This is a genomic window from Ramlibacter monticola, from assembly GCF_016722785.1.
GTDB lineage: Bacteria > Pseudomonadota > Gammaproteobacteria > Burkholderiales > Burkholderiaceae_C > Ramlibacter > Ramlibacter monticola.
The window spans coordinates 340,404-784,694 of record NZ_JAEQNE010000001.1 but is presented as its reverse complement, the minus strand read 5'-3'; the positions used below and the strand labels follow the sequence as shown (position 1 = coordinate 784,694).

Genomic DNA, 444,291 nt, shown 5'->3' with positions numbered 1-444,291 from the left:
ACAGCACCGCGTCGAAACGTTGCGGCGCATCGCGGAAGGTCTCGAGCGCGGCGGCGCCGGATGCGAAGCCCACCGGCTCGTAGCCAAGTTCGGCCATCATTTCTTCGCCCAGCCGGACCAGCGCTTCCTCGTCGTCGATCAGCAGGATGGTCTCGCCGCTGCCGCCGGCCATCGGCTCGACCTGGGCATCGGTCGCCTGTGCACTGCCCTGCCACGGCAGATAGACGGTGAAGGTGCTGCCGGCGCCGACCCGGCTGCAGACATCGATGCCGCCGCCCAGGTCGGCCACGATGCCATGGACCAGAGATAACCCGAGTCCGGTCCCCATGCCCGCGGCCTTGGTGGTGAAGAAGGGATCGAAGATGCGTTCGAGCACCTGCGGCGCCATGCCGCTCCCGGTGTCGCGCACGGCGAGCTGGACGTAGCCGCCGGGCGCCAGTTGCGTGGTCGACACGGACTTGTCTTCGTCCAGGCGCGCGGTTCGCAGGGTCACGGCGAGCGTTCCGCCCGCGCGCATGGCCTGCACCGCATTCGCGCACAGATTCATCACCACCTGGTGAATCTGTGTCGCGTCGCCGAGCACGGCGGCATCGCCGGCGCCGAGATCGCGCACGAGCCGAACCTGCGGCGGCAGCGATGCGGCGATGGCCACCAGCGCCTCGTCGACGACCGACTGCACGTTGACCTGGACGCGTTCACCGACGCCGCTGCGGCTGAACGCCAGGATGCGCTCGACCAGCGACTTCGCGCGCAAGGCGGCGCTCATTGCGGCATCGATGTGCCGGCGCAGCGGTGTCCCCGGGGCGCAGTCGCGCTGCACCATCTCGCCGTAACCGAGGATGGCGGCGAGGATGTTGTTGAAGTCGTGCGCGATGCCGCCGGCCAGCGTGCCCATCGCCTCGAGCTTCTGCGACTGGCGCAGCTGGGATTCGAGCCGGTCGCGCTCGGCCTCGGCATTCTTGCGCACGGTGACGTCTTCGAGCGAACCGGCCATGCGGTACGGCCGTCCCTGCTCGTCGCGCAGCGCGACGCCGCGCTCGCGGAACCAGCGCCAGGTGTCGGAACTCGCATGGCGGAGCCGGTACTCGACTTCCCAGTGCGCGCCGTCGCCCTCGAGGTAGGCCTTCAAGCCCTTGTGCACTCGTTGCTCGTCCTCCGGGTGGTAGTGGAACACGCGCCACCACTCCGCGCACGGACGCATGGGTTCGCCGAGCTCCAGGCCCAGCAGCTCCTGGGCGCGCGCGGAAAAGAAGAAGGTCTCGTTGCGCATGTCCCAGTCCCACATGCCTTCGCTCGACCCGGCGACCGACAGCTGGTAGCGCTCCTGCGACTCGCGCAGCGCCTGCTCGGTGCGCTTGTGCGCGTCGATGTCGCTGACCGACCCCGACCAGCGCGTCGCCCGACCGTGCAAGTCGCCGAGGTGGCGGCCGCGAAAGCGCACCCAGCGCCAGTTGCCGTCGCGCCCGCGAACCCGGCAGTCGGCCTCCTGCACGTCGAGGTCGCCCTGCGGCTGGCGGCGGAAGGTCCGCTTCACGGCCGGCACGTCGTCCGGGTGGATGTCGAGCAGCGCAAGCCACTCGTCGTGCGTGCGCACGACGGCGTCCGGGTCGATTCCGGCGATGCGCATGGCACGCTCGGAGGCGAACATGCGGTCGTCCGTGATGTCCCAGTCGAGGATGCCGTCGTTGGCGCCCTCGATCGCACGCGCGAACCGCTCCTCGCTCTCGCGCAGCGCCTCCTCCGCGCGCTTGCGCTCGGTGATGTCCTGCGTCGAGCCGGCCACGCGGTCGGGCCGGCCGGCGGCATCGCGGAAGCACTGGCCACGGCTGTGGATCCAGCGCACCTCGCCGCTGGCCGGATCGACGATGCGGTACTCGACGTAGAGGCGCGGCGTCAGCCCGGCCAGGTGAAGTTCGACCGCACGCTGCGTGGGACCCACGTCGTCGGGATGCATCGGCACGCGCGACCTCCATTCGCTGCGCGTCGCCGGTGGCGCGTCGGCGCCGATGCCGGTCAGCCGGTGCAGTTGCGGGGTAGAGAACAATTCGTCGGTCTTCACGTTCCAGACCCAGTGGGCCTCGTCGGAGCCGGTCATGGCGATCGCGTAGCGCTCTTCCGACAGCCGCAGCGCCTCCTCGGCGCGGCGCTGAGCGTCGATGTCGACCACCGAGCCGGCCATGCGGTACGGCTTGCCGTCCGCGTCGCGGATGCACAGCGCGCGCACGCGCACCCAGCGATACTGGCCGTCGTCGTGCCGGACTCGGTAGTCGACCTCGTAGGCCGGGGTTTCGCCCGCCAGGTGGGACCGGATGCCCTCGGCGCGCAGCGGCGCGTCGTCCGGATGCACGCGCAGCGAGGCGACCAGGTCGTCCAGCCGCTGCGATTCGGGTCCGGGCGGGAGGCCCTGGATCTCGCGCGCGCGAGCCGATTCGAACGCCATGCCGGCGCGCAGGTCCCAGTCCCAGACTCCGACGTCCGAGCCGGCGACCGCAAGCTCGAAGCGTTCCTCGCTCACGCGCAGCGCCTCTTCGGCGCGCCGGCGCGTGTCGATATCGCTGATCGACCCGGCCATGCGCAGCGGCGCCCCACCGGCGTCGCGCACACACAGGCCGCGCGCGCGCACCCAGCGGTATTGCCCGTCGGGATGGCGCACCCGATACTCGAATTCGTACAGCGGAGTCCTGTCGGCCATGTGCGCTTCGATGGCCGCCAACCGGGGCGCGACGTCGTCGGGGTGCACCTGCACTTGCGCGTGCCACGCCTCGCGGGTTGTCTTCTCGGGTCCGGGAGGCAGCCCGTAGAGCTCGCGCGCCCGTGCCGATGCGAAGATCGCGTCGGTGCCGCGCTCCCAGTCCCAGATGCCGTCGTCGGAGCCGGCGACGGCGAGCGCGAAACGCTCGCGCGAATCCCGCAGGGACTCGTGCGCGGCGTCGAGCCGGCGCAGCTGGCGTGCGAGCACCGCAAGCAGCACTACCGCCAGCAAGCCGAGCGCGAGAGTGCGCAGCACGGTGCCGGTTGCCTGGGCGCGCCATTCGGCGAGCGCGGCCCGGGCGTCGCGTGAGACGACGACGGCCAGCGGGTACTCGGGAACGTCCCGCAGGGCGACGAAACTCTCGACGCCATCGATGGGACTGCGCGCGCGCAAGGGGCCGGTATCGCCGGCGCCGCGCGCCGCGAGCGTCGCATCGAAGGACGGGAAGCGCTTGCCGAGCGAGCTCTCTACCGGTGGGTAACGTGCGAGCAAGCGCCCGTTGAGGTGGAGCAGTGTGACCCTCGTTCCGGGATTGACCCGGATGTCGCGGTAAAAGTCCTGGAAATACGAGACCAGCCCGCGTGCTCCGACCAATCCGGCGAATTCGCCCGATGGCTTCTCCAGGCGCCGGCCGAGCGGCAGCGCCCAGACGCCGTCGTCGGCCCGCATGACGTTGGCGATGCCCAGCTCGACTTGCGGGTCGGCGCGCATCGCATGGAATCCCGGCAGGTCGGCGATGCTGCGCATCGTCGCGTCCGCCGGCCCCCACGACAGGGCCACCGCGTGGCCGTCGGCGTCGTACAGGCCGAAGCCGTCGATCTGCTTCAAGCCGACCGACAGCTCGCGCAGGTAATGGTGCAGGTCGTCGGTGCTCAGGCGGGCGAGGCGGCCTCGCTTGTACTCGGCGGCGACGTGGCGCAGCACCACGTCGACGGCCTGCAGGGTGCGCGCGGTCTGCTCGGCGATCACGCGCGCCTGCGTCTCCAGCTCGCGGTTGGCGTCCTCGGCCGCGACGTGGTAGCCGCGCACGACATCCCACACCGCCATGGCCGCGATCGCGGCAATGAACAGGCCGCCAAACCAGGGGATGCGCCGCCATGAGCGGCCATGCGGTTTCGGAGTGTCGGTCGAAGCAGTAAGGCCCATCGCGAAGAGTGCCGGAAGCTTTCGCGCATTCTCAGTCGCGCGACGATGTCCTGCAAAGCATGGGACGCGGTCACCAGGGCAGACTGGATTACAGCTGTAACTCGAGTTCGCGCAGAAGCCATCGTTACCGCCTGCGCGTGTTCACGCATTGCAATCGAAATGAGAGTGGCCGCGCGGCGAAACCGGCGCGCAACGCCCTCCAGGTGCAATGAAGCTTGGTCCACTTCCCGGGGGACATGGTGATGGACGATCTCTTGCGTGGCGGCAAGCCGCGCCGTGAACCGGCTGCGGGGCCGTTCGACCGCGTCCTGGCGACGCTCAGGGAATGGCATCGGCGTGCCCGCACGCGCCGGGAACTGGCTGGTTTCGACGACTACCTTCTTCGCGACCTCGGGGTATCGCGGTCGCAAGCCCAGTTCGAGAGCGGCAAGCCTTTCTGGCGGGCCTAGGAGGAGCGATGGATCCGTTGAGCGCAAGGTTGCTTTTATGGATCGGGGTGAGCCTGATCAGCCTCGGGGCTGCCGCCGTGATCATCGTGGCCGAAATGCGGGACCATGCTCGCCTGTACGGCGAAGCGGGTGCCTTTTCCCCCATGGAGCGATGGCCAGCAGAGCCGATGTGCTTGGCCTGTGACGACCCTGAAGTCGCACAAGCCTCTGCCGCAAGGTGTCAACCGACACGTGACGAGCCGTGATGCGACCAGCCGATGCTTTTTGACATCGCCGGATCGCACGCCATTTATGCCCGACGCGGGCAGGGGCATGCAGGCGCGCGCACGATACCGCCCGTGCGCGCTTGCCAGAATCGCGCCTGCTTCTCTAGCGGAGGGTCACGATGAGCACACTGAACATCAACAACAGGACCGTCCAGGTCGATGCGGATCCCGCGATGCCGCTGCTCTGGGCGCTGCGCGACACGCTGGGCATGACCGGCACCAAGTTCGGCTGCGGCCAGGCGCTGTGCGGCGCCTGCACCGTCCACCTGAATGGCCAGGCGATCCGCTCCTGCGTGACGCCGATCTCGGCGGCCGAGGGCCAGAAGATCACGACCATCGAGGCCGTGGGCGAGGACCGCGTGGGCCAGGCCGTGCAGGCCGCCTGGATCAAGCATGACGTTGCGCAGTGCGGCTATTGCCAGAGCGGTCAGATCATGAGCGCCGCCGCGCTGCTGAAGGCGAAGCGCAAGCCCACCGATGCCGACATCGACCAGGCCATGGCCGGCAACATCTGCCGCTGCGGCACCTATGCCCGCATCCGTGCCGCCATCCACGACGCGGCCCAGCGACTCGCCTGAGGAGGACGCCATGCACTTCGATTCCGCCGTCGCCGCGGACCTGGCCAAGGTCCTCTCGCACCGCCTGCCCACCCCCGGTGCGCCGCTGGAGCGCCGAAGCTTCCTCAAGCTGGCCGCCGCCTCGGGCTTCGCGCTCGGCATGTATCCGCTCGCGGTGCCGGCGCAGGGCTCCGGCGAGCTGAAGCCGACGCAGCAACCGTCCGCCTTCGTGCAGATCGATCCGGACGGCACCACCACCGTCACGATCAACCGCCTCGAGTTCGGGCAGGGCGTGCAGACCGGCCTGCCGATGCTGCTGGCCGAGGAACTCGACGCGGACTGGAGCAGGGTGCGCAGTCGCAACGGCAACGCCGACCCGGCTTACGTGGACCCGAAGTTCGGCATGCACCTCACGGGCGGCTCCAACTCCATCCAGAACTCGTTCACGCAGTACCGCGAGCTAGGCGCCCGCACGCGGGCCATGCTGGTGGCCGCAGCGGCGCAGCGCTGGAAGATCGATGCCACGAAGCTGCGAACGGAGAACGGGTTCGTCATCGGCCCCGGCGGCCAGCGTGCCGGCTACGGCGAGCTGGCCCAGGCCGCGATGGCGCTGCCGGTGCCGGCGAGCGTCACGCTCAAGGACGCCAGGCAGTTTCGCCTGATCGGCAAGCCCACGCGCCGCCTCGACGCCCAGGCCAAGTCCACGGGGCGCCAGTCGTACGGCATCGACGTCCGCCTTCCCGGCATGCTGACTGCCGTGGTGGCGCATCCCCCGGTATTCGGCGCGCGACTGAAGTCCGTGGACGACAGCGCCGCGAAGTCCATGCGCGGCGTCAAGGTGGTGCTGCGCATCCCTACCGACCGCGGCGGCGAAGGCGTGGCGGTGATCGCCGACGGCTACTGGCCGGCCCGCCAGGCGCGCGAGGCGCTGAAGCTGGAATGGGACACGGGCGGCGTGGAGCGCGCCGACACCGCGCAGCTGCTCGCGAAGTACCGCGAACTCGCGCGGCAGCCGGGCAAGTTGCGCTTCGATGCGGACCTGTCGCGGCTGGCAGCGGCGCCGCACAGGATACGCGCGGAATTCGCCTTCCCCTATCTCGCGCACGCGCCGATGGAGCCGCTGAACTGTACCGTCGCCTTCGACGGCCAGCGCGCGGAGCTCTGGATGGGAACGCAGATGCCCGGCCTGGACGCGGGCGCCGCGGCCCGCACGCTGGGCGTCTCGCCCGAGGCGATCAAGGTGAACACGCAGATGGCCGGTGGCGGCTTCGGCCGGCGAGCCATCCCGAGCAGCGACTACGTGGTCGAGGCCTGCCAGGTCGCGAAGGCGGCGCGCTCCGCCGGCATCGCCGCGCCCGTGCGCACGCTATGGAGCCGCGAGGACGACATCAAGGGCGGTTATTACCGGCCCATGCACGTGCACCGCGCCGAGATCGGCTTCGACGCGCAGGGCAACATCCTTGCCTGGGACCACGTCATCGTGGGCCAGTCCATCACGAAGGGCTCGCCCTTCGAGGACTTCATGGTGAAGGACGGCATCGACGCCACCGCGGTCGAGGGCATGAAGGAGCCCTACGCGCTGCCCATGCGCCTGACCGTCCACCACCCCGACGTCAACGTGCCGGTGCTGTGGTGGCGCAGCGTGGGCTCCACCCACACCGCCTACGTGATGGAGACGCTGCTGGACGAGGTGGCGCGCGCCAGCAAGCAGGACCCGGTTGCACTGCGGCTGCGGCTGATGGAGGGCAAGCACCCGCGCCACGCGGCGGCGCTGAAGCTCGCCGTTCAGAAGTCCGGCTACGGCACGCGCAAGCTGCCGCCGGGGCACGCCTGGGGCGTGGCCGTGCACGAGTCCTTCAACACCGTGGTGGCCTACGTGGTCGAGGCCTCGGTGGCAAAGGGCGTGCCGAAGCTGCACAACGTCACGGCGGGCGTGCACTGCAACCTGGCCGTGAACCCGCTGAGCGTCGAGGCGCAGATCCAGGGCGCCGCGCTGATGGGTCTGGCCACCTGCCTGCCCGGCAACGCGATCACGCTGAAGGACGGAGTCGTCGAACAAGCCAATTTCGGCGACTACCGCGTTCCGCGCATGCCCGACATGCCGCGCATCGCGGTGCACATCGTCCCGAGCTCCGACGCGCCCACCGGCATCGGCGAGCCGGGCCTGCCGCCCCTGGCGCCCGCTTTCGCGAATGCGATCGCGCGGGCGAGCGGCGGCACGGCGCCGCGCGAGCTGCCCTTCCCGCAGGCCTGAGTGGGGATGCGGGGCCTGCCCAGCTCGTCAACCATGACGTCCGCGGACGCGCCTGCCGCCCCGACCGCCGAAGCGCGGCGCGCGCAGATGTTCCCCATTCTGTCTGCGGAAGAGATCGCGCGCATGCACCGCTTCGGCCAGCTGCGGGACTTTTCCGATGGCGACCCGGTCTTGCGGACGGGCAGAGTGGGCTCCGGAGTCCACGTGGTGCTCTCGGGGGCCCTTCGCGTCACCGGCCGGGATGGCCACGGCCATGATTTCCCGGTGGTCGAGCACGGATCCGGCAATATCGCAGGGGAGTTGGCCCAGCTCTCGGGCAGGCCGGCGCTGGTCGATGCGTTTGCAGTGGGAGAGACCCGGACGCTCGAGATCAGCCCCGCGCAGCTGCATGCAGTGCTCATCGCCGAGGCCGCGCTCGGCGAAAAGCTGATGCGGGCGATGATTCTCCGGCGCGTGGCGCTGATCGAGGCGGGAGCGGGCGGACCGGTGCTGATCGGCAGCGCTTCCTCACCCGACGTGGCCCGCCTGCAGAACTTCCTGCGGCGCAACGGAACTCCCCATGTCGTGCTGGAGCCGTCCACCGACCGCGACGCGCAGGAGTTCGTGACACGCTATGCGGCCGGCCCGCAGCAGCTGCCGCTCGTGGTCTGCCCCAATGGAGATGTGCTTCGCAACCCGAGCGACACCGAACTGGCGCGCTGCATCGGGATGCTGGACATGGGAGCCACCGACTCGATCTACGACGTCGCGATCGTCGGCGCCGGGCCGGCAGGTCTCGCGGCGGCGGTCTATGCGAGCTCCGAAGGCCTTTCCGTGCTGGTGATCGATGCACGTTCACCCGGCGGCCAGGCGGGAGCGAGTGCCCGGATCGAAAACTATCTCGGCTTCCCGACGGGCATTTCAGGCCAGGCGCTCGCGGGACGGGCCTACACCCAGGCGCTGAAGTTCGACGTGCGGATGCTGATTCCGGCGGAAGCCGTGGGTTTCGACTGCCTGTCCTCGCACGGGCACTATCCCATGAGCGTGCACCTGGGCGATGGCCGCACGGCGCATGCGCGCGCCGTCGTCGTCGCCACTGGCGCCCGCTACCGACGTCCCGAATGCCGCAACCTGCAGCAGATGGAAGGACGCGGTGTCTGGTACTGGGCGTCACCCATCGAAGCAAGGATGTGTGCCGGCGAAGAGGTGGTCGTGGTCGGAGGCGGCAATTCCGCCGGACAGGCTGCCGTGTTCCTGTCCTCGCATGCCAGCATGGTGTGGATGCTCGTCCGGGGTCCGGGCCTGGCGGCCAGCATGTCGAAGTACCTGATCGATCGCATCGCGGCGACGCAGAACATCCAGTTGCTCACGGGGACACAGATCGCGGGCCTGGAGGGTACCCGCGAGTCGGGCGTGACGGCGGTCACGTGGCGCAGCCGCGAGCCGATGCGCTCCCAGACGCGCTCGCTGCGGCATGTGTTCCTCTTCCTCGGCGCCGATCCGTGCGCCGAGTGGCTGAGGAATTGCGCCGTCGCAGTGGATGACGGGGGCTTCGTGACGACGGCACACGATCCCGCACTTCCGCTGCAGACCAGCGTTCCGGGCGTCTTCGCGATCGGTGACGTCCGGGCGGGATCGGTCAAGCGCGTGGGGGGCGCGATCGGCGAGGGAGCTGCCGTGGTGGCGCAGATCCATCAATTCCTCGGAGCAACGGGCGTGGCGACGACACGTCGTACCCCCACGCATCCAGCCGGTGCGGGATGGCGTTGAAGACCTGCGTCAGCCGCCGGCCGGCCTCGCGCCGGCCCCTGGATTCGCTGGCTGCAACCGCGTCGCCTTACTTCAGCAATTGCCGCGCCGCGACCCCCGTCGCCGGGAGTTCTGCAAACACACATCCACGCCCAAGCGCCTTTAGAAGGCCACCTCCGCCACCGGATCCTGGAAGCTGTAAGCCAGGGCGGGTCCCATTCGCTTGAGATACCCTCCTGTGCCGGCGCCAGCCTTGGGCGGGCACATCTCCACGTTCTGGAATGTGAGGCCGCCGGATCTGAAGTGAATTACCGAAGGAGCACGAGCGATGAACCAAGCCGACGACGAAACGTGGCGCGCGCGCGTCCATCTGGCTGCGGCGAACCGCCTCGCGGTCTACGACGATCTGGAGGAGGGGATCGACAACCACTTCACGATGTGCGTACCCGGCCAGGAGGACCGCTACCTGGTGCTGCCGTTCGGCCTGCACTGGTCAGAGGCGAGGGCTAGCGACCTGATCGTGTTCAACGAGGCGGGTGAGGTGCTCGAAGGCAGCGGCAGTCTGGAATTGAGCGCTCTGAGCATCCACGCCCCGCTGCACAGGATGACCGGCGCAAACGTCATCCTCCACACCCACCAGACCTGGGCGCTGGCGTTGAACATGCTGGAGGACAACCGCCTGCTGCCCGGCAGCCAGACGGCCGCATTCCTCACGCGGAACATTGCCTACGACGACGGTTACGCCGGACTGGCCGCTTCGCTGAGCGAAGGGGAACGCCTTGCGTCCATCTTGGGCGACAAGCAGATCATGTTCATGAGGAACCACGGTGTCCTTGTAGTGGGCGACACCGTCGCGCAGGCGTACCGGCGCCTGTACAAGCTGGAGCGTGTTTGCCGCGCGCAGATCCTGGCCATGTCCACCGGCCGCCCACTCGCGGTCTTGGACGAGGCCATGGTGCGGAAGGTGGAGACGCCGAACCCCCGCAACAGCCACACGCAGGCGGAGCGCGAAGCGCTCTATTTCGCAGCCATGATGCGTGTGCTGGACCGGGAGATGCCGGGATACGCGGACTGAGACCGCATGCTGGTCGCCTGATACCGACCACCCCCCCGATTCGCTGGTGCGATCGAAAACGGATATTGCTTCGCGCGGATCACACGGTCGCCATCCAGGCCGCCGTTGCCAGCAGCACCGTCGCCAGCCCGCGATTGAACCAGAGCAGGCGGCGATTCTGCGCCAACCAGTCGCGCAGGAGCGAGCCTGCCGCCGCATAGGTCAGGTTGCTGCTGAAGGCGAAGAACATCATCACGACGCAGATGATCGCGAGACGCTGCCCCGGATTGTCCGATGGCTGCCCGCCCGCGTTCACGACCCAGCCAGCGGTGAGGGTGAGTGCGAGCATCCAGGCCTTGATGTTGACGAACTGGAGACCGATACCCTGCAGGAAGCTCACGTCCAGGCGGCGTTCGTCCACTTGGCGCAGCGACGACGCTCGCGCGAGCCGCCAGGCCAGCCACAGCATGTAGGCGACGCCGACTACCTTCACGCCCCAGCGCAGCGTCGGGACCCCGAGGACCAGCGCGCCCAACCCGAGGCCAGAGGCAAGCATCAGCAACGTCCAGCCAGTGGGCACGGCCAGGCAAAACCGCATGGCCCGCCGAAGTCCATGGTTGGCGGCGAGCGCGGTCGACAAGGTCGTGTTCGGCCCTGGCGAAAAACTCATGGCCGTACAAAAGAGAAGCAACGTGGCCAACTCTGACGTATTCATGGGAGGAAACTCGCCCGCGCATTCATGACGCCGGACTCTACGTGATCGAACTGGACAGGATCACTACAGTTGACCGGTGCACGGATTCATCCGTACTGCTCATCTGCCCAATACACGCTCCCCTATGGAACGGTTGCATCGGGTCGTTCATTGCCGTCCCTGGCTCTCGTGTCCCTCTGAACGAAAAGCGCGTCAGGGCAGGCACGGTCCATAAGCAGTCATTCACGTGAGGGGCAGACGTTGGCTGAGCCCGTCAAGCGGACTGGCCGTGCCAGGTTATCCGCGGCGTTTCAGGTGATCCCGCAGATTCGGCGGATACTTCAGGTTAGCCCCCTTCGACGAAGCCCATGTCCATCGAACTTTGGCTCGCCTTTGCCGCGGCATCGGCAGTCCTGCTCATCATTCCTGGCCCGACCATCCTGACCGTCATCAGCTATTCCATGGCTCACGGACGGCGCGCGAACATACCACTCGTGGCAGCCGTGGCGCTAGGCGATTCCACGGCACTCGTAGTGTCGCTCCTCGGGTTGGGCGCCCTTTTGGCTACTTCGGCCTTCTGGTTCACCATAGTCAAGTGGGCCGGCGGGCTGTATTTGCTCTATCTCGGTTTCAAGTTGCTTCGTGCGGGCATCTCCTCCTCCGAGTTGGCTGGACCAGCGGCCCCGAGTTCACGCTGGAGGCTGTTCGCTAACACCTATCTGGTCACTGCCCTCAATCCCAAAGGAATCGTCTTTTTTGTAGCCTTCCTACCGCAGTTCATCAACCCGGTCGCGCCAGTCGCGCAGCAGCTCTGGGTCTTGGCCAGTACGTTCGTGATCATGGCGACACTCAACGCCACGCTGTACGCGGTGTTCGCAGCGTCGGCCCGACGGCTGTTGTCTTCGCCTCGGACACAGCGGCGCTTTCACCTGGCGGGTGGGTCCTTGTTGTCAACGGCGGGTGTGTGGGCGCTGCTAGCTCGGCGAGTTGCATGAGGGCAGCTAATTCCTCCATCGAGTGGACGGGCAAAAGGCCGTTTCGCGCCCCTTGACCCGTCGCTTGTTTCGAACGGTAGCTCGAGCTCCTGTCGCCGGAGACGGCGCGCGTTGGGTCGTTCTCGGCCTGCGCCACAAGAGCGGTATCACTCGCGTCGTGCCTCTTGCGGCCTGAGACGCCCGCCGGATCGTGCGTTCCGTGAGGGCAGGCGATCCTGCGCCGTCCGCGGCCGCGATACGTCGCGGAACATGAGCATCTCGGTGATCCGCGCCGAGGCGCCATCGTAGAAGCCCAGGGCGGGACGCGGTTCACCGGCCGGCGGGTTGCGCAAGGTACCGAACAGCAGGTCCCACAAGGGCAGGTTGGCGTAGTTGAAGGCGTGCAGCCCGCGCTCGTGGTGAACTGCATGGCTCTCGGGCCGCTGCACCAGCCAGCCCAGCCAGCGTGGCGTGGCCAGGCGGGCGTGCTGGAACACCGCGCAGAAGGTGGTCAGGGCGCTCGCGGCCGCACCCGCGGCCGGGGTGAGCCCGAGCACCGGGTACAGCACCACGTTGGAGAGCGTGAGAAAGAACGCCGCGTCCAGCGGGTGCAGGAAGTACGCGCCCCAGGGGTCGAGCGACTCGGCGCTGTGGTGCATCTGATGGCCGAGCCGCCACAGGGCGTCGAAGCGGTGCGCGCAGCGGTGATACCAGTAATGGCAGAAGTCGTACACCAGCATGCCCACCAGCGCGCCGCCTGCGGTGCCGAGGCGATCGCCCGGCAGCAGGCTCGCACCCGCGAACACGGCCTTGTAGGCCGCTCCTGCCACGAGCGACAAGGCGAAGGTGACGGCCGTCACGGTCGCTGCGCGCAGGCGCCAGCCGGGAGTGCCGGTCGCGCCGGGCGTGAGGACCTCAAGGAGCAGGAAGAGGGGCAGGATCGCGAACGTCAGGATCTCGAGCGTGGTCATCGGTGACTCCGGAGAGGAAGTGGTGGGAACGGGGGTCCTCGGCCAGCCAGGCGAGCAGGGCGTCCTCGACGCCCGCGCTCTGGCGCGCCCAGGAGAAATGGCGCTTCCAGGGTGCATGCGCCAGCAGGCCGGAGACGGTGACGCGCCGCACACGCGCGGCGGGGAGATGCGCGAGCAGTTCCAGCAGCGCGCCTTCCGGTGCGATCGGGTCGTTTCGGATGGAAAGAGCGAGCACGGGCAGCCGTACCTCGCGCAGCGCCGACCGCAGCGCTTCGGCACCGCGCGCGCTGCCTTCCAGCCGGTATTGGCCCGTGCGCGCGTTGTGGCGCCAGTCGCGCATGAAGCGACGGCTCTGTGCGCCGCCGAAGCCGACGCGATCACCGGGGTACCACGGAAGCAGCGCTGCGAGGGTGGCGATGGCATGCACGGCGCAGCAGGCCTGAAGGCGTCGCCCGGCAGGCCAGCTGCGCCAGTGCGCCGTGCCCGCGGCGACCAGCACGAGCCCGTCGAGCGCCGGCGACAGCTCGGCGCTCGCCAGGACGGCGAGCTGCCCGCCCAGGCTGTGGCCGGCCAGCAGGATGCGGCCCTGCGGGAGTTCCCGCCGCGCCGCACGCACGGCGTCGGGCAGCAGCTCCTCGACGATCTCGCGGTAGCCGTAGTCGTCGCCCCGCCGCGCGCTCAGGGGACTGCTGCCCTGGCCCGGCATGTCCAGGAGGCGCACCGCGATGCCGGCTGCGCGCAGCCGCGCGGCGAAGGGCTCGTAGAAGGCGGCGGCCACGCCCATCGCGGGCACCATCAGCAGCAGCGTCGGCGGCTCCGCGTGTGGGGAAGAAGAGGAGGCGGTGGGGTCCATGGTGCGCAGGGTAGGGGGCAGGCGTCCCTTGCGCGTCCCTGTTCAGGCGACGGCCGGGCGTGAACAATGCCGCCATGGCTTCCGCCTCTGCCTCCCCCCTGCGTCTGCAGGTCTTCGGTGTGCCGTCGCTTGCCGACGGCGCGCGGCCCGTGCGCCTTGCGCTCAAACGCGGCCTTGCCCTGCTGGCGTACCTGGCGCTGGAAGGGCGGCCCCTGCCGCGCGAGCACCTCGCCACGCTGCTGTGGCCTCAGGCGGAGGCAGACACGGCGCGCACACGCCTGCGCCGGCTCCTGTACCAGGTGGAAGACCTGTGCGGCCGCGACCTGCTGGAGACCCGCGAGGGCAGCGCCACGATCGCACCCGGTGCGCTCGTCTGCGACGCCGTGGAGTTCCGCCGCATGGCGCAGCAGCTGGTCGGCGGCGGGACGCCGGGGTTGCCGCTGGCACAGCTTCATGCGCAGGTGCTGGCCGCCTGCGAGCCGCTGCTCGAAGGCCTGTCCTTCGGCTCGGAGGCGTTCGACGAATGGGCGGCGGCTCAGCGCACCGAGCACCAGCACCTGCTCGCACGCGCGCTCACGCGCATCGCCGAACTGCAGCGCGCCGCTGGCGCGCTCGGTGATGCCGGGGAAACGCTGGAGCGGCTGCTGCGGCTGGACCCCTTCTGCGAGCCGGCCTACGCGCTGCGGATGGCCCTCTGCGCGGAAGCGGGCGACGCCGCGGGGGTAGAAGCGCAGTTCGCGCGCTGCGCGGAAGCCCTGCGCGCGGAGTTCGGGTGCAAGCCCTCGGCCGCGACGGAGGCGGCGTACCTGCGCTGCAGTCGCCAGGCCGCCGCCCCCGCCCCGGGTGCGACCGACGAGCCGCCGGCACTGGACGTCCGGTTCGCCCACGGCCCGCAAGGCACGGTGGCCTATGCGCTGATGGGCGCCGGCAGCGAGGCGCTGGTCCTGATGTCCGGCTTCGTGTCCCACATGGAGATCGCCTGCGAGCATCCAGGGATCCGGCGCGCGCTCGCGGCATTGGCGCGCCGCTTTACCGTCGTGGTGTTCGACCGCCGCGGGCTGGGCCTGTCCGAACGGCTGGATGCCACCGGCAGCGTTGCCGCCGCGGCCCGCGATGTGCTCACCATCCTCGACGCGGCCGGAATCGAGCGGGCCTGCTTGTTCGGCGCGTCCGAAGGCGGGCCGGCCGCGATCGAGCTCGCGGCCACGCAACCGCAGCGCATCAGCGGACTCGTGCTGTTCGGCGCGATGGCCCGCGGCAGCCGCGACGAGAACTATCCCTGGGCGCTGCGGCCGCAGGATTTCGACCGTTGGATGCAGGCGCTGGTGGACGGATGGGGCGGCCCCGCCGCCATCGAGACCTTCGCCCCGACGCAGGCGCGGGATCCCGCCACCCGCGCCTGGTGGGCCCGCATGCTGCGACACGCGGCCACGCCGGCCAGCCTGCGTGCCGTGCTACGCGGGCTGCGCGAAGCCGACGTCCGGCCGCTGCTCGCGCAGGTGCGGCAGCCTGTGCTGGTGATGCACCGGCGCGGCGACCGTGCCGTGCGCCTCGGCGCCGGCGAGCACCTGGCGCGCTGCATCGCCGGTGCGCGTTTCCTGCCGCTGGAAGGCGACGACCACTGGTGGTGGGTGGGCGACGTCGACACCGTGGTCCGTGAAATCCTCGCCTTCCCGGGGGCGGCGCCGCGCTGAGTGCGAGAGAACAGCCTGCAGTTGCGCTGTGCGTCCTGTCGACCGCGGTGGAACGAGCGTGACCGCACCGTTCGCGTCCGCGGCATCGGCCCATGAGGCGTGCCGCTGGGCTCAAAAGCCCCAGTAAGGGCCCGTGCCGAAAGGTGTGGACGCGCCCTGGAAGGCAACGAACACGGTGCGACCGAAGAAGAAGGGCAGCCCCCAGTCGAACGCGCGCGCTCCCAACTGGCCTGCGAGGTGCGCGGCGGCCGTCGCCTGCGGTAGCGAAGCGGCGTTTTCGACCGAGAAGGGCACGATGCTGCTGGTGCCGTTGACGCCAGTGACCGTAGCGCTCAGCGACAAGGCAGGGGCAGGGCAGTAGAAGCCGCCGGAGCAACTGGTGATCGTTGCGTCGCTCAGGAAGATGCCGTTGGAGCCGCTGTCGATGAAACCCGTGAAGGTGCGGCTCTTGTAGACCGTCGTGAAGTTGCCCGCGGCATTGGCCGTGTACACCTGCGCGCTGCCAAGCTGGTTGTTGGACGCGGTCCCCACGCCGAAGATCAGCAGGCCGGTGGCGCCGGGCACGCCGCCCAGGGGCACTTCCGGCAAGACGATGGCCACGCCGTTGTTGTCTGTTGTGAAGGCAGGCACCGGGTTGGCGACCTGTGAGGCGAGCGGCGCAATGGTGGAAACACAGCTGCCAGCCGTGGGACAGGAGAAGTACACGCCGGGGGCGGCGCTCGTGTCGCAGGCGCTGCCGCAGTCCTGGCGCAGAAAGCCCACGCCCAGGATGCCCTTCGCACCCGCGCCCGCGCCGATCGAGGGCCCGGTGTTGCTGCAGTCCGTCGGTACCGTGGCGACGGCGGGCGTGGTCTCGTTGACCACCTGGACCGGCACATCCAGCGCCGTTTCGCCGCCGATCCGCACGTCTGCCGTGTGCACGCCGCCCCAGGCGAAGCCGCTCACGAAGCCGGCGCATTCCGCGAGGGGCGCGCCGCTCGGTGCGGCCACGGCCGGCAGGGCCATGGACGCGGACAGTGCGGACGCCGCGATGCGCAGGCCGTAGGAGCCGGTGTCGACCATCACGTGGTCGATCGTCTGGCAGGTGGACGATCCGGGCACGCACAGCGTGACGCTCACGAAGGGTGTGTTGATGGCGCTGCCGTCGGTGCCCTGGTCCACGACCAGCGTGACGACATTCGCCGCCGCGGGCGGGGCCGGCAGCGACACTGGCGACGTCGCTGGTGTGCTGCCGCTCGTTGTCCTGCTGCTGCTGCTGCTGCTGCTGTCGCCACCGCCGCCACTGCCCCCGCAGGCGGACAGCAGCACCAGCAATGCGAGCGCGCCCCTGCGCATGAGTGCCTGGGGCATGCGCCGCCCCATCATTTCATCTCCTGCGTGTCGAACCCGGCCGGCAGCCGGGACGGCAGCCAGGCGCGGCCTTCGAAGGCGCCCATGTGGCCGCCGGACTGCACGACGAAGTCGCTGGCCTGGATGTCCACGCTGGAGCGGTTGGCTTGGCGCTTTCCGGCGCCATCGTGCAGGCGGTCGAAGTGGCGACCCAGCAGGCGCTTGAGATCGGGCTTGAAGGGGCCCGACCAGGACAGTGCGAACACTGCACCGGTCGCGTCCACGAACTCGTGCACCACGGTGCCGGACTTGAGCGTGCGGCTGACGTCGGCATAGGCCACGCCCTCTGAAGTGTTGGCGGCGGTGCGCTGGACCCTGGCCGCAGGAAAGTCGGAGGGAGCGCCGTCGAGGGCGGAGCAGGCGGCGCCCGTCACCAGGGCCAGCAGCACTGCGGCCGCTCGCGGCGCGAGGCGCGGCCAGCGCGCAATGAGTGTGTTCGGCATGCGTTGCGGTTTCGGCACGATCGCCCTCCCGTTCGAACCAGGAGCACGGGCAGCAAGAGCGCCCGGCCGCGCCGAACGGCCGGTGGACCGCCCGCACTCCGGGAAGCCGCGCGCGCCAGGAGTTCACGCCGGACGCGGCAAGACGTCGCGCGCGCCGCCAGTGTCGGCCCGCACGACTGACTCTCACCTGACCCGCCCCGCTTGGTTGACCTCCCTCAACTGCGGCAGTCCAGCCGGCTTGCCTGTCCCCGCGGGGCCGTGATCGCCGTCGGCGCTCAGGCGACAGACAAGAAGGAGCCGACACCGCACCAGGAGCTGATGACCACCTGCAACGCCGAGGCATTGAAGGGACAGGACAGCAACAAGTTCGTGTCCACCTGCCTGTCCGACGGGAGGAAGCACCAAAACCATGTGATGAAGTCCTGCTACGCCGCGGCCGAACACAAGAAGGTCACCGAGCGCGAGAAATTCATGGCGGAGTGCCTCAAGAACTGGGATTCGAGCCTGAACCTTGCATGCTGCATGGGATTCATGCGGCTTTCCGGCGGGCCACTCCCGTCATCGCCATCAATTGCTGTCGCACCCTCCGGCCGTGACCTGGGCGGTGTTCATGATCCGCATTCGGCCATAACCGGCCGAGTCCCTCACCCTACGGTCGATCTGAAGGCGCTGGAGTGCATCAGAAATGGGTGCTGGCGTAAGTGGTAGCAAGACCGGCGAGCTGCTCGTCACAGGAACAGCCGTGGTTTACTGTGGTCAGTCATGCCGCAAAACCGGACCCCTCGATGAAGGCGAGAACATTGCTTGGCCTTGGCGTCGCGATCGCTGCCGCAATCGCGGGCGTCGTGTTGCTGGGTCGAAAAGAGAGCCTACCATCTCACTTCATCTATCTGCTAGATCAGCGCGATGCTTCCAGCACGCCATGGGAGCCACCACCGCTCATGGTCAAGCAGTTGGAGCAGACCTACGACGTCAAGGTGCTGGTCCGCCCTGCAGGCCTCATGAGGCAGTGGGGAGCTTACGAAGCGATGTTCGAGGAGTTTGATAGCGCACCAGGCTCCACGCCGCAGTGGCCCCTATTCTTTGTGCTGGCGAAGCCATATACCGATACGAAGAAGCAGCTACGCGCCGCCATAGACGAGCGCGCCTCATTGCAAGGGGCGAGGCGGGCGCAGTTGCTGGAGCGCTTGATTATGGTGCGCGACACTGAGGGGCTCGGCCGGGGCAACGAGTGCGGGCAACTGCGCGATGACATCGTCTATGCAAGGTGGCAGTTCTTGGGGATCGGTCTCCTCGTTCACGGCGGGACAACCCAGGAGCTTGAGAAGTGCCTTGCAACATCGGGACACCCCAGGTGACGCCTGACCGCTCACGCAAGCGGCGATCCGCCTTTCTTGATGCTTGGTGCCTCTCGAGTGCAGTCCCACGTTCTGTAGAAGACAACGGCAGGAGTCGGCCAACACCGGCCGTTGCACCGGAAGCGGCGCGTCCTGAGTGGACCGGTGCCGCTGCGCGTGCCGCGGGACTATTTCACCGCCGCCAGGCCTTGCACGCCGCTGGCTGCAATGGAACGCGCTATGAAGCCGGACGCCACCAGGTCGGTCACGAAGGCTTGCAGGTAGGCCGCGGCCGTCGGTCGATTGCGCGGCGTGCCGAGGCCGTGGTTGACGATCATGAAGTTGCCTTCGACCATTCGCGCTTCCGGCAGCATTGCCATCGATTCGAGCAACTGCGGCTTCAGAGCGGCGAGTGCATCGGCGCCCCTGGCATTGAACAGTTCGACGGCTGCCGGGAAGCCCTTCGGCCGGATCAGGATCGCATTGCGCACGGTGCGCGTCAGGTACAGCTCGTACCCCGCCTTTTCGGACGCTGCGATGCGCACGCCGGCGCCGTCGACCTGCGCGGCCGCGCGCAGCGGCGAATCCTTGTGCACGACGTACGTCGCTTCGATCTCCGTCATCGCTGGCGAAAAGGCGATGGTGCGCGCCCGCGCCTGCTCGATGGCCAGCACGGCGACGTCCCATGCGCCCGACTCCGCCGCGTCCGCAACCTGGCCCGGCGTCTCGTAGACCACGAACTCCACGGGCACGCCCAGCCGGGAGCCGAGCTCACGCATCAGGTCGACGCTGACACCACGCAACGCGCCATTGGCGGGATCCTTCTGCGTGAACAGTGCATTTCCGAGGTTCATGCCGGCGCGCAGCTTGCCCGAAGGGGCAAGCTCCGAACGGACGGCGTCGGTGACGGGGGGAGGGGTGGCGCAGGCGGAGGTCAGTGACATGGCGAGCGCCACTATAAGGAATTTCAGCATCTGCGCGCCTCCGGTCGTGCGGCCCCGTGCAGTATTGCGCTTGGGAGCCGGTTGCGCAATGGAGGACTCGCGCCCGAAGGGCGCGCACGCGAGGGGCCGCTCTACTCCACCTATACTTTGGCACTCCGCCCCAGATCCACCCAGAATCTGCCGACGTCCACGAGGAACTTCTGGAAGTCCTCCGGCGAGCGCGAGAGCGACACCTCGGTGCCCTCGCGCGCGAGGATTGCCTTCACCGACGGCTGCTTCATGGCCGTCGTCGTGGCTTCGTGGATCTTCCTCACGATGGCCGCAGGCGTGCCGACCGACACGAACATTCCGTACCAGAACTCGAGGTCGTAGTCGGGCAGTCCCGCCTCGCGCATCCCGGCCACGTCAGGCACCAGCGGGGAGCGCTCACGCGTGCTGACGGCCAGCACGCGCAAGCGGCCGCCCTTGGCCTGCGGCAGCACGGAGGGCCAGGTTCCGAAGGTGACCTTGAGCAGCACTGCAATAGGGTAACTCACCGCAGCTGGTTGCACGAGAACAAGGGAACGCCAGTGTGTGCCCGCCGTCCGGCCGCGCTGGTCTCGTAAGTGTACGTTGCGCCTATTTGGCGGCGCGAAGCGCCTCGAGCCTCGCCGCTGTTTCGCGCTTGCCGATTCCCCGGATCGAGGCGATTGCCTCCAATTGCCTAGCGCGGGGTCGAGCTTCGCCAGATTCCCATTTGTAGATCGATTGGCCGGTAACTCCGACTAATGCTCCAAAATCAGCCGCTGAAAGCCCGAGCTTCTTTCGAGTCGCTGCCAAGCGTGCTGCGCTGAACCGGCGGTGCACAGCGGCCAAATCGCCCGCCGGATCAGCAGACGCCGGTTTCGACGACATCTTCGTCGCTCTCTTTACCTCGCGCTCCAACCCATCAATGCGGCGGCGCAAGGCGGCAATATGCGTTCGATATTGAGCCGAGGCTCTTTTGAAGTCCTCGGTTTCGCTCCTTGCTTCCTTACGCGCGATGCGAGAGATCTCGGACTTTAGGACGATGGCTATGTTCGGCATCATCCAATCATATGATAGACCGACCCGCTACTCCACAAACAAAGCGGGCGTAACCTTCCCTGGAGGGGAGGGATAGCGTTATCCGCCCGGCATGGTGTGCCTTTTCGGAAAGGGCTGCCATGCGCACTCAACACATCCCGTGGAACAAGGGGCGACTGCTTGGTCAGAAGCCGCCGTTGAAGCCGAGAGAGATATGGTCCATTCGGATTCGTCTCCAACTCGCCGGAAAGGCGCGGGACCTGGCGCTGTTCAATTTGGCGCTCGATAGCAAGCTGCGGGGCTGCGATCTTGTTTCTCTAAGGGTTCGCGACGTCTTCTTAGGCAGCGCGGTGGCACCTCGTGCAATAGTCATGCAGCAGAAGACGCGCAGGCCGGTGCAGTTCGAGGTCACTGAGGCGAGTCGTGACGCCGTGGCGGCGTGGGTTTCCGGCGCCCAGTTGCGGTCAGGCGACTGCCTCTTTCCAGGTAGAGCGAAGGGCACCCACTTATCATTGAGGCAGTACGCCCGAATCGTGAAAGGGTGGGTCGGATGCATCGGGCTGGACCCGAGCCGGTACGGGACAAACTCGCTGCGCAGAACCAAGGCGACGCTGATCTACAAGCGAACGAAGAACATTCGCGCTATACAGCTACTCTTGGGACATTGCAAACTCGAGAGCACGGTCAGGTATCTCTGGATCGAAATTGACGATGCGCTGGAGATCTCAGAGCAGATCGACATTTAGGCTGGCGTCGGCCATCAGCGGCCCATTCGGAGAACCGGACATCAATCCCTCGATGAACGCAGCCCTCCGGTCCTTGCATCGTGGATGTTGACGGCGGCACTCTGAGGGGTATGCATGGGCACGATGGTGCCTTGGATGTTGGGACTTGGCCGGGTAGAAATAGCCTGTCCGGCAGGCGCGTGTCTGCCCAAGGAGTTGGGAAAACGTGATGGAAATCATGCAGTCCTGGTTGGCCGAGTACGCAGGTGAATTGGCCTTGATCGCGCTTCTCGTACTCACGGGCGCGTATCGGGTGCTCGCGTGGGTGCACGCCTATCGTCACCGGGCAGACGCCTGCCGGGATGTCCTGTGCGCTGCCTCCGAGGTGGCGCGCATCGCGGCGCTGATCGAGCGCGAACTGGACCGGGTGCAAGACCATCCGAAATGTCAGGCCTACCGGCTTCGGTGCGCGCGCCTTCGCGTGCGCGCCGACCTGGCCCTTGCCCACCCGGGGTGCGTTCAGCGGCTCTCCTTGCGACGCGTCCTGCGCGCCTTGAGCCGGTTCCACAGCGACCTCCGAAAGCTGAAACGGTTCCGGGTGGAATTTTTGGCGGCAGCCTCCTCGTGGGAGTGCGCACGTGATGCGCGCGCGCGACAAGCCACAACGGCGCGGCGCGGGAAGGCCACGCTGCGGCATGGGTACTTGCTCGCAAGGTCTTGAACGGTGATCCGCGGCGCACGACCGGACGCTCCCAACACGGACCGATTCCTTCAAACTCGCTCAGCGCTCAGTCGATCGTGACTGCGTCGCGATGTCGTGCACTTCTCCCCTGAACGAGTACCTGCTGCTGTCGCGAGGCCAGTGGGATTCCGACAAGTCGCCGCAGGAGCCCCAGCCGCAATCCGGATTCCGGCCGACCGCTGATTCACGGCCGCCATCCGCACCGAGATCCCGTCGGCCCCTGAGGCTAGGGCCCTGGACAAGACACGGCAGCACGCTGCGCCCGGGAGGAATTCGGCGTCCGGCCGCATTGGCCTGCTTCTTGAATGGCTCCTTCCACTAACAGGGACTGTGTGTCTCGCCGCCGCTTGGCAGACAGCTGCGAAGGGGCGCCGCGGTGCGCACCAACGCTGCACGCAGCATGCGCGCTTCAGGGGAAGGACTGATAAAGATGTACCGCGGATTTCGCAGGCGCGGGTGGTTGGGGTCCGGGGAAATTGACCCGGCTTTGGGGACGGCGGGGTCGCTGCGACCCAGGCCCGGTATTCGGCCACGCTGATCCAGGAGTCTCGAAATGCTTCTGGCCCTTTTGTTCTGGAACCTGCTGCTCGCCCTCGCGGCCTCCGCCTTGTTTCAGCGCGCGACCGCAGACGAGATGCCGGCTTTGCGCCTGCGCCGCTATGCGGTCACGGCCGCCGCCCTTCTGGTCGGTGCCGGCGCCGGCGTGCTTTCTCGCTGCGTGCTGAACTGGCGCGGAACGGCAGACGAGATCTGCCTGTCGTTCCTGCCGCTAATGGTCACGGTACCTTGCACGGTGTGGGTCCTGCTCGGAGTCACGGTGGAATGCCTGTCGGCGCGCGAGGCCGCAGGAACGCGCTGACACGTAAGCCAGCATCGCGGCTTGCCTGCCCGGCGAGCCGTGGCGACCCGGAAGCGCAGGCTCAGGCCGTTTTGGCGCCTCGCCGCCCGCTTCGGTGCGGAGTCCCTCTTCGCTCGGCAAGGAGTCTGACCCGCGCGCACTCCTCCATATGGCCCTCGTTGATAGGGAAGGTCACCTCCCCGTCGGGACCGAGGGCCATTCCTTCGGCGGCCCTGAAGTGCAGAATGCCTTTCGCCGCCGGTGTGTCGACCAGGTGCCGGGCACCAGCGGACCCATGGGCATCGATGCGAGGTCGCCAATCAAGACGGCGAGGTTTCCGTATACCGCTGGTGACTCGACGACTTCGAACGTGATCGAGCGGAAGGGTACTGCGCGACGAGCGGATTCCCTGCCCGAAGGCCGGCGCTTCTGCGTCTTAGGTGGGTCCTTGCAGCCAGGTCATCACCCGCGCGTAGAGCACCTCGGAAAGCTCACGCAACGAGGCGACCCGCTCACGCTGACTCGTCAATTCATCGGGACCGATCTCGAAGACCGTCAGCCGGCGACAGAGATCGACCAGCTTCGCCTCCTCGATGAGGAGGCTGCTGTGCGCATTGGCCCATTCGTTCAGGGCGAAGTCCGTGGCAGTGTTTTGCAAGGGAGAGCACATGAGTATGCATTCCTTCCATGGCAATCCGGAAGCATGTTGTTACGCTAATGTGGCGTGATTTCCCCGCAGCAGAAAGCAACGAGAGTTCTGGAATGGCGGCACCAAGGTGCCGATGTGGGTGAGAGGCCGGAAACCAGTCCGAGGGCGCGGCGTGCGAACGCACACGCTCGCCGCAGCTGTACCGCGTTGCAGGAATGGGCGGGGCCCAGCTGGCGCCAAGCGTGCAAGTGACCGTCGGCAAGCGGGCCTGTCGACTGTGCCACCAGACGGCAGGTCTACTTGAGCGCCGCTCTCGGCCAGAACGTGCAGCCGTTCAGGAATGTCTTACATCGCATCCTGTGCGCCTCCTCGACGCTGTCGTTCCCGCTGGTGATCGCCAGCTTTTCCGGTGCCTAGAGCTTCGCCCGATCGCCTAGTTGTGAGCGAACGGCATTGCAGTCTCGTTCGAACCGGTTGGCGAAAGGTGGTTTGATACTGCCGGGCGCCCTGGCGTGCGTACCCCGGGTACGCTCTAGCGGCTCGCTTGCGCAGCGGCCAGCACCCAGGGCAGCACCAATTCCGGGGCGAGGTAGCCAAGCCACACTCCACGAGGCTCTGGCAGGCCCACCTTGCTCATGGACAGTAGCCGCCCGCAGCCCGCCACGAAGACGCCGGCTGCGATCAGGTAAACCAGCGTGCCCTGCTGCCGCACGGTGACGGCGGCCCAGGCGCAGATCACGCCCATCGAGAGGTAGATGCCCGCCATGAAGCGGTGAACGTTGTCCAGTCGCGCGGTCGTATCAGGCTGTCCGAGCAGCATCTGCACGCAACCGCCGAACATGCCGATCGCCGCGAAGGCGAAGAGGCAAACCCGCACGATCCATTCACTGGAAGAAAGCGGTGCGTCCATGGCATCCTCCGGTTCGAAAACACATCAGGCGTCTCCCTGCGAGTGCAAAGGGCCGCTTCATCCCTGCGAGGTTCTGCTCGATCAGCGTGGCATGGGCCCCGCTAACCCGCTCGGGGTAAGCGGGGGATCCACCGCACGGCGTACGAGGACATCGTCTGCGCGCGGGCTCGCCGGCATCGTTCCCTCAAACCCGAGCTGTTCAGGCCATTGTCCTGAACGTACGCGTCGACGACGGGAATCAGGTGGTCCTCTGTGCTGTAGTCGTCCAGGCACTCCGGCGACGGTGTTACCTGGTTCTCTGGCACTGCGCTCCGCACACCGAGGCAGCGGCACCTCCGGTGCAAGTTGCCGGAGTGTACGAGCTCAGCTCACCTCGAGCCAGTTCCGCCGCTCATTGGCTGGTGTGGGTCGGAAGCAGATGTGCCTCAAAATGCGCCGATGATCGAACTACCCAAGGAAGCCCGTCAGCAGGCTGTCGCTTCCATCGAGCGGTACTTCCTCGAGAGCATGGAGGAGAGGATCGGCAACGTGGCGGCCGGCGGGCTGCTCGGCTTCTTCCTCGAGGAGATTGGGCCCGCTATCTACAACCAGGCGGTGCGCGACGTGCAGGAGCGATTGCGGCTGCGCGTCGACGAAGTCGATCTCGAGGTGCACGAAGAGGAGTTCGCGTACTGGAAGAAGTTCGACCAAAGGCCGAAGCGGCGTTGATTCGTAGAGGACCGCTCTCGGCCAGAAGCAGCCATCACCGTCCGCCACGTACCGCCTCGCTTGCGCGGCGTCGAGGGTAGGTGGGCGCCTGATCGAAGGTGGGCGCGGCGCGAGGCGCCCGCGGGTTCTCGCGGGCGATTTGGGGCACGTCGCGGCGAACGAGCTCGGTCGCGGCGACTCGGTCGCCCTGGTTCCGTTGCTGGTCGCGCGTGCTTGGCTGCACCAGTTCGAAAATCTCCCCCGGATGGGGCTGCCGGTGCTTCGGCGGGAGTCGCTCCTGGTCGCTCGATGAACGCTCTCGTTGTGGGTCAGGATGCGCCGGTGGATGAGCGCGCGGTTCTGGGCGCGACGTCCGATCTGTGCCATCGCCTTGCGCGCGCGTTCGAACCGCCTGCGGCCAAGCGTGAAGGCCGACAACGTCACGGAAGGCATCGTCCCCGACTCCGGCCACTGGATCATGGAAGAGAACCCCGGCGCCACGATCCAGCTGCTGCGCGAAATCCTGTCGCGCTGAGCGGGCGCGCGGCCAAGACAGCCGCCGTCAAAATGCGGCAATGAACAGCTCTCCGCCCCGCTCCGCCAAGCCGCGCGACCCCTTGCATGGCGTGACACTGGAGGCCATGGTCACGGCACTCGAGGCTCGCTACGGGTGGGCCGGGCTCGGGGTGCGCATACCGGTGCGCTGTTTCACGCACGAACCAAGCGTCGCTTCGAGCCTGAAATTCCTGAGGAAGACGCCCTGGGCTCGCGAGAAAGTGGAAGGCCTGTACCTTTTCATGGTGCGTGATGCAGGGCGCAGCGGGCCAGGGGTTCTGTGAAGGGAGTCGTGCCCCTGACGCAGATATCACGCCGAAAGCCGCACGTGCGCATGCAACGTGTATCGTGTGGCACGTCCTGGCCGCCGGTCAGCTTCCATCAGGCATCACTCGAGGTTCAAGCAAATGGCGTCCATACAACCCTCCACCACCGGAACCGCCGAAACACAGGCTGAGGCTGAGGCCAGGCTTGGTGAGGCGCAGGCCAGAATGAAGGCGGCCAGTGAGCGGCACGCTGCCATCGTCGCCGCAACGAGCCGCCTGGGCGTGACGCCAGGGGAGCGCCGGCTGGCGCAGTCGGAAAGCAAGAAGGTGGATCACGAAATGCGCGCCGCCAGGCGCTTGCTCGCCCAGGCGCAAGCGGCCGCCGACGCGACTAAGGTGAGCAGCACGCGCTGATGGCGACAGTCGGCTCGGGGTCTCGTCTCGGCCGATCGGCGGAGCTTGTTCTCTCCCCTCTGCATCGATTGCATCCAGGACAATCCCGTGATGCCCTCGGTGCCAGCACATCGCATCATTGCCGCCAACGCGTACTGCGTGCCCCAGCCCTTCCGGGCCTTCGCGGTTCGAAGTGACGAGCCACTGCACGCCTTCGACGCACGCGCGCCCTACGATCGCGTCCATGCCGTACGCGCCGGTTTCCTGGCCCCCGCAACCTTGGCGAGCCTGGCGGCGGAAGGCTGTGCGCGGGTAAGGGCAGAGGATTTCTCCGAAGTCGAATATGCCGCCACGACGCTGCAGGACTTGACCGCCGCCGCACCCGGCGCCGCCGACCTGGTGGGGAGCATTGCCGGCGGACTACAGTTGACGGGTGTGCTGGGGGACGACCCCGTCGACTACCGGAGCAGCGTCGCCACACGCATCGACTACCTCGCGTCGCGCGGCGCGGGGTTCCACAACGACGTGCGGGGGCGCTGGTCCCGATGCCTGTTCTGGATCCTCGCGCTGGACGCTGCCAATGTGAACTTCGTGATGCCCCACGCGGGCGTCGAGTTGGCGTTGGTGCCAGGCGACCTGGTGGTCTTCGACCAGACCCTGGCCCACGGGCTGTGCCGTCCAGGCGATGGCCTGGCGGCGGTGGAGGCGTCTTTCCTGGCGGGGGACGATTGCCGCCAGATGTTTCTGACCGGCGAAATCGCGCTCACCGATGCGCAGTGGGCGGCGCTAGGCGCGCCGTGGCTTCCGGTCGAGGAGCACGAGCGCCGCGGCGCGCTCGATCTGATGGTGGCGGAGTTCGACGATCGCAGCGGCGCCATCAAGCGCCCCGGCGAGCTGCGGCACTGCATGAAGCGCAGCACCTGCTACGTCGACGACTCCGTCCTAGAGGCGCTCAGCGCACCGCCCGGGCGCTGAAGCCTGCTTCCGCCCAGGCGCCTGCGCTTGCGCGCGTCAGCTTGAAGCCGGGCGAGACATTCGCCTGCCCAAGCACTTCGCCATCAGCGTCCGCTGCCCGCAGCACGGCGGACGGAGACTCTTCATCCGGGGTGATGTCCAGCGTGACGTTCACGCGTCCGCCATCATGCGAGATCTCGATCTGCTGGTGCAGCGCTGCATGCAACTGCTGTTCGTGCCGGCGCACGAACTCGGTGGCGGTCTTCACGAGCGTGTTGAAGGCGGCGGAGTCCAGCGGCTTGGGGTTCTTCTTGTCCCGCCCCATGGTCCAGGGGCCGACCAGCGCCGGATCCACCTGGCCATCGGGCGTCATGGCCACGGCCCAGCCATCGTCGTCCTCGTTCTTGATCACTTGGGCCGTCCAGCCGTTGTCTTTCCAGAGGCGTGCTTCGTGAATAGCCGCTTGTCCGCGGCCGCTGTCGATTTCGTCCATGCGGGATTGTCGCGCCAAGATCCGGGCCGGCGATGAAAGCAGGTCCCGCGAGCTCTGCGCCGCTGAATGCTCCGGCCGGAGTGGTTCCGAAAATGAGCTGCAAATGGCGCGCTTGACATCGCCCGCGGTCGAATTCGATTCGGCTCAGCCCAGCATGGCTCTCAATTCGCCGCTGTCGATGAGCGTCTGCAGTTCGCTCGAGCCGCCGACCAGGACGCCCTTGACGAACACCATTGGGAAGGTCGGCCAGCCCGTCCACATCTTCAACGCGCTGCGTGGGCGCCACATTCCAAGGTAGCTGCCGTACTCGAGGTACTTGAACGGCTGCCCGATCGTCTCGAGTGCCTTGCGCGCCTTGGTGGGAAAGGGGTTGTGCTTCATGCCGACCACCACGACGTCGTTGGCAGCGACTGCTGTCTTCACTTCATCGACGATTGCATTGTTCCAGCCCGCGAGCTTGGGGCGGATGGCGCTGTGAATGCGAGACTCATCGAGGATCGGGCGCGGCATGAGGGCTCCTTGCGAACAGACGCCAACCGTAGCACGGCCGCTTCGGGTCGATTGCTGCCGTCGCCGACAAGCCGCGCGGCGAGGACGCAACAGCCGCTACTTGAACTCTTCGCACTTCTTCACGGTCTCTGCCGAGATCCGGAGCTTGCTGTTTATGCAGGCGGACCGCGCCGCCTCGAAGCAAGCGGTCGCGGCTACGTCCTGCTCCTGCCTGGTCTGCCTCCGCAGCCCGGGGATCACGAACGGTCGGAACGTCTTGCCGCACTCGCCGCTGATGCTTGGGTCGCCGTTGCTGCGGGCGAGTTCCGTCACGATATCCCAAGCCCTGTACGCGACCTCGAAGGGGGGTGGGGGTGATGCGGATCGGGCACGCGGGGCGAGCGCCAGGAGAAGGGCGACGGCAGCGGCGGCCCTGTGGCTCGCGGTGTTCATGTGTGTCTTCGTAGGCGGAGTAGAAGGGAGTCTAGGGGTGTATCGCCTCCTGGCATACGGCGGGCAGGGCAGTACCCGGCCAGAACCGGCCGCGCATACAGCCGATCTCTTGCCGCGGTGCCACGCCGCTGCTAGCGTGATGGGTATCATGAGGGCGAATACGTGCGTGCAGGTTTCCCGCCCAAGCATCAAGCGAGGGCGTGTCCTGCGGGATTGCGTCATGATGCGGGAGAGAAAAACGCGATTCCACGCGAACGAGCAACAAGAGCGGTGCCCCGAATCAGTAGTGCGACCATGAGGCAGAAAGAACCGTCCTGGAGCTGCGTCAAAGCCAAGCTGGCGAGCCTTGACCGGCCTGGATTGATCTCCCTGATTCAGGCACTGTACAGCGCCAGCAAGGATAACCAAGCCTTTTTGCACGCCCGGTGCGGTGTCGGTGATGACGTGCTCAAGCCCTACAAGGCCACGATCAACCGCTGGCTCTCGCCGGATGTGTTCAAGAATCAGGACGTCTCCGTCGCGAAGGCGAAGCAGGCCATCTCGGCGTACAAGAAGGCCATTGGCGCGTCCCACGGCTTGGCGGAATTGATGGTCTTCTTCTGCGAGCGGGCAGCCGTATTCAGCGACGAGGTAGGCCTGCAGGACGAAGCGTACTTTGACGCGCTACTGCGAATGTTCGCGCAGGCGCTGCGGGCCATCGCGACGTTGTCCCAGGAGCAGCGCTGCGCGCTGTGGAATCGCCTCGACGCTGTCCGCCAAGTCAGCCAGAACTTCGGCTACGGTGTGGCCGAAGAAATGGACGTCCTGCTGGCTGAGCAGGGACTCGATAGCTAAACGCAATGACATGGCCGCGCTGCGGTCGGCGACTGCCCGGCTGATTCATGTGGGGGGGCCCATGCTTAGGAGTCGCTATCGCTTGGACCGGTCCGAATCAGTCAATGCAGATCAGATCGTCGCGGTGCCGATGCCGGCGGCCGAGATGCATTCGAGGATCGTGCGGCTGACGAATTCAGGGCCGTTGCCGGAGCGCAGGAACAGCGGCGTGCCGCGCGTGCTGTCCAACGTCAGGCTTGCCAGCAGGCGCTGGACGATCGTGCGCAACGCCGCATCCGACATCCGACACCTCGGTCGGGCTATCGAGCTGCTAGTTGGGTAGTCCTTCATTGTGTCCTCCAGCCCTCGGGCAGGTTGCAGTTGGTAGGTGCGTCCTTGAACATCGGCGCGATCTGGTGGTCCGTGTATCCGGCCAGTCCGCACCCTATGCGCGTGACGTTGAAGGTCAGCTGCGGGTGCTCCTGGGCGAACGCGAGGAACTCGTTCACGTAGCGCTGGATGGCAGGCAGTGGCAGGGTTTGGATCTGTTGGTCCTTGGTGGGAATGCCGTAGCTGCGCCCCTGCAGGCCGATGCCCTGCCCGTAGATGGCGCCGTGGAACTTGGCTGCGTGCAGCGCAGCGCCCTTGCCATGCCGGCCTGCAAGGTTGCTGCCGAAGACGAAGATCTCGTTGTTCATGGCTTCAGCCCTCAGTACTCGTTCAGGATCATGGCCAGTGCCCTGGCCTGGTTCGCTCGCGACGTGGTGGCCGTCACACTGTGGACGGTGCGACTCGAGCACGGTCCTGCCCAGGTTCTCACTCCTGGTGCCGCGGGCTGAAGGTCCGCGGAAACACCACCGGCACCGCGCGATCACGCACGCGGTAGCCCATCGCCGGGCGGTTCGACTCGCCCTCGACGTACCCGGCTTCATCTAGGAAATCGGCCGCCAGCATCCGTGTGCGGAACCCGCTCTTGTCGATGGAGCGCCCGAGCACGACTTCGTACGTCCGCTGCAACTGCGGCAGCGTGAAGGGTTCCTCGACCAGGTACGCCGGCAGCGATGTGTATTCCACCTTGCTTCGCAGGCGCTCGACCGCCGCTCGCAAAATCGCCTCGTGATCGAAGGCCAGCCTGTGACGCTTCAGCACCTGGTCGACCTGGGACCAACCAACGTCCGCGGCATTCGCCCCCTTGGCCAGCGCCAGTCCCTGCGAGGGAATCAAGGCGAAGTAGACGTGGGTCGCGGACCAGCCGCGGGGGTCACGGTTGGCGCTTCCCCAACTCCCCAACTGTTCGAGGTAGGGGCTGACCACGGCGGTCTTCTCGAAGAGCTTGCGACGGGCGCAGGCGGCTAGGTCTTCGTCGCGGCCGATGTCAACGTAACCACCAGGCAGGGCCCAGGCCTTGGGAAACGGTTCATCGCGGTTGTCTGGCCGTTGCACCAGGAGGACGCTCAGATTGTTGTCCAGCACCGTGAAGATCACCACGTCGACGGTCGTGAACGGCAGTGGAAATGAAGGAACTACTGCCGCCAACGGGGCTTGACGTCGACCCGCAGCAGTTGCCGAGCGAACTCCAGTGGTGATCTCACGCTTCATTAGGTGTATAGTACAACCATGCAAGTTGTTCTGTGCAACTTGATACCGCTTCCAACGAGGACCCCCCGACATGTTCGGAGCGATCGCCGGAGACATCATCGGCTCGGTCTACGAGCACAACAGCGTCAAGGCCAAGGGGTTTCGCTTGCTTGGCGCGCACTCCACGCCAACAGACGAGGCGGGCAATGCGCCCCATTGGCACATCGGTCTTGACTGGCACCGCGTTCCAGCTTGACATGCAGCCGCAGGAGCAGCCAGCTTCTTCGGCGCGACGGGCGGGCGGCGGCCGACTACATCGCCAACAGGTCGAATCGACACGGACGTTCTTTCGGCGGCCGTTCGCCCGCCTACTGTCCGCTGGCCATCTTCGCGTTAAACCGCTTGCAACATGACGACGATTCTTCGAGCAATCCGAGGCGATATCACGACGTTGGCAGTCGATGCCATCGTCAACGCCGCGAACTCATCGCTCCTTGGGGGCGGCGGCGTGGACGGAGCAATTCATCGCGCTGCGGGCCCCGACCTCGTCCATGAGTGTCGGCTCCTCGGCGGCTGCAGGATCGGGCAAGCCAAACTCACAAACGGCTATCGGTTGCCCGCGAAATTCATCATTCATGCCGTTGGCCCCGTGTGGCGCGGTGGTGAGAACGGGGAGGCCGAACTCCTGGCATCGTGCTATCGCCGGTCCTTGGAGATTGCTGGGTCTCATCGAATCGCTTCCATTGCGTTTCCGAGCATCAGCACGGGTGCCTACAGATACCCAGTGGAGGCGGCTGCGAAGATTGCAATTGCCACGCTGCGGAATTCGCTTGGGGATTTCCGTCCATCGACGAAGTAGTCTTCTGTTGCTTCTCGGAAAGCGATCTTGCCGTCTATGAAAGGGAGCTCAGTGGAAACGCGGTCTAACTTGTCGTACATGGAATCCCCGCAAATCCAAGAAGGAGACAGCACGATGAATCCGATCAATATGCGGCTCGATCTGCAGTGGAAGGTGCGTCACCTCGTAGACGGCGGCGTGATCAAGCTGCGCTGGCACGCGCGGCTGGACGAAGCGCCGTCTTCGTTCGCGGCCGGGATCGACCTTGCCGACAAGATCGAGGGCATGATGCTCGGTCTGGCGATAGGAGATGCACTGGGCAACACGAGCGAGTCGCTGAACCCGTCAAGGCGACGAGCGCTGTATGGGTGGATCCGCACGTATCAGCCGAACCGATACGCCGATCAGCGCCCCGTCGGTGTTCCGTCGGACGACTCCCAACTCGCGTACTGGACGCTGGAGCACTTGCTCCAGTGCGGTGGCCTTGACCCTACGAAACTGGGAGACCTGTTGGCTTCGCGCCGGCACGAAATCTTCGGTGGCGGAGCGACGACTCGCAACGCGTTGCGGCAGTTTGAACGCGACCGCGATTGGACGGTGTCCGGGTGGAGCCGTGCCAGCAATGGTGCCTTGATGCGGATTGCGCCGGTCCTGCTTCCGCATCTGCACCGACCTTCCGCTGCGCTGTGGACTGACACACTTGCCGCCGCCCACCTGACCCACGACGACGAATTGTCCAACAGCAGTTGCATCGCGATGGTGGATATGTTGTGGCGATTGATCGGCTTGACCGTCGCGCCGGACCGCGACTGGTGGCTAATGCACTGGATCGACACTTACGCTGATGTCGCGTCGACCGCACGCTATGCAGCGCGTACCGGCTACCCCCCTGAGTTCGAGGGTTCGATCAACGAACTGCTAACGACTTACGTCCAGCCGGCTCTTGCGAAAGACTTGGGGGTCGAGGAGGCGGGGGACATCTGGCATTCAGGGGCCTATCTGCTGGAGACGGTGCCGAGCGTCGTCTATATCCTTGCTCGCCATGGCCATGAACCCCGCGTCGCCATCGAGCAGGCGGTCAACGGCACGCGCGACAATGACACCGTCGCAGCGATCGTCGGCGCCGCCGTCGGCGCCTTGCACGGCGCCCGCGCCTTTCCCGACGAATGGGTCGAGGGGCTGCTCGGCCGAACGGGCAGCAACGACGACGGCCAGGCCTTCGGCTTGCTGGCTGCGGCGGGGCAGACTTTCGGCTACGGGGTCAGCGACCGAGTGCGCAGGCGTGCGTTGCAAGTCATGCCGGCAAAGGGGATGCCTGGCCGTTGGAATTCCACCTGCACCAATGAAATCATGACCACCTTGCATGTCGTACCTTGCCTCGATTCCGAGCAGATGGCCGTCGCTCGACGACAGGAGTTGGACGTCTCCAGAAATGTTGCCGCTGTACTTGGTCGATCTGCGGTGACCGCTGCCAATGCAGGTTTCTACGTTACCAAGGCCGGGCAAACTGTTGTTTGGCGTGACGCTGTACATGCTGCCTGTGCCGCCAAGCTGAGCATTCGCCCCGGCGCTGTGCTGCCAAGCAACGAGCAAGTCTCGTTCACGGAAACGAGAGTCCAAGTCACCAATGAAACAACGCTTGGGGCGTCACGACGCCTTGTTGACTATGGATTGCGTCCTCTTGCCCTGAATTTCGCCAACGGCGTCCACCCTGGCGGGGGCTTTCTAAGCGGGGCCAGGGCGCAGGAGGAGGTGCTGTGTCGATCCAGCGCACTCAATCAGACACTCTTTGGTGATCCGATGTATGAGGAGCACCGCAAGCGACCACTACCGGATTCGACCGATTGGGCGATCTATTCACCTGATGTGCCCGTCTTTCGCATGGATGACGGCACGGAGCTTCCCCATCCATGGCTCCTGAGCTTCATTACATGTGCCGCGCCTGTTGCGCCCATCATTGGTCAACCGCGAGCGGGAGACCTCTTGCAGAAGCGGATCCATCGCGTGCTCGCTATCGCGCGGGCGTACGGGCATACCACGCTAGTGCTCGGCGCATGGGGCTGTGGTGCTTTCGCGAATGATCCACACCGCACGGCGATGGATTTTCGGCATGCTTTGGAAAACGACTATCGAGGAGCGTTCTCCGACATCATCTTTGCCATCACAGATTGGTCGCCCGAGAGGAAATTTCTTGGGCCTTTCCGTGATGTCTTTGCTGCACATGTCAAGGCATAAGGCGGTCCGCGGGGAGAACCTGACCGAACAAGGGTTTGCAGCCGACCGCTTACAGCTTCCGCTCCTGCGTCGCTTCCGCTCCAAGCGGCCCTGTGGGGCCCTACCCCATGCAGGGCGAACACGGTTTTGGCGAGATCGATTCCCGAGGTGACAGTGCGCATGGAGTTTCCCTTTCGAGCGCGTTGATGAGACTTCGACAATCCCATCGTGGCGATGACACCTACCGTCGATATGTCGGACTATTGAAGTGCAGCAACCAGTCGCCAAGGCCAGGACTTCCTCGACGAGACGAAGGCGATGGGGGGTGCAGCTGACGACCACGAAGGATCTGCTGCCGGAACTGATCTCCGACGGCCGCCGCTGATCCAGCTGGTTCCCAGAAAGGAAACGGACTTCGACATGAAGATCAAGAACAACATGGTGCTGTTCTGGGGCCGCCAGGATCCCTTCTCGAACTGGCATCCCAGCAAGTTCACCTTCGACGGCGTGACTTTCAACTGCTCCGAGCAGTACATGATGTACCGCAAGGCCGTGCTGTTCGGCGATACCAAGATCGCGAGCGAGATTCTGGGCTGTCGCGATCCCAGGGAACAAAAGGCACTGGGCCGCAAGGTCGGAGGCTACGACGACGCGGTCTGGAAGGCTCAGGCCCGCGACATCATGGTTCCCGGCCTGGTGGCGAAGTTCGAACAGAACCCAGCCCTGGATGACGTCCTGGTGGGCACGGAATCCCTGCTGATCGTGGAAGCCTCCCCCACGGATCCGCTCTGGGGCGTCGGGCTGTCCGCCGAGGATCCCCGAATCCTCGACCAGTCCCAGTGGCTCGGTTCCAACTGGCTCGGCGACGTGCTGATGCGGGCACGCGCCATCCGCGTTAGGGCCCGAGCCGCCAACCCCTCTCAACAAGATCTCGCCTAATGACGTGGCCTTGGAGACGCCATGTGCCTGCCGTTCATCGCACCGAGTGCCGATGGGCCTGCACCAGCGCTGGTTTCCCTCCGTCGATCCTCTGCATCCAGCTGAAGCTTGGTGCGTTGGCCACCGACTGCAACACGGGTAGCGTAGACGGGCCAATGTGAATGCAGCAGGCAGCGATCAATGCGCGCTGGCCCGGACGTCGGCTTCAGGTGGCTCTCCCTCCTGGGGCACGCGACTTCTCCTCTTGGCCCGGGCGAGTGGATGGCAGTACCCGGCCACAACCAGCCGTTCGCGACCGGCTGGTCCCTCCTGAGGTCAGGCTGGTACCACAGGTAGTGAACATGGCAGGCAGTCCAACCCTGCGCGGACCAGTTCGATGCGCCCTGGGGAGCGCGAATACTTCGAGCGAGAAGCCCTGCTCGCCAACGCTGCATTTGAAGCAATCCTACGATCGAGCAGAATTACAGTCCTCGATGCCGGCACGCCTGTGCCCTTCAACCTTCCCATCAACGGCACTCACGCGGATCAAGCGCGTCGCGAAGGCCGTCTCCTATGAGATTGACCGCAAGCACCGTGAGGGCGATCGCGGCGCCGGGCGCCATCGCCCAGTGCGGGGCGATGTCGAGGTAGTCGCGCGCCTTGTACAGCAGCCGACCCCAGGAGGGGACGTCCGACGGGAACCCGAGGCCGAGGAAGGACAGCGTGGATTCCGCGATGATGGCGGCCGCAACGTCAATGGTGCCTGCGACGATGACGGGCCCCATGGAGTTCGGCAGCAGGTGGCGTACGACCTTGCGCGGCACACTTGCACCCAAGGCGCGCGCCTGCACGAGCTCCTTCTCGCGCAGGCTGAGGACCTGCGCGCGCACGAGGCGGGCGACCGGCGTCCACCGCAACCCGCCGATCACGATCACGATGAGCAGGAAGATCCCCAACTCCAGTCCGAACGCCTTCTTCAGTGGGTCGCGGAAGAAGAAGACGAGCACCAGCAGCAGCGGCAACTGCGGCAAGCAGAGGAACAGGTCCGTGAGCTCCGATACGCGCGCGATACAAAGCCGCGCACAGATTGCACATGTCGGATACCACCGTGCATCAAGCTACGGCCGGCGGCATGGACCGCCCCCGATGGTCGCTGGACCCCGCAGTGCGACCCGGAGCGCGATTCCTGCTGCGGGCCTCCTGGAGAGCATTTCCATGAAACGGTACCTGATCGAACGCGACATCGCCGGTGTCGGCAAGTTGAACCCCGGCCAACTGAAGGACGCGGCCGCCACCTCCAATGCGGCCCTTGCCAGCCTTGCCGGCACGGTGCAGTGGGTCCAATCCTTCGTCGCCGACGACAAGACTTTCTGCATCTATCTGGCCGAAGATGAAGCGTCCGTCCACGAGCACGCCAGGGTCAGCGGGTTCCCCGCATCGCGCGTCACCGAACTGCGCGGCGTGATCGATCCGATGACGGCTGCCTGACCCGAAGTCAGGGGGTGTTGCGCGTGTGCGCGGCACCCGCCTCGAATGCCTGGCCGGAACTCCGCGCAAGCCGCGGATCTCTCGGGCGAGATCTCTCGAAACCCGCTATGCGATGCCCTGGCTCACATCGCCTTCCATTCCCCGCGCCCACGGTGGCGAGCGCCATCCCCTGGAGAACGTCATGACCGCACCGACCGATTTCGCCGCCATCAAAACCCGCCAGAAGGCCGCCTGGGCTTCGGGTGACTATGCCGTCATAGGCACCACATTGCAGATCGTCGGCGAGACGCTCTGCGAGGCGGCCGACCTGCGGGCCGGCGAGCGCGTGCTCGACGTGGCGGCGGGCAACGGCAACGCCACGCTCGCGGCGGCGCGGCGCTGGTGCCAGGTCACCTCCACCGACTACGTGCCGGCCCTGCTGGAGCGTGGTCGCGAGCGCGCCGGCGCCGAGCGCCTGCACGCGATCGATTTCCGCGAAGCCGACGCCGAGGCGCTGCCCTTCGACCACGGCAGCTTCGACGCCGTGCTGTCCACCTTCGGTTGCATGTTCGCGCCGAACCCGCCACGCGTGGCCAGCGAGCTGCTGCGCGTCTGCCGGCCGGGCGGCCGAATCGCCCTGGCGAACTGGACTCCCGAGGGCTTCATCGGCCAGGTTTTCCAGACCATCGGCAAGCGCGTGCCGCCCCCTGCGGGCGTGACCTCGCCCGTGCAGTGGGGATCGCGCGGCTTCATCGCGGAGCTGTTCGAGACGGCGGCGTCCACCATCGTGATGGAGAGACGCCATTTCCACTTCCGCTACCGCTCGGCCGACCACATGCTGGAGGTCTTCCGCGGCTACTACGGCCCCATGCTCAAGGCCTTCGCCGCGCTCGACACGCAGGGCCAGCACGCGCTGGCGGCGGACCTGGTCGCGCTGATGGAGCGCTTCGATACGGCCCGCGATGGCACGCTGGTCATCCCCAGCGCCTATCTCGAGATCGTCATCACCCGCAAGTGAAGGAGCACGTCATGACGAATTCACAAGCGCTCACCGTGGCCTGCATCGTAGCCGCCTGTTCTGCGCAGGTGCGCGCCGAGAACGGCGCGCTGCCCGCGATCAGCGTGGCGCGCGCACCGGCCGCTGCGGCTGTGCCGCAGGCGCTCGCACCGCGTGGTTCGCACACGCTGCTGGAGAGCGTCGCCGCGCGCGGGGTGCAGGTCTACGAATGCCGCCCCGATGCCGGCGCGCCCGGTGGAGCGCGCTGGGTGTTCGTCGCGCCTCAGGCCGATCTGTTCGACGCCGGGGGAGCGCAGGTCGGCACGCATTACGGCGGGCCAACCTGGGAAGCGGCGGACGGCAGCCGCATCGTGGGCGCCGTGGAAGCGCGTGCCGACGCACCGCAGGCCGATGCGATCCCGTGGCTGCTGCTGTCGGCGAAGTCTGTGGGTCCGGACGGACGGTTCGCGAAGGTCACCAGCGTGCAGCGGGTGAATACGAGTGGGGGCGTCGCTCCGGTGCGCCCCTGTGCCGCGGGTGAGGTCGGCGACACGGAACGCGTGACGTACACCGCAGACTACGTGCTCTATGCACCGTAGCGCGGAGGAAGACATGCAGCAACCCTGGCACTACGGCTACCTGAATCGCATTCAGTCCAGCCGGCGGCTCGAGCGGGAGTGCCAGCGCAATTTGGAGTTGATGTGGCTGACGGGCCGCCTGGCGCCGGACTTCAAGACGATTGCTGACTTTCGATGAGAGAGTGCGGCTGGCATCCGGAACGCATGCCGCCGTTTCGTCGTGCTGTGCCGGGACCTCAAGCTGTTCTCCGAGGCGGCCGTTGCCATCGACAGCAGCAAGTTCAAGGCGGTCAACAGCCGCGATCGCAACTTCACGCCTGGGAAGGTCGAGAGGCGAAGGGCACCGGCATCTTCGGCTACAACGTACAGGCGGCCGTCGATGCCGAGCATCATCTGATCGTCGAGCATGAGGTCACGATGTTGGCAACGACCGCGCTCAGTTGTCCAAGATGGCACTTGCCGCCGGCGAAGCCATTGGCAAGAGGAGACTGCGCGCCTACGCGGACCGCGGCTACTACAGCGCGCCCGAGATCAAGGCGTGCGCCGATGCCGGCATTTCTGCGTACGTGCCCAAGCCGCTGACGTCCGGTGCCAAGTCGGACGGGCGCTTTGGCAAGGGCGACTTCATCTCCGACCCAAAGCGCGATGTATATGTGTGCCCCGCACATCAGATCGCACCTTATCGCTTTACCTACGAGCAGAACGACGGACAGCAAATCCGTCGATATTGGAGCAGCGCCTGCCCGCGCTGCCCGATGAAGGATCAATGCTCCCCCGCTCCGTTTCGACGCATCTCACGGTGGGAGCACGAAGCGGTACTCGACGATATGCAGCGAAGGCGCGATCGGCAACTGGATGCAATGACGGGCGAAGGCGCACCATAGAGCATGTGTTCGGAACGCTGAAGCACTGGATGGGAGCCGTCCATTTCCTGACCAAGGGCCTCCGCAACGTGAACACCGAGATGAGCCTGCACGTGCTCGCATACAACCTCAAGCGAGTGATCGCGATTCTCGGTATATCCAGAACGATGAATGCGATGAAGCTGATGGGGGCTTGAGGCCTCACTTATGCCCTCTGACGCGGCCGACGGAGCCTCCAGAGCGATGAAATGCGCATATGAGGCGCAGCAAACAGCTGGATGAACTCTCCGGACCACGTTCGTCACGAAATCCATCCCTGCGAAGAGGCCGACCGAGATTTCACACGGCCTCGGCCATGAGCAGCTGCCGGTCCAGGCTGATGCTCGTGCACGGAGCAGAATGGCGCATGGACAACAGTGCCGACACGCTACTGGCCAACTACCGGTTCCTGGCCAGGTACAACTGCTGGTTCAATGATCGCCTGTACGACGCGTGCGGACAGCTTTCAGACGGCGAGCGCCGTCGCGATCGCGGTGCTTTCTTCCGGTCGATTCATGGATCGTTGAACCACATCCTCTGGGCCGACCGCCTGTGGTTGAAGCGCTTCGCGTCACAAGGCATGGAATTCCCTGTGCTGGCGGGCGAACTGCTGCAGCTGCCTGACGGCGCGGTCCATGAGACCGTGATCCACGAAGACTGGGTGCAACTGCGGGCGGCACGTACCGGACTCGACCTCGCCGTCCAGGAATGGGTAGGCGAAATGCCGTCCGAGTTCCTCCTGCGCACGATGAGATATTCGAACACGAAGGGGGTGCAGCGGGAGCATCCCGCCTGGCAGGCGATGACGCACTTCTTCAACCACCAGACGCACCATCGCGGGCAGGTTACCACGCTCTTGTCGCAATCCGGCATCGACGTTGGGGTGACCGACATCATCGCGCTCGCCTGAACAGGCAACCGCGGTCGTGTCGATGCTCTTCGAGTGTCCTCTCTGAGGGCCGATGGGAGCGATGACCACCGTCTGCTGGCACGCTCAAGCGGGGGTGAAGGCAGGGATCGGCTAGAAGGTGCCCGTCGGATTGGGGCATCGAACGACCGTTTCAGACTGATTGCTGCCGCACAAGTTTCGCTCGTTGAACGGCTGTAGCAGCCGAAACCTGCCATTGGTCTTCCGCTCGGTCGGGGACCGCTGTACCTCGGGACCAGCCGGACGCGGACGATGGGCAGGCGACTACCTGGGCGCACTGTGATTCGCAATTGATTTCACGCGATGACTGCACGCGGTTCAGATCCCGCGCATGATTCCGGCTTGTCAGGACACTCCATGGACGAGAACGAATACCGGGATGAAAGATCGCCTCAGCCGTGACGAGGCCGAGACTCGCAAAGCGCAGCAGGTCTGGGCCGGCACAGGCCATCGCTCCCTGGGGGGCATCCCCCGCACGGACGCGTCATGTCCTCCGATGCAAAGCTCGCGACTCGTGCCCCTGCGCGTCAATCGATCGGATTGCCTTCAGCGGAAAATCGGCGTGGAATCTGGTCAGGAGCGAGAAAATGAGCAACGGCTGGCGCAGGAGTGACCTACTTTTCGCGGCTTTCGGGCTCGCGGGCTTGGAGCTGGTGCAGGCGGGCGAAGCCCCCTCATCAAATGCGATCAAGGTCGACGACAGCACATTCCACTGCATCCGCCAGATGACGCCGGTGCGGCACTTCTACGTGGACAACCTGCGCGGCAACATCGCCGCCACCCTCGCGGCCGCCAATGATCCCAAGGGAGCGGTCTATCCCGAGGGCTCGGTCGTCCAGCTCGTGCCAACGGAGGCGATGGTCAAGCGGGAAAAGGGATTCAGCCCCGCCACCGGGGACTGGGAATTCTTCGAGCTCGATGTCTCGAAGGATGGCTCCAAAATTCGCGAGCGGGGCTTCGCTGAGGTCAACAACCGATTCGGGAATAACTGTTTCGCCTGCCACGCTCCTGCACACGAGCCGTGGGACTTTGTATGTGAAACCGGGCACGGCTGTGCGCCCTTGCCAATCAACCATACGATGACGGGCGCCCTGCAACGCTCGGATCCGCGCTGCGGCCCTGAAGCCTTGCAGCCGGGCGACACCCTGGCCCTCTGGAAGCTGAAGGCGATGCTCCTGATCCGCGCTGCATCCAACTGGTTCAGGAGCTTCGTATGAGCGCCGCGAGCGCGGGCGTCTTGCTGGAGGTGCACCCGCTTCCCCGGCTTGGGTGGTGAAATCGGCTCTTTACGAATCGGAACGCTCGCTCGAACCTGACCGCCAGCGCCAGCCTCCGGCATCACCCGCGTGCGGCGGTATCGGACGATCGACTCCAGCTTGGAGTGGCCGAGCAGCAGCTGCACCGCGAGCAAGTTCTTGGTCCGGCGATAGATCAAGGTCGCCTTGGTCCTGCGCATCGAGTGCGCACCGTACTCGGCGGGATCAAGCCCAAGCTCTTTGACCTATCCCCCGATGGATTCGAGCGTACTGGCGCGTCCCCAACTGGGGCGAGTCATGGACCCGGCTGGGGAGCAGGAAGTTGAGGTCGATGCGACCGGGGTGGAGCTCGGCCCCTGGGACTGATCTGCGATGATCGATCAGCCACGATGCCCATCCCACCTGCACTGATCGAGCCTGAGGCTCCTGCGCTGCCCTTGAATTTGAAGTACCTAGCAGGCTACTCGTCCGAGTTGCTGGACCAGGTCCGCGAGCTGATCGCGAAGGGCCGCCTGGCCGAAAGCCTGGCGCGCCGCTACACCGAGCGCCACGATGTGTGCAGCGACGGCGCGCTGTACGACTACGTCGCGGAGTTGAAAGGCCGCTACATGCGAAACGCCGGCCAGCTTGCGAAGGTCACCTACGACAGGCGGCTGCATCTCGTGCAGCAGGCACTGGGTACGCACACGACGGTTTCACGAGTGCAGGGCGGCAATCTCAAGGCGAAACGCGAGATCCGCATCGCCAGCTTGTTCCGGCAGGCGCCCGCCGCGTTCCTGCGGATGATCGTCGTCCACGAGCTCGCGCACTTGAGGGAGCGCGAGCACGCCAAGCCCTTCTACGCGCTGTGCACTCACATGGAGCCGGACTATCACCAGCTCGAGTTCGACGTCCGGTTGTGGCTGACCCTGCTCGATCTTGCACCATCCTCCGACGTGGGGGCGGCGTGACGGGCCGCCTGGTGGCCGCCTTCTCGCGTCTGGTCTTGCGCCTGGCCGGCTGGCAGGTGGTAGGCGGCGCCCCGCAGGCACAGCGGTATGTGCTGATCGCGGCGCCCCATACGACCAACTGGGACTTCCCGCTGATGATGCTGTTCGCTGCGGCCCTGGGCATCCGGCCGGCCTGGCTGGGCAAGCACACCCTGTTCAAGCCGCCTTTCGGATGGCTGGTCCGGCTGGTGGGCGGCATCCCGGTGGATCGGCGCTTGCCCGGCCAGCTGGTGGAGCAGCTGTCCGCGCGTTTCGAGGAGCAACCGCGCCTGGTGCTGGTGATGCCGCCCGAAGGCTCGCGCGGGCGCCGCGCGCACTGGAAGAGCGGCTTCTACCATGTGGCGCGCAGCGCCGGCGTGCCCATCGCCATGGGCTGGCTCGACTACAGCCGCAAGCAGGGCGGCATCGGCCCGCTGCTCACGCCCAGCGGCGACCTGGGCGCCGACATGGACAAGCTGCGCGCCTTCTACGCCGACAAGCAGGGCCTGCACCCGGAGCGCCAGGGACCCGTGCGGCTGGCGGGCGAGGACGACGCCGCGCCGCCGCGTGAGTAAGAAAACGAGCCGGTCCGCGGCGTCACGCGCCAACAGCGACTGCGGCGGCACGGCGAACAGGACGTCGCCGGCGGCACGGTACGAACGGCTGCGCGCAGCGTTTCCGTGTCGACACCGAGGTTGATGCTGGCGGCTAGTGAATCCGCCAGCATCCTATGCAGTGCGCCGGGTCCACGGATCGAACCTATGATGTCCGGCTCTGACCGACAACCGCCTGACACCAACCGACGACGAACGGAAGGTCAAGACTGGGGGCGGTCGGTCAGGGTTGACCGCCTGAATGACCGCGGTCGCCGATACCTGACATTGGCCGACTTGCACGCCGAGGGACCGCGTTTGGATTTGACACGTTGGCGGAGATGCGGTGGCCGCCCTGCCAGGAGCAAGCGCAGGAAGTACCAAGCGCTACGCGCATGGAAGGGCAAAAAGCCCACGTCGGATTTGCCGTGGTAAAGCCATTCTGCCCCCTATCCGACGACTCTGTTCCCCTCGTCATTCGGCGGCTCATACCTGTCGTGGGTCTCTGGGGTTCGACGCTCGCCGCGGATCGGGAGCAGATGCTCCAATCGCCCATCGCTATAGGCTTGGATGACCTGGGAGATGACGACTTGGTAGCCAGCCAGCCAGTTTCCTTGCGCTGCCTTCGCGTCGCGGTGCCGTGGATGCTCGACCAACTGCTGGAGTGCTTCGAGCGAGTCCCAGTAGTAGACGTTGCAGATCAGGCCGCTTTTCGGGTTCTCCCAAGCTTCTTCACCCAGGTAACCCGGAATGGCCTTGGCGGCAGCCGCGATCTCCTGGTCGAGACGGTGAAAGGTCTCGTCAAATTGCTTGACGGCGAAGATGAAGGTCGACGAATACACGAAGATCCAAGCAGGCTGATCAAGCGGGACGACGCACCAGCGCCAAGTACGCACCGAGCGCCAGCATAGTCGCCCCTGACACCCGATTGAGAACTCGCGCTCGCGCTGCCCGGGCGGCGCCGCTCGCAAGCATGCGGTGGGCCGCAAGGACCGCGAAAACATCGACCAGCGTGTTCAACGCAACGCAGATGCTCCCCAGGACGACCAGTTTCGCCACAAGGAGGGGCCCCGCCGAAACGAACTGGGGCAGAAACGCCAGGAAGAACAGCGCGGTCTTGACGTTGAGCGCTTCCACGACGATGCCTTCCAACAGCGCGCGTCGCGCGCCTTGGGACTGCAGACGCTCGATTATCTGGGTATCAGCCTTGCGAAGCAGCAGCCGCACGCCGAGCCAGACCAAGTATGCGGCGCCGACGTATTTCACCATGGCGAAGGCGACCGCAGACTGCGCGACGATGATCGACAGTCCAAGCGCCGCGGCGATCACGTGCACGAACCCTCCCGCCGCCGTTCCGAAGCAGGAGGCGAGACCTTCGACGCGGCCTCCCGCCACAGTGCGTGCCACCACATAGGCGAGTCCAGGGCCGGGGGTGACGGCAAGCAAGATGGCAGCGGCGAAGAAAGCAAGCAGCGACATGAGTGGGTACTCGTTTAGGCGTCGCGCATGGCAGCAGCGAGGTCGGCGTGCCCGCGTTCATTCAGCGCGTCCACAGCCCCCTGCAGGTCCCGTGCTTCGCGGTTCTGCCCGAGCTTCCGTTTGCCTTCCAGGCGCGCGATCTCCACTTCGAGACCGACGATCAACTTGAGGTTTGCATCCAGGTAGTCTGCCGGCGCGTCGCCCATCTTCCAGGGCGTGGGTTGCGCGGCTTCGTGCCGCCGCGTCAGACGCGCCACCAAGCCACGCACGAACTTCTCGTCGTCGATGATTCGCAAGCGTCCGTGAGCGTGCACAACCTCGTAGTTCCAGGTGGGCACGTGCCGATGGGTTTCCTGCTTGCTGGGGTACCAGTTCGGAGAGATGTAGCCTTGCGGTCCGCGAAAGATCACGAGGACCTGGGCTCCGTCAGGGACTTCCGTCCACAGGCTGTTGGCGCGGGCGATGTGGGCCCGCAGCGTGCCGTGGCTGCCGCGCGCCGCATCAAGTTCGAAGGGGATGTGGTTCGCATCCATCCCCTTGTCCGTGAGAGTCACGATCATGCCGAGGGGATGGTCGCGCATGATCCTATGAAGTTCCTCGGTTCGCTGCTCCGCGAATGCTGTCGGTTGGTACATGGGGCGTCAGTATGGCCGGCACGTGGCATGATGGAAACGTCCAGTTGTCTACTTTTTTACTGTGCCAGTTTCAACCAACGCCGCAGTCGGCGGCCGCCGCCCCATCGGTCGGGGCCGAGCCTTGTACGAGGAGATCAAGGCTCGGATCCTGGACGGCACCTACGCGGGCGGCGCCTCGCTGGCTTCAACGCGCGCTGTTGCCACGGAGCGTGGGCTCTCGCGAACCACCGTCTCCACGGTCTACGACCAACTGGCGGCAGAAGGCTTCCTCGAATCCAGGCGCGGCGCCGCAAGCCGAGTGGCTGCGGGAATCAGGCCGAGCCGTCGCACGGGCAAGCCGCCCCCCGCGCAAGACGCCAGCGCCGTTCGCTTCGGGGCAGGCAGTCGGCTATCGGCCTATGGCAAGCGCATCGCCGATCTGGGACTTGGCCAGGCGCAACCTGCCAGCGGTGAAGGAGTCGACTTCATGTATGGCCCACTGGCCGGCGCGGACTTCCCGACGCTCGCCTGGATGCGGGCTTCGCGCAAGGTGGAGCGCGAGCGGCCGCCAAGGCTGGAGTACGCGGACCCACGGGGCGATCTGGCCTTGCGCCGCGCCCTTCAGTCTTACTTGGCGCGCGCACGAGGGATCTCGTGCGACCTGGATCAGCTGCTGATCGTCAGTGGATCGCAACAAGCGCTGGACCTTTGCGCCCGGGTGCTGGTCGATCCTGGGGACAGGGTGGTCGTCGAAGATCCCGGCTACCGCATGGCCCACCACGTGTTCCGTGCCTATGGCGCGCGTCTGCATGGCATTGCGGTTGACTCCCAGGGCTTGCGGACGGACGACCTGGCTCGCGTGCGGACGGCCGTGATGGCGTGCGTGACCCCGACGCACCAGTTTCCGCTGGGCGCTTTCCTGAGCATGCCGAGGCGACGATCGTTGCTGCAGTGGGCAGCGCAGACCGGAGCGTGGATTTTGGAGGACGATTACGACAGCGAATACCGCTACGCCGTGCAACCCGAGGCGACACTGCAATCGATGGACGAAACGGGTTGCGTGATCTACATCGGAACCTTCTCCAAGACCTTGTCGCCAGAGCTGAGACTCGGCTATATGGTTATTCCGTCCCCAGCCATCGAACTTTTCACAGCAACGAAGCGGCTGACCGATCGCCACAGCTCCACGCACGCTCAGCGCACTCTCGCTCTTCTCCTTCACGAGGGGACGTACGACTGGCATGTGCGACGCATCCGGCGCCTCCAGGACGCGCGCCGAACTGCATTGCTGCGCGCACTGCACTTGCATCTTTCCGACCAGGTCACAGTTGTAGGTGCTTCGAGCGGACTTCACCTGGTGGCATGGGCCAAAACCGTTCCCGCTTCGCGGGAGGAGGAGCTGGTGGCGGCCGCATGGCGTGAAGGCGTGCACGTGTATCCGGTGAGCCCGCTTTACCTACCCCAGCGCGATGGAACCGCCGCAAGTCGCCCGGCCGGCCTCATCCTGGGATACGCGCTCCTGAGCCCCGAGCAGATCGACCGAGGCGTGAAGCGCCTCGCAGCGGCCATCCTGGGGCTCCGTTGAACCGGCGCGATGCGACGATGGGCCATGTCACCTTCCCCGATGTCTGCTTCTGCCTGAAACCGGTCGTGCTCCGGACAGGTGCCTGGCAAATAAACACTATCAGCGCTCGATCTCCAGGACGCTGTCGCTGCTTTGGTCAGGCACGCAGCACGAGCCTTCCCCCTGCGCTCGCACTTACTCGTCTGGAAGCTCGCGCGCTCGTTCCCCGCTATCGACGTCGAGACTAATTTCGGTAAGCGCTCGCGGATTCCCTCGAAAGACTACTTGCCCTCCCTCACCTGGGGTCTGCTTTCGACGGCCGCACCGTCAAATCGATTTGCTCTTGCCTAGATTCTGCATCGACCCTTCCAGGAAGGAGAAGAAGATATCCGCCGCGTAGCCGATCAGAAACGCGACCGCAAGCGGCGAGAGCGAAAGTGCTTGGTCGATCGAGAAGTTATTGAAGAGACCGACGATTCCACCCCCGATGGCAGCGATGATGAACCGCGCGGGCGTGGCGTAGGACGGAGCGAACGTGCGCGTCTCGACTTGCTTGCTGAAAGCGCGAAGGACGGCTGCGCAAGCCCCAAGGAGGGCGTAGAGCACGGGAAGTATGCAAGTGCTGATCGCTCCCCAGATGACCATGGTCTGATTCTGGACGTTGGACGCATAGAGGCGCACCTTTTGGTACACCATGGTCAATCTGTCCACTTCGGCTCGCACCTCCGAAGAAGAGTTGGCGTTCAGGTTCGACCTGATTTCCATCTGGCGCCATGGGTTCGCGCTAACCTCTTCAGATCCCTTGGTGGCGAGGGGCGGTGTTGTTGATGCCTCTGAATGTTCCGATCCGCCGTCACGCGCCCGGTCGATCTTCGAGTCCTGATCGGTTACCTCTCGGCGCCCGTTCGTCATTGGATTCCAAACCGAATTTGCGACCAACCTGTTCAACTGATTGGCACGACTATATGTGGCGCGCATTGCCACCGCGAACTGCTGCAACTGAGTCACACTAGTGGGGGGCGGAACTTGCGTCGGGCTTAGTGCCGGTATATCGACCTTAAGATGCAATTCCACAGCGAGATCATTTGCGATCTTTATTTGGGCGGCAATCGTGTTAGAGATACTGGTGTAGATGAACGATGCCAGTGACAGCGGAACGATGATGGCTGCGAGCCGGATCACGATTGTCCGGTAGCCGCGTTTGCGTCGTCAGCATCGTCGCGACAGGCGCGTAGTGTCTCGGCCGTCACGGGATGGAGTTTCGCGCTGAGCTTGGCATGGCAGTCACCAGCTCCCCGGCCTGCGGACTCTCCCAGACTGCGTGACCGCGTAGCGTGCCATCAATGATGCGCGCGGCGACGTCTGGATCCACCTCCTCGCCCACCTCGACGGCGTAGTGAAGGAGGTACTTCCCATCTTCCAGGATCTGGTCGAGTTGGCCTCGCTCAGGTCGAGGTTCAGGCGGGTTGCGGCCGCGAAACAGCCTGGTGGACCATCCATCCAACCCCAATAGCGTCATGTCATCACTCCGGTTGAAAATGGCCGCTGCGTATAACGTCTCGCTAGGAGTTGTCGCACAGGTTGAAGGGGAACTACGCTGCTGATCGTTAGCTCGGTTTCCTAATCGCTCGCCGTGCCTAATGGCTCGCGTCTAACTACGGTGGCGAGCCAACTCTGTCGGGACGATGCCGCTCTCAAGAAGCGGAAGTTCCAGCGATTTCGTAAGTTCTTTGAGCATGAAAGACTTCGCTATGCGGCGTAGTCGAATTCGTTCCTACTTGCCGCCGCTATGGGAATTGAATGCCGGGCGACGACCTGTCCCGGCTGGATCAGAAAAACTTGTGGACGGTTTGCGCGCGATGTTCGATCGGGCGCGAGGTGCATCGGAAGATGCGGCATGGTCGCCCTTTCCTCAGCCCGTATTCTGTGAATTGCCGCGGCCCTGACTTCCTCCAAATGAGGGAGAACGCGGAGACACCGTCGAACTGCCGGCTTCCTTCGAATCACCCAACATCTATGCTCCGCAGCTCCGGACCGAAGCCGGCTGCAGAGAAGCGCTTGCCAGGTGCGCGCCCCAGCTCCAATTGTGCTCGCCAAATGCGGGACGCGGCGCTGCGGGAGATGCGGTGAGCAGAGGTCCCCTGGTTCTTGGGTCCTTGCTTCTGAGCCTGTAGCCACCGTGCGCCCTTACCGGATTACGCCGAAAACGAAGTGGCCTGACTACGCCGAACGCTGACAGCTCCACGAGCCGACGCCAGGTTGGAGGCGCGGGCAGCCACGCCGACGAATGACCGCGATCTGTCCGGAGACGTGAGTTCGGGTTTCGGCGGCGACGGACAGCAAGCGCTGCAAAGCGGTCGCTCGGGCCAGCGGGGTGGATGGCCGCATTGGGGCGAAGGCAGTAGTGACGGCGAAAGTCCGCCCCAAAATGACACGGGCGCTGCCCACAAAGAGTGGAAGCGCCCGCGGGTCTGGTCGAGACCTGGCTACATCACGTAGGGAAGGTCCCTCTCGGACCAAGAGAATGAAGACATATCACCTCCTTTCGTAGCTGCCAATGGACCTCCATCGTACCTGAAGACAAAGGTGGCCGTGCCTCGTGAGCGTGATCGCGGGCTGAGCGCGCGGACGGATGTCCGCCGGACGCTGGGGGCAGAAGGGTCGTAACGCGAGGGCCGGGTTCGGCCAGGTGCAGACAATCCATAGCCGACGCGAAACGGCACCAAGCACCCCCTGCGGCAGCACAGGTCGGCCTCGCGAGGCCGGCTGTGACCGCGCGTTCCGCAGACGGGGCGGCCTACGCCTTCATCACATCATCGCCACAAGAAGTCCAGAATCGCTTACAACGTGGCGGCAGAAAGGCGCCGCTCGCCTGTCGTTGGACACCATCTCTCGGCGCCTGCCGGCACGGCACTCCCCGCCTTCCCCAGGACCGATGCCGCTGCGGGACTTCGTTCTCCGCAGCGAGTGCGCCTTGCTTTTCGGACCCCTCCAGCAAAACAGCGAATGCGCCGCGCAGCCCTATTGGTAGGCGGTCGCCGGCCGTCCTGCACGAATGAGATCCTCCTGCCTGGGGTGACGCGTAAATCATGTGTGCCAGTGTGATCCTTTCCGCAAGACCTTGATTTCCACCTTCCCGCAGGCCGTCCGATGCGTTCGATCGCCGGGAGTGACTTTGACGCTTCGGACGACAGCGATCGTGGTGCTCCAAAGATTTTCTGGTGCCGAAGATAGCGGCACCTTTCCGCTGAACGCGCCGTCCTTGTCGGTTTGCCACACGCTCGAGACCTCACGGAAGGCGCGTTCGGCTTCCCGCAAGGCGCGTTCGGGTGGGGATCGCAGCTTCTCGTGCGGATCCGCGGCTTGCTCTTCGCTGGTGCACCAGGGTCGATCGCTCATCTCGAGTACGTACGCCGCGCCGGGTTCGAGACCGTGCACTTGGATCTGGGCGGCACTGTCACGCTTGTTGTCCTTGTACCTGATCACGACTTCACCGCTCGCGCCGCTGCCACGGCTCGTCGGCAGAAGTTGCACACGTTTCTCCGAGACGCTGGAGATGGAGGTGGCCTCCAGGAGCGAGAAGAACACGTCGGCGCAACCCGCCAGGGGAAGGTGAAGCGCAAGCAGCGCGAGGGCGCGTAGGGCAAAAAGCATCTGGATTCCTTTCGGTATCTTGGGTGCTTCTTGAATTTAGCGGAACCCAACAGGCACGTATTTGATCGGAATTGATCGGAACGACACATTGCGAGTCGTGCGCTCAGCCCGAGGCAGTTCGGGGACCGTCGCGGCTGCTCCCGGCCCACATCCAGCCGTCATCGAGCGGAACTTGGCGACTCGCCGGAAGGCCCGGTGCGCGTGGCGCGCAGTGTCCGCGATACCGTGATAGTCTGGCACCCGGTCAAATTGCGCAGCACCTGACCCGCTCTCCTTCCTCGAGACTCTGGAGTTCCTGACGAATGAAATCCCGTGCCGCCGTTGCGATCGCAGCCGGCAAGCCGCTGCAGATCCTCGAAATTGACGTCGCTCCGCCCAGGAAGGGCGAAGTGCTGGTGAGGATCACCCACACCGGCGTTTGCCACACCGATGCCTTCACCTTGTCCGGCGACGATCCGGAAGGCCTGTTCCCCGCAGTGCTCGGCCACGAGGGTGCGGGCATCGTCGTCGAGGTGGGTGAGGGCGTCACGAGCGTGAAGCCCGGCGACCACGTGATTCCGCTGTACACGGCCGAATGCGGACAGTGCCTGTTCTGCAAGAGCGGAAAGACCAACCTGTGCGTGGCGGTACGCGCGACGCAGGGCAAGGGCGTGATGCCCGATGGCACCAGCCGCTTCTCGTACAACGGCCAGCCGGTCTATCACTACATGGGCTGTTCCACCTTCAGCGAGTACACGGTCGTCGCCGAAGTCTCGCTGGCGAAGATCCATCCCGATGCGAACCCCGAGCAGGTGTGCCTGCTGGGTTGCGGCGTGACCACCGGCCTCGGCGCGGTGAAGAACACGGCGAAGGTCCAGGCGGGCGACTCGGTGGCAGTGTTCGGCCTCGGCGGCATCGGCCTGGCGGTGATCCAGGGCGCAAGGATGGCCAAGGCCGGCCGCATCATCGCGATCGACACCAACCCATCCAAGTTCGAGCTGGCGCGCACGTTCGGCGCCACGGATTGCGTGAATCCCAAGGACCACGACAAGGCGATCCAGCAGGTGATCGTGGAGATGACGGGCTGGGGCGTGGACCACTCGTTCGAGTGCATCGGCAACGTCAACGTCATGCGGGCGGCGCTGGAGTGCGCCCACCGCGGCTGGGGGCAGTCGGTGATCATCGGCGTGGCCGGCGCCGGCCAGGAGATCTCGACCCGGCCGTTCCAGCTGGTCACCGGCCGGCGCTGGCTGGGCACGGCCTTCGGCGGCGTCAAGGGCCGCAGCCAGTTGCCCGGCATGGTGGAGGACGCCATGAACGGCACGATCCAGCTCGCCCCCTTCGTGACGCACACGATGCCGCTCACGGACATCAACGAAGCGTTCGACCTCATGCACGCTGGCAAGTCCATCCGCTCCGTGGTGCACTACTGATGGAACGCGTCGAGCAGCACGCCAGCTTTGGCGGCCGGCAGGAGGTGTGGAAGCACACCTCTGCCGTGCTCGGATGCGAGATGAAGTTCGGCGTTTACCTGCCCGAAGCGGCAGTGCGAGGCGAGGCTTGCCCGGTGCTTTACTGGCTTTCCGGCTTGACCTGCACCGAGCAGAACTTCATCACCAAGGCGAATGCGCAGGAGCATGCAGCCCGGCACGGCGTCATCGTCGTGGCGCCGGATACCAGTCCGCGCGGCACCGGCGTGGCCGACGATCCCGGCTACGACCTGGGGCAGGGTGCAAGCTTCTACGTGAACGCGACGCAGCCACCCTGGGCGTCGCACTACCGCATGCAGGACTACGTTGCCGTGGAACTGCCTGCGCTGGTGGAGCGGCACTTCCCCGCGAACCAGGCGCGGAGCATCTGTGGCCATTCCATGGGAGGCCATGGCGCGCTCGTCACGGCCCTGCGACATCCCGGTCGGTATCGCTGCGTGTCCGCGTTCTCACCGGTCGTCGCACCCTCGCAGGTACCCTGGGGGCAAAGAGCTCTAGGTGCGTATCTCGGAAAAGAGTCCGCAGCCTGGGCCGAGTGGGATGCGGTGGAATTGATCAAGACGGCCCCGGAACGCCTTCCGTTGCTCGTCGACCAGGGCGAAGCCGACGAATTTTTGGCAACGCAACTTCGGCCCGACATCCTTCGCGCGGCGTGCGACGCCGCACGCCACCCGTTGACCCTCCGGCTCCGACCGGGGTACGACCACAGCTACTACTTCATCGCGAGCTTCATCGGAGAGCATTTCGCTCACCATGCTGCGGCCCTCGGCGGGTAGAACACACCCGCACACCCTTCCGCAAGGAGAACACTGATGAAACTGAATACGTTCATAAAGAACTCTTCGGTTACCGCAGTCGCCTCAATGCTGGGTCTGGCGATTGTTGGGTTGCCAGTGGCCGATGTGTACGCTGCTGAACTTCAGGTTTTGGCAGGAGGTGGCATGTCTGTGCCCTTGACGGAGCTCGCCGCGGAATTCGAACGCACCTCCGGCCACAAGCTTGTGCTTCGCTTCGGCACAACACCCGAATTGATCAAGCTGGTCGTCGGTGGCGCTTCGTTCGACCTTGTGGTCGTGCCTCGGGAGGTCTTCAAGGATGCCGCCGCCCAGTCGCACTTCGAGTCTGCACCCACCATCGATATCGCGCGCGTCGGCCTCGGCGTTGCAGTCCGCTCGGGCGCTCCCAGGCCGGACATCAGCACGCCGGAAGCGCTGAAGCGCACCTTGCTCCAAGCGCAATCCATAGCCACGGTACCGGCGAGCGCGGCCGGCGCCCAGGTCTTGCGGGCGTTGGAGCGTCTCGGCATCGGCGAGGCGATGAAAGCGAAGACCAAGGTCAAGTCGGCGCCCGCGCAGATCGTCGAGGCGGTGGCTCAAGGCGAGGCCGAGCTTGGAGTATTTCTCGTCAACGTACTGACCGCTCCCGGTTTGGAAGTCGTTGGACCTTTCCCCGCGGAGGTACAGCAGGAAATCGAATACGTGGCGGGCGTCTCTGCGAACACCAAAGATCGGCAGGCCGCCAAATCGTTCATCACCTATCTGGGAACTCCCGCGGCCGCCGCAGTCATCAAGGCCAGAGGCTTGAGTCCGGGCTGAAGGGCGCGGTACTTTTGACGTTCAAGCTCGTTTCGGCGAACGCGTGACGTTCGACTTCCGCGAGCTGTTCACGGATTCGCGCATCACCAATCCGGCGCGCAACGCCCATGTAGCGGTTGATCCGCCGCTTCGAAGTGCGAGGGGGCAACTCACGCCGCGGTGGCCCTTTGTTGCGCTTTGTTCATGACTTCGCCCCGGCCTGCGTCCCGTTTCTGGCGATTCCGCCGGCATTGGCGGCGCAACATCCCCTTTGTTGCTCGCGACAACTCATCCAGGAGTTACCGATGAATACCGTCGTGCTACACGAAGAGTGACTTTCAGCTGGAAGAATGGCTGTGTGTGGCTGGCGGCGGTAGGCCACGCAAAACCTCACTGCGCGGCGAGACCGGTGCCACCTTGAAGGGGCGGCGCCGGACGTCGCACACAACTAGGGAGAGCTTTCATGGCCCATCGCCTCGCCCGGACTCTCTGGCCGGCCTTCATAGCTGCTTGCGCGCTGGAACTGCTGGTGTTCGCCTTCGTCGACCCGCTGCAGCTCCAATGGGCCTCCGGCGAGCCCGCTGCGGGCTGGACACGCCAGGCCGTCTATTCCGCCGCCTTCTTCGCCTTCTGGGGAGTGTGCCTGGGTGCCTGCGTGCTGACCAGGCTGCTGGGCCGCACACCCGCGGAGCTCAACGCTGTTGCCTGAGTGCCTGGACGACTACATCGCTGAGGACAACCCGATCGGGTGGTCGATGCGTTCGTTGACGGACTGGCCTTCGAGAAGCTCGGGTTTGAGGGTATGTCTCCGGCATGCACTGGACGGCCCTCCTGTCACCCGGCGGCGTTGAACCCTTCTAGTGAACCATCCTGACGGCCAACTGTTCGTTGAACCTGGCCAGATCGATGACGATGCGTGCATGAGTGCCGCGGCCAATTTCCTCGGAACCGGCCACTGCGCGCACGCGGAATTCGACATGGCGACCGACCGCGCTGGCCACTTCGGCGAACGCGACGACGCGAGCGCCCACCGGAGTCGCCGCAAGATGACTCACGTCCACGCGAGTGCCAACCGCAGTCTCGCCAGGGTCCAGGTACGGCTTGATCGCATTGAGGGCCGCATTCTCCATGGCCATGATCATTACCGGAGTCGCGAGCACGGGAGGAAGCGTCGCGTCCTTGAACCGGTTGGCCAGGTGTTCAGGCGTTACATCGATGGCGAAGGAACCCTGCGCCCCGCTGGGTATGGTGCGCATCGCATCTCCTTTCCGGTAGAGCACGGAAGTCTGGACAAGACTACCGATCATCCTGCGACGCGTTGGTTGACGCAATGGAACCCTCGGACGCCTTCACCGACGCATGAAAGAGATGCAGATGGTCAATGCATCGGCGCACCGACCCGGCGGCTTGCCCTCGAAAGACCGTAGTTCACCAGGCAGTACAGCACCGCGACTGCAAGGTACACGGGGACGAGCGAGCGGTAGTTGGCGATCAGCACCTTGGCGTTCTGCATCAGTTCGCCGTAGGTGACGACGTAGCCGAAGGTGGTGTCCTTGACCACGATGACCAGTTGGGCGACCAGCGCCGGGACGATGTAGCGCAGCGCCTGTGGAAAGACGACATGGGCGAAGACCCGCGCTTCGTTCAGACCCAGGGCCCGAGCCGCATCCGTCTGGCCGCGGGGAACGGCGAGCACGCCTGCGCGGTAGACCTCGGCCACCACGGCGGCGGTACTGAGCCCCACGGGCAAGGTCAACATCCAGTAGGCACTCATCTTGATCCCCACCGACGGGAGGACCAGGAAGCACACATAGATGAGCAGCAGGGTGGGCACGCCGCGCAGGAATTCGATGATCGCGACGGCCGGCCAGCGCACGAGCCGCAGCCGCGACAGCCGGCCGACCAGGAGCACGAGGCCGAGGACCAGGGCGATGACGGCGGCCGCGGCCGCCGAGGCGAGTGTGCCGAGCAGGCCATTGCCAAGGAAGGCCCAGGTCGTCCTCCAGGCGAAGAATTCCCAGAGCCGCCCCTCGAACTGGTCCGCGGCATGGAAACGGTACACGATGCCTGCGGCCAGCACGAGCAGCGTCGCCGCGACGGTCACGCTCACGGCGCGGGTGATGGCCTGCGCCGCGGAGCCCAGGTCGCCGAAGAGGATCTGTTCCAGGGAGCGGTTCATCGCAGGATCCGCACTTTCTTGTCCAGGGTGGCGCCCGCCCAGGCGATGAGCAGGCCCGACACCAGGTACATCGCGGCAGCGACCGCGAAGGCAGGGATCCCGGCCGCGGAGTCGTTGGCGATCTTGGCCACGAGCGCCGTGAGTTCCCGGCCCGGGAGGGGCACCTGTGATGCCAACGACGTCGAGAGCATGAGCGCGATGAGCAGCGAGGTCATCGGTTGCACCACCGAGCGCAGCGCCTGCGGCAACACGATCGACGTGATGATGACCAGAGGACGCATGCCCAGGCTGCGTGCGGCTTCCACCTGGCCGCCGGCGACGGTGTTGATGCCCGTGCGCAGATAGTCCGCAGTGAACGCGGAGCACACCAGGGCCAAGGTCAGGATCACGCTGGGCTCATAGTCGATCACCACCTGGAGATCGGGGAGCGCGAACACGATGAAGATCAGGAGCGCAACGCTCGGGATGTTGCGGAAGACCTCGACATAGCCGGTCAGCACGAAACGAAGCGGCAGCAGGGGCAGCAGCCGCGCCACCGTCACGACGATGCCCAGCGCGAAGCCGGCCACGAACGACAGGGCCGTGAGCTTCCAGGTGAGCAAAAGGGCCTGCCCGAAGGCAGGCCCGTGGTCGGCCAGGAGCCGGAAGACACTGCCCATCGGTCAAGGAAGCGGAGGCGGCGTCGGGACGTTCGTGCTCCCCGTGCGCTGGCCGATGGCCAGCGTCCACAGCTTGGCCCAGGTGCCATCGGCTTCGATCTTCTTCAGGAAGGCATTGACGAAGGCCACGCCGTCCGAGCCTTTGGGCAGGCCGATTCCATAGGGGTCGTGTGGACCGAAGGGTGCTCCAGCCAATTGCGCTTCGCCGGCCCCGAGGCTCAGGACATTGAGCAGCAGCGTGTAGTCGGTCACGTAGGCGTCCACGCGTCCCTGGCGCAGGGCGTCAAGGGCCTCCTGGTGTGTCTGGAACTCCTGCACGGTGGCCTTGGGCGCGAATTGCGCAAGGATCGCGGGCCCTGTCGATCCCGCCTGGGTGGCGGTCTTCTTGCCGGCGAGATCGTTGTAGGACTGGATTGCCTTGTTGGTCGACTTGACCAGCACCCCCGCCTGCGAGCTGTAGTAAGGCCCGGCGAAGGAAATCTTCTCCGCGCGGGCAGGAGTGATCGAATAGGTGGCCAAGACCATGTCCACCTGGTCGTTGATGAGGACCTGTTCGCGTGTGGACGACGTGACCTGCGTGAACTGGTACTTGGCTCCATCGCCCAGGATGTAGCGTGTCAGGAGCTGGGCCAGGCCCGCATCGAAACCGCGGATCTTCCCGTCCTTCTCATTGAGCAGCGAGAAAAGGTTCGACGTCTGGGTGCCGCCGAGCCGCAGCGTGCCGGCCTGCTTGACCTTGCTGGCCCATTTGCTCGACGCGATCGTCGCGGCGTCGGCAAGGGGGCCTTGGGCGACCAGCGAGTCGAATGCTGCCGCATTGATGGGGGTGCCTTGCGCGAAAAGCGGCGCACTGGTCGCAACGGCTAGTGCGACGACGGTGGCTCTTAGGACGGATGAGATCGACATGGGTTCTCTCGGTAGGTGTGGACCGCCGACGAATGTATAGCAGTCCCGTGCAAGGCGGCGGAGGCCCTCGAATTGCCGCGCGGACGTGATCAAGATCGATGTTCTTGAGGGCCACGCCTGCTCACCGTCCTGGCCGGTCGCATGCATCAGGACGGTCACCAATTCTCGCAGGCCGTAAACGGCGTTTGGCTCACGGCTTCGCCGTCAAAGCGTGCAGGTGAGGCGGCTCTCAACGCATGTTCTCGATGGCTGGGTGCGCCAGTTCGCGCCCGATCATGGCGCGGGCGTAGAAGTAGTTGCTGCGCGCGCGCTCGCTCAAGTGGTCCAGATCGACCCGACCCTCGGAGTCGCAAGGGAACGCAAAGCCGCGGCCGCTGTTGTACAGGTTACGGAAGCACAGCTGGAATTTCATGTCGTTGGATTTCGTCATGAAGTCCTCCTTGTTCGGACCCAACGCCGTTCGGGCATGCCTGCCGTTCTAACGAGGCCGCCCGCTTTCCGCGTCGATGACGACGAGGCGGACCTCGCCTGCGGCAGTGAGCACCTGAATACGCCACACGACGCTGTTGTCCACATGCAGGCCGCGCTCCACGGCCAGCACACGGCCCGGAACCGTGCGGTGCGCAAGAGAAACCGCTTCGTCCCGGCCCACCCCCGCCCATGCAGTCGATAGCAGGAATGACAGCCCGAGGGCGAGGGCGAAGCTGGAGAGGGCGATGCGCGGCATGAGGGTTCTTTTGATGATGTGGCGTTCAGGGTAGCGCCCCCTACCTGAACGAAGCGGGAACAACCTCCGGGTGACGAATGAACTGGAGCTCACCGTTGGCGGACGAGATGCGTCCTGTCGTGCCCCGCCTGCAACTGCCGTCGGCCTTGGCTCAGCAGGCGTGCGCCTTGGCGGTAGCGGGGGCCTGCTTCTCGAGCGGCAGCAGCCGGCCGAGGCTGTCTGAAATCTCGGTCAGATTGGAAATTCAGGGGTCCTCCACCCCTTCCTCACATCGAGATCGTCGATCCTGGAGCGATCCGAGAGGTTGACTTTCTGCGGAGGCGCGGCGTCGGCGAGCTAGCTAGCGCGCACCTGCCTTCGCCAGCAGGCGAGCGACGTTCTGCTGCCCCCGCCGCGTGGCGTGCTGCAGCGGCGTGACGCCGTCACGGTCCGCGATGTTCACGCCAGCCTTGTGCTCGATCAGCATGCGGACAATCTCGGTATGCGCCGGCCCGCCGTCGCCCAGGATCACCGCCTCCAGCAGCGCGGTCCAGCCGAGGTTGTTCACGTGGTCGACTTCGATCGGTGTCGTGAGTAGCAGGCGCACGGTATCGACGTGGCCGTGGTGGCAGGCCGGGATCAATGCCGTGCCGCCGTAGCGGTTGGTGCTTTTCAGATCCGCTCCGGCGGCCAGCGTCGCGCGAACGATCTCGGTGAAGCCGCTCGCGCCCGCCAGCAGGAACGCGCTGTCCCGCTGCCGGTCCTGCGCGTTGACGTCGGCACCGCGGGCGATCAGGGCACGCACGGCCTCGAGATGATTGCCCGCCGTGGCCGCGAGCACCGCCGTGCGCCCGCCGGCGTTGCGCTGCTCGATGTCCGCCCCGCCCCGCAGCAACGCCTGCAGGCGCGCCAGGTCACCGCGCGCCGCCGCCTCCACGAGCGGCGCCTGCGCTTGCGCCTGCCCCGCGGCGATCTGCGCCATTAGTGCCAAGCCCCCCGCGAACAGATCGCGGCGGGCGACACCCCTTGCGCGCCACTTCATCGGCCGGAAAGCGCGCGCAGCGCATCGGGCAGCGCCGCGTCACGCACCCCTTGCGCCCGAACGGCCAAGAGGGCGATGACCGATACGAGGACGGCCAGGGCGAGCGCGGAGGTTCCGTGGATCATCGGTGCGGGGGCAACCGAGCGATCAGCCGCCGCGCGGCCTGGCACCCTGCTGCGCGTGCAGCTTGGCGGCGATGTATTCGCCGTGCGTCACGTGCAGCAGGCCGGCGACCTTCGAGATGACGTGGCTTTCGCCCGCGTCCGCGCTGCCGTCCGCGTAAGCCACGCGCCACATCAGCTCGATCACCTCGATCTTCTGAGGATGCGAGAGGCGCTCGTTCAGGACCGAGGTGAAGGAGAAGAAATCGCTGCTTTGTCGCGACCGTTCCTCGGCCGCGGCGAGGAGTTCCTGGACATCGGCCTCGGCCAGGGCGAACTTCTCGTTGAGGATTCGCAGCACCGCCGCGCGCTCTTCCGGTTGCATGCCCTGATCGGCGCGCATCGTTTCCACCAGCAGGACGGCCGTGGCCAGTTCGCTGGTCATCCCGGCTGGACCGGAGTTGCCGGGCGGCGCCGTGAGGGCGCGCAGGAAATCGCGCAGGGCTGGAATCACGCCGCCATTGTGCGACGGTTCACGGGGCCGGTCATCGCCCGCGCGCGGTTTGACCAGCCACACGCGTCTGGCGAGACCTTGCCCTGCGCCCGGGCGCCGTGCACGCCGAGCACCTCGTGCGGCTCGCGAAATGATGCCCCCCGTACACAGGGTGCCCCTTGACCTGGCGGCGTCGTGCTTACGGACTGTGGCGCCACACAGGCGCAGAGAGGCCTGCGGCAGCCCGATGGCCATGGAAGTGGTGGGTGAAACCGGCGCATGGATCAGTTATTGTGACAAGCGGCTCTCAATACCGCTCACGGCCAGATGCGCCCGTCCCGCTGTCAGCCTCAGGGATGGGAGTTGCGGCGGAAGCAGTCGAGAGAATGGTCGTTGACGATGCCGACCGCCTGCATCCAGGCATAGACGATCACCGGGCCGACGAACTTGAAGCCGCGGCGCTTCAGTTCCTTCGACACTTCCCCTGACTTCGGCGTGCTCGCTGGCGGGTGCCGGCCGTCGCCCACGAGCACGGCGCCGCCGGTGAAGGACCAGCAGAATTCTCCGAAGTCGTCGCCGGCCTCACGCATGGCGCAATAGATCCTGGCCGCGTCGATCGCAGCTTCGATCTTGGCGCGCGAGCGGATGATGCCGGGGGCGGCTAGCAACTGCGAGGTCTGTCTCTCTCCGAAGTGCGCCACCTTCTCCGGCGCGAATCCGGCGAAAGCTCTCCTGAAAGCTTCGCGTTTGTGCAGGACGGTTCGTCAGGAAAGGCCGGCCTGGAACCCCTCGAGCACCAGCATTTCCCAGAGCATGCGCGGATCGTGCTGAGGCACGCCCCATTCGTCGTCGCGATAGCGCACCATGAGCGCGTCGTCGCCTTGTGCCCAGGTGCAGCGTGACTGATGGGAAGCGGTCATGCGGCATGATCCGGCAATTCGCCCCGGCAGACGAGTAGCTGCTGAGCGTCGATTGCTGCCCTCGCCCTTCGTTCTTCCGCTGTGAAGCACGGGTCACGGAGGGCAGGGTCCGCCCCAAGAGCGGAAGTCAGGATGTAGAGCGTCGCCGGCGTCGCTCGCGTCTCGAGCGCAAGGAACGGAGTAAGGTGGGATTGTTCGCCCACTCGAACGGTCTCGAGGCTCGATAGCCGCGGCTCAAGCGGGGCGCAGCGACGAGTTCATGCTGGCTGCAGCGGCTCGAACCTGCGAAGAATGGCTCGCTGGCTCACGCGGGCTACTGGATGAAGTGTCCGGAGGAAGGAGGGCTGCTTCCGGTCCAGCCGTGGCCGGCGTGGGCGACTATGGCCACCTGCACGCGCGAGCTCACGCCTAGCTTTCGCATGATATTCGTCAGGTGGGCCTTCACCGTGGCGTCGGAAATGTGCAGTGCGCGCCCGATTGCCTTGTTGCTGAACCCGCGGGCTACGTGCTGCAGCACATCCTGCTCGCGCGCGGAGAGCCGGTCGGTGCCTTGGAGATCTTCGGTGTGCTCGCCGCTCGCAGGCGCTTCGTCCCGCATGTCGGCGTTGCGCAGCTTGGAAACGAGGCGCGGCAGGAGCTCGGGGCTGACCACCAATTCGCCGCGCATCACGCGATGGATGACACCGAGCAGCATGTCGCCTTCGATGGTCTTGGCCAGGTAGCTGTTGGCGCGAGCCTGGAAGACCGCGTCCAGGTGCGGCCCCTCTTCGTTGGATGCGAGCAGAACAAGCTTGGCGTGCGGCGCGGCCGCACTCAGCTTCAGGAGGGTTTGGTTGATGCCACTGACCCCGGGGAGGTGGTCGTTCAGCAGGATCATGTCCGGATGCAGGGCGCCGGCCGCGCGCACCGCCTCGGTGGAGTCGACCGCTTCGCCCACCACTTCGACGCTGTGACAGCCCGCTAGAAGGGCCAATAATCCCCGGCGGAACAGGGGGTGGTGCTCGACGACGAGCAAGCGAATGGTCGACATCTCTGGTTTCCTTTTCCGCTGCGCAGTCTGCAGGAAAAAGTTGCGGAATCCCCCACCCGGCATTGGTGGCGGGTGCGGCCGCGAGGCGCGGTGAGATGCGTCACGAAGAGCTTGCGTTCATGCTCCCGGGCGCTTGGTGGGCCTTCCGGATGATCTTGGAATGCACCTCGTTGCGGTTGCCGAAGAGCCGAAACTGCCCCCCGGGAAAGCACACCACCCAAGCGGACTGCGCGTCTGCTCGGGTCGCCTCATAGACCGCGCCATTGGGCGCGATGAACTGGAAGTACTCGGCGCCATCGCTGCCAATCCTGGTGCGGGTTTTCATGCGACCGCCGTGGCGGCGCCGGTCAAGCCAGGTAACTCCGCCTTGGCGACCTGCCGATGAGCAGGATCAGACCATGGCCGTCGTGCTTCCACCGTCTTCGTGTGCATACCGGGCAACTGCTCGTGTCTCGAAGGTGCTGTCGAAGGCCTCAGTGCATGCGCACCGGATCGATGACGAGTTTGAGTCCTTCAAGGTCCACGATTTGAACGTGGCGCTTGTCGACCACCAGCAACCCTCGTCGTTGCAGCAACGTGAACATGCGGCTGACCGTTTCCAGCTTCATGCCCAGGTAGCTGCAAAGATCGGCGCGCGACATCTGCAGGTGGATCTCGGTGGGAGAGCAGCCTCGCGCCTGCTGTCGCAGCGAAATGTCGACCAGGAAGGCAGCGAGTCGCTCTTCGACGGACTTTCCGCGCAAGAGTGCCAACAGCTCCTGCTGTCGCACGACTTCACGCCCCAGCAGGCGGGGGATCACACGCTGAAGGCCTGGAGTGCCGGATGCCAGATCAGTGAGTTGGGCGTGCGAAATCGCGCAGACCTCGGCGTCGTCGAGCGCCGTGGCGAATCCGATGTGCTCGTGGCCGGCCAAGCCGTCGAGACCGAGGAGTTCGCCAGGCAGGTGGAAGCCGGTCACGTGGTCGGTCTCGTCCTGCCGCCGACGGCCGCTCTTGAACGTGCCGCGGCGCACTGCGAAAATTGCCCGAACCTCGTCACTGGGTTGGTACAGATGCTGCCGCTCCTTGACGCGGCGCCGATCGATCTTCAGAGCATCCAGGCGCTGCACGTCCTGTCTTTTGAGGTCGACGGGCAGGCAGATGCCTTTCAAATGGCAGTTCGTGCAGAGCGCGCCTTCCGTCGCTTCAGCCGTGTGGGATCCTGGAACCTGATGGAACATGGCAAGCGTGCTCAATATTCGAGATCGTCCATTTTTCGATGTGTTGTTCGACTTCAGGCGGCCAGCGTGGGTTGTTCAAACTGACGATGAAGGGCTCGGTGTTCGCTGCATCATTTCTTCTTGAGGAGCCGGCCCACGGGATGAGCGTCGAGCGCAGCTCGCGCGGCGAGAACGCAAGAGCACCTGGATGGACACGGTGACGCGATTCAAGTTCCGGAGTGCGGCCCCCCATGACGAGGGGGCACGTGCTGTCAGTGAGCTGTCAAGTTCCCCCGCCAATCGGTCAGACCTCCAATACGTCGGGATCCGATTTCACCCGCGCGCGCATTCCAGGTCGATGCGAACGGTTGACGCGGCGCGGATGATGGATACCTGTCAGTCCGAACCAACGCATGCACTACGATAGTGACTCCAACCGTGTTCTGAAAAGGTCCGCGTGCAGGTCAGATCGAGCACCACCCATCCGCTGCAGATCGCCGAACTGTCGACGCCGGGCGGCGGCGGCATCGGCATCACGTTCTGCCCGGGGAAGTGCGGCCCCAGCCTGTTCGGCCACGTCTGGCAGCGCGACCTGGAGGCCGACCTCGACACCATCGAGCGTTGGGGCGCACGGGTCGTCCTGACACTGATCGAGGCCTTCGAGTTGGAGGCCCTGGAGGTCGCGCCGCTAGGCGAGAGGGTGCAAAGGCGTGGGATGCGGTGGCTGCATCTCCCGATCGTGGACGTCAACGTTCCGTCCGTCGCTTTCGAGAAGCAGTGGCACGCGGAGCTTCCCGAACTGCTCGCCACGATAGCCCAGGGAGGCAAGGTCCTCGTCCACTGCAAAGGCGGCCTGGGCCGCGCGGGCATGGTGGCGGCCTTCCTGCTGATCGAGCTCGGCGAACGCGCCGATGTGGCGATCCGCAGGGTGCGCGAGGTACGCCCCGGCGCCATCGAGACGCCGGCACAGGAGACCTACGTGAGGCGGTACCAGCCGCGCGGGACGAGTCGGTGAACTGGTTCGAAGCGATCACCGGCTTCCCGGAGACCTCGTATGCGCAGACGCAGCGGCGCCTGCGCGTGGTGCTGGGCCAGTTGACCTCCGAGGCCAGCAGCAGGACGTTTGCCGTGGGCTCACTGGAAACACCCAGCCTCGGCGAACTGCGGGCGCGCACGGCCCACCTGGCGCAGTCGGGCCGCTCCAGCGTTGGAATCGAGCAAGGCGATGTCCGCAAGCTGCACGCCGATCCGGCCAATGCCGGCGCGCTGTTCCAGGTGGCCTCCCAGTTCAACCTGCTGGAGATGGTCCACCCGGACGTGGCGCCCGAAGACGGTGTCGCACGCTATGAACTGGATCACACCCAGGGACCTGCGTGCGCGATCGCGGCCGGGGCGGCCACCATCTTCCGGAACTACCTGGTCCGCTTTCCGGACGGCACGATAGGGCAGACGCGCGAGCGCCAGATCGACTGCCTGGGCGATCTCGGCCAGGCGCTCGGCAACGAGGACGCTCGCCTCTGGCGGATGAAAAACGGCTATGCCCTGTTCACCCGGGAGGGACTGTCCAGCATCGATCGGCATCTGGCCGCTGCCGACGATGACACGATCGACCAGCTGCGCTGCCTCCTGCGCATCGGGCTGCACTGGGGCGTGGGGCTGACGGACGTGGAGCCCGGTCCGACGGTGTCGCAGGCCTTCTGCTCGGCCCTGCCGGTCAGCTACAACCGCATCGCGGTCCCGGAGCTGTGGAGTCGCTTCGCCACGCTGGTCCTCGAAGCCGCCTACGAAGCCACCTTGCGGGCCGGCTGGCTCAGTGCAGCGCGTGGGGGGAGCAACCGGGTGTTCCTCACACGGCTCGGTGGCGGAGCATTCGGAAATGACATCGGCTGGATCGACGCTGCGATCTGGCGTGCACTGGAACAGGCGGCCGGGTGGGGGCTGGGCATCCGGCTGGTCAGCTACGGGCCTCCGGACGAGGATTTGCGGCAACTGGCACGCGTGCTCGTGCCGTGACTTGGACCCGGTGATCGGCTCTGGCGACGTCCACTCGGGGCTTCGACCTCGGCAATTGATCAAACCTGCTCAGCAATTGTGCATCCGGTTTCCCCCCGCTTTGGGGGGTGGGCACCGAATGGGCCGCGCATACGATGCGTCCCACAGAGGCTCGCCGCCCGGTGGACCCTGACATTACCTGGTAGCCGAAGGATTGGCCTTCGGCGCCCCGAATGGGTTCATGCCCCGGAGTACGCGAATTGCAAACCATCATGGAACTTCTGAGTCATCCTACGGCCGTACTGGGGATCATCGTAGGCTTCGTCGGGCTCTTCGCAGCTTGTTATCGCCGCCATGGGCACAAGTACGTCGCCACGGCGGGCGGCACCACCGTAACCGGACCCTGAGGCGCCTCCCGGGGCAGTGAACGTGCGGCCGGCCAGGAGCAGACATCGCGCCTGATTCCGCTCCGATAATCAGCGACATGAATCCACGCTTCTCCGGCAGGTGCGCCTGCGGCTCGGTCAGCTACACGTGCGCGAGTGAGCCCGTTGCGATGTTGAACTGCCATTGCAGCGATTGCCAGCGTGCGAGCGGGGCTCCTTTTGCCTCCGGCATCGTCGTCAAGATGGCGGATCTCGAGATCTCCGGCAGTCCGAAGGCCTACGCAACCCGTGCGAGCAGCGGGAAGATGACGACTCGCGGATTCTGCGGGGACTGCGGCACGCCCCTGTTCACGCAAAGCGAAGTTAACGCGCAGTTCACGTCGATCCGATTCCCTACGCTGGATGATGCTTCCGCGTTCGCGCCGATGCTGGACATCTGGACGTCGAGTGCGCAACCATGGGTGTGTCTCGACGAGAAGCTTCCCCGCTTCGCGGAGTCGCCGCAGGCGGCGGGGTGATTCCCGAGACCTGTTGAGGCGGCTGGCCAGGTTGTCGTTCAGCCGCCGTGGAACCCCTCGAGTATGTCCTTCTCCGGCTTCTCCGGTTGGATCGTCGACTCGTTCGTGCGCGCAGGCGAATCGAGCTGGCGGCTTTCCTCCGCCGATCTCTCCAGCTTGGCTTTCACCTCGTCGGGCGGCGTCGGATCGGCGTTGTTCAGGTCGGGCATGGGCATCTCACGTGATTCGTCCTATCGTAGTTGCGGCCCGGTCGCAGCGCTGTAGGTGATCACCTCCGCCTTGCCGCGTCTGCGTGGGGTCGATCACTGCCGTCGCGCTTGGCTCTTGCCCCTGAAGCAGAGGTCACGGGAGGGCAGAGTAGTTCGGCCAGGAGCGGACCTGCAATGCGTGCGCCGCTCCGCAGGCCGGCAGCGCCCGCGCTCGTAAAATGCGCGCCCTGAGAAGTACGCCGCGAGACATTCCTATTCCATTCATCCTTTCCCACCAGCTGCTGGACGAGATCCTGCAGAACCATCGGATCAAGTCCAACGACCTCGCCGGCATCGACAAGCTGTTCGGCGGGGCAGACGGGTACTACTGGTACCACACGCTCAGGCACATGTGCCCCAAGAAGGATGTGATCGTCTGGCGCAACGAGGAAGCGATGCGTGCAGCGGTGCAGAACCAGGAGAACGAATCGGCCGCTGAAGACGAGGTGAAGCCGCAAGTCCTCAGGGACGCGCACCTGGCTGCCATGGCCCGGCTTCTGGCGGTGCGCGGCTGACGTCGCGCCCTCGCAAGGAAGGCACTCCCGTCTTGCGCGACGCGGCGTGACGCGTGAGTAGTGCAGGGTCCGCTCCCGGCCACAGCGGGCACTGGCGAGCGTCACCTGAGCGCTCGGAAGCGGTTGGGCATGCGCTAGATGCCGGGTCAGGGCAGCCCGAAGACCTCAAGTCGAGCGGGATCGAAATGAACCAATCGGGCAGGCCCAGGGGCGCCTGGTCGAGCCTGCATACCGGGGCACCGGATTGGGAGCGAGGATCATGCGTGACGTGACGGCGCATCCGGTGCTGGCGCGAGTGGGCAGCATCGAACTCTACTGCCGGCCGGATCTGAATGGCTTCTACAGCGCATTCGACTTCGTCAAGGTGGCCAGCGGTGGGGAGCCGGCCTCAATACCGGCCTTGCCGACGGCAGCTTTGTCCTCCTCAGGCTTCAACATCGGTAGCGGCCGGAAGGTTGGGGACACCTACCTGCTGCGGCCGCTGGCGCGCTTCCTCGTCGACGCCGAAGAAGCGTTTAGCCGATCGGGCGTTGGTTCAGGTGCTTGAGCAGGTCTGCGCGAAATGCGCTCACCACAACCTCCACTTGTGCGTCGCGCGAACGAGCTTGGCCCTCTTCTTCGGCCAGCAAGGTGACGAATGCCGAATATCGCGCCGCAGCGTACAGGAACCCTCCGGCCACCATGTGGACCGGGTTCCCCTCCGCCGCCAATCGGTTCGCCAAATCGATGAATGGATTGGCGAGATCTTTCACGCTTTCAGACATGAGTGCCCCAAAGGAAGATGTGACATTCGCGGCATGCTACCCGCCTCACGGAATCTCTGTTCGCTGAGATGGTCCTGGGCCATGTGCGAGCTCGCGAGCAGTGGTTCTCAATGGCGCCTCCTGCGTGGGCTGGTTAGGGGCCATAGCTGTCGTGCTCCTTGAGGAGTGCCCTCTGCAGCACCGGCGGCGTTGGCTATCCTGAAATCCTCGCCCATATCGCCCGAAGTCGTCGGGCGCGGTCTTCAAAGAGGTAAGAGCCGGCCAGCGTGAGCAGACCCGAGACCACACCCGTCACGATGGCCTCGGCAAAAGGGATGTCGTAATGATTTGCGTGCGAGTAGGCGTCGCCCAACATCGTCAGGCAGCCGACCACCAGTGAATTGCCATATCGGTTCGCGTAGAGCTTGGCCGCCGGTGTGAACGTCAGGAGCACGGCCAAGATTCCAGTGGCCAGACCGGTCTGCAGTGCAATTGTCCAGTGGGCAAGACTCAGGAGATTGCCCCAGCTACCCGGCATGCACGTCATGCACGCGCTGGTCGGCTGCCAGAAGCGCTGGACAAACAGCCTGACGCGGCGCTTCCAATCGCTTGACATCATTGCCCCCTTGAGATGCTCGCAGAATACCGCGGGCCGCTAAGACTGCTGCCCGATTCGTTCTAAACCCTGTTCGCTCTTGCGATGGTGCACGGGCGTGAGCCCCCGGCCGCTTGGGGTCGAGAGCGGGTATGGCTCTCCCGCGAAGTGGCGCGAAGGCGCGAAGGAAGGTAGACGTACGGTATAACCGCATCTCACCAACAGGAGGTGAGATGGGGCTTCTCGATGGGATGCTGGGGAACGCGTCCAGGGTGGACGCAGCCAAGATTCAGCACGGAATTCGCGCAGATCCTGGCGCCTGGTGAGTCCGTCCAGCACGCGTATCAGCTGATCAGGGATTACTTTGTCTTCACCGACAAGCGCTTTGTCTTGGTGGACAAGCAAGGACTCACGGGAAGCAAGGTGGAGTACCACTCCATCCCGTACAAGAGCATCACCCATTTCAGTGTCGAGACTGCGGGGACCTTCGACCTGGACGCGGAACTGAAGATCTGGATTTCTGGGTCGCCGAACCCGATTCAGAAACAGTTCAACAAGCGTCTGAGCATCTACGAGGTACAGGCCGTGCTTGCCAGCTACGTGTTGCGATAAACGCTCGAGGACCGTTCCCGGCCAACTCCAGCCGACTCGGGCTGTCGCTGGTTCACATTTTCGTATCTGGCAACGACGCGCGCCTCGAACGGGGGCCAACGCGCGCACGTGGGTGCGCTTGATCGGTTCACTCGGTTCACTCGTGTCCAAGAGAATCAACGGGAGAAGACCCAGTTGGCGCCCAGGGTCCACCAGCGGGGTCCGTCGCCGCGCAGGCTGCGCGCGTGACTGAGGTCGATGTTCACGCTCGAGTTCAGCTGCCAGCGGCCCCCAAGACGCCAGAACTGGCCGTTGTTTTCAAGGAAGCGCTCGGCAACGAAGGACCAGGCGGGCGTGGGGGCCCATTCCACCGCGGCGCCGCCCCGATCCTTGTCCGCAGACCCGTTCAGGAAATCGCGGCCCACGTTGACGTGCACCATCCACTGCTCGTGCGGCTGCCAGGTCAGTGGAACGACCACGGTGCCGCCGGCGAAGCCAGGTGCCCGGTCCTGCCAAGTCGCGCCGAGCACCAGGCCGACGCTGAGCGAGTCCGTGAGCGGACGGGACCATTTGGCCTGCACGCCCGTAGCCGAGACGTCATTCTCAGCGCGGGCGCGGGTCCGGTCCAGGTTGAGACCGAGTTCGACGCGGCCGAGGCGGCAGGCGGAACCGACGTGCGCCAGGCCGCGGTCGTTGGCGGCGTGCCGGTCCACCCAGGTCTCCACCTGGCATTGTCCCGGATCCAGGATGGCGGCATCGTCGATCGCGTGGTGGCCACCGGCGGCGTGCGCGAGGCCGCTGGCGGCCTGCGCGGCTGCGGCCCATACGGGCCTGAACCGGGGCATTTTCATGGGGCGGCCTGGGACTGCGGGTGCGCGGCGCCTTCATCCTTGGGAACGAACACCATGCCGGTCTTCGCGTTGAAGTCCGTCAGGCCTGCGTACCGACCCCCAGCGATCGTGGTCGGCCATGGCGCTTTCGACTCGTCGTGGCAAGCTGCCGCGCCTGGATCTCTCGAGAGGACAACGATTTACTGGATGTCAAGCCTGACGTCCAAGTGAGCGCCGATGACGCGCGTCAGAACCGTTTTCGACTCCATGTCCATGGCGCCAAACTTCGCGTAGCGGCTCATGAAGTCGTGCATCTCCTGTCGGATGCGGCCCGCTTGCTCCAGGCGGTCGTGCTTGCTGCCGCTGGCACGGACACCCTGCACGCTGTGCAGCTTCTTCTGCAACTCTTGACCGATGGCGAGGGCGGCTTCGTCTACGCCGACCTTGCGGCGGTAGAGGTCCCAGCCATAGGGATCGATGGGGACTTCGAGGTCGCTGGCGAGCATCCGTTGACCTTCCGTGGCTTTTTCGTGTGAATAGAGTTTAGCCGCTGCGCGGCCGTGCAGGACCGGGCGGATTGTGCCTTGCGTCGGCAGCTTGTCTGGTAGGGATTTGGGAAGATCGTGCCCAGCGGCGGTGTGCGCACAGGTTTTCTCATGGTCCGGCGATCGTCCTCAGTCCCCTCGTTGCCCGCTCACTGGGGGCCGTGACGCGCGCACAGCAATTCGACGGCAGAAGCCGCGACTGAGCAGGCGCCGCGTCGGCTGCAGGCAGCCCGACGGTCAACGGGGTACAGTTGATCATGGTCACCGTTGCCCAGCGCGTTGGCACTATTCCTTCTGCCCTCGGGGCGAAAGCCGGCTCGTCCTGATGGCCCCCGCTCCACCTGGATCATTGCGCCGCGGAGGCACGGGCTACGCAATGCTGTCCGGCGCCATTGTGGGGGTCGCCGCCGCCCTCTACGCCGGCGCGATCGGCTGGCTGTACTTCCGGCAGGAGCGGCTGCTGTTCGAACCCGCAAAGCTGTCGCCCGACGTGCCGATCAGCAGTGACGCGGATGCGCACGAATTCTTCGTCGACGTGCCTGGCGCCCGGCTCTCCGCGGTCCAAATGCGCTTGCCCAACCCGCGCGGGGTGTTCTTCTTCCTGCATGGCAACTCCGGCAACCTGAAGAAGTGGTTCGTGGACCTGGACGTATTTCGTGGAGCCAACTTCGATGTCGTGATGTTCGACTACCGGGGTTTTGGCAAGAGCACCGGGGAGATCGTGAGCGAGGAGCAGCTGCACTGCGACGTCGAGACGGTGTGGAAGCACGTGGCGCCGATGTATGAGGGCAAGCGCGTGGTGATCTCCGGCCAGTCGCTAGGCACCGGACTGGCCGCCGGCCTTTCGGCAAGGCTGTGTGCCGACGGCCGCCCGCCGGACCTGACGCTTCTGGTTTCGCCCTACAGCAGCATGAAGGCCTTGTCTGCGGAGCTCTATCCGTGGGTTCCCGCCAGGGTGCTGCGGTACCCGTTCCACACGCTCGATTGCGCAGCGAAGCTTCTGGGCCCCGTACTGTTGATCCACGGGGAAAAAGACAAGCTGATCCCGATCCACCATGCCGAGAAGCTGTTCGAGGTGCTGCCGTCAGCGCAGCTGGTGCGGGTAACCGGGGCCGGGCATAGCGACGTGCACCAATTTCCGTCGGTTCGGCAAGCGTTGGTGGCGGCCCTGGACGAGCTCTGAGCAACTGTGTTTCCTGTCAAGCGACGTCCTTGCGTGCGATCACGAGGCCCAGATGGGCCGCGGGTCTGGCCGGTGACTCGTGGATGAAGTCCCGGCCGTTCTACCGCGGGCGCCCGGTTTCCGCGTCGATGACGACGAGGCGAACTTCGCCGCCGGTGGTGAGCACTTGGATGCGCCACACGACGCTGTTGTCCAGGTGCAAGCCGCGCTCCACTGACAGCACTCGGCCCGGAGCGGTGCGCTGCGCAAGAGAAGCCGCTTCGGCCCGGTCGACCGCCGCCCAGGCAGCGGGCAGCAGGAAGGACAGCCCGAGGAGGAGGGCGACGCTGGAGACAATGCGAGGCATGAGGGCTCTTTCGGCGATGTTGCGTTCAGGATAGAGCGCCAAGCCTGAACGATCGAGGAACGGGACGCCGCGTTCACGAAAGGAGCAGCACCGTGCGATTCCCACGCAGTCGAGCCATCCCCCCGGAGCGGTGACTCCAGTGGCATGATCGGCGCGGCAAGTGCCCCGCACGGCCGAGCCACTCGCCGGCGCCATTTGCGCGTCCGGTATGGAGCACCTCATGGCCACGTCCAATGACACGCCTTCTTCCAGGCAGCCGCCCTCGCTGCTTGCGCGGATCGGCCTCGCGGTTCGATCGTTCTTCGCCGTGCTCGGCGACCCCGAGAGCGCGGCGCGCTTTCTCGACGCGAGCGCTGGCGCCATGCCGGCCCCGGCCGCCCCGGCAGCCGCCGAGCCGGCTTTCAAGCAAGCCAGCCCGGACGCCGCCTTGCAACTGCTGTCCCTGTTGCAGCGGGACGCGCGCCTGATCGACTTTGCCGGGGAGAACCTTGCCGACTACAGCGACAGCCAGGTCGGCGCTGCAGCGCGCCTGGTGCACGAGGGCTGCGCCAAGGTCCTGCGCGAGCATTTCCGGATCGTGCCAGTGCGGGACGAGGCCGAGGGCAGCCGCGTTTCGCTGCCGGCGGGATTCGACGCCGCGGCCGTGCGCCTGACCGGCAATGTGGTCGGCCAGCCGCCGTTCCACGGCAGCCTGCGCCATCGCGGCTGGCGTGTGGCCGAGGTTCGGCTGCCCCAACTCGCCGAAGGGCATGACACCCGCGTGCTCGCCGCTGCCGAGGTGGAACTGTGAGTGTGGCGCCCCAGCAAGGCACCGGGCCGGGTCCACGCTATTGCATCGGCATCGACCTCGGCACCACCCACAGCGCGCTGTCATTCATCGACATTGGCGCCAGCGACGGCGAGGTCACCGTGCACGGGGTGCTGCCCGTCCCGCAACTCACCGCCCCGGGCACGGTCGAAGAGCAGCCCTTGCTGCCATCGTTCCTCTATCTTCCGCATGCGGACGAGTTCCCTCCGGGTGAACTCACCTTGCCATGGCAGGCCGGGTCCAGCGGCGTGGTCGGCGAGCTGGCACGCAGCCGTGGCGCGACGACGCCGATCCGGCTGGTGTCGAGCGCGAAGAGCTGGCTTTCCCATCCCGGCGTCGACCGGCGGGGCGCCATCCTGCCGCAGGACGCCCCGCCCGAACTGGAGCGGATTTCGCCGCTGGACGCGTCCCGCCGCTATCTCGAACACCTGCGCGCCGCCTGGGACCAGGCGCACCCCGAGGCGCCGTTCGCCGAGCAGGACGTGACGGTGACGATACCGGCCTCCTTCGACCCGGCCGCGCGCGAGCTCACGCTGGAAGCGGCCACGGCCGCGGGCTATCCTGCGCCGACGCTGCTCGAGGAGCCGCAGGCCGCGCTCTACAGCTGGATCCAGTCGGCACGGGGCGAGTGGCGGCAACAAGCGCGGCCCGGCGACGTCATCCTCGTGGTCGACGTGGGCGGCGGCACCAGCGACTTTTCCCTCATCGCGGTGCTCGAGCGCGACGGCAGCCTGGAGCTGCACCGGGTCGCTGTCGGGGAGCACATCCTGCTCGGCGGCGACAACATGGACCTGGCGCTCGCGCACGTGGTCGCGCGCAAGCTCGCCGCCGCCGGCACGACACTCGATGCATGGCAGTTGCGTGCCCTGACCCATGCATGTCGTGGCGCCAAGGAAAAGCTTCTGGCCGATCCCGACGCGCCCGCCCTGCCCATCGTCGTGCCCAGCCGCGGCAGCAAGCTGATCGGCGGCTCGATCCGAACCGAGCTCACGCGAGAGGAGGTCGCCGCCACCATCCTCGAAGGCTTCTTTCCGGCCGTCGAAGCCTCCGCTCGCCCCGTGGCCCGGGTGCGCGCGGCCCTGGCGCAACTGGGCCTGCCTTATGCCCAGGATGCTGCAGTGACGCGCCACCTGGCCGCCTTCCTCGGCCGCCAGGTGGCTGCGGTGGCCGAGCTGGAAGGATTTGCGGCTCGCCGCGCGCCCGGCGTCAGCTTCATCCATCCGACCGCACTGCTGTTCAACGGCGGCGTGTTCAAGTCGCAACTGCTGGCCGACCGCGTTGCCGGCACCCTCGACCAATGGCTGCGCGCCGAAGGCAGCGAGCCGGTGCGTCCGTTGGCCGGGGCCGACCTGGATCTCGCCGTCGCGCGTGGGGCGGCGTATTACGGCTACGTGCGGCGCGGCCGCGGCGTGCGCATTCGCGGCGGCACGGCGTTCGCGTATTACGTCGGCGTGGAGTCGTCGATGCCCGCCGTGCCCGGGGTCGAGCCGCCGCTGCAGGCGCTGTGCATTGCCCCATTCGGGATGGAGGAGGGCACCGAAGCCGCGCTGCCGTCGCTCGAGGTCGGCGTCGTCGTCGGCGAGCCGGTGCGGTTCCGCTTCTTCGCGTCGTCGGTGCGGCGCCACGACGTCGTCGGCACGGTGCTGGATGCCTGGGCACCCGAGGAGTTGCGGGAGATCGACGCCATCTCGGCCACGCTGGCACCGCTGGGCCGCACACCGGGCGAGATGGTGCCCGTGCGCCTGCATGCCCGTGTCACCGGGGCCGGGACGCTGGAGCTCGAAGCCGTGCCACGCAGCGGCGACGAACGCTGGAAGGTCGAGTTCGACGTGCGTGGCGAGCCACGCGAAGGCGGCGAGGGCGCCTGACGCCGACGCCGGAGACGAGCGTCACGGTGGCGCCTTACATCGTCGGCATCGACCTCGGCACCACGCACACGGTCGTTGCCTGTGCGCCGTCGAAGGCTGTCGCGGACGACGCCATCGAGCTGTTCGGGATCGAACAGCTTGTCGGGCTGGGCGAGGTCGCGCCGCGTCCGCTCCTGCCTTCGGCGCTGTACCAGCCCGCCGCGGGCGAGATTCCCGAAGGCGACCTGGTGCTGCCTTGGGGGCGCAGCCCTGACGGGGCGGTGGTCGGCAGCCTGGCACGCGAACTCGGCGCGCAAGTGCCCGGTCGCCTGGTCACGAGCGCGAAGAGCTGGCTGTCGCACGCGGCTGTCGATCGGCTGGCGCCCATCCTTCCATGGGGCGCTTCGAACGACGTAGCCAGGATCTCGCCGGTGACGGCCAGCGCGCGCGTCCTGGCGCATGTGCGCGCAGCGTGGAACCACCGCAGGCCCGGTGCCCCGCTCGAGGAGCAGGAGCTCGTGCTGACGGTGCCCGCTTCGTTCGACGACGTCGCACGCGCGCTGACGCTGGAGGCGGCACGAGGGGCCGGCCTGCCTACGCTGCGGCTGCTCGAGGAGCCGCAGGCCGCGCTCTACGACTGGCTGTTCCGTCATCGTCGCGAGCTGTCGGCCGAACTGGCAGACACGCGCCTCGTGCTGGTGTGCGACGTGGGCGGCGGAACCACGGACCTGAGTCTCGTCGGAGTGGAGATGCGAGGCGGCCAGCCGCGGCTCGAACGCGTCGCGGTCGGCCGCCACCTCATGCTCGGTGGCGACAACATGGACCTCGCGCTCGCGCACTGTGCCGAGGGCAAGCTCGCGGCCGCCGCGGGCGGGCAGCGCCTGGCGCCCGGCGCGCTCTCGCAGCTGATCGAGCGTTGCCGCGCCGCGAAGGAGCGGCTGCTGGAGCGCGACGCGGTCGATAGCGTCGCGGTGACGCTGCTCGGCGCGGGCTCGCGATTGATCGGAGGCGCCCGCTCGGTCGATCTGGGGCGCGACGAAGTCGAGCGCATCGTCATCGACGGGTTCTTCCCGCGGGTGGCCGCGGACGAACTGCCCCGCCGCGAACGCGTGGGAAGCGGCCTGGTGACGTTCGGCTTGCCCTACGCGAGCGACCCGGCGGTGACGCGGCACCTCTCTGCGTTCCTTCGGCAGCACCGGGGCTCGGCCTGGCCCGATGCGGTGCTGCTCAATGGCGGCGTGTTCCGCGCCCATGCCATTGCGAGCCGCCTGCACGAGACCCTGGCGGGATGGCGCGGCGCTGCGTTGAAGCCGCTGCACAACGCCGACCCGGACATCGCGGTGGCGCGCGGTGCCGTCGCCTACGCGCTGGCACGTCGCGGGCTGGCGCCGAAGATCGCCGCGGGCGCGGCCCGCAACTATTTCCTTCGCGTCCGGGATGCCAGCGGCGACACGCCGCGCGGCGTATGTGTGCTGCCCCGCGGCAGCGAAGAGGGGCACGAGGTGTTGCTCGAAGGCCGCAGCTTTGCGCTGAAGAGCGGCGAGCCGGTGCGCTTCGATCTCGTGGCGACGACATCCGGCACGGTGGCCGCCGGTGCGCAGGTGGACCTGGCTGACCTGGACGCTCAGCCGCTGCCCCCGTTGGCTACCGTGCTGCGTTCCTCTCGCGGAACAGGCCTGCAGGAGATCGCCGTTCACCTGGCGTCGACCCTGACCGAGGTGGGAACCCTCTCCCTGCACTGCATCGCCGACGATGACCCCAGCCAGCGCTGGCGGCTCGAGTTCCAGTTGCGCGGGGAGGGCGCGGCGGCGGTGCCGGCGCAAGCATTGCCACCGCGCTTCGCCGACGCGGTCTCCCTTCTCGATCGCGTGTTCGGGTCCCGCGACCGGCTCACCGACCCCAAGGCGGTGAAGCAATTGCGCGCTCAACTGGATGGCCTGTTCGGACAACGCGAGCAATGGAGCCTGGGGTTGCTGCGAGCGCTGTTCGATGCGCTGCTGCAGCGTGCCCGCGGACGCCGCCGTTCCGCCGATCACGAACGGGTCTGGCTGAGCCTCGCCGGCTGGTGCCTGCGGCCCGGCTTCGGCGACGCGCTGGACGACTGGCGCATCCAGCGCCTGTGGCCGCTTTACGAGCATGGCGTGCAGCATGGCCGCGACCCCCAGGTCTGCGCCGAGTGGTGGACTCTGTGGCGCCGTGTGGCCGGTGGGCTCGACGACGCGGCACAGCAGCGGCTGCTCGAGGACTTCGCGATCAACCTTCGTGGCGACGAGATCGATCCGGCCGAATTGCGGCGCATGCAGCGCCCGGTCAAGGGCGGCTGGGACGACATGGTGCGGATGTGCGCGACGCTGGAACGCATCGCAAGCGAGCACAAGGTCGAGGTCGGCGACTGGCTTGTGGCGCAGTTGCAGCACCGCACGGCGAAAGCTCGGAGCCAGTGGACGCTGTGGAGCATCGGCCGCCTGGGCGCGCGCCTGCCCTTTCATGGCAGCGCACACCGCGTCGTGCCGATCGACGCCGCCGCGGCGTGGTTGAAGGTCCTGCTCGCGCTGGACTGGAAGCAGGCCGAGGGCGCGGCGGCCGCGGCGGCGAATCTCGCGCGCATGAGCGGTGACCGTGTGCGCGACCTGCCTGCCGAACTTCGCGATCAGGTGATCGACCGGCTCGAGGCGTTGCGTGCGCCACCGGCGTGGATTGCGCGTGTGCGCGAGGTCGTGCCGCTGGACGAAGCAGGCCAGCAGGGAGTCTTCGGCGAAGCGCTGCCCTTGGGTTTGAAGTTGATCGACTGAAACGGCCCATCCCCCCGGCCGGGGATCTTCGCTCTACAACACTGTTGCCGCGATGTTGATCGGACAGCGCCAGGACAATGGCATTGAAGAGAAGGCAACGACGCAATGCAGCAGCGTCGCCCGCGGCCGTGAGGACGCGGATCTAGGCCGGTATCCCCCCGTCACTGCGAGTGCTGCTTCGGCGAGCTCGCTCGCCGCATGCGCGTCTCGGGTACCGCGGTCTGCGGCGCCGGTGCGCAGGAGTCGCGCTCGAACAGCGCGTAGGGCACGAGCACCCTGCGCGGCGCGGCGTTGTCCTCGGCGTCCTTTCCGAGGCGGCTGAGCAGCAGCGCTTTGGCGTGCGCGGCGACCGTCGCGACATCCGTGCGCAAGGCAGAAATCGCTGGATCGTGGGTCTGCACGAAGTCGCTGTCGCCAATGCTCACCACGGAGAAGTCCGATGGCACCTTCCGCCCGGTGTGCGCCACCGCGCTCAGTGCACTGACAAGGATATGGGTGCCCTGTGCGATCAGCGCCGTTGGCGGGTGTGGTCCTTCGAGCATGGACAGCAATTCGTCGTAGACCGAACTGGTCGGCGTCGGCTGCCGCAGGATGAGATCGGGACATTCCAGGTTCGCCGCGCGATAGGCCGCCCTGTAGCCCTCGATCCGCTTTCGCACCGGCCGGCTGCCCGCGTTCCACAGCGCCAGGGCAATGCGGGTGTGTCCCAGCTCGAAGAGCCGCCCGCATGCCTGCTTCATCCCCTCGACATGGTCGAACAGCACGGCATCCGCGCGACTGCCAGGAATCTCGCGGTCGTAGAGCAGCACTGGCATCGACATCGCGTTGAGCACCGCGGCGATCTCGGGTGAGCGCTCGTGGCCCGGTGCGCAGATCACCCCGTCCATGCCGCGTTCCTGGAAGGTGCGCAAGCTCTCGAGCTCGCGCTGTTCATCGTTCAGGCCGTGGGCCAGCAGGAGCATGTAGCCGTCGGAGCGAAAGCTCTCTTCCAGTGCACGAAAGGCCCGCGCATACAGCGGGTTGGTGACGTCGGAGAACATGCACCCGATCGTCTTGGTGCTGCGCGATCGCAATGACCGCGCCGCGTGGCTCGGCTGGTAGCGCAAGGCCCTCATGGCGCGTTCGACCTTTTCCCGCACTTCCTGGGTCACGTTGGGAGCGTGATTCAGAACACGCGAGGCACTCCCAACCGACACACCGGCCAGCTTGGCTACGTCTTCAAGCCGAATTGTCTTGTCGTTCATCTTGGGGAAGGGATTGCTTGCGGTCCAACATCGAAAGGCATTTCAGCACATCAGGGCAGCGCGATCGCCGAGCCGACCGACAGGGCAAAAAAAAATCGCGCAATGAAACGATTCATTGACTAGAATCCGAATTCTATGATGAATCGATTCACCGATCCAAAAGAATCCGAGCGTTCCGTTGCCGGCTCGCCGCTGACGCGGCGCTCGCTGCTGGGGGCTGCCCTTGGTGTCGTGCCTGCCTTCGGTTGGGCCGCCGGTGCCTACCCGCAGCGGCCGATCCGCCTGGTGCTGGGCTTTCCGCCCGGCGGGGCTACCGACATCTCCGCGCGGATGATCGCGCAGAAGATGGCGGAGATCCTGCAGCAACCGATCGTCGTGGACAACCGCCCTGGGGCGTCTGGCAACATCGCGGCGAACGCGGTTGCGCACAGCGCGCCCGACGGCTACACACTGTTCTATACGACCAGCACCGTCCACGGAATCAATCCCAACGTGTTCGCCAAGCTGCCGTACGACCCGGTGGCAGACTTCGAGCCGGTGCTCTTTGCGTCGCGCGTGCCCATGATGCTGCTGGTCCGCAACGACCTCGGCGTGGCATCCACGAAGGAGCTGATCCAGCTGGCCAAGGCCAAGCCGGGCAAACTGACCTACGCTTCCGCCGGCCCTGGCAGCACGCAGCACCTGGCTGGGGCGCTCCTGTGCAGCAAGGCCAGGATCGAGGCGCTGCATGTGCCGTATAAGGGGAGCTCGCCGGCATTGACCGACCTCATGGCGGGTCAGGTCGACTTCATGGTCGACACCACGTCGGCCTCCTTGCCCTTCGTGCGCGCCGGCAAGATCCGGGCGCTGGCTATCTCCGGAAAGAGCCGCTCTCCGGTCGTTCCGGAGCTGCCGACCATCGATGCCGATGGCGTGCCCGGCTACAACGTGGCGGCGTGGGGCGGTCTGGTCGTGCCCAAGGGTACCCCGGCGAATATCGTGCGCACGCTCAATTCCGCTGGCAACGAGGCACTGCGTTCCAAGGATGTGATGGCCGGAGCGGCCCAGAACGGCGGCGAACTCAAGGGCGGCACGCCGGAGGAGTTCGGCGCGTTCATTCGCCAGGAGTTGGCGACCTGGAAAGCCGCCGTCGAGGCCGCGGGGGTGCCCAAGCAATGAGCAACCTCGGCATTGCGACGCATGGCGGGGCCGACGTCCACCAGGGCGGCACCATCGGGGACATGATCATCTCCGCCATCGGGCGGTTTCCCGACCGGGTGGCGTTCGTCGATGGGGACCGCTCGCTGACCTACACCCAGCTGGGCGTGCAAATCGGAAAAGCGATGGCGGCGTTCCAGCAGCTCGGCCTCAAGCGCGGCGACGGCGTTATGCAGTTGGCCGGCAACCGGGTGGAGGTCTTCGTGGTGATGGCCGCGGCGTACCTGCTCGGGCTGCGCTCGGTGACCCTGCATTCGATGGGCGGCTACGACGACCACGCGTACATCATCCAGGACGCGGAGCCGCTGGTGTTCATCTCCGAAAAGGAGCATTGGGCGCGGGCCACGGAGCTGCGCGCCGGCTGCAAGGCGGTGCCGCACTGGTTCTCGCACGGCGAGTGCGAAGGGTTCAACGACTTCTGGGCACTGGCGGACTCCCTGCCGCCGCAGCCGCTCGTCTCCCATGCGGGCGCGGCGGACGTCATCCGCCTGGCCTACACCGGCGGCACGACCGGCAAGCCCAAGGGCGTGATGCTGGCCAATCGCTGCGTGTGGATGCAGGCGGTGCTGCTCATGGCCGCGCGCGGCCTGCCTCCAGGCTGCCGCGTGCTGTCGCCCACGCCGATCTCCCACGGCGCCGGCGCCATGATCGTGCCCACCCTGGCCCTCGGGGGCATGTTCGTCCTGCAACGAGGGTTCGATCCGGAGAAGTTCATCGACGCGGTCGAAAAGCATCGGATCGGATCCGCCTTCCTGGTGCCCACGATGATCTACAAGCTGCTGGATCACCCGCGGTGCGCCACGGCGGACTTCTCATCGCTGAAGATGTTGTCCTACGGGGCGTCGCCCATGACGCCTGCGCGCATCCGCGAAGCCATCGCGCGGCTGGGCCCGGTCCTGTTCCAGAGCTACGGCCAGACGGAGTGCCCGAGCAACATCCTGCACCTGACGTCGGAGGACCACTGCCGCACCGACGTTGACACGCTGGCTTCCGCCGGCATGCCCTATCCCGGCGTCACCGTGGCGCTGCTGGACGAGAACGACCAGCCGGTGGGCACCGGCGAAGTCGGCGAGATTTGCGTGCGCAGCCCGCTGGTGATGGACGGCTACTGGAAACAGCCGGAGCAGACGGCGCAGGCGCTGCGCAATGGCTGGCTGCACACGGGCGACATGGCCAGGCGCGATGCGCACGGCTACTACTACCTGGTCGACCGCCGCAAGGACATGATCATCTCGGGCGGCTTCAACGTCTATCCGAAGGAAGTGGAAGACGTCATTGCGCACCATCCCGCGATCGCAGCCGTGGCCGTCATTGGCGTTCCGGATGAGAAGTGGGGCGAGGCGGTCAAGGCGATCGCCGTGAAGCGCAGCGCCGCATCGGTGGATGCCGAAGAACTGCGCGACCTCGTGCGCCGCGCCAAGGGCTCGGTGTGCACGCCCAAGACCGTGGAGTTCGTGGACGCCTTGCCGCTGACGGCATTGGGAAAGCCCGACAAGAAGGCCCTGCGCACGCGCTACTGGGGCGGCCAGGAACGCGCCATTCACTGAAGACAAGAAGAGGTCGAGGAACCTGCAATGGAAGCCAAAGAACGCACATTCGACCGCTCCCTCAAGGGGCGGGTCGCCATCGTCACGGGCGCGGGATCGCGCGCCGAGGGTATCGGAAACGGCCGTGCCGCCGCGATCCTGCTGGCGCGCGATGGCGCCCGCGTGCTGCTGATCGACGCGGTGCAGGAGTGGGCGCAGCGCACCCAGGAGATGATCGCCGAGGAGGGCGGGGAGGCCATGGTCTGCGCGGCGGACGTCTCCCGCAACGAGGACTGCCAGGCCGCCGTCGCGCAGGCCGTGCAGCAGTGGGGGCGCGTCGACATCCTGGTCAACAACGTCGGCATCGGCGGGCCCAAGGGCACGGCCGTCGACCTGGATCTGGAAGAGTGGGATCAGGCGCTGCGCGTGAACGTCACCTCCATGATGCTGATGGCGCGTCATTCGATCCCGCACATGCTCCAGCAAGGCAGGGGATCCATCATCAACGTCGCCTCGGTGGCGGGCCTGATCGGTGGCCATCCCAGCCTGCTGTACCCCACCTCCAAGGGCGCGGTCGTGAACATGACCCGCGCGATGGCCGCGCACCACGGAGCGCAGGGCATCCGCGTCAACTGTGTCGCCCCCGGCATGGTCCACACGCCGATGGTGTACGCCCGCGGCATGTCCGAGGAAGTTCGCGAGGTCCGCCGCAAGCGCTCGTTCCTGCAGATCGAAGGCAGCGGCTGGGACGTGGGGCACGCCATTCGCTATCTCGCCAGCGATGAATCGGGCTGGGTGACCGGCACGATCTTCCCCGTGGACGCCGGAGCCACGGCGGGCCGGCATTCCTACTGAGAGCCAAGAGAGACAATCCTCATGAAGCGTAGAACCCTATTCACCGGAGCCCTCGGTTGGGCAGCCCTCGGATCCTGGGCGCACGCCGCGAGCGGCGAGAGCTATCCCCAGCGCCACATCACGCTGGTAGTTCCGTTCGGCACCGGCAACATCGCGGACAACCAGGGGCGCATGATCGCCCGCCACCTCGAGAAGGTCCTGGGCCAGGCCGTGGTGGTGGAAAACAAGCCGGGCGCCGGCGGAAGCATCGGCACCGAGTTCGTCGCCCGCGCGCCTGCCAACGGCTACGTGCTGCTGTACGGCACGCACGGAACGCAGGCGGCGAACACGGCGCTCTATCCGGCCAGCCGTATCAATCCGTCGTCCGACCTCCGCGCGGTCCACTCGCTGTTCCGGCAGTCCACGGTCATCGTGACGCCGGCGAACCGCCCCTGGCGCAGCGTGCGGGAACTGCTGGAGGCCGCGCGCAAGGAGCCCGGGCGCCTCACCTACTCATCCTCCGGAGTCGGAACGCAAACGCACCTGGCAGGAGCCAAGTTCCAGGACGCCACCAAGGTCAGCCTCACCCACGTCCCCTACAACAGTCAGGCATCCATCACGGATCTGCTGGCTGGCAATGTGGACCTGTCCTTCAACTACGCGGAAACCGTCGTGCAGCACATCGAAAGCGGCAAGCTGCGGGCGCTGGCGATCAACGGCAAGACGCGCATGGCCGTGCTGCCCGGCGTGCCCACCGTGGGCGAGGAGGGCTACCCCGGCGCGGCGGTGGAAGGCTGGTCCGGCGTGTTCGCTCCGCGCGGCACACCTGATGCGATCGTGGCGCTGCTGGCGCGCGAGATCGGCAAGGCGACCGAAGCGCCGGAAGCCAAGGCAGCGATGGCCAGGCTGGGCAGCTATCCGATGGGGCTTTCGGACGTCGCCTTCCAGTCCTTCGTGGAGTCGGAAGTCCCGCGCTGGCGCGACATCGTGAAGAGCGCCGGGGCGGAAGGGCGCTGAAGAAAATGCTCAAGAGCTACATCGGAGGCGGCGACCCCGACCACATCCGCATTCGCGGGTTCGACCTCGTCGAGGATCTCCTCGACAAGCACGATTTCGTTGATGTCCTGTGCCTCGCGATCCTGGGCGAGTTTCCTGACCAGAAGATGCGGCGGCTGATCAACAACTCACTGGTCACCTCGATCGACCACGGGTTGACGCCCAGCGCTCTGGCCACGCGGCTCACGTTGCATGGCGCTCCAGAATCGCTGCAGGGCGCGGTGGCCGCAGGTCTGCTGGGAGCGGGCAGCCGCTTTCTCGGAACGGTGGAAGTCAGCGCCCGGTTCATGCAGGAGGCGATGAACGCGCTGCAGGGCGTGAGCGATCCGACTGACGAGCAGCTTCGCCAATTGGCCGATGCGGTCGTGGCGCGCAGCCGTGCCGAACGCCGCAAGATCCCCGGCTTTGGCCATCCGATCCACGTCGACGGTGACCCGCGGACGGCCCGCGCACTGCGCATCGCGCAGGAGGAGGGCTACTTCGGCCGCCACTTCCGGTTCGCGCTGCAACTGTCGCAAGCTCTGTCCGCCGACGTGGGACGGCCCATGCCGCTGAACGCCACCGGCAGCAAGGCTGCGGTGCTGCTGGACCTGGGATTGAGCCCCGAGTTCGGCAAGGCACTCACGCTCATCGGCCGTGTCGCCGGTCTGGTGGCGCACGCGTTCGAGGAGAGGAAGCGGCCTATCGGTCAGGACATCTGGAACATGGCGGCCGCCGCTTCGGAGGCCGGCGAGCCATGAGCGGAGCGCCGGGCGCAAGTCGCTGGCGGCACCGGCCGCCGCAATCGAACTGGGGCGACTTCGGCGCCGACGACGAACTAGGGCGCCTGAACCTGATCACCCCGGAGTGTGTGTTGCGCGCGACGCGGGAGGTGCGCACCGGGCAGAGCTTCTGCCTGAGCCTGCCGCTCGATCTGCCCGGGGGCAATGTCCTCAACCCTCGCCGGCATCCACCGCAGTTGCGCCCGACGCTGCGCGAGGGCCGGTCGGTCTTCAACCTGCCGATCGGCGACGCCAGTCTCGGGCAGACGGACGTCCTGTGCGACGACGCCGTCCTGATCCACACGCAGTATTCGACCCAGTGGGACGGTTTCTCCCACGTGGGGCACCTGTTCGACGTCGACGGCAGCGGCGTTGCGCAGGCGGTCTACTACAACGGATTTCGAGCGGGCGAGGACCTGATCGGCGCGGACGACCCACAGGGCCGGCCTTCGGGTGCGCGGCGGCTGGGGGTCGACGTGTTCGCCGCCAAGGCGATCCAGACCCGCGGTGTACTCGTCGACCTGAAAGCGATCGCCGGGCAGCAGCGGGTGCGCATCGGCTACGACGACTTCATGCGCGCGCTGGACGCGTGCGGCGTGCAGCTGGAGTCGGGCGACATCCTCTGCCTGTATACCGGCTTTGCCGACCTGGTCCTTCAGGCGGCTGGAGCGCCGGACCCGTCCCTGCATCGGCAGTGCGCGGTTCTCGATGGCCGTGACCAGCGCCTGCTGCAGTGGATCGTCGACAGCGGAATCGCCGCTTTGTGCGCCGACAACTACGGGGTGGAGGAGATCCCGGCTGGTGGCCCCTGTGAGTGCGGCCCACGGCTGCCGTTGCACGAGCTGTGCCTCTTCAAGCAAGGCATTCCGTTGGGCGAGCTGTGGTACTTGAAGGAGCTGAAGTCCGTGCTTGACAGCCATAAGCGCTCGGCGTTCATGCTGACTGCGCCGCCGCTGCGCCTCCCAGGCGCTGTGGGCTCACCCGTCACCCCGGTCGCCACGATCTAGCGGTGCAGAAAGCTGAGGTCTCCAACGGGCGGCCTCAAGGCGCGTTAGGCTGGGGCATGAGCCTGAACGTGGGAGCGCGCAGCGCCCCCTTCACAGTAGGTGCTCCACCTAGATAAATGCCGCGTGCCGCTGAGAGGCGCCTGGGCGAAGTTGAGCAATGGACCTATGTCCCATGAGAAGTGGCTGGCTATCCCCGACCGGCTGCTGCGAAGCCCTACGCTCTCATGGCAGCGCGAGCCTACGCCGGAGAGGACGCCGGCAGCCTGGACTTGCCAACTTTCCCAGAGATGGCTGGTGGCCCGTGGCCGGGTGTGACTCGCATCAGCGTGGGTCGGCTGATTGCGGCCATGTCCAGCCACAATCAGGTTCCGGATGCTCCCCTACGCTCTGGTGCGGAGAACCCATGAAGCACGATCTTGTTTCCACAGATCCCGATGACTCTGACGGAAGTTCGGGAGCACGCATTCGTGACGCAGGCTCACGTCGACGCTGCGCTGGCGTACGTGTTGGAGCACCCGGAGGTGCGTCGCGGACGTCCTCGTAGATAGGCCCGGGAGGGTACTATCCAGCGCCTGCGGGAAGCGCTGCTTTCGGCCGAGGCTGTGTGAAAACTCGCTCAGAACGGAAATTCAGGGGTCCTCAACCCCTTCTCCGCATCGAGATCGTCGATCCTAGAGCGATCTGGGAGGTCGATTTTCTGCCGGGGCGCCGCCTCGGCGAGTTTTCACACAGCCTCGGCCATGAGCGGCCGCCGCTACGCGCGCGCCGATACCGGCACCTCAGCCCGCCTGCACCGAGGGTGCCCCGAACACCCGTCCAACCAATGCGCGGGCGAACAGGTACTGGTTGAAGCAGCGGCGGCTCAGCGCGTCCAGGTCGACGCGGCCATCCGCGTCGCAAGGGAACTCGCAATCCTCGTCAAATTCCCGCAAGGGAGGGAAGTGCAACCGGTAGCCCGGGCCGTGCTGCATCGCGTCTGCTCGCATGAATGTCTCCTGAGGGTCTGCGGTCGCCTCCTTGCATCTGGCGTGCCACCCCGAACTCCCGCGCGAGCGCCAACGGCGCGACGCACAGACCGTCCGGATTCCGACCGTTCGACCGGAAATCGAACGCCGCTGCATCCCCCGACGGCCGCGGCGGGGGCTCCGCGTAAACCCGAGGCCGCCCAGCGGAATCAAGGACTTGGCGCTGCCCGCGGGCTGGCATCGGCGCGTGGCACATGCGCTGCATCACAAGGGACAGGCGGCAGGGCCGCCCACGCGGGACGCGGCGCCGCCGTCGTCCACCCTCATGTCCACGCAGGAGACACACGCAATGCAACTGCAGTCCCAGGTCCAGGTGATGGGCATCGATGCCGGCGGCACGATGACCGACACCTTCTTCGTCCGCGACGACGGACGCTTCGTCGTCGGCAAGGCCCAGAGCAATCCCGCCGACGAATCCCTCGCGATCCTGAACTCTTCGAAAGACGCGCTCGCGCACTGGAAGCGCGAAGTCGACGATGTCTATCCCGAACTGCTCACCTGCGTCTACTCGGGCACCGCGATGCTCAATCGCGTCGTGCAGCGCAAGGGCCTCGACGTCGGACTGATGGTGAACAAGGGCTTCGAGCACGTCCACTCGATGGGCCGCGCAATCCAGAGCTACCTGGGTTACGCGCTGGAGGAACGGATCCACCTCAACACCCACCGCTACGACGAGCCGCTGGTGCCGCTGGCGCGCACTCGGGGCGTGACGGAGCGCACCGACGTCCAGGGTGAGATCGTGATCCCGTTGCGCGAGGACGAAGTGCGGCAGGCTACCCGCGAGCTGGTCGCGCACGGCTCCAAGGCCATCGTGATCTGCTTCCTGCAATCGCACAAGAACGGCACCAGCGAGCAGCGCGCCCGCGACGTCTGCCGCGAGGAGCTACAGATGCTGGGCAAGGACATCCCGGTGTTCGCGTCGGTGGACTACTACCCGCAGCGCAAGGAAAGCCACCGCATGAACACCACGGTGCTGGAAGCCTATGCGGCCGAGCCCTCGCGCCAGACGCTCAAGAAGGTCAGCGACCGCTTCCGCAAGCACGGCGCCAAGTTCGACCTGCGCGTGATGGCCACCCACGGCGGCACCATCAGCTGGAAGGCCAAGGAGCTGGCCCGCACGATCGTCTCCGGCCCCATCGGCGGCGTGATCGGCTCCAAACTGCTGGGCGAGGCACTGGGCTACGAGAACATCGCCTGCTCCGACATCGGCGGCACGTCCTTCGACATGGCGCTGATCACCAAGGGCAACTTCGCGATCGCCTCCGACCCCGACATGGCGCGCCTGGTGCTGTCGCTGCCACTGGTCACGATGGACTCCGTGGGTGCGGGTGCGGGCAGCTTCGTGCGGCTCGATCCCTACAGCGGCGCTATCAAGCTCGGCCCGGACAGCGCGGGCTACCGCGTGGGCACCTGTTGGCCGGAGAGTGGCCTCGACACGGTGTCGGTGTCCGACTGCCACGTGGTCCTCGGTTACCTGAACCCCGAGAACTTCCTGGGCGGCGCGATCAAGCTCGACGTGCAGCGCGCGCGCCGGCACATCAAGGAGCAGATCGCCGATCCGCTGGGCCTGTCGGTGGAAGACGCCGCCGCCGGCGTGATCGAGCTGCTGGACCTGCAGTTGCGCGAATACCTGCGCTCCAACGTCAGCGCCAAGGGGTACAACCCGACCGAGTTCGTCTGCTTCTCCTACGGCGGCGCCGGCCCCGTGCACACCTACGGCTACACCGAGGGCCTGGGCTTCAAGGACGTCGTGGTGCCGGCCTGGGCCGCGGGCTTTTCCGCCTTCGGCTGCGCCTGCGCCGATTTCGAGTACCGCTACGACAAGAGCGTGGACCTTGCGCTGCCGCAGACCGCGTCCGCCGAGGAGAAGGTGCGCGCTGCCACGACGATCCAGGCCGCCTGGTCGGAACTGGCCGCCAAGGTGATCGAGGAATTCCGCATCAACGGCTTCGATGCCAAGGACGTGATCCTGCGTCCGGGCTTCCGCATGCAGTACATGGGGCAGCTCAACGACCTGGAGATCAGCTCGCCGATCGCCAGCGCCGCCGGCGCCGAGGACTGGGATCGTATCGTCGAAGCCTTCGAGGACACATACGGCCGTGTGTACGCCAGTTCGGCCCGCTCCCCCGAACTGGGCTTCTCGGTGACGGGCGCCATCATGCGCGGCATGGTCGCCACGCAGAAGCCGGTCCTGCCCGAGGACCCGGAGGGCGGCCCGGTGCCGCCGAAGGAAGCGCACCTCGGCACCCGCCTGCTGTACCGCCAGAAGCAATGGCACGAGGCCGTGATCTGGAAGATGGAAGCGCTCAAGCCAGGCAACACCATCACCGGCCCTGCCATCGTCGAATCCGACGCCACGACCTTCGTCGTGCCCAAAGGCTTCGCCACCAGCCTCGACAAGCACCGCCTGTTCCACCTCAAGGAAGTCCGTTAAGGAGACGCCGCCATGAACATGATGACCGCCAGGGAAGTCGGCTTCGCCGACCTGCTGAAGAACGGACAGACGCTGAAGGAATTCCGCGACGGGATTCTCGCGCGCACCGCCGCCACCGGGCACTACAACGGCCTGGAACGCCTGGAGTTCCGCGAGTCCGACCCGATCCGCTACGAGAAGATGTTCTCCAAGCTGCGCGGCGGCCTGGTGCACGCCCGCGAGACGGCCAAGAAGATCGCCGCCTCGCCGATTGTGGAGCAGGAGGGCGAACTGTGCTTCACGCTGTACAACGCCGCAGGCGACTGCGTGCTCACCTCCACCGGGATCATCATCCACGTGGGCACGATGGGCGCGGCGATCAAATACATGATCGAGAACAACTGGGAGGCCAACCCCGGCATCAACCCCGGTGACATGTTCACCAATAACGACTGCGCGATTGGCAACGTGCATCCCTGCGACATCGCCACCATCGTGCCGATCTTCTCACACGGCAAGCTGGTGGGCTGGGTCGGCGGTGTGACGCACGTGATCGACACCGGCGCGGTGACGCCCGGCTCGATGTCGACCGGCCAGACGCAGCGCTTCGGCGATGGCTACATGATCACCTGTCGCAAGACCGGCGTGAACGACACGCCGCTGCGCGACTGGCTGCACGAATCGCAGCGCTCGGTGCGCACACCCAAGTACTGGATCCTGGACGAGCGCACCCGCATCGCCGGCTGCCACATGATCCGCGACCTGGTGGCCGAGACGATCGCCGACGAGGGACTGGAGGCGTTCGAGAAGTTCGGCTACGAGGTGATCGAGGAAGGCCGCCGCGGGCTGCAAACGCGCATCAAGGCCATGACGCTGCCCGGCAAGTACCGCAAGGTCGCCTTCGTCGATGTGCCCTACAAGCACGAGGACGTGCAGACGTCGAACGCCTTCGCCAAGCTCGACACCATCATGCACTCGCCGGTGGAGATGGAGATCCGCAGCGACGGCTCCTGGCGGCTCGATTTCGAGGGCGCGAGCCGCTGGGGCTGGCACTCGTACAACGCGCATCAGGTCGCCTTCACCAGCGGCATCTGGGTGATGATGACGCAGACCCTGGTGCCCACGCAGCGCATCAACGACGGCGCCTACTTCGGCACCGAGTTCCACCTGCCCAAGGGAACCTGGATGAACCCCGACGACCGCCGCACCGGCCATGCCTACGCCTGGCACTTCCTGGTCTCGGGCTGGAGCGCCATGTGGCGCGGCCTCTCGCAAGCGTACTTCAGCCGCGGCTACCTGGAGGAGGTCAACGCCGGCAACGCCAACACCTCCAACTGGCTGCAGGGCGGCGGCATCAACCAGGACGGCGAGATCCACGCGGTCAACAGCTTCGAGGCGTCTTCCTGCGGCACCGGCGCCTGCGCGGTCAAGGACGGGCTGAACCACGCCGCCGCAATCTGGAACCCCGAAGGCGACATGGGCGACATCGAGATCTGGGAGATGGCCGAGCCGCTCCTGTACCTCGGTCGCAACGTCAAGGCCAACTCCGGCGGCTACGGCAAGTACCGCGGCGGCTGCGGCTTCGAGACGCTGCGCATGGTGTGGAAGGCGCAGGACTGGACGATGTTCTTCATGGGCAACGGCTACATGAACAGCGACTGGGGGCTCATGGGCGGCTACCCGCCGGCCACTGGCTACCGGTTCGAGGCCCACAAGACGGGCCTGAAGGAACGCATCGCGCTGCACGACAGCCTGCCGCTGGGCGGCGACACGAATCCGGAACTGCCGGATTACGAGAACCACATCAACGCCGGCTCGGTCGTCAAGCGCGACCAGCAGTGCATGACGACGGAGGACTGCTACGCGAACTACGACCTGTACCTGAACTACCTGCGCGGCGGCCCGGGCTTCGGCGATCCGCTGGATCGCGAAGTGGACGCCATCGCCACGGACCTGAACAACGCGGTGCTGCTGCCGGAATTCGCGCGCAAGGTGTACGGCGCCGTGGCGACCAAGGATGCGAACGGCGTCTGGTCGGTCGATGCCAAGCAGACCGCGCTTCAGCGGCTGGAGATCCGCCGCCAGCGCCTGGCGCGCTCCATTCCCACTCGGGAGTGGATGAAGGAGGAGCGCGAGCGCATCCTGACCAAGAAAGCGTCGCTGCAGGTGCAGCACATGTTCGCCACCAGCTTCGCCCTGTCGGCGAAGTTCGAGCGGCAGTTCCGGGACTTCTGGAGCCTGCCGGAGTCCTGGACCCTGAAGGAGGAGGAACTGGGCGTGCACAGCTACGGCTCCAAGTACCGCATGGACCTGTCCACCATGCCCGATGTGAAGACCGTCGTGCTGTGCGAACAGTGAACACCGAGGAGAAACCACCATGTCCACCTACACCCGCGAACAAGTCCGCAACCTCGTCGACGGCAAGCTCGATTGGGACACCACGCTGCGCATGCTCTCCATGCCCAAGGACGCCGAGCGCTTCAAGCAGTACCTCGCCGCCCTGCAGGACAAGCTCGGATGGACCGACCGCATCGTGCTGCCGCTCGGGCCGCACCTGCACATCGTGCAGCAGGCCAAGACCAGCCGCTGGGTGACCCAGTGCGACTGCGGCCACGTGTTCTGCGACTGGAACCAGAACTGGAAGCTGCACGCCAACATCTATGTGCGCGAGGACGAGGCCGCCATGAGCGAGGTCTACCCGAAGCTGATGGCGCCGGACACGAAGTGGCAGGTGTACCGCGAGTACTATTGTCCGCAGTGCGGCACCATGCACGACGTGGAAGCGCCGACGCCCTGGTACCCGGTGATCCACGACTTCGAGCCGGATATCGACGCCTTCTACAAGGACTGGGTGAAGCTGCCGCTGCCGGAACGGGCCAACTAAATCCCGCGGCGCCGTGAGGGCCGGGCGGCGCGCGCCGCCCGGCCTCTTTCGTCCGCGCGCTATATCATGCAGACACACTAGGCCGGGATACACGGCCGGAGGAGACCAGCATGGCCGCAGACAGCCAGGTGTCGTTCTCGGACCCCCGCCATGAATCCGCGGTCGTGGCTGCCTGGGAATCCTTCCTCAAGGGCGAGGTGCGTTCCGGGGAAGCCTTGCGCTCGCTCGTCGATGCCTCCTGGCAGCGTTCGCTGCAGGCGCAGGTCGACCCGCACGCGCGCAGCGGGCCGAATCCGCTGCCCGACGCCGATCTCTACCTGCTGCGCGAGCGGCAACGCGAACTGCTCGAGGCAAGCGCGCCGGTGATGGCCTGCGCGCGTGATTTCCTGGCGGAGACCGGCACGTTGATGGCTCTGGCGGACGCCCGCAGCACCATCCTCACGACCGAAGGCGACGTGCCGGCGCTGCATTCGGCCGAGACCATCCAGCTGGTGCCCGGCGCGAGCTGGTCCGAAGCGACCTGCGGCACCAATGCGATCGGCACCGCGCTCGCGGTCGGCCAGCCGGTGCAGATCCACAGCGCCGAGCATTTCGTCCAGGGCATCAAGCGCTGGACCTGTTCCGCCACGGTGCTGCGCCACCCGCTCGATGGGGAACTGGTCGGCGTGCTCGACGTCTCTGGTCTGTCGCAGACCTACAGCCGCCAGACCCTGGCCCTAGTGGTCACCGCCGCCAGCCGCATCGAAAGCCGGCTCGCCGCCAACGAGATGGAGCGGCGGTACCGGCTGCTCGAACATGCGATGGGCCGCTTCGCGGGACACGACGGCGTGGTGCTGTTCGACCGCCGCGGCAACCCGATCAAGGCCAACGAGCACGCGCTGCTGGCGGTGGAAGCCGCGGGTGGTCGCATCGACCTGGCCGGTGGCGGCCGGGTGCCGGAGCTAGCGGCGGGGCGCCTGGGGCGCCAGCCCGGTCGCGGCACTTTGCCGGACTGGGTGCGCCCGGAGTGGCTGGAGCCGCTGATCGTCCAGGGCGAGCACCTGGGCACGCTGCTGGTGGTGCCTCCCTCCGCCGCGCCGACGCGGGCGCCCAGCCTGCCTTCCGCGCCCAGGGCCGCTGCCGCCTCGGCGCAGCGTGCGCCGACGGCCAACGCCTTCTCCCGCCTCGTCAGCAGCGATCCGCAGTTGCTGGACGCGATCGGCAAGGCCCGCCAGCTCGCACGCGGCCGCACGCCGGTGCTGCTGCTCGGGGAAACCGGCGTCGGCAAGGAGGAATTCGCCCGCGGCATCCACGGCGACAGCGGCGGGCCCTACGTGGCCCTGAACTGCGGCGGCCTCTCGCGCGAGCTGCTGGCCAGCGAGTTGTTCGGATACGCCGAGGGCGCCTTCACCGGGGCGCGCAAGGGCGGGCTGGCCGGCAAGATCGAGGCGTCCCATGGCGGCACGCTGTTCCTTGACGAAATCGGCGAAATGCCGCTCGACATGCAGCCGAACCTGCTGCGCGTGCTGGAACAGGGCGAGATCTACCGGCTGGGAGAGAACACGCCCCGGCGCGTGCAGTTCCGCCTCATCACGGCCACGCACCGCGACCTGCGCAAGGAGATCGCCGCCGGCCGTTTCCGCATGGACCTGTTCTACCGCATCGCAGTGACGAGCCTGCGCATCCCGCCGCTGCGCGACCGCAAGGGCGACATCGAGCTGCTCGCGCGCCACTTCCTGGAACGCTTCCGCCGCGAGCAAGGCTCGCCCGCGGGGGACATCGATGCGCAGGCGCTCGGGCTGCTGCAGGCGTACCCTTGGCCCGGCAATGTGCGCGAACTGCGCAACGTGATCGAGGGCGCGGTGCTGCTCTCCGACGGCCCGCTGCTCACGCGAAGCGCGCTGCCGCGCGAGTTCATCGAGAGCGCCGAGGCCGGCGACGACAACCCACCTGTCCCCGGCGGGGTGCGCAGCATCGCCGAAGGCGAGGAGGCGCTGATTCGCAACGCGATCTCAGCCAGCGGCGGCAACCTGACGCTCGCTGCCCGCCAGCTGGGGATCGCCAAGAGCACGCTCTACGCGAAGCTGCAGCGCTACGGCCTCTCGCGCTGACCCGGGAGCAGAAGTTGCCAGCGGTCGCGCCGGAACGGCCTTGCCCGCGACGCGGGCTTCAGGTCCGCTCTGGGTGTGCGCCGTGCAAAGGCGGCGCTTTCCAGTGGGTGAAAGTCCCACCCGGCGGCCGCGGGAGAAGATCGCGACACTGCGCGATCAGATGCGTCGGCTCGATGGCACCAAGGCGCAGCGGGCGCTGAGCCGGACGATCAACTCTCGCTGACGGATCCTGATGCCCGCTCGATGATGTCGCAAGCCAAGGGCACCTGCACTGTGGGCTACAACGTGCAGGCGGCCGTGGGTGCGAAGCATCATCTGATCGTTGAACCACGAGGTCACCAACATCGGCAGCGACCGGGCACAGCTGGCGAAAATGGCGTCCACCGCGCGTGAGGTCATGGGCAAGAAGAAGCTGCGTGCGTACGCTGACCGCGGCTACTAAAGCGCCCCAGAGATCAAGGATTACGCCGACGTTGGCATCGCCACGTACGTGCCCAAGCCAATGACATCGGCTTCCAAGGCCGAGGGGAGATTCGACAAGAGCGACTTCGTCTACATTGCCAAGGATGACGAATACCGGTGATCACCTCCGCCTTGCCGCGTCTGTATGGGGTCGATCACTGCCGTCGCGCTTGGCTTGCCCCTAAAGCACAGGACACGGAAGGGCAGAGTTCGGCCATCAGGAGACATGGTCAAAACGTCGACCGAATGCTGCAGAGAGGTGAAACAGCACCGCGGTGCGGACCCACGATGCCGCTCGCCCCGGATTTTGCCGACGAGGAACGCCGCGCGACGCCCTGGCGGCCTTCAGCACCATGGTCGGCGCGATCGTGCTGGGACGTGCGCTGGACGACCCGGAGTTGGTGGACGAGTTCCTGTCGGCTGCGCGCGAGAGCGTCTAGGCAGCAGCCAACAGAGATTCCAGGCCGGCTCGCCGCGTTGTGATCTGCCCTGGTGCAAAGTCGACTCCGCGAACTTTATGCATGACCTTGGTTGCGGAAGCCATGGGAGCGCCAGCCCTGGCCCTTGCATAGTCCTCCGACGCAGGTGCCGTTACCGTGTGCTTGCCAGGCGGTGGACGCAAATCAGACATCCCTAGCTGCGCGAAGGGATGGCAGCGGTCTCTAGTTGCTCCTCGCGGCCCTTGCAGACGGCAGCGGCGTCAGCGGGCGAGGCTCGGTCGGTCAAGGTTTCGAGATGCATCCACCGCCGCACCACCGGCGAGACCAGCAGCACGGCCACTCCGACGCCGATGGTGACCCAGCCGATCCGCGAGTAGATTGCCAGCGTGAGGTCCTTGCTCATCTCGCCGCTCGCACCGCCGGTCGCCTCGCCGATCTTGCCCGCGACGAAGTTTCCGACCGCCGCCATGTAGAACCATGCGCCCATGATGAAGCTGGCAAGGTGCAGCGGAGCAAGCCGGTTCATCGCCGAGAGACCGACCGGAGACAGGCACAGCTCGCCGGTGGTCTGGAGCAGGTAGATCAGGAACACGAAGATCACTGGGGTCAACGCGGCGCGGCCCACGCTGTCGGCGCCCCACACGAAAACCAGAAACGACAGGCCGACCTGCAGCAGGGCGAGGCCGAACTTGGCGGGCGCGGAAGGCTCCAGCCCCTTGCGGCCGAGCGTCTGCCACAGCCAGGCGAACAGTGGCGCGAGCAGGACGATGTAGATCGGGTTGATCGACTGGAACAGGCTGGTCGGCACCCCGGCCCGATCGACATACTTGTCGGTATAGAGGTTGAGACTCCCGCCTGCCTGCTCGAACAGGCCCCAGAACAACGGCTGCAGGGCGATCAGGAAAAGGATCGCGAAGATCCGCTCGCGCGCCACCTTGGGCAGCTTGAACGCCTCGAAGAGCGTGTAGAGGAGCATTGCCACGCCCGAGATCATCAGCAGCGTCTGGATCAAGCTCTGGTACTGGATGAGGGCCCATGCGAGCGCCACGGCGCCCAGGCCCACGGCATAAAGCATCCATTCGCGCGCGGCGGCGAGCGGCGCGGGAGCTTCGCCGCGGCCGCGCAGGGCCGGCCTGCCGACGATGAAGATGATCAGGCCGCAGATCATGCCGATGCCGGCGAGGCCGAAGCCGTAGGCCCAGCCGATCGTCTCGCCGAGGTAGCCGACCAGGATCGTGCCGAGCGCCGCACCGACGTTCACGCCCATGTAGAAAATCGTGTAGGCGGCATCACGGCGCACGTCGGTGAGCTGGTAGAGCTGCCCGACGATCACCGAGATGTTCGCCTTGAGGAAGCCCGAGCCGACGATGATGAAAGCAAGCGCTGCCCAGAACACGTTGATCGCCGGATCACCCTGGCCGCCGGTGCCTTCCACCGCCATCAGCAGGTGACCGAGCGCCAGCAGGACGCCTCCGAACAGCACCGCCTTGCGCTGTCCGAGCCAGCGGTCTGCGATCACGCCACCGAGCACTGGCGTGATGTACACCAGAGCGCCGTAGGCACCGTAGACCAGGCTGGCCTTGCCGTCGTCGAACAGCCAATGCTTGGTCAGGTAGAGCACCAGCAGCGCGCGCATGCCGTAGAAGGAGAAGCGCTCCCACATCTCGGCGTAGAACAGGACGAAAAGGCCGCGGGGGTGGCCGGCGACCTCCTCTCGCTTGCGAACGGAGATCAGCCCGCCGATCGCCAGCACTGCAAACAGCCCGACCGCGGCGAAGGCGGCAATCCAGTCGCCTTCATTCCATTGCGCCAGATCCTTCATCGCCAAATCCTCGTGATGAGCGGCCGCGGAGACATCAATCCAGATACTCCGTGGCACTGCGGAAGGAGGGGATATCCGTCCGCAGAAATCATCGACCCGAGGGATGTGGACTGGAACGTAGTGAACGTCTCCTGCATGGCGGCCGTGCCGTCTTCCTTCATGGGGATTCCTTGGTGGGTGCGTGCTGCAACGCTGGATCGTGCTCGCTACAAGCCGGTACTCGAAGTGTCCCGGCCTACCAGCGGCATCGTATGCCTCGTGCCCGCGGAGGGATCCCCCCAAGGCGGGGGGCGGCAAGAATGCACGATTGCTCTCGCAACGGCCAGTTACGAAGTCGTCGCCTTCATCGGTCGGCGGGCACGGGTGGCTCAAGACGGAGGTGCGCGTTCGTTTCGAGGCTTGAGGCTCCGGGTTTTGGATGCTGCTGCCCATAGGGTCGCACGCCTTTCATCCAATGCACGTACTCGCCCCCAATGGTGGGGGGCGAATGCGCAACTCAAAGGAGAGCGCCTCGCCACGCGCGCCGTTTCGCCTCATACGGGACGCCCGCGTTCGCCGGACTCGTTGAGGGAAGTGCGACCCATGCGCCTTTAAGGTGCTCGGAAAGTGTTTTCAGAACAAGCCGCTGATACAACTTTGAGGCGTGTTGCCCGTTCAGGCACACTCGGACGATCCCGGAATGGGAGGCAAAGAACGCGCCGAAGTCATTCGTGATGACGCTTGCTCCTTCGATGCTGGTGTCCAGGCTTCCAGGCCTGTGCGCGGTTGCGCACACATCCCAAAGCGCGATCCCTTGGTCGAGCAAGAGTTGCAGGCGGGCTTGATAGGGCAGGTCGATTGGCGCACCGAATACCTCACAGACGATGGGCCAGAACTGATTGCGGGGATGGGCGTAATACTCGCCACGGGCCAGAGAGGCCTGGCCGGGCAGAGTTCCGAGGACCAGGACACGCGCGTCGGGCCGCGACACGGCGGCGAAGCCGTCGGACTTCGCTGGCAGCTCCGTTGCGGCCTGGTGTGAACATGACTTGATGGTGGTCATTGTTTATGGACGCAAGGCGGCTACCGGTCCCAGAAGCAGCCCTCAAGAGTAGGACGACTTAACAGCGCGTCATCCCGACGCAGTCGCGACAACCCGACCGTCGACCGCGGATCGCAAAGGGGTAGTATTGAACGCAGCAGCAGTCACTCTCCGCCTCGGCGGCGCTCGCGACATCCGTTGTCACGATCCGCGGCTAGCGCGAAAAGGAGACCGAACCATGACCATTCTCGTTGCCTATGTCGCCCGTCCAGAGGGCCAAGCGGCCTTGGACAAGGGAATGGAGATCGCCAAACGCCGAAAGGAACGCCTGCTGGTGGTCAACGCCAGCCCCGGCGGAACGAAGGAAGATCCCGCGATGATCGACGCGCAGGAAAGCGAGCGGGTAGAAAAGCTGCTGCACGAAGCCAGCCTCGACGCGGAGTTGAAGCAGTTCGTTCGCGGCAAGAGCGCGGTCGAGGAGATCCAGGACTTGGTGGCGACTCAGGATGTATCCCTGCTCATCATCGGCCTCAGAAAGCGCTCTGCTGTCGGCAAACTCATCCTTGGCAGCGTCGCTCAGGAACTGCTGCTGTCGGTCCCGTGCCCGGTGCTGGCAGTCAAGGCGCAGTGACAGTTTAGCTGCGGCAGCGACAGGCCAAGATTTGGTCCTGTTGGCGATCGGCCTGCGTCCAGCCGCCTCAAGGGGGCCGTTGCGGAGGCCCCGACAAACCGATCGTACTGGTGAAAGCTGGGCACGTCGCCTACGGAAGGTCGACGCGCAGCGCCCGGACCTGCTGTTGCGCTTTTGTTCCCGTGCCGCAAACCGCATCGGGTTGCGTTGAGCCATCGTCACTCAGCAATGTCACCTTCCTGGAAGTCGGCGTGGCAAGGAGTGCCTCCGGAGCGATGCCCTTGGACGGCAGCTCGGACGCAAGCACTGGTGCGTCCGCTGCCTTCCCGGTCCATCGATAGATGGCAAAGGTGCCGCCGTCACCCACCGGACTGGCCACGATCAGGTAGTGGCTTTCGATCCGGTCGATGCTGCGAATGCCACGACCGCCAAGATCCAGGAGGATGGGCGTGTCGAACTTCGCCCGACCGCCGTCGACGACTGCCGCTGGATTCCTGAATGGCACCACCGGCGCCCTGCCTGCCCTCAATGGTCCGCGAAATCCAATCAGAAGCTCATCGCTTTTCCCGGCTGCAAGGCCTTCGATGTTCAGCCCTCCCTCCTGCTCCGGCAAGAGCTTTGCGGCTTCGGCCAGATTCAGATCCCGCAGTTCGGGGGCGGCGATCATGTCTTCGAGAAGGCCTGCATACGCGCTTCCGTGCGGCCGAACGGTCGGCGGGTGCGCCTTCGCGTCGACCTTCGTTGCGAAGAAGCGCTGGCGCCATTCCCTGGGCTTGCCAGACTTGGGGAGGCTGTGGGAAGAGATCCAATAGATCACATCGCCGACGCGCGCCCCGCCTTCGATGTCTGACGCTTTGTCCCCAGTGCCCAGGAACTTGGCGAGATCGATCGGCTTGCCGACAGGCTTGGGTTGGCCCAGCGCGTAGACGAGCAGCGTGTTGCATTCATCCTCCGCGACGACGAAGTGCTTCTCGTCCAGCATGGCGGCCGCAGATGCTTCTGCCATGCCGACGTAGCGGGTCACCGGGGCCGACTGAGCGAGAGATTGGCCAGCCAATGCAAGCGCAAACAGGGCAACCGTCGGGCGCAGCCCCGCTTGCGTCTTCCCAGCCATCCAGCCCGAAACACCAAAGCATCGCTCCCGCGCCACGGCGGCCTCCGAAGTCCTGGCTGGCAGCATTGAACCATATGCGCCGCGCCCGCTCCAGCCGCCAGGGGGGCGTCGGAATCGAACCGAAGGATCTCAATTGGCGAGTTCAAACCGGGCGCACTGCGCGGCCGCTTCGGGTCGGAAGCAGATGTGCCGCAAAATGCGCCAATGATCGAACTACCCAAGGAAGCCCGTCAGCAGGCTGTCGCTTCCATCGAGCGGTACTTCCTCGAGAGCATGGAGGAGAGGATCGGCAACGTGGCGGCCGGCGGGCTGCTCGGCTTCTTCCTCGAGGAGATTGGGCCCGCTATCTACAACCAGGCGGTGCGCGACGTGCAGGAGCGATTGCGGCTGCGCGTCGACGAAGTCGATCTCGAGGTGCACGAAGAGGAGTTCGCGTACTGGAAGAAGTTCGACCAAAGGCCGAAGCGGCGTTGATTCGTAGAGGACCGCTCTCGGCCACAACCAGCCGTTTGCACTTGGCCTCTGATTCCAGAGAGGCAAGCAGCCATTTCGATCGATTGAGCGCATCCGGGTATTGGCGCCGAATAAGTTTCAAGGCAACGTGCCGACTCAATATTGAACCAGGGCCGGTAGCCTTCCGCGAGAGGTCGGCTGTGGATAAGCCTACGTCGTTCTCTTCGCTTCTGAGCTCCTTGTGATGTCATGGTAAGGGGGCGGGTGAAGCCGCGGAGGGCGGAGCCCGCAGCGGCTTTCCCCGCGCCGGCCTCACCCTTCAGGGCCTGAACGGACGCCGGATCGACGGCGCTCGCAGCGGGCTGCGAGGCAGCGGGCGCCGGGCTCTGTGCACGGGCAGCAGGCACCAAGAGTGATGCCGCCAACACGATGAACAGCAGGAGAACTCGGACCATCGTGACATCCCCGGCTGGGACAGCATGACTGGTGCGACAGCGTCACCGCGTCCGCGGAATTATTCTTCGAACCGTGCCGCCGGCTGTTGGACCTTGGGTCCATCCCCGCCACGCGGGTGTACCTCGAAGTGAGCTGCGACTGGCCAGCTTGCCGCGCCCGTGAATCTTCGCCAGGAAGTTGGCTCCCTCGCCTCGCAGCGGTAGGGCTTAGGATCGAGCCTGTGTTGGGCGACTCCAGAGGCAATCCTCCTCCGTCTGAGCGCGATCAACGAGCCCGATTTGGCCGGGTCTTCAGCGCGCCACGGCCACGGCCGATTGGCGCTTGCTGAACTGCTGGATTGCGGCACGGGCGTTCGGCAGCAGGCGCTCGCGGCCGAGGCGCTCAACGAGCCCCGCGGTACGGAGACTTTCCATCACATTCGGGCTGAGGCCTGCCAGCCAGACCGTCGCGCCCTGCTCGGTGGCGCGTTTCTCGCCGTCGATCAGCATCCGCAGCGCCGAATACTCGATGTCGAAGACGCGACTCATGTCCAGCGTCAGCACCTGCGGACGGTATTGGGCGACGAGCGCCTGGATGCGTGCGCCGACCTGCTGCGCGTTGGCGAAGAAGAGGCGACCCTCGGGGCGCAGGATCAGCAGGCCCTCGAAGGTCTCGTCGTCCGGATGGTCCTTCTGCGTCGGATCAATCGGTCGCAGCACGTCGGCGCCGCGCTTGCGGCCGATGACGTAGACGTTCGGATACGCCACCTGGCTGCTCAGCCCGATCAGCGAGACGATGATCGCGACCACGATGCCCGGCAGCGTGCCGAAGACCAGCACGCCGGCGAACGCGATCAGCGCCCAGCGGAACTCCATCCGCCGCACGCTGCGGATGGCGCGAAACTCCGCCGGCTGGATCAGGCCGACCGAATAGACGATCACCACCGCGGCAAGCACCGCGTTCGGCAGCAGCCCCAGCAGCGGGGCGAGAAACAGCATCGTCGCGAGCGCGACCGCGGCGGTGACGAGCGACGCCTTCTGGCTGCGTCCGCCGACCGAACGAACGACCAGGGTCTGCGACGTGCCGCCGCCCGCGGGCATCGCGCCGAGCAGGCCGCCCGCGACATTCGCCGCCCCGGTGGCGATCAGCTCGCGGTCGGAGCGGATCGCAGGGTCGGACGCCGCGGCGAACGCCCGGCCGGCGGCGATCGCTTCGGTGAAGCTCATCAGCGCAATGCCGAGCGCCCCGGGCAGCAACTGTTCGACCAGCGCGAGGTCGGGCAGCGTGATCGACGGCAGCCCCTGGGGAATCGCTCCCACTGTCGAGACGCCGCGCGCGGCGAGTCCGAAGGCCCACGATGCCGCGATGCCTCCTCCAACCGCGAGCAGCGGCGCCGCCGAGTGCGGCTTGAGGCGCTCCAGCACCAGCAGCACGACGAGCGTCGTGACCGCCACCGCGAGCGTGAGGAGCGAGGTCTCGGGCAGGTGCTGCACGATGCTCGCCGCGTCGCGGAAGAAGCCGGCCTTGGTGATGTGGATGCCGAGCAGCTTCGGCACCTGGTCGAGCACGATCACAAGGCCGATGCCGGCCTTGAAGCCGGTCAGCACGGGCGTCGAGATGAAATCCGCGGCGAACCCGAGCCGCAGCACCGAAGCGAGCAGCAGCATTGCTCCGGTGAGCACCGTCAGTGTCGCCGCGGCGGCGACGAGCCGCCCCGGGTCGCCGTCGGGCACGACCAGCGCGAGCTGAGCGCCGGTCAGAATGGCGAGCGTGGTGGTCGAGCTGACGCTCAGCACGCGCGAGGTGCCGAGCAGCGCGTAGACCAGCATCGGCACAAAGGCGGTGTACAGGCCGACGGCGACCGGCAGCCCTGCGACCGTGGCGTACGCCATCGCCTTCGGAAGTACGACGGTGGCCGCAGTGAGGCCGGCGACCAGGTCTGCGCGCAAGCCGCCGGCAGCTCGCACACCGAGGGTCGAATTGGAGATCATGCCTCCTCCGTCTTGGCGCCGAATGAGTCTTGAACCACCGTGCCGACTCAATCTTGAGCCAGAGCCAGTAGCCCTTCCGCGAGCGGTCGGCTGTGGATAAGTCTACGTCGTTCTCTTCGCGTCTGAGCTCCTTGTTATGTCATGGTAAGGGCGCGAGAGAAGCCTCGGAGGGCTGAGCCCGCAGCGGCTTTCCCCGCGCCGGCCTCTCTTAGGCGGTGGCATCCACAGTCGGTCGTTGCTGCCCCTTTCGCGCCTCGCGGACGCGGATCCTCCCCTTCACCACTGCGGTGCCGTGCAGGAAGCGATGGCTGTCGTTGCGGGTCTCGGCGAACTGGCAATGGTGTGGACACAAGTACGTCGCCGTGCCAGGCGGCACCACCGTAACCGGGCCCTGGGGCGCCGCCCGGGGCAGTGAACGTGCGGCTTCCTTGCCCAGAGGGGGCTCTTTATCGGCAGCGTACCCCTGCGACGAGCCCACGTGCAAACGATTCTGGCCAGGGTCGTCTCGGACTCTCAGCCGGTGAGCTCCCGCTGTGTGCGAAGCGCTGTCCATGTCATTAGGCCTCTGCAAGGCCGCGGGATCGACGGCAGAAACCGGCCAACTGCAGCCGTCACCCAACAGAGATCGCGTCCAGCGGACTCTTCGCCGCACCCGTGGACACCTTCAGCACCTGCGTGTAGATCATCGTGGTGCTCACGTCCCTGTGGCCCAGAAGCTCCTGCACGATGCGGATGTCCGTCCCTTATTGAAGCAAGTGCGTCGCGAAGCTGTGCCGATCGGTAGGCTCAGGCTCTGCGTCGGGACACGCCACGACCGCGCTTCGACGCTCCGGAGGCGGCACCTGACATGACCGGGGGAAGTACGTCGGTTTGGAACATCCGAGTGAAGTCGCAGCTTTCCTGGGCGAGCATGGTGACGGACGCGATCAGCGTGCTTCGCTGGTCGCTGCGATAGAGGGCGACGTAGCGCGTCACGGGGAGCGCCGGCGTGACCTTGATCGTCGCCAGCATGCCGCTGTCCAGCATGGGCTGCAGGCACCGCCAGGGGAGGTAGGTCACGCCCAGGCCGGAGACGGTCATCGAGATCAGGGCGAGCATGTTGTTGCTGACCAGAGCGACCGGCAGCTTCGTGCCCTGCGCCCCCAGCCAGCGGTCGACCATGATGCCGACGCCGGACTTGCTGCTCTGGGTGAGGAGGCGGTACCTGGCGAGCTCGTGCATCCGCAGCGGCCTCGATGCGTCCACCATGCCCGGCTTGCACATCCAGGCCATCTCAAGTTCGCCGACCCGACGGGCCTCGCAACGCGGATCGTCGAACGCGTCCGGGACGATGGCGATGTCTAGTTCGTCCGCCAACAGCTTGTCGCGCAACGTGACGCTGGTGTCCACGTCAGGCTCGATCACGACCCTCGGGTAGAAGGCCTCGATGCGCTGCACCAGGCGGGGCAGCCACGTCATCGCGGTCAGTTCCGTCACACCCAGGCGAAGCCGGCGCTCGATCACTTCGGGGCGCAGGAACTGTTCGACGGCGGCGTCCCGCTCCCCGAGCAGGCGCTGCGCGACGGCGAGCATCTCCTCGCCCTTGTCGGTCAGGCGCGCGGTGCGCAGCGTCCGGTCGAACAGCGGGGTGTCGAACAGGGACTCCAGCTCCTGAACCCGCTTCGAGATGGCCGACTGGGTGGCGTGCAGCTTGGTCGCGGCCTGGGCAAAGCCGCCCAGCCGCGCCACCCAGAAGATCGCCTCAAGCTGCTTGAAGGTCATCACGGCGGAGGGCGTTCCTAGGGGAAAGCCCCAAATGTATCGCTTTTATTCGCGTTGAACGAGTCCGAAATATCGCTTTTTTTCGGCTGAGGGGTGACCAAGAATCCGAACCCTGCCTACCACTGCCTCCCCATCTTTCCGATAGCACCGAGGAACCTTCCCATGCGCAAGCTTTCCCTGATCTCTTGTGGCCTGCTGACCCTGGCCCTGTTCGGCGCCCAGGCGGCCCGCGCCGACCAGCTGGCCGACATCAAGCAGAAGGGCACCCTCGTGTGCGGCACCCTCGGCAACGCGGAGCCTTTCAGCTTCCCGAATCCGCAGACGCGCGAGACCCAGGGCTACGACGTGGACTTCTGCGGCGCCGTGGCCCAGGCCCTGGGCGTCAAGCTCGAACTGAAGCTGATCTCCGTTGCCGCTCGCATCCCCGAACTGATGCAGGGCCGCGTCGACGTGCTCGCCGCCAACCTGGGCTGGACCGGCGAGCGAGCCAAGCAGATCGCCTACAGCGACAGCTACTTCGTGAGCAACCAAATGGTCTCGGCCCGCCGCGTCGACAAGTACAAGAGCCCGGCCGATCTGGCCGGCAAGCGTGTCGCCGCGCCCAAGGGTTCGACCTCGGAGGCCGGCGCCCGCAAGCTGATCCCGAACGTCACCACCGTCACCTTCCAGGATGCGCCGGCGCTGTTCGTCGCCCTGCAGCAGGGCAAGGTGGACGGCGTCGTGCTGTCCGAGCTGACGCTGGTGAAGTGGAAGCACGATGCCGAGAGCAGCCCGGTCCCGATCGACGTGCTGCAGCCGCCGCTGTTCGTCGAGCCGTGGGGCATCGGCATGCGCAAGGGCGAGACCGCGCTGATCAACAAGGTCAACGAGGTGCTCTCCGGCATGGAGAAGTCCGGCGAAGCCGCCAAGATCTTCGACAAGTACCTAGGTGCCGGCACCGAGTACAAGCTGCACCGCACGTTCAAGATCGAGCCGATCAAGGGCTGACGCCCGCAGGTGTTGCCCGTGCCATTGCTTGATTTCTCCGTACTGTTGCGGGAGGACGCCCCGCAGATGCTGCTGCACGGCATCGTCCTGATGCTGGAACTCACGGTGCTCGCGTGGATCCTCGCAATGGTGCTGGGCACGCTGCTGGCCCTGGTGCGTATGGGCCGCAGCCGCTGGGCGCAGGCGGCGGTGGCGGGCTGGGTCGAATACCACCAGAACGTGCCGATGCTGGTGCAGATCTTTCTCTGGTACTTCGGCATCTCCACGCTGTTGCCCAAGGGTGCGGAGATCTGGCTGAACCAGCATGGCGGTGAGTTCGCCTTCGCGACCATCTCGGTCGGGTTGGCGACCTCGGCCTACATGTCGGAGTCGCTGCGCGGCGGCATCCGGGCGATCCCGCATTCGCAGATCGAGGCGTCCCGCGCGCTGGGTCTGAGCTACCTGCAGGCGTTCCGCCACGTCATCTTTCCGCAGGCCTTCCGCATTGCCCTGCCGACCCTCATCAACCACACGGTGCTGCTGTTCAAGAACACCTCGCTGGCGATGACCATCGGCGTCGCCGAACTGACCTACGCGACGCGCGAGATCGAGAGCCGGAGCTTCAAGACGGTGGAGACCTACTTGTTCGCCACCGTCGTCTATCTCGGCATCTCCCTGCTGATCATGGCGGCTGGCAGCTTGGCGGAGCGGCGCCTTCGCATCGTGGCGAGGTAAGGCATGAGCGACATCGGAACCATCCTGCACGACTACGGCCTGCTGCTGCTGGTGGGCCAGTACCCGAACGGCCCGCTCGGCGGGCTGGCCCTGACCTTCATCCTGGCGATCCTGGGCATCGCGCTGGCCTTCCCCCTGGGGGTCGGCCTGGCCTTCGCCCGCGTGAGCCGCTTCCGGCTGCTGTACTGGCCGGCCACGGCCCTGGTCTACGTGATGCGCGGCGTGCCGCTGATCATGCTGATCTTCTGGGTCTACTTCTTCCTGCCGGCCCTCCTGGGGCGGCCCGTCAGCGGCTTTAGCACCATGCTGGCGACGCTGGTGATCTACGAGGCGGCCTACCTGGCCGAGATCGTGCGCGCCGGCATCGAATCGCTGCCGCGCGGGCAGATGGAGGCGGCCCGCGCGGTCGGCCTCAGCTACGGGCAGGCGATGCGCAAGGTGGTGCTGCCGCAGGCGCTCTACAACATGGTGCCGGCTATGCTCAGCCAGTTCGTCTCCACCATCAAGGAGACATCGCTGGGCTACGTGATCAGCGTCAACGAGCTGACGTTCTCGGCCAGCCAGGTGAACAGCTCGCTGCTCACCAAGCCGTTTCCGGTCTACGCGGTCTTGGCCGCCATCTACTTCCTGCTCTGCTTCTCCCTGACCCAGCTCGCGCGGCACCTCGAGCGGCGCGTGGCGCGCCGGCGTGCGGGCGTGGCGGCAGCAGGCACGGCGCCGGTGGCGCCGCCCCCCCTGGCGGCGATCGCCGAATGAGGAACCCCATGATCCAGTTCGAAGGCGTGAACAAGTGGTACGGTGACTACCACGCCCTGCAGGGAATCGACGCCACGGTCGCCAGGGGAGAGGTAGTGGTTGTGTGCGGTCCCTCGGGATCGGGCAAGTCGACCCTGATCCGCACCGTGAATCGCCTGGAGGAGATCCAACAGGGCCGCATCCTGTTCGATGGCCAGGACGTGCATGCGCCGTCGCTGGACATCAACAAGTTTCGCAGCCGCGTCGGCTTCGTCTTCCAGAGCTTCAACCTGTTTCCGCACCTCTCGGTGGCCGACAACATCATGCTTGCACCCACCCTGGTGCTGGGGCGCGGCAAGGCGCCGGCGCGCGAGCGCGCGCAGCAGCTGCTGGCCCGCGTGGGCCTGGCCGCCAAGGCGGACGCCTACCCGGGGCAGTTGTCGGGCGGCCAGCAGCAGCGCGTGGCCATCGCGCGTGCCCTGGCCATGGACCCGCCCGCGATGCTGTTCGACGAGCCCACCAGCGCGCTCGACCCCGAGATGGTGGGCGAGGTGCTGCAGGTGATGAAGTCGCTGGCCCGCGAAGGCATGACCATGATCTGCGTGACGCACGAAATGGGCTTCGCCCGCGAGGTGGCGGACCGCGTCCTGTTCATGGACCACGGCCGCATCGTCGAGACGGGAACACCGTCCGGCTTCTTCGAGCACCCGCAGAGCGAGCGGGCCCAACGCTTCCTGGCCGACCTGCGTTCGCACTGACGCGACCGGGTCAGCCCTCCTTTTGGAATTCACCCATGCAACACGAAACGAAAATGCCTGCCGCAGCCGATCGCGGCGAAGCCTTCCCTGCCGAACTGTCGCAGCAGATCAAGGCGCGCTTCAATCACGTCGACCATGACTTCAAGGGCCGCCAGCGGTTGTACTTCGAGAACGCCGGGGGGGCCCTGCGTCTCAAGGCGGCCGTGGAAGCGGCCGGGAAAGTGGACGCGATCCCGGACTGCCCCGAGCGCATCCACGAGGTCGCGGTCTGGCTGAAGGAGGTGCAGGTGCGCGGCGTCGAGGACGTGCGCCTGCTGCTCAATGCCCAGGGCGGCACCGTGCATGCATCGCTCACGGCGTCGGGGGCGATGTTCGACATGGTGCGCGCCGTGGCGGAAAACGTGCCTGGCGACAACATCGTCACCACGGTGCTGGAGCACCCGTCTTCCTACGACGCGGCCGCGCAGTACGCGCAGCGGCTCGGTAAGGAATTGCGGGTGGCGCCCAGCAACCGCGTCACCGGCGGAGTCGACGTCGAGGAGATCGTCCGCCGCATCGACGAGCGCACCTGCATGCTCGTGGTGATCTATGCCTCCAACATTTCCGGCGCCAAGCTCGACCTGGAGCAGGTGGTACGCCGCGCCCGCGAGGTCAAGCCGGACCTGTACATCGTCGTCGACGCAGTGCAGCACGCACCGCACGGGCTGATCGACCTTCGGAAGACGCCGGTGGACGCCATCAACATCGCGCCCTACAAGTTCTACGGCTGTCGCGGCTCCGGCTTCTCCTGGCTGTCCGATCGCGCCGCCGTGCTGCCGCACCACAAGCTGGCGGCCCGGAGCGCCGATTTCTGGGACCTGGGCAGCTCGGCGCCCTGGCAGTTCGCCGTCATGACCGAGATCGTCAACTACGTCTGCTGGATCGGCGGCCAGTTCGACAGCGGCGGGGACCGGCGCGCGCTGTTCGCCCGCGGCATGGAGCGCATCGGCCTGCACGAGCGGGCGCTGCTGGCGCGCCTGCTGGAAGGCTCGCCCGGCGTGCCGGGCCTGCGGCTTCTGCCCGCGGTCAAGGTGCTGCTGGACCACGACGACCTGTCCCGGCGCGACCTGATTCTCGCGATCGCGCTCGAGGGCCTGGATCATACGCAGGCCGTACGCGAATACGAGAAGCGCGGCGTCATCGTGTACGAGCGAGTGGCTTCCAGCATCTATTCCGGCCGCATGCTGGATTCCCTGGGGCTCGACGGTGCGGTTCGCGTGTCGCCCCTCCATTGCCACACCTTCGAGGACGTGGACCGGTTCCTGGAGGTCACCCGCGAGATCTGCGCAGCCGTCGCTCGCTAGGTCGACACGAGTGCCCGGCGCGCGCGGGCGCATCCGCCAGGGCAGGTGACGCCGCTGTTGCCCGCGACTTCGGCCGCTATCCACAGGCGGCAGGGGAAGACAGAGTTCGGCCAGCACCAGCCATTGAGGCGGCCGGTGCTGGGTGTCGCCGTGCGCGATCAAGATTGGTCGATGAGGCGGGATTCCGGGGGAAGGGCGGTGCGGCGTCAGGTGCGCCCGCCGGTGTTGAGCACCAGGAAAAAGAGCATGTTGGGGAGCGCAACGACCCATAGCACGCCGCAGCCGCTGAGGAGCAGCCAACCCCAGCGCGCTCGCGTGACGAACTGTCGCCATCGACCGAAATACCAGCAAAGCCAGCCCCAGTAAAGTATTTGCAGGCCCCATGAAGAGGGAACCCACCAGAACGCGAGGAGCAGAAGCGCTGCATGAGCACAGCAGCCGTAAAAGTAGTCCCGGCGGCTGCCGTCCTCCTCGGATAGGTCGTTCATGTGTGTGGTCGTTGACTAGGGAAGGTCTTATATGGGCGCCTCCCGGATCGCAAGGACGTTTTGCGTGATGAACAGGAGGCTGGGCTGCAGTCTTATATCCGGCCTGTGGCGCAGGCGGGCAAGCCTGCTGGCCCTGATGGCATTCGCTGACGGGATTCCCATCTGAACATCGAGCTCAAGGCTCAAGTTCCCAATCGGAGTGTTCCCGTCCCGGTCCGACCTGTCTGGCCCATCACACACGTCGCGTCCCTTGCTCTCCTAAAGGGTGCCGTCCCCGGCGTTCAATTCGATCATGCGGCTTGCCATGCTGCGGCGCGCCAGGCTTGGCCTCGAGCGAGCACAGCCCAGATTGTTCGGGCGATCTTGTTGGCAACCGCCGCGACGGCAACGCTGTAAGGCCTGCGCTTGAGTATTGCCGCAAGCCAGGGCCACGTCGTCGCACTTGCATTCGGGCTGGGCTTTGTCCTTGGGCGGCTCTTTGGAAAGGCATGGCGCGTGATGATCACGGCTGCCGCGCTTGTCCCCGCACTTGGGACATGGTTGATGTTCATCGCCGTTAGCCTGGGGCTGGCGATCTTCGCGTTTCCAATCCCGATCGCTTACGGCGCTGCGGTCAATCTGGGCGCCACAGCAGGGGGCAAGGGTCGCCCCAAAACGACATCACGTACGCCAGCATGAGAGCACGGCGTGGCTGCTGACATTCCGATGATCTTCCGTCATCGGCCATCAGCAGCCCTCGGCGTGTCGGCGCGGAAAGACGCAACATCGAGGAGGCAAGCTACGTGGGTGGGACAACCGAGTTGGCAATGGTCGCGCCCGCGCACCTGCGCGACGTCTTTCTGCAACCGCTTACATCGAATCAGTCGAATTGGGATCGTCCGGGGGCTCCACGCCATCTAGCAGTACCTTGAAGGCGGGTGGGCCGACAACCCTGAACCAGTTTTCAGATCTCTCGCGGTACGTGCCGCCATCTGCGCTGCAGAAGAAGAACTTGGAGGCCCCGCGTTCGATGAGGTAGTCCTCGATGGACAGCATCGCACGTTCGAGCAGGTGCTCGACCGAACCGCGGATGCCGTCAGCAAGCACGGCTCGAGCGCGTTGCGAGTAGCGGACGAAGGCATCGCGGTCGAAGGGCACTTCGGGCGTGCCGCTGAAGTCAAGCAGGAATCCGATCCGGCCTTGCAGGTATGGGTGGGACTCGACCTCGGTGAATAGCGACTCTCGCGTCGAATCCTCGACGATCAGGCGGGCCTTTCGGATCTCCTCCTTCGCCTGTTCCACGCCGAAGCCGGGGATTGCGTCAGCCTTCGACAGCGCGTGATACAGACCGCCCGCATGTAAGGCCAGTGCTTGCACGCCCCTGAGGGTAGTGCTCGCTGTGTACATCTCATCGATGCGATGGTTAACAAGCAGGTTCGACATCACGCGATCCCACTTGGACCTCTCAGCCTCCAGGTCGGGCCCATTGGATTTCACTGTGTCACTGTTTACCCAGGCAACGACGCTGAATAGGCGAACCAAGTCAGCATCGTCGCTCGTCGGGGCCAGGGCTCGCTCAAGGGTCTTTATGTCCGCTGGGGAGGCGGGCCCTGAGAAGTGATCCAGAACTAACGATGCGACCTGGACCGCTGAGGAGGACAACGCGCCCTGCGCCTCCAGTTCGCGAAGGGGGATGTATCCGCGAGCCAAGCAGAGATTCTTTGTGATGCCTTTGCCAGTAGATGTCTGTAGATGGCTGGATGCGGCCCAATCTCAGCCGTCGCAGAGGCGGCCGTTATTGCGCGGTGCCTGCCTTGGCTGACACAAGCGCGTATGGTTGACCGAAATGCTCCGCAAGGAAGGCCTCGCCGCGCTCCAGCATGAAGTAGCGGAACGCCTCCGCCGCCGGCGAGAGCGTGCGCCCCAGCGTGTTCACGACATGCCAGCGCCGCATCAGCGGCAGCCCTTCGACGTCCGGCGTGGCGATCAGCTGGTGCGCGAGCTCCAGGCCCAGGGTATGCAGCGACAGCAGGCTCACGCCCATGCCCGCCATCACCGCCTGCTTGATCGCCTCGTTGCTGGCCATCTCCATCGCCACGTGCGGCGAGAGCCGGTGGGTCTGCATGTACTCCTGCAGCGCTGCCCGCGTGCCCGAGCCTTCCTCGCGCACGATGAAGGCTTCGCGCGATAGCGCCTGCGCCGGCACGTGCTCCATCTGCGCGAAGGGGTGGTCGGGCGCGGTCACCAGCACGTGCGGGTGCAGCGCAAAGGGCTCGGCGCGCGTGGACCATTCCGTCGGCGGCCGGCCCATGATGGCCAGTTCCACCTCGCCCTGGCGCATCAACTCCACGATCTCGTCGCGGTTCTGCGCCACCCGCAGGCGGATCTCCACGCCGGGATGATCCTGCCGGAAGAGGGCCAGCATGCGCGGCACGAAGTACTTTGCCGTGCTAACCATCACCACGTCGAGCACGCCACTCTGCAGGCCTTTGAGGTTGGCGACCATGTCCTCGGCGTCGCGCATGGCGGCGAGCACGCGGCGCGCGTGGGCCAGCACGTATTCGCCCACCGTCGTGAGCGTCACCGCGCGGCTGGTGCGGTCGAACAGGGGCATGCCGACGTGCTCCTCGAGTTCGCGGATCTGCATCGACACGGCCGGCGGCGACAGGGAAAGCTCCTCCGCCGCGCGCGCGAAGTTCAGGTGCTTGCCGACCGCGGCGAAAACCCGCAACTGGCGCAGGGTGGCGTTCTTCATTCAGCGGAGCTTAACGATGGCATCAGAAGATCTGACTTCCGCTGCATGCTAGGCCTGCCTAGAGTCCCCATCAACCGCTGCATCGGTGCGGCGATTGATGGAGATCAAGGATGAACAAGCCCGTCGACGAAGGCCTGATCACCGACGCCAGGAAGCGCTATGCCGCGGGCGTCCTGAAGTACCGGCAGATGGGCTACTGGGACGCGGACTACACACCGCGCGACACCGACGTCCTATGCCTGTTTCGCATCACGCCGCAGGAGGGCGTGGACCCGATCGAGGCCGCGGCGGCCGTGGCGGGCGAATCCAGCACCGCGACCTGGACGGTCGTGTGGACGGACCGCCTCACCGCCTGCGACACCTACCGCGCCAAGGCGTACAGGGTGGAGCCGGTCCCGGGACAGGCCGGCCAGTACTTCGCGTGGGTGGCCTATGACCTGATCCTGTTCGAGGAGGGCTCGATCGCCAACCTCACCGCCAGCCTGATTGGCAACGTGTTCTCGTTCAAGCCGCTGAAGGCAGTGCGGCTGGAGGACATCCGCATCCCGGTCGCATATGTGAAGACCTTCAAGGGCCCGCCGACCGGGCTGGTCGTGGAACGCGAGCGCCTGGACAAGTTCGGCCGCCCGCTGCTGGGCGCCACCACCAAGCCGAAGCTGGGTCTTTCCGGCCGCAACTACGGGCGCGTGATCTACGAAGGCCTCAAGGGCGGCCTCGACTTCATGAAGGACGACGAGAACATCAACTCGCAGCCCTTCATGCACTGGCGCGACCGCTTCCTGTATGTGATGGACGCGGTGAACAAGGCCAGCGCCGCGACCGGCGAGATCAAGGGCTCGTACCTGAACGTGACCGCCGCGACCATGGAAGACATGTACGAGCGCGCGGACTTCGCGCACGATCTCGGCTCCGTGGTGGTGATGGTGGACCTCGTGGTCGGCTGGACCGCGATCCAGTCGATGGCGGACTGGTGCCGCCGCAACGACATGATCCTGCACATGCACCGTGCGGGCCACGGCACCTACACGCGGCAGAAGACGCATGGCGTGAGCTTCCGCGTGATCGCCAAGTGGCTGCGGCTGGCGGGCGTGGACCACCTGCATGCCGGCACCGCGGTGGGCAAGCTCGAAGGCGACCCGATGACCGTGCAGGGCTACTACAACGTGTGCCGCGACGCCTTCACCCGGCAGGACCTGCCGCGCGGCCTCTTCTTCGACCAGGACTGGGCCGACCTGCGCAAGGTGATGCCCGTCGCCTCCGGCGGCATTCACGCCGGCCAGATGCACCAGCTGCTGGACCTGTTCGGCGACGACGTGATCCTGCAGTTCGGCGGCGGCACCATCGGCCACCCCGCCGGCGTGCAGGCCGGCGCAGTCGCCAACCGCGTCGCGCTGGAGGCCATGGTGAAGGCGCGCAACGAGGGACGCGAGGTCGCCGTCGAAGGCCCGGAGATCCTGCGGGCCGCGGCGCGCTTCTGCACGCCCTTGCAGCAGGCGCTGGACACCTGGGGCGACGTCTCCTTCAACTACCAGTCCACCGACACGAGCGACTACGCCGTGACACCCTCCCTGTCGATGTGAAGGAGCCCGCGCCATGATGACCAATCCCACCGGCCGCCTCAACCAGGGCCAGTTCAGCTTCCTGCCGGACCTCACCGACGCCGAGATCCTGGCGCAGATCGAATACGGCCTGGCGCGCGGGTACGCCTGGAGCGTCGAGTCCACGGACGATCCGCACCCGCGCAACACCTACTGGGAAATGTTCGGCATGCCGATGTTCGACCTGCGCGATGCGGCCGGCGTGCTGGCGGAAGTGCGCCAGTGCAGGAAGACGTTCGTCTCCCACTACATCCGGCTGGTGGCCTTCGATTCGACGCGCGGCGTGGAATCGGTGGCCATGAGCTTCCTCGTGCAGCGGCCCGAAAAGGAGCCCGGCTTCGGCCTGGTGCGGCAGGAAGTCCAGGGCCGCACCATGCGCTACACGGTGCACAGCTACGCCACCGATCGGCCGGAAGCGCGCCGCTACGAGGACTGAGGCCGTGCACCTGATTGCCCCTTCGATCCTCTCCGCGGATTTTGCGCGCCTGGGTGAGGAGGTGCGCGCCGTGATCGCCGCGGGAGCGGACTGGATTCACTTCGACGTGATGGACCAGCACTACGTGCCGAACCTCACGATCGGCCCCGACGCGGCGCGGGCGATCAAGCGCCACTGCGTGCGCAACGACGGCATGCGCGTGCCGCTCGACGTGCACCTGATGGTCAAGCCCGTCGATGCGCTGGCGCAGGCGTTCGTCGAGGCGGGCGCCGATTTCATCTCCTTCCACCCGAACGCGAGCGCGCACGTGGACCGCACGCTGCAGCTGATTCGCGCCGGTGGCTGCGGCGCCGGCCTCGCGTTCAATCCGGCCGAGCCGCTGGACCTGCTGGAATGGGTGATCGACAAGGTGGACATGGTGCTGGTGATGGGCGTGCACCCTGGATTCGGCGGCCAGGACCTGATCGAGTCCTCGCTGCGCAAGATCGCGCAGGCGCGCCGCATGATCGATGCGCACCGGCAGGAGACCGGACGCGAAATCCGGCTGCAGGTGGACGGTGGCGTGAAGGTGGAGAACATCCGCCGCATCGCCGACGCGGGCGCCGACACCTTCGTCGCCGGTAGCGCGATTTTCGCCCACCCGAGCTACATCGAGGTGATGGCGGCCCTGCGCCTGCAGCTCGCCGTGCGCGCACGGGAACCGGAGCCGTCGTGATGGCGCTGCCTGCCTACGCCCTTGCCGCCGTCGCCGCGGCACCTGCCGACGCTGTCGAACCCCCACCCGCGCGCACGGTCGCCGAGGTCCTCTCGCACACCAACGTGATGGCGGTGCTCGATGAGCTCGATCGCGACCTCGTGGGCCTCGCGCCCGTCAAGCAGCGCATCCGCGACATCGCGGCCCTGCTGGTGATCGACAGGCTGCGCTCCGCCGCCGGCCTGCAAGCGCGCGCGCCCTCCCTGCACATGTCCTTCACCGGCAACCCCGGCACGGGCAAGACGACGGTCGCACTTCGCATGGCGCAGATCCTGCACCGGCTGGGCTACGTGCGCAAAGGGCACCTCGTTGCCGTGACGCGCGACGACCTGGTCGGCCAGTACATCGGCCATACCGCGCCGAAGACGCGCGAGGTGCTGAAAAAGGCCATGGGCGGCGTGCTGTTCATCGACGAAGCCTACTACCTCTACCGGCCCGACAACGAGCGCGACTACGGTCAGGAAGCCATCGAGATCCTGTTGCAGGTGATGGAGAACCAGCGCGACGACCTGGTGGTGATCCTCGCAGGCTACCAGGACCGCATGGACACCTTCTTCCGCTCGAACCCCGGCCTGAGCTCGCGCATCGCGCACCACCTGGCCTTCCCGGACTATTCCGACAGCGAGCTGCTGCAGATTGCGCAGCGGATGCTGCAGGACATGAACTACCGCTTCGGCGCCGGCGCGCTGGAGGCGCTGGAAGCGTACCTGGCGCTGCGCATTCGCCAGCCGCACTTCGCCAACGCGCGGAGCGTGCGCAACGCGCTGGACCGGGCGCGCCTGCGCCAAGCCAGCCGGCTGTTCGCGCAGCCGGAACGCGAGCTCGGACGCGAGGAGCTCAGCACGATCGCCGAGGGCGACATCCGCGCGAGCCGCGTGTTCGCGCTTGCCGCGGCCCACGCGCAATGAGGGAGGGATCACCATGCATCTCGGACGCACTACCTTGTCCAAGTTCCTGCTGCAGCAGTTGCGGGACATCGCGGACGGCAACGACCTCGGCGCGCTGCTGGTGGACGTGGCCGCGGCGATCAAGACCATCTCCGCCATGACGGCCAAGGGTGCCCTCGGCGGCTACCTCGGCGACCTGGAGCAGCGCAACGGCCAGGGCGAGCTGCAGAAGAAGCTGGACGTGCTGGCCAATGACACGATGATCCGTCACTGCGAATGGGGCGGGCTGCTGGCCGCGATGGCCTCGGAGGAGAACGACGAGGCCCTGCCCATCCCGCCGGATTGCAGCCGCGGGCCCTTCCTGCTGGTGTTCGACCCGCTGGACGGCTCGTCGAACACCGATGTGAACGTGTCGGTGGGGACGATCTTCTCGGTGCTGCGGCACCGCGAGGGCGCCAGCGGCGACACGGCGGACTTCCTCTTGCCGGGCCAGGAGCAGGTGGCGGCCGGCTACGCGATCTACGGGCCGGCGACCATGCTGGTGCTGACGGTGGGCAAGGGCACGCACGGCTTCACGCTCGACCGCGAGATCGGCAACTTCATCCTCACGCATCCGCTGATGCGCATTCCCGCGGACACGGGGGAGTTCGCCATCAACACCAGCAACGCGCGCTTCTGGGAGGCGCCGGTGCACCGCTACGTGGCGGAATGCCAGGCGGGGCGCAGCGGCCCGCGCGCGCGCGACTTCAACATGCGCTGGATCGCCTCGATGGTGGCAGAGGTGCATCGCATCCTGGTGCGGGGCGGCGTGTTCCTCTATCCGCGCGACAGCAAGGACGCGGCCAAGCCCGGGCGGCTGCGGCTGCTGTACGAGGCCAACCCGATCGGCCTGCTGGTCGAACAGGCAGGAGGTGCGGCCAGCACCGGCCGGCAGCGGCTGCTGGAGGTGCAGCCGACCTCGCTGCACCAGCGGGTGCCGGTGATCCTGGGCTCGCGCAACGAGGTGGAGCGCATCGAGCGCTACCACGTAGAGCACGACAGCGGCACCGACCGTCCTTTCGTGTCGCCGCTGTTCAACGAGCGTTCGCTGTTCCGGCCCGAAGCCCTGGTGTCCTGAGAGGAGCCGTCATGTCCGTGCGCCATCCCGTCGTCGCCGTGACCGGTTCTTCCGGGGCCGGCACCACGACCGTCATGAAGAGCTTCTCCCACATCTTCCGGCGCGAGCGCATTGCGGCGCAGGTGATGGAGGGCGACTCCTTCCACCGCTTCGACCGCCGCGAGATGCGCGAGCGCGTGCGGCAGGCCGACTCAGGCGAAGGGCCGTCCATCAGCCATTTCGGCCCGGACGCGAACCTGCTTGCGGAACTGGATCAGACCCTGCGCGAATACGGCGAGACCGGCGGCGGCAAGGTGCGCCGCTACATCCACGATGCGGAGGAGGCGAAGGAACTGGGCGGCGAGCCGGGCACCTTCACGCCGTGGGCGGCCATGGAGCCGGGCAGCGAGCTGCTGTTCTACGAGGGACTGCATGGCGGCTACGTCGGCCCGGGCGCCAACGTCGCGCGCCACGTGGACCTGCTGGTGGGCGTGGTGCCCATCATCAACCTGGAGTGGATCCAGAAGCTGCACCGCGATCAGAACCTGCGCGGCTACAGCCAGGACGCCGTGGTGGAGACCATCCTGCGCCGCATGCCGGACTACGTGAACCACATCTGCCCGCAGTTCAGCCGAACGCACGTGAATTTCCAGCGGGTGCCGACGGTGGACACCAGTAACCCCTTCATCGCCAAGGACATCCCGAGCGCCGACGAGTCGATGGTGGTGATCCGCTTCGCCGATCCCAAGGGCATCGACTTTCCCTACCTGATCTCCATGCTGCACGATGCCTGGATGAGCCGGCCCAACAACATCGTGGTGCCGGGCGGCAAGATGGGCCTGGCGATGCAGCTGATCTTCACGCCCATGATTCTTCGGCTGATCGATCTGAAGCGGCGCGCTCAATGACGCCTGGGCGCGCCGTTCTTTTCCGAAGGCTGCGGCTGCAGATTGGCGCCCCGTTGGGCCGCGGCCTCCTGCAGCGGCTGTGCCCAGCTCTGGGCTTGGGAATGCCCCTCGCTCGCGTACCAGCGACAGACAAACTCCGCAACCGCGGAAATGTCGCAGATGTCGAGGGCGACGATTGAGCCATCAAGCAGGCTGGAGCTGTCGCTGACCACGGCGAGAGTGTCCGGCCGACGCAGCAGATGTTTGCCCATGCCTGAGCGCCAGACCTCGATCTTCGGAACGATTCGCTCTTCATCCCCTCGACCAGGACCACGTCGCACGGCCGCAGACCGGCCAGGATCTCCTTCAGATCCGGCTCCGCTTCGTCGCGCAGTTCGTGCACGACGCCCCAGCGGTTGCGTCCCACGACCGCCACGTCGTGGCAGCCCGCCTCGCGCAGCCGGTGCGATTCCTTGCCCGGGCGATCCAGTTCGATGTCCTTGTGACTGTGCTTGACCAGTGACACGCGCAGGCCGCGTTCCACCAGTTCGGGAATGAGTCGCTCCAGCAGGGTCGTCTTCCCCATGCCGGACCAGCCCACGATGCCAAGTACCTTCATGATTGCCTCGCCGTACGGGCCGCGCCCGACGCGGGCTCCGAGTTGTCGGAAGTGAGCGCATGGATCTGCAGCCGCTTCATCTTCTCCCACAAGGTCTTGCGGCTGATGCCCAGGTACGTCGCCGTGTGGCCGATCTGGTTGCTGCAGTGCTCCAGCGCCTGCCGTTCGCAGTCGCGGATGTACTGGTCGAGGTTGCCGGCAGCGTTCGCGTGCACGATCGCCTCGTGCGGCCAGTTCTCGAACAGCGCCTCCGGCTCCAGCCTGGCCGGGCCCCACAGGATGCAGGCGCGCTCGATGCAGTGGCGCAGCTCGCGCAAGTTGCCCGGCCACGGATAGTTCACCAGCGCCTGCTCGGCGGCGGGCGACAGCAGGCGCGGCTCGCCACCATGCTGCTGGGTGAACTCGCGCAGGAACAGGCGCTCGAACCACGGGATGTCCTCCCGGCGCTCCCGCAGCATGGGAACGCGCAGGTGGATCACGTTGATCCGGTAGTACAGGTCCTCGCGGAAGGCGCCGGCTTCCACCCGCGCACGCAGGTCCTGGTTGGTGGCGCAGACGATGCGGACATCCACCGGGATCGCGGTTTCGCCGCCCACCCGCACGATGCGCCGCTCCTGGATGGCACGCAACAGCTACACCTGCATCAGCAGCGGCATGTCGCCTATCTCGTCGAGGAAGAGCGTGCCGCCGTGCGCCTGCTCGAACACCCCCTTGCGCGCGCGCACGGCCCCGATGAACGCGCCGCCATCAGACCCACGAAGACCACCTTCAGTTGACCTCCTGAAACCCCTTGGCCTCAAAAAGGGGGCGCAGATCCTTCAGCGCGTTGTTTGGGACCGCCACCCATAGCAGATTTCGGGCGCGAGTGGACGCGACATATCCGATGCGCCCAACTTCCGTGCCTACGCCTGCGAGAAATTCCTCTGCATGGTCCTTGAGGGTCATGTAGAGGACACAGTCCAAGCTTTCTCCCGTCGCCTGATGCACGGTGTCGACTCGCAGTGGGACCTCTTCGTCATCGGCCAGATCCTTGGCACCCGACAGCGGGGCATTTGGCAGACCGGTCTTCTTCAACTTGAGCCCGATGTTGGCGGAGGGCGTCAGCCCGAATTCAGTCTGGAGCTTGTCGAGCAAGTTTTTGATGTTGACGACGAACTGCGGATGCCATTGCGTGTCAGCGGTAAGAGTGGCAGATGGCAACCCGCCTAGCGGATCCCGGGTGAAGGTCCAAATCGCGCGCCGCAACGCGCGTACTTCCGGGAACTTGCCGGGCGGGGTTCCCGGGTGAGCGACGTAGCTCACGAGGCCATGCGGCGGCTTATCCAGCAATGCAGCGACCCCAATAGCCACGCTCTGGAAAGCCGTCCGGAAGTCCTTCTTGTGATCACGTAGTACGGTGGCGGCGACAAAGAGCTTCACGGTGCCTTGACCGGCAGGCGCCGTGTCGCCGCGTAGCTCCGGCCGTCGAAGTTGCGCGCGCCCCAGAAGAGCATTCCGTTTGGAAGGTAGACCAGGTCGTGCTCCATGAAGTTGCGGGCCCGCGGCCAGCCCGAACAGACGAAGTTCTCGCCGAACACGCTATGGGTGCCGTTGACGCTCCACGTGGCGTAGCCCTGACCGGTATCCCGGTTCAGGACATCCGCGAAGGCGTTTGCCAGGGGCGTCACGTCGTAGGACTTCATCTGCAACGATGTCCACCCTCTGCGCACCGCTGCGACGGGGGTCGCCCTTCCAGTGCAGGTGACTACTGTTCAGGGTCGAGGAGTACATACGCCGTTGGCACACGTCCACATCCGCTGCTTGCGGTCAGAGCTGGAACGTCAGCCACCGTAGCAATCCCTCCCCGAATTCCCGCACGGAGCTCACTCGATGCGGCTTCAGTACTTCGGCGCTCGCGCACACCTGCTCGGCCCAGGTGGTGAATCGGTCGAGCGCCTGCGGGTCGTAGAAGGCCACCATCATCTCGTAATTGAGGAACAGGCTGCGCGCGTCGAGGTTCAACGAGCCGGCCAGGGCCACCGTGCGGTCCACGACCACCAGCTTGGCGTGCAGCATGGTGGGCGCCAGCCAGACGCGTCCGCCGGAATCGAGCAGCTCGCGCACCGATGCGGCCCGCGCGAGGTCGGCGAGCCGATGGTTGGAACGGTGCGGAAGCAGCAGGTCCACAGTGACGCCGCGCCGCGCCGCCAGCGCGAAGGCCATCATCAGCACCGGGTCGGGGACGAAGTAGGGCGTGACGGCGAGGATGCGCCGCTGGGCATTGAAACAGGCGTCGACCAGCAGTTCATGCAGAGTGTCGTCCGCCTGGTCCGGCCCGCTGGGCAGCAGCTGCGCCAGCGCCTCGCCGGGCGAGGCCACCGGCAGCGGCATGCGCCGCACCAGCGGCGGCGGTGCACCGAGGGCGGTCGCCCAGTCGCGCTCGAACTGCTCGCGCGCCTGCACGGCGAGCGGCCCGTGCAGGTCAAAGCTCAGGTCGGTCCAGGGGCCGTCGCGCCGCCAGGGCGCCGTGGGTGCCACGAAGTATTCGGCCGCCAGGTTGCGGCCACCCGTCCACAGCCACTCGCCATCGGCGATCGCCACCTTCCGGTGGTTGCGCAGGTTCACGCGGCCGCGCAGCGGCGACACCCAGGGCCGCACGAACAGGCCCACTTCGACGCCGGCAGTGCGCAGCGGACGCAGGTTGGGGCGTCCCCCGAGGTAGAGCCCGACGCCGTCGATCATCAGGCGCACGCGCACGCCCTCGCGGGCGCGTTGCGCCAGCAGGGCCATCACCTCCTCGCCCACGACGTCGCGCCCGAGCAGGAACGAGCTCACTTCCAGGGTGTGGCGCGCCGCCACCAGAAGCGCACGCAGGCGCGCGAGTGCCATCGCACCGTCTTCATGCACCGTGAGCTCCCGGCAGGGCACCGGCTCCGGTAGTCTCAGGCCGAAAGCGAGGGCCCGAAAGCGGCCGGCGGGTTCGTTCAGCGCCTCGCGCGCCGCGTCCTCCATGGCCTGGCGCGGATGTCGGCGCGCGCGAACTGTCTTGCGCGTCCCTAGCAGCAGGAACAGCGGCAGTGCGACGTAGGGCGCAAGCGCCAGGAACAGCACCCAGCCGATCGCCGCGGACGGATGGCGGCGTTGGCGGCGCGCCAGCGACTGAATGGCGTAAGTGGCCAGGGCCAGCAGCACCACCGCGGCGTGGAGGGTGAGCCACTGATGTGGGATGAACGGGAGGATGTGCATGCCGCTGTGGCACTGCAATGTACGTCAACGACGCGGCCCCGCAAGCCCCGCGGCTGCGGCTCACCGACGTGAAGGGCCCGTTTCCGTCCGCGCGACCGTGGGTGCGGTACGAGTTCGTCAACCCGGAACCCCGATCACTTGGTGGCCGACCTGAAGATCTTCGTGTGCGTGGGCTGGAGAACGAGCGCAGGCTGATAGCAAAGCTGGCGGAGCTGCGTGCGCAGTTCGTAGCTCCGCCGGCGGCTTGCCTTCCCCTGCATCGGCCGGGGCATCGGTACTGGCCCGCTAGCGGTGCACCCGCGGCGAGCAGGAGCGCCGCTCCCGGCCACAACCGGCCGTGCCATAGGAATCGCATCTAGTGGGCCGTTGGCCGCGCCCAGCTCACGATCAAGCATGACCTCGGGGGACCACATCGACTACTAGCACAGGAGGCGGCGCCGATGGAAGTCGCAGAACGAGTGGACAGGAGTTTCCGAGCCTGAGTCTCCCTTAGCCCCGGGCGAGAAGCATGTTCGGGCGCAAGGAGGTGGGCGGTTGCCTGTCGCCGCCCCCATTGATGGGCGGCGAAATCGGGGGAGCGCCACCCATACTGAAGGGAAGACACCTTCGCCGGCCCTGACTTCATAGCGTCGACCCGGAAAACCCAGACCCCGCACATGAGCGCTTCACCCTACGACGGCGACAGAATCTGGATTGGGAATCGGCCTTGTTCAGACCTTCCCTAAGCTCCCCGTCCTGCCTCGCAGGTTTCTACGGATTCGGGACGAAGCCATTGAGCACGCCCTGGCAGGTGCGCCTGTCCCAGAGGACTTGCATCTTCTGGAGAAATGGCTGGAGGAGGACGGCTGGGATCTGCTGGGCGCGGCCTGGGAGGCGGAGGGCGAGGTCGTGGCGCTGCCGGTGGGTGCACTGGAGTTGACGGATAGTCGAGTGCGAGACGATTTGGACCTCGAGGGTGCTGCCAGTATCACCGACACCATGCGTATTCAATGCGGGCGGAGCCAGCTTAGCCCGGAGTTTGACGAGGGCCACGGCGTCTGCGTGTTTCCGTTCCTGATGCGAGACCGGCACGGGCAGTCGGCCGTCCTTGGCTGCACGGCGCTACTCATGGGCCAGGCTGGCACCTATGCGGAGTGGCACGGGTTATTCAGAACAGTCCACGACTTTCGGGACCGCCTGCGAGGCCAGGGTTACTGGCTGAACGACGAAGACGACCTGCTTGATGGTGCGCTTTTGGCGCACTGGGAGCGCCCAAAGAAAGTCCGAGACAGCATCAAGAAAGGTCCATCCGGCAAGCGCTCGGGTTCTTGAGCGTAGCGCCCGGTGCCTGGGCCGCTACGGCGGCGCTGCGGCACTGTCATCCTTCCCCTTCTTTCGTCACTCTTTCTATGCCCAGAGCTACTCGTTCCAAGAATCCTGCTTCCTCAAGCCAACCTCCGAAGCACGTCGTCCTCATGGACTGGCGCGACTCCAACATGGCGGGCGACATGTGGACCTGGAAAATTTCCTTGACGCGCGCTGCTGATGGGAGCTTTGAACTGAACGCCCTGCAGAAATCGATGACGGGTGAGGACGACTACGAGATAGATGGAGGCGAGGGCCTGCGAGGAGGCGAGGCTGTCTTGGGGGCCATTCGGGATCTGTTCCTGGATGACATGCTGCAGGACTGCTACGAGGACGTTCACTGGAAGTCCATCTTCAAGGCCGTGCGAGCACTCTCCGCACCGCTGGCCAAGGAAATGGCGGCCGCGTTGGCCAATGAGGAGGGTGAGGACGAGGACGAAGAGGAGTAGCGGGCGGTGCTGAATCGAGTAGCTGACTGCCGGGCGGCGCATCGCGCTTGGAAGCCTGTGGTATGTGCGGGGCGCGGGCCCGTGGGACGTAGAGCTTGGTTCCCCGCAGGCTGCATTTTTCATTTCGAATTTTGTGTCCGCGGTGTCATGCGAGCGCGTGCGTCGATGCTTCGCACCCTAGGCGGCGCGGCGCTCGGCGACTAGGTCACATGACCTCGCAGGAAGCAAGCCGCACTTAACAAGCTGGCTCGAGGGAGTGCCGGCGCCGACGGGACTTTCATGCCGTGCTTTCCACCGACGACCGGCGCAGCTAGATTTCGACAGCTTCGCACAGAATCGGCCTCGATGCCTATTCACGCGCGCGCCATGCAATGCCTGCTGCGGGCCTGCACCGACGACACCTTGCCCGCCGGGTCGGTCGCGAGGCCGATGTGGGGAGGCGAGCAGCGGCCCAGGCACGTGCGGCTCGTGTTGGTCTGCCTCGCGTTGTTGCAGGCTGCCTTTGCCCACGCCCATGTCTACGGCATCGACCGACGCGTGCAACGCGACGCCGACGCGCTGCCGTACCGCGCGGTCGGCACGCTCGTGGAGCCGCGCACGGGCAACGGCGGCACGGCATTCCTCGTCGGGCGCTGCCATGTCGTCAGCGCGCACCACGTACCGTACGCCGCGGGCACGCGCCGCGATCCGGCGAACCTGCGGAGCTTGGCCCGCCGGGCGCGCTTCCAGGCCGGCCCGCAGCCGGGCAAGGCACGGGTGTTCGCGTCGAGCACGATCGCGACCGTTGTCGACGCCGGGCGCTTCACCGAAGACGATTTCGCCGGCGCCGCCGGCGACTGGGCAATCCTGCGCCTCGACAACTGCCTCGGTGACCGCTACGGCTGGCTGCGCGTCGACCGCGACACGACGCCGGAAAGCCTGCCGGGCACGAAGCTGACGAGCATCGGCTACCCCCGCTCGCGCGCTCGCCGGCCCGGCGTGACCGTCGAAACCGGTTGCCGGGCACGCGATTTCGGTCCTGCGCCCGGCATCTTCGGCGTGGACTGCGCGTTCGAGAGAGGCATGTCGGGGGGGCCACTGCTCGCGCGCCAGCGCGACGGAACGTGGCGCGTGGTCGGCGTGATATCGCAGTCGCTGGGCACTGGGTCTCCGACCGAATACTCGATGGCGAACCGCAACCAAGCGGTGCACGTCTCCGCATTCCGCAAGGCGCTGGACCGCGTGCTCGGCGCCGAGGCGCGGCGGACGGCGCCGGCGGCAAAGCGGCCCTGATCGAGCTTCTATCTGCCCCGGCGCCGCTGCGGCCGATCCCTACTAGCCCCCGCGCAGGTGCCATTGGTGACGGCCGGAGTCGGCCAGATGCGGCCGTCCCGCTGTCAGCCCCCAGGATGGGAGTTGCGGCGGAAGCAGTCGAGAGAATGGTCGTTGACGATGCCGACCGCCTGCATCCAGGCATAGACGATCACCGGGCCGACGAACTTGAAGCCGCGGCGCTTCAGTTCCTTCGACATGTCCTCTGACTTCGGCGTGCTCGCTGGCGGCTGCCGGCCGTCGCCCACGAGCACGGCACCGCCGGTGAAGGACCAGCAGAATTCTCCGAAGTCGTCGCCGGCCTCACGCATGGCGCAATAGATCCTGGCCGCGTCGATGGCAGCTTCGATCTTGGCGCGTGAGCGGATGATGCCGGGATCGGCTAGCAGCTGCGCAATCTGTCTCTCTCCGAAGTGCGCCACCTTCTCCGGCGCGAATCCGGCGAAAGCTCTCCTGAAAGCTTCGCGTTTGTGCAGGACGGTTCGCCAGGAAAGGCCGGCCTGGAACCCCTCCAGCACCAGCATTTCCCAGAGCATGCGCGGGTCGTGCTGAGGCACGCCCCACTCGTCGTCGTGATAGCGCACCATGAGCGCGTCGTCGCCTTGTGCCCAGGTGCAGCGTGGGTGATGGGGAGCGGTCATGCGGCATCATCCGGCAATTCGCCCCGGCAGACGAGTAGCCGCTGAGCGTCGATTGCTGCCGTCGCCCTTCGTTCTTCCCCTCGGAAGCACGGGTCACGGAGGACGGGGTCCGGCCATAGGCGGACGCGCGACTTTGAGCGCTCCGGGCAGGATGACAGAACCAGGCCGCGGCACGCCCGACTTCCCCAGGATGATCCGGCGGGTTACGCTATTGGACGTGGAGGGAACCGATGCACCAGTGTGTTTCGCGGCGCGCGTTCAGCGGCCTGCTGGCAACAGCACTCACATCGCAACTTGTGCCCGTACGAGCCCAGACGGCTGGGCGCAAGCCCTACGTTGCGGACATGCATTCCCACTACGGCATGTTCCTGCCGCGCCTGTTCGGCAACGACCTTGCACGGCACATGTCCGACCACGGCGTTACGCTGCTCGCGTGGGCCATCGTGGACGACCGCAAGTGGATCTCCGCCGGGCAGGGGCCGCTGCGCCAGGTGGGCGAACCGCGCCCCGGCGAGCTGTGGGCTTATTGGAACCAGCTGCGCACCGAGTATGAAGCGAACCTGCAGAAGTGGAAACTGCAAGTCGCGCGCACGCCGGCGGACATCGACGCCGCGCTCTCCGGTGCGCCGCGCGTGCTGCTCGCGTGCGAGTCCGCCAACTTCCTGGAAGGCCAGCCCGAGCGCCTGCAGGAGGCGCACGGACTCGGCGTGCGCCAGCTGCAGCTGGTGCACTACATCCGCTCGCCGCTGGGGGACCACCAGACCGCCGAACCCACGCACAACGGCCTCAGTGCGGTCGGTGCACGCGTCGTGGCCGAATGCAAGCGCCTCGGCATTTTGCTGGACCTCGCGCACGACACGGCGTCGCTGGTGGACGCGGCGTTGGACGAATCAAGCGCGCCGATGATCTGGTCGCATTCCTGGATCTCGCCCCAGGGCGGCACTTACGGGGATCCGGGTTACATCGCGCGATCGCTTGCCGAAGCGCAGGCGCGCAAGATCACCGCACGCGGCGGCGTGGTGGGGCTGTGGTGCCTGCGCCAAGGCAACGATCCCCGCTATCCGGTCAACAGCAAGGCCTCCTATGCAGACGAGATCATGCGCATGTGCGATCTCGTGGGCCCGCAGCACGTGGGGTTCGGCACCGATATGGAAGGCGTGTGGCCCAACCGCATGATGAACGACTACGGCGACCTGCACGACGTGGTGGAAAACCTGCTCAAGCGCGGCCTGCCGGAAGCGACGCTGCACGGCGTCTTCATCGGCAACTATGCGCGGGCGTTGAGAAACGCTGTCGCTGCGGCGGCCTGAGCATCGGTGTGGTTCCCGGCGGCGGCTTGCCTGCCAGGCAGTGGGTCGCCGACTGCGGTGGGGACCGCTCCCTGCGAGTGCATCTCGGGCGCGGACCTCACGTGCGCTTCCGGCCAGGAGTGGCCGTAGCCTCCGGCTCCGAGTTACCCCGGCCCAACAGACGCCCGACGATGACGGTGGCCAATGGCTGATCGGGGGAGGGTGGGCGAAGGAGATGACAAGTTTCTGGGGATCTTCGCTCTACAACACTGTTGCCGCGATGTTGATCGACAGCGCCAGGAGAATGGCATTGAAGAAGAAGGCAACGACGCAATGCAGCGTGCCGACACCGCGCAGACCCGAGCCGTTGAAACTGATATCAGCGGTCTGGGCAGCTGTCCCGATCACGCAGGCGAAGTGGAAGAAGTCGGCGTAACCCGGGTCCGGCGTTCCGGGAAAGAGCAGCGGATCGGGGCTGCCGTGCATCCTTGCGGCGTAGAAGTCATGCGCGTAATGCTGGGCGAACAGGACCTGCGTGAACAGCCACGACATAAGCACGGTCAGGCCAGCGAGGGAGGTTGGCAAGACTCTTGCCTGCGACGCAAGGTCCTTGACATGTGCGAGCTGGGTTCCGACCGCGAACAAGACGGCCATCGCCGCCAGTACAAGCAGCAGGAGAATGACCAGTCGCCCTTCGTCCTGCCGCGGTGCCCGCTCGCGGATAGTCTGGACGCTGGCACCTGCCATGGAATGCCACGCGAGCCCGAGGTAAAGCAGTGCGCCCGCGTTCCAGGCCAGAAGCGCGCGCGCGGCGTTCGACCCCGGCAGGTCCGCCTGCAGCAGCGCGACGAACAGCGCGATGCCAACGAATGCGCTGCTCACAAGGCGCGGGCGCGCGCGCAGGGCGGCCACGAGCGACACCGGGTGCAATGGGCGGGGGCGGGAGGAAGGCATGGCTGGAATTTTGGCTCGTCGCCGACGCGTTGCCCGGTTCACCGGTCTGCTAGCCAAGAATTCCCGGACCGGGGCCGCTCAATCCCGGAACTGCTCTGGCCTGAAGGCACGGAAGGGCAGACTTCGGCCGGAAGCGGCGGATGGTCGGGCGCGTCGACTACGGAAGATCGACGCGCAGCGCCCGGAACTGCTGTTGCGCTTTCGTTCCCGAGCCGCAAGCCGCTTCGGGTTGCATTGAACCATCGTCACTCAGCAACGTGACTTTCCTGGAAGTCGGTGTGGCAAGGAGTGCCTCCGGAGCGATGCCCGTGGACGGCAGCCCGGACGCAAGCACGGGTGCGTCCGCTGCCTTCCCGGTCCATCGATAGATGGCAAAGGTGCCGCCGTCACCCACCGGACCTGCCACGATCAGGTAGTGGCTTTCGATCCGGTCGATGCTGCGAATGCCACGACCGCCAAGATCCAGGAGGATGGGCGTGTCGAACTTCGCCCGACCGCCGTCGACGACTGCCGCTGGATTCCTGAATGGCACCACCGGCGCCCTGCCTGCCCTCAATGGTCCGCGAAATCCAATCAGAAGCCCATCGCTTTTCCAGGCTGCAAGGCCTTCGATGTTCAGCCCTCCCTCCTGCTCCGGCAAGAGCTTTGCGGCTTCGGCCAGATTCAGATCCCGCAGTTCGGGGGCGGCGATCATGTCTTCGAGAAGGCCTGCATACGCGCTTCCGTGCGGCCGAACGGTCGGCGGGTGCGCCTTCGCGTCGACCTTCGTTGCGAAGAAGCGCTTGCGCCATTCCCTGGGCTTGCCAGACTTGGGGAGGCTGTGGGAAGAGATCCAGTAGATCACATCGCCGACGCGCGCCCCGCCTTCGATGTCCGACGCCTTTTCCCCGGTGCCCAGGAACTTGGCGAGATCGATCGGCTTGCCGACAGGCTTGGGGTGACCCAGCGCGTAGACGAGCAGAGTGTTGCATTCGTCCTCCGCAACGACGAAGTGCTTCTCGTCCAGCATGGCGGCCGCAGAAGCTTCTGCCATGCCGAAGTATCGGGTCTCCGAGGCTGGCTGAGCGAGAGGCTGGCCAGCCAAAGCCAGCGCAAACATGGCCACCGCTGGACGCAGCCCTGCTTGCGTCCCCCGAGCCATCCAGCTCGAAACACCGAAGCATCGCTCTTGCGGCATGGCAGCCTCCGAAGTCCTGGCCGGCAGCATTGAACCATAGTGAGCCGCGCCGCCTCCAGCCATCCAGCGGGGACGTTTGGGGCGGCCTGAAGCAGACTTCCAGACCCGACCTCCCCCGACCCCGGGTCTTGCAGCCCTCAAGCCACACCCACCGCCAGCCGTCCATACGCCGGCGCAAACACTTCGCGCGCGAACGCCTCCATCGTGGTCGGCTGCACTTCGACAGGCGCCACGCTCGCCGACGCCAGCGGCGCAGTGGACAGCCAGCGGGCGAGCGCCTCGATCTGGTCGGCGGCGCTGGCAGAGAAGCCGTGCGCGCGCAGCGCCGCCTTGCCCTCGGCGGGGGCGGACTGGACGTAGGCGAGTCCCGGCCGGCCGATGGCCGCACCGAGCAACTCCGCCGCTTCGCGCATGGTGACGTGGCGCGACGCATGGAGCAGCAGCACGCCCCGGTGCCGCGGCGTCGCCAGCTCGCGCGCGGCCACGGCCGCGATGTCGCGGGTGGCGACCATGGGGATGGCGGCATCCGGGGCCTCCATGCCGGGCAGCACGCCCGCCGTTGCCGCCACCGCCGCACCGGGCAGAAGGTTCTCCATGAACGCGCCCGGCCGCAGGTGCAGCAGGTCCACCCCGCGTAGCGCCTGCAGCCGCTGTTCCTGCGCATGCAGGGCCTCGATGGGACCCGTGCCCTGCGCAAGCTCCGCGCCCATGCTGGACAGGTTCACGACGCGGGGCACCCCCGCCTGGCCCAGGGCGCGCGCAATGGCCGCGCCGATGCGGTCCTGCGCGGAGCGCATGTCGTCCTCGCCGTAGCACGGCGGGATCATCGTGTAGGCCGCCTTCGCACCGGCAAAGGCGCGCTCCAGGAACGCAGCGTCGGCGGCATCGCCGGCAGCGACCTCGGCCCCGGCCCGGGCCAGCGGCGCGAGTGCGCCGGCATTGCGTCCCACCACGCGGACGGGGTGGCCCGCGGCCAGCAACAGGCGGGCGAGGCGGGACGTGATCTGGCCGTTGGATCCGAGCAGGACGAACATGGCGCATTCCTTTCGATGGGGTGGTGGATGCGCCGCATCGTGCCCGCTTTCATCGTCCGGAAAAAGTGCCTTTTAAGGAACGGATTGTTCAGGGATACTGGACAAATGAACCTGGCGCGCCTGGAGATCTTCGTGACGGTCTGTGCCACCGGCAGCTTCACGCGGGCGGCCGACCACCTAGCCATCACCAAGTCCGCGGCGAGCCAGCAGGTCGCCACCCTGGAGCGGGAGCTGGGCGTCCAGTTGCTCCACCGCTCGACGCGCAGCCTCGCCTTGACGGAGGCCGGCACGGCCTTGCGCGACGAGGCACGGGCCCTGCTGGACCAGGCGCAGCGGCTGGCCGAGCGCACGCGCCACCAGGCGGCGCAGCTCACCGGCTTGCTGCGCATCACTTCCGCGGAAGACACCGCGAACTGGGCCGCCCCTGTCGTTGCCGAATACGTGCGGCGCCATCCGGGCATGCAGGTCGAATACCGGCCCAGCGACCGCCTGCTGGACCTCGTGAGCGAAGGCATGGACCTGAGCCTGCGCACGACGGGCCGGCGCGACTCCAGCCTGCGGGCGGTGAACCTCGCCGTGTTCGACGTCTGGTGCGTGGCGTCGCCGCAGTACCTGCTGGAGCGAGGGACGCCCCGGAAGCTGGCGGACCTGTCATCGCACGCGTGGATCGCCTTCACGCCCATCCCCCATCCCTGGACGCTGCAGACCCGCGACGGCAAGCAGTCGGTGCGCCTGCGGCGCGCGTTCAGCACGTCCAGCACCGCCGGCGGCCGTGCCCTGGCGCTGGCGGGACTGGGGCTCTTCGCCGCGCCGTATTTCGCGCTCGAGACCGACGTCGCCGCCGGCCGGCTCGTGCGCGTGCTGGGCAAAGTCAAGCTGCCGCAGGTCACGCTCTATGCCGCCTGGCCCGGACAGGGCGAGCCGCCGAGGAAGACGCGCGAGTTCATCGAACTCGCGAAGGCGCGGCGGGCTGCTTCGGCCTGAAGTTCGTCGCCCGCAGTCATGTCGGCCCACTTCGGGCCTGCGCGGATTTGCCCGTCGAAGCCCACCGCTCCCCACGTTGCGCCCGAGTCGTACAAAATGTGCCGTATGGTTCAATCAGGCACGGAGCGTGTTCCATCCCGGCCCCTGCGCACCGTATCCGCAGCGCGGTACGTCACGCCATTGCGGGAAGGAGGATCGTTGCCGGCCGTGGTCGAAGGCGACGACGATGGTCTCTATGTCCTGAAGTTCCGCGGTGCAGGGCAAGGGCCCAAGGCGCTCATCGCCGAGCTCGTGGCGGGCGAGCTGGCACGTACATTGGGACTGCTGGTTCCGGAGATCGTCTTCATGGAGCTAAATGCGGATCTTGCGCGAACCGAGGCGGATCCCGAGATCCAGGACCTGATCCGCGCGAGCGTGGGCCTGAACGTGGCCCTCGACTTCCTGCCGAGCGCGCTGGCCTACGACCCGCTGGTGGGGCAGCCCGACGCGATGCTCGCCTCGCGGATCGTCTGGTTCGACGCCTTCGTCATGAACGTGGATCGCACGGCGCGCAATACCAACATGCTGCTATGGCACCGACGTCTGTGGCTGATCGACCATGGCGCCTCGCTCTACTTCCAGCACCAGTGGGACGACTACATGGCGCGCAGCAGGTCGCCGTTCGCCCCGATCAAGGATCATGTCTTGCTGCCGCTTGCAATGTCGCTGGAGGAGGCGGACAAGGAGTGCCGCCTCCAGCTTTCGGGTGAGGCCATTGCCCAGGCCGTGGCGTTGATTCCTGATGCCTGGTTGACGGACATCGAGACATTCTCCGACCCTGCGAGCCAGCGCGAGGCGTACCGGAATTTCCTGGCGGCGCGCGTGCAGGCGTCGCAAACTTTCATGGAGGAGGCCGTTCGTGCACGAACCCTGCGCGTATGACTACGCGTTGATCCGCGTGCTCCCCCACGTCGAGCGCGGCGAGTGTATCAATGCGGGTGTGCTTGTCTGCAGCACCGCACGCGGCTTTCTGAAGGCGCGCATCGAGCTGGACGAGGCGCGGCTTCTTGCGCTCGACCCCGCAGCGGACACCCCGACCGTGTCAGCCGCGCTGGGCGCATTCGTGCGCATCTGCGAGGGCGGTTCGCAGGCCGGGCCCATCGGCCAATTGCCGCTTCGCGCGCGTTTCGACTGGCTGGTCGCACCGCGCAGCACCATGATCCAGACGTCGCCGGTGCATTCCGGGCGGTGTTCCGATCTGGAAGCCGCGATGGAGCGATTGCTGGAGCGGATGGTGCGCCGGCCGCCGCTGCGTCGGGTCACCGGCTAGGGTCAAGAGCGAAGCCGTGGGTGCTCTTGCCGCCCCCGATTCGGGAAGGCCGGAACTACCTCGCACCAGTGGATTTCGACACGCTACGCGCAGCGGGTACGTAATGGCGGCGTAAAGGGTCGTCTTCGCGGAGGCCATCTGAATACAGTGGCCGCATGGACACCAGACCCGTCCCGTCAGACGCAACTCCCGAGCTGGCGCTTCCCGGCGCACGCTCAGGTGAAGGCACGGAAACGCTCTGGCGACACATGGCGCGCGACGAGCAGCAGAAGACGAGCAACCGGGGCGGCGGGCAGCGGGAACCCCGCACGTCGCAGCAGGTGTTGCATCCGGGGCGTCGTTCTACGGACCCACGATAGCCAATAGGGTGCCGTGCCGGGATCGCATTGGCCACCCCTTCGCCCGCCACCTCCCTACGCCACCAACGTAGGACATCGGCCACCAGCGTTCAAGCCGGTGCCGGGGGGCGGTGCCGCATCACCGGCGCCATGCTCGGTGCACACTCACGAAATGCACACATCATGCCCAATCCCTGGACCAGCAAGAACCCTTTCATGAGCATGTGGCTGAGCGCGGCGAACAGGTCCGCCGGAGCCGCTCGCGGCACGGCGACCGCCGCCGCCAAGCGACAGATCGCGACCGCGCAGGCCGAAACGATGCGGCAGTTCCTGGACTTCTGGGCACCCCGGCCGCCCACACCCCGTGCGCGCAAGAAGGCGCGACGCTGAGACGACGCTCCAAGGGCTTATTGCGGCTTGATCCCTGCTGCCTTGACAACCCGGGTTGCGCCTTCCATCTCGCTGCGCACAAAGCGGGTGAACTCGGCGGGCGTCATGCTCATCGCTTCGGCGCCCGACCTTGTGAGTCGTTCACGCACGTCGGGCGCTGCCAGCGCGCGGGTGATGTCCCTCGAAAGCTCGTCCACCATCTCGTGATCGGTCCCGGCCGGCGCCCACACCCCATACCAAATCGTGTCCTCCAATCCACCGACGCCAGCCTCCGCGATCGTCGGAACGTCCGGGAGCATCCCGGAGCGGCGCGCACTGCTTACGCCGAGCGCGACCAACTTGCCCTCAAGCACTGGTGTCAACGCCAAGGCAAGCAATCGGCGATCGCGACTACCCAGTTGAAAGCATTGACGCACCCCGCTCACGGGAATACAAGGCTATCCGCAGGCGCGTTCGCCCGCCACGCGCGATCCCTCAACTCGTATCGAAGGAGCCAACGATGAGCGCAAATGCAGTCCTTTTCGGCTGGAACCGCTCTCTCCCAGGACGAGAGCATTTGAGCGCAGCTCACTTCCAGGATTTCAGCGCGTATCTGCAAGAACAGATCGCCGGCGGGGCCATCGAGTCTTTCGAGCCGGTGCTGATCGAGCCCCACGGCGGCGTGTTCAACGGCTTCTTCCTGATCAAAGGGACGCCCCAGCAACTGAGTACCCTCACCAGTTCACCAGACTGGGTGCAGCACCTGATTCGCGCCGAACTTCACCTGGAAGGGGCATCCGTCTGGCGGGCGGTCGTCGGCGCGGTGGTGACCGAGCGGATGGGGATGTGGGTTCAGGCCCTACCGAAATAGGCTGATTCGGTACCTCGCACGGGGCAGGAGTTCAGAGGGAGCCGGCTGCCAGGGGTCGATCTCGGAAGTCAGGTCGCCTGCGCTGCCTCTGGCAAGCGATTACGGGATTGGCAAAGTCCGGCCACGAGCAGCCGTCGAGCCTCCGCGGTAGTTGGCCGCACTCCTTGGCGCCTGTTTTTGCAAACTTGCGATAGATTGGCGCTGCCAGTCGCCTGCACGGCGAGGCGCTTGCCTCAGTTGATTCGCTCGTGAACTGTGTTCTTCAGGCTCCCACCTGGCCCTGAGGCGTTCTATGCAGTCAGCTTGTGGACGCAGCGCTTTCAGCCCTGCGACTTAAAGCGGGCCAGGCACTTTGCGACGCTCCGGCAGGAGTGTTCTGCTATTCCCTCAGGCGCAGGTTGAGTTGATCGACCAGTTCGGCCCAGTCAGCGTCTTCGTTGAGCTCCTCGCGCAGAAAAATCGCCTGCGACGAGGTCCAGAACGGGGCGTCCGCGAGCCGGACGCCCCCATCAAGCGGCCGATGCATTGAGATGAAGCCTTCGATGTCCTCAGGCGAGTCGGGCAAGCCAAGCTGGCCGAAAAGGTCCTTGAGCGTGTGGTTCGAGGCTTCCATGTGACTTCGCTCCATTGCATGGTCGAAACGACCACCAGCGCCGCCGCTCAGGGAAGAACTTTCACCGGCGGTGAACGGACGGGTTGACCCTCTCGCGGCGCGTTGGCCGCCAAGGTGGCGCTCGCGCAGCCGAAGGTTTACGCTGCTCGGGAGGCCGGCGCAAGGGATGCGCCATGGTGGCTGTTGGGTCATTCGCGAACTGACCCGTAAGCAGCGCAGCACCGCTGACTGAAACCGCGAGGCCGCTCGCGGGCCGGGAGTGGCCTGAACAACTGGGTCAGTCCGCCCGCACGTTCGCCGCCTTGACGATATCTCGGTACTTCGCGATGTCGCTGGAAATCAGCTTGCCGAAATCAGCGGGTCCCATGCCGGAAGACTGCAGGCCCATGGAAACCAACTTGTCCTTGGTCTCGGGCTGTGCCAGCAGGCGCGTCAATTCCGCGTGCAACTTCTCCACGATCGGAGCCGGCGTGCCCTTGGGCGCGACGATGCCGTACCAGGTGCCGTCCTCGAAGCCGGCCAGCCCTGACTCGGTCAGGGTCGGCACGTCAGGCAGCGCCGGCACGCGCTGGAGCGAAGACACGGCCAGCGCGCGCACCTTGCCTGCCTTCACGTGGGGCACAAGCGTCACGAGATTGTCGATCGAGGCGTCGACCTGCCCGCCCAGCAGGTCGTTGGTCGCCGGCGCGCTGCCCTTGTAGGGCACGTGGTTCACGTCCACCCCGGCCGTCATTGCGAAGTGGACGCCGCCGAGGTGCTGGGCCGTTCCGGTGCCACCGTTCGCCAACGAGATCTTGCCGGGCGAGCGCTTCGCCAGCTCGATGAACTCGCGCACGTTCTGCGCCGGCACCTTCGGGTTCACCGCCAGCAACAGCGGCGCCTTCACCAGCAAGGTGATCGGCTGGAAATCGGTGGCCGAGTTGTAGTTCAGCTTTGGATAGATCGACGGATTCGCGGCCATGAAGCCGGCGGCCGCCAGCAGCAGTGTGTATCCGTCGGGCGCCGCCTTGGCGCCGGCCTCGGCGCCGATGTTGCCGCCGGCGCCGGGCTTGTTCTCCACCGTGACCGCCTGGCCGAGCGCGGACGCCAGGTGCTGGCCCGCCATGCGCGCGAGCTGGTCGCTGGCTCCACCCGGGGGAAAGGGAACGATGATGCGCAGTGGCTTGTTCGGAAAATCGCTCTGGGCGAGCGCGGCCGGCGCCGCGACGGCAGCGACGGCAGTGAGGGAGGCGAGGGCAAGCAGGCGCAATGCAGCGCGTTTGGTCGGCGAGGGCATTCTCTTGTCTCCTGGTTGTGTCAATCGATGCGGGCGCCGGAGTCCTTCACCACCCGCGCCCAACGAGTCGTCTCTGCGGTGATGTAGCGTGCGAACTCCTCCGGCGAGCTGGGCATCGGGGTCACGCCCATCTTCGCCAGCTGCGCCTGGAAAGCAGGATCGTTCAGCACCTTCAGCATCTCCGCATTGAGCCGCGTCACGATCTGCGTTGGCGTGCCTTTGGGCGCCAGGATCCCGAACCACACCGTCATGTCGAAACCCTTGAGGCTCTCGGCAATGGCTGGTACGTCCGGCGCGGCCGCCGAACGCTTGGTGCTGGACACGCCGAGGGCCCGGACCCGTCCACCCTGCACCTGCGGCAGCACCGCGGGCATCTGATCGAACAGCATCTGCACCTGGCCGGCCAGCAAGTCCTGCATCGCGGGGGCACCCCCACGGTAAGGAATGTGCAGGATGTAGAGCCCCGCGGCGGCCTTGAGCATCTCCGCTGCAAGGTGGCTCGAAGTGCCGTTGCCATTGGAGGCATAGGCCAGCTTGCCGGGGTTCGCGCGGGCATGGGCGATGAGCTCCGCGACGTTGTTGGCTGGCACGGAGGGATGAACCACCAGCAGGTTGGGCACTCCCGCGTAAAGCCCGATCGGCGCGAAGTCCCGCTGCGGGTCGAACGCCATCTTCGGGTAGAGCGCGGGATTGATCGCAAGTCCGATCGGTCCCATCAGCAGGGTGTAGCCATCCGGGTCCGCCTTCGCGACGGCATCCATGCCCACGTTGCCCCCGGCGCCGGGACGGTTGTCGACCACAAAGGGCTGCCCCAGCCCCTGGGTCAGTCGTTCGGCCAGCAGGCGGGCCAGGATGCTGGTCGTGCCGCCGGCCGCGAAGGGCACCACCAGCTTCACCGGCTTCTGCGGATAGGCCTGTGCCTGCGCACCGGTGGCGCAGCAGCCGATGGCCAGCGCCGCGAGCGCCAGCAGGCCGCGGCGGATGGAAGATGTAGCGCGCATGGTTTGTCCCCTCTTTCTGTCTGCTCTCGACGCGCGGTCAGGCGAGTTGATGGCGCTGCACGAACTCCTCGCGCACGGTCACGCCGAGGCCTGGCCGCTCCGGGATCTCCAGCAGACCGTCGCTGACGGTGAACTGCTCGACCGCCAGTTCGTGCAGCAGCGGATTGGCGCCCAGCGAGTATTCGAGCAGCCAGCCGGCGGGCGAGGCCGCCGCCACGTGCATGCCCGCGGCGAACGCGAGCGCGCCGGTCCACAGGTGCGGCGCCAGCTTGATGTTGGCCGCCGAGGCGATCGCGCCGATGCGCATCGCCTCCGAAATGCCGCCGCAGATCGCCAAGTCTGGCTGAAACACGTCGGCCGCGCGCAGCTCCGCGAGGTCACGGAAGTCGAATCGGTTGAACTCGCTCTCGCCGGCCGCGATCGGGATGGCGGTGGAGGCGCGCACCTCGGCCATGCCGCGCTTGTCGTCGGCGGTGACGGGCTCCTCGAACCACAACAGGTTGCAGTCCTCCACCAGCCGGCAAAAGCGCTTGGCCTCTGCCACCGTGTAGGTGCCATGCGCGTCGCAGGCGATGCCGATGTCCGGCCCGAGCTCCTCGCGTGCGGCGCGCACCCGCCGCGCAGAGTTCACCGGGTCGCCGTCGATCACGCCCACCCGCATCTTCACCGCCTTGAAGCCGCCGGCGTCGACGTAGCCCTGCAGTTGCCGGCCGATGTTCTGCGCATCGGCCCAGCCGCCGGAGGCGTAGGCCGCCATGCGCTGCGCCTTGCGTCCACCGAGCAGACGCCACACGGGTGCATTCAGGCTCTTGCCCAGGATGTCCCACAGCGCCATGTCGATGCCGCTGATGGCGGAGACCGACACCCCGCGGCGTCCCAGGATCGGGAATACATGGGCCTCGCGCAGCGCGTAGTGGCCGCGGCAGCCGCTGTACATCTGCTCCCACAGGCGGTTGATGTCGCGCGGGTCCTCGCCGACCAGCGCCGGGCCGAACTTCTGGTTGATGATGGCCACCAGCCCGTGGCTGTTGCCCTCGCTGCCGACCTCCTCCTTGGCCTCGCCCCAGCCGACGATGCCGCACTCGGTCTCGACGCGCACGATGACGGAGTCGAAGGAGGCGACCCGGCCGAAGTCGGAGACGTGCTGCTTCTCGTAGGGGATGGGGACGTGGACCCAGCGGGCCAGGATGCTCTTGATCTTCATGTTTGCTTGGAGAGGGAGGCCCAGCGCGCCAGGATGGCGGCGCCGGCTTCGGGGTTGCAGAGATGGACAGGCAACTGCCCGGAGAACATGGCGAGCAGTTGCGACAGCACGCCTTCGCTCATGCGGCGCATGCTCTCCCGGGTGATGCCGGCCAGGTGCGGCGACAGCAACACGTTCGGCAGGCTCCGCAGTGGCGATGCCTCGGGCAAGGGCTGGGTCTCGAAGACATCGAGCGCCGCGCCCGCCAGTCGCCCGGAGCGCAGCGCCTCGACCAAGGCGGCTTCGTCGATGACCGGCCCGCGCGCCACATTGACCAGGCGCGCGCCCGGCTTCAGTCGCGCCAGTTCGGCCGGGCCGATGAGCCCGCGCGTTTCCGGAGTGAGCGGGCAGGCCATGACCAGGTAGTCGGCTTCGGGCAGCGCCTGCTCCAGGGTGACGAAGCGCGTGGTGGCAGTGTCCGCCTGCGGCGAACGGCGCACGCCAAGCACGCGCATGCCGAATCCGAGCGAGCAGATGCGGGCGAGCGACTGCCCGATCTGGCCCATGCCGACGATGGCGATCGTCTTGCCCCCCAGGTCGGTGGAGTCGTCGGCGCACTGGCGCGCCGCTGCCCAGGATTCGGTGCGCAGCAGTGTGTCGATGCGCGGCAGCATGCGAGCCAGGTTCAGCATCTGGCCGACTGCGTATTCGGCGACGGTCGCGGCGTTCACGCCCGGGACGTTGGCCACCGCCACGCCGCGCCGAGTGGCCGCGGCCATCGGGATCATGTCCAGCCCTGCGCCGTGGCGCACGGCCGCCCGCAATCGCGGCGCCTGCGCGAAGATGTCCTCTGGCAGTTGCGCCCGCACGATCAGGTAGTCGGCGTCGCGGGCCTCGCGGCGAAGGGAATCCGGGTCCTGCGCAGAGGCAGTCAGCACCTCGGCGTGGCGGCCCAGTTCGGCCGCGACCTGCGCGTCGATCGGGTTGGTCAGGAGGACCCGTGGTCGCGTCACTGTGATTTCCTCTTGCTCGTGCTGACGCCGCCCTGCGCACCGACATGAGCCAGCCAGAAGCGTTCGACGTTGCCCAGGTGCTGTCCCAGCACTTCCATTGCGGCTGTCGTGTCCCGGGCGCCGATCGCGTCGCGAAGCGCGCGGTGCTGGCGCAGTGAGCGGCGCGCATTCTCAGGGTTGGCGAAGTAGAGTTCGCGACGCGCCGCGGACGCCAGCCAGAAGGAGTGCGCCGCGCGCCGGATCAGCTGGTTGCCGCTGGCCGCACAGATCGCCATGTGGAAATCCGCATCCTGCGCCGCGAGAGATTCGCCTGCGGTCAGCCGCTGCTGCGAGAGTTGCAGGATCGCATCGATGGCGGCGAGGTCCTCGTCGCTGCGGTTGCGGCAGGCCAGGCCGATGGCTTGCACCTCCAGCATCTGCCGGAACTCGTTGAGGTCGCGCACATCCTGCATCGACAGCGGCAGGCCCAAGTCGGACTCCAGCGCAAGCAAGTCGAGCGACACCTCGCGCGTATCGCGCATGTAGATACCCGACTGCGGTCGACGTTCGATCACGCGCATCGACTCCAGCACAGAGAGCGCCTCCCGCAGGATCGGGCGGCTGACTTCGAAGCGTTCAGCCAACTCGCGCTCGGAGCCAATACGCTCACCCGACACGTAGCCGCGGTCGCGGATCAGCGGCAGCAGCTTGGCGATGACGAGAGAAGATTCTGTCAACTGGTCTGACCAAATTGGACTGACCAGAATATAGGGAGTGTGCCGGTGTCACGGCAACTTGGGGAAAACCCGATGAGGGCAGGCCTTGGCACCGCGGGGCTGGTGTGAATGACGGTCCGTACTCTTTGCCGGCCTCCCCAGGCGGGGCTGGTCGAGGCGAGACCACAGCTTGCTCAGACAGGCAAGCCTGGAGTCAAGGCATGCAAAGCGATTGCGGCTTGCACCGGGAAGAGCGCGTGCAGGTCAGGTCGAGCGACACACATCCGCTGCAGATCGAAGAACTCGCGACGCTAGCTGAAAGAATTGGGGTGAGCAAGCAGTCGGCGCTCACGCGCACCAGGCCTGTAGCAGCCCCGCCGGCCACAACTTGGCCGGCAGGAACAGCACGACGCCCGGGTGGTCTTTGCTGGTCACCACCGGGAAGGCGCGGGGCGTCAGCACCGCGCCGGGCAAGTGACGGTGCGCGAACCAGGTCTCGGCGATCTTCAACGGGTAGGGGCTGATCAGGGCGGGAACGTCGAGCCCGGACGCCGCGGGCCTTGCGCCCGCAAGCCAGGCCGAGAACTCCGGCAAGCTCGGCTCCGCGACCGGTTGATCCTGCAGCGCGCGGAGCACCTCCGACACGTCTTCCAGCGCCGTCGCCGGCGCCCGGCCGAGCGGGTCGTACACGACGTCGCCCAGTCCGCCACCCTCGGCCCGCGGGCGGACCAGCGCCTCGTCTACCTGCACCGCCACGCCCCAGGCGACGTGCCCGGAACGCAGCACCTCGGGGGCTGCGGCGAAGAATGAACTCAGAGCGCCGTGCGCCGCCGGGGACGGGGGTGCGAGGTCCAGGGCTGTGCGCTCCAGGGAGCTACAGCGCGCCAGCGCCTCCTGCAGGCGCAGTGGATAGCCGAATCCGGGTGCGGGCGGCAGCGGCGCGCGGCTGCCGCGCAGCGCGGCCGGCAGCAGCGCGCCCGCGCTGGACGCCACGCCGTGGTCGCGGTTCGCCGTGAAGAGCCGGGCGCAGATCGGCGTCAGGGGCGCGTACTCGCCGGGGCAGGTCGCTGTCCCCGGGAAGTTGCACACGAGGCTGTGCTCGAAGCTGCGCGCCTCGCCCGGAGGCGAGGCCGCGCCGTCGGGTGCCCGCGCCAGCCACTCCGGTGCGCAGCGCAGGGCGCGCCCGATCACGTCGCCGACGTAGATGGCCAGCAGGTCCAGGAGGTTGCGGCTGGCGCGCTCGGCGATGAAGGCGTCGCGCTGCGGCTTCTTGGCGGTGCGCAGCGCCTCGAGGAAGGTGTCGATGCGCGCCAGGCTCGCCGGCGAATGGTCGAGCGCGATCAGGCGCAGCAGGGGCTCGAAGGCGAGGCCGCCAGGGATGGCGGCGCGCTGTTTCCAGAGCTGCAGGCAGCAGAGCGCAGCGAGGGAGGGACTCACGTGCCGAGTGGAAAACCGGGGAGTTCAGGAGATCAGTGCAGCGAGGCGGGCTCGATCGCGGGGACGTCGAGCTGCTTGCCCACCATCGCCCGGGCGTACAGGTAGTTGTTGCGGGCGCGCTCGCTCAAGCCGTCCATGTCGACATGGCCGCGGGCATCGCAGGGGAATGAAAAGCCGCTGTCCGAGTCGAAGAAGGAGCGGTAGCGGAGCTGGAACTGGGTGGCGGTGGAGGGATGCATCTGGAAACTCCTGCGGTGACCTCGATGTGCCTCCACTATGGTCGGCCGCCCCGCTTCCCTCCATCGGAGGCCGCTGATTGAGGTGCTCGGCGCAATCCGAAATGCCCCCGGCGTGCCGGCCTGCTCGGCCTAGGAATTCTCCTGATCTGCCGCGCAACTTCCTGCGGCAGGCGGCAGGTCCCGGCGGGCGGCCTGCAGCACCAGACCCGGAGAAGTCGGGCAGCACCCGGCCAGAGCGGACGCCGCGCGGATAATCCATCGATGCCCGAAGTCACCATCTACCACAACCCTGGCTGTGGAACGTCGCGCAACACGCTTGCGATCATCCGGCACGCCGGCATTGAGCCCCAGGTGATCGAATACCTGAAGACGCCGCCGACCAAGGCGCAACTGTGCAAGCTCGTCGCGGACGCAGGCCTGTCCGTGCGCGACCTTCTGCGTACGAAGGAACCGCTGTTTGCCGAGCTCCGGCTGGCGGAGTCGCGTTGGAGCGACGATCAGCTCCTCGACATCATCGGCCAGCATCCGATCCTGATGAATCGCCCGATCGTCGTCACGCCGCTCGGCACGAAGCTGTGTCGGCCCAGGTCGGAAGCCGTGCTCGAGATTCTTCCCGTGCCGAAGGTTTCCCCGTTCACGAAGGAAGACGGGGAGCAAGTGATCGACACCGGGGAGCGGCGAGGGAAGTGATGTGAATGTGCCTTGACGTCTGCCCCCGGGCCAGGTGCCGCCATCGGCGGCAGTCGCGACGGCTTCGTCCGCAGCGAAGCTATTGCCCGTATCCGGGATTGTTCGAGCGTTTCTCGGCCATGTCGCGCACGAGGTAGCGAACAGCGCGCTTCCAGGATTCATCCGCGTTTCCGCGCATGTCGACCGACTTGCTGAAGATGACCTTTCCGGCGGCCACGTCGAAGATCTGTACGTTGAAGTTGAGGATCAGCTCGCTGACCTTCTGCACCCACGGCGTCATGACGAGATCGACGCCGAGCTGCTTTCCAACTTGGGCGGCGCAGTCATCGCAGCGATAGAAGAACTCCTGCTGTGCCCGCAGGCTCTCCTGCAGTGCCTGGGTGGCACCTGCGTCGACCACCCGATAGAGGCCGCGCGCCCGCAACTCCTCACGAAGTTGCAGCAACGCATCGCGGAGGCGAACCTCCTGGGCGGCCTTCGTCGGCGGATTGTCCTGCTCGTCGAGAAGCTCGATCTGCAGCACGGCGATGCTGCGAAGGCCAGGCGCCGGCGCGGGAGCCTGCGCGAATGCGCGCGGGCAGCCGAAGAAGAGAGCGGCAGTCGCTCCAAGCACCATGCTGCGCCTCATGTTCATCTGCTGTCCTCCGGAGGAAGCTCGCGCGCGGGCTCGGCGCGGCAAGTCGCCGCCCCTGCCTTGACGACTTCGCTCGCGAGGCGCTCTTCGTCGCTTTGACCGACCGGTCCTTCGGCTCGGAAGCGCCGGTCGTCGGTGCAGCTGCTAATCGGGAGATGCGTAGTGCACGTACGACTCGCGGACCATGCCGTCCTTGTCGAAGAACAGCACCTCGACGACATGCGTGCCTGTGATGCCCTTGTAGTGGATCGCAATGCTGTCGACGCCCCGCAGCACGTCGAGTACGGTGAACTCGATGTGATCGAACACCTCGAAGCCCTTCTTCACGTAGGCGCGCAGCGCCGCCTTGCCCTGCACGGTACCGCTTGGGTCGTGGCTCAGCCGCGCAACCAGCGGGGAATGGAAGATCACGTCGTCGGTGTAGAAGGCCAGCACGCGATCCAGGTCCTTGGACTCGAACGCAGCGACCCAGCGCTTTACGTAGTCGGCCGTCTTCTCCATCGTCAGCATCGGCGTCTCCTCGAAGGGGGTTGCAGGCGGCCCGATCCGGGCCGAGCGCGCATCAAGTGTGCCACGTGCTCACGTCGCCAGCCGGCCGCCAACGGACAGGCCGTTTCTGGAGAGGCTTGGGGGCCGGTCCAAGGCACAAGACTCGCCCCCGCGCACCGCTTGCGGGGTGAAACCGCATGCTGCCAGGCACGGCGCGCCTGATTCGGTTACGAGAGGCCCTCCACGATGCGCAGATCTCTCTCGGCCCCGTGGCCCAGCGCCTTCAGCGCTTCCTGGTAGGCCGCGCTGTCGTGCGTGGCGACGGCTTGTTGCACGGAGTCGAACTCGATCAGTACCGTGCGTTGGGCGACGCCTGACTCGTAGGCTGCGGCGGCCGTACCACGCGCGAGAAAGCGGCCTCCGCCCTGCTGGATCGCAGGCGCGGCGAGAGCCGCATAGCGCTTCAGCGCCTCATCGTCGCTGACCGAGCGATACATGGCGATCCAGTAACCCTTGGCCATTGGATGTCCTCCGAAGGTGGGGCCCGCACCATGCGTGCCGCTGCGGCGGAATCGTAATCGCTCCGGGCAGTCGCTCGCTACGAATGCGGGTCCCTACTACACGTTCGACGAGCATCGTGCCGGCGGGCCCCTAGTCAAAGTTGACCGTTGCCTTCAACTCGTCTCGCGCCTCACGGATCGCAGCGAGGTGGGTCTGCCGAAAGGCATTCATCGTCATCCGTTCGGCCCGCACCGAAAGGCTCACGGCCGCGATCGCCTTGTCGGGGAAGCTGGAAATGGGAACCGCGATGGAACGGACGCCAAGTTCCAACTCTTCATCGCATTCCGCCCATCCATAGATGCGGCAATGCTCCACCCGATCGGTGGCGGATGCCACGTCCCGCACGGTCATGGGGGTGTAGGACTCCAGCGAGGTGGCCGCCAGGTAGCGCGCCACGTCCGCGCGGGGCAGCGTCGACAACACGGCTCGACCGATTGCCGAACAGAAGGAAGGAAGGCGGGAGCCGATGCCCAGCCCGGTGGACAGTGTCCGTCGGCCCGTGGACCGGGCAATGATCAACACCTCCTGATCCAGCAGCAACCCCAGGGAGGCGGGCTGCCGGGTACGGTCGGCCAGCTTGTCCAGCACGGGCTGCGCCAGCTGGGGGGCCGGCCTCGACATGAGGTACGGCCGAGCCAGCAGCAAGGTGCGGGGCGCCACCCAGAACCGCTTGCCATCGCTATAGAGGTAGTCGAGCTCGTGCAGCGTCTTCAGCAACCTGCGCGCCGTGGCCGGTGTGTAGCCCGTGAGGCGCGCCACTTCAGACAGGTTCAGCTTGGAGCGCTTGCGCTCGAAGCAGAGCAGCACCTTCAACCCCTTCTCGAGCGATGCCACGAAGTCGCGCGAGTGCGATCGGTCCTGATCGGTCATCGGGGCAATTATTGCGCAATGCGCAAAACCGGATTGCCTGGCGCCTGCGGACTCCCCAGAATTCGCCGAAACGTTGATGCACCCCCTTGATTGCCGGGTGCGCATCGGGTAGGCGCACCTTCGTGCCGATCTTCCGCAATTTTCAAGGGCGCTGACAAATGATGAAGAGACGAGAAATTCTGGGGTTCGGATCGCTTCTGGCGGCGCCCCTGCTGGCGCGTGCCAACGACTATCCACAGGCGCCGATCAGCCTGGTCACGCCCCTGGCCGCGGGAGACGCTGCCGACCGCGCCGCGCGCCTCATGGGGCAGGAGCTTTCGCGCCTGCTGGACACGGCGGTCACGGTGGTCAACCGCCCAGGTGCCGGGGGCTGGCTGGGGACGCAGTCCGTCATCCATGCCCCGAAGGATGGATACACGCTGCTGTATGCCCAAAACAGCCCGCTGACGATTCGGCGCGTCCTCGAGCCTGCGGCCGCCAACTACGATCCGTTGAAAGAGCTGACGCCGCTGGCGTTGACGAGCCGCAGCCCGTCCGTGCTGGTGGTCCACAAGGATGCGCCCTTCAAGACCTTGAAAGAGATGATCGGGCACGCATCCAGGGCTCCCAACGGCGTCCGTGTCGGCAATGCCGGGCCCGGCTCCGTGGGTGACGTCAGCGTTCAGTTGATCAACGCGGCCACCGGTGCCACGCTGAGTTCGGTCAACTACAAGGGCGCGGCACCCGCCATCACCGATCTCCTCGGCGGCCACATCGAGGGCGTGATCCTGGCGTTGGGCGCGGTGAGCACGCATCTGCGCAGCGGCAGCCTGCGCGCATTGGCGATCTCCTCGCCGTTCCCCGAATTCCCTGACGTACCGACGCTGCGCCAGCTGGGCTACAAGGCCGACATCCTGGGCGTGTGGTTCGGCTTCTTCATGCCCGCCGGTGTGCCCAAGACGGTGGTCGACAGGCTCGTCCCCGCCCTGGAACAAGTCACCCGCAATGCGGGCATCTCGGCCCAATTGCTGCCGGCCGGGATCATCCAGGAGTGGGGTTCGAGCCGTGCACTGTCCGCAGAAATTTCCAACGAGTTCCGATCCGTGAGCGAGTTGCTCGGCCCCAAGGCCAGGAATGCAATATGAAAGGGGATGTCGTGATGTCGAAGCGTATTCATGTAGCCATCGTGGGCGGTGGCATGGGCGGCCTGGCTGCGGCCGCGGCCTTGCACCATCGCGGGATCAGCGTCGCGGTGTATGAACAGTCGGGCGTTCTGCGCGAGGTAGGGGCCGGCATCTTTGTCTATCCCAATAGCCTGCGGCAGCTGGAACGCATGGGCCTGGGCCCTGCGCTTGCTCGCGTCGGTGCCAAGGTAGGCGCCGGATCCGAGTACTACCGCATGGACGGCTCCGTCGTCGGCAAGGTCCTGACCACCGACTCCAGCGGCTGGAACGGAATGTACGGCATGCACCGGGCGGACATCCTGAAGGTGCTGGCCGATGCGCTTCCCGCGAACGCAATCCATACCGGCCACAGATGCATCGGCTTCAGCCAGGACGAGGCCGGAGCCCATCTGGCCTTCGAGAATGGCAACGTGACGCACGCCGATGTCGTGATCGCGGCCGACGGCATCCACTCGGTCCTGCAGAAGCACGTGGTGGAACCCTCGGCGCCCGAATACTCCGGATTCCGGGCCTATCGCGGACTGATTGCCGCGGACAGACTGCCCGAGTGGCGGCGCGAGGCCCACCAGATCTGGATGGGTGATGGCAAGCACTTCATGGTGTTCCCTGTGCGCGGCGGCGAGTTGTTGAACTATGTCGGCTTCGTGCCAACCCCCAGCCAGACGGCAGAGTCCTGGTCCGCCGTCGGCGACCGCGACGAGCTCGCCGCGTCGTTTGCCGGCTGGGACCCGCGTGTCACCTATCTGCTGGAGAAGGTCGAGACCTGCTTCTGGTGGGGCCTCAACGATCGCAAGCCGCTAGGCAAGTGGGTGAACGGGCGCCTGGCATTGCTCGGCGACGCCGCCCATCCGATGCTTCCGCACCTTGGCCAGGGCGCCAATCAGGCCATCGAGGATGGCACGGCCCTGGCAGTGATCCTGCAAGCCTGCGGGCAAGATGCTTCGGTGGAAGATGCCCTCAAGAGGTACGAGGAACTGCGTCGTCCGCGGACTTCCATGGTGCAGGCTGAATCCCGCAAGAACGGGCTGCGCTATGACTCCAGGTACGCGGACCTGGGTCAACGTGATCGGGAAATCGCAAACATCGCGGTGCTGCGCCGATCGCTCTACGACTACGACATCGAAAAGGAAGCGCTCCGGTTCTTGAGCATGGACGAGGCCACCATCTGAGGTTCCGGCGAAGTTGTTCCCGTGGGGCGCTGAGGCGAGGCCCGTGGCGTGCCCAGTCGATCGCGCCCCCAGAGTGGTGCGGCTATGCTGATGTTGCGAGAAACGCGGGAACTGCGGAATCCTTGGCTCCATCAAATCGGGTCAGGAATTCGTCTGACCGAATCAGTCCACGTGCCAGCACGGCTGCTTGGGGCGTTTGTTGCCGAGACCGGATCAGTCCTCGTCCGGAGCACGATGCCACCGAGCGCAGAAACCGGCCATGAGCAGGCGTCGCGCAGATAGCCCATCGATGCCCGAAGTCACCATCTACCAAGGCCCTGGCTGTGGAACGTCGGGCAAAACGCTTGCGATCGTCCGGCACGCCGGCATTGAGCCCGAGGTGTTCGAGTACCTGAAGACGCCGCCGACCGAGGCGCAGCTGCGCAAGCTCCTCGCGGACGCAGACCTGTCCGTGCGCGACCTTAGACTGGCATCGTGGGTCACGATGCCTTACTGCCGGAGTTCAGTCAGGTATGCACGCAGGCTTGGGCGTAGGCCTTCCATTGGGGGCTTGTTGCGTGCGCTGGCGGCCATCGGCCAACCCGTCGGTCCCATATTGGGCGTGGAAGCGCTGCCCGAGCTCCTGCGCGATGGCGATGCTCACCGTGGCGCTCAGCCGGGTTTGTGTACTTTCCGCCGCACTCGGCATCGCCATCTCGTCGCCCCCGAGAGCGAGTGAAGCGGCTTGGCTCCGCCTCCGAGGGTGGCTGCTAGAACCTGTAGCAAAGCGCGCTGATTCGCCCCAATGCTAACGAACTGCTTAGGAAAAACTCAAGGGTTTCCCAGGAATGTCCGCGGGCAGGCACGCGCACGCGCATCGGACAAGTCGAGACACAAGTCTGTACAACGACATCGCCGTTCGCTTCTTTATGCACTCGTCACAAATGGCGAGAGACGGCGCCAAGAATCACCCGGCTGCCCCGTGCGTCGCATGCAACGGCATGCAGCGCACCAAGCTCGCTGCCGCAGCGCGTGAAGCCGTCGGAAAGCTTCGCCGCCGAAGCGTAGCGCCATCACGGTGGCGCCTCCGGCCGCACCTGGCCGCAAAGCTGGGACCAAAAGCGCATACGACCCGAGCCCGCCATGTTGCGCTCACGTAGCAATCGCAAGCGACTTTCCACGTTCTGTAACGCTCGAGCGCATTGATCGCGCAACTCCAACCGATTCGGGGCAGCGGCTTCAGCACCATCGGGCCTGTCTCGCATGTTGTGCGAGACATAGCATGCCCCCCGAAGCCGTCATGCGAGCAAACAGCACCACGCAAAACCACGCGGAGATTGCCCCCCGCAGCGCGCCCTTTTCCGAAGTTCTGAAGGCGCTGATCGGGCGCGTGATGCGCGCTGGTGGAGCGCCACCTGCGACAGCCGGCGGAGCGTTGAACGAGGCCGTCATGGCCGAAGTCACCGCCGGACAAAAACGACGACGTCCGAGCCGAGGGGCCGACGCCCGCCGCCGCAAGCACGTTCCAGAAGGCCTCGCACACATTCAGACAACCCCCGCACCTTGCGGGCAATCCTTGGAGCCCACACGATGAGATCCCCCCACCTGTCAAACAGCGGTGTTGTACATTGGCTGACGGTCATGGCGCTCGCCGTCCTCACTGCCTACCGAGCTGCAGTCATGGCGTTCCTGGGCACTGCCGCCCTCTTTCTAGCCTGTGCAAGCAGTGCGTGGGCTGCCCCGGGCGACCTGGATCCCACATTCGGCGGCGTTGGCAAGGTGACGACGCCGTTCTCCACGCGACCCGGCGACGGCGCGACCGTGTATGCGGTTGCGGTGCAGCCGAACGGCAAGATCGTCGCGGCGGGCACCGCTTTCCGCTCTCCACAAAACGGCGCCAGCAGTGGCAGCGACTTCGCGCTCGCCCGCTACAACGTCAACGGCAGCCTGGACACCAGCTTCGGCGGCGTTGGCAAGGTGACCAAGGACATCGGCGGCGGCGAGGACTACGCGTACGCCGTCGTGGTGCAGCCTGACGGCAAGATCGTTGCGGCGGGCTCCGCCGAAGTGAACGCAGCGAACGCGAACACCCGTTTCACGCTGGTTCGCTACAACCCCGACGGTAGGCTGGACAGCGGTTTCGGCACGGCCGGCGTCGTGAGCACCGATTTCTTCGGCACGGAAAACATAGCCACGTCGGTAGCGCTTCAGGCCGACGGCCGAATCGTGGTCGCGGGGTACACCCACGACGGAATCGGCAGGCGGTTCGCGCTGGCGCGGTACAGCGTCGATGGCAGCCTGGACGCCAGCTTCGGCACAGGCGGCAAGCTGACCACGAGTTTCTTCGGCTTCGATGACGGCGCTACCGGGGTTGCGGTGCAAGCGGACGGCAAAATCGTGGCGAGCGGCTGGGCCGACCCCGGCGGGGCCAACGTTCAATTTGCGGTGGCGCGCTACAACGCCGATGGCAGCCTGGATGCGAGCTTCGGGACCGGCGGCAAGGTGACGACCGACTTCTTCGGCGTGAACGACGTTGGCTGGGCGCTCCTCCTGCAGGGCGACGGCAAGCTCGTGGTCGCGGGCCTGGTGCTTCCTTCCGGATTCGGGACCGACCTCTATGCGCTCGCCCGTTTCAATCCCGACGGCAGCCTGGATACCAGCTTCGGCGGTGGCGGCAAGACAACGCTGTCCTTTTCATTCGGTTATCAAAGGAGCCTGGCAGCCGCTCTCCAGCCCGATGGGAAGATCCTCGCGGTGAGTTGGGGCGTCGATGGGTCGACCGGCTTCGACGTCTTCTCGCTCGCACGTTTCAACAGCGATGGCTCGGTCGACCTGGGCTTCGGGAACGCGGGCAGGGTGATCACCAACGTCCTGGGGTCCCAGAACGAGGCGTACGCGCTCGCCGTACAGGGCGACGGCAGGATCGTGGCCGCAGGGTCTGCATTCGATCCCAGCCGTTCCCTGGGAGTCTTCGCGCTGACCCGCTACGACGCAGGCGCCCTCAATTCACCCGCGGTGCTCTCGTCGCTCCTGTTCAATCCGGCCAGCGTGGTGGGCGGCACGTCGTCTACCGGGATCGTGACGCTGACCGCGGCAGCGCCGGCGGGTGGGGCACTCGTGAGCCTTCTCAACAACTCCCTGGTGGCCAGCGTACCTGCCAGCGTGACGGTGCCGCAAGGCGCCACGACGGCGACCTTCAGCGTTTCGACCACGCCGGTGGGCGCCAATACCACTGCGACGGTGACCGGGAGCTACAACGGGGTGAGCCGAGCGGGGACGTTGACCATCACCGCGACGGCGCCGCCGCCGCCCGCCGGCGTGACGCTGACGGTGCAGGCCACGGGCCGCGGTGGCGAGGGCGTGGTATCGAGCCCGGCGGGAGTCAATGCGAAGGTCGGGACGCTCAGCGCGGCCAGTTTTGCGGCGAACACCGTGATCACGCTGAGTGCAACCAACAATCGCGACGTGATCTGGTCCGGCAGCTGCTCGAGCGGCGGCAACAAGGCGAAGAGCTGCACGTTCACGATCAAAGCCAATTCATCGGTGACGGCCAACGTGCAGTAGGGCGGCGAACACCCCTGCTGCGCTGCTGCACAGAGATGCCCGAGCGGGGCGAGGAGGGCGCACGGAAGTGCGCCCTCGGTTCCCGACCCCGCCTGGACCACGTCGTGTCTCAGTTAGACCCATTGCAGCCGTGCTACACGAGATGAGCTGATTCTGCGCGAAGAGAGAGAAGTGCCGCTCACGACGGAGCCGGCGCTGTCTGCGTGCCTACAGCTTCGACGTAAGCCACGGCGACAGGTAATCCCGCCAGCACTGCGCGCCGCGGCATCAGAGCGGCATACGACGCTGCGCGGTCGGCAGCACAGTGGCGGGTATCACGGGCTTACGGTCTTGCTGGGTAGCCCAGTGGGTCACGTCGGCCGCTTGCCATCGATGCCGTCCCTCGCGGTCCATTCGGGGGAGCGGCAGGGTCCGGCCAAGAGCGGTCCTCCGTGGGCTGCCCCTGGACCTAGCAAGAGAATGCAATCACCGAAGCCACGCCTCTTCGTCACCGCTCGGACGGCCCTCGGATGTTGTCATGCGAGCACACAACACCTCGGAGGCAAGGGCGTCATGGATGCGCGCAGGAATCGAAAGCCTATGCGAACGAAATGTGCGCTGTCATGCGCGCCTAGGAGGCCAAACGCGCGGCCGCGGAACCGGCTCGTGACGCGCTGGGCGAATTGCCGCCGCGTTGCATTTACCGCGACCGGTATCGCGGTAGAGCAGAGCTCGCCAGGACCACGTATCGAACTGCTGGGTAAGCGTGAGCCCTTGACGTGGCTGGCCGAGGCCCTGGACCTGCACTACGATGGGTGGTTTCTTCGAAAGGCACTCACCGTGGGCAACAAACTCTACGTCGGCAACTTGGCGTATTCCGTGCGCGACGACGATCTGCAGCAACTCTTTGCCGAGTTCGGCACGGTGAGCTCCGTCAAGGTCATGATGGACCGCGACACCGGCCAATCCAAGGGCTTCGCCTTCGTGGAGATGGGCTCCGACGCCGAGGCCCAGGCCGCGATCAACGGTATGAACGGCAAGCAGGTTGGCGGCCGCGCGCTGAATGTGAACGAGGCACGCCCCAAGGAGGAGCGCCCAGGTGGTTTCGGTGGTGGCGGCCGCTCTGGTGGGGGCGGTGGCTATGGCGGCGGCAGTGGCCGTAGGGGCGGAGGTGGGGGCTATGGCGGCGGCCGTGGGTAGTGAGCCACTCGCTTCGCGTCTCGAGTCGAGCGGTGTTACTGCGTAGGTGACCCAGGAAGCTGGAGGCGGCTTCCAAGGCAGTGCTTGACGCGTCCCCTGTTCGGGTCGCGCAGCAGGTCGTGCACGTGGCCTTCCAAGAGTTTGAGCGTGTTGTGCTCCGAATTGGCTCGCTCGTACAGGAGGCTGCTGCCACTCGGCTTCGTGGCCCACGGCAGCAGCCGGCCACGAGCAGCCATCACCTGCCGCAGTGAAGCACGTACCTTGGGGCCATGGCTGACGGAAATGCCTCCTAGCCGGAGCCACTTCGGAGTTGCGGCCGTTTTCGGTCGAGGCTGTGTAAGAACGCGCCGCGCGATGTCTCAGTTGGGACGGAAGAGGTTCTGCGGGATGTTCGCCGCGTTGAAGAGGTAGTCGCGCGAGGCTTCCAGGTCCCGGCGCAGCCGGCGCAGGTCGACGTCGAGCAACCTGCCCTTCCACTTGCGCACCTTGCCGGCGACGATCACGGTCTCGACGTTGGAGCGTTCCATCAGCGAGACCACCGCACCCGGCACGACGTTGAGCGGCGCCACGTTGATCGCCTCGGCGTCGAGGATGATGATGTCGGCCTCCTTGCCGGGCGTGAGCGAGCCGGTCTTGCGATCGAGCCGCAGGTCGCGCGCGCCCTCCATCGTGGCAAAGCGCAGCACATCGCGCGTGGTCAGCAGTTCCGGCAGGCTGGGTGGGTTGTTCTGCTCCAAGGCCATCTGGTTGATGAAGGCCTTCTGCAAGGCCATGGCGCTGCGCATCTGGGTGAACATGTCCGCCGTCAGGGTGCATTCCACGTCCACGCTCAGCGAGGGCTGGATGCCCAGTGACAGCGTCTTGAGGATGGGCGGCATGCCGTGGCGCATGTTCATCTCGATCGGGACGGCGAGCGAGACGGCGGCGCCGGCATCCTTCACCTTCTGCCAGCTCATGTCGGACATCCCGGTCATGTGGATGAACAGGTTGTCGGGGCCGAACTGGTTCGACGCGGCGAGCGCATCGAAGGTCGGCGCCATGCCGAAGGGGCCCACGATGTGCGCTGCCACCTGCAGGCCGAGCTGACGCCCGACGGTCCAGGCCGCCTCGAAGCCTGGCAAGTAGATCTCGCCGCCCATGATCATGGACAGGAGCTGGTCGTCGGAGCTGAAGTACTGCGACTTGATGCGGGCAGCATCGGCTGGATACCGGTTGCCGGGGACATTGCCCGCGCTCTCGAAGTAGCCGAACACGCTGCGCCGGCCCGAGTCGGCCAGGCCCTTGATCGCGGCGTCGGAGTGCTGCGGAGAGTGGTGGATCTGGGAGACGTCGTGCACCGTCGTGACACCCGCGTCGATCTGGCTGAGCGCACCGAACACCTCGTTGATGTAGACGTCCTGCGGCCGGTACACCGGAGCGAACTTGCCGAGGATGTAGTCGAAGTAGTTGATGGCCCCGTGCGGTTTGCCGTCGTTGAGCAGCAGGCCGTCGGCCAGGAAGCTGCGCAACGCGGTCTCGAACTGGTGGTGGTGGGTATCGACGAACCCCGGCATCACGATCTTGCCGCGGGCGTCGATCGGGGTGCCGAACGAGGGCAGGTGCGGTCCGACGGCGAGGATCTTCTTTCCTTCGACCAGCACATCGGCCTGGACGAAATCGCCCACGTTCGGGTCCATGGACATGACGTGGCCGCCCTTGATGACATAACGGCGTCCGGAGCGGCCGCTATCCCCGGGAGGATCATCGTCACCCTGCGCTGCAGCAGCGCGCTCGGCGAACAGGCCCAGCCCGGCCGCCGCGGCAGCGGTCCCCGCCGCCCCGGCCTTCAGGAAATCGCGCCGTGAACGGCTGACCGAAGCGCGCGGTGAATCGGAATGGTCCTGCGGTTGTCCCTGATCGCACAGTTTGCACATTCGGATGTCTCCTCCGGTGGGGAGTCATCCGGGATGGCGACTCCGCGGCTCATTCATAGGTGGAGAGATCCAGGGTGCAAAGCAGTGTTACACGAGGGGGCGATGGACGGTCGCGGACGGCGGCAACGCCGGCCAGGGCCGCCGATCAGGACGAGCCGTCCTGCTCCCGTACCGTAGCGGTCATGCCATCGGTGCGGTCTGCGACCTGCTTCTGACGAGTGAGCCGAAGCGGAGCGACGAGGACCAACGGGGATCGTCGTCCTCGCGTCAGGGCACCGATCGCGGCGCCAGGAAGGTCTCGGCCGGGTCGAACGTGGAGCGCACACCGATGTCGGCCCGGTGGCGGGCCAGCCATTCGTGCGCCGCGGCGTGGCCGAGGTCGAACAGTGCTTCGAGAAAGCGGCGCTCGGTATTGAGCTTGCTCGAAGGGTGCAGCTGTCCGAGGTGCTGTTCGTCGGCAATCATGTGCAGCCGCAGGTCCTTGTACTCGCCTTCGCTCAGGCACCCTTCGCGCACCAGCCGTTGCACGAAGGAGATCGCCCGCATCTCCGATACCAAGGACGCGTTGAAGGTGATCTCGTTGACGCGGTCGGCGATTTCTCCGCTCGTGTCGGGCGTCTCGGGCCGCACCAGCGGGTTGATCTTCACCAGCATCACATCGAGCGCCGGGGTCTCGTAGATCAGCGGCCAGATCGCGGGGTTGCCGCTATAGCCGCCGTCCCAGTAAGGCTCGCCATCGACGACGACAGCGCGGAAGAGCTGGGGCAGGCACGCCGAGGCCAGCAGCGCGTCGATGCTCAGGTCGTCGCGGCGGAAGATTCGCGGCTGGCCAGTGCGGACTGCGGTCGCGGTGACGAACACCGACAGCGGCCCCTTGCGCAGCGCCTCCTCACGGACGTGCCGCAGGACCACCTCGCGCAACGGGTTGATATCGAGAGGGTTGAACTGGTAGGGGCTGAACGCATGCAGGAACTGCTGCGACCAGTAGTAGAGCGGGGTGCCCTCCAGGTCGGACGCGGCGATCCCGCTCTGCGTCGACGCGCCGCCGCCGAAGCAGCCGCCTTGTTCGGCGACGTCGAGCCAGAACGCACGCAGGGCCGCCTTCGCTCCGGGGCGGCCGCCTTCAGCCCAGCCGGTCGCCATCACTGCCGCGTTGAGCGCGCCCGCGCTGGTGCCGCAGGCGCCGTCGATGCCAAGCGTCGGGTCGTCGAGCAGGCGGTCGAGAACGCCCCAGGTGAAGGCACCGTGCGAGCCGCCACCCTGCAGCGCGAGGTCGAGGGGCGCGCCCGGTCCGGCGAGCGGGGGCGGCTTTTTCTTGCGCGTTGCCATCGGTGCGAGGTTAGCGCGTCCCCGAGCCAGTGCATAGGTCGACTTCGGGAGCGCGAGCTCCGTCCCATCTCGCTCACCAGCGCGCCAGCCGTCCCAGCAATTCGCTCTTCAGCCCTGCATCCGCGAAGCTTGCCTCGATCGACGTGCGCGCAAGGTCCCGCAATACCGCATCGTCCCAGCCGAACGTCTGCGCGCACAGCGCATATTCGCGTTCCAGCGTGGTGTCCAGGAGCGCGGGATCGTCGGTGTTGATCGACACCGGCACGCCGGCCCTGCGCAGGCGCTCGATCGGATGGTCCTCGAGCGAGGGATACACCTTGAGCACGAGGTTCGAGCTGGGGCAGATCCCGAGCGGGATCTGCCGGTCGACGAGCAGCGCGACCACCGCCGGGTCCTCGATGGCGCGAACCCCGTGGTCGATGCGTTCCGCTCCGAGCAGTTCGATGGCGTCGCGCACGCCCTCGGGTCCGCTCGACTCCCCGGCGTGCACGGTCCGGCGCAGGCCGGCAGCGGCGGCGCGCTTGAAGGCTTCTGCGAAACGAGGTCCGGTCCTGCCCGCCGCGGCCTCGTTGCCGTCGATCGAGAGCGCCACCACCCGCGGATGGCGCAGGGCCACGAGCTCGTCGACCACCTGGGCGGCAGCCTCGGCGGTTTGAGTGCGCAGCAGGCTGACGCACAGGCCGACACGCGGCAGGCCGTCCTGTTCCGCCGCGCGGAAGCCGGCGTCCAGCGCATCGACCATGGCCGGCAGGCGCGTCACCCACTGACGCCAGTGGGTCGGGTTCACGATCAGGTCGGCGTACCCGGCTCCGCTGTTGTCCATGCGGAGGCTGAAGGCGTAAGCGGCCTCGGCCAGTTCCTCGCGCGTGCGGACCAGGCCGCAGGCCCAATCGAGGAATTCCAGGAAGTCGGCCAGGCCCTGAAACTGGAACAGCCGGTCGACCGGACGCGGCAAGGACTCGCCGTGGCGGCGCGCCCATTGTTCGAGCAGTGCGGCTTCGAAGCAGCCTTCGAGGTGCACGTGCACCTCGGCGCGGGGCAAGCTGCGCAGGCGGAAGGGATCGGAAACCATCGGAAGATCCTGGGACACACGGCGGTCGGGCATTTTCCGCGACGACGACCACTCTGGCGCAACACCTTGTCTCCGGCTCTTTGTGCTGCGTGGGCGCGGACGCATCCAGTTGCGTACCAGACGAGCAAGGCCGATCCCAGCCCCCGCAAGTCATTCGCCTGAAGCACCCGCGGTAGGACAGAAGGCGAAGTGCCGCGCACCGGGACGCCGGTGGGGTCTTGAGATTGCAATTCGGTCCCGGGTTCACCGAGAATTCCAGCGGGGATGGCCGCTGCAGCCGTTCGCTCGACTCGCAGCCTTTTCTCGCCGGCTTGGTCCGTCTCCTCCCATCCAGGTCGTGAAGGGTGGCGCCATCCGCATTGCTCTCTGCATGCGCCCTTCTTCACTCTCGTCAGGAGAACGCATGAAGGCGCTATTCGCATCCCTCGTCGCGGCTGTCATTGCCGCGAACGCTCTTCCCGCTGCCGCAGCCGACGCCGCGGCCGCCAACAAGCTGCTGAAGGCCAACGATTGCACGAAGTGCCATGCGGTCGACAAGGACAAGAAGGGGCCCTCGTACAAGAAGGTGGCCGCGAAGTACAAGGGCAAGCCCGACGCGGAAGAAAAGCTGGTCAAGCACCTGACCGACAACCCCATGGTCAAGCTCGACGACGGCACGGAAGAAGAGCACAAGGCGTTCAAGGGCACCCCCGCCGAGATGCAGAAGGTGATTCTGTTCATCCTCGCGCAATAGCGCGTGCGGCATTCCGCCAGCGGCGGACGACACACGACCCTGCCAGCCATCGCAGGTCTTCCACTTCTACCCCGGTTGGTGGCCGTGCGCGGCGCGCAACCGCAGGAACTGCGCCCGGGTTTTCGGCCCGAACGTGAGGAAATGCGGATCGGGCTCGTACGCGGCGCGGGCTCGGCCCATCTCGTCGGCGGCGGCGCGACGGGTGACTTCCTCGACGTCGAGGCCGTACACCTGCGCGCCGTTGAGCCCGAAGATGCGTGCCCGCAGCCGCGGGGTCATCGCTGCGTAGCCGAACTTCTCCTGGTATTCGCGCGAGATCTGGAAGGTGCGGAACGCCTGGATCTGGTCCTGCGGGGAGCCGTACCAGATGGAGTCCGACCCCCACAGCACGTTGCCCTCGCCCAGGTGCTTCACCAACTTGCCGACGACGTGCGCCGCCTGGTCGGGGTCGCGCATCAGCATGCGCCAGGTGCTGCCGAGTTCGCCGTAGACGTTGCTGCCCTTGCCGAGGCCGGCTTCCTCGACCGAGCGGATCAACCGGTCGACGCCATCGCTGCGCGTCGGATCGTACGGCCCTTCCTTCGCGGTCTGCACGTAGCCCGCGTGATAGACCAGGAAGTTCACGTCGGGGAACATCTTCGCGACGCGGCCGATGTCGGCGCAGGTCGAATGCTCGTACGACTGCCGGCCGAAGGGCAAGCCCTTGTGCACGCAGATGGTCCGGATGCCGACGCCGCGCGCCTTCTCGATCATCCGCACGCCGATGTCGTCGGTGAGGAAGAAGCCGCGGCCGTCCGGCCCCCATTGCGTGTAGCACTTGAGGGCGGACACCTTCCATCGGCTGGCCAGCGCGGCTATGTCCTCCATGTCGCCGGGCTGGTTCGGGTTGACGCGGCCGTGGATCAGGAGGCGCTGGCCGCGCGGCAGGCGCGACACGATCTCCTGCACCGCGGCGGCTTCCGCGATCGGCAGGTACTCGTTCTCGCGCCGCGACGGGATGAAGGAAAGCACCATCATGTCCGTGTCCGAGTCGAGGAACACGTCTTTCACGAACTGGTCGACGCCGCCGAGGCCGTGGCGCCCCTGCCAGTTCCTGCCGACGAAATGGCCCTGCACGTCGAAGATGAATTCGCGCGAGCCGAGCCGCTGCGCCGCCTGCTCGACGTCCAGCGCCGCCGTCGGCTCGATCTCGTAGAAGCCGCCGGTGCGCCCGGCCGCGGCGTAGGCCTCGTTGAAGGCGAGCAGGGTGCCGGCCGCGCCCGCGGCGGAGACCAGCAGGCGCCGGCGCGAGAGGCCGAGCCGCTTCGCGTTGGCGTCGGCCGCGCGGTGGGCGAGCGCGTTGGCGCGCAGGTGCACGGGCTCCAGCGGCATCGGTGCGACCTCGCCGTTGGAGGTTGAATCCAGCTTGATGGGAAGGCGGCGGCCATCGCAATCGTGTCGCATGCGACCTCCTCGTGCCAAGGACCGGTATCGTAAGCCGCACCAGGCACCTGCGCCACGCACGCCCTGCGACTGCAGGGTGCTGGGCCGTGGACTCGACTCACCGCTTCGATTCCAGTCAGCGCGGGCAAGGCCGCTCAGCGCACGCCCGACTGACGCTACTGTGCCTGCCCGGCCAGGTCCTCCTCGAGGAACCGCAAGAGTGCCTCCATCAACGCCTCCCGCGGATACGCGTTCTGGGTCACGAACAACGAGCTGATCGTCGTGTGCACCCTCGCGATTGGCACCGCCATCGCCCAATGGTCCGCGTTGAGATATCCCACCAGCGTGCTCCCCGCCACGATCTGGTCGTAGAAGATCACCTGGCTGTCGTTGCGCCCGTCGATTGCCGACAGCTTCCGGTAACTGCCCGTCAGGATCGACGAAATGCGCTGCGGGTCCGGATACGTGACCAGCGAGTAGAAGCGCACCTCCCGCGGCAGCGGGTTCTTCGCGAGCCACGCCTTCCTCACCCCGGGCCGCAGGCTCGCCACGGCACCGCCGTCGCCCGAGGCGCAGGTGGAGCCCGGGAAGTGCCGCAGCAGGTCCGCCTGGTACTGCTCCGCGTCGTTCGCCAGCGCCGACCCGCCGACCGCGCCCGCGGCGCTGACCACGGCCGCGATGCGAGCGCGCAGCTCGGGGTACGCGACGACGGCATCCAGGATGTCCGGCGCGCCCTTCGAATACCCGATCAGCACCAGCCGCGGCGCACCCGGCTCCGCCGGCATCGCCATGATCGCATCGCGGATCTGGCGCGCGTTGTTGCTCGTGCTCGATAGCGCATCGACGCGCATCCACATGGCGTCGTAGCCGAACTGGCGCACGTGCTGCACGACGGTCCCGGGCGGCTGCAGCCAGCGCTCGAAGCACTCGTAGCCGATGCCGGCCACCGCCGCGGCCACCAGCCGCCGCTTCGAAGGGCCGAGATCGACCGGCTTGCCGCTGCCCGGAGGTTCGGTCCCGACGCGCGTCAGCGCGTCGTCGCAGGGCCGGTAGTCTGGCACCTCGCGCTGGCGGGCCTGCAGCACGGCGCAATAGATCTCGCGGAAGCGCCCGCGCTTGTCCGTGACACCGGCCGTGTCCGCCGGCACGAGGATCAGCGGGGGCGTGTCGGTCGAATAAGGCGTCAGCGGCTGCGATGTGCACGCGCCGAGGGCCAGGCTCGCCGCGATCGCCATCGCGTGGATGCCGGCACGGGCGCGTGATTCGTGGACAGGGGAGGAGCGGCGTGAGGGCTGCACGAGTGCCACCTCTTTCAGTAGCTGTAGTAGTACCGCCAGTCGAACACGAGCCGCAGGCCGACCGACCACACGGTGCGGAGGTCCGGATTCGGCGCGCCCGGAGGGAACACGGTCGTGGCGGACCGCGGCACGTCGGCACCGACGAACAGCTGGAAGACGACCGACGAACTCTGGTTGGAGGAGAAGGAGCGGTAGGGGCGGTACTCGACGACCGGAAGGTCGTAGGAAATCGTCTTGAAGTTCACGACCCGTGCCGATCCGCCGGGGTCGGTGCGCGGCACGACGAGCTGGTCGTTCCTGTACTTGCCGTACAGGACGACCCCCAGTTCCCGCCCGAGCACCACCTGGAAGCGCCCGATGGAGGTGGCCCATCCCTGTTGCCAGGGGATCAGGCCGCCGTTGCCCGCGGTGACGGCCATGCGCATGTACGTCTTCGGGTCGAGGAAGTACAGCGGCGCCGCCAGCAGCAAGTCGCCCGGGATCAGGTAGAAGGGCGCACGGAAGCGCATCGAGATCCCGGTGCGTGCCGGGATCGCGGCGCTGAGGCTGCCGGGCGAAGAGCCGGGAAAGTTGTCGCTGATCCGGTTCGTGGAGGGCGCATCGGACCGCAATCCGAGCGACGCGTAGACCAGGCCGTCGCCCGCCTCGCTGATCACGCCGTCGAGGCCGAAGCCGCCGCGGACCGACAGGTCCAGGCCCGAGATGAATCCCCGGTCCGACTGCACCGTGGCAAGGCCTGCGTGGATGACCCGGCCGTCGATCGTGCCGGCCAGCCCCACGAAGGGACCCACCTCGCTGCGGGCGCGCGGCAAGGCGCCGAAACCCGGACCCAGGCCGGGCACCGGCGTGTTCTCCAGGGTGGCCTGGAAGAAGGGCCGCTGCTGCGGCGTGAATTGCAGCCCCGGATCGCGGCGCGGCAGCGTGTTGTTGCGGCAGACGTCGAAGGCATCGGGTGCCGCTGGCGCCGCCGCCACGTGCCCGAACGCGGGCCCGCCGGGCCTGCCGGCCGCCAGGTCGAGCACCTGCTGGAGGCTGGTCCGCAGCGTGGCCGCGGCGACCTCGGCGTCCGAGGGCCGCATGTAGGCGTCGCCCAGCAGCACGATGGACCGGCTGCCGCCCGCCCACGTGAAGACTTCCAGCCCGTTCTGGTTGTAGTAGTCGTGCGTGCCCTGGCGCTGGGAGCGATCGCCCCAGTTCCCCGCGATGTGGCCGGCGGCGAAGACGTCCTGCAGGAAGTGGAGCGCGAAGGCCTCGTCGGCCAGCACTGCGCGGGCGAGCGCGGCCCGTTCGGCCGGCGCGAGCTGCGGTTCGTTGCGCAGCCGGCTCGCCTTCTGCAAGGCGCTGAGGTGGAAGTAGGAGTAGACGCCGACGGCGCTGATCTCCGAGCCTTCCCGCAAGGTCAGGGCCGCATAGTCGTTCAGGTCGATCTGCGTCTCGGGCCGCGCGAGCAGGAAGTGGGCGGTGTTGGATCCCGCGCGCGTCACGTATTCCACGTCGGCGCGCTGCAGCCGGATGTCGGCGGTGCGCAGGGCGTTCACGCGCTGGGCCCGCGCCGCCTCGCTCGTCATGAGGCGCTGGGCTTCGTTGACGAGATCGGTGGGCTTGAGCGCCGGGTCGACCAGCGGCATCACCGGGATGCGCGCGAGGTCCTCCTTCAGCTGCGCGGCCACGTCCGCGACCTGCAGGATCCAGGGCGCGCTGCGCGCCGTTTCGAACATCTCGCGGCTCGAACACGAGTGGTCGCCCGCGATGGCGCTCAGCGCCGCCCAGTCGATGCACGTCGGCGCCGTTCCCTGTTCGCGGTCGGCCCCCGCAGCGCACAACTGCTGCTGGCCGGCGCCGGCTTCCTGCCACAGGCGGTCGAAGACCGCGCGGCGTTCGCCGTCGAGGCCCTGGACCGTCAGGATCGAGAGTTGCCTGTGTTCGGGATAGACCCAGGCGCGTCCGGCGAACGGCAAGGCGCCCAAGGCCAGCACCGCGACCAGGCGCAGCAGGGATTTCTTCTTGGCCATCGATCTCATGTCCGACTCATGGGATGAGACCACAACCTTGACAGGTTTCACCTGTCGAGTCGCCATGGATGGGACCAAGGTCCCATACGGACCGTGCAGGGCGGCGGGTCCGCCGCCCCGGGATCAGCCCCGGAAGATCGCCTCCAGGTCCGCCTCGCCGTTGCCCTGATCGAGCTGCAGGCTGCCTTCGATGTGATCGAGGTGGTCCAGCATGATCTCCTCGGCGCGCGCGCGATCGCGCCTGGCCACCGCATCGATGATCATCTGGTGCTCGTCGTCGCGGCAGCTTTGGGCGGTGGGCGCGTCGTACAGGAGGATGGTCAGGCAAGTGAGCATGCACAGCTCGCGCATGCTGCGCGCCAGCGCCGAATTGCCCGCCAGTTCGGCCAGCAGCGTGTGGAACTCGCCCGAAAGGCGGATCACGGCGCGCTTGTCGCCGCGGCGGCGGGCGTCGGCTTCCAGTTCCACGTGCTGGCGCAGCCGCTGGATCTTCTCGGGGGTGTGGGTGTCCACCAGGCGGCGCACCACCGCGGGCTCGATCAGGCGGCGGGCCTCGAAGACGTCGCGCGCCTGCTCGGTGCTGGGTTTGGCCACATAGGCGCCGCGCTGCGGGAACAGTTCCACGATCTGCTCGTGCGCCAGCCGCGCGAGCACCTCGCGGATGCGCGCTCGGCTCACGCCGAAGATGTCCGCCATGCGCTCCTCGCCCAGCTTGGTGCCGGGTTGCAGGCGGTGTTCGAGGATGGCGACGTAGACCCGCTCGTAGATCTCGTCGACGGTGTTCTCGCGCTCGGCGGGGTTGGCGGGCGTCTTGCGCACAGGGGCGGGCATGGAACGATGGGGGCGTGCTGCGTGGGAATGCCCGGCCATTCTAGAGACCGCCGGGCTCAGGTCCATTGGAACAGCTCGCCCCAGCCGGTGATCGCCGCCGGCGAGGCACCCGCCGCGCGCACCATGCCCCACACCGTGGTGCTCACCGTATCGAGCAGCGGGATGCCATGGGCGGCCTCGACCGCCGGTGCGAGCGGCGCCGCGCGCAGGTTGGTGCAGAAGGTGGTGATGGCCTGCGGTTGCGCGCGCGCCACGTCGTCCATCAGTTCGCGCAGGGTGTGCGGCGTGACCTCCGCGAAGTCGTAGTTGACGCGGATGCCGAGGTGGCGCTCGGCCACCACCTCGATGCCGATCGCCCGGTAGTTGGCCACGATGCGCTCCTGCACGTCGGGGGTGTAGGGCGAGACCAGCGCGAGCCGGCGCACCTGCTTCAGCGCCATCAGCTCGTTGAGCGCCAGGACGGCCGTCGTGGCCGGGATGCCGGTGCGCTCGCGGATGCGCTCCACCAGCTGGCGGTCGCGGTCGAACCCGAGCCAGCCGGCGGCGGTGCCGCTCCAGCCGATCACGTCGACCTTCGCATCGGCCAGCAGTTCGGCGGCGGCCAGGATCTTGCTGTCGTCGAACTGGCCGAGCGCGGCGGCGTCCAGGCTGATCTCGGTGACGCGGAAACGCGAGAAATGCGCGCTCGCGCCGGGCAGGGCGGCGGCCAGCGCGCTGGTCAGCGGCTCGAGGGCGGTGTTCGAGGAAGGGGTCAGCACCCCCAGGCGCAAGGGTCTTGTCACGGCGGGATCTCCAGTGTTGGCGATGCCAGTATGGCGGATGTCGGCCCGTGGATTCAACAATGCTGCCTACCGATTGTCGACACTAGTGTAAACACCGAGAGCGTCTCCAAGGTCCGAGGCTCATAGTTCGTCCACGGGTGAAACCAGCCTGAATCCAATCCGGGCCCCACCGTCTTTCCTTGCCATGACCATGACCCCATCGAGCTCCGTGCGCCGTGCCTCCTGCCAGTTGTTGTCGACAATCTTGTTTGCACAAGGAACGCGCCATGGCTGACGCCCTCGACCTGGTGCTGCGCAACGCCCGCGTGGCGACCGCCGCCGACACCTTTGTCTGCGATATCGGAGTCCGCGGCGGCCGCATCGCGCTCCTGGGCGAAGGGCTGCCCGCCGGCAAGCGCGAGATCGACATCGCCGGGCGCACCGTCACGCCAGGCGGCGTCGACGCCCACTGCCACCTCGACCAGCCCATGGAAGGTCCGGCAAAGATGGCCGACGACTTCCTCACCGGCACCCGCTCGGCGGCCTGCGGCGGCACCACCACCGTGATCCCGTTTGCCGCGCAGATGAAGGGCCAGTCGCTGGAAGCGGCGGTGCTCGACTACCACGGCCGCGCCGAAGGCAAGGCCAGCGTCGACTACGCCTTCCACCTGATCGTGAGCGATCCCACGCCTACGGTGCTGGCCAAGGAACTGCCCGCGCTGATCGCCCAGGGCTACACCTCCTTCAAGGTCTACATGACCTACGACGACCTGAAGCTGGACGACGGCCAGGTGCTGGACGTGCTGGATGTCGCGCGCACCCACGGCGCGCTGGCCATGATCCACGCGGAGAACGCCGACTGCATCGAGTGGCTGACCAAGCGGCTGGAAGCGGCCGGGCGCACCGCGCCGCGCTGGCACGCGCACGCGCGCCCGATGCTGGTGGAGCGCGAGGCCACCCACCGCGCCATCGCGCTGTCGGAGCTGGTGGACGTGCCGATCCTGATCGTGCACGTGTCCGGCCGCGAAGCCATCGAGCAGATCCGCTGGGCGCGCGCCCAGGGCCTGCCGGTGTTCGCCGAGACCTGCCCGCAGTACCTGTTCCTCACCGCCGAGGACCTGGGCATCGACGACAGCTACCAGGGCGCGCGCTGCGTGTGCAGCCCGCCGCCGCGCGACAAGGCCAACCAGCAGCGCATCTGGGAAGGCCTGGCCGACGGCCTGTTCACCGTGTTCTCCTCCGACCACGCCCCGTTCCGGTTCGAGGACCCGCAGGGCAAGAAGCCCGGCGGCCAGGAGGTGCCCTTCCGCCACATCCCCAACGGCATCCCCGGGCTGGAGACGCGCCTGGCGCTGCTGTACTCCGAGGGCGTGCTGGGCGGGCGCATCACGCTGCAGAAGTTCGTGGAGCTGACCGCCACCAATCCGGCCAAGGCCTACGGGCTGCATCCGCGCAAGGGCACCATCGCCGTGGGCAGCGACGCCGACCTGGTGGTGTGGGACGAGCGCGAGCTGACCGTGCGCAACGAGCGGCTGCACCACGCGGTGGACTACACGCCCTATGAAGGCACCCCATTGAAGGCCTGGCCGGGCCTGACCCTCCTGCGCGGCGAGGTGGTGTGGGACGGCCAGCGCTTCACCGGCGCGGCCGGCCGCGGCCGCTTCCTGCCTTGCGGCACCCCCTCGCTCCTGCCCCGGAGGACCTGATGCGCCTGCTCCTCGTCAACCCCAACATCAGCGACAGCGTCTCCGACCTGATTCGCGCGGAGGCGAGGCGAAGCGCCTCGCCCGGCACCGAGATCGAGGTGCTGACGGCGCCTTTCGGCGTCGCCTACATCGAGACCCGCTTCGAGGCGCTGGTGGGCGCCTATGCCGCCGCCCAGGTCGCGGCCGAACACTGCCAGCGTTTCGACGCGGTGGTCGTGGCCGCCTTCGGCGATCCCGGCCTCACCGGCCTGCGCGAACTGCTGCCGGTGCCCGTGACCGGCATGACCGAGGCGGCGCTTGCCACCGCCCATCTGCTGGGCCACCGCATCTCCATCATCGCCATCTCGCAGCGCATCCAGGCCTGGTACCGCGAAGTCGTCGAGAGCTACGGCTTCGGCGGCCGCCTCGCCAGCATCCGCGCGCTCGACCGCCCGATCAGCGCGATCGGCGGGGTGCAGGAAGAGCACGCGCAGGCGCTGAAGGCGCTGGCCGAGCGCGCCGTCGCCGAGGACGGCGCCGAGGTGATCGTGCTCGCGGGCGCGCCGTTGGCCGGGCTGGCGCGCTCGCTGCACGGGCAGTTGCCGGTGCCCGTGGTGGACGGCGTCTCCAGCGCCGTGCGCCATGCCGAGACGCTGGCCGCCCTGAAGCCCGGGCGCGCCCGCAGCGGCAGTTTCGCCTTGCCCCCCGCCAAGCCCAACCAGGGCCTTCCTCCTGCGATCGCCGCGCTGCTTGCGGCGGGCCGCTGACCTCTCACCATGACCACCGGAGACATTCCCTTGAAGAACCCGCCCGCCGTCGCCATCGACGTCCCGCTTGCGGACAGCGCCGCACCCACCAAGGTGCGCTGGAAGATCTTCCTGATGATGCTGTTCCTCATCTCGATCAACTACATCGACCGGGCCTCGCTCTCGGTCGCCATGCCGCTGATCGCCAAGGAGTTCGACATCGGCCCGGCCACGCAGGGGCTGTTGCTGTCATCCTTCTTCTGGACCTATGCCTTCATGCAGATCCCCGGCGGCATGCTGGCGGACCGCTACGGCCCGCGCGCGGTGATCGCCGGCGCCACGGTGGGCTGGGGCATCTTCCAGGCCATCGCCGCGGCCTGCACGGGCTGGGTGAGCCTGCTGGTCACCCGCCTGGGCCTGGGCGCCGCCGAAGCGCCCATCTATCCCGCGGGCGGCAAGCTCAATGGCATCTGGATGACGCAGAACGAGCGCGGCCGCGGCGCGACCCTGCTCGATGGCGGCGCGCCCCTGGGCGCGGCGCTGGGCGCCATCCTGATCTCGGGCCTGATCGCGACCTTCGGTTCCTGGCGGATGTCCTTCGTGGTCGCCGGCGTGGGCACCGTGATCGCGGGCTGGTTCGCCTGGCGCTACATCCGCAACCATCCGCGCGAGCACGACGACGTGAACGAAGCGGAGGCGCGCTACATCGAGGCGGCCCATGCGCAGGACGCGCTCGCCGCGCCCGCCTCGGCCAGCGGCCGCGTGCTGGACTTCTTCCGCTACCGCTCCACCTGGGGTATGTTCTTCGGCTGGATGTGCTTCAACGCGCTGTTCTACGGCCTGCTGACCTGGATGCCCAACTACCTGTCCAAGGTGCACGGCTTCGACATCAAGCAGATGGGCGGCGCCGTGTTCATCATGTTCTTCTCCGGCTTCGTGGGCGAGATGATCGGCGGCTGGATCGCCGACAAGTGGAAGGCCGCCGGCGCCTCGCAGGCCAAGGTGCTGCGCACGCTGTTCGGCATCGCCTCGGTGATCGCCACCGTCGCGATCTACAGCGTCGCCAAGATCAAGGACCCGGTGTCGGTGGTGGTGCTGCTGTCGGTCACGCTGTTCTTCCTGCGCTGGTGCGGCCTGTTCTGGTGCATCCCCTCGATCCTGGGCACCAAGGACCGCGTCGGTTTCCTGGGCGGCACCATGAACCTGGGCGGCAACTGCGCCGGCATCGGCGTGCCGATCCTGGTGGGCGTGATCGTGGAGACCACGGGCTCCTACGACATGGCGATGATGCTGTTCGCCGCCGCGGGGGCGGGGCTGTTCGTCTGCTCGACGCTGCTGATCGACTACAGCCGGAAGCTGCCGGTGTAAGTTGCAGCCGCTGCAACGAAAAAGGCGCCGCTGTCGCGGCGCCTTTTTCATTTCGTGCCCGATCGGACGCGGTGACGGCGAGCCCTCGCCACGGCGGGCCGCTCAGCCCGCCCCGTGGCACTTCTTGAACTTCTTGCCGCTGCCGCAGGGGCACAGGTCGTTGCGACCGGGCTCCGGCTCCTTGCGCACGGGTTCCGCGCGCGGGCCCAGGCTGCGCGCGATCTGGCGCAGGTCGTACACCGCCCAGATGGCCGCGGCGAGCGCATCGAGCCGCTCGTTGCTGACGCTGGGCGGCCCGTCCTCGCTGTACATCGAGAGGGCCGGCACGCCCGGGTCGGGCTCGGTCAGCGCGACGACGTCGTGCAGCGCGCCGTCGAACATCTCCGCCGTTTCGTCGTCGCGCGGCGGCTGCCACTCCTCGGGCCAGGACTCCACGGCGTACATGAAGCCCAGCGCCCAGACCTGGGCGTAGGCCGGCAGCTCGCCGAGATCGCTCTCGCCGCGTTCCTCGGGTGGCAGGGCCAGCATGGCCCCGCGCGTGTCCAGCGCCTCGGGCTGGTAGGTGCGCTCGTCATCCAGCAGTTCCACCGGGTGGTCGAGCGCCGTGGCCATTTCCTGCCAGCGGCGCCGCCAGCGCCAGACGAACTCCATGTGTTCCATGGGCCGGAACTCGTCGCCCAGCAGCACGGGCCAGTATTCCTCGGGCGGCACCTCGCGGCGCATGCAGAGCAGCGCGGCGAGGAAGCCCTCGCAGAACTCCCACTGGGGAATCTCTTCGTCCTGCTCGCGCATGAAGTCGAGCTCGTCGTCCAGGGCGTCGAAGTCTTCGGGGGTGAGGGGACCGGCTCCGGTCGGGGTGGGCATGGACAAGCTGGATTCCAGTGGGCAGGGAGGGCGAGGATTATGCGCCGAGGGGCAGGCGGGGTTCGGCCCGCGCCGCCCTCCGCCAGCCTACGGGACACTCACCCGCCGCCAGGCGGCCCGGCCGATCATCCGCAGCTTGTTCCCGAGGTCCATGCGCCCCAGGTTGGTCTTGACGATGCCCTGGGTGAAGCGGGTCGGCTTGCTGTAGTCGATGCGCACGTCCACGACCACCGGCCTGCCTCCGCTCGCGCACCGGTCCGCCTCGGCGATCACGCGCTCGATGTCGGCGTCGCTGTCCATCTCGAAGAAGGCGGCGCCCACCGCGTCGGCGATGCCGCGCATGCGGACTTCCGGCAGCACCGTGCAGGCCTTGCGGTTGTACGGCAGCGCCTGGGCCTGGGAGATCTGCGAGAGCTCGCCGTCGTTGAAGACGTAGTAGACGATGCCCAGGCCGTGTTCGGTCGCGGTCAGCATCTCGAGGCCGGTCATGAGGAAGGCGCCGTCGCCGACCACGCCAACCACCTGGGACCCGGGGTTCGCCAGCTTCACGCCGACGGCGGCCGGCACGCAGTAGCCCATGCAGTTGAAGTCCGTGGGCGAGAAGACGTGTCCGCTGCGGGTGGCCGGGAACAGCTCGGCGACGAGGAAGGTGTGGTTGCCGTCGTCCGCCACCAGGTAGGCGTCGTCCGCCAGCTGCCGGCGCAGGGCCCGGAAGAAACGCGCCGGGTTGACGCGCCCCTTGCCGTCGTGGCGCAGCCACTCCTCGAGGTAGCGCTGCTTGTCCTGCGCGATGCGGGTGCGCAGAGGATCGTCCGCGGGCGCGGGCGCCGAGGGAGGCAGCGCGCGCAGCAGGGCCTCGAGGGTGAGCTTCGCGTCGGCGGCGATCGTCACCTCCGCCTGGTAGTTGACGTTGAAGACCTTGGGGTTGATGTCGGCATGGATCAGCGCCCAGCGCGGATCGAGCCCGAAGCTGCCGGTGGCGATCTCGCCGAAGCGGTTGCCCACGGCGAGCAGCACGTCGCATTCGGCGAAGGCCCGCGTGGCCGCGGGCACCGCCGCGGGGCCGATGCCCATGCCCACGTGCAGCGGATGGCTGGCCGGGAAGACGCTCAGGCCCTGCAAGGTGGTGGCCACGGGGGCGTTCAGGCGCTCGGCCAGCGCGATCGCCTCCGCGGTGGCTGCGCGCGCGCCCCAGCCCAGGAACAGGCCCGGGCGCCTGGCCCCGGCCAGCAGCTTCGCGGCACGCTCGATCGCGGCGGCATCGGGCGCGGGCGGCGCCGGGGGCGCGTGGGGCTTGGGCAGGTCCGGCACTTCGCCGGGGAACAGCTGCAGGTTCACCGGCACCTCGACGAACACCGGACCCGGCTCGCCTTCGGTGGCGACCCGCCAGGCCTCGAACAGCGTGGGCACGATCTCGGCGTGCGTCGCCACGCGCCAGCGCCCCTTGGTCACGCTGCGCACCATCTCCAGCTGGTCGATCTCGTGCAGCTGGAAGCCGAAGCCGTGGTCGTTGCGGACGCCCCCCGTGACCACCAGCATCGGGATGCCGTCGAGGAAGGCTTCGCCCATGCCGGCATAGGCCAGCGCGGTGCCGGCGGCGGGCACCATCATCAGCGTGCCCGGCGTGTCGCTGGTGCGGCTGACGGCATCGGCCATGAACGCGGCGCCGCCCTCGTGCGTGACGCGCACCGGCGTGATCTGCGTGGACGAGGCCAGCTGGTCGTAGATCTCCGTGTTGTGCACCCCGGGGATGCCGAAGGTGAAGCGCACCCCGAGCTGCTCCAGGGCGTAGCGCACGAGCTGGGCGCCGGTCATGTTCATGTCGTCGTCTCCGGTTCTCTAGGTCGCCAGGTGCCGGGCCGCGCTGCGCGCGGTGAGGATGCAGCCCGCCAGGAAGGTGCCCTCCAGCGAGCCGCGGCCGTTGAGCCCGCCGCCGCCGAAGCCGGCGGCCTCGCCCACGGCGTAGAGACCGGGCAGCGGCTGGCCGTCGGCGCCCAGCACGCGGCTGTGCAGGTCGGTCTGGATGCCGCCCATGGACTTGCGCACCAGCAGGCGGCAGCGGATCGCGATCAACGGCCCGGCGGCCGGGTCCACGATCTGCTGGAACTTGCAGATGCGCACCCGGTCGCCCGGCCAGAGCCGCAGCTGCGCGATGCGGCGCAGCTGGTCGTCGTCGTGGAAGCGCTCGCCGCGCGCGATCTGCGCGTCATAGCCGGCGATCTGCCGCGCGAGCAGGGCCGGGTCCACGGCCTCGTCGCCGGCCAGCGCGTTCATGCGCGCGGCGAGCTCGGGCAGGGTACTGGCCTGCACGAAGTCCGGGCACTTCGCCAGCAGTTCGTCGGCCAGCGGACCGCGGCCGCTCAGCATCTGCCACGCGAAGGCCAGCGCGCGCCGGTCGCGGATCAGCGGGTTGTGCTCGGCGCCCGAGGCCGCCAGCTCGCGCAGCGCGATGCGGCGGTTCAGCACCTGCCAGGTGTGCGGCCAGCCGGCCCGCGCGATCTGCGCCACCATCTCGCGGGTGTCGAAGCCGCTCACCAGCGGCACGGGCCCGATGCGTCGCCCTGAGGGGTCCAGCCACAGCGCCGAGCGCGGCGGGATCAGGCTGAGGCCGTGGCCTTCGAAGTGCGGCGAGGGATAGGACACGCCGGCCGCGTAGTTCCACATCGCGCCCAGGTGCGTCAGCCGCCCGCCCGCCGCCTGCACCGCATCGTGCAGCTTGCCGTCGGCGTTCGGGTGCGAGCCATTGAGCAGGTGTGCCGGCGGCGCGCCGAGGTCGGCGGGCCAGTGCGCGCGCACGCGCCGAAGGTCGCCGCCGATGCCGCCCGAGGCCACGACCAGGCGGTCGGCCGTCGCTTCGAAGGGGGCGCCGCCGGCCGCCAGCGTGCCGCGGCAGCGCCAGCCGCCGCCCGGCACCGGTGCGATCGCCTGCACCTCGTGGCCGGTCGCGAGGGTCAGGTTGGCACGCCGGGGGTGATGTTCCAGCGCGTCGAGCAGCGTGCGCGCCATGTGGCGCGAGGTGCCCCACAGCACGTGGTAGCGCGGCACGGAATTGCCCGGCCGGAACAGCCCGCGTTCCACCCACTGCACCGCGGGGATGAAGCGCAGGCCGAAGCCGCGCAGCCATTCGTAGATCTCGGGCACGCAGCGTTCGAGGTAGTGCTGGGCCCAGGCGCGCGGCCAGGCGTCGTCCTCGCCGAATTCCGCCGCGGCCTGCCAGTCCGACCAGGCCAGCGCCTGGCTGTCGCGGATGCCCGCGCGCCGTTGCAGCGGCGTGTCGACGAGGCACATGCCGCCGAAGGCCTGCAGCGCCAGTCCCCCGAGCGCGGACGCGTCGCCGCGTTCGAGCAGCATCACGCGCTGGCCCGCGGCCAGCAACTCCAGCGCGGTCACGATGCCGGCGAGGCCACCGCCCGCGATCAGGGTGTCGTGGCGGACGGGGGGCGCGTCGGGTGTCTTCGGCATGGCAGCGCGAGGCTAGCAGCGGCGGCCGGGGCGAGGAAGAGAGAGGTCCCTCGCCTGGTCCGTGCCGTGTCGCCCGCGCGACCGGCGGGCGGGGCACGCGCGCACCACCGCTCCACGAGGGGCGGGCATGGGTGTCGTGTACCATTTTCGGGGTGCGCGGAGCGCGCAGCTTCCCGCCCCCCACAGGTCTTCCCAGTGAACCTCCGATTCATCGAAACGTTCGTGCTTGCCGCGAAACTGGGCAGCTTCAGTCGCACCGCCGAACGCATGCACACCACGCTGGCGGCCGTCTCCTCGCGGATGCAGACGCTGGAGGAAGACCTGGGATTCCCGCTGTTCGAAAGGTCGGGACGCAGGATCAGGCTGTCGCCCAAAGGCCGCGAGATCCTGCCGGCCGCTGAACGGCTCCTCTCGGCGGCCGCGGACTTTTCATCGCGCGTCGTGTCGCCCGACCGCCTGGAGGGCCGCGTGCGGCTGGGCGTGATCGACACCGTCGCGGCCACCCTCTTGCCGCAGTTCCTCTCGGAGGTCGAGAGGCGCTATCCGCTCGTCGAAATCGACCTGCATTCGGACACCAGCCTCCAGATCGCCGAACGCATGGCCTCCGGCGACCTCGACATGGGCTTCCTGCTGCGTGGGCTGACGATCGCCGGCGCGCGCACGGTGCCGCTGTTCACGCTGGCGATGCGTTGGGTGGCGAACCCGGCCCTGGTGCAGGCCAACCCGCCCACCGGGCCGGCCGAACTGGCGCGCTACCCGGTGCTGTGCTATCCGGTGGGCTCGAGCCCCTACGAGTTCACGCGGGCGCTCTTCGCGCCGTATGGCGGGCCCCGCCGCCTCTACGCCTGCAATTCGATGACGATGACCATGCGGCTCGTGGTCGCGGGCGTGGGCGTCAGCGCGCTTCCGACGGCGCTTCTCGTGGACGAACTCGCTTCCGGCCAGCTTCGGCTGCTGGACGTCGAGGAGCCGTTTCCTCCCCTCCAGATGCAATTGGCCTACTTCGAGGCCGATGGCCAGCCACTGCACGCCGCCCTGGCGGAGACCGCGGTCGACGTGACTCGCGAGTACTGGTCCACCGTCGCGCCCGAGCACGGAAGCCTGCCCTGAACTCCGCCCAATCAAGATTTTCTTGAGTTTCGGCTCTGGAATTTCCCGTTTGTTGTTGAAGTAACGCGTTTTGATAATGCGTTCACCGACACCGCAAGGGGACGTTTCATGAGAGTCAGTTTGGTCCAGAACAATCCGCAGGAGGATCTGGGGAAGTCGTTGAACACGGTGCGCGAGCTCGTGCAGCGGGCCGTCGATGCCGGGACGGACCTCGTGGTCCTGCCGGAGTACTATGCCTTCATGGGGTCCGACCCCGTGCGGCACCGCGACAGCGGCCGGTACTTCGGGGAAATCGACCAGATGATGGCCGCGCTGGCCCGTGAGACCGCCACGACGATCCATGCGGGCAGCCTGGTCGAAGCAGATGGCGACAAGGCCTTCAACACCACCGTGGTCTATGGGGCGGACGGCTCCCGGATCGCGCGCTACCGCAAGATCCACCTGTTCGACATCGTCCTGCCGAATGGCACCGCCTACCGCGAATCCGATGTCGTGGCGCCCGGCAGCGAGGTCGTGACCTACAAGGTGGGTGACTGGACCATCGGTTGCTCGATCTGTTACGACCTCCGCTTCCCCGAGCTGTTCCGCGCACTGCGCGATCGCGGTGCCGACCTGCTGATCGTTCCCGCCGCCTTCACGCTGGCGACCGGCAAGGACCACTGGGAAGTGCTGTTGCGCGCCCGCGCCATCGAGACCGGCTGCTATGTCGCCGCGCCGGGGCAGATCTTCAGCTTCGCCAACGGCACCCGAAGCAACTATGGCCACAGCCTGGTGGCCGATCCCTGGGGTCACGTGGTCGCCAAGGCCTCCGACACCGTTGGCATCGTGACCGCGACGCTGGACAAGGCCTATCTCTCGCAAGTGCGAGCGCAGGTCCCGACCCACCAGCACCATCGTCTTTCCTGAGTCGCATCATGTTCGAAGTCCATGACCTTCCGGCGCCCCTGCCGACGGACCTGGTGGCGCTGCTCGCGCGGGTCGAGACGGCCACGATCGGCCACGTGCTGCATGACGGCTTCGTGGATCCGGAAATCCGTTCCCTGCTCGGCGACCGCAGGGTGGTCGGCTGTGCGGTGACCGTGCGCATTCCCGCCATGGATTCGGTGCTGCTGCACCACGCCGTCAGCATTGCCCGTCCCGGCGACTTCCTCGTGATCGAGCGCTGCGGCGATCGCCGCCATGCCTGCCTGGGCGGCATGGTCACGCATGCGGCCAAGCTCGCCGGGGTCGTCGGCGCCGTGATCGACGGGCCGGCCACCGACATGTCCGAGATCCGTGCCTGCGACTTCCCGGTGTGGGCCCGCGGTCTCTCGCCGATCACCACCAAGCAGCTGGGCACCGGCGGCGCGCTGAACGTGCCCGTCACGGTCGGCGGCCAGGTGGTGTGTCCGGGGGACGTGGTGCTGGCGGACGAATCCGGGGTCGTCGTGCTGGCGCGCGATCGGGCCGAAGCGCTGGCCCGCAAGGCCATCGGCATGCAGGAGTTCGAGGTGGAGGCGCTCGCCAGGATGCGCGCGGGCGCCAAGCTCGGGGATCTCTCGGGCGCCACGGCGCGGGTCGCGGCAGCGCTGCAATCCGGGGGAAGCTCGAAATGAGCGGGATCCTCCCCGTGGATGGGAGCGGCATCGAGCAGTTGTCCGCCGAAGCCGGTGACCAGCCGTGCTGGCACGTCGAGGACGTCGTGGCCACGGTTTGCATGGCACTGCTCATGCTGATCACCCTCGCCAATGTCGTCGTCCGCTACTTCTCCGAGATGTCGTTCGCCTGGACCGAAGAAGTGTCGGTCATCGTGATGGTGCTGATGGTCTTCGCGGGTGCGGCCGGCGCCGCGATCCGCAACCAGCACATCCGGATCGACCTCTTTTCCAACCGCGGCAGCCAGGCGCGGCAGCGTGGGATGGCGCTGGTGTCCCTGGGCGCCACGGTCGTGGTGTTCGCCACGCTGGCCGTCCTGCTGGGGCGGACGGCGTTCGACGAGATCCGGTACGAAGAGCTCAACACATTGAACCTGCCGCGCTGGTGGGTGAGCGTCCCCGAGGCGCTGCTGTGCGCGCTGGTCGCGGTGCGCGCTCTCGGCATCCGCATGCGACGCGCGAAGGAATCGTCATGATCGGCGGGCTCCTTTTCGGCGTCTTCGTGCTGCTGATCGTGGTCGGCGCACCCATCGGGGTGGCCATGGGGCTCGCCGCCATGGCGGCCGTCGCCGCGGCCAACGTCGACCAGAGCTGGTTCGGCCTGCTGGCGGCCTCGCAGAACGCATTGGCCGGCATCGAGAAGTACCCGCTCATGGCGCTGCCGATGTTCGTCCTGGTGGGCTCCATCTTCGACCGCTCCGGGGTCGCCCAGCGGATGGTGAACTTCGCGACTGCCTGCGTCGGCCGGGGCCCGGGCATGCTGCCGGCCGTGGCGATCAGCGTGGCCATGGTTCTCGGCGGCATCAGCGGCTCGTCGGTCGCCAACGCGGCCGCCGTGGGCGGGGTGATGATCGGGGCCATGGGCAGGGCCGGTTATCCGGCGCCCTTCGCGGTGAGCGTGGTGGGTGCGGCCGCGGCCACCGATGTGCTGATCCCTCCCTCGATCGCCTTCGTGGTCTACAGCGTGATCGTGCCGAGCGCGAGCGTCCCCGCGCTCTTTGCGGCCGGCATGATTCCCGGCATCCTGGCGGGCATCGCGCTGATCGTGCCGGCCGTCCTCCTCAGTCGCCGGCACGGATTTGGCGCGAGGGACCAGGCGCTGCCCAAGCCGCCTTTCTGGAAGAGTCTGGCAGAGGCGTCCTGGGGCCTGGCGGCACCGGTGCTGATCCTGGGCGGCATGCGCATCGGCCTGTTCACGCCGACCGAGGCGGCCGTGGCGGCCGTGGTCTACGGCCTGTTCGTGGGCATGGTGGTGCACAAGACGCTGCGCCTTCGCGACCTGCCGGGAATGTTCCGGGAGGCGGCGGAAGTGTCGGCCGTGATCATGACGGTGATCGCGCTGGCGAGCATCTTTTCGTACAGCGTCAACACCCTGGGGCTGGCCGATCCGATCGTGCACGGCATCCAGGCGCTCGGCTTGGGCAGCTTCGGCACGATGTGCCTGGTCATCTTCGCGGTCCTGATCGTCGGCACCGTGCTCGAGGGCGTGCCGATCTTCCTGATCTTCCTGCCCGTCCTCGCACCGCTGATGCAGGCCTTCCAGTGGGACACGGTGTGGTTCGGGGTGCTCCTGACCATGGCCATGGCCATCGGCTGCTTCACGCCGCCGCTCGGAGTGAACCTGCTCGTGGCCTGCCGCATGTCCGGCGTGGGCGTGGAAAAGACCCTGCCGTGGGCCGCCTGGCTGGTGGCCACCTTCGTGCTGGCCATGGTGGCCGTGATGGTCATGCCCGGCCTTGCCACATGGCTGCCCAGGTCCCTGGGCTATTGAAGACGATCCAACCGAAAGCAAAGAGAGAGACAGTCGATGAAACGTCGAGAACTGATTTGCGGGGCCGCGGGCGCCGCGGCCAGCGGCCTGGCCGGGCTTGCGCTGCCTGCCCTGGCCCAGGGAGCGCTCAAGAGCGAATACCGGATGTCCTCCGTGCTGCCCCCGGCCTTCGCCTGGGGTCGCGCTGCCGAGACGTGGGCGCGACTGATGCGCGAAGGCGGGCAGGGCCGCATGAACGTCAAGGCGTACCCCGGGGCTTCGCTGGTGCAGGGTGACGCCACCCGCGAGCTCACGGCGCTGCGCCAGGGCGCCATCGACCTCGTCTGCGGCTCTCCCAGCAACTGGAGCGGCACCGCCCGTGAGTTGGGCTGCTTCTCCCTGCCTTTCCTGTTTCCGGACCACAAGGCCCTGGACGCGGTGCTGAACAACAGCGCTTTCGTGAGCCAGTACTTCGACGCAGTCCGGCGCGCGGGACTCGAGCCGCTTGCACTCGGCGAGACCGGGTTCCGCCAGCTGAGCAACAGCAAGCGGCCGGTGCACTCGCCCGCGGACCTCAAAGGCATGAAGCTTCGCTTGCCGCCGTCCCCGATGATGAGCGACACCTTCCAGGAACTGGGCGCCAACCCCACCGTCATGAGCTGGGCCGACGCGCAACCGGCATTGGCCTCCGGCGCCGTGGACGGCTGCGAGAACCCGATGGAGCTCTTCTTCGCGTCCAAGATGAACATGCTGGGCCAGAAGTACGTGACGAAGTGGAACTACATGAACGAGGTGCTGCTGTTCGCCGTCTCGCGTTCCACCTGGGAGGGCCTTGGCAAGGACGAGCGGGCGCTCCTGCGCGATTCCGCGCAGGCCGCGGCCAAGGCGCAGATCGCCGAGGTGCGCAAGTTCTTTGCGGAAGACTTGCGCCAGGCCGCGGCAGTGAACGTGGCGGTGTACGAGCCCACTCCCGCGCAGCTGCAGGAGTTCACGGTTTCCACCCGCCGCTCCTACGCGCGCTGGAAGGCACAGATCAGCCCGACGCTCGTCGGCGCGATCGAGCAGATCGTGCAGAACAGCCGGAAGGCATGAGCCTCATGGACGCACAACGCAAGACCGAGGCCGTGGACAACGCGCAGCTGATGGGATTCTGGCTGACCACCCCGCAGTGGCAGCTGGCGGAATGCCTCGCCCTGGCGGGATTCCGCCGCGTGATCCTCGACGTGGAGCACGGCCCGTTCGGCCACGAGACGCTGCACTCCTTCATTCCCTTCCTCAAGGGCCTGGGGCTGGAGGTGTTCGTCAAGGTGCTGGCGCCCGAGCGCAGCCCGGTGCAGACCGTTCTCGACTTCGGCGCCGACGCCGTGATGATTCCCCACCTGCAGGATGCGGAGCATGCGCGGCGCGTTTGCAGTTTTGCGAAATTCCCGCCGCTGGGCGATCGCAGCCTGGCCGGCGGCCGCACCATGCGCTACGGCCTGGTTCCCGACGATTGGTTCGCGGCCACCGATCGGCGCATCCGCTGCTACGCGATGATCGAAACCGCCGGGGCGCTGGCCCAGGCGGACGAGATCGCGGCATTGCCGACCGTCGACGGCCTGTTCCCCGGTCCGACCGATCTGTCGCTGCGTCGCGGACGCGGCATGTACAAGCGGACGCCCGCCGACTGGGACGACATCGCCAGCATCGCGCAGGCCTGCAAGCGCCACGGCAAGTCCCTCGTGCTGCCCGCGTGGTCGCCCGAGGAGCGCCGGCGCGGCATCACCGAACTGGGCGCGGATTTCGTGTTCTCCGAACTGGAGATGCTGTTCCACGCCGTCGGCACGGCCCGCCTGGCCGAGGCGCTGCGCGCCGAAGCCGCGTCCTGGCAGCCTTCGCGCTGACCGGGCGCCATTCTTAGGCGCCGAGCCCCATCCCCTCTCGCCCGTTCCCGGCCGCAGGCCGGGGCTGGCGGAGCCCTGGCCGCGCGCCGCACTGGTTTCCACAACAACACTCGAGGAGTTCTCTTTGCCTGCGAACAAGAATACCCGTCGGCCGCTGCTGCTCGCCGGCATGCTCGCTGCCGCCGGCTGCGCGAGCGCGCAATCGGTCGAGATCTACGGCGTCGTCACGGAGGGCGTCGCCACGATATCCGACGTCGGAGGCGGGCGGCAGAACCGCGTGCAGAACGCGGGGCACTGGTCCACGAACTTCGGCTTCCGCGGGACCGAGGACCTGGGCGGTGGGCTCAAGGCGTTGTTCAACATGAACGCATCGTTCGCGGCCGACACGGGCGTGGTGGGAAGTCCGGCCAGGTTCTTCACGAATGGCGTGGCGGTCGGTCTGGGCGATGCGACGTACGGGACCGTGTCCGCCGGCGCCCAGTTCGATTTCATGGTCGACATGCTCAGCTACGTCAACGCGTTCCAGTCCACCGTGTATGCGTTCCACCCTGGTTCGGTCGACCGCGTCAACGGCGTGCCGGTGCCGAATGCCCTGCGCTACGAATCGCCCCGCCTGTACGGGGTTGCGATCAAGGGCTTGTACGGCTTCGGCGAAGGCACCCGTCATTCCTATAGCGCCGAGGCCAATTACGACGTGGATGCGCTGGCGTTGATCGCGGTCCGTTCGTCGATCGGTGGCGGGGCCATCGCGCCGGCGGCGTCGCTCGGCGTGGCCAGCTTCTTCGGCCAGTCGCTGTCCTTCGACGCGCCGGCGACCGTGCTCCTGAACCGCACCGACATCGACGGCGTGGGCGTGAAGTACAAGCTGGGACAGGCCACGCTCAAGGCAGCGGGTACGCGCGTGAAATTCGTGTCCGCCAGCGAGACTGCGACCGAGACCCTGAAGACGGCCGAACTCGCGGTGACCTACAACCTGACGCCAGCCCTGGTGCTGGACGTGGGCGCCTGGCGTTCCTCCATGGGCAGCAACCGCTGGACGACCTTCAACGCCGGCCTGGACTACTTCTTCTCGAAGCGCACGGACGTCATGCTCGGAGCCGCCGTGCAGAATGTTTCCGGTCCCAACCAGCGCGCGAGCCTGTTCGCCGCGGGCAACGCGGCGGGCCAGGACCAGAACGCGCTGTACCTCGGCATGCGCCATCGGTTCTGAGGACGCGCGGGGAGCGGGCTTGCTCCAGGGGACGGTGGTGGCGCGATGCGGAAAGTTGTATGCTGCAACGCCCAGCCCCCCCTTGAGGAGAAAGCCATGTCAAAGGCATTCGGCATCGTTCTTCTTGTCCTGGCCGGCTGTTCGTCCGCTCCCCCGCATCAGTACGTCGTGTCGCCGTGTGCCTTGGGGGGCGCCACGTACGATTGCAACCCTCTGCAATACGTGCAGAAACAGTAGTTCCGCGCTCGCGCTGGGCGCCGCCCTGCGGGGTGCTGCAGCGGCGGACGGAACCCGAGCCGATGCTCAGCGCCGTGGGCCGTCGCCAGGCGCCCGCCGCAGCACGAAGAAGAACGGCGTCTCCATCCCCTTCATGTCCATCAGCCCCAGCACGGCGTCCGCTTCCAGCCGGCGGAACACGTCCTGGATCGGCAGCTCGTCGTAGAGCATCGCGGCCGTGAGGTGGCCGCGGAACTGCAGCATGCGCAGCCGCGCGTGCGAGCGGCGCGTGGCCAGCAGCGGCAGCAGCCCACGGCCGACGCGCGCCACCGTCGGGTCCTTCAGCCACGGCCACCGGAGCAGCAGGGGCACGCCCGGCCACAGCCCGCGCGGACGCACCGCGAACTCGCGGCCGCCGCGCGCGAAGACCAGCGGCTGGACGTGCTCCGCGCTGTCGAAGCGCTTGCCGCGCCAGCCATAGGCGGCCAGGGCGCCGTCCAGGGGGTGCCCGGTCGGGAACTCCTCGCCCTTCCAGTTCCCGAGCAGGAAGCCCGTGTCCACCGTGGCGAGACGGTCGAACAGGGCCAGGGCCTCGTCACTTCGCACGGCGGGACCGCAGCAGGCCGACGAGGCCGTACGTTTCCGGCGGGGCAAGGGCGATCGTGCGCTGCAGGATCACCTCGGCGGCCAGTGCGGCGGAACGCGCCGCGCTTTCCATGGAGCAGGGCAGGGCGGTATCGGTCCAGTCGCCCGCGAGCAGCAAGCCCGTCACGGCAGTACGCGCGCCCGGGCGCAGCGTCTCCGTCCCCGGCCGCGGCTGCGGGACCGCCCCGCGGATGCGGTGCACGCTGGCGCCGAGCACGCGGGCCTCGCGCGCGGCCGGCGCGAAGTCCTGCAGTTCCTGCAGCGTCCGGGCCACCACGGCCTGTTCGCTCCACTCCGGATGCGCATTCGGCCCGATCGCATTGCAGGCGACCACCGAGCCGGCGCCAGCCAGTTCCGGGCGGATGTTCGCCAGGTCGTAGAAGTCGGTGTTCAGGTCCTCCGGGTCCCACACCCGGGCCCAGAAGCGGCGCGGGCCCAGGCGCCGGTCCAGGGCCAGCACGGTGCTGGTGTAGGGCGCGCCGAGGAAGCGCCGCGCCGTGGCCTGCAAGGGCGCCAGCAGCGGCTCGCGGGTGCGGGCCAGCAGCGGTGCCGCATGCCACGGCGGCAGCGCCAGGATGCACCAGGGTGCAAGCAGCAGGGCGCCCGAGCGCAGCCGGACCCCGCGCACGAATCCGTCCTGCACGTCGAGCGCGCGCACGGCGCTGCGGGTGTAGACCTCGCCGCCGCGCTCGCGGATCGCCGCGCTGCAGCCGGGCACGTAGAGCTGCGAGAGGCCCACTCTCGGGAAGCCGAAGTGGTAGCCGCTGCGTCCCAGCATCAGGCGGAAGATGCGCAGGGCCGAGGCCGCGGAGCACTCTTCCAGCGGCACGTTCAGCAGGGAGAGAAGGGTCGAGCGCCAGAACCAGTCGATCGCCTCGGCGGCCATGCCCTTGCTGCCCAGCCAGCTGAAGGCGTCCACCGCGTCCAGCGCGCGCAGGCCGGCTTCGTCGACGCGGGCCGCCTCCCGGATCACGGGCCAGTGCGACAGGGACGCGCGCACGCCCAGGCGCCGCAGCGTCATCGGTCCGTTGGCGAGGAGGTGCAGGGGCGGAGGCCAGCTCACGCTCGCCACGTCCAGCAACCGGCGCTCCTCGAGCAGCGTGACGAGGATGCCGGGCTGCCAGTCCACCTGCGTGGCGGTGCCGACGCGGCGCAGCATGCGCATGAAGTGCACGTGCTCCGAGCTGATGACGTGGGGCCCGACGTCCACTTCCAGGCCCATGCCGGCGTGGTGCCAGCTGCGGGCGCGCCCGCCGGGGCAGGCGCGGGCCTCCAGCACGCCCACGCGCAGGCCCGCGTCGGCGAGCTCGGTCGCGCAGAACAGGCCGGCCACGCCGGCCCCGATCACCAGGGCGTCGAAGGTAGAGGACTCGCGCATGCGCCCCCGCCACCATACGCCGGCGCGGCCGCCGCGGGGGCCGCAGCGCGCGTCACAATCCTGCAGCAGAGCAATGAACCTCTCCCTCCGTCACATGAAGGCCTTCATGGCCCTCGCCACCCTGCGCAACTTCACGCGGGCGGCCGAAAGCTGCAGCCTGACGCAGAGCGCCTTCAGCGCCCTGATCTCGAACCTGGAGGGCGACCTGGGCGTGAAGCTGTTCGCGCGCAACACGCGCAACGTGGACCTCACGGCCGAGGGCCAGGTGTTCCTGGAGATCGTCTCGCAGCTGCTGCCGGAGACCGAGCGGGCGCTGGCCCAGATGCAGGACTACGTGCAGCTGCGCAAGGGCCGGGTGAGCCTGGCCGCCCTGCCGTCGATCTCCGCGAGCATCCTGCCGCCGCTGATCGCCCGCTTCGGGCGCGACTTTCCCGGCGTCGAAGTGGTGGTGCAGGACGTCGCCAGCACCGTCTGCGTGGAGATGGTGCGCAACCGCCAGGTGGACTTCGCGCTCGGCGCGGCGGTGCCGCCGCGCGCCGACCTCGCGATCGAAACGCTGGCGCGGGACACCTTCTGGTTCATCTGCCTGGAAGGCCATCCGCTCGCGCAGCGCAAGCGCCTGGGCATCGCGGACGTGATCGCCGAGCCCATCATCGGCTTCGAGCCGAACAGCAGCGTGCGGCAGCACCTCGATGCGGCGGTCTACCCGAAGCAGTGGGTCCGCTCGCACATGGTGAACAGCTTGTCCACCGCGGCGGGCTTCGTCTCCGCGGGGCTGGGCGTGACCATCGTGCCCACCCTGGGGCTGCCGCAGTTCGCGCACCTGCGCCTGCGGGCGATTCCCCTGACCCTGCCGCTGAACGAGCGCGACATCTGCTTGGTGCGCCGCAGCGGCGACACGGACTCGATCGCGGCGGAGGCTTTCATGAAGCTGCTGCGCGGCAGCCTGCAGCCGGCGCTCCAGGCGCTGGCTCCGTGAATAATCTACCGGTTCGCTGAATTCATCGAAATAATCCGTTTGTCCACTGAGCCATCGCGCTCCAGAATGCCTGCTCCCGTAGGACACAAAGCAGGAGACAAACGTGAAGCGCTTCCTCCAGACCGCCCGCCTGGCCTTGCTCGCCGCGGCCTGCGTGGCCGCCCCGCTGGCCGGCGCCCAGGACTTCCCGAAGAAGCCGATCCGCCTGGTCGTGGGCATGGCCCCCGGGGGCTCGAACGACACCGTGGCGCGCATGATCGGCACCGAGCTGTCGAAGACGTTGCCGCAGCCGGTGATCGTGGAGAACAAGCCGGGCGCGAACAGCACCATCGCCACCGCCGAACTGAAGCGGTCCGCCCCCGACGGCCACACGCTGATGATCGTGATCTCGTCGCATGTCACGAACACCTTCCTGTATCCGGGCCTGAGCTACACGCTCAACGACTTCGCCCCCGTGTCGCTGATCGCGGACACGCCCTTCGTCCTGGTCGCCAACCCGAAGTTCGCGCCCAACACCGTGAAGGAACTGATCGCCACGGCCAAGGCCGGCAAGATCGATTTCGGCACGCCCGGTTCCGGCTCCACCCAGCACATCTCCATGGAGCTCATGAACCAGATGGCCGGGATCTCGATGAACCACATCCCGTACAAGGGCGGCGCGCCGGCGCAGCAGGACCTGCTGGCCGGGCAGATCCCGCTGATCTTCGCCACGCCCACGCAGAGCCTGCCCTTCCTCAAGGACCACAAGCTCAAGCCGCTGGCCGTCACCTCCACCAAGCGGCTGGACCTGCTGCCCGACGTGCCGACGCTGGCGGAATCGGGCATCCCGGGCTACGACGCGAACGTCTGGTTCGGGATCATCGCCCCGGCCGGCACGCCCCCGGCGGTGGTGAGCTTCCTCAACGGCGAGATCTCCAAGGTCATCAGGAAGCCCGAGTTCCAGAAGCGCCTCACGGAGCTGGGCCTCGCGCCCATCGACGGCTCGCCCGCGCAATTCCAGAAGCTCATCGACCAGGAAAAGGTGAAGTGGGCCGACGTGATCAAGAAGAGCAACCTGAAGCTGGACTGAGCGCCCGGCATTTCCACCCGAACCACTGCACCCGAAGTCCATGGCCACGATCGAATCCGTTTCCGTCTGCATCGCGCGCGTTCCGCTCGCCAATCCGGTGACCTTCTCCACCCGGCAGGTCAAGGCGCGCGAGTACTGCCTCGTCAAGGTCCGCTCCACCGACGGCCAGGAAGGCCTCGGCTACTGCTACGCCGTCAACAGCGCCGGCCGGCTGCTGTCGGTGGCCGTCACCGACCTGTTCGGGGCCCGCCTGGTGGGGCAGGAGTCGCTGCGCGTCGAGGGCCTGTGGTCCGAGCTGTACCAGGAAGCCCTGCTGCTCGGTCGCGCCGGCGGCGTGATGCGCGTGCTGTCCGCCATCGACATCGCGCTGTGGGACCTGAACGCCCGCACGGCCAACCTGCCGCTGTACCAGTACCTCGGCGCCAAGACGCTGGGCCGCGTGCCCGCGTACGCCAGCGGCGGCTACTACCAGCCCGGCAAGACTCCGGACAAGCTGGCGCAGGAGATGGAGCAGCACGTCCGGGAAGGCTTCCGCGCCGTCAAGATGAAGGTCGGCCTGGAAAGCGCGGCCGGCGAGCGCAAGCGCATCGCGGCCGTGCGCGAGGCGATCGGCGACGACGTGCGCCTGATGCTGGACGCCAACAACGCCTGGCGCGACCTGCCGACGGCGCTGGAGTACATGCGCGTCCTCGAGCCCTACAACCCGTTCTGGATCGAGGAGCCGTTCTCGCCCGACGACATCGCCAACCACGCGCGGCTGGCCCGCGCCACCCGCGTGACGGTGGCCACCGGCGAGATCGAGGCCGGCCGCTGGCGCTTCAAGGACCTGATCGAGCAGGGCGCCACGACGCTGCTGCAGACCGACGCCACGGTGTGCGGCGGCATCACGGAATTCCGCCGCATCGCCGCCATGGCGGACAGCCACGGCCTCACCGTGGCGCCGCATGCCTGGCACGACGTGCACGTGCACCTCGTGGCGGCGACCCCCAACGCCACCTACGTCGAGTGGATGCCCGACGACCACATCGTCAACTTCCGCCGCGTGATCGACCGCCAGCTCGTCGCCGACAACGGGGACCTGCTGCTGCCCAAGCTGCCGGGCCTCGGCTTCCGCTTCGACGATGCGGCCCTCGAGGAGTTCGGTGTCGTGTATCCCGGCGCGGAGGGTCGCTGGCAGACCGTGCGATGAGTGCGCCGGCCGCGTCGCCGCTCGGCCTGCTGCTTTCGGACCAGGTGGATGGCGCGTACGGCGCGCGCCTCGATGCGGTTGCGGCGGAGCGCGGCGTAGCCTTGCGGCGGCTGCCGCTGTCGCAGGCGGCCGGGACGCTCGACCAGATCGACCTCGCGTTCTTCTCGCGCGACCTCTACGAGGGCAGTTCGCTGCGCAAGCCGGGCGTGCTGTCGGACCTCTTCTTCCGGGTGGCGGACGCGGCGCCGCGGCTGCGCTGGCTGCACGTGTTCTCCTCCGGCGTGGACCTGCCCCAGTATGGGCCGGCGCTGCAGCGCGGCGTGCGCGTGACCGGTTCCACCGGCGTGACGGCCATCCCGATCGCGCAGAGCGCGGTGGCGGCGATCCTCGCGCAGTCGCGCGGCTTCGACCACTGGCTGGCGGCGCAGGCACGCCGCGAGTGGGCGCCGCTCACGGGCGCGCAGCGGCCCAGGGAGCTGCAGCAATTGCGCGTGGTCGTCGTCGGCGCCGGCGCGATCGGCTCGGAGATCGGCCGCCTGCTGAAGGCGCTGGGCCTGCACGTGACGGTGGTGCGACGCAGCGCCACGCCGACACCCCCGTTCGACCGCACGATCGCGCTGGCGCAACTCGATGAAGTGCTGGGCAGCTGCGACTGGCTCGTGCTGGCGGTGCCGCTGACGGAGGCCACGAAGGGCCTGCTCGATGCGCGCCGCCTCGCCCTGCTGCCGCCGTCAGCCCGCATCGCGAACGTGGGGCGCGGCGAGCTGGTCGACGAGCAGGCGCTGTGCGACGCGCTGCAGGCCGGGCGCCTGCGTGGCGCCTACCTCGACACTTTCGTGGAAGAGCCCTTGCCGCAGCGCTCGCCCTTGTGGGAGCTGCCCAACGTGTGGATCACCCCGCACAACTGCGCGGCTTCGCAGGGCCACGAAGAGCGCGTGGTGGGCAGCTTCATCGAGAACTTCCGGCGCTGGCTCGGCTAAGCTGGCGCGTCGCAGTATTACTCCTCATTCCTCATGCAAGCTCCCGTCACCAACCCCGCCCCGCTGTCTCCCTTCCACCTGGCCTTCCCGGTGCACGACCTCGCGGCGGCGCGCCAGTTCTACGGCCAGACGCTCGGCTGCCCCGAAGGCCGCAGCTCGGACGAATGGATCGACTTCAACTTCTACGGCCACCAGATCGTGGCGCACCTGGCGCCTTCCGAGACCGGGGCGGCGCAGCGCAACGCCGTGGACGGCCACGGCGTGCCGGTGCGCCATTTCGGCATCGTGCTGCCGCTGGCCGAGTGGCAGGCGCTGGCCGGGCGCCTGAAGGCCAGGGGCACCCAGTTCGTCATCGAGCCCTACATCCGTTTCCAGGGCCAGCCCGGCGAACAGGCGACGATGTTCTTCCTGGATCCGTCGGGCAACGCCATCGAGATCAAGGCCTTCGCGGACATCACGAAGCTGTTCGCGAAGTAGGGGCGCCGCGCGCGCTTCCGAATGACGGGAAAATGGCACGATGCACCACAGACAACTCGGACCTTTCACCGTCTCCGCCATCGGCTTCGGCTGCATGAACCTCAGCCATGCGTATGGCGTCCCGCCCAGCGCAGAGCAGGGCGAGCGCGTGCTGCGCGCCGCCATCGAGCAGGGTGTCACGCTGTTCGACACGGCCGCCCTCTACGGCTTCGGCAGGAACGAGGAACTGGTGGGCCGCGTGCTCAAGCCGCACCGCCAGGACATCACCCTCTGCAGCAAGGGCGGCCTCGCGGGCGTTCCCGACGCGAGCGGCATACTCAAGCGCGTGATCGACGGCCGCCCCGACACGATCCGCAGGAACTGCGAGGACAGCCTGCGCCGCCTGCAGACGGAGGTCATCGACCTGTACTACCTGCACCGCTGGGACAAGGCCGTTCCCATCGAAGACAGCGTGGGGGCGATGAGCCGGCTGGTGGAGGAGGGCAAGGTTCGCATCCTCGGCCTGTCCGAGGTTTCCGCCGCCACGCTGCGCAAGGCGCACGCCGTGCATCCCATCGCGGCGGTGCAGAACGAGTATTCGCTGTGGACGCGCAATCCGGAGATCGCGATGCTGGCGGCCTGCCGCGAACTGGGCGTCGCCTTCGTGCCCTTCAGCCCGGTGGCGCGCGGCTTCCTGTGCGATGCCGTCCACGACGTGGGCAGCTTCGAGGCCAAGGACATCCGCCGCGCGATGCCGCGCTTCGAGCCGGAGAACCACGCGCGGAACCTGCAGTTGCTGCCGCCGTACAAGGCGCTGGCGCGCGAGGCGGGATGCACCCCGGCCCAACTTGCGCTGGCATGGCTGCTGCACCGGGGCGACAACGTCATCCCGATCCCCGGCACCACCCGCGTGGAGCACCTGCGCGAAGACCTCGCGGCGGCCGACCTGCGCCTGGACGCGAACCTCGTCGGCAGGCTCGACGCGCTGATCAACCAGCACACGGTGGCGGGCAACCGCTACAGCGAACAGTCGAACCGCGAAGTGGATACCGAAACGTTCTAATCGGGCAGCCATGCCGCTTGCGGTATCGGGGATTGACCTAAGGAAACTCCTATTTCGGTTGGCATGCCAACGACCCTAGAGTGGCCGGCTGGAGACAACGCGGCCGCGCCGCTGGGAGCATGCGTGAACCGGAACCTCACCAAGTGGATCCTGGCGGGCGCGGCGGCGGCCGCGCTGGCGGCGTCCCCGGTCCTCGCGCAGCAGATGCAGCCCTGGGAAAAGGATCTGTACGAGGCCGCGAAGAAGGAAAAGCCGGTCACCGTCTACACGGCGCACTACAACACCGACGAAGCGGCGGCCCTGTGCGCCGGCTTCGAGAAGAAGTACCCGGGCCTCAAGTGCAACTTCGTGCGCACCACCGCGCAGGTGGCCTTCCAGCGACTGCAGCAGGACATGCAGGCCAACGCGCCGGTGGCCTCGGTCTTCAGCAGCACCGACGTCAGCCACTACCCCGAGCTGAAGAAGAAGGGCCTGCTGCTCGACTACAGGCCGCACAACGCCGCCCAGATGGTGGACTCGCTGAAGGCCTACAACGACAAGGACGGCCAGTACTGGGTGACGGCCGCGGCCCTGATGCTCCTGACCTACAACACGGCGGAGGTGCAGGAGAAGGACGCACCGAAGAACTGGCCCGACCTGCTCGATCCGAAGTGGAAGGGCAAGGTCTCCATCGGCCATCCCGCCTACAGCGGCTACGTGGGCACCTGGGTGGTGCTGATGCAGAAGCTCTATGGCTGGGACTACTTCACGAAGCTCGAGAAGAACCAGCCGCAGATCGGCCGCTCGGTCAACGACACGGTGACCATGCTCAATTCCAAGGAGCGGCTGGTGGCGGCGGGTCCCGAGGCCACCACCCTGCTGTCGCGCGACAAGGGCAACCCGCTCGCGGTGGTGTACCCCACCGATGGCGCGCTGCTGATGGTGTCGGCCAGCGGCATCCCGAAGAACGCGCCCTCGCCGAACGCCGGCAAGCTGTACATGGAGTACCTGCTGTCGAAGGAAGCCGGCGAGATCCAGGTCAAGTCGCACTCGCTGTCGGTGGTGAAGGGCGTGGCGCCCGGGGCCGGCGCCAAGCCGCTGGAGCAGATCAAGGTGGTGCGTCCGACGGAGGACGAGATCACCAAGGGCATCCCGGAGGTCAAGGAAAAGTTCCGCGACACCTTCGGCGTCTGAAGCAAGGGCCGAAGCAGTAGATGGCCTACGCCAAGACCGCCCTGGAGGAAGCCGCGCTGCCGTCCGGCGGCGGCCTCGCGCAGCGCTGGAGGCACTGGGACAAGACCTCGCTGGTCTGGCTCGCCGCCATTGCGGTCCTGGTCTTCCTCGTGGTCAATCCGCTGGTGCGCCTGTTCGCGGTCAGCTTCCAGGATGCCAACGGCGCCTTCACGCTGGCCAACTACGTCGGGGCCTACGGGCGCAGCCGGCACATCGAGGCCCTCCTCAACTCGCTGGTCCTCGGCGTGTCGGCCGGCGCGCTGTGCCTCCTGTTCGGCGTGCCCATGGCCTGGGCGCTGTCGCGGACCGACATGCCCTGCAAGGGGCTGGTCTGGATCGCGATCCTCGGCACCTTCATCATCCCGCCCTACCTCGGCGCGGTCGGCTGGATCCTGCTGGCGGGCCCCAACGCCGGCTGGCTCAACAAGGTGGTGGTGGCGCTGACCGGCGCCGACAAGGGCCCCTTCAACATCTACTCGATGCCGGGGCTGGTGCTGGTGGTGGCCTGCTACAGCTTTCCCTACGTCTTCGTGCTGACCAAGTCGGCGCTGGACCTGGTCTCCTCCGAGATGGAGGACGCGGCGAACATCCTCGGGGCGGGGCATCTCAGGACGACCTTCCTGGTCACGCTGCCGCTGGTGCTGCCGTCGATCCTGGGCGCCTTCATCCTGGTGTTCCTCGAGGCGATCGCCCTGTTCGGCTCGCCGGCGCTGCTGGCGCTGCCGGCGCGCTTCCACGTGGTGACGACGCAGTTGTGGCAGTTCTTCGAGTTCCCGCCCAAGGTGGGCCTGGCGGCGGCGTACGCCATGCCCCTGCTGGCGATCACCATCCTGCTGTTCTGGCTGCAACGGCGCATCACGCACCGCAAGGGCTACGTGTCGCTCACGGGCAAGGGCGGCGAGCGGCGCTCCATCGCGCTGGGGCCGTGGAGGTGGGCCGTGCTGGGCTGGTGCCTGCTGGTCACGACGCTGTCCTTCTTCCTGCCGCTGGTGGTGATCTGCCAGGCCGCCTTCGCCAAGGCCTGGGGCCGCGGCTGGTCGCTGGACAACCTCACGTTCCGCAACGTCTACGCGATCGTGTTCGAGAACGCGCTGACGCGCACGGCCACGCTGCACACCTTCCTCTACGCCGGCGCGGCCTCGCTGATCGCGCTGGTGCTGGCGATGTGCATCGCCTATGTCACCAACCGCAACCTGGTGAACCGGCACGTCGGCAGCGCGCTGGGCTTCCTGACCATGGCGCCTTTCGTGGTGCCGGGCATCGTGCTCGCCATCGGCTTCTACGCCGCCTACACGCGGCCGCCGCTGCTGCTGTACGGGACGGCCTGGATCCTCGTCCTTGCCTTCACCACGCGCTTCCTGCCGATCGCCTTCGTCAACAGCAACGCGGCGATCCGCAGCATCAACCCGGAATTGGAAGAGGCCGTGCGCACGCTGGGCGGCTCCCGTCTGGCCGCCATCCGGCACGTGGTGCTGCCGGTGCTGAAGCGCAGCATGGCCGGCGCCTTCATCCTGGTGTTCATCCCCGCCACGCGCGAGCTGAGCACCGCGATCTTCCTGTACTCGATCGACACGCAGGTGCTCTCGGTGCTGCTGTTCGACAAGAGCGACGAGGGCAACTTCGAGACGCTGGCCTCGATCGGCCTGGTGCTGGTGGTGATCACGGTGGCCCTGATCCTGGCGGGCTTCCGCCTGATGGGGCGCGACTTCATGCTGAGGAGGACCGTCGCGTGAGCGCCGCACGGCCGCCCGAAGGCGCTCGCCCCCTGCGCTCGCGGAGGGGGGAGCCGGAGTCGAAGACGCAGCCTGGGGGAGGTACTTCATGAGCCAATTGGTCTTGCGCAACGTGAGCAAGATGTTCGGAAAGTTCACGGTGGTGGACGGCCTGAATCTCACCCTGCGCGACGGCGAACTGGTGTCGCTGCTGGGGCCTTCGGGCTGCGGCAAGACCACGACGCTGCGCATGATCGCGGGGTTCATCAACCCGAGTGCGGGAAGCATAGAACTCGACGGCAAGGTGATCTCCTCGGCCCAGTCCAGCCTGCCGCCCGAGAAGCGCGGCATGTCGATGATCTTCCAGAGCTACGCGATCTGGCCGAATATGACGGTGGGCGAGAACGTCGCCTTCGGATTGAAGCTGCAGAAGGTGCCGGCGGCCGAGGCGCAGCGCCGGGTCGACCAGATCCTCGACGTGGTGAAGCTGCGCGCCCTGCGCGACCGCTATCCGGCGGAACTGAGCGGGGGCCAGCAGCAGCGCGTCGCGCTGGCCCGCGCCATCGTCGTCAACCCGAAGGTGCTGCTGCTCGACGAGCCGCTGTCCAACCTGGACGCCAACCTGCGCGAGGAGATGCGCTTCGAGATCCGCCGCCTGCACGACGAGTTCGACATGACCATGGTGTATGTCACGCACGACCAGGCCGAGGCCATGGTGACCTCGGACCGCATCGCCGTCATGAACCAGGGCCGCATCGAGCAGATCGACGCGCCCTTCGATCTGTACGCCCGCCCGCGCACGCGCTTCGTGGCGGGCTTCATCGGCCGCACCAACCTGCTGACCGGCAGGCGCAGCGACGACGTCGTCGATTTCGGCGGGCTGCGCCTGCCTTCGCGCGCCCTGGCGCCGGACGGGCGGCTGCCCGACGAAGTGCAGGTCTCGATCCGCCCGCAGGCCATCCAGCTGCTGCGCGACCGCCCCGCCGAGCGGGATGCGCGTTGCTGCGTGGAGGCCAGCATCCAGCGCCGCTCCTATCTCGGCGAGTCCTGGGATTACCACATCCACCTCGGTCCGGCGCTGGAGCCCATCCGCGTCAGCGCCCGGCCCGGCGAAGTGTTCGAGGTCGGCCAGGCGATCTACGCCGAGATCGACACCTCGCAGATCACGCTCGTTTCCAATTAGACCGTCAACCGAAGGAAAATCGTTCCATGCCGCTTCCCCTCGAAGGCATCCGCGTTCTCGACCTCACCAACGTCATGGCGGGGCCCTACTGCAGCATGGTGCTGGGCGACCTGGGCGCCGAGGTGATCAAGCTGGAGAGCCTCGAGGGCGACAGCACCCGCAACTTCGAACCCAAGGTCAACGACGAGTCCTACTGCTTCGCCGTGCTGAACCGGAACAAGAAGAGCATCTCGGTCGACATGAAGGCGCCCGCGGGAAAGGAAATCGTGCTGAAGCTGGCCGCGGGCTGCGACATCGTGATGGAGAACTTCCGCCCGGGCGTGGTGAAGAAGCTGGGCATCGACTACGAGGCCCTGAAGCAGGTCAACCCGGGAATCATCTACGCCTCCATGTCCGGCTTCGGGCAGACCGGCCCCTACGGCAGGAAGGGCGGCTTCGACATCATCGCCCAGGGCATGTCCGGGATCATGATGATGACGGGGCACCCGGGCGGCCGTCCGGCCAAGGTCGGCATCGCGATGAACGACATCGCCTGCGGCGTGACCACGCTGTACGGCATCCTCGGCGCCTTCATCGGCAAGCTGCGCCACGGCCAGGGCCAGTACATCGAGACCTCGCTGCTGGAAGCGGGCATGGCGTGGAGCATCTGGGAGTTCGGCGCCTACTTCGGCAACGGCGAACTGCCGACGGCCACCGGCACGCGCCACCGCCGCTCCGCGCCCTACCAGGCCTTCCGCACGAAGGACGGCTACGTCACGGTGGGGGCCTCCGGCGACAAGCTGTGGCGCGCCTTCGTCACCCAGGTCGTCGAGCAGCCGCACTGGCTGGAAGACCCGCGCTTCGAGCGCAATCCGCTGCGCGTGAAGAACGCCGACGCCCTGGAGGCGCTGATCGAGGAGGTCACGACGACCCAGCCCACCGCGCACTGGGTGGAGAAGCTCGATGCCGCCGGCGTGCCGGGCGGCCCGGTCTACACCTACGACCAGACCCTGGCGGACCCGCACGTGCAGCACCGCCGGATGGTGTACGACATCGAGCATCCCGTGATCGGGCCGATGAAGACGTTGGGCCTGCCGGTGAAGTCCACGGGCGAGCTCACGCAGATCCGCAAGCCGGCGCCACTGCACGGGCAGCACACCGCGGAGGTGCTGCGCGACCTCGGCTACACGCAGGCGCAGGTCGGCGCCCTGGTGGCGGACGGCGTGGTCCGCGCGGCGGAAGTACCGGCATGAGCAGCGCCGCCATGAAGAGAACGCTCGCGCAGAAGGACGGCGCGATCGGCTGGATCACCTTCGACAACCAGGCGCGGCGCAACGCCATGTCGCTGGCCATGTGGAAGGGGCTGTACGAGGCGGTGAGCGCCTTCGCCGCCGACCCCGAGGTGCGCGTGATCGTGCTGAAGGGCGCGGGCGACAAGGCCTTCGTGTCCGGCGCCGACATCTCCGAGTTCGAGGAGAAGCGTTCGAGCGAGCAGACCGTGCGCGCCTACGACGAGGTGGCGCATGCGGCGACCCACGCCCTGTCGGAAGTGAACAAGCCCACGATCGCGATGATCCGCGGCTTCTGCGTGGGCGGAGGCGTCGCGATCGCGCTGTCGTGCGACCTGCGCATCGCCTCGGCAGACTCGGTCTTCGCCGTGCCGGCGGCGAAGCTGGGCCTCGGCTATGCGTTCGAGGGCGTGCGCAAGCTGGTGGACGTGGTCGGGCCGTCGTTCGCGCGCGAGATCTTCTACACGGCGCGGCAGTTCGCGGCGGAGGAAGCGGCGGCGATGGGCCTGGTGAACCGGCTGGTGCCGGTGGACGGGCTGGAGTCGTACGTGCGGGATTGCGCCGCCACCATCGCGGCCAATGCGCCGCTGACGGTCGCCTCGATCAAGACGCTGGTGGCGCAGGCGCTGAAGGACGAATCCGAACGCGACGCCCGCCTGTGCCGGGAGGTGGTGGCGCGCTGCTTCGCGAGCGCGGACTACGTCGAGGGCCGCACGGCCTTCATGGAAAAGCGCAAGCCGAAGTTCACGGGTCGGTAAGCGCGCCGCTGCTGGCCAGCGGCGGCTGCGGCACGGCTCGCCGCCCCCCGTGCAGGATGGACAGGCCGGCGCCCACCAGCAGCGCGATGCCGGCCCAGGCCACGGCGTTCGGCACGTCGCCCCACACGGCGTAGCCCAGGAGCACGGCGAACAGCAGACCCGCGTAGCGGAAGGGCGCGATCAGGCTCATCTCGCCGGCGCGCATGCTGACCGTCAGCAGGAAGTAGCCGCCACTGAGGAACACGCTCGCGGCGGCGAGCAGGCCGAACTGCCGCCAGCTCACGGCTTGCCAGGGCTGGAACAGGCCCCACAGTCCCGCCAGCAGCGTGACCGACAGCGCCGTGCTGAACGTGATCAGGATCGACGGGATGCCCCGGTCGATGGTGCGCGTGACCAGGTCGCGGCTCGCGTGCAGCAGGGTGCCGGCCAGGCACAGCAGGGCGTAGGCGTTGAAGGCGGCCCCGGTCGGCTGCACGACCAGCAGCACGCCGGTGAAGCCGGTGGCGATCGCCAGCCAGCGCCTGGCGCCGACGCGCTCCTTGAAGGCCAGCACGGCGAACAGGGTGATGAACAGGGGCGTCGCCATGTTGATCGCCGTGGCGTTCGCGATCGGCAGGTGGAACAGCGAGCTCAGGTAGACGACCGTCGCGAACGAGTCGAACAGCGCCCGCAGCAGCACGCGCCGGTCGCCGAGCGAGCGCAGCCGCGGCAGCGCGCCCAGGCCGCGGGCCACCGCGAGCAGCAGCAGGCTGGCGAGCACGCCGCGCACGAAGATCAGCTCGGAGGCCGGGAGCGTCTGGCTGACGTATTTCACGAGGGCATCGTTGGCGACGAAGCTGGCCATGCCGGCCGCCATCGCGAGCACGCCGCGGCGGTTGGCCGCCCGCAGCGCGTGGGAGGAATCCGTTGTCATGCGGCCGCGATCTTACTTGCGGCGCGGTCGGCCATGCGGCGTACTTGATCTCGATCAAACAAGGGCCTTTTGGCTCGGGAAAAACTTGCGAAGCACTCTTTGCCCACCATGAACCAGCCACGCCCCATCTTCGGCACCACCATCTTCGATGGCTCGCAGGCGCGCAAGGGCTATGCCCTCAACCGCATGTGCTTCTCCTTCAACGACGCGGCCAACCGCGCGGCCTTCAAGGCCGACGAGGAAGGCTACATGCGCAGCTACGCGCTGAACGAGCAGCAGTCGGCGGCGGTCCGGGGACGCGACGTGCTGGGGCTGCTGGCCGCGGGCGGCAACGTCTACTACCTGGCGAAGTTCGCCGGCATCCTGGGCCTGGACGTGCAGGACCTCGGTGCGCAGCAGACGGGCATGAGCAAGGAAGAATTCAAGGCGCGCCTGGTGCGCCAGAACGATCAGCCGGCGGCGACCGCCGGCTAGCAGGAGACAAGAACATGGCCAGGATCATCGGTGGACTCACCACCTCGCACGTGCCCGCCATCGGCGGCGCGATCGCCCGGGGGCTCCAGCAGGAGCCCTACTGGAAACCCTTCTTCGACGGCTTCCTGCCCGTGCACGCGTGGCTGGAAGAGGTCAAGCCCGACGTCGCGGTCGTCTTCTACAACGACCACGGCCTCAATTTCTTCCTCGACAAGATGCCGACCTTCGCGGTGGGCGCGGCGCCGGAGTACCGCAACTCCGACGAGGGCTGGGGCATTCCCACGCTGCCGCCCATCCCGGGCGAGGTGGATCTGTCCTGGCACGTGATCGAGCAACTGGTGGCGAGGGATTTCGACGTCACGACCTGCCAGGAGATGCTGGTCGACCACGCCTTCACCATCCCGCTGAAGCTGTTCTGGCCGAAGTCCTGCCCGGTAAAAACCGTGCCGATCTGCATCAACACCGTGCAGTTCCCGCTGCCCAGCGCGCGCCGCTGCTACCAGCTGGGGCAGGCGGTGGGCGAGGCGATCCGTTCCTGGGACAGCGACAAGCGCGTGGTCGTGATCGGCACCGGCGGCCTCTCGCACCAGCTCGATGGCGAGCGCGCCGGCTTCATCAACAAGCCCTTCGACCTGAAGTTCATGGACAGCCTGGTGAGCGATCCCGAGTGGGCGACCCAGTACAGCATCCACGAGCTGGTGGAGAAGACGGGCACCCAGGGCGTCGAGCTGCTCATGTGGCTGGCGACGCGCGGGGCGGTGCCGGGCTTCGTGCGCAAGGTGCACACGAACTACCACATCCCGATCTCCAATACGGCGGCCGGCATGATGGCCCTGGAGTGCCTCGACTAGCCTCATCGCGCAGTAACGCCTGCGCTTGAAGCGGTCCGGGGGCGGGCGCATACTGCCCCTTGCCAATTCAGGTGAGGAGGCCCCGATGAAGCACGCGGCCGAGCCCGAGGTCCACGCCAGCCTCAGCATCTTCGAGAAGTCCTGCGTGTACTGCGGCGCGCGCTTTCGTGTGCTGGCCGCGCAGGACGCCGACGCGAACCAGTCCCGCAGCTACGACTGCCCGGCCTGCGGCAAGAGCTACGAGCTGCAGGCCGCGGGCGAGCCCGAAGTGCGCCTCCTGCGCGGTCGCACCGACGGCAAGGACGACCACTACCAGGAAACGATGTTCTGATGCGCCTCAGGGCGCGGAGAGGCGGGCACGCGCAAGCGCGCCGGGCCGAGCATCGCCTCCGTCAACCCGCACTCCGCGATCCGCTGCGGCAGCGGCAGCCCGCGCGCCAGCGCGGCGCACGCCTCGCCCATCGCCGGCGAGGTCTGGATGCCGTAGCCGCCCTGCGCGGCCACCCAGAAGAAGCCCGGCGCCGCCGGATCGAAACCGCCCACCAGGTCGCCGTCGGCGACGAAGGAGCGCAGGCCGGCCCAGGTGCGGGTCGGACGGCGGATCTCCAGGGTGGTCATGCCCGCGATGCGGTCGATCGCGATCGCGATGTCCAGTTCCTCGGGCTGCACGTCCTGCGGCGGCACCGGGTCGGCATTGGCGGGCGAGCCGAGCAGCGCCCCGGCATCGGGCTTGAAGTACCAGCTTTCGTCGGCGCTGATCACGCAGGGCCAGGCCCGCACGTCGAGGCCGGCGGGCGGCGCGAAGGTGAAGGCGGAGCGGCGCTTGGGCTGCAGGCCGATGGCCGGCACGCCGGCCCGCTGGGCCACCACGTCGGCCCAGGCGCCGGCGGCGTTAAGCAGCACCGGGGCCCGGAACGCGCCCTGCGGCGTGGTCACCTGCCAGTCCGCGCCCACGCGCTCGATGCGCGTGGCCTCGGCATCGCAAACGACGGTGCCGCCCGCGCGCCGCAGTCCGCGCAGGTAGCCCTGGTGGATCGCGTGCACGTCCATGTCGGCGCCCGGTTCCAGCACGGCGCCGATCACGCGTCCGGGCTGCAGGCCCGGCACGATCTCCAGCGCCTGCGCGGCACTGAGCCGGCGCGCCTCCGGTGCCATCGCGTGCAGCAGCCGCCAGTGCGCTTCGAGCAGGTCCTCCTGTCCGGGGGCGGCGACGAGCATGCAGCCGCGCGGCGTCACCAGCGGGTGCTCGCTGAAGCCGGGCGGCGGCGACTCGAGGAAGGGGCGACTCGCGCGCGACAGGGCGCGCACCTGCGCCGTGCCGTAGCTGTCGATGAACATCGCGGCCGACCGCCCCGTCGAGTGGTAGCCGGGTTGCGATTCGCGCTCCAGCAGCGCGACGCGCGCGTGCGGGGCGAGCCAGTAAGCGACCGAGGCGCCGGCGATGCCGCCGCCGATGACGAGGAAATCCGTTTGCGCGACCATGCGGGATTGTAGGAAGCGTGAACTCCGTCCCACTTGACGGGCGTCGCCATCCCTCGAGGCGATGGTGCGCGCGCGGGCGAAGTGCCATCATGGCCGCTCGCCAGCCTGCCAGGAGGGACGCACATGATGCAGGAAGCTCCCCGTCGCAAGGGCGCACCGTCCCCGGGTCCCCGAGCCTCGCCAAGCGCCGGCGCGGCGGCGCGCGCCACCCCGCCGCCGGTCTGGGGCCGACTCACCGCGGTGCTGGTCGCGCTGGCCCTCTTCGTGGCGTTCGCGGTGCTGCAGGCGCCACGCGGCGATCCGCTCGCGCCGGAGCCCTCCTGGCTCAGCGGGGAAGGCTTCCTCTCGCCGCGCGAGGAGAACCGCTGGCTGCGCGCCGGTGCGCAACGACCGGTGCTGGCTTCGGTCGCGGTGAATGCGACGGGGCCGGCGGCGGCGGCGAGTGCGGACGGAGCCTTCGTCCTGCTCAGCGAGGACGGCGGGCGCCTCTGGCGTGTCGCGGCTGCGGACGAGATGCCGGCGGAGCTGCGCCGCCAGCTGCAGCCGCCCCGCCAGCTGCAGCCGCCCCGCCAGAAGGCCGCGGCCGCGCCGCAGCTCGTGCGGCAGCTCGTGCCGACCGCGCTGCAGGCGGAGCAGCGGCCCCCCTCGAAGGCGCCCGCGCCCGACTCGAAGGCGGAGGGGAAGGGCGCGCCGGTGCAGCAGCAGGCCGTGCCCAATGCGCCGGCCGCGCCCAATGCGCCGGCCGCGCCGCCGGCCACGGTGCAGCGGCCCTTGCCGCCGCAGGCGAACACCCCGCGGCTACCCGAGGGCTACCGCATCCTCGCCACGCAGTGGCTCGACGAAGCGCGGGGCAGCGCCCTCGCCGCCGGCGCCGACGGCGTCGTGCTGCGCACGCTCGACAGCGGCCGCCATTGGGAAGAACTGCGCCGCCGCCCGGGCCAGACGCTCAAGGCGCTGGCCGTCCTGCCCGATGGCGGCGTCGTGCTGGCGCTGGCCGACCGCACCATCGTGCGCGGCGACCTGGCGCGCAACGCCTGGCAGGAGCCCGCCTGGCGCAAGTCGCCGGCGCCCTGGCTGTGGGCCGTGCTCGCCTTCTTCGCGCTGGCGGCCCTCGGGACGGCGCGCGAGCGGCTGGTCGCGCGCCGGGCCGCGGTGACGAGCGCCGGCGTGCTGGAGCAGGCGGTTTCCGACGCACCGATCGCCGATGCGGCCCAGGACCGCCTCGCCTTCCGGCCGGTGGTGGAAGCCCTCAGCCGCTTCCTGCGCCACAGCGGCACGCAGCCGCCGCTCGCGATCGCGATCAATGCGCGCTGGGGCATGGGCAAGAGCAGCTTCATGGCGATGCTGGCGGGCGAGTTGCACGGGCGCGGCGCGCGGCCGGTCTGGTTCAACGCCTGGCACCACCAGCACGAGGAGGTGCTGCTGGCGCCCCTGCTGCAGGCCATCACGCAGCAGGCGATCCCGCGCTTCTTCAGCTGGCACGGCCTCGCGTTCCGGGCCCGCCTGGTGGTGGAGCGCTGGCGCCGCGGGGGCTGGGCCACGCGCATGGGATGGGTGGCGCTGCTGTCCGTGCCGGCCTATCTCGCCTGCCTGGGCGCGCGGGTGCATTCCGCCGCGCCGCCGGCGCTGGCGGACGGCTTCTTCCGCGACGTCTATTCCGTCTTCACCCACGTGACGGTGGGGCCTTGGCTCGCCACCGCCGCGGGCGGCGGGCCCCTGGACCTGCTGGGCGCAGCGCTGCGCGCCATCCAGCAGGATCCGGTGACGACGCTGATCGCGCTGGGCGTCGTGTTCCTCGCCGCGTGCTGGGCGATGCTGTGCATGTTCCTGCTGCGGCCCTTCCCGGCGAAGCCGGCGGTGCTGCTGTCCAGCCTCGGGACGAAGTTCACGGTGACGCAGGCCGAGGCGCAGACCGACTTCCGCCGCCGCTTCCGCACGCACTTCGGCGAGGTGGCGCGCGCGCTCGGCGCCCGCACGATGACGATCTTCATCGACGACCTCGACCGCTGCAGCCCGCCCAAGGCCGCGGAACTGCTCGAATGCGTGAACTACCTGTGCGAAGCCGGTCCGTGCTTCGTCATCCTCGGCACCGACCGCCGCATCGTGGAGGCGCAGATCGCGAGCGCACACAAGGCGCTGGCCGAGGAGCAGGCGGCGATCCGGCGGGCCGAACAGGGGCAGCAGCCGGACCGCGACCCGGTCGCGCGCGAGTCGCAGGCGGTCGTCGACCGGCTCGCCTATGCGCGCGTCTACCTGCGCAAGCTGGTGCAGCTGGACGTGAAGCTGCCGACGCTCGAATCCGCCTGCGCGCTCGACATGCTGCTCGGTCCGGAGCCGGGCGGAGACGGCGCCAGCTCGGAGCACAAGCGCGCGCCGGGCCTGCGCGGAGCCTTGCGGGCGGCAAGGGAAGGGGTGGAAGCGGCGCGTCCCCGCATCGCCGCGGCGGCCGGATGGATCGCCGCGCTGCTGGTCGTCTTCGGCCTGCTCTGGCAGATGGACGACACCGTCGCCCGCATGAAACTGGAGACGCGGCAGGCGCGCGAACAGCTCGGACGCGACATCCAGGCGGTGCGCGCGCAGCTGGAGGACGCCCGCGCCTACGAGCACTGGGTGCGGCTGAAAGGCAAGGCCGCCGCGGCACCGCCGGAGGTGGTGGCGAGCCTGCTGGCCCGGGCCGATGCGGTCGAGGCCGGCGTCAAGGGCATGGAGCAGGCGCTGGTGCTGCTGGAGGCGGAAGTCGCCAGCGGCGCGCCGGACCGTTTCGACAGCATCCGCAAGACGCGCTTCGAACCGGCGGCGGCGAATGCGCGGGCGCTGATCGCCGGTGGCCAGCCGGATGGCGAGGACTGGCCCGGGCGCAGCGAGCGCAAGGGCACGGCGGGCGGCGACAAGGGCGCCGGCAACGCCGATGCGGCCAGCCCCGGAGGCGCCGCGGCCCCGGACGCGCCGGTGGGCGACACCGTCTGGTGGCCCGCCGGACTGACGGTGGCGGTCGTGCTCGCCGTGCTCGCCTGGGGCTGGGCCCGGCGCGAGGAGTACCGGGTGCACGCCACCCCGGAATACCGCGCCGCCGTGCAGGCCTGGCAGGCGCAGTTGCTGGCGCAGCAGGAGACGGCCAGCCCGCGCGAGCTGAAGCGCTTCCTGAACATCAGCCGCTACGCCGTCGCGCGCCTGCGCAAGGGGGACACCGCGCCGGTGTCCGAGGCGCGGCTGGTGGAACTGAGCGCGCGCTGGATGATGGCGCGCGGGCGGCCGCAGGCTGAAGTCCGCAAGGCGATGCTGCAGCCGGTGGCGTCGGGCGGGGCGCCGAGCGCGGGGGATGTGGACGTGTTCCTGCAGATCGTCGGGGACCTGGATGCGGGCGAGGCGCCGCCGCAGCCGGTGGCGCCGGTGGCCGTCCTGCCGCCGATCGCCGTGCGGGCCGAGGTTCCTCCGCTCGCCGTGGCGAAGGCCTGAAATTCCTCGTCATCCCTGCGGAGGCGGGGTGCAGGGCACCCAAGGGAATAGGTTCTCCGCCGATCTCCGGGGAGGCTGCAGGACCGGGTTCATTTCCGCCGGGTGAGGGAATCCGCGGGTGTGCGCAGTGGCCTTCTTGCCGGACCAGAGCGGGGCTGTCCGTCTCTGCGACTGTCCCCCGGCGCGGATGAGAACCGCGCCCCGGGTGAGCGCGGCGCCCGCGCCTCCTCCTTTATGTCGCCGAGCCGGACAGCCCCGCTCTGGTCCTGCGCCGCGCCATGCTCGTCGCAACAGCTCCGTTGACGCGTGCCGCAAGCCGTCCCCGCAAGATGCAGGTGCGCGAGGGGAGGCTGCCTGATCCGGCCCGCTGGCAACGAGCCTGCGGCTGAGAGCGCCAATTCGAACCACAGCGCGCTCTCCGCCGAACGCGATTTCACCCCGCAAATCGGCGAAGTACCAAAGAAAAAGCGGCCCGCAGGCCGCTCTCCGAAAGCTCTGGATTCCCGCCTGCGCGGGGATGACGTCAGAGCGTGTCGATGAAGCTGCGCAGCTTGTCGCTGCGGCTCGGGTGCTTCAGCTTGCGCAGGGCCTTGGCCTCGATCTGGCGGATCCGCTCGCGGGTGACGTCGAACTGCTTGCCGACTTCCTCCAGCGTGTGGTCCGTGCTCATCTCGATGCCGAAGCGCATGCGCAGCACCTTGGCTTCGCGCGGGGTCAGGGAGTCGAGGATGTCCTTCACCACGTCCCGCAGGCCGGCCTGCATGGCGGCTTCGATCGGCGCGGTGTTGCCGGTGTCCTCGATGAAATCGCCCAGGTGCGAATCGTCGTCGTCGCCGATCGGCGTCTCCATGGAGATCGGCTCCTTGGCGATCTTCATGATCTTGCGGATCTTGTCTTCCGGGATCTCCATCTTGGCGGCCAGGATGGACGCATCGGGCTCGAAGCCGAACTCCTGCAGGTGCTGGCGGCTGATGCGGTTCATCTTGTTGATGGTCTCGATCATGTGCACCGGGATGCGGATCGTGCGGGCCTGGTCCGCGATCGAGCGCGTGATGGCCTGCCGGATCCACCAGGTGGCGTAGGTCGAGAACTTGTAGCCGCGGCGGTATTCGAACTTGTCCACCGCCTTCATCAGGCCGATGTTGCCTTCCTGGATCAGGTCCAGGAACTGCAGGCCGCGGTTGGTGTACTTCTTGGCGATCGAGATCACGAGGCGCAGGTTGGCCTCGATCATCTCCTTCTTCGCTTCGCGCGACGAGGCCTCGCCCTCGTTCATGCGGCGGTTGATCTCCTTCAGCTCGGTCAGCGGCACCACCACCTGCGCCTGCAGGTCGATCAGCTTCTGTTGCAGCTCCTGGATGGCCGGGATGTTGCGCTGGATCACCGCGCTCCAGTTCCTGCCCGCGGTGGCCTGCTTCTCGACCCAGTGCCGGTTCAGCAAGTTGGGCGGGAATTCCTTGATGAAGGTTTCCTGCGGCATGCCGCACTTGTCCACGATGATGCGGCGCAGCTCGCGCTCCTTCTTGCGCACGTCGTCGACCTGGGCGCGGACCATGTCGCACAGCTTCTCGATGGTCTTCGCCGTGAAGCGGATCGTCATCAGCTCGTCGGACAGCGCGTGCTGGGCCTTCTGGTAGGCGGACGAGCCCCAGCCTTCCTTGTCGTAGGCCTTGTGGACCTTCTCGAAGTAGTCGGCGATGCGGTCGAACTTCTCCAGCGCGGCGGCCTTCAGTTCTTCCAGCTTCTTGGTCAGCGCCTTGGAGCCGCCGGAGCCGTCGTCGTCGTCATCGGCGTCGAACTCGTCGAAGTCTTCCTCGGCGACGTAGTCGTCGGCTTCGTTCGGGTTGGAGAAGCCGTCGACGATGCTGGAGATGACGATCTTGCCTTCGCGGATATCGGCAGCCATGCGCAGGATTTCGGCGATGGTCGCGGGCGAGGCGGAGATGGCTTCCATCATCGCCATCAGGCCGGCCTCGATGCGCTTGGCGATCTCGATCTCGCCCTCGCGCGTGAGCAGTTCCACCGTGCCCATCTCGCGCATGTACATGCGCACCGGGTCGGTGGTGCGGCCGAATTCGCTGTCCACGGTGGACAGCGCGGCTTCGGCTTCCTCTTCCGCTTCCTCCTCGGTCGCGGCGGTCGGGCCGGTGTTCGTCAGCAGCAGCGTCTCGGCGTCGGGCGTCTGCTCGTAGACGGCCACGCCCATGTCGTTCAGCATCGAGACGACCACTTCCAGCGTCTCGGAGTCCACCAGCTTGTCCGGCAGGTGGTCGGAGATCTCGGCGTGCGTCAGGTAGCCGCGCGTCTTGCCCAGCTTGATCAGGGTCTTGAGGCGCTGGCGGCGCTTGGCCATTTCCTCTTCGGTCAGGACGGTCTCGTCCAGGCCGAATTCCTTCATCAAGGCGCGTTCCTTCGCCTTGCTGATCTTCATGCGCAGCGGCTTCGCCTTCTCCACCGCCGCGACCGTTTCCTCGACGGCCGCCGGTTCGCTGTCCTCGAATTCGGACTCGACGTCGCCCAGGTCCTCGTCTTCCACCGCGGCGGCCTTCGGCTCTGCGGCGGCGGCGGCCTTGGGCTTGCGGCCCCGCTTGGCTGCGGCCTTCGGCGGCGTGTCGACCTCGGCCGTGGCCTTCGGGGGACGGCCCGGCTTCTTCTTGGCCGGTTCCTCCGCCACGACGGCGGTCTTCACGGTCTTCTTCGTTTCTTCCTTGGCGGTGGCCTTTTCGGCCTTGGCGGGCGACTTGGTGGGCACGGGTTGGGCTACTTTCAATGCGGTCTTCGATTCCGGCTTGGGATCGCTCTTGACGACCTTCAGCTCGGCCTTGGCGGCGGTCGGGGATGAGGGTTTGAGTGGCTTTCGCTCGTCGGGTTTCGCAGCACTTGGCAGCTTCGCGGACTTTTGAACGGGCATGGGACCTCGATACAAAAACGGCAGGTACACGAAAAAGCGCGACGGAACCCGGCGCGGGTGGAGTCAGGCCGATTCCGGCCTGTCCGGTGGGCAAGATGGGTGGGCGAACATTTGGGGTGCAGTCCTTGCGGTATGTTGGCCTGATGCCCGCTAAGGCGCCCGTCATACGTGAGGGCCGGCCGGTCCGGAGGTGCTGCTGTCGCTCTTGCCGCTAGCAAACCCTACATTATACCGTAAGTCGGAAATTTCAAGTGGTGGGAGCGCGGCTCAGCTGCAACAGGGCCTGCTGGCGGCGGGTGAGCTCGTAAAGGCGCTCGGTGCGCGACGGATCCGTCTGCGGCAGCCGGGCCGCCTGCTCGATCTCGCCGGCCACGGCGTCCAGGTGGATGCCCACCATGGCCCGGCGCAGTTCGCCCTCGCCGAAATCCTGCACCTCGATGGCCCGGCCGATCGGCTGCATGTTGTCCAGGTCCACCAGGCGGTTGGCCAGGTCCGCGAACGGCTGGCCTTCCAGCGCGAGTTGCAGGACCGCCCAGGGCTCGCCGCCGTGCTCGTGAAAGCGGGTGTCGATCCAGGAGAACAGGTCGCCGTGGGGCGGCTGCAGCTCGCACAGGAGGTGGTGGTCGGCGTCGGTGAGGTCGTGCCAGATCTCGGTGTTGCGCAGCAGGATGCGCGCGGCCAGTTCGGCCAGCGCGACGGCCTTCGGCTTGATGGCCTGCCGGGCGCCGGTGCCGTAGGCGCGCTTGCCGTAGGGGGCGTCGCCGCGGCGCTCGCGGCGGCGGCGCTCGCCGGGTGCGCCTCGCTGCGGGGCGGCCAGGCCCCAGAGTTCCAGCAGTTCGTGCGGCCCGAGCAGGGAGCGGTCGGCCAGTTCCCCGAGCAGCTGGCGCTTCAGGGCACCCTCCGGCAACTGCTTCCACAGGGGCGCGGCGTTGCTGATCATGTGCGAGCGGCCTTCCGCCGTGGCCAGGTCGCAGCCCTCGCCGGCGGCCTCCAGCAGGAAGGTGCTCAGGGGGACCGCCTGGCGCACGAAGCGGGCGAAGGCCTCCTGGCCGTGCTCGCGGATGTAGCTGTCCGGGTCGTGCTCCGCCGGCAGGAACAGGAACTTCACGGTGCGGGTGTCGGTGGCGTAGGGCAGGGCGCCGTCCAGCGCCTTGCGCGCCGCCCGCCGGCCGGCCGCGTCGCCGTCGAAGCTGAAGACCACGTGGTCCGTGAAGCGGAACAGTTTCTGCACGTGGTCGGTCGTGCAGGCGGTCCCCAGGGTGGCCACGGCGTTCGGGAAGCCCAGCTGCGCGAGGGCGACCACGTCCATGTAGCCCTCCGTCACCAGCACGAAGCCGTGTTCGTGGATCGCGCTGCGGGCCTCGAACAGGCCATAGAGCTCGCGGCCCTTGCTGAAGACCGGGGTCTCGGGGGAATTCAGGTACTTCGGGGTGCCGTCGCCCAGCACCCGGCCGCCGAAGCCGATGCACTCGCCCTTGACGTTGCGGATCGGGAACATCACCCGGTCGCGGAAGCGGTCGTAGCGCTTGTCCTCCTCCTCGTTGACGATCACCAGGCCGCTTTCGGCCAGCAGCGGGTCGTCGTACTGGGGAAACACGCTGGCCAGGGTGCGCCAGCCTTCGGGCGCGTAGCCCAGGCCGAACTGCCTGGCGATCTCGCCGGACACGCCGCGGCCCTTGAAGTAGGCGATGGCGCGCGGCGAGGCGCGCAGGTGCTTGCGGTAGGCGGCGCCGGCCTTTTCGAGCACGTCGGCCAGCGTCTGCTGCTTCTCGCGCTGCTGCGCGGCCCGGGCGCGGTCCTCGGGGGAGCGGTCGTCCTCGGGGACCTGCATGCCGTACTGGCCAGCCAGGTCCTTCACCGCCTCGACAAAGTTCATCGAGGCGTAGTCCATCAGGAAGCCGACCGCATTGCCGTGCTTGCCGCAGCCGAAGCAGTGATAGAACTGCTTCGCCGGGCTGACCGTGAAGGACGGCGTCTTCTCGCCGTGGAACGGGCACAGCCCGAGATAGTTGGCCCCGCCCTTCTTCAACTGGACGTGCCGGCCGACGATCTCCACGATGTCGGCGCGCGAGAGCAGGTCCTGGATGAAGTTCTGGGGGATGGCCATGGATACCGGGAGGTATCCGGAGAATACCTGCGGGGATTGTCCCAGAACCGTTAATCTTGCCTCACAACGATCGGAGACAGGTCATGTCCAGCATTTTCGACCAGGACCTGCCGCGCAACGCGGCCAACCACGCGCCCCTTTCGCCGCTGTCCTTCCTCGAGCGGGCGGCTGAGGTGTATCCCCAGCGCACGGCCGTGGTCCATGGCGCCCAGCGCCGCACCTGGCTGCAGACCTACGAGCGCTGCCGTCGGCTGGCGAGCGCGCTGCGCCGCGCCGGGCTCGGGAAGGGGGACACGGTGGCCGTGATGCTGCCCAACACGCCGCCCATGGTGGAGGCGCACTTCGGCATCCCGATGGCGGGCGCGGTGCTCAACACGCTCAACACCCGGCTGGACCCCGAAGCGATCGCCTTCATGCTGGAACACGGCGAGGCGAAGGCGGTGATCGTCGATCCGGAATTCGCGCTGGTGATGCAGAGGGCGATCGCCCTGCGCAAGGAGGCGAAGCCGCTGCTGGTCATCGACGTGGAGGATGCGCTGTTCACCGGCGCGGCCCAGCGCATCGGCAGCACCACCTACGAGGACTTCCTCGCCGGCGGCGACCCGGAGTTCGCCTGGGAGCTCCCGGCCGACGAGTGGGACGCCATCGCGCTGAACTACACCAGCGGCACGACGGGCAACCCGAAGGGGGTGGTCTACCACCACCGCGGCGCGACCATCAACGCCATCTCCAACATCCTCGAGTGGGACCTGCCGAAGCACGCGGTGTACCTCTGGACCCTGCCGATGTTCCACTGCAACGGCTGGTGCTTCCCCTGGACCATCGCCGCCCGCGCGGGGGTCAACGTCTGCCTGCGCCGGGTGGAGGCCAAGGCGATGGTCGACGCGATCCGCGAGCACGGCGTCACGCACTACTGCGGCGCGCCCATCGTGCACGGCCTGCTGGTGAACGCGCCGGCGGAGCTGAAGGCGGGGCTGCCGCGGGGCGTCAAGGCCATGGTGGCCGGCGCCGCGCCGCCGGCCGCGCTGATCGAGGGAATGGAGATGCTGGGGTTCGACCTCACGCACGTCTACGGCCTGACCGAGGTGTACGGGCCGGCCACCGCCTGCGCGAAGCACGGGGAATGGGACGGGCTGGACATCGGCGAGCGCGCCCGCCTGAACGCCCGCCAGGGCGTGCGCTACCACCTGCAGCGCGCAGCGCGCGTGCTCGACCCGCAGACCCTGGCGCCGGTGCCCTGGGACGGCGAGACCATGGGCGAGATCATGTTCCGCGGCAACATCACCATGAAGGGCTACCTGAAGAACCCGAAGGCGACGCAGGAAGCGTTCGCGGGAGGCTGGTACCACACCGGCGACCTCGCGGTGCAGTACCCGGACGGCTACATCAAGATCAAGGACCGCAGCAAGGACATCATCATTTCCGGCGGCGAGAACATCTCCTCGATCGAGGTGGAGGACGTGCTGTACCGCCACCCCGACGTGCTGGCCGCGGCGGTGGTCGCCAAGCCCGACCCGAAGTGGGGCGAGACGCCCTGCGCCTTCATCGAGCTGAAGCCGGGGTCGCAGCTGACGCCGGAGGACGTGGTGGCGCACTGCAAGAAGCACCTCGCCGGCTTCAAGGTGCCGCGGGCGGTGGTGTTCGGGGAACTGCCGAAGACCTCGACCGGGAAGATCCAGAAGTTCGAACTGCGCAAGAAGGCGGGCTCGGCCACCGCGATCGACGTCTGACCAGTCCTGCGTCCTCTCCCGCTGGCGGGAGAGGTCAGGCGTGTGGGTGCCTTCAGGCCTTCATCGCCAGTCCCAGCTTCTCGATGATCTCCTTCTCCTTCACGTACTGCTCGCGGATGTACTTCTCGTAGTCCGCGCTGCCCATGTAGATCACCGACTGGTCGTACTTCTCGAAGGTCGCCAGCACCGCCGGATCCTCCAGGGTCCTGCGGAAGCCGTCGTGCAGCCGCCGCGTGACCGCCGGGTCCATGCCCCTGGGGCCGCCGATGCCGAAAGGCGAGTCGGCCAGCGTCTCGAAGCCCAGCTCGTGCAGCGTCGGCACGTTGGGCCAGCGCCGGGTCCGCTTCGAGCCGTAGGTCGCCAGCAGCCGCATGGTGCCCGCGTCCACGTGCGAGGCCCAGCCGGTGGAGTCGCTGTGCGACATGATGTGGCCGCCCAGCAGCGCCTGCATGCCCTCCGCCACGCCCTTGAAAGGCACGTGCTGCATCTTGATGCCGGCCTTGAAGGCGAACTCCTCCACCGCGAGGTGCGGGGTCGTGCCGTTGCCCGGGGAGCCGAAGGTGAACTTGCCCGGATTGGCCTTGCACCAGTCCACCAGTTCCTGCACGGACTTCACCGGCGAGTCGGCGCGCACGACCAGCCCGAAGGTGTAGCCGGTGAGGCAGGCGACGTAGGTGAAGTCCTTGAGCGGGTCGAACTGCATCTTCTGCATGTGCGGCAGCCGGGCGATGCCGATCGTGAGCTGCGACAGCGTGTAGCCGTCCGGCTTGGCGGTGACCAGCTCGTTGGGCCCCAGCATGCCGCTGGCCCCGGCCTTGTTCTCCACGACGACCTGGCCGCCCAGCGCCTTGCCGGCGCTTTCGGCCAGCGAGCGCATCACCGCGTCGGTGGAGCCGCCGGCGGGCCAGGGGCAGATCAGCCGGATCGGCCGGGCCGGGAAGCCCTGTGCCAGCGCCGGCAGCGCGACGACGGCAGGAGCGGCGAGGGCGGCTCGCAGCAGGCGCCGCCGCGAGCGATCGGTTCTGGGCATCGTGTCTCCTCTGGAACGGTCCAATCTAGCCCAGCGGCACCCCCAGCCCATGAGGGAAACCCTGTAACACGGCGCCTGCCGGGCGGGCGGGGGCGGCATACTCACCGCCATGCGCGTGTTGAGTCCCGCAGCCGCCTACGTGGCCTCCCACCCGGGTGAATTCCTGCGGCGCGTGCTCAAGGGCTTCAAGGCCAACCAGGGCCTGCTGCTGGCGGGCGCCGTGGCCTACTACGCGCTGCTGTCGGTGGTGCCGCTGCTGATCCTGTCGGTGATCGCGCTGTCGCACTACGTCGACCAGCGCGAGCTGCTCTCCACGCTGGGACGCTACCTGGAGTGGCTGATGCCCGGCCAGTCGCGGGCCGTCGTGCAGGAACTGGACAACTTCGTCGAGCACCGCGAGGTGATCGGCTGGCTGCTGTTCGGGACCATGCTGTTCTTCAGCTCGCTGGCCTTCACGGTGCTGGAGAAGGCGATGGCGGTGATCTTCCTGCACCGCTTCGCGATCAAGAAGCGTCGCCGCCTGGTCTCCGTGCTGCTGCCCTATTGCTACATCCTGTCGCTGGCGTTCGGCCTGCTGGTGGTCACCCTGGTGGCCGGCAGCATCCAGGCGATGAGCGAGGACCGCGTGAGCTTCCTCGGGCGCGAGTGGTCGCTGTACGGCCTGTCCGGCGTGCTGCTGTACCTGCTGGGCGTCGTGGGCGAGGTCTTCCTGCTCACGTCCATCTACATGGTGATGCCGGTGGGGCGCCTGTGGTGGCGCCATGCCCTCGTGGGCGGCGTGACGGCGACGCTGCTGTGGGAGATCACGCGGCGCGTGCTGGTGTGGTACTTCGCCACCCTGTCGCAGGTGAACGTGGTGTACGGCTCGCTGACGACCGCGATCGTCGTGCTCTTCACCTTCGAGATCGGGGCCACGCTGCTGCTGTTCGGCGCGCAGGTGATCTCCGAGTACGAGCGCATCGACCGCAAGGAGACGGCGACGGCCCAGCAGGCCACCGCCGTCACCCATTAGCAGCCTGGGCGCAGACCCGTTTCTCTGCCGCCCAGCCTCCTAATCGCCCATCACGATGCCCTCGCGGCGCGGGTCGGCGCCGCCGAACCAGCCGTCGGGCGTGCGCTGGATGGCCTGCAGGCCGCTGGTCATGTCCATCTCGCGGATCTCGTGGCCGCGGGCCTGCAGCGCCTGCACCACCGACGGCGCGAAGCGGCGCTGCTCCAGCAGCGTGGGGCCGTTGGTGGAGCCGAAGTTCGGCAGGTCGATCGCCTGCTGCGCGTTCAGGCCCCAGTTCAGCATGCCGTAGAGGGTCTTGGCGGTGTAGTGGATGATCAGCGCGCCGCCGGGGCTGCCGGCGCTCGCCAGCAACTGCCCCGAGGCCTTGTCGAACACCAGGGTCGGCGCCATCGAGGAGCGCGGCCGCTTGCCCGGTTGCACCCGGTTGGCGATCGGGCGGCCTTGCGCATCGGCCGGCGCGAAGCTGAAGTCGGTCAACTCGTTGTTCAGGAGGAAGCCGCGCACCATCTGCCGCGCGCCGAACTGGTCCTCGATGGTGGTGGTCATCGCGACCGCGTTGCCGAATGCGTCCACGATGCTGATGTGCGAGGTGCCGTGTTCGACCTGCTCCGGCGCGGGCGCATAGCGGCTCGTGCTCTGGCCAGGCGTGCCCGGTTGCGCGGTCTTCATGCTCTGTCCGCCGATCAGCCGGGCTCGCGCCGCCAGGTAGGCCGGGTCGAGCAGGCTCGTCCAGCTGCCGGCTGGCGGCTGCACGAAATCGGGATCGCCGAGGTACTGGCCGCGGTCGGCGAAAGCGAGCCGGGCCGCCTCGGTGTACAGGTGCAGCCAGTCGGCCGAAGGCAGGCCCTGGTCCAGGGGCAGCGTGGCCGCGTTGGTCCGGCCCAGGACGCCGAGGATCTGGCCCACCGCGATCGCGCCGGAACTCGGGGGCGGGAAGCCGCAGATGCGGTAGTCGCGGCCGCGGGCGCCGTAGTCGTGGCAGATCGGCGCGCGCTTCTTCGGCTGGTAGCCCGCCAGGTCCGCGAGCGACAGCTTGCCGGGGTTCGTGGGGTGTCGCTGCACCTTGTCGACGATGGCCTGCGCGATGTCGCCTTCGTACAGGGCACGGGAGCCCTCGTTCGCGATGCGGCGCAGCACAGCGGCCAGCTCCGGGTTGCGCAGCGTGCTGCCCACGGCCACCGGCTCGCCGCCCGGCTGGAAGAAGTAGGCGCGGGCCGTGGGGTCCTTCGCCAGGTGGGCGTCGCTCTTGAGGATCGTGTTGAGCCTCGGGCTGACGCGGAAGCCGTTCTCCGCCAGCGCGATGGCGGGCTGGAACAGCGCGGCCCAGGGCAGCTTGCCGTGCTGCCGGTGCGCCATCTCCAGCACGCGCACCGTGCCGGGCACGCCCACCGAACGGCCGCCGACGACCGCGTCGTAAAAGGCCAGCGGCTTGCCGTCGGCGCCCAGGAACAGGCGTTCGTCGGCGGCGGCGGGCGCCGTCTCGCGGCCGTCGAAGGCCTCGACCTCGCGCCCGTCGAAGTGCAGCAGGAAGGTGCCGCCGCCGATGCCGCTGGACTGAGGCTCGACGAGCGTGAGCACCATCTGCACCGCGATCGCGGCATCGACCGCGGAGCCGCCGGCCTTGAGCACCTGGTAGCCGGCGTCGGTGGCGAGCGGGTTGGCCGCGGCCACCGCGAAGCGGGTGGTCGCCCAGCCGGGCTTGGCGGTGAGGCCGGAGGCCGCCTCCGGCTGCTGCGGGACGGTATAGGTGAAGTTGGACGGCGCGCTGGCGCAGGCGGCCAGCAGGCTGGCCGCGGCCAGCCAGGCAAGGATGGGGCGACGCATCCGCGCACTATAGGGTTGCGCGCCCCGGGGCGCGGGGCTTACTTCGGGGCCAGCCGGATCGCGCCGTCGAGGCGAATCACCTCGCCGTTGAGCATGTCGTTCTCGAAGATGTGCTTCGCGAGCTTGGCGTAGTCCTCGGGTGTTCCCAGGCGCGAAGGGAAGGGCACGCTGGCCGCGAGCGCGTCCTGCACCTCCTTGGGCATGCCGAACAGCATCGGCGTGCCGAAGATGCCGGGCGCGATCGTCATGTTGCGGATGCCGCTGCGCGCGAGGTCGCGGGCGATCGGCAGGGTCATGCCGACCACGCCGCCCTTGGACGCGCTGTAGGCGGCCTGGCCGATCTGCCCGTCATAGGCCGCGACCGAGGCGGTGGAGATCAGGCAGCCGCGCTCGCCGGTGGCCTCGGGCTCGTTCTTCGCCATGGCGTCGGCGGCGAGGCGGATCATGTTGAAGCTGCCCACCAGGTTCACCATGATGGTCCGGGCGAACACCTCGTACTTGTGCGGGCCGTTCTTGCCGACGGTGCGTTCGGCCGGCGCGATGCCGGCGCAGTTCACCAGGCCCATCAGCTTGCCCAGGGACTGGGCCTTGGCCACCACGGCCTGGCCGTCGGCGTCCTGCGTGACGTCGCACTTGACGAAGGCGCCGCCGATCTCCCGCGCCACGGCCTCGCCCTTCTCGACCTGCATGTCGGCGACGACCACCTTGCCGCCGGCGGCCGCCAGCATGCGGGCCGTGCCTTCGCCGAGGCCGGACGCGGCCCCCGTGACGATGAATACCTTGCCCTGGATCTCCATGCGCGCTCCTGGTGTTGACGTTGACGTAAACGTCAAATTATCAGGGAAGGCGGCGTCCGGACCAAAAAAAAAGCCCGCGGAGGGAGCGGGCTGAATAGGGGGCTGAAACCGGAGTCGTCGCGTTACTTGAATCCCACGCGATCGAGCATCTGCTGTACCTTGACCTGGTTGGCGCCGACGGCGGCCAGCGGGATGGTCTCGGTCTTGAAGTCGCCGCCGCCGCTCATCGCGGTCAGGGCCGGGTTGTTCACCTTCACGCCCTTGGCGGTCGGCCACTCGTTGTTGCCGTTGGCGAAGTAGTTCTGCGCTTCGGCGCTGGCGAGGTACTCCAGGAACTTGACGGCCGCGGCCGTGTTCTTGCTGTTCTTCGCGACGGCGCCGCCGGCGATGTTGAGGTGCGTGCCCCAGGACGTCTGGTTCGGGAACACGATGGCGACCTTGTCCATCAGCGCCTTGTCTTCCGGCGCGGTGGAGCGCAGCAGGCGGGCGATGTAGTAGGTGTTGGTGACCGCGATCTGGCACTCGCCGGAACCGACGGCCTTGATCTGGTCGGTGTCGCCGCCCTTGGGCGCGCGGGCCATGTTGTCGACGACGCCCTTCAGCCAGGCTTCGGCCTTCTGCTCGCCGAGGTGCTCGGTGACGGCGCCGAACAGCGACAGGTTGTAGGGGTGCGAGCCGGAGCGCAGGCAGACCTTGCCCTTGTTCTTCGGGTCGGCCAGTTCCTCGTAGGTGTCCACGTCCTCGCGCTTCACCTTGGCCTTGTCGTACACGACGACGCGGGCGCGGGTGGAGAAACCGAACCAGGCCGTGCCTTCGGGCGTGGTCGCGGCGCGGTACTGGGCCGGGATCGAGTCTTCCAGGACCTTGGACTTGACCGGCCTGAACAGGCCGTCGACCTCGCCCTTGTGCAGGCGGGCTGCGTCGACCAGCAGGATCACGTCGGCGGGGGAGGCGGCGCCCTCGGCCTTCAGCCGGGCCAGAATACCGGCATCGTCCGCGTCGACGCGGTTGATCTTGATGCCCGTGGCCTTGGTGAAGTTGTTGTAGAGCGCCTCGTCCGTCGAGTAGTGGCGCGCCGAGTACAGGTTGAGGACCTGTTCCTGCGCGCCCGCCGAGGTGGCGGCGGCGACCAGCAGCGTGGCGATGCCTGCGGCCTTGAGCATGATCGTTGTTCCTTTCGAGGGACGTCCCTGGGTTACTGTTGGACCGATGATAAGTCAAACGCGAATCATTCGCACTAAATTGAAGACAAGCTTGATCTGGCTCAAATGGAGCCTGGTGGTGGCGGCGCTCGCCGGTTGCGCGACCGCCCCCAAGCCGGCGCCGGAGGCCCCTGTGGCGCCGGCGCCCGCACCGGCCGTGCAGAAGGTGCCGCCGCGGGTCGGGCTGGCGCTGGGCGGGGGCGCCGCCCGGGGCTTCGCCCACGTCGGCGTCATCGAGGTGCTGGAGGAGGCCGGGATCAAGCTCGACCTGGTGGTGGGCACGTCGGCGGGCAGCCTGGTCGCCGCGCTCTATGCGAGCGGGCGCAACGGCAGGCAGCTGGAGGCGGCCGCCATGGCCATGGACGAAGCCGCGTTCGCGGACTGGACGCTGCCCATCTTCAACCGCGGGCTGCTGCGCGGCGAGGCCCTGGCCCGCTACGTCAACACGCAGGTGGCGAACCGGCTGATCGAAAACATGCCGCTGCCCCTGGGGATCGTGGCGACCGACCTGAACACGGGGCAGGGCGTCCTGTTCCGGCGCGGCGACACCGGCACGGCGGTGCGCGCCTCGAGCGCCGTGCCGGCTCTGTTCCTGCCGGTCCGGATCGGCGCGCAGGAGTACGTGGACGGCGGCCTGGTCTCGCCGGTGCCCGTGCGCTATGCGCGGCAGATGGGCGCGGAACTGGTGATCGCGGTGGACATCTCCAGCGCGCCCGAAGGCAATCCCTCGGGCGACACGGTGCAGATCCTGCTGCAGACCTTCGCGATCATGGGCAAGAGCATCAACGCCTGGGAGCTGCGGGATGCCGAGGTGGTCGTGCGTCCGGCGCTGCGCGGGATGAGCAGCGGCGACTTCACCGGCAAGCGCCGGGCGATTGACGCCGGCCGGGCGGCGATGCAGGCGGCCCTGCCGCAACTGCGCGCCGCGATGGAAGCGAAGGCGCATGCGCCCTGAGGGGGAATGAAAGAAGCCCCAGTCTTGGGACTGGGGCGAGCGTCGCTGCGCTCCGTCGCCCGGGGGGCGCAATGAAAAAAGCCCCAGTCTTGCGACTGGGGCGAGCGTCGCTGCGCTCCGTCGCCCCGGGGGGCGCAATGAAAAAAGCCCCAGTCTTGCGACTGGGGCTAATGGATCCCTGAACCTGTGAGGTGTCGAAAGGACCCGAGGAGACAACCTTTGGGATGGGCGCTATCGGGCAATCAGTGTCCGATAGACGTCATCCTAATCGTAGAGTTCCTGATCCAGAAAAACGGCGTCAGGAATGCTCAATTCAGGATGCTCAGGCGCGCTTGGCCTTGGGGGCGGCCTTGCTGGCGTTCACCGCCGTGTTGGCCACGGCGTTGAAGTTGGCTTCGGCGACGTCGGCGGCCTGCTTCACGGCCTTCTGCACCGACTCCAGGGCGTTGTTGCCGGCGGCAACAGCGCTCTTGAACACGGCGACGGCCGTCTCGGAGCCAGCGGGGGCGTTCTTGGCGGCGTTGTCGACCACGGCCAGGAACTTCTTCTGGGCTTCGGCGACCTGGCCTTCCATGGCCTTGCCGAACTCGGCGCCGGTGGAGGAGGTGATGTCGTACAGGTGACGGCTGTAGGCGGCGGTCTTCTCGGCCAGGGGCTGGAACAGGGCGGCTTGCAGGGCCAGCAGTTCCTGGGCGTCCTTCACGTTCATCACGGACTGCGCGGTCTCGGCGGCCTCGACCAGGGCGGCGCGGGAGGCGGTGAGGTTCAGCTCGACGAGCTTCTCGACGCCTTCGAAGGCCTTGGTGGTCAGGCCGAACAGGGTTTCGACGTTCGCCTTCTGGGCGGCCAGCAGTTGCTCAGCGGTCAGCATGGATGGATTCTCCGGGTCAATAAAGGGGTTGAGGTGGGCTTCTTCGTCTGCGTCTCACCGATGGTGCAGTGCAGCATGGAAAGAAGTATAGGGTTCGCTCCGCGCATTGCAAGCGCTTTTTTGTTGCGATGCAGCAAAATAGAGACGCTCCCCTAACACCCAGCCCGGCCGTACGGCGCCCGGACAATGGGGCCATGCAGGCCTACTATGCGACCCAGTTCGTACTGCCCCTGCCGCCCGGGCACCGTTTTCCCATGGGCAAGTACCGGCTGCTGCGCGACCGCCTGTCGGCGGAGCTGCCGGAAATCCACCTGGCGCAAGCCGAACCGGCCAGCGACGGCCAGCTGGCCCTGGTCCACGCGCCGCACTACATCCAGGCGATCAGCGACGGCTCGGTGGACGCCAGGATCCTGCGCGAAATCGGCTTTCCCTGGAGCGAAGCGATGGCGGAACGGGCCCGCCGCTCGGTCGGCGCCACCATCGCGGCCTGCCGCACGGCCTTGCGCGAGGGCATCGCCGCCAACATCGCCGGGGGCACGCACCACGCCTATCCCGACCGGGGCGGCGGCTTCTGCGTGTTCAACGATGCCGCGGTGGCCGCGCGGCTGATGCAGGCCGAGGCGCGGCGCGGGATGAAGGTCGCGATCGTCGACCTCGACGTCCACCAGGGCAACGGCACCGCCCACATCTTCCGCCACGACCCCAGCGTCTTCACGCTGTCGATGCACGGCCAGAAGAACTTCCCCTTCCGCAAGGAACCGGGGGATCTCGACGTGGACCTGCCGGACGGCACCGGCGACGAGGCCTACCTGCACGCGCTGGATGTCGCGCTCGACGAGCTCGCCCACCGCTTCGACCCGGACCTCGTGATCTACCTCGCCGGCGCCGACCCGCACGAGGGCGATCGCCTCGGACGGCTCAAGCTCACCTGGGACGGTCTGGAGGCGCGCGACCGCCGCGTGTTCGACTGGGCCTGGCAGCGCGGCGTGCCGCTCGCCTTCGCCATGGCGGGCGGCTACGGTCACCGCATCGAGGACACGGTGCAGGCGCAGGTCAACACCTTCTCCGCGGCGCTGGCCTATGCCCGCCGCTGGCACAATCGCGCGCGATGAGCACCGCCAAGCCGCAGCCCGAGGGACGTGCTGCCTACAAGGCCTTCCGCACCATCGGCACCCGCTGGATGGACAACGACGCCTATGGCCACGTCAACAACGTCGTCTACTACAGCTGGTTCGACACGGTCGTGAACGCACACCTGATCGAGCAGGGCGCGCTCGACATCCACCGCGGCGAGACGATCGGCCTGGTGATCGAGACGCAGTGCAACTACTTCGCGCCGGTCGCATTCCCGCAGGTGGTGGAAGGGGGGCTGCGGGTCGCGCACATCGGCAGTTCCAGCGTGCGCTACGAGGTCGGCCTGTTCCTCGCCGGCGAGCCGCTCACCGTGGCCAAGGGCCATTTCGTGCACGTGTACGTGGACCGCGACACGCGCCGGCCGACGGCGCTGCCGCGACGCCTGCGGGAAGTGCTGGACGCGTTGCGCTGATCGGGTCGTTCAGCTTCCTGCAAGGGTAGGGCGCAGGCCAGCCGCCGTACTCCCGCGCCGACGCTTTCCCGGGGGCGCATACGGCCGGGCTCCCGTGATAATCGCCCCTTCGCCCGAACAAGAAAACTGGAGACGCATTCGTGACCGTGGCTGGCATTCCCCTGGACTTCATCCTCTTCGCGCTCGTCCTGCTGGGCGTCGCGGTGTTCCACCACCACACCCTGCGCGTGGCGTTCTGGGGCATGGTCGCCATCGCGGTCTACAAGATCCTGTTCGGCGACTTCAACGGCACGCCCGGCGTGGCCGGCCTCACCCAACTGCTGCACCATGAATGGGTGACGCTGGGCAACCTGCTGGGCCTTCTCCTCGGGTTCGCGCTGCTGGCGGACCACTTCGAGCGCAGCCACGCCACCGACCTGCTGCCGCGGTTCCTGCCGGACGACTGGAAGGGTGGTTTCGTGCTGCTGGTGATGATCGCGGTGATCTCCAGCTTCCTGGACAACATCGCCGCGGCGATGATCGGCGGCGCGATGGCCCACGTGCTGTACAAGGGCCGGGTGCACATCGGATTCCTGGCCGCGATCGTGGCCGCGAGCAACGCCGGCGGCGCCGGCAGCGTGGTCGGCGACACCACCACCACGATGATGTGGATCGCCGGCGTGCGGCCCGGCCAGGTGTTCGAGGCCTATGCCGGCGCGTCCGTCGCCGTGCTGTTCTTCGGCGTCATCGCCGCCCGGCAGCAGCAGGCCTTCCAGCCGATCATGAAGGACAACCCCGGCGAGGTGCGGCTCGACTACGGCCGCCTCGGCGTCGTCGTGTTCATGCTCGCGCTGGCGATCGCCACCAACATCTTCCTGAACCTGAGGAATCCGCAGCTGCTCACCGACTGGCCCATGATCGGCCTCGCCGTGTGGGTCGCGCTGCTGCTCACCGTGCCCCTGCGCCGTCCCACCTGGAGCCTGCTGCCCGGCGCGCTGCGCGGCAGCATCTTCCTGCTGTCGCTCGTCATGTGCGCCGCCATGATGCCGGTGAAGGCGCTGCCGGCGGCCTCGTGGAGCACCGCCTTCGGCCTGGGCTTCGTGAGCGCGGTGTTCGACAACATCCCGCTCACGGCCCTGGCGCTGCGCCAGGGCGGCTACGACTGGGGCTTCCTCGCCTACGCGGTGGGCTTCGGCGGCTCCATGATCTGGTTCGGCTCCTCCGCCGGCGTGGCCCTGTGCAACATGTACCCCCAGGGCCGCTCCGTGCTCTCCTGGCTGCGCGGCGGCTGGCACGTCGCCGTCGGTTATGTTCTCGGCTACGCCGTGCTGATGGCGGTCGTCGGCTGGGACCCCGATGGGCATGCCGGCAAGCCGTCCGCGCCGTCGGTGGAATCGCCCGCTCCCGTCCAGACCCTGCCCGCCAAACCATGAGCACCCAACCCCGCATCCTCGTCGCCCGGGCCGTGTTCCCGGAAACCCTGCAGAAGCTCGAACAGCATTTCGAGCTCGAAACCAACCAGGCCGACACCGTCTTCACCAGGCAGGAACTGCTCGCGCGCCTGAAGGACAAGGCCGGCGCCTTCACCACCGGCAGCGAGCGCATCGATGCCGAAGTCCTGGCGGCGTGCCCGCAGCTGAAGATCTGCGCCAACATGGCCGTGGGCTTCAACAACTTCGACGTGCCGGCGATGACGGCGCGCAAGGTGCTGGCCACCAACACGCCGGACGTGCTGACCGAGACCACCGCCGATTTCGGCTTCGCCCTGCTGATGGCCACGGCCCGCCGCATGGCCGAGAGCGAGCATTACCTGCGCGCCGGCCGGTGGACCCAATGGAGCTACGACATGTTCGCCGGCGCCGACGTGCACGGCAGCACGCTGGGCATCCTGGGCATGGGCCGCATCGGCCAGGGCATCGCCAGGCGCGGGGCCCACGGCTTCGGCATGAACGTGATCTACCACAACCGCTCGCGCCTGGCGTCCGAGCTGGAAGCCGCCTGCAAGGCCCGCTACGTGGGCAAGGAAGAACTGCTCAAGACAGCGGACCACCTGGTGCTGGTGCTGCCGTACTCCGCCGAATCGCACCATGCGATCGGCGCGGCGGAGCTCGCGCAAATGAAGCCGACGGCGACGCTGGTCAACGTGGCGCGCGGCGGCATCGTCGACGACGCGGCGCTGGCGCAGGCCCTGCGCGAGAAGCGCATCGCGGCCGCGGGCCTGGACGTTTACGAGGGCGAGCCCAAGGTGCACCCGGACCTGCTGACCGTCCCCAACGTGGTCCTCACGCCGCACATCGCCAGCGCCACCGTGCCGACGCGGCGCGCCATGGCGGACCTCGCCGCCGACAACCTGATCGGCTTCCTGGTGCACGGCAAGCCGGTCACGCCGCTGAACGCGGAAGTGCTGGCCTAGTGGAACTCTGGATCCTGGTGGCGCTGGCGTTCGCCAGCGTCATCCTGCTGCTCGTCCTCCTGCTGCGCCGGCCGCCCGACACGGGGCGGGCCGAACTGCTGGCCGCCAGCGAGCGGCTGGAACGCGAACTTCGGCGCGAGATCAGCGAGACCGCGCGCGGCACACGCGGCGAACTGCTGCAGACCCTGGCCACCTTCCAGGAGGCGCTGGTGCGGCAGGGCGGGGAGGCCACGCGCACCCAGAACACGCAGATCGACGCCTTCGCCCAGCAGCTGGCGCTGCTGCAGAAGACGCTCAACGACACCCTGGCGAGCCAGCTGGGCGCCCTGAGCGAATCGAACGTGCGTCGCCTCGCCGAAGTGCGCCAGACCCTCGAGCAGCAGCTCGCCGCCCTGCAGCAGACCAACGCGGCCAAGCTGGACGAGATGCGCAGGACGGTCGACGAGAAGCTGCAGTCCACGCTGGAGGCGCGCCTTGGCGAAAGCTTCCGCCAGGTGGCCGAGCGCCTGGAGCAGGTGCACCACGGGCTGGGCCAGATGCAGACGCTGGCGCAGGGCGTGGGCGACCTGCAGCGCGTGCTGACCAACGTCAAGACGCGCGGCATGTTCGGCGAGGTGCAGCTCGAGGCGCTGCTGGAGCAGGTGCTGACCCCCGAGCAGTACGGCAAGCAGGTCGAGACCCGGCCGCGCAGCAACCAGCGGGTGGACTTCGCGGTGCGCTTCCCCGGCCGCACGGCCGAAGGCGCGCCGGTCTGGCTGCCGATCGACGCCAAGTTCCCGCGCGAGGACTACGAGCGCCTGCTGGAGGCGCAGGACCGCGCCGACCCCGCCGGCATCGAAAGCGCCGGCCGCGCGCTGGAAGTGCGCGTCCGCGAGGAGGCGCGCGCGATCTGCGAGAACTACCTGTGCCCGCCCGAAACCACCGATTTCGCGATCCTGTTCCTGCCGATCGAGAGCCTCTACGCCGAGGTGCTGCGCCGCCCGGGGCTCATGGACAAGATCCAGCGCGACTACCGCGTCACCCTCGCCGGCCCGACCACGCTGCTGGCGATGCTGAACAGCCTGCACATGGGCTTCCGCACGCTGGCGCTGGAGCAGCAGGCCTCGGAGGTCTGGAAGGTCCTGGGCGCGGTGAAGACCGAATTCGAGCGCTACGGCGAATGGGTGGCGCGGATCAAGGAACAGGTGCAGAAGGCGGCCGACACGCTGGACAAGGCGGACACCCGAACCCGGCAGATGCGGCGTGCGCTGAAGGTGGTGGAGGCGCTGCCGGAAGCGCAGGCCCAGGCCCTGCTGCCGCTGGGCGAAGAGGGCGGTGACGAAGACAGCTGACGAGGGCATCACCGGGCGCGAACTCGCCCGGCTGATCACGGGCCACGTGTTCCTGCACGCCACCATGGCGGGCATGCGGATGGCCTCGCCGCTGCTCGCGCTGCGCGAGGGCTACAGCGAGGCCGCGGTGGGCGTGCTGCTGGCGCTCTATGCGCTCACGCAGGTCTTTCTGGCCCTGCCGGCCGGCCGCTACGCCGACCGCCATGGCCTCAAGCGCCCGGTGGCGTGGAGCGTGGGCGCGGCCTGCCTGGGCGGGGCCCTGGCCTTCGCCTTTCCGATCTACCCGGTGCTGTGCCTCAGCGCGCTGCTGACCGGCGGCGCCACCGGCAGCGCGGTGATCGCGCTGCAGCGCCACGTTGGACGGGCCGCCCACACGCCGGGGCAGCGCAAGCAGGCCTTCTCCTGGCTGGCGATCGGCCCCGCCTTCTCCAACTTCCTGGGCCCCTTCGCCGCCGGCCTGGTGATCGACCACGCGAGCTTCCGTGCGGCCTTCTTCATGATCGCGCTGCTGCCGCTGGTCACCTGGGCCTTCGTCCGGCTCGCGACCGAACTGCCGCCGCCGGAAGGCGTCCACGCGGCGCGCCCCGGCCGCGCCTGGGACCTCTGGCGCGAGCCCATGTTCCGCCGACTGATGCTGGTGAACTGGTTCCTGTCCGCGGCCTGGGACGTGCACACCTTCGTGGTGCCGGTGCTGGGGCACGAGCGCGGGCTGTCCGCCTCGGTGATCGGCACCATCCTGGGCGGCTTCGCGGTGGCGGCGGCGCTGGTGCGCATCGTCCTGCCCGTGCTGGCCGCGAAGGTGCACGAATGGGTCCTGATCGTGGCCGCGATGGTGGCCACCGCGCTGATCTACGCCGTGTACCCCCTGGTGCACGCGGCCCTGGCGATGGGGATCTGCTCCGCGCTGCTGGGGCTCGCGCTGGGCATGGTGCAGCCGATGGTCATGAGCCTGCTGCACCAGGTCACGCCGGGGCACCGCCACGGCGAGGCGGTGGGCATGCGCTTCATGGTGATCAACGCCTCCAGCGTGGCGATGCCGCTGCTGTTCGGCGCGGCCGGCACCGTGGTGGGGGTGGCCGCCGTGTTCTGGACGGTCGCCGCCACCCTGGCGGCCGGCACGCGCGTGGCGCTGGGCCTCAGAGGCGATAGAACGTCTTGATGATCTCCCAGGCCGTCTCGGGGTCGTCGGCGAACTGGAACAGGTCGAGGTCGGCCGCCGAGATCACGCCTTCGTCGACCAGCATGTCGAAGTTGATCAGCCGCTTCCAGTAGTCGGACCCGAACAGCACGATCGGCACCTGGCGCGCCTTGCGCGTCTGCACCAGCGTGATCACCTCGAACAGTTCGTCGAGCGTGCCGAAGCCGCCCGGGAAGGCGACCAGGGCCTTCGCGCGCATCATGAAGTGCATCTTGCGCAGCGCGAAGTAGTGGAACTTGAAGGACAGGGCCGGCGTCACGTACTTGTTGGCCGCCTCCTCCATGGGCAGGGCGATGGACAGGCCCACGCTGGTGCCGCCGGCCTCGTGCGCGCCGCGGTTGGCGGCCTCCATGATGCCCGGGCCGCCGCCGGTGCACACGAACAGCTTGTCGCGTGCTTCCTTGCCGGCGCTGTACTCGGCGACGATGCGGCCGAAGGCGCGCGCCTTCTCGTAGTAGTGGGCGTTGCGGGCGAGCGCCTGCGCGCGGCGCGCGTCGATCGGGCTGGGGCCGGTCTCGCCGCCGGCGTCCGCCTTGGGCTGCTGCGTCACCACCCCGGCAGCGGCCGCCTGCTGCGCCAGGGCGTTGGCCGTCTCCGGGTCGCGGAAGCGGGCACTGCCGAACACCACGATCGTGTTCTCGATGCCGTTCTCCGCCTGTTCCAGGTCCGGTTTCAGCAGTTCCAGCTGGATGCGGATGCCCCGGGTGTCCCGCCGCAGCAGGAACTCCGGATCGGCGAAGGCGAGCCGGTTGGCGTCCGGGTCCAGCGGCAGTCCTTCGTCGGAATGGGCCTTGAGGGTGGCCCAGGCATCGGCCAGGCGCCGGTCGTGAATGTTGCGGGTCGAAGACATAAGCGCTCATTGTGGCGGCATCCCGGCCGCGCGGGGACGCCGTACGGCCGGGCTGGCGCTATCCTTGCGCCAAGACGACAAGGACCGTCGGTTGGAAGAGACTCTTTACCACGTGGTGCTCGAGGGCCGCCGCCTCGGCCCGTACGACCGCCGGACCATCGTCGGCATGCGCGTGCGCAAGACGCTGACGAGCACGCACGTCCTGGAGTGCACCGACGGGGCCCGCCTGACGGTGGCCGAACTGCTGCGGGGCACGCTTCCCGCCTCGCCGCCGCCCGAACCCGAACCCGAACCCGAACCTCCATCGCCGGAGCCCGCCGCCTCGGCGCAGGGCGTGCGCATCAGCAGCTACTCCGTGATCCAGGCCACGCACGCGGCGGACCTGCTGGAGGTCGCCGGCCGCGGCTACGCCGTGCCGGCCTTCAAGGGCGAGGTCGAAGTCCGGGTGCAGACCAGGGTCCTGCGGCTTGCGGGGCGCTTCCGCGACCGCCAGGGCTGGAAGGAGGACCGGGTCAAGTTCCCGCTGCAGGACATCATCCATGCCCGCCTGCAAGGCAGCATCGTGGAACTGGGGGTGCGTCCGCCTTCGGGTGAGGGTCTGCAGCGCCTGCGCCTCGACTTGCACACGCCGCAAGCGGCGTGCGAGCTGGCCGAGAGCCTTCCGCACACGGTGCCCTGGCCGGGCAGCGAACCGCTGGCGGGGGCGAGCCCCTCCGCGCGGCGCAAGGGCAGGAAGATGCGCTGGTCGGCCCTCGCAGGCGGCGTGCTCGCCATGTTCGCGGCGCTGGCCTGGGTCTGGATGCAGCGCGCCTGAGCCTGGAGCGCACCGTGAGGGCCTGGCCGATCATGGCCGGCCTTCCTTCGCAGCCGCCCTGAGGGGCTGCACCGCGCGCGCCTCAGAGCGCCAGCGCGAGCCCGAGGGGCACGAACACCACCGCGAGCGCGTTCCCCAGCAGGATCATCGCGGCGACGCGCTCCGGCTCCTGCTCGTAGCGTTCGGCCAGCAGGTACTGCATCACCGCCGGCGGCAGCGCGCCGAACAGGATCAGCTGGGCCCGCGCCATGCCCTCGAGCCCGAGCGCCCACGCCAGCGGCACGGCGAGGGCGAGGCCGACCAGGGGACGCGCGAACGCGCCGAGCAGCCCGCGCGGCACGTCCCTGCGGCGCAGCTGCGTCAGCCGCACGCCCAGCGCGAACAGCATCAGCGGCACCATGGCGTCGCCCAGCAGCTTCATGCCGGTGAAGAGCATGTCCGGCGGCCGCACCCCGGTCATCGCGCTGGCGAAGCCGAGGGCGCTGGAGATCATCAGCGGGCTGAGGAGCAGTTCGCGCGTGGTCGCCGCGCTGCTGGTGATGCGCGAACCGAGCGAGAAGTGCAGCAGGTTGCTGATGGAGAACAGCGCCACCGCGGCGCCGAAGCCCTGCGGCCCGAAAGCCAGCAGGGCGAGCGGCAGCCCCATGTTGCCGCAGTTGGTGAACATCACCACCGGCACCAGGGTGCGGACCTGCGTGCGTGCGGCCCGCGCGACCAGCCACGCCGCGGCGCCGGTGGCGACGATCAGCAGGGCCCCGCCCGCCAGCAGCGGCAGGTGGTCGCGCAGCTGGAACTCCTTGCCGGCCAGTGCCGTGTAGACCAGCAGGGGGCTGAGCACGTCCAGCACCATGCGGTTGAACTCGCGCATGTCCGGCTTCTGCCGGCGCGCGTACACGTAGCCGATGGCGACCACGAGGAAGACCGGGACGATCACCTGCGCGATGCGCGCGAGCAGCTCCGTCATCGTTCCCGCTCCGCGAGCCAGGCCAGCAGGCGCTCGCGCGCCGGCGCGAGGTTCTTGTAGGCGAGCACGGCCTCGCTCATGGAGGCGAGGGCGTCATGCAGCCGGCGGGCGTCCGCGCGCGTCGCCACCGCCTCGGCGAGGGGCCGCAGCCTCACGCGGATCGTGAACACTGCCTGGCCCTGCACTCCATCGACGGCGAAGAAGGTCTGGCGCTCCGCGCGCAGGAAGCACTGGCGCGCGAAGGCCTCCGGATCCGCGGTGGCGGGCCAGGGCGTACGCGGGTGGCGCCGCGGGTGCTGGTCGAAGCGGCCGCTGGGCGTGAGGGTCCAGACGTGGCGCTCGAAGCGCTCGCCGGAGGTGACCAGCTGCACCAGCTGGTGCGCGGCCGCGAGCAGGGCCTGGTTGTCGGCGACCGGGGCATGGACGCTGCCGAAGGGCAGTCCCAGCTTGTCCTCGGGCGCCCAGTGCGAAGGCACGCAAACGCACAGCCAGGGCAGGGTTCCCGTCGCCCGGTCGAGGACGGCAAAGTCCTCCTCGAAGGCGAGCTCGATGGGACCCTCGGCCGGCAATCCCTCGCGCCCGGCCTGCGCGCGGATGGCGCGCAGCACCGGCTCCTCATCGAAGCCCGGCACCCCCAGCCGGCTCGCGCCCGCGTCGAGCACCTGCTTCTTTTCCCGCCACAGGCGCGAGCCCGCCGCCAGCGGCGTGAGCTGGCGCGCGCCCGCCTCCAGCCGCTGCAGCCCCGGCTGCATGCGGAAGGGCACGGCGATGCGGGAGAGCTCGAAATCCATGGGGACCAGCAAAAAAGGCTCCTTGCGGAGCCTTCGGGGAGTGCGCGGGTGCCTTACACGCGGCGGCGGTATTCGCCGGTGCGGGTGTCGATCTCGATGACGTCGCCCTGGTTCACGAAGATCGGCACGCCGACTTCGAATCCGGTGGCGATCTTGGCGGGCTTGAGCACCTTGCCCGAGGTGTCGCCCTTGACGGCCGGCTCGGTCCAGGTGATCTCGCGCTCGAGGCTGGTGGGCAGTTCGACGGAGATGGCCTTGCCTTCGTAGAACACCACTTCGGCGGGCATGCCTTCCGCCAGGTAGTTCAGGGCGTCGCCCATGTTCTCGGCCTCGACCTCGTACTGGTTGTACTCGGCGTCCATCCAGACGTACATCGGGTCGGCGAAGTAGGAGTACGTGCAGTCCTTCTTGTCCAGCACGATCTGGTCCATCTTGTCGTCGGCCTTGAAGACGAGTTCCGTGCCCTGGTTGTTCAGCAGGCTCTTGAGCTTCATGCGCACGGTCGCCGCGTTGCGGCCGCCGCGGGAGTATTCGGTCTTCAGGACAACCCAGGGGTTGCCGTTCTGCATGATCACGTTGCCGGCGCGGATTTCTTGAGCGATTTTCATGACGGGTCTCTCGGGTGGGGCCACCACAAGTCCGGGGACTGCGCGCAAATTCTCCGGCTGGCGATCTGCGGGTGGCGGCAAGTTGGGTGCGCAAGGGCTCGCCGTGGGGCGATTGCGCAAAGCTCTATATTGTAGCGCGGGCCGTGGCGAAGCGCACCAGAGCGGTCGCGAGCTCGGGCAATGCTTGCGCCCGGTCAAATGCGCGGCGGGCCGTCTCGCGCCAGCCGGCGGGGTCCAGGCCCGGCAGCGGGCCGGCGCGGACCCCGTTCCAGGTGAGGAAAAAGTCGCGCAAGTCGGGCGGCGGCTGCAGCCAGGCGAGGAATGCATCCAGCTTCGCGTGGTGCGCGTCGTCCTCCGGCTGCGGGTAGATGTGCCAGATCGCGGGCACGCCGGCCAGCAGGCCGCGCACCAGCGAGTCCTCTCCGCGCACGAAATTGAGTTCGCAGGACCACAGCAGGTGGTCGTAGTCCCGCTGGCTCAGCAGGGGCAGGAAGTGCAGGCGCAGGCGGCTTCCTGCGGGCGCAGCCCAGCGGCGCACGGCGGCCGCTGCGCGTCCGGACGTGACCAGCAGCTCGGTGGGCGGGCCTTCGGCGGCCAGCCGCTCCAGCAGTGCGGGCAGCGCGGGCGGCTCGTAGCAGAACAGGCTCAGCACGCGCGCGCCGGGGTCCACGCCCCGTTGCCGCAGCCACGCGCCGCGGTCGAAGGCGGCGCGGCGCGACGGCAGATCCTGCTCCCGCAACAGACCGCCGGTGCGCGGCGTGAAACCCGGATAGAAGAAGTGCTTGGCCAGCCCCGCCCCGGGCCCGTGCATCACCGGGGAGGGCAGGCCGTGGCTGCGTTCCACGTAGGGCTCGGCGGAAAGGTATTCGAGGTTCAGCCACACCGGGGGTTTGGCCATGGCCGCCATCCGCGCGACGAAGGAAGGCGGGGGGTCGCAGCCGAAAGCCTCGATCGCGACCTCGCCGGGCGCCAGGTCCGGGACCGGCTCGGTCCACGCGACGACCTCGACCCCGGGTGCGCCCCCGGGCGCCATCCACTGCAGCATGGAACCGTCGTCCATCCACAGGCGCACGGCGTGTCCGCGCGCGCCCAGTTCGGCGGCCAGCCGCCAGCACACGCCGGCGTCGCCGTGGTTGTCGATGACCTTGCAGAAGATGTCCCAGCGCACGCCTTGGATAATAGGCGCATGGTCGAAGGGCATTCCGCGGAACTGCTGGCGCAGGTCGCCGCGCTGCCGGCATTGCCCGGCGTCTACCGCTACTACGATGCCGACGAGGGCGTGCTCTACGTCGGCAAAGCGCGCAACCTGAAGAAGCGCGTCTCGAGCTATTTCCAGAAGAACCACGGCGGCACGCGCATCGGCCACATGGTCGGCAAGATCGCGCGGCTGGAAACGACGGTGGTGCGCTCCGAGGCCGAGGCCCTGCTGCTCGAGAACAACCTGATCAAGACGCTGGCGCCGCGCTACAACATCCTGTTCCGCGACGACAAGAGCTACCCGTACCTGAAGATCACGGGGGCGCCCGACAAGGCGATCTCCGCCGGCAGGGAGGGCGCGGCGCCGTCGGCCCAGGCCTTCCCGCGCGTGGCGTATTACCGCGGCTCGGTGGACCGCAGGCACCGCTACTTCGGCCCCTACCCCAGCGCCTGGGCGGTGAAGGAGTCGATCCAGCTGCTGCAGAAGGTGTTCCGGCTGCGCACCTGCGAGGACACGGTGTTCGCCAACCGCACGCGGCCCTGCCTGCTGTACCAGATCAAGCGCTGCACCGGACCCTGCGTGAACCTGGTCTCGCCCGAGGCCTACCACCAGGACGTGCTGAACGCCGAGGCCTTCCTGCGCGGCGACACCCAGGCCGTGCTGCAGGGGCTGGAGCAGCGCATGATGGCGCACGCGGAGAAGCTGGAGTTCGAGCAGGCGGCCGAACTGCGCAACCAGATGGCGGCGCTGTCCAAGGTGCTGCACCAGCAGTCGGTGGAGACCGTCTCCGACAAGGACGTCGACATCCTGGCGGTGCAGGTGCACGGCGGCAAGGCCTGCGTGAACCTCGCCATGGTGCGTGGCGGCCGCCACCTCGGCGACCGCGCCTATTTCCCGAGCCACATCGAGGACGCGACGGCGGTGCAGGAGTTCGACGACGCCGAGGATGCCGTGCACGCGCAGTCGGTCGAAGTGCAGGTGCTGGAGGCCTTCATCGCGCAGCACTACATCGGCGTGCCGGTGCCTTCGGCCCTGATCACCAGCCATCCGATCGATCCCGAACTGGGCGAGGCGCTGTCGCAGCAGGCCGGCACGCGCATCGCGGCGGTGCACAATCCGCGCGGCCAGCGCCGGCTGTGGCTGGAGATGGCGGAGAAGAACGCGCAGATCCAGCTCGCGCGGCTGCTGGCGGAGGAGGGCTCGCAGCAGGCCCGCACGCGCGCCCTGGTCGAGGCGCTGGACCTGGAGCCGGACCAGCTGGACACCTTTCGCGTCGAGTGTTTCGACATCTCGCATACCGCGGGCGAGGCGACCCAGGCATCCTGCGTGGTGTTCCACCACCACCAGATGCAGAACCGCGAGTACCGCCGCTACAACATCGACGACATCACCCCCGGCGACGACTACGCGGCCATGCGGCAGGTGCTGACGCGCCGCTATGCGCGGCTGGCGCAGGCCGGGCGCGACACGCCCGAGGCCACCCCGCCGGAGGAAGAGGTGGAAGAGGCAGCGCCGCCGCCGGAGCCGGCGCCGGCGCCCGATGCGGGCGCCGCGGCGGGCAAGCGCGCCAGGCCGGGCGCGGGCGGCAGCGCGCAGCGCCTGCCGGACCTGGTGCTGGTCGACGGCGGCCGCGGCCAGGTCAGCATGGCGCGCGAGGTGTTCGCGGAGCTCGGGCTGGACCTGTCCGTGATCGTCGGCGTCGAAAAGGGCGAGGGCCGCAAGGTGGGCCTGGAGGAACTGGTGTTCGCGGATGGGCGCGACAAGGTCTACCTCGGTCGCGAGTCGGCGGCCCTGATGCTGGTGGCGCAGATCCGCGACGAGGCCCACCGCTTCGCCATCACCGGCATGCGGGCGCGGCGCGCGCGCGTGCGCGTCGGAGGCAGCCAGCTGGAGGAGATCCCGGGCATCGGCGCCAAGAAGCGCGCCCGCCTGCTGCAACGCTTCGGCGGGGTGCGAGGCGTGGCGGCGGCGAGCGTGGAAGACATCGCGACGGTCGAAGGCATTTCGCGGGAACTGGCGGAAGAGATCTATCGGGCGCTGCATTGATTGGCCATTCCCCGCGGACGCGCGGATGACGGGGGTCCGAGGCATGCCAGAATCGCGCTCTATGTTCTTCACGGTCCCGACCCTCCTCACCTGGACGCGGATCATCGCGATCCCCTTGCTGGTGGGGGTGTTCTACCTGGGGCTCGAGCACCGGATGCAGAACCTCATCGCGACGGTGATGTTCGTCGTGTTCGCCGCCACCGACTGGCTGGACGGCTATCTCGCGCGCAAGCTGAATCAGGCGTCCGCGTTCGGCGCCTTCCTCGACCCGGTGGCCGACAAGTTCCTCGTCTGCGCCTCCCTGCTGGTGCTGGTGGACCTGCAGCGGGCCGACGTGTTCGTGGCCTTGATCATCATCGGGCGAGAGATCGCCATCTCCGCCCTGCGCGAGTGGATGGCGCAGATCGGCGCCTCGCGCAGCGTCGCCGTCCACATGATCGGCAAGGTCAAGACGACGGTGCAGATGGTCGCCATCCCCTTCCTGCTGTTCGAAGGCCGCCTGCTGGGCGTGATCGACACGCGCGTGTGGGGCACCTGGCTGATCTGGACCTCGGCGATCCTGACCGTGTGGTCGATGGTCTACTACCTGCAGAAGGCGCTGCCGGAAATCCGCCGGCGGGTGAAGAAGTAGCCGCATGACCAGCGCCGTCGCGCAGCGTCCCGGCGCGCTGCTGCGGGCCATGCCCGCCGTCTTCGTGGTGATCTGGAGCACCGGCTTCATCGTCGCCCGCTACGCGATGCCGTACGCGCCGCCCCTGAAGTTCCTGTCGCTGCGCTACGCGTGTTCGGTGGCGATGTTCCTGGTCTGGGCGCTGCTGGCCCGCGCCGCCTGGCCGCGCGGCCGGGCACAGTGGGGCCATCTCGCGGTGGCCGGCATCCTGATGCACGCGGGGTACCTGGGCGGCGTCTGGGCCGCCGTGAAGAACGGCATGGGCGCGGGGCTGTCGGCGCTGCTGGTGGGGCTGCAGCCCGTCCTGACGGCGATCTGGATCTCGGCCCGGGGCGGCGAAGTGCGCGGACGGCAATGGGCGGGGCTGGGCCTGGGCCTCTTCGGGCTGCTCCTGGTGGTGTGGCAGAAGCTCGGCTTCGGCGAGGTCGGCCCGCTCAACCTGGCGTGCGCGGTGATCGCGCTGTTCGCCATCACCGCGGGCACGCTGTACCAGAAGCGCTTCGTGCAGCCCTGCGACGTGCGCACGGCCAACCTCGTGCAACTGGCCGCGGCGTTCGCCGTCACCTTGCCCCTGGCCCTGCTGGAAAACGAGGGCATGCGCTGGATGCTGCCGGACGGCGCCCTCAACCGCGAGCTGGTCGGCTCGCTGGCCTGGTCGGTTCTGGGCATGACGCTGGGGGGCAGCTCCCTGCTGTACCTGCTGATCCAGCGCGGCGCGGCCACGACGGTGAGCAGTCTCATGTACCTCGTGCCGCCCACGACCGCGCTGATGGCCTGGGTGCTGTTCGGCGAGCCGATCACCGCCCTCATCCTCGGCGGCATGGCGCTCACCGCCGTGGGCGTGAGCCTGGTCGTGCGGCCGGGGCGCTCGTGAGTTTCCAGGGTTCGCTGCGGAAGCGTTCCGCCAGGTAGTCCACCAGCAGCCGGATGCGCTTGGGCGTGCTGGCGCTGTGCGGCGCGAGCCAGTGGATGTCCGCGTCCGTCATCGCGTGGCCGGGAAGCACCCGCACCAGCTCGCCGGTGGCGAGGGCGCCGGCGATGTCCCACAGGCTGCGCAGCATGATGCCGTGGCCGGCCAGGCACCAGTCGCGCACCAGCTCGCCCGAGTTGGAGGACAAGGGCCCGCCGACGCGGACGCGCACCTCGGCCCGGTCGCGCTCGCGCTGCAGGCGCCAGACGTCGAAGCGTTCGTTCTCGCGCACGACGAGGCAGTCGTGGGCAGCGAGTTCCTCCACGGTCGCGGGCGCGCCGCGCCGGCGCAGGTAGTCTGGCGCGGCCACCAGCACGCGCTGGTTGCGGGCGAGCCGGCGGCCCGTCCATTCGCTGGCCCGCGGCCCCCGCACGGCCCACAGCCACACGGCTCCGTCGAACCCTTCCACCGCCAGGTCGGGCAGTTGCTCGGTGAGCTGCAACTGCACGTCCAGCTGCGGATGGCGCTGCTGGAAGTCGGCGATCGCGGGGCCGAGCCAGACGCGGCCGAAGCCGAAGGTGGCGGCCAGCCGGATGCGCCCGACCGGCTCCTTGTGCCGCTCCTGCAGCTCGGCCTCCATGGCATGGAAGCCCGCCAGCAGGCCCGTGGCGCGTTCGCACAGCGCCTCGCCTTCGGCCGTGGGCACCACGCGCCGCGTCGTGCGCTGGAACAGCTTGAGGCCCAGCCGCGCCTCCAGCGCAGCGAGCCGCTTGGTGATCACCGAAGGCACGACGTCGGCCGCCGAGGCTGCGCCGGCGAGGCTGCCGTGCCCGCGGATGGCGAGCAGCAGTTCCAGGTCGGCGCGTTCCAGTTGAGGCTGCATTGCTTCCGGATCGGAAAGAATCCCTTGCCGGATTATTGCTTGCGGCGGCCCCGCCCGGGGTCCAGAATTCCGCCCATGCTGGATGGCTTCGAAACCCTGCGGATCGCGCGTGACGGCGTCGCGCTGCACGTGCGCCGCGCGGGGCAGGGCGAGCCTCTGCTGCTGCTGCACGGCCATCCGCAGACGCATGCGATGTGGCACCGCGTCGCCCCGCAGCTGGCCGGGCGCTTCCAGCTGTTGCTGATGGACCTGCGCGGCTACGGCGATTCGGGCCGGCCCGCCGCCGGCGCCGATTCGGCCGCGTACGCCAAGCGGGAGATGGCGCTCGACGCCGTCCACGTCATGCGCGCGCTGGGGCACGAGCGCTTCCAGGTGCTGGCCCACGACCGGGGCGCGCGGGTCGCCCACCGGCTGGCGCAGGACCACCCGGAGCGCGTCGAGCGGCTGATGCTGCTGGACATCGCGCCCACGCTGGCCATGTACCGCCACACTGGCGAGGCCTTCGCGCGTGCCTACTGGCACTGGTTCTTCCTGATCCAGCCGCCGCCGCTGCCGGAGGCGCTGATCGCGTCGGACCCGCGCCGCTACGTGCGCTCGGTGATGGGCGCGCGCCACGCCGGATTGGCGGCCTTCGCGCCCGAGGCGCTGGCCGAATACGAACGCTGCGCGGCGATCGCCGGCACCCCGGAATCCATCTGCGCCGACTACCGCGCGAGCGCCGGCATCGACCTCGAACACGACCAGCAGGACCAGGCTGCGGGGCAGCGCCTCGCGCAGCCGCTGCGCGTGCTGTGGGGCGAGTTCGGCGCGGTCGGCCGCTGCTTCGACGTGCCGGCCCTGTGGGCCGGCTTCGCCAGCCGGTTCTCGGGCCGCAGCCTGCCCTGCGGCCACTACGTCGCGGAAGAGGCCCCGACCCTTCTGCTGGACGAAACCCTCTCTTTTTTCAGGAGCAAGCCTTGAGCAAGAAACGCATCGCAGTCATCCCCGGCGACGGCATCGGCAAGGAAGTCATGCCCGAGGGCGTGCGCGTGGTGGACGCCGCCGCACGCAAGTTCGGCATCGACCTCCAGTTCGACCACTTCGACTTCTCCAGCTGGGACTATTGCGAGAAGCACGGCCAGTACATGCCGGACAACTGGAAGGAGCAGGTCGGCGGCCACGACGCCATCTTCTTCGGCGCCGTGGGTTGGCCCGAGAAGATCGCCGACCACGTCTCGCTGTGGCAATCGCTGCTGCTGTTCCGCCGCGAGTTCGACCAGTACGTGAACCTGCGTCCCGCCCGCCTGATGCCCGGCATCATCGCCCCCGTCGTGCGCAAGGACGGCAGCAGGCGCGAGCCGGGCGAGATCGACATGTACATCGTGCGCGAGAACACCGAGGGCGAGTACTCCTCCATCGGCGGCCGCATGTACCCCGGCACCGAGCGCGAGATCGTGATGCAGGAGACGGTGATGTCGCGCCACGGCGTGGACCGCGTCCTGAAGTTCGCCTTCGAGCTGGCGCAGAAGCGCCCGAAGAAGCACCTGACCAGCGCCACCAAGTCCAACGGCATCGCGATCACCATGCCCTACTGGGACGAGCGCGTCGCCGAGATGGCGAAGAAGTACCCCGAGGTGAAGACCGACAAGTTCCACATCGACATCCTCACTGCGCACTTCGTGCAGCGCCCGGACTTCTTCGACGTCGTGGTGGCGAGCAACCTGTTCGGCGACATCCTGTCCGACCTGGGCCCGGCCTGCACCGGCACGATCGGCATCGCGCCGAGCGCGAACCTCAACCCGGACCGCAAGTTCCCTTCGCTGTTCGAGCCCGTGCACGGCTCGGCGCCGGACATCTACGGCAAGAACATCGCCAACCCCATCGGCCAGATCTGGTGCGGCGCGATGATGCTGGAGTTCCTGGGCCACAAGGACGCGCACGACGCGATCCTGCAGGCGATCGAGACGGTGCTCGATCCGAAGTCCGGCGCGCCGCGCACGGGCGACATTGGGGGCAAGGCCAGCACCACCGACGTGGGCAAGGCGATCGCCGCGGCCCTCTGACGCAGGCGCTTGCTGCGCCGCACCCACGTGGCGCAGCAGCACTTTCGCGCAGGAATGCGGGGCCGCGTGTTGTATTGCCGCCCGCCGTATTGACACGGCCTGATGGGCTGTTTCTAATCGCTTCAGTGGCCGCTCTGGCCGCCCGAACTGTCTCCCCTTCCCGCCACAGGCGCCCTTCGCGACGCGGGAACGGGAGACAAATTTTTGAAGAGACGCGTCCTACACTCATCCCAGCCTTCGGAGGGGCTCCCCTGTGAACAAGACCGAATTGATCGAGCACATCGCCAAGCACGCCGACATCTCCAAGGCCGCCGCGACGCGCGCCCTGGAATCGATGATCGGCGCGGTGAAGACCACGCTGAAAAAAGGCGGCTCGGTCTCGCTCGTCGGATTCGGCACTTTCGCGGTGGGCAAACGGGCCGCCCGCAGCGGCCGGAATCCCCGGACCGGCGCACAGATTAAAATCAAGGCCGCCAAGGTACCCAAGTTCCGTCCCGGCAAGGCGCTCAAGGATGCGCTGAACTGATCGGTCCTCACCCGGTGGGGTGCTTAGCTCAGCTGGTAGAGCGGCGCCCTTACAAGGCGTAGGTCGGCGGTTCGAACCCGTCAGCACCCACCAACGAAGAAAGGCGAACCTGGTTCGCCTTTTTGTTTGTCCTGTTTCGAGAACCCGAACATGTTTGATTTCGTCCGCAAGCACACCAAGTGGATGCAGCTGGTGCTGTTCCTCCTGATCGTGCCGTCCTTCGTGCTGTTCGGCCTCCAGGGCTACAACCGGATGCGCGAGCGCGGCGACGCCGTCGCCAAGGTGGATGGCCACGAGATCAACCAGCAGGACTGGGACGAGGCGCACAAGCGGCAGGTCGACCGCCTGCGCGAGCAGATGCCCGGCATCGATGCGAAGCTGCTGGATTCGCCCCAAGCGAAGTACGGCACGCTGGAGCAGTTGGTGCGGGACCGCGTGCTTGCCGCCGCCGTCGAGCACCAGCACCTGCTGGTGGCCGACCAGCGCCTCGCGCGCGAGCTGCAGACCAACGAGGTGATCGGCGCGCTGCGCGGTCCCGACGGCAAGCTGGACCTGAAGCGCTACGAGCAGCTACTCGCCCAGCGCGGCATGTCGCCGCAGATGTTCGAGAACCAGGTGCGCAACGACATCGCGACGCGCCAGGTGCTCGGGGGCGTGGGCCAGTCGTCCTTCACGCCGCCGGCCCAGGCCGCCGTGGCCCTGGGCAGCTACTTCGAGCGCCGCGAGGCGCAGATCGCGCGCTTCAACGCCGCCGACTTCAAGGCGAAGGTGGAGCCCACCGACGCCGAACTGCAGGCGTTCTACAAGGAGAACCCGCAGCAGTTCCAGTCGCCCGAGCAGGCGAGCATCGAGTACGTGGTGCTGGACCTGGCCTCCGTGCAGAAGGGCATCACGCTCAACGAGGCGGACCTGAAGACCTACTACGAGCAGAACGCGGGCCGCGTCGGCGGCGGGCCGGAGGAGCGCCGGGCGAGCCACATCCTGATCGCCGTGCCCCAGGGCGCGCCGCAGGCCGACAAGGACAAGGCCAAGGCCAAGGCGGACGAACTCCTGGCCCAGGTGAAGAAGAACCCGGACAGCTTCGCCGAACTGGCGAAGAAGAACTCGCAGGACCCGGGCTCCGCGGCCAACGGCGGCGACCTGGACTTCTTCCAGCGCGGCGCGATGACCAAGCCCTTCGAGGACGCCGTGTTCGGCATGAAGAACAAGGGCGAGGTCGCCGGCCCGGTCCAGACCGAGTTCGGCTACCACATCATCAAGCTGACCGACCTGAAGGTGCCCAAGCAGCGCACCTTCGAGGAAGTGAAGCCGCAGCTCGAAGAGGCCCTGCGCAAGGAGCAGGCCCAGAAGAAGTACGCCGAGGCGGCCGAGACCTTCAGCAACACGGTCTACGAGCAATCGGACTCGCTCAAGCCGGTGGCCGACAAGCTGAAGCTGGAGGTCCGCACGGCGCCGGCCGTCGTGCGCAATCCCCAGCCGGGCACCACCGGGCCGCTGGCGAACCCGAAGTTCCTGCAGGCGCTGTTCTCGCCGGACGCGACGGAGCGCAAGCGCAACACCGAGGCGGTGGAATTCGGGCCCAGCCAGATGGTCTCGGGTCGGGTCACGCAGTACTCGCCGGCCCGCACGCGCCCCTTCGAGGAAGTGAAGGCGACGGTGCGCGAGCGCGTGGTCGCGAGCAAGGCCGCGGAACTCGCGCGCAAGGAAGGCGAAGCCAGGCTGGCGGCGTGGAAGGCCAACCCGGCCAGTGCGCAGGTCGGCGAAGCGGTGACCCTCTCCCGCACGGACGCCAAGCAGCCGCCCAAGGTCACGGAGGCCGCCCTGCGCGCCGACCCGGCCAAGCTGCCCGCGCTGGTGGGCGTGGACCTGGGCGCGGAAGGCTATGCCATCGTGAAGGTGAACAAGGTGCTGGCGCGCGAGACGTCGCCCCCGCAGCAGGCGCAGCAGGAACTGCAGCAGTTCACCCAGGCCTGGGCCCGCGACGAGGCGATGGCGTACTACACGGTGCTGAAGGACCGCTACAAGGCGGAGATCCTGGTGGCGAAGCCCAAGGCCGAAGCGCCGACCCAGTGATGGCCGCTCCCGGGCATCCGGACTTCAGAGGATGCCCGTGGTGGCGTAGACCACGATCACCACGAACACCGCCAGCGACTTGATCAGCGTGACGGCGAAGATGTCGCCGTAGGACTGGCGGTGCGTCAGCCCCGCGACCGACAGCAGCGTGATCACGGCGCCGTTGTGGGGCAGCGTGTCCATGCCGCCGCTGGCCATGGCCGCCACGCGGTGGAAGACCTCCAGCGGGATGCCGGCGGCGCGGGCGTTCTCGATGAAGGTGTCCGCCATGGCGGCCAGCGCGATGCTCATGCCGCCGGAGGCCGAGCCGGTGATGCCCGCCAGCGTGGTCACCGTGATGGCCTCGTTCACCAGCGGATGGGGAATGGCCTTCAGCGCGTCGGCGATGACGATGAAGCCGGGCAGGGCCGCGATGACACCGCCGAAGCCGTATTCCGAGGCGGTGTTCATGGAGGCCAGCAGCGCCCCGGCGACCGCCGCCCTCGTGCCATCCGCGAAGCGCGACACCACCGGCTTCCACGCGAACGCCAGCACGGTCAGGATGCCGAGCAGCAGCGCGGCCTCGACGGCCCAGATCGCGGTGACCTTGCTCACGTCGGTCAGGACGGGCTTGGCTCCCGTCAGGGCCATCTCGTAGCTCTTTCCGTAGAACTGCGGGATCAGGCCGGTGAAGATGCGGTTGGCCACGCCCACCACCACCAGCGGGGCGAGCGCGATCCACGGGTTGGGCAGCTGCGTGGCCTCGAAGGGCTCGGGCTCGTTGCGCAGCTCCGTGCCGTACCCTTCGCCCTTCGCGGCGGCGGCGCGGCGGCGCCATTCCAGGTAGGCCATGCCCACCACCAGGATGAACACCGAGCCGATCACCCCCAGCCACGGTGCGGCCCAGGTGTTGGTCTGGAAGAAGGTGGTGGGGATGATGTTCTGGATCTGCGGGCTGCCCGGCAGGGCGTCCATGGTGAAGCTGAAGGCGCCCAGCGCGATCGTCCCGGGAATGAGGCGCTTGGGGATGCGACCCTGGCGGAACATCTCGGCGGCGAAGGGATACACCGCGAACACGACCACGAACAGCGACACGCCGCCGTAGGTGAGGAGCGCGCAGACCAGCACGATGGCCAGCATTGCCCGGCCTTGCCCCAGCACGCGGAACACGGACGCGACGATGGCCTTCGAGAAACCGGACAGCTCGATCACCTTGCCGAACACGGCGCCCAGCATGAACACGGGGAAGTAGCTCTCGACGAAGCCCACCATCTTCTTCATGAAGACCGAGGAGAACATGGGCGCCACCCAGGCCGGGTCGGTGAGCAGGACCGCGCCGAGCGCGGCCACCGGGGCGAACAGGATGACGCTGTAGCCCCGGTAGGCCACCACCATCAGGAACACCAGGGAGGCGATGACGATCAGCAGGCTCACGGCAGGCCTCCGGTCTCAGTACGGTGACTGGAAGATGGAGAGGCGCTCTCGCTCGACCTCGTCGAGCACGTGCCGGTGGTGCACCACCGCCTCGCGCAGCAGGTCGCGCACCGAGAGCACGGCCACCACCCGGCCGCCCTCGACGACCGGCAGGTGGCGCACGCCGTGCTGTTCCATCAGGGCAATGCAACGGCCGAAGGGATCCTCGGGACCGACGACCACGACCTCGCGCGTCATCAGGTCCGCCACGGGGAGGTCGCGCAGCGCACCCGAGCCCGTGCGCCCGGCGTAGCGGGCCAGGTCGCGCTCGGAGAGCACGCCGACCAGTTGCTCGCCTTCCAGCACCACCACCAGGCCGATGTTGTGTTCGGCCATCAGCTGCAGTGCCCGTGCGGCCGTGTCTTGCGGGGCGACCCAGTGCACCACCGGGACGCGGTCGGAAAGGATCTGCCGGACCGGACGAAAGGGGAAGCGTTCGTCGGTGCGCTGAAGTGAGCCTGGCATCGCTCGCTCCGGATCACGGCTGGCGGACGGCGCGCGGGCCGCCTGAGGCGATCGCCAGGTGGGCTTGCGCCGGGAGCGGGGCGTCCGCCTGTGCCCTTGTCGTTGTTCGCATCGATGCCTCCGCGCAACGCACCGGGACCAGTCCCGGGCGGGCGAAGCTTAGGCGCGCGGGTGGCATTGGCTATTGGTCTTTGGGGCCGGGCGGGCGGTTCTTGGCTTCATGTCCGCGCCGCGCACGTGGACTTGCCAGCCATGGATGAGGCATTCATTGCAAATACGAATGGTTCTCGTGTAGATTCGCGGCTCGCAAGAAACTCCGGAGAACCAAAAAATGCGCCTTGCTCCCCCCGGTCGTTTGCGTCCCGTCGTGATGGCACTTCTCGGCCTCTGCGTCTTGCCTCGGGTCCAGGCCCAGGCGGACGTGTCCGCGCAGGCGGGAGGGCGCAAGGAACCCACCCTGCCGACCGTGAAGGTCGGCAACGGCAACGAGGACCCGGGCTTCGCGCCCGGTGCGAATTCGCTCGGCCGCCTGCCGGCGGACCCGATGGACACGCCCCAGTCGATCACGGTCATCACCAAGCCGCTGATGGAGTCGCAGGGCGCCACCTCGCTGGCCTCGGCCCTGCGCAACGTGCCGGGCCTGACCATCGGCGCGGCCGAGGGCGGGCAGATCGGCACCAACATCAATCTCAACGGCTTTTCCGCCCGGACCGACATCTACCTGGATGGCATGCGCGACCGTGCCCAGTACTACCGCGACACCTTCGCGCTGGATTCGGTCGAGGTGCTGATGGGTCCTTCGTCGGTGCTGTTCGGACGCGGCTCGACGGGCGGAGTGATCAACCAGGTCGCGAAGAAGCCCACCCTCGCGGCTTTCGGCGAGGTGACCGCCACGGTCACGAGCAACGGCCTGCTGCGCTCCACCCTCGACCTGAACCGGCCCTTGGGCGAGACTTCCGCCTTCCGCATCGCGGCCATGGCGCAGGACGGCGACGCCACCAACCGCCAGCAGAACGAACTGCACGACATCGGAATCGCGCCGTCGCTCGCATGGGGCATGGGGACGCCCACGCAGATCACGGCGTCGGCCCTGCTGCAACACAATCGCGACATGGCCGACTACGGCCTGCCTCCGCTCAACGGAGCGCCGGCGCCCGTGAACCGCGATACCGCCTACGGCTTCACCGACGACCGCACCAGATCCGATGTCGGTACGCTCGGCCTGACCATCCGGCACAAGCTTTCGCCGACGTCGAAGCTGCGCAACCAGACGCAGTACAACGACGTCCGCACCAACGCGATCGAGACCGCGCCGCAGATCATCGGAACCCGCCCAGGCGGGGGCGCCTTCGTTCCACTGTCCACCGGCACCCCCACGGCGCCCCAATCGCCGGCGAGCAACCTGCCGCTCGGGGAGCTCTTCGTGCGCCAGCAGAGCCACGACCGGACCATCCGCGACAAGTCGCTCTTCAACCTGACGGAGTTCGAGTCCGAATGGAGGCACGGGGACTACCGGCACGACCTGCTGGTCGGCCTGGAACTCGGCGCCGACTACTACCGCAACCAGAACTACTTCCGCAATGGCTCCTGCGGCGGCGTGCCCCTCAATCCGCCCGGCGGGACCAACGGTTTCGTGGCCTGCACGCCGCTGGTGGATCCGCCGCAGGTTCCTTCGCCGGCCAACGCGCCGCAGGCGATCGGCAATCTGGCGAGCGGCGATGCCAGGACCGTGGCTGTGTTCGTGAACGACCTGCTCTCCATCGGCGAGCACTGGAAGCTCGATGGCGGCCTGCGCTACGACCACTTCGACGCCAGCATCGAGAATTCGCGGCCCTCGGCGACGCAGTCCGCGTCCCAGAGCCAGACCGTGCACTTCACGAGCGTGCGTGCCGGCGTCATCTACCAGCCCACGCCGGAGCAATCCCTCTACGCCTCGTACAGCACTTCCTTCAACCCTTCGCTGGAGCAGCTCGTGGCGACGACGGGAACGACCGACCCGCTGCCGCCGCAGCGCAGTCGCGCCTACGAGCTCGGCGTGAAATGGGAGGCGCTGGGCGGCAAGCTGTCCACGGGGGTCGCGGTGTTCCGCATCACGCAATACAACGCGCGGTCGCAGAACAACGACGGGACCTTCACCGCGACCGGGACGGTGCAGGTGAACGGCTTCCGCGCCGGCGCCTCGGGCAATGTCACCCGGCAGTTGCAGGTCTTCGCCGCGTACACCTACTTGAACGCCGAGATCGTCGATGGCATCGCGCCCGCCACGCAGGGGCGCACGCCCCTGAACACGCCGCGCCAGGCCGCCAACCTGTGGGTGACGTACGCGATCACGCCCGAATGGGAGATCGGCGGCGGGGCCAACTTCGTCGACGGCCGCTTCGCCAACAACACGAACACGGTGCGCGTGCCCGCCTACACGCGCTTCGATGCGCTCATTGCCTACCACCAGCCACGCTACGACATCCGCCTGAATCTCCTCAATCTCGGCGACAAGCACTATTTCGACGCCCTGATCCCTTCCGACGGCGGGCGGTCGGTGCCCGGGATGGCGCGCGCGGCCATGCTTTCCATGAACTACCGGTTCTGACCATGATGCTCGTAGTTCCCGGCGTGCTGGACGCCGCCGCACTGGCCGAAGTGCGCTCGCTGCTGGACGCGCCCGGGGCCGAGTGGGTGGATGGGCGCGCGACGGCCGGCCACCAGGGCGAGCGCGTGAAGGCCAACCAGCAGATCGAGGAGCGCAGTCCGACGGCTGCGCGCTGCCAGCGGATCGTCGCAGCGGCGCTGGAACGCCACCCGACCTTCATCAGCGCGGCCCTGCCCAACCTGCTGTACCCACCGATGTTCAACCGCTACGCGAAGGGGATGGAATTCGGCGCGCACGTCGACGGCGGCGTCCGCCTGCACCCGCACGACGGGCGCAAGCTGCGCACGGACGTTTCCGCCACGCTGTTCCTCGCCGACCCGGGCAGCTACGACGGCGGGGAGCTGGTGGTGGAGGGGCCGTCCGGCGTCAGCAGCGTCAAGTTGCCGGCCGGGGACATGGTGCTGTATCCGGCCAGCACGGTGCACCGCGTCACTGCGATCACCCGCGGCGTGCGCCTCGCCTGCTTCTTCTGGGTCCAGAGCCTGGTGCGCGATGCGGGAGACCGCCAGATGCTCTACGAACTGGATGGCACGATCCAGCGCCTGGCCGCGGCCGGCGCCGAGGAAGCCGCGCGACTCCAGCTCGTGGGCCTCTATCACAACCTGTTGAGGAAATGGAGCGACACGTGAATCATGCCCCGGCCATGCCGATGGCCACCGCCCCGGCGCGCGCGACGCGCTCGATGCAGATCCTGTTCTGGCTGCGCCGGACGCACGGCTGGTTCGGGCTCTGGGGAGCCGTGCTGGGACTGCTGTTCGGGATCGCCGGCATCTGGCTGAACCACCGCGCGATCATGAAGCTGCCCATGGCGCAGGAACGCGTCAACGCGCAGGTGACGCTGCTGGGCGCCGCGCCGAACACGCCCTCCGAGCTGGCGAAGTGGCTGCAGGCCGAACTCCGGCAGGACCGGGAGCCGAACTCGGTCCGCATCGAGCCCGCGCGCAAGCTGGCGTGGACGCATCGCGACGGAAGCGCCGCCATGCAGCCGGAACACTGGATCTTCACCTTCGGCGGTCCCGATGCGATCGTGCAGGCGGACTACTGGCGCGGCAACGGCACGGTGAACGTCGTGACCACGCACAACGGGCTGGCCGCGACGCTGGCCAACCTGCACAAGGGGGTGGGCATGTCGGCGCCCTGGATCCTGCTGGTCGACACGCTGGCCGGCTGCATCATCTTCCTGTCGCTCAGCGGGGTGGCGATTTGGCTGATGACGAACCGCCGCCGTCCGCGGACCGGGCTGGCCATCCTCGGCACGTCCGTGCTGGCGACCTGCACGCTCGTCGCCTGGCGCCTGCTAGGCTGAGTGCGCCATGCACAAGCGATCGATTCTCTGGGGTGGCAGCCTGTTCGCCATGGCGGCGGCTGCAGCGGACGTGTCCGTCGTCTTCGTCCAGCCGGAGAAGTACACGGACTCCGCGTATTCGCGCTCTTTCGCCAGCCCGCGGGATCGGGCCGAGGTGGAGCGCGACATCGAGCAGCACCTGCAGCGCCTCGGCGCCCGCTTCCTGCCAGAGGGCGACAGCCTGCGGGTCGAGGTGCTGGACGTCGACCTGGCGGGCCACTTCGAGCCGCTTCGCTTCCACAGCGGCTCCGAGGTGCGGATCGTGCGCGACATCACGTGGCCGCGCATCCAGCTGCGCTACACGCTGACGCGGGGGGATCAGATGGTCGGCAGCGGCGAGGAGCGCCTCAGCGACATGAACTTCCTGTCGACGCCGAACCGCTATTCGCCCGACGATCGCCTGCGCTACGAGAAGGCGATGCTGGACAACTGGTTCGAGAGCCGTTTCGGCCGGCGACGCTAGGGCGGGGGAGGCGGGCGCGAGGCCTCGGCGAAGTGCCTGTTTCCCTTGGGAAACAAGCACTTGGAGGGCGCGGGGGATTCGGTGGGGTGGCTGATGGGACTCGAACCCACGACAACCAGAATCACAATCTGGGACTCTACCAACTGAGCTACAGCCACCGTGAGCCCGCGATTATAGCCGGGCCGCGGCAGGTTTCAGCCGTTGACGAGAACGAGTTTGCCTTTCACCGCCCGCGACCCCATGTGGGCGTAGGCTGCCTTGAGCTCGGCCATCGGCATCGTGCGGTCGATCACGGGCTTGATCCGGCCCTGGGCGTACCACTTCGCCAGCTCCTGCAGGGTCGCGACGGCGGTCCGCGGTTCGCGCCGCGTCAGCTCGCCCCAGAACACCCCCACCAGCGAGGCGCCCTTCAGCAGCGGCAGGTTCAGCGGGATGCTGGGGATCGGGCCGGCCGCGAAGCCGATCACGCAGTAGCGGCCGCGCCAGGCGATGGAGCGGAACGCGGGCTCGGCGAACTCGCCGCCCACCGGGTCGTAGACCACTTCCGGGCCCTTGGCGTCGGTGAGCGTCTTGATCTGTTCGCGCAGCGCGTTGGGCGCGGCGTGCTGCGTGTAGTTGATGACCGCGTCCGCGCCGATCGAGCGGCACAGCTCGCACTTCTCGTCGCTGGATGCCGCGGCGATGACGCGCGCACCCACCGCCTTCGCAATCTGGATGGCCGCGGTGCCCACGCCGCCGGCCGCGCCGAGCACGAGCACGGTCTCGCCAGCCTGGAGCTGCGCGCGGTCGACGAGTGCGTGGTACGAGGTCGCATAGGTCATGATGAACGCGGCCGCATCGACGAAGGGAAAGCCGGTCGGCAGCGGCACGCAGCGCTCGGCCGGCGCCAGCGTGTGGGTGCCGAAGCCGCCGGTGCCGGCGAGGCACGCGACCGGCTGTCCCACCTGCAGCTGCGTCACGCCGGGGCCGACGGCGGCCACGATGCCGGCGAACTCCGAGCCGGGCACGAAGGGCAGGGGCGGCTTGTGCTGGTACTTGTTCTGGACGATGAGGATGTCGGGGAAGTTGAGGCTGGCGGCCTTCACCTCGACCAGCACTTCGCCGGCCTGCGGCTGCGGCGTGGGCAGGTCCTTCCACTGCAGCGCTTCGACGCCGATGGGGTTTTCGCAAAGCCAGGCTTGCATGGGGTCTCCTTCGTTGGGCGCGATGATAGGGGCGGGGCGCGCCCGCGGCGTCCCGGGGGTGACGGTCCCCCTACAATCGCCGCAAGATGAAGATCCTGCTCTCGAACGACGACGGCTACCAGGCGCCCGGCATCGTGGCGCTGTACGAGGCGATCCGCGACCTCGGTGACGTCGAAGTGGTCGCGCCGGAGCACAACAACAGCGCCAAGTCGAACGCGCTGACCCTGCACGCCCCGCTGTACGTGAACGAGGCGGGCAACGGCTTCCGCTACGTGAACGGCACGCCGGCGGATTGCGTGCACATCGCCCTGACGGGACTCCTGGGCTACCGGCCCGACCTCGTGGTGAGCGGCATCAACAACGGTGCCAACATGGGCGACGACACGATCTACTCCGGCACCGTCGGCGCGGCCATGGAAGGCTACCTCTTCGGCGTGCCCGCGATCGCGTTCTCGCAGACCGAGAAGGGCTGGGCCCACCTCGACGCGGCGGCGCGCAAGGCGCGCGAGCTGGTGCGGTTCCTCATCGCGCACCATCGCGCCGACGACGCGCACTGGCTGCTCAACGTGAACATCCCCAACCGCCCCTACGAGGACCTGAAGCCCTACAAGGTGTGCCGCCTCGGCCGCAGGCACGCGGCGGAGAAGGTGATCGCGCAGACCAGCCCGCACGGCCAGACCATGTACTGGATCGGCGCGGCCGGCCCCGCCAAGGACGACGCCGAGGGCACCGACTTCCATGCCAGCCTGCAGGGCCACCCCACCATCACGCCTCTGCAGGTGGACCTGACGGACCACGAGTCGCTGCGCTACTGGGCACAGGCGGCCACGCAGCTCCCGCAGGCCGAGGGAGGCCCATGACGCGGCGGCCGGGCTTCCCGGCGCGCCTGCCCGCGACTCCCGCACTGGCGGTGCGGCGTACGCCTGCCGCCGCGCCGGTGAACGCGGCGCGCGGCGCGCCGGTCGGACTCGGACTCGACTCCCACGCCGTGCGCGCGCGCATGGTGCAGAAGCTCGTCGCCCAGGGCATCACCGATCCCCGCGTGATCGCCGCGATGAATGCGGTGGAGCGGCACCGCTTCGTCGACAGCGCGCTGGTCAACCAGGCCTACGAGGACACGAGCCTGCCGATCGGCCTGGGCCAGACCATCTCCAAGCCGAGCGTGGTTGCGCGCATGATCGAGCTGCTGCTCGCCGGCCGCACCGATGCCCAGGGCCGCCTCGGGCGGGTGCTGGAGATCGGCACCGGCTGCGGCTACCAGGCGGCCGTCCTGAGCCACGTGGCCTCGGAGGTTTACAGCATCGAGCGCCTGCGGGGGCTGCACGATCGCGCGCGCGAGAACTTGCGCGCCTTCCGGCTGCCGAACGTGCACCTGCTGTTCGGCGACGGCATGGCGGGTTTCGCCAAGGGCGCGCCTTACGCAGGCATCATTGCTGCGGCGGGCGGCGAAGCTGTGCCGGCGCAGTGGACCGATCAGCTTGCCGAAGGCGGCCGCATCGTGGCGCCCATGGTGATGCCTCACGGCGCGCAGGCCCTCGTGATCGTCGAGAAGACCGCGGGTCGGCTGAAACACAGCGTCCTTGAGGGCGTTCATTTTGTCCCCCTAAAATCGGGGATTGCATAAGGAAGAGAACGATGTTGTTGCGCGAGCGCGCGTGGGGTGGTTTGAGCGTGGTGCTGGTGTGCGCCGGCCTGGCGGCATGCAGCTCGCCGCGGCGGGCGCCCGCGCCCGTCGAAGACCGCGGCAGCGTGCGCCCGGGCACCGTCGCACCGGCGCCTGCGGCGGCTGCCCCGGCTGCGCGTGCCACGCCCCTTCCCGGCGCGGAGAACGAAGGCAAGCCGGGCTACCACACGGTGCGTCCGGGTGAGACGCTGATCCGCATCGCGCTGGAGACCGGGCAGAACTGGCGCGACATCGCGCGCTGGAACAACCTCGACAACCCCAACGTGATCGAAGTCGGCCAGGTGCTGCGCGTCACGCCGCCGCCGGGCCAGGCGGTCGCGGCCGCGCCCGCGGCCTCCGAGGCCCAGCGTGCGGCCCCGCCGGCCAGTGCATCCTCCTCGGTGCTGCCGCCCTTGAACGCGGGCAGCGCGCCGCGTGCGTCCACGCCGGCGCCCGCGGCTTCGCAGCCGCAGGCCAGCGGAGGCGAGGACGACGTCGCCTGGGCCTGGCCCACCGGCGGCGCGGCGAGCGTGCTGGCGGGATTCGACGAGCAGAAGAACAAGGGCATCGACATCGGCGGCCGTGCCGGCGACGCCGTGCTGGCCGCCGCCGACGGGCGCGTGGTCTATGCCGGCGCGGGCCTGCGCGGCTACGGCAACCTCATCATCCTGAAGCACAACAACACCTACCTCACGGCCTACGCGCACAACCAGGCGCTGCTGGTGAAGGAAGACCAGGCCGTGCGCAAGGGCCAGAAGATCGCGGAGATGGGATCCACCGACACGGATCGCGTGAAGCTCCACTTCGAGATCCGCCGGCAGGGCAAGCCCGTGGATCCCACACGCTACCTGCCGGCGAAGTAGCCATGAAGCGGCGCAACGGGCACGAAGCACCGGCGCCAGCGGGCGTCCGCGAAGGCGCGGAAGGCCAGTCTCCCGACGAAGGGGCCGCGGAGGCCTCGAACCAGAACCTGCGCGAAGCCGCCTCCGATTTCTCCGGCGAGAGCAGCGATACCCTCACGCTCTACCTGCGCGACGTGCGCCGGACCTCGCTGTTCACGGCCACGGAGGAATTCGAGACCGCGACGCGCGCGCGCGCCGGCGACTTCGCCGCGCGCCAGTCGATGATCGAGCACAACCTGCGTCTGGTGGTGAGCATCGCCAAGGCCTACCTCGGGCGCGGCGTGCCGCTGTCGGACCTGATCGAGGAAGGCAACCTCGGCCTGATGCACGCCATCGGCAAGTTCGAGCCGGAGCGTGGCTTCCGCTTCTCCACCTATGCGACCTGGTGGATCCGCCAGGCGGTGGAGCGCGCGGTGATGAACCAGGGCCGCGTGATCCGCCTGCCGGTGCACGTGGTCCGCGAGCTGCAGCAGGTGCTGCGTGCGCGGCGCACGCTGGAGAACGATCCCGCCTTCGCCACGCGCAACGGTGCCGAGGGCGAGGGCGTGCGCGTGGAGGATGTCGCGGCGCTGCTCGGGCGCGACGTGCAGGAGGTGGCGCAGCTGCTGGCGCTCGCCGAGACGCCCAAGTCGCTGGACGCCGCGGTGGACCGGAACGACGAGGAACACACGCTGGGCGACTTCATGGCCGACGAGCTCGCGGTGGACCCGACGGGCGTCACGCAGAACCGCGAGGTCGAGCGCCTGGTGGCCGGCTGGGTCGAGGCGCTGTCGCTGCGCGAGCGCGAGGTGCTGGAAGGGCGCTTCGGGCTGCACCAGCGCGAGCCCGAGACGCTGGAGGTCCTGAGCGACCGCCTGGGCCTCACGCGCGAGCGCGTGCGCCAGATCCAGAACGAGGCCCTGTCCAAGCTGAAGCGCCAGATGGCGCGCAGCGGCATCGACCGCGAAGCCTTGTTCTGATCAAGCAGCGCCCCCGCTCCTTCCAAGCAGCGCCCCGCTCCTTCCCCCCTCCGGGGGGAAGGCTGGGATGGGGGGCTCCTGATGCGGCCGCAGGGCCAGGCCATGGAGTCACTGGTACAGTGACTCCATGGCCTGGCCCGTTCTTGTCTTCGACATCGAATCCATCCCCGACATCCAGGGTCTTCGCATCCTGCGTGCCTCGCCCAAGGAAGCCACCGACGCCGAGGTCTACGCGCAGTGGCTGCAGGAGCGCAAGGACGCCAACCAGAGCGACTTCATGCCGCTGCACCTGCAGCGCATCCTGGTGATCAGCTGCGTGTTCCGCAATGCTGAGGGCCTGCGCGTGCACTCCTTCGTCGACCGCGACAACGCCAGCGAAGGCCGGGTGATCCAGAACTTCTTCAACGCCCTCGACAAGCACGTGCCCCAGCTCGTGAGCTGGAACGGCGGCGGCTTCGACCTGCCGGTGCTGCACTACCGCGGCCTGCGCCATGGCGTCGTGGCGGATCGCTACTGGTGCCTGGGGGAAGGCGGCGGGCCGGACGACCGCGAGTTCAAGTACAACAACTACATCAACCGCTACCACATGCGCCACCTGGACCTGATGGACCTGCTGGCGATGTACCAGCCGCGCGCCAGCGCGCCGCTGGACGCGATGGCGAAGCTGTGCGGCTTCCCCGGCAAGCTGGGCATGGACGGCTCCCAGGTCTACCAGGCCTTCCTCGAGGGCAAGCTGGAGGACATCCGCCGCTACTGCGAGACGGACGTGGTGAACACCTACCTGCTGTACTGCCGGTTCCAGAAGATGCGCGGCGGCTTCACCGAGGCCGAGTACGACCAGGAAATCGGCTTCGTGAAGCAGTCGCTGGAGGCGCTGGTGCCCGCCGAAGCGCACTGGCGCGAATACCTGGACGCGTGGCTCTGACGAACGGCCCGCCCGGGCCTGAGAAAATCGGGGGATGACCGACAAGCAGTTGCCCGCCCCGCACCCCGAGGGCTGGCTCGAAATCGAATCGCTGGACATCGAGGCCCAGGGCGTGGCCCGGCGCCCCGACGGCAAGGTGGTGTTCATCGACGGCGCGCTGCCGGGTGAGCTCGTCACCGCCAGGGTCCAGCGGAAGAAGAACAACTGGGAACAGGCCTCCCTGGTGGAGGTGCACCGCGAGTCCGCCCAGCGCGTGCGCCCGCGCTGCCCGCACTTCGGCCTGCACGAAGGCGCGTGCGGCGGCTGCAAGATGCAGCACCTGCACGTGGGCGCCCAGGTCGCCATCAAGCAGCGCGTGCTGGAAGACAATCTCTGGCACCTGGGCAAGGTGCGTCCCGGCGCCATGCTGCCTGCCATCGAGGGCCCGGCCTGGGGCTACCGCTGGCGCGCGCGCTTCAGCGTGCGCCACGTCCGCAAGAAGGAGACCGTGCTGGTCGGCTTCCACGAGCGCAAGAGCCGCTACGTCGCCGACATCCGCGAGTGCCACGTGGTGCCGAAGCACGTGAGCGACCTGCTGCTGCCGCTGCGGGCGCTGATCGGCTCCATGGAGGCCATCGAGACCTGCCCGCAGATCGAGCTGGCCTGCGGCGACCGCGTGACCGCGCTGGTGCTGCGGCACCTGGAGCCGCTGTCGGCGGGCGACCTGGCCAAGCTGCGCGCCTTCGCCCGCACGCATGCCGCGGCCGGCGTCCAGTGGTGGCTGCAGCCCAAGGGACCCGATTCGGTCCACCTGCTCGACGCCGACGGGGAGGAGCTCGCCTACACGCTGCCGGAATACGGCATCGCCATGCCCTTCCGGCCCACGGACTTCACGCAGGTCAACCCGCACATCAACCGGGTGCTGGTGGACCGCGCCATCCGCCTGCTCGATCCCCAACGCAGTGAGCGGGTGATCGACTGGTTCTGCGGCCTGGGCAACTTCACGCTGCCGCTCGCCACCCGCGCCGGCGAGGTGCTGGGCATCGAGGGCAGCGAGGCGCTGGTGGCGCGCTCGCGCGAGAACTACCAGCGCAACCAGTCCGCGCGGCCCGCCGGGGACGCGCTCGCGCCGGCCCGTTTCGAGGCGCGCAACCTGTTCGAGATGAGCCCCGAGCAGCTCGTGGCCGACGGCATCGCCGAGCGCTGGCTGGTCGACCCGCCGCGCGAAGGCGCGTTCGCGCTCGCCAAGGCAGTGGCCGACCTGCACCAGGACCCGTCGCTGCGCAAGGGCTGGAGGCCGCCCCGCCGCATCGTCTACGTGAGCTGCAACCCGGCGACGCTGGCGCGCGATGCCGGCCTGCTGGTGCACCAGGGGGGCTACGCCTGCACCGCGGCCGGGGTGGTGAACATGTTCCCGCACACGGCGCACGTGGAGTCCATCGCGGTGTTCGAGCTGCCATGAAAAACGGGGCACCAGGCCCCGTTTTCCTTTGGGCGGGGAGTGCCGCTCAGTCGTCGCCGGCGGTCAGGCCCAGCAGCGCGAGCAGGCTCTGGAACACGTTGAACAGGTCCAGGTACAGCGCGAGGGTCGCGGTGATGTAGTTGGTCTCGCCGCCATCGATGATCTGCTTCAGGTCGTACAGCATGTACAGGCTGAAGATGCCGATCGCCAGCGTGCTGATCACCAGCATGCCGGCCGAGGAGCCGACGAACACGTTGATGATGGCGCCGACCATCAGCACCAGGGCGCCGACGAACAGCCACTTGCCCATGCCGGACAGGTCGCGCTTGATCACGGTGGACAGCGAGGCCATCACGAAGAACACGCCCGCCGTGCCGCCGAAGGCCGTCATCACCAGGCCGGGGCCGTTCTTGAAGCCCAGCACCAGCGCGATCAGCCGCGACAGCATCAGACCCATGAAGAAGGTGAACGCGAGCAGCACGCCCACGCCCGCCGCGGAATCCTTGGTCTTCTGGATGGCGTACATGAAGCCGAAGGCGCCGCCCAGGAAGACGATCAGCCCCAGGCCCCCGGAGAGGCTGCGCGTGATGCCCGTCGACACACCCAGCCAGGCGCCGAGCACGGTGGGGATCAGGCTCAGGGCGAGCAGCCAGTAGGTGTTGCGCAACACCCTGTTGCGCTGCTCCAGCGCCAGGGTGGTGCCATGGCCGTAGGACGGCACGGTCTGGATCGGATCGTTCATAGCAGCACTCCTTGCCTCGACAGCCTTTTAGATGAGCGCATTCTAGAAGGGTTCAATGCCGCCCAGACGGTATGCTCGGCGTTTCTGTCGCCCAGCAATCCACCCAGATGAAAACGAAAGCCGTCCTCGAACTCGCCGAAGTCAAGGCCATCGCCGCCGCCGCGGAAGCGGAAGCCCTCGCCAACAAGTGGCCCGTGAGCATCGCCATCGTCGACGATGGCGGTCACCTGCTGTGGCTGCAACGGCTCGACGGCGCCGCGCCCATCTCGGCCCAGATCGCCCCGGCGAAGGCGCACACCGCCGCCCTCGGCCGGCGCGAGAGCCGCATCTACGAAGAGGTGGTCAACGGCGGCCGCACCTCCTTCCTGAGCGCGCCCGGGCTGCAGGGCATGCTGGAAGGCGGCGTGCCGATCCTGAAGGACGGCCACTGCATCGGCGCCGTCGGCGTCAGCGGCGTGAAGTCGAGCGAGGACGCGCAGGTCGCGCGCGCCGGCATCGCCGCGCTGGGCCTCTGACCCTTACTTGGTGAGGATCAGCTTCCCCTGCCGCGTGGCCTGCAGGCGGTAGATCTCGCCGTTGTGCGCGATCTCCACGAGCCGCTGGCCGCGCAACAGCTGCGCGCTGGTCAGCAGCGGGGGGCGGACCTCGGCCGGGATCGGAGCAAGCGCCGGCAGTGCCGCCGGCGACGGAGAGCAGGTCATCGGGCTCATGGCGTCTTCGGCTCCGTGATGAAGCCGATGCGGCGCAGGCCGGCGCGCTGCGCGGCGGCCAGGGCCAGCGCCACGCGCTCATAGCGTGCCTCCTTGTCGCCGCGCAGATGCAGCTCGGGCTGCGGGTCGCGCCGCGAGGCCTCCTCCAGACGCGGCACGAGGTCGGCCTCGGGCAGCTCCTGCTCGTTCCAGAAGTAGCGCCCCTGCGCGTCGACGCTCAGGCGGATGGTCTCCGGCTTGGCGTCCTGCGGCGTGCTGGTGGCGCGCGGCAGGTCGATGTTCACGGAATGCTTCATCACCGGGACGGTGATGATGAAGATGATCAGCAGCACCAGCATGACGTCGACGAGCGGCGTCATGTTGATCTCGTTCATCACGTCGTCGGTGTCGTCCTGGGTACCGAAGGCCATGGCTAGGCGCCTTTCTTCATCGGCACCACCTTCGTCCCCTGGCCGTTGCTCACGCGGGCGCCGGTGACGAGGTAGGCATGCAGGTCGTGGGCGAAGCGGTTCAGCTTGTTCACCACCGCCTTGTTGCCGCGGACCAGCGCGTTGTAGCCCAGCACCGCGGGAATCGCGACGGCGAGGCCGAGCGCGGTCATCACCAGCGCCTCGCCGATCGGCCCGGCGACCTTGTCGATGGTGGCCTGGCCGGCGGTGCTGATGGAGAGCAGGGCGTGATAGATGCCCCAGACGGTGCCGAACAGGCCGATGAAGGGTGCGGTCGAACCGACCGAGGCGAGCACGGCCAGGCCGGTCTGCAGGCGCGCCGTGGAGTCGTCGATCGAGTTGCGCAGGCTGCGCGTGAGCCACTCGCTGGCGTCGAGCGAATCGTGGAGCTGCGCCTGCGCGTGGTGGTGCGCCGCCGCCTCGCGGCCCTCCAGCGCCAGCGTGCGGAAGGGGTTGGTGGGTTCGGTGCCCAGCTTGCCGAGCCCGTCGGCGAAATCGGCGGCGTGCCAGAAGCTCTCGACCTGGCGCGATTCCCGCGCGTGCCGGCGCAGGTCCAGCGCCTTGATGATGATGACCATCCAGGACGCCAGAGACATCCCCAGCAGCAGCAGCGCCACCGCGCGGGTCACGAGGTCACCCTGGGCCCACAGGTGGGCGAGGCCGAATTCCGTGTTCATTGCAATCTTCTCCGTCTTCTTGCGTGTCAGTCGCCCCAGCGGATCGGGACGTTCACCCACATTTCTTCCGGCACGCCGCCCCGTTTGCCGGGAACGTAGCGCCAGGCGAGCACGGCGGTCTTCGAAGCGTCGTCGAGGCGCGGGTAGCCGCTGCTTTGCTTGACCTGGGCCGTCTTGGCGCGTCCATCGGTTCCGATCAGGACCCGCAGCATCACCAGCCCTTTCTCGCCGAGCCGCTGGCTCATGCGCGGCCACTCGGGCGCGGGGTTCTGCAGGTAATCGGCGTCGCTGATCGGCAGTTCCACCTTGGCCGGCGCGGGAGGCGCGACGGGCGCCGCGACCGGGGCCGCGGCGACCGGTGCGGCCACCGGGGGCGCCGGCGGTTGCGGCTCGGTGGTGCCGGTCACGGCGGTGGGCGCGGGTGCCGGGTCGGGCGCCGCCACGGGCTGCGGCGCCGGCGCGGGCGCCGGGGCGCTCTTGCGCAGCACGGGCCGGGGCCCGGGCACCACGGGCTTGGGCTGGGGCGGGAGCGGGGCAGGGGGTTCGACGCGTGCCGGCGGGGTGGTGACCGCGGCGCTGAGGAGTTCCACCGGAATGACGGTCTCGATGGCGCGCCGCACCAGGCCGGCCTGCAGCGCCCACAGCACCCCGACGTGCAGCAGCACGACGCTTCCGGCGATCAGGGTGTTGCGGGAGACGGGCATGGCTGCGCCTCGGGGTGGCGAGAAGGTCGTCATTGTCGGTCAGCCGGGTGCGGGGTCAGCGGGTACAAACCCACCAGGCTCCGCCCAGCGCGAGGATCAGGCAGCCACAGAGGACGACTGCGGCCATTCGCGGCTTTCCTTGAGGGCGGAGGTCTCGCAGGTCAGGGCGGCCACGGGATTGCTGCAGGCGCACTGGTCGACGACGGCGCGGGCCGAGCATTCGCACTGGCCGCACTGGGTTGCCACGCCCAGTTCGAACTGGATGTCGTCGAAGCTCATGCCGGCCCGGGCATGGCGCGCGATTTCACGGTCGGAGACACGGCGGCAGACGCAGACGATCATGATGCTGTTTCCAGTACTTCCACTTGTCGGACTGGGTTCAGTATAAATGCGAATCCTTCGCATTTGCAACCCATCAAGGCACGACCAGTTGCGGTAGCGCAAATGAAATGAGGGCGGCGCGCCGGATTGCCAACGCGCCGCCCCGTGGAAGTCAGTGGAAAGTTTTAATTCGCGCCTGGGCGCAGCCTCGTCGGCTCAGCTGTGCTCGCCCATCTGCGACTGCAGGTAGTTCGACAGGCCGACCTTGTTCACCAGGTCGATCTGCGTTTCCAGCCAGTCGATGTGCTCCTCGGTGTCCTCGAGGATGCGTTCCAGGATCTCGCGCGAGACGTAGTCGCGGACGGATTCGCAGTGGGCAATGCCAGCCTTGATGGTGGCCTGCGCGCCGCGCTCCAGGGTCAGGTCGCAGTTCAGGATCTCCGGCACGTCCTCGCCGACCATCAGCTTGCCCAGGTCCTGCAGGTTGGGCAGGGCGTCGAGCAGCAGGATGCGCTCCATCAGCCGGTCGGCGTGCTTCATCTCGCCGATCGACTCCTCGTATTCCTTTTTCGCCAGGCGATCGAATCCCCAGTGCTTCAGGATCCGGTAGTGCAGGAAGTACTGGTTGGTGGCCGTCAGCTCGTTCTTCAGTTGGGCCTGGAGGTGGTGGATGACTTGCGGATCGCCTTGCATGGTGAGGTGTTCCCCTTGGTGTTGTTGGCGGCCATTTTGGCGCAAGACGGACCCAAGCGACAGGCGGAGCGATGGACGCTCCCCGCCTGCCTTGCGTCAGGAGCGGATCAGGTGGTCGAAGGCGCCCAGCGCTGCCTTCGCGCCGTCGCCGGCCGCGATGATGATCTGCTTGAACGGCACGGTGGTGCAGTCGCCGGCGGCGAACACGCCCGGCGCCGAGGTCTGGCCGCGCGCGTCGACCACGATCTCGCCGTGCTTCGACAGCTCCAGGGTCCCCTTCAGCCATTCCGTGTTGGGCACCAGGCCGATCTGCACGAACACGCCTTCGACAGGCACGCGCCTTTCTTCGCCGCTCGCGCGGTCCTGGTAGACCAGCGCGTTCACCTTCTGGCCGTCGCCGGCCACCTCGGTGGTCTGCGCGTCGAGGATCACGTCCACGTTGGGCAGTGACTTCAGCTTGCGCTGCAGCACCGCGTCGGCGCGCAGTTCGGTGCCGAACTCCACCAGCGTCACGTGCTTCACGATGCCCGCCAGGTCGATCGCCGCCTCCACGCCGGAGTTGCCGCCGCCGACCACGGCCACCGGCTTGCCCTTGAACAGCGGGCCGTCGCAGTGCGGGCAGAAGGTCACGCCTTTGTTGCGGTACTCCTGCTCGCCCGGCACGTTGAGCGTGCGCCAGCGCGCGCCGGTGGACAGGATCACCGTCCGGCCCTTCAGCGAGGCCCCGCTTTCGAGTTCGACCTCGACCAGCTTGCCGTTCGGGCGCAGCGCCTTGGCGCGCTGCAGGTTGACGATCTCCACGTCGTAGTGGCGCACGTGCTCCTCCAGCGCCATCGCGAACTTCGGGCCCTCGGTTTCCTTGACCGAGATGAAGTTCTCGATGCCCAGGGTGTCCAGCACCTGGCCGCCGAAACGCTCGGAGGCGATGCCGGTGCGGATGCCCTTCCGCGCGGCGTACACGGCGGCCGCGGCGCCGGCGGGCCCGCCGCCGACGATCAGCACGTCGAAGGGATCCTTCGCGGACAGCGCCTGGGCCTGCTTCGCGGCGCCGGCGGTGTCGATCTTGCCCAGGATCTCTTCCAGGGTCATGCGACCCTGGCCGAAGTGGGTGCCGTTCAGGAACACGGTGGGCACGGCCATCACCTGGCGCTGGTTCACTTCGTCCTGGAACAGCGCGCCGTCGATCATCGTCGTGCGGATGCGCGGGTTCTGCACCGCCATCAGGTTCAGCGCCTGCACCACGTCCGGGCAGTTGTGGCAGGACAGCGAGACGTAGATTTCGAATTCGTAGTCGCCGGGGAGGGCGCGGATCTGCTCCAGCACGGCCTCTTCCACCTTGGGCGGGTAGCCGCCCACCTGCAGCAGGGCCAGCACCAGCGAGGTGAATTCATGGCCCATGGGCAAGCCGGCAAAGCGCACGCCCGTGTTCTGGCCGGGGCGGGTGACCTGGAAGGAGGGCGTGCGCTGCGGGCCGCCCCGGGTCTCGGTGACGGTCACGCGCGGCGAGGCGTCCGCGATGTCCTTCAGCAGGGCCCGCATCTCGGCCGAGACCTTCGTGTCGTCCAGCGAGGCGACGATCTCGACCGGCTGCGTCATGCGCTCGAGGTAGGCGGCGAGTTGGGCTTTGAGGTTGGCGTCGAGCATCAGGGCTCCCTTTCTGGATTCCGAATGAAAAGGCCCGGCTTGCCGGGCCCTAGAGGACCGCGCGGAATGACATGCAGCGCGGTCCCATTTGCGAAGACGATTCGGCTTTGCCGGTCCTCTTCGCACTGATCAGGCAACTCGGAAAAATCGCGCAGCGATTTTTCCGAGCCAGGCCCTTAGATCTTGCCGACCAGGTCCAGCGAGGGCTTCAGCGTCTCGGCGCCTTCGCTCCACTTGGCGGGGCAGACTTCACCGGGGTGCGCGGCCACGTACTGGGCGGCCTTCAGGCGGCGCAGGGTTTCCTTGGCGTCGCGGCCGATGCCGTTGTCGTGCACTTCGATGGTCTTGATGCGGCCTTCCGGATCGACGACGAACGTGCCGCGCAACGCCAGGCCGGTGTCTTCGCCCTCGGTGATCAGCACCTGGAAGAAGCGGGCCAGCTGGTGGCTCGGGTCGCCGACCAGGGGGTACTGCACCTTCCCGATCGTGTCGGACGTGTCGTGCCAGGCCTTGTGCGTGAAGTGGGTGTCGGTGGACACGCCATAGACTTCGGCGCCCAGCTTCTGGAATTCGGCGTAGTTGTCGGCCAGGTCGCCCAGCTCGGTCGGGCACACGAAGGTGAAGTCGGCCGGGTAGAACACCACGACGGACCACTTGCCCTTGAAGCTCTGCTCGGTCACCGGCACGAACTTGCCGTTGTGGTACGCGGTGGCGGAGAAGGCGGGGATTTCGGTGTTGATCAGCGACATTTGTTTTCCTCTATTGGTTGGAGCGCTTCAATGAATCGCGCCTATGAATGATAGGGCCATCCGGAGCCCCTTCCCATTGAAAGGGCCCATCGTGCCTTTAGCTGTCGGCTATTGCCCCACCCCGGAGTGGGGGCCGGGTGAGGCGGAGATTCAGTACTCCAGCCGCTCGGGCCGGATCTCCTGCAGGATGGTCGTCGCGATCTCTTCGATCGACTTGGTGGTGGTGGAGAGCCAGCGGATGCCCTCGCGCCGCATCATCGCCTCGGCTTCCGCCACTTCGTGGCGGCAGTTCTCAAGCGCCGCGTAGCGCGAATTGGGCCGGCGCTCGTTGCGGATCTCGCTGAGCCGCTCGGGCTGGATCGTCAGGCCGAAGATCTTCTTGCGGTGGGGCGCCAGCGCGCCCGGGAGCTGCTTGCGGTCGAAGTCCTCCGGGATCAGCGGGTAGTTGGCCGCCTTCAGCCCGTGCTGCATGGCCAGGTACAGGGAGGTCGGCGTCTTGCCGCTGCGGCTGACGCCGATCAGGATCACGTCGGCCTGCTCCAGGTCGCGGTTGGACTGGCCGTCGTCGTGCACCAGGCTGAAGTTGATCGCCTCGATGCGGTCGTGGTACTCCTTGCTCTTGCTGACGTCGGAGAAGCGCCCCACCCGGTGGCTGGACTTCATCCCCAACTCGATCTCCAGCGGCCGGACGAAGGTGCCGAACATGTCCAGCACCATGGCCTTGCAGCCTTCCTCGATCACCTGGAGCACGTCGATGTTCACCAGCGTGGTGAAGACGACGGGGCGGCGGCCTTCCACGTCCGCGGTGTGGTTCACCTGCCGCACCACCTGGTGGGCCTTGTCCACCGAGTCGATGAACGGCAGCCGCACGTGGCGGGGCTTGAACTCGAACTGCGCCAGGATGGCGTTGCCGAAGGTTTCCGCCGTGATGCCGGTGCCGTCGGAGACGAAGAAAACGGTGCGCGTGTGCAGGGTCGCCATGGGATAAGCCTCGAGCAGTGGCGGCCCGGAACAGCCGGCCCCGCCTACAATGGCCCGGATTATCCGAATTCCCAGCGCCCCCTTGACCCGCCGCCGCCCATTCGAACAACCAGAAAGCCCATCGGCGGGCTCGGGAGCCATGCGCCTGCGCGCAACCCAGGTTTCAACTTCCGGAGTCTTCCCACCATGTCTGCTCGTTTCAACGCGACCTCCCTGGTCGTTCCGTTTGAGAACCTGAGAATGTCCGACGTCGAGGTGGTCGGCGGCAAGAACGCCAGCCTCGGCGAAATGATCTCGCAGCTGCCGCACGGCGTGCGCGTGCCCACCGGCTTCGCCACCACCGCGCATGCCTTCCGCGAATTCCTGAAGCACGACGGCCTGGACAAGCGCATCCAGCAGCGCCTCGCCACGCTCGACACCGAGGACGTGCGCGCGCTCGCCGCGGCCGGCGCCGAGATCCGCGGCTGGGTCGAGGCCCAGCCCTTCCCGGCGGACCTGGAGCGCGAGATCCGCGCGGAATTCGAGAAGCTCGCGGCCGGCAACCCCCAGGCCAGCTTCGCGGTGCGCTCCTCCGCGACCGCCGAGGACCTGCCCGACGCCTCCTTCGCGGGCCAGCAGGAGACCTTCCTCAACGTGGTCGGCATCGAGCAGGTGCTGCACAAGATGCGCGAAGTGTTCGCGTCGCTGTACAACGACCGCGCGATCAGCTACCGCGTGCACAAGGGCTTCGCCCACTCCGACGTGGCGCTGTCCGCCGGCGTGCAGCGCATGGTCCGCTCCGACCTCGGCGCGGCCGGCGTGATGTTCACGATCGACACCGAGTCGGGCTTCGCCGACGTGGTGTTCATCACCTCCAGCTACGGCCTCGGCGAGACCGTGGTGCAGGGCGCCGTCAACCCCGACGAGTTCTACGTCCACAAGCCGATGCTGAAGGCCGGCAAGCAGGCGGTGATCCGCCGCAACCTCGGCTCCAAGCTGCTGCAGATGGTGTTCGCCTCCGATGCCGAGAAGGCGCAGGGCGGCCGCCTGGTCAAGACGATCGACGTGCCGCTGGAGCAGCGCAACCGCTACTCCCTGAACGACGCCGACGTGCAGGAACTCGCGCGCTACGCCCTGATCATCGAGCAGCACTACGGCCGCCCGATGGACATCGAGTGGGGCAAGGACGGCACCGACGGCCAGCTGTACATCCTGCAGGCCCGGCCCGAGACGGTGAAGAGCCAGTCCGAGGGCAAGGCCGAGACCCGCTACAAATTGAAGAGCAAGGGAAGCGTGCTGGTCGAGGGCCGCGCGATCGGCCAGAAGATCGGCACCGGCCCCGTGCGGCTGGTCCACAGCACCGCGGAAATGGACCGCGTGCAGCCCGGCGACGTGCTGGTCACCGACATGACCGACCCGAACTGGGAACCGGTGATGAAGCGCGCCAGCGCCATCGTGACCAACCGCGGCGGCCGCACCTGCCACGCGGCCATCATCGCGCGCGAGCTTGGCATCCCCGCCGTGGTCGGCTGCGGCGACGCCACCGAGATCCTGAAGGACGGCACCCTGGTCACCGTGAGCTGCGCCGAGGGCGACACCGGCTACATCTACGACGGCCTGCTGGAAACCGAGGTGACGGAGGTCCAGCGCGGCGTGATGCCGCCCATCAAGACCAAGATCACGATGAACGTCGGCAACCCGCAGCTGGCCTTCGACTTCGCCCAGCTCCCCAACGACGGGGTGGGCCTGGCGCGGCTCGAGTTCATCATCAACAACAACATCGGGGTGCACCCGAAGGCGATCCTCGACTACCCGAACGTGGACGCGGACCTGAAGAAGGCGGTGGAGTCGGTCGCCCGCGGCCACGCCTCGCCGCGCGCCTTCTACGTCGACAAGGTCGCCGAGGGCGTGGCCACCATCGCCGGGGCCTTCTGGCCCAAGCCGGTGATCGTGCGCCTGTCGGACTTCAAGTCCAACGAGTACCGCAAGCTCATTGGCGGCAGCCGCTACGAGCCGGAGGAAGAGAACCCGATGCTGGGCTTCCGCGGCGCCGCCCGCTACATCAGTGCGGAGTTCAAGGAAGCCTTCGAGATGGAGTGCGAGGCGCTGGTGCGGGTGCGCCGCGACATGGGCCTCACCAACGTGCAGGTGATGGTGCCCTTCGTGCGGACCCTGAAGCAGGCCGAGCGCGTCACGACGCTGCTGGCGCAGCACGGTCTGCAGCGCGGCAAGGACGACCTCAAGCTGATCATGATGTGCGAGATCCCCAGCAACGCCATCCTGGCCGACGAATTCCTGCAGTACTTCGACGGCTTCTCGATCGGCTCGAACGACCTGACCCAGCTGACCTTGGGCCTGGACCGCGACTCCGGCCTGGAACTGCTGGCCGCGGACTTCGACGAGCGCGATCCCGCCGTGCGCGCCTTGCTCTCCCGGGCCATCCAGGCCTGCGTGAAGCAGGGCAAGTACGTCGGCATCTGCGGCCAGGGCCCCAGCGACCACCCGGACTTCGCTGCCTGGCTGGTGCAGGAAGGCATCACCTCCATCTCGCTCAACCCGGACAGCGTGATCGCGACCTGGGAAAAGCTCGCGGCTTGATCCGTGTCAGCCGGGAGTGCGATGATCCCGGCCCATGGATGACGTGCCGCCCAACACTTTCCGCGACCGCCGCGTGCTGGCCCTGAAGCTGGGGCTGGCCACGCTGTGGCTCGCGGTGAGCTTCGGCGCGTGCTTCTTCGCCCGCGAGCTCGATTTCTTCGTGTTCGGCTGGCCCCTGGGCTACTGGGTGGCGGCGCAGGGCGCGCTGTTCGCGTTCATCGCGATCGTCGCCGTGCACGCCTGGGCGATGAAACGCCTGGTGCCGGAGGACGCCGTCCCCACCGGCACGGAAGAGGGCGCCTGACACCGTGACGCCCTACGAGCGGCGCATCCGCCGCGTCCTGCTGTCCTTCACCGCGGGCTTCCTCCTGTTTCTGCTGGGCCTGGCGCTCGCCGAGCAGAACGGGCTCTCGCGCTTCTGGCTCGGGCCGATCTTCATCTTCTCCACGGTCATGATGTACGCGGTGATCGGCATCCGCAGCCGCACCACCGACCCCGAGGAGTACTACGTCGCGGGCCGCCGCATCCCGCCCATGTACAACGGCATGGCCGCCGCGGCCGACTGGATGAGCGCCGCCTCCTTCATCAGCATGGCCGGCGGGCTCTACCTGCAAGGCTACGGCGGCAACGAGGCCCAGGCCGGGGGCCTGGCCTACGTGCTGGGATGGACCGGCGGCTTCTGCCTGCTGGCGCTGCTGATCGCGCCGCACCTTCGGCGCATGAACCTCTACACGGTGCCGGACTACTTCGCCGTGCGCTTCGGCGGCCGCGGGCCGCGCATCATCGCGGCCCTGTCGGCGGTGCTGTGCTCCTTCATCTACGTGGTGGCGCAGATCTACGGCGTGGGCCTGATCGCCTCGCGCCTCACCGGAGTGCAGTTCGAGATCGGCATCCTGCTCGGGATCGGCGGCGTGCTGCTTTGCTCCTTCCTGGGCGGCATGAAGGCGATCACCTGGACGCAGGTGGCGCAGTACGTGGTGATGCTGCTGGCCTTTCTGATCCCGGTGTCCTGGCTGGCCTACAAGCAGCTCGGCGAACCGGCCGCGCCCTTCGTTTACGGCGACCAGCTGCGCAAGATCAGCGCGCTGGAGGAGAAGATCGCGCGCGACCCGGCGGAGCGCCAGGTGGCGGCCATCTTCCTCGCCCGGGGCCGCGAGTACGAGGCGCTGCTGCACGACCTGCCCGGCTCGCTGGCGCGCGTGCGCTCCGACGCGCAGGCGCACGTGCGGCGGCTGAAGCAGGAGAACGGCGACGCGGCGGTGATCCAGCAGGCCTCGCGGGCGCTCAGCGCGCTGCCGCGCGACGTGGCCAGCGCGCGCGAGCAGTGGACCCGCGCGATGAACGAGAGCTACGAGCGCGCCCGCCCGCTCGGGGGCGTGCCGCGCCACAGCCGGCCTTTCGCCGGCGACCCGAACGGCACGCCGCAGCAGCGCGACGACTTCGACCTGTCGCGGCGCAACTTCCTGGCGCTGATGTTCTGCCTGATGCTGGGCACCGCGGGCCTGCCGCACCTGCTCACCCGCTACTACACGACTCCCAGCGTGTCGGGCGCGCGCTCCTCGGTGGCGTGGTCCCTGTTCTTCATCGCGCTGGTGTACATCAGCGCGCCGGCGCTGGCGGCGCTGGTGAAGTTCGAGGTGATGAACAACCTGGTGGGCAGCAGCTTCGACAGCCTGCCGGCCTGGATCGCGCAGTGGGCGAGGGTGGACCCCTCGCTGCTCTCGGTCGCCGACGTCAACGGCGACCGCATCCTGCAGTGGGGCGAGATCCGCCTCGGGGCCGACATCATCATGCTGGCGACGCCGGAGCTCGGGGGCCTGCCCTACGTGATCTCCGGACTGGTGGCCGCGGGCGGCCTGGCCGCCGCGCTCTCGACGGCCGACGGCCTGCTGCTGACGATCAGCAATGCGCTGGTGCGCGACATCTTCTGCCACGACGTGCGGCCGGACCTCCCGCCCGAGCAGCGCGTGATCCTGTCGAAGTTCGCGCTGATGGGCGTGGCCCTGGTCGCGGCCGTGGTGGCGACGGCCAAGCCGGCGGAGATCCTCTCGCTGGTCACGGCCTCGTTCTCGCTCGCCGCCGCCGCCTTCGTGCCGGCCATGGTGCTGGGCATCCTGTGGCGCGGCGCCAACCGCGCGGGCGCGGTCGCAGGCATGTTGGCAGGGCTGGCGGTCACACTCTATTACATGAGCATCAATGCGCCCAGCGTGCGTGCGGCGCTCGGCCTCGCCGCGGGGCAACAGCTGTGGTTCGGCATCCAGCCGTTGTCGGCCGCCGTCTTCGGCGTCCCGCTGGGCCTGCTGGTCACTTGGACGGTGAGCCTGCTGGCGCGGCAACGTTCCTAAGGGAATCTCCTAGCGGGCCCGGGGCCTGCGCGTCAGTTTCGCGTCAGAGGGGCTTCGAACACTCGGCGCTTCCCATCCAAAATCAAAGGAGACATCATGGCAATAGCCTCAACGGGCGCTGCATTGGGAAGCGCCGCATCCGCGCCGATGACGCGCGAGGAGAAGAAGGTCATCTTCGCCTCGTCGCTCGGCACCGTGTTCGAGTGGTACGACTTCTACCTCTACGGCTCGCTGGCCGCCATCATCGGCGCCCAGTTCTTCTCCGGCCTCGATCCCACCTCGGCCTACATCTTCGCGCTGCTGGCCTTCGCCGCCGGCTTCCTGGTGCGGCCCTTCGGCGCGATCGTGTTCGGCCGCCTCGGCGACATGATCGGCCGCAAGTACACCTTCCTGGTCACGATCCTGATCATGGGCGCGTCGACCTTCATCGTCGGCCTGCTGCCCGGCTACAAGTCGATCGGCATCGCCGCCCCGGTGATCCTGATCGCCCTGCGCCTGCTGCAGGGCCTGGCGCTGGGCGGCGAGTACGGCGGCGCGGCCACCTACGTCGCGGAGCATGCCCCGCACGGCAGGCGCGGCGCCTACACCTCGTGGATCCAGACCACCGCCACGCTGGGCCTGTTCATGTCCCTGCTGGTGATCCTGGGCGTGCGCGAGGGCATGGACCCGAAGGCCTGGGCCGAGTGGGGCTGGCGCATCCCGTTCCTGGTCTCCATCGTGCTGCTGGCGATCTCCGTCTGGATCCGGCTGAGCCTCAACGAGTCGCCGGCCTTCCAGAAGATGAAGTCCGAAGGCAAGACCTCCAAGGCGCCGCTGACGGAATCCTTCGGCCAGTGGCGTAACCTGAAGGTCGTGATCCTGGCGCTGCTGGGCCTCACCGCCGGCCAGGCCGTGGTCTGGTACACGGGCCAGTTCTACGCCCTGTTCTTCATGACCACGATCGCCAAGGTGGACGTCACCACGGCCAACCTGCTGATCGCCGCCTCGCTGATCGTCGGCACGCCTTTCTTCATCGTGTTCGGCGCCCTGTCCGACAAGATCGGCCGCAAGCCGATCATCATGGCGGGCTGCCTGATCGCCGCGCTCACCTACTTCACGGTGTTCCCGATGCTGCTGAAGGCTGCCAACCCGGCCCTGGTGGCCGCGCAGCAGGCCACCAAGGTGACCATCACCGCCGATCCGAAGCAGTGCTCGTTCCAGGGCAGCCCGATCGCCCGCGAGATCGACTTCACGTCCTCGTGCGACGTCGCCAAGCGCGCCCTGACGCAGGCCTACATCCCGTACGAGAACGTTGCCGCCCCCGCCGGCACGCCCGCCACCATCAGCATCGGCGGCAAGGTGATGACCGCACCGACGCTCACCCTCAACGCCGAGCGCCACGGCTTCTCCGCCGAATCGGCCAAGTCCCTGGCCGACTTCAAGAAGCAGGTCGGCGACACCTCCAAGGCGGCCGGCCTCACCACGCCGGCGGCCAAGGACAAGATGCAGACCGGCACCGTGCTGGCCATCCTGGTCTTCCTGGTCATCCTGGTGACCATGGTGTACGGCCCGATCGCCGCCATGCTGGTGGAACTGTTCCCGACGCGGATCCGCTACACCTCCATGAGCCTGCCGTACCACATCGGCAACGGCTGGTTCGGCGGCCTGTTGCCGACCACGGCCTTCGCGATGGTGGCGGCGACGGGCGACATCTTCTATGGCCTGTGGTACCCGGTCGTCGTCGCGGCCATGACGTTCGTCATCGGCATGCTGTTCATCCGGGAAACCAAGGACGTGGACATCTACGCCCGCGATTAAGCTGTAGCCTTCGTGGCGCCAGGAAAGCCCGCCCCGCGCGGGCTTTTCTGTGCGCGGCGCGGCGAGTTCACCAGGGTTTGCAATGACGATGGCCAAGACGGACGAGGGGCTCCGATCCTTGAAGGACCGGCGCAGCGGCCTGTCGCCCCGCCAGCGCGCGGCCCTGATCCTGATCGACGGCCAGCGCAGCGTCGAAGAGGTCCTGACCGTCGCGGGCGGCACCACGCGCGCCGACATCGACCGGCTGGTGGAACTGGGCCTGGTCGCCGAACAATTGCTGCCGCGCCGCCCGGTGTCGGCCTCGGAACCCGACTTCACCGATTCCAGCTGCGCCGGCTGGGACCAGTACGTGCGCGCCTACGGCATCGCCACCGAGCTGGCCGCCCAACTGGGCCGCAAGGACATCCAGCTCGCGCTCGCCGTCGAGGCCGCGGGCACCCTCGCCGAACTGGACGCCCTGGCGCCGCAGCTGCTGGAGGCCGTCGGCCCGGTCAAGTTCGCCCGCCTGGAATCCGCCCTCCGCATGCGCTGAGGCAGCGGCCGGGCAGCCCGGAGCCATCCGGGCTATAATCATGGGCTTTTCCCCTTGCCGCACTCCGAGTCGACGCCGGAGGCGGCCAGACCCTCAACGCCGCGTACCACGCGGCGAGTCCGCAAGGAGTCCTATGCGTCACTATGAAATCGTGCTGCTGATCCACCCGGATCAGAGCGAACAGGTTCCGGCCATGCTGGAGCGCTACAAGGGCATGATCACCGCCGGCAATGGCAAGGTGCATCGTGTCGAAGACTGGGGCCGCCGCCAGCTGGCCTACCAGATCAACAAGCTCGCCAAGGCACACTTCCTGTGCATCAACATCGAGGCCGACCAGGCCGTGATGGGCGAACTGGAGCACGCGTTCCGCTTCAACGACGCCGTGCTGCGCCACCTGACCGTCGTGAAGAAGAAGGCCGACACCGGCCCGTCCTCCATGATGAAGACGGTGGAGCGCGAGGAAGCCCGCAAGGCGCAGCAGGCGGAGTTCCAGTCGTAAATTCGGCGGCGACTCGCCGGGTGTGAACCAGACGATCCTGAGCGCCCGTATCGCGGAGGCCAAGGCCCTGCGCTACACCCCCGCCGGATTGCCCGCCCTCGACCTGCTGCTCGCGCACGAGTCCGAAGCCATGGAGGCCGGGCTCAAGCGGCAGGTGAAGGTGGAAGTCCGCGCGGTGGCCTTCGGGGCGCACGCCGAGACGCTTGCCAGGCAGGCGGTCGGCAGCGGATTCCGGTTCACGGGCTTCCTGGCCGCCTTCCGCGGCGGGAAGCACCCGGTCCTGCATATCCAGTCATTCGAGCAAATCTAGTAGCTTCGCGGGACAGGTCTTCAGCCCTGTCCCCGACAAATTGAGAGGAGCCATTCATGGCCACGTTCAAGAAGTTCAACAAGGACAAGCGTCCGAAGCGCAACACCCAGTCGCTGCTGTTCAAGCGCAAGCGTTTCTGCCGCTTCACCGTCGCCGGCGTCGAAGAGATCGACTACAAGGACATCGACACGCTGCGCGATTTCGTCTCCGAGAACGGCAAGATCATCCCGGCGCGCCTGACGGGCACCCGCGCGATCTACCAGCGCCAGCTCAACACCGCCATCAAGCGCGCACGCTTCCTGGCGCTGCTGCCGTACTCCGACCAGCACCGCATCTGAGGTAGCCAACATGCAAGTCATCCTGCTCGACAAAGTCGTCAACCTGGGCAACCTGGGCGAGATCGTGAAGGTGCGTGACGGCTACGCCCGCAACTTCCTGATCCCGCAGGGCCGCGCCCGCCGCGCCACCGAAGCGAACAAGGCCGAATTCGAAGCCAAGCGCGTCGAACTGGAGAAGCAGGCCGCCGCCAAGCTGACCGACGCACAGGCGACCGGCGAGAAGCTGTCCGGCCAGACCGTCAAGCTGACCCAGAAGGCCGGCGTGGACGGCCGCCTGTTCGGCTCGGTCACTAACTTCGACATCGCCGAGGAACTCACCAAGATGGGCTTCCCGGTGGCGAAGGCGCAGGTGCGCCTGCCCAACGGCCCGATCAAGACCGTGGGCGACAGCCAGGTCTCCGTGGCCCTGCACACGGACGTGGTCGTCGACATCAACGTGACGGTCTACGGCGAGACGGCGTAAGAGTCCCTGCCCCCCCGCGAAAGCCGCCTTCGGGCGGCTTTTTTTCTTTCAACACCCAACTTCCGGACGCAGAGGACGCGAAGGGTACGCAGAGGACGCAAAAGAAGAACCTTTAAGGTTTCTTTTGCGTCCTCTGCGTCCGGAAGTTGGTTTTCGGCGGTTTCGACAGTCCCCGCGCTCCACAGCCTCGCGCGCGTTGTCCACAGCAAGCCCCCAGAGTTATCACTGGACATCCTTACAGGTCCGGCGGGACAATCGCACGAGGAGAGAGTGATCGATGTCCGCTGTTCTGAGTCCCGTCGAAGACGACTTCCCGCGCGAGCGCGACCGGCAGGTGGCGCAGCTGCGCATTCCGCCCCATTCGATCGAGGCGGAGTCGAGCGTCCTGGGCGGCCTGCTCCTGGACAACGGCGCCTGGGACCGCGTGGGTGACCTGCTTTCCGAGAACGATTTCTATCGCCACGAGCACAAGCTGATCTTCACGGCCACCGGCAAGCTGATCAACGGCAACAAGCCGGCCGACGTCATCACCGTGTTCGAGGAACTGCAGGGCCTCGGCAAGGCGGAGGAGATCGGCGGGCTGCCCTACCTGAACTCGCTCGCGCAGTACGTGCCGAGCGCGGCCAACATCCGCCGCTACGCCGAGATCGTGCGCGAGCGCTCGATCCTACGCAAGCTGGTCTCGGCCAGCGACGAGATCGCCACCGCCGCCTTCAATCCCCAGGGCAAGCCGGTGGAGAAGATCCTCGACGAGGCGGAGCAGAAGATCTTCCACATCGGCGAGGAAGGCTCGCGCTCCAAGCAGGGCTTCCAGAGCATGGAAGGCCTCGTCGTGACGCTGCTGGACCGGGTCCAGGAGATGGCGGACAACCCGAACGACATCACGGGCGTGCCCACCGGCTTCTACGATTTCGACCGCATGACCTCCGGCATGCAGGCCGGCGACCTGATCATCCTGGCGGCGCGCCCCTCCATGGGCAAGACCTCGCTGGCGATCAACATCGCCGAGCACGTGGCGCTCAACGAGGGCCTGCCGGTGGCGGTGTTCTCCATGGAAATGGGCGCCAACCAGCTGGCCGTGCGTATCGTGGGTTCCATCGGCCGCATCGACCAGGGCCACCTGCGCACCGGCAAGCTCACCGACGACGAATGGCCGCGCCTGACGGAGGCGATCGAGAAGCTGCGCAACATCTCGCTGCACATCGACGAAACCCCGGGCCTGACGGTCAGCGAACTGCGCGCCAACGCCCGCCGGCTGGCGCGGCAGTGCGGCGGCAAGCTGGGTCTGATCGTGGTCGACTACCTGCAGCTGATGAGCGTGTCCGGCGGCATGAGCGACGAGAACCGCGCCACGGCCGTGGGCGAGATCTCGCGCGGCCTGAAGATGCTGGCCAAGGAGCTCGGCTGCCCGCTGATCGCGCTGTCGCAGCTGTCGCGCGCGGTGGAGCAGCGCACCGACAAGCGCCCGATGATGTCGGACCTGCGCGAATCCGGCGCCATCGAGCAGGACGCCGACGTCATCATGTTCATCTACCGCGACGACTACTACAACAAGGACTCCAAGGAGCCGGGCGTCTCGGAGGTGATCATCAGCAAGCAGCGGAATGGCCCCACGGGCACCGTGAAGCTCGCCTTCCTGAAGCAGCTGACCAAGTTCGAGAACCTGGCCAGCGGCGGCGGAGAGGATTTTTAAGGCGAGCGTTCCACGCTGCTTTCCTACGCGCCGCGGCGGGTCCCGGCGCGATGCTCGTTGCCACACCCTCCGGAGACGAGCATGGACCAGCAGACCGACCTGACCCCGATCCTGGCCGAGGCCAGCCCGCCCATGGCGGCGGAGCAGATCCCCCCCGAGATCCGGGAGGAAGATTCCACGCTCGAAAAGATCAAGGCTGCCGACGAGAAGCGCAAGGGCTTCCCCGGCGAGCACTGGCTGGTGCTGGCGCTGGGGATCGCGGTGTGGCAGGTTACGCGCAGGCACCGCAACTGGGCCGTCCGCACGGCCGGAGGCCTTGCAGCGAGCGCGATGGTCGCGCGGGCGGCGACAGGCCGCCAAGGGCTGTCGAAGGTGTTGCGCTACACCCCGTTCGGCCGCGGCATCAGCAACTGCCCGCCTTGCGACGCGCCATCGGCGCAAAAGCCGCAGCAGCGGCCGGAGGCTTATCGGTTCCCGACGTCGCGGTCGATGACCCGCTGACGGGATGCGTCATTCCCGCGCAGGCGGGAATCCAGGGCATTGAAAAAGGGGCGCGATCGCGCCCCTTTCTCCGGACCCCCGCCCGCGCGGGGGAGACGGTGAGAGCGCAGGGCGACGTTACAGCACCTCGCTCGCGAAATCCGCCAGCCGCGAGCGCTCGCCGCGCGCCAGCGTGATGTGCCCGCTGTGGGGCCAGCCCTTGAACTTGTCCACCGCGAAGGTCAGGCCCGAGGAGCCTTCCGTGAGGTAGGGCGTGTCGATCTGCGCCAGGTTGCCCATGCAGATGATCTTCGAGCCCGGGCCGGCGCGCGTGATCAGCGTCTTCATCTGCTTGGGCGTGAGGTTCTGCGCCTCGTCGATGATCACGTACTTGTTCAGGAAGGTGCGCCCGCGCATGAAGTTCATGCTCTTGATCTTGATCTTGGAGCGGATCAACTCGTTGGTGGCCGCGCGGCCCCATTCGCCGGCGCCGCCGTCCGTCTTGCCCAGCACCTCGAGGTTGTCGTCCAGCGCGCCCATCCAGGGGCCCATCTTCTCCTCCTCGGTGCCGGGGAGGAAGCCGATGTCCTCGCCCACGCTCACCGTGGCGCGGGTCATGATGATCTCGGTGTAGCGGCGCTCGTCCAGCACCTGCGTCAGGCCCGCGGCCAGCGCCATCAGCGTCTTGCCCGTGCCCGCCGTGCCGGAGAGGGTGACGAAGTCCACCTCCGGGTCCATCAGCAGGTTCATCGCGAAGTTCTGCTCGCGGTTGCGGGTGGTCACGCCCCACACGGCGTTCTTCAGGTGGCCGTAGTCCTTCAGCGTCTTCAGCACCGCGGTCTTGCCGCGGATCTCGATCACCCGGGCGTAGAGGCTCGGCTCGCCGGGCGACTCGAAGTACACGAACTGGTTGATGAACAGGGCCGGCACGACGGGGCCGGTGATCCGGTAGAAGGTGTGCTGGCCGGACTGCCAGCTCTCCACCGTCTTGCCGTGCTTGGCCCAGAAGTCACCGGGCAGCGCCAGCGAACCCGAGTACATCAGGTCCAGGTCGTCCAGCGTCTTGTCGTTCTTGTAGTCCTCGGTGACCAGCCCCAGCGCGCGCGCCTTGACGCGCATGTTGATGTCCTTGGACACCAGCGCCACCTGCATCGGCGCGTGCTTCTCCTGCAGGGCCTGCACCACGCTCAGGATCTGGTTGTCGGCCTTGCCGGGCGGCAGCCCCATGGGCAGCCCGGAGGGAGACAGCGGCATGGTCTGGAAGAACAGGCTGCCGCCCGCTTCCTTGTGGCCGGTGGTGTCCAGGCGCAGGCCGTGGGCGATGTCGGCGCCCTGGGTGCCGGCCAGCGCGTCCAGCGAGCGGCTCGCCTGGCGGGCGTTGCGGGCGACTTCGGTCGTGCCCTTCTTGTGCCCGTCCAGTTCCTCCAGCACGACCATCGGGAGGAAGATGTCGTGCTCGTCGAAGCGGAACAGGCTCATCGGGTCGTGCATCAGGACGTTGGTGTCCAGCACGAACATCTTCTTGGGCCCGGCTTCCTTCTTCTTCTTCGGCTGGGCCGCCGGGACGGTCACGTCCTTCTTGCGGCCGCGGGCCGGTTGCGGCTCGTCGAGCAGCACTTCGGCCTCGACGTCGTAGCCGGAAGAGGCGTCGCCGCCGAAGGCACGCGCGTCGAAATCGTCCTGGACCTGCGGCCGCTCGGCCAGGGCCTCATCCGCCGCGGGCGCCTCCGTTTTTCGCGTCGCCTTGTGCGAGGAACGGGCCGGGGCATCGAAGGCTTCCGGCGGGAGCATGGCGGCGCGCTTGGTCGGTGCGGGAGGCAGAGGCATAAGGGGTACGGCTTCCGGATGAGGTACTCGGGAAACAAAAAAGCCGCCGGGCGGGCCGGGCGGCTTTTTCGGGTCTGTCGGTGATGACGCTTCGCGTCCGGGTCAACGGCATGAATTCATTATGCACATCGCCCGTGACGCAACAATGTCAGAGCGTTGCCTGTTGCATCCGCACGTCAAGCCCGACAGTAGCGTCGGAGGCGACGCCGCGGACCTTAGGCCGCCTTCTTCAAGAGCTTGACCGCCTTCAGCACCTCGTCCACGTGGCCGGGGACCTTCAGGCCGCGCCATTCCTGCTTCAGGATGCCGTCGGCGCCGACCAGGAAGGTGCTGCGCTCGATGCCCTTCACCTTCTTGCCGTACATGATCTTGTTCTTCACCACGCCGAACATGTGGCACATCTTTTCCTCGGTGTCGGCGATCAGCTCGAAGGGCAGCTCCAGCTTGGCCTTGAACTCGTCGTGCGACTTCATGTTGTCGCGCGAGACCCCGAACACCACGGCGCCGGCCTTCACGAAATCCTTGTACTTGTCGCGGAACTGCATGGCCTCGGTGGTGCAGCCGGGCGTGTTGTCCTTGGGGTAGAAGTACAGCACCAGGATCTGGCCCACATGCGAGCCGTTCGTGACCTTGATGCCGCCCGTGGCGTTCGCCTCGAATTCTGGAAGGGGTTTGTTGACAACGATCGCCATAGGTGTGTGGTTCTGGTGTGACAGGTTCCGCGCGCGAGCGGCAGGGCTTCGCGCAGGCCCGCCGCAGCCCGAGATTTTACCGTCAAACGGCTTTGCGCCGCTGATGAAGGGTCACGGGGCCGGGGCCAGCAGCAGGGCCACCGCGACCTCGCGCCCTTCCTGGGCGAGGATGTTGTAGGTCCGGCACGCGGCAGCAGTGTCCATGGTCTCGATGCCGATACGCTTTTCGGCCAGCGGCGCCAGCCAGGCGGGCCGGGGGAAGCGGAGGCGCGCGCCGCTGCCGAAGATCACCACCTCCACCTGCAGGTTCGCGAGCACCTCGAAATCCGCCGGGCCCAGGGCGTCGTAGCCTTCGGCCCAGCGGATGCGCTCGCCGCTCGAGGCGATGACGACGTTGTGCGTGATTTTTTCCGTGCCGACGGCGACCCAGCCGGGGCCGTAGCCGCTGATGGTCTGCGCGTCGGAGCGATCGGGCTGGAGTTTCAAGGTGCGAGTGGCGTGCAAGGCAGGGCCTGCTGTCGGGGAACCCTTGCCGGTTTATGTTCAAATTATAGGTTTCACCTCGCCCCATCGCCCCCGGGAGGGCCTTTGAAGACCGTCCAGAAATCCGCCAAGCTCGCCAACGTGCTGTACGACATCCGTGGCCCGATCATGGATGCCGCCCGCCAGCTGGAGGAAGAGGGCCACAAGATCATCAAGCTGAACATCGGCAACCTGGCCCCGTTCGGCTTCGACGCGCCCGAGGAAATCCAGCAGGACATGATCCGCAACCTGCCGAACTCGGCGGGCTACTCGGACAGCAAGGGCATCTTCGCCGCCCGCAAGGCGGTGATGCACTACACCCAGCAGCAGGGGATCAAGGGCGTCACGCTGGACGACATCTACCTGGGCAACGGCGCCAGCGAGCTGATCACGACCGCCACCAACGCGCTGCTGAACGAGGGCGACGAGCTGCTCATTCCCTCGCCGGACTACCCGCTGTGGACCGCCTGCACGGCGCTCGCCGGCGGCACGCCCGTGCACTACCTGTGCGACGAGGCCAATGGCTGGATGCCCGATCCCGAGGACATCCGCCGCAAGATCACCCCGGCCACCAAGGGCATCGTGGTGATCAACCCGAACAACCCCACCGGCGCCCTCTATTCCGACGAACTGCTGCGCGAGATCGTCGCCATCGCGCGCCAGCACGGCCTGGTGATCCTGGCCGACGAGGTCTACGACAAGGTGCTGTACGAGGGCGCGAAGCACACCGCGATCGGCAGCCTGTCCGAAGACGTGCTGACGCTCACCTTCAACTCGCTGTCCAAGAGCTACCGCTCCTGCGGCTACCGCGCCGGCTGGATGGTGGTCTCCGGCGACAAGAAGGCGGCCGCCGACTACATCGAGGGGCTGACGATGCTCTCGAACATGCGCCTGTGCGCCAACGTGCCGGGGCAGTGGGCGATCCAGACGGCCTTGGGCGGCTACCAGAGCATCAACGAGCTGGTCGGCCCCGGGGGGCGCCTGCGCCGCCAGCGTGACCTGGCGTACGAGCTGATCACCGCCATCCCGGGCGTCACCTGCGTGAAGCCGCAGGCCGCCCTTTACATGTTCCCGCGCCTGGACCCGAAGATGTACCCGATCCAGGACGACCGCCAGTTCTTCCTGGAGCTGCTGCAGGCCACGCGCGTGATGCTGGTGCAGGGCACCGGCTTCAACTGGCACAACCCGGACCACTTCCGGATCGTGTTCCTGCCGCACGAGGACGACCTGCGCGAGGCCGTGGGCCGCATCGCGCGTTTCCTGGACGGCTACCGCAAACGGCACAGCGCCTGACGCTGCCCACCAGCCCATGAAGAGCCTGCTCCCCGCGCTGGCGTTCGCGCTCCTGTCAGGCTCCGCCGCGGCGGCCGAGGGGGCGTCCGTGCGCTTCGAGCACAAGGACTGGGAGCTGGCGTGCGACAACACGCGCACCTGCCGGGCCGCGGGCTACCAGCGCGACGGGGCCGAGCCCGCGGTGTCGGTGCTGTTCACGCGCGCGGCCGGCCCCAACCAGCCCGTCGCGGGCAAGGTGACGCTGGGCAACTACGACGTGCAGGGTGCGAATCCGGCGGTGCCGGCGCAGGTGACGCTCACCATCGACGCCCGCCCGGTGGGCCGCATCGGCCTGGGCCGGGACGACGCCACCGGTGACCTGGGCGCGGACCAGGTGCGGGCGCTCCTGCAGGCGCTGCAGCGCACCAGCGAGATCGCGTTCGTGGCCGGAGGGGACCGCTGGAAGCTCTCGGGCGAGGGCGCGGCCGCCGTGCTGCTGCGCATGGACGAAGCGCAGGGGCGCGTGGGCACCGCCGGCGCCATCGTCCGCAAGGGAAACGCGGGCGAAGAGGGCGTGCGGCCCGCGTTGGCCAAGCCGGTCGTGCGCGCCGTCGCCGTGCCGGCCGATGGGGCCGCGCCACCGCAGGCCCTGGCCCTGGCCGTGCTGCGCAGCCTCAAGCGCGCGCCGGACGAATGCCCGGACCTGAAGGAGCCGAGCGAGGCCCCGTCGATCTGGCGGCTCGCGCCGGGCAAGGTGCTGGTGTCCGCGCGCTGCTGGCTGGCCGCCTACAACGCGGGCTTCGGCTACTGGATCGCGGGCGACAAGGCGCCATACCGGCCCCAGGTCGTCAGCTACGACGTCACCGATTTCGAGCCGCAGGCCGGCCGCCTGCTCACCGTGCAGAAAGGGCGGGGGCTGGGCGACTGCCTGAGCACGAAGGAATGGGTGTGGGACGGAGCCCGCTTCGTCCCCACCGAGGAGTCCACCACCGGCAAGTGCCGGATGGTGGCCGCCGGCGGGGCCTGGTCGCTGCCCACCCTGGTCAGCGAAGTCGTGCCGCCGGCGGGCACGAGGACAACAGAGGAAAAGAGAAAGTGAAACCGATCCAAGTCGGCCTGCTGGGCATAGGCACCGTGGGCAGCGGCGTGTTCAACGTGCTGCGTCGCAACCAGGAAGAGATCCAGCGCCGGGCCGGTCGCCGCATCGAGATCACGATGGTGGCGGACCTCGACACCGCCCGCGCCGAGGCCGTCACCGGCGGCACCGCGAAGGTGGTGAAGGATGCCCGCGAGATCATCGCCAACCCCGACATCGATATCGTCGTGGAACTGATCGGCGGCTACGGCATCGCTCGGGCGCTGATGATGGAGGCGATCGAGGCCGGCAAGCACGTGGTCACCGCCAACAAGGCGCTGCTGGCGGTGCACGGCACCGAGATCTTCGCCGCGGCCCACCGCAAGGGCGTGATGGTGGCCTTCGAGGCGGCCGTGGCCGGGGGCATCCCGATCATCAAGGCGCTGCGCGAGGGCCTCACGGCCAACACGATCCAGTGGATCGCGGGGATCATCAACGGCACCACGAACTTCATCCTGTCGGAGATGCGGGACAAGGGCCTGGACTTCGACCACGTGCTGAAGGAAGCCCAGCGCCTGGGCTACGCCGAGGCCGACCCCACCTTCGACATCGAGGGCGTGGACGCCGCGCACAAGGCGACCATCATGAGCGCGATCGCCTTCGGCGTGCCGGTGCAGTTCGACAAGGCCTATGTCGAAGGCATCACCAAGCTCTCGTCGACCGACATCGAATACGCCGAGCACCTCGGCTACCGCATCAAGCTGCTGGGCATCACCAAGCGAACGGACAAGGGCATCGAGCTGCGCGTGCACCCGACGCTGGTGCCCTGCAAGCGCCTGATCGCCAACGTGGAAGGCGCGATGAACGCGGTGGTGGTGCAGGGCGACGCCGTCGGCACGACCCTCTACTACGGCAAGGGCGCCGGCAGCGAGCCGACCGCCAGCGCGGTGATCGCCGACCTGGTGGACGTCACGCGCCTGCACACCGTGGATACGGCGCACCGCGTGCCGCACCTGGCCTTCCAGCCCGACCAGATGAGCGACGCGCCCATCCTGCCCATGAGCGAGGTGGTGACCAGCTACTACCTGCGCCTGCGGGTGGCCGACCAGGCCGGCGTGCTCGCCAAGGTGGCGAGCCTGATGGCCAATGCCGGCATCAGCATCGACGCGTTGCTGCAGCGCGAGGCCGCCGCCATCGGCGGCGCCGGCTCGACCCAGACCGACCTGATCCTGCTGACGCACAGCGTGCGCGAAGGCACGATGAACGAGGTGATCGCGCAGATGCAGGGCCTGGCGACCGTGCTGGCGCCGATCGTGCGGATCCGGAAGGAAGAACTGGCCTGATCTGCAGATCCGTGGACGGCCCATTGAACATGCTCTACCTCTCCACCCGCGGCCACCCCGACCGCAAGCACTTCTGCGAGATCCTGCTGGAGGGCCTGGCGCCCGATGGCGGGCTGTACCTGCCCGAGACGTACCCGAAGGTCGACGCCGCCACGCTGGCGCGCTGGCGCGGCCTGCCGTACGCCGAGCTCGCCTTCGAGATCCTGTCGCTCTACATCGACGACATCCCGGCCCCGGACCTGCGCGCGATCTGCCGCAAGACCTACACCGAGGAAGTCTTCGGCACGCGCGCGATCGTCCCGCTGAAGCCGCTGGAAGAGGGCGTGTGCCTGGAAGCGCTGTCCAACGGCCCGACGCTCGCCTTCAAGGACATGGCGATGCAGCTCCTGGGCAACCTGTTCGAGTACGAACTGGGCCGTCGCGGCGAGCAGCTCAACATCCTCGGCGCAACCTCCGGCGACACCGGCAGTGCCGCCGAGTACGCCATGCGCGGCAAGAAGGGCGTGCGCGTCTTCATGACCTCGCCCAACGGGCGCATGAGCCCTTTCCAGCAGGCGCAGATGTTCAGCCTGCAGGATGCCAACATCCACAACCTCGCGGTCGAGGGCGTGTTCGACGACTGCCAGGACATCGTCAAGGCCGTGTCCAACGACCTCGAGTTCAAGCGCAGGTACCGCATCGGCACGGTCAACTCCATCAACTGGGCCCGCCTCGTGGCCCAGGTTGTGTACTACTTCGCCGGCTACTTCCAGGCCACCACGGCCGAAGGCCAGAAGGTCTGCTTCGCGGTGCCTTCCGGCAACTTCGGCAACATCTGCGCCGGCCACGTCGCCCGCATGATGGGGCTGCCGGTCGAGCGCCTGGTGCTGGCGACCAACGAGAACGACGTGCTGGACGAGTTCTTCCGCACCGGCGTCTACCGGGTGCGCGGCAGCCAGGACACGTACGAGACCTCCAGCCCGTCGATGGACATCTCCAAGGCGAGCAACTTCGAGCGCTTCGTGTTCGACCTGGTGGGGCGCGACGCCGCCCGCGTGCGCTACCTGTTCGGCGAGGAACTGCCGGCCAAGGGCCGCTTCGACCTCTCGCACGAGGCGCTGGCCGCGCGCGAGCAGTACGGCTTCGTCTCGGGCCGCAGCACGCACGCGGACCGGCTCGCCACCATCCGCGACACCTGGCAGCGCTTCGGCACCATGATCGACACCCACACGGCCGACGGCCTGAAGGTGGCGCGGGCCCACGTGCAGGCCGGCACGCCCATGATCGTGCTGGAGACGGCGCTGCCGATCAAGTTCGCCGCCACCATCGTCGAGGCGCTGGGGCGCGAACCGGACCGCCCGGCCCGGTTCACCGGCATCGAAGACCTGCCGCGGCGCGTGACCGTGCTGCCGGCCGATGCGGCGCGCGTCAAGCAGTTCATCGCCGCCCATTGCGCATGAAAGTCGTCGGGTTCGCAGGCTATTCGGGCTCCGGCAAGACCCACCTCGTCGAGCGCCTCATCCCTGTCCTGAAGCTGCGCGGGCTGCGCGTCTCGGTGGTGAAGCACGCGCACCACAAGTTCGACATCGACCATCCCGGCAAGGACACCCACCGGCACCGCGAGGCCGGTGCCTTCGAGGTGGTGGTGGCGTCCGACCGCCGCCTGGCGCTGATGCGCGAATTCGAGCAGCCTGCCGCGCTGACGGTGCACCACCTGCTGGCCGAGCTGTGGGACGGCGTCGACTGGGTGCTGGTGGAGGGCTTCAAGGAAAGCAACCTGCTGAAGATCGAGGTCTGGCGTGCCGCCGCCGGCAAGCAGGCGCGCTATCCGGACGACGATTTCATCGTGGCGGTCGCCACCGACTCGGCCGAGCGGCTGCCGCAGGCCACCCTGCGGCCGGTGCTGGACCTGAACGACCCGGATGCGATCGCCCAGTGGCTGGTCGAGAATGGGGACCGGTTCGACTACGACCCGGAGAAGTACGCATGAACGCTCCCCGTCCTGCGCTGCGGCCGCTCGACGATGCGCTGGCCGCCTTGCTGGAGCAGGCGCTGCCGCTTGCCGGCACCGAGACCGTGCCCACCTTCGAGGCCGACGGGCGCGTGCTGGCCGAGGACCTCGTGTCCGCGTTGCAGGTGCCGCCGCAGGACAACAGCTCCATGGACGGCTATGCCGTGCGCCGCGCCGAGATCGCCGATGAAGGCGTGCCGCTGCCGGTAAGCCAGCGCATCCCCGCGGGCGCCGCGCCGCAGCCGCTGCAGCCCGGCACGGTGGCGCGCATCTTCACCGGCGCGCCGGTGCCGGCGGGCGCCGACGCGATCGTGATGCAGGAGGACACGCAGGCGCTGGACGACGGCCGCGTCCGCCTGCTGAAGGTCCCGGAGGCCGGCCAGTGGATCCGCCGCAGCGGCGAGGACATCACGCGCGGCAGCACGGTGCTGGCGCGCGGCGAGCGGCTGGGCCCCGCCGCCCAGGGCCTGGCCGCCAGCATCGGGCGCGAGCACCTGCAGGTCGCGCGCCGGCCCCGCGTCGCGCTGCTCTCGACTGGCGACGAGCTCGTGATGCCGGGCCAGGTCGCGCCGGAGGCGATGAAGCCCGGCGCGATCTACAACTCCAACCGCTTCTTCCTGCGCAGCCTGCTGCTGCGCCTGGGCTGCGAGGTGCGCGACCTCGGCATCGTGCCGGACCAGCGCGAGGCAACCGTCGCGGCGCTGCGCGCGGCGGCGCGCGACAACGACCTGATCCTCACCAGCGGCGGCGTGTCGGTGGGGGAGGAAGACCACATCAAGCCCGCGGTGCAGCAGCTGGGCTCCCTCGACCTGTGGCAGATCGCCATGAAGCCGGGCAAGCCCTTCGCGTACGGCAAGGTGGGCGAGGCGCACTTCATCGGGCTGCCCGGGAATCCGGTCTCCAGCTTCGTGACCTTCCTGCTGCTGGTGCGGCCCTTCCTGCTGAAGCTGCAGGGCGCCACGCAGCTCGCGCCGGTGGCCGTGCAACTGCCCGCGCACTTCGACTGGCCACGCCCCGACAAGCGGCGCGAGTTCCTGCGGGCGCGCCGCGACGCGCAGGGGCGGCTGGAGCTGTTCCCGAACCAGAGTTCGGGCGTGCTGACTTCCACGGTCTGGGCCGACGGCCTGATCGACGTGCCGGCCGGCCAGACGATCGCGCGGGGGGACCCGGTCCGATTCCTGCCGCTGGCGGAGCTGCTGGCATGAACCTCAGGATCCGGTACTTCGCCTCCATCCGCGAGGCGGTGGGGCAGGGCAGCGAGGCGGTGCAGACCCGCAGCGAGACGCTGGGCGCATTGCGCGACGAGCTGATCGCGCGCGGCGGGCCCTACGCCACCGCGCTGGCGCGCGGCAAGGCGGTCCGCATGGCGCTGGACCAGGTGATGAGCGACGAGGCGACGCCGCTGCGCGAGGGCTGCGAGGTCGCCTTCTTCCCGCCCGTGACCGGCGGCTGAGTCCGACATGGCAGCGCGCGTCTCGATCCAGGCCGAAGACTTCGACGTCGCCGCGGAGATCGCGGCCTTGCGCCGCGACGATCCCGGCGTCGGCGCGGTGTGCAGCTTCATCGGCACCGTCCGCGACCGCAGCGAGGGCGCGAGCGTCAGCGCCATGGAGCTGGAGCACTACCCGGGCATGACGGAGAAGGCGATCGAGCAGATGATCGACGAGGCGTTCCGCCGCTTCGACATCCGCGCCACCCGCGTGATCCACCGGGTGGGGCCGCTGAAGGTGCAGGACCAGATCGTCCTGGTGGTCGTCACCTCCGCGCACCGCGGCCAGAGCTTCCAGGCCTGCGAATTCCTGATGGACTACCTGAAGACGCAGGCGCCCTTCTGGAAGAAGGAAAGCACGCCCGAAGGCGAGCGCTGGGTGGACGCCCGCGTGGCCGACGACGAGGCGCTGCAGCGCTGGGGCATCGCGAGCAGGAACGGTTAAAAACCGAACAGCCGAACGCAGAGGACGCAAAGAAGCGCAAAAGACGCAGAAGAATCCTTTGAAAGGTATTCTTCTGCGTCCTCCGCGAGTCCTTTGCGCCCTCTGCGTTCGGCTGTCTGGTTTTCCCTCTCGTCCGCGCCGCGCTACTTCGCCTGGAATCCGCTCGCCTTGATGATGCGCTCCCAGGTCTGGGTGTAGCCCTTCACCCGGTTGGCGAACAGGGCCTGCGGCTGGTAGGCCACCGTCAGGCCCATGGCCGTCAGGTGCTCGCGGACGTCGGGCATCGCGATCACCTTGGCCAGCGCCTGGTTCAGGCGGTCCAGCACCTCGTGCGGGGTGCCGGCGGGCGCGAACAGGCCGTAGTAGGGCAGTTCCTCCAGGCCGGCGATGCCCAGTTCCTTGAAGGTCGGCACGTCGGGCAGGATGGGCTGGCGCTTGTCGCCGATGACCGCCACGATGCGCAGCTTGCCGGCCTTGTGGTTCTCGATGAAGTCGGGGATGGAGGCGACGCCGGCCTTGATCTGGTTGCCCAGCATGTCGCCCATCATCGGCGCGCTGCCGCGGTAGGGCGCGGCCTGCAGGTCCAGCTTGTACTTGCTGGCCAGCATGCCGACCAGGAATTCGGGAATGGACGAGGGCGCGGGAATGCCGATGCTGTCCCGGCCGCCCTGCTGCTGCACGTAGCGCACGTACTCGGGCACCGACTTCGCGGGAGTGCCGCTGGACAGCGCCAGCGCATTGGCGAAGCTGGCGAAGCCCGCCACCGGGACGAAGTCCACCGCGGGGTCGAAGCCCGGGCTCTTCGTCACCAGGGGCAGGATGGAAATCGAATGATCGTGGCTCAGGAACAACGTATGGCCGTCGGGCGCCGAGGCCTTCAGCGCCTGGGCGGCGATCTGGCCGCCGGCGCCGGCGCGGTTGTCGACCACCACCGGCACGCCGAGCTGGTCCTTCAGCTTCTCGGCCAGCGCGCGGGCGATCGCGTCCGTGCCGCCTCCCGGCGGGAAGCCGACCAGGATGCGCACCGGCGCGGCGGATTGCGCCTGCGCGACGCCGGCGGCGAGGGTGACGAGGCCGGCCACCAGCAGGCGGCGCAGCGGGGAAAAGCGGGCGGGCAGGGCGGTCATCCGCCGAGGATAAACGGTCGGGCTTACGCCGCCTGACGCGACGCTGGCGCGGGCGGAACGAAGGCGGCGCGGGCCTCGTCCTGCAGCTCCCCGGTCATCAGCTGTAGCAGTTGCAGCAGCTGCTCCTGCTGCTCGCGGTTCAGCGGCGCCATGAGCCGGCGGTAGGCTTTCTCGGCCGGCTTCTGGGCCCGTTGCAGGAGCCCGGCGCCCTCGCGCGTCAGCGTCACCGAGAGGTTGCGGCGGTTGTCCTCGGCCGGGTCGCGCCGCACCAGCCCGCGCCCCTCCAGCCCGCGCAGCACCCGCAGCACCGTGACCTTGTCGAAGCCGAGCGCCCGCGCCAGGCTCGACTGCCCCAGGCCCGGGTGCGCCTGCAGCACCGTGAGCACGCCGAACTGCGCCGGCGTCAGTTCCAGGTCGCGGCAGGCGTCCTCGAACATGGCCGCCGAGATCTGGTGGGCGCGCCGGAGCAGGAAACCTGGCCGGGCATACAGCCGGGCCAGCTGGACGGGATTGCGGTTCGATCCGGACACTGCTAATTTTTCGGTTGGAGGATGCTGGATACTGACGGTCGGCGGGAGTCTCGCTGTAACCGTTAGCATGCCAACCTGCAATCCCGAAATGCAATGAAAACCCTGCTCCGCACCATGCTGGCCGTGCTGGCGCTCTCGAGCTTGCCTGCCATGGCGCAGGCACCCCAGGGCGGTGCCCCGCTCAAGCTGATCGTCCCGTTCACCGCCGGCACCGGCATCGACATCGTCGCGCGCACCGTGGGTCCGCGCCTGTCGCAGCGCCTGGGCCGCCCGGTCGTGGTCGAGAACCGCACCGGCGCCTCCGGCAACATCGGCACCGAGGCGGTGGTGCGCGCGCCCGCCGACGGCAACACCCTGCTGGTGAGCGTGAACACGCTGGTCATGAACCGCAGCCTCTACACGCACCTGGCCTTCGACCCGGTGAAGGACCTGGTACCCGTGTCGCTCACCAGCTGGGGCCAGCTGATCCTGGTGGCGCCGCCCTCCGCCGGCTTCAAGAGCGCGCCCGACCTGGTCGCCGCCGCCAAGGCCCGGCCGGGCCGGCTGAACTACGCCAGCCCCGGCGTCGGCACGCCCCACCACATGTCGATGGAGCTGTTCAAGCAGACCGCCGGCGTGTTCCTGACCCACATTCCCTACCGCGGCACCTCGCAGGCCGTGACCGACCTGCTCGGCGGGCAGGTCGACGCCATGTTCCTGCCGATCCACGTCGCGCTGCCGCACGTCAAGTCCGGCAAGCTGGTGGCTCTGGGGATCGGCAGCGACAAACGCCATCCCCTGCTGCCCGACCTGCCGACCCTGGCCGAGGCCCATGCCGGCAAGGTCAACGTCGACATGTGGTACGGCATCTTCGCGCCGCCCGGCACGCCGGCCGACGACGTGGCGAAGCTCAATCGCGAGCTGAAGGACATCCTGGCCACCCCGGAGGTCCGCACCGCCTTCCAGACGCAGGGCATGGACCCCGCGTGGAGTTCGCCGGAGGAATTCCGCCGGCTCGTGACGCGCGACGCCGACCGCTGGGCCGGCGTGGTGCGGACCGCCAACATCAAGGCCGAATGATGCGGATCGCGATCGTCGGAGGGGGCATCGGCGGGCTGGCGCTCGCCCTGGGCCTGCAGCAGCGGGGCATCGCGTGCGACGTGTACGAAGCCGCCCCCGAAGTGAAGGAGCTCGGCGTCGGCATCACGCTGCTGCCGCATGCCATGCGCGAACTCGCGGCCCTGGGGCTGCAGCCGCGCCTGGAGTCCCTGGGCATCGAGAACCTCGAGAGCGTGTTCTTCAACCGCTGGGGGCAGTTCATCTACCGCGAGCCGCGCGGCCGCCACGCGGGTTACGCGGTGCCCGAACTGGGCATGCACCGCGGCAAGCTGCACGGCGCCATGCTCGAGGCGGCGCTGCAGCGCCTTGGCGCCTCGTGCATCCACCTGGACCACCGCTGCACCGGGCTGCAGCAGGACGCGCAGCAGGTCACCCTCGACTTCGTCAACGTGCGCGGCAACCCGCAGCCCTCCGTGCAGGCCGATGTCGTGATCGCCTGCGACGGCGTCAATTCCACCGTGCGGCGCCAGTTCTACCCGGACGAGAAGCCCGCCTTCGGCGGCATCAACACCTGGCGCGGGGTCACGGTGCACAAGCCGATCCTCGGTGGCAAGACCTACCTGCGCATCGGCTCGATCGATACCGGCAAGATGGTGATCTACCCGATCGTCGACAACATCGACGGCCACGGCAGCCAGTTGATCAACTGGGTCGCCGAGGTCCGGCAGGCCGACGCGGGCATGAACGACTGGAACAAGCCGGGGCGCTTCGAGGACTTCCTGTCCTTCTTCCAGGACTGGAGCTTCGACTGGCTCGACGTGCCGGACCTGATCTTCCACTCGCGCCAGGTCCTCGAGTACCCGATGGTCGACAAGGACCCGGTGCCGCGCTGGACCTTCGGGCGCGTGACCTTCCTCGGCGACGCGGCGCACCCGATGTACCCGCGCGGCTCCAACGGATGCGCCCAGGGGCTGGTCGACGCCCGCACCCTGGCCGACCTGCTGGCGCGGGGCGGGGATCCGACGCAGGCGCTGAACGAGTACGAGGCGGTGCGCCTGCCGGCCACGGCGAAGGTGGTGGAGACCAACCGCACGGTGCCACCGGACTTCATCATCATGATGGCCGACCAGGCGAGTGGCGGCCGGCCCTTCCCGGGAACCATCGACGACCTGGTCCCCGTGGAGGAGTTCAGGCGCATCTCCGACGAGTACAAGAAGGTCGCCGGCTTCGCGCTGGAACGCTGCGAGAGCTGAAGCCTCAGTTCAGGTAGCGCGGCCGGCTGCCGTCGCCTTCGTCGGGCAAGGGCTCCGCCGCGCTCACCGGGTGGAAGGCCTCGCGCCACTGCGACTGCAGCAGGGCCTGGTCCAGCAGGTGCATGAGTCCCTGCATCAGCTTCGGCTGCATCTCCATCTGGAAGCTGCGCGGCTTGGTGGACCCATTGGGCGGGCGCTCGTTGAAATTCAGTCGCAGCGGCCCGTTTGCGAGCGGCGTGGCGTCCACGTCCGTGACCAGCAACGGTTCCTCGCCCAGGGGATGCTGCGCCTGCCCTTCCTGGTAGGGCGTATCGAAATCGGCGTGCTGCAGGAACTCTTCCTTCCGGAATTCCGCCAGCATCTTCTTGAGTTCCGGGTTCGCTCCCGCCAGCGAAGCCCCGGCGGACTCCAGCTTGAGCAGGTGCTCCGTCAGCAGCTTCGACAGCAGCGGCCACAGGCCCACCATGAGCCGCCGGGTCAGCCACATGCGCATCTCTTCGCCCTCGGTGGTGTTGATGCGCATGAGGATGCGGTCCTGCTCCGGCAGGTAGGTCACCGACATCTGGTGGATCTGCATGGGGAAGATTCTAGTCACCCCTGCCGGGCAGCGAAGCCCTAGAGTCGGCCCTTGAAAACTGCGGGCGGAAGCTTATCTGGCGTGTAACGGAGCATTTCAATGCGACTCGACAAACTCACGACCAAATTCCAGGAAGCGCTTTCCGAGGCGCAGAGCCTCGCGCTGGCCAACGACCACGCCTACATCGAACCGGCCCACCTGCTCGTGGCCATGCTGCGGCAGGAGGACGGCCCGCGCCCGCTGCTGCAGCGCGCCGGCGCCAACGTGCCGGGGCTGCTGGCCGGCGCCGAGGGGGCGATGCACAGGCTGCCGCAGGTCCAGGGGCAGGAGCAGGTCCAGATCGGGCGCGACCTGGTCACGCTGCTGCAGGGCGCCGAGAAGGAGGCCCTCAAGCGCGGCGACCAGTTCATCGCCAGCGAGAACTTCCTGCTGTCCCTGGCCGAGACCAAGCAGGACATCGGCCGCATCGCCCGCGAGAACGGGCTCACCCGCAAGTCGCTCGAAGCCGCGGTCGACGCGGTCCGGGGAGGCCAGAACGTGGATTCCGCCGAAGCCGAAGGCCAGCGCGAAGCGCTGAAGAAGTACACCCTGGACCTCACGGAGCGCGCCCGCAGCGGCAAGCTCGACCCGGTGATCGGCCGCGACGAGGAAATCCGCCGCGCCATCCAGGTGCTGCAGCGGCGCACCAAGAACAACCCGGTGCTGATCGGCGAGCCCGGCGTGGGCAAGACCGCCATCGTGGAAGGCCTGGCCCAGCGCATCGTCGCCGGCGAGGTGCCGGAGACGCTGAAGAACAAGCGCGTGCTGTCGCTGGACATGGCGGCGTTGCTGGCGGGCGCCAAGTTCCGCGGCGAGTTCGAGGAGCGCCTGAAGAACGTGCTGCACGAGCTGGCCAAGGACGAAGGCCAGACCATCGTCTTCATCGACGAACTGCACACCATGGTCGGCGCCGGCAAGGCCGAAGGCGCCATGGACGCCGGCAACATGCTCAAGCCGGCGCTGGCGCGCGGCGAACTGCACTGCGTGGGAGCCACGACGCTGGACGAGTACCGCAAGTACATCGAGAAGGACGCCGCCCTGGAGCGCCGCTTCCAGAAGATCCTGGTGGGCGAGCCGACCGTGGAGGCGACCATCGCCATCCTGCGCGGATTGCAGGAGAAGTACGAGGTGCACCACGGGGTGGAGATCACCGACCCGGCCATCGTGGCCGCGGCCGAACTCTCCCACCGCTACATCACCGACCGCTTCCTGCCGGACAAGGCCATCGACCTGATCGACGAGGCCGCCTCCAAGATCAAGATCGAGATCGACTCCAAGCCGGAAGCGATCGATCGCCTCGATCGCCGCATGATCCAGCTGCAGATCGAGCGCGAGGCGGTGCGCCGCGAGAAGGACGAGGCCTCGCAGAAGCGCCTGGCCCTGATCGAGGAGGAGATCGCCCGCATGCAGAAGGAGATCTCCGACCTCGAAGAGATCTGGAAGTCCGAGAAGGCCGCCGCCCAGGGCAGCGCGCAGATCAAGGAAGAGATCGACCGGCTGCGGCGCGAGATCGAGGAGTCCACCCGCAAGGGCGACTTCAACAAGGTGGCCGAACTGCAATACGGCAAGCTGCCGACGCTGGAGAAGCAGCTGAAGGAAGCGCAGGACGCGGAGACCGCCAAGGGCAAGAGCGGCAAGCCGCAGCTGCTGCGCACCCAGGTCGGCGCGGAGGAGATCGCGGAAGTGGTGGCGCGCGCCACCGGCATCCCGGTCTCCAAGCTGATGCAGGGCGAGCGCGAGAAGCTGCTGCTGATGGAAGACAAGCTGCACGAGCGCGTGATCGGCCAGGACGAGGCGATCAGCGCCGTGGCCAACGCCATCCGCCGCTCGCGCTCGGGCCTGTCGGACCCGAACCGGCCCACCGGTTCCTTCCTGTTCCTGGGCCCCACGGGCGTCGGCAAGACCGAGCTGTGCAAGGCGCTGGCGAACTTCCTGTTCGACAGCGAGGAGCACCTGGTCCGCGTCGACATGAGCGAGTTCATGGAGAAGCACTCGGTGGCCCGCCTGATCGGCGCGCCCCCGGGCTACGTGGGCTACGAGGAGGGCGGCTACCTGACGGAAGCCGTGCGCCGCAAGCCGTACAGCGTGATCCTGCTCGACGAGGTCGAGAAGGCGCACCACGACGTGTTCAACGTGCTGCTGCAGGTGCTGGACGACGGCCGCCTCACCGACGGCCAGGGCCGCACCGTGGACTTCAAGAACACGGTCATCGTCATGACCTCCAACATCGGCTCGCACATGATCCAGGCCATGGTGGGCAAGCCGTACGAGGACGTGAAGGAGGCGGTCTGGGACGAGCTGAAGAACCACTTCCGCCCCGAGTTCCTGAACCGCATCGACGAGACGGTGGTGTTCCACGGCCTCGGCGCCGAGCACATCCAGCGGATCGCGAAGATCCAGCTGCGCGTGCTGGAGCAGCGGCTGGCGAAGATGGACCTGCAGCTGCAGGTGTCGCCGGCGGCGCTGGAAGAACTCGCCAAGGTGGGCTTCGACCCGGTGTTCGGCGCCCGGCCGCTCAAGCGGGCGATCCAGCAGCGCATCGAGAACCCGCTGTCGCGGCTGATCCTCGAAGGGCGCTTCCCGCCGAAGTCCACCATCCCGGTGGAAGTCGACCCGGTGCGCGAGCCGGGGGTCTTCCACTTCGGCGAGGGCCGGCCGGCGCCCCGGGAAGCGCAGGCCGCCTGACCTGATTTCCCCGACAGCCGGAGCCCATGCTCCGGCTGTTTTTCCTGGCTTGCTCCACAATGGACTTCGTGCAAGTGCTTTTTGCCCTCCTCCTCCGCGTCGTGCTGGTGGCCGCCGGCCTCGTCGCCGCCGCCGCGATCGCGCTCGTCTTCACCCTCCTGCTCGCCCTGTGGCTGCTGCGCGCCGCCTGGGGCGCCCTCACCGGCCGGCCGGCGCAGCCCTTCGCGATGCGCTTCGGTCCGCGGCAGGCCTTCGAGGAAATGATGCGGCGCGCCCCGCCGGCGGCGCAGCGCGCCAGCCGCACCCCCCGGGCGGACGCCAACTCCGGCCGGCGCGGCCGCCTCGCCGAGGTCACCGACGTCGAGCCGAAGTAATACCGCTCCCCCTGCCCGGGCAGGCACAGGGTTCCAAAGATTTCCTACCCTCGTGTAGGAACTCGACTACGGGACCTGCTCAGGCATCGTTTCCTAATGCCCTCATGGCCCACGGGCCCGGGAGGCGAGCAGAAAGCCGTGAAGCAGCACCGCTTCGGCGAACCCGAACACACCGGAGCATCCGCGCCGGCGCCCATCATCGTGCGCCAGGTGCGGGTCGGCATCGCGGACGACCATCCCATCACGCGCACGGCGCTGCGCTGCTACCTGGACGAACAGGACGGCATCCGGGTCGTGGCCGAGGCATGTTCCGGCCGGGAGGCGATCGACCTCGTGCGCACCCATGCCCTCGACGTGCTGCTGCTGGACCTGGACATGCCGGGCCAGAGCGGCATCGACGCGCTCACCATGATCCGCGCGAAGGCGGAGCACGTGGCGGTGCTGATCCTCTCCGGCTACCCCGAGCACCAGTACGCCGTGCCCCTGATCCGCAATGGCGCGAGCGGCTACCTGAACAAGTCCTGCGAGCCCGCGGAGATCGTATCGGCGATCCGCCGCGTCTCGCAGGGAGGGCGCTACATCACGCCGGCGGTGGCCGAACTGCTCGCGATGCAGGTGATCACGCCCTCGCCCGGCGGCCTGCACGAACAGCTCTCGGCGCGCGAGCTGCAGGTGTTCCTGAAGCTGGCGCAGGGCTGCAGCGCCGGCCAGGTGGCGGCCGAACTCTCGCTCAGCGCCAAGACGGTCAGCACCTACCGGGCGCGGCTGATGCGCAAGCTGGAGGCGCGCTCCAACAGCGACCTGACCTACTACGCGCTGAAGCACCGCCTGCTGGATTGAGGCGCTGCCCGCGCCGCGCTTGACGCAGCGCAAATCCACCCTTGACGCAGCGCAAATCCCCACTGGGAAGCGGTCCAGAGAATGGGCCGCATGTCGCACCCTTCCTCCTCCCTTCCCGGTATCCGCAGGCGCAGCCTGCTGCTCTCGGCCGCCGCGGCGCTGGCGCCCCTGGGCGCGCTGGCGGACGGGGTGTGCACCCCGCGCGAGCTCGCGCGCCGCTATGCGGCGGTGGTGGACCGGCAGCTGCGCATGCCGGACAACGAGGTCCTGATCTACGGCGGCCTGGCGGAAACGGAGCTCGCCGCCTTCGCCGGAAGCCTGTCCGGGCCGCAGTACATGCTGGTGGTCGACAGCTGCCCCTCGGTGCAGGCGGCGTTCCTCTTCTGGCGGCTGCTGCCGGGACGCTACGAACTGATAGGCGCTTCGCCGGCTTCCACCGGCAATCCGGAGCAGGCCGGCTGCGTGCAGACGCCGCAGGGCGTGTTCGCGCAGGCGGACGTGGAATACGGCCGCAAGATGACGTCCCGCGTGTACGACTTCGGCCGGCAGCGCACGCGCCGTGGCGGCATGCGCGGCGAGGTCTCGGAGCTGCGCCTGCAGGCGCGCGCCGCCACAGGCCCCACCGGGGCGCTGCTCGGACGCGTGCAGTCCGACGGCTGCATCCTGCTGCCGCCCGGCATGGTCGCCTTCCTCGACCAGTTCGGCGTGCTCGATCAGGGCCGCCGGGACGTGGTCACGCCCGCCGGCGAGTCGCTGCCCTTCGCGGGGCGCTACCTCGTGGTGGTCGACAGCGAGCGGGACGAGCGGCCGGAGTGGGCCCTGGCCTGAGGCCGGGGCCTCAGGCCGCGGGGACGCTGCCGACGGAGGCCGGCCGCAAGGGGTCGAGGCCTTCCTCGTCCCAGCCTTCGCCGAACAGTTCGATGGGGTGCTGGGTGCGCTCCGTGCCGTTGCCGCAGATCATTTCGTCTGCCTTGCAATAACGGTCGCACCCCCAGCAGGTGCGTTCCGGGTGGGCGGGCCGGATGGGAAACTTCTTGGCCATGCCCCGATTCTGGGAACCTGCTGCCGGTAGGGACTTGCTTTTGGTCAAGCCGCCGCCCCCGTTTTCCTGCACGGCGGCGGATACTGCGGCTCCTCGCACAGAAATGCCGGTGGAGTCCCCATGCCGTACATCCAGCACCTCGGCCCCGTGGCCGCACTGATCGCGGGCGTCCTGATCCTGATCATGCCCAGGCTGTTGAACTACATCATCGCCCTTTACCTGATCGTGACCGGGCTGGTCGGCCTGTTCGGGCGCTAGGAGCCTGGGCGGCAGAGAAACGGGCCTGCGCCGGGGCCTGGGAGCCTGACAGCCTAGACGCGGGCGACGCCGCGTACTTTACGTACGCAAGGAGACCGCAACGACGGCTGACGGGCTCCCAGGCCCCGGCCCGGAGGGTTGGGCCTGCAAGGGGCCGGCTACGTCGTTGCAGGAACGGGTCAAGCCACCCGGGCTTGACCCGTTCCCGCGCCTAGCATCCAGCCCCTTGCAGGCCCAACGCAGGCCCGTTTTTCTGCCGCCCAGGCTCCTAGGAGCCTTCCATGTGGCGGGCGTACAGCTTCTGCATGCCCCCCAGCCAGCGGTCGTAGTCCTGGGCCTTGTTCAGGAAGTACTGCGCCACCTCGGGATGCGGCAGCACGAGGAAGCGTTCCTCGTGCAGGGCCTGCACGACGACCTCCGCCACCTGTTCCGGGGTCAGCACGCCGTTGACGGCGGCGGAGCCGGTGCCGTCGCGGGTCATGTCGGTCTGCACGGACTGTGGGCAGAGGCAGGAAACGCGGATGCCCCTGCGGCCGTAGGCGATGCGCAGCCACTCGGCGACAGCGACCGCGGCGTGCTTGGTCACGCCGTAGGCCGGGGTCTCCACGATGTTCAGGAGGCCGGCGGCCGAGGCCGTCACCAGCAGGTAACCCTCGCCGCGTTCCAGCATCTCCGGGATCACCGCGCGCGCGGCCCACACGTGCGCCATGCCGTGGACCTCCCACATCTTCTGCCACAGCGCGTCTTCCAGTTCGATGCCGCCGATCTGGCCCAGGATGCCGGCGTTGGAGCAATAGATGTCGATGCGGCCGAAGCGCTCGCGCGCCTGCCGCACCAGTTCCTGGATCTCCGCCTCGCGGCTCACGTCGCAGCGCAGCGCCAGCGCATTCGCGCCCAGGCCCCGCGCGACGCCCTGCGCCCGCTCCAGGTTCACGTCCGCCACCACGATCCCGCGCGCGCCCTCGCGGGCGCAGCGCTCGGCCAGGCCGGCGCCGATGCCGCTGGCGCCGCCGGTGATCACCACCACCTTGTCCCTGATTTCCATGCGTGCCTCCGATGAGGCGACGAGTATGGGCGCTGGCGCGGAGCGCGCAAGCCGCCGACGCGACAAGTCCCGGCGGCTCAGCAGGGTCCGCGCCGGCGTGCGGCCGCCTGGGGGCGCCGCCTGCAACAAGGAGGCAGGCGTTCCGACAGCGGCGCGACCTGCCTGTCCTACGCGGTCGGGCTGGCCCCTTGGAGATCATTCCTCCCAGGCAGCAAACCACGGAGAGGGCGATGACCCGCAGCATGATTCACGATGAATGGGCAGAGCAGGCAGACGAACCCGAAGTCCGCATCGACGGCCGGGTCGATCCCCAGCGGGAGGACGCGTACTGGCAGAGGGCGTACTGGGCCGAGCCGTACTACCGTGCGGACTTCGCCTATGACGATTACGCCCCCGCCTATTGCGTCGGCTATATCGGCTGTGCGCAGTACGGCGGCTGCTTCGAGGACGCCGAGAAATCCCTCTGCGCCAACTGGCTGCGCATCAAGGGCGATTCGCGCCTGACCCTGGACGAGGCCCTGCAGGCGATCCGCGCGGCCTGGGAGCACGCCGCCCGGCGACCGGTGGTCGAGGAGGTCGAGGAGGTCGAGGACGAGCTGCTGGTCGAGGACGCCCTGGTGGCGGCAAGCGCAGCGCCGGCCCGCCAACCCGCCTACGCGGCCGCCTGAGCGGCGTCGGTTACGGCGCCGCTCACGGCGCCCGCATGGCAGCCGGTTCGCCCGCCAGCGCGAGCTGCAGCGCATCGATGAAGGGCGCCTGGCCAGCAATTAGCTTGCGCCGGGCCTCCTGCGGGTCGAACCAGTGGACCCGGTCGACCTCCGGGAAGGTCTGCATCCGGCCGGAGCGCGGCGGCCACTCGATCTCGAACGGGTTGCTGACCAGCAGGCTGGGGTCCGCGTCGCCTTCGAAGGCCCAGGCGGTGATGCGCTTGCCACTCTTCTGGCGCAGTTCGCCCAGCGGCAGGAAGGGCGGGGCGGGCGTGAAGCCGGTTTCCTCGAGGAACTCGCGCTGGGCTGCGGCGAGCGGGTCCTCCTCGGGGGCGATCTCGCCCTTGGGCAGGGTCCACGCGGCGTCGTCGCGGCGGGCCCAGAAAGGCCCGCCCGGATGCGCGAGCAGCACCTCGACCGCCTCGCCGCGGCGTCGGAACATCAGCAGCCCGGCGCTGCGGATCGTGGCCACGGGCTCCTTCAGCGCGGCTGCCGCACGACGCGCAGGTAGGGCTTGGGTGCCTTCCAGCCTTCGGGGAACAGCTTCTTCGCGTCCTCGTCGCTCACCGAGCCGGCGATGATCACGTCCTCTCCCTGCTTCCAGTTCGCGGGGGTGGCCACCTTGTACTTCGCGGTCAGCTGCATCGAGTCGACCGCGCGCAGGATTTCGTCGAAGTTGCGGCCGGTGGTCATCGGGTAGGTCATCATCATCTTGACCTTCTTGTCCGGCCCGATGACGAACACGGAGCGCACCGTCTGGTTGGTGGCCGCGGTGCGGCCGTCGGAGCTGCCCGCCTCCTCCGCCGGCAGCATGTTGTACAGCTTGGAGACCGCCAGGTCGCGGTCGCCGATGATGGGGTAGTTCACCTTCGCGCCCTGCGTCTCCTCGATGTCGCCCAGCCAGCGGCTGTGGCTGTCCACGGGGTCGACGCTCAGGCCGATCAGCTTCACGTTGCGCTTGCTGAACTCCGGCTCGATCTTCGCCATGTACCCGAGTTCGGTGGTGCACACGGGCGTGAAGTCCTTGGGGTGCGAGAACAGGATCGCCCAGCCGTTGCCGATCCACTCGTGAAACTGGATCGGACCCTGCGTGGTGTCGGCGCGGAAATCCGGTGCGGTGTCGTTGATGCGCAGTGACATGGTCGTTCCTCCACAGGAGCCGGCCATGATGCGCCGCTGGCGCCGGGGGTGTCAACGTTCCGGGGAGCGCAACGGCTGCAGCGCGTTGGGCGTCCTCGGCGATTCCGTCGCGGCCCGTGGAGGCTGGCGCGGCGCTGCTCGGCATGGGCGTGCTCTCGAGGATTCCTTCCACCTGCAGAGCCTGCGCGCGCCCGAATCGATCTGTCAGATGATAATATATTAAAATATATATTGTCAGGATCGAAATCGAAAGGAAGGGAATGGCGGGCGCCGACTACGTCGACAAGGAAGCGATGCGCGAGGCTGCGGAGTCGGCCTGCGCGCTGATGAAGGTGCTGTCCAACCCGGACCGCCTGATGCTGCTGTGCGAGCTGAGCGAAGGGGAGCGCAACGTCGGCGAACTGCAGGAGGCGGTCGGCATCGTGCAGCCCACGCTGTCGCAGCAACTGGCCGTGCTGCGCGAGGAGAACCTGGTGGAGACGCGCCGGGATGGGAAGAACATCTACTACAGCGTGGCGAGCCCGCCGGCGCTGGCGGTGCTGCAGGTGCTCCATGCGCAGTTCTGCGCGGCCGCGCCCAAGGCAAGGAGGGCCCGCAAATGACGCTCGACCTGGTCCACTTCACGCCCTGGACCTCGCTGGCCGGCGGCCTGCTGATCGGCCTGGCCGCGGCCCTGTTCGTGTTGCTGAACGGGCGCGTGCTCGGCGTCAGCGGCATCGTCGGCGGGCTGCTGCGGCCGGGCGCCGGCGACCGCGGCTGGCGCCTGTCCTTCCTGGCCGGCCTGTTTGCCGCGCCCGCGCTGTGGTCCTTGTTCGCCGCGCCGGTGGCGCCGCGCATCGCCGCGGGGCCCGTGCTGCTGGTGCTTTCGGGCCTGCTGGTGGGCTGGGGCACTCGCTACGGTTCGGGCTGTACCAGCGGGCACGGCGTCTGCGGGATCTCGCGCCTGTCCCCGCGCTCGGTGCTGGCCACGCTGGCCTTCATGGCCACCGGCTTCGCGACCGTCTTCGTGCTGCGGCACACCCTGCTCGGAGCCGCGTGATGCGCCAGCGCGTGGCTGAATTCATCGCGGGACTCGTGTTCGGGCTCGGCCTGATCCTGTCCGGCATGACCGACCCCGGCAAGGTGCAGGGCTTCCTCGACCTCGCCGGCGACTGGGACCCGTCGCTCGCGCTGGTCATGGGCGGTGCCATCCTGGTGGGCGTGCTCGCCTTCGCGCTGGCGCGGCGCCGCGCGACGGCCTTGCTCGGCGGCGCCATGCAGCTGCCCACGGGCATGGGCATCGACCACCGGCTGGTGGCCGGCAGCCTCGTGTTCGGCGTCGGCTGGGGGCTGGCGGGCTTCTGCCCGGGGCCGGCGCTGGTCGCCCTGGGCGCGGGGCATTGGCAGGCGCTGGTGTTCGTGCTGGCGATGCTGGCCGGCATGGCGGTGCACGACCTGGGCATCCGACTCGCCGCCAGCGAGTGAGCAGGGCAGCCGCTACCATGGCGGCATGAGCACGTCCGCCCCGACTCTCGCCCCTGCCGTTCCCCTGAGCCGCGACGCCGGCGTGATCGGGCTGGTGGGGCTTGCCCACATGGTGAGCCACTTCAGCCAGCTGCTGCTGCCCTCGCTGTTCCCCTGGCTGAAGGACGCGCTGGCGGTGAGCTACACCGAGCTCGCCTTCCTCATGACCATCTTCTTCGTGGTCTCCTGCGCGGTGCAGGCGGCTTCCGGCTTCCTGGTCGACCACTTCGGGCCGCGGCCCATCCTGTTCGGCGGCCTGGCGCTGCTGGCCCTGGGCGCCTTCGGTTTCGCCGCCAGCCCCAACTACGCCACCATGATGCTGTGCGTCGTCGTCGCCGGCACGGGCAATGGCGTGTTCCACCCGGCCGACTACACGTTGATCAACCGGAAGGTGAGCCCGCGCCGCCTCGGCCACGCCTACAGCGTGCACGGCATCACGGGCAGCCTGGGCTGGGCGCTGGCGCCGGCGCTGATGGTGCCGCTGGCGATCGCCTTCCACTGGCGGGTCGCGCTTGCCGCCGGCGGCTGCGTCGCGCTGGCGGTGCTGGCGGTCCTCTGGGTGCGGCGCGCGGCGCTGGAGCTGCCGCCTGCCGCGCCGACGGCGCCCGCGGCCAGCGCGGCCAGCGCGGCGCGCGCCGAGGGCAGCTTCGACTTCCTGCGCATCCCCGCCGTCTGGATGTGCTTTTCCTTCTTCTTCGTCTATGCCGGCGTGCTGTCCGGGGTGCAGGCCTATGCGCCGGAGGCCGCCCGCCAGCTGCACCAGATGCCGGTGGCCATGCTGGCCGCCTGCGTCACGACCTACATGGTGTGCAGCGCGGCCGGCGTGTTCGTGGGCGGCTTCCTCGCCTCCGACCCGGGCCGCTGCGAGCGGGTCGTCGGCGCCGGTTGCGGCGTGGCCGCCCTCATCGCGCTGGCGCTTGGCGTGCTGGACGTGCCGGCCCTGGCGGTGCCTGTCCTCTTCGGCGCGATGGGCATCGCCACCGGCGTCTCCGGGCCGTCGCGCGACCTGCTGGTGAAGCGCTCCACGCCGGAAAACGCGAGCGGGCGCGTGTTCGGCGTGGTCTATTCGGGTCTGGACATCGGGCAGGCCCTCGCGCCCCTGGTGTTCGCCGCCCTCATCGACCACCGGGCCTTCGTCGCCGTCTGGCTGGTGCTGGCTCTGCTGCAGCTGCTGATGATCGCCAGCGCCGTGAGCGTGCGCCGGGTCCGCCGCGGAGTGCTGGCGATGGCCTGACCGCGGGTTTGGCCGCTAGGCCGCCGTCACATGGCCGAGTTATCCTAGGCCCATGTACGCGGCGTATTTCGGGCTGAAGCAGGAGCCGTTTTCCATCGCGCCGGACCCGCGCCTGCTGTTCATGAGCGAACAGCACCGGGAAGCCCTGGCGCACCTGCTGTACGGCGTGCAGGGCGGCGGCGGCTTCGTGCTGCTGACCGGCGAAATCGGGACCGGCAAGACGACCGTCTGCCGCTGCTTCCTGGAGCAGGTGCCCCCGCACTGCAACCTGGCCTACATCTTCAATCCCAAGCTCACCGTCCTCGAGCTGCTGGAGACGGTCTGCCACGAATTCGGCGTCGCCGTGACGCCGCCGGCGCAGCGGCCCGCCACCGTCAAGGACTACCTCGACCCGCTGAACGCCTTCCTGCTGCAGGCGCATGCCGCCGGCCGCAACAACGTGCTGGTGATCGACGAGGCCCAGAACCTCGCGCCCGAGGTGCTGGAGCAGCTGCGCCTGCTGACCAACCTCGAGACCAGCGAGCGCAAGCTGCTGCAGATCATCCTGATCGGCCAGCCCGAGCTGCGCGAGATGCTCGCGCGGCCTGAGCTGGAGCAACTCGCGCAGCGCGTGATCGCGCGCTACCACCTGCGCGCCCTCGGCGAGCCGGAGAGCGCGCAGTACGTGCGGCACCGGCTGGAGATGTGCGGCCTGCAGCGCCCGCTGCCCTTCGACCGCGCCGCGCTGCGCCAAATCCACCGGGCCAGCGGCGGGGTGCCGCGCCGCATCAACCTGCTGTGCGACCGCGCCCTGCTGGGTGCCTACGCCGGCGGCCAGGGGCAGGTCACGCGGCGCATCGTGCACCAGGCCGCGGCGGAGGTGCTGCCGCGCGGCACGGTGCCGGCCCCGGCCTGGCCGCGCACCGCGCTGGCCGGTGCGCTCGGTCTCGCGGCTGGCGCCGGCATCCTGGCGGCCGTCACCGGCATCGTGGAGCCTCCCGTACCGGCGGCGCCGGTGCCGCCCGCCAAGGTCGCGGCCGCGCCGGCCGGCACGAACGACGTCCCGGCGCTGCCGTCTTCCACCGCGCAGCCGGTCTGGGCCGCCGTGCCTGCGCCGGTTCCCGCGCCGGTGCAGGCGCCGGCTCCGCCGCCGCGGCCGACGCTGCTGCGCGACGAGCAGCAGGCCTGGCGCGAACTGGCCACGGTGTGGAAGCTGCCGGTCGACGACGGCGATGCGTGCGGCGCACTGGCCCGCCAGCAGGTCCAGTGCTTCACCCGCACGATGAACCTGGCGCTGATCCGCCAGCTCGGCCGACCGGGCATCGTCACGCTGGACCGCGAGAGCGGCCAGCCCTCCTACGCGATCCTCGCCGGCCTGACGGACCAGACCGCCACCCTGCAGGCCGCCGGCACGGAACAGACGGTGACGCTGGCGGCGTTGGCGCAGCGCTGGCGCGGCGAGTTCGCCACGCTCTGGCGGGCGCCGGAAGGCTACAGCGAGAAGCTGCGCGACGGCGAGAGCGGCCCCGTGCTGGACTGGGTGGCGACCCGGCTGGCCCTGGCCAAGGGTGCCCCGGCGCCCACGCAGCGCGCCCGCTTCGACAGGGCACTGCGCACCGAGGTGCGCTCCTTCCAGCTGGCCCAGGGCCTGCCCGCGGACGGCCGGCCGGGCCCGCTCACCTACATGCAATTGAACCGGGCGACCGGCGTGGACGAGCCGCGCCTGCGCACGCAACCCTGAAAAAGACCTCGCGCATGTCGTACATCCTCGATGCCCTGCGCCGCGCCGACGCCGAACGGGAGCGCGACCCCGGCCGCGGCATCCATGCCCAGCCTGTCCCGCTGCCGACGGAGAACGGGCGCCGCATTCCCCTCTGGATCTTCGCGGTGGGCGCCGGACTCGTGCTGCTGGTTGCCGGGGCGCTGCTGCTGCGGCCGGCGCCCCGCGTCGCCATGGACCTGGGGATGCCGCCGCCGAACGCCCCGGTCCCCAAGCAATCCTCGGCCGCCCCGCCGCCCAAGCCCGTGGCAGCCGAGGTGAGCCCGCCCGCGCCGCCGCCGCTTGCCGTCGCCGAGCCGGCTCCAGCACCTGCGCCCGCGCCGGAGCGTTTGCCCGAACGCCCGGTGGTGAGGGCGCCCGTGGTGACCGCGCCCGCGAAGGCCGTGCCGCCGAACACCCCGCCGGCCGCGCCAGCGCCCGCGCCCGCGGTCGAAGCGCCGGCGGCCGCCGCCGACCGCGTGCTGGCTTTCGGCGAACTCCCGCCCGAAGTGCAGCGCGAGTTGCCGAAGATGCAGATCTCCGGCGGCGTGCACTCGGACAACCCCGCGCAGCGCATGCTGATCGTCGGCGGCCAGGTGGTCACCGAAGGCCACGAGGCCGCGCCGGGCGTGGTGGTGGAGCAGATCCGCCCCAGGTCCGCGGTGCTGAAGTTCCGCGGCTACCGCTACAGCGTGCAGTACTAGTCGGCAATCAGCCAGCGGGTCGCCGCGCCGAGCAGCAGCGACAGCACCGGAACCACCGCCAGCAGCGCGCGGCTCCATGCGGGCCAGGGCTGCAGCGCGGCGAGCACGCCCAGCGTGGCGAGCGCCGTCGGGTCGGGCATGAAGCCGAACACCTCCGCCTCGGCCCAGGGATGGCCGGTGAGCGGCGCGGACAGCGGGTAGAGCAGCGCCATCGCCAGCAAGGCCCACGACAGCACGCCGGGCGACGGCGCCCCGGCGCCTTCGGTGGGCCGGCAGCCCACCGCCGCCGCCAGCAGCAGCGCCTCCAGCGCGCAGGCGCCCGCCACCCACGGCGCCCCGAGGAAGATCTCCGCGTAGTGGCGCCAGTGGAAGGCCCACCCGAGCCACGCCCAGGCCAGCGCGAGCAGCACGAGGGCCATGCGCCGCCGCGCCAGCGACGGGGAGCGCAGGAGCAGGGGCAGGGCCGCGGCGGCCGCCAGCGCCAGCAACTGCGCCGGCCACCACTGCGCGTTGTGGCGCGCCACCAGGCGCCAGTACACCTGCGGCGAGAACATCAGGAAGTCGGAGAGCCCGTAGGTCCACAGCTCCGGCATCGCTCAGGCTCCGGGGCCGGGCCTGCGGCGCTGGCCCGCGGAGCGGCCCGGCGGATTCATAGCCGGGCGACGTAGGCGGCCATGCGCTGGCGCGTCGCCCCATCGGGCAGCACCCCCTGCGCCGCGCGCATGTTCTCGCGCACGTGGTCGATGCGGCGCGTGGCCGGGATCGCGCAGGTGACCGCCGGATGGCTGATCACGAACTTGAGCGCGAATTGCGCCCAGCTCGTGCACGCGATCTCACCGCTCCAGGGCGGCAGCGGGTGGCGCTCCAGCCGGCGCAGCAGGTCGCCTTCCTGGAAGGGCCGGTTCACCAGCACCGCGACGCCGCGCTCCGCGGCCGCCGGAAGCAGCCGCTGTTCGGCCTCCCGGTCCAGCAGGTTGTACGTGAACTGGGCGAAGTCCAGCCGCCGGGTGCGCAGGATCTGCTCGAACTCGCGGTGGCGGCGGCCCTCGGAGGTCGTGATGCCGACATAGCGCACCCGGCCCTCGTCCTTCATCTTCTGCAGCAGCGGCAGCTGCTTTTCCCAGGCGAGCAGGTTGTGCACCTGCAGGAGGTCGAAGCGGGGCACCTGCCACAGGCCGCGCGAGGTCTCGACCTGGGCCGCGCCGTCGGAGGCGGTCCAGACCTTGTCGGCGGAGAACACGCGCTGCTGCGCCTCCAGCGCGCGCAGCCCGTCGCCGACCACGCCTTGCGAGGAGCCGTACATCGGCGAGGAGTCGACCAGCCGCCCGCCGGCCTCGAAGAAGGCGCGCATCACCTGCGCGCAATGCGCGCGCGCGGGCGGGTCGTTGCCGACGTTGAAGGTGATCCAGGTCCCGAGGCCGACCCGGGGGATGGCTTCACCGGAGGAGGGAATGGCGCGGGTGGACGGGCCGGGCTGCGCGGCCGCTTCCCCGGTGGCGGCCAGCGCGCCCCACTGCAGCAGCGTGCGGCGCTTCATGCGCTCAGGGTAGCATGCAGGCCCACCGCCGCTGCTCGGGAGCTTCCCATGGTGCGCACGACCCTCCTGCGATGCCTGCTGGTCCTTGCCGCGCTGGCGCCGCCGGTGCTGCGGGCGGACGAAGCCCTGTGGTCGCTGCTGCGCTCGGGCGGGCAGGTCGTGCTGGTGCGGCACGGTACGACCGACCCGGGCGTGGGGGATCCGCCGGGCATGAAGCTCGACGACTGCGGCACCCAGCGCAACCTCAGCGAGGAGGGGCGCTCGGAGGCCCGTCGCCTTGGGGAGGCCCTGCGAAGCCGCGCCATCCCGGTGGCGGGGCTGCAGACCAGCCCCTGGTGCCGCTGCCAGGAGACCGCGCGCCTCATGTTCGGCCGCACGGGCGAGTTGCAGCCGGCGCTCGCCAATCTCTACGGCCGCCACGAAGCCGAGGCCGGGCAGGTGGCCCAGCTGAAGAAGATCGCCGGACGCGTGCCCGAGCGCGGCAACCTGTTCCTGGTGACGCACGGATCCACCACCTACGCCCTCACGGGCGTCTCGCCCGCGATGGGGGAGATGGTGGTGCTGACGCCGCAGCCGGGCGGCGGCTTCCGCGTGGCGGGGCGGCTGTCCGCGCCTTAGTCGGTCGGCGGCTGCGGCGGCTGGAACACGGACCAGCGGCCGTCCTTGAACAGGTAGAGGCCGGAGGAGATCCGCGTGGCGTCGTTGCTGGCGTACAGCGCGGCGGCGCTGAAGCGCAGGCTGGCCACCGCCGAGTCGTCGTCCGCGCGGGCGAACACGAGGCCGCCGCGGCCCGGGACGGCCGCGACGATGCCGGCCGGCGAGTGGCGCAGCTGCTCGAGCCAGAAGCCGCGGTCCAGGAAGTAGCTGCTGTCCAATTCCGGCGCGTTGCCGTGGACTTGCATCAGCCCGCCGCTCCAGGGCTGCGCGACCGGCTCCCCGTAGCGGCGGCGCAGGTTGTCGACCGCGTGCGCGAGCGCCTCCTCGGGGCTCAGGCGCAGCTTCTGCAGGTCTTCGGGGAGGGCGCTCTGGACGCGCCGCGCGCCGTCGAAGACGAGCCGCAGGTGCATGTCGCCGAGGTACTGGAACCAGCTCGCCTCGAATTCGAACTCGCGGCCGTCGGCGGCGCGCGCGCTGATCCTGCCGAAGGGGGTCAGGGACTCCTCCTGCTTGTTGGCGCCGGGCGTCTCGCGCAGCACGACCAGCAGGTTGGACGTGCTGACCTCGAACTCGCCCCCGCCCGGCGTTTCCGCCGGCGCACCCGTCGTCGCGAGGGCCAGCGCGCCCATGGCGGCCAGTCGCCGCAGCCAGTGATTCAGCTTCATAGCCCCATCCTCTTTACCGCCATGGTGAACGCAGCTGAGCCCGGGCGCAAGGCACGTTCGGGGGATCGGTGCCGAAAGTCCTACATGCCCGTCGGGAGCCGCCCACGCCATTCGTTACCCTTCTTTCGCGGTCCGGCGAACTTGTAATGGTCCTGCTGCCTAGGATCGCAGCTCTTCTCTCTCCATCGCACTCAGAGGAAAAGCTTCATGGCATTGCAGTCCCCCTTCTTCAACTCCAACAACAAGCGTGACGAAGGCGCCTCCCGTCCGGGCGTGACGCCCTATCCCGCGCAGGCGCCTGCGCAGGCCGCACCCGCGGCGACCGCCCAGCCGGCCGCCCCGGTCGCCAAGGAAGCTGAAAGCAAGCTGACCGTCGGCCCGAACATCAAGCTCAAGGGCGTGGAGATCACCGACTGCGACACGCTGGTGGTGGAAGGCTCGGTCGAGGCCACGATGGACTCGCGCGTGATCCAGATCTCCGAGCGCGGCTCCTTCAAGGGCTCCGCCGAGATCGACGTCGCGGAAATCCGCGGCCTGTTCGACGGCAACCTGACCGCGCGCCAGAAGCTGGTGATCTATGCGACCGGCAAGGTGACCGGCAAGGTGCGCTACGGCAAGATCGTGATCGAGGAGGGCGGACAGCTCTCCGGTGAGGTCGAGGCGGGCACCGGCCCGAAGTCGGAAAAAGAGAAGGAGAAGGCGCGCGCGCCGCTGCAGCAAGTGCAGTAAGGCAGGCATCCCCGCCCGCGCGGGGATGATGGCGAACTAGACCATCGACCTGTGCCGCGCGATGCAGGTGTCCAGCACCTCGCCGTGCGGCCGCTTCCACCAGTTGCCGGTGGAGAAGATCTCGACCTCGCTGTAGCCGGCGAAGCCCTGCGCCTCCATCCAGCCGCGGATGCGGGGGATGTCGATGACGCCATCCCCCATCATGCCGCGGTCGTTCAGCAGGTCGGCCGTCGGCGTCAGCCAGTCGCAGACATGGAAGGCGAGCAGGCGGTTCCTGCCGGCGCGCCGGATCTGCTGCTCCAGCTTCGGGTCCCACCACACGTGGTAGACATCCACCGCGACGCCCAGGCTGCCCGACTTGTACGGATCCAGTTCGTCGCAGACGTCCAGCGCCTGTTCCATCGTGTTGATGCAGGCGCGGTCGGCCGCGTACATCGGGTGCAGCGGCTCGATCGCCAGCGGCATCTTCGCCGTGCGGGCGTACTCCAGCAGCTCGCCGATGCCGTCCCGGACCTGGCTGCGGGCCAGCGCGATGTCCTTGTGCGCCGCCTTGCCCTGCAGGGCGCCTGGCAGGCCGCCCACCACCAGCACGAGGCACTCGGCGCCCAGCTGCGCGGCCTCGTCGACCGCGCGCCGGTTGTCGTCGCGCGCCGCCTGCAGGCCGGCCGCATCGGCGGCGGGGAACATGCCGCCGCGGCAGTAGCCGGACAGCTGCAGGCCGTGCTCGCGCACCATCTTGGCGATGTTCGTGATGCCGGCGGCCTGCACCTGGTCGCGCCAGGGCGAGACGGCGCGGATTCCGCGCTCCACGCAGGCCTCCAGGATGCGCGGCAGGGGCAGGTCCTCGCCGCGCGACTTGCGCACGGTCGCCGTGTTGATCGAGAGCCAGCGGTGGTCCCGCGAGAAGTCCCGCATGCTCATTGAACCCCGTGCAGCGCCAGCAGCGTCTTCATGCGCCGCGTCGCGAGTTCCGGCTGCTCCAGCAGGTTGGCCGCGTCGGCCAGGCGGAACAGCTCGGCGAAGTGCGCCAGGCTGCGCGCGCCCTGCTGGCCGCCCACCATCGTGAAGTGCGACTGGTGGCCATTGAGCCAGGCCATGAACACGACCCCCGTCTTGTAGAAGCGGGTCGGGGCCGCGAAGATGTGGCGCGACAGCGGCACGGTCGGGCCCAGGATGGCGTGGAACTTCTCCAGGTTGCCCTGCGCCAGCTCGCCCAGGGCGGCGCTCGCCGCCGGCGCGATGGCATCGAAGATCCCCAGCAGCGCATCGCTCCTGCCGTGCACGGCCTCGGCGCCGTGGCCGTCGCCGGCAATCAGTTCGGCGTAGTTGAAGTCGTCGCCCGTGTACATGCGCACGCCCGCGGGCAGGCGGCGGCGCATCGCGATCTCCTTGTCCTTGTCCAGTAGCGAGATCTTGATGCCGTCCACCTTCGCGGCATGGGCGGCGATGATGCCCAGCGCCGTGTCCATCGCGGCGTCCACGTCCCCGGCCCCCCCGGCAGCCGCTTGGCTGCTGCCTCTCCAGTACCCGGCCAGCGCCGGGTCGAACATGTCGCCCAGCCAGTGCAGGATCACCGGCTGCTTCGCCTGCGACAGGATGCGGCCGTACACCTTCTCGTAGTCGGCCGGCGACTGCGCCACCCGGGCCAGCGCGCGGCTGGCCATCACGATCAGGCGGCCCCCGAGCTTCTCGATGGCTTCCATCTGCTGCTCGTAGGCGCGGATCACGTCGTCCACGCTCTTCGCGTCTTCCGGCGCGAGGTGGTCGGTGCCGCAGCCCGAGGCGACCAGCGCGCCGGGCACGTCGCGGGCGGCATCGAGCGAACGCCGGATCAGCTCCAGCGAGGTCGGCCAGTCCAGGCCCATGCCGCGCTGCGCCGTGTCCATGGCTTCGGCCACGCCGAGGCCCAGGGACCACAGGCGCTGGCGATAGGCGATGGTGGCGTCCCAATCGACCGCGGACTGGATCCACGGATCGATCGCGGCCAGCGGGTCGGCGACCACGTGGGCGGCGGAATAGGCGATGCGGTTGAACTTCACCCCGCGGGCGGGCCGCACGGGAGCGGTGCCGCGCAGGGTGTAGTCCTCCAGCGCGCCGGCGCGGGTAGGCAGTACGAGTGAAAGAGTCATGGAGGTCTCCAGTCCAGTGCCACCGCGGAACCGGCTTTGCCGGGCCGCTGGTGGCGCCCCCTTGAGGGGGAGGCGCCGTAGGCGCTTCGGGGGTGGGTCAGATATTCAGCGCCGGAACGTCGACGAAGCGGCGCTCCTTCCAGCTTTGCAGCGCGGCCTCCACCAGCTGCACGCCCTTGGCGCCTTCCGGCAGGGTCCACTTGTAGGGCGCGTTCTCCACCACGTGGCGAATGAAGGCCTCCCACTGGATTTTGAATCCGTTGTCGTAGACCTGCGTGTCCGGCACTTCCTGCCACTGCTCGGTGAACTTCATCGTCTGCCTGACGTCCGGGTTCCACACCGGGCGCGGCGTGTTGACGCGGCTCTGGGCCTTGCACTCGGTCAGGGTGGCGACTGCGGAGCCATGGGTGCCGTCGACGTGGAAGGTCACCAGGTCCTCGCGGTTGACGCGGGTCGCCCACGACATGTTCAGCTGCGCGATCACCGGCTCGCCGTTGTGGCCCACCAGTTCCGCGATGGCGTAGGCGGCATCGTCGGCCGTGGCCTTGTAGGGCTTGCCGTCCTCGTCCCAGCGCTCGGGGATGTGCGTCGTGCCCAGGCAGGAGATGGACTTCACCTCGCCGAACAGGTTGTCCAGCACGTAGCGCCAGTGGCACATCATGTCCAGGATCATCCCGCCGCCGTCTTCGGCCCGGTAGTTCCAGCTCGGGCGCTGGATCGGCTGCAGGTCGCCTTCGAACACCCAGTAGCCGAACTCCAGGCGCAGCGACAGCATGCGGCCGAAGAAGCCGGCGCGGCGCAGCATGTCCAGCTTGCGCAGGCCGGGCAGGAACAGCTTGTCCTGCACGGCGCCGTGCTTCAGGCCGGACTTCCCGGCGATCTTGGCGATCTCCACCGCCTCGCCCAGCGTCGTGGCGATCGGCTTTTCGCAGTAGACGTGCTTCTTCGCGCGCAGGGCCTTGGCCAGCAACTGCGGACGCATCTGGGTGGTGCCGGCGTCGAAGAAGACGGTGTCGTCCGGGTTGGCCAGCGCGGCGTCGAGGTCGGTGCCCCAGCGCGCGATGTTGTGGGCCTTCGCCAGCGCCTCGATCTTCTCGGCGTTGCGGCCGATCAGGATCGGGTCGGGCATGACCTTGTCGCCGTTGGACAGCGTCACGCCGCCCTGGTTGCGGATGGCGACGATGGAGCGGATCAGGTGCTGGTTCATGCCCATGCGTCCGGTGACGCCGTGCATGATGATTCCGAGACGTTGGGTGGCCATGGGGGCTCCTTGCTTACTTGTGCACTTCGAGGCCGGCGGCCTTGACGAGCGCGGCGTTGGTCTTGACTTCTTCCCGGACGTAGGCGTCGAACTCGGCCGGCTTGAGCGTCCAGGCGTCGGCGCCGAGCGCTGCGAAGCGCTCCTTGACTTCGGGGGTGTTCAGCGCCTTCACGACTTCCGCCTGCAGGCGGTCGACGATCTCCTTCGGCGTCTTCGCGGGGGCGAACATGCCGATCCAGAAGTTGAACTCCGAGCCCGGCACGCCGGCCTCGGCGGTGGTGGGCACGTCGGGCAGGGCGGCGGCGCGGCGCGGCGAGCCGACGGCGAGCGCCTGCAGCTGCCCGGTGCGGATCTGGCCGATCACCGGGGCGATCGGGGAGAAGTAGTAGTCGACGCGGCCAGCCACGACTTCGGTGACCGCTTCGGCGGAACCCTTGAAGGGGATGTTCTGGGCGTCGATCTTCGCGGCCAGCTTGAACTTCTCGGCGTTCAGATGGGTGGCGCTGCCCTGGCCGGCGGAGGCGAAGTTCATGCTGCCCGGCTTGGCGCGGGCGGCGGCCAGCAGGTCCTTCAGGCTCTTCATGCCCTTGGCCGGGGAGATCACCAGCACGTTCGGCGTGCTGGAGATCGGCGTGACCGGGGTGAAGTCGGCCAGCGTGTCGAACGGCAGCTTGGCGAAGGTGTGCGGGCTGACGGTGTGCGACGACGAGTGGATCATGATCGTGTAGCCGTCCGGCGCCGCCTGCGCCACGACGGCCTGGCCGATCGTGCCGCTGGCGCCGCCGCGGTTGTCCACCACCACCGGCTGGCCGAGGCTCTGCGCCATCTTGTCCGTGATCGCGCGGGCGATGATGTCCGTCGTGCTGCCGGCGGCGAAGGGCACGATCACCCGGATCGGCTTGTTCGGGAAGCCGGACTGGCCGAAGGCGAAGGGGGTGGCGAAGGCGAGCGCCGCGAGAACGACCGCGGCACGGCGGGGGAAGGTCACGAAAGTCTCCTTTGGTTTGTTAATTCACTAGTTGGTGAATTATGGGTGAAAGTGGGCCCGGCTGGCAAGCCCCGGCGGGGCGCCGCTCAGCGGGTCAGGTAGCCGAGGATCACCTCGTTCATGTGCGACAGCCGCTCGGCCCGGGCCTTGGGCGCGAGCAGGTCGCGGCCGAAGATGGCCGACAGGGTGTGGCTGTTGGACAGGTAGAAATAGGCCAGGGCGGCGATCGACACGTACAGCTGCACGGGGTCGACCCCGCCGCGGAAGGTGCCCTCGCGGCGGCCCCGTTCCAGCACGGTCGCCAGCGTCTCGATCACCGGCGAGTTCAGTTCGCGCGCCCGCTTCGACTCGGCGAGATGGCGCGCGCGGTGCAGGTTGGCGCTGTTCAGGAGCGTGATGAATTCCGGGTGGCGCAGGTAGTAGTCCCAGGTGAACTCGATCAGGCGGCGCACGGCAGTGGGCGGGTCGAGATCGGCGAGGCGCAGCTTCATCTCTTCCTCGCGGATGTCGCGGTAGGTCTGCTCCAGCACGGCCTGGAACAGCTTCTCCTTGTCCTCGAAGTAGTAGTAGATGAGCCGCTTGTTGAGCCCGGCGCGCTCGGCGATGCGGTCCATCCGCGCGCCGGCGAGGCCGAATTCGGCGAATTCGTCGCGGGCGGCGGCTAAGATCGACGCCTGCGAGCGATCGGCATCGCGCAGGCGCTCCTCGGAAGCAGGGCTGGTCTCTCGCACCATGTCCCATAATTCACCAATCGGTTAATCCCGTCAAGCACCATGAAGCAGGACACGCAGCTCGCCGGCCATCTCCTCGTCGAATGCCTGGTGGAGCAGGGCGTCGGCCACGCCTTCGGCGTCCCCGGCGAAAGCTATCTCGCCGTGCTGGATGGCTTCCACAAGTACCGCGACCGGATCCGCTTCGTGGTCAACCGGCAGGAGGGCGGCGCCGCCTTCATGGCCGAAGCGGCGGGCAAGCTGACCAACCGCCCCGGCGTCTGCTTCGTCACGCGCGGCCCCGGCGCGACCAACGCCTCAATCGGGGTGCACACCGCCTTCCAGGACTCCACGCCGATGGTGCTGTTCGTGGGCGACGTGGCGAGCGACCAGCGCGACCGCGAGGCCTTCCAGGAAGTCGAGTACACGAGCTTCTTCGGCCCCAGCACCAAGGGCATGGCCAAGCGAGTCGAGCGCATCGACGACCCGGACCGCATCCCCGAGTACGTCGCGCGGTCCTTCGCCACCGCCATGAACGGCCGCCCCGGCCCCGTGGTGCTGGTGCTGCCCGAGGACATGCTGACGAAGGAGACCGCGGCGCGACCGCTGGCGCGGGTGGAGGCCACGGAAGCCTGGAGCGACCCGGGCGCGCTGCGCACCCTGCGCGAGCTGCTGCTGGCCGCGCGCAAGCCCTTCGTGGTCGCCGGCGGTGGCGGCTGGACGCCGCAGGCCGCCCAGGCGCTGCAGCGCTTCGCCGAGAACTGGAAGCTGCCGGTGGGCAACGCCTTCCGCTTCCAGGACTGCTTCGACAACCACCATCCCCAGTACGCGGGCGACGTCGGCATCGGCATCAACCCGAAGCTGGCGGCGCGCATCCGGGAGGCCGACCTGATCGTGGCGATCGGCCCGCGCCTGGGCGAGATGACCACCGGCGGCTACACGCTGCTGAAGGCACCCAAGGCGGCGCAGAAGCTGGTGCACATCCACGCCAGCCCCGAGGAGCTGAACCGGGTCTACCAGGCCGACCTGGCGATCAACACCTCGATGAGCGCGGCGGCGCGCTCGCTCGAAGTGCTGACGGCGCCGCCCGAAGTGCCATGGGCCGCCTGGACCGAGGCCGCCAACGCCGACTACCTGGAGAACCTCCGGCCGCAGAAGCTGCCCGGCGACATCGACATGCCGGCGCTGGTGGCGGTGCTGCAGAAGCACCTGCCGGCCGATGCGCTGATCACCAACGGCGCGGGCAACTTCGCCTCCTGGACGCACCGCTTCTTCAAGCACCACGGCTGGGCCAAGGGGCACAAGACGCAGCTCGCGCCCACCAACGGCGCCATGGGCTACGGCGTGCCGGCGGGGATCGCGGCCAACATCGTCTCGGGCCGGGTCGCGCTGACCATGGCGGGCGACGGCGACTTCCTCATGAACGGCCAGGAGCTGGCCACCGCCTCGCAGTACGGGGCGAAGTCGATCATCGTGCTGCTGAACAACGGCATGTTCGGCACGATCCGCATGCACCAGGAGCGCGAGTACCCGACGCGGGTGGAGGCTGCCGGCACGCAGCTGGCCAACCCCGATTTCGTGGGTCTGGCGAAGGCCTACGGCTACGAGGGCACGCGCATCACGCGCACCGAGGAGTTCGAGCCGGCGCTGCTGGCGGCCCTGGAGCGCAGGAACGGCACGGTCATCGAGGTGATGCTGGATCCGGAGGTGATCACGACGCGGGGAACGCTGACCGGGATCCGGCAAGCGGCACTGAAGCAGGGCAAGTGAGCGCTAGAGGGTAAAGGCGAAGCCGTCCACGAGCGCCCCGGGCGCCCGGACGCTGCGCAGGCTCCTTCCGCCGTACGTGGCGTTGTCCGGCACCAGTTCCGCCTCGTCCGTCAGCGCCACCAGCCCTGGGCCGAACATCCGCAGCAGCGAGTCGTCGAAGCGCATCACGGCGATCGGCGCCACCGGCTCGCCGTCCTCGACCCAGAGGCAGGCAAAGCGGGTCATGCCGGTCACGCGGCAGGACTGCCGGTCGCTGTAGTTCAGGTAGTGCAGGTCGCTCAGGTAGACCCCGGTCCCGAGCGCGCGCAGGGCCTCGGCGGCGGGTAGGGTGCCCGGGGCCATCACCAGCGCATCGGGCGACTCGCCGGCCCCGCTGTTGGCCGTGCCGCCGTATTCGCGCGCCGTGCGCGGCGAAACCAGCGTGGCCGCGGCCCGGCCCGCCTGCACCAGCCGCACCCGTTCCGGCTTGACGAAGCCGTGGTCCTGGAACGCCGGCGCCAGTCCCTCCGCCGTCGCCTCGGCCAGCGCCACCCGCGGATCGAACTGCCGCTCGCCGCGGTGCAGCTGGATCAGCGGGCTGACCCCGGTGCGAACGCCCCGTTCTCCGAAGCCACCCCAGGCGAGCGTCTGCAGCAGGTCGGCGACCGCCACCGGGCTGAACAGGGCGCGGTAAGGCCCCGGGGGCAGCGTGCGCCGCGGCCGCCCCAGGAGCGCGAGCCGCGCGTGGGCCGCGGCCATGCGGGCGGCGAAGGCGGCAGCGTCCCAGTGCGTGCCGGCGTACCTGGCCTTCACCGCCAGGTCGCCTTCGCGGCAGAGGCACCATTCCAGTTGGAAACTGTCCGCGCGATGCCAGTTGCGCTGGCCCCGGCTGTCGGCGAAGGCGCGGACCACCGGCCCGGCGGCGTGGAAGCCGACGCAATCGCCGCCACCGGCCTCGCGGGCCAGGGCCTCGATCACCTCCTGCGCGGAGGGCAGCGCGCCGGGGGCCTCGCGCTCGGTGGAACACACGTCCTCGGGCAGCAGGAGGTAGGGGTTGTCGGGCAGCAGGGCCAACTCGGTGGCGAGCTGGTCGCGTTCGGCGCACAGGGCCAGCGCGTCGGCCTCGAGGTCCCCGGACAGCGCGCGGCTGGCGCTGGCGCGGCGCGCGCCGGCCACCACCGAAACCGAGCCGTAGCGCTGCGTCACGTGCGTGGCCTGGCGCACCCGCGCGTGGTTGAAGCGCACGAAGTCCGATTCCTCCGCCGTGAGGTAGAGGTAGACGCGGTCCAACCCGGGACCCGCCACGCAGACGCGAGCGGCGAGCATCTCGAACCAGGCCCGCATCAGGCCGCGCCCCCGAAGACCGCCACCCGCTCGAACTTGCAGGCCGGCGCGGCGTGGCCGACCCGGATCACCTGGTTCGGCTCGCCCTTGCCGCAGAAGGGCGTGCCCATCACCTGGAAGGTGGAGGCATCGCCCACCATCGCGAGCGAACGCCAGAAGCTGGTGGAAACGCCACGGTAGTTCGGCCGCTTCACGACTTCGGCCAGCCGGCCCTGGCGGATGCGCTGCCCCCATTCGCAGCCGAACTGGAACTTGTTGCGCGAGTCGTCGATGCTCCAGGAGGCATTGGTGCGCATCAGCATGCCGTCCTCGATGCTGGCGATCATCTCCTCGAGGCTGGAGGCGCCGGGCTCCACGTTGAGGTTGGCCATGCGGTCGATGGGCGCGCGGCTCCAGTGGCTCGCCCGCGAATTCGCCACGCCTTCGAGATCGGGCCGCAGCGCCCGCGCCCGCGCCTGCGACAGCTCGCCGCCCAAGGGGCGCAACAGGATGCCGGCGCGGATGATCCAGGCCCGGCGCGCCGGCGCGCCCTCGTCGTCGAAGGCGTAGCTCGCGAATTCGCCCGGCACGTCGGGGGCGAAGCTCACGTTCAGCAGCTCGCTGCCCCAGCAGTAGTGCCCGAACATGTCCAGGGTGACGAAGCTGGTACCGGCGAAGTTGCGCTCGTCGCCGAGGATGCGGTCCAGCTCCAGGGGATGACCGATGCTTTCGTGGATCTGCAGCATCATCTGGTCGGGCATCAGCAGCAGGTCCATCTCGCCGCTCGGGCAGTTCGGCGCCCGCACGAGTTGCAGCGCCTCCTGCGCGACCTGCGGCGCCTGCGCCTGGAAGCCCGCGGCATCCAGCACTTCCAGCCCGCCCTGGCGGCAGAAGCCGTTGTACTGGCCCGCCGAGGTGCGCGTCTGGGTTTCGCCGCCTTCGCTGGCGACCACCTCGATCGAGGGCACGGCGAAGTCCCATTGCTGCTCGATGCGGGTGCCGTCGCCGGTCACGAACAGCTGCTCCGTGCGGGTGGTCCACAGGGACACGGTGCGGTCCACGATGGCGGGGCCGAGATCGGCGCTGGCGCACACGGACTGCAGCAGGTCCAGCTTCTCGCGCAGGCCCAGCGCGGAGGCCGGCTTCTCGACCGACGAGGCATAGCGGCCGCAACGGGGCGGCGCCGCGGCCTGGCGCCCCTCCACGAGGCCGTGCCGGGCACTGGCGCGGGCCAGTGCCTGCGCCCGCCCGAAGGCGGCCCGCAAGCCCGCTTCGCCGAGGTCGCTGGTGGCCGCGTAGCCCACGCCGCCGGCCTCGGCCACGCTCACCATCGCGCCGGTATCGTGCTCGCGCCAGGGAGGCTCGGCCACGTCGCGCCGGACGGCGAGCTGCTCGCTGCGCTCCCGCACGATGCGGGCGGACCAGCCATCCGCGGCCGGTGCGGCCGCGCGGACGAGGCGCTCGAACTGCTCCACAGTGCCTCCAGAAAAGGAAAAGGGCCGGTGCGACCGGCCCTTCGAAGTGCAGGCAGTGCCCGGCTTACTTCACGTGCTTGCCGATCAGGCCAGCCATTTCGAACATCGACACCTGGTTCTTGCCGAACAGGACGCGCAGCTTGTCGTCGGCGTTGACCATGCGCTTGTTCTCGGCGTCCTGCAGCTTGTTCTTCTTGATGTAGGCCCACAGCTTGCTGACGATCTCCGTGCGGGGCAGCGGCGCATTGCCCACCACCGCGGCCAGCGACGCGTCGGGCGTCAGCGGCTTCATGAACGCGGCGTTCGGGGTGCGCTTCTTCGCCGGGGCCTTCTTGGCGACGGCCTTCTTCGCCGGGGCCGCCTTCTTCGCCGCCGGCGCCTTCTTGGCGGGAGCGGCCTTCTTCGCAGTTGCCTTCTTGGCCGGTGCGGCCTTCTTCGCGGCCGGGGCCTTCTTCGCGGCGGCCTTCTTGGCCGGGGCCGCCTTCTTCGCCGGCGCCTTCTTCGCCGTCGCTTTCTTTGCAGTTGCCATCGTCGGAATTCCTTCTAGAAGTTGATTGAGCCGTACCAGCGAAAACTGCACTCACTGGCAGTGCGGATGCTAATGGAGAACGAGGGCGCGTCCAAGGGAAAAACGCGGTTTTTCATTGGGAGATGTTGCTTTTTCATCCGCGCGCGCGACGCGTTTTCCCTCTGGAGAAGGGGTCTCGCGGGCCGATTTCTCCTCTGGAGAGTGCCTCGCGCTCTTCACGCAGCGCGGCAAGAAGCGTGATCAACACCGCGCCGCCACTCGCAATTTCGCTCGAGAGCAGGGCTCGCGCGGGCCCTCGTGGAGTGCCTCAGCGCGCGAACGCGCCCCGTGCGGGCAGCGTCGCGAGCAGCACGCCCGCGAGCGCGGCGACGAAGGCCAGCATCTGCATGGCACCGAGCTCTTCGCCGAGCACGAACACGCCCACGAGCGCCGCGGAGACGGGCAGCATCGCCGTGAACACGCCGGCCTGCGCCGCCGGCACCACCTTCAGGCCCGTCATCCACAGCCACACCGTCCAGATGCTGGCGGCCAGCGCGTAGAACACGAGGAGCAGCCACGCGCCCGTGCCCACCCCGCCGAAGTCGAAGTGCAGGGCCGTGTAGAGGCCGAAGGGCGTCACCAGCGCGAAACCCCAGAGGTTGATGAGGGCCGTGATGCGCTTCGGCCCCAGCACCCCGGTGAGCGCCTTCCCGATGACCGCGTACGAGGCCTCGCAGACCACGGCGCCCAGCACCAGCAGGTTGCCGAGCCAGGCGAGCTCGCCCGGCCGGGCCGCGGCCTCGTGCGCCGGCTTCGCGAACGCCAGCAGCGCGATGCCCAGCGCGGCGCAGGCGATGGCCGTCCAGGTGCGGCCGGAGATCCGTTCGTGCAGGAAGACGCGGCTCAGGAGTGCGACGGTGGCGGGGATGGCCGCCATGATCACGCCGGCGGACACCGCGCTGGTGAGGCTCACGCCCCACAGCATGCACAGCGAGAACAGGAAGTTGCCGAGGAAGGACTCGAGGAACAGCAGCCGCCGCGTGCGCGGGGTCAGCGGCGCCTCGCCGGCGGGCTTGCGCAGCCAGTGCAGCATGGCCAGCCCGCCGATGCCGAAGCGCAGCCACGCCAGCAGGAACACGGGGATGGCGGCCGCGAGCGGCTTGGACAGCGCCACGTAGCTGCCCACCAGCGACATGCTGAGCGCGAGGCACGCGTAGGCGAGGGGGCGGCTGGGAACGAAGCTCATCGACAATGGGCGCCGGAAAAAACCGCCGCATCATGCCTGAAGCTCCCCCGCGCCACGTCTTCGTCTACGGCACGCTGCGCCGCGGCGGCCGCAACGACATCAACCGCCTGCGGCCCGCGCCCGAGTACGTGGGCATGGGCGAGGTGCGGGGCGTGCTGTTCCACCTGGACTGGTATCCGGGGCTCGCCCTCGGCGGCGAGGAGGCGGTCACGGTGGTGGGCGAGGTGTACCGCATCGCGCCGGAACTGGAGGCAGTGCTCGACGAGATCGAGCAGGTCGTGCCCGGCGCCGACAGCGAGTACTTCAAGCGCGAGATCGACATCGGCGTCGGAGGACGCAGCGTCGCCTGCCTCGTGTACGAAATCAATCCGCAGCACGTGCGCGATCGGCAGCCGATCGGCCACGGCGACTGGATCGTTTTTCACAAAGCCTGATTTTGTTTCGCATTGCGGAATACAATGTTTGTGCGCCGCCGCAAAATTTCTCGATACAAGAAAAAAGATTCCGTATGGAGAAATGTTTGATGCAACTCATTGATTTGTTTGAATAAAAAATTTAGTCTTGTATAAGACACAAGAGACCCCGGAAGTCTTCTACAAGACTTAAAGTTCATTCCAACGCGGCACGAAAAGAAACCGCACCGATTCCGACCACCGACCTTTCTGGAGTGAACATGAGCAACTGGACCCACCTGACCCGCGAACAGCAGATCGCCCAGCTCGAAAAGGACTGGGCGGAGAACCCCCGCTGGAAAGGCATCAAGCGCAGCTACAGCGCCGCCGACGTGGTGAAGCTGCGCGGCTCGCTCCACATCGAGCACACGCTGGCGCGCCGCGGCGCCGAGAAGCTGTGGAGCCTGATCAACACCGAGCCCTTCGTGAACACGCTCGGCGCGCTGACCGGCAACCAGGCCATGCAGCAGGTCAAGGCGGGCCTCAAGGGCATCTACCTCTCCGGCTGGCAGGTGGCGGGCGACGCCAACAGCAACGGCGAGATGTACCCCGACCAGTCGCTGTACTCGGTGGATTCCGTGCCGAAGGTGGTGAAGAAGATCAACAACACCTTCCAGCGCGCCGACCAGATCCAGTGGAGCGAGGGCAAGAAGCAGGGCGACGAGGGCTGGGTGGACTACTTCGCCCCCATCGTGGCCGACGCGGAAGCCGGCTTCGGCGGCGTGCTCAACGCCTTCGAGCTGATGAAGGCCATGATCGAGGCGGGCGCCGCCGGCGTGCACTTCGAGGACCAGCTGGCTTCCGTGAAAAAGTGCGGCCACATGGGCGGCAAGGTGCTGGTGCCCACCCGCGAAGCCGTGGCGAAGCTGGTGGCGGCGCGCCTGGCGGCCGACGTGATGGGCACGCCCACCATCCTGCTGGCCCGCACCGACGCCGAGGCGGCCGACCTGGTGACCAGCGACGTCGACCCGATCGACCAGCCCTTCTGCACCGGCGAGCGCACGGTGGAAGGCTTCTATCGCACCCGCAAGGGCTTCGACCAGGCGGTGAGCCGCGGCCTGGCCTATGCCGAGGTCGCCGACCTGATCTGGTGCGAGACCGGCACGCCGGACCTGAAGTTCGCCAAGGACTTCGCCGACGCGATCCACGCGAAGTTCCCCGGCAAGCTGCTGGCCTACAACTGCTCGCCGTCCTTCAACTGGCGGAAGAACCTGGACGACGCCACCATCGCCAAGTTCCAGAAGGAGCTGGGCGCCATGGGCTACAAGTTCCAGTTCATCACGCTGGCCGGCTTCCACAGCCTCAACTACTCGATGTTCGACCTGGCGTACGGCTACGCCCGCAACAACATGAGCGCCTTCGTGGAACTCCAGCAGAAGGAGTTCGCCGCCGCCGAGAAGGGCTTCACCGCCGTGAAGCACCAGCGCGAGGTGGGCACCGGCTACTTCGACGCCGTGACGACCACGATCGAGGCCAATGCCTCCACCGCCGCCCTGAAGGGCTCGACCGAGGACGAGCAGTTCTTCGACGACCACGGCCACGGCGAGCAGCGCAAGGCGGCGTAAGGCCCCCGCCGATTCGGCGAAGACCCCAAAGCCCGCGCCCTGCGCGGGCTTTTTTCTGCGCGGTTCCGGGCAGGCGCCACGGGCGTCCCTGCGAGGATTCACGCTCACGCAGACGCTGTGCGAGCGGCGCGACGGCCGCCGGCTCCCGCTGCCCTGGAAGCCGCAAACTGCCAACTTGTGCACACGCCGGACGGGGGGCTCCTGTTTCTGCAGCGCCGGGCCAGGGCTACAGTCGGGTGAAGAACGAGGAGGAATGGCGGTGGCAGGATCACCCACGGAGGACAAGACGGGCGTGTTCAACCTGCGCGACCTGAGCGGCGAGCGCTGCCCCGATTGCGGCGGCACCGGACAGCTGCGCATCGACAGCGAGAACATCAACGAGCACTTCGAGGTCGAGAAGCAGACGGTGATCACGGAATGCCCGCGCTGCGCCGGGACTGGCTTCGTGGCCTCGGCGGGGTAGAATCCCCCTTCCGAAGCGAGCAACAAGAGCGAGAAAGGCACCCTGGTTATGACACCGCGAACTACCCCGGAAGGTTCCACCGCCCGCTAGCGGCGGCGTAGTCGCGCGACCAGAGTTGCATCGTCCCAACCGAAAGCGCGGCCGTCCCCGCGCTTTTTTGTTGCCCGAAACGCCCAGAAGACTCACACCATGATCCGGATCACGCTCCCCGACGGCTCGCAGCGCCAGTTCGACCAACCCGTCACGGTCGCCGACGTGGCCGCCTCCATCGGCCCCGGCCTGGCCAAGGCGGCCCTCGCCGGCAAGGTCGACGGCAAGGTCGTCGACACGACGTTCACGATCCCCGATGGCGCCCAGGTCGCCATCCTCACGTCCAAGGACCCCGAGGGGCTGGAGGTGATCCGCCACTCGACGGCCCACCTGCTGGCCTACGCGGTCAAGGAGCTGTTCCCCGACGCCCAGGTCACGATCGGCCCGGTGATCGAGAACGGCTTCTACTACGACTTCTCGTACAAGCGCCCCTTCACGCCGGAGGATCTGCAGGCCATCGAGAAGCGCATGCAGGAGCTGTCCGCGAAGGACGAGCCGGTCACGCGGCGCGTGCTGCCGCGCGACGAGGCCGTGCAGCACTTCCTCGGCATGGGCGAGAAGTACAAGGCGGAGATCATCGGCAGCATCCCGGCCGGCGAGGACGTGTCGCTGTACGCCGAGGGCGGCTTCGAGGACCTGTGCCGCGGCCCGCACGTGCCCTCCACGGGCAAGCTGAAGTTCTTCAAGCTCATGAAGGTGGCGGGTGCCTACTGGCGCGGCGACCACCGCAACGAGATGTTGCAGCGGGTCTACGGCACGGCCTGGGCCAGCAAGGAGGAGCTGCAGAACTACCTGCACATGCTGGAGGAAGCCGAGAAGCGCGACCACCGGCGCCTCGGCCGCGAGCTGGACCTGTTCCACGTCGACGACCACGCCCCCGGCGTCGTGTTCTGGCATCCCAAGGGCTGGGCCATCTGGCAGGCCGTGGAGCAGTACATGCGCCAGGTCTACCGCGACAACGGCTACCTGGAGGTCAAGGGCCCGCAGATCCTGGACAAGTCCCTGTGGGAGAAGACGGGCCACTGGGACAAGTACCGCGAGAACATGTTCACGACGGAGTCGGAGAAGCGCGAGTACGCGCTCAAGCCGATGAACTGCCCGGGCCACGTCCTGATCTTCAAGCAGGGGGTGAAGAGCTACCGCGACCTGCCGCTGCGCTACGGCGAGTTCGGCCAGTGCCACCGCAACGAGCCCTCCGGCGGCCTGCACGGCATCATGCGCGTGCGCGGCTTCACGCAGGACGACGGCCACATCTTCTGCACGGAAGACCACATCCTGCCGGAATGCGAGGAATTCACGCGCGTCCTGCACAAGGTCTACCGGGATTTCGGCTTCACGGAGATCATCTACAAGGTCGCCACGCGGCCGGAGGCCCGAATCGGCTCCGACGAGCTCTGGGACCAGGCCGAGAACGCCCTGATGGAGTCGCTGCGCCGCAGCGGCTGCGAGTTCTCGATTTCCCCCGGCGACGGCGCCTTCTACGGCCCGAAGATCGAATACACGTTGAAGGATGCGATCGGCCGGCAGTGGCAGGTCGGCACGATGCAGGTGGACTTCAACCTGACGACGCGCCTGGACGCGGAGTACGTGGGCGAGGACGGCAACCGCCACCGCCCCGTGGTGCTGCACCGGGCCATCGTGGGCAGCCTGGAGCGTTTCATCGGCATCTTGATCGAGCAGCACGCGGGCGCGCTGCCGGTCTGGCTGGCGCCGGTGCAGGCCGTCGTGCTGAACATCACGGACCAACAGGCCGATTATGTCAATGAAGTCGCCAAATCTCTGCGGAATCAAGGGCTTAGGGTGGCGACGGACCTGCGCAACGAGAAGATCACGTATAAAATACGCGAGCATTCGCTGCAAAAGCCGCCTTATCTCCTCGTCGTCGGCGACAAGGAGAAGGCGGCTGGTGCCGTCGCGGTGCGCGCCCGGGGCAACAAGGACCTCGGCGTGATGTCCCTGGAGGAGTTCTCGAAGAGGATCCGGGAAGACATCGCCAGCAAGGTCTGATCCCTCCTGGAATCAAGCCGCAGCTGGTGCAGGCTGCGGCGACGATGCTACAGTTTTTGTAGCCAACATTGGATATGAAGGATTCCGGCCATCGCTACTGAATTTCGTGACCGCCGCCAGCGTGAGGAACGCAAGCACCGCCTGAACCGGGAGATCATGGCTCCCGAAGTCCGCCTCAGCGGGCCCAACAACGAGCCCCTCGGGGTCGTGAGCCTGCAGGAAGCCCTGCGCATGGCGGGCGAGCTGGACGTGGACCTGGTCGAGATCGCTGCTACCGCGAACCCGCCGGTGTGCCGCCTGATGGACTACGGCAAGTTCAAGTACATCGAGCAAAAGAAGGCCGCGGAAGCGAAAGCGAAGCAGAAGGTCATCGAGGTCAAGGAAATCAAGTTCCGCCCGGGCACGGATGATGGCGACTACAACATCAAGTTGCGCAACATCCGCCGCTTCCTGGAGGAAGGCGACAAGTGCAAGATCACGCTGCGCTTCCGCGGCCGCGAGATCACGCACCAGGAAATCGGCATGGCGCTGCTGCAGCGCATCCGGGACGACCTCGGCGACACGATCGTCGTCGAGCAGTTCCCGAAGCTGGAAGGCCGGCAGATGATCATGATGATCGCGCCCGGCCGCAAGAAAGCGGGCGGGGGCGCGAAGCCCGCCTCGGAAGCCGCCGGCGCACCGGCGACTGCGGCTTAGGTCAGTTTCAAAGCCACAACGGTTGGTCGCCGCTGTGGCGGTGAAGGGGAAGCGCTTTTCGCGCTTGCCACGAGTGGAGAGCTTCGGCTCGCCACCCGAAAAAGTGGCTCGGGGCCATCAAGGCACGGTTCTTTTCCGTGACGCCTCGCGAGCACAAACCAAGAAGGAGCATGTACATGCCCAAGATGAAGACCAAGAGCGGCGCCAAGAAGCGTTTCCGCGTGCGCCCGGGCGGGACGGTCAAGCGTGCCCAGGCCTTCAAGCGTCACATCCTGACGAAGAAGTCCACCAAGAACAAGCGCCACCTGCGCGGCCCGACTGCCGTCCATGAGACCAACATGGGTCACATGGCGCAGATGCTGCCGTTCGCCGGCCTGTAAACCACCAAGACAAGGAGAACTCACATGCCTCGCGTCAAACGTGGTGTAACCGCCCGCGCACGTCACAAGAAGGTCCTCGCCCTCGCCAAGGGTTTCCGCGGCCGCCGCGGCAACGTCTTCCGCATCGCCAAGGAAGCGGTGATGAAGGCGGGGCAGTATGCCTACCGCGACCGCCGTGCCAAGAAGCGCGTCTTCCGCCAGCTGTGGATTGCCCGTATCAACGCCGCCGCGCGTGCGAACGGCCTGACCTACAGCCAGTTCGCCAACGGGATCCGCAAGGCCGGCATCGACATCGACCGCAAGGTCCTGGCCGATATCGCCTATCACGACCCCGAGGCGTTTACCGGCATCGTGAACCAGGTGAAGGCCAAGCTGGCTGCCTGAGTTTCGCGGTAGCCGCTTCCCCCTGCGGGCGGCGGCTGGTGCAAACCCACTAGGACAGGGCCAGGGCCGCAAGGACCTGGCCCTGTTTTTTTTCGCATGACCCAAGAATTCGATTCGATCGTCGCGAGCGCGCGCGAAGCGTTCGGCAGGGCCGCCACCCCGGCGGAACTGGAAAACGCCAAGGCGCAGTTCACCGGCAAGTCCGGCCGCATCACCGAGCTGATGAAAGGCCTGGCCGCGCTGTCCGTGGAGGAGAAGAAGTCCCGCGGCGCGGCGATCAACCTGGCCAAGCAGGCGATCGAGGCGGCGCTGAACGAGCGCCGGCAGGCGCTGGCGGACGCCGAACTGGAGGCGCAGCTGAAGGCCGAGGCGCTCGACGTCTCCCTGCCGGGGCGCATCCGCGAGCCGGGCGGCCTGCATCCGGTGTCGCTCACCATGGAGCGCATCGAGCAGATCTTCGCCTCCATGGGCTTCGACGTGGCCGACGGCCCCGAGGTCGAGAGCGACTGGCACAGCTTCACCTCGCTGAACAACCCGCCCAACCACCCGGCGCGCTCGATGCAGGACACGTTCTACGTCGACATCGACGGCGAGGACGGCATTCCCTACAACCTGCGGCCGCACACCTCGCCGATGCAGGTGCGCTACGCCCACCAGCACATCAAGCGCTACGCCGAGGCGGTGCAGCGCGGCGAGCCGCTGCCCGAGATCCGCGTGATCGCTCCGGGACGCACCTACCGCGTCGACAGCGATGCGACCCACTCGCCCATGTTCCACCAGTGCGAAGGCCTCTGGCTGGGCGAGAACGTCAGCTTCAAGGACCTGAAGGTCGTCTTCACCGACTTCTGCCGCACCTTCTTCGAGAGCGACGACCTGGCGCTGCGCTTCCGCCCGAGCTTCTTCCCCTTCACGGAGCCCTCGGCGGAGATCGACATCCAGTTCCAGAGCGGACCGCTGGCCGGCCGCTGGCTGGAGGTGGCCGGCTCCGGCCAGGTGCACCCGAACGTGGTGCGCAACATGGGGCTGGACCCCGAGAAGACCATCGGCTTCGCCTTCGGCATGGGCCCCGACCGGCTCACGATGCTGCGCTACGGCGTGAACGACCTGCGCCTGTTCTTCGACGGCGACATCCGCTTCCTGCGCCAGTTCAGATAATGACTCCCGCCCGAAGCGCCTTCGGCGCCTCCCCCTCGAGGGGGCGCCACCAGCGGCCCGGCAAAGCCGGTTCCGCGGTGGCCTGCGAGAAGACACTGCCGGCACAAGCATCCCTGCGATAAAGACACCATGCAATTTCCCGAGTCCTGGCTGCGCGCGTTCTGCAACCCGCCGCTGAGCACGCAACAGATCGCCGACACGCTCACCATGGGCGGACTGGAGGTGGAGGAACTGCGCCCGGTGGCGCCGCCCTTCACCAGGATCGTCGTGGGCGAGATCAAGGAGGCCGTGCAGCACCCGAACGCCGATCGCCTGCGCGTGTGCCAGGTGGACGTGGGGCAGGGTGCGCTGCTGAACGTCGTCTGCGGCGCGCCCAATGCCCGCCCCGGCATCCGCGTGCCCACGGCGCTGGTGGGCGCCGAACTGCCCCCCGGCGAGGATGGCCAGCCCTTCGTCATCAAGCTGGGCAAGCTGCGCGGGGTCGAGAGCCAGGGCATGCTGTGCTCGGCGCGCGAGCTCAAGCTGAGTGAAGACCACGCCGGCCTGCTGGAGCTGGAAGGCAACCCGCCCGTCGGCGCCGACATCCGCGAAGTGCTGCGGCTGGACGACCAGGTCTTCACGCTCAAGCTCACGCCCAACCTGGCGCACGCCCTGTCCGTGTACGGCGTCGCGCGCGAACTGTCCGCGCTCACCGGCGCGCCGCTGAAGGAGCCGGCGTTCCCCGCCGTGCAGCCGACCACCGACGCGAAGCTGAAGGTCCACGTCGCCGCGCCGGATCTCTGCGGCCGTTTCAGCGGCCGCGTGATCCGCAACGTGAACACCAAGGCGAAGACGCCGCAGTGGATGGTCGAGCGCCTGGAGCGCTGCGGCCAGCGCAGCGTGACCGCGCTGGTGGACATCTCGAACTACGTCATGTTCGAGTTCGGCCGGCCCTCGCACATCTTCGACTACGACCGGATCCACGGCGGCCTCGACGTGCGCTGGGGCCGCCAGGGCGAGCAGCTCAAGCTCCTGAACGGCAACACCATCGAGGTCGACGGGAAGGTCGGGGTGATCGCCGACGACAGGGAAGTCGAGTCGCTGGCCGGCATCATGGGCGGCGACGCCACCGCCGTGTCCGACGACACGCGCAACGTCTACGTCGAGGCCGCCTTCTGGTGGCCGGAGGCCGTGCAGGGGCGCTCGCGCCGCTTCAACTTCTCCACCGACGCCGGCCACCGCTTCGAGCGCGGCGTCGACCCGAGCCAGACGGTCGAACACATCGAGTACATCACCCGCCTGATCCAGGAAATCTGCGGCGGCGAGGCCGGCCCGATGGACGACCAGGTCACGCGACTGCCGGAGCGCAAGCCGGTGCAGCTGCGCGTGTCCCGCGCGGCCAAGGTGATCGGCATGCCGGTCTCGGAGCAGCAATGCCTGGACGCGTTCGCGCGCCTGCGCCTGCCGGCGCAGGCCGCCGGCGGCGTCATCACCGTCACGCCGCCGCCTTACCGCTTCGACCTCGCGATCGAGGAGGACCTCGTCGAGGAAGTCACGCGAGTCGTCGGCTACGGCGCGCTGCCCACCACGCCGCCGCTGGCGCCGATCACGGCCAAGCTGCCGCCGGAAGCGCGCCGCAGCCGCTTCGCGGTGCGCCGCCTGCTGGCCGCCCTGGGCTACCAGGAGACGATCAACTTCAGTTTCGTGGAGGAGCACTGGGAGAAGGAGCTCGCCGGCAACGCCGATCCGATCAAGCTGCTGAACCCCATCGCCAGCCAGATGAGCGTGATGCGCTCCTCGCTGCTCGGCTCCCTGCTGCAGGTGCTGAAGTTCAACCTCGATCGCAAGGCCGAACGCGTGCGCGTGTTCGAGCTCGGTCGCGTGTTCGTGCGCGACGCTTCGGTGCAGACCACCGACACCACGGTGCGCGGCGTGCGCCAGCCGATGAAGATCGCGGGCCTGTCCTATGGCGACCCCGACGGCCTGCAGTGGGCCCGCAAGGCGGGCCAGGGCGACTTCTACGACCTGAAGGGCGATGTTCAGGCGCTGCTGTCGCCGCTGCAGGCGGAGTACGTGCCGGGGGCGCACCCGGCGATGCATCCGGGCCGCTGCGCGATCATCCGCGTGGACGGCCGCGAGGTCGGCGTGCTCGGCGAGCTGCATCCGCGCTGGCGCCAGAAGTGGGAGCTGCCGCATGCCCCGCTGGTGTTCGAGCTGGACCTCGATGCCGTGGTGGCGCGCCGCGTCCCGCAGTTCGAGCCCGTGCCGCGTTTCCAGCCGGCCGAGCGGGACATCGCCGTGATCGTCAACGAAAAGGTGACCCACGACCAACTGCTGGCCGCCATCCGCGGCGCCGACACGGGCGGGCTGCTGCGCGATGCCTTCCTGTTCGACGTCTACAAGCCGCAACAGGCCAGCGCCGGCCTGGCGCTGCACGAGAAAAGCCTGGCCGTGCGCTTGACGCTCGCCCGCAGCGACGCCACACTGACCGACGAGCAGATCGAGGCAGCCGTGCGCGCCGTGGTAGAGCGGGTCACCACGGAAGTAGGTGCCCGGCTCAGGGGATGACGATGGCGGATCTCGCGACAACAACAGCGCTCAAAGAAGAGGACGTCATGGAGTTTGCGGTCGAGAGCCTGGAAACGCCCGCGTTGACCAAGGCGCAGCTGGCCGAACTCCTGTTCGAGCAGATCGGGCTCAACAAGCGCGAGTCGAAGGACATGATCGATGCCTTCTTCGACCTGATCTCCGCCAGCCTCGTGGACGGGCAGGACGTCAAGATCTCCGGCTTCGGCAACTTCCAGATCCGCACCAAGGCGCCCCGTCCGGGGCGCAACCCGCGCACCGGCGAGGCGATCCCGATCGAGGCGCGCCGCGTCGTGACCTTCCACGCCAGCCACAAGCTGAAGGAACAGATCCAGGGCAACGGCGGCGCGGCTGGCGGCTGACGCCTAAGGCGGCATAGGGAAAAGCCGAAAAACCAACGCCGGAGGGCAAGCCGGCCCCGCCTGGCTTTGCATCGCGTGCCCCTTAGAGTAACCTAGGAGCTTTCTCTCCTAGTAGATTGATTTCAATGGAGAAAGCCCTCCCGGCGATCCCCGCCAAACGCTATTTCACGATCGGCGAGGTCAGCGAGCTGTGTGGCGTCAAGCCGCACGTGCTACGTTATTGGGAGCAGGAGTTCACGCAGCTGCGACCCATGAAGCGCCGCGGCAACCGGCGGTACTACCAGCACCACGAGGTGCTGATGATCCGGCGCATCCGCGACCTGCTGTACGACCAGGGGTTCACGATCAGCGGCGCGCGCAACAAGCTGCAGGAGATCGTGCAGATCGAGCGCGACAAGCGCAGGGCCGGCGAGGTCATGCTCGATGGCGTCGAGGAGATGGAGGTCGAGGACTCGAGCTTCAGCGAGAGCCAGTTCGAGGACGCCCCGCCCGAGGAACGCGACGACTTCGCCCAGAAGCTGCAGTTCCTGAGGCGCGAACTGTTCGAAATCCGCGACTTGCTCAGCTCGATTCACTGAAGCGCAAAACTGCCCTTCCGTCCGGCTATAATCGAGGGCTTCGGCGTGTAGCGCAGCCTGGTAGCGCACTTGCATGGGGTGCAAGGGGTCGCGAGTTCGAATCCCGCCACGCCGACCAACGACACGAAAGCCCGGTACCTGAAAAGGTGCCGGGCTTTTTTGCTTTCCGACCGGCGTGCAAACGGCAGCGCACAAAAGATCACGCCAATGTTTGGATCGTTTCAAGTCGCAACGGTCAGCGGCACTCGTTTCCCACATCTACATGCCCGGCCGGAGGATTTCGGGGATCGTTGATGCAACTGCCGTCAACCTTTCCCTTCGTACCGGCATTTCACCGGGATCCCCTTTAAGCGATCCCGCCCCCCGGTGGCTTGAATGCCTAGTCTCCCCTAGCCAGCGGACTCTTCCTCGTAGATACAACGCATTACATGCGGTTTGAAAAGTATTCATTCGGCGCCCAAACTGACAAATCTGAATCGTTGGGTGAATGCGAAGAAACAGTCCCCACCTGATGTAGGCGCGAGGTCAGCGATTACGTGAAGTCCTCTTTGGAGGAGGCGGCACGATGTCCATCTTCTTGTCCGGGGCTGCCTCGGCGGCAGCCCTGCGTGAGGCGGAATGCGCAAGGCGCAACCGCCTCGAAGTCCTCAAGGCGCTGTCCCAGGGTCAGGTCTCGCGCCGCGAGCTGATCCGGTGGGGCGTGTTCACGTCGACGGGCATGCTAGCCGCCACGCATGGCCTGAGCCCGTTCGTGCGCAGTTCGTGGGGGGCGATCCCCACCGGCGTCCCGCCCAGTCCCATGTACGGGGTGCAGGCGTTCAGCACGGCGATGCCGCGCTTCGACGTGCTGGAGCGCCACTCCGACCCCTTCACCTACCTCAAGCCGGCGCCGACCGCCGGCGCGAACCTCACGCAGCAGGTGCTGAATCCGGCGCTGCCAGGCGTCCAGCCCGGGGACACGGGACCGATCGAGGGCCGCCCGGGCGGCCCGATCTGGGCGCACCAGGACTTCGCCCTCTATCCGCCGCGCATCGCGGTCGTCGCGACCCAGGATCCCGGAAGGGGGAACACCGTCTACAACCCCGCCGTGGCCTCGCAGTACAACTGCGGCATCGATCCCACGGCGACGCTCCCGTGCGCGTTCCACCCGGGGCTGCCGACGCAGGTGGGCAATGCCGTGTGGACTTTCAATGGCACCGTTCCGCCGAAGCTGGTGATCGGGCGCTACGGCGAGCCGATCCTCTTCCGCCACACAAACCAGCTGCCGTGGGACGTCACCCAGAACGGCGGCTTCGGCCGGCACACGATCAGCACGCACGAGCACAACGGCCACCACGGCGCGGAGAACGACGGATTCACCGGCGCCTTCTTCTACCCGGGCCAGTTCTACGACTACCACTGGCCGATCGTGCTCGCCGGCTTCCGCAGCATGAACACCGGGGCCACCAATCCCTATGCGGCGACCCCCGACGACAACGGCGGCAAGGTCAACATCCCCGGCGACTGGCACGAGACGATGAGCACGCACTGGTTCCACGACCACATGTTCAGCTTCACCTCGCAGAACGTGTACAAGGGCAACGCGGCGATGTTCAACATCTACAGCGCGCTCGACCGTGGCAACGAGGGGATCAAGGACGGCGTGAACCTGCGCCTGCCGAGCGGAACGGCCAAGAGCTGGGGCAACCTCGAGTACGACGTCAACCTGATGCTCGCCGACAAGGCTTGGGATCAGTACGGCCAGCTCGCTTTCGACATCTTCGATTTCGACGGTTTCCTGGGCGACCGGATGACGGTGAACCTCACCTACAAGCCGTACTTCGAGGTGGAGCGGCGCAAGTACCGCTTCCGGATCCTCAACGCCTCGGTGTCTCGCTTCTTCAAGCTGGCGCTGAGCGACGGCTCGCCCATGATCCAGATCGGCAACGATGGCAACCTGCTGCCCGCCCCGGTGGTGCTCACGGAACTGGACGAGCAGGGCATCGCGGAGCGCTACGACATCGTCATCGACTTCTCCCGCTATCCCGTGAACGGCAAGGTGTGGCTGGTCAACCTGGCCGAGCACCAGGACGGCAAGCGGGTGGCGAAGGACCTCCGGCTGTCCGAGGCGCTGTCCGGTCAATCCCAGGATCCTTGCGTCGGCAGGTTCCTGGAGTTCAGGGTGGTGCGCGACCCGGCCGACCCGGACTACAGCCAGGTGCCCGCCGTGATGATCCCCAACCCGGACTTGTCCGGCATCCCCGTGGCGCGCGAGCGGATCTTCGAATTCGGGCGCGGCGCCAAGCAGACCACCTTCGACGAGACCTCGTCGGCTTTCGGTCCGTGGGGCGTCAAGACCGACAACGCCGACATGCTGGCGGCCGATTTCGGCCGCGTCTCCGCGGCGCCGCGGCTCGGCACGCGGGAGATCTGGACGATCAGGAACGGTGGCGGCGGCTGGGACCACCCGATCCACATCCATTTCGAGGAAGGCCAGATCCTCTCGCGGGACGGCAGCGCGAGCAAGGTTCCGCCCTGGGAGCGCGGGCGCAAGGACGTCTACCGCGTGCGACCGGGCGGCACCGTCAGGATCACGATGCAGTTCCGCGACTGGGGCGGGATGTTCATGGAGCACTGCCACAACACCGTGCACGAAGACAACGCCATGCTGCTGCGTTGGGAGCTCGACGACGGGGGCGCGCCCTTCCTGCGGCCGCTGCCCACGCCGATTCCGCGGCCGCAGGGCGTGACGTTCAGGGATCCGACGCAGGTCCTGCGGACCGCGTTGTGAGCACACGGAGGCGATCATGAGAACCACGCATCGACGGGTCGTTCCCGTCGTCCTGGCGACCGTCCTGGGCGCTGCGTCGGGCCCGGTCGCGGCGCAGACGCCGGCGGTGGCCAGCGTGGCTTCGGTGCTGAACACCGTCGTCGCCACGGCCGCAGGCACGGTCGGCGCGAGCGCTGCCGGCGCCGAGCCTGTGGTGTTCAGCGGCCAGGCCTCGATCTCCGGCAAGGTGGTCTACGACACCGTCTTCAACGCACCGCCGGTGCTGGAAATCATCGTCGACCTGAGCGGCATCACGGGCAAGGGCCAGCGAACCGGCCGGATCTACCAGGTCGCGACGCAGGCCATCCTGCACCGGCCGCTGGTCGCGTTCGATTCGATCGAGCTCGGCATCTCGTTTGCCGCGGACAGCGACGTGGCGCTGGCGCGTTCGGCGCTGGCGTCGTTCAGCGTCCAGTACAACGCCGCCACCGGCCTGAAGGCGACACCGGTGCGCATCGCGTCCGTTCCGCCGGCCTGATCCGTCGAGGGTGCCATGGCCATGACCGCCCCGTACCGGGGGCTGCGCAGGGGTGCGCGTGCGATCCTGCTTGCCGGGGTGGCAGCCTTCTGGGCCGCTGGCCTGTGCGGGGCCGCCACGCCCTGGGGCGCCGACTACTTTCCCAACGTCCCGGTGACCACGCAGGACGGCAAGACCCTGCGCTTCTACGACGACCTGCTCAAGGGCAAGTCGGTGGCCGTCCTCCTCTTCTACACGAGCTGCCAGGACGTGTGCCCGCTGGAGACCGCCAATCTGGTCCGGGTGCAGAAGCTGCTCGGCGACCGCATGGGCAAGGACATCTTCTTCTATTCGATCGCGATCGATCCCTGGGACACACCGAAGGAGAACAAGGCCTATGCGCAGAAGTTCGGCGTCGGTCCCGGCTGGCTGTTCCTGTCCGGCAAGGAAGAGGACATCCGGCTGATCGCCCGCAAGCTGGGACTGTCGCGGACCAGCGATGCGGTGAGCAAGGACGGCCACAGCTCCAGCCTCATGCTGGGCGACGTGCCGAACGGGATGTGGATGCGCAACTCGGCGATCGACAACCCTCAGTTCCTGGCCACCACGATCGCCAATTTTCTCGGCTGGAAGAGTCCCGTCGCCCAGGCGAGCTATGCCGAGGCGCGTCCCCTTTCGATCGACAAGGGACAGTTCCTGTTCCAGAGCCGCTGCGAGGCATGCCACACCGTGGGCGGCGGCGACCGGATCGGTCCCGACCTGCTGGGAGTGACGCAAAGGCGCGAGCGCAGCTGGCTCGCGCGCTACCTCGCGCAGCCCGAGCGCATGCGGGCCGAGGGCGATCCCGTCGCGACCGGCCTGTTCCTGAAATACAGGCAGGTCCGCATGCCGAATCTGGAACTGGGCACGGACGACGTCGCCGCACTGCTGTCCTATCTCGAAGCGCGATCGCTGGAGCGCGCGCCGCCGCAACCGAACAAGTGAAGGTCTGGGACCAAGGTCCAATGGGCCGGGTGGCGACCCGCCGGTAAACAGGTGCTCCCAACACCAGGAGCATCCCATGGTGGCAGAACACAGCCGGCTGCGGCAGGCGCGCGAAGGCCGGGCTCCCTGGCGAAAGTGGGGCCCCTACCTGAGCGAGCGGCAGTGGGGCACCGTGCGCGAGGACTACAGCGAGAGCGGCGATGCGTGGAGCTACTTCAGCCACGACCAGGCCCGCTCCCGGGCCTACCGCTGGGGCGAGGACGGCCTGGCGGGCCTCTCGGACGACCACCAGCACCTCTGCTTCGCGCTGGCGCTGTGGAACGGGCGCGACCCCATCCTCAAGGAGCGGCTGTTCGGCCTGACCAACAGCGAGGGCAACCACGGCGAGGACGTCAAGGAGTACTACTTCTACCTCGACTCGACGCCCACGCACTCGTACATGAAATACCTGTACAAGTATCCGCAGGCCGCCTATCCCTACGAGGACCTGGTGCGGACGAACGCCGGGCGCGGGCGGGGAGACTACGAGTACGAGCTGCTCGACACCGGCGTGTTCGACGGCGACCGCTACTTCGATGTCTTCGTCGAATACGCCAAGGCGAGCCCCGAGGACATCCTGGTGCAGATCACGGTCTGCAACCGCGGGCCCGAGGAGGCGCAGCTGCACCTGCTGCCGACGCTCTGGTTCCGCAACACCTGGTCCTGGGTCGCCGAACGGGAGCGTCCGCAGCTGCGCTCCGCGCCGGGTCCGGCGATCGTCTGCAGCCACCAGGTGCTCGGCACCCGCGTGCTGGACTGCGAGGGCGCCCCCACGCTGCTGTTCACGGAGAACGAAACCAACGCCCAGCGCCTGTTCGGCGCCGCCAACGGCTCGCCTTTCGTGAAGGACGGCTTTCACGACTACGTGGTGCACGGCCTGCGCGAGGCCGTCAACGGGCAGGGCAAGGGCACCAAGGCCGCCGCTCACTACGTCCTCGCGGTCGCTGCCTCCGGGGCGCGCACCGTGCGCCTGCGGCTGCACGACGGCGCGCCGGGCAATGCGTTCGGGACCGGGTTCGAACAGATCCTGCAGGCGCGCCAGCGCGAAGCCGAGGAGTTCTATGCGGGCGTGATCCCGCCGCAGCTCGACGCCGACCAGCGCAACGTGATGCGGCAGGCGCTGGCCGGGATGCTGTGGGGCAAGCAGTTCTACTACTACGACGTCGAAGGCTGGCTGGACCAGCACGGCGCCGATCCGTTCGATCCGCGCCGGCGCGGTCCGCGCAACGGGCAGTGGAGCCACATGTTCAACGCGGACGTCATCTCGATGCCGGACAAGTGGGAGTACCCCTGGTACGCGGCCTGGGACCTGGCCTTCCACGTGCTCGCCCTGACGCTGGTGGACGAGGATTTCGGCAAGGAGCAGCTGGACCTGATGCTGCGGGCCCGCTACCTGCACCCCAACGGGCAGATCCCCGCCTACGAGTGGAACTTCGGCGACGTCAATCCGCCGGTGCACGCCTGGGCCACCTTGTTCACCTACGGCCTGCAGGCGCGCCGCGGCGAGGCGGACGTGCAGTTCCTGGAGGAAGCCTTCCACAAGCTGTCGCTGAACTTCGCCTGGTGGGTCAACCGCAAGGACCGCAACGGCAGCAACGTGTTCGAGGGCGGCTTCCTCGGGCTGGACAACATCGGCGTGTTCGACCGCAGTTCGCCGCTGCCCACCGGCGGCTACCTCGAGCAGGCCGACGGCACCGCCTGGATGGCGCTGTTCAGCCAGAACATGCTCGAGATCGCGATCGAGCTCGCGCTGCAGCGGCCCGCGTACGTCGACATGGTGATCAAGTACCTGCACCACTTCCTGCTGATCGGCCAGTCCATGCTGCGGACCGGTGCCGACGGCGGCATGTGGGACGAGGAGGACGGTTTCTTCTACGACGTGCTGCGCCTTCCCGACGGCAGGGCCCAGCGGCTCAAGGTGCGCTCCATGGTGGGACTGTTGCCCTTGTGCGCGGTGACCGTCTACGACGGCAAGCTGGCGGCGCGCTACCCCGAACTGCTCGGGCGCCTGGGCCGTACGCTGGCCGACCACGCCGGCCTGCGCTCCCTGATCCACGATCCGATGGCGACAGGCCATGCCGGCCGGCACATGGCCTCCCTGCTGGACGAGGGCAAGCTGCGGCGGGTGCTGGCGCGGATGCTGGACGAGGGCGAATTCTTCGGCCCCTGCGGACTGCGTTCGCTGTCGCGGTACCACGTGGCGCATCCCTACGTGCTGAACGCGGGCGGCCGGGAGTACCGCGTGGACTACCTGCCCGCCGAGTCGGACTCCGGCATGTTCGGCGGCAACTCCAACTGGCGCGGGCCGGTCTGGATGCCGGTGAACATGCTGGTGATCCGGGCGCTGCTGCAGTACTACCGCTACTTCGGCGACGGCTTCCGCATCGAATGTCCCACCGGCTCGGGGCGGCAGATGACCCTCTACCAGGTGGCCGAGGAACTGGCGCGCCGCCTGGGCAGCATCTTCCTGCGCGGCGCCGACGGGCGCCGGCCGGTCTATGGCGGCACACGCAAGTTCCAGGACGACCCGCACTGGCGCGACCTCATCCTGTTCTACGAGTACTTCCACGGCGAGAACGGCGCCGGCCTCGGCGCCAGCCACCAGACCGGCTGGACGGGGATCATCGCCCGCACCATGCACCTGTTCGCCACCACGTCGGCGGAACGGATCCTGGCCTCCGGCGTGCCCAGGCCGGCCTCCGAACTGCAGGCGGCCTGAGGACGGGTGCGGCAGCGGCGCGGGGGCTGCGGCTCGACGGGACCGCCGCATACAATGACCGCGCATGCCCACGGTCGTATTCGCGGATCTGGTCGGAAGCACCGGCATTTTTGAGCGGCTGGGAGACGAAACCGCCGGGCGCTTCGTCACGCAGTTCACGACCGCGCTCGCCAAGGTCTGCGAGCAGCACCGGGGCCGCGTGGTCAAGCTGCTGGGCGACGGCCTGTTCGTGGTGTTCGGCGGCGAAGAGGATGCGGTCACCGCCTGCATCGCGATCCAGGAGCGCCTGCAGGAAAAGCCGGTGCGCCCGGGCGGGACCGGCCGGCCCGTGCAGATGCAGATGGGCATCGAGGCGGGCGAAGTGGTGGAGATCGACGGCGACTGCTACGGCGACGCCGTCAACAGCGCCGCCCGCCTGGCCGACCTGGCCGGGGCGCAGCAGATCCTCGCCACCCAGCGCGTGCGCGCCGCCTTGCCGGAGCCGCTGCAGGCCAAGCTGCGCAGCCTCGGCCCCATGTACCTGCGCGGCAAGTCCGACGCCACCGAGGTGTTCCGTGTCGAATGGCAGCCGGGGCAGGATGCCGAGGCGACGGTGATGGGCGTCTCCCTCGCCGGTCCGGCAGCGGCCGAGGCCGCCCTGGACATCAGCATCGCTGGCCGGCAACTGCGGCTGCAGCCGCGCGGCGAGCCGGTCACGCTGGGCCGCTCGGTGACGGCCGACCTCCCGGTGAACGATTCCCGGGTGTCGCGCCTGCACGCGACCATCCAGTGGCGCGGCGGCCATTTCGTGCTGACCGACGCCTCCAGCTTCGGCACCTGGGTCTACTTCGGCAACCAGCCCGAACCGGTGGTGCTGCGCCGAACCGAGTGCTACCTGGTGGGGCAGGGCCAGATCGCGCTGGGCTGCGACCGCATGGCGGAGGCGGCGCCGATCGCCAGCTTCTCGCTGGCCAGCTAGCAGGGAGGGGCGGCATGGCGCTGCAGGTCCACGTCGCCGGTCCGGGATTCGAGCTCACCCGCCGCCTGGAGCCGGGCGACCCGCCCCTGATCGTCGGCCGCGACGTCGACTGCGCGATCTGCCTGCCCGATCCCGAGCGCAACGTCTCTCGGCGCCACCTGAGCGTGTGGAACGAGGGCGACCAGTTGCAGTTCCACGTGCTGTCGGTGGTGAACGGCGTGCAGACCTCCGCGGGCGAGCTGCCGCCGGGCGCGCGCGGCGTGCTCGCCACGGGCGAGGTGCTGGCGCTCTCATCGTTCCGGATCGCCGCCTTCGCGGCCGCAGCCGGCGAGCCCGCGCCGCCGGAGTTCATGGACACCTGGGCGCGGCTGCAGGTCGATGCCGAGCGGCTGGGCCCTGCGGAGGCGACGGCGCCACTCACGCCGCAGGAGCACGAGGAGGACCCGTTCAGCGAGTGGGGCTTCCACAGCGGCTTCGGGCCCGCCACGCTGGAGGGCGAGGCCGCCCTGCCGGCGACGGACCTGCGGCCCTTCCTTGCCGGCCTGGGCCTGGACGCGTCGGCTGCCGCCGGCCTGAGCCGCGGCGACCTGGAGGCGATCGGCCGCGTCACGCGCATCGCGCTGCTGGGCCTGCTGCAGGCCAGCGAGGCGGCGGACGCCACCCGGCGGGCAACGCACGCCGGCGAGCCCGCGACCGCGCCTGCGCGCGAGCTCGATCCCCTGCGGGGGAAGATTTCCCTCGAGAGCAGGCTGCGCTACCTGTTCGGCGGCAGCGCCGCGAGCGCCGGCCTCGTGCCGCCCGAGCGCGCCGTGGCGCAGCTGGCGACCGAACTGGCCGCCCACGAGCAGGCCATGGGGCAGGCGGTGCCGGACGCGCTGCGGGGCGTGCTGGCGGAGTTCGAGCCGGAGGCGCTCAAGAAGCGCCTGCTGGGCGGCGGCGGCCGGCTGTTCGAATCCACCCGGGCCTGGGAGGCCTTCGCGCGGGACTACGCCGAGCGCAGCGCCGCCGGGCCCACGTGGGTGCGGGAGCTGCTGGCCCGCCATTTCGCGCGAGCCTACGCCCGCGCGCTATTGCGTGCGAAACGCAACACAGGGCAGGTTTCCGACGGATGAGCCGGGGGGCTTCGCAGGCAGGCCGGCGGCTAGAATGACTTTCCACCTGTTACGCCTCGGGCTGAAGTGACTCTGAAAAAGTTGGGACGTTACGAAGTTCTCCGCGTCATCGGAAAGGGCGCGATGGGCGTCGTCTACGAAGGTCGCGATCCCAACCTGGACCGGCGCGTCGCCATCAAGACCGTCAAGGTGGAAAACCTGTCGGAGGAAGCCGCGGCCGAATACGAGCACCGCTTCCGCACCGAAGCCCGCTCCGCGGCGCGCCTGCAGCATCCCAATATCGTCAGCGTCTACGACTCCGACCGCGACGGCAACGTCGCCTTCCTGGTCATGGAGTACATCCAGGGCGACGACCTCAAGCACCACCTCGATCGGGGCGAGCGCTATTCCCTGGAGCAGTCGCTGAAGATCGTGCGCGACCTGCTCAGCGCCCTGGACTACGCCCACAAGCAGGGCATCGTGCACCGGGACATCAAGCCGGCCAACCTGCTGATCGAGCCGGGCGGGCGGGTGAAGCTCACCGACTTCGGCGTCGCGCGCATCCAGGACTCGGGCGAGGCCACGCGCACCCAGGGCAGCATGGTGGGCACGCTGAAGTACATGGCGCCCGAGCAGGTGCAGGGCCAGAAGATCGACTCGCGGGCCGACCTGTTCTCCGCCGGTGTGGTGCTGTACCAACTGCTGACCGACAAGCGCCCCTTCGACGGCGACAACGACTTCTCGATCATCCACCAGATCATCGGCCACAACCCGCCTTCGCCCAGCAGCATCAACGGCCGGCTGCCGCCGGCGCTGGACGCGGTGGTGGCCCGCGCACTCGCCAAGGAGCGCGAGCAGCGCTTCGCCACCGCGCGCGACTTCGCGGTGGCCCTGCAGGCGGCGATCCGGCGCGCGGAAGACCAGACCGTGGTGCCGCCGGTGAACCCGAACAAGCGGCTCGAGGCGCTGTCGCGCCCGCTGACGGTGCCGCCGCCGACGGTGCCGGGGGGCACGGTGCCGGGAAGCGCGACGATCCCGGGCGGGATGTCGACGGTGACGCAGGAACTCGAGCTGGTCTACTGGAAGGACGTCAAGGACGCCAGCGACCCGGAGGAACTCCAGGGCTTCCTCGAAAGATTCCCGGCCGGCATCTACGCGGACCTGGCGCGCCGCCGCCTGCGCAGGCTGGCGGGCGGGGAGCCGACGGTGCCCGCATCGGCCACCCAGCCGGGTGCCGCCGCCCCTGCGGTCGCCGCCTTCGGACCGAGCGTGTTCCAGAGCAGCGCGTTCCCCAACCTGGAGGCGGGCGCGCTGCCGGCCCCACCCCCACCTCCGGCGGCAGGGTCGGATCCGGCATTCCAGCCGACGCAGTGGGTGGACGAGGAATACACGCGGACGGAGACGCAGCCGCGGGAGGCCATGCCGCCGCAGGCGCCTGCCAGCCCGGCGCCGGCTCCCGCTCCTGCTCGCGCCGCGGCGAAGCCCGAGCCCGCCCCGGCTGCGGCGGCCCCGGCACGGAAGAAGATGCCCGTCGCGATGCTGGCGGGCGTCGCCGCGCTCGTCCTGGCCGGCGTGCTGGCGTTGGCCATCGGCCGCGGCAAGGGCCCGTCGCCGGAGGCCGCCGCGCCGGCTGCGCCGGCCGTGGTCGCCGCGAACACCCCGGCCCCGGCGCCCGTTCCGTCGCAGGACAAGGGTGGGGAGCCTGCCGCCGATGCGCCGTCCGCCGCGGCGCCGCAGCCGCCGGCGGAGGTGTCGCCCGCGCCCGCGCAGGCGGCCGCGGCCAAGGTCGAAAAGGAGCGGGCCGCCGGCCGCAAGGCCGCCGCCGCGAGCCAGCCCAGACCCGCCGGCACCCGGATCGCCGCGGCCGCCCCGGCGGCCGAGCCGACGCCGTACCCCGCTGCGCCGCCCCCGGCGGCGCGCGCCGAACCCGAGCCGAACCGGCCGCCGCCGCCGGCGGTCGCCACCGCCGGCAACGGGCCCAGCTACCAGGCCGTCGAGCAGTGCAAGGACCGCATGTTCCTGTCCAAGGAGCTGTGCCTGGCCGAACACTGCGAGAAGCCCGGCGCGCGCAACCATCCCCTGTGCGTCAAGCGCCGCGACGAGGCGCGCATGCGCGAGGAAAGCAAGCAGCTGCAGTCGCGGTAAGGCGGGGCCCGGCGGCGCCGGCTACAGGATGTCGACGTTGTGGACCGCGAACTGGCCGCGCCCGCGGTCGGCGAAGAAGCGCTCCAGCGTTTCCCGCACGGTGCGGAAGGCGATCTCGTCCCAGGGGATCTCGTGCTCCCCGAACAGGCGCGCCTCCAGCGTCTCGAAGCCCGGGTCGAACACATCGGAGAGCAGGCGCGCGCGGTAGAACAGGTGCACCTGGCCGACCCCCGGCACGCTCAGCACCGTGAACAGGCCCTCCAGCTCGATCTGCGCGCCGGCCTCCTCGTGGGTTTCGCGCATGGCGCCCTGCGCGGTGGTCTCGCCCAGCTCCATGAACCCGGCCGGCAGCGTCCATTTGCCCCAGCGCGGCTCGATGTTGCGCTTGCACAGCAGCACCTTGTCGCCCAGGTAGGGCACGGTGCCCACCACGTTCAGCGGGTTCTCGTAGTGGATGGTGTCGCAGGCCGGGCAGACGGCGCGCTCGTGCTGGTCGCCGTCGTCGGGCCGGCGGTAGACCACGGCGGTCCCGCAATTGCGGCAATGCTTGATGGGGCTGCGAAGCGTCACGGACAAGACAAGGGCTCCCGCAGGAGCCCTCGATGGAGAAGGTTGGCCGGCAGTTTACGCCTTGGTCGACCGGGTGTGCTTGTCGATCAGCGCGCGGGCGGTGTCCAGCAGCTTGCGGCCGTCGAAGCCCTTCTTGTTCATGTCCTCCACCCACTCGACCTCGATCTGGCGCGAGCGGCGGCGGAACTCCTGCGCCTCGCCCGCGCTGACCGTGAAGATGCTGGTGCCGGGCTGGTCCACGGCGGCCTTGCGGCCGGGCACGTCGCCGCCCTGCTGCACCTTGCCCAGCCAGGCCGAGGTGGCCATGCCGGAGTTGGCGTCGATGATCTTCTTCAGGTCTGGCGGCAGGGCGTTGTACTTCGCCTTGTTCATGGCCATGACGAAGGTGGTCGTGTAGAGCGCGCCGCCGGCCGGATCGAATTCCGCGTGGTGCTTGGTCAGCTCGTGCACCTTGACCGAAGGCACCACTTCCCACGGGATCACGCAGCCGTTGATGGTGCCCTTGGACAGGGCGTCCGGGATCTGCGGCAGCGGCATGCCCACCGGCGTGGCGCCCAGCGAGCCCACCAGCTTGGTGACCTGGCGCGTGGGCGCGCGGACCTTCAGGCCGCGCATGTCGGCCACCGTCTTCACCGCCTTGTCCACGGTGTGGATCACGCCGGGGCCGTGCACGTGCAGCGCGATGACCTGGGTTTCCTTGAATTCGTCCGGCGCCATCGTCTGCACGTACTCCCAGTACGCCTTGGACGTCGCTTCGGCATTGGACATGATGAAGGGCAGCTCGAACACCTCCACGCGCGGGAAGCGGCCGGCGGTGTTGCCCGGGAGGGTCCAGATGATGTCGACCACGCCGTCGCGCGCCTGGTCATAGAGCTGCACCGGCGTGCCGCCCAGCTGCATGGCGGGATAGGCCTCGAACTTGATGCGGCCGCCGGAATCCTTCTCCACCTTTTCCATCCAGGCCTTGTGCATGTTCAGCCAGACGTTCGACGTCGGCGCCATGAAGGTGTGGAACTTGAGGGTGACGGACTGCTGCGCGAGGCCGGCGAGGGACGCGCCGCCGATCGCCGCGGCGGCACCGGAGCGAAGGAGGGTTCTGCGTTGCATCATTGTCGGGTCTCCAGGAGAGGTGTCCGAAGGTAACGCATGGGCGGCGCGGGGACCTTGGGGAGTTTCCCCGAGGATCTCAACTCATGTACTTCACGAGCCAGAGCGAGATCGAGGGGAAGAACAGCAGCAGGAGGGTGCGCAGCGTGTCGCTCACCAGGAAGGGCATCACGCCGCGGTAGCTTTCCCAGATCGGGGTGTCGCGCGCCATGCCGTTGACGACGTACACGTTCAGGCCGACGGGCGGCGCCAGCAGGCCGAAGCCCACCGTCATCAGCACCATGATGCCGAACCAGATCGCCGTGTATTCCTTCGACATGCCGAAGTCCAGCGACATGATCAGGGGGAAGAAGATCGGGATCGTCAGCAGGATCATGGACAGTTCGTCCATCACGGCGCCGAGCACCACGTAGAACAGCAGGATCGCGGCGACCACCATGACCGGCGACAGGCCCCAGCCGCCCACCACGCTGGCGAGCTGCCCCGGCACCTGCGTGAGCGCCAGCGCCGCGTTCATCAGGTCGGCGCCGATGAAGATCATGAAGATCATCGCGGAGCCTTCGGCGGTGGCGTAGAAGCAGTGCTTGAACTTGTCCCACGTCATCTCGCGCTTCAGCAGCGCCGCGACGAAGGTCGCCGCCGCGCCGACCGCCGCGCCCTCGGTGGGCGTGAAGAAGCCGCCGTAGATGCCGCCGAACACGAGGCCGAAGATCAGCGCGATGGGCACCACGCCGCGCAGCGCGCGCAGGGTCATGCGGGAGGCCTGCTCGTGCTCCGGCGCGTGGCCCGGGACCATGCGCACGTAGATGCCGATGGCGATCATGTAGCCCACCATGGCGATCAGGCCGGGGACCATCGCCGCCGCGAACAGCTTGGCGATGTTCTGCTCGGTGAGGATGGCGTAGATCACCAGCGGCACCGAGGGCGGGATCAGGATGCCCAGCGTGCCGCCGGCGGCCAGCGTGCCGGTGGCGAGCCGGCCGGAATAGCCGTGGCGCTTCAGTTCGGGCAGGGCGACCGAGGTGATGGTGGCGGCCGTCGCGACCGAGGAGCCGCAGATCGCGCCGAAGGCGGCGCAGGCCATCACGGCCGCCATGGCGAGGCCGCCGCGGAAGCGCGACATCACCGCGCTGGCGAACTCGAACAGCGCCTTGGAGATTCCGCCCTGGGTGGCGAAGTGCCCCATCAGGATGAACAGCGGGATCACCGACAGGTCGTAGCTGGCGAAGCGCGCGAAGGCCTGCGCGTTGAGGAAGTTCTCCAGCGGCGCCAGGCCGGCCTGCAGCACGTAGCCGACGCAGCCGGCCACGAACATGGAGATGGCGATCGGCGTGCGCAACGCCATCAGCACCAGCATCAGGCCGAAGATGACGCCGCACAGGGCGAGCGGGGTCATCGGGCAAGCTCCCCGGGTTTCCGCACTGCGTGCTCCGCCTCCCCCCTCCGGGGGCGGGCGCCTTCGGGCGGCCGTGCGGCGCTCACTCGCCCGCCTCCGGCCCGAAGCCGCGGGCGGCCTGCCACAGGGCGATCACCGCCGTGAGGACCAGCGGCGGCACCATGCCGGCATAGACGATCCACTCGGGGAAGCCGAGCATCATCGTGGTGGCGTGGGAGTTCCAGGAACTGAGGCCGCCGATCGCGGTGCGCCATGCGAGCAGGGCGACGGACAGTCCGAGCAGCAGGGCGCCGAGGCGGTCGAGGCGCGCGTTGGTGTGCGCGCTCGCCTTGGCGGTGAAGAAGTCGACGATGATGTTGCCGCGCCGGGCCTGGCACCAGGGCAGAAAGAGGGCGATGGCCGCGCCGGCGGCCACCCCCGTGAGCTCGAAGTCGCCGACCAGCGTGGTGCCGGTGGTATTGCGGCCGACCAGGCTCACGCACGTCATGAGCGTGATGCCGGTCAGGATGAAGCCGGCCAGGATGGCGCAGAACTTCGCCAGGTTCTCCAGGACGCGCAAGCTTGCCCCTCTTGTTGGCTTTATCGGAGTGTCCTCACGCGCAGGCTCGTTCTTGCGGCCGCGCTGCCGCGATCATAGGGCAGCGGCAGCGCGTTCCCCGCCGCGCCGTTGCCCTGGAGCCACCCGGTGTCAGGCGCCCTGAATCTTCAGCGAGATGCCTTCCAGGCCCTTCACGCCGCCCACCAGCGTGTCGCCGGCTACCACGGCGGCGACGCCCTCGGGCGTGCCCGTGTAGATCAGGTCGCCGGGCGCCAGTTCCCAGGCGGTGGAGACGTGCTCGATGATCTCGCCGATGTTCCAGATCAACTTCGACACGCTGCTGCGCTGGCGGTCCTTGCCATTGACCTGCAGGAAGATCTCCGCGTTCTCGATGTCGCCGGCCTGTGCCGCCGGCGTGATCGCGCCGATGGGGGAGGAGGCGTCGAAGGCCTTGCCGATGCACCAGGGGCGGCCCTGCTTCTTCATCTCGGCCTGCAGGTCGCGGCGGGTCATGTCCAGGCCCACGGCGTAGCCGAAGATGTGCTGCTTCGCGTCGGCGGCCTTGATGTTGCGGCCGCCCTTGCCGATGCAGGCCACCAGTTCGATCTCGTGGTGCAGGTCCTTGGTCAGCGTGGGGTAGGGCAGGGTCGCGGTCTGGCCGGCATCGACCACCACCGCGGCGTCGGCGGGCTTCAGGAAGAAGAAGGGCGCCTCGCGGCCGGTGAAGCCCATCTCCTTGGCGTGCTCCACGTAGTTGCGGCCCACGCAGTAGATGCGGCGCACCGGGAAGCGCTCGGCGCGGCCCACGACGGGCACGCTGACGACCGGCGCCGGCTGGAAAACGTAGCTCATGACAACCTTTCTTCATGGTGGATGCCCAGGGCTTCATGCACCGGGCGGTCGGAAAAACTGAACAGGACGCAGCCCTTCTCCGACGAGAAGCGCGCAGTGTGCCATGAGGGTACGACGAAGTGATCGCGGGGGCCGAAGGCGCAGCGCCACTCCTGCTCGCCCGCGCTGACGGTCACCTCGCCCTCGCCCTCGACGACGCTGTAGACCGCGCCATCGGTCTGCCGCGAGCCCTGGCCGGCGAACCCGGCCGGCAGCTTCTGCAGGAAGGTGCCGATGGTGGGCATGGGCCAGCCGCCGGTGATCGGATTGACGTAGCGCAGCTTCGTGCCGTCCCAGGCGTCGAGGGGCGCGTCGCGTTCGAGCCGCTCCAGCGCCTCGCGGCTGCGCTCGTAGGGGTAGCTGAAGATGGGCGAGGTGCGGCCGTGCGGCGCCGCGCCGCGCACCGGCGCCATGTTGTGGCCGTAGCGGGCGAAGCTGGTGCCCTCGGTGCGCGTGACCTGCTGCGACTTGCTGGTGTCGTTCTGCGCGAAGCCGGCGTCGAAGAAGCGGATCATCGGGATGTCCAGTCCGTCGAGCCACACCACCGGGTCGCGGGCCTCGTGGCCGTGGTCGTGCCAGGTCCAGCTCGGGGTGATGATGAAGTCGCCCGGGCGCATGGTGGTGCGCTCGCCGTCCACGGCGGTGTAGGCGCCCGAGCCCTCGACGATGAAGCGCAGCGCGCTCTGGGTGTGACGGTGGCTGGGCGCGACCTCGCCGGGCAGGATCAGCTGCAGGCCGGCGTAGAGCGACTGCGTCACGGCCGACTGGCCGCGCAGCTTCGGGTTCTCCAGGATCAGGACGCGCCGCACCGCTTCTTCCGCGGTGATCACCTCGCCGGCGCGCATCAGGTAGGGCCGGACCTCGTCGTACCTCCAGAAGGCCGGCACGCAGGGCGTCCTGGGCTGCGGCGGCACCAGCGCATGCAGCACTTCCCACAGGGGCGTGAGGTTGTGCGGGTCCATGTCGCGGTACAGCTGCTGGCGCAGCTGCGCGGTCGGAAGGGGTGCGTTCATGCTCGTTTCCTTTTCCTGCTACGCGGCGCGGCCCAGCCAGGCGCCTTGGCTTTCCAGACGGGATTGCAGCGACGGGACGTCGACCGCGGAGGCGGCAACGGCGCCCTGCAGGGCCAGGTCCGCGGCGACTCCCGCGGCCTCCCCCATGACGAAACAAGCGCCGCTGACGCGCGCCGCCGATTGCGCCTCGTGGCTCATCGAGGCGCAACGGCCTGCAACCCAGACGTTGTCCAGCCCGAGGGGAACGGTCATGCGGTAGGGCAGGTGGTTGAAGCCGCGGCTCTCCGGGATCTTCGGCCAGCGGAATTCGACGTCGCCCTTCAGGTGCAGCTCCAGCGGCCAGCCGTTGACGCCCACGGTATCGTCGAAGCTGGCGCACTCCAGCACGTCGGCCTCGGTGAGCTGGTAGAGGCCGCGCACCCGGCGCGTCTCGCGGATGCCGACCTGGGGCGCGATGTCCACGATGTAGCAGCTCTCGAAGCCGGGCACCTCGCGCAGGAAGCCGGCGACCTCGGCGATCTGGCGGCGGCCCAGCACCTCCGCTTCGCTCAGGTCGCGGGCGTCGGTGCCGTCCATGGCGTTGCCTTCCCGGTTGGCCAGCTGCGTCAGGTTCACGCGCCACTCGATCCCGCTCTTCTGCGGCCGCACGATGGGCGTCTTGCGCGGGAAGCGGTAGCGGCCTTCGGCCTCGGCCTCCTGCATCAGGCGGGGGATCACTTCCCAGGCCTTGCCGGCGCGCTCGGGGTTCACGCCGTTGAGCCGGAACATGGTCGAGGGATAGAGCATGTTGCCCTGCCCATCGCCCTTGTCCCACGGCGCGCCAGCCCAGGCGGCGAGGTCGCCGTCGCCGGAGGCGTCGATGAAAGCGCGGCCGAGCACGGCGCGGCGGCCCGACTTGGTTTCCACCAGCAGGGCCTGCACGCGCCGCGCGTCGTCCATCACCACGCCGGCGGCGAGCGCGTGGAACAGGAGCTCCACGCCCGCCGACAGCAGCAGGTCGTCGGCCGCGATCTTGTAGGCCGCGGTGTCGTAGGCCTGCGCCACCGTCTTGCCGAACAGCGCGTGCGGCTGGTTGAGGCCGCCGAGGGCGTCGATGCGCCGCAACAGGTCGTCGGCGACGCCGTGCACCACCTGCCGGATCCGGCCGTGCACGTTGGCATGCAGGCCGCAGAAGTTGGTGACGCCGGCCGCCGTGCCCATGCCGCCGAGGAAGCCGTAGCGTTCCACCAGCAGGGTCTTGCGGCCTGCGCGCGCAACGGACACGGCCGCGGCCATGCCGGCGGGGCCGCCACCGAGCACGACGACCTCGTATTCGCCCCAGACCGGCGTGTTCCGGCTGGGCTCCAGCAGGGTGTGGGTCATCAGTCGAACAGCTTTCCCAGGTCCAGGCCCTTGTACATCCATTGGAGCCCGGCGAAGCCCGCGGATTCCTCCCCGCCCCGGAACATCCGGTTGCGCAGCTCGCGTGCCACGCCCGACGCGTGGTAGATGTCTCCGTAAAGCCGCGCGGTCAGTTGCACGCGGCCGGTGCGCAGGTAGCGAGCCTTCTGGTACTTCTGGAAGGCCGAAGCCACGTCGTCGTGCGCGTGCTTCAGCGCCTCGCCCAGCACCACCGCATCCTCGATCGCCTGGCCGGCGCCCTGCGCGAGGTACTGCAGCATGGGATGGGCGGCGTCGCCCAGCAGGGTGACGCGGCCGTCGCTCCAGTTCTGCACCGGCTCGCGGTCGCAGAGCACCCACATCTTCCAGGTTTCGATCTTCTCCAGCAGTTCGCGCACCTGCGGCACGGCCTGGGCGAAGCGCTCGTTGAGCTCCGCGGTGTCGCCGAAGGTGTTCCAGCCCTCGTCGTACCGGTTGCTGTGGAACACGGCGACCAGGTTGAACAGCTCGCCGCGGCGCAGCGGGTAGTGCACGAGGTGCGTCTTCTCGCCGCCCCACAGCAGGACGTCGTCGCTCCACAGGTGCTTCGGCACCTCCTCGCGCCGGAGCACCGCGCGGTAGGCGATGTGGCCCGAGACGCGCGGCTTGCCGTCGCCCACCACCGACTGGCGCACGCGGCTCCAGAGGCCGTCGGCGCCGACCAGCGCATCGGCGCGCAGCGTCTCGCCGCCGGCCAGCTGCACCGTGACGCCCCGGCCGTCCTGCGTGTAGCCCTCGACCTTGCAGGAGGTGCGCAGCGTGACCTCGGGCCGTTCCCGGCAGGCCGCGAGGAAGACGTCGTGGATGTCGACGCGGTAGATCACGCCGTAGGGGTAGCCGTAGGCGGCGCGGGCGGCGTCGCCGAGCGGCACCCGCACGACCTTCTCGCCGGTGCGCACGTCGTTCATGCCCAGGCCGGGCGGGAAGAACGCGACTGCGTTGATCGCCTCGGTGAGCCCCAGCACTTCGAACATGCGGAAGATGTTGGGACCGAGCTGGATGCCGGCACCGATCTCGCCGAAGCTCGCCGACTGCTCCAGCACCGTGACCCGATGGCCCTGCCGCGCCAGCACGTACGCGGCCGCGAGGCCGCCGATGCCGCCGCCGGCGACCACGATCGAAAGGGCCTGGCTCATGCTTGTCTCCTCCTCAGCTCCGCGGAACCGGGCCGCGCCAGATGCTAAGCATACATATTGGTTTGACCTGGCGCAAGGTTCCTGCCTAGACTGGCGGCCATGAGCAAAGGCTTCGACTTCCGGCACGCGCCGGGGCACCTGATCCGGCGCGCGCACCAGGTGGCGGTGGCGATCTTCATGGAGGAGACCTCGGGCTTCGAGGTGACCCCGGTGCAGTTCGCCATCCTCAACGCGCTGCTGGATGCGCCCGGCGAGGACCAGGTGACGCTGGCGCGCACGATCGCCTTCGACGCCGCCACCTTCGGCTCGGTGATCGGCCGGCTGGAGGCGCGTGGCTGGGTGCGGCGCGAGGCCGACGCGGCGGACCGTCGCCGCAAGCGGCTCTGGGTCACACCCGAGGGCGCCGAGGCGGCGCGGAAGATGCGGCGCTCGGTGGGCAAGGTGCAGGCGCGCATCCTGCAGCCGCTGGCGGACGAAGAGCGGGCGCAGCTGGTCGCCTTGCTCGATCGCCTGGTCGCGGCGCACGAGAGCCTGGCCGCGACTGTGGAGCAGGCGTAACAAACGTCAACGAGCGGCCTCGTCCGACACAAGTAGGCCGCGGTCCCGGTTCCAATTCAGGCTTCGAATTGCATTGAAGGGAATCGATGAACAGCTTCTCCATCCGCACCAGCCTGATCGCCGTGACAGCGGCGGCCTTCGGCCTCGTCGGCTGCGCCGACATGAACACCGGCATGAGCCCCACGGCCCGCGACACCGCCATCGGGGCCGGCGTCGGCGCGCTCGCGGGCGCGGCCATCGGCCAGAACGGCAAAGGGGCGCTGATCGGCGCGGGGGTGGGCGCCGCCGGCGGCTACATCTGGTCGAAGAGCATGGAGCAGAAGAAGCAGGCGATGGAGCGCGCCACCATGGGCAGCGGCGCGACCGTCTCGCAGACCGCGGACAACCAGCTGAAGCTGAACGTGCCGAGCGACCTGTCGTTCGACACCGGCCGGGCCGACATCAAGCCGAACATGCGCCCCATCCTCGACCAGTTCGCCAGCGGCCTGCAGGGCCAGCCGAACACCGAGGTGCGCATCATCGGCCATACCGACAGCAACGGTTCGGATGAACTGAACGACCGGCTTTCGCTGGAGCGCGCGCAGGCGACGAAGAACTATCTCGTCGCGCGCGGCGTGCCCACCAACCAGGTCCAGGTCACCGGCCGCGGCGAGCACGAGCCGGTGGCGGACAACGCCAGCGACGCGGGCCGTGCCCGCAACCGCCGCGTCGAGATCTTCCTCGCCGAGCGCAACGTGACCGCCTCCCGCTGAAGCAGGCGGCGCACCATGGAGAAGGGGCCTCGCGGCCCCTTTTTCATTGCTCGTCGCTCTTCGTGAGCAGGGTGAAGTGCTCCACGTGGGGCGGCTGGGCGAAATACGGGCCCACGATGGCGCGCCATTCGGCGAACAGCGGGCCGCCTCGGAACCTGACGGTGTGGTCCTCCAGCGTGTCCCAGAAGATCTGCAGCACGTAGCGCTCGGGCGTCTCGACGCACTTGTTGACCTTGAAGCCGCGGAAGCCCTCGGCGCGCGAGATCACGGTGCGCACGCCGCGGGCGATGGCTTCGTCGAATTCCTTCTGCTTTCCGGGCTGGATGCGGAGGTCCGCCAGTTCCAGGATCATCGTTGTCCTCCGGGTGTGGGTTGTCAGTGCAGGGCGTGCACCAGCTGGCTGGCGCACAGGTGGACGGCGACGTTGGCCTCGTCGAGCACGCGGCCCATGAGGATGAAGCCATGGATCTGCCGCTCGAAGTTGACCAGGGTCGCGCGGCTGCCGGCTTCCGACATCTTCTGCGCGTACTGCAGGCCCTCGTCGCGCAGCGGATCGTAGCCCGCGGTCAGGACGAAGGCCGGTGGCAGGTCGGCATGGCTGCGCGCGAGCAGCGGGGAGGCGCGCCAGTCCTCGTCGTGCGCGTCCCCGCCGAGGTAGTGGTCGTGGAAGTAGGCGATGTTGTCCTTCGTGAGCATGTAGCCCTGCCCGTTCGTGGCGTGCGAAGGGGCGCCGCGGCGCTGGTCCGTGGCGGGGTAGATCAGGAGCTGGAGCTTGATGGTCAGGTCGCCGGCGTCGCGCGCGGCCAGCGCCACCACCGCGGCCAGGTTGGCGCCCGCGCTGTCGCCGCCCACGGCCAGCCGGTCGGCGTCGATCTTCAGGGTGGAGGCATTGCCGCTGATCCAGCGCGTGGCGGCCAGCGCGTCGTCCACCGCCGCCGGGAAGCGATGCTCGGGGGCGAGCCGGTAATCCACCGCGATCACCGCCGTGCCCGACAGGTTGCACAGCTCGCGGCAGAGGGTGTCGTGCGTCTCCAGGTCGCCGATCACCCAGCCACCCCCGTGGAAGTAGACCAGCACCGGCAGCACAGCGTCGTCCGGCGTGCCGAGTGGGCGGTAGCTGCGCAGGCGGATGGGGCCGGCGGGGCCGGGCGCCTGGAGGTCGCGGCGGGCGGCGACGTGCGGCGGCTCGGGCTGGGTGAAGAAGCGCCGCTCGAGGTAGTACGTCCGCGCGTCGGCCGGCGACAGTGTGTGCATGGGCGGCACGCCCTTTTCCTCGATCAGGCGCAACAGGGCCTGGGCCTGGGGATGCAGCATGCGGGTCTCCTGTCGTCGTTCTCCCCGCAGTGTAGAGGAGCCGGCCGTTATGCTCACCCCCCATGAAGCTGTACAACTACTTCCGCTCCTCCGCCTCCTTCCGCGTGCGCATCGCGTTCGAGCTGAAGGGGCTGCCCTACGAGTACCTGCCGGTCCACCTGGTGAAGGGCGAGCACAGGCAGGAGGCGTACACGGCCGTGTCCGCCTCGCAGCTCGTGCCGACGCTGGAAACCGACGCCGGCGAGCTCCTGAGCCAGTCGATGGCGATCATCGAATACCTGGACGAGACCCATCCCGAGCCGGCGCTGCTGCCGCGCGACGCGCTCGGCCGCGCCCGGGTGCGCGCGCTCGCCCAGCTGATCGCCTGCGAGATCCATCCGCTGAACAACCTGCGCGTGCTGAAGTACCTCACGCGCGAGCTGAAGGTGGACGAGGCCACCAAGAACACCTGGTACCGCCACTGGGTGCGGGACGGGCTGGAGAAGCTGGAGCAGGAACTGGCGCGCCTGCCCGCCGGCACCTACTGCTACGGCGACACGCCCACGCTGGCCGACTGCTGCCTGGTGCCGCAGATCTTCAACGGCAAGCGTTTCGAGGTCGACTTCGGCGGCCTCACGCGCACGATGGCCGCCTTCGATGCCTGCATGCGGCATCCGGCGTTCCAGAAGGCGCAGCCCTCGAACTGCCCGGACAACGAGGCCTGATGGGGATGGTGCCGTGGTGGCCGGCGCCGGCCGGCGTGCGTGCCTTCTGCAGCGAGCGTGACGGCGGCGTCTCCGCTGCGCCCTACGAAAGCCTCAATCTGGGCGACCACGTGGGCGACGACGAGTCCGCGGTGGCAGAGAACCGGCGCCGCTATGCCGCGGCATTGCAGGCCCGCCCGGTCTTCCTGAAGCAGGTGCACGGGCAGGGCGTCGTCCGGCTGGACGCGGACACGCCCGACATGACCGAAGCCGACGCCTGCTGGACCCGCGAGCGCGGCGTCGCCTGCACCATGATGGTGGCGGACTGCCTGCCGGTGCTGCTGGCCGGCGGCGACGGCGGGATCGTCGGCGCCGCCCACTGCGGCTGGCGCGGCCTCGCCGGCGGGGTGCTGGAGGCGCTTTGGGCGCAGATGGCGCCGACCGCCGGGCCGGCGCAAGGCATGCTCGCCTGGCTCGGCCCCTGCATCGGGCCGGATGCCTTCGAGGTGGGCGCGGAGGTGCGCGCGGCCTTTCTCGCCCACGACCCGGTGAGCTCGGACCTGTTCCGGCCCCTCGCCGGCGGCAAGTTCCTCGCCGACCTGCCGGGCCTCGCGCGCCGCCGGCTCGCCGCGCTGGGCATCACGGCGATCCATGGCAATGACGGCTCGCGCGCATGGTGCACGGTGGGCAATCCCTCAAGGTTCTTTTCGCACCGGCGCGACCGCGTCAGCGGGCGGCTGGCCGCCTCCGTCTGGCTCGTCTGAGGCCGCGGCCGTCGCGGCCGCCGCGGCGGCCTCGCGGGCCCGGCGCGCGGCACGCCGGGCGGGCCGACCCATGAGGTAAATAAGCAAGGCGACAGGACCGACGCCATAGAGTAGAAAGGTGAAGACCGCACCGAGCAGGGTGCCATTCGGGTGATTGGCCTCGGCCACGCCCATCATCAGCGCCACGTACAGCCAGGCGGTTACGACCAGGTACATGACGGCGGCGCCAATTTTTTGTTGCAGTGCAACATGAATGATGGGATACTCCGGGAAATCCCGAATAAGGCATTAGGAGACATCGGATGAATTCTGACGCGGACTGGGCTTCGCAAGCGAAGCAGTTCCAGCAGGAACTCGGCACGCAGTGGGCGCAGGCCCTCAACTCCTTCCAGCAGGCCGCCACCGGCACCGCCCCCAGCGCTTTTCCTGGCCTGAGCTTCTCGCCCGAAAAACTGGGCGAGCTGCAGCAGGCCTACCTGCGCGAGGCCTCCGAGCTGTGGAACCAGGGCCTCACCGAGCGCGCGGCGCCGGCGGACAAGCGTTTCGCCAACGATGCGTGGTCGCGCAATCCGGTGGCGTCGTTTTCCGCGGCCGTCTACCTCCTGAACGCCCGCACGCTCCTGGGCCTGGCCGAAGCCGTCCAGGCCGATCCCAAGGTCAAGGCGCGCCTGCGCTTCGCGGTCGAACAGTGGATGGCGGCCTCGGCCCCCAGCAACTTCCTCGCGCTCAACGCCGAGGCGCAGCAGAAGGCCGTGGAGACCCGGGGCGAGAGCATCGCCCGCGGCGTGCAGAACCTGCTGGCCGACCTGCAGCAGGGCTACGTCTCCATGACGGACGAAAGCGCCTTCGAGGTGGGCCGCAACGTGGCGACCACCGAGGGCGCGGTGGTGTTCGAGAACGACCTGTTCCAGCTGATCGAATACAAGCCGCTGACCAAGCAGGTGTACGAGCGCCCCTTCCTGGTCGTGCCGCCCTGCATCAACAAGTTCTACATCCTCGACCTGCAGCCCGAGAACTCGGTGATCCGCTACCTCTCGGAGCAGGGCCACCGCACCTTCGTGGTGAGCTGGCGCAACCCGGATGCCTCGATGGAGGACAAGGGTTGGGACGACTACATCGAGGACGCCGTCCTGAAGGCGATCTCGGTCACGCAGGACATCGCGGACGCCAAGCAGATCAACGCGCTGGGCTTCTGCGTGGGCGGTACGCTGCTCGGCACCGCGCTCTCGGTGCTGGCCGCGCGCAAGCAGAAGCCGGTGGCTTCCGCCACGCTGCTGACCACCTTCCTCGACTTCAGCGACACCGGCATCCTCGACGTCTTCATCGACGATGCCTTCGTGAAGTTCCGCGAGATGCAGATGGGCAAGGGCGGCCTGCTGAAGGGCCAGGAACTGGCCTCCACCTTCAGCTTCCTGCGCCCGAACGACCTGGTGTGGAACTACGTGGTGGGCAACTACCTGAAGGGCGAGACGCCGCCGCCCTTCGACCTGCTGTACTGGAACAGCGACTCCACCAACCTGCCGGGCCCCATGTATGCCTGGTACCTGCGCAATACCTATCTCGAGAACAACCTGGCGCAACCGGGCAAGTGCACGGTCGCCGGCGAGAAGGTGGACCTGGGCAAGGTGGACATCCCGATCTACATCTACGGCTCGCGCGAGGACCACATCGTGCCGATCGCCGGCGCCTACGCCTCCACCCGGCACCTCACCGGCAAGAAGCGCTTCGTGATGGGCGCCTCCGGCCACATCGCCGGCGTGATCAACCCGCCCTCGAAGAACAAGCGCTCGTTCTGGACCAACGACAAGCTCCCCGGCACCTTCGACGAATGGCTGAAGGGCGCCAAGGAGCAGCCGGGCAGCTGGTGGCCCGACTGGTCCGCCTGGCTGAAGCCGCACGGCGGCAAGCAGATCGCAGCGCCGAAATCGTACGGCCGCGGCAGCAAGTACAAGGCCATCGAGCCCGCGCCCGGCCGCTATGTGAAGGCGAAGGCCTGACGGCCTTCGCGAAGGGGCTGGCGACCAGGAGCCAGGGGCTGGGCCATCCAGCCTCCGGCCCACGGTCCAGGCCCCCGTCGCAAGAAACGCAGTTCCCACGCCCCTAGCTCCAAAACCTGCACAGGAGACCCCATGGAAGACATCGTCATCGTTTCCGCCGCGCGCACCGCCGTCGGCAAGTTCGGCGGCTCGCTCGCCAAGATCCCCGCCTCGGAGCTGGGTTCCATCGTGATCAGGGAGGCGCTGGCGCGCGCCAAGGTCGATCCGGCGCAGGTCGGCGAAGTGATCATGGGCCAGGTCCTCGCCGCCGGCGTGGGCCAGAACCCGGCGCGCCAGGCGCTGATCAAGGCCGGCCTGCCCAAGGAAGTGCCGGGCCTGACGATCAACGCCGTGTGCGGCTCCGGCCTGAAGTCGGTGATGCTCGCCGCCCAGGCGATCGCCTGGGGCGACAGCGAGATCGTGGTGGCCGGCGGCCAGGAGAACATGAGCGCCGCGCCGCACGTGCTGCTGGGTTCGCGCGACGGCCAGCGCATGGGCGACTGGAAGATGGTCGACTCCATGATCGTCGACGGCCTGTGGGACGTCTACAACCAGTACCACATGGGCGTCACGGCGGAGAACGTGGCCAAGGCGCACGGCATCGACCGCGCCGCGCAGGACGCGCTGGCGCTGGCCAGCCAGCAGAAGGCCGCCGCGGCGCAGGACGCCGGCAAGTTCAAGGACGAGATCGTGCCGGTCTCCATCCCGCAGAAGAAGGGCGATCCGCTGCTGTTCGACACCGACGAGTACGTCAACCGCAAGACCAATGCCGATGCGCTGTCCGGCCTGCGTCCCGCCTTCGACAAGGCGGGCACGGTGACGGCGGGCAACGCCTCCGGCCTCAACGACGGCGCCGCCGCGGTGGTGGTGATGAGCGCGAAGAAGGCCGCCCAGCTCGGCCTGAAGCCGCTGGCGCGCATCGCCGCCTTCGGCACCTCCGGCCTCGATCCGGCCACCATGGGCATGGGTCCGGTGCCGGCCTCGCGCAAGTCGCTACAGCGCGCCGGCTGGAAGGTGGACGACGTCAACCTGTTCGAGCTCAACGAGGCGTTCGCGGCGCAGGCCTGCGCGGTCAACAAGGAACTCGGCATCGATCCCAGCAAGGTGAACGTGAACGGCGGCGCGATCGCGATCGGGCACCCCATCGGTGCGTCCGGCTGCCGCATCCTGGTGACGCTGCTGCACGAGATGCAGCGTCGCGAGGCGCGCCGGGGCCTGGCGGCCCTGTGCATCGGCGGCGGCATGGGGGTTTCCCTCGCCTTGGAACGCGCCTGAGCGCCTAGATTCGATTTCCGGCAACTTCACTTCACAAGGACAAGACATGGCTCAGAAAGTGGCATACGTGACCGGCGGCATGGGAGGCATCGGCACCGCCATCTGCCAGCGCCTGCACAAGGAAGGCTTCACCGTGATCGCCGGCTGCGGCCCGACGCGTGACTTCGAGAAGTGGCTGAACGAGCAGAAGGCGCTCGGCTACGCCTTCCACGCCTCGGTCGGCAACGTGAGCGACTGGGAGTCGACGGTCGCGGCCTTCGGCAAGGCCAAGGCGGAGTTCGGCACCATCGACGTGCTGGTCAACAACGCCGGCATCACGCGCGACCGCATGTTCCTGAAGATGACCCGCGAGGACTGGGATGCGGTGATCGACACCAACCTGAACTCCATGTTCAACGTGACCAAGCAGGTCGTGGGCGACATGGTGGAAAAGGGCTGGGGCCGGATCATCAACATCTCGTCGGTCAACGGCGAGAAGGGCCAGGCGGGCCAGACCAACTACTCCGCCGCCAAGGCCGGCATGCACGGCTTCACGATGGCGCTGGCGCAGGAACTGGCCAACAAGGGCGTGACCGTCAACACCGTGAGCCCGGGCTACATCGGCACGGACATGGTCAAGTCGATCCGCCAGGATGTTCAGGACAAGATCGTCGCCACCATTCCCGTGAAGCGCTTCGGCGAACCCAGCGAGATCGCGTCGATCATCGCCTGGCTGGCCACCGAGGAAAGCGGCTATTCGACCGGCGCGGACTTCTCCGTCAACGGCGGCCTGCACATGGGCTGATCGCCGGCGGCGATGCTCCCGAAGGCCCGCATTTGCGGGCCTTTTTCATTTGCGGTCCTCGACCATGTCCTCGATCACGAGGTAGCGATAGCGCTGGCCGTAGGAGATGTGCAGATCCTTCAGCAGATCGAGCACGTGCTCCGAGGTCAGGCGCGCCTTCGCGTGGACGATCAGCGCGTGCTGGCCTGCATGGGCCAGCGCGCGGAAGTGGGCGGCGGTGTCGCTCTCCGTGCCGACGGAGGGCAGCAGCCCGTCGTCTTCTTCGTCCGTGCAGCCGGTGATCTGGCGCTCGAATTGCTCCGGCGTGGCGTGGCACAGGTCGTCCTCGGACACCCCGTCCTTGCGCAGCAGCTCGCAGGCCCGCTTCGCTTCTTCTGCGGTCGGGAACATCAGCACCATGTGGCCGGTGGGATAGAACACCCCGCGCATGTTGGTCAGGGATCCGACACTGAACGGTTTCATTGGCAAACTCCTTTGGCGACTGCGACTGCATGAAAAAGAATACAGCGCGCAAAGGCGCGCGAAAGTAGGACCCTTCGCGCGTCGTGGAGACGGGCACCGTGGCTCAGCGGCCGCGGAGCACCCTCATTCGACGAGGTCCTCGATGACCAGCTTGCGGTACTTCTGGCCGAAGGACATGGGCGTGTCGCGCAAGGCCTCCATCGCCCGGTCGGAGTCCTCCTGCGAGGGCGCGTGCACCATCAGGCCGTGGTGGCCCTGCGCGAACAGTTCTGCCATCTTGCGGACCGTGTCGCCTTCGGTGCCGGCCGAGGGCAGGACGCCCTCGTCGCCCTCGGTTCCGGCGATCTCGCGCCGGAAGTCCTCCGGGGTCATCAGCATCACGTGCCGTTCGGCGATGCCGGCGCCGCACACCTTGCGCGCCGCATCGCGCGCCTGCGCTTCGCCCGGGAACATCAGCACGATCCAGCCGGTGGGGTAGAACACGCCGGTCATGGTCTTCATGTCCCGGTCGATCTGGAACGACCTCATGCCTGATCCTTTCCTTGATTTTTCTGCTCCAGCCATTGCAGCCCGGACGGCCGGGCTTGGCTGTAGTCGGGCGAGGGCTGCAGGGGTAGGAAGGGGCCGGATGGGGGCCGCGCGGCAAGCTGGGACAATACGGGGGTGACCTCCGACCCGCGCAACTGGCGCATGTCGGTCGCGCCCATGATGGACTGGACCGACCGCCACTGCCGCTTCTTCCACCGCCTGCTGAGCCAACGCTCCCGCCTGTACACCGAGATGGTGACCACCGGCGCGCTGCTGCATGGCGACGTGCCCCGCCACCTGGATTTCGATCCGTCCGAGCATCCCGTCGCCCTGCAGCTGGGAGGCAGCGAGCCGGCCGACCTGGCGCGCTGCGCGAAGCTGGGCGAGGACTGGGGCTACGACGAGATCAACCTCAACTGCGGCTGCCCCAGCGAGCGGGTGCAGCGCGGCGCCTTCGGCGCCTGCCTGATGGCCGAGCCGGCCCTGGTGGCCGACTGCGTCAAGGCCATGGTGGACGCGGTGGACGTCCCGGTCACCGTCAAGCACCGGATCGGCATCGACAAGGTGGAGAGCTACGAGTTCGTGCGCGACTTCGTCGGCACGGTGGCGGAGGCCGGCTGCCGGGTGTTCATCGTGCACGCCCGCAACGCCTGGCTCAAGGGCCTGTCGCCCAAGGAGAACCGCGAGATCCCGCCGCTGCGCTACGAGCTGGTGCACCGGCTCAAGCGCGACTTCCCGCAGCTGGTGCTGGCCCTCAACGGGGGCCTCACGCGCGACGAGGTCGTGCGCGAGCAGCTGGATGCGCTGGACGGGGCCATGATCGGGCGCGAGGCCTACCACCACCCCTGGTGGCTGGCCCGCTGGGACGCGCTGTTCTACGGCGAACCTGCTTCCACGCTGCGGCGCGAGGAGGTGGAGGAGCAGATGGTGCGTTACATGGAGCGCGAGCTGGCGCGGCACGGCACGCCCTGGGCCTCCATCGCGCGGCACATGATGGGGCTGTACAACGGCCTGCCGGGCGCGCGGCGCTGGCGCCAGGTGTGGAGCGACCACCGGCTGAAGGGCGAGCCGGCGCGGGAGGTCATGCGCAGGGCGCACGAAGGGCTGCAGCTGGCCGCGGCCTGAGCGATCCCCGCGGCCTGCGTGCGACTTCCGCGGCGGGCGGCGTGCCAGGACGGGGGCGTCCCGCGATAATGCGACGCCAGAGAGGAGCCGCCCGTGCAAGAGGAGCAGTCGTCCCGCTGGCCGCCGCCCGACAACGAGGACAAGCCCGTGCGCGAGTTCGCCCAGGGCTTCGTCGAGGCGCACCGGCGCAGGATCTTCCTCGGGCTGTCGATCGCCGGCATCTTCCTGTTCGGCCCCTTCACGGTCAACAACTTCCTGCAGGGCCGCGTGATGCTGGGCATCGCCACCAGCGTCTTCATGGTGTGCCTGCTGGCCAACGCCCTGAGCATCGCCCGTGGCCGTGCGCCCATCGTGCCGGCGTGGGCGATCTTCGTCGCCTCCATCGTCGGCCTGGCGACGGCCATGTACCAGAACGGCCTGATCGGGGTCTTCTGGGTCTACCCCGGCATCCTGCTGTTCCACTTCATGCTGCCGGTGCGGCAGGCCAACATCTTCAACATCGCGATGGTCGCCATGACCGTCCCGCTGGCCTGGATGCACCTCGGGCCCGCGCTCACCGCGCGCGTCGGCGTGACGCTCACGCTGGTGGTCGTGTTCGCCAACATCTTCTCGCGCATCGCCGAAGCGCAGCACGTGAAGGAGGCGGAGCAGCGCGAGCGCCTGGACACGCTGGTGCGCCGGCTGGAGGAGCAGAACCAGGCGCTGCGCGAGGCCTTCCGGGTGCGCGAGGAGGTGGAGCGCATTGCCCGCCACGACCTGAAGACGCCGCTGGCCAGCATCGCCTCGGTGCCGCGCCTGCTGCGCGAGCGGCGCCCGCCGGACCCGGTGGAGGACGAGCTGCTCGGCACCGTGGAGCGCGCGGCCCTGCGCGTGCTGAGCATGGTCAACCTGTCGCTGGACCTGTTCCGCATGGAGGCCGGCACCTACCGGCTGCGGGCCCAGGCGGTGGACCTGGCGGGGGTGGTGAACACGGTGGCGCGCGAACTGCACCCGCACGCGCGCTCGAAGAAGGTGCGCCTGGTCATCGAGCTGCCGCCCAAGCCGGTGCATGCCAAGGCGGAGGAGCTCCTTTGCTATTCCACCGTGGCCAACCTGCTGAAGAACGCGGTGGAAGCCGCGCCCGAGGGCTCCGACGTGCGCGTGCGCCTGCGGCTGGCGCCGGGCGCGGGGGGCGAGGCGGTGTCGCTGGACATCAGCAACGTGGGCGAGGTGCCGCACGAGGTGCGCAACCGGATCTTCGAAAAGTACGCCACCCACGGCAAGCGCGGCGGCACCGGCCTCGGCGCGTATTCGGCGCGGCTCATGGCGCAGGTGCAGCGCGGCGACCTCGTCATGCATTCGCGCCACGGCATGACGACCCTGTCGCTGCGCCTGCCGCCCTGGCGCGCGCCGCTGCCCCCGCGCCCCACCGAGCGTCTGCCGCTGGGCCAGGCCCGGCCGCAGGCGGTGGCGACGCCGCCCGCGCTGCCGGCGCTGTCGGTGCTGCTGGTGGACGACGACGAATACAACGTCGTGGTGCTGAAGAACCTGCTGCCCAGCCCGCCGCTCACGGTGTTCACGGCAGTGAACGGGCGGGATGCGCTGGACGTGGTGCGTGCCGGGCGGCCCGACGTGATCTTCATGGACCTGCAGATGCCGGTCATGGGCGGCCTGGAGGCGGCCCGGGCCATCCGCGACCTGCAGCGCGAGCGCGGCGAGGCACCGAGCTACCTGGCGGCGTTCTCGGCGCACGACGACGAAGCCACGCGCCACGAGTGCCTGCAGGCAGGCTTCGACCTGTACCTGGCCAAGCCGGCCTCGCGCGAGGAGGTGCTGGCCGTGCTGCGGCGCGAGGACCCCGCCGTCCTTCACGCCGTGTCCGCGCCCGTGCCCCTGGGGCCGGACGGGGAGGCGACGGCGGCCCCGGGGCCGCCGCCCGGGCGCGTCTGGGTCGAGCCCGGCCTGATGCACCTCATGCCCGAGTTCCTGGCCTCGCGCCGGCAACTCGCGGAGGCGCTGCTCGGCGCGGCCCGGCAGGGGGAGCGCGAGACCGTGCGTGTCACCGCCCACAAGCTGGCGGGCAGCCTGGCCATGTACGGATTCAAGCAGGCGAGCCGCGCCAGCCTCGAGCTGGAGCAGGTCGCGATGGAAGGCGAGCTCGACGAGCTGCGCGCCCGCTGCGACGCGCTGGTGGAGATGATCAGCAGCGTGGAGCCGGTGGCCCGGCCGGCCTGAGCCGGGGCGGCCTCAGGTGGCCGCTTCCAGCCCGCTGCGGAAGTGGCGCTGCATGCCTTCGCGCGCGGCCTCCGGGCGGCGCTGCACGATCGCGTCCATCACGGCGCGGTGTTCCTCCAGCGACTCCTCGATCCGCCCCGACTTCAGCAGCGAGTGCTGCCGGTTGAGCTTCATCACCTTGCGCAGGTCGGCCACCATCTGGTTGCGCCAGCGGTTGTTGGCCAGTTCCAGCAGGCGCATGTGGAAGCGCTCGTTGACCTCGAAGAAGCGCTCGCGGTCCTTGACGGCGCCTTCGAGCTCCTGATGGAGCTGCTGCAGTTCCCGCAGTTCCGCATCCGCCGCCCGCTCCGCGACCACCGCGGCGGCGTCGCTCTCGAGCAGCGCGAGCAGGTGGTAGACCTCGGCCAGGTCGCGCTCCGACACCTCGGTGACGTAGGCGCCGCGCCGCATCTTCATCGTGACCAGGCCTTCGGCGGCCAGCACCTTGAGCGCCTCGCGCAGGGGCGTGCGGCTGATGCCGTACTCCTGCGCGAGCCGGACCTCGTCGATCCAGCTGCCGGGTTCCAGTTCGCGGCGGAAGATCCGCTGCCGCAACAGCTCCGCGACCTCCTCGTAGAGGGGGGTACGGGAAGCGAGGGCTGCTGCGATCATGGGAGCCATTCTAGGCAGTACGAAATTCTTTATCAATAATTATGAATCATGTATCATGCCGCGTCCGTGTCAAAAAGACACGGCTGCAGAGGAACGCCCGATGACCGCCGCCCAGCCCGAATTCAAGCCCGTCTCCCTCGAGGAGTGGAAGAAAGCCGCCGCCAAGTCCGCCCCCGGCGGCAACGTCGATGCGCTGAACTGGATCACCCCCGACGGCATCGCCGTCAAGCCGCTGTACACGGCGGCCGACCTGCAGGGCGTGCCCCACGCCGACACGCTGCCCGGCTTCGCGCCCTTCCTGCGCGGCCCGCAGGCCACCATGTACGCCGCCCGGCCCTGGACCATCCGCCAGTACGCCGGCTTCTCCACCGCCGAGGAATCGAACGCCTTCTACCGCAAGGGCCTCGCCGCCGGCGGCCAGGGCGTCAGCGTGGCCTTCGACCTGGCGACGCACCGCGGCTACGACAGCGACCATCCGCGCGTGGTGGGCGACGTCGGCAAGGCCGGCGTGGCGATCGACTCCGTGGAAGACATGAAGATCCTGTTCGACGGCATCCCGCTCGACAAGGTGTCGGTCTCCATGACCATGAACGGCGCCGTGCTGCCGGTGCTGGCCGGCTACGTGGTGGCGGCGGAGGAGCAGGGCGTTGCGCAGGACAAGCTGTCCGGGACCATCCAGAACGACATCCTCAAGGAGTTCATGGTCCGCAACACCTACATCTACCCGCCCCAGCCTTCGATGCGGATCATCGGGGACATCATCGAGTACACGGCGAAGAACATGCCGAAGTTCAACTCGATCTCGATTTCCGGCTACCACATGCAGGAGGCGGGCGCCAACCAGGCGCTGGAGCTGGCCTTCACGCTGGCCGACGGCAAGGAGTACGTGAAGACGGCGCTGGCCAAGGGCCTGGACGTCGATGAGTTCGCCGGCCGCCTGTCCTTCTTCTGGGCGATCGGGATGAACTTCTATCTCGAGATCGCCAAGATGCGCGCGGCCCGCCTGCTGTGGTGCCGCATCATGCAGGGCTTCGGGGCGAAGAACCCCAAGAGCCTGATGCTGCGCACGCACTGCCAGACCTCGGGCTGGTCCCTGACCGAGCAGGACCCGTACAACAACGTCGTGCGCACCGCCATCGAGGCGATGGCGGCGGTGTTCGGCGGCACCCAGTCGCTGCACACCAACAGCTTCGACGAGGCGATCGCGCTGCCGACGGAATTCAGCGCCCGCATCGCCCGCAACACGCAGCTGATCATCCAGGAGGAGACCCACATCACCAACGTGATCGACCCCTGGGCCGGCAGCTACATGATGGAGAAGCTGACGCAGGACATGGCCGACGCGGCCTGGAAGATCATCGAGGAGGTCGAGGCCATGGGCGGCATGACGCGCGCCGTGGACTCCGGCTGGGCCAAGCTGAAGATCGAGGCCGCCGCCGCCGAGAAGCAGGCCCGCATCGACTCCGGCAAGGACGTGATCGTCGGCGTCAACAAGTACAAGCTGGCCAAGGAGGATGCGATCGAGATCCTCGAGGTCGACAACGTGCGGGTGCGCGAGCAGCAGATCGCCCGCCTGGAGCAGATCAGGGCGAAGCGCGACGGCGGCAAGGTGCATGCGGCGCTGGAGGCGCTGACCACCGCCGCGCGCACCGGCCAGGGCAACCTGCTGGAGTTGGGCATCCAGGCGATCCGCCTGCGGGCCACGGTGGGCGAGGTGAGCGATGCGCTCGAGAAGGTGTTCGGGCGCCATCGCGCCGATACGCAGAAGGTGACCGGTGTGTACGCAGCAGCTTATGAATCCGCCGAAGGGTGGGAGACCCTCAAGTCCGAGATCGGCCGCTTCGCCGACGAGGAAGGGCGGCGTCCGCGCGTCATGATCGCCAAGCTGGGGCAGGACGGCCACGACCGCGGCGCCAAGGTGGTCGCGACCGCCTTCGCCGACCTCGGCTTCGACGTCGACATGGGCCCGCTGTTCCAGACGCCCGAAGAGTGCGCCCGCCAGGCGATCGAGAACGACGTGCACGCGGTGGGCATCAGCACGCTGGCCGCCGGCCACAAGACGCTGGTGCCGGCCATCATCGCCGAGCTGGAGAAGCAGGGCGCCGACGACATCGTGGTGTTCGTGGGCGGCGTGATCCCGCAGCAGGACTACGAATTCCTCTACAACGCGGGAGTCAAGGGCATCTACGGCCCCGGCACCCCGATCCCGGCCAGCGCGAAGGACGTGCTGGAGCAGATCAGGCAGGCCACCACGCGCGCGTGAAGTTGCGGAAATTGGAATCTGACCCCCATTAGATGGACCTGAAGTCCTCCCTCCTCGCCGCCCCCGGCCCGCAGCAACGCCGCGCGATCGCCAAGACGATCACGCTGCTGGAGTCCACCCGCGCCGACCACCGCGCGCAGGCGGACGCGCTGCTCACGGAACTGCTGCCGCACACCGGCCAGTCGTTCCGCCTGGGCATCAGCGGCGTGCCGGGCGTGGGCAAGAGCACCTTCATCGAGGCGCTGGGGCTGGACCTGATCGCGCGCGGGCACCGCGTCGCGGTGCTGGCGATCGACCCGTCGTCGAGCATCTCGGGCGGTTCCATCCTCGGCGACAAGACGCGGATGGAGCAGCTCTCGGTGCAGCCGCAGGCCTACATCCGGCCGAGCCCGTCCAGCGGCACGCTCGGCGGCGTGGCAGCGAAGACGCGCGAGGCGATGCTGGTGTGCGAGGCCGCCGGCTTCGACGTGGTGATCGTCGAGACCGTCGGCGTGGGCCAGAGCGAGACCGCGGTCGCCGGCATGACCGACATGTTCATCCTGCTGCAGTTGCCCAACGCGGGCGACGACCTGCAGGCGATCAAGAAGGGCGTGATGGAACTGGCGGACCTGGTGGTCATCAACAAGGCCGACCTCGACCGTGACGCCGCCACGCGCGCCCAGGCGCAGATCACCAGCGCCCTGCGCATCCTCGGCCAGCACGGCCATCCGGGACATGCGCAGCACGACGCCACCCTGTGGCATGCTCAGGTGCTGCAGCTCAGTGCCCTCAAGGCCGAGGGCATCGACAAGTTCTGGCAGGCGGTCACGCGTTTCCGCAACCTGCAGGAGGCCAGCGGCCGGCTGGCGGCGCGGCGGCGGCAGCAGGCCCTGGCGTGGATGTGGGAGCGCATCGAGAGCGGACTGAAGCAGGCCTTCCGGCAGCACCCCGAAATCCGGGCGCGGCTGCCCGAAATGACGAAACAAGTGGAGCAGGGCACGCTGGCGGCCTCGACCGCCGCGCGGCAACTGCTCCAGGCCATGGGTGCCGGGTTCCCCCCGGCATGACGAGAATCTGGAGAACGATATGCACGACATCCTGGAACAACTGGAGAAGAAGCGCGACGCCGCCCGCCTCGGCGGCGGCGAGCGCCGCATCGACGCGCAGCACAAGCGCGGGAAGCTGACCGCGCGCGAGCGCGTCGAGTTGCTGCTCGACGAAGGCACCTTCGAGGAATGGGACATGTTCGTGGAGCACCGCTGCACGGACTTCGGCATGGAGGGCAACAAGATCCCCGGCGACGGCGTCGTCACCGGCTACGGCATGATCAACGGCCGCCTGGTCTTCGTCTTCAGCCAGGACTTCACCGTCTTCGGCGGCGCGCTGTCCGAGGCGCATGCCGAGAAGATCTGCAAGATCATGGACCAGGCCATGAAGGTCGGCGCGCCCGTGATCGGCCTCAACGACTCCGGCGGCGCCCGCATCCAGGAAGGCGTGGCCTCCCTGGGCGGCTATGCCGACGTGTTCCAGCGCAACGTGATGGCCTCGGGCGTGATCCCGCAGATCAGCATGATCATGGGCCCCTGCGCGGGCGGCGCCGTGTACTCGCCGGCCATGACCGACTTCATCTTCATGGTGAAGGACAGCTCGTACATGTTCGTGACCGGCCCCGAGGTGGTGAAGACGGTGACGCACGAGGAGGTGACTGCCGAGGAACTGGGCGGCGCCACCACCCACACCGGCAAGAGCGGCGTGGCCGACCTGGCGTTCGAGAACGACGTCGAGGCGCTGGTGATGCTGCGCCGCCTCTACAACTACCTGCCGCTGAACAACCGCGAGAAGCCGCCGGTGCGCCCGAGCAACGATCCGGCCGACCGCATGGACTTCTCGCTCGACACGCTGGTGCCGGACAACCCGAACAAGCCGTACGACATGAAGGAGCTGATCGTCAAGACGGTGGACGACGGCGACTTCTTCGAACTGCAGCCCGACTACGCCAAGAACATCGTGATCGGCTTCGCCCGCATGGAAGGCCAGACGGTGGGCATCGTGGCCAACAACCCGCTGGTGCTGGCCGGCTGCCTGGACATCAAGAGCTCGATCAAGGCGGCGCGCTTCGTGCGCTTCTGCGACGCCTTCAACATCCCGGTGGTCACCTTCGTCGACGTGCCCGGCTTCATGCCCGGGACCGCGCAGGAGTATGGCGGCATCATCAAGCACGGAGCCAAGCTGCTGTACGCCTACGCCGAGTGCACCGTGCCCAAGGTCACGGTCATCACCCGCAAGGCCTACGGCGGCGCCTACGACGTGATGAGCTCCAAGCACCTGCGCGGCGACGTCAACTTCGCCTGGCCCAACGCCGAGATCGCGGTGATGGGCGCCAAGGGCGCGGTGGAGATCATCTTCCGCGAGGACAAGGGCGACCCGAACAAGCTGGCCGCCCGCGAGGCGGAATACAAGGCCCGCTTCGCCAACCCCTTCGTGGCCGGCGCCCGCGGCTTCATCGACGACGTGATCCTGCCGCACGAGACCCGCAAGCGCATCTGCCGCTCGCTGGTGATGCTGCGCGACAAGAAACTCGAGAACCCGTGGCGCAAGCACGGGAACATTCCGCTGTGACACGGGAGCCGTTGGCCGTGAAGAAGTTGCCGTCCCCCCGCGCGGCCGCCGCGCTGCTGGCCCTGGCCTGCGCCGCCGCCGGCGCGCAGCAGGCCGCCGCACCGAAGGCCGCGGCGTCCGCCGCCCAGGGCCCCGCGCTCGGCAAGGTGCTGCAGGAGCAGCTGGTCCCGGTCCCCGGTGGCAAGCCGGGCGAGAACAAGCGCGAGTTCAAGCCGCTGCCCGAAGGCGCCTACCGCTTCGAGAACGGCGAGTACCGCTCGGGCGTTTCCGGGATCATGCTGAAGCTGCCGCAGCTGCGCGACGAGAAGATCGTGTCGGTGCGCGAAGCCGTGGTCCTCGCGCACGGCAAGGAAGTCGACACCTCCCACATCCTGTTCGTGCCCGATCCCGAGGGCGTCGCCGCGGATCCGCTCGGCCCCGTGTCCGCCGTGGTGGTCACACGCCTGCGCCAGGACCGGCCGCACGACCGCGAGTCGGTGCTGAAGGCCTGGGAGCCGCGCAGCCCGGAACAGCGCAAGGCCATGGAGGCGCGCGGCATCGAGTTCGCCCGGATCAACTCCGGGCTCGGCGAGGGGCTGGAGCGGATCGTGCCGAACCGCGTCGCCGACCCCAACTTCCCCTACCGCACCCACGCCGACGAGAACGCGAAGCAGCTGCGCTCGGTCGGCGTGACGCGCTACCTGGTGTCCCAGGACTCGGCCCTGCTGGAGTTCTCGCAGGTGTTCCCCTGCCGCGAGCTCGCCGCCGAGGCCTGCAAGGCCGCGGCCCTGAAGGCCTCCGACCGTTTCGTGCAGGGCGTGAGCTCCTTCCTCCTGGTCCGCGGCACCGGCGCGCCGACCCCCCAGAACAAAGCCTCCCAGCCGCAGGGCAAGTGAGAACGACATGTTTGAAAAGATCCTGATCGCGAACCGCGGTGAAATCGCCTGCCGCGTCATCACCACCGCCCGCAAGATGGGCATCAAGACCGTCGCCGTCTACTCCGACGCCGACCGCGACGCCCGCCACGTGGCGCTCGCCGACGAAGCGGTCCACATCGGCGCGCCGCCCAGCCGCGAGAGCTACCTGGTGGCCGACAAGATCATCGCCGCCTGCAAGAAGACCGGCGCCCAGGCAGTCCACCCCGGCTACGGCTTCCTGTCCGAGAACGAGGACTTCGCCAGGCGGGTGGAGGAGGAAGGCATCGTCTTCATCGGGCCCAAGCACTATTCCATCGCGGCCATGGGCGACAAGATCGCCTCCAAGAAGCTGGCGAAGGAAGCGAAGGTCAATACCATCCCCGGCTACAACGACGCGATCGAGTCGGCCGAGCAGGCGGTGAGCATCGCCAAGGACATCGGCTACCCGGTGATGATCAAGGCCAGCGCCGGCGGCGGCGGCAAGGGCCTGCGCGTGGCGTTCAACGACAAGGAGGCCTTCGAGGGCTTCACCTCCTGCCGCAACGAGGCGCGCAACAGCTTCGGCGACGACCGCGTCTTCATCGAAAAGTTCGTCGAGGAGCCGCGGCACATCGAGATCCAGGTGCTCGGCGACGCCCACGGCAACGTGCTGTACCTGAACGAGCGCGAGTGCTCGATCCAGCGCCGCCACCAGAAGGTCATCGAGGAGGCGCCGTCGCCCTTCATCAGCGAAGCCACCCGAAAGGCGATGGGCGAGCAGGCCGTGGCCCTGGCCAAGGCCGTGAAGTACCAGAGCGCGGGCACGGTGGAGTTCGTGGTCGGCAAGGACCAGAGCTTCTACTTCCTGGAGATGAACACCCGCCTGCAGGTGGAGCATCCGGTCACCGAGTGCATCACCGGCCTCGACCTGGTGGAACTGATGATCCGCGTGGCCGCCGGCGAGAAGCTGCCGCTCGCGCAGGCCGACGTGCAGCGCAACGGCTGGGCGATCGAGTGCCGCATCAACGCCGAGGATCCGTTCCGCAGCTTCCTGCCGTCCACCGGCCGGCTGGTGCGCTTCCAGCCGCCGCAGCCCAGCATGTGGGCCGCCGACACCGGGCACCTGCACGGCGTGCGCGTGGACACCGGCGTGGGCGAGGGCGGCGAGATCCCGATGTACTACGACTCGATGATCGCCAAGCTGATCGTGCACGGCACCGATCGCAAGGACGCGATCGCCAAGATGCGCGACGCCCTCAACGGCTTCGTGATCCGCGGCATCTCGAGCAACATCCCCTTCCAGGCGGCGCTGCTGGCGCATCCGAAGTTCGTGGCCGGCGACTTCAACACCGGCTTCATCGCGGAACACTACGCCGGCGGCTTCAAGGCCGAGGACGTGCGCCACGACGACCCGGACTTCCTGGTGGCGATCGCCGCCTATGCCAACCGCCGCTCGCTGGAGCGCTCCGCCGGCATCAGCGGCCAGATGCGCGGGCACGAGTTCGAGATCGGCGAGGAGTACGTGGTCGTCAAGCTCGATGCCGACGGCAAGCACCAGCACCAGCCGGCCAAGGTGCGCGAGTTCGCGGCCAAGAGCGGCTCCGCCGTGGTGGAGACCAACGGCCGCACCTACGAGATCTGCAGCAGCTGGCACCTGGGCGCGCCGCGCATGCGCGGCACGGTGGACGGCAAGTCCTTCATGGCGCAGGTGGAACGCGGCGCCAACAAGAACCCGCTGGCGCTGCGCGTGCAGCACAACGGCACGCGCCTGGACGCGATGGTGCTCACGCCGCGCACGGCCGAACTGTTCGCCCTGATGCCCTTCAAGGCACCGCCGGACATGAGCCGCTTCCTGCTGTCGCCCATGCCGGGCCTGCTGGTGGACGTGGCCGTGCAGCCGGGCCAGAAGGTGCAGGCCGGCGAACGCCTGGCGGTGATCGAGGCGATGAAGATGGAAAACGTGCTGTTCGCCTCGGCGGACGGCGTGGTGGGCAAGGTTCTGGCCGCAAAGGGCGAATCGCTCGCCGTCGACCAGCCGATCGTGGAGTTCGAATGAGCACGCGTCCGTTCAAGGTGCTGGGCATCCAGCAGATCGCCATCGGCGGCCCGGACAAGCAGCGCCTGCAGAAGCTGTGGGTGGACCTGTTCGGCCTGGAGATCACGGGCACGTTCCGCAGCGAGCGCGAGAACGTGGACGAGGACATCTGCGCGCTGGGCACCGGCCCGTTGAAGGTCGAGGTCGACCTGATGCAGCCGCTGGACCCGGAGAAGAAGCCCGCCGTCCACGCCACGCCCCTGAACCACGTCGGCCTCTGGATCGACGACCTGCCCACGGCCGTGGAGTGGCTCACGGGGCAGGGCGTGCGCTTCGCCCCCGGCGGCATCCGCCGAGGCGGCGCCGGCTTCGACATCTGCTTCGTGCACCCGAAGGGCAACGAGGAGTCGCCGGTCGGCGGCGAGGGTGTGCTGATCGAACTGGTGCAGGCGCCGCCGGAGGTGGTGCGCGCCTTTGCCGCTCTCGCGGGGCAGTCCGGGTAAACCCGTAGTCCCTGCCGCGCGGCGCGGAACCGCGCATATTTCCTCGCCAGCTACGGTTGAGGAGGCGACAATTGTAGGGATCTGTAACCATGGACCTCTCGTCGCCTCCGCCCCAGGGCATTTCCCGCCTCACAGCGCCTGAAAAGGCGCCGCACCTGCTGCGGCCCCTGGGCGCCGCGCTCGCGCGCGCGGCGCTTCCGGAGGCCGCCGCGGCCTTCGGCGCGGAGCTTTGCGAGCAACTTTGTTGCGCGCGTGCATCAGTCGGCATGCTGGGCCCGCAAGGGCTGCGGCTGGCCGGCAGCTCCCATCCCGCCGACCTCCAGCCGGGGCAGCCCGCCGCCGCGGCGCTGCTCGATGCGATGCAGGAGGCGATCGACCAGGCCAATGGCGTGGCCTGGCCGCCGCCCTCCGGTCATGACTTCATCACCGTGGCGCAGCGGCAGCTGGCCGGCACCGGCGCGGCCTGCAGCATCCCGCTGGTGGAAGGCACGCGCATCGTGGGCGCCATCGTGCTGGAACGCTCGGCCAGGCACTTCACCCTGCCGGAGCTGGCCCTGCTGGCCGACGTGGCCCGCCTGGCCGGTCCCGTGTTCGAACTGAAGCGGCAGCTGGCGCTGCCCTGGCACGCGCGCCTGCGCCAGTCCTGGCGCGAGCAGTTCGCCCGGCCCGGGCGTCGCCGCCAGGCCCTGGCGGGCGGCGCCCTCGTCGTGGTGGCGGCGCTCGCGGTGCCGGTGCCGTGGCGGGTGAGCGCGCCGGCGCGGCTGGAAGGCTCGGTGCAGCGGGCCATCGTGGCTGCCACCGACGGCTTCCTGCAGCAGGCCAACGTGCGTCCCGGCGACCGCGTGCAGGCCGGCCAGGTGCTGGCGGAACTCTCCTCGCAGGACCTGGAGCTGGACCGGCGCCGGCGCGAGAGCGAGCTGCGCCAGCACGAGAACGCCTACCGCGCGGCGCAGGCCCGCGCCGACCGCGCGCAGATGGTGACGCTGCAGGCCCGGGCCGCCGAGGCCCAGGCCCTGCTGGCCCTGGTGGAGGGGCAGCTGGCGCGCGCGCGCATCGAGGCGCCCTTCGACGGCATCGTGATCAAGGGCGACCTGGGCCAGAGCCTGGGCGCGCCGGTGCAGCGGGGCGAGGTGCTGATGGTGCTGGCCCCCAACGACAGCTTCCGCCTGATCCTCGAAGTGGACGAGGCCGACGTCGCCGCCCTGCGTCCCGGCCAGCGCGGCGAACTCGCGCTGGCGGCCCGGCCCGATCGCACGCTGTCCTTCGTCACGCGCCGCATCGTGCCGGTGGCCTCCGCCGCCGACGGCCGCAACTTCTTCGAGGTGGAGGCGGCGCTGGAGCAGACCCCGCCGCAGTTGCGCCCCGGCCTCAGCGGCGTGGGCAAGGTGGAGGCCGGCTGGCGCCCGCTCGCCTGGATCCTGGCGCACCGCGGGCTCGACTGGCTGCGCCTGGCCTGGTGGAAGGTGAGCCCCTGGTGAACCAGCCGCTGGTGAGCAGTTCGTGGCATCGCGTCGCGGGCCTGCGCGCGAGCCTCGTGCCCGGCCTGCGCATCGTGCGCCAGCAGGTGCGCGGACAGGCCTGGCACGTGCTGGTCGAACCGGGCTCGGGGCGGCAGCTGCGCCTGAATCCCGCGGCCTATGCGCTGGTGGGCCGCTTCGACGGCCGCGCCACGCTGGACGAACTGTGGCAGCGCCAGCTCGCGCACCGGCGCGAGGACGCACCCACGCAGGACGAGGTGCTGCACCTGCTCGCGCAGCTGTTCCGCGGCGGCATGATCCGCTTCGACTCGGCGCCCAACCTGTCGCTGCTGTTCGCGCGCCGCGGCGAGGAAGGGCGGCAGCGCCGGCGCGGCATGATGAATCCGCTGATGCTGCGCATGCCGCTGCTCGATCCGGGGCCGCTGCTGGAAACGCTGGCGCCGCTGGCGCACTGGCTGTTCCGGCCCCCGGCCTTCTTCGCCTGGCTGGCGACGGTGCTGCTGGCGCTGCTGGCCGCCGGCGCCAGCTTCCCGGAACTGCAGGCCGATGCGAAGCGCCTGTTCGCATCGCCCGCCAACTACTTCATCGCCTGGCTGGTCTACCCGGTGCTCAAGCTGCTGCACGAACTCGGGCACGGGCTGGCGGTGCGGCGCCACGGCGGCGAAGTGCGCGACCTCGGCGTGACGGTGATGTTCCTGACCCCCGCGCCCTACGTGGATGCGACCGCGGCCAACGCCTTCGCCTGCCCGCGCCAGCGGCTCGTGGTCAGCGCCGCCGGCATCGTGGTCGAGATCGGCCTCGCCTGCCTGGCACTGGGCGCGTGGCTGGCGCTGAGCCCCGGCGTGCTGCGCGACGCGATGCTGGTGGTCGCGCTGATCTGCTCGGTCTCGACCCTCCTGTTCAACGCCAACCCGCTGGTGCGCTTCGACGGCTACCACATGCTGTGCGACGCGCTGCAGCTGCCGAACCTCGCCCTGCGCAGCCAGGCCTGGTGGACGCGCCGCTGGCGCCGGTGGAACGGCGCGGGGACTCCGGGCCCGGCGCCCCTGCTCGCGCCCGGCGAGGCCAAGTGGCTGGCCCTCTACGCGCCGGCGTCGCTGGCGTACCGCGTGCTGCTGCTGCTCGGGCTGGTGTTCTGGATCGGACAGCAGTCCTGGCTGCTCGGATGGGGCGCCGCCCTGGCGGTGCTGGCCTGGCTGGCCCGCCAGGCCTGGCGCTGGGCGGCGGGCGACGGTTCCGACGCGCTCGCGCGCAGGCGTTCGCTGCGCGTCGCAGGCGTGCTCGCCGGCGGGCTCGCGGTGCTGCTGCTGGTCGTTCCGGCGCCGCACCAGGTGGTGGCGCGCGGGATCGTCTGGCCGCCCGACAAGGCGCAGCTGCGCGCTGGCGGCGACGGCTTCGTCGAGAGGCTGGAACTGCCGCAAGGCGGCACCACCCAGGCCGGCGAAGTGCTGCTGGTGCTGCGCGATCCGGTGCTGAATGCCGCGCGCGAACGCATCGAGGCCGAGCGGTCCGGACTGCTCGCGCAGCAATACCGGGCGCTGCTGCAGGAACCGGCCCGTGCCGCCGACCTTGCGCTGGACCTGGCGCGCAACGACGCCGAACTGGCCCGCGTCGACGAACAGCTGTCCCAGCTCGAAGTCCGCGCGCAGCTGCCGGGCGAAGTCGTGTGGGCGCGCCCGCAGGACCTCCCGGGCAGCTTCGCCCACCGCGGCGCGATGCTGGGGCACGTGTTGACCGGCAGCGCGGCCCACGTGCGCGTCGCGCTGCTGGAAGAAGACTGGTTGCGCACCCGCGGGCGCGTGCGCGCACTCGAAGTGCGGCTGGCCGATGCGCCCACGCAGACCCATGCGGGCCGGTTCGCGGAAGCCGCGCCGGGCGCCACGCTGGACCTGCCCGCGCCGGCGCTGGGCGACCGCTTCGGCGGCCCGGTGCCGGTGGATCCGGCCGACCCGCAGGGCCTGCGCGCCCGCGTGCCGGTGTTCCTGCTGGATGCCGAGGTGCCGTCGCTGCAGCCTTCCGCCATCGGCGGGCGCGCCTGGGTCAAGCTGGTGTTGCCGCCCGAGCCGCTGGGCCTGCAGTGGCTGGCGCATGCGCGCCAGCTGTTCCTCAAGCAATTCAGCCCGACCGGCCAGGTATGAGCCTCGACAGCACGTCCTGGCCGTTCCCGGGGCTCGTCTGGGGACCGTACCCGCAGATGCGGCTGCCGATCGAGCAGGCGGACCGGCCGGCGCGCTTCTGGCGCGGCGGCCTCGCGCGCAGCGCCCGCGACCTGCACGCAAGCCTGCCGCAACAAAGCGACGTGGCCGCCGAACTGGAGGCGCTGCGCCAGGCCCCGCAGGCCCGGCGCGATGCCGGCTGGCTGCAGCGGGCGCTGCGCGTGGCGGCCCTCACGATGCAGCGCACGCTGGGCGTGAAGCCGCACTGGCAGCAGCTGATGGCGGCGCAGGCGCTGCTGGACGAGCGCCTGGTCGAAATGGACACGGGCGAGGGCAAGACGGTGGCGATCGCGCTGGCGGCCGGCGTCGCCGCGCTCGCCGGCACGCCGGTGCACGTGGTGACCGCCAACGACTACCTGGCGCAGCGCGACGCGGAAGACCTTTCGGTGTTCTACGGTCGCCTCGGCCTGAAGGTGGGCTGGATCGCCCAGCCCATGGAGGCCGCGCAGCGGCGTGCCGCCTACGCGAGCGACGTCACCTACTGCACCGCCAAGGAACTGGCTTTCGACTACCTGCGCGACGGCCTGCTGCAGCCGGGCGACCTGTCGCCGCTGGAGCGGCGCCTGCGCGAGGCCGGCGCGCGCCAGCAGCCGGTGCTGCGCGGCCTGTGCATGGCGATCCTCGACGAGGCCGACACGATCCTGATCGACGAGGCCCGGGTGCCGCTGGTGCTGTCGCAGCCCGCCGCGGCCGTCGCCGAAGAGGCCTTCCTGCGCCGCGCCTTCGGCCTTGCGCTGAAGCTGCAGCACGGGCGCGACTACCGGGTGGAGCAGGGCCAGCCGCGGCTCACGGAGGCCGGGCTCGCGCAGCTGCAGGACTGGCCGGCCGACGCGCATCCTCTGCTGGGGCATCCGCAGCACCGCGCAAGTACGCTGGAACTGGCGATCAGCGCGGCCCACCTGCTGGAGCGCGACCGCGAGTACGTGGTGCGCGGCGGCGAGGTCCACCTGGTGGACGAAAACACCGGCCGCATTTCCGCCGGCCAGGCCTGGAGCCGCGGGCTGCACCAGCTGGTGGAGATCAAGGAGGGCGTGCCGCTCACGCGCCGCAACGCAACGCTGACGCAGATCACCTTCCAGCGCTTCTTCGTGCGCTACCTGCGGCTGGCGGGCATCAGCGGGACGCTCAGCGGCTCCACCCGGGAGATGCGTTCCATCTACGGTCTTTCCTCGGTGCGGGTGCCGCCGCGCACGCCGCGCCAGGTGCGGCAGGGGCCGACCCGCCTGTTCGCCGACAGCGGGCAGCTCTGGCAGGCGGTCGCGGCGCGCGCCGCCGACCTGTGCGCCGCCGGCCGCGCGGTGCTGGTGGGCACGGAGAGCGTGCGCGAGTCCGAAGCGCTGGCGACCCTGCTGCGCGCGCGCGGCCTGGCCCCCGTGGTGCTGAACGCGCGCCAGGACAGCGAGGAGAGCCGCGTGATCGGCGCGGCCGGCCAGCCCGGTCGCCTCACGGTGGCCACCAGCATGGCGGGGCGCGGGGCGCACATCGGCCTCGCGCCGTCCGTGCTCGCGTCCGGCGGGCTGCACGTGATCCTGTGCCAGCTCAATGCGTCGCCGCGCATCGACCGGCAGTTCCTCGGGCGCGCGGGGCGCCAGGGCCAGCCCGGGAGCTGCGAGACGATGCTCGCCCTCGACTTTCCGCTGCTGCGCAAGCGCTTGCCGCCCCTGTGGCAAGTGTTGCTGCAGCGACCCTCGATGAACCGGCTGTTCGCCCGGGTGAGCCTTCGGGCGGCCCAGGCGCTCGAAGGCTGGTCCCGCCGTCAACAACGTGCAAGACTTTCCGCGCTTGCACAAAACGAAGAACGCGACCTGAATTTCAGTCGCTGGGGAGCGTGATGAACTGGATGGGTCGTTCCCTCCTGGCTGCCGCCGTCCTGCTGATCCAAAGCGCGCAAGCCGCACCACCATCGGCGCCGTCGGCGCAGCAGCCCCTGGGGTGCCTGATCGAGCCGTTCAGCGTCTCCGACCTGGGCAGCCCCGTCGTGGGGGTGATCGAGCAGGTCCATGTCGAGCGCGGCGACCCGGTCCGCGCCGGCCAGCCGCTGGCCACCCTGCGGGCCGATGTCGAGCGCTCCTCCGTCAGCGTGGCCGAAGGCCGGGCGCAGGCGCAGGGCGAACTGCGGGCCGCCGAGGCCAATGCCGAACTGGCGCGCCAGAAGCTCGCGCGCGCGGTGGACCTCGCGCGCCAGGAGTTCATCTCCGCCCAGGCACTGGAGCAGGCGCGGGCCGAGGCGCTGGTCGCGGAGAACCGCCTGGTCCAGGCGCGCGAGCAGCGCGACATCTATGCGCGCGAGCACGAGCTGGCGCGGGCGCAACTGGGCCTGCGCACCATCCGCAGCCCGAGCAACGGCGTGGTCGCCGACCGCTTCATGTCGGTGGGCGAGCGCGTCGAGGAGCGGCCCATGTTCCGCATCGCCGTGATCGATCCGCTGCGCATCGAGGTGGTGCTGCCCGCCAGCCTCTACCCGGTGGTGAGCCGCGGCAGCGAGATGCGCATCACGCCGGAATTCCCGGGCGCCGAGCCCCGCATCGCGAAGGTGGTGCTGGTCGACAAGGTCATAGAGGGTGCCAGCAACACCTTCCGCGCGCGCCTGAGCCTGCCGAACGCCGGCAACAAGCTGCCGGCCGGCCTGCGCTGCAAGGCCGAACTGCCGAAGCAGGACGGCGCCGGCGCGCCGCACCCGGTACCGCGCGCCCCGTCCGCGCCCACCGGGGTGAAGCTGCAGGTCGAACCCACGCCGCGCGCACCGCGCCTGTGAGGTCCTGATGCTGACGCACTGGCTGCGCCGGAAGAAGGACAAGCCCCCACGACCGCAGCGCATTGCTCCCCACGCGGAGTGGCTGGAGCCGCGGCTGCTCTATTCCGCCGACGCCGGCGGCCTGCTGGGCCTGGACACGGCGATCGCGCCCGCGGCGGAGCAGCGCACCCTGGACGCCGGCTTCGAGTACGGAGGCGAGGCGAGCGCGACGACCGGCGCGCTGGCCGCCGACGCGGTGCGAGCGGCCTACGCGCTCACCCCGCTGCAGTTCGAGGCCGACGCCGGGCAGCTGGGCGAGGGCGTCGACTTCGCCGCCTCCGGCCTCGGCTACGCGGTGCGGCTCTCGGGCGGCAGTGCGGAACTGCTGCTGGAGGGCGCTGCGCAGCCCGTGCGGCTGGAGCTCGTGGGCGCCGACCCGGCCGCGCCCGAGGGCCAGGACCTGCTCGCGACCCGCAGCAACTACCTCGTCGGCGCGGACAGCAGCCGCTGGATCACCGACATCGTCAACTACGGCAGCGTGCTGTACCGCGACGTCTACGAGGGCATCGACGTCCGCTACTACGGCAACCAGCAGCAGCTCGAATACGACTTCGTGCTCGATCCCGGCGCCGATGCGACGCAGCTGCGGCTGAAGTTCGACGGCATCGAAAGCGCCAACGTCGATGCGAACGGCGACCTCGTGCTGAAGGTGGCCGGGACGGACCGCGACCTGCGCTTCAAGGCGCCGGTGAGCTACCAGGAAGGCGCCGCCGGCCGCGAAGCGGTGGAGAGCCGCTACGAGCTGCAGGCCGACGGCACGGTGCGCATCGCGGTCGGCGCGTACGACCGCAGCCGGGCGCTGGTCGTGGATCCTGTGTTGGCGCACGCCACCTATCTCGGTGACGTGGGCAGCGAAACGGCGATGGCCGTGGCGGTCGGCCGCGACGGATCGGTCTACGTCACGGGCCACACGAACTCCAACACCGGCAGCTTCGGCGCCGTGGTCCCGGGCGGCGCCGACGGCAACGACAGCTATGTCGCGAAATTCAGCGCCGACCTCACCCGCCTGCTCTACGTGACGCGGGTGGGGGGCTCGGCCGGCGAGGCCGGCCAGGCGATCGCGGTGGACGCCGACGGCAACGCGGTCGTGGCGGGATGGACCAAATCGGGCGACTTCGCGGTCACGGCGGGCGCCGACCAGGCGACGCGCACTTCCGGCAATCCGCAGGAGGCTTTCGTCTACAAGTTGAACAGCGCCGGCAACGCGCTGGTCTTCGGCACCTATTTCGGCGCGGCGGGCAACACCGACATGGGCTCTGGCGTCGCCATCGACCAGGGCGGCAACATCTACGTGGCCGGGACGGTCTCCGGGGAGTCCGACAACGCCTTCCTGAACAAGTACACGGCCGGCGGCACCCCCGTGTACAAGACGCAATACGGCGGCATCGGCGGCGACGATGGCGCCACCGGCATCGCCGTGGATGCGGCCGGCAACGCGTACATCGTTGGCGATACGCGCTCCACGGGGAACGTTACCCTCCACGGCGCACAGGTGACGCGGCCCGGCAGCTTCGACGGCTTCCTGGCGAAGTTCGACGGCGCCGGCGACCTCGCCTACGCCACCTACATCGGCGCCGGCAAGGCCGACTTCACCACCGGCGTGGCGGTGGACGCCAACGGGCGCGCGTACGTCATCGGCCGCACCCGGGATGCCGTCGCTTCCGGCTTCGTCACCACCGCGGGCGCCTTCGCCACGACGCCCCACGGGCACGAGGCCGGCTTCCTCAGGATCTACGACACGAGCCTCGCCGGCGCGGCGTCGCTCGTGTACTCGTCCTTCCTCGGCGGCTCGCGCGATGCCGCCGGCGGGCTCTCGGCGACGCTCAACGACAGCCCCACGGGGATCGCGGTGGCGGACGGCCTCGTCGTGATCGTCGGCCACACGGACGCCTCGGACCTGCCGACCACGGCCGACGCCTACAGCCGGATCAATACCAGTGGGGACACCGGCTTTGCGCTGGTGCTGGCGCCGCAGCGGGGTGGCGCCAGCGACCTGGTCTACGGCACGTACTTCGGCACCGGCCTCGTCACGGGCGGTGTTGCCTGGGCTGGCGACCAGTTCTACCTGGTGGGCAGCACCACGAACAGCGGCATCGCCCTGGCGACGCCGGACGGCTACCAGCCTCTCTACGGCGGCGGCGGCGAGGCGGTCGTGGCGCTGTTCTCCGGCTTCAACAACGTCGCCCCGGTGCTGGTCGGCAGCAACGACCTCGACGGGCAACTGGAAGACGTGCCGGCGAGCGGCACGCTGGTGGGCGACCTGGTGGCGGGGCACGTCAGCGATGCCGACGCCGGCGCGTTCCGGGGCATCGCGGTCACGGGCGTGGACACCGGCAACGGCAGTTGGGAATTCACGCGCGACGGCGGCAGCACCTGGGCCACGCTGGCGCCGCCCGCCGCCGGCAGCGCGCTGCTGCTGAACGCGGACGCGCTGACCCGCGTGCGCTTCGTACCCGCCGCGGATTACGCGGGCGGCAGCAGCATCACCTTCAGGGCGTGGGACCGCACCAGCGGCACGGCCGGCTCCGTGGTCGTCGTTCCCGAGAGCGGCGGCCGCAGCGCCTTCAGCGTCCGGGAGGCGACGGCTGCCGTCGCCGTCGCGCCGGTCAACGACGCACCTCGCCTGGGCCCGGACCACCTCGGCGCGACCGAAGACCAGGCGCTCACGATCGCGCCGGCGACCTTGCTGGGCAACGACCTGGACGTCGAAGGCGACGGGTTCACCGTCACCGGCGTCGGCGCCGCGACGGGCGGCAGCGTCGCGCTCTCGGACGGCGAGATCGTCTTCACGCCGGCGCCGGACTTCAACGGTACCGCCAGCTTCGAATACACGGTGACCGACGCGAACGGCGCCAGCGCCACGGGCCTGGTGACGGTCACCGTCGCGGCGGTGAACGATGCGCCGACGGGCGTGGCCGCGCCGCTGGACACGGACGAGGACACGCCGCTCACGATCACCCCGGCGACGCTGCTCGCCCAGTTCTCCGATGTCGATGGCGACACCCTGACGGTGATCGGCGTGGCCAACGGGACGGGCGGCACCGTGGCGCTTTCCGGCGGCAACCTGGTCTTCACGCCGCGCGCGGACTTCAGCGGAGCCGGCAGCTTCAGCTATACGGTGTCCGACGGCCATGGCGGCGCGGTGAGCGTCACGGTGGCGGTGAACGTCGCGCCCGTCAACGATCCGCCGGTGGTGGCGAACGACACCGCCACGGCCAGCCTGAACCTCGCCATCGACATCCCGGCAAGCACGCTGCTGGCCAACGACACGGATGCCGACGGCGACACCCTGACCATCGTCAGCGTCGGCGGGGCGGCCCACGGCAGCGTGACGCTCTCCGGCAGCACGATCCGGTTCGTCCCGGACCTGCTGTACCTCGGCAACCAGGCGGAGTTCACGTATACGGTCAGCGACGGCCATGGCGCAACGGCGACGGGCACGGTGCACGTGAGCGTGCTCCTGAGCAACAACCTGCCCGAGGCGGTGAACGACAGCGTGTCGGCGACGGAGGACGTGCCTCTGGCCATAGCCGCCGGCGACCTGCTGGCCAACGACACGGACCCTGACCTGTTCGACGTGCTGGCCATCACGTCCGTGGATTCGGGGACGGGCGGGACGGTCACCCTCTCGGGCGAAACGATCACCTTCACCCCGGATGCGGACTTCAACGGCACGGCCCGCTTCACCTACACGGTGGCGGACAAGGATGGCGCCACCGCCACGGGGGTGGTCACCGTCGACGTGGCGCCCGCCAACGACGCGCCGCGGCTCGCGGACGACACGGTGTCGGGCGTCGAGGACCAGCGGGTGGTGATCGAGCAGGCGGCGCTTCTGGGGAACGACACGGACGTCGACGACGGTGTGCTGGCGATCGTCTCGGTGCAGTCGGCCACCGGCGGCAGCGTCGACTTTTCCGGCGGCGACATCGTGTTCACGCCGGACCTGGACTTCAACGGCCGGGCCAGCTTCACGTACACGGTGCGGGATCCGGCCGGCCTCGAATCGACGGCGACCGTGTGGGTGGACCTCGCCGCGGTGAACGACGCGCCCGTGCTCGGCTCCGTGGTGCTGGGGACCGACGAGGATACCGCGCTTCCGATCGACATCGGCGACCTGCTGGGCCGAGCCGCCGATGCCGAAGGCGATGCGCTCACCATCGTCGGGGTGGCGAACGGAACGGGCGGTACCGTGACGCTATCGGGCGCGAGCATCGTGTTCACGCCGGCCGCGGATTTCAACGGCAACGCCCAGTTCAGCTACACGGTCTCCGATGGCCAGGGCGGGACGACCACCGGCGCGCTCACGGTCGTCGTCGGGGCGGTGAACGACGCGCCGGAGGCGGGCGGCGACGCGCTCGCCGGAACCGAAGACGAGGCGCTGACGATCGCGTCGGAGTCCCTGCTGGGCAACGACAGCGACCAGGACGGCGACGTGCTGGCGATCACCGACGTCGAGAGCATTTCGGGGGGCGCCGTGGTCCTGGCCGGCGGCCGGATCGTGTTCACCCCCACGCCGGATTTCGACGGTGCCGCGAGCTTCCGTTACGCCGTCTCCGACGGCCATGGCGGTACGGCGACCGCGGTGGTGACGGTGGATCTCGCAGCGGTCAACGATCCGCCGCAGGCTGCGGACGACACGGTCTCCGGTGGCGTCGAGGACCAGCCCCTGACGATCGATGCCGCTGCGCTGCTGGCCAACGACACCGACGTCGAGGGCCGGGCGCTCGCCATCATCGGTGTGGCGGACGTCGTCGGGGGCACGGTGTCGCTGCTGCCCAGTGGCGACGTGCTGTTCACGCCGGCCCCCGATTTCGCCGGTGCAGCGGGATTCACGTACTTGGTCTCGGACGGCAACGGCGGCACGGCGACGGGATTCGTGACCGTGAACGTGGCGGGCGTGAACGATGGACCGTTGGCTGGGGATGACAGCGTGACGGCGACTGAAGACCAGCCTCTCACGATCCTGCCGGGCACGCTGCTTGGCAACGACAGCGACGTCGATGCGGATGCGCTGACGATCATGGGGGTGACTAGCGGCACGGGTGGGACGGTGACGCTGGTGGGGGGCAACATCGTATTCACGCCGACCGCCAACTTCAACGGCGCGGGCACTTTCACCTATACGGTCAGCGACGGGAACGGTGGTACCGCGACGGCCACGGTGACGGTCACGGTCGCCTCCGTCAATGACCAGCCGCAGGCTGGCAACGACAGCGTCACGGCGACCGAGGACCAGCCCCTCACGATCCTGCCGGGCATGCTGCTTGGTAACGACAGCGACGTCGATGCTGACACGTTGACGATCACGGGTGTGACCAGCGGCACGGGAGGGACGGTGGCCCTGGTCGGCGGCAGCATCGTGTTCACGCCGACTGCCAACTTCAACGGCGCGGGCAGCTTCACCTATACGGTCAGTGACAGCAACGGCGGCACGGCGACGGGATTGGTGACCGTGAACGTGGTAGGCGTGAACGATGGGCCAGTGGCTGGCGATGACAGCGTCACAGCGACCGAGGACCAGCCCCTCACGATCCTGCCGGGCACGCTGCTCGGTAACGACAGCGACGTCGACGCCGACACGTTGACGATCACGGACGTGACCAGCGGCACGGGCGGGACGGTGACGCTGGTGGGCGGCAACATCGTGTTCACTCCGATCGCCAACTTCAACGGCGCGGGCAGCTTCACCTATACGGTCAGCGACGGGAACGGGGGCACCGCGACTGCCACAGTCACCGTCGTAGTCACACCTGTCAACGACCAGCCCCAGGCCGGCAACGACAGCGTGACGGCCACTGAGGATCAGCCCCTCACGATCTTGCCAGGCACGCTGCTTGGCAACGATAGCGACGTGGACCCCGATACGCTGACGATCACGGGCGTGACCGGTGGCTCCGGTGGCACGGTGGCACTGGTGGGCGGCAATATCGTGTTCACTCCGACCGCCAACTTCAACGGCGCGGGCAGCTTTACCTACACGGTCAGCGACGGGAACGGTGGTACCGCGACGGCCACGGTGACGGTCACGGTCGCCTCCGTCAATGACCAGCCCCAGGCCGGCAACGACAGCGTCACAGCGACCGAAGACCAACCCCTCACCATCCTGCCAGGTACGCTGCTCGGTAACGACAGCGACGTCGATGCCGACACGCTGACGATCACGGGCGTGACCAGCGGTACGGGCGGCACGGTGACCCTGGTGGGCGGCAACATCGTGTTCACACCGATTGCCAACTTCAACGGCGCGGGCAGCTTCACCTACACCGTCAGCGATGGGAATGGCGGCACCGCGACTGCCACGGTGACGGTCACGGTCGCCTCCGTCAATGACCAGCCCCAGGCCGGCAACGACAGCGTCACAGCGACCGAAGACCAGCCCCTCACGATCCTGCCGGGCATGCTGCTTGGCAATGACAGCGACGTCGATGCCGACACGTTGACGATCACGGGCGTGACCAGCGGTACGGGCGGCACGGTGACCCTGGTGGGGGGAAATATCGTGTTCACGCCCACCGCCAACTTCAACGGCGCGGGCAGCTTCACCTACACGGTCAGCGATGGAAACGGTGGCATCGCAACTGCCACGGTGACGGTCAACGTGGCGGCCGTGAACGACGGGCCGGTGACCGCGGACGACACCGTAACGGGGAGCGAAGACCAGCCCCTCACGATCCTGCCGGGCTCGCTGCTCGCGAACGACACCGACGTCGACGCCGATACGCTGACGATCACTGGTGTGACCGGCGGCACGGGTGGGACCGTGGCACTGGTGGGTGGCAACATCGTGTTCACGCCCACGGGGAACTTCAACGGCACCGGCAGCTTCACCTACACGGTCAGTGACGGGAACGGTGGTACCACGACAGCCACGGTGACGGTCACGGTCGCTTCCGTCAATGACCAGCCCCAGGTTGGCGACGACAGCGTGGCGGCCACTGAAGATCAGCCCCTCACCATCCTGCCAGGCACGCTGCTTGGCAACGATGACGACGTCGACCCCGATACGCTCACGATCACAGGCGTGACCAGCGGCACAGGCGGCATCGTGGCGCTGGTGGGCGGCAACATCGTGTTCACGCCGACTGCCAACTTCAACGGCGCGGGCAACTTCACCTATACGGTGAGTGACGGCAACGGCGGCACTGCGACTGCCACGGTGACGGTTAACGTGGCAGGCGTGAACGATGGGCCCGTGGCTGGCGATGACAGCGTCACGGTGACCGAGGACCAGCCCCTCACCATCCTGCCGGGCATGCTGCTTGGCAATGACAGCGACGTCGATGCCGATGCGCTGACGATCACGGGCGTGACCAGCGGCGCGGGTGGCACGGTGGCACTGGTGGGCAGCAGCATCGTGTTCACTCCGATCGCCAACTTCAACGGCGCGGGCAGCTTCACCTATACGGTCAGCGACGGCAACGGCGGCACTGCGACTGCCACGGTGACGGTCAACGTGGCGGCCGTGAACGACGGGCCGGTGACCGGGGACGACACCGTAACGGGGAGCGAAGACCAGCCCCTCACGATCCTGCCGGGCACGCTGTTCGCGAACGACAGCGACGTCGACGCCGACACGCTGACGATCACGGACGTGACCAGCGGCACGGGCGGGACTGTGGCCCTGGTGGGCGGCAACATCGTGTTTACGCCGACCGTCAACTTCAACGGCGCAGCCAACTTCACCTACACGGTCAGCGACGGGAACGGTGGTACCACGACAGCCACGGTTACTGTTACGGTCACCCCCATCAATGATCAGCCCCAGGCTGGCAACGACAGCGTCACAGCGACCGAAGACCAGCCCCTCTCGATCCTGCCGGGCACGCTGCTCGCGAACGACAGTGACGTCGACGCCGACACGCTGACGATCACGGGTGTGACCAGTGGTACGGGCGGCACAGTGACCCTGGTGGGGGGCAACATCGTGTTCACTCCCACGGGCAACTTCAACGGTACGGGCAGCTTCACCTACACGGTCAGTGACGGGAACGGTGATACCACGACAGCCACGGTCACCGTCACGGTCGCCTCCGTCAATGACCAGCCACAGGCCGGCAACGACAGCGTGGCGGCGACCGAAGACCAGCCTCTCACGATCCTCCCGGCCACGCTGCTCGCGAATGACACCGACGTCGATGCTGACACATTGACGATCACGGGCGTGACCAGCGGTACGGGCGGCACGGTAGCCCTGGTGGGCAGCAACATCGTGTTCACCCCAGCCGCCAACTTCAACGGTGCGGGTAGCTTCACGTACACGGTGAGTGACGGCAAGGGCGGCACCGCGACTGCCACGGTGACGGTGATCGTCGCCGACGTGAACGATGGGCCGGTGGCCGGCGACGACAGCGTGACGGCGATCGAAGATCAGCCCCTCACCATCCTGCCAGGTACGCTGCTCGGTAACGACAGCGACGTCGACGCCGATACGTTGACGATCACGGGCGTCACCAGTGGTACCGGCGGCACGGTGGCCCTGGTCGGCGGCAACATCGTGTTCACGCCCAGCGCCAACTTCAACGGCGCGGGCAGCTTCACCTATACGGTCAGCGACGGGCACGGTGGTATCACGACGGCCGCGGTGACGGTCACGGTCGCCTCCGTCAATGACCAGCCCCAGGCTGGCAACGACAGCGTCACAGCGACCGAAGACCAGCCTCTCACGATCCTGCCAGGCACGCTGCTTGCGAACGACACCGACGTCGATGCTGACACGTTGACGATCACGGGCGTGACCGGCGGTACGGGCGGCACGGTGACGCTGGTGGGCGGCAACATCGTGTTCACACCGATTGCCAACTTCAACGGCGCGGTCAGCTTCTCCTACACGGTCACTGACGGCAATGGCGGCACCGCGACTGGCACGGTGACGGTCAACGTGGCGGCGGTGAACGATGGGCCGGTGGCCGGGGACGACAGCGTCACGGCGATCGAAGATCAGCCTCTCACCATCCTGCCAGGTACGCTGGTCGGCAACGACAGCGACGTCGATGCGGATGCGCTGACGATCACGGGTGTGAGCGGTGGCACGGGCGGAACGGTGGCACTGGTCGGCGGCAGCATCGTGTTCACGCCGACTGCCAACTTCAACGGCGCGGGCAGCTTCACCTATACGGTCAGTGACAGCAACGGCGGCACGGCGACGGGATTGGTGACCGTGAACGTGGCAGGCGTGAACGATGGGCCAGTGGCTGGCGATGACAGCGTCACAGCGACCGAGGACCAGCCCCTCACGATCCTGCCGGGCATGCTGCTCGGTAACGACAGCGACGTCGACGCCGATGCGCTGACGATCACGGGCGTGACCAGTGGCTCGGGTGGCACGGTGGCACTGGTGGGCAGCAGCATCGTGTTCACTCCGATCGCCAACTTCAACGGCGCGGGCAACTTTACCTACACGGTCAGCGACGGGAACGGTGGTACCACGACGGCTACGGTGACGGTCACGGTCGCCTCCGTCAATGACCAGCCCCAGGCCGGCGACGACAGCGTCACAGCGACCGAAGACCAGCCTCTCACGATCCTGCCAGGCACGCTGCTCGGTAACGACAGCGACTCCGACGGCGATACGCTGACGATCACCGGTGTGACCGGCGGCACGGGCGGAACCGTGGCCCTGGTAGGCGGCAACATCGTGTTCACGCCGACGGCCAATTTCAACGGCGCGGGCAGCTTCACCTACACCGTGAGTGACGGCAAGGGCGGCACCGCGACTTCCACGGTGACGGTCAACGTAGCTGGCGTGAACGACGGGCCGGTGGGTGGCGACGACAGCGTCACGGGGACCGAGGATCAGCCCCTCACTATCCTGCCGGGCGCGCTGATCGGGAACGACAGCGACGTCGACACCGATGCGCTGACGATCATTGGCGTGACCGGCGGTACGGGTGGCACGGTGACCCTGGTGGGCGGCAACATCGTGTTCACGCCCACGGGGAACTTCAACGGCGCGGGCAGCTTCATTTATACCGTCAGCGACGGCAAGGGCGGCATTGCAACGGCCAGGGTCAACGTCACGGTCGACCCCGTCAACGACCAGCCCGAGGCTGGCAACGACAGCGTGACGGCCGCCGAAGATCAGCCCCTCACCATCCTGCCAGGTACGCTGCTTGGCAACGACAGTGACGTCGACGCCGACACGTTGACGATCACGGGCGTGACCAGCGGCACGGGCGGGACCGTGGCACTGGTGGGCGGCAACGTCCTGTTCACGCCGACTGCCAACTTCAACGGCGCAGGCAGCTTCACCTACACCGTCGGCGACGGCAACGGCGGCACCGCGACCGCCACCGTCACGGTGAACGTCGCCTCCGTCAACGATGCGCCGGCCGCGGGCAATGATGCCTTCGTGGCAACCGAAGACCAGCCGCTGACGATCGCCCCGCCCACGCTGCTCGCCAATGACAGCGACGTCGACGCCGATTCGCTGACGATCACGGGTGGGACCGGCGGCACGGGCGGGACCGTGGCCCTGGTGGGCGGGAACATCGTATTCACGCCGACCGCCAATTTCAACGGCGCGGGCAGCTTTACCTACACGGTCAGTGACGGGAACGGTGGTACCACGACGGCCACGGTGACGGTCACGGTCGCCTCCGTCAATGACCAGCCGCAGGCTGGCGACGACAGCGTCACAGCGACCGAAGACCAGCCTCTCACGATCCTGCCGGGGTCGCTGCTCGCGAACGACAGCGACGTCGACGCCGATACGTTGACGATCACGGGCGTCACCAGTGGTACGGGCGGCACGGTGGCCCTGGTCGGCGGCAAAATCGTGTTCACACCCACGGCCAACTTCAACGGCGGGGGCAGCTTCACCTATACGGTCAGCGACGGGAACGGTGGTACCACGACGGCCACGGTGACGGTCACGGTCGCCTCCGTCAATGACCAGCCCCAGGCCGGCAACGACAGCGTGACGGCGACCGAAGACCAGCCTCTCACGATCCTCCCGACCACGCTGCTCGCGAACGACACCGACGTCGATGCCGACACATTGACGATCACGGGCGTGACCGGGGGCACGGGTGGGACCGTGTCTCTGGTGGGCGGCAACATCGTGTTCACTCCGACCTCCAACTTCAACGGCGCGGGCAGCTTCACCTATACGGTGAGTGACGGCAACGGCGGCACTGCGACTGCCACGGTGACGGTCAACGTGGCGGCGATGAACGATGGGCCGGTGGCCGGGGACGACAGCGTCACGGCGATCGAAGATCAGCCTCTCACCATCCTGCCGGCCACGCTGCTCAGTAACGATAGCGACGTCGATGCCGATGCGCTGACGATCACGGGCGTGACCAGCGGCGCGGGCGGCGCGGTAGCCCTGGTGGGCGGCAACATCGTTTTCGCGCCGACCGCCAACTTCAACGGCGCAGGCAACTTCACCTACACCGTCAGTGACGGCAAGGGCGGCATTACGACAGCCACGGTCAACGTCACGGTCGACCCCATCAACGACCAGCCCCAGGCTGGCGACGACAGCGTCACAGCGACCGAAGACCAGCCTCTTACGATTCTGCCGGGCATGCTGCTTGGAAATGACAGCGACGTCGATGCGGATGCGCTGACGATCACGGGCGTGACCGGGGGCACGGGTGGGACCGTGTCCCTGGTGGGCGGCAACATCGTGTTCACTCCGACCTCCAACTTCAACGGCGCGGGCAGCTTCACCTATACGGTGAGTGACGGCAACGGCGGCACTGCGACTGCCACGGTGACGATCAACGTGGCAGCCGTGAACGATGGGCCCTTGGCCGGTGATGACAGCGTCACCGCGACCGAGGACCAGCCCCTCACCATCCTGCCAGGCACGCTGCTCGGCAACGACACCGACGCCGACGCCGATTCGCTGACGATCACCGGCGTAACCAGCAGCACGGGCGGCGCCGTGGCCCTGGTGGGCGGCAACATCGTGTTCACGCCCACCGCCAACTTCAACGGCACAGGCAGCTTCACCTACACCGTCAGCGATGGCAACGGCGGCACCGCGACTGCCACCGTCACGGTGAACGTCGCCTCCGTCAACGATGCGCCGGCCGCAGTTAACGATGCCCTCGCGGCCACCGAAGACCAGCCGCTGACGATCGCCCCGCCCACGCTGCTCGCCAACGACAGCGACGCCGAAGGCGACGCGCTGAGCATCACCTCCGTGACCAGCGGCACCGGCGGCACCGTGCGCCTCGTCAACGGCGCCATCGTGTTCACGCCCGCCGCCGACTTCAACGGCCCCGCCACCTTCACCTACACGGTGAGCGACGGCAACGGGGGCACGGCCACGGCCAAGGTCACGCTGGACGTGGCTGCCGTCGACGATCCCACGGTGATCACGGACGACGCAGCCACCGGCACCGAGGACGGCCTCGTCGCCGGCAACGTCCTGGCCAACGATGTCGACCCCGACTCCGCCCTGGCCATCGCCAGCTTCCGCATCGCCGGCAACGACTACGCCGCCGGCAGCAGCGTGGCGCTGCGCGGCGTCGGCACGCTCACGCTGGCCGCCGGCGGCAACTGGTCGTTCAGGCCCGAGGCCGACTGGAACGGCGAAGTGCTGCAGGTCGCCTACACCACCAGCACCGGCGCCACCGGCGTCCTGGCGATCCGCGTCAGCCCCGTGAACGATGCGCCGGTTCGCAGCGGGACGCCGCAGGAGGTCGCCGTCAGCGAAGGCGCCACGGCGTCGCTGGGCTTCGCGGGCATCTCCTACGGCGTGGGCGGCGGCTCCGACGAGGCCGCCAGCCAGGTGCTGACCGTGCGGGTGACCGGCCTGCCGTCTGCGCTGGGAACGATCACGCTCGCCGATGGCACGGTGGTCGCCTCGGGAAGCCGCTACACCGTGGCCCAGCTCCAGGGCATGGTCTTCCACGCCGCGGTCGGCACGAGCGGCAGCGCCACCTTCAGCTTCAACGTCTCGGACGACGCCGGCGGCACCGACACGCTGTCCGAGCAGCTCACGATCCGCGTCGCCAACCAGGCCCCGGTGCTGGACGGCGCCAACGTGCTGCCGTCCGTGCGCGAGGACGCGTCCGACAACGCCGGCATCCGCGTGGAGGATCTCCTCGCCGGCCACGCGAGCGACCCGGGCGGTCGCGTCGGCGTGGCAGTGGTCTCCGCCAGCAGCAGCGCGGGCCAGTGGCAGTTCTCGCGCGACGGGGGCGCCCACTGGTCGAATTTCGAAGGCGTCAGCGCCGCCTCCGCGGAACTGCTGTGGGGCGACGGCCAGACTCGCATCCGCTTCGTCGCCGACGCGGACTGGAACGGCACGGCCACGGGGCTCGCCTTCTGCGCCTGGGACGGCAGCGGCGGCACCGCCGGTGCCGCGCGCGCCGACACCACGGTGAACGGCGGCAGTTCGGCCTTCAGCGCCGCGACGGCGACGGCCTCGATCACGGTGGATGCGGTCAATGACGCGCCCACGCCGATCGGCGTGCAGGCGGGGACGATCGGCATCGATTCCGCCGCCGCGGCGCGCAGCCTGGCCGAACTGGCCTGGAGCTACGCCACCGGGGGCGGCGGCGACGAAGCCGGCCAGGCGCTGACCGTCACGTTCACCGCGCTTCCTCCAGACCACCTTGGCACGCTGGTGCTCGCCGACGGCACGACCCCGGTCGTCGCGGGCCGAAGCTACACCCCCGAGCAGCTGCGCGGGCTCAGGTTCGTCGCCACGTCGGCCAGCGCCGACGGCACGGCCGAAGTCCAGTGGATGGTGCGCGACGACGGCGGCACGGCACGCGGCGGCGTCGACCAGGCCGCGGGCGGCGTGAGGATCACCGTCGTCGGGCAGGTACCGCCGCCGCCGCCGTCCCAACCTCTCACGCCGCCGGCACCGGCCGTCCCGCCGCTGTCGCCGACGCAGCCCGCCACCAGCGCGCCGCCGGCACCCAGCCCTGCGACGCCGCCAGCCACGGCGCGGCCCGCCGGTGCGGTTGCCGAGGATCCGCTGGTCGCACCCGCTGCGCCCGTGGCCACCTTGCCGGTGGTCAACGAGGTCGCGCGCCTGCGCGTGGCGGAGCCGCCGGACACGGCCCGGGTGATGGGCCTCGGGTCGCTGGCGTCGACGGACCTGAAGTTCGCCGGCCTCCTGGGGCAGGGCGACTTCAGCTTCGAGCTGACCGGCCTGAATTTCGAGCTCTCGTCCGCGCGCATGGGCGCGGAGCAGTTCCAGCAGTCGCTGCGCTCCGGCGTCTTCGTCGAGGAGCTGAACCGCCTGCGGGAGCAACTGCACGAGGAATTCGACCTCGATCGCAGCCTCAGCGTCTCGGTGGCCGGACTCTCGCTGGGCGTGTCCGTGGCCTACGTGCTGTGGCTGGTGCGCGGCGGCGTGCTGGTGGGCAGCTACCTGTCCGCGTTGCCTGCGTGGCGCCTGCTCGATCCGCTGCCGGTGCTCGCCCGCGCCGGCGAGGAGGAAGAAGACGAGGACGAGGACGAGACCTTCGATTCGCAGCCCGGCGAAGGCGCGGATCCTCTGCGAGGATTTTCGTGAAGCTGTTCAACACCCGCACCTACATCACCCTCGGGCTGGCGTCGATCGTCAGCACCGCCTTGCTGGCGGCGTCCTTCCTGGGCCTCATTCCGGACCGCCAGGAAGCCGTGCGCGCGGGCCGGCTCGCGCTGGCCGAGAGCGTCGCCGCAAGCAGCGCCGCCTTCCTGAGCAGCGAGCAGCCCGCCCGGCTGGAAGACGTGCTGCGTTTCGTCGAACGGCGCAATCCGGAGCTGCACTCCATCGGCCTGCGCACGCGCGACGGGCGCCTGGTCGTGGCGATCGGGGAGCACGCGCGCACCTGGGTCGCCATGGACCGGCCGCAGGCCGGCGACACCCAGGTCCAGGTGACGCTCTATGCGTCCAGCCAGCCGTGGGGCCAGCTCGAGATGCGCTTCGAGCCGATCGCGCCGCAAGGCCTGGCCGGCATCGTGCAGACGCCGCTGGTGATCCTCCTGTCCTTCGTCGCGTTCCTGTGCGTCCCCACCTTCTACGTGTATCTCAGCCGGGTGCTGCGCCACCTCGACCCGTCGCAGGCGATCCCCTCGCGGGTGCGCTCGGCGCTGGATTCGCTCACCGAGGGCCTGCTGGTGATCGACCAGCAGCAGAACATCGTGCTGGCCAACGAGGCGCTCACCCGCCTGCTCGGACAGAGCAACCACCGGCTGATGGGACGCAACGTGCGCGAAATCCCCTGGCTCGACGACTCGGGCCTGCCCCTGGGCGGCCAACAGCCGTGGACGGTGGCGCTGGAGACGGCCGCCGTGCAGCGCAACGTGCACCTGAAGCTGGAAGACACCGACGGGCGGTTGCGCAGCTTCGTCGTCAACTGCTCCCCGGTGCTCGCCAGCGGGGGCCGCGCCTCGGGCGTGCTGATCAGCCTCGAGGACATCACGCTGCTGGAGCAGAGCCGGGTGGAGCTGCGCTCCGCCAAGGAGGAGGCCGAGGCGGCCAACCGCGCCAAGAGCGAGTTCCTGGCCAACATGAGCCACGAGATCCGCACCCCGATGAACGCCATCCTCGGCTTCACCGAGCTGCTGAAGCGCGGCTTCGGCAAGAGCGAGCGCGAGTCCTCGCGCTACCTGGACACGATCCACCAGAGCGGCAGGCACCTGCTGGGACTGATCAACGACATCCTGGACCTCTCCAAGGTGGAGGCGGGCCAGCTGCAGGTCGAGAAGATCGCCTGCGCGCCCCACCAGGTGGTGCAGGGGACGCTGCAGGAACTCGGGCTGAAGGCGCAGGAAAAGGGCATCCGGCTGTCGATGCGGCTGCTCACGCCGGTGCCGGAGCGCGTGCTGTCCGATCCCGCGCGGCTGCGCCAGGTGGTGCTGAACCTCCTGAGCAACGCGGTCAAGTTCACGGAGAAGGGCGGCGTCGAGGTGGTGCTGGCCTGCAGCGGCACGAGCTACACGATCGAGGTGAACGACACGGGCATCGGCATGGATCCGGCCCGGGTCGAGACCATGTTCGATCCCTTCACGCAGGCCGAGGCATCCGTCTCGCGACGCTATGGCGGCACCGGCCTGGGCCTGGCGATCAGCCGGCGGCTGGCGCGCGCGCTCGGGGGCGAGCTCACCGGCAGCAGCCAGCCGGGCGTGGGCACCAGCATGCTGTTCACCTTCGCCACCGGCCCGCTGGAGGGCGTGCGCCTGCTGGACGCCACCCAGCTGGCGGCGCAGGCCAGCACCGATGCGGCGCCGCAGCGCACCCGCTGGCGCATCCCCTCGGCGCGCGTGCTGGTCGTCGACGACGGCCCGGAGAACCGCGAGCTGCTGTCACTGGTGCTGGCCGAGCAGGGCCTGTGGATCGACGAGGCGGAAAACGGCCAGGTCGCGGTGGACAAGCTCGCGGCGGCCAGCTACGACCTCGTGCTGATGGACATGCAGATGCCCGTGATGGACGGCTTTGCCGCCACCCGCGAGCTGCGCCGCCGTGGCCTCGCAGTGCCGGTAGTGGCGCTCACGGCACACGCGATGAAGGGCTATGAGGAGGAGGTGCTGCAGGCGGGCTGCACGGCCTACCTCACCAAGCCGGTGGACATCGACATGCTGCTGCAGCGCGTCGCGGTGCTGCTGGGAGGCTCGGCCGAAGAGCCGGGCGAGGACGGGCCGAGCTCGGTGTTCATCGATCTCAGCGAGGAGCCCGGACTGCCGGAAGGACCGATCCGTTCGCGCTTCGCCGACAACCCGAAGCTGGTGCCCATCGTGCGCAAGTTCGCCGCCCGCTTGCACCAGCAACTGGAGCTGACGCGCGCGGCGCAGGAGGCAGGCGACCTGGCGGAGGTGGAACGCCTGGCCCACTGGCTCGCCGGCGCCGCCGGCACGGTGGGCTACGACGCCTTCACCGAGCCCGCCCGCGAGCTGGAAGCGGCCGCGAAGGATGGCGATGGAACAACGGCCTTGGGCGTTCTGCAACGCATCCTGCGCATGGCGGACCAACTGGAGGTGCCGGAAGGCGCCATGGGCTGAAGGTCGTAGCAAAATGCAACCATGAGCAATAGCAAGGGCGGCGAGGGGCAACGCCGCGACAGGGGAGACAGCGAAACCGAGCGCGACACGACGGGTTCCCAGCCGACCGTGTTCGCGCTGGGCGAGGAAAGGCTCTCGCTCCTCGAGTTGCGCGCATTGTCGCCTCAGGAAGCGGTCTGGCGCGGTCGCTCCGTCGGCCTCTCGGATGCGTTGATCATGATGGTCGACGACGAGATGCTGAACATCGAGATGACCGAGGCCTTCCTGGCGGACGCGGGCTACCGGCATTTCGTCAACACCGACCGGCCCGAGCTCGCGGTGCCCATGATGCGCAAGGAGCAGCCGGGCGTGCTGCTGCTGGACCTGAGCATGCCCCGGGTGAGCGGCATGGACATCCTGGCCGCCATGCGCGAGGACGCCGTGCTGCGCCACGTGCCGGTGATCGTGCTCACCAGCAGCACCGACCCGCAGGTGAAGCTCAAGGCGCTGGCGCTGGGCGCCATGGACTTCCTGTCCAAGCCGGTGGATCCCAGCGAACTCGCCCTGCGCATCCGCAACACCCTGGCGGCCAGCGCGTACCGCGAGTACCTGAGCCAGCACGACACCCTGACCGCGCTGCCGAACAAGCAACGCTATCGCCGCGACATGACGGCGGTGCTGGACGAGGCGCTGGCCAGCGCCCATCCCGGCGCCCTGATCCACGTCGGGGTGGACGACCTGGGCCGCATCAACGACGCCCTCGGCCGGGTGGTCGGCGACCAGCTGCTGCAGCGCGTGGCCAAGCGGCTGGCCAGCTGCGTGCAGACCGAGCACGGCGGCGAGCTCAGCTCCGACCAGCACAACCCGACGCTGTACCGCTTCGACGGCGACGAGTTCGCGATCATCGTCCCCTACATGGAAGGCGTGCCCAGTGCGGCCTTCATCAACAAGCTGCTGGAAGACTCCACCGTGAACTTCCAGCGCGCGGGTTTCCCGGAGCTGTTCGTCACCTGCAGCGTCGGCGTCTCCGTGTTCCCCAACGACGGCACCGAGCCCGACGTGCTGATGCGCAACGCCGGCCTGGCGCTGCGCCATGCCAAGCTGGCCGGCCCGCACCGCTACGAGTTCTTCTCGCCGCAGTTCAAGGACATGGCGCTGAGCCGCCTGGACCTGAGCGCGGAACTGCGCCACGCGGTGAGCCGCGACGAGATCGAGCTGCTGTACGAGCCGCGCGTCGAGCTCGCGACCGGCCGCGTCGTCGCCGCCGAAGCGGTGCTGCGCTGGCGCCACGCGTCGGGCCGCATGATCGAGGGCGACGAGCTGATGGACCTGGCGGGCAGCTCCGAGATGGACGTCGTGCTGAACGAGTGGAAGTTCGAAGCCCTGCTGAAGCACGTGAAGAACTGGCGCACCGCGGGCTTGCAGCTGGTGCCCATCGCAGCGAAGGTCTCGCTGGCCAACATGCGCCCGAGCGACCTCGCGCACCTGGTCAACGCATCGATCGCCGGCGGCCTGGATGCCCGCCTGCTCCTGCTGGAGCTGCAGCAGGTGGCCGCCCTCGACAACCTGCCGGCCAGGGAGGCCGCGGCCATCGCCGGCATGCGCAAGAAGGGCGTGCGCGTGGCGCTGGCCCGCTTCGGCTGCAACGCGTCGGTCTCGCACCTGCGCCAGCTGCCCTGCGACGAGATCCTGGTGGACCCTTCCTTCGTGCGCGACCTCGATCGCGACGGCACCGCGCAGGCGATGCTGCTGGGCATCGGGGACCTCGCGCGCCGGCTCAGGCTGGCCTGCGTGGCCTGCGGAGTGGAGACGGCGCAACAGCTCGCCTTCCTGAAGAAGAACGGCTGGACGCTGGGGCAGGGACCTCTTTTCGGCGAACGGCTTCCGGGGCTGGCGTTCGCGGCGCGCTGGCTCGCCCGCGGCAGCAAGCCGGTGCACGCGCCGATGCCAAGCAATCTTTCCTGAGCAAGGTCAACAGGCGACCCTCCTGTCCGTAGTGGAATCCACGGAGAGCCGGTTTACGCACGAGCGGCGTAGACTGAAAGAGGCCCGCATGCCGGGCCGTGCAGTCCAGGAGGGTTCTTGCAACCGACCAACATCGCCAACCCGGCGTATTTCCACAAGGTGGTGGATTGCCAGTGGGCCTGCCCCGCGCACACCCCCGTCCCCGAATACATCAGGCTGATCGCGCAGGGCCGCTACGGCGACGCTTACATGATCAACTGGGTGTCCAACGTCTTCCCGGGCATCCTCGGCCGCACCTGCGACCGTCCCTGCGAGCCGGCCTGCCGCCGCGGCCGGGTGGAAGAGAGCAACGCCGGCGATCCCGAACCGGTCGCGATCTGCCGCCTCAAGCGTGTCGCCGCCGACCTGAAGGAGGACGTACGGCGCCGCATGCCGCAGCCGGCGGCCCGGCGCAACGGCAAGCGCATCGCCTGCGTGGGCGCGGGTCCCGCGTCGCTCACCGTCGCGCGCGACCTGGCGCCGCTCGGCTATGAAGTGACCGTGTTCGACGGCGAGCCCAAGCCGGGCGGCTTCATGCGTACGCAGATCCCGCGCTTCCGCCTGCCCGAATCGGTGATCGACGAGGAGATGGGCTACGTGCTCGAACTCGGCGCGCGCTTCGTCGGCGGCCAGCGCATCGACTCCATGAAGGCGCTGATGGGGCAGGGCTACGACGCGATCTTCGTCGGTTGCGGCGCCCCGCGCGGGCGCGACCTCGACATCCCCGGCCGCAAGGAAGCGGCGAGCCACATCCACATCGGCATCGACTGGCTGGCCTCGGTGTCCTTCGGCCACGTGACGAGCGTGGGCAAGCGGGTCATCGTGCTGGGCGGCGGCAACACGGCCATGGACTGCTGCCGTTCCGCCCGCCGTCTCGGTGGCACCGACGTCAAGGTCATCGTGCGCAGCGGCTTCGAGGAGATGAAGGCCTCGCCGTGGGAGAAGGAAGATGCCATGCACGAGGGCATCCCCATCATCAACATGCATGTGCCGGTGTCTTTCGTGCACGAGAACGGCCGCCTCACGGGCATGCTGTTCGAGATCGTGCGCGCCGAATACGACGCCAAGGGCCGGCGCACCCTGATCCCCACCGGCGAGCCGCACGCCTTCTTCGCCTGCGACGAGGTGCTGGTCGCGGTGGGGCAGGAGAACGCCTTCCCCTGGATCGAGCGCGACTGCGGCCTCGAGTTCGACAAGTGGGGCCTGCCGGTGCTGAACAAGGTGACTTTCCAGTCCACCGTGCCGACTGTCTTCTTCGGCGGCGATGCCGCCCTGGGGCCCAAGAACATCATCACCGCCGTGGCGCACGGCCACGAGGCGGCGGTGTCGATCGACCTGCTGCTCAACGGGCTGGACCCGCGGGTGCGCCCCGCGCCGATGACCAACCTGATGTCGCAGAAGATGGGCATCCACGAGTGGAGCTACGACAACGCCACCTCGCTCGACGCCCGCTTCAAGGTGCCATGGGCGCAGGCCGAGAAGGCGCTGGCCAGCATCCGGGTGGAGGTGGAGCTGGGCTTCGACGCCAAGACGGCGTTCAAGGAGGCGCAGCGCTGCCTCAACTGCGACGTGCAGACGGTGTTCAACCAGAGCACCTGCATCGAGTGCGATGCCTGCGTGGACATCTGCCCGATGGACTGCATCACCTTCACGCCCGACGGCGAGGAGGGCGACCTGCGCCAGCGGCTGAAGGCGCCGGCGCTCAACCTGGCGCAGGACCTGTACGTGTCCGACCGCCTCAAGACGGGACGGCTGATGGTGAAGGACGAGGACGTCTGCCTGCACTGCGGGCTCTGCGCCGAGCGCTGCCCGACGGGCGCCTGGGACATGCAGAAGTACATGTTCAAGAGCGCGCTGGCCGGGAGCCGGCCGGCGGTGCAGCACGAGGAGGTGGCGGCATGAGTGCCGCACGGCCGCCCGAAGGCGCGGGCCCCCTCCGCTTGCGGAGGGGGGAGGCGCGGGCCGCGCAGCGGACAAGTCTGGGGGAGGATTCCAAATGACTCGCATCGAAGCCGTCAACGACTTCGTCGTCAAGTTCGCGAACGTGAACGGCTCGGGTTCGGCCTCGGCCAACGAGCTGTTCGCCAAGTCGATCATGCGCATGGGCGTGCCGGTCAGCCCGCGCAACATCTTCCCCAGCAACATCCAGGGCCTGCCCACGTGGTACGAGGTGCGGGTGAGCGAGAAGGGCTGGCTGGGCCGGCGCGGCGGCGTCGACATGATGGTCGCCATGAACCCGCAGACCTGGGACGGCGACGTGGCCGAGCTCTCGCCCGGCGGCTACCTGTTCTACGACAACACGCGGCCGCTGCCGCCTTCGAAGTTCCGCGACGACGTGCACGTGATCGGCATGCCGCTCACGGAGATCTGCAACGCCGTCTACGACGACCCGCGCCAGCGCCAGCTGTTCAAGAACATCGTCTACGTCGGCGCGCTGTCGGTCCTGCTGGAGATCGAGGCGAAGGAGATCGAGAAGCTGTTCGGAGAGCAGTACCGCGGCAAGGAGAAGCTGCTGTCGTCCAACGTGCAGGCGCTGCACCTGGGCCGCGAGTTCGCGCAGGAGCACCTGCAGTACCCGCTGGGCCTGCGCGTGCGCCGCGCCGACCGGGTGGGCAAGCGCATCTTCGTCGACGGCAACAGCGCCTGCGCGCTGGGCGCCGTCTACGGCGGCGCTACCGTCATGGCCTGGTACCCGATCACGCCCTCGTCCTCGGTGGCCGAGGCCTTCCAGAAGTACTGCAGCAAGATGCGCGTCGACCCGGACACGGGCCAGAACCGCTACGCCGTGGTTCAGGCGGAGGACGAGCTCGCCTCCATCGGGATGGTGGTGGGCGCCGGCTGGAACGGCGCGCGCGCCTGGACGGCCACCTCGGGCCCGGGCGTGTCGCTGATGACCGAGTTCATCGGCCTGGCGCAGTTCGCCGAGATCCCGGTGACCATCGTCAACGTGCAGCGCGGCGGGCCCTCCACGGGCATGCCCACGCGTACGCAGCAGGCCGACGTGCTGGCCTGCGCCTACGCCTCGCACGGCGACACCAAGCACGTGCTGCTGTTCCCGGAAGACCCGCACGAGTGCTTCGAGCACACGGCCAAGGCACTGGACCTGGCGGAACGCCTGCAGACGCCCGTGTTCGTGATGACCGACCTCGACATCGGCATGAACCAGCGCCTGTGCAATCCCTTCGATTGGCAGGAAGGCCAGGCGTACGACCGGGGCAAGGTCATGACCCACGAGGAGCTGGAAGCCGGCAAGGACTTCGGCCGCTACAAGGACGTGGACGGCGACGGCATCCCGTGGCGCACGCTGCCCGGCACGCACCCGACCAAGGGCTCCTACTTCACCCGGGGCACCACGCGTGACGCCTACGCGCGCTACTCGGAGCGCGGCGCGGACTACGTCTACAACATGGAGCGCCTGCTGACGAAGTTCCGCACGGCCGCCACGCTGGTGCCGCAGCCGGTGATCCGGCGCGCGGCGCGCAAGGCGCCGCTGGGCGTCATCTACTACGGCTCCACCAGCCCGGCGATGCTGGAGGCGCTGGAGGTGCTGGCGGAGCAGGGCCTCGAGCTCGATGCCATGCGCCTGCGGGCCTTCCCCTTCCCGGACAGCGTCTCCGACTTCATCGCGGGCCACGAGAAGGTGTTCGTCGTTGAACAGAACCGCGACGCCCAGCTGCGCTCGCTGCTGGTCAACGAGCTCGAGGTCGACCCCGCCCGGCTGGTGAAGGTGCTGCACTACGACGGCACGCCCATCACCGCCCGCTTCATCACCCAGGCCATCACCGCGCACGTGCAGGAACAGAAGGAGAACGTGGCATGACCTATATCGCCAAGCCGCCGCTGCACCACCCGACGCTGGAGAAGAACCGCGTCGGCTACACGCGCCGCGACTACGAGGGCAAGATCTCGACGCTGTGCGCCGGCTGCGGCCACGACTCGATCTCGGCCGCGATCATCCAGGCCTGCTGGGAGCTGGACATCGAGCCGCACCGCGTGGCCAAGCTGTCCGGCATCGGCTGCAGTTCCAAGACGCCCGACTACTTCCTCGGCGCCTCGCACGGCTTCAACACGGTGCACGGTCGCATGCCCTCGGTACTGACCGGTGCCAACCTCGCCAACCGCGAACTGCTGTACCTCGGCGTCTCGGGCGACGGCGACTCGGCCTCGATCGGCCTGGGCCAGTTCGCCCACGCCATGCGGCGCGGCGTGCGCATGGCCTACATCGTCGAGAACAACGGCGTCTACGGCCTCACCAAGGGGCAGTTCTCCGCCACCGCCGACGCGGGCTCGAAGAGCAAGAAGGGCTCGGTCAACAGCGACAGCCCCGTGGACCTGGTCGGCATGGCGCTGCAGCTGGGCGCGACCTACGTGGCGCGCGGCTTCTCGGGCAACAAGGCGCAGCTGGTGCCGCTGATCAAGGGCGCCATGAGCCATGGCGGTGCAGCCTTCATCGACGTGATCAGCCCCTGCGTGGCCTTCAACAACCACCCGGGCAGCACGAAGAGCTACGACTACGTGCGCGAGCACAACGAGGCGGTGAGCCGCATCGACTTCATCACACCGGCCTCGGAGATCACCGCGGAGCCGGGCCCCGGCGAGGTGGTGGACGTGCGCCAGCACGACGGCACCCTGCTGCGGCTGCGCAGCCTGCACCGGGAGTACGACCCGACCGACCGGCGCCGGGCGATGGCCTTCATGCAGGAACACCAGGTGCGCGGCGAAATTGTCACCGGCCTGCTGTATGTTGACCCTCTGGCCACCGACCTGCACACGGCGCTGAACACGACCGCCCTTCCGCTCAACACGCTGGAGGCGCCGCAGCTGTGTCCGGGCATTTCCGTGCTGGAAAAGATCAACGCCTCATTGCGCTGACGCCGACTTCCCTTTACAAAGAGGGACCAGTTCTGACAAGGGAAAGGGGGTAGCCATGGCCGAACGCACCGTCTTCCAGTCCATCCCGAAGCGGGTGATCCTGAGCCTGTCTTCGCACGCCACCGTGTGGGAAGCCGCCTGCGCCATGACGCGCGCGAACTTCAGCAGCGTGCTGGTGATGGACCCGCCGGACAAGTTGCTGGGCATCGTGACCGAGCGCGACCTCACCACGCGCGTGCTGGCGCGCGCGCTCGATCCCAAGCAGACCACGCTGGCCCAGGTGATGACGCCCAACCCCCTGTGCGTCACGCCGCAGACCAAGGTGTCGGACGCCGTGCTCATGATGATCGAGCGCGGCTTCCGCCACCTGCCCATCGTCGGCCCCGACCGCAAGGTGATGGGCGTGTTCTCCGTGCGCGACGCGCTGCCGCGCGAGGTCGACGCGGCGCTGTCGCAGACCGAGTTCAACGAACAGGTCAACGACGCGCTCGGCTGATCAGAACGTCGACGTCAGCGTGACGCGCGCGGTTCGCGGCGCGCCGACCGAGATGTTGTTGTCCCCGTCCGCCGTCGGGAAGTACTTGCGGTCCGTCAGGTTCTCCAGGTTCAGCGCCACGCGCGTCCGTCCGCCCGCGAAGGTGTAGTAGACCGCGCCGTCGGCGCGCGAGAACGAGGGCAGCGTCACCGCGTTGCTGATCGCGGCGAAGGATTCGCCCTGGTGCACCAGGCCTAGGCCGAAGGCCCAGCCGGCGCCGGCGTCGAAGCGGTTCCACAGCGAGAACATGTTGCGCGGCACCAGCGCGACACGCCGGCCCGCCGGGATCGCGGCGGCGTTCGGGTCGCTGCCGGTGTTCAGCGCCTTCTCCACCTTCGCGTCCAGGTGCGCGTAGCCGCCGTACATCTGCCAGCGCGGCGTGACCTCGCCGGCGAGGCCGAGCTCCACGCCCTGCGTGCGCTGCAGGCCGGTCTTGATGAACAGGCCGCTCCCCGCGGGGTCCTTGCTGCGCACGCCGTCCTTGTCGAGGCGGAACAGGGCGGCCGACAGCGTCAGGCCCGGCAGCAGGTCCCAGCGCGCGCCGATCTCGTAGTTGGTCGACTTTTCCGGCTCCAGGTCCACCGTGCCGGTGGCCAGCGACAGTTGCTCGCCCGAGGGCAGGAAGGCGTAGCTGTAGCTGGCGTAGTAGGTCGAGCGGGCGTCGGGCGTCCAGATCACGCCCAGGCGCGGGCTGAACTCGCGGTCGGTGCGCTCCAGGTCGGTCGGCGGCACGGTGGTGCGGCGGTCGTCGAAGTCGACCTTGAACACGTCGTAGCGCAGGCCGGCCAGCAGCTTCCACTGCGGCGTGAGCGCGATCTGGTCCTGCGCATAGAGCGCGAAGATGTCCGAGCGCACGCGGTTGTTGGCATCGGTGCCGCGGAAGTCGAAGCCGGTGGCGGTGGCGATGGGGTTGCTGGCGGGGATGCCGCCGATGCTGCCCACGGCGCTGCCGAACAGGCCGCTGCGGCGCTCGCTGCGGCTGTCCTGGTGGCCCAGCTCCATGCCGGCCAGGATCGCGTGCTCCATCCCGCCGGCCTTCAGCTTCGTCGTCAGGTCGGTCTGGTTGAAGATGTTGGTGCGGTCGTTGGCGTTGTTGTACGCGTTGATCGACATCGTGCCGGCCGCATTGACGGCGCTGCCCGGGAACACGTTCTGGTAGAACTTGTCGTAGCGGGCGGCGCGGAAGCTGTTGCGCAGCTGGACGCCGCCGCCCAGGTCCTGGTCCAGCACCGCGGTGAGGGCGTCGACCATGCTGACGGCATTGCTCTGCTGCGCGTTGCCGAAGAAGGTGCCGCGGCCGGTCGCGAAGGGCAGGCCGTTCTGCGAGGGGATGCCGCGGTCGGCGGTGCGCTCGTCCTCGGCGTGCTCGTAGCCGAAGGTCACGGCGGTGGCCGGGCCGGGCGTGACGGTCACCACCGGGTTGATGGCGGCGCGGCGCAGGTCCACGTCGTGGCGGAAGCTGTTGGAGTGTTCGGCCATTGCGTTGAGCCGCCACGCCACGGTGTCGCTCGCCTTGTTGCCCAGGTCCACGGTGCCGCGCACCTGGCCGTAGCTGCCCGCCGTGAGGTTCGCCTCCGCGACGCGGCCGAACACCGGCTTCTTGGTGACGCGGTTGACCACGCCGCCGGAGCCGCCGCGGCCGAAGATCATGCCGCCGGGGCCCTTCAGGACCTCGACGCGTTCGAGGTTGTACAGGTCGCGGAAGACCTGCGCGTCGTCGCGCACGCCATCGACGTAGAAGTCCGCCGTGGTGCTGTTGCCGCGCAGCACGACCTGGTCGCGGTTGCCTTCGCCCTGGTGCAGCGTGGCGCCGGGCACGTAGCGCAGCACGTCGCCCATGTTCTGCATCGCCTGGTCCTTCATGACGTCGGCGGGGATCACGGTGATGGAGGCCGGAACCTCCTTCAGCGGCGTGTCGGTCTTGGTGAAGGTGGACGACCGATTGGCCCGGTAGCCCTGGACGGGCCCGTCGGCGCGTTCGGCCTGCGCGTGCACGTCGACCTCGCGCAGGGTCGTTTCGGCGAAGGCGCCGGTGTGGATGGCCGCGAGGACGGCCAGGACGGAAGGCTGCAGCCGGAAGGCACGCACCATGGGAATAGCTCCTGGATGGTTGCGGCTGGCTGGGGGGTGGAGACCGTCTCTGGCTCGCCGGGGGATGACGTTGACTTGAGCCCTGCAGTATGACTCAAATGAGAATGGTTCGCAAATGGAATGTAAAGCGCCGTGGCTTGACGCCCACACGCGGGCTCAGGCGCCGCCGCGTTTCGCGCGGGCGCGCGCCAGCGCCGCCTCGATGACCGCCTTCTTGCGCGCGAGCTCCGCGCCCTCGGCGTCGTGCGTCTGCGCGGGCAGGTCGGCCAGCTTGGCCAGCGCCTTCTGTTCCATGCGCTCGGCGTGGTCCTGCGCTTCCTGCGCCTTGCGCAGCTTGCGGGCTTCGTAGCGTTGCAGCGCCAGGCGCGCATCGGCCTCGGACCAGGCCTGCCAGCCGGTGCGCTCGCCGCTGGCGTTCTCGAGCGCGATGCAGTCGACCGGGCAAACCGGCACGCACAGCTCGCAGCCGGTGCAGTACGGCTCGATCACCGTGTGCATGCGCTTGTTGCCGCCCAGGATGGCGTCGGTGGGGCAGGCATCGAGGCACAGCGTGCAGCCGATGCACCAGGCCTCGTCGATGACGGCCACCGTGCGCGGCCCTTCGACGCCGTTGGAGGGATTGAGCGGGAGCGCCGCGCGGCCCGTGATCCGGGCGAGGCGCTCGATGCCTTCCGCGCCGCCGGGCGGGCACTGGTTGATCTGTGCCTCGCCCGCGGCAATGGCCTCGGCGTACCCCGCGCAGTCGGGGTAGCCGCAGCGGGTGCACTGGGTCTGCGGGAGGGCGGCGTGCAGGCGCGCCGCCAGCGGCCTCACTTGCCCGAGGCGCGCTTTCGCGACGAGGTGCTCGCCGCGCTGGTGCGCGCCAGGCCCGTGCTGCGGCGGGCGGCGGCGACTGCCTTGCGCGCCGGCGCCTTCTGCGCGGGCGCTCCCGGGACGTCGTGGAAACGCGCGATGAAGTCGCGCACCTGCGGGTACACGCTGTCGCGCCAGCGGCGGCCGCTGAAGATGCCGTAGTGGCCCGCGCCCTTCACCTCGATGTGCTTTTGGCGATCCTTCGGGACGCCGTCGCAGAGGGCGTGCGCGGCCTCGGTCTGGCCGGCGCCGGAGATGTCGTCGAGCTCGCCCTCGATCGTGAGGTGGGCGGTGGTGCGGATGTCCTGCGGCCGCACGCGTTCCAGCTTGCCGTCCGGGGCGCGCACGTCCCAGGTGCCGTTGACGAGGCTGAACTCCTGGAACACGACGCGGATCGTGTCGAGGTAGTAGTCCGCGTCCATGTCGAGGACGGCGTTGTACTCGTCGTAGAACTGGCGGTGCGCCTCGGCCGAGGCGTCATCGCCGGCGATCAGGTGCTTGAAGTAGTCGTAGTGGCTCAGGAGGTGGCGGTCCGGGTTCATCGCCACGAAGCCGGAGTGCTGCAGAAAGCCCGGGTACACGCGGCGGCCCTCGCCGGGGAAGCCCGGGGGCACGCGGTAGATCACGTTGTTCTCGAACCACTCGTAGCTCTTGTTCATCGCCAGGTTGTTCACCGCGGTCGGCGACTTGCGGGCGTCGATCGGGCCGCCCATCATGGTCATGGTCAGCGGCGTGGTCTCGCCGCGCGAGGCCATCAGCGACACCGCGGCGAGCGTCGGCACGGTGGGCTGGCACACGCTGATCACGTGGCAGTTGCCGTAGCGGCCCTGCAGGTGGCGGATGAATTCCTGCACGTAGTTGACGTAGGTGTCCAGCGTGAAGTCGCCGGCCTCCGAGGGCACCATGCGGGCATTGCGCCAGTCGGTGATGTACACCTTGTGGTCACGCAGCATGGAGCGCACGGTGTCGCGCAGCAGGGTGGCGTAGTGGCCGGACAGCGGCGCCACGATCAGCACCGCGGGCTGGCCGTGCAGCGTCTCCAGGGTGCGCGGATCGTCCGAGAAGCGCTTGAAGCGGCGCAGCTCGCAGAAGGGCTTGTCCAGCACCACGCGTTCCTGGATGGCGATCTCGACGCCGTCCTCGCCGATGGTCTGGATGCCGAACTCCGGCTTCTCGTAGTCCTTCCCGAGCCGGTAGATCAGGTCGTAGCCGGCGGAGATTCGCTGCGCGAAGGGGTGCTGCCCGAAGGGGGACAGGGGATTGCTGTACAGCTTGGAGGCGGCCAGGGCGAAATCGGCGAACGGTTCCATGAGGGAACGGTGCGCCTCGTAAATTTGGTAGAGCATGGGGGCCCCGAGAGCTTTTGTTGCAGTGCAATATACCAGCCGCAAAGCCAGACTGCTTGCGGTAGAACTACGGATCAGGTTCGGAACTTCGCCCATCTGTCAGGCTCGCACAAGGCTCAGTCGGAGTGGAACATGAAAAAGATGGACAGACGGCGCTGGATCGGCGCCACGGTCGCGCTGGCCGGCGGTGCGCTGCTGGACCGGGCCGCCGCGGCGGCCGGCCTGGAGACCCTCGCCGCCACCCCGCGCATGCCGGTGCTGTTCGTGGGCCATGGCAGCCCCATGAATGCGGTCGAGGACAACGAATTCCGCCGTGCCTGGCAGGCGCTGGGAGCGGAGTTCGGCACGCGCTGGCCGAAACCGCAGTTGATCCTGTGCGTGTCGGCGCACTGGCTGACGCGCGGCTGGCAGCTCACGGCGATGGAGAAGCCGCGCACGATCCACGATTTCGGCGGCTTTCCGCGCACCCTGTTCGAGCAGGAGTACCCGGCGCCCGGTGCCCCCGCCGTCGCCCGGGCGATCGCGGCGGAGATCCGTGAGCCGCGCATCGGCCTCGACGAGCGCGAGTGGGGTTTCGACCACGGGACCTGGTCGGTGCTGAAGCCGATGTTCCCGGCGGCGGAGATCCCGCTGGTGCAGCTCAGTCTCGACTACGGCCGCCCGCCGGCGGATCACTTCGCGCTCGGCCGGCAGCTGAGGGCGCTGCGCCAGCGCGGCGTGCTGGTGGTGGGCAGCGGCAACATCGTCCACAACCTGCGTGCCACCCGCCGCGGCGTGCCCGCGATGCAGGCCTACGACTGGGCCTTCGAGTTCGACGGCAAGACCGCGGGCCTGCTGGAGCAGGGCGCGCTGGCCGAATTGGCGGAGTTCCAGAAGCTGGGACAGGTGGCGCAGCTGGCGCACCCCACCCACGACCACTACCTGCCGCTGCTGCACGCGGCCGGCGCCGCGGAGCCGGGGGAGAAGCTGCGCTTCTTCAACGACCGGTTCCAGTCGGCGTCGATTTCGATGCGGTCGGTGGTGTGGGGCTGAAGCCTTTCAGGGGACCACCTGCAGGGTGACCGGCCAGAACACGTCGCTGCTCCGGCCGTCCTCGACGATCTCGTAGCGCAGGCGGGCCGTGTAGGTGCCTGGCGGGAGGCAACTGGAGGAACCCGCCTCGTCGTCGGCGCACACCATGGCCGCCGGCATGAATTCGGGGCCATCGAGCCACCAGCCATTCACCAGCGGGTGGCTCGCCGCCGCAGGGGGAAACGTCAGGTACTGGATCTCCCGCTGCCGGGCGATCACCCCCGGTTTGGCCAGCACCGTGCGCTCGGCCGCCTCGGGCTCCGGCGTCCCCTGTTTCCAGGTCAGGTCCGCGCCCTGGGGAAAGAACGCCACCTCCACGGCGTCATTGGCGGTGACGGTATAGGTCACGGTGATCGTCTTCGAGTCAAGGAAGCTGCCGATATCGCCCGTGCGGGCCTCGGCGAAGACCTGCACGGCCTCGGTGTACGTGCCGGGGAGCGCCGGCCAGAAGTCCAGGAACACCGTTCCCGTTCCGGCCGGCGACGGGTCCGAAGCGGAGGCCTGCAGCCTGGGGGTCGTCGACGTCGCCCCCCAATCGAGCACGGAAGGAGGAAGGGTCACCTGCACCGAGCGGCGCGCCGGCAGTGAACCGAAGGGCACGGTGACGGCCAGTTCCTGCTCCGAGAGGACGAGCCCGGGCGCCCGCAGTGAGAGGCTGACCTGCGGCGGCGCTGCCGTTCTCCCGAAGCTTCCATCGCCGCCGCTCCCACCGCTTGCGTCGCGGCCGCCCCCGCCGCAAGCGGCGAGCGCCGCAACAACCCACGCCAGCGCGAGCGCGTGCCAGACGCGCGTGACCGATACGCGATCGTCGACCATCTGCTTCCCCCCTGACGGATGCCGCGGCTGCCCGGCGCGGCCGCGAGGAGGGCAGTGTGGGGTCGAGCCGCGAACGGAAGCTGCAAAAAGAAAGCGGCCCGAAGGCCGCACAAGTTCACAGGGGCGGGGAGGCTTACACCACCTTCGCGATGCACTCCGCCACGTAGTCGATGTTCTTGCTATTGAGCGCCGCCACGCAGATGCGGCCGCTGTCGATGCCGTACACGCCGAACTCGTTGCGCAGGCGCACCATCTGGTCCTTGGTCAGGCCCGAGTAGCTGAACATGCCGACCTGGTGCGCGATGAAGCTGAAATCGCGCTGCACGCCGGCGGCCTTCAGCTTTTCGACGATCGCCGTGCGCATCTGCTTGATGCGCACGCGCATGGCGGCCAGCTCCTGCTCCCACAGGGCGCGCAGCTCCGGCGTGTTGAGGATGGTGGCCGCCACCTGGCCGCCGTGCGTGGGCGGGTTGCTGTAGTTGGTGCGGATCACGATCTTCAGCTGCGACAGCACGCGGCCGGCCTCCTCGGCGCTCTGGCACAGCACCGACAGCGCGCCCACGCGCTCGCCGTACAGGCTCAGGCTCTTGGAGAACGAGGTGGAGACGAAGAAGTCCAGGCCGGAGGCGAGGAACTTCTGCACCGCGATGCCGTCTTCGGCGATGCCCTGGGCGAAGCCCTGGTAGGCCATGTCCAGGAAGGCGACCAGCTTGCGCGACTGGACCGCGGCGACCACCTGGTCCCACTGGGCGGGCGTGAGGTCGTAGCCGGTCGGGTTGTGGCAGCAGGCGTGCAGCACGACGACCGTGCCGGCTTCGGCCGTGGACAAGGCCGTCAGCATGCCGTCCATGTTGATGCCCTTGCGCTCGGCGTCGTAGTAGGGGTAGGTCTCCACCGTGAAGCCGGCGTCGCGGAAGATGCCGCGGTGGTTCTCCCAGCTCGGGTCGCTGATCAGGACCTTGGCCGCCGGATCCAGCTTGTGCAGGAAGTCGGCGCCGATCTTGAGGCCGCCGGTGCCGCCCAGAGCCTGCACCGTGGCCACGCGGCCGGCCTTGACGGGCTCGGAATCGGCCCCAAATACCAGGTTCTTGATCGCGGCGTCATAGGCCGCGATGCCATCGATCGGCAGGTAGCCGCGGGCGGCATGGGCCGCCATCATCTTCTCTTCCGCCTTCTGGACGCACTGCAGCAGCGGCAGCTTGCCGTTGTCGTCGTAATAGACGCCCACCCCGAGGTTGACCTTCCTGGGGTTCGGATCGGCGACGTATTGCTCGGTCAGGCCCAGGATCGGGTCGCGGGGCGCCATTTCGACGGCGTTGAAGAGAGACATGGGGTTCCTTGGGATGCGGTGGCAAAGACGCCCGGCCTGTTGTACGCTGGCCGGCTGCCCGCAATTTTAAGGGGTCGTCCCCGTATTTACCCCCATGAGCGCAATTCCCCAGGCCAGCGAGGCCCCGCAGCACGAGAAAAAGGGCACGTTCGTCACGTATCCGGACTCCCCGTTCGAGCTGTTCCAGCCCTATCCGCCGGCGGGCGACCAGCCCCAGGCCATCGAAAAGCTGGTGGAGGGGGTGCAGGACGGCGAGGTCTACCAGACCCTGCTGGGCGTCACCGGCTCGGGCAAGACCTACACCATGGCCAACGTGATCGCCCGCCTGGGGCGGCCGGCCATCGTGTTCGCGCCGAACAAGACGCTGGCGGCGCAGCTCTATAGCGAATTCCGCGAATTCTTCCCGCACAACGCGGTGGAGTACTTCGTGAGCTACTACGACTACTACCAGCCCGAGGCCTACGTACCCCAGCGCGACCTGTTCATCGAGAAGGACAGCTCGATCAACGAGCACATCGAGCAGATGCGCCTGTCGGCCACCAAGAGCGTGCTGGAGCGGCGCGACACCGTGATCGTGGCCACCGTGAGCGCGATCTACGGCATCGGCGCCCCGGAGGACTACACCCAGATGCGCTTCATCATGCGCATCGGCGACAAGATCGGGCAGCGCGACGTGATCTCCCAGCTCATTCGCATGCAGTACAACCGCAACGAGCAGGACTTCGCCCGCGGCACCTTCCGCGTGCGCGGCGACACGATCGACATCTTCCCGGCCGAACACTCCGAGCTGGCGATCCGCGTGGAGCTGTTCGACGACGAGATCGAGCAGCTCCAGCTGTTCGACCCGCTGACTGGGCGCATCCGGCAGAAGGTGCCGCGCTTCACGGTCTACCCGTCCAGCCACTATGTGACGCCGCGCGAGAAGGTGCTCTCCGCCGTGGAGTCCATTAAGCTGGAGCTGGACGAGCGCCTGAAGTTCTTCGTCGCCGAAGGCAAGCTGGTGGAAGCCCAGCGCCTCGAGCAGCGCACCCGCTTCGACCTGGAGATGCTCTCCGAGCTGGGGCACTGCAAGGGCATCGAGAACTACACCCGCCACCTCTCCGGCGCGCCGCCGGGCGCGCCGCCTTCCACGCTGACGGACTACCTGCCCAAGGACGCCCTGATGTTCCTGGACGAGAGCCACCAGATGATCGGGCAACTCAACGGAATGTACGCCGGGGATCGGGCGAGGAAGGAGACGCTGGTGGCGTACGGCTTCCGGCTGCCTTCGGCGATGGACAACCGGCCCCTGAAATTCGAGGAATTCGAGGCGCGCATGCGCCAGGTGGTCTTCGTCTCGGCGACGCCCGCCGACTACGAGAAGCAACATGCCGGCCAGGTGGTGGAGCAGCTGGTGCGCCCCACCGGCCTGATCGACCCCGAAGTGGAAATCCGCCCGGCGACCCACCAGGTCGACGACGTGCTGCAGGAGATCCGCATCCGCGTCGACAAGAACGAGCGCGTGCTGATCACCACCCTGACCAAGCGCATGGCCGAACAGCTCACCGACTACCTGAGCGACAACGGCGTCAAGGTGCGCTACCTGCACAGCGACGTGGACACGGTGGAGCGGGTGGAAATCATCCGCGACCTCCGCCTGGGCCAGTTCGACGTGCTGGTGGGCATCAACCTGCTGCGCGAGGGCCTGGACATCCCCGAGGTGTCGCTGGTGGCGATCCTGGACGCCGACAAGGAGGGCTTCCTGCGGGCCGAACGCTCGCTGATCCAGACCATCGGCCGGGCGGCGCGCAACCTGAACGGCAAGGCCATCCTCTACGCCGACCGCATGACCGAGTCGATGAAGAAGGCCATCGGCGAGACGGAGCGGCGTCGCGCCCGGCAGGTCGCGCACAACGAGGCCCACGGCATCACGCCGAGGAGCATCCAGAAGCAGATCCGCGACCTGATCGACGGGGTCTACAGCGAAAAGGCCAGCAAGGAGCAGGAGAAGCAGGAGCTGCAGCGCGCGATGGTGGAGGACATGTCCGAGAAGGACATCTCCAAGCGCATCAAGCAGCTGGAAAAGCAGATGCTGGAGCATGCCCGCAACCTCGAGTTCGAGAAGGCGGCGCGGGTGCGCGACCAGCTGGCGCTGCTCAAGGAGCAGGCGTTCGGGGCTTCCGTGCACGACAACGTCGCGATCGGCAGCGGCGGGAAGAAGTCCTGATCCGTCGGCGGGTCGTCGGCTGCTCGGGTCACTCCGCGTAAGCCAGATGAAACAATCACTTCCGCCATGAAGTTCAGCGTTCTCTTCGTCTGCATGGGCAACCTGTGCCGCAGCCCCACCGCCGAAGGCGTGTTCCGGCACCTCGTGCGCCAGGCCGGCTTGCAGGACCGGATCCGCGTCGACTCGGCCGGCACGCACGACTACCACGTCGGTTCGCCGCCGGACGAGCGCAGCTGCCACCACGCTGCCCTGCGCGGCTACGAGCTGTCCGACCTCCGGGCGCGGCAGGTGCAGGAGCCGGACTTCGCGCACTTCGACCTCATCCTGGCGATGGACTGGAACAACCTGGCCCTGCTGCAGGACGACTGCCCGCCGGAGCACCGGCACAAGCTCCGGCGCCTGATGGAGTTCGCGCCACCCGGCCTTGGCGATGTCGTGGCCGACCCGTACTATGGGGGGAGCCGCGGATTCGAGATGGTGCTGGACCATGTCGAGGCCGCCTGTGCCGGACTGTTGGAACACATCCGCGGCGAACTCAATCGGCACGCGCCTTGATGCAGCGCAAAAAAACCTGAGTACCCGAGTTCCGGGACGGGTTTTCTGCTATACTTGACGGAAACAGTCAGGAACCCAGGAAATCTAGAAAACAGCCGACCCACGCACGGTCGGCCGAGGGCCGGCACAGCAACACAGCCGGAAATTCAGATGGGTGGAGACGACCTTGCGTGGCGGGCGCTGCGCGGGGTACGGCATGCAAGCCAGCAGGAAGGAGCTAGCGATGCGTCTCACTACCAAAGGCCGCTTTGCGGTCACCGCGATGATCGATCTGGCGCTGCGCCAGAACAATGGGCCCGTCACCCTGGCGGCGATCAGCCAGCGCCAGCAGATCTCGCTCTCCTATCTCGAGCAGCTGTTCGGCAAGCTGCGTCGGCACGAGCTGGTGGAATCCACCCGCGGGCCCGGCGGCGGCTACACGCTGGGCCGCAAGGCGGCCGAGATCACCGTCGCCGACATCATCGTCTCGGTCGACGAGCCGATCGATGCCACCCAGTGCGGCGGCAAGGAGAACTGCCAGGGCGACGGCGGGCGCTGCATGACCCACGAACTGTGGGCGGCGCTGAACCAGCGCATGGTGGAATTCCTCGACTCGATCACGCTGCAGAAGCTGGTGGACGACCAGCTCGCCAAGGGCGTGCAGGTCGAGGACAAGCCGGCGACCAAGCGGGCGATCTCCAGCGCCCCGGTGGTGAAGCCCATCCGCGTGAACGCGCCGAACTCGGTGTTCGCGCTGGGCAACTCCTTCGCCAAGCAATAACAGCAGCACGAGACGGATCCATACGCACATGGACATGACGCCCCATTTCCCGATCTACATGGACTACGGCGCGACGACGCCGGTCGATCCGCGCGTGGTCGACGCCATGGTCCCCTGGTTGCGCGAGCACTTCGGCAATCCGGCCTCGCGCAGCCACGCGTGGGGCTGGGAGGCCGAAGAGGCCGTGGAGAAAGCGCGCCAGCAGGTGGCCGACCTGATCGGGGCGGATCCGCGCGAGATCGTCTGGACCTCGGGCGCCACCGAATCCAACAACCTCGCGCTGAAGGGCGCCGCGCACTTCTACAAGTCGCGCGGCAAGCACCTGATCACGGTGAAGACCGAGCACAAGGCGGTGCTCGACACCATGCGCGAGCTGGAGCGCCAGGGCTTCGAGGTCACCTACCTCGACGTGCAGGAAGACGGCATGCTGGACCTGGAGCGGTTCAAGGCGGCGCTGCGTCCCGACACGATCCTCGCCTCGGTGATGTTCGTGAACAACGAGATCGGCGTCGTGCAGGACATCCCCACGCTCGGCGCGCTCTGCCGCGAGAAGGGCGTGCTGTTCCACGTCGACGCCGCGCAGGCCACGGGCAAGGTGCAGATCGACCTGGCGAAGCTGCCGGTGGACCTCATGAGCCTGGCGTCGCACAAGACCTACGGCCCCAAGGGCATCGGCGCGCTGTACGTGCGCCGCAAGCCGCGCGTTCGCCTGGAAGCGCAGATGCACGGCGGCGGCCACGAGCGCGGCATGCGCTCCGGCACGCTGCCCACGCACCAGATCGTCGGCATGGGCGAGGCCTTCCGCATCGCCCGGGAAGAGATGCAGAAGGACCTGGAGCACGTGCGCAAGTTGCAGAAGCGCCTGCTCGATGGCCTGAAGGACGTCGAACAGGTCTTCATCAACGGCCACCTGGAGCACCGGGTGCCGCACAACCTGAACATGAGCTTCAACTTCGTCGAGGGCGAGTCGCTGATCATGGGCATCAAGGGCCTCGCGGTCTCTTCGGGCTCGGCCTGCACGTCCGCGTCGCTGGAGCCAAGCTACGTGCTGCGCGCGCTGGGCCGCAGCGACGAACTGGCGCACAGCAGCCTGCGCATGACCATCGGCCGTTTCACGACGGAAGAGGAAATCGACTACGCGGTTTCGACGATCAGGCAGAACGTCGCGAAGCTGCGCGAGCTGAGCCCGCTGTGGGAGATGTACCAGGACGGCATCGACCTGGCCACCATCCAGTGGACGGCTCACTAAAGAGAGGAACAGGAGTACCCAATGTCTTATTCGCAGAAGGTCGTCGAGCATTACGAGAACCCGCGCAACGTGGGCTCGTTCGCGAAGGGCGACGAGGACGTCGGCACCGGCATGGTGGGCGCGCCCGCCTGCGGCGACGTCATGAAGCTGCAGATCAAGGTCAACCCGGCCACCGGCGTGATCGAGGATGCCCGCTTCAAGACCTACGGCTGCGGCTCGGCCATCGCCTCCAGCTCGCTCGTGACCGAATGGGTCAAGGGCAAGACGCTGGACCAGGCCGCGTCGATCAAGAACAGCCAGATCGCCGAGGAACTCGCGCTGCCGCCGGTGAAGATCCACTGCTCGATCCTCGCCGAGGACGCGATCAAGGCCGCCGTCGAGGACTACAAGAAGAAGCATTCGAACTGAAGATGGCCGTTTCGCTCACCGAAGCCGCGGCGCGGCATGTCTCACGCTACCTTGCCAGGCGGGGCAAGGGCGTGGGCGTACGCCTCGGCGTCAAGACCACCGGGTGCTCGGGGCTCGCGTACAAGCTGGAGTACGTGGACGAGGTGGCGCCGGAAGACGTCGTGTTCGAGAACCACGGCGTGAAGCTGCTCGTGGATCCGAAGAGCCTGGCCTACATCGACGGCACGGAGCTGGACTTCGTGCGCGAGGGCCTCAACGAGGGCTTCCGGTTCAACAACCCCAACGAACGCGACCGCTGCGGATGCGGAGAGTCCTTCAGGGTTTGACTCCCCCCCGCGGCGCCTGCGGCGCCTCCCCCTCGAGGGGGCGCCACCAGCGGCCCGGCCCAGCCGGTGCCGCGGTGGCACTGGAACAAGCCGCCGCACGGGCGGCGTTTTTTTGCTGACGCGATGGACCTGAGTTACAGCGACTTCCAACTGTTCGGCCTGCCGCAGCGCTTCGAGCAGGATCGCGCCGGGATCGACGCGCGCTGGAAGGACCTGCAACGCGAGGCGCACCCGGACAAGTTCGCCGGCCAGGGCGCTGCCGCGCAGCGCCTCGCCCTGCAGTGGTCGGTGCGCATCAACGAGGCCTACCAGCGCCTGAAGGACCCCCTCAGGCGCGCCGAGTACCTGTGCGAGCTGCGGGGCGCGCCGATCGAGAAGCACAGCAACACCGCCATGCCCGGCGAGTTCCTGCTGGAGCAGATGGACTGGCGGGAGGCGCTCGAGGAGGCCGACAGCGAGGAAGAGCTCGACGCGCTGACCGACCGCGTGCTGAAGCGGCGGCGCGAGATGCTGGGGCGCATCCACGAGCTGCTGGACGTGGAGAACGACCCGCAGGGCGCGGCGCAACAGGTCAGAGCCCTCATGTTCGTCGAGCGCTTTGGCGGCGACATCGAGGCGCGGCTCGCGCAACTGGGACAATAGCGGGTTCACCGCACAAGCCATGTCCCTGCTGCAGATTTCCGAACCCGGCGCCTCGCCCGATCCCCACCAGCGCCGCATCGCCGTCGGCATCGACCTCGGCACCACGCATTCGCTGGTCGCCTCCGTCCGCCACGGCGTGGCCGAATGCCTGCCCGACGGGCAGGGCCGCGTGCTCCTGCCTTCCGTGGTGCGCTACCTCGGCGAGGGCCGCCGCCAGATCGGCTGGGAGGCCATCCCGGCGCAGGCGGGGGATCCCGAGAACACCATCGCCTCCGTCAAGCGCTTCATGGGCCGGGGCCTGGCCGACATCGCCAGCCGCGGCAAGCTGCCGTACGGCTTCCTGGACGAGCCGGGCATGGTGAAGCTGCAGACCCGCGAAGGGCCGAAGTCGCCGGTGGAAGTGAGCGCCGAGATCCTGGCCACGCTGCGCTACCGCGCCGAGGACACCTTCAACGCGGACCTGTACGGCGCCGTGATCACCGTGCCGGCGTACTTCGACGAGGCCCAGCGCCAGGCGACCAAGGACGCCGCGCAGCTCGCGGGCCTGAACGTGCTGCGGCTGATCAACGAGCCGACCGCCGCCGCCATCGCCTACGGGCTGGACAACGGCAGCGAGGGCCTCTACGCCGTCTACGACCTCGGCGGCGGCACCTTCGACATCTCCATCCTGCGCCTGTCGCGCGGCGTGTTCGAGGTGGTGTCCACCGGCGGCGATTCCGCGCTGGGCGGCGACGACTACGACCGGGCGCTGGCCGACTGGCTGCAGCAGCAGTCGGGGCTCGCGGCGGAAACCGCCTCCGACAAGGCCGCCATCAAGATGCTGGCGCGCGAGCTGAAGGAACGCCTGTCCGACGAGGAGGCGGTGGACGTGCCGCTCGCGCTCGGCGGCCGGTCCGCGCAGATGCGAGTGGCGCGCGGAGATTTCGAGGCGGTCACGAAGGAGCTGACGGCCCGCACGCTCACCGCGGTGCGCAAGGCCGTGCGCGACGCGAAGCTGCAGCGCGACGAGGTGCAGGGCGTGGTGCTGGTGGGCGGCTCCACCCGCATGCCGCAGGTGCGCCGCGCCGTGGCGGAATTCTTCGGCCGCGAGCCCCTGATCAACCTGAACCCGGACGAGGTGGTGGCGCTGGGCGCCTCCATCCAGGCCAACCAGCTGGCCGGCAACAACCCGCAGGGCGACCTGCTGCTGCTGGACGTGATCCCCCTGTCGCTGGGCATCGAGACCATGGGCGGGCTGGTCGAGCGCATCGTGCCGCGCAACGAGACCATCCCGACCGCCAAGGCGCAGGACTTCACCACCTTCAAGGACGGCCAGACCGCGATGGCGATCCACGTGGTGCAGGGCGAGCGCGACCTGGTGGCCGACTGCCGCAGCCTGGCGCGCTTCGAGCTGCGCGGCATCCCGCCGATGGCCGCCGGCGCCGCGCGCATCCGCGTGACCTTCACGATCGACGCCGACGGCCTGCTGAACGTGTCGGCGCGCGAACAGGGCAGCGGCGTGGAGGCGCGGATCGAGGTGAAGCCCTCCTACGGCCTGTCGGACGCCGAGATCGCGCGCATGCTGCGCGAGAGCTTCACGACCGCCGAGGCCGACATGCGGGCCCGCGCGCTCACCGAGGCGCGGGTCGACGCCGAGCGCATGCTGCTCGCCACGCAAAGCGCGCTCGATGCGGACGGCCACCTGCTCCCCGCGGGGGAGCGCCAGGACATCGAGGCGCTGATGGCCGCCCTGGCCGAGACCGCGAAGGCGAGCGAGGATGCCGCCGTGGTCGAGGCCGCCGTGCAGGCGCTGGCCAAGGGCACCGAGGCCTTCGCCGCGCAGCGCATGAACGAAGGCATCCGCAAGGCCCTTGCAGGCCGCAACCTGGAATCCATTTGAGGCAGGACGACCCTCCACCTATGCCCACCATCAAGATCCTGCCCCATCCCGAGTACTGCCCCAACGGCGCGGAAGTGACGGCGCCGCCCGGTACCTCGATCTGCGAAGCGCTGCTGGACAACGGCATCCAGGTCGAACACGCCTGCGACATGAGCTGCGCCTGCACGACCTGCCACGTGATCGTGCGCGAGGGCTTCCGCTCGCTCAACGAGATGGACGAGAACGAGGAAGACCTGCTGGACCGGGCCTGGGGCCTGGAAGCCGAATCGCGCCTGTCCTGCCAGGCGATCCTGGCGCAGAAGGACCTGGTGGTCGAGATCCCGAAGTACTCGATCAACCACGCGAAAGAGAAGCACTGAGCTCGTCCGCGGCCGTCCGCGCCGCGATCCAGCCTCCCGCCACCGCGCTGAGCAGCCCGTTGCCGGACAGATAGCCCCACGCCGCGTTCCCGCTTACGCCGCGCGCGGCCCCGCCCGCGGCCAGCAGGTTGGGGAGCACGGAGCCGTCGGGCCGCCGGACGCGGCACTCCGCGTCGATGTCGAGCCCGCCCTGCGTATGGAACAGGGCACCCGTCACCCGCACCGCATGGAAGGGCGGACCGAAGCGCTCGATCTCCGGCGCGAGCGCCGCGGCTGCGCAGCCGACGATGCGCGCCAATCCGTGGCGATCCTGCGCGGTTCGCACCGCGCCGGCCTTCTCGGCCTCCCGGAAATCGGGGAACTCCCGCGCCAGCGCGAGCTGCGCATCGCCGAACACGTTCCACGCGATCCCCCCCGGCTGCGCCAGCACCTCCACCGCCGCTTCCGAATAGCCCTGCGTCTCCTCGTGGAAGCGCTCGCCGCGCGCGTTGAGCTGCACGCCCCCTTCCATCATCACGGCCCAGGTCATGAGCGCACCCTGCGGCACCACCCAGGAACCATGGCCCTGGTAGCCACCCAGGTCGGCCAGCGCCGCCCCGAGCTGCCGGCCCCAGAGGATCGCGCTGCCGTCGTTGCCGGTGTGCCCCGCGAAGACCGCGCCCCGCATCTCCGGCAGGAGCTCGCGCACGAGCCGCGGATGGCCACCGAAGCCGTTGCAGGCGAGCAGCAGCACCTCGCAGGCCAGGGTTTCGATGGCGCCCCCGGGACGCTCGATGCCGACGCCGAGGATGCGGTCCTGCGCATCGGCGTGGAGTTCGACGACGCGGGCCGAGCCCAGGACGTCGATCCCCGCCGCCTTCGCCGCCTCCAGCAGGGCGGCGACCAGCGCCGCGCCGGTGCGCTGCGGCAGGCTGTGCATCCGGTGCAGGCCATGTCCCGGATAGAGGAAGCCGGTGAGCACGTCGAAGCGCAGCCCGTGCGCGGCGAGGGCGTCGAGGGCGGGAGCCGCCGCCTGCGCGTAGGCGGCAACCAGGTGTTCCGCCGCCGTCCCGCGTGCCTTCTGGCGGATGTCCCCGGCGAACAGCGCGGGGCTGTCGGCGATGCCCTGCGCCCGCTGCACCTGCGTGCCGGCGGCGGGGATGAAGCCGGAGGACAAGGCCGTCGAGCCGCTCGGCGTCGCGTCGCGCTCCAGCACCATGCAGGCGATACCGGCGTCTGCCAGCGCGATCGCCGCCGTGAGGCCGCAGGCGCCGCCCCCGACGATCGCCACCGGCACCTGCACGGCGGCCTCCAGCCTTTCCGTGCGCACCACCCGGATCGCGCTGTCCATTCTTCAGTCCGTCGGGCGGAACAGGTACTGGCCGCGCGGCGCGCCGATCACCCCGCGGTCGTGCGCGTAGACCTGCCCACCGCGCAGGAACGTCGCCTCCACCCGCGCCGACAGCTCGATCCCCTCGAAAGGCGTGTAGCCCTGGGTCGAGGGCGACTCGCTCGCGCGGATGGTCCAGGTCCGGTTCGGGTCGACCAGCGCGAGGTCGGCGTCGTAGCCCTCCGCGATGTCGCCCTTGCGGTTCAGCCCGAAGCGCTGCGCCGGCGTCCAGCTCGTGACGCGCGCCATGTGGTTGTAGCCCATGCCGCGGCGGGTGCCCTCGCTCACCAGGGCCGGCAGCAGGTACTCGGTGCCGCCGAAGCCGCTCTTGGCCATCCAGATGTTGCCGAAGTAGCGGCTGGGGATCTTGCTCTCGTGGCGGCAGCAGGCGTGGTCGGACACGACCCAGTCCAGCTCGCCCGCGAGCAGCGCCTGCCAGAGGAACTCGACGTCCTCGCGCGGGCGGATCGGCGGATTGACCTTGGCCAGCTCCGCCGCCGGCGAGTGGATGTCCAGCATCAGGTGCCCGATCGTCACCTCGCGCCGGAAGTCGATGTGCGGGAACACGTCGGCCATCATCAGCGCCGCCTGCACCGCCTTGCGCGAGCTCAGGTGCAGCAGGTTGATCGTGGGCAGCGCCGTCTCGTGCGCGAGGTAGCTCGCGATGAACACCGCCAGGCCCTCGGAGTGCTGCGGCCGCGAGGCGCTGTAGGCGGCCAGGCCCTTCAGCGAGGCGTCCTTCTCGACGATCCGGGTGTAGGCCGTCATGATCTCCGCCGTCTCGCAGTGCAGCGACAGCGAGATCTGGTGCGCCCGCTCGGGGAAGCGCTCGCGCGCCGTCTGCACGCCGCGCATGACGAACTCGAAGTGCGCGTAGTCGTAGCGCTGGTCGTCGGCGATCATGAGGAACTGCCGCTGCGAATCGCTGGCGCCGTGCAGCCCGTGCGAGCCGTAGAACATGAAGATCTTGAAGCTGGCCACGCCGTGCTTCTCCACCAGCATCGGGATCTCGGAGATGTGCGTACCGTCCATGGGTGCCAGGTGGTAGCCGTAGTCCACGTGGAAGCGGTCCTTCGAGACCTGCAGCACCTCGGGGAAGAAGTCGGCGTAGGGGCCGCCCTTGTTCAGGTAGTACTGGCCGGTGCGGAAGTAGTTCAGGCTGGACGTCACCCCGCCCATGGCCGCCGCCCTGGACTCGCTCACCGCGTCCTCCGCCAGCGGCGAGTAGATGCCGCTGTGCATGTGGGCATCGACGACGCCGGGGAAGGCGAGCAGGCCGCCGCCTTCGTGCACCTGCCTTGCCGACGCGGGATCGATTCCCGGCGCCACGCGCGCGAACCTGCCGTCGCGGATCGCGATGTCGCTCTCGTGCACCCCGTTGCCGTGCGGGCGCACGACACGGACGTTGCGGATCAAAAGGTCGTAGTCCATGGCTTCACACTCCGAGGTACGCCTGGCGCAGGCGGTCGCTGGCGAGCAGTTCCGCGCCGGTGCCGGAAAACCGGATCGCGCCGTTCTCCATCACGCAGGCGCGCTGCGCGATCTCCAGCGACTGCGCGACGTTCTGTTCCACGAGCAGGATGGCGAGCCCCTGCGCGTGCAGCCGGGCGATCAGCCCGAACAGCTCCTCCACCAGCCGCGGCGACAGCCCCAGCGAAGGCTCGTCGAGGATCAGCAGGCGCGGCTCGCCCATGAGCCCGCGGCCGATCGCCAGCATCTGCTGCTCCCCGCCGCTGAGCGTGCCGGCGACCTGTGCCGTGCGCTCGCGCAGGCGCGGAAAGATGTCGAACACGCGCTCCAGGTTGACGGCGCGCTGGGCGCGGCCGCGCGCGAACGCGCCCAGCACCAGGTTCTCCAGCACCGAGAGGTTGGGGAAGATGCGGCGTCCTTCGGGCACGTGGATCAGCCCGCGCGCGACCACCTCGCGGTAATGGGCGCGGGTGATGTCGCGGCCGTCGAAGCAGATGCTGCCGGCGCGGGCCGGCAGCAGGGCGCTGACCGTCTGGTTGAAGGTCGTCTTGCCGGCGCCGTTGCTTCCGAGCAGGGCCACGATCTCGCCGGGCGCGATGTCGAGGTCGATCCCCCTCAGCACCTCGACGGGGCCGTAGCCGCTGCGCAGGCCGCGCACGGAGAGCAGGGCGTCGCTCACCGGACGGCTCCTTGCGCCAGCCGCCGGGCCGTGCCGTGCCCCAGGTAGGCCTCGATCACCCGGGGGTCGCGGGTCACTTCCTCCGGCGTGCCGGAAGCGATCATGCGGCCCTGCGCCAGCACCCAGACGTGCTGCGCGAGGTGCATGACGGCCTGCATCACGTGCTCGATCATCAGCACGCCGACTCCGCCGGCGGCGATCTCCCGGACCACCGGCAGCATCTCGGCCACTTCCTGCGGATTGAGGCCCGCCAGCACTTCGTCGAGCAGCAGCAGCCGCGGCCGGGTGGCGAGCGCGCGCGCCAGTTCGAGCCGCTTGCGGCCGGCCACCGTGAGCTCGCCCGCGGGCTTGTGCAACTGGGCCGCGAGGCCGACGCGCTGCGCCACCGCCTCGGCCCGGGCCAGGGCCTCGCGCCGGTCGGCGCAGTGCAGGTGGGCGCCGACCGCGATGTTCTCGCGCACCGTCTGCGAGGCGAAGGGCTGCACGATCTGGAAGGTGCGCGTCATGCCGCGGCGCGCGTTCAGGTGCGGCGGCTGGCCCGTGATGTCCGCGCCGGCGAACGCCACGCTGCCCGCGTCCGGGCGCAGGAAGCCGGAGACGAGCGCGAACAAGGTGGTCTTGCCGGCGCCGTTGGGCCCGATGAGCGCCGCGAGGCGGCCCTCCGGCAGGTCCAGGGACACGTCCTGCACGGCCGCCAGCCCGCCGAAGGACTTGGCGAGGCCCTGCACGCGCAGCAGCGGGCTAGCCATGCAGGCGCTCCCGCGGCTCCGGCTCCGGCAGCGGCGTGCGCGGGCCGGCCCAGAGGCAGCGCACCGACTGGCCCACGCCCAGCAGCCCCCGCGGCGCGAACATCACGATCAGGATCAGGACCGTCCCGTAGATGACCATATTGAGCCCGGGCAGGCCGCCGAACAGGTTGCGCGTGAGCTCGCCCAGCAGGTGCAGCACGAGCGCGCCCAGCACCGGCCCCCACAGGGTGCCCAACCCGCCCACGATGGCGGCCACCAGCGCCTCCACCGAGGTGTGCGGCCCATAGGCGATGCCGGGATCGAGGTACTGGAAGACCTGCACGTAGAAGGCGCCGGCCGCTCCCATCAGCGCGCCTGAGAGCCCGATGGCGCCCAGCTTGGCCCGGAAGGGATCGACGCCGACGGCGCGGGCCGCGTCCTCGTTGTCCCGCACCGCCTGCAGCCAGGCGCCGAAGCGCGAGTGGCGCAGCCAGCTCGTGACGAGCAGGCCCGGCACCAGCAGGCCGAGCGCGAGCACGACGTAGCCGGCACGGTCCGCGAACTGCAGGTTGGCCACGCCGGCCTTCAGCGGCACCATCAGGCCGACGCCGGCGCCGGTGAAGGGCACCGAGAGCGAGACGATGCGGAACACCTCGGCGAACGCCAGCGTGACCAGCGCGAAGTAGGAGCCCTTCAGCCCATAGCGGAAGGACAGGGCGCCGAAGAACAGGCCCACCAGCGCGGCCGCCGCGACCGCCAGCGGCAGCGCGACCCAGGGAGGGATGCCGCCATGCACCTGCGCGATGGCCTGCGCGTAGGCGCCGGTCCCGAAGAAGAGCGCGTGGCCAAAGGAGAACTGGCCGCCGTAGCCGCCCAGCAGGTTCCAGGCGACGGCCATCAGCGCACCGTACAGCGCCATCATCGCCAGGTTCAGCACCACGCCGGAGCGAGCCGTCGCTGCGAGCAGCAGCACCGCCAGCGCGAACACCGCGATCTGCAGCAGGTCGCGGCGGCCGCTCACGCCTTCGCCCCGAACAGGCCCTGCGGCCGGAACAGCAGCACGGCGATGAACAGCAGGAAGATCCCGATCTGCCCCAGCGACTCGCCGAACCACAGGCCACCCAGCGATTCCACCACCCCGATCAGGAGTCCTCCGAGCAGCGCCCCGGCGAAGCTGCCCATGCCGCCCAGCACCACGATGGTGAAGGCCACCAGCACGAAGCCGTTGCCCACCTGCGGATTGACGTAGTAGGCGGGCAGCAGGAAGCAGGCCGCGGCGCCGAGGCAGCCGAGGCCGATGCCGAAGCTCATGGCGTAGACATGGTCCACGTCGATCCCGACCAGCCGGGCGCCCTGCCTTTCCTTCGCCACGGCGCGGATCGCGCGTCCGAGGTCGGTGCGCCGCACGATCCACAGCAGCAGCGCCGAGGCGACGAGGGCGCCGAAGAAGGCCACCACCTTGGGCACGGCGATCGCCGCCGGGCCGATGGCGACGGTGTCCAGGGTGTAGGGCGTGTCGATGGTGCGCGTGTCGGACCTGAAGGCGAGCAGCGCCACGTTCTCCAGCACGATGGACAGGCCCAGCGTCACCAGCAGGATGTTCTCGTCCTTGCCGTGGCTGGCGTGGTTGACGATGCAGCGCTGCAGCGCGTAGCCGGCGACGAACATCACCGCCACCATCGGCAGCAGCGCGAGATACGGGTCGAGCCCGAGCGCCTGCTTCAGGTAATACACCCCGTACAGCGCCATCATCAGCGCCGCCCCGTGCGCGAAGTTGACGATGTGCAGCACGCCGTAGATCAGCGTCAGGCCCAGCGCCACCAGCGCGTACACCGCGCCGGTGGTCAGGCCGTTGAGCACGGCCGCGAACAGGATGCCGGGCTCGAGCACGCGGCCCCGCGCTTCAGGCCGACCGGAGCGGGAAGACCGGATCGGCCTCGCGGTAGTCGCGCGGCACGATCACCTTGATGTCGTTGCCCAGCACCTGGGTCATGAGCGGCTGCGCGCCGGTGTTCTGGCCGTTGACGAACTTCGTCGGCCCGTAGGGCAGGAAGTGGTCCGAGAAGGTGCTCGTTTCCAGCGCGTTGACGATGGCGGCCCGGTCGGCGGACTTCGCCCGCTCCAGCGCGTCGGCCAGCAGGCGCATCGCGGTGTAGGTGAGGAAGACCTCGTAGCTGTAGAACAGGTTCTTCGCCTCGGTGCGCTTGCGCAGCTCGAAGCTGCGCTTGTCCTTGGGGTTGAACCAATGGTTGCAGTCGATGATGCCGTTGGCGGCCTGCGGGAATTCCTTGACGAACTTGTAGCTCGAGGCCGCGCCGCCCAGCACGGAATAGATCGCCTTGGGGCGCACGCCCTGCTGCTGCATCGTGCGCACCAGCAGGGCGTATTCGTTGTAGTAGTTGGCGGGGATGACGAGGTCGGGGTTGAGCGCCTTCATCCGCAGCACGATGTTGTTGAAGTCGCGCGTGGGGTTGGCGTGCTTGACCACCTCCTTCACCTCGTAGCCGAAGCCGGGCAGCTCGCGCGCGAGCAGGTTGGCCGTGCCGGTGCCGAAGAGGGATTCCTCGTGGATGATCATCACGCTCTTCGCGGGCTTGCCGGCGGCCGTGTTCAGCACGTGCAGGTTGGCCAGCGCGATCTCGGCGCACTTCTTGTAGCCCGGGGCGAAGCGGAAGGTGTTCTTGAGTCCCCGTTCCACGATCTGGTCGGCCACGCCGACGTCGACGACGTGCGGCAGGTTGTACTTGGCCGCCGCCTGCGTGGTCGCCAGGCAGATGGCCGATGCATAGGCGCCGACCACCGCGCTGACGCCCGCCTCGTTCATCTTCTCGATCTCGGCGGAGCCGGCGGCGGGCGTCGACTGGGCGTCCCCCAGCAGGGGCTCGATCTTCGCTCCGCCCAGGGACTTGATGCCGCCCGCCTTGTTGATGTCGTCGATGGCCATCAGCGCGCCTTCGCGGCACTGCTGGCCGGAGTAGGCGAGGGCCCCGGTGACGGGATGGAGCACGCCGACGCGCACGGTCTTCGGCTGCGCGCCGCCCACCAGCGGGAAGGCCAGGGCCGAGGCGGCGGCGCCGGCCTGCGCCACGAAGCGGCGGCGGCTCTCGGAAACTGCGGTCATGTCGTTCTCCTCGGGGTTCGTGGAACTGCGCGGAAATCGCCAGCACCGTCCTGCCCGCGCGGGCGGGAATCCAGGGCGTCCGGAGCTTTTACGCGACCGAGTAGCCGCCGTCTACGGGGATTGCCGCACCCGTGACGAAATCGCTCGCCGCGCTGGCCAGGAACACGGCGATGCCGGCCAGGTCTTCCGGCTTGCCCCAGCGGCCGGCCGGCGTGCGCGCCAGCACCCGCTCGTTCAGGCCGGGCACCTGCGCGCGGGCGCCCACGGTGAGGTCGGTGTCGATCCAGCCCGGAAGCACGGCATTCACCTGGATCCCGTCCTTCGCCCAGGCGATCGCCAGCGACTTCGTGAACTGCACGATCCCGCCCTTGCTGGCGCAATACGCCGTCGCGTAGGGCGCCCCGAAGATCGACAGGATGGAAGCGATGTTGATGATCTTGCCGCCGCCGGCCTGCGCCATGAGGGGGTAGGCGGCGCGGGCGCACAGGAACATGCTGTTCAGGTTCACGTCCATCACGCCGTGCCATTCGGCCAGCGTGAAGTCCTGCGGGGCCTTGCGCACGGTGCCACCGGCGTTGTTCACCAGGATGTCCAGCCGCCCGTGGCGGGCCTGCACCTGGGCGAACAGGCGCTGCACCGCGGCTTCGTCGGTGACGTCGGTGGGCAGCGCCTCGGCGCGGATGCCCAGGGACTGCAATTCGCGCAACGCCCCCGCGCATTTCTCCTCGTTCCGGCCCACGACGACGATCGTGGCGCCGGCGCGGCCCAGGCCCCGCGCCATCCCGAGGCCGATGCCACCGTTGCCGCCGGTGACGAGCGCGATCCTGTCGGTCAGGTCGAACATGCGGTGAAGGATAATCCCGGCCCATGCGCCAGATCGTCCTCGACACCGAAACCACGGGTTTGTCCGCAGAAGGCGGCGACCGGATCATCGAAATCGGCTGCGTAGAACTGTTCGCCCGCAAGCTGACGGGCAACAACAAGCACTGGTACCTGAACCCGGAGCGCGACTCCCACGAGGACGCCCTGAAGGTCCACGGCATCAGCAACGAATTCCTGCGCGACAAGCCCAAGTTCGCCGCCGTGGCGGACGAACTGATGGACTACGTCGCCGGCGCCGAGATCATCATCCACAACGCCGCCTTCGACATCGGCTTCCTGAACAAGGAGCTGGAACTGCTCGGGCGCCCGCCCTTCACCGGCCACGTGAGCCGGGTGGTCGACAGCCTGGCGATGGCCAAGGAGATGTTCCCCGGCAAGCGCAACAGCCTGGACGCCCTGTGCGACCGCCTGGAGGTGGACAACTCCGGCCGCACTCTGCACGGCGCCCTGCTGGATGCCGAGCTGCTGGCCGACGTCTACATCAACATGACGCGCGGCCAGGACGCCCTCCTGATCGACGAAGTGGAGAGCGGGGCGCCGGGCGCCATCGTCACCCGGGTCGACCTGCGCCAGTTCACGCTGCCGGTGCTGCTGGCCAGCGAGCAGGAGGCGGCCGCCCACGAGGAAGTCCTGAAGCAGTTGGACAAGGCCAGCGGCGGGAAGACAGTGTGGCGTCAGGTCCCCATTTCCGCTGTGGCATAATCGCAGACTTGCCACACGGCAACGGGTGATTAGCTCAGCGGTAGAGCACTGCCTTCACACGGCAGGGGTCACATGTTCGATCCATGTATCACCCACCAATGAATTCAATGACTTGCGCCACCTTCGGGTGGCGTTTGTCTTTGGGGCGTGGAAAAAGTGTGGAAAACCGGGGCGGGGGAACCGGCGGGCACTCGCAAATCACGTTCCCTGTGTGCTCGTTGCAGCGGCCGCGCTGAATGAAGTGAGCTACTTGGGCTTGGTACCGTCCGCTGAATGCGCGCGCCAGCGGAACAGGGCGGCGCGCGCCACCAGCATCGTGGTGATGGGCGCGGTGATCGAGAGCAGGATGACGATCACCCAATGGTGCAGCGCCAGCCGCCCGGTGCCGGCCGTCAGGTGGATCGCCGAGGCCAGCGCGACCGCCCAGCTCGCAAGGGTGTTCGGAAGGGCCGCGGCGTGCAGGCGCAAGAAGAAGTCCTGCAGGCGCCACAGCCCCGCGGCTGCCGTGAGCACGAGGATGCCGCTCGCCAGCAGCAGCAAGGAAACCACCAGGTCGACGATCATTCGATCACCTCGCCGCGCAGCAGGAATTTCGCCAGCACCGAGGAAGCCAGGAAGCCGAACAGCGCCATCATCAGCGCGCCCTCGAAGTAGCTGGGGCTGCGGTAGCGGATCGCCAGCACCAGCATCGCCAGCAGCGCCACCACCGAGAGGAAGTCGAGCGCGACGACGCGGTCCTGCGCGCGCGGCCCGCGCATCAGGCGCAGCAGCACCAGGCCCATGGCGAGGCCGTACAGCACCAGCGTCGCCGTGATCGACAGGTCCAGAAAGCTCATTCGAAGATCTCCCGCAGCGGCAGTTCGTAGCGCGCCTTGTATTCGGCGATGAAGGCGGCCTCGCTTTCCAGGTCGAAGACGTGGATCAGCAGTTCGCCGCGATCCGCGCTCAGCTCGCACCATACCGTGCCCGGCACGACCGCGGTGATCATGGAAAGGGCGGCGAGGCCGTGCGCGTCGCGCAGATCGAGCGGCACCTTGACGAACGCGGGGCGCAGCGGCCGTGCCCCGGAGCGAAGGATGCCGCGGGCGACCCCCAACGCGGACACGACGACGTCCGCCCCGACGTGCGCGATCAGGCGCGCCAGCACGAGCGGATGGCGCACGCCCGGACCGGGCGGGCGCAGCTGCGCGGTGAGCCGCGGCACCACCAGTGCCACCACGAGCCCGAGCAGGAGATGGCCCGGCGAGAGCGAGTCGTTCAGCAGCAGCCAAAGGGCCCACAGGCTGGCCGCGAGCGGCAGCGAGGCGATCCGGCGCCTCATCGCCCGGCCTCCACCGGTACGGGGACCGGCCGCATTCCCAGCACGGCATCGATGTACGCCTGCGGCGTGTGCAGCCCGGCGGCCGCGTCGCCCGCGAAGCGCAGCGCAGGCTCGCCGCCCGCCGCCAGCAGCACGCACCCGGCGAGCAGCAGCGTGACCGGCAGCACTTCGACCGTGCGCAGCGGCTGCGCCGGGCGGCCGTGGGCGGCCCAGAAGTGCGCGACGAAGGCGCGCAGCAGGGCGATGGACGCGGTGAGGCTGGAGACGATCAGCAGCACGAACAGCACGCCCGCGGGCAGGCCGCGCGTGTCGACCAGGGCACGCAGCATCGCCAGCTTGCCGACGAAGCCCGAAAGCGGCGGCAGCCCCGCGACCACCAGCGTGCACAGGAGGAAGCTCGCGCCCAGGAACGCGACCGCGCCCGGAATCACGCGGCCCACCATCGGCACCTGCCGGTCGTCCAGGTTCACGTCGGCCGGCGCGGGTTCGCCGAAGGCCCGCAGTCGTTCGCCGAGGTCGGGGACGGGCGGATCGACCTCGACCTGGCGGCCCCGCTCCACCAGCTCCGCGAGGAGGAACAAGGCCGCCGCCGCGAGGGTGGAGCTCCCGAGGTAGAACAATGCGCCGGCCGTGAGGGCCGGAACGTCGAGGCCAGCGGCCGCGAGCACGGTGCCCGACGAAGCGATGATGCTGTAGCCCGCCAGCCGCCCGAGCTGCTGCGAGCGCAGCATGCCGGCCGAGCCGAAGGCCAGGGTGGCGAGCCCGCCCCACACCAGCAGCGTGCCGCCGAAGTGGGCGGACGCGCCCGCGCTCTCGTGGAAACACAGCGTCCACAGCCGCAGCACCGCATAGACGCCGACCTTGGTGAGCGGCGCGAACATGGCGGCCGAGGGCGCGCTTGCCGCCGCGTACGCGGAGGGCAGCCAGAAGTTGAGCGGCCAGAACGCCGCCTTGGCGAGGAAGGCCACCGCCAGCAAGGCCGCCGCCGCGTGCAGCAGGCCGCGGTCCTGCTTCGGGACCAGCGGCAGCTTCAGCGCGATGTCCGCCATGTTCAGCGTTCCCGTCACGCCATAGAGGAGTGCCACGCCGATCAGGAGCAGGAAGGACGCCAGCAGGTTGACGGCGATGTAGTGCAGACCGGGCCGCACGCGGCTGGCGCCGCCGCCATGCAGCAGCAGGCCGTAGGAGGCGGCCAGCAGCACCTCGAAGAACACGAACAGGTTGAACAGGTCGCCGGTGAGGAAGGCGCCGTTGAGGCCCATCAGCTGCAGTTGCAGCAGCGGGTGGAAGTGCACGCTGGCGCGGTGCCAGCGGGCGAGCGAGAACAGCAGCGCGGCCAGGCCCGCGCACGCCGCCAGCAGCAGCAGTCCCGCGGCGAGCGGGTCCAGCACCAGCACGATCCCGAAGGGCACGGGCCAGTTGCCGGGAAGGTAGACGGCCAGTCCCGCCGGATGCGAGCCGCTGGTGGCCAGCAGGGACGCAGCCAGCAGCAGGCTCGCCAGCGTGGACACCAGGTTCACTGCCGCCTGGGCACGCCGGTTGGCCACGACCAGCAGCAAAGCCGCCGTCGCAAGTGGCAGCAGCACCGGCGCGACGACGAGGTGGGCGCCCGCGGCGAGAGCCCCGTTCATGGCGGCTCCTCCTCGCCGTCGACGTGGTCGCTGTCCGTGAGGCCGCGCAACGCGAGCAGCACGACCAGGAACAGCGCGGTGGTGGCGAAGCCGATCACGATGGCCGTGAGCACCAGGGACTGCGGCAAGGGATCGGTGTACTGCACCAGGTCGGGCGCGAGTCCGGGCCGCACGATCGGCTCGCTGGCGATCGACAGGCTGCCCACGCTGAAGATGAACAGGTTGGTGGCATACGACAGCAGCGACAGGCCGACCAGGACCTGGAAGGTGCGCGGGCGCAGCACCAGCCAGACTCCGGCGGAGGTCAGCACGCCGATGGCCAGGGCGATCACGATCTCCATCAGGTGGGCCTTCCCGGTCCGCGGCGGCGCGCGCGCAACGACTGGTGGGCCAGCGCGGTGAGCAGCAGCATGGACGATCCCAGCACCACCAGGAACACGCCGAGATCGAAGAAGGTGGCACTGGGCAGGTGCAGTTCGCCGATCAGCGGCAAGGTGAGGTGCGCGGTATGCGTGGTGAGCAGGGGGTACCCGAGCGGGAGCGATCCGACGCCCGTGAGCGCGGCGCCGAGCAGCCCGGCCGCGATCCAGGTCGGCGGGTGCAGGTTCAGGCGGTCCTCGACCCACTCCGTTCCGCCCACCAGGTACTGCGCGATGAGCGCGATGGTGACGGTGAGGCCGGCCACGAAGCCGCCGCCCGGCAGGTTGTGCCCGCGCAGGAACAGGTGCAGGGCCACGACGAGGGCGATCGGCAGCGTGAGGCGCACCAGCACGCCGGGCACCAGCAGGTAGCCCTGCGCCGGGTCTTCGCCCTCCGCCAGTTCCTGCGGCTTCACCAGGTCCGGGGCGGTGCCCGGCGGGGCGGCCCGCTGCTGCGGGGGCAGGCGGGTGAGTTCCTGCGGCGGCCGGAAGCGCCTCAGCAGCGCATACACGGTCAGGCCCACGGCGGCGAGGACCGTGATCTCGCCCAGGGTGTCGAAGGCGCGGAAGTCCACCAGCATCACGTTGACCACGTTGGTGCCGCCGCCTTCGGGAAGCGCCTTTTCCAGGAAGAAGGGCGAGATGCTCTGCGCGCCCGTGCGCGTGAGCAGCGCGTAGGAAACCGCGGCCAGGCCGGCGCCGAGCGCCAGCGCCAGCACCAGGTCGCGCCCGCGCCGCCACCGCGCGCGCAAGGCGACGCCCTCGTCGTCCCGGAGCTGCTTGGGCAGCCAGCGCAGTCCGAGCAGGAACAGCACGATCGTGACCGCTTCCACGGCGATCTGCGTCAACGCCAGGTCCGGCGCGGAGAACCAGGCGAAGGTGACGACCACCACGAGGCCGACGACACCGAGCAGGACCAGCGCGAACAGCCGATGGAACATGGCCTGCCAGGCTGCGCCGATGGCCGCGGCCGCGCCCACCAGCCACAGCAGCGCGAAATCGAACGTGACCGGCACGCGCGGCCGCGAACCCCATTCGAGCGGGACGGCCAGCGCGGACACCAGCGCCGCCGCGCCGGCGGCCATCGCCATCCACAGCACCTGCTGCTGCAGGTGCCGGCTGCTGGTGCGGCGCAGGACGCGGCGCGCGCCGCCCATGAGCGCGGCCAGCAGCCACTCGAACGCGCGCTTTCCGTCGAGCCTTCCGAGCAGAGGCGCGGACTTCAGCCGGCCCGCCCGGCGCTGCCGCGCGAGCAGCAGGTACATCCACGTGCCGCCGGAGAGCGCCACGAGGCTCATGGCGAGCGGAGCGGTGAACCCGTGCCAGACGCCCAGGCTGTACTCCGGCAGGATCCCGCCCGTCACCGGCCGGGCCGCGACCTGCAGGATGCCGCCGATCGAGAGGTTCGGCACGATGCCCACGACGAGGCAGGCAAGCACCAGCAGCCCCATGGGCAGCCGCATCCAGCGCACCGGTTCGTGCGGCGTGCGCGGCGTGTCGCGCGCCGCCGTGCCGAAGAACACGTGGTGCCCGATGCGCAGCGAATACACCACCGCGAACACGCCGGCCAGCGTGGCGGCCAGCGGCAGGCCGAATTCCACGGCGGGGGTGAACCGCACCAGCACCGTTTCGGCGAAGAACATCTCCTTGGAGAGAAACCCGTTCAGCAGCGGCACGCCCCCCATCGCGGCGCAGGCGATGATGGCGAGGATCGCCGTGCGCGGCATCGCGGCGTAGAGGCCATGCAGCCTGCGCATGTCGCGCGTGCCGGTCTCGTGGTCGATGATGCCCACGGCCATGAACAGGGAGGCCTTGAAGGTCGCGTGATTCATCACGTGGAACACGGCCGCGACGGCCGCCAGCGGGCTGTCGAGGCCGAGCAGCAGGGTGATCAGCCCCAGGTGGCTGATCGTCGAATAGGCGAGCACCCCCTTGAGGTCGTCCTGGAACATCGCCAGGTAGGCCCCGAGCACGAGGGTGACCAGGCCCGCGCCGCCAACCAGGAAGAACCAGGCATCCGTGCCGGCCAGCACCGGCCACAGGCGCGCCATCAGGAACACGCCGGCCTTCACCAGCGTGGCCGAATGGAGGTAGGCCGACACCGGCGTCGGCGCCGTCATCGCATGCGGCAGCCAGAAGTGGAACGGGAACTGCGCGCTCTTGGTCAGCGCGCCCAGCAGGACCAGCACCAGGATCGCGAGATAGAGCGGATGCGAGCGCAGCTGGTCGCCGGCGGCCAGCACCGCATCCAGCTCGTAGCTGCCCACCACGTGCCCGAGCAGCACGACGCCGGCCAGCAGCGCGAGCCCGCCCGTGGCCGTGACCACGAAGGCGATGCGCGCGCCGCGCCGCGCGTCCCTGCGGTCGTGCCAGTACCCGATCAGCAGGAAGGAGAACAGGCTGGTGAGTTCCCAGAACATCACCAGCTGCAGCAGGTTGCCCGAGAGCACCACGCCCAGCATCGCGCCCATGAACCCGAGCAGCAGCGAGTAGAAGCGCGCGGCGGGATCGCGGGCCGAGAGGTAGTAGCGCGCATAGAGAACGACCAGCGCGCCGATCACGCTGACCAGCATCGCGAACATCCACGCGAAGCCGTCCACGCGAAGCACCAGGTCCACGCCGAGACTGGGGAGCCAGGCGACCTTGTCGCGCAGCACCTCGCCGGCTGCCACGCGCGGGTACTGCAGCCCCAGCGCGATGGCCACCGCCAGCATCACTGCGCCGGCCAGCAGCGCTTCCTGGTTGCGCGCCCGCGTGGGCAACACCGCGGCCAGCACGCCGGCGCCGAAGGGAAGCAGGATGGCCCACCACAGGGACATGCGCGAGTGTAGTTTCGAGTGCGGGCCGGCGGGCCGCTTTCACGCCCCGCCGGTCACCACGCCTGCGCAATCAGCGCCAGCGCGCCGCACGCCAGCACGACGCTGCCGGTGCCGAGCGCCAGCCGGACATCCCGGACCGCATCCCCCGTGCGGCGGCCGATCCAGGCCGTCGCCAGGCAGGCGCCTCCGATCACGGCCAGGAGCAGGGCGATGTCTTCCTGGTTCATGCCCGCAGACCCTCCCCCGCATGCCCCGGAACGGGGCCGTAGCGTGCGAGCCGGCACAGGACGTCCGCCGCGCCCTCCGTGCGGTCGAGGACCTCTCGCTCCAGTCCGATCAGGCGCGCCAGGGGGAGCTCCGCCCGCACCACGACCCGGTTGCCTTCGAAGCTTGCCGTGCCCTGTTGCGGCGAACATCGTGCGAGCAGCTGCACCAGGTCCTGCCGGTACGCGCGCGGCGCGGCGATGCGCAGGAACATCAGGGGCGCCAGCACCTGTCCGGTCGCGCGATCCGTCACCGTGTGGACGGTCGGGCTTCCGAACGCGATGGCCGCGCCGTACGCTTGCCGCAGCAGGTGCTGCGCTTCGGCCAAGGCGAGGCCGTTGCGCGCCAGGATCTGCCCGCCGGCGCCGTGGCGCAGGATGCGGAAGCGATCCGGCCGCGAAAGCGCGTCCAGCAGGCTGTGGCCGCCCGCCGCGAGCGGCTTGCCGTGGGTCGCGCCCACCCTCTGGCGAAGCGGCAGCAGGTCCAGCGTGTCCAGGGCCTCCATGTCGTCGCGGGTCAATGCTGCGGGAAAGCTCATGACGCGCTCCTTTCGGCGGGGCGCATGGGCAGCGCGGGGCGTGCGATGCCGCTGCCGATGCGGCGCGCGGCGACCGGCGCGGTCGCCTGCAGCCAGGCCTGCGGCACCAGCAGGACGTCGCTGGTGCCCCAGCTCAGGACGCGATGCGCGACGCTGCCACAGAGGAAGTCCTCCCATGCGCTGCTGCGGCTCTTGCCCAGCACGACGAGATCCGCACCCGAGTGCTCCTGCTGGATCACGGTCTGCCGCCCCGGGTCGCCCCGTCCGATCGCGGTGAGCACGCGGTTCCTGCGCGCATCGAAGGAATCGGTGAGCGCCACGATCCGCTGCCGCGCGTCGCGCAGGCGCTTCTGCCGATAGGCACGCACGGCGACTTCGGGCGCCTCGGCGGAGCGCAGCTTCGACTCCTCCAGCGTGCTGATCGCGTGGAACAGCTCCAGACCCGCACGCGGTTCGAGCTTGCCGGCCAGCTTCACCAGCGCCTGCGATGCCGCGGAGAAGTCGACCGCGACCAGGATGTGCCGATAAGGCCCGGCGAACGGCTGGCGCGCGACGAGCACGGGACAGCGGCAGCGCCGCAGCAGGCGCAGCACCGGCTGGCCGCGAAAGAAGGCCGCCGTGGTGCGCTCGTGGCGATGCGGCAGAACCACGAGGTCCGCCCCGCGCGCTTCCGCGGCGAGCTCCTCCAGCTCGAAGGCCCTGGCGCTCGCCGTCCTGACCCGCAGCCCGAGGCGGTCCTCGAGCCGGCGGGCCATGTCGGCCAGGCGCGCAGGGGCGCCGGGTTGTGCGGGCTGCCCGTGCGTGGGCACGTACAGCAGCTTGATGGCGGCGCGGTGCATCTCGGCGAGCTGGCCGGCCCGCTGCACGGCGACGTCTTCCCGCGCGGAAAGATCGGTGAGGGCAAGGATGGACTTGATGCTCATGGCGTGTTCCAGGTGAGGCCGCGCCGGGCGTGACGCCCCGGTCGGGCAGGGGAGCGGAAGCGAGGAGCGCGGCGACTACGTCACGTAGTCGCCGGTCGCCTCCGGCTGGAACAGGATCCCTTCGATCTGGGCCACGGTCTCTTCGCCACCCGGGCCGGTCCATTGGGCGAGCGCGCCGACGGTGCGGCCGATCAGGCCCATGCCTGCCGGCGACAGCACGGAGATCGATCCGGTGGAGGGATCGGCATCGGCGGGATAGCACACGACCAGAATCTGGCGCCGCTGCAGCTTGAGGTCGCGGATCACGAAGCGCGCGTACATCGTCACCACGTCGGGCGGGATCGCGTGGGACGGCAGCAGCTGCGCGTCGTCCAGGATGTCGGCGAGCTGCGGGAACGCGCCCGCAGCGGTGAGCTTGCGCAGGCGGACGGAATCGAGCTCGGTGAGCTTGCGCTCACCGGAATGCGGGGCACGCATGGATGGCACTCCAATCGAACACGGACCGTCGCTGGGCGAAAGCGGTCCGCAGGCGCGCGGCGGGCTTGGCCCGGTGGTCGATGGATGCGCTGAAGGGGAGAAGGGGGCGACCGCCGGGCTCAGGAATGTGCGGGCGTTCGCTGCAGGCCCGCCAGCATGGGCGCGAGCGCGCGCTGGTGGCGCGTCGCATCGGCGAACCCGGTGTGGCAGGTGAGGCGTGTCATGCGTGCAGTATAGGCGCGCCACCGCGGATGCGGCCCATTCTGGCAAGGGATCGAGGGGCATTGCGCAGGCGCCTGGCCGCGCCGGCGGGACGCACATAGACTTGGGCCGTGACACGAACTCGCTTCACTCCTGCACGAACGGCAGCACTTTCCTGAGCCCGGCGATTCCCTTCTGCCGCGCCACGGGATCGCCGGGCACTCCACGCGCCAAACCCCTTTCGCATCCGCGATGCATCGCGGCATGCCGAACCGCCATGGAGTGTGTTCATGCAATCCTTCGTGCCGCGTCCACCCGGACGCATCGTCACCCAGACCGACTACGTTCATCTCACGCGCCTGCTGCGTGAGGGCGGACCGGAGCTTCCCGGCGCCAGCGAGGTGGAGCTCGCCCTGCGCGAGGGCGTGCTGCTCGCCTCCAGCAGCGTCGCGCCGGGTGTCGTCACCATGGGTGCGCAGGTGTTCCTCGTCGGCGACGCCGACGAGCCGCCGACGCAGGTGACGCTCGTCTACCCGCAGGACGCCGACAGCGCCAGCGGCCGCATCTCGGTGCTGTCGCCGCTCGGGGCGGGCCTGTTCGGCCTGTCCGTGGGCGAGACGGCGAGCTGGCGCGCGTTCGGCCGCGTCCACTCGGCCCGCATCGTGTCCGTGCTCGCGAAGCACGCCAACGCGCGCGGGGTGGCGCCATGACGCAGCAGAAGACGATCAACCCGTCGACGCAGTCCACTCCCGTCGTGGTGTGCCTGGGCGCGGCGTCCTCCGCGGGGTGCAACGCGACCTGGCGCGCGGCGCTGGTCGCACGGGAACTGGGCGCGAAGCTGAATATCCTGCATCCGGCGCCGCAGCCGCGCGTGCTCGCGCGCGAGGAGGCCGCCTTGCGCGAGCTGGTCGAGGACATCCGGCAGCGCACGCGCGTCGACGTCTCTGTCGAGGCCGTGCAGGGCAACGTCCTGCGACACGCGGTGGCTGCGTCGCGCGATGCAGCGATGATGGTGCTGCCCAGCGTGCGGCGCAATCCGCTGCGCGAGTGGATCATGGGCACGCAGGCGGAACGGCTGATCCGCCTGTGCCGCTCGCCCGTGCTGGTGGTCAAGCGTCCCGCGCTGGCGTCGTACCAGCGGGTGCTGGTGCCGCTGGATGTGCGGGACCAGTCGGCGCGCGTGATCGCGCTGGCGGCGTCGCTGTCGCGCGGATCGCGCCTGGAGGTGCTGCACGCGATCGACGCCGGCGACGAGAAGATCCTGCGCGAGCTCGAGGGCCCGGAGCTGACGCTGCGCTTCGACCGGCAACACCGCGCGCAGGCCGCGTTGCTCGCGGTGCACCAGCGGGTCGCCGCGGCGCAGGTCGGCCAATCCGGGGCCGAGGCGAGCATCGCGTTCGGCGATGCCGCGCGGGTGGTGCTCGCCCGCACGCAGGCGTGGGATGCGGAACTGCTGGTGATCGGGAAGGCGCAGCGCGGATTGCTGGCCGGCTACTTCCTGGGCGGACTCACGCAATGCGTGCTGGCCCGGGCGTCGGCGGACGTGCTGGTGCACCCGGTGCGGTCGCAAGCCGCGAGGAGGGTGGACGCGCCCGCGCCGCAGGTGCCCTCGACGCCGTCGAGCCCGGCGCACTGGGGCACCTTGGTGCGCTTGCCCGAGTGGAAGTAGGGCGCAGGCACGCGCACGCCAGACCTTCCGTCATCCAGAAAGGAGAACAAGACATGCGTTCCATCCGCGCCATCCTCGCCGCGACGGACTTTTCCGCCGGCGCCACCCACGCCGCGCGCCGCGCCGCCATGCTGGCGGCCGAATATGACGCCCGCCTGATCCTGCTGCACGTGGTCGAGCCCGATGCCCTCCTCGCCGTGCGGGACTGGTTGGCCAGGGGCCGCGAGTTGCGCGCCGCCCTGGAGGAGCAGGCCAGGTTGCAGCTGGAAGCCCAGGCCCGGCGGCTCGAGCAGGACCATGGGGTGCGCGTGGAGCGGCTGCTGCGGGTCGGCCGCCCGCTGGAGGAAGTGCACGAGGCGAGCATCGCCACCGACCTGATGGTGCTGGGCGCGTGCGGCGAGCCCGGAGCGCTCGAGGCCGCCCTCGGAACGCTCGCCGATCGCCTGGTGCGCACCGCGGAACGTCCCGCGCTGGTGGTCAACCGGGCGCCGGAACGGGCCTACGCGCGCGCGCTCGTGCTCACCGACTTCTCCGGCGCGGCCCAGGCCGCGCTGCGCGCCGCGCTCGGCGTCGCGCGCCAGGGATCCGTGCACCTGCTGCATGCCTACAGCATTCCGTTCGAAGGCAAGCTGCGGCTGGCCAGCGTCAGCGACAACGACATCGCCGCCTACCGGCGGGAGGTCCGTGACGGCGCCTACGGGCGCATGCAGCAGATGCTGGCGGACGTGGATGCGCCGGATCGCACGCAGTCGGTTGTCGTGCCGGGCGACATCCGCCGGGAAGCCCTGCGTGCCAGCGAACGGATGCAAGCCGACCTGGTGGCGGTCGGCAAGCAGGGCGAGTCGCTGCTGGAAGACATGCTGCTCGGAAGCACCACCAGCCACATGCTGGCGCATGCCGGCTGCGACGTGCTCGTCGTGCCCCGTCGCGCGGGATAGCACCGCCCGGCGCCGGGGCCTTTCCCGGCCCCGCTGCTACGACGCGCCGCCATCCTCTTCGCCGGATCCGACCCAGGCCTGGTCCAGGCGCTGCATGTTCTCGAGCATCTTGAGCAGGTAGTGCAGCATGTGGGCGAGGTCGTTGACGGAGAAGTCGCCCAGGATCTCCTCGTAGTAGGCGCGGATCTTCGGCAGCGCCAGCGCCTGCCAGACATGCCGGCCCGACTCGGTCATCGTGACCACGCGCGAGCGCCGGTCCTCGCCGTGGGCAGCGACCACCACGTGCCCGTCGCGCTCCATGCGCCCGATCAGGCCGGACAGGTTCTGCCGGCTCACCATCAGGTACCTGGCGAGCTCACCGACGCTCATGCCGGTTTCCGCCTTCTCGCGGGACAAGGCGCCCAGCACCGCCCACTGCTGCGTGGTCAGTCCCTCGGCTTCGACCGCCCGCGTTCCCGTTTTGTGCAACATGTTGGCACATTGGTAGAGCCGGAAGAACAGCCGGTTGGCCATCTCCGTCTTCGTTTCCGCCGTCTGTCGTCCAGCGTGGGGCATGAAATCTCCGATACAAAGTCAGGGCTTGCGTCCGGCGCGGCGCGCACCTACAATTACGACAACATATTGACCTATTCTAATCCTGACCCGGGGCTGGAGGCGGTCTGCAACCCAAGCCATCGAGAGGAACATGATGCAACGCTTCCAGGACATGACCGTGGTCGTCACCGGCGGTGGCGGCGGAATCGGCGGGGCCACCTGCCGACGCTTCGCCGCCGAGGGCGCCCGTGTCGCGGTGTACGACCTCAATCCCGACGCGGCCGAGAAGGTCGCCGCCGCGATCCGTGACGAGGGCGGCCGGGCGCAGGCGTTCCGCTGCGACATCACCGATCGCGCCAGCGTCGACGCCGCCGTCGCGCAGACGGAGACGGCGCTCGGCCCGATAGCCGTCCTGGTGAACAACGCCGGCTGGGACGTCTTCAAGCCGTTCACGAAGACCGAGCCCGCGCAGTGGGACAAGCTGATCGCGATCAACCTGACCGGCGCCCTGCACATGCATCACGCGGTGCTGCCTGGCATGGCCGCGCGCAAGAAGGGCCGCATCGTCAACATCTCCTCCGACGCGGCGCGCGTCGGCTCGTCGGGCGAGGCCGTCTATGCGGCCTGCAAGGGCGGGCTGGTGTCGTTCTCCAAGACCATCGCCCGCGAGCACGCACGCCACGGCATCACCGTCAACGTCGTGTGCCCCGGGCCCACCGACACCGCCCTGTTCGCCGACTACAAGGAAGGCGCGGGCAACCCCGAAAAGCTGATGGAGGCGTTCACGCGCTCGATTCCGCTCGGCCGCATCGGCCAGCCCGGCGACCTGCCCGGCGCCGTGCTGTTCTTCGCCAGCGACGACGCTGCCTATGTCACTGGCCAGGTCCTCAGCGTGTCCGGCGGCCTGACCATGAACGGCTGACGCCGGCAACCCACCAACCTTCGAGAGACGACCCATGGACTTCCGAGACATCCTGTACGAGATCCGCAACGGCGTGGCCTGGATCACCATCAACCGCCCGGAGAAGATGAACGCCTTCCGCGGCACCACCTGCGACGAGCTGATCAAGGCGCTGAACAAAGCGGGCTACGACCGCAATGTCGGCTGCATCGTGCTCGCCGGGGCCGGCGACAAGGCCTTCTGCACCGGCGGCGACCAGTCGGCGCACGACGGCAACTACGACGGCCGCGGCACCATCGGGCTGCCGATGGAGGAGCTGCACACCGCCATCCGCGACGTGCCCAAGCCGGTGATCGCGCGCGTGCAGGGCTTCGCGATCGGCGGCGGCAACGTGCTGTGCACGATCTGCGACCTCACCATCTGCTCGGAGAAGGCCATCTTCGGCCAGGTCGGGCCCAAGATGGGCTCGGTCGATCCGGGCTACGGCACGGCCTTCCTCGCCCGCGTGGTGGGCGAGAAGAAGGCGCGCGAGATCTGGTACCTCAACAAGCGCTACTCGGGCGCCGAAGCCGTCGCGATGGGCCTGGCCAACGCCTGCGTGCCGCACGACCAGCTCGATGCCGAGGTGCAGCAGTGGGCCGAGACGATCTGCGAACGCAGCCCCACCGCCATCGCGATCGCCAAGCGCAGCTTCAACATGGACACCGCGCACCAGAGCGGCATCGCCGGCATGGGGATGTATGCACTGAAGCTCTTCTACGACACCGAAGAGTCGCGCGAGGGCGTGGCCGCGCTGAAGGACAAGCGCAAGCCCGATTTCCGCAAGTACGCGAAGTAACAGCCCCACCCCACTGGCAGGACGCGGGGGCCGCTCACTGCCCCTGCCCCGGTACTCCTGGAGACTCCCCGATGAATCCATATCTGGACGACGACCTGCTGACCCTGGCCCACCATGCGCGCCGCTTCGCCGACGAGCGCATCGCGCCCGGCTTCCTCGAACGCGACAAGACGCGCGTGCTCGACCGGCGCCTCATGCGCGAGATGGGCGAGATGGGGTTCATCGCGCCGGAGCTGCCGGAGCGCTTCAGCGGCCAGGGCACGGGCTGCCTGGCGGCCGGCGTGATCCACGAGGAGATCGCGCGCGCCGACCTGAGCATGTCCTACATCAACCTGCTCGCCTCGCTCAATGGCCAGATCCTGGCGCACCACGGCCGGCCGGAGGTGGTCCAGCCCTGGCTCGAGAAGCTCACGCGCGGCGAGGCGCTGTTCGCCATCGCGCTCACCGAGCCGCGCGGCGGCTCCGACGCGGCGCAACTGCGCCTGCGGGTCGAACGCGTCGGCGACGAGTACGTGATCAATGGCGAGAAGACCTCGATCTCGGCCGCCGACCAGGCCGACGCGATCGTGGTGTTCGGCCGCACGGGGACGGTCGACTCCGGCGCGCACGGCGTCACCGCGCTGCTGGTGCCCGCCGACGTGCCCGGGCTCACGCGCAGCCGCTTCGACTGCCACGGGCAGCGCGCCATCGGCCGCGGGTCGCTGTTCTTCGAGAACGTCCGCATTCCGGTGGACCACCGCCTGGGCGAGGAGAACAAGGGCTTCGTGCAGGTGATGCAGGGCTTCGACTTCTCGCGCGCGCTGATCGGCCTGCAGGTGCTCGCCGTGGCGCGCGCCGCGCTCGACGAGACCTGGGCCTACGTGGCCGAGCGCGAGGCGTTCGGCAAGCCGCTGTCGGCGTTCCAGGGCGTCTCGCATCCGCTCGCCGAGTACGACACCCAGGTGGAGGCGGCACGGCTGCTGTGCCTGCAGACGCTGTGGCTGAAGGACAAGGGTGCCCCCCACAGTGCCGAGGCGGCGATGTGCAAGTGGTGGGGTCCCAAGCTCGCCTACGACGCGATCCACCAGTGCCTGCTGCTGTCCGGCCATGGCGGCTACGACCGCGGGCTGATGGAGCAACGCCTGCGCGACGTGCTGGGCTTCCAGCTCGGCGACGGCACGGCGCAGATCATGAAGACCGTCATCGCGCGCGCCCGTGCCGGCCGCGCCGCCGTCCCCGCCTGACCCCCACAGCACGGAAACCGAGGAGGCTTCATGGAGTTCGATCCCGTATTGCTCGCGCCGCGACGCGCCGAGTGCATCGCCGAGGGCTACTGGCCCGACCGCACCATCAACGACGAACTCGATGCCTGCATCGCGGCAGTCCCCGACAAGCTCGCCCTCACCGCAATCCGCGTGGAGACCGGCGAGGTGCGCCGCTTCACCTACCGCGAGCTCGGGGTGCTCGCGGACCGCGTGGCGGTCGGCCTCGCGCGCATCGGTGTCGCGCGCAACGATGTCGTGGCGATGCAGCTGCCCAACTGGTGGCAGTTCAGCGTCGCGTACCTGGCCTGCTCGCGCATCGGCGCGGTGCTCAATCCGCTGATGCACATCTTTCGCGAGCGCGAGCTCGCGTTCATGCTCGGGCACAGCGAAGCCAAGGTGCTCATCGTCCCGAAGGTTTTCCGCGGTTTCGACCACGAGGCGATGGCGCGTGCCCTGCAGTCCACGTTGCCGGCGCTGCGGCGCGTCGTCGTCGTGGACGGCGAGGGGCCGGACGCCTTCGAGACGCTTCTGAGCGGGCCCGCGTGGGAGAAGGAGCCGGATGCAACCGGGATCCTCGGCGGGCAACGACCCGGCCCGGACGACGTCACCCAATTGATGTTCACTTCCGGCACGACGGGCGAGCCCAAGGGCGTGATGCATTCGGCCAACACACTGATGTCCAACATCGTCCCGTACGCCCGGCGCCTGGAGCTGACGTCCGACGACGTCGTGCTCATGGCGTCCCCCATGGCGCACCAGACCGGCTTCATGTACGGCCTGATGATGCCCATCCTGCTGCGCGGCAGCGCCGTGCTGCAGGACGTGTGGGAGCCGAAGAAGGCGGTCGAGACGATCCGCGCCGAGCGCGTGTCGTTCACCATGGCCTCCACGCCATTCCTCACGGACCTCACCCGCGCGGTGCAGGAATCGGGGCAGGGCGTTCCGACGCTGAGGACTTTCCTCTGCGCGGGCGCGCCCATCCCGGGACCGCTGGTCGAGCAGGCGCGGTCCCTGCTGGGGACCAAGATCGTCTCCGCCTGGGGCATGACGGAGACGGGGGCGGTCACGCTGATCCGGCTGGACGACGACGACGAGCGCGCCGTCAACACCGACGGCTGCCCGCTCCCCGGCGTCGAGGTGAAGGTGGTCGACTTCGCTGGCAGCCCGCTGCCCGCCGGCGAGAGCGGCAAGCTGCTCGTGCGCTCCTGCTCCAACTTCGGCGGCTACCTGAGGCGGCCGCAGTGGAACGGCACGGATGCCGAAGGCTGGTTCGACACCGGCGACCTCGCGTGCCTGGACGAGGCAGGCTACATCCGCATCAGCGGACGCAGCAAGGACGTCATCATCCGCGGCGGCGAGAACATCCCGGTGGTGGAGATCGAGTCGCTGCTGTATCGCCATCCGGCCGTCGCGCAGGCGGCGATCGTGGCGTACCCCGACGAGCGCCTCGGCGAGCGCGCCTGCGCCGTCGTCGTGCCGAAGGCCGGCCACACGCTGGATTTTGCCGGCATGGTCGAATTCATGAAGTCGCAGAAGGTGGCGCTGCAGTACGTCCCGGAGCGCCTGGTGGTGCGCGATGCCATGCCGACGACGCCCTCCGGCAAGATCCAGAAGTTCCGCCTGCGCGAGATGCTGCGGGAGGGGACGCTGTGAAGCCCGACGAGCCGGTCGTCCTCACCGAGCGCATCGGCCGCGTGGGCCTCGCGACGCTGAACCGCCCGCGGCAGCTCAATGCGCTGAACGACGAACTCATGGACCGCCTCGGGGAGGCGCTGCTCGCGTTCGACGCCGACGACGCGGTCGGCGCGATCGTCATCGCCGGCGGTGCCAGGGCATTCGCGGCCGGCGCCGACATCGCGGCGATGGTCGACTGGACCTACATGGACGTCTACCGCAGTGACTTCATCACCCGCAACTGGGAGACGATCCGCCGCGTGCGCAAGCCCGTGCTGGCCGCCGTCGCCGGGTTTGCGATGGGCGGCGGCTGCGAGCTCGCGCTGGCGTGCGACATCGTGGTCGCCGGCGAGAGCGCGCGCTTCGCGCTGCCGGAGATCAAGCTCGCGATGCTGCCGGGCGCAGGCGGCACGCAGCGGTTGCCCCGCGCCGTCGGCAAGGCGAAGGCGATGGACATGTGCCTCTCGGCCCGCGCGCTGGATGCCGCCGAGGCGGACCGCTACGGCCTGGTGTCGCGCGTGGTGCCCGACGAGCGCCTGTTCGAGGAGACGCTCGCGCTCGCCGCGACGATCGCCGCCTACTCGTTGCCCGCGCTCATGGCGATCAAGGAGTCCGTCAACCGGACCTATGAGTCGGCGCTCGGCGAAGGCATCGGCTTCGAGCGGCGGCAGTTGCACGCCCGCTTTGCCAGCGAGGACGCGCACGAGGGCATGCGGGCCTTCCTCGACAAGCGTCCGCCCCGGTTTTCCCATCGCTGAACCCAGGAGAGCGTTTCGATGAAAGTCATGGTGTGCGTCAAGCGCGTGGTCGATTTCAACGTGAAGGTCCGGGTCCGGAACGACGGCAGCGGCGTCGACCTCGCCAACGTGAAGATGAGCATGAACCCGTTCGACGAGATCGCGGTGGAGGAGGCAGTGCGCCTGAAGGAGCAGGGCGTGGCCACGGAGGTCGTGGCGGTGTCCTGCGGGCCCGCGCAGTGCCAGGAGACCCTGCGGACGGCGATGGCCATCGGCGCCGACCGCGCCATCCTGGTGGAGACGAGCGAGGAGCTGCAGCCGCTCGCGGTCGCGAAGCTGCTCAAGGCGCTGGCGGACAAGGAGCGGCCCTCCCTGCTCGTCCTCGGCAAGCAGGCCATCGACGACGACGCCAACCAGACCGGCCAGATGCTGGCGGCGCTGGCGGGGCTGCCGCAGGCCACCTTCGCCTCGAAGCTGGAGGTGGCAGACGGCAAGGCAAGGGTCACGCGCGAGGTCGACGGCGGGCTGGAGACCCTGGAGCTGAAGCTGCCCGCGGTGGTGACCGCCGACCTGCGCCTGAACGAGCCGCGCTACGTGACGCTCCCCAGCATCATGAAGGCGAAGAAGAAGCCGCTGGAGACGGTGCGTCCGATGGACCTCGGTGTGGACGTCACGCCCCGGCTGAAGACGCTCAAGGTGAGCGAGCCGCCGAAGCGCGCTGCGGGGATCAAGGTGGCGGACGTGGCGACGCTGGTCGCGAAACTGAAGAACGAGGCGAAGGTGATCTGACGATCGCCACGCCAGGCAACCCGGAGATTCATCAATGACCGCTCTCGTCATCGCGGAACACGACAACGCCGTCCTGAAGGGCGCCACGCTCCACGCCGTCACGGCCGCCGCGCAGGCCGGCGGCGATTTGCACATCCTCGTCGCCGGCCATGGCGCGCAGGGGGTGGCCGAAGCCGCGAGCAGGATCGCCGGCGTCGCCAAGGTGCTGCTGGCCGACGCGCCGCAGCTCGCCGCCGGGCTCGCCGAGAACGTCGCGGCGCAGGTCGTGGCGCTCGCCGGCGGCTACAGCCACATCGCCTTTCCCGCCACCGCGGGCGGCAAGAACGTCGCACCGCGCGTGGCGGCCCTGCTGGATGTCGCGCAGGTCTCCGACATCACCAAGGTGGTGAGCGCCGACACCTTCGAGCGGCCGATCCACGCGGGCAACGTCATCGCCACCGTGCAAAGCGCCGACCCGGTGAAGGTCGTCACGGTGCGCACGACCGCCTTCGAGCCGGCAGCAGTCACGGGTTGCAGCGCGCCCGTCGAGAGCGTCGCTGCCGTGGCCGACGCGGGAACGTCGTCATGCGTCGGCGCCGAGATCGCCAGCAGCGACCGCCCCGAGCTCACCGCTGCCAAGGTCGTCGTTTCCGGCGGACGGGCGCTGGGGAGCAGCGACAAGTTCAACGAGGTCCTCGCGCCGCTGGCGGACAAGCTCGGCGCCGCGCTGGGTGCGAGCCGCGCCGCTGTGGATGCCGGCTATGCCCCCAACGACTGGCAGGTGGGGCAGACGGGGAAGATCGTTGCGCCGCAGCTGTACATCGGCGCGGGCATCAGCGGGGCGATCCAGCACCTGGCCGGCATGAAGGACAGCAAGGTGATCGTCGCGATCAACAAGGACCCCGAGGCGCCGATCTTCAGCGTCGCCGACTACGGCCTGGAGGCCGACCTCTTCATCGCCGTGCCCGAACTGGTCCAGGCCCTCGGCTGAACACGCGCGAGTCCCTGCACCCCGCTCACAAGGAGACGACCCATGACCGCTACCTGCTCCTCGCCGCGCCGCTGGCCTCGCACCGCCGCCCTCGCCGGCGCCATCGCGCTGCTCGGCGCCAGCGCCTTCGCGCAGGCCTGGCCGAGTCGCCCGATCCGCATGGTGGTCGGCTTCGCCGCAGGCGGTGGCACCGAGGTGAAGGCCCTGTCGGCCGCTGTCGTCGCCGGCCTGGGCGGGGCCTTCCGGCCGGCCGAAGTCGCCCTCGTTGCCGACCTGCCGCGCACCCGCAACATGAAAGTCATGCGCCGCGTGATCCGCGCCGCCTGGCTCGGTGAGGATCCGGGCGATCTCAGCACCCTCGTCAATCCCGAATCCGTGCCGGCGATTCGGGCGGCGCGGTATTGAAACGAAACAGTGCCTGCCCGAAGCACGTCCATCGGAGATTCGAGATGCCCTGTTATTCCATCGATGGCTTGATTCCTGTGGTCGATCCCACCGCGTACGTGCATCCCACGGCCGTCCTGACCGGGGACGTGGTCGTCGGCCCGGACTGCTACGTCGGCCCGTGCGCCTCGCTGCGCGGCGACTTCGGCCGCATCGTGCTGGAGGCGGGGGCGAACGTGCAGGACGGCTGCGTCCTCCACAGCTTCCCCGACGCGCAGGTGCTCGTGGAGGCGGACGGGCACATCGGCCACGGTGCGGTGCTCCACGGCTGCGTCGTGCGGCGCGGCGCCTTGGTCGGGATCAAGGCGGTCGTGATGGACGGCGCGGAGATCGGCGAGCAGGCCATGGTCGCGGCGTGTGCGTTCGTCCCCGCGGGCACCAGGGTGTCCGCCCGCACGCTCGTCGCGGGCATGCCCGCGCAGCCCAGGCGACCACTCACCGAAGCGGAAATCGCGCGCAAGCACCAGGGCACGCTGCTGTACCAGGAGCTGGCGCGGCGGGCCCTGGCGACGTCGCGGCAGACGGAACCGCTGGCGGAGCCGGGACCGGGCCGGGGGGCATCCGGAAGCTGAGGAGCGCGCGGGTTTCCGCAATCCCGGCGCGCGGCGCGCGAGGAAGCCTCGCCCCGACACCGAATATCCCCGGCGGCCTGCGGACACTCAGGGTGGTCGCCCAAGCTGACTCTAGAATGGTGCGCCGCAACATCGCGGCGGCGATGAGGAGACGCGCGCGTGTACCGTACGTTGCTGAATTCCAAGATCCACCGCGTCGCCGTGACGCATTGCGAGCTTCATTACGAGGGCTCCTGCGCCATCGACGAGAACCTGCTGGAAGCCGCCGGCATCGTCGAGAACGAGCAGATCCACGTCTGGAACGTCGACAACGGCGAGCGCTTCGTCACCTACGCCATCAAGGGGCAGCGCGGCTCCGGGATGATTTCCGTCAACGGTTCGGCCGCGCGCCGGGCGGCGGTGGGAGATCTCCTCATCATCGCCGCCTTCGCCCAGGTGCACGAGGACCAGGTGCCGGCGCACAAGCCGAAGCTGGTGTTCGTCGACGAGGCGAACCGGCAGCTCGCCACGCGCGACTTCGTCCCCGTGCAGCAGCTCTGAGCGGCCAACCATGGGCACCCCTTCCGGCCGCAAGCCGCTCACCTTGCATCGGCTGCGCGAGATGCACGCCAGGGGCGAGAAGCTCACGATGCTCACCTGCTACGACAGCACCTTCGCCAGGGTGCTGGACGAAGCCGGCGTCGACTGCCTGCTGGTGGGCGACTCCCTGGGCATGGTGCTGCAAGGCGCTTCCAGCACCGTTCCCGTCACGCTGGAGCAGATGGCCTACCACACGCGCTGTGTGGCGCAGGGAAGCCGCACGGCCTGGGTGATCGGCGACCTGCCGTTCGGCAGCTACCAGGAGTCGCGCGAGCAGGCGCTGCGAAGCGCCACGGCGCTGATGCAGGCCGGCGCGCAGATGGTGAAACTCGAAGGCGGAGGCTGGACCACCGCCACCGTGCGCTTCCTCAGCGAGCGCGGCATTCCGGTCTGCGGCCATCTGGGGTTGACGCCGCAATCCGTGCATGCGCTGGGGGGCTGGCGCATCCAGGGCCGTGACGAGCGCGCGGCCGCCACGCTGCGGGAGCACGCGCTGGCGCTGGCCGAAGCCGGCGCCGCCATGCTCGTGCTGGAGCTCGTCCCCACGGCCCTCGCCGCGGCGATCACCCGCGAGCTGTCCATTCCCGTCATCGGCATCGGCGCCGGCCCGGACTGCAGCGGGCAGGTGCTGGTGCTGCACGACATGCTGGGACTGGCGAGCGCCCAGCCGCCGCGCTTCGTGCGCAACTTCATGGAAGGCAGCGGGAGCATCGCCGAGGCGGTGCGCCGGTACGTCGGTGCCGTGAAGGACGCGAGCTTCCCCGACCCAGCCCTGCATTGCTATTGAGGCGGCGGGGCGGGAACGCCCGGCCAGCGCCGCAATGCCGGCCCAGCCGACCTGAGACTCACGCGCATATCCGACGAAAGCCGACACGACCCGTCCGGTTCGTTCCTACGAACCTGCGGGCGGGGCGCGGCGGACCATGGGCGCCTCATCGCTGCCGAGAGGTCTGGTCGCCATGCGCATCGTTCGCTCGCTCTGCCTGCTGGCGGCCTGCCTGCTGCCGCTTCTCGCGCTCGCCGGGAAGCAGACGGTGTGCACGATCACCATCAATTCCGCCGATGAGAAGGAAACGTTCCGCCGCTTCCTGCCCGCGGAGAAGTACCAGTTCGTCGAGCTCGTGGAGCGCAACCGCCGCGACTGGCTGGCCTCCTCGTGCGAGGCCAAGGTCTCCTGCGACATCCTCGTCATCTCCGGGCACCACGGCGAGGGCAACGTGTTCTTCTCGGACTCGCTGGAAAAGAACGAGTTCCTGCCCATCGAGGAACTGGAACGCGTCTCCTGTTCCGGCTCGTGTCCCAGCCTGTTCGCCAACCTCAAGGAGGTCTACCTGTTCGGCTGCAACACGATGAACCCGCAGGCGCAGCACACCATCTCCGGCGAGGTGGCGCGGAGCTACGCGCGCGAGGGCCGCTCCACGGACGAGGCAGCGCGGCTCGCGCGCCTGCTCGGGCAGCAGCGCGGGGAGAGCAGCCGCGACCGCATGCGGCTGCTGTTCAAGGACGTGCCGGTGATCTACGGCTTTTCCTCCGTGGCGCCGCTCGGTCCCGTGGCAGGTTCCGTCTTGAGCCGCTACTTCCAGGGCGCCGGCAGCTCCGAAGTCGGCAAGGGCCGCCCGAGCGGCGGCCTGCTGCGGCAGTTCTCTTCCCACGGCCTGGTGGCGGCGCGCGGCATCGGGGAGGGCGATCCCCTCGTTCCGCTGCGGCAGGACATCTGCAAGTTCGCCGACGATCGCCTTTCCGACGCGCAAAGGCTGGCGGCCGTCCACGGGATCCTGCAGAGGCCGACGGCCGAATCGCGCCTGCTGCTGGACCGGATCGAGCGGCTCACGGACACGCTGTCGCCCAGCGTCCGCCAGCAGCCCGAGGTGGCGCAGGTCCTCGGGCAGATCGCCGGGGACAGCGCCTCGCGAGAGCGCCATCTCGCCTTCGCGCGCGATGCCGACGAGCCCGTGACCCGCGCCCGCATGATCGACGTGGCGTACGACCTGGGCTGGCTTTCGGCGCAGCAGCGCCGCGACGAAGTGGTGGCCCTGCTCGGCGACGTGCTGGCCCGCAAGGAGGTCTCCGGCCCGGACGTCTCCCTGGCCTGCACCCTGAACAAGGACGGCGAGCTCGATGGCGCGTTCGCCGCGAAGGTCCGCGGCGACGGCGTGGGGCATTCCGCCGTGCTCGCCTGCCTGGGCAACGCCGAGGCACGCGATCGCGTGCTCGAGCGGCTGGCCAGCCCTGTCGACGCGGATGTCCGCATCGCGCAGGCCTACCTGCGGCACCGGCCCCTGGCGGATGCCAACGAACTGCGCGTGGTCACGCAGGCCATCGCCCGGATGAACTCGCCGGACGCGCAGACCCGGGCCCTCGACGTGCTGGCCCGCCATTACCTGTCCGACCGCGAAACGGTCGACATGCTGCGCCAGCTGTTCGCGAAGACCCGGTCGTGGACGGTGCAGAACGCGATCGCCGGCGTGCTGATCCGGGCCGACCGCAAGTCGGTCGTCGCCTCGGAACTGCTGAACACGCTGCGTGAAAATCGCGTGAAGGCGTCGCCCGGAGACAACATGGTGGACGCGCTGATCCAGCGACTGCGGGAATCTTCCTGACTTCGTGACCCTCTCGTCGCCCGCGGCAGGCCGCATGCGGCACAGCAGTAGGGGTGTGGAATACTGGCCGCATTCGCGGCAGTCCACGCTCCATGTCCATGATGTCGTTCTCCAGGAAGCTCGCGCTGGTCGGCGCCTGCGTGGCCGCAGCCGTGTCGTTCGCTGCCGGCGCCGCCCCCAGGACGGTGTGCACCATCACGGTCAACTCGCCCGATGAACGGGAAAGCTTCCGCCGGCACCTGCCCCCGGGCGACTACCAGTTCGTGGAACTGGTGGAGCGCGGCCGGCCCGACTGGCTGGCCTCGGCCTGCCAGCAGCGCGTGCAATGCGACGCGCTCATCATCTCCGGCCACTTCGACGGGGGCGACGAGTTCTACACCGACCGCAACGACGCCAGCGAGTACCTGGCCGTCGAGGAAATGGAGCGCGCCTCCTGCAGCGAGTCGTGTCCCGGCGTGTTCTCGCAGCTCAAGGAGGTCTATCTCTTCGGCTGCAACACGCTGAAGCCGGAGGCCCGGCAGAACGCCACCGAGGACATCGTGCGCGGCCTGCTGCGCGCGGGCCATGCGCCGGCGGACGCGCTGAAGACGGCGGGGCTGCTGGGCGACCTGCATGCCGGCAGCAACCGCGATCGCATGCGGTACATCTTCAAGGACGTGCCGGTCATCTACGGCTTCTCCTCGCTGGCGCCCCTGGGCCGGACCGCGGGCCCGCTGCTCGACCGCTACTTCCAGTCGGCGCCGCTGCCGGAGGTCGGCTCCGGCCAGGTCAGCGGCAAATTGATGAACGCCTTCTCGCGGACTGCGCTGACTGCCACCCCGGGCCTGACCGACGCGGAGCCCCAGGCGGCCGTGCGCCGCGATGCCTGCCAGTTCCTCGATACCCGGCGGACGGATGCGCAGAAGGTCGCGTTCATGCACGACGTGCTGCAGCGCGACGTGGCCGAAGTGCGCCTGTTCCTGGGGCACCTGGAGCGCTTCGCCGGCTCCATCAAGCCGGCCCAGCGCCTGTCCGGCAAGACGGCCGCGGCGTTCGAGGCGATCGCCGCCGACCACGCGGCACGCGGGCGCTACCTCGAAGCGGCGCGCGATGCCGAGGATTCGACGGTGCGCATGCGCATGATGGCGCTGGCCAGGAACATCGGATGGCTCACGCCGGCGCAGGAACAGGCCGAACTCGTGCGCACGATCTCGGACCAGATCGCGCGGGATCGTGTCGGCCGGGATGAAGTGAACCTGGCGTGCGCGGGCGGGCCGCCGGACGGGAAGGATCCCGCCGTGCAGGCAATGGCCGCCGGCGCGCTGAAGTCGGGCAAGATCGCGCCAGCCGCTGCGATGGCCTGCCTGGGCAGCATCGAAGCCCATGCGCGCGTCGTGCGCGCCTTGACCAGCGCCGATGCCGGTGACATTGCCATGGCCCAGGCCTACCTGCGCCACCGGCCCCTGGCGGATGTCCAGGACCTGCGCACCGTCGCAACGGGCATCGCGCGCATGCCCGCGGCCGACGCCCAGGTGGCGGCGCTGGAAACCCTGTCCCGGCAACGCCTGACCGACCCCGACAGCCTGCGTGAGATTGCCCGCCTGTTCCCGCTGGCCAAGTCGGTCCAGGTCCAGCGCGCCATCGCCAATGTGCTGATCCGTTCCGACTACCGCGTGCTGGGCCAGGCGGACCTGGCCCGCTCCCTGAAGCAGTACCGCCTCAAGTCGCCGGACGGCAGCGACGTGATCGACGCATTGATTCGCGTGCTCCAGGCCAGCTAGCTAGGACGGGCTCCGGGCCGGCCGCGTCTCCGCTTCTCCCACCACTTGATCCATCAGAGCCAATCCGGCTCGGCAAGGTAGCGGCGCGCGCGATCGACGCCGCGGGCCCGCGCCGCGGCCGGGTCGCCGCCGGACAGCATCGGCGCCGCCGCGTCGGAGATGGCCCGTGCCGTGTCGCCGATCAAGCCGAAATTTCCGGGAACGCCGATACCCTCCCGCGCGGCAGCAGCCTGCGCCTGCAGGCACCAGTCGGCCGCGCGTGCGGCCATTTTCGCGTCGGCCCGGAGTTGATCGGTCTCGGCTTCGGCGGAGTCCTTCGAGAGCAAGCGCCGGGCCAGCGAGCGGGCAACGCCATCCAGGCGCGCACAGTCGATCTGGCGTTCGCGCTGTTGCTGGGCGAACCAGTTCCTGAAGGTGGCTTCCACGAGTTCGCGGCGGGAGCGCCGCGCGCTGCTTTCGAGTTGCACCACGAGCCTGGTGCATCGGGCGTGCCGCGCTTCGTCGGTTTCCTTCTGCAGCGCGCGCGTGAAACGCTCCGCCAGCGCCTTGCCGACCGACTCCAGGTCCTCGGGTGCGGCCTTCCGCTGCGCGATCGCCCGACCCGCCAGCAGATCGCGCGCGTGCACCTCGCGCAGGCGCGCCAGCGATGCGGCGATCGCGCCACCCAGCGTCGGGTCGACTTCGGAACACACGCCCTGGACCCGGTCCGCGAGCAAGGACGTGAGGAACAGTGCGCTCCAGGTCTCGTCGGTGAAGTCTTCGGCCCGGCAGGGGATCAGTGCGGCGACGAGGAAGACGAAAAGGGCGGCGTGGCGCAGGACGTGCATGCCCCGAGTTTCCGATGCCTTGCGCGGATCCGGCGGCCGCACGCAGGCCGTCGAGGCCGCAGGCCCACGGCCAATTTGAAAGGAAAGGTCACCCGCTGCGCCGGACCGGGCCTCGCCGTTGCGGACCACTGCAATCGCTGCCGCTGCGCGACGACGGCCTGATCGCGGACGGATCTTTCGCCGCGCGCCACGCCGTGCCTGCTGAGCACGTCGCGACGCGCCCCTGACGACACCCTGCATCGCGCGGCAGCGAGCCGGGCCCCGGCAATCCTGACGAAACCTGCGGACACATTTTCCGGGCGTCGGGCCAGCCTTTGCCGCGCGCGTTCTGCGGCCCCTCGCACGTCAAAATCGATCATGTCCATGGCCCCCGGTTACCGCATCCAGCATCTCTGCGTGGACGACGTCCCGTTCCTGGAGTCGCTCCTGTCCGTGTTCGGCGAGGCTTTCGCGGACGCGCAGACCTACGGTGCGAAGCGGCCGAGCCCCGCCTACCTTCGTCGCTTGCTGGCCGGCGACTCGTTCATCGCGGTGGGAGCCCGCTCGGAATCGGAAGTCGTCGGCGGTCTCGCTGCCTATGAGCTCAGGAAGTTCGAGCAGGAGCGCAGCGAGATCTACATCTACGACCTGGCCGTCGCGGCGGCGCATCGACGTCAGGGGATCGCGACGGCACTGGTGCGGGAACTCCAACGCATCGCCGCTGAACGCGGGGCGCACGTGATCTTCGTACAGGCAGATCACCCGGATACCCCGGCCATTGCCCTGTATTCGAAGCTTGGCTTGCGCGAGGATGTCCTGCACTTCGACATTCCGGTGCCCCTCGCGTAAACCCGTAGAAGGCCGATGCATCTGATCCGCGACCGAGCGCGTACAGTCCGGGCAACCCAAAGGAGGGCGCATGAAGTCGTTCCCCGTCGGTCGTACCTGCACCCTGATGCTGGGTGCTGCATTGGCCCCGCTGGCCGGGGCCCAAGACCTGGCTGCGGGCAAGGCGCGCGCCGAAACCGTCTGTGCCGCATGCCACGGCGCCAACGGCGTCAGCGTCAGCGACACGATCCCGAATCTGGCCGGGCAGAGGTCGGCCTACCTGCAGTCGCAATTGCGGGCGCTGAAAGACGGCTCGCGCAAGAACGCGGTGATGGGTGCCATCGCGGCGCAACTCAGCGCGGAGGACATCGCCAACGTCGCGGCCTACTTCTCGTCGCTGCCCGGCGCCGGCGTGTCCAGTGCGAAATCCGACTTCCTGCCGACGCTGGCAAAGACCAGCGCCGCGCTGCCCGAGGGCTATCCGAACGGCTTCACGATGTACCAGACGGTGAACCGGGCGGACATCAACCAGGTGCGCTACCTCTACGCCAACGCGGCGGCACTGCAGGCCGCGCGTGAAGGCAAACCGCTGCCGGACGGCTCGGTGCTGGTGCTCGAGCAGCACGCCGCCAAGCTCGGCCCGGACCGCAAGCCGATCGTCGGCGCCGATGGCTTCTACGAGCGCGACCGATTGCTGGCCTACGCGATCATGGGTCGCGCGGCAGGATGGGGCAAGGACATTCCGGAGCTGCTGCGCAACGAGGACTGGAATTACGCGGTCTACACGCCCGAGAAGAAGGCGCGCCCGGGTGTCAACCAGGCCGAGTGCCTGGCCTGCCACAAGCCGCTCGACAAGGCGAGCTTCACCTTCTCGCTCCCGGCGCTGCAGGCCAAGGCGCGCTGACTTCCGGATGTCGCTGCCACGGCAGCGCTAGCGAGACTCGTCCTTCCTTGGCCGGCGTGCCGCGGTGCGCGCCTTCCGCGCACCCCCAGGTTGCGCGGACTTGGCTGGTGCGCCCGAAGCCGCAGCCGTCCGGGTGGCGGGTTCGTCCACCGCGAGCGGGCCGTCGAAGGAACCGTCGAGGGTCTCGATCCGCACCGGGTCCTTGCGGCCGGGGAGAAGGGCCTGCAGGCCAAGGGGACCCTGTGTCACGCGCACATGCACCGCTTCCCCCGCGGCCTCCTGCCGATACTCGTAGACGCCGGGCCGCCAGACTTCGGAGGCCGCATGCAGCCGGTGGGTCCCGAGGAGGTTCCCGATCTCCTTCTGCAACCTGTTGCGTTCCACCTGGATGGACTGGACGCGGGCGAACAGGTCGTCGACGCTCCGGCGTTCGCCCCCGCCACGGCTCAGTTCGAAGGCGCTCGAAAGCAGGAGTCCCTCCTGGTCCACGAGAGCGGAGACCCGGGAGCGCAACGAGGCGATGGCATTGTCCTGTCTCATGAAAGATAGGTGGGGGCGCAACGTCGGGATCGGAGAAAGGATCCGGGCCGCGTTCTGGTCGGCCATGCGCCGACACGCCCGCTCGTACCTTTAGAACCGCGGTGTCGCGGCAAGGCTGTGGCTCGGGCGCGATCCGGCGATCCGGCCCGGAGGCCGCACACGCTCCCAGCAGGCCCCACGAGCGTCATCGAACCGTGGCGCTGAGGTGAGGGCGAGCGGTTCGCCCTCCCAAAAAGGGGTGCGGCCGCTCATTGGCGGCCGCTTCTTGTTCTCGCTGTCGAGGGGAAAGTCTTGGGGGGTGCGAGATGGGGTGATCATCGCTGGCTCTCCCTGCGCCCGAAAGGGACGCCGGTTCCTTTCGGGCGGCACTTTGGGGCCGGAAAACAAACGGGCCGCTCTCTGATGAGGAGAGCGGCCCCTGAAATTCAGCCCCTCGACAGGAAACTGATGAACCTAGTTTCTGACATTTACAAACTGTTGTCATCTGCAATCCGGATGAACGGTCTCCCAGGCTT

418 protein-coding genes, 4 tRNA genes and 12 pseudogenes (1 of these 434 cut by a window edge) are annotated in these 444,291 nt (G+C 68.4%); 252 read left to right on the top strand and 182 right to left on the bottom strand.

Going from position 1 to position 444,291, the window contains the following annotated elements; all coding sequences use genetic code 11:
* Nucleotides 1-3,799 carry the 5' portion of a PAS domain-containing protein gene (locus JJ685_RS03655; RefSeq protein WP_201672794.1) on the bottom strand. The gene continues 209 nt to the left of window position 1, outside the view, so 3,799 of the gene's 4,008 nt are visible here — the first part of the coding sequence; it begins with the start codon at nucleotides 3,797-3,799; the stop codon falls past the left edge of the window.
* A gap of 341 nt (nucleotides 3,800-4,140) precedes the next feature.
* Between JJ685_RS03655 and JJ685_RS03650 the strand changes: the two genes are divergently transcribed.
* The 5 genes from JJ685_RS03650 to JJ685_RS03630 all read left to right on the top strand — a co-directional run bounded on the left by JJ685_RS03650 (nucleotide 4,141) and on the right by JJ685_RS03630 (nucleotide 10,227).
* On the top strand, nucleotides 4,141-4,347 hold the full coding sequence (locus JJ685_RS03650; protein ID WP_201672793.1) for a DUF1127 domain-containing protein: 207 nt from the start codon (nucleotides 4,141-4,143) through the stop codon (nucleotides 4,345-4,347).
* A 385-nt stretch (nucleotides 4,348-4,732) separates the two neighbouring features.
* Entirely contained in the window at nucleotides 4,733-5,191 is a 459-nt protein-coding gene (locus tag JJ685_RS03645) for a (2Fe-2S)-binding protein (protein WP_201672792.1), read from the top strand.
* A 10-nt stretch (nucleotides 5,192-5,201) separates the two neighbouring features.
* Nucleotides 5,202-7,424, top strand: coding sequence for a xanthine dehydrogenase family protein molybdopterin-binding subunit (locus JJ685_RS03640; RefSeq protein ID WP_201672791.1), 2,223 nt, complete (start codon nucleotides 5,202-5,204; stop codon nucleotides 7,422-7,424).
* A gap of 33 nt (nucleotides 7,425-7,457) precedes the next feature.
* Nucleotides 7,458-9,173, top strand: a complete 1,716-nt coding sequence (locus JJ685_RS03635) for an FAD-dependent oxidoreductase (RefSeq protein ID WP_201672790.1) — start codon at nucleotides 7,458-7,460, stop codon at nucleotides 9,171-9,173.
* Nucleotides 9,174-9,480: 307 nt separating this feature from the next.
* Nucleotides 9,481-10,227 carry a class II aldolase/adducin family protein gene (locus JJ685_RS03630; protein WP_201672789.1) on the top strand — a complete coding sequence of 249 codons (747 nt, stop codon included), beginning with the start codon at nucleotides 9,481-9,483 and terminating at the stop codon, nucleotides 10,225-10,227.
* A 79-nt stretch (nucleotides 10,228-10,306) separates the two neighbouring features.
* Here the strand turns inward: JJ685_RS03630 and JJ685_RS03625 are convergent, their stop codons facing one another.
* Nucleotides 10,307-10,921, bottom strand: a complete 615-nt coding sequence (locus JJ685_RS03625) for a LysE family translocator (protein WP_201672788.1) — start codon at nucleotides 10,919-10,921, stop codon at nucleotides 10,307-10,309.
* Between the two features lie 347 nt (nucleotides 10,922-11,268).
* Between JJ685_RS03625 and JJ685_RS03620 the strand changes: the two genes are divergently transcribed.
* Nucleotides 11,269-11,895 carry a LysE family translocator gene (locus JJ685_RS03620; protein ID WP_201672787.1) on the top strand — a complete coding sequence of 209 codons (627 nt, stop codon included), beginning with the start codon at nucleotides 11,269-11,271 and terminating at the stop codon, nucleotides 11,893-11,895.
* Nucleotides 11,896-12,041: 146 nt separating this feature from the next.
* On the opposite strand, the gene JJ685_RS03615 is transcribed toward JJ685_RS03620, so the two are convergent.
* Nucleotides 12,042-12,845, bottom strand: a complete 804-nt coding sequence (locus JJ685_RS03615) for a sterol desaturase family protein (protein WP_201672786.1) — start codon at nucleotides 12,843-12,845, stop codon at nucleotides 12,042-12,044.
* Nucleotides 12,790-13,698, bottom strand: a complete 909-nt coding sequence (locus JJ685_RS03610) for an alpha/beta hydrolase family protein (RefSeq protein WP_201672785.1) — start codon at nucleotides 13,696-13,698, stop codon at nucleotides 12,790-12,792. Before JJ685_RS03610 ends, JJ685_RS03615 begins: the two co-directional genes overlap by 56 nt.
* A 74-nt stretch (nucleotides 13,699-13,772) precedes the next feature.
* Here JJ685_RS03610 and JJ685_RS03605 point away from each other — a divergent pair, with 74 nt between their 5' ends.
* Complete coding sequence (locus JJ685_RS03605; RefSeq protein ID WP_201672784.1) at nucleotides 13,773-15,392, top strand: alpha/beta hydrolase; 1,620 nt, start codon at nucleotides 13,773-13,775, stop codon at nucleotides 15,390-15,392.
* 111 nt (nucleotides 15,393-15,503) lie between these two features.
* On the opposite strand, the gene JJ685_RS03600 is transcribed toward JJ685_RS03605, so the two are convergent.
* A complete protein-coding gene (locus tag JJ685_RS03600; RefSeq protein WP_201672783.1) occupies nucleotides 15,504-16,742 on the bottom strand; it encodes a DUF3443 domain-containing protein in 1,239 nt (412 codons plus the stop codon).
* Between the two features lie 11 nt (nucleotides 16,743-16,753).
* A complete protein-coding gene (locus JJ685_RS03595) occupies nucleotides 16,754-17,224 on the bottom strand; it encodes a DUF2844 domain-containing protein (protein ID WP_236598666.1) in 471 nt (156 codons plus the stop codon).
* Nucleotides 17,225-17,482: 258 nt separating this feature from the next.
* On the opposite strand from JJ685_RS03595, the gene JJ685_RS03590 reads away from it, so the two are divergent.
* Both JJ685_RS03590 and JJ685_RS03585 read left to right on the top strand, forming a co-directional pair.
* A complete protein-coding gene (locus JJ685_RS03590) occupies nucleotides 17,483-17,932 on the top strand; it encodes a PsiF family protein (RefSeq protein ID WP_330901699.1) in 450 nt (149 codons plus the stop codon).
* Nucleotides 17,933-18,009: 77 nt separating this feature from the next.
* Nucleotides 18,010-18,582, top strand: coding sequence for a hypothetical protein (locus JJ685_RS03585; RefSeq protein WP_201672782.1), 573 nt, complete (start codon nucleotides 18,010-18,012; stop codon nucleotides 18,580-18,582).
* Nucleotides 18,583-18,749: 167 nt separating this feature from the next.
* On the opposite strand, the gene JJ685_RS03580 is transcribed toward JJ685_RS03585, so the two are convergent.
* From JJ685_RS03580 to JJ685_RS03570, 3 genes are all read right to left on the bottom strand, one after another.
* Nucleotides 18,750-19,535: a transporter substrate-binding domain-containing protein gene (locus tag JJ685_RS03580; protein WP_201672781.1), complete on the bottom strand. Its 786-nt coding sequence runs from the start codon at nucleotides 19,533-19,535 to the stop codon at nucleotides 18,750-18,752.
* A 110-nt stretch (nucleotides 19,536-19,645) separates the two neighbouring features.
* On the bottom strand, nucleotides 19,646-20,041 hold the full coding sequence (locus JJ685_RS29615) for a tripartite tricarboxylate transporter substrate-binding protein (protein ID WP_330901698.1): 396 nt from the start codon (nucleotides 20,039-20,041) through the stop codon (nucleotides 19,646-19,648).
* A gap of 82 nt (nucleotides 20,042-20,123) precedes the next feature.
* Nucleotides 20,124-20,570 (bottom strand): helix-turn-helix domain-containing protein, encoded by a 447-nt coding sequence (locus tag JJ685_RS03570; protein WP_201672780.1) that lies wholly within the window; start codon nucleotides 20,568-20,570, stop codon nucleotides 20,124-20,126.
* Nucleotides 20,571-20,689: 119 nt separating this feature from the next.
* On the opposite strand from JJ685_RS03570, the gene JJ685_RS03565 reads away from it, so the two are divergent.
* The 3 genes from JJ685_RS03565 (at nucleotide 20,690) to JJ685_RS03555 (ending at nucleotide 22,875) form a co-directional block, all read left to right on the top strand.
* A complete protein-coding gene (locus JJ685_RS03565; RefSeq protein WP_201672779.1) occupies nucleotides 20,690-21,295 on the top strand; it encodes a tyrosine-type recombinase/integrase in 606 nt (201 codons plus the stop codon).
* A 208-nt stretch (nucleotides 21,296-21,503) separates the two neighbouring features.
* The gene (locus tag JJ685_RS03560; RefSeq protein ID WP_201672778.1) at nucleotides 21,504-21,995 is read left to right on the top strand and encodes a hypothetical protein; all 492 of its coding nucleotides are present in this window, start codon (nucleotides 21,504-21,506) and stop codon (nucleotides 21,993-21,995) included.
* A gap of 574 nt (nucleotides 21,996-22,569) precedes the next feature.
* Nucleotides 22,570-22,875, top strand: coding sequence for a hypothetical protein (locus JJ685_RS03555; protein WP_201672777.1), 306 nt, complete (start codon nucleotides 22,570-22,572; stop codon nucleotides 22,873-22,875).
* A 415-nt stretch (nucleotides 22,876-23,290) separates the two neighbouring features.
* Here the strand turns inward: JJ685_RS03555 and JJ685_RS03550 are convergent, their stop codons facing one another.
* Entirely contained in the window at nucleotides 23,291-23,524 is a 234-nt protein-coding gene (locus JJ685_RS03550) for a hypothetical protein (protein WP_201672776.1), read from the bottom strand.
* Nucleotides 23,525-24,035: 511 nt separating this feature from the next.
* Nucleotides 24,036-24,413, bottom strand: coding sequence for a DUF4345 domain-containing protein (locus tag JJ685_RS03545; RefSeq protein WP_201672775.1), 378 nt, complete (start codon nucleotides 24,411-24,413; stop codon nucleotides 24,036-24,038).
* A 438-nt stretch (nucleotides 24,414-24,851) separates the two neighbouring features.
* Here JJ685_RS03545 and JJ685_RS03540 point away from each other — a divergent pair, with 438 nt between their 5' ends.
* From JJ685_RS03540 to JJ685_RS03520, 5 genes are all read left to right on the top strand, one after another.
* Nucleotides 24,852-25,121 carry a DUF2164 domain-containing protein gene (locus JJ685_RS03540; RefSeq protein ID WP_201672703.1) on the top strand — a complete coding sequence of 90 codons (270 nt, stop codon included), beginning with the start codon at nucleotides 24,852-24,854 and terminating at the stop codon, nucleotides 25,119-25,121.
* Nucleotides 25,122-25,446: 325 nt separating this feature from the next.
* Nucleotides 25,447-25,635, top strand: a complete 189-nt coding sequence (locus tag JJ685_RS03535; protein WP_201672774.1) for an alpha/beta fold hydrolase — start codon at nucleotides 25,447-25,449, stop codon at nucleotides 25,633-25,635.
* A gap of 40 nt (nucleotides 25,636-25,675) precedes the next feature.
* The gene (locus JJ685_RS03530; protein WP_201672773.1) at nucleotides 25,676-25,939 is read left to right on the top strand and encodes a VF530 family protein; all 264 of its coding nucleotides are present in this window, start codon (nucleotides 25,676-25,678) and stop codon (nucleotides 25,937-25,939) included.
* Between the two features lie 123 nt (nucleotides 25,940-26,062).
* Nucleotides 26,063-26,335: a hypothetical protein gene (locus tag JJ685_RS03525; RefSeq protein ID WP_201672772.1), complete on the top strand. Its 273-nt coding sequence runs from the start codon at nucleotides 26,063-26,065 to the stop codon at nucleotides 26,333-26,335.
* 45 nt (nucleotides 26,336-26,380) lie between these two features.
* On the top strand, nucleotides 26,381-27,289 hold the full coding sequence (locus JJ685_RS03520; protein WP_201672771.1) for a hypothetical protein: 909 nt from the start codon (nucleotides 26,381-26,383) through the stop codon (nucleotides 27,287-27,289).
* Here the strand turns inward: JJ685_RS03520 and JJ685_RS03515 are convergent.
* The 3 genes from JJ685_RS03515 to JJ685_RS03505 form a co-directional block, all read right to left on the bottom strand.
* Nucleotides 27,267-27,761 carry a hypothetical protein gene (locus JJ685_RS03515; protein WP_201672770.1) on the bottom strand — a complete coding sequence of 165 codons (495 nt, stop codon included), beginning with the start codon at nucleotides 27,759-27,761 and terminating at the stop codon, nucleotides 27,267-27,269. The two genes, JJ685_RS03520 and JJ685_RS03515, sit on opposite strands and share 23 nt — an antisense overlap.
* A gap of 144 nt (nucleotides 27,762-27,905) precedes the next feature.
* Nucleotides 27,906-28,271, bottom strand: coding sequence for a glutaredoxin domain-containing protein (locus JJ685_RS03510; protein WP_201672769.1), 366 nt, complete (start codon nucleotides 28,269-28,271; stop codon nucleotides 27,906-27,908).
* Nucleotides 28,272-28,367: 96 nt separating this feature from the next.
* Nucleotides 28,368-28,703 carry a hypothetical protein gene (locus tag JJ685_RS03505; protein WP_201672768.1) on the bottom strand — a complete coding sequence of 112 codons (336 nt, stop codon included), beginning with the start codon at nucleotides 28,701-28,703 and terminating at the stop codon, nucleotides 28,368-28,370.
* Between the two features lie 294 nt (nucleotides 28,704-28,997).
* On the opposite strand from JJ685_RS03505, the gene JJ685_RS03500 reads away from it, so the two are divergent.
* Nucleotides 28,998-29,537: a hypothetical protein gene (locus JJ685_RS03500; RefSeq protein WP_201672767.1), complete on the top strand. Its 540-nt coding sequence runs from the start codon at nucleotides 28,998-29,000 to the stop codon at nucleotides 29,535-29,537.
* Between the two features lie 111 nt (nucleotides 29,538-29,648).
* Here the strand turns inward: JJ685_RS03500 and JJ685_RS03495 are convergent, their stop codons facing one another.
* The 3 genes from JJ685_RS03495 to JJ685_RS03485 form a co-directional block, all read right to left on the bottom strand.
* Nucleotides 29,649-29,819, bottom strand: a complete 171-nt coding sequence (locus JJ685_RS03495) for a hypothetical protein (protein WP_201672766.1) — start codon at nucleotides 29,817-29,819, stop codon at nucleotides 29,649-29,651.
* Between the two features lie 44 nt (nucleotides 29,820-29,863).
* Nucleotides 29,864-30,214, bottom strand: a complete 351-nt coding sequence (locus JJ685_RS03490) for an A1S_2505 family phage non-structural protein (protein WP_201672765.1) — start codon at nucleotides 30,212-30,214, stop codon at nucleotides 29,864-29,866.
* 118 nt (nucleotides 30,215-30,332) lie between these two features.
* Nucleotides 30,333-31,115: an NUDIX hydrolase gene (locus JJ685_RS03485; RefSeq protein WP_201672764.1), complete on the bottom strand. Its 783-nt coding sequence runs from the start codon at nucleotides 31,113-31,115 to the stop codon at nucleotides 30,333-30,335.
* 70 nt (nucleotides 31,116-31,185) lie between these two features.
* Here JJ685_RS03485 and JJ685_RS03480 point away from each other — a divergent pair, with 70 nt between their 5' ends.
* The 4 genes and pseudogenes from JJ685_RS03480 (at nucleotide 31,186) to JJ685_RS03465 (ending at nucleotide 35,085) form a co-directional block, all read left to right on the top strand.
* Nucleotides 31,186-31,350, top strand: a complete 165-nt coding sequence (locus JJ685_RS03480) for a hypothetical protein (RefSeq protein WP_201672763.1) — start codon at nucleotides 31,186-31,188, stop codon at nucleotides 31,348-31,350.
* A 153-nt stretch (nucleotides 31,351-31,503) separates the two neighbouring features.
* A pseudogene (locus JJ685_RS03475) lies at nucleotides 31,504-32,021 on the top strand (O-acetyl-ADP-ribose deacetylase).
* 46 nt (nucleotides 32,022-32,067) lie between these two features.
* Nucleotides 32,068-34,167 (top strand): TIGR02452 family protein, encoded by a 2,100-nt coding sequence (locus tag JJ685_RS03470; RefSeq protein WP_201672762.1) that lies wholly within the window; start codon nucleotides 32,068-32,070, stop codon nucleotides 34,165-34,167.
* Nucleotides 34,168-34,566: 399 nt separating this feature from the next.
* Nucleotides 34,567-35,085 (top strand): NADAR family protein, encoded by a 519-nt coding sequence (locus tag JJ685_RS03465; RefSeq protein ID WP_201672761.1) that lies wholly within the window; start codon nucleotides 34,567-34,569, stop codon nucleotides 35,083-35,085.
* Between the two features lie 506 nt (nucleotides 35,086-35,591).
* Here JJ685_RS03465 and JJ685_RS03460 read toward each other — a convergent pair.
* Nucleotides 35,592-36,107, bottom strand: coding sequence for an ABC transporter permease (locus JJ685_RS03460; RefSeq protein WP_269117374.1), 516 nt, complete (start codon nucleotides 36,105-36,107; stop codon nucleotides 35,592-35,594).
* Nucleotides 36,108-36,279: 172 nt separating this feature from the next.
* Here JJ685_RS03460 and JJ685_RS03455 point away from each other — a divergent pair, with 172 nt between their 5' ends.
* From JJ685_RS03455 to JJ685_RS03430, 6 genes and pseudogenes are all read left to right on the top strand, one after another.
* On the top strand, nucleotides 36,280-36,552 hold the full coding sequence (locus tag JJ685_RS03455; protein ID WP_201672759.1) for a DUF4242 domain-containing protein: 273 nt from the start codon (nucleotides 36,280-36,282) through the stop codon (nucleotides 36,550-36,552).
* 181 nt (nucleotides 36,553-36,733) lie between these two features.
* On the top strand, nucleotides 36,734-37,549 hold the full coding sequence (locus tag JJ685_RS03450; protein ID WP_201672758.1) for a class I SAM-dependent methyltransferase: 816 nt from the start codon (nucleotides 36,734-36,736) through the stop codon (nucleotides 37,547-37,549).
* Nucleotides 37,550-37,560: 11 nt separating this feature from the next.
* Entirely contained in the window at nucleotides 37,561-38,127 is a 567-nt protein-coding gene (locus JJ685_RS03445; protein ID WP_201672757.1) for a DUF3455 domain-containing protein, read from the top strand.
* Between the two features lie 31 nt (nucleotides 38,128-38,158).
* A pseudogene (locus tag JJ685_RS03440) lies at nucleotides 38,159-39,166 on the top strand (transposase); the annotation flags it as partial.
* A gap of 209 nt (nucleotides 39,167-39,375) precedes the next feature.
* The gene (locus JJ685_RS03435; protein ID WP_201672756.1) at nucleotides 39,376-39,918 is read left to right on the top strand and encodes a DinB family protein; all 543 of its coding nucleotides are present in this window, start codon (nucleotides 39,376-39,378) and stop codon (nucleotides 39,916-39,918) included.
* A 605-nt stretch (nucleotides 39,919-40,523) separates the two neighbouring features.
* Entirely contained in the window at nucleotides 40,524-41,153 is a 630-nt protein-coding gene (locus JJ685_RS03430) for a hypothetical protein (RefSeq protein ID WP_201672755.1), read from the top strand.
* A 137-nt stretch (nucleotides 41,154-41,290) separates the two neighbouring features.
* Here the strand turns inward: JJ685_RS03430 and JJ685_RS29610 are convergent.
* A pseudogene (locus tag JJ685_RS29610) lies at nucleotides 41,291-41,516 on the bottom strand (tyrosine-type recombinase/integrase); the annotation flags it as partial.
* Between the two features lie 65 nt (nucleotides 41,517-41,581).
* On the opposite strand from JJ685_RS29610, the gene JJ685_RS03425 reads away from it, so the two are divergent.
* Both JJ685_RS03425 and JJ685_RS03420 read left to right on the top strand, forming a co-directional pair.
* Complete coding sequence (locus tag JJ685_RS03425) at nucleotides 41,582-42,142, top strand: YgjP-like metallopeptidase domain-containing protein (RefSeq protein WP_201672754.1); 561 nt, start codon at nucleotides 41,582-41,584, stop codon at nucleotides 42,140-42,142.
* Nucleotides 42,139-42,735, top strand: a complete 597-nt coding sequence (locus JJ685_RS03420; protein WP_330901697.1) for a lysophospholipid acyltransferase family protein — start codon at nucleotides 42,139-42,141, stop codon at nucleotides 42,733-42,735. Before JJ685_RS03425 ends, JJ685_RS03420 begins: the two co-directional genes overlap by 4 nt.
* Before the next feature lie 467 nt (nucleotides 42,736-43,202).
* Here the strand turns inward: JJ685_RS03420 and JJ685_RS03415 are convergent, their stop codons facing one another.
* The 3 genes from JJ685_RS03415 to JJ685_RS03405 are packed head-to-tail and all read right to left on the bottom strand — an operon-like array spanning nucleotide 43,203 to nucleotide 44,867.
* Nucleotides 43,203-43,595, bottom strand: a complete 393-nt coding sequence (locus tag JJ685_RS03415; protein WP_330901696.1) for an antibiotic biosynthesis monooxygenase family protein — start codon at nucleotides 43,593-43,595, stop codon at nucleotides 43,203-43,205.
* A gap of 19 nt (nucleotides 43,596-43,614) precedes the next feature.
* Nucleotides 43,615-44,232: a LysE family translocator gene (locus tag JJ685_RS03410; protein WP_201672753.1), complete on the bottom strand. Its 618-nt coding sequence runs from the start codon at nucleotides 44,230-44,232 to the stop codon at nucleotides 43,615-43,617.
* A gap of 14 nt (nucleotides 44,233-44,246) precedes the next feature.
* On the bottom strand, nucleotides 44,247-44,867 hold the full coding sequence (locus JJ685_RS03405; RefSeq protein WP_201672752.1) for an FMN-binding negative transcriptional regulator: 621 nt from the start codon (nucleotides 44,865-44,867) through the stop codon (nucleotides 44,247-44,249).
* A 121-nt stretch (nucleotides 44,868-44,988) separates the two neighbouring features.
* Here JJ685_RS03405 and pdxR point away from each other — a divergent pair, with 121 nt between their 5' ends.
* Nucleotides 44,989-46,431, top strand: a complete 1,443-nt coding sequence (pdxR, locus tag JJ685_RS03400) for a MocR-like pyridoxine biosynthesis transcription factor PdxR (protein ID WP_236598665.1) — start codon at nucleotides 44,989-44,991, stop codon at nucleotides 46,429-46,431.
* 306 nt (nucleotides 46,432-46,737) lie between these two features.
* On the opposite strand, the gene JJ685_RS03395 is transcribed toward pdxR, so the two are convergent.
* Both JJ685_RS03395 and JJ685_RS03390 read right to left on the bottom strand, forming a co-directional pair.
* Nucleotides 46,738-47,592, bottom strand: a complete 855-nt coding sequence (locus JJ685_RS03395; RefSeq protein WP_201672750.1) for a hypothetical protein — start codon at nucleotides 47,590-47,592, stop codon at nucleotides 46,738-46,740.
* A 1,905-nt stretch (nucleotides 47,593-49,497) separates the two neighbouring features.
* Complete coding sequence (locus tag JJ685_RS03390; RefSeq protein WP_201672749.1) at nucleotides 49,498-50,064, bottom strand: hypothetical protein; 567 nt, start codon at nucleotides 50,062-50,064, stop codon at nucleotides 49,498-49,500.
* A 302-nt stretch (nucleotides 50,065-50,366) separates the two neighbouring features.
* Here JJ685_RS03390 and JJ685_RS03385 point away from each other — a divergent pair, with 302 nt between their 5' ends.
* The 5 genes and pseudogenes from JJ685_RS03385 to JJ685_RS03365 form a co-directional block, all read left to right on the top strand.
* Entirely contained in the window at nucleotides 50,367-51,476 is a 1,110-nt protein-coding gene (locus JJ685_RS03385; protein WP_201672748.1) for an S-(hydroxymethyl)glutathione dehydrogenase/class III alcohol dehydrogenase, read from the top strand.
* Nucleotides 51,476-52,309, top strand: coding sequence for an S-formylglutathione hydrolase (fghA, locus tag JJ685_RS03380; RefSeq protein WP_201672747.1), 834 nt, complete (start codon nucleotides 51,476-51,478; stop codon nucleotides 52,307-52,309). Before JJ685_RS03385 ends, fghA begins: the two co-directional genes overlap by 1 nt.
* 36 nt (nucleotides 52,310-52,345) lie before the next feature.
* Nucleotides 52,346-53,128 carry a molybdate ABC transporter substrate-binding protein gene (modA, locus tag JJ685_RS03375; RefSeq protein ID WP_201672746.1) on the top strand — a complete coding sequence of 261 codons (783 nt, stop codon included), beginning with the start codon at nucleotides 52,346-52,348 and terminating at the stop codon, nucleotides 53,126-53,128.
* A 442-nt stretch (nucleotides 53,129-53,570) separates the two neighbouring features.
* Nucleotides 53,571-53,816, top strand: coding sequence for a hypothetical protein (locus JJ685_RS03370; RefSeq protein ID WP_201672745.1), 246 nt, complete (start codon nucleotides 53,571-53,573; stop codon nucleotides 53,814-53,816).
* Nucleotides 53,806-53,957, top strand: a pseudogene (locus JJ685_RS03365) (IS5/IS1182 family transposase); the annotation flags it as partial. The gene JJ685_RS03370 and the pseudogene JJ685_RS03365, both read left to right, overlap by 11 nt.
* A 7-nt stretch (nucleotides 53,958-53,964) precedes the next feature.
* Here JJ685_RS03365 and JJ685_RS03360 read toward each other — a convergent pair.
* The 12 genes and pseudogenes from JJ685_RS03360 to JJ685_RS03305 form a co-directional block, all read right to left on the bottom strand.
* Entirely contained in the window at nucleotides 53,965-54,363 is a 399-nt protein-coding gene (locus JJ685_RS03360) for a thioesterase family protein (protein WP_201672744.1), read from the bottom strand.
* Nucleotides 54,364-54,485: 122 nt separating this feature from the next.
* Nucleotides 54,486-55,286 carry an amino acid ABC transporter permease gene (locus tag JJ685_RS03355; RefSeq protein WP_201672743.1) on the bottom strand — a complete coding sequence of 267 codons (801 nt, stop codon included), beginning with the start codon at nucleotides 55,284-55,286 and terminating at the stop codon, nucleotides 54,486-54,488.
* Complete coding sequence (locus JJ685_RS03350) at nucleotides 55,283-55,945, bottom strand: amino acid ABC transporter permease (protein WP_201672742.1); 663 nt, start codon at nucleotides 55,943-55,945, stop codon at nucleotides 55,283-55,285. The genes JJ685_RS03355 and JJ685_RS03350 overlap by 4 nt, the downstream gene beginning before the upstream one ends.
* Nucleotides 55,946-55,948: 3 nt before the next feature.
* The gene (locus JJ685_RS03345; RefSeq protein WP_201672741.1) at nucleotides 55,949-56,851 is read right to left on the bottom strand and encodes a glutamate ABC transporter substrate-binding protein; all 903 of its coding nucleotides are present in this window, start codon (nucleotides 56,849-56,851) and stop codon (nucleotides 55,949-55,951) included.
* Nucleotides 56,852-57,080: 229 nt separating this feature from the next.
* Nucleotides 57,081-57,281 (bottom strand): hypothetical protein, encoded by a 201-nt coding sequence (locus JJ685_RS03340; RefSeq protein WP_201672740.1) that lies wholly within the window; start codon nucleotides 57,279-57,281, stop codon nucleotides 57,081-57,083.
* A gap of 48 nt (nucleotides 57,282-57,329) precedes the next feature.
* On the bottom strand, nucleotides 57,330-57,578 hold the full coding sequence (locus JJ685_RS03335; protein WP_201672739.1) for a PepSY domain-containing protein: 249 nt from the start codon (nucleotides 57,576-57,578) through the stop codon (nucleotides 57,330-57,332).
* A gap of 340 nt (nucleotides 57,579-57,918) precedes the next feature.
* The gene (locus JJ685_RS03330) at nucleotides 57,919-58,539 is read right to left on the bottom strand and encodes an ankyrin repeat domain-containing protein (protein ID WP_236598664.1); all 621 of its coding nucleotides are present in this window, start codon (nucleotides 58,537-58,539) and stop codon (nucleotides 57,919-57,921) included.
* A 207-nt stretch (nucleotides 58,540-58,746) separates the two neighbouring features.
* A complete protein-coding gene (locus JJ685_RS03325) occupies nucleotides 58,747-59,277 on the bottom strand; it encodes a tellurite resistance TerB family protein (protein WP_330901695.1) in 531 nt (176 codons plus the stop codon).
* A gap of 266 nt (nucleotides 59,278-59,543) precedes the next feature.
* Nucleotides 59,544-60,113: pseudogene (locus JJ685_RS03320) on the bottom strand (DNA-3-methyladenine glycosylase I).
* Between the two features lie 313 nt (nucleotides 60,114-60,426).
* Entirely contained in the window at nucleotides 60,427-61,143 is a 717-nt protein-coding gene (locus JJ685_RS03315; RefSeq protein WP_201672737.1) for a LuxR C-terminal-related transcriptional regulator, read from the bottom strand.
* 100 nt (nucleotides 61,144-61,243) lie between these two features.
* Entirely contained in the window at nucleotides 61,244-61,468 is a 225-nt protein-coding gene (locus JJ685_RS03310; protein WP_201672736.1) for a hypothetical protein, read from the bottom strand.
* A 148-nt stretch (nucleotides 61,469-61,616) separates the two neighbouring features.
* The gene (locus tag JJ685_RS03305; RefSeq protein WP_201672735.1) at nucleotides 61,617-62,378 is read right to left on the bottom strand and encodes a helix-turn-helix domain-containing protein; all 762 of its coding nucleotides are present in this window, start codon (nucleotides 62,376-62,378) and stop codon (nucleotides 61,617-61,619) included.
* Between the two features lie 421 nt (nucleotides 62,379-62,799).
* On the opposite strand from JJ685_RS03305, the gene JJ685_RS03300 reads away from it, so the two are divergent.
* The 3 genes from JJ685_RS03300 to JJ685_RS03290 all read left to right on the top strand — a co-directional run bounded on the left by JJ685_RS03300 (nucleotide 62,800) and on the right by JJ685_RS03290 (nucleotide 65,238).
* Entirely contained in the window at nucleotides 62,800-63,357 is a 558-nt protein-coding gene (locus JJ685_RS03300; RefSeq protein WP_201672734.1) for a cyclin-dependent kinase inhibitor 3 family protein, read from the top strand.
* Nucleotides 63,354-64,355, top strand: coding sequence for a hypothetical protein (locus JJ685_RS03295; protein ID WP_201672733.1), 1,002 nt, complete (start codon nucleotides 63,354-63,356; stop codon nucleotides 64,353-64,355). Before JJ685_RS03300 ends, JJ685_RS03295 begins: the two co-directional genes overlap by 4 nt.
* Nucleotides 64,356-64,818: 463 nt before the next feature.
* Nucleotides 64,819-65,238 (top strand): GFA family protein, encoded by a 420-nt coding sequence (locus JJ685_RS03290; protein WP_201672732.1) that lies wholly within the window; start codon nucleotides 64,819-64,821, stop codon nucleotides 65,236-65,238.
* A 38-nt stretch (nucleotides 65,239-65,276) separates the two neighbouring features.
* On the opposite strand, the gene JJ685_RS03285 is transcribed toward JJ685_RS03290, so the two are convergent.
* The gene (locus JJ685_RS03285) at nucleotides 65,277-65,447 is read right to left on the bottom strand and encodes a hypothetical protein (RefSeq protein WP_201672731.1); all 171 of its coding nucleotides are present in this window, start codon (nucleotides 65,445-65,447) and stop codon (nucleotides 65,277-65,279) included.
* Between the two features lie 218 nt (nucleotides 65,448-65,665).
* Between JJ685_RS03285 and JJ685_RS03280 the strand changes: the two genes are divergently transcribed.
* Entirely contained in the window at nucleotides 65,666-66,001 is a 336-nt protein-coding gene (locus tag JJ685_RS03280; RefSeq protein ID WP_201672730.1) for a hypothetical protein, read from the top strand.
* Nucleotides 66,002-66,260: 259 nt separating this feature from the next.
* Complete coding sequence (locus JJ685_RS03275) at nucleotides 66,261-66,548, top strand: hypothetical protein (RefSeq protein WP_201672729.1); 288 nt, start codon at nucleotides 66,261-66,263, stop codon at nucleotides 66,546-66,548.
* On the opposite strand, the gene JJ685_RS03270 is transcribed toward JJ685_RS03275, so the two are convergent.
* Both JJ685_RS03270 and JJ685_RS03265 read right to left on the bottom strand, forming a co-directional pair.
* Entirely contained in the window at nucleotides 66,517-66,765 is a 249-nt protein-coding gene (locus tag JJ685_RS03270; protein ID WP_201672728.1) for a DUF3144 domain-containing protein, read from the bottom strand. The two genes, JJ685_RS03275 and JJ685_RS03270, sit on opposite strands and share 32 nt — an antisense overlap.
* 193 nt (nucleotides 66,766-66,958) lie before the next feature.
* Nucleotides 66,959-67,360 (bottom strand): hypothetical protein, encoded by a 402-nt coding sequence (locus JJ685_RS03265; protein ID WP_201672727.1) that lies wholly within the window; start codon nucleotides 67,358-67,360, stop codon nucleotides 66,959-66,961.
* Nucleotides 67,361-67,567: 207 nt separating this feature from the next.
* Between JJ685_RS03265 and JJ685_RS03260 the strand changes: the two genes are divergently transcribed.
* A complete protein-coding gene (locus JJ685_RS03260; RefSeq protein WP_330901694.1) occupies nucleotides 67,568-67,951 on the top strand; it encodes a PH domain-containing protein in 384 nt (127 codons plus the stop codon).
* Between the two features lie 155 nt (nucleotides 67,952-68,106).
* On the opposite strand, the gene JJ685_RS03255 is transcribed toward JJ685_RS03260, so the two are convergent.
* Both JJ685_RS03255 and JJ685_RS03250 read right to left on the bottom strand, forming a co-directional pair.
* Nucleotides 68,107-68,781: a hypothetical protein gene (locus JJ685_RS03255; protein WP_201672726.1), complete on the bottom strand. Its 675-nt coding sequence runs from the start codon at nucleotides 68,779-68,781 to the stop codon at nucleotides 68,107-68,109.
* 179 nt (nucleotides 68,782-68,960) lie between these two features.
* Nucleotides 68,961-69,266 (bottom strand): hypothetical protein, encoded by a 306-nt coding sequence (locus tag JJ685_RS03250; protein ID WP_201672725.1) that lies wholly within the window; start codon nucleotides 69,264-69,266, stop codon nucleotides 68,961-68,963.
* Between the two features lie 415 nt (nucleotides 69,267-69,681).
* Here JJ685_RS03250 and JJ685_RS03245 point away from each other — a divergent pair, with 415 nt between their 5' ends.
* Nucleotides 69,682-70,488 carry an alpha/beta hydrolase gene (locus JJ685_RS03245; RefSeq protein WP_201672724.1) on the top strand — a complete coding sequence of 269 codons (807 nt, stop codon included), beginning with the start codon at nucleotides 69,682-69,684 and terminating at the stop codon, nucleotides 70,486-70,488.
* A 100-nt stretch (nucleotides 70,489-70,588) separates the two neighbouring features.
* Here the strand turns inward: JJ685_RS03245 and JJ685_RS03240 are convergent, their stop codons facing one another.
* A complete protein-coding gene (locus JJ685_RS03240; protein ID WP_201672723.1) occupies nucleotides 70,589-70,876 on the bottom strand; it encodes a PepSY domain-containing protein in 288 nt (95 codons plus the stop codon).
* Nucleotides 70,877-71,054: 178 nt separating this feature from the next.
* On the opposite strand from JJ685_RS03240, the gene JJ685_RS03235 reads away from it, so the two are divergent.
* The 3 genes from JJ685_RS03235 to JJ685_RS03225 are packed head-to-tail and all read left to right on the top strand — an operon-like array spanning nucleotide 71,055 to nucleotide 76,281.
* On the top strand, nucleotides 71,055-71,624 hold the full coding sequence (locus tag JJ685_RS03235) for a DUF2760 domain-containing protein (RefSeq protein WP_201672722.1): 570 nt from the start codon (nucleotides 71,055-71,057) through the stop codon (nucleotides 71,622-71,624).
* Nucleotides 71,621-73,510, top strand: coding sequence for an Hsp70 family protein (locus tag JJ685_RS03230; protein WP_408015447.1), 1,890 nt, complete (start codon nucleotides 71,621-71,623; stop codon nucleotides 73,508-73,510). The genes JJ685_RS03235 and JJ685_RS03230 overlap by 4 nt, the downstream gene beginning before the upstream one ends.
* A 26-nt stretch (nucleotides 73,511-73,536) precedes the next feature.
* The gene (locus JJ685_RS03225; protein ID WP_201672720.1) at nucleotides 73,537-76,281 is read left to right on the top strand and encodes an Hsp70 family protein; all 2,745 of its coding nucleotides are present in this window, start codon (nucleotides 73,537-73,539) and stop codon (nucleotides 76,279-76,281) included.
* Nucleotides 76,282-76,442: 161 nt separating this feature from the next.
* Here the strand turns inward: JJ685_RS03225 and JJ685_RS03220 are convergent, their stop codons facing one another.
* Nucleotides 76,443-77,525: a LacI family DNA-binding transcriptional regulator gene (locus JJ685_RS03220; RefSeq protein WP_201672719.1), complete on the bottom strand. Its 1,083-nt coding sequence runs from the start codon at nucleotides 77,523-77,525 to the stop codon at nucleotides 76,443-76,445.
* 138 nt (nucleotides 77,526-77,663) lie between these two features.
* On the opposite strand from JJ685_RS03220, the gene JJ685_RS03215 reads away from it, so the two are divergent.
* Genes JJ685_RS03215 through JJ685_RS03190 form a run of 6 tightly spaced genes read left to right on the top strand, consistent with a single transcriptional unit; the run spans nucleotide 77,664 to nucleotide 83,906 of the window.
* Nucleotides 77,664-78,683, top strand: a complete 1,020-nt coding sequence (locus JJ685_RS03215; protein ID WP_201672718.1) for a Bug family tripartite tricarboxylate transporter substrate binding protein — start codon at nucleotides 77,664-77,666, stop codon at nucleotides 78,681-78,683.
* Entirely contained in the window at nucleotides 78,680-80,269 is a 1,590-nt protein-coding gene (locus JJ685_RS03210) for an AMP-binding protein (protein ID WP_201672717.1), read from the top strand. The genes JJ685_RS03215 and JJ685_RS03210 overlap by 4 nt, the downstream gene beginning before the upstream one ends.
* Before the next feature lie 27 nt (nucleotides 80,270-80,296).
* The gene (locus tag JJ685_RS03205; protein WP_201672716.1) at nucleotides 80,297-81,103 is read left to right on the top strand and encodes an SDR family NAD(P)-dependent oxidoreductase; all 807 of its coding nucleotides are present in this window, start codon (nucleotides 80,297-80,299) and stop codon (nucleotides 81,101-81,103) included.
* Nucleotides 81,104-81,124: 21 nt separating this feature from the next.
* Entirely contained in the window at nucleotides 81,125-82,099 is a 975-nt protein-coding gene (locus JJ685_RS03200; protein WP_201672715.1) for a Bug family tripartite tricarboxylate transporter substrate binding protein, read from the top strand.
* A gap of 5 nt (nucleotides 82,100-82,104) precedes the next feature.
* Complete coding sequence (locus JJ685_RS03195) at nucleotides 82,105-82,878, top strand: citryl-CoA lyase (protein WP_201672714.1); 774 nt, start codon at nucleotides 82,105-82,107, stop codon at nucleotides 82,876-82,878.
* A complete protein-coding gene (locus tag JJ685_RS03190; RefSeq protein ID WP_201672713.1) occupies nucleotides 82,875-83,906 on the top strand; it encodes a cyclase family protein in 1,032 nt (343 codons plus the stop codon). The genes JJ685_RS03195 and JJ685_RS03190 overlap by 4 nt, the downstream gene beginning before the upstream one ends.
* A 779-nt stretch (nucleotides 83,907-84,685) precedes the next feature.
* On the opposite strand, the gene JJ685_RS03185 is transcribed toward JJ685_RS03190, so the two are convergent.
* Nucleotides 84,686-84,892, bottom strand: a complete 207-nt coding sequence (locus JJ685_RS03185) for a hypothetical protein (RefSeq protein WP_201672712.1) — start codon at nucleotides 84,890-84,892, stop codon at nucleotides 84,686-84,688.
* Between the two features lie 328 nt (nucleotides 84,893-85,220).
* Here JJ685_RS03185 and JJ685_RS03180 point away from each other — a divergent pair, with 328 nt between their 5' ends.
* The 5 genes and pseudogenes from JJ685_RS03180 to JJ685_RS29605 all read left to right on the top strand — a co-directional run.
* Nucleotides 85,221-87,365: a hydantoinase/oxoprolinase family protein gene (locus tag JJ685_RS03180; RefSeq protein WP_201672711.1), complete on the top strand. Its 2,145-nt coding sequence runs from the start codon at nucleotides 85,221-85,223 to the stop codon at nucleotides 87,363-87,365.
* A gap of 12 nt (nucleotides 87,366-87,377) precedes the next feature.
* Nucleotides 87,378-89,702 carry a hydantoinase B/oxoprolinase family protein gene (locus JJ685_RS03175; protein WP_201672710.1) on the top strand — a complete coding sequence of 775 codons (2,325 nt, stop codon included), beginning with the start codon at nucleotides 87,378-87,380 and terminating at the stop codon, nucleotides 89,700-89,702.
* Nucleotides 89,703-89,721: 19 nt separating this feature from the next.
* Nucleotides 89,722-90,228 (top strand): acetone carboxylase subunit gamma, encoded by a 507-nt coding sequence (locus JJ685_RS03170; protein ID WP_201672709.1) that lies wholly within the window; start codon nucleotides 89,722-89,724, stop codon nucleotides 90,226-90,228.
* Between the two features lie 110 nt (nucleotides 90,229-90,338).
* On the top strand, nucleotides 90,339-92,318 hold the full coding sequence (locus JJ685_RS03165; protein WP_201672708.1) for a sigma-54-dependent Fis family transcriptional regulator: 1,980 nt from the start codon (nucleotides 90,339-90,341) through the stop codon (nucleotides 92,316-92,318).
* A 118-nt stretch (nucleotides 92,319-92,436) separates the two neighbouring features.
* A pseudogene (locus JJ685_RS29605) lies at nucleotides 92,437-92,898 on the top strand (IS5/IS1182 family transposase); the annotation flags it as partial.
* 515 nt (nucleotides 92,899-93,413) lie between these two features.
* On the opposite strand, the gene JJ685_RS03160 reads toward JJ685_RS29605, so the two are convergent.
* A complete protein-coding gene (locus tag JJ685_RS03160) occupies nucleotides 93,414-95,042 on the bottom strand; it encodes a peptide MFS transporter (protein ID WP_201672707.1) in 1,629 nt (542 codons plus the stop codon).
* Nucleotides 95,043-95,538: 496 nt separating this feature from the next.
* Nucleotides 95,539-96,084 carry a DNA-deoxyinosine glycosylase gene (locus JJ685_RS03155; RefSeq protein ID WP_201672706.1) on the bottom strand — a complete coding sequence of 182 codons (546 nt, stop codon included), beginning with the start codon at nucleotides 96,082-96,084 and terminating at the stop codon, nucleotides 95,539-95,541.
* A gap of 217 nt (nucleotides 96,085-96,301) precedes the next feature.
* Between JJ685_RS03155 and JJ685_RS03150 the strand changes: the two genes are divergently transcribed.
* Nucleotides 96,302-96,694, top strand: coding sequence for a universal stress protein (locus tag JJ685_RS03150; protein ID WP_201672705.1), 393 nt, complete (start codon nucleotides 96,302-96,304; stop codon nucleotides 96,692-96,694).
* A gap of 130 nt (nucleotides 96,695-96,824) precedes the next feature.
* Here the strand turns inward: JJ685_RS03150 and JJ685_RS30200 are convergent, their stop codons facing one another.
* Nucleotides 96,825-97,718, bottom strand: a complete 894-nt coding sequence (locus JJ685_RS30200; protein WP_201672704.1) for a DUF3616 domain-containing protein — start codon at nucleotides 97,716-97,718, stop codon at nucleotides 96,825-96,827.
* Nucleotides 97,719-98,012: 294 nt separating this feature from the next.
* Between JJ685_RS30200 and JJ685_RS03140 the strand changes: the two genes are divergently transcribed.
* On the top strand, nucleotides 98,013-98,282 hold the full coding sequence (locus tag JJ685_RS03140; RefSeq protein ID WP_201672703.1) for a DUF2164 domain-containing protein: 270 nt from the start codon (nucleotides 98,013-98,015) through the stop codon (nucleotides 98,280-98,282).
* Nucleotides 98,283-99,007: 725 nt separating this feature from the next.
* Here the strand turns inward: JJ685_RS03140 and JJ685_RS03135 are convergent.
* From JJ685_RS03135 to JJ685_RS03125, 3 genes and pseudogenes are all read right to left on the bottom strand, one after another.
* Nucleotides 99,008-100,687, bottom strand: coding sequence for a SulP family inorganic anion transporter (locus JJ685_RS03135; RefSeq protein WP_201672702.1), 1,680 nt, complete (start codon nucleotides 100,685-100,687; stop codon nucleotides 99,008-99,010).
* A 611-nt stretch (nucleotides 100,688-101,298) separates the two neighbouring features.
* Nucleotides 101,299-101,463, bottom strand: a pseudogene (locus JJ685_RS03130) (tyrosine-type recombinase/integrase); the annotation flags it as partial.
* Between the two features lie 10 nt (nucleotides 101,464-101,473).
* Nucleotides 101,474-102,448: a LysR family transcriptional regulator gene (locus tag JJ685_RS03125; protein ID WP_201672701.1), complete on the bottom strand. Its 975-nt coding sequence runs from the start codon at nucleotides 102,446-102,448 to the stop codon at nucleotides 101,474-101,476.
* A gap of 162 nt (nucleotides 102,449-102,610) precedes the next feature.
* Here JJ685_RS03125 and JJ685_RS03120 point away from each other — a divergent pair, with 162 nt between their 5' ends.
* From JJ685_RS03120 to JJ685_RS03100, 5 genes are read left to right on the top strand one after another with little or no spacing between them, the layout of a single operon-like run.
* Nucleotides 102,611-103,435: an ABC transporter substrate-binding protein gene (locus tag JJ685_RS03120; RefSeq protein ID WP_201672700.1), complete on the top strand. Its 825-nt coding sequence runs from the start codon at nucleotides 102,611-102,613 to the stop codon at nucleotides 103,433-103,435.
* A gap of 18 nt (nucleotides 103,436-103,453) precedes the next feature.
* Entirely contained in the window at nucleotides 103,454-104,149 is a 696-nt protein-coding gene (locus tag JJ685_RS03115; RefSeq protein WP_330901693.1) for an amino acid ABC transporter permease, read from the top strand.
* A 3-nt stretch (nucleotides 104,150-104,152) separates the two neighbouring features.
* Nucleotides 104,153-104,905 (top strand): amino acid ABC transporter permease, encoded by a 753-nt coding sequence (locus JJ685_RS03110; protein ID WP_201672699.1) that lies wholly within the window; start codon nucleotides 104,153-104,155, stop codon nucleotides 104,903-104,905.
* 8 nt (nucleotides 104,906-104,913) lie between these two features.
* Entirely contained in the window at nucleotides 104,914-105,642 is a 729-nt protein-coding gene (locus JJ685_RS03105; protein WP_201672698.1) for an amino acid ABC transporter ATP-binding protein, read from the top strand.
* A 53-nt stretch (nucleotides 105,643-105,695) separates the two neighbouring features.
* Complete coding sequence (locus JJ685_RS03100) at nucleotides 105,696-106,985, top strand: aminotransferase class V-fold PLP-dependent enzyme (protein WP_201672697.1); 1,290 nt, start codon at nucleotides 105,696-105,698, stop codon at nucleotides 106,983-106,985.
* Between the two features lie 206 nt (nucleotides 106,986-107,191).
* Here JJ685_RS03100 and JJ685_RS03095 read toward each other — a convergent pair whose 3' ends face one another.
* The 4 genes and pseudogenes from JJ685_RS03095 to JJ685_RS03085 all read right to left on the bottom strand — a co-directional run bounded on the left by JJ685_RS03095 (nucleotide 107,192) and on the right by JJ685_RS03085 (nucleotide 110,207).
* Nucleotides 107,192-107,473, bottom strand: a complete 282-nt coding sequence (locus JJ685_RS03095) for a hypothetical protein (protein ID WP_201672696.1) — start codon at nucleotides 107,471-107,473, stop codon at nucleotides 107,192-107,194.
* Nucleotides 107,474-107,763: 290 nt separating this feature from the next.
* Nucleotides 107,764-107,898: pseudogene (locus tag JJ685_RS29595) on the bottom strand (IS110 family transposase); the annotation flags it as partial.
* 424 nt (nucleotides 107,899-108,322) lie between these two features.
* Nucleotides 108,323-108,895: a hypothetical protein gene (locus JJ685_RS03090; RefSeq protein WP_201672695.1), complete on the bottom strand. Its 573-nt coding sequence runs from the start codon at nucleotides 108,893-108,895 to the stop codon at nucleotides 108,323-108,325.
* 352 nt (nucleotides 108,896-109,247) lie between these two features.
* Nucleotides 109,248-110,207, bottom strand: coding sequence for a LysR family transcriptional regulator (locus tag JJ685_RS03085; protein WP_201672694.1), 960 nt, complete (start codon nucleotides 110,205-110,207; stop codon nucleotides 109,248-109,250).
* A gap of 110 nt (nucleotides 110,208-110,317) precedes the next feature.
* Here JJ685_RS03085 and JJ685_RS03080 point away from each other — a divergent pair, with 110 nt between their 5' ends.
* The 6 genes from JJ685_RS03080 to JJ685_RS03055 are packed head-to-tail and all read left to right on the top strand — an operon-like array spanning nucleotide 110,318 to nucleotide 115,886.
* On the top strand, nucleotides 110,318-111,787 hold the full coding sequence (locus JJ685_RS03080) for a form I ribulose bisphosphate carboxylase large subunit (protein ID WP_201672693.1): 1,470 nt from the start codon (nucleotides 110,318-110,320) through the stop codon (nucleotides 111,785-111,787).
* Nucleotides 111,788-111,800: 13 nt separating this feature from the next.
* Nucleotides 111,801-112,241 (top strand): ribulose bisphosphate carboxylase small subunit, encoded by a 441-nt coding sequence (locus JJ685_RS03075; protein ID WP_201672692.1) that lies wholly within the window; start codon nucleotides 111,801-111,803, stop codon nucleotides 112,239-112,241.
* A 4-nt stretch (nucleotides 112,242-112,245) separates the two neighbouring features.
* Complete coding sequence (rpe, locus tag JJ685_RS03070) at nucleotides 112,246-112,956, top strand: ribulose-phosphate 3-epimerase (RefSeq protein ID WP_201672691.1); 711 nt, start codon at nucleotides 112,246-112,248, stop codon at nucleotides 112,954-112,956.
* Nucleotides 112,956-113,903, top strand: coding sequence for a CbbX protein (gene cbbX / locus JJ685_RS03065; RefSeq protein WP_201672690.1), 948 nt, complete (start codon nucleotides 112,956-112,958; stop codon nucleotides 113,901-113,903). Before rpe ends, cbbX begins: the two co-directional genes overlap by 1 nt.
* 13 nt (nucleotides 113,904-113,916) lie before the next feature.
* Nucleotides 113,917-114,999, top strand: coding sequence for a class 1 fructose-bisphosphatase (locus JJ685_RS03060; protein ID WP_201672689.1), 1,083 nt, complete (start codon nucleotides 113,917-113,919; stop codon nucleotides 114,997-114,999).
* Nucleotides 115,000-115,010: 11 nt separating this feature from the next.
* Nucleotides 115,011-115,886, top strand: a complete 876-nt coding sequence (locus JJ685_RS03055; protein WP_201672688.1) for a phosphoribulokinase — start codon at nucleotides 115,011-115,013, stop codon at nucleotides 115,884-115,886.
* Here JJ685_RS03055 and JJ685_RS29590 read toward each other — a convergent pair.
* The 7 genes and pseudogenes from JJ685_RS29590 to JJ685_RS03025 all read right to left on the bottom strand — a co-directional run bounded on the left by JJ685_RS29590 (nucleotide 115,880) and on the right by JJ685_RS03025 (nucleotide 119,709).
* On the bottom strand, nucleotides 115,880-116,137 hold the full coding sequence (locus JJ685_RS29590; protein WP_236598663.1) for a hypothetical protein: 258 nt from the start codon (nucleotides 116,135-116,137) through the stop codon (nucleotides 115,880-115,882). The two genes, JJ685_RS03055 and JJ685_RS29590, sit on opposite strands and share 7 nt — an antisense overlap.
* A gap of 80 nt (nucleotides 116,138-116,217) precedes the next feature.
* Nucleotides 116,218-116,451: pseudogene (locus JJ685_RS30355) on the bottom strand (molybdopterin-guanine dinucleotide biosynthesis protein MobB); the annotation flags it as partial.
* Nucleotides 116,452-116,480: 29 nt separating this feature from the next.
* Complete coding sequence (locus tag JJ685_RS03045; protein WP_236598764.1) at nucleotides 116,481-116,942, bottom strand: AAA-type ATPase lid domain-containing protein; 462 nt, start codon at nucleotides 116,940-116,942, stop codon at nucleotides 116,481-116,483.
* A gap of 21 nt (nucleotides 116,943-116,963) precedes the next feature.
* Nucleotides 116,964-117,284 (bottom strand): annotated as a pseudogene (locus JJ685_RS29585) (sigma 54-interacting transcriptional regulator); the annotation flags it as partial.
* Nucleotides 117,253-117,903: a P-loop NTPase family protein gene (locus JJ685_RS03035; protein WP_201672684.1), complete on the bottom strand. Its 651-nt coding sequence runs from the start codon at nucleotides 117,901-117,903 to the stop codon at nucleotides 117,253-117,255. The pseudogene JJ685_RS29585 and the gene JJ685_RS03035, both read right to left, overlap by 32 nt.
* Nucleotides 117,900-118,166, bottom strand: a complete 267-nt coding sequence (locus JJ685_RS03030) for a hypothetical protein (protein ID WP_201672683.1) — start codon at nucleotides 118,164-118,166, stop codon at nucleotides 117,900-117,902. Before JJ685_RS03030 ends, JJ685_RS03035 begins: the two co-directional genes overlap by 4 nt.
* 124 nt (nucleotides 118,167-118,290) lie before the next feature.
* On the bottom strand, nucleotides 118,291-119,709 hold the full coding sequence (locus JJ685_RS03025; protein WP_236598662.1) for a phospholipase D-like domain-containing protein: 1,419 nt from the start codon (nucleotides 119,707-119,709) through the stop codon (nucleotides 118,291-118,293).
* A gap of 810 nt (nucleotides 119,710-120,519) precedes the next feature.
* Here JJ685_RS03025 and JJ685_RS03020 point away from each other — a divergent pair.
* The 3 genes from JJ685_RS03020 (at nucleotide 120,520) to JJ685_RS03010 (ending at nucleotide 122,774) form a co-directional block, all read left to right on the top strand.
* Entirely contained in the window at nucleotides 120,520-121,020 is a 501-nt protein-coding gene (locus tag JJ685_RS03020; protein ID WP_201672682.1) for a hypothetical protein, read from the top strand.
* Between the two features lie 143 nt (nucleotides 121,021-121,163).
* Complete coding sequence (locus JJ685_RS03015) at nucleotides 121,164-121,502, top strand: hypothetical protein (RefSeq protein WP_201672681.1); 339 nt, start codon at nucleotides 121,164-121,166, stop codon at nucleotides 121,500-121,502.
* 366 nt (nucleotides 121,503-121,868) lie between these two features.
* The gene (locus JJ685_RS03010) at nucleotides 121,869-122,774 is read left to right on the top strand and encodes a trypsin-like serine peptidase (RefSeq protein WP_201672680.1); all 906 of its coding nucleotides are present in this window, start codon (nucleotides 121,869-121,871) and stop codon (nucleotides 122,772-122,774) included.
* A gap of 104 nt (nucleotides 122,775-122,878) precedes the next feature.
* Here JJ685_RS03010 and JJ685_RS03005 read toward each other — a convergent pair whose 3' ends face one another.
* Nucleotides 122,879-123,454: a DNA-3-methyladenine glycosylase I gene (locus JJ685_RS03005; RefSeq protein WP_201672679.1), complete on the bottom strand. Its 576-nt coding sequence runs from the start codon at nucleotides 123,452-123,454 to the stop codon at nucleotides 122,879-122,881.
* 344 nt (nucleotides 123,455-123,798) lie between these two features.
* Between JJ685_RS03005 and JJ685_RS03000 the strand changes: the two genes are divergently transcribed.
* The gene (locus JJ685_RS03000) at nucleotides 123,799-124,764 is read left to right on the top strand and encodes a dipeptidase (protein WP_201672678.1); all 966 of its coding nucleotides are present in this window, start codon (nucleotides 123,799-123,801) and stop codon (nucleotides 124,762-124,764) included.
* 240 nt (nucleotides 124,765-125,004) lie between these two features.
* Here the strand turns inward: JJ685_RS03000 and JJ685_RS02995 are convergent, their stop codons facing one another.
* From JJ685_RS02995 to JJ685_RS02985, 3 genes are all read right to left on the bottom strand, one after another.
* Nucleotides 125,005-125,697, bottom strand: a complete 693-nt coding sequence (locus tag JJ685_RS02995) for a DUF1345 domain-containing protein (protein WP_201672677.1) — start codon at nucleotides 125,695-125,697, stop codon at nucleotides 125,005-125,007.
* A 157-nt stretch (nucleotides 125,698-125,854) separates the two neighbouring features.
* Nucleotides 125,855-126,730, bottom strand: coding sequence for a DUF3616 domain-containing protein (locus JJ685_RS02990; RefSeq protein WP_201672676.1), 876 nt, complete (start codon nucleotides 126,728-126,730; stop codon nucleotides 125,855-125,857).
* Nucleotides 126,731-127,011: 281 nt separating this feature from the next.
* The gene (locus tag JJ685_RS02985; RefSeq protein WP_201672675.1) at nucleotides 127,012-127,908 is read right to left on the bottom strand and encodes an NmrA family NAD(P)-binding protein; all 897 of its coding nucleotides are present in this window, start codon (nucleotides 127,906-127,908) and stop codon (nucleotides 127,012-127,014) included.
* A 105-nt stretch (nucleotides 127,909-128,013) separates the two neighbouring features.
* Here JJ685_RS02985 and JJ685_RS02980 point away from each other — a divergent pair, with 105 nt between their 5' ends.
* From JJ685_RS02980 to JJ685_RS02965, 4 genes are all read left to right on the top strand, one after another.
* Nucleotides 128,014-128,892: a LysR family transcriptional regulator gene (locus tag JJ685_RS02980; RefSeq protein ID WP_201672674.1), complete on the top strand. Its 879-nt coding sequence runs from the start codon at nucleotides 128,014-128,016 to the stop codon at nucleotides 128,890-128,892.
* Between the two features lie 96 nt (nucleotides 128,893-128,988).
* Entirely contained in the window at nucleotides 128,989-129,813 is an 825-nt protein-coding gene (locus JJ685_RS02975; RefSeq protein WP_330901721.1) for a HipA family kinase, read from the top strand.
* Nucleotides 129,791-130,201, top strand: a complete 411-nt coding sequence (locus JJ685_RS02970) for a DUF3037 domain-containing protein (protein ID WP_201672673.1) — start codon at nucleotides 129,791-129,793, stop codon at nucleotides 130,199-130,201. Before JJ685_RS02975 ends, JJ685_RS02970 begins: the two co-directional genes overlap by 23 nt.
* A 521-nt stretch (nucleotides 130,202-130,722) precedes the next feature.
* Complete coding sequence (locus JJ685_RS02965) at nucleotides 130,723-130,929, top strand: hypothetical protein (RefSeq protein ID WP_201672672.1); 207 nt, start codon at nucleotides 130,723-130,725, stop codon at nucleotides 130,927-130,929.
* A 17-nt stretch (nucleotides 130,930-130,946) separates the two neighbouring features.
* Here JJ685_RS02965 and JJ685_RS02960 read toward each other — a convergent pair whose 3' ends face one another.
* Complete coding sequence (locus JJ685_RS02960) at nucleotides 130,947-131,354, bottom strand: Bug family tripartite tricarboxylate transporter substrate binding protein (RefSeq protein WP_201672671.1); 408 nt, start codon at nucleotides 131,352-131,354, stop codon at nucleotides 130,947-130,949.
* A gap of 74 nt (nucleotides 131,355-131,428) precedes the next feature.
* Here JJ685_RS02960 and JJ685_RS02955 point away from each other — a divergent pair, with 74 nt between their 5' ends.
* Nucleotides 131,429-131,779: a hypothetical protein gene (locus tag JJ685_RS02955; RefSeq protein WP_201672670.1), complete on the top strand. Its 351-nt coding sequence runs from the start codon at nucleotides 131,429-131,431 to the stop codon at nucleotides 131,777-131,779.
* A 379-nt stretch (nucleotides 131,780-132,158) separates the two neighbouring features.
* On the opposite strand, the gene JJ685_RS02950 is transcribed toward JJ685_RS02955, so the two are convergent.
* From JJ685_RS02950 to JJ685_RS02915, 8 genes are all read right to left on the bottom strand, one after another.
* Nucleotides 132,159-132,392, bottom strand: a complete 234-nt coding sequence (locus tag JJ685_RS02950; RefSeq protein ID WP_201672669.1) for a DUF2789 domain-containing protein — start codon at nucleotides 132,390-132,392, stop codon at nucleotides 132,159-132,161.
* A gap of 277 nt (nucleotides 132,393-132,669) precedes the next feature.
* Nucleotides 132,670-133,668, bottom strand: coding sequence for a Bug family tripartite tricarboxylate transporter substrate binding protein (locus JJ685_RS02945; protein WP_201672668.1), 999 nt, complete (start codon nucleotides 133,666-133,668; stop codon nucleotides 132,670-132,672).
* Nucleotides 133,669-133,688: 20 nt separating this feature from the next.
* The gene (locus tag JJ685_RS02940; RefSeq protein WP_201672667.1) at nucleotides 133,689-134,669 is read right to left on the bottom strand and encodes a Bug family tripartite tricarboxylate transporter substrate binding protein; all 981 of its coding nucleotides are present in this window, start codon (nucleotides 134,667-134,669) and stop codon (nucleotides 133,689-133,691) included.
* A gap of 37 nt (nucleotides 134,670-134,706) precedes the next feature.
* The gene (locus JJ685_RS02935) at nucleotides 134,707-135,873 is read right to left on the bottom strand and encodes a mandelate racemase/muconate lactonizing enzyme family protein (RefSeq protein ID WP_201672666.1); all 1,167 of its coding nucleotides are present in this window, start codon (nucleotides 135,871-135,873) and stop codon (nucleotides 134,707-134,709) included.
* Nucleotides 135,870-136,865 carry an NAD(P)-dependent oxidoreductase gene (locus JJ685_RS02930; protein WP_201672665.1) on the bottom strand — a complete coding sequence of 332 codons (996 nt, stop codon included), beginning with the start codon at nucleotides 136,863-136,865 and terminating at the stop codon, nucleotides 135,870-135,872. Before JJ685_RS02930 ends, JJ685_RS02935 begins: the two co-directional genes overlap by 4 nt.
* Nucleotides 136,862-137,581 (bottom strand): FadR/GntR family transcriptional regulator, encoded by a 720-nt coding sequence (locus JJ685_RS02925; RefSeq protein ID WP_201672664.1) that lies wholly within the window; start codon nucleotides 137,579-137,581, stop codon nucleotides 136,862-136,864. The genes JJ685_RS02930 and JJ685_RS02925 overlap by 4 nt, the downstream gene beginning before the upstream one ends.
* A gap of 327 nt (nucleotides 137,582-137,908) precedes the next feature.
* The gene (locus JJ685_RS02920; RefSeq protein WP_201672663.1) at nucleotides 137,909-138,997 is read right to left on the bottom strand and encodes a hypothetical protein; all 1,089 of its coding nucleotides are present in this window, start codon (nucleotides 138,995-138,997) and stop codon (nucleotides 137,909-137,911) included.
* A gap of 32 nt (nucleotides 138,998-139,029) precedes the next feature.
* Nucleotides 139,030-139,236, bottom strand: a complete 207-nt coding sequence (locus JJ685_RS02915; protein ID WP_201672662.1) for a hypothetical protein — start codon at nucleotides 139,234-139,236, stop codon at nucleotides 139,030-139,032.
* 261 nt (nucleotides 139,237-139,497) lie between these two features.
* Between JJ685_RS02915 and arsC the strand changes: the two genes are divergently transcribed.
* Complete coding sequence (gene arsC, locus JJ685_RS02910) at nucleotides 139,498-139,926, top strand: arsenate reductase (glutaredoxin) (RefSeq protein WP_201672661.1); 429 nt, start codon at nucleotides 139,498-139,500, stop codon at nucleotides 139,924-139,926.
* A gap of 79 nt (nucleotides 139,927-140,005) precedes the next feature.
* Here arsC and JJ685_RS02905 read toward each other — a convergent pair whose 3' ends face one another.
* The 4 genes from JJ685_RS02905 to JJ685_RS02890 form a co-directional block, all read right to left on the bottom strand.
* Nucleotides 140,006-140,554 carry a DUF3280 domain-containing protein gene (locus JJ685_RS02905; protein ID WP_201672660.1) on the bottom strand — a complete coding sequence of 183 codons (549 nt, stop codon included), beginning with the start codon at nucleotides 140,552-140,554 and terminating at the stop codon, nucleotides 140,006-140,008.
* 150 nt (nucleotides 140,555-140,704) lie between these two features.
* On the bottom strand, nucleotides 140,705-141,070 hold the full coding sequence (locus JJ685_RS02900; protein WP_201672659.1) for a nuclear transport factor 2 family protein: 366 nt from the start codon (nucleotides 141,068-141,070) through the stop codon (nucleotides 140,705-140,707).
* 206 nt (nucleotides 141,071-141,276) lie between these two features.
* Nucleotides 141,277-141,570, bottom strand: coding sequence for a DUF1330 domain-containing protein (locus JJ685_RS02895; RefSeq protein WP_201672658.1), 294 nt, complete (start codon nucleotides 141,568-141,570; stop codon nucleotides 141,277-141,279).
* 130 nt (nucleotides 141,571-141,700) lie between these two features.
* Complete coding sequence (locus tag JJ685_RS02890) at nucleotides 141,701-142,480, bottom strand: IclR family transcriptional regulator domain-containing protein (protein WP_201672657.1); 780 nt, start codon at nucleotides 142,478-142,480, stop codon at nucleotides 141,701-141,703.
* Between the two features lie 158 nt (nucleotides 142,481-142,638).
* Between JJ685_RS02890 and JJ685_RS02885 the strand changes: the two genes are divergently transcribed.
* From JJ685_RS02885 to JJ685_RS02865, 5 genes and pseudogenes are all read left to right on the top strand, one after another.
* Nucleotides 142,639-143,604: a tripartite tricarboxylate transporter substrate binding protein gene (locus tag JJ685_RS02885; protein ID WP_201672656.1), complete on the top strand. Its 966-nt coding sequence runs from the start codon at nucleotides 142,639-142,641 to the stop codon at nucleotides 143,602-143,604.
* The gene (locus JJ685_RS02880; protein WP_201672655.1) at nucleotides 143,601-144,812 is read left to right on the top strand and encodes an FAD-dependent monooxygenase; all 1,212 of its coding nucleotides are present in this window, start codon (nucleotides 143,601-143,603) and stop codon (nucleotides 144,810-144,812) included. The genes JJ685_RS02885 and JJ685_RS02880 overlap by 4 nt, the downstream gene beginning before the upstream one ends.
* A gap of 289 nt (nucleotides 144,813-145,101) precedes the next feature.
* Nucleotides 145,102-145,530, top strand: coding sequence for a thioredoxin domain-containing protein (locus tag JJ685_RS02875; protein ID WP_201672654.1), 429 nt, complete (start codon nucleotides 145,102-145,104; stop codon nucleotides 145,528-145,530).
* A 902-nt stretch (nucleotides 145,531-146,432) separates the two neighbouring features.
* Nucleotides 146,433-148,355 carry a delta-60 repeat domain-containing protein gene (locus JJ685_RS02870; protein ID WP_201672653.1) on the top strand — a complete coding sequence of 641 codons (1,923 nt, stop codon included), beginning with the start codon at nucleotides 146,433-146,435 and terminating at the stop codon, nucleotides 148,353-148,355.
* 819 nt (nucleotides 148,356-149,174) lie between these two features.
* Nucleotides 149,175-149,531: pseudogene (locus JJ685_RS02865) on the top strand (RNA recognition motif domain-containing protein); the annotation flags it as partial.
* 362 nt (nucleotides 149,532-149,893) lie between these two features.
* On the opposite strand, the gene JJ685_RS02860 reads toward JJ685_RS02865, so the two are convergent.
* From JJ685_RS02860 to add, 3 genes are all read right to left on the bottom strand, one after another.
* The gene (locus JJ685_RS02860) at nucleotides 149,894-151,447 is read right to left on the bottom strand and encodes an amidohydrolase family protein (protein ID WP_201672652.1); all 1,554 of its coding nucleotides are present in this window, start codon (nucleotides 151,445-151,447) and stop codon (nucleotides 149,894-149,896) included.
* 267 nt (nucleotides 151,448-151,714) lie between these two features.
* On the bottom strand, nucleotides 151,715-152,776 hold the full coding sequence (locus tag JJ685_RS02855; protein ID WP_201672651.1) for a patatin-like phospholipase family protein: 1,062 nt from the start codon (nucleotides 152,774-152,776) through the stop codon (nucleotides 151,715-151,717).
* 73 nt (nucleotides 152,777-152,849) lie between these two features.
* Nucleotides 152,850-153,881: an adenosine deaminase gene (add, locus tag JJ685_RS02850; protein WP_236598660.1), complete on the bottom strand. Its 1,032-nt coding sequence runs from the start codon at nucleotides 153,879-153,881 to the stop codon at nucleotides 152,850-152,852.
* A gap of 370 nt (nucleotides 153,882-154,251) precedes the next feature.
* Here add and JJ685_RS02845 point away from each other — a divergent pair, with 370 nt between their 5' ends.
* Complete coding sequence (locus JJ685_RS02845) at nucleotides 154,252-154,581, top strand: c-type cytochrome (protein ID WP_201672650.1); 330 nt, start codon at nucleotides 154,252-154,254, stop codon at nucleotides 154,579-154,581.
* Between the two features lie 66 nt (nucleotides 154,582-154,647).
* On the opposite strand, the gene JJ685_RS02840 is transcribed toward JJ685_RS02845, so the two are convergent.
* The 5 genes from JJ685_RS02840 to JJ685_RS02820 form a co-directional block, all read right to left on the bottom strand.
* The gene (locus JJ685_RS02840) at nucleotides 154,648-156,024 is read right to left on the bottom strand and encodes an amidohydrolase family protein (protein WP_201672649.1); all 1,377 of its coding nucleotides are present in this window, start codon (nucleotides 156,022-156,024) and stop codon (nucleotides 154,648-154,650) included.
* Nucleotides 156,025-156,179: 155 nt separating this feature from the next.
* Entirely contained in the window at nucleotides 156,180-157,238 is a 1,059-nt protein-coding gene (locus JJ685_RS02835) for a hypothetical protein (protein WP_201673673.1), read from the bottom strand.
* Between the two features lie 77 nt (nucleotides 157,239-157,315).
* Complete coding sequence (locus JJ685_RS02830; protein WP_201672648.1) at nucleotides 157,316-159,322, bottom strand: hypothetical protein; 2,007 nt, start codon at nucleotides 159,320-159,322, stop codon at nucleotides 157,316-157,318.
* Between the two features lie 114 nt (nucleotides 159,323-159,436).
* A complete protein-coding gene (locus JJ685_RS02825) occupies nucleotides 159,437-160,144 on the bottom strand; it encodes a GntR family transcriptional regulator (RefSeq protein ID WP_201672647.1) in 708 nt (235 codons plus the stop codon).
* Nucleotides 160,145-160,200: 56 nt separating this feature from the next.
* Complete coding sequence (locus JJ685_RS02820; protein ID WP_201672646.1) at nucleotides 160,201-160,926, bottom strand: aspartate racemase/maleate isomerase family protein; 726 nt, start codon at nucleotides 160,924-160,926, stop codon at nucleotides 160,201-160,203.
* Nucleotides 160,927-161,192: 266 nt separating this feature from the next.
* Between JJ685_RS02820 and hydA the strand changes: the two genes are divergently transcribed.
* Genes hydA through JJ685_RS02805 form a run of 3 tightly spaced genes read left to right on the top strand, consistent with a single transcriptional unit; the run spans nucleotide 161,193 to nucleotide 164,704 of the window.
* Nucleotides 161,193-162,611, top strand: coding sequence for a dihydropyrimidinase (hydA, locus tag JJ685_RS02815; protein ID WP_201672645.1), 1,419 nt, complete (start codon nucleotides 161,193-161,195; stop codon nucleotides 162,609-162,611).
* Nucleotides 162,611-163,357: an aspartate/glutamate racemase family protein gene (locus tag JJ685_RS02810; protein ID WP_201672644.1), complete on the top strand. Its 747-nt coding sequence runs from the start codon at nucleotides 162,611-162,613 to the stop codon at nucleotides 163,355-163,357. The genes hydA and JJ685_RS02810 overlap by 1 nt, the downstream gene beginning before the upstream one ends.
* A gap of 24 nt (nucleotides 163,358-163,381) precedes the next feature.
* On the top strand, nucleotides 163,382-164,704 hold the full coding sequence (locus tag JJ685_RS02805; RefSeq protein WP_408015457.1) for an MFS transporter: 1,323 nt from the start codon (nucleotides 163,382-163,384) through the stop codon (nucleotides 164,702-164,704).
* A 102-nt stretch (nucleotides 164,705-164,806) separates the two neighbouring features.
* On the opposite strand, the gene JJ685_RS02800 is transcribed toward JJ685_RS02805, so the two are convergent.
* From JJ685_RS02800 to JJ685_RS02790, 3 genes are all read right to left on the bottom strand, one after another.
* Nucleotides 164,807-165,568 (bottom strand): YecA/YgfB family protein, encoded by a 762-nt coding sequence (locus JJ685_RS02800; protein WP_201672642.1) that lies wholly within the window; start codon nucleotides 165,566-165,568, stop codon nucleotides 164,807-164,809.
* Between the two features lie 87 nt (nucleotides 165,569-165,655).
* A complete protein-coding gene (locus tag JJ685_RS02795) occupies nucleotides 165,656-167,389 on the bottom strand; it encodes a thiamine pyrophosphate-binding protein (protein WP_201672641.1) in 1,734 nt (577 codons plus the stop codon).
* Between the two features lie 18 nt (nucleotides 167,390-167,407).
* Nucleotides 167,408-169,030, bottom strand: a complete 1,623-nt coding sequence (locus JJ685_RS02790; RefSeq protein WP_201672640.1) for an FAD-binding dehydrogenase — start codon at nucleotides 169,028-169,030, stop codon at nucleotides 167,408-167,410.
* Between the two features lie 195 nt (nucleotides 169,031-169,225).
* Here JJ685_RS02790 and JJ685_RS02785 point away from each other — a divergent pair, with 195 nt between their 5' ends.
* The 8 genes from JJ685_RS02785 to JJ685_RS02750 all read left to right on the top strand — a co-directional run bounded on the left by JJ685_RS02785 (nucleotide 169,226) and on the right by JJ685_RS02750 (nucleotide 176,617).
* Nucleotides 169,226-170,140, top strand: a complete 915-nt coding sequence (locus JJ685_RS02785) for a LysR family transcriptional regulator (RefSeq protein ID WP_201672639.1) — start codon at nucleotides 169,226-169,228, stop codon at nucleotides 170,138-170,140.
* 108 nt (nucleotides 170,141-170,248) lie between these two features.
* Complete coding sequence (locus tag JJ685_RS02780; protein ID WP_201672638.1) at nucleotides 170,249-171,046, top strand: carbon-nitrogen hydrolase family protein; 798 nt, start codon at nucleotides 170,249-170,251, stop codon at nucleotides 171,044-171,046.
* An 8-nt stretch (nucleotides 171,047-171,054) separates the two neighbouring features.
* The gene (locus JJ685_RS02775) at nucleotides 171,055-171,735 is read left to right on the top strand and encodes an RraA family protein (protein WP_201672637.1); all 681 of its coding nucleotides are present in this window, start codon (nucleotides 171,055-171,057) and stop codon (nucleotides 171,733-171,735) included.
* Nucleotides 171,732-172,250 (top strand): TRAP transporter small permease, encoded by a 519-nt coding sequence (locus tag JJ685_RS02770; RefSeq protein WP_201672636.1) that lies wholly within the window; start codon nucleotides 171,732-171,734, stop codon nucleotides 172,248-172,250. The genes JJ685_RS02775 and JJ685_RS02770 overlap by 4 nt, the downstream gene beginning before the upstream one ends.
* Entirely contained in the window at nucleotides 172,247-173,545 is a 1,299-nt protein-coding gene (locus tag JJ685_RS02765) for a TRAP transporter large permease (RefSeq protein WP_201672635.1), read from the top strand. The genes JJ685_RS02770 and JJ685_RS02765 overlap by 4 nt, the downstream gene beginning before the upstream one ends.
* Nucleotides 173,546-173,581: 36 nt before the next feature.
* Nucleotides 173,582-174,616 (top strand): TRAP transporter substrate-binding protein DctP, encoded by a 1,035-nt coding sequence (gene dctP / locus JJ685_RS02760; protein WP_201672634.1) that lies wholly within the window; start codon nucleotides 173,582-173,584, stop codon nucleotides 174,614-174,616.
* A 5-nt stretch (nucleotides 174,617-174,621) separates the two neighbouring features.
* A complete protein-coding gene (locus tag JJ685_RS02755; RefSeq protein WP_201672633.1) occupies nucleotides 174,622-175,407 on the top strand; it encodes an HpcH/HpaI aldolase family protein in 786 nt (261 codons plus the stop codon).
* A gap of 124 nt (nucleotides 175,408-175,531) precedes the next feature.
* Nucleotides 175,532-176,617 carry a porin gene (locus JJ685_RS02750; protein WP_201672632.1) on the top strand — a complete coding sequence of 362 codons (1,086 nt, stop codon included), beginning with the start codon at nucleotides 175,532-175,534 and terminating at the stop codon, nucleotides 176,615-176,617.
* Nucleotides 176,618-176,920: 303 nt separating this feature from the next.
* Here the strand turns inward: JJ685_RS02750 and JJ685_RS02745 are convergent, their stop codons facing one another.
* A complete protein-coding gene (locus JJ685_RS02745) occupies nucleotides 176,921-177,439 on the bottom strand; it encodes a DUF4334 domain-containing protein (protein WP_201672631.1) in 519 nt (172 codons plus the stop codon).
* Nucleotides 177,429-178,856, bottom strand: a complete 1,428-nt coding sequence (locus JJ685_RS02740) for a hydroxysqualene dehydroxylase (RefSeq protein WP_201672630.1) — start codon at nucleotides 178,854-178,856, stop codon at nucleotides 177,429-177,431. The genes JJ685_RS02745 and JJ685_RS02740 overlap by 11 nt, the downstream gene beginning before the upstream one ends.
* 73 nt (nucleotides 178,857-178,929) lie before the next feature.
* Here JJ685_RS02740 and JJ685_RS02735 point away from each other — a divergent pair, with 73 nt between their 5' ends.
* The 11 genes from JJ685_RS02735 to JJ685_RS02685 all read left to right on the top strand — a co-directional run bounded on the left by JJ685_RS02735 (nucleotide 178,930) and on the right by JJ685_RS02685 (nucleotide 190,725).
* Nucleotides 178,930-179,835 carry a LysR family transcriptional regulator gene (locus JJ685_RS02735; protein WP_201672629.1) on the top strand — a complete coding sequence of 302 codons (906 nt, stop codon included), beginning with the start codon at nucleotides 178,930-178,932 and terminating at the stop codon, nucleotides 179,833-179,835.
* Nucleotides 179,836-179,938: 103 nt separating this feature from the next.
* Nucleotides 179,939-180,904 carry a Bug family tripartite tricarboxylate transporter substrate binding protein gene (locus JJ685_RS02730; RefSeq protein WP_201672628.1) on the top strand — a complete coding sequence of 322 codons (966 nt, stop codon included), beginning with the start codon at nucleotides 179,939-179,941 and terminating at the stop codon, nucleotides 180,902-180,904.
* A 40-nt stretch (nucleotides 180,905-180,944) separates the two neighbouring features.
* Nucleotides 180,945-182,093: a mandelate racemase/muconate lactonizing enzyme family protein gene (locus tag JJ685_RS02725; protein WP_201672627.1), complete on the top strand. Its 1,149-nt coding sequence runs from the start codon at nucleotides 180,945-180,947 to the stop codon at nucleotides 182,091-182,093.
* A complete protein-coding gene (locus JJ685_RS02720) occupies nucleotides 182,090-183,073 on the top strand; it encodes a D-2-hydroxyacid dehydrogenase (RefSeq protein ID WP_201672626.1) in 984 nt (327 codons plus the stop codon). Before JJ685_RS02725 ends, JJ685_RS02720 begins: the two co-directional genes overlap by 4 nt.
* A gap of 33 nt (nucleotides 183,074-183,106) precedes the next feature.
* Complete coding sequence (locus tag JJ685_RS02715) at nucleotides 183,107-183,550, top strand: VOC family protein (protein WP_201672625.1); 444 nt, start codon at nucleotides 183,107-183,109, stop codon at nucleotides 183,548-183,550.
* Between the two features lie 40 nt (nucleotides 183,551-183,590).
* The gene (locus JJ685_RS02710; protein WP_201672624.1) at nucleotides 183,591-184,592 is read left to right on the top strand and encodes an aldo/keto reductase; all 1,002 of its coding nucleotides are present in this window, start codon (nucleotides 183,591-183,593) and stop codon (nucleotides 184,590-184,592) included.
* Between the two features lie 123 nt (nucleotides 184,593-184,715).
* Nucleotides 184,716-185,765, top strand: a complete 1,050-nt coding sequence (locus JJ685_RS02705) for an ABC transporter substrate-binding protein (protein WP_201672623.1) — start codon at nucleotides 184,716-184,718, stop codon at nucleotides 185,763-185,765.
* Nucleotides 185,766-185,785: 20 nt separating this feature from the next.
* Nucleotides 185,786-187,537, top strand: coding sequence for an ABC transporter permease (locus JJ685_RS02700; RefSeq protein WP_201672622.1), 1,752 nt, complete (start codon nucleotides 185,786-185,788; stop codon nucleotides 187,535-187,537).
* 88 nt (nucleotides 187,538-187,625) lie between these two features.
* Entirely contained in the window at nucleotides 187,626-188,699 is a 1,074-nt protein-coding gene (locus JJ685_RS02695) for an ABC transporter ATP-binding protein (protein WP_201672621.1), read from the top strand.
* Nucleotides 188,700-188,725: 26 nt separating this feature from the next.
* Nucleotides 188,726-189,931: a CaiB/BaiF CoA transferase family protein gene (locus tag JJ685_RS02690; protein ID WP_201672620.1), complete on the top strand. Its 1,206-nt coding sequence runs from the start codon at nucleotides 188,726-188,728 to the stop codon at nucleotides 189,929-189,931.
* Nucleotides 189,932-189,942: 11 nt separating this feature from the next.
* On the top strand, nucleotides 189,943-190,725 hold the full coding sequence (locus JJ685_RS02685; RefSeq protein ID WP_236598659.1) for an enoyl-CoA hydratase: 783 nt from the start codon (nucleotides 189,943-189,945) through the stop codon (nucleotides 190,723-190,725).
* Here the strand turns inward: JJ685_RS02685 and JJ685_RS02680 are convergent.
* Complete coding sequence (locus JJ685_RS02680; RefSeq protein WP_201672618.1) at nucleotides 190,712-191,638, bottom strand: DMT family transporter; 927 nt, start codon at nucleotides 191,636-191,638, stop codon at nucleotides 190,712-190,714. The two genes, JJ685_RS02685 and JJ685_RS02680, sit on opposite strands and share 14 nt — an antisense overlap.
* Nucleotides 191,639-191,746: 108 nt before the next feature.
* Between JJ685_RS02680 and JJ685_RS02675 the strand changes: the two genes are divergently transcribed.
* From JJ685_RS02675 to JJ685_RS02665, 3 genes are all read left to right on the top strand, one after another.
* Nucleotides 191,747-192,112, top strand: coding sequence for a protocatechuate 4,5-dioxygenase subunit alpha (locus JJ685_RS02675; protein WP_201672617.1), 366 nt, complete (start codon nucleotides 191,747-191,749; stop codon nucleotides 192,110-192,112).
* Nucleotides 192,113-192,126: 14 nt separating this feature from the next.
* Nucleotides 192,127-192,963 carry a class III extradiol dioxygenase family protein gene (locus tag JJ685_RS02670; RefSeq protein WP_201672616.1) on the top strand — a complete coding sequence of 279 codons (837 nt, stop codon included), beginning with the start codon at nucleotides 192,127-192,129 and terminating at the stop codon, nucleotides 192,961-192,963.
* An 85-nt stretch (nucleotides 192,964-193,048) separates the two neighbouring features.
* On the top strand, nucleotides 193,049-193,294 hold the full coding sequence (locus JJ685_RS02665; protein WP_201672615.1) for a hypothetical protein: 246 nt from the start codon (nucleotides 193,049-193,051) through the stop codon (nucleotides 193,292-193,294).
* Here the strand turns inward: JJ685_RS02665 and JJ685_RS02660 are convergent.
* A complete protein-coding gene (locus JJ685_RS02660; RefSeq protein ID WP_201672614.1) occupies nucleotides 193,273-194,445 on the bottom strand; it encodes an NAD(P)/FAD-dependent oxidoreductase in 1,173 nt (390 codons plus the stop codon). The two genes, JJ685_RS02665 and JJ685_RS02660, sit on opposite strands and share 22 nt — an antisense overlap.
* A 123-nt stretch (nucleotides 194,446-194,568) precedes the next feature.
* Here JJ685_RS02660 and JJ685_RS02655 point away from each other — a divergent pair, with 123 nt between their 5' ends.
* Nucleotides 194,569-197,901 carry a KAP family P-loop NTPase fold protein gene (locus tag JJ685_RS02655; RefSeq protein WP_201672613.1) on the top strand — a complete coding sequence of 1,111 codons (3,333 nt, stop codon included), beginning with the start codon at nucleotides 194,569-194,571 and terminating at the stop codon, nucleotides 197,899-197,901.
* A 523-nt stretch (nucleotides 197,902-198,424) separates the two neighbouring features.
* Here the strand turns inward: JJ685_RS02655 and rpoD are convergent.
* Together rpoD and dnaG are read right to left on the bottom strand one after the other, a co-directional pair.
* Nucleotides 198,425-200,812 (bottom strand): RNA polymerase sigma factor RpoD, encoded by a 2,388-nt coding sequence (gene rpoD / locus JJ685_RS02650; protein WP_201672612.1) that lies wholly within the window; start codon nucleotides 200,810-200,812, stop codon nucleotides 198,425-198,427.
* Between the two features lie 247 nt (nucleotides 200,813-201,059).
* Nucleotides 201,060-202,919, bottom strand: coding sequence for a DNA primase (gene dnaG / locus JJ685_RS02645; RefSeq protein ID WP_201672611.1), 1,860 nt, complete (start codon nucleotides 202,917-202,919; stop codon nucleotides 201,060-201,062).
* Nucleotides 202,920-203,002: 83 nt separating this feature from the next.
* Here dnaG and JJ685_RS02640 point away from each other — a divergent pair, with 83 nt between their 5' ends.
* Complete coding sequence (locus tag JJ685_RS02640) at nucleotides 203,003-204,649, top strand: acyl-CoA synthetase (RefSeq protein WP_201672610.1); 1,647 nt, start codon at nucleotides 203,003-203,005, stop codon at nucleotides 204,647-204,649.
* Nucleotides 204,650-204,701: 52 nt separating this feature from the next.
* Here the strand turns inward: JJ685_RS02640 and JJ685_RS02635 are convergent, their stop codons facing one another.
* Nucleotides 204,702-205,679 carry a tripartite tricarboxylate transporter substrate binding protein gene (locus tag JJ685_RS02635; RefSeq protein WP_201672609.1) on the bottom strand — a complete coding sequence of 326 codons (978 nt, stop codon included), beginning with the start codon at nucleotides 205,677-205,679 and terminating at the stop codon, nucleotides 204,702-204,704.
* A gap of 109 nt (nucleotides 205,680-205,788) precedes the next feature.
* Between JJ685_RS02635 and JJ685_RS02630 the strand changes: the two genes are divergently transcribed.
* Nucleotides 205,789-206,691, top strand: coding sequence for a YihY/virulence factor BrkB family protein (locus tag JJ685_RS02630; protein ID WP_201672608.1), 903 nt, complete (start codon nucleotides 205,789-205,791; stop codon nucleotides 206,689-206,691).
* Nucleotides 206,692-206,730: 39 nt separating this feature from the next.
* Here the strand turns inward: JJ685_RS02630 and ggt are convergent, their stop codons facing one another.
* The 3 genes from ggt to JJ685_RS02615 all read right to left on the bottom strand — a co-directional run bounded on the left by ggt (nucleotide 206,731) and on the right by JJ685_RS02615 (nucleotide 210,475).
* Nucleotides 206,731-208,515, bottom strand: coding sequence for a gamma-glutamyltransferase (gene ggt / locus JJ685_RS02625; RefSeq protein ID WP_201672607.1), 1,785 nt, complete (start codon nucleotides 208,513-208,515; stop codon nucleotides 206,731-206,733).
* 38 nt (nucleotides 208,516-208,553) lie between these two features.
* On the bottom strand, nucleotides 208,554-209,312 hold the full coding sequence (locus JJ685_RS02620) for a 3-hydroxyacyl-CoA dehydrogenase (RefSeq protein WP_201672606.1): 759 nt from the start codon (nucleotides 209,310-209,312) through the stop codon (nucleotides 208,554-208,556).
* A 122-nt stretch (nucleotides 209,313-209,434) separates the two neighbouring features.
* Nucleotides 209,435-210,475, bottom strand: a complete 1,041-nt coding sequence (locus JJ685_RS02615; protein WP_201672605.1) for an extracellular solute-binding protein — start codon at nucleotides 210,473-210,475, stop codon at nucleotides 209,435-209,437.
* A 94-nt stretch (nucleotides 210,476-210,569) separates the two neighbouring features.
* On the opposite strand from JJ685_RS02615, the gene JJ685_RS02610 reads away from it, so the two are divergent.
* Nucleotides 210,570-211,469 carry a patatin-like phospholipase family protein gene (locus JJ685_RS02610; protein WP_330901719.1) on the top strand — a complete coding sequence of 300 codons (900 nt, stop codon included), beginning with the start codon at nucleotides 210,570-210,572 and terminating at the stop codon, nucleotides 211,467-211,469.
* Nucleotides 211,470-211,791: 322 nt separating this feature from the next.
* Here JJ685_RS02610 and JJ685_RS02605 read toward each other — a convergent pair whose 3' ends face one another.
* The gene (locus JJ685_RS02605) at nucleotides 211,792-212,340 is read right to left on the bottom strand and encodes a phasin family protein (RefSeq protein ID WP_201672603.1); all 549 of its coding nucleotides are present in this window, start codon (nucleotides 212,338-212,340) and stop codon (nucleotides 211,792-211,794) included.
* Between the two features lie 194 nt (nucleotides 212,341-212,534).
* Between JJ685_RS02605 and JJ685_RS02600 the strand changes: the two genes are divergently transcribed.
* The 6 genes from JJ685_RS02600 (at nucleotide 212,535) to JJ685_RS02575 (ending at nucleotide 218,768) form a co-directional block, all read left to right on the top strand.
* A complete protein-coding gene (locus tag JJ685_RS02600) occupies nucleotides 212,535-213,452 on the top strand; it encodes a histone deacetylase family protein (protein ID WP_201672602.1) in 918 nt (305 codons plus the stop codon).
* Nucleotides 213,449-213,886: an acyl-CoA thioesterase gene (locus JJ685_RS02595; protein WP_201672601.1), complete on the top strand. Its 438-nt coding sequence runs from the start codon at nucleotides 213,449-213,451 to the stop codon at nucleotides 213,884-213,886. The genes JJ685_RS02600 and JJ685_RS02595 overlap by 4 nt, the downstream gene beginning before the upstream one ends.
* Before the next feature lie 140 nt (nucleotides 213,887-214,026).
* Complete coding sequence (locus JJ685_RS02590) at nucleotides 214,027-215,298, top strand: SLC13 family permease (protein WP_201672600.1); 1,272 nt, start codon at nucleotides 214,027-214,029, stop codon at nucleotides 215,296-215,298.
* Nucleotides 215,295-216,278 carry a 2-hydroxyacid dehydrogenase gene (locus JJ685_RS02585; protein WP_201672599.1) on the top strand — a complete coding sequence of 328 codons (984 nt, stop codon included), beginning with the start codon at nucleotides 215,295-215,297 and terminating at the stop codon, nucleotides 216,276-216,278. The genes JJ685_RS02590 and JJ685_RS02585 overlap by 4 nt, the downstream gene beginning before the upstream one ends.
* Nucleotides 216,278-217,609 carry a DNA recombination protein RmuC gene (locus tag JJ685_RS02580; protein WP_201672598.1) on the top strand — a complete coding sequence of 444 codons (1,332 nt, stop codon included), beginning with the start codon at nucleotides 216,278-216,280 and terminating at the stop codon, nucleotides 217,607-217,609. Before JJ685_RS02585 ends, JJ685_RS02580 begins: the two co-directional genes overlap by 1 nt.
* A 64-nt stretch (nucleotides 217,610-217,673) precedes the next feature.
* Complete coding sequence (locus JJ685_RS02575; RefSeq protein ID WP_201673672.1) at nucleotides 217,674-218,768, top strand: MFS transporter; 1,095 nt, start codon at nucleotides 217,674-217,676, stop codon at nucleotides 218,766-218,768.
* Here the strand turns inward: JJ685_RS02575 and JJ685_RS02570 are convergent.
* A complete protein-coding gene (locus JJ685_RS02570; RefSeq protein ID WP_201672597.1) occupies nucleotides 218,746-219,657 on the bottom strand; it encodes an LOG family protein in 912 nt (303 codons plus the stop codon). The two genes, JJ685_RS02575 and JJ685_RS02570, sit on opposite strands and share 23 nt — an antisense overlap.
* 91 nt (nucleotides 219,658-219,748) lie before the next feature.
* On the opposite strand from JJ685_RS02570, the gene JJ685_RS02565 reads away from it, so the two are divergent.
* On the top strand, nucleotides 219,749-220,471 hold the full coding sequence (locus JJ685_RS02565) for a hypothetical protein (protein WP_201672596.1): 723 nt from the start codon (nucleotides 219,749-219,751) through the stop codon (nucleotides 220,469-220,471).
* An 82-nt stretch (nucleotides 220,472-220,553) separates the two neighbouring features.
* Here the strand turns inward: JJ685_RS02565 and JJ685_RS02560 are convergent, their stop codons facing one another.
* From JJ685_RS02560 to earP, 4 genes are all read right to left on the bottom strand, one after another.
* Nucleotides 220,554-221,435 carry an AEC family transporter gene (locus tag JJ685_RS02560; protein WP_201672595.1) on the bottom strand — a complete coding sequence of 294 codons (882 nt, stop codon included), beginning with the start codon at nucleotides 221,433-221,435 and terminating at the stop codon, nucleotides 220,554-220,556.
* On the bottom strand, nucleotides 221,432-222,238 hold the full coding sequence (locus tag JJ685_RS02555; protein WP_201672594.1) for a heme-dependent oxidative N-demethylase subunit alpha family protein: 807 nt from the start codon (nucleotides 222,236-222,238) through the stop codon (nucleotides 221,432-221,434). Before JJ685_RS02555 ends, JJ685_RS02560 begins: the two co-directional genes overlap by 4 nt.
* Before the next feature lie 41 nt (nucleotides 222,239-222,279).
* The gene (gene efp, locus JJ685_RS02550) at nucleotides 222,280-222,834 is read right to left on the bottom strand and encodes an elongation factor P (RefSeq protein WP_201672593.1); all 555 of its coding nucleotides are present in this window, start codon (nucleotides 222,832-222,834) and stop codon (nucleotides 222,280-222,282) included.
* Between the two features lie 124 nt (nucleotides 222,835-222,958).
* Nucleotides 222,959-224,035, bottom strand: coding sequence for an elongation factor P maturation arginine rhamnosyltransferase EarP (gene earP, locus JJ685_RS02545; RefSeq protein WP_201672592.1), 1,077 nt, complete (start codon nucleotides 224,033-224,035; stop codon nucleotides 222,959-222,961).
* On the opposite strand from earP, the gene uvrC reads away from it, so the two are divergent.
* The 3 genes from uvrC to JJ685_RS02530 all read left to right on the top strand — a co-directional run bounded on the left by uvrC (nucleotide 224,021) and on the right by JJ685_RS02530 (nucleotide 227,622).
* Nucleotides 224,021-226,078, top strand: a complete 2,058-nt coding sequence (gene uvrC, locus JJ685_RS02540; protein WP_201672591.1) for an excinuclease ABC subunit UvrC — start codon at nucleotides 224,021-224,023, stop codon at nucleotides 226,076-226,078. The two genes, earP and uvrC, sit on opposite strands and share 15 nt — an antisense overlap.
* 61 nt (nucleotides 226,079-226,139) lie before the next feature.
* Complete coding sequence (gene pgsA / locus JJ685_RS02535; protein WP_201672590.1) at nucleotides 226,140-226,709, top strand: CDP-diacylglycerol--glycerol-3-phosphate 3-phosphatidyltransferase; 570 nt, start codon at nucleotides 226,140-226,142, stop codon at nucleotides 226,707-226,709.
* 4 nt (nucleotides 226,710-226,713) lie between these two features.
* On the top strand, nucleotides 226,714-227,622 hold the full coding sequence (locus tag JJ685_RS02530) for a DMT family transporter (protein ID WP_201672589.1): 909 nt from the start codon (nucleotides 226,714-226,716) through the stop codon (nucleotides 227,620-227,622).
* Here JJ685_RS02530 and JJ685_RS02525 read toward each other — a convergent pair.
* The gene (locus JJ685_RS02525; RefSeq protein WP_408015446.1) at nucleotides 227,576-228,541 is read right to left on the bottom strand and encodes a LysR family transcriptional regulator; all 966 of its coding nucleotides are present in this window, start codon (nucleotides 228,539-228,541) and stop codon (nucleotides 227,576-227,578) included. The genes JJ685_RS02530 and JJ685_RS02525 overlap by 47 nt on opposite strands.
* A gap of 75 nt (nucleotides 228,542-228,616) precedes the next feature.
* Between JJ685_RS02525 and JJ685_RS02520 the strand changes: the two genes are divergently transcribed.
* The 5 genes and pseudogenes from JJ685_RS02520 (at nucleotide 228,617) to JJ685_RS02500 (ending at nucleotide 233,182) form a co-directional block, all read left to right on the top strand.
* A complete protein-coding gene (locus JJ685_RS02520) occupies nucleotides 228,617-229,501 on the top strand; it encodes an alpha/beta fold hydrolase (RefSeq protein ID WP_201672588.1) in 885 nt (294 codons plus the stop codon).
* Nucleotides 229,498-230,583: a tartrate dehydrogenase gene (locus JJ685_RS02515; RefSeq protein WP_201672587.1), complete on the top strand. Its 1,086-nt coding sequence runs from the start codon at nucleotides 229,498-229,500 to the stop codon at nucleotides 230,581-230,583. The genes JJ685_RS02520 and JJ685_RS02515 overlap by 4 nt, the downstream gene beginning before the upstream one ends.
* 238 nt (nucleotides 230,584-230,821) lie before the next feature.
* Nucleotides 230,822-231,109, top strand: a pseudogene (locus JJ685_RS02510) (HU family DNA-binding protein); the annotation flags it as partial.
* A 17-nt stretch (nucleotides 231,110-231,126) separates the two neighbouring features.
* A tRNA-Val gene (locus JJ685_RS02505) sits at nucleotides 231,127-231,202 on the top strand.
* A 57-nt stretch (nucleotides 231,203-231,259) separates the two neighbouring features.
* Nucleotides 231,260-233,182, top strand: coding sequence for a SurA N-terminal domain-containing protein (locus tag JJ685_RS02500; RefSeq protein WP_201672586.1), 1,923 nt, complete (start codon nucleotides 231,260-231,262; stop codon nucleotides 233,180-233,182).
* Between the two features lie 24 nt (nucleotides 233,183-233,206).
* Here the strand turns inward: JJ685_RS02500 and JJ685_RS02495 are convergent, their stop codons facing one another.
* Nucleotides 233,207-234,595, bottom strand: coding sequence for a GntP family permease (locus JJ685_RS02495; protein WP_201672585.1), 1,389 nt, complete (start codon nucleotides 234,593-234,595; stop codon nucleotides 233,207-233,209).
* 15 nt (nucleotides 234,596-234,610) lie between these two features.
* A complete protein-coding gene (locus JJ685_RS02490; protein ID WP_201672584.1) occupies nucleotides 234,611-235,099 on the bottom strand; it encodes a CBS domain-containing protein in 489 nt (162 codons plus the stop codon).
* Nucleotides 235,100-235,469: 370 nt separating this feature from the next.
* Between JJ685_RS02490 and JJ685_RS02485 the strand changes: the two genes are divergently transcribed.
* Genes JJ685_RS02485 through JJ685_RS02470 form a run of 4 tightly spaced genes read left to right on the top strand, consistent with a single transcriptional unit; the run spans nucleotide 235,470 to nucleotide 239,554 of the window.
* A complete protein-coding gene (locus tag JJ685_RS02485) occupies nucleotides 235,470-237,686 on the top strand; it encodes a TonB-dependent receptor (protein WP_201673670.1) in 2,217 nt (738 codons plus the stop codon).
* A 2-nt stretch (nucleotides 237,687-237,688) separates the two neighbouring features.
* On the top strand, nucleotides 237,689-238,375 hold the full coding sequence (locus JJ685_RS02480; protein WP_201672583.1) for a Fe2+-dependent dioxygenase: 687 nt from the start codon (nucleotides 237,689-237,691) through the stop codon (nucleotides 238,373-238,375).
* Nucleotides 238,360-239,052 carry a PepSY-associated TM helix domain-containing protein gene (locus tag JJ685_RS02475; protein WP_201672582.1) on the top strand — a complete coding sequence of 231 codons (693 nt, stop codon included), beginning with the start codon at nucleotides 238,360-238,362 and terminating at the stop codon, nucleotides 239,050-239,052. Before JJ685_RS02480 ends, JJ685_RS02475 begins: the two co-directional genes overlap by 16 nt.
* A gap of 7 nt (nucleotides 239,053-239,059) precedes the next feature.
* Nucleotides 239,060-239,554, top strand: coding sequence for a DUF3016 domain-containing protein (locus tag JJ685_RS02470; protein ID WP_201672581.1), 495 nt, complete (start codon nucleotides 239,060-239,062; stop codon nucleotides 239,552-239,554).
* An 82-nt stretch (nucleotides 239,555-239,636) separates the two neighbouring features.
* Here the strand turns inward: JJ685_RS02470 and JJ685_RS02465 are convergent.
* Together JJ685_RS02465 and JJ685_RS02460 are read right to left on the bottom strand one after the other, a co-directional pair.
* Nucleotides 239,637-239,712 (bottom strand) — tRNA-His (locus tag JJ685_RS02465).
* Between the two features lie 36 nt (nucleotides 239,713-239,748).
* Nucleotides 239,749-240,738, bottom strand: a complete 990-nt coding sequence (locus JJ685_RS02460) for an NADPH:quinone oxidoreductase family protein (RefSeq protein ID WP_201672580.1) — start codon at nucleotides 240,736-240,738, stop codon at nucleotides 239,749-239,751.
* Nucleotides 240,739-240,824: 86 nt separating this feature from the next.
* Here JJ685_RS02460 and surE point away from each other — a divergent pair, with 86 nt between their 5' ends.
* The 6 genes from surE (at nucleotide 240,825) to rlmD (ending at nucleotide 246,628) form a co-directional block, all read left to right on the top strand.
* Complete coding sequence (gene surE / locus JJ685_RS02455; RefSeq protein ID WP_201672579.1) at nucleotides 240,825-241,598, top strand: 5'/3'-nucleotidase SurE; 774 nt, start codon at nucleotides 240,825-240,827, stop codon at nucleotides 241,596-241,598.
* Nucleotides 241,595-242,362 carry a protein-L-isoaspartate(D-aspartate) O-methyltransferase gene (locus JJ685_RS02450; protein ID WP_201672578.1) on the top strand — a complete coding sequence of 256 codons (768 nt, stop codon included), beginning with the start codon at nucleotides 241,595-241,597 and terminating at the stop codon, nucleotides 242,360-242,362. The genes surE and JJ685_RS02450 overlap by 4 nt, the downstream gene beginning before the upstream one ends.
* 11 nt (nucleotides 242,363-242,373) lie before the next feature.
* The gene (locus JJ685_RS02445) at nucleotides 242,374-243,264 is read left to right on the top strand and encodes a peptidoglycan DD-metalloendopeptidase family protein (protein ID WP_201672577.1); all 891 of its coding nucleotides are present in this window, start codon (nucleotides 242,374-242,376) and stop codon (nucleotides 243,262-243,264) included.
* 2 nt (nucleotides 243,265-243,266) lie between these two features.
* Nucleotides 243,267-244,262, top strand: a complete 996-nt coding sequence (gene rpoS / locus JJ685_RS02440) for an RNA polymerase sigma factor RpoS (protein ID WP_201672576.1) — start codon at nucleotides 243,267-243,269, stop codon at nucleotides 244,260-244,262.
* 127 nt (nucleotides 244,263-244,389) lie between these two features.
* The gene (locus JJ685_RS02435; RefSeq protein ID WP_201672575.1) at nucleotides 244,390-245,187 is read left to right on the top strand and encodes a 3'-5' exonuclease; all 798 of its coding nucleotides are present in this window, start codon (nucleotides 244,390-244,392) and stop codon (nucleotides 245,185-245,187) included.
* Between the two features lie 34 nt (nucleotides 245,188-245,221).
* Nucleotides 245,222-246,628 (top strand): 23S rRNA (uracil(1939)-C(5))-methyltransferase RlmD, encoded by a 1,407-nt coding sequence (gene rlmD, locus JJ685_RS02430; protein WP_201672574.1) that lies wholly within the window; start codon nucleotides 245,222-245,224, stop codon nucleotides 246,626-246,628.
* Between the two features lie 46 nt (nucleotides 246,629-246,674).
* On the opposite strand, the gene JJ685_RS02425 is transcribed toward rlmD, so the two are convergent.
* The gene (locus JJ685_RS02425) at nucleotides 246,675-247,370 is read right to left on the bottom strand and encodes a Bax inhibitor-1 family protein (RefSeq protein ID WP_201672573.1); all 696 of its coding nucleotides are present in this window, start codon (nucleotides 247,368-247,370) and stop codon (nucleotides 246,675-246,677) included.
* A 107-nt stretch (nucleotides 247,371-247,477) separates the two neighbouring features.
* On the opposite strand from JJ685_RS02425, the gene JJ685_RS02420 reads away from it, so the two are divergent.
* A complete protein-coding gene (locus JJ685_RS02420; RefSeq protein WP_201672572.1) occupies nucleotides 247,478-247,885 on the top strand; it encodes a GlcG/HbpS family heme-binding protein in 408 nt (135 codons plus the stop codon).
* 3 nt (nucleotides 247,886-247,888) lie between these two features.
* Here the strand turns inward: JJ685_RS02420 and hemP are convergent, their stop codons facing one another.
* The 9 genes from hemP to ppsR all read right to left on the bottom strand — a co-directional run bounded on the left by hemP (nucleotide 247,889) and on the right by ppsR (nucleotide 254,289).
* On the bottom strand, nucleotides 247,889-248,080 hold the full coding sequence (hemP, locus tag JJ685_RS02415) for a hemin uptake protein HemP (protein ID WP_201672571.1): 192 nt from the start codon (nucleotides 248,078-248,080) through the stop codon (nucleotides 247,889-247,891).
* Nucleotides 248,077-248,490 (bottom strand): ExbD/TolR family protein, encoded by a 414-nt coding sequence (locus tag JJ685_RS02410; protein ID WP_201672570.1) that lies wholly within the window; start codon nucleotides 248,488-248,490, stop codon nucleotides 248,077-248,079. The genes hemP and JJ685_RS02410 overlap by 4 nt, the downstream gene beginning before the upstream one ends.
* 2 nt (nucleotides 248,491-248,492) lie before the next feature.
* Complete coding sequence (locus JJ685_RS02405) at nucleotides 248,493-249,206, bottom strand: MotA/TolQ/ExbB proton channel family protein (RefSeq protein ID WP_201672569.1); 714 nt, start codon at nucleotides 249,204-249,206, stop codon at nucleotides 248,493-248,495.
* 26 nt (nucleotides 249,207-249,232) lie between these two features.
* Nucleotides 249,233-249,943: an energy transducer TonB gene (locus tag JJ685_RS02400; protein WP_201672568.1), complete on the bottom strand. Its 711-nt coding sequence runs from the start codon at nucleotides 249,941-249,943 to the stop codon at nucleotides 249,233-249,235.
* Between the two features lie 63 nt (nucleotides 249,944-250,006).
* Nucleotides 250,007-250,252 (bottom strand): (2Fe-2S)-binding protein, encoded by a 246-nt coding sequence (locus JJ685_RS02395; RefSeq protein WP_201672567.1) that lies wholly within the window; start codon nucleotides 250,250-250,252, stop codon nucleotides 250,007-250,009.
* Between the two features lie 195 nt (nucleotides 250,253-250,447).
* Entirely contained in the window at nucleotides 250,448-250,924 is a 477-nt protein-coding gene (gene bfr, locus JJ685_RS02390; protein ID WP_201672566.1) for a bacterioferritin, read from the bottom strand.
* Nucleotides 250,925-251,020: 96 nt separating this feature from the next.
* A complete protein-coding gene (ahpF, locus tag JJ685_RS02385; RefSeq protein WP_201672565.1) occupies nucleotides 251,021-252,568 on the bottom strand; it encodes an alkyl hydroperoxide reductase subunit F in 1,548 nt (515 codons plus the stop codon).
* Nucleotides 252,569-252,744: 176 nt separating this feature from the next.
* On the bottom strand, nucleotides 252,745-253,317 hold the full coding sequence (gene ahpC, locus JJ685_RS02380) for an alkyl hydroperoxide reductase subunit C (RefSeq protein WP_201672564.1): 573 nt from the start codon (nucleotides 253,315-253,317) through the stop codon (nucleotides 252,745-252,747).
* Nucleotides 253,318-253,467: 150 nt separating this feature from the next.
* Nucleotides 253,468-254,289 (bottom strand): posphoenolpyruvate synthetase regulatory kinase/phosphorylase PpsR, encoded by an 822-nt coding sequence (gene ppsR / locus JJ685_RS02375; protein WP_201673669.1) that lies wholly within the window; start codon nucleotides 254,287-254,289, stop codon nucleotides 253,468-253,470.
* Nucleotides 254,290-254,484: 195 nt separating this feature from the next.
* Between ppsR and ppsA the strand changes: the two genes are divergently transcribed.
* The 11 genes from ppsA (at nucleotide 254,485) to JJ685_RS02320 (ending at nucleotide 265,353) form a co-directional block, all read left to right on the top strand.
* On the top strand, nucleotides 254,485-256,875 hold the full coding sequence (gene ppsA, locus JJ685_RS02370) for a phosphoenolpyruvate synthase (protein WP_201672563.1): 2,391 nt from the start codon (nucleotides 254,485-254,487) through the stop codon (nucleotides 256,873-256,875).
* A 34-nt stretch (nucleotides 256,876-256,909) separates the two neighbouring features.
* Complete coding sequence (locus JJ685_RS02365) at nucleotides 256,910-257,179, top strand: DUF4212 domain-containing protein (protein ID WP_201672562.1); 270 nt, start codon at nucleotides 256,910-256,912, stop codon at nucleotides 257,177-257,179.
* Nucleotides 257,180-257,183: 4 nt separating this feature from the next.
* Nucleotides 257,184-259,220 carry a VC_2705 family sodium/solute symporter gene (locus JJ685_RS02360; RefSeq protein ID WP_201672561.1) on the top strand — a complete coding sequence of 679 codons (2,037 nt, stop codon included), beginning with the start codon at nucleotides 257,184-257,186 and terminating at the stop codon, nucleotides 259,218-259,220.
* A gap of 96 nt (nucleotides 259,221-259,316) precedes the next feature.
* On the top strand, nucleotides 259,317-261,017 hold the full coding sequence (locus JJ685_RS02355) for an MFS transporter (protein WP_201672560.1): 1,701 nt from the start codon (nucleotides 259,317-259,319) through the stop codon (nucleotides 261,015-261,017).
* An 82-nt stretch (nucleotides 261,018-261,099) separates the two neighbouring features.
* On the top strand, nucleotides 261,100-261,549 hold the full coding sequence (locus JJ685_RS02350; protein WP_201672559.1) for a hypothetical protein: 450 nt from the start codon (nucleotides 261,100-261,102) through the stop codon (nucleotides 261,547-261,549).
* A gap of 133 nt (nucleotides 261,550-261,682) precedes the next feature.
* Complete coding sequence (gene rpsF / locus JJ685_RS02345; RefSeq protein ID WP_201672558.1) at nucleotides 261,683-262,048, top strand: 30S ribosomal protein S6; 366 nt, start codon at nucleotides 261,683-261,685, stop codon at nucleotides 262,046-262,048.
* Between the two features lie 22 nt (nucleotides 262,049-262,070).
* Nucleotides 262,071-262,358 (top strand): primosomal replication protein N, encoded by a 288-nt coding sequence (priB, locus tag JJ685_RS02340; protein WP_201672557.1) that lies wholly within the window; start codon nucleotides 262,071-262,073, stop codon nucleotides 262,356-262,358.
* A 56-nt stretch (nucleotides 262,359-262,414) separates the two neighbouring features.
* A complete protein-coding gene (rpsR, locus tag JJ685_RS02335) occupies nucleotides 262,415-262,696 on the top strand; it encodes a 30S ribosomal protein S18 (RefSeq protein WP_201672556.1) in 282 nt (93 codons plus the stop codon).
* A gap of 10 nt (nucleotides 262,697-262,706) precedes the next feature.
* On the top strand, nucleotides 262,707-263,159 hold the full coding sequence (gene rplI / locus JJ685_RS02330; RefSeq protein ID WP_201672555.1) for a 50S ribosomal protein L9: 453 nt from the start codon (nucleotides 262,707-262,709) through the stop codon (nucleotides 263,157-263,159).
* Between the two features lie 277 nt (nucleotides 263,160-263,436).
* The gene (dnaB, locus tag JJ685_RS02325) at nucleotides 263,437-264,852 is read left to right on the top strand and encodes a replicative DNA helicase (protein ID WP_201672554.1); all 1,416 of its coding nucleotides are present in this window, start codon (nucleotides 263,437-263,439) and stop codon (nucleotides 264,850-264,852) included.
* A gap of 81 nt (nucleotides 264,853-264,933) precedes the next feature.
* Nucleotides 264,934-265,353: a hypothetical protein gene (locus JJ685_RS02320; RefSeq protein WP_201672553.1), complete on the top strand. Its 420-nt coding sequence runs from the start codon at nucleotides 264,934-264,936 to the stop codon at nucleotides 265,351-265,353.
* A gap of 117 nt (nucleotides 265,354-265,470) precedes the next feature.
* Here the strand turns inward: JJ685_RS02320 and JJ685_RS02315 are convergent, their stop codons facing one another.
* From JJ685_RS02315 to JJ685_RS02305, 3 genes are all read right to left on the bottom strand, one after another.
* Nucleotides 265,471-267,159 carry a PhoH family protein gene (locus tag JJ685_RS02315; RefSeq protein WP_201672552.1) on the bottom strand — a complete coding sequence of 563 codons (1,689 nt, stop codon included), beginning with the start codon at nucleotides 267,157-267,159 and terminating at the stop codon, nucleotides 265,471-265,473.
* Nucleotides 267,160-267,374: 215 nt separating this feature from the next.
* Entirely contained in the window at nucleotides 267,375-267,851 is a 477-nt protein-coding gene (locus JJ685_RS02310; protein WP_201672551.1) for a peroxiredoxin, read from the bottom strand.
* Nucleotides 267,852-267,962: 111 nt separating this feature from the next.
* Nucleotides 267,963-268,337, bottom strand: coding sequence for an Mth938-like domain-containing protein (locus JJ685_RS02305; RefSeq protein ID WP_201673668.1), 375 nt, complete (start codon nucleotides 268,335-268,337; stop codon nucleotides 267,963-267,965).
* Nucleotides 268,338-268,439: 102 nt separating this feature from the next.
* On the opposite strand from JJ685_RS02305, the gene JJ685_RS02300 reads away from it, so the two are divergent.
* The 8 genes from JJ685_RS02300 to moaE are packed head-to-tail and all read left to right on the top strand — an operon-like array spanning nucleotide 268,440 to nucleotide 275,987.
* The gene (locus tag JJ685_RS02300) at nucleotides 268,440-269,666 is read left to right on the top strand and encodes a pyridoxal phosphate-dependent aminotransferase (protein WP_201672550.1); all 1,227 of its coding nucleotides are present in this window, start codon (nucleotides 268,440-268,442) and stop codon (nucleotides 269,664-269,666) included.
* A gap of 16 nt (nucleotides 269,667-269,682) precedes the next feature.
* Nucleotides 269,683-270,744, top strand: a complete 1,062-nt coding sequence (locus JJ685_RS02295) for a DUF1176 domain-containing protein (protein WP_201672549.1) — start codon at nucleotides 269,683-269,685, stop codon at nucleotides 270,742-270,744.
* Complete coding sequence (locus JJ685_RS02290; RefSeq protein WP_201672548.1) at nucleotides 270,741-272,063, top strand: homoserine dehydrogenase; 1,323 nt, start codon at nucleotides 270,741-270,743, stop codon at nucleotides 272,061-272,063. The genes JJ685_RS02295 and JJ685_RS02290 overlap by 4 nt, the downstream gene beginning before the upstream one ends.
* Before the next feature lie 29 nt (nucleotides 272,064-272,092).
* Nucleotides 272,093-273,502, top strand: coding sequence for a threonine synthase (gene thrC, locus JJ685_RS02285; RefSeq protein WP_201673667.1), 1,410 nt, complete (start codon nucleotides 272,093-272,095; stop codon nucleotides 273,500-273,502).
* Complete coding sequence (gene mobB, locus JJ685_RS02280) at nucleotides 273,499-274,032, top strand: molybdopterin-guanine dinucleotide biosynthesis protein B (protein ID WP_201672547.1); 534 nt, start codon at nucleotides 273,499-273,501, stop codon at nucleotides 274,030-274,032. Before thrC ends, mobB begins: the two co-directional genes overlap by 4 nt.
* Complete coding sequence (locus tag JJ685_RS02275; protein ID WP_201672546.1) at nucleotides 274,029-275,258, top strand: molybdopterin molybdotransferase MoeA; 1,230 nt, start codon at nucleotides 274,029-274,031, stop codon at nucleotides 275,256-275,258. The genes mobB and JJ685_RS02275 overlap by 4 nt, the downstream gene beginning before the upstream one ends.
* Nucleotides 275,255-275,506 (top strand): molybdopterin converting factor subunit 1, encoded by a 252-nt coding sequence (gene moaD, locus JJ685_RS02270; protein WP_201672545.1) that lies wholly within the window; start codon nucleotides 275,255-275,257, stop codon nucleotides 275,504-275,506. Before JJ685_RS02275 ends, moaD begins: the two co-directional genes overlap by 4 nt.
* Before the next feature lie 7 nt (nucleotides 275,507-275,513).
* Entirely contained in the window at nucleotides 275,514-275,987 is a 474-nt protein-coding gene (moaE, locus tag JJ685_RS02265) for a molybdopterin synthase catalytic subunit MoaE (protein ID WP_201672544.1), read from the top strand.
* 143 nt (nucleotides 275,988-276,130) lie between these two features.
* On the opposite strand, the gene JJ685_RS02260 is transcribed toward moaE, so the two are convergent.
* Entirely contained in the window at nucleotides 276,131-277,114 is a 984-nt protein-coding gene (locus tag JJ685_RS02260) for a Bug family tripartite tricarboxylate transporter substrate binding protein (protein ID WP_201672543.1), read from the bottom strand.
* A 23-nt stretch (nucleotides 277,115-277,137) separates the two neighbouring features.
* Nucleotides 277,138-277,644, bottom strand: a complete 507-nt coding sequence (locus JJ685_RS02255) for a MarR family transcriptional regulator (RefSeq protein ID WP_330901691.1) — start codon at nucleotides 277,642-277,644, stop codon at nucleotides 277,138-277,140.
* A 93-nt stretch (nucleotides 277,645-277,737) separates the two neighbouring features.
* Between JJ685_RS02255 and JJ685_RS02250 the strand changes: the two genes are divergently transcribed.
* Nucleotides 277,738-278,703 (top strand): Bug family tripartite tricarboxylate transporter substrate binding protein, encoded by a 966-nt coding sequence (locus tag JJ685_RS02250; protein WP_201672541.1) that lies wholly within the window; start codon nucleotides 277,738-277,740, stop codon nucleotides 278,701-278,703.
* Nucleotides 278,703-279,935, top strand: a complete 1,233-nt coding sequence (locus JJ685_RS02245) for a flavin-dependent oxidoreductase (RefSeq protein ID WP_201673666.1) — start codon at nucleotides 278,703-278,705, stop codon at nucleotides 279,933-279,935. Before JJ685_RS02250 ends, JJ685_RS02245 begins: the two co-directional genes overlap by 1 nt.
* A gap of 4 nt (nucleotides 279,936-279,939) precedes the next feature.
* Here the strand turns inward: JJ685_RS02245 and JJ685_RS02240 are convergent, their stop codons facing one another.
* Complete coding sequence (locus JJ685_RS02240) at nucleotides 279,940-280,512, bottom strand: hypothetical protein (RefSeq protein ID WP_201672540.1); 573 nt, start codon at nucleotides 280,510-280,512, stop codon at nucleotides 279,940-279,942.
* A gap of 99 nt (nucleotides 280,513-280,611) precedes the next feature.
* On the opposite strand from JJ685_RS02240, the gene clpB reads away from it, so the two are divergent.
* From clpB to JJ685_RS02220, 4 genes are all read left to right on the top strand, one after another.
* The gene (gene clpB / locus JJ685_RS02235; protein ID WP_201672539.1) at nucleotides 280,612-283,236 is read left to right on the top strand and encodes an ATP-dependent chaperone ClpB; all 2,625 of its coding nucleotides are present in this window, start codon (nucleotides 280,612-280,614) and stop codon (nucleotides 283,234-283,236) included.
* 68 nt (nucleotides 283,237-283,304) lie between these two features.
* The gene (locus JJ685_RS02230) at nucleotides 283,305-283,610 is read left to right on the top strand and encodes a hypothetical protein (protein WP_201672538.1); all 306 of its coding nucleotides are present in this window, start codon (nucleotides 283,305-283,307) and stop codon (nucleotides 283,608-283,610) included.
* A gap of 210 nt (nucleotides 283,611-283,820) precedes the next feature.
* A complete protein-coding gene (locus JJ685_RS02225; RefSeq protein WP_330901718.1) occupies nucleotides 283,821-284,450 on the top strand; it encodes a response regulator transcription factor in 630 nt (209 codons plus the stop codon).
* A 90-nt stretch (nucleotides 284,451-284,540) separates the two neighbouring features.
* On the top strand, nucleotides 284,541-285,278 hold the full coding sequence (locus JJ685_RS02220; protein WP_201672536.1) for a murein L,D-transpeptidase: 738 nt from the start codon (nucleotides 284,541-284,543) through the stop codon (nucleotides 285,276-285,278).
* Between the two features lie 10 nt (nucleotides 285,279-285,288).
* Here the strand turns inward: JJ685_RS02220 and JJ685_RS02215 are convergent, their stop codons facing one another.
* Nucleotides 285,289-285,492 (bottom strand): DUF3079 domain-containing protein, encoded by a 204-nt coding sequence (locus JJ685_RS02215; RefSeq protein ID WP_201672535.1) that lies wholly within the window; start codon nucleotides 285,490-285,492, stop codon nucleotides 285,289-285,291.
* Nucleotides 285,493-285,612: 120 nt separating this feature from the next.
* On the opposite strand from JJ685_RS02215, the gene JJ685_RS02210 reads away from it, so the two are divergent.
* Nucleotides 285,613-285,750, top strand: a complete 138-nt coding sequence (locus JJ685_RS02210; RefSeq protein WP_201672534.1) for a DUF3096 domain-containing protein — start codon at nucleotides 285,613-285,615, stop codon at nucleotides 285,748-285,750.
* A gap of 268 nt (nucleotides 285,751-286,018) precedes the next feature.
* Here JJ685_RS02210 and JJ685_RS02205 read toward each other — a convergent pair whose 3' ends face one another.
* On the bottom strand, nucleotides 286,019-286,795 hold the full coding sequence (locus tag JJ685_RS02205) for an SDR family oxidoreductase (RefSeq protein ID WP_201672533.1): 777 nt from the start codon (nucleotides 286,793-286,795) through the stop codon (nucleotides 286,019-286,021).
* Nucleotides 286,796-287,025: 230 nt separating this feature from the next.
* Here JJ685_RS02205 and JJ685_RS02200 point away from each other — a divergent pair, with 230 nt between their 5' ends.
* On the top strand, nucleotides 287,026-287,463 hold the full coding sequence (locus JJ685_RS02200) for a hypothetical protein (protein WP_201672532.1): 438 nt from the start codon (nucleotides 287,026-287,028) through the stop codon (nucleotides 287,461-287,463).
* Nucleotides 287,464-287,485: 22 nt separating this feature from the next.
* On the opposite strand, the gene JJ685_RS02195 is transcribed toward JJ685_RS02200, so the two are convergent.
* Together JJ685_RS02195 and JJ685_RS02190 are read right to left on the bottom strand one after the other, a co-directional pair.
* Nucleotides 287,486-287,974 carry an NUDIX domain-containing protein gene (locus tag JJ685_RS02195; RefSeq protein WP_201672531.1) on the bottom strand — a complete coding sequence of 163 codons (489 nt, stop codon included), beginning with the start codon at nucleotides 287,972-287,974 and terminating at the stop codon, nucleotides 287,486-287,488.
* Between the two features lie 8 nt (nucleotides 287,975-287,982).
* Complete coding sequence (locus JJ685_RS02190; RefSeq protein WP_201672530.1) at nucleotides 287,983-288,642, bottom strand: peroxiredoxin; 660 nt, start codon at nucleotides 288,640-288,642, stop codon at nucleotides 287,983-287,985.
* Between the two features lie 260 nt (nucleotides 288,643-288,902).
* Here JJ685_RS02190 and JJ685_RS02185 point away from each other — a divergent pair, with 260 nt between their 5' ends.
* From JJ685_RS02185 to JJ685_RS02160, 6 genes are read left to right on the top strand one after another with little or no spacing between them, the layout of a single operon-like run.
* On the top strand, nucleotides 288,903-289,244 hold the full coding sequence (locus JJ685_RS02185) for an ArsR/SmtB family transcription factor (RefSeq protein ID WP_236598656.1): 342 nt from the start codon (nucleotides 288,903-288,905) through the stop codon (nucleotides 289,242-289,244).
* A complete protein-coding gene (locus tag JJ685_RS02180) occupies nucleotides 289,241-289,681 on the top strand; it encodes a YeeE/YedE family protein (protein WP_201672529.1) in 441 nt (146 codons plus the stop codon). Before JJ685_RS02185 ends, JJ685_RS02180 begins: the two co-directional genes overlap by 4 nt.
* Nucleotides 289,681-290,106 (top strand): DUF6691 family protein, encoded by a 426-nt coding sequence (locus JJ685_RS02175; RefSeq protein ID WP_201672528.1) that lies wholly within the window; start codon nucleotides 289,681-289,683, stop codon nucleotides 290,104-290,106. Before JJ685_RS02180 ends, JJ685_RS02175 begins: the two co-directional genes overlap by 1 nt.
* 25 nt (nucleotides 290,107-290,131) lie before the next feature.
* Nucleotides 290,132-291,379, top strand: coding sequence for an MFS transporter (locus JJ685_RS02170; protein ID WP_201672527.1), 1,248 nt, complete (start codon nucleotides 290,132-290,134; stop codon nucleotides 291,377-291,379).
* Nucleotides 291,380-291,431: 52 nt separating this feature from the next.
* A complete protein-coding gene (locus tag JJ685_RS02165) occupies nucleotides 291,432-293,099 on the top strand; it encodes an AAA family ATPase (RefSeq protein WP_201672526.1) in 1,668 nt (555 codons plus the stop codon).
* A 14-nt stretch (nucleotides 293,100-293,113) separates the two neighbouring features.
* Entirely contained in the window at nucleotides 293,114-293,821 is a 708-nt protein-coding gene (locus JJ685_RS02160) for a general secretion pathway protein GspB (RefSeq protein WP_201672525.1), read from the top strand.
* Here JJ685_RS02160 and JJ685_RS02155 read toward each other — a convergent pair.
* Together JJ685_RS02155 and JJ685_RS02150 are read right to left on the bottom strand one after the other, a co-directional pair.
* Nucleotides 293,818-294,414 (bottom strand): DUF6064 family protein, encoded by a 597-nt coding sequence (locus JJ685_RS02155; RefSeq protein ID WP_201672524.1) that lies wholly within the window; start codon nucleotides 294,412-294,414, stop codon nucleotides 293,818-293,820. The genes JJ685_RS02160 and JJ685_RS02155 overlap by 4 nt on opposite strands.
* A gap of 56 nt (nucleotides 294,415-294,470) precedes the next feature.
* Nucleotides 294,471-295,358, bottom strand: coding sequence for an aldo/keto reductase (locus JJ685_RS02150; RefSeq protein ID WP_201672523.1), 888 nt, complete (start codon nucleotides 295,356-295,358; stop codon nucleotides 294,471-294,473).
* A 48-nt stretch (nucleotides 295,359-295,406) separates the two neighbouring features.
* On the opposite strand from JJ685_RS02150, the gene JJ685_RS02145 reads away from it, so the two are divergent.
* Nucleotides 295,407-295,976, top strand: a complete 570-nt coding sequence (locus JJ685_RS02145) for a histidine phosphatase family protein (RefSeq protein ID WP_201672522.1) — start codon at nucleotides 295,407-295,409, stop codon at nucleotides 295,974-295,976.
* On the opposite strand, the gene JJ685_RS02140 is transcribed toward JJ685_RS02145, so the two are convergent.
* On the bottom strand, nucleotides 295,973-296,680 hold the full coding sequence (locus tag JJ685_RS02140; protein ID WP_201672521.1) for a hypothetical protein: 708 nt from the start codon (nucleotides 296,678-296,680) through the stop codon (nucleotides 295,973-295,975). The two genes, JJ685_RS02145 and JJ685_RS02140, sit on opposite strands and share 4 nt — an antisense overlap.
* Nucleotides 296,681-296,887: 207 nt before the next feature.
* On the opposite strand from JJ685_RS02140, the gene JJ685_RS02135 reads away from it, so the two are divergent.
* The gene (locus JJ685_RS02135; protein ID WP_201672520.1) at nucleotides 296,888-297,409 is read left to right on the top strand and encodes a bactofilin family protein; all 522 of its coding nucleotides are present in this window, start codon (nucleotides 296,888-296,890) and stop codon (nucleotides 297,407-297,409) included.
* Between the two features lie 36 nt (nucleotides 297,410-297,445).
* Here JJ685_RS02135 and JJ685_RS02130 read toward each other — a convergent pair whose 3' ends face one another.
* From JJ685_RS02130 to JJ685_RS02110, 5 genes are all read right to left on the bottom strand, one after another.
* Nucleotides 297,446-298,324, bottom strand: a complete 879-nt coding sequence (locus tag JJ685_RS02130) for a sugar phosphate isomerase/epimerase family protein (RefSeq protein ID WP_201673664.1) — start codon at nucleotides 298,322-298,324, stop codon at nucleotides 297,446-297,448.
* A 2-nt stretch (nucleotides 298,325-298,326) separates the two neighbouring features.
* Complete coding sequence (locus JJ685_RS02125; protein ID WP_201672519.1) at nucleotides 298,327-299,538, bottom strand: dihydrodipicolinate synthase family protein; 1,212 nt, start codon at nucleotides 299,536-299,538, stop codon at nucleotides 298,327-298,329.
* A gap of 97 nt (nucleotides 299,539-299,635) precedes the next feature.
* Nucleotides 299,636-300,799 (bottom strand): Gfo/Idh/MocA family protein, encoded by a 1,164-nt coding sequence (locus JJ685_RS02120; RefSeq protein ID WP_201672518.1) that lies wholly within the window; start codon nucleotides 300,797-300,799, stop codon nucleotides 299,636-299,638.
* Nucleotides 300,800-300,812: 13 nt separating this feature from the next.
* Entirely contained in the window at nucleotides 300,813-301,787 is a 975-nt protein-coding gene (locus JJ685_RS02115; RefSeq protein WP_201672517.1) for a tripartite tricarboxylate transporter substrate binding protein, read from the bottom strand.
* Nucleotides 301,788-301,873: 86 nt separating this feature from the next.
* Nucleotides 301,874-302,521: a TetR family transcriptional regulator gene (locus JJ685_RS02110; RefSeq protein ID WP_201672516.1), complete on the bottom strand. Its 648-nt coding sequence runs from the start codon at nucleotides 302,519-302,521 to the stop codon at nucleotides 301,874-301,876.
* Between the two features lie 39 nt (nucleotides 302,522-302,560).
* On the opposite strand from JJ685_RS02110, the gene JJ685_RS02105 reads away from it, so the two are divergent.
* Nucleotides 302,561-304,267 (top strand): thiamine pyrophosphate-binding protein, encoded by a 1,707-nt coding sequence (locus tag JJ685_RS02105; RefSeq protein WP_201672515.1) that lies wholly within the window; start codon nucleotides 302,561-302,563, stop codon nucleotides 304,265-304,267.
* Nucleotides 304,268-304,270: 3 nt separating this feature from the next.
* Here the strand turns inward: JJ685_RS02105 and JJ685_RS02100 are convergent, their stop codons facing one another.
* From JJ685_RS02100 to JJ685_RS02085, 4 genes are all read right to left on the bottom strand, one after another.
* Nucleotides 304,271-305,590, bottom strand: coding sequence for a metallopeptidase TldD-related protein (locus JJ685_RS02100; protein ID WP_201672514.1), 1,320 nt, complete (start codon nucleotides 305,588-305,590; stop codon nucleotides 304,271-304,273).
* On the bottom strand, nucleotides 305,590-307,044 hold the full coding sequence (locus JJ685_RS02095; protein WP_201672513.1) for a TldD/PmbA family protein: 1,455 nt from the start codon (nucleotides 307,042-307,044) through the stop codon (nucleotides 305,590-305,592). Before JJ685_RS02095 ends, JJ685_RS02100 begins: the two co-directional genes overlap by 1 nt.
* A gap of 64 nt (nucleotides 307,045-307,108) precedes the next feature.
* Nucleotides 307,109-307,573 carry an SWIB/MDM2 domain-containing protein gene (locus JJ685_RS02090; RefSeq protein ID WP_201672512.1) on the bottom strand — a complete coding sequence of 155 codons (465 nt, stop codon included), beginning with the start codon at nucleotides 307,571-307,573 and terminating at the stop codon, nucleotides 307,109-307,111.
* A gap of 307 nt (nucleotides 307,574-307,880) precedes the next feature.
* Nucleotides 307,881-308,798, bottom strand: coding sequence for a DMT family transporter (locus JJ685_RS02085; protein WP_201672511.1), 918 nt, complete (start codon nucleotides 308,796-308,798; stop codon nucleotides 307,881-307,883).
* A gap of 32 nt (nucleotides 308,799-308,830) precedes the next feature.
* On the opposite strand from JJ685_RS02085, the gene JJ685_RS02080 reads away from it, so the two are divergent.
* The 19 genes from JJ685_RS02080 to JJ685_RS30025 all read left to right on the top strand — a co-directional run bounded on the left by JJ685_RS02080 (nucleotide 308,831) and on the right by JJ685_RS30025 (nucleotide 330,697).
* Nucleotides 308,831-309,232, top strand: a complete 402-nt coding sequence (locus tag JJ685_RS02080) for a gamma-glutamylcyclotransferase family protein (RefSeq protein WP_201672510.1) — start codon at nucleotides 308,831-308,833, stop codon at nucleotides 309,230-309,232.
* Between the two features lie 239 nt (nucleotides 309,233-309,471).
* Entirely contained in the window at nucleotides 309,472-310,815 is a 1,344-nt protein-coding gene (gene aceA, locus JJ685_RS02075) for an isocitrate lyase (RefSeq protein ID WP_408015445.1), read from the top strand.
* 259 nt (nucleotides 310,816-311,074) lie between these two features.
* Nucleotides 311,075-311,278, top strand: coding sequence for a hypothetical protein (locus tag JJ685_RS02070; RefSeq protein WP_201672509.1), 204 nt, complete (start codon nucleotides 311,075-311,077; stop codon nucleotides 311,276-311,278).
* Nucleotides 311,279-311,467: 189 nt separating this feature from the next.
* Complete coding sequence (thrS, locus tag JJ685_RS02065) at nucleotides 311,468-313,375, top strand: threonine--tRNA ligase (RefSeq protein WP_201672508.1); 1,908 nt, start codon at nucleotides 311,468-311,470, stop codon at nucleotides 313,373-313,375.
* A gap of 81 nt (nucleotides 313,376-313,456) precedes the next feature.
* Nucleotides 313,457-314,071, top strand: a complete 615-nt coding sequence (gene infC, locus JJ685_RS02060) for a translation initiation factor IF-3 (protein ID WP_201673662.1) — start codon at nucleotides 313,457-313,459, stop codon at nucleotides 314,069-314,071.
* 176 nt (nucleotides 314,072-314,247) lie between these two features.
* Nucleotides 314,248-314,451 (top strand): 50S ribosomal protein L35, encoded by a 204-nt coding sequence (rpmI, locus tag JJ685_RS02055; protein ID WP_201672507.1) that lies wholly within the window; start codon nucleotides 314,248-314,250, stop codon nucleotides 314,449-314,451.
* A gap of 24 nt (nucleotides 314,452-314,475) precedes the next feature.
* Nucleotides 314,476-314,835, top strand: a complete 360-nt coding sequence (gene rplT / locus JJ685_RS02050) for a 50S ribosomal protein L20 (protein ID WP_201672506.1) — start codon at nucleotides 314,476-314,478, stop codon at nucleotides 314,833-314,835.
* Between the two features lie 96 nt (nucleotides 314,836-314,931).
* Nucleotides 314,932-315,990: a phenylalanine--tRNA ligase subunit alpha gene (pheS, locus tag JJ685_RS02045; RefSeq protein ID WP_201672505.1), complete on the top strand. Its 1,059-nt coding sequence runs from the start codon at nucleotides 314,932-314,934 to the stop codon at nucleotides 315,988-315,990.
* A 129-nt stretch (nucleotides 315,991-316,119) separates the two neighbouring features.
* Nucleotides 316,120-318,537, top strand: a complete 2,418-nt coding sequence (gene pheT / locus JJ685_RS02040; RefSeq protein WP_201672504.1) for a phenylalanine--tRNA ligase subunit beta — start codon at nucleotides 316,120-316,122, stop codon at nucleotides 318,535-318,537.
* A 47-nt stretch (nucleotides 318,538-318,584) separates the two neighbouring features.
* Nucleotides 318,585-318,917, top strand: coding sequence for an integration host factor subunit alpha (locus JJ685_RS02035; RefSeq protein ID WP_201672503.1), 333 nt, complete (start codon nucleotides 318,585-318,587; stop codon nucleotides 318,915-318,917).
* 125 nt (nucleotides 318,918-319,042) lie between these two features.
* Nucleotides 319,043-319,495, top strand: a complete 453-nt coding sequence (locus tag JJ685_RS02030; RefSeq protein ID WP_201672502.1) for a MerR family transcriptional regulator — start codon at nucleotides 319,043-319,045, stop codon at nucleotides 319,493-319,495.
* A gap of 41 nt (nucleotides 319,496-319,536) precedes the next feature.
* Nucleotides 319,537-319,613: transfer RNA gene (locus tag JJ685_RS02025), tRNA-Pro, on the top strand.
* A 447-nt stretch (nucleotides 319,614-320,060) separates the two neighbouring features.
* Nucleotides 320,061-322,265: a multicopper oxidase family protein gene (locus tag JJ685_RS02020; RefSeq protein WP_201672501.1), complete on the top strand. Its 2,205-nt coding sequence runs from the start codon at nucleotides 320,061-320,063 to the stop codon at nucleotides 322,263-322,265.
* A 16-nt stretch (nucleotides 322,266-322,281) separates the two neighbouring features.
* Nucleotides 322,282-322,782 carry a hypothetical protein gene (locus JJ685_RS02015; protein WP_201672500.1) on the top strand — a complete coding sequence of 167 codons (501 nt, stop codon included), beginning with the start codon at nucleotides 322,282-322,284 and terminating at the stop codon, nucleotides 322,780-322,782.
* Nucleotides 322,783-322,797: 15 nt separating this feature from the next.
* On the top strand, nucleotides 322,798-323,745 hold the full coding sequence (locus JJ685_RS02010; RefSeq protein ID WP_201672499.1) for an SCO family protein: 948 nt from the start codon (nucleotides 322,798-322,800) through the stop codon (nucleotides 323,743-323,745).
* A gap of 76 nt (nucleotides 323,746-323,821) precedes the next feature.
* Nucleotides 323,822-326,503 carry an MGH1-like glycoside hydrolase domain-containing protein gene (locus JJ685_RS02005; protein WP_201672498.1) on the top strand — a complete coding sequence of 894 codons (2,682 nt, stop codon included), beginning with the start codon at nucleotides 323,822-323,824 and terminating at the stop codon, nucleotides 326,501-326,503.
* Nucleotides 326,504-326,567: 64 nt separating this feature from the next.
* Nucleotides 326,568-327,461, top strand: coding sequence for an adenylate/guanylate cyclase domain-containing protein (locus JJ685_RS02000; protein WP_201672497.1), 894 nt, complete (start codon nucleotides 326,568-326,570; stop codon nucleotides 327,459-327,461).
* A 14-nt stretch (nucleotides 327,462-327,475) separates the two neighbouring features.
* Nucleotides 327,476-328,573, top strand: a complete 1,098-nt coding sequence (locus tag JJ685_RS01995) for a type VI secretion system-associated FHA domain protein (protein WP_201672496.1) — start codon at nucleotides 327,476-327,478, stop codon at nucleotides 328,571-328,573.
* A 66-nt stretch (nucleotides 328,574-328,639) separates the two neighbouring features.
* A complete protein-coding gene (locus JJ685_RS30025) occupies nucleotides 328,640-330,697 on the top strand; it encodes a serine/threonine-protein kinase (RefSeq protein WP_201672495.1) in 2,058 nt (685 codons plus the stop codon).
* A 21-nt stretch (nucleotides 330,698-330,718) separates the two neighbouring features.
* Here the strand turns inward: JJ685_RS30025 and JJ685_RS01985 are convergent, their stop codons facing one another.
* From JJ685_RS01985 to JJ685_RS01950, 8 genes are all read right to left on the bottom strand, one after another.
* Nucleotides 330,719-331,267: an NUDIX hydrolase gene (locus tag JJ685_RS01985; protein WP_201673661.1), complete on the bottom strand. Its 549-nt coding sequence runs from the start codon at nucleotides 331,265-331,267 to the stop codon at nucleotides 330,719-330,721.
* A gap of 54 nt (nucleotides 331,268-331,321) precedes the next feature.
* Entirely contained in the window at nucleotides 331,322-332,377 is a 1,056-nt protein-coding gene (locus JJ685_RS01980) for a TRAP transporter substrate-binding protein (RefSeq protein WP_201672494.1), read from the bottom strand.
* A gap of 76 nt (nucleotides 332,378-332,453) precedes the next feature.
* Nucleotides 332,454-333,770, bottom strand: a complete 1,317-nt coding sequence (locus tag JJ685_RS01975; protein ID WP_201672493.1) for a TRAP transporter large permease — start codon at nucleotides 333,768-333,770, stop codon at nucleotides 332,454-332,456.
* 82 nt (nucleotides 333,771-333,852) lie between these two features.
* Complete coding sequence (locus JJ685_RS01970; protein ID WP_201672492.1) at nucleotides 333,853-334,329, bottom strand: TRAP transporter small permease; 477 nt, start codon at nucleotides 334,327-334,329, stop codon at nucleotides 333,853-333,855.
* Nucleotides 334,330-334,458: 129 nt separating this feature from the next.
* Nucleotides 334,459-335,160, bottom strand: coding sequence for a fumarylacetoacetate hydrolase family protein (locus tag JJ685_RS01965; protein ID WP_201672491.1), 702 nt, complete (start codon nucleotides 335,158-335,160; stop codon nucleotides 334,459-334,461).
* A complete protein-coding gene (gene gtdA, locus JJ685_RS01960) occupies nucleotides 335,157-336,212 on the bottom strand; it encodes a gentisate 1,2-dioxygenase (RefSeq protein ID WP_201672490.1) in 1,056 nt (351 codons plus the stop codon). Before gtdA ends, JJ685_RS01965 begins: the two co-directional genes overlap by 4 nt.
* Nucleotides 336,213-336,230: 18 nt before the next feature.
* Nucleotides 336,231-337,574, bottom strand: coding sequence for an FAD-dependent oxidoreductase (locus tag JJ685_RS01955; RefSeq protein ID WP_201672489.1), 1,344 nt, complete (start codon nucleotides 337,572-337,574; stop codon nucleotides 336,231-336,233).
* On the bottom strand, nucleotides 337,574-338,767 hold the full coding sequence (locus JJ685_RS01950; RefSeq protein WP_201672488.1) for a 3-hydroxybenzoate 6-monooxygenase: 1,194 nt from the start codon (nucleotides 338,765-338,767) through the stop codon (nucleotides 337,574-337,576). Before JJ685_RS01950 ends, JJ685_RS01955 begins: the two co-directional genes overlap by 1 nt.
* A gap of 99 nt (nucleotides 338,768-338,866) precedes the next feature.
* Here JJ685_RS01950 and JJ685_RS01945 point away from each other — a divergent pair, with 99 nt between their 5' ends.
* Nucleotides 338,867-339,325 carry a MarR family winged helix-turn-helix transcriptional regulator gene (locus JJ685_RS01945; protein ID WP_201672487.1) on the top strand — a complete coding sequence of 153 codons (459 nt, stop codon included), beginning with the start codon at nucleotides 338,867-338,869 and terminating at the stop codon, nucleotides 339,323-339,325.
* A gap of 86 nt (nucleotides 339,326-339,411) precedes the next feature.
* Nucleotides 339,412-340,077: an OmpA family protein gene (locus tag JJ685_RS01940; protein WP_201672486.1), complete on the top strand. Its 666-nt coding sequence runs from the start codon at nucleotides 339,412-339,414 to the stop codon at nucleotides 340,075-340,077.
* A gap of 43 nt (nucleotides 340,078-340,120) precedes the next feature.
* Here the strand turns inward: JJ685_RS01940 and JJ685_RS01935 are convergent, their stop codons facing one another.
* Nucleotides 340,121-340,429 carry an antibiotic biosynthesis monooxygenase family protein gene (locus JJ685_RS01935; protein ID WP_201672485.1) on the bottom strand — a complete coding sequence of 103 codons (309 nt, stop codon included), beginning with the start codon at nucleotides 340,427-340,429 and terminating at the stop codon, nucleotides 340,121-340,123.
* 23 nt (nucleotides 340,430-340,452) lie between these two features.
* On the bottom strand, nucleotides 340,453-341,391 hold the full coding sequence (locus JJ685_RS01930; RefSeq protein ID WP_201672484.1) for an alpha/beta hydrolase: 939 nt from the start codon (nucleotides 341,389-341,391) through the stop codon (nucleotides 340,453-340,455).
* 62 nt (nucleotides 341,392-341,453) lie between these two features.
* Between JJ685_RS01930 and maiA the strand changes: the two genes are divergently transcribed.
* Together maiA and pgeF are read left to right on the top strand one after the other, a co-directional pair.
* Complete coding sequence (gene maiA / locus JJ685_RS01925; protein ID WP_201672483.1) at nucleotides 341,454-342,095, top strand: maleylacetoacetate isomerase; 642 nt, start codon at nucleotides 341,454-341,456, stop codon at nucleotides 342,093-342,095.
* Nucleotides 342,095-342,838: a peptidoglycan editing factor PgeF gene (pgeF, locus tag JJ685_RS01920; RefSeq protein ID WP_201672482.1), complete on the top strand. Its 744-nt coding sequence runs from the start codon at nucleotides 342,095-342,097 to the stop codon at nucleotides 342,836-342,838. The genes maiA and pgeF overlap by 1 nt, the downstream gene beginning before the upstream one ends.
* On the opposite strand, the gene JJ685_RS29575 is transcribed toward pgeF, so the two are convergent.
* A complete protein-coding gene (locus tag JJ685_RS29575) occupies nucleotides 342,770-343,054 on the bottom strand; it encodes a hypothetical protein (RefSeq protein WP_236598653.1) in 285 nt (94 codons plus the stop codon). The two genes, pgeF and JJ685_RS29575, sit on opposite strands and share 69 nt — an antisense overlap.
* A gap of 86 nt (nucleotides 343,055-343,140) precedes the next feature.
* Between JJ685_RS29575 and phaC the strand changes: the two genes are divergently transcribed.
* From phaC to phbB, 3 genes are all read left to right on the top strand, one after another.
* Nucleotides 343,141-344,835, top strand: a complete 1,695-nt coding sequence (gene phaC, locus JJ685_RS01915) for a class I poly(R)-hydroxyalkanoic acid synthase (RefSeq protein WP_201672481.1) — start codon at nucleotides 343,141-343,143, stop codon at nucleotides 344,833-344,835.
* Between the two features lie 132 nt (nucleotides 344,836-344,967).
* Nucleotides 344,968-346,149 (top strand): acetyl-CoA C-acetyltransferase, encoded by a 1,182-nt coding sequence (locus JJ685_RS01910; protein ID WP_201672480.1) that lies wholly within the window; start codon nucleotides 344,968-344,970, stop codon nucleotides 346,147-346,149.
* Between the two features lie 46 nt (nucleotides 346,150-346,195).
* A complete protein-coding gene (phbB, locus tag JJ685_RS01905; RefSeq protein WP_201672479.1) occupies nucleotides 346,196-346,933 on the top strand; it encodes an acetoacetyl-CoA reductase in 738 nt (245 codons plus the stop codon).
* A 45-nt stretch (nucleotides 346,934-346,978) separates the two neighbouring features.
* Here phbB and JJ685_RS01900 read toward each other — a convergent pair whose 3' ends face one another.
* Nucleotides 346,979-347,395 carry an RNA-binding protein gene (locus JJ685_RS01900; protein WP_201672478.1) on the bottom strand — a complete coding sequence of 139 codons (417 nt, stop codon included), beginning with the start codon at nucleotides 347,393-347,395 and terminating at the stop codon, nucleotides 346,979-346,981.
* A gap of 123 nt (nucleotides 347,396-347,518) precedes the next feature.
* On the bottom strand, nucleotides 347,519-347,923 hold the full coding sequence (locus tag JJ685_RS01895; RefSeq protein WP_236598652.1) for an RNA-binding protein: 405 nt from the start codon (nucleotides 347,921-347,923) through the stop codon (nucleotides 347,519-347,521).
* Between the two features lie 135 nt (nucleotides 347,924-348,058).
* On the opposite strand from JJ685_RS01895, the gene dusA reads away from it, so the two are divergent.
* Together dusA and JJ685_RS01885 are read left to right on the top strand one after the other, a co-directional pair.
* Nucleotides 348,059-349,048 carry a tRNA dihydrouridine(20/20a) synthase DusA gene (dusA, locus tag JJ685_RS01890; RefSeq protein ID WP_330901689.1) on the top strand — a complete coding sequence of 330 codons (990 nt, stop codon included), beginning with the start codon at nucleotides 348,059-348,061 and terminating at the stop codon, nucleotides 349,046-349,048.
* Between the two features lie 93 nt (nucleotides 349,049-349,141).
* Nucleotides 349,142-351,262, top strand: a complete 2,121-nt coding sequence (locus JJ685_RS01885; protein ID WP_201672477.1) for a response regulator — start codon at nucleotides 349,142-349,144, stop codon at nucleotides 351,260-351,262.
* A gap of 12 nt (nucleotides 351,263-351,274) precedes the next feature.
* On the opposite strand, the gene JJ685_RS01880 is transcribed toward JJ685_RS01885, so the two are convergent.
* Nucleotides 351,275-351,913 carry a GntR family transcriptional regulator gene (locus JJ685_RS01880; protein WP_201672476.1) on the bottom strand — a complete coding sequence of 213 codons (639 nt, stop codon included), beginning with the start codon at nucleotides 351,911-351,913 and terminating at the stop codon, nucleotides 351,275-351,277.
* Nucleotides 351,914-352,013: 100 nt separating this feature from the next.
* Between JJ685_RS01880 and scpA the strand changes: the two genes are divergently transcribed.
* The 17 genes from scpA (at nucleotide 352,014) to JJ685_RS01795 (ending at nucleotide 390,976) form a co-directional block, all read left to right on the top strand.
* Nucleotides 352,014-354,176 carry a methylmalonyl-CoA mutase gene (scpA, locus tag JJ685_RS01875; RefSeq protein ID WP_201672475.1) on the top strand — a complete coding sequence of 721 codons (2,163 nt, stop codon included), beginning with the start codon at nucleotides 352,014-352,016 and terminating at the stop codon, nucleotides 354,174-354,176.
* 32 nt (nucleotides 354,177-354,208) lie between these two features.
* Nucleotides 354,209-355,222 carry a methylmalonyl Co-A mutase-associated GTPase MeaB gene (gene meaB, locus JJ685_RS01870; RefSeq protein ID WP_201672474.1) on the top strand — a complete coding sequence of 338 codons (1,014 nt, stop codon included), beginning with the start codon at nucleotides 354,209-354,211 and terminating at the stop codon, nucleotides 355,220-355,222.
* Between the two features lie 19 nt (nucleotides 355,223-355,241).
* Nucleotides 355,242-356,774: an acyl-CoA carboxylase subunit beta gene (locus JJ685_RS01865; RefSeq protein ID WP_201672473.1), complete on the top strand. Its 1,533-nt coding sequence runs from the start codon at nucleotides 355,242-355,244 to the stop codon at nucleotides 356,772-356,774.
* 17 nt (nucleotides 356,775-356,791) lie between these two features.
* Nucleotides 356,792-357,649: a hypothetical protein gene (locus JJ685_RS01860; RefSeq protein WP_201672472.1), complete on the top strand. Its 858-nt coding sequence runs from the start codon at nucleotides 356,792-356,794 to the stop codon at nucleotides 357,647-357,649.
* Nucleotides 357,650-357,656: 7 nt separating this feature from the next.
* Nucleotides 357,657-359,705: an acetyl-CoA carboxylase biotin carboxylase subunit gene (locus JJ685_RS01855; RefSeq protein WP_201672471.1), complete on the top strand. Its 2,049-nt coding sequence runs from the start codon at nucleotides 357,657-357,659 to the stop codon at nucleotides 359,703-359,705.
* Nucleotides 359,702-360,187, top strand: a complete 486-nt coding sequence (locus tag JJ685_RS01850) for a VOC family protein (RefSeq protein WP_201672470.1) — start codon at nucleotides 359,702-359,704, stop codon at nucleotides 360,185-360,187. Before JJ685_RS01855 ends, JJ685_RS01850 begins: the two co-directional genes overlap by 4 nt.
* A gap of 89 nt (nucleotides 360,188-360,276) precedes the next feature.
* The gene (locus JJ685_RS01845; protein WP_330901688.1) at nucleotides 360,277-361,665 is read left to right on the top strand and encodes an HlyD family efflux transporter periplasmic adaptor subunit; all 1,389 of its coding nucleotides are present in this window, start codon (nucleotides 360,277-360,279) and stop codon (nucleotides 361,663-361,665) included.
* Nucleotides 361,662-363,803, top strand: coding sequence for a PqqD family peptide modification chaperone (locus tag JJ685_RS01840; protein WP_201672468.1), 2,142 nt, complete (start codon nucleotides 361,662-361,664; stop codon nucleotides 363,801-363,803). The genes JJ685_RS01845 and JJ685_RS01840 overlap by 4 nt, the downstream gene beginning before the upstream one ends.
* Nucleotides 363,800-365,713, top strand: a complete 1,914-nt coding sequence (locus JJ685_RS01835) for a preprotein translocase subunit SecA (RefSeq protein WP_201672467.1) — start codon at nucleotides 363,800-363,802, stop codon at nucleotides 365,711-365,713. The genes JJ685_RS01840 and JJ685_RS01835 overlap by 4 nt, the downstream gene beginning before the upstream one ends.
* 8 nt (nucleotides 365,714-365,721) lie before the next feature.
* Entirely contained in the window at nucleotides 365,722-366,636 is a 915-nt protein-coding gene (locus JJ685_RS01830; RefSeq protein ID WP_201672466.1) for an efflux RND transporter periplasmic adaptor subunit, read from the top strand.
* 7 nt (nucleotides 366,637-366,643) lie between these two features.
* Nucleotides 366,644-381,157 carry a cadherin-like domain-containing protein gene (locus JJ685_RS01825; RefSeq protein ID WP_201672465.1) on the top strand — a complete coding sequence of 4,838 codons (14,514 nt, stop codon included), beginning with the start codon at nucleotides 366,644-366,646 and terminating at the stop codon, nucleotides 381,155-381,157.
* Nucleotides 381,154-383,625 (top strand): response regulator, encoded by a 2,472-nt coding sequence (locus JJ685_RS01820; RefSeq protein WP_201672464.1) that lies wholly within the window; start codon nucleotides 381,154-381,156, stop codon nucleotides 383,623-383,625. The genes JJ685_RS01825 and JJ685_RS01820 overlap by 4 nt, the downstream gene beginning before the upstream one ends.
* Before the next feature lie 21 nt (nucleotides 383,626-383,646).
* A complete protein-coding gene (locus tag JJ685_RS01815) occupies nucleotides 383,647-385,569 on the top strand; it encodes an EAL domain-containing protein (protein WP_201672463.1) in 1,923 nt (640 codons plus the stop codon).
* Between the two features lie 117 nt (nucleotides 385,570-385,686).
* Entirely contained in the window at nucleotides 385,687-387,510 is a 1,824-nt protein-coding gene (locus tag JJ685_RS01810; protein ID WP_201672462.1) for an FAD-dependent oxidoreductase, read from the top strand.
* A 94-nt stretch (nucleotides 387,511-387,604) separates the two neighbouring features.
* Nucleotides 387,605-389,428, top strand: a complete 1,824-nt coding sequence (locus tag JJ685_RS01805; protein ID WP_201672461.1) for a 2-oxoacid:acceptor oxidoreductase subunit alpha — start codon at nucleotides 387,605-387,607, stop codon at nucleotides 389,426-389,428.
* Nucleotides 389,425-390,480, top strand: coding sequence for a 2-oxoacid:ferredoxin oxidoreductase subunit beta (locus tag JJ685_RS01800; protein WP_201672460.1), 1,056 nt, complete (start codon nucleotides 389,425-389,427; stop codon nucleotides 390,478-390,480). Before JJ685_RS01805 ends, JJ685_RS01800 begins: the two co-directional genes overlap by 4 nt.
* Nucleotides 390,481-390,535: 55 nt before the next feature.
* Nucleotides 390,536-390,976, top strand: a complete 441-nt coding sequence (locus tag JJ685_RS01795) for a CBS domain-containing protein (RefSeq protein WP_201672459.1) — start codon at nucleotides 390,536-390,538, stop codon at nucleotides 390,974-390,976.
* On the opposite strand, the gene JJ685_RS01790 is transcribed toward JJ685_RS01795, so the two are convergent.
* The 3 genes from JJ685_RS01790 to JJ685_RS01780 all read right to left on the bottom strand — a co-directional run bounded on the left by JJ685_RS01790 (nucleotide 390,977) and on the right by JJ685_RS01780 (nucleotide 395,304).
* Nucleotides 390,977-393,106 carry a TonB-dependent receptor gene (locus JJ685_RS01790; protein ID WP_201672458.1) on the bottom strand — a complete coding sequence of 710 codons (2,130 nt, stop codon included), beginning with the start codon at nucleotides 393,104-393,106 and terminating at the stop codon, nucleotides 390,977-390,979.
* Between the two features lie 156 nt (nucleotides 393,107-393,262).
* Entirely contained in the window at nucleotides 393,263-393,919 is a 657-nt protein-coding gene (rsxB, locus tag JJ685_RS01785) for an electron transport complex subunit RsxB (RefSeq protein ID WP_201672457.1), read from the bottom strand.
* Nucleotides 393,916-395,304 (bottom strand): polyhydroxyalkanoate depolymerase, encoded by a 1,389-nt coding sequence (locus tag JJ685_RS01780; RefSeq protein WP_201672456.1) that lies wholly within the window; start codon nucleotides 395,302-395,304, stop codon nucleotides 393,916-393,918. Before JJ685_RS01780 ends, rsxB begins: the two co-directional genes overlap by 4 nt.
* Before the next feature lie 249 nt (nucleotides 395,305-395,553).
* Between JJ685_RS01780 and ygiD the strand changes: the two genes are divergently transcribed.
* On the top strand, nucleotides 395,554-396,336 hold the full coding sequence (gene ygiD / locus JJ685_RS01775) for a 4,5-DOPA-extradiol-dioxygenase (protein ID WP_236598736.1): 783 nt from the start codon (nucleotides 395,554-395,556) through the stop codon (nucleotides 396,334-396,336).
* Nucleotides 396,337-396,342: 6 nt separating this feature from the next.
* On the opposite strand, the gene JJ685_RS01770 is transcribed toward ygiD, so the two are convergent.
* Nucleotides 396,343-397,191 (bottom strand): hypothetical protein, encoded by an 849-nt coding sequence (locus tag JJ685_RS01770; RefSeq protein ID WP_201672455.1) that lies wholly within the window; start codon nucleotides 397,189-397,191, stop codon nucleotides 396,343-396,345.
* 133 nt (nucleotides 397,192-397,324) lie between these two features.
* Nucleotides 397,325-398,521, bottom strand: a complete 1,197-nt coding sequence (locus JJ685_RS01765) for an amino acid aminotransferase (protein ID WP_201672454.1) — start codon at nucleotides 398,519-398,521, stop codon at nucleotides 397,325-397,327.
* A 94-nt stretch (nucleotides 398,522-398,615) separates the two neighbouring features.
* Between JJ685_RS01765 and uvrB the strand changes: the two genes are divergently transcribed.
* The 9 genes from uvrB to fdx all read left to right on the top strand — a co-directional run bounded on the left by uvrB (nucleotide 398,616) and on the right by fdx (nucleotide 406,905).
* Complete coding sequence (uvrB, locus tag JJ685_RS01760; RefSeq protein WP_201672453.1) at nucleotides 398,616-400,727, top strand: excinuclease ABC subunit UvrB; 2,112 nt, start codon at nucleotides 398,616-398,618, stop codon at nucleotides 400,725-400,727.
* Between the two features lie 66 nt (nucleotides 400,728-400,793).
* The gene (locus JJ685_RS01755; protein ID WP_201672452.1) at nucleotides 400,794-401,282 is read left to right on the top strand and encodes a low molecular weight protein-tyrosine-phosphatase; all 489 of its coding nucleotides are present in this window, start codon (nucleotides 400,794-400,796) and stop codon (nucleotides 401,280-401,282) included.
* A 223-nt stretch (nucleotides 401,283-401,505) separates the two neighbouring features.
* Nucleotides 401,506-402,042, top strand: coding sequence for a Fe-S cluster assembly transcriptional regulator IscR (gene iscR, locus JJ685_RS01750; protein ID WP_201672451.1), 537 nt, complete (start codon nucleotides 401,506-401,508; stop codon nucleotides 402,040-402,042).
* A gap of 28 nt (nucleotides 402,043-402,070) precedes the next feature.
* Nucleotides 402,071-403,291, top strand: a complete 1,221-nt coding sequence (locus tag JJ685_RS01745; RefSeq protein ID WP_201672450.1) for an IscS subfamily cysteine desulfurase — start codon at nucleotides 402,071-402,073, stop codon at nucleotides 403,289-403,291.
* A gap of 21 nt (nucleotides 403,292-403,312) precedes the next feature.
* Complete coding sequence (gene iscU / locus JJ685_RS01740) at nucleotides 403,313-403,699, top strand: Fe-S cluster assembly scaffold IscU (RefSeq protein ID WP_201672449.1); 387 nt, start codon at nucleotides 403,313-403,315, stop codon at nucleotides 403,697-403,699.
* Between the two features lie 2 nt (nucleotides 403,700-403,701).
* Nucleotides 403,702-404,025 (top strand): iron-sulfur cluster assembly protein IscA, encoded by a 324-nt coding sequence (iscA, locus tag JJ685_RS01735; protein ID WP_201672448.1) that lies wholly within the window; start codon nucleotides 403,702-403,704, stop codon nucleotides 404,023-404,025.
* Nucleotides 404,026-404,148: 123 nt separating this feature from the next.
* On the top strand, nucleotides 404,149-404,667 hold the full coding sequence (gene hscB / locus JJ685_RS01730; protein ID WP_201672447.1) for a Fe-S protein assembly co-chaperone HscB: 519 nt from the start codon (nucleotides 404,149-404,151) through the stop codon (nucleotides 404,665-404,667).
* A 19-nt stretch (nucleotides 404,668-404,686) separates the two neighbouring features.
* Nucleotides 404,687-406,546 (top strand): Fe-S protein assembly chaperone HscA, encoded by a 1,860-nt coding sequence (gene hscA / locus JJ685_RS01725; RefSeq protein WP_201672446.1) that lies wholly within the window; start codon nucleotides 404,687-404,689, stop codon nucleotides 406,544-406,546.
* Between the two features lie 20 nt (nucleotides 406,547-406,566).
* Entirely contained in the window at nucleotides 406,567-406,905 is a 339-nt protein-coding gene (fdx, locus tag JJ685_RS01720; protein ID WP_201672445.1) for an ISC system 2Fe-2S type ferredoxin, read from the top strand.
* Here fdx and JJ685_RS01715 read toward each other — a convergent pair.
* The 8 genes from JJ685_RS01715 to JJ685_RS01680 all read right to left on the bottom strand — a co-directional run bounded on the left by JJ685_RS01715 (nucleotide 406,880) and on the right by JJ685_RS01680 (nucleotide 415,116).
* A complete protein-coding gene (locus tag JJ685_RS01715) occupies nucleotides 406,880-408,235 on the bottom strand; it encodes an FAD-dependent oxidoreductase (RefSeq protein ID WP_201672444.1) in 1,356 nt (451 codons plus the stop codon). The two genes, fdx and JJ685_RS01715, sit on opposite strands and share 26 nt — an antisense overlap.
* Before the next feature lie 3 nt (nucleotides 408,236-408,238).
* Nucleotides 408,239-409,705 (bottom strand): dihydroorotase, encoded by a 1,467-nt coding sequence (locus tag JJ685_RS01710; RefSeq protein ID WP_201672443.1) that lies wholly within the window; start codon nucleotides 409,703-409,705, stop codon nucleotides 408,239-408,241.
* Between the two features lie 4 nt (nucleotides 409,706-409,709).
* Entirely contained in the window at nucleotides 409,710-410,423 is a 714-nt protein-coding gene (locus JJ685_RS01705) for an ABC transporter ATP-binding protein (protein WP_201672442.1), read from the bottom strand.
* Nucleotides 410,420-411,172, bottom strand: coding sequence for an ABC transporter ATP-binding protein (locus JJ685_RS01700; protein WP_201672441.1), 753 nt, complete (start codon nucleotides 411,170-411,172; stop codon nucleotides 410,420-410,422). The genes JJ685_RS01705 and JJ685_RS01700 overlap by 4 nt, the downstream gene beginning before the upstream one ends.
* On the bottom strand, nucleotides 411,165-412,172 hold the full coding sequence (locus JJ685_RS01695) for a branched-chain amino acid ABC transporter permease (protein ID WP_330901687.1): 1,008 nt from the start codon (nucleotides 412,170-412,172) through the stop codon (nucleotides 411,165-411,167). Before JJ685_RS01695 ends, JJ685_RS01700 begins: the two co-directional genes overlap by 8 nt.
* The gene (locus JJ685_RS01690; RefSeq protein ID WP_201672440.1) at nucleotides 412,169-413,041 is read right to left on the bottom strand and encodes a branched-chain amino acid ABC transporter permease; all 873 of its coding nucleotides are present in this window, start codon (nucleotides 413,039-413,041) and stop codon (nucleotides 412,169-412,171) included. The genes JJ685_RS01695 and JJ685_RS01690 overlap by 4 nt, the downstream gene beginning before the upstream one ends.
* Nucleotides 413,042-413,054: 13 nt before the next feature.
* Nucleotides 413,055-414,272 (bottom strand): ABC transporter substrate-binding protein, encoded by a 1,218-nt coding sequence (locus JJ685_RS01685; RefSeq protein ID WP_201672439.1) that lies wholly within the window; start codon nucleotides 414,270-414,272, stop codon nucleotides 413,055-413,057.
* Nucleotides 414,273-414,360: 88 nt separating this feature from the next.
* Nucleotides 414,361-415,116, bottom strand: a complete 756-nt coding sequence (locus JJ685_RS01680) for an SDR family NAD(P)-dependent oxidoreductase (RefSeq protein WP_201672438.1) — start codon at nucleotides 415,114-415,116, stop codon at nucleotides 414,361-414,363.
* 23 nt (nucleotides 415,117-415,139) lie between these two features.
* On the opposite strand from JJ685_RS01680, the gene dnaQ reads away from it, so the two are divergent.
* Both dnaQ and JJ685_RS01670 read left to right on the top strand, forming a co-directional pair.
* On the top strand, nucleotides 415,140-415,856 hold the full coding sequence (gene dnaQ, locus JJ685_RS01675; protein WP_201672437.1) for a DNA polymerase III subunit epsilon: 717 nt from the start codon (nucleotides 415,140-415,142) through the stop codon (nucleotides 415,854-415,856).
* A 23-nt stretch (nucleotides 415,857-415,879) separates the two neighbouring features.
* Nucleotides 415,880-415,954 (top strand) — tRNA-Val (locus JJ685_RS01670).
* 148 nt (nucleotides 415,955-416,102) lie between these two features.
* Here the strand turns inward: JJ685_RS01670 and JJ685_RS01665 are convergent.
* The 10 genes from JJ685_RS01665 to JJ685_RS01620 all read right to left on the bottom strand — a co-directional run bounded on the left by JJ685_RS01665 (nucleotide 416,103) and on the right by JJ685_RS01620 (nucleotide 424,248).
* The gene (locus JJ685_RS01665; RefSeq protein ID WP_201672436.1) at nucleotides 416,103-416,420 is read right to left on the bottom strand and encodes a monovalent cation/H(+) antiporter subunit G; all 318 of its coding nucleotides are present in this window, start codon (nucleotides 416,418-416,420) and stop codon (nucleotides 416,103-416,105) included.
* Nucleotides 416,417-416,692, bottom strand: a complete 276-nt coding sequence (locus JJ685_RS01660; protein WP_201672435.1) for a K+/H+ antiporter subunit F — start codon at nucleotides 416,690-416,692, stop codon at nucleotides 416,417-416,419. The genes JJ685_RS01665 and JJ685_RS01660 overlap by 4 nt, the downstream gene beginning before the upstream one ends.
* Entirely contained in the window at nucleotides 416,689-417,177 is a 489-nt protein-coding gene (locus JJ685_RS01655) for a Na+/H+ antiporter subunit E (RefSeq protein ID WP_201672434.1), read from the bottom strand. The genes JJ685_RS01660 and JJ685_RS01655 overlap by 4 nt, the downstream gene beginning before the upstream one ends.
* Nucleotides 417,174-418,808: a monovalent cation/H+ antiporter subunit D gene (locus JJ685_RS01650; protein ID WP_201672433.1), complete on the bottom strand. Its 1,635-nt coding sequence runs from the start codon at nucleotides 418,806-418,808 to the stop codon at nucleotides 417,174-417,176. The genes JJ685_RS01655 and JJ685_RS01650 overlap by 4 nt, the downstream gene beginning before the upstream one ends.
* Complete coding sequence (locus JJ685_RS01645) at nucleotides 418,805-419,149, bottom strand: Na+/H+ antiporter subunit C (RefSeq protein WP_201672432.1); 345 nt, start codon at nucleotides 419,147-419,149, stop codon at nucleotides 418,805-418,807. The genes JJ685_RS01650 and JJ685_RS01645 overlap by 4 nt, the downstream gene beginning before the upstream one ends.
* On the bottom strand, nucleotides 419,149-422,046 hold the full coding sequence (locus JJ685_RS01640; protein ID WP_201672431.1) for a monovalent cation/H+ antiporter subunit A: 2,898 nt from the start codon (nucleotides 422,044-422,046) through the stop codon (nucleotides 419,149-419,151). Before JJ685_RS01640 ends, JJ685_RS01645 begins: the two co-directional genes overlap by 1 nt.
* Nucleotides 422,047-422,099: 53 nt before the next feature.
* Nucleotides 422,100-422,273 carry a hypothetical protein gene (locus tag JJ685_RS01635; protein WP_201672430.1) on the bottom strand — a complete coding sequence of 58 codons (174 nt, stop codon included), beginning with the start codon at nucleotides 422,271-422,273 and terminating at the stop codon, nucleotides 422,100-422,102.
* Nucleotides 422,270-422,848 carry a hypothetical protein gene (locus JJ685_RS01630; protein WP_201672429.1) on the bottom strand — a complete coding sequence of 193 codons (579 nt, stop codon included), beginning with the start codon at nucleotides 422,846-422,848 and terminating at the stop codon, nucleotides 422,270-422,272. The genes JJ685_RS01635 and JJ685_RS01630 overlap by 4 nt, the downstream gene beginning before the upstream one ends.
* On the bottom strand, nucleotides 422,845-423,771 hold the full coding sequence (locus tag JJ685_RS01625) for a universal stress protein (RefSeq protein ID WP_201672428.1): 927 nt from the start codon (nucleotides 423,769-423,771) through the stop codon (nucleotides 422,845-422,847). Before JJ685_RS01625 ends, JJ685_RS01630 begins: the two co-directional genes overlap by 4 nt.
* Nucleotides 423,772-423,846: 75 nt before the next feature.
* Nucleotides 423,847-424,248: a GreA/GreB family elongation factor gene (locus tag JJ685_RS01620; RefSeq protein ID WP_201672427.1), complete on the bottom strand. Its 402-nt coding sequence runs from the start codon at nucleotides 424,246-424,248 to the stop codon at nucleotides 423,847-423,849.
* Between the two features lie 491 nt (nucleotides 424,249-424,739).
* Here JJ685_RS01620 and JJ685_RS01615 point away from each other — a divergent pair, with 491 nt between their 5' ends.
* The 3 genes from JJ685_RS01615 to JJ685_RS01605 are packed head-to-tail and all read left to right on the top strand — an operon-like array spanning nucleotide 424,740 to nucleotide 427,056.
* Complete coding sequence (locus JJ685_RS01615) at nucleotides 424,740-425,159, top strand: GreA/GreB family elongation factor (protein ID WP_201672426.1); 420 nt, start codon at nucleotides 424,740-424,742, stop codon at nucleotides 425,157-425,159.
* On the top strand, nucleotides 425,156-426,118 hold the full coding sequence (locus JJ685_RS01610; RefSeq protein WP_201672425.1) for a universal stress protein: 963 nt from the start codon (nucleotides 425,156-425,158) through the stop codon (nucleotides 426,116-426,118). Before JJ685_RS01615 ends, JJ685_RS01610 begins: the two co-directional genes overlap by 4 nt.
* A 53-nt stretch (nucleotides 426,119-426,171) precedes the next feature.
* Nucleotides 426,172-427,056, top strand: coding sequence for a universal stress protein (locus JJ685_RS01605; RefSeq protein ID WP_201672424.1), 885 nt, complete (start codon nucleotides 426,172-426,174; stop codon nucleotides 427,054-427,056).
* Between the two features lie 36 nt (nucleotides 427,057-427,092).
* Here JJ685_RS01605 and JJ685_RS01600 read toward each other — a convergent pair whose 3' ends face one another.
* Nucleotides 427,093-427,527: a MarR family transcriptional regulator gene (locus tag JJ685_RS01600; protein WP_236598651.1), complete on the bottom strand. Its 435-nt coding sequence runs from the start codon at nucleotides 427,525-427,527 to the stop codon at nucleotides 427,093-427,095.
* 217 nt (nucleotides 427,528-427,744) lie between these two features.
* Here JJ685_RS01600 and badH point away from each other — a divergent pair, with 217 nt between their 5' ends.
* From badH to JJ685_RS01535, 13 genes are all read left to right on the top strand, one after another.
* Complete coding sequence (gene badH / locus JJ685_RS01595; RefSeq protein ID WP_201673656.1) at nucleotides 427,745-428,512, top strand: 2-hydroxycyclohexanecarboxyl-CoA dehydrogenase; 768 nt, start codon at nucleotides 427,745-427,747, stop codon at nucleotides 428,510-428,512.
* A 34-nt stretch (nucleotides 428,513-428,546) separates the two neighbouring features.
* On the top strand, nucleotides 428,547-429,329 hold the full coding sequence (gene badI / locus JJ685_RS01590) for a 2-ketocyclohexanecarboxyl-CoA hydrolase (RefSeq protein WP_201672422.1): 783 nt from the start codon (nucleotides 428,547-428,549) through the stop codon (nucleotides 429,327-429,329).
* A gap of 71 nt (nucleotides 429,330-429,400) precedes the next feature.
* Nucleotides 429,401-430,552 (top strand): cyclohexanecarboxyl-CoA dehydrogenase, encoded by a 1,152-nt coding sequence (gene aliB, locus JJ685_RS01585; protein WP_201672421.1) that lies wholly within the window; start codon nucleotides 429,401-429,403, stop codon nucleotides 430,550-430,552.
* Nucleotides 430,553-430,582: 30 nt separating this feature from the next.
* The gene (gene aliA / locus JJ685_RS01580) at nucleotides 430,583-432,226 is read left to right on the top strand and encodes a cyclohexanecarboxylate-CoA ligase (RefSeq protein WP_201672420.1); all 1,644 of its coding nucleotides are present in this window, start codon (nucleotides 430,583-430,585) and stop codon (nucleotides 432,224-432,226) included.
* Complete coding sequence (locus JJ685_RS01575; RefSeq protein ID WP_201672419.1) at nucleotides 432,223-433,005, top strand: enoyl-CoA hydratase; 783 nt, start codon at nucleotides 432,223-432,225, stop codon at nucleotides 433,003-433,005. Before aliA ends, JJ685_RS01575 begins: the two co-directional genes overlap by 4 nt.
* Before the next feature lie 18 nt (nucleotides 433,006-433,023).
* On the top strand, nucleotides 433,024-433,773 hold the full coding sequence (locus JJ685_RS01570) for an electron transfer flavoprotein subunit beta/FixA family protein (RefSeq protein ID WP_201672418.1): 750 nt from the start codon (nucleotides 433,024-433,026) through the stop codon (nucleotides 433,771-433,773).
* 34 nt (nucleotides 433,774-433,807) lie between these two features.
* The gene (locus tag JJ685_RS01565; RefSeq protein ID WP_201672417.1) at nucleotides 433,808-434,743 is read left to right on the top strand and encodes an electron transfer flavoprotein subunit alpha/FixB family protein; all 936 of its coding nucleotides are present in this window, start codon (nucleotides 433,808-433,810) and stop codon (nucleotides 434,741-434,743) included.
* A gap of 42 nt (nucleotides 434,744-434,785) precedes the next feature.
* Entirely contained in the window at nucleotides 434,786-435,148 is a 363-nt protein-coding gene (locus JJ685_RS29565; RefSeq protein ID WP_236598650.1) for a hypothetical protein, read from the top strand.
* 44 nt (nucleotides 435,149-435,192) lie between these two features.
* Nucleotides 435,193-435,759, top strand: a complete 567-nt coding sequence (locus JJ685_RS01555) for an acyltransferase (protein ID WP_201672416.1) — start codon at nucleotides 435,193-435,195, stop codon at nucleotides 435,757-435,759.
* 159 nt (nucleotides 435,760-435,918) lie between these two features.
* On the top strand, nucleotides 435,919-436,299 hold the full coding sequence (panD, locus tag JJ685_RS01550; RefSeq protein WP_201672415.1) for an aspartate 1-decarboxylase: 381 nt from the start codon (nucleotides 435,919-435,921) through the stop codon (nucleotides 436,297-436,299).
* A gap of 10 nt (nucleotides 436,300-436,309) precedes the next feature.
* Nucleotides 436,310-437,125, top strand: a complete 816-nt coding sequence (panB, locus tag JJ685_RS01545) for a 3-methyl-2-oxobutanoate hydroxymethyltransferase (RefSeq protein WP_201672414.1) — start codon at nucleotides 436,310-436,312, stop codon at nucleotides 437,123-437,125.
* Between the two features lie 172 nt (nucleotides 437,126-437,297).
* Complete coding sequence (locus tag JJ685_RS01540; protein WP_201672413.1) at nucleotides 437,298-438,938, top strand: hypothetical protein; 1,641 nt, start codon at nucleotides 437,298-437,300, stop codon at nucleotides 438,936-438,938.
* 92 nt (nucleotides 438,939-439,030) lie between these two features.
* Nucleotides 439,031-440,698 carry a hypothetical protein gene (locus JJ685_RS01535; RefSeq protein ID WP_201672412.1) on the top strand — a complete coding sequence of 556 codons (1,668 nt, stop codon included), beginning with the start codon at nucleotides 439,031-439,033 and terminating at the stop codon, nucleotides 440,696-440,698.
* 53 nt (nucleotides 440,699-440,751) lie between these two features.
* Here JJ685_RS01535 and JJ685_RS01530 read toward each other — a convergent pair whose 3' ends face one another.
* Complete coding sequence (locus JJ685_RS01530) at nucleotides 440,752-441,525, bottom strand: hypothetical protein (protein WP_201672411.1); 774 nt, start codon at nucleotides 441,523-441,525, stop codon at nucleotides 440,752-440,754.
* A gap of 363 nt (nucleotides 441,526-441,888) precedes the next feature.
* On the opposite strand from JJ685_RS01530, the gene JJ685_RS01525 reads away from it, so the two are divergent.
* Together JJ685_RS01525 and JJ685_RS01520 are read left to right on the top strand one after the other, a co-directional pair.
* Nucleotides 441,889-442,353 (top strand): AAC(3)-I family aminoglycoside N-acetyltransferase, encoded by a 465-nt coding sequence (locus JJ685_RS01525; RefSeq protein WP_408015456.1) that lies wholly within the window; start codon nucleotides 441,889-441,891, stop codon nucleotides 442,351-442,353.
* 70 nt (nucleotides 442,354-442,423) lie between these two features.
* Entirely contained in the window at nucleotides 442,424-443,236 is an 813-nt protein-coding gene (locus JJ685_RS01520) for a cytochrome P460 family protein (RefSeq protein WP_201672409.1), read from the top strand.
* 27 nt (nucleotides 443,237-443,263) lie between these two features.
* Here JJ685_RS01520 and JJ685_RS01515 read toward each other — a convergent pair whose 3' ends face one another.
* The gene (locus tag JJ685_RS01515; RefSeq protein ID WP_201672408.1) at nucleotides 443,264-443,842 is read right to left on the bottom strand and encodes a hypothetical protein; all 579 of its coding nucleotides are present in this window, start codon (nucleotides 443,840-443,842) and stop codon (nucleotides 443,264-443,266) included.
* Nucleotides 443,843-444,291 lie beyond the last annotated feature (449 nt).

What these genes read in the sequence shown, in the direction of transcription:
- JJ685_RS02715 (WP_201672625.1), top strand. Translation starts at nt 183,107, where the DNA reads ATGCAAGCTCCCGTCACCAACCCCGCCCCGCTGTCTCCCTTCCACCTG.
- JJ685_RS02900 (WP_201672659.1), bottom strand. Translation starts at nt 141,070, where the DNA reads ATGCTGACGATGGAGAAGACGGCCGACTACGTAAAGCGCTGGGTCGCT.
- JJ685_RS01900 (WP_201672478.1), bottom strand. Translation starts at nt 347,395, where the DNA reads ATGAAACCGTTCAGTGTCGGATCCCTGACCAACATGCGCGGGGTGTTC.
- JJ685_RS03485 (WP_201672764.1), bottom strand. Translation starts at nt 31,115, where the DNA reads ATGAAGCGTGAGATCACCACTGGAGTTCGCTCGGCAACTGCTGCGGGT.
- JJ685_RS02775 (WP_201672637.1), top strand. Translation starts at nt 171,055, where the DNA reads ATGTTCGAAGTCCATGACCTTCCGGCGCCCCTGCCGACGGACCTGGTG.
- JJ685_RS02105 (WP_201672515.1), top strand. Translation starts at nt 302,561, where the DNA reads ATGAAGCAGGACACGCAGCTCGCCGGCCATCTCCTCGTCGAATGCCTG.
- JJ685_RS29565 (WP_236598650.1), top strand. Translation starts at nt 434,786, where the DNA reads ATGACCGCTACCTGCTCCTCGCCGCGCCGCTGGCCTCGCACCGCCGCC.
- JJ685_RS03200 (WP_201672715.1), top strand. Translation starts at nt 81,125, where the DNA reads ATGAAGCGTAGAACCCTATTCACCGGAGCCCTCGGTTGGGCAGCCCTC.
- JJ685_RS03535 (WP_201672774.1), top strand. Translation starts at nt 25,447, where the DNA reads ATGAGCGCGCGGTTCTGGGCGCGACGTCCGATCTGTGCCATCGCCTTG.
- JJ685_RS01625 (WP_201672428.1), bottom strand. Translation starts at nt 423,771, where the DNA reads ATGAGCATCAAGTCCATCCTTGCCCTCACCGATCTTTCCGCGCGGGAA.
- JJ685_RS02575 (WP_201673672.1), top strand. Translation starts at nt 217,674, where the DNA reads ATGGCGGGCATGCGGATGGCCTCGCCGCTGCTCGCGCTGCGCGAGGGC.
- dctP (WP_201672634.1), top strand. Translation starts at nt 173,582, where the DNA reads ATGAAACGTCGAGAACTGATTTGCGGGGCCGCGGGCGCCGCGGCCAGC.
- JJ685_RS03175 (WP_201672710.1), top strand. Translation starts at nt 87,378, where the DNA reads ATGAACATGATGACCGCCAGGGAAGTCGGCTTCGCCGACCTGCTGAAG.
- JJ685_RS03530 (WP_201672773.1), top strand. Translation starts at nt 25,676, where the DNA reads ATGAACAGCTCTCCGCCCCGCTCCGCCAAGCCGCGCGACCCCTTGCAT.
- JJ685_RS02810 (WP_201672644.1), top strand. Translation starts at nt 162,611, where the DNA reads ATGCGCCTGCTCCTCGTCAACCCCAACATCAGCGACAGCGTCTCCGAC.
- JJ685_RS02005 (WP_201672498.1), top strand. Translation starts at nt 323,822, where the DNA reads ATGGTGGCAGAACACAGCCGGCTGCGGCAGGCGCGCGAAGGCCGGGCT.
- JJ685_RS01795 (WP_201672459.1), top strand. Translation starts at nt 390,536, where the DNA reads ATGGCCGAACGCACCGTCTTCCAGTCCATCCCGAAGCGGGTGATCCTG.
- JJ685_RS01800 (WP_201672460.1), top strand. Translation starts at nt 389,425, where the DNA reads ATGACCTATATCGCCAAGCCGCCGCTGCACCACCCGACGCTGGAGAAG.
- JJ685_RS02490 (WP_201672584.1), bottom strand. Translation starts at nt 235,099, where the DNA reads ATGCCAGGCTCACTTCAGCGCACCGACGAACGCTTCCCCTTTCGTCCG.
- JJ685_RS02720 (WP_201672626.1), top strand. Translation starts at nt 182,090, where the DNA reads ATGAGTGCGCCGGCCGCGTCGCCGCTCGGCCTGCTGCTTTCGGACCAG.
- JJ685_RS01615 (WP_201672426.1), top strand. Translation starts at nt 424,740, where the DNA reads ATGCAATCCTTCGTGCCGCGTCCACCCGGACGCATCGTCACCCAGACC.
- JJ685_RS03565 (WP_201672779.1), top strand. Translation starts at nt 20,690, where the DNA reads ATGCGCACTCAACACATCCCGTGGAACAAGGGGCGACTGCTTGGTCAG.
- JJ685_RS01650 (WP_201672433.1), bottom strand. Translation starts at nt 418,808, where the DNA reads ATGAACGGGGCTCTCGCCGCGGGCGCCCACCTCGTCGTCGCGCCGGTG.
- JJ685_RS02570 (WP_201672597.1), bottom strand. Translation starts at nt 219,657, where the DNA reads ATGTCTTCGACCCGCAACATTCACGACCGGCGCCTGGCCGATGCCTGG.
- JJ685_RS02355 (WP_201672560.1), top strand. Translation starts at nt 259,317, where the DNA reads ATGGCAATAGCCTCAACGGGCGCTGCATTGGGAAGCGCCGCATCCGCG.
- JJ685_RS29575 (WP_236598653.1), bottom strand. Translation starts at nt 343,054, where the DNA reads ATGTACCTGGTCGTAACCGCCTGGCTGTACGTGGCGCTGATGATGGGC.
- JJ685_RS02740 (WP_201672630.1), bottom strand. Translation starts at nt 178,856, where the DNA reads ATGCGCGAGTCCTCTACCTTCGACGCCCTGGTGATCGGGGCCGGCGTG.
- panB (WP_201672414.1), top strand. Translation starts at nt 436,310, where the DNA reads ATGGGCACCCCTTCCGGCCGCAAGCCGCTCACCTTGCATCGGCTGCGC.
- JJ685_RS02260 (WP_201672543.1), bottom strand. Translation starts at nt 277,114, where the DNA reads ATGACCGCCCTGCCCGCCCGCTTTTCCCCGCTGCGCCGCCTGCTGGTG.
- add (WP_236598660.1), bottom strand. Translation starts at nt 153,881, where the DNA reads ATGCCCGACCGCCGTGTGTCCCAGGATCTTCCGATGGTTTCCGATCCC.
- JJ685_RS01955 (WP_201672489.1), bottom strand. Translation starts at nt 337,574, where the DNA reads ATGACCCACACCCTGCTGGAGCCCAGCCGGAACACGCCGGTCTGGGGC.
- JJ685_RS03610 (WP_201672785.1), bottom strand. Translation starts at nt 13,698, where the DNA reads ATGGACCCCACCGCCTCCTCTTCTTCCCCACACGCGGAGCCGCCGACG.
- JJ685_RS03625 (WP_201672788.1), bottom strand. Translation starts at nt 10,921, where the DNA reads ATGAATACGTCAGAGTTGGCCACGTTGCTTCTCTTTTGTACGGCCATG.
- JJ685_RS03600 (WP_201672783.1), bottom strand. Translation starts at nt 16,742, where the DNA reads ATGCCCCAGGCACTCATGCGCAGGGGCGCGCTCGCATTGCTGGTGCTG.
- JJ685_RS02315 (WP_201672552.1), bottom strand. Translation starts at nt 267,159, where the DNA reads ATGCCTCTGCCTCCCGCACCGACCAAGCGCGCCGCCATGCTCCCGCCG.
- hscB (WP_201672447.1), top strand. Translation starts at nt 404,149, where the DNA reads ATGGACCTGAGTTACAGCGACTTCCAACTGTTCGGCCTGCCGCAGCGC.
- JJ685_RS01790 (WP_201672458.1), bottom strand. Translation starts at nt 393,106, where the DNA reads ATGGTGCGTGCCTTCCGGCTGCAGCCTTCCGTCCTGGCCGTCCTCGCG.
- JJ685_RS02110 (WP_201672516.1), bottom strand. Translation starts at nt 302,521, where the DNA reads ATGGTGCGAGAGACCAGCCCTGCTTCCGAGGAGCGCCTGCGCGATGCC.
- rpoS (WP_201672576.1), top strand. Translation starts at nt 243,267, where the DNA reads ATGAAGCGGCGCAACGGGCACGAAGCACCGGCGCCAGCGGGCGTCCGC.
- JJ685_RS02190 (WP_201672530.1), bottom strand. Translation starts at nt 288,642, where the DNA reads ATGTCACTGCGCATCAACGACACCGCACCGGATTTCCGCGCCGACACC.
- clpB (WP_201672539.1), top strand. Translation starts at nt 280,612, where the DNA reads ATGCGACTCGACAAACTCACGACCAAATTCCAGGAAGCGCTTTCCGAG.
- JJ685_RS02680 (WP_201672618.1), bottom strand. Translation starts at nt 191,638, where the DNA reads ATGACAACGGATTCCTCCCACGCGCTGCGGGCGGCCAACCGCCGCGGC.
- JJ685_RS03235 (WP_201672722.1), top strand. Translation starts at nt 71,055, where the DNA reads ATGGCCACGTCCAATGACACGCCTTCTTCCAGGCAGCCGCCCTCGCTG.
- JJ685_RS03265 (WP_201672727.1), bottom strand. Translation starts at nt 67,360, where the DNA reads ATGTCAAGCGATTGGAAGCGCCGCGTCAGGCTGTTTGTCCAGCGCTTC.
- JJ685_RS02585 (WP_201672599.1), top strand. Translation starts at nt 215,295, where the DNA reads ATGAGCACCCAACCCCGCATCCTCGTCGCCCGGGCCGTGTTCCCGGAA.
- JJ685_RS02685 (WP_236598659.1), top strand. Translation starts at nt 189,943, where the DNA reads ATGAAGAGAACGCTCGCGCAGAAGGACGGCGCGATCGGCTGGATCACC.
- JJ685_RS02295 (WP_201672549.1), top strand. Translation starts at nt 269,683, where the DNA reads ATGAAGAGCCTGCTCCCCGCGCTGGCGTTCGCGCTCCTGTCAGGCTCC.
- JJ685_RS02880 (WP_201672655.1), top strand. Translation starts at nt 143,601, where the DNA reads ATGAAAGGGGATGTCGTGATGTCGAAGCGTATTCATGTAGCCATCGTG.
- JJ685_RS03330 (WP_236598664.1), bottom strand. Translation starts at nt 58,539, where the DNA reads ATGGCGCAGATCGCCGCGGGGCAGGCGCAAGCGCAGGCGCCGCTCGTG.
- JJ685_RS03585 (WP_201672782.1), top strand. Translation starts at nt 18,010, where the DNA reads ATGAAGGCGAGAACATTGCTTGGCCTTGGCGTCGCGATCGCTGCCGCA.
- rpsF (WP_201672558.1), top strand. Translation starts at nt 261,683, where the DNA reads ATGCGTCACTATGAAATCGTGCTGCTGATCCACCCGGATCAGAGCGAA.
- JJ685_RS02955 (WP_201672670.1), top strand. Translation starts at nt 131,429, where the DNA reads ATGAGCGCAAATGCAGTCCTTTTCGGCTGGAACCGCTCTCTCCCAGGA.
- JJ685_RS02220 (WP_201672536.1), top strand. Translation starts at nt 284,541, where the DNA reads ATGTCGCACCCTTCCTCCTCCCTTCCCGGTATCCGCAGGCGCAGCCTG.
- JJ685_RS02160 (WP_201672525.1), top strand. Translation starts at nt 293,114, where the DNA reads ATGTCGTACATCCTCGATGCCCTGCGCCGCGCCGACGCCGAACGGGAG.
- JJ685_RS02130 (WP_201673664.1), bottom strand. Translation starts at nt 298,324, where the DNA reads ATGCGGGACTTCTCGCGGGACCACCGCTGGCTCTCGATCAACACGGCG.
- JJ685_RS01520 (WP_201672409.1), top strand. Translation starts at nt 442,424, where the DNA reads ATGAAGTCGTTCCCCGTCGGTCGTACCTGCACCCTGATGCTGGGTGCT.
- rlmD (WP_201672574.1), top strand. Translation starts at nt 245,222, where the DNA reads ATGACCGACAAGCAGTTGCCCGCCCCGCACCCCGAGGGCTGGCTCGAA.
- JJ685_RS01655 (WP_201672434.1), bottom strand. Translation starts at nt 417,177, where the DNA reads ATGAGGCGCCGGATCGCCTCGCTGCCGCTCGCGGCCAGCCTGTGGGCC.
- JJ685_RS03445 (WP_201672757.1), top strand. Translation starts at nt 37,561, where the DNA reads ATGACGAATTCACAAGCGCTCACCGTGGCCTGCATCGTAGCCGCCTGT.
- arsC (WP_201672661.1), top strand. Translation starts at nt 139,498, where the DNA reads ATGCCCGAAGTCACCATCTACCACAACCCTGGCTGTGGAACGTCGCGC.
- ygiD (WP_236598736.1), top strand. Translation starts at nt 395,554, where the DNA reads ATGCCGGTGCTGTTCGTGGGCCATGGCAGCCCCATGAATGCGGTCGAG.
- aliB (WP_201672421.1), top strand. Translation starts at nt 429,401, where the DNA reads ATGAATCCATATCTGGACGACGACCTGCTGACCCTGGCCCACCATGCG.
- JJ685_RS03350 (WP_201672742.1), bottom strand. Translation starts at nt 55,945, where the DNA reads ATGGGCAGTGTCTTCCGGCTCCTGGCCGACCACGGGCCTGCCTTCGGG.
- JJ685_RS02835 (WP_201673673.1), bottom strand. Translation starts at nt 157,238, where the DNA reads ATGGCGATCGCGGCGAGCCTGGCCCTCGGCGCGTGCACATCGCAGCCG.
- JJ685_RS02725 (WP_201672627.1), top strand. Translation starts at nt 180,945, where the DNA reads ATGGCCACGATCGAATCCGTTTCCGTCTGCATCGCGCGCGTTCCGCTC.
- JJ685_RS03255 (WP_201672726.1), bottom strand. Translation starts at nt 68,781, where the DNA reads ATGAAAATGCCCCGGTTCAGGCCCGTATGGGCCGCAGCCGCGCAGGCC.
- gtdA (WP_201672490.1), bottom strand. Translation starts at nt 336,212, where the DNA reads ATGAACGCACCCCTTCCGACCGCGCAGCTGCGCCAGCAGCTGTACCGC.
- JJ685_RS03310 (WP_201672736.1), bottom strand. Translation starts at nt 61,468, where the DNA reads ATGAAAACCCGCACCAGGATTGGCAGCGATGGCGCCGAGTACTTCCAG.
- JJ685_RS02895 (WP_201672658.1), bottom strand. Translation starts at nt 141,570, where the DNA reads ATGGCCAAGGGTTACTGGATCGCCATGTATCGCTCGGTCAGCGACGAT.
- JJ685_RS02615 (WP_201672605.1), bottom strand. Translation starts at nt 210,475, where the DNA reads ATGCTCAAGGCCGCAGGCATCGCCACGCTGCTGGTCGCCGCCGCCACC.
- JJ685_RS03160 (WP_201672707.1), bottom strand. Translation starts at nt 95,042, where the DNA reads ATGAAGGATCTGGCGCAATGGAATGAAGGCGACTGGATTGCCGCCTTC.
- JJ685_RS02700 (WP_201672622.1), top strand. Translation starts at nt 185,786, where the DNA reads ATGGCCTACGCCAAGACCGCCCTGGAGGAAGCCGCGCTGCCGTCCGGC.
- JJ685_RS03505 (WP_201672768.1), bottom strand. Translation starts at nt 28,703, where the DNA reads ATGAACACCGCGAGCCACAGGGCCGCCGCTGCCGTCGCCCTTCTCCTG.
- iscA (WP_201672448.1), top strand. Translation starts at nt 403,702, where the DNA reads ATGGCCGTTTCGCTCACCGAAGCCGCGGCGCGGCATGTCTCACGCTAC.
- JJ685_RS03570 (WP_201672780.1), bottom strand. Translation starts at nt 20,570, where the DNA reads ATGCCGAACATAGCCATCGTCCTAAAGTCCGAGATCTCTCGCATCGCG.
- JJ685_RS03110 (WP_201672699.1), top strand. Translation starts at nt 104,153, where the DNA reads ATGAGCGACATCGGAACCATCCTGCACGACTACGGCCTGCTGCTGCTG.
- JJ685_RS02860 (WP_201672652.1), bottom strand. Translation starts at nt 151,447, where the DNA reads ATGTGCAAACTGTGCGATCAGGGACAACCGCAGGACCATTCCGATTCA.
- JJ685_RS03030 (WP_201672683.1), bottom strand. Translation starts at nt 118,166, where the DNA reads ATGAAGTCCTACGACGTGACGCCCCTGGCAAACGCCTTCGCGGATGTC.
- JJ685_RS02655 (WP_201672613.1), top strand. Translation starts at nt 194,569, where the DNA reads ATGATGCAGGAAGCTCCCCGTCGCAAGGGCGCACCGTCCCCGGGTCCC.
- aceA (WP_408015445.1), top strand. Translation starts at nt 309,472, where the DNA reads ATGAGCAACTGGACCCACCTGACCCGCGAACAGCAGATCGCCCAGCTC.
- JJ685_RS02395 (WP_201672567.1), bottom strand. Translation starts at nt 250,252, where the DNA reads ATGATCGTCTGCGTCTGCCGCCGTGTCTCCGACCGTGAAATCGCGCGC.
- JJ685_RS01805 (WP_201672461.1), top strand. Translation starts at nt 387,605, where the DNA reads ATGACTCGCATCGAAGCCGTCAACGACTTCGTCGTCAAGTTCGCGAAC.
- JJ685_RS02675 (WP_201672617.1), top strand. Translation starts at nt 191,747, where the DNA reads ATGAACCAGCCACGCCCCATCTTCGGCACCACCATCTTCGATGGCTCG.
- JJ685_RS02250 (WP_201672541.1), top strand. Translation starts at nt 277,738, where the DNA reads ATGAAAACCCTGCTCCGCACCATGCTGGCCGTGCTGGCGCTCTCGAGC.
- JJ685_RS02935 (WP_201672666.1), bottom strand. Translation starts at nt 135,873, where the DNA reads ATGAAGATCAAGAGCATCCTGGCCCGCTGGGTCCACGTCCCCATCCCC.
- JJ685_RS02135 (WP_201672520.1), top strand. Translation starts at nt 296,888, where the DNA reads ATGGCATTGCAGTCCCCCTTCTTCAACTCCAACAACAAGCGTGACGAA.
- JJ685_RS02205 (WP_201672533.1), bottom strand. Translation starts at nt 286,795, where the DNA reads ATGGAAATCAGGGACAAGGTGGTGGTGATCACCGGCGGCGCCAGCGGC.
- JJ685_RS03370 (WP_201672745.1), top strand. Translation starts at nt 53,571, where the DNA reads ATGGCCCATCGCCTCGCCCGGACTCTCTGGCCGGCCTTCATAGCTGCT.
- JJ685_RS03045 (WP_236598764.1), bottom strand. Translation starts at nt 116,942, where the DNA reads ATGCTGCGGGAGCGCCGGGAGGACATCCCGTGGTTCGAGCGCCTGTTC.
- JJ685_RS03620 (WP_201672787.1), top strand. Translation starts at nt 11,269, where the DNA reads ATGTCCATCGAACTTTGGCTCGCCTTTGCCGCGGCATCGGCAGTCCTG.
- cbbX (WP_201672690.1), top strand. Translation starts at nt 112,956, where the DNA reads ATGGCGCTGCCTGCCTACGCCCTTGCCGCCGTCGCCGCGGCACCTGCC.
- JJ685_RS01940 (WP_201672486.1), top strand. Translation starts at nt 339,412, where the DNA reads ATGAACAGCTTCTCCATCCGCACCAGCCTGATCGCCGTGACAGCGGCG.
- JJ685_RS01630 (WP_201672429.1), bottom strand. Translation starts at nt 422,848, where the DNA reads ATGAGCTTTCCCGCAGCATTGACCCGCGACGACATGGAGGCCCTGGAC.
- dnaQ (WP_201672437.1), top strand. Translation starts at nt 415,140, where the DNA reads ATGCGCCAGATCGTCCTCGACACCGAAACCACGGGTTTGTCCGCAGAA.
- ppsA (WP_201672563.1), top strand. Translation starts at nt 254,485, where the DNA reads ATGTCTGCTCGTTTCAACGCGACCTCCCTGGTCGTTCCGTTTGAGAAC.
- JJ685_RS01570 (WP_201672418.1), top strand. Translation starts at nt 433,024, where the DNA reads ATGAAAGTCATGGTGTGCGTCAAGCGCGTGGTCGATTTCAACGTGAAG.
- JJ685_RS01645 (WP_201672432.1), bottom strand. Translation starts at nt 419,149, where the DNA reads ATGGAGATCGTGATCGCCCTGGCCATCGGCGTGCTGACCTCCGCCGGA.
- JJ685_RS02435 (WP_201672575.1), top strand. Translation starts at nt 244,390, where the DNA reads ATGGCCTGGCCCGTTCTTGTCTTCGACATCGAATCCATCCCCGACATC.
- JJ685_RS03335 (WP_201672739.1), bottom strand. Translation starts at nt 57,578, where the DNA reads ATGCCGCGCATCGCCCTCTCCAGCTTCGCCCTCGCCCTCGGGCTGTCA.
- JJ685_RS02950 (WP_201672669.1), bottom strand. Translation starts at nt 132,392, where the DNA reads ATGGAAGCCTCGAACCACACGCTCAAGGACCTTTTCGGCCAGCTTGGC.
- JJ685_RS03510 (WP_201672769.1), bottom strand. Translation starts at nt 28,271, where the DNA reads ATGCCGCGCCCGATCCTCGATGAGTCTCGCATTCACAGCGCCATCCGC.
- JJ685_RS01555 (WP_201672416.1), top strand. Translation starts at nt 435,193, where the DNA reads ATGCCCTGTTATTCCATCGATGGCTTGATTCCTGTGGTCGATCCCACC.
- JJ685_RS01600 (WP_236598651.1), bottom strand. Translation starts at nt 427,527, where the DNA reads ATGTTGCACAAAACGGGAACGCGGGCGGTCGAAGCCGAGGGACTGACC.
- JJ685_RS02530 (WP_201672589.1), top strand. Translation starts at nt 226,714, where the DNA reads ATGACCAGCGCCGTCGCGCAGCGTCCCGGCGCGCTGCTGCGGGCCATG.
- rplI (WP_201672555.1), top strand. Translation starts at nt 262,707, where the DNA reads ATGCAAGTCATCCTGCTCGACAAAGTCGTCAACCTGGGCAACCTGGGC.
- JJ685_RS02830 (WP_201672648.1), bottom strand. Translation starts at nt 159,322, where the DNA reads ATGAGATCGATGGCCAAGAAGAAATCCCTGCTGCGCCTGGTCGCGGTG.
- JJ685_RS02520 (WP_201672588.1), top strand. Translation starts at nt 228,617, where the DNA reads ATGCTGGATGGCTTCGAAACCCTGCGGATCGCGCGTGACGGCGTCGCG.
- JJ685_RS02030 (WP_201672502.1), top strand. Translation starts at nt 319,043, where the DNA reads ATGGAGAAAGCCCTCCCGGCGATCCCCGCCAAACGCTATTTCACGATC.
- JJ685_RS02965 (WP_201672672.1), top strand. Translation starts at nt 130,723, where the DNA reads ATGCCCAATCCCTGGACCAGCAAGAACCCTTTCATGAGCATGTGGCTG.
- JJ685_RS02980 (WP_201672674.1), top strand. Translation starts at nt 128,014, where the DNA reads ATGAACCTGGCGCGCCTGGAGATCTTCGTGACGGTCTGTGCCACCGGC.
- phbB (WP_201672479.1), top strand. Translation starts at nt 346,196, where the DNA reads ATGGCTCAGAAAGTGGCATACGTGACCGGCGGCATGGGAGGCATCGGC.
- JJ685_RS02635 (WP_201672609.1), bottom strand. Translation starts at nt 205,679, where the DNA reads ATGCCCAGAACCGATCGCTCGCGGCGGCGCCTGCTGCGAGCCGCCCTC.
- JJ685_RS03340 (WP_201672740.1), bottom strand. Translation starts at nt 57,281, where the DNA reads ATGACGAAATCCAACGACATGAAATTCCAGCTGTGCTTCCGTAACCTG.
- JJ685_RS02080 (WP_201672510.1), top strand. Translation starts at nt 308,831, where the DNA reads ATGCCTGAAGCTCCCCCGCGCCACGTCTTCGTCTACGGCACGCTGCGC.
- JJ685_RS02985 (WP_201672675.1), bottom strand. Translation starts at nt 127,908, where the DNA reads ATGTTCGTCCTGCTCGGATCCAACGGCCAGATCACGTCCCGCCTCGCC.
- JJ685_RS03280 (WP_201672730.1), top strand. Translation starts at nt 65,666, where the DNA reads ATGCGCGCCCTGAGAAGTACGCCGCGAGACATTCCTATTCCATTCATC.
- uvrC (WP_201672591.1), top strand. Translation starts at nt 224,021, where the DNA reads ATGGTCGAAGGGCATTCCGCGGAACTGCTGGCGCAGGTCGCCGCGCTG.
- JJ685_RS02320 (WP_201672553.1), top strand. Translation starts at nt 264,934, where the DNA reads ATGGACCAGCAGACCGACCTGACCCCGATCCTGGCCGAGGCCAGCCCG.
- JJ685_RS01770 (WP_201672455.1), bottom strand. Translation starts at nt 397,191, where the DNA reads ATGGTCGACGATCGCGTATCGGTCACGCGCGTCTGGCACGCGCTCGCG.
- JJ685_RS03410 (WP_201672753.1), bottom strand. Translation starts at nt 44,232, where the DNA reads ATGTCGCTGCTTGCTTTCTTCGCCGCTGCCATCTTGCTTGCCGTCACC.
- JJ685_RS03545 (WP_201672775.1), bottom strand. Translation starts at nt 24,413, where the DNA reads ATGGACGCACCGCTTTCTTCCAGTGAATGGATCGTGCGGGTTTGCCTC.
- hscA (WP_201672446.1), top strand. Translation starts at nt 404,687, where the DNA reads ATGTCCCTGCTGCAGATTTCCGAACCCGGCGCCTCGCCCGATCCCCAC.
- JJ685_RS03630 (WP_201672789.1), top strand. Translation starts at nt 9,481, where the DNA reads ATGAACCAAGCCGACGACGAAACGTGGCGCGCGCGCGTCCATCTGGCT.
- JJ685_RS02480 (WP_201672583.1), top strand. Translation starts at nt 237,689, where the DNA reads ATGATGCTCGTAGTTCCCGGCGTGCTGGACGCCGCCGCACTGGCCGAA.
- JJ685_RS03140 (WP_201672703.1), top strand. Translation starts at nt 98,013, where the DNA reads ATGATCGAACTACCCAAGGAAGCCCGTCAGCAGGCTGTCGCTTCCATC.
- JJ685_RS03490 (WP_201672765.1), bottom strand. Translation starts at nt 30,214, where the DNA reads ATGAACAACGAGATCTTCGTCTTCGGCAGCAACCTTGCAGGCCGGCAT.
- JJ685_RS01850 (WP_201672470.1), top strand. Translation starts at nt 359,702, where the DNA reads ATGAGCACGCGTCCGTTCAAGGTGCTGGGCATCCAGCAGATCGCCATC.
- JJ685_RS02640 (WP_201672610.1), top strand. Translation starts at nt 203,003, where the DNA reads ATGTCCAGCATTTTCGACCAGGACCTGCCGCGCAACGCGGCCAACCAC.
- JJ685_RS03480 (WP_201672763.1), top strand. Translation starts at nt 31,186, where the DNA reads ATGTTCGGAGCGATCGCCGGAGACATCATCGGCTCGGTCTACGAGCAC.
- JJ685_RS01830 (WP_201672466.1), top strand. Translation starts at nt 365,722, where the DNA reads ATGGGTCGTTCCCTCCTGGCTGCCGCCGTCCTGCTGATCCAAAGCGCG.
- JJ685_RS03635 (WP_201672790.1), top strand. Translation starts at nt 7,458, where the DNA reads ATGACGTCCGCGGACGCGCCTGCCGCCCCGACCGCCGAAGCGCGGCGC.
- JJ685_RS03390 (WP_201672749.1), bottom strand. Translation starts at nt 50,064, where the DNA reads ATGCTTTTTGCCCTACGCGCCCTCGCGCTGCTTGCGCTTCACCTTCCC.
- JJ685_RS01605 (WP_201672424.1), top strand. Translation starts at nt 426,172, where the DNA reads ATGCGTTCCATCCGCGCCATCCTCGCCGCGACGGACTTTTCCGCCGGC.
- dnaG (WP_201672611.1), bottom strand. Translation starts at nt 202,919, where the DNA reads ATGGCCATCCCCCAGAACTTCATCCAGGACCTGCTCTCGCGCGCCGAC.
- JJ685_RS01610 (WP_201672425.1), top strand. Translation starts at nt 425,156, where the DNA reads ATGACGCAGCAGAAGACGATCAACCCGTCGACGCAGTCCACTCCCGTC.
- JJ685_RS02240 (WP_201672540.1), bottom strand. Translation starts at nt 280,512, where the DNA reads ATGCAGATCCACCAGATGTCGGTGACCTACCTGCCGGAGCAGGACCGC.
- JJ685_RS03435 (WP_201672756.1), top strand. Translation starts at nt 39,376, where the DNA reads ATGGACAACAGTGCCGACACGCTACTGGCCAACTACCGGTTCCTGGCC.
- JJ685_RS01700 (WP_201672441.1), bottom strand. Translation starts at nt 411,172, where the DNA reads ATGGCTAGCCCGCTGCTGCGCGTGCAGGGCCTCGCCAAGTCCTTCGGC.
- hemP (WP_201672571.1), bottom strand. Translation starts at nt 248,080, where the DNA reads ATGAGCCCGATGACCTGCTCTCCGTCGCCGGCGGCACTGCCGGCGCTT.
- JJ685_RS02890 (WP_201672657.1), bottom strand. Translation starts at nt 142,480, where the DNA reads ATGACCGATCAGGACCGATCGCACTCGCGCGACTTCGTGGCATCGCTC.
- JJ685_RS03180 (WP_201672711.1), top strand. Translation starts at nt 85,221, where the DNA reads ATGCAACTGCAGTCCCAGGTCCAGGTGATGGGCATCGATGCCGGCGGC.
- fdx (WP_201672445.1), top strand. Translation starts at nt 406,567, where the DNA reads ATGCCCACCATCAAGATCCTGCCCCATCCCGAGTACTGCCCCAACGGC.
- JJ685_RS02460 (WP_201672580.1), bottom strand. Translation starts at nt 240,738, where the DNA reads ATGCAAGCCTGGCTTTGCGAAAACCCCATCGGCGTCGAAGCGCTGCAG.
- JJ685_RS03205 (WP_201672716.1), top strand. Translation starts at nt 80,297, where the DNA reads ATGGAAGCCAAAGAACGCACATTCGACCGCTCCCTCAAGGGGCGGGTC.
- earP (WP_201672592.1), bottom strand. Translation starts at nt 224,035, where the DNA reads ATGCCCTTCGACCATGCGCCTATTATCCAAGGCGTGCGCTGGGACATC.
- JJ685_RS01640 (WP_201672431.1), bottom strand. Translation starts at nt 422,046, where the DNA reads ATGTCCCTGTGGTGGGCCATCCTGCTTCCCTTCGGCGCCGGCGTGCTG.
- JJ685_RS02710 (WP_201672624.1), top strand. Translation starts at nt 183,591, where the DNA reads ATGCACCACAGACAACTCGGACCTTTCACCGTCTCCGCCATCGGCTTC.
- JJ685_RS02885 (WP_201672656.1), top strand. Translation starts at nt 142,639, where the DNA reads ATGATGAAGAGACGAGAAATTCTGGGGTTCGGATCGCTTCTGGCGGCG.
- JJ685_RS03425 (WP_201672754.1), top strand. Translation starts at nt 41,582, where the DNA reads ATGCCCATCCCACCTGCACTGATCGAGCCTGAGGCTCCTGCGCTGCCC.
- JJ685_RS01865 (WP_201672473.1), top strand. Translation starts at nt 355,242, where the DNA reads ATGCACGACATCCTGGAACAACTGGAGAAGAAGCGCGACGCCGCCCGC.
- iscR (WP_201672451.1), top strand. Translation starts at nt 401,506, where the DNA reads ATGCGTCTCACTACCAAAGGCCGCTTTGCGGTCACCGCGATGATCGAT.
- JJ685_RS02245 (WP_201673666.1), top strand. Translation starts at nt 278,703, where the DNA reads ATGCGGATCGCGATCGTCGGAGGGGGCATCGGCGGGCTGGCGCTCGCC.
- JJ685_RS02100 (WP_201672514.1), bottom strand. Translation starts at nt 305,590, where the DNA reads ATGCGGGCCTGGTTCGAGATGCTCGCCGCTCGCGTCTGCGTGGCGGGT.
- JJ685_RS02020 (WP_201672501.1), top strand. Translation starts at nt 320,061, where the DNA reads ATGTCCATCTTCTTGTCCGGGGCTGCCTCGGCGGCAGCCCTGCGTGAG.
- JJ685_RS02945 (WP_201672668.1), bottom strand. Translation starts at nt 133,668, where the DNA reads ATGCCCTCGCCGACCAAACGCGCTGCATTGCGCCTGCTTGCCCTCGCC.
- JJ685_RS02010 (WP_201672499.1), top strand. Translation starts at nt 322,798, where the DNA reads ATGGCCATGACCGCCCCGTACCGGGGGCTGCGCAGGGGTGCGCGTGCG.
- JJ685_RS01715 (WP_201672444.1), bottom strand. Translation starts at nt 408,235, where the DNA reads ATGGACAGCGCGATCCGGGTGGTGCGCACGGAAAGGCTGGAGGCCGCC.
- JJ685_RS02690 (WP_201672620.1), top strand. Translation starts at nt 188,726, where the DNA reads ATGCCGCTTCCCCTCGAAGGCATCCGCGTTCTCGACCTCACCAACGTC.
- JJ685_RS02410 (WP_201672570.1), bottom strand. Translation starts at nt 248,490, where the DNA reads ATGGCCTTCGGTACCCAGGACGACACCGACGACGTGATGAACGAGATC.
- JJ685_RS01680 (WP_201672438.1), bottom strand. Translation starts at nt 415,116, where the DNA reads ATGTTCGACCTGACCGACAGGATCGCGCTCGTCACCGGCGGCAACGGT.
- JJ685_RS02215 (WP_201672535.1), bottom strand. Translation starts at nt 285,492, where the DNA reads ATGGCCAAGAAGTTTCCCATCCGGCCCGCCCACCCGGAACGCACCTGC.
- ahpF (WP_201672565.1), bottom strand. Translation starts at nt 252,568, where the DNA reads ATGCTCGACGCCAACCTCAAAGCCCAACTCGCCGCCTACCTCGAGCGC.
- JJ685_RS03005 (WP_201672679.1), bottom strand. Translation starts at nt 123,454, where the DNA reads ATGACCGCTCCCCATCACCCACGCTGCACCTGGGCACAAGGCGACGAC.
- JJ685_RS02790 (WP_201672640.1), bottom strand. Translation starts at nt 169,030, where the DNA reads ATGCCGAAGACACCCGACGCGCCCCCCGTCCGCCACGACACCCTGATC.
- scpA (WP_201672475.1), top strand. Translation starts at nt 352,014, where the DNA reads ATGACCGCCGCCCAGCCCGAATTCAAGCCCGTCTCCCTCGAGGAGTGG.
- JJ685_RS01620 (WP_201672427.1), bottom strand. Translation starts at nt 424,248, where the DNA reads ATGCGTGCCCCGCATTCCGGTGAGCGCAAGCTCACCGAGCTCGATTCC.
- JJ685_RS02085 (WP_201672511.1), bottom strand. Translation starts at nt 308,798, where the DNA reads ATGAGCTTCGTTCCCAGCCGCCCCCTCGCCTACGCGTGCCTCGCGCTC.
- JJ685_RS03135 (WP_201672702.1), bottom strand. Translation starts at nt 100,687, where the DNA reads ATGATCTCCAATTCGACCCTCGGTGTGCGAGCTGCCGGCGGCTTGCGC.
- pgeF (WP_201672482.1), top strand. Translation starts at nt 342,095, where the DNA reads ATGGGGATGGTGCCGTGGTGGCCGGCGCCGGCCGGCGTGCGTGCCTTC.
- JJ685_RS01685 (WP_201672439.1), bottom strand. Translation starts at nt 414,272, where the DNA reads ATGACCGCAGTTTCCGAGAGCCGCCGCCGCTTCGTGGCGCAGGCCGGC.
- JJ685_RS29590 (WP_236598663.1), bottom strand. Translation starts at nt 116,137, where the DNA reads ATGGGCAAACATCTGCTGCGTCGGCCGGACACTCTCGCCGTGGTCAGC.
- badI (WP_201672422.1), top strand. Translation starts at nt 428,547, where the DNA reads ATGGACTTCCGAGACATCCTGTACGAGATCCGCAACGGCGTGGCCTGG.
- JJ685_RS03430 (WP_201672755.1), top strand. Translation starts at nt 40,524, where the DNA reads ATGAGCAACGGCTGGCGCAGGAGTGACCTACTTTTCGCGGCTTTCGGG.
- JJ685_RS03075 (WP_201672692.1), top strand. Translation starts at nt 111,801, where the DNA reads ATGATGACCAATCCCACCGGCCGCCTCAACCAGGGCCAGTTCAGCTTC.
- JJ685_RS01910 (WP_201672480.1), top strand. Translation starts at nt 344,968, where the DNA reads ATGGAAGACATCGTCATCGTTTCCGCCGCGCGCACCGCCGTCGGCAAG.
- JJ685_RS01825 (WP_201672465.1), top strand. Translation starts at nt 366,644, where the DNA reads ATGCTGACGCACTGGCTGCGCCGGAAGAAGGACAAGCCCCCACGACCG.
- uvrB (WP_201672453.1), top strand. Translation starts at nt 398,616, where the DNA reads ATGAGCGCAATTCCCCAGGCCAGCGAGGCCCCGCAGCACGAGAAAAAG.
- JJ685_RS03170 (WP_201672709.1), top strand. Translation starts at nt 89,722, where the DNA reads ATGTCCACCTACACCCGCGAACAAGTCCGCAACCTCGTCGACGGCAAG.
- JJ685_RS03500 (WP_201672767.1), top strand. Translation starts at nt 28,998, where the DNA reads ATGAGGCAGAAAGAACCGTCCTGGAGCTGCGTCAAAGCCAAGCTGGCG.
- bfr (WP_201672566.1), bottom strand. Translation starts at nt 250,924, where the DNA reads ATGCAAGGCGATCCGCAAGTCATCCACCACCTCCAGGCCCAACTGAAG.
- JJ685_RS03355 (WP_201672743.1), bottom strand. Translation starts at nt 55,286, where the DNA reads ATGAACCGCTCCCTGGAACAGATCCTCTTCGGCGACCTGGGCTCCGCG.
- JJ685_RS03360 (WP_201672744.1), bottom strand. Translation starts at nt 54,363, where the DNA reads ATGCGCACCATACCCAGCGGGGCGCAGGGTTCCTTCGCCATCGATGTA.
- JJ685_RS01710 (WP_201672443.1), bottom strand. Translation starts at nt 409,705, where the DNA reads ATGGACTACGACCTTTTGATCCGCAACGTCCGTGTCGTGCGCCCGCAC.
- JJ685_RS03245 (WP_201672724.1), top strand. Translation starts at nt 69,682, where the DNA reads ATGCTGTCCGGCGCCATTGTGGGGGTCGCCGCCGCCCTCTACGCCGGC.
- JJ685_RS02605 (WP_201672603.1), bottom strand. Translation starts at nt 212,340, where the DNA reads ATGCTGACCGCTGAGCAACTGCTGGCCGCCCAGAAGGCGAACGTCGAA.
- JJ685_RS03640 (WP_201672791.1), top strand. Translation starts at nt 5,202, where the DNA reads ATGCACTTCGATTCCGCCGTCGCCGCGGACCTGGCCAAGGTCCTCTCG.
- JJ685_RS02995 (WP_201672677.1), bottom strand. Translation starts at nt 125,697, where the DNA reads ATGCCTTCCTCCCGCCCCCGCCCATTGCACCCGGTGTCGCTCGTGGCC.
- pheS (WP_201672505.1), top strand. Translation starts at nt 314,932, where the DNA reads ATGACCCAAGAATTCGATTCGATCGTCGCGAGCGCGCGCGAAGCGTTC.
- JJ685_RS02940 (WP_201672667.1), bottom strand. Translation starts at nt 134,669, where the DNA reads ATGCGCGCTACATCTTCCATCCGCCGCGGCCTGCTGGCGCTCGCGGCG.
- rpsR (WP_201672556.1), top strand. Translation starts at nt 262,415, where the DNA reads ATGGCCACGTTCAAGAAGTTCAACAAGGACAAGCGTCCGAAGCGCAAC.
- rplT (WP_201672506.1), top strand. Translation starts at nt 314,476, where the DNA reads ATGCCTCGCGTCAAACGTGGTGTAACCGCCCGCGCACGTCACAAGAAG.
- JJ685_RS02855 (WP_201672651.1), bottom strand. Translation starts at nt 152,776, where the DNA reads ATGGCAACGCGCAAGAAAAAGCCGCCCCCGCTCGCCGGACCGGGCGCG.
- mobB (WP_201672547.1), top strand. Translation starts at nt 273,499, where the DNA reads ATGAAAGTCGTCGGGTTCGCAGGCTATTCGGGCTCCGGCAAGACCCAC.
- JJ685_RS01935 (WP_201672485.1), bottom strand. Translation starts at nt 340,429, where the DNA reads ATGATCCTGGAACTGGCGGACCTCCGCATCCAGCCCGGAAAGCAGAAG.
- JJ685_RS03215 (WP_201672718.1), top strand. Translation starts at nt 77,664, where the DNA reads ATGAATCGATTCACCGATCCAAAAGAATCCGAGCGTTCCGTTGCCGGC.
- JJ685_RS01930 (WP_201672484.1), bottom strand. Translation starts at nt 341,391, where the DNA reads ATGCTGCATCCCCAGGCCCAGGCCCTGTTGCGCCTGATCGAGGAAAAG.
- JJ685_RS02780 (WP_201672638.1), top strand. Translation starts at nt 170,249, where the DNA reads ATGAGAGTCAGTTTGGTCCAGAACAATCCGCAGGAGGATCTGGGGAAG.
- JJ685_RS01780 (WP_201672456.1), bottom strand. Translation starts at nt 395,304, where the DNA reads ATGCTCTACCAAATTTACGAGGCGCACCGTTCCCTCATGGAACCGTTC.
- JJ685_RS03220 (WP_201672719.1), bottom strand. Translation starts at nt 77,525, where the DNA reads ATGAACGACAAGACAATTCGGCTTGAAGACGTAGCCAAGCTGGCCGGT.
- JJ685_RS02620 (WP_201672606.1), bottom strand. Translation starts at nt 209,312, where the DNA reads ATGGAGATCCAGGGCAAGGTATTCATCGTCACGGGGGCCGCGTCCGGC.
- JJ685_RS02185 (WP_236598656.1), top strand. Translation starts at nt 288,903, where the DNA reads ATGGCGGGCGCCGACTACGTCGACAAGGAAGCGATGCGCGAGGCTGCG.
- JJ685_RS02695 (WP_201672621.1), top strand. Translation starts at nt 187,626, where the DNA reads ATGAGCCAATTGGTCTTGCGCAACGTGAGCAAGATGTTCGGAAAGTTC.
- JJ685_RS02825 (WP_201672647.1), bottom strand. Translation starts at nt 160,144, where the DNA reads ATGCCCGCCCCTGTGCGCAAGACGCCCGCCAACCCCGCCGAGCGCGAG.
- JJ685_RS03165 (WP_201672708.1), top strand. Translation starts at nt 90,339, where the DNA reads ATGGCCGCAGACAGCCAGGTGTCGTTCTCGGACCCCCGCCATGAATCC.
- JJ685_RS01845 (WP_330901688.1), top strand. Translation starts at nt 360,277, where the DNA reads ATGGACCTCTCGTCGCCTCCGCCCCAGGGCATTTCCCGCCTCACAGCG.
- JJ685_RS02475 (WP_201672582.1), top strand. Translation starts at nt 238,360, where the DNA reads ATGGAGCGACACGTGAATCATGCCCCGGCCATGCCGATGGCCACCGCC.
- JJ685_RS03405 (WP_201672752.1), bottom strand. Translation starts at nt 44,867, where the DNA reads ATGTACCAACCGACAGCATTCGCGGAGCAGCGAACCGAGGAACTTCAT.
- JJ685_RS03615 (WP_201672786.1), bottom strand. Translation starts at nt 12,845, where the DNA reads ATGACCACGCTCGAGATCCTGACGTTCGCGATCCTGCCCCTCTTCCTG.
- JJ685_RS02140 (WP_201672521.1), bottom strand. Translation starts at nt 296,680, where the DNA reads ATGAAGCTGAATCACTGGCTGCGGCGACTGGCCGCCATGGGCGCGCTG.
- JJ685_RS02870 (WP_201672653.1), top strand. Translation starts at nt 146,433, where the DNA reads ATGGCGCTCGCCGTCCTCACTGCCTACCGAGCTGCAGTCATGGCGTTC.
- JJ685_RS01835 (WP_201672467.1), top strand. Translation starts at nt 363,800, where the DNA reads ATGAGCCTCGACAGCACGTCCTGGCCGTTCCCGGGGCTCGTCTGGGGA.
- JJ685_RS01895 (WP_236598652.1), bottom strand. Translation starts at nt 347,923, where the DNA reads ATGAGGTCGTTCCAGATCGACCGGGACATGAAGACCATGACCGGCGTG.
- JJ685_RS02660 (WP_201672614.1), bottom strand. Translation starts at nt 194,445, where the DNA reads ATGGTCGCGCAAACGGATTTCCTCGTCATCGGCGGCGGCATCGCCGGC.
- JJ685_RS02840 (WP_201672649.1), bottom strand. Translation starts at nt 156,024, where the DNA reads ATGCGACACGATTGCGATGGCCGCCGCCTTCCCATCAAGCTGGATTCA.
- JJ685_RS03595 (WP_236598666.1), bottom strand. Translation starts at nt 17,224, where the DNA reads ATGCCGAACACACTCATTGCGCGCTGGCCGCGCCTCGCGCCGCGAGCG.
- JJ685_RS02400 (WP_201672568.1), bottom strand. Translation starts at nt 249,943, where the DNA reads ATGACGACCTTCTCGCCACCCCGAGGCGCAGCCATGCCCGTCTCCCGC.
- iscU (WP_201672449.1), top strand. Translation starts at nt 403,313, where the DNA reads ATGTCTTATTCGCAGAAGGTCGTCGAGCATTACGAGAACCCGCGCAAC.
- JJ685_RS02470 (WP_201672581.1), top strand. Translation starts at nt 239,060, where the DNA reads ATGCACAAGCGATCGATTCTCTGGGGTGGCAGCCTGTTCGCCATGGCG.
- JJ685_RS03495 (WP_201672766.1), bottom strand. Translation starts at nt 29,819, where the DNA reads ATGTCGGATGCGGCGTTGCGCACGATCGTCCAGCGCCTGCTGGCAAGC.
- JJ685_RS03120 (WP_201672700.1), top strand. Translation starts at nt 102,611, where the DNA reads ATGCGCAAGCTTTCCCTGATCTCTTGTGGCCTGCTGACCCTGGCCCTG.
- thrC (WP_201673667.1), top strand. Translation starts at nt 272,093, where the DNA reads ATGCTCTACCTCTCCACCCGCGGCCACCCCGACCGCAAGCACTTCTGC.
- JJ685_RS03100 (WP_201672697.1), top strand. Translation starts at nt 105,696, where the DNA reads ATGCCTGCCGCAGCCGATCGCGGCGAAGCCTTCCCTGCCGAACTGTCG.
- JJ685_RS01945 (WP_201672487.1), top strand. Translation starts at nt 338,867, where the DNA reads ATGAGCAAAGGCTTCGACTTCCGGCACGCGCCGGGGCACCTGATCCGG.
- JJ685_RS02600 (WP_201672602.1), top strand. Translation starts at nt 212,535, where the DNA reads ATGCAGGCCTACTATGCGACCCAGTTCGTACTGCCCCTGCCGCCCGGG.
- JJ685_RS01565 (WP_201672417.1), top strand. Translation starts at nt 433,808, where the DNA reads ATGACCGCTCTCGTCATCGCGGAACACGACAACGCCGTCCTGAAGGGC.
- JJ685_RS01975 (WP_201672493.1), bottom strand. Translation starts at nt 333,770, where the DNA reads ATGACCCCGCTCGCCCTGTGCGGCGTCATCTTCGGCCTGATGCTGGTG.
- JJ685_RS02450 (WP_201672578.1), top strand. Translation starts at nt 241,595, where the DNA reads ATGACGCGGCGGCCGGGCTTCCCGGCGCGCCTGCCCGCGACTCCCGCA.
- JJ685_RS02165 (WP_201672526.1), top strand. Translation starts at nt 291,432, where the DNA reads ATGTACGCGGCGTATTTCGGGCTGAAGCAGGAGCCGTTTTCCATCGCG.
- moaE (WP_201672544.1), top strand. Translation starts at nt 275,514, where the DNA reads ATGGCAGCGCGCGTCTCGATCCAGGCCGAAGACTTCGACGTCGCCGCG.
- dnaB (WP_201672554.1), top strand. Translation starts at nt 263,437, where the DNA reads ATGTCCGCTGTTCTGAGTCCCGTCGAAGACGACTTCCCGCGCGAGCGC.
- fghA (WP_201672747.1), top strand. Translation starts at nt 51,476, where the DNA reads ATGGAACGCGTCGAGCAGCACGCCAGCTTTGGCGGCCGGCAGGAGGTG.
- JJ685_RS01745 (WP_201672450.1), top strand. Translation starts at nt 402,071, where the DNA reads ATGGACATGACGCCCCATTTCCCGATCTACATGGACTACGGCGCGACG.
- JJ685_RS01660 (WP_201672435.1), bottom strand. Translation starts at nt 416,692, where the DNA reads ATGAGCTTTCTGGACCTGTCGATCACGGCGACGCTGGTGCTGTACGGC.
- JJ685_RS03385 (WP_201672748.1), top strand. Translation starts at nt 50,367, where the DNA reads ATGAAATCCCGTGCCGCCGTTGCGATCGCAGCCGGCAAGCCGCTGCAG.
- JJ685_RS03560 (WP_201672778.1), top strand. Translation starts at nt 21,504, where the DNA reads ATGGAAATCATGCAGTCCTGGTTGGCCGAGTACGCAGGTGAATTGGCC.
- JJ685_RS03190 (WP_201672713.1), top strand. Translation starts at nt 82,875, where the DNA reads ATGAGCGGAGCGCCGGGCGCAAGTCGCTGGCGGCACCGGCCGCCGCAA.
- JJ685_RS02210 (WP_201672534.1), top strand. Translation starts at nt 285,613, where the DNA reads ATGCCGTACATCCAGCACCTCGGCCCCGTGGCCGCACTGATCGCGGGC.
- JJ685_RS03465 (WP_201672761.1), top strand. Translation starts at nt 34,567, where the DNA reads ATGAAGATCAAGAACAACATGGTGCTGTTCTGGGGCCGCCAGGATCCC.
- surE (WP_201672579.1), top strand. Translation starts at nt 240,825, where the DNA reads ATGAAGATCCTGCTCTCGAACGACGACGGCTACCAGGCGCCCGGCATC.
- JJ685_RS03345 (WP_201672741.1), bottom strand. Translation starts at nt 56,851, where the DNA reads ATGTCGATCTCATCCGTCCTAAGAGCCACCGTCGTCGCACTAGCCGTT.
- JJ685_RS02560 (WP_201672595.1), bottom strand. Translation starts at nt 221,435, where the DNA reads ATGACGGAGCTGCTCGCGCGCATCGCGCAGGTGATCGTCCCGGTCTTC.
- JJ685_RS02175 (WP_201672528.1), top strand. Translation starts at nt 289,681, where the DNA reads ATGCGCCAGCGCGTGGCTGAATTCATCGCGGGACTCGTGTTCGGGCTC.
- JJ685_RS01855 (WP_201672471.1), top strand. Translation starts at nt 357,657, where the DNA reads ATGTTTGAAAAGATCCTGATCGCGAACCGCGGTGAAATCGCCTGCCGC.
- JJ685_RS02845 (WP_201672650.1), top strand. Translation starts at nt 154,252, where the DNA reads ATGAAGGCGCTATTCGCATCCCTCGTCGCGGCTGTCATTGCCGCGAAC.
- JJ685_RS03455 (WP_201672759.1), top strand. Translation starts at nt 36,280, where the DNA reads ATGAAACGGTACCTGATCGAACGCGACATCGCCGGTGTCGGCAAGTTG.
- JJ685_RS02800 (WP_201672642.1), bottom strand. Translation starts at nt 165,568, where the DNA reads ATGCCCACCCCGACCGGAGCCGGTCCCCTCACCCCCGAAGACTTCGAC.
- JJ685_RS01525 (WP_408015456.1), top strand. Translation starts at nt 441,889, where the DNA reads ATGGCCCCCGGTTACCGCATCCAGCATCTCTGCGTGGACGACGTCCCG.
- JJ685_RS02200 (WP_201672532.1), top strand. Translation starts at nt 287,026, where the DNA reads ATGACCCGCAGCATGATTCACGATGAATGGGCAGAGCAGGCAGACGAA.
- JJ685_RS02765 (WP_201672635.1), top strand. Translation starts at nt 172,247, where the DNA reads ATGATCGGCGGGCTCCTTTTCGGCGTCTTCGTGCTGCTGATCGTGGTC.
- phaC (WP_201672481.1), top strand. Translation starts at nt 343,141, where the DNA reads ATGAATTCTGACGCGGACTGGGCTTCGCAAGCGAAGCAGTTCCAGCAG.
- JJ685_RS03195 (WP_201672714.1), top strand. Translation starts at nt 82,105, where the DNA reads ATGCTCAAGAGCTACATCGGAGGCGGCGACCCCGACCACATCCGCATT.
- JJ685_RS03315 (WP_201672737.1), bottom strand. Translation starts at nt 61,143, where the DNA reads ATGTCGACCATTCGCTTGCTCGTCGTCGAGCACCACCCCCTGTTCCGC.
- JJ685_RS03540 (WP_201672703.1), top strand. Translation starts at nt 24,852, where the DNA reads ATGATCGAACTACCCAAGGAAGCCCGTCAGCAGGCTGTCGCTTCCATC.
- JJ685_RS02000 (WP_201672497.1), top strand. Translation starts at nt 326,568, where the DNA reads ATGCCCACGGTCGTATTCGCGGATCTGGTCGGAAGCACCGGCATTTTT.
- JJ685_RS02120 (WP_201672518.1), bottom strand. Translation starts at nt 300,799, where the DNA reads ATGGCCACCCAACGTCTCGGAATCATCATGCACGGCGTCACCGGACGC.
- JJ685_RS03650 (WP_201672793.1), top strand. Translation starts at nt 4,141, where the DNA reads ATGGACGATCTCTTGCGTGGCGGCAAGCCGCGCCGTGAACCGGCTGCG.
- JJ685_RS03095 (WP_201672696.1), bottom strand. Translation starts at nt 107,473, where the DNA reads ATGAACGACCTATCCGAGGAGGACGGCAGCCGCCGGGACTACTTTTAC.
- JJ685_RS03185 (WP_201672712.1), bottom strand. Translation starts at nt 84,892, where the DNA reads ATGCGAGCAGACGCGATGCAGCACGGCCCGGGCTACCGGTTGCACTTC.
- JJ685_RS03125 (WP_201672701.1), bottom strand. Translation starts at nt 102,448, where the DNA reads ATGACCTTCAAGCAGCTTGAGGCGATCTTCTGGGTGGCGCGGCTGGGC.
- JJ685_RS03450 (WP_201672758.1), top strand. Translation starts at nt 36,734, where the DNA reads ATGACCGCACCGACCGATTTCGCCGCCATCAAAACCCGCCAGAAGGCC.
- JJ685_RS02500 (WP_201672586.1), top strand. Translation starts at nt 231,260, where the DNA reads ATGTTTGATTTCGTCCGCAAGCACACCAAGTGGATGCAGCTGGTGCTG.
- JJ685_RS03525 (WP_201672772.1), top strand. Translation starts at nt 26,063, where the DNA reads ATGGCGTCCATACAACCCTCCACCACCGGAACCGCCGAAACACAGGCT.
- JJ685_RS03025 (WP_236598662.1), bottom strand. Translation starts at nt 119,709, where the DNA reads ATGCACATCCTCCCGTTCATCCCACATCAGTGGCTCACCCTCCACGCC.
- JJ685_RS02485 (WP_201673670.1), top strand. Translation starts at nt 235,470, where the DNA reads ATGGCACTTCTCGGCCTCTGCGTCTTGCCTCGGGTCCAGGCCCAGGCG.
- JJ685_RS01815 (WP_201672463.1), top strand. Translation starts at nt 383,647, where the DNA reads ATGAGCAATAGCAAGGGCGGCGAGGGGCAACGCCGCGACAGGGGAGAC.
- JJ685_RS03250 (WP_201672725.1), bottom strand. Translation starts at nt 69,266, where the DNA reads ATGCTCGCCAGCGACCTCGAAGTCCCCATCGATCCCTATGGCTGGGAC.
- JJ685_RS02425 (WP_201672573.1), bottom strand. Translation starts at nt 247,370, where the DNA reads ATGAACGATCCGATCCAGACCGTGCCGTCCTACGGCCATGGCACCACC.
- JJ685_RS02670 (WP_201672616.1), top strand. Translation starts at nt 192,127, where the DNA reads ATGGCCAGGATCATCGGTGGACTCACCACCTCGCACGTGCCCGCCATC.
- JJ685_RS03155 (WP_201672706.1), bottom strand. Translation starts at nt 96,084, where the DNA reads ATGACCACCATCAAGTCATGTTCACACCAGGCCGCAACGGAGCTGCCA.
- moaD (WP_201672545.1), top strand. Translation starts at nt 275,255, where the DNA reads ATGAACCTCAGGATCCGGTACTTCGCCTCCATCCGCGAGGCGGTGGGG.
- JJ685_RS02595 (WP_201672601.1), top strand. Translation starts at nt 213,449, where the DNA reads ATGAGCACCGCCAAGCCGCAGCCCGAGGGACGTGCTGCCTACAAGGCC.
- modA (WP_201672746.1), top strand. Translation starts at nt 52,346, where the DNA reads ATGAAACTGAATACGTTCATAAAGAACTCTTCGGTTACCGCAGTCGCC.
- JJ685_RS02975 (WP_330901721.1), top strand. Translation starts at nt 128,989, where the DNA reads ATGTGCCGTATGGTTCAATCAGGCACGGAGCGTGTTCCATCCCGGCCC.
- JJ685_RS01540 (WP_201672413.1), top strand. Translation starts at nt 437,298, where the DNA reads ATGCGCATCGTTCGCTCGCTCTGCCTGCTGGCGGCCTGCCTGCTGCCG.
- JJ685_RS03090 (WP_201672695.1), bottom strand. Translation starts at nt 108,895, where the DNA reads ATGTCGAACCTGCTTGTTAACCATCGCATCGATGAGATGTACACAGCG.
- JJ685_RS01535 (WP_201672412.1), top strand. Translation starts at nt 439,031, where the DNA reads ATGTCCATGATGTCGTTCTCCAGGAAGCTCGCGCTGGTCGGCGCCTGC.
- JJ685_RS02350 (WP_201672559.1), top strand. Translation starts at nt 261,100, where the DNA reads ATGACGATGGCCAAGACGGACGAGGGGCTCCGATCCTTGAAGGACCGG.
- JJ685_RS02875 (WP_201672654.1), top strand. Translation starts at nt 145,102, where the DNA reads ATGCCCGAAGTCACCATCTACCAAGGCCCTGGCTGTGGAACGTCGGGC.
- rpmI (WP_201672507.1), top strand. Translation starts at nt 314,248, where the DNA reads ATGCCCAAGATGAAGACCAAGAGCGGCGCCAAGAAGCGTTTCCGCGTG.
- JJ685_RS02735 (WP_201672629.1), top strand. Translation starts at nt 178,930, where the DNA reads ATGAACCTCTCCCTCCGTCACATGAAGGCCTTCATGGCCCTCGCCACC.
- JJ685_RS03060 (WP_201672689.1), top strand. Translation starts at nt 113,917, where the DNA reads ATGCATCTCGGACGCACTACCTTGTCCAAGTTCCTGCTGCAGCAGTTG.
- JJ685_RS03515 (WP_201672770.1), bottom strand. Translation starts at nt 27,761, where the DNA reads ATGGACGAAATCGACAGCGGCCGCGGACAAGCGGCTATTCACGAAGCA.
- JJ685_RS02035 (WP_201672503.1), top strand. Translation starts at nt 318,585, where the DNA reads ATGGAGTTTGCGGTCGAGAGCCTGGAAACGCCCGCGTTGACCAAGGCG.
- JJ685_RS02310 (WP_201672551.1), bottom strand. Translation starts at nt 267,851, where the DNA reads ATGGCGATCGTTGTCAACAAACCCCTTCCAGAATTCGAGGCGAACGCC.
- JJ685_RS02665 (WP_201672615.1), top strand. Translation starts at nt 193,049, where the DNA reads ATGAAGCACGCGGCCGAGCCCGAGGTCCACGCCAGCCTCAGCATCTTC.
- JJ685_RS02365 (WP_201672562.1), top strand. Translation starts at nt 256,910, where the DNA reads ATGGATGACGTGCCGCCCAACACTTTCCGCGACCGCCGCGTGCTGGCC.
- JJ685_RS01950 (WP_201672488.1), bottom strand. Translation starts at nt 338,767, where the DNA reads ATGAGCCAGGCCCTTTCGATCGTGGTCGCCGGCGGCGGCATCGGCGGC.
- JJ685_RS02150 (WP_201672523.1), bottom strand. Translation starts at nt 295,358, where the DNA reads ATGAAGCGCCGCACGCTGCTGCAGTGGGGCGCGCTGGCCGCCACCGGG.
- JJ685_RS02090 (WP_201672512.1), bottom strand. Translation starts at nt 307,573, where the DNA reads ATGGCAACTGCAAAGAAAGCGACGGCGAAGAAGGCGCCGGCGAAGAAG.
- JJ685_RS02915 (WP_201672662.1), bottom strand. Translation starts at nt 139,236, where the DNA reads ATGCATCCCTCCACCGCCACCCAGTTCCAGCTCCGCTACCGCTCCTTC.
- JJ685_RS02755 (WP_201672633.1), top strand. Translation starts at nt 174,622, where the DNA reads ATGGACGCACAACGCAAGACCGAGGCCGTGGACAACGCGCAGCTGATG.
- JJ685_RS01880 (WP_201672476.1), bottom strand. Translation starts at nt 351,913, where the DNA reads ATGATCGCAGCAGCCCTCGCTTCCCGTACCCCCCTCTACGAGGAGGTC.
- efp (WP_201672593.1), bottom strand. Translation starts at nt 222,834, where the DNA reads ATGAAAATCGCTCAAGAAATCCGCGCCGGCAACGTGATCATGCAGAAC.
- JJ685_RS03015 (WP_201672681.1), top strand. Translation starts at nt 121,164, where the DNA reads ATGGACTGGCGCGACTCCAACATGGCGGGCGACATGTGGACCTGGAAA.
- aliA (WP_201672420.1), top strand. Translation starts at nt 430,583, where the DNA reads ATGGAGTTCGATCCCGTATTGCTCGCGCCGCGACGCGCCGAGTGCATC.
- JJ685_RS02795 (WP_201672641.1), bottom strand. Translation starts at nt 167,389, where the DNA reads ATGAACATGACCGGCGCCCAGCTCGTGCGCTACGCCCTGGAGCAGCTC.
- JJ685_RS02180 (WP_201672529.1), top strand. Translation starts at nt 289,241, where the DNA reads ATGACGCTCGACCTGGTCCACTTCACGCCCTGGACCTCGCTGGCCGGC.
- JJ685_RS03645 (WP_201672792.1), top strand. Translation starts at nt 4,733, where the DNA reads ATGAGCACACTGAACATCAACAACAGGACCGTCCAGGTCGATGCGGAT.
- JJ685_RS03285 (WP_201672731.1), bottom strand. Translation starts at nt 65,447, where the DNA reads ATGCCCGACCTGAACAACGCCGATCCGACGCCGCCCGACGAGGTGAAA.
- JJ685_RS03470 (WP_201672762.1), top strand. Translation starts at nt 32,068, where the DNA reads ATGAATCCGATCAATATGCGGCTCGATCTGCAGTGGAAGGTGCGTCAC.
- ahpC (WP_201672564.1), bottom strand. Translation starts at nt 253,317, where the DNA reads ATGTCGCTGATCAACACCGAAATCCCCGCCTTCTCCGCCACCGCGTAC.
- JJ685_RS01965 (WP_201672491.1), bottom strand. Translation starts at nt 335,160, where the DNA reads ATGAGCTACGTTTTCCAGCCGGCGCCGGTCGTCAGCGTGCCCGTCGTG.
- JJ685_RS01995 (WP_201672496.1), top strand. Translation starts at nt 327,476, where the DNA reads ATGGCGCTGCAGGTCCACGTCGCCGGTCCGGGATTCGAGCTCACCCGC.
- JJ685_RS01530 (WP_201672411.1), bottom strand. Translation starts at nt 441,525, where the DNA reads ATGCACGTCCTGCGCCACGCCGCCCTTTTCGTCTTCCTCGTCGCCGCA.
- JJ685_RS03105 (WP_201672698.1), top strand. Translation starts at nt 104,914, where the DNA reads ATGATCCAGTTCGAAGGCGTGAACAAGTGGTACGGTGACTACCACGCC.
- JJ685_RS03080 (WP_201672693.1), top strand. Translation starts at nt 110,318, where the DNA reads ATGAACAAGCCCGTCGACGAAGGCCTGATCACCGACGCCAGGAAGCGC.
- JJ685_RS03605 (WP_201672784.1), top strand. Translation starts at nt 13,773, where the DNA reads ATGGCTTCCGCCTCTGCCTCCCCCCTGCGTCTGCAGGTCTTCGGTGTG.
- JJ685_RS02145 (WP_201672522.1), top strand. Translation starts at nt 295,407, where the DNA reads ATGGTGCGCACGACCCTCCTGCGATGCCTGCTGGTCCTTGCCGCGCTG.
- JJ685_RS02445 (WP_201672577.1), top strand. Translation starts at nt 242,374, where the DNA reads ATGTTGTTGCGCGAGCGCGCGTGGGGTGGTTTGAGCGTGGTGCTGGTG.
- hydA (WP_201672645.1), top strand. Translation starts at nt 161,193, where the DNA reads ATGGCTGACGCCCTCGACCTGGTGCTGCGCAACGCCCGCGTGGCGACC.
- meaB (WP_201672474.1), top strand. Translation starts at nt 354,209, where the DNA reads ATGGACCTGAAGTCCTCCCTCCTCGCCGCCCCCGGCCCGCAGCAACGC.
- JJ685_RS02770 (WP_201672636.1), top strand. Translation starts at nt 171,732, where the DNA reads ATGAGCGGGATCCTCCCCGTGGATGGGAGCGGCATCGAGCAGTTGTCC.
- JJ685_RS03210 (WP_201672717.1), top strand. Translation starts at nt 78,680, where the DNA reads ATGAGCAACCTCGGCATTGCGACGCATGGCGGGGCCGACGTCCACCAG.
- JJ685_RS01980 (WP_201672494.1), bottom strand. Translation starts at nt 332,377, where the DNA reads ATGATGCAACGCAGAACCCTCCTTCGCTCCGGTGCCGCCGCGGCGATC.
- pheT (WP_201672504.1), top strand. Translation starts at nt 316,120, where the DNA reads ATGCAATTTCCCGAGTCCTGGCTGCGCGCGTTCTGCAACCCGCCGCTG.
- JJ685_RS03000 (WP_201672678.1), top strand. Translation starts at nt 123,799, where the DNA reads ATGCATTCCCACTACGGCATGTTCCTGCCGCGCCTGTTCGGCAACGAC.
- badH (WP_201673656.1), top strand. Translation starts at nt 427,745, where the DNA reads ATGCAACGCTTCCAGGACATGACCGTGGTCGTCACCGGCGGTGGCGGC.
- JJ685_RS03055 (WP_201672688.1), top strand. Translation starts at nt 115,011, where the DNA reads ATGTCCGTGCGCCATCCCGTCGTCGCCGTGACCGGTTCTTCCGGGGCC.
- JJ685_RS02420 (WP_201672572.1), top strand. Translation starts at nt 247,478, where the DNA reads ATGAAAACGAAAGCCGTCCTCGAACTCGCCGAAGTCAAGGCCATCGCC.
- thrS (WP_201672508.1), top strand. Translation starts at nt 311,468, where the DNA reads ATGATCCGGATCACGCTCCCCGACGGCTCGCAGCGCCAGTTCGACCAA.
- JJ685_RS03550 (WP_201672776.1), bottom strand. Translation starts at nt 23,524, where the DNA reads ATGTGCTCTCCCTTGCAAAACACTGCCACGGACTTCGCCCTGAACGAA.
- JJ685_RS03270 (WP_201672728.1), bottom strand. Translation starts at nt 66,765, where the DNA reads ATGTCTGAAAGCGTGAAAGATCTCGCCAATCCATTCATCGATTTGGCG.
- JJ685_RS02405 (WP_201672569.1), bottom strand. Translation starts at nt 249,206, where the DNA reads ATGAACACGGAATTCGGCCTCGCCCACCTGTGGGCCCAGGGTGACCTC.
- JJ685_RS03580 (WP_201672781.1), bottom strand. Translation starts at nt 19,535, where the DNA reads ATGCTGAAATTCCTTATAGTGGCGCTCGCCATGTCACTGACCTCCGCC.
- JJ685_RS02125 (WP_201672519.1), bottom strand. Translation starts at nt 299,538, where the DNA reads ATGACTCTTTCACTCGTACTGCCTACCCGCGCCGGCGCGCTGGAGGAC.
- JJ685_RS02015 (WP_201672500.1), top strand. Translation starts at nt 322,282, where the DNA reads ATGAGAACCACGCATCGACGGGTCGTTCCCGTCGTCCTGGCGACCGTC.
- maiA (WP_201672483.1), top strand. Translation starts at nt 341,454, where the DNA reads ATGAAGCTGTACAACTACTTCCGCTCCTCCGCCTCCTTCCGCGTGCGC.
- JJ685_RS02630 (WP_201672608.1), top strand. Translation starts at nt 205,789, where the DNA reads ATGCGCGTGTTGAGTCCCGCAGCCGCCTACGTGGCCTCCCACCCGGGT.
- JJ685_RS03010 (WP_201672680.1), top strand. Translation starts at nt 121,869, where the DNA reads ATGCAATGCCTGCTGCGGGCCTGCACCGACGACACCTTGCCCGCCGGG.
- JJ685_RS01515 (WP_201672408.1), bottom strand. Translation starts at nt 443,842, where the DNA reads ATGGCCGACCAGAACGCGGCCCGGATCCTTTCTCCGATCCCGACGTTG.
- JJ685_RS03085 (WP_201672694.1), bottom strand. Translation starts at nt 110,207, where the DNA reads ATGAAGAACGCCACCCTGCGCCAGTTGCGGGTTTTCGCCGCGGTCGGC.
- JJ685_RS01665 (WP_201672436.1), bottom strand. Translation starts at nt 416,420, where the DNA reads ATGATCGTCGACCTGGTGGTTTCCTTGCTGCTGCTGGCGAGCGGCATC.
- JJ685_RS02275 (WP_201672546.1), top strand. Translation starts at nt 274,029, where the DNA reads ATGAACGCTCCCCGTCCTGCGCTGCGGCCGCTCGACGATGCGCTGGCC.
- JJ685_RS01635 (WP_201672430.1), bottom strand. Translation starts at nt 422,273, where the DNA reads ATGAACCAGGAAGACATCGCCCTGCTCCTGGCCGTGATCGGAGGCGCC.
- pgsA (WP_201672590.1), top strand. Translation starts at nt 226,140, where the DNA reads ATGTTCTTCACGGTCCCGACCCTCCTCACCTGGACGCGGATCATCGCG.
- JJ685_RS01755 (WP_201672452.1), top strand. Translation starts at nt 400,794, where the DNA reads ATGAAGTTCAGCGTTCTCTTCGTCTGCATGGGCAACCTGTGCCGCAGC.
- JJ685_RS02155 (WP_201672524.1), bottom strand. Translation starts at nt 294,414, where the DNA reads ATGCCGGAGCTGTGGACCTACGGGCTCTCCGACTTCCTGATGTTCTCG.
- JJ685_RS02525 (WP_408015446.1), bottom strand. Translation starts at nt 228,541, where the DNA reads ATGCAGCCTCAACTGGAACGCGCCGACCTGGAACTGCTGCTCGCCATC.
- JJ685_RS03290 (WP_201672732.1), top strand. Translation starts at nt 64,819, where the DNA reads ATGAATCCACGCTTCTCCGGCAGGTGCGCCTGCGGCTCGGTCAGCTAC.
- JJ685_RS03275 (WP_201672729.1), top strand. Translation starts at nt 66,261, where the DNA reads ATGCGTGACGTGACGGCGCATCCGGTGCTGGCGCGAGTGGGCAGCATC.
- JJ685_RS03555 (WP_201672777.1), top strand. Translation starts at nt 22,570, where the DNA reads ATGCTTCTGGCCCTTTTGTTCTGGAACCTGCTGCTCGCCCTCGCGGCC.
- JJ685_RS02905 (WP_201672660.1), bottom strand. Translation starts at nt 140,554, where the DNA reads ATGAGGCGCAGCATGGTGCTTGGAGCGACTGCCGCTCTCTTCTTCGGC.
- JJ685_RS01765 (WP_201672454.1), bottom strand. Translation starts at nt 398,521, where the DNA reads ATGTCTCTCTTCAACGCCGTCGAAATGGCGCCCCGCGACCCGATCCTG.
- rpoD (WP_201672612.1), bottom strand. Translation starts at nt 200,812, where the DNA reads ATGCCCGTTCAAAAGTCCGCGAAGCTGCCAAGTGCTGCGAAACCCGAC.
- JJ685_RS02990 (WP_201672676.1), bottom strand. Translation starts at nt 126,730, where the DNA reads ATGGCAGAAGCTTCTGCGGCCGCCATGCTGGACGAGAAGCACTTCGTC.
- ggt (WP_201672607.1), bottom strand. Translation starts at nt 208,515, where the DNA reads ATGCGTCGCCCCATCCTTGCCTGGCTGGCCGCGGCCAGCCTGCTGGCC.
- JJ685_RS03150 (WP_201672705.1), top strand. Translation starts at nt 96,302, where the DNA reads ATGACCATTCTCGTTGCCTATGTCGCCCGTCCAGAGGGCCAAGCGGCC.
- JJ685_RS02170 (WP_201672527.1), top strand. Translation starts at nt 290,132, where the DNA reads ATGAGCACGTCCGCCCCGACTCTCGCCCCTGCCGTTCCCCTGAGCCGC.